The organism is Synechococcus sp. PROS-9-1, assembly GCF_014279775.1.
In the GTDB taxonomy this organism is placed as follows: domain Bacteria; phylum Cyanobacteriota; class Cyanobacteriia; order PCC-6307; family Cyanobiaceae; genus Synechococcus_C.
The window spans coordinates 515,386-962,431 of the sequence record NZ_CP047961.1 but is presented as its reverse complement, the minus strand read 5'-3'; the positions used below and the strand labels follow the sequence as shown (position 1 = coordinate 962,431).

482 protein-coding genes, 14 tRNA genes, 3 rRNA genes, 1 other RNA gene, 1 pseudogene and 1 riboswitch (2 of these 502 running past the window's edge) are annotated in these 447,046 nt (G+C 54.2%); of the genes and pseudogenes, 266 read left to right on the top strand and 235 right to left on the bottom strand.

The window, feature by feature from the left end:
- On the top strand, positions 1–2,402 hold the 3' portion of the coding sequence (locus SynPROS91_RS05135; RefSeq protein ID WP_186518973.1) for a magnesium chelatase subunit H. Its footprint begins 1,612 nt before the window's first position; only the last 2,402 of its 4,014 coding nucleotides appear in the window; its start codon lies beyond the left edge, outside the window; the stop codon is at positions 2,400–2,402.
- A gap of 172 nt (positions 2,403–2,574) precedes the next feature.
- Here SynPROS91_RS05135 and SynPROS91_RS05130 read toward each other — a convergent pair whose 3' ends face one another.
- From SynPROS91_RS05130 to SynPROS91_RS05115, 4 genes are read right to left on the bottom strand one after another with little or no spacing between them, the layout of a single operon-like run.
- Complete coding sequence (locus tag SynPROS91_RS05130; protein ID WP_186518971.1) at positions 2,575–2,976, bottom strand: thiol-disulfide oxidoreductase DCC family protein; 402 nt, start codon at positions 2,974–2,976, stop codon at positions 2,575–2,577.
- A gap of 25 nt (positions 2,977–3,001) precedes the next feature.
- Positions 3,002–3,835 carry a dihydropteroate synthase gene (gene folP / locus SynPROS91_RS05125; RefSeq protein ID WP_186518969.1) on the bottom strand — a complete coding sequence of 278 codons (834 nt, stop codon included), beginning with the start codon at positions 3,833–3,835 and terminating at the stop codon, positions 3,002–3,004.
- A gap of 6 nt (positions 3,836–3,841) precedes the next feature.
- Positions 3,842–4,573, bottom strand: coding sequence for a triose-phosphate isomerase (gene tpiA / locus SynPROS91_RS05120; protein ID WP_186518967.1), 732 nt, complete (start codon positions 4,571–4,573; stop codon positions 3,842–3,844).
- Between the two features lie 33 nt (positions 4,574–4,606).
- Positions 4,607–4,831, bottom strand: a complete 225-nt coding sequence (locus SynPROS91_RS05115; protein WP_186518965.1) for an RNA-binding S4 domain-containing protein — start codon at positions 4,829–4,831, stop codon at positions 4,607–4,609.
- Between the two features lie 15 nt (positions 4,832–4,846).
- On the opposite strand from SynPROS91_RS05115, the gene SynPROS91_RS05110 reads away from it, so the two are divergent.
- Together SynPROS91_RS05110 and SynPROS91_RS05105 are read left to right on the top strand one after the other, a co-directional pair.
- Positions 4,847–6,586, top strand: a complete 1,740-nt coding sequence (locus SynPROS91_RS05110) for an ABC transporter ATP-binding protein (RefSeq protein ID WP_186518963.1) — start codon at positions 4,847–4,849, stop codon at positions 6,584–6,586.
- Positions 6,587–6,639: 53 nt separating this feature from the next.
- Positions 6,640–6,879, top strand: coding sequence for a DUF6447 family protein (locus SynPROS91_RS05105; RefSeq protein ID WP_186518961.1), 240 nt, complete (start codon positions 6,640–6,642; stop codon positions 6,877–6,879).
- On the opposite strand, the gene SynPROS91_RS05100 is transcribed toward SynPROS91_RS05105, so the two are convergent.
- Genes SynPROS91_RS05100 through carB form a run of 3 tightly spaced genes read right to left on the bottom strand, consistent with a single transcriptional unit; the run spans position 6,854 to position 12,250 of the window.
- Positions 6,854–8,194: a sodium:alanine symporter family protein gene (locus SynPROS91_RS05100; protein ID WP_186518959.1), complete on the bottom strand. Its 1,341-nt coding sequence runs from the start codon at positions 8,192–8,194 to the stop codon at positions 6,854–6,856. The genes SynPROS91_RS05105 and SynPROS91_RS05100 overlap by 26 nt on opposite strands.
- Positions 8,195–8,228: 34 nt before the next feature.
- Positions 8,229–8,900 carry a DUF3386 domain-containing protein gene (locus tag SynPROS91_RS05095; RefSeq protein ID WP_186518957.1) on the bottom strand — a complete coding sequence of 224 codons (672 nt, stop codon included), beginning with the start codon at positions 8,898–8,900 and terminating at the stop codon, positions 8,229–8,231.
- 26 nt (positions 8,901–8,926) lie between these two features.
- Positions 8,927–12,250, bottom strand: coding sequence for a carbamoyl-phosphate synthase large subunit (carB, locus tag SynPROS91_RS05090; protein WP_186518955.1), 3,324 nt, complete (start codon positions 12,248–12,250; stop codon positions 8,927–8,929).
- A gap of 119 nt (positions 12,251–12,369) precedes the next feature.
- Here carB and SynPROS91_RS05085 point away from each other — a divergent pair, with 119 nt between their 5' ends.
- The 6 genes from SynPROS91_RS05085 (at position 12,370) to SynPROS91_RS05060 (ending at position 17,078) form a co-directional block, all read left to right on the top strand.
- On the top strand, positions 12,370–13,005 hold the full coding sequence (locus SynPROS91_RS05085) for a DUF3318 domain-containing protein (protein WP_186518953.1): 636 nt from the start codon (positions 12,370–12,372) through the stop codon (positions 13,003–13,005).
- Positions 12,998–13,366, top strand: coding sequence for a ribosome silencing factor (gene rsfS / locus SynPROS91_RS05080; protein ID WP_186519485.1), 369 nt, complete (start codon positions 12,998–13,000; stop codon positions 13,364–13,366). The genes SynPROS91_RS05085 and rsfS overlap by 8 nt, the downstream gene beginning before the upstream one ends.
- A gap of 11 nt (positions 13,367–13,377) precedes the next feature.
- Positions 13,378–13,881, top strand: coding sequence for a CGLD27 family protein (locus tag SynPROS91_RS05075; RefSeq protein WP_186518952.1), 504 nt, complete (start codon positions 13,378–13,380; stop codon positions 13,879–13,881).
- Between the two features lie 24 nt (positions 13,882–13,905).
- Complete coding sequence (locus SynPROS91_RS05070; RefSeq protein WP_186518950.1) at positions 13,906–14,877, top strand: asparaginase; 972 nt, start codon at positions 13,906–13,908, stop codon at positions 14,875–14,877.
- 54 nt (positions 14,878–14,931) lie between these two features.
- Positions 14,932–15,008: transfer RNA gene (locus SynPROS91_RS05065), tRNA-Met, on the top strand.
- Between the two features lie 411 nt (positions 15,009–15,419).
- A complete protein-coding gene (locus SynPROS91_RS05060; protein ID WP_186518948.1) occupies positions 15,420–17,078 on the top strand; it encodes a GMC oxidoreductase in 1,659 nt (552 codons plus the stop codon).
- Here the strand turns inward: SynPROS91_RS05060 and SynPROS91_RS05055 are convergent.
- Both SynPROS91_RS05055 and SynPROS91_RS05050 read right to left on the bottom strand, forming a co-directional pair.
- The gene (locus tag SynPROS91_RS05055; protein ID WP_186518946.1) at positions 17,059–17,322 is read right to left on the bottom strand and encodes a DUF2811 domain-containing protein; all 264 of its coding nucleotides are present in this window, start codon (positions 17,320–17,322) and stop codon (positions 17,059–17,061) included. The genes SynPROS91_RS05060 and SynPROS91_RS05055 overlap by 20 nt on opposite strands.
- 394 nt (positions 17,323–17,716) lie before the next feature.
- Entirely contained in the window at positions 17,717–18,820 is a 1,104-nt protein-coding gene (locus SynPROS91_RS05050) for a sirohydrochlorin chelatase (RefSeq protein ID WP_186518944.1), read from the bottom strand.
- Positions 18,821–18,914: 94 nt separating this feature from the next.
- Here SynPROS91_RS05050 and SynPROS91_RS05045 point away from each other — a divergent pair, with 94 nt between their 5' ends.
- Positions 18,915–20,225: an FAD-binding oxidoreductase gene (locus SynPROS91_RS05045; protein ID WP_255439948.1), complete on the top strand. Its 1,311-nt coding sequence runs from the start codon at positions 18,915–18,917 to the stop codon at positions 20,223–20,225.
- Positions 20,226–20,261: 36 nt separating this feature from the next.
- Positions 20,262–21,848 carry a SulP family inorganic anion transporter gene (locus tag SynPROS91_RS05040; protein ID WP_186518943.1) on the top strand — a complete coding sequence of 529 codons (1,587 nt, stop codon included), beginning with the start codon at positions 20,262–20,264 and terminating at the stop codon, positions 21,846–21,848.
- A gap of 19 nt (positions 21,849–21,867) precedes the next feature.
- Here the strand turns inward: SynPROS91_RS05040 and SynPROS91_RS12175 are convergent, their stop codons facing one another.
- The gene (locus SynPROS91_RS12175; RefSeq protein WP_255439947.1) at positions 21,868–21,999 is read right to left on the bottom strand and encodes a hypothetical protein; all 132 of its coding nucleotides are present in this window, start codon (positions 21,997–21,999) and stop codon (positions 21,868–21,870) included.
- A gap of 303 nt (positions 22,000–22,302) precedes the next feature.
- On the opposite strand from SynPROS91_RS12175, the gene SynPROS91_RS05030 reads away from it, so the two are divergent.
- Genes SynPROS91_RS05030 through SynPROS91_RS05010 form a run of 5 tightly spaced genes read left to right on the top strand, consistent with a single transcriptional unit; the run spans position 22,303 to position 26,576 of the window.
- On the top strand, positions 22,303–23,355 hold the full coding sequence (locus SynPROS91_RS05030; RefSeq protein WP_186518938.1) for an amino acid ABC transporter substrate-binding protein: 1,053 nt from the start codon (positions 22,303–22,305) through the stop codon (positions 23,353–23,355).
- Positions 23,352–24,251, top strand: a complete 900-nt coding sequence (locus SynPROS91_RS05025; protein ID WP_186518936.1) for an ABC transporter permease subunit — start codon at positions 23,352–23,354, stop codon at positions 24,249–24,251. The genes SynPROS91_RS05030 and SynPROS91_RS05025 overlap by 4 nt, the downstream gene beginning before the upstream one ends.
- Positions 24,252–24,275: 24 nt before the next feature.
- Entirely contained in the window at positions 24,276–24,779 is a 504-nt protein-coding gene (locus tag SynPROS91_RS05020; protein ID WP_186518934.1) for an HdeD family acid-resistance protein, read from the top strand.
- A complete protein-coding gene (locus SynPROS91_RS05015) occupies positions 24,779–25,807 on the top strand; it encodes an amino acid ABC transporter permease (protein WP_186518932.1) in 1,029 nt (342 codons plus the stop codon). The genes SynPROS91_RS05020 and SynPROS91_RS05015 overlap by 1 nt, the downstream gene beginning before the upstream one ends.
- Positions 25,808–25,832: 25 nt before the next feature.
- A complete protein-coding gene (locus SynPROS91_RS05010; protein WP_186518931.1) occupies positions 25,833–26,576 on the top strand; it encodes an amino acid ABC transporter ATP-binding protein in 744 nt (247 codons plus the stop codon).
- Here the strand turns inward: SynPROS91_RS05010 and SynPROS91_RS05005 are convergent.
- Positions 26,561–26,776 (bottom strand): hypothetical protein, encoded by a 216-nt coding sequence (locus SynPROS91_RS05005; protein ID WP_186518929.1) that lies wholly within the window; start codon positions 26,774–26,776, stop codon positions 26,561–26,563. The two genes, SynPROS91_RS05010 and SynPROS91_RS05005, sit on opposite strands and share 16 nt — an antisense overlap.
- An 84-nt stretch (positions 26,777–26,860) precedes the next feature.
- Between SynPROS91_RS05005 and SynPROS91_RS05000 the strand changes: the two genes are divergently transcribed.
- The gene (locus SynPROS91_RS05000) at positions 26,861–27,811 is read left to right on the top strand and encodes an AEC family transporter (protein WP_186519481.1); all 951 of its coding nucleotides are present in this window, start codon (positions 26,861–26,863) and stop codon (positions 27,809–27,811) included.
- Here SynPROS91_RS05000 and SynPROS91_RS04995 read toward each other — a convergent pair.
- Positions 27,753–28,340 (bottom strand): alpha-ketoglutarate-dependent dioxygenase AlkB, encoded by a 588-nt coding sequence (locus SynPROS91_RS04995; RefSeq protein WP_186518927.1) that lies wholly within the window; start codon positions 28,338–28,340, stop codon positions 27,753–27,755. The two genes, SynPROS91_RS05000 and SynPROS91_RS04995, sit on opposite strands and share 59 nt — an antisense overlap.
- Before the next feature lie 85 nt (positions 28,341–28,425).
- On the opposite strand from SynPROS91_RS04995, the gene SynPROS91_RS04990 reads away from it, so the two are divergent.
- From SynPROS91_RS04990 to SynPROS91_RS04885, 23 genes are all read left to right on the top strand, one after another.
- The gene (locus SynPROS91_RS04990) at positions 28,426–28,749 is read left to right on the top strand and encodes a hypothetical protein (protein ID WP_186518925.1); all 324 of its coding nucleotides are present in this window, start codon (positions 28,426–28,428) and stop codon (positions 28,747–28,749) included.
- A 130-nt stretch (positions 28,750–28,879) separates the two neighbouring features.
- Positions 28,880–29,260 carry a hypothetical protein gene (locus tag SynPROS91_RS04985; RefSeq protein WP_186518923.1) on the top strand — a complete coding sequence of 127 codons (381 nt, stop codon included), beginning with the start codon at positions 28,880–28,882 and terminating at the stop codon, positions 29,258–29,260.
- A 319-nt stretch (positions 29,261–29,579) separates the two neighbouring features.
- The gene (locus SynPROS91_RS04980) at positions 29,580–30,116 is read left to right on the top strand and encodes a hypothetical protein (protein ID WP_186518921.1); all 537 of its coding nucleotides are present in this window, start codon (positions 29,580–29,582) and stop codon (positions 30,114–30,116) included.
- A gap of 475 nt (positions 30,117–30,591) precedes the next feature.
- Positions 30,592–31,026: a hypothetical protein gene (locus SynPROS91_RS04975; RefSeq protein WP_186518919.1), complete on the top strand. Its 435-nt coding sequence runs from the start codon at positions 30,592–30,594 to the stop codon at positions 31,024–31,026.
- 693 nt (positions 31,027–31,719) lie between these two features.
- Positions 31,720–31,962 (top strand): hypothetical protein, encoded by a 243-nt coding sequence (locus SynPROS91_RS04970; protein WP_186518917.1) that lies wholly within the window; start codon positions 31,720–31,722, stop codon positions 31,960–31,962.
- Positions 31,963–32,016: 54 nt separating this feature from the next.
- The gene (locus SynPROS91_RS04965; protein ID WP_186518915.1) at positions 32,017–32,280 is read left to right on the top strand and encodes a hypothetical protein; all 264 of its coding nucleotides are present in this window, start codon (positions 32,017–32,019) and stop codon (positions 32,278–32,280) included.
- A gap of 53 nt (positions 32,281–32,333) precedes the next feature.
- A complete protein-coding gene (locus tag SynPROS91_RS04960) occupies positions 32,334–32,780 on the top strand; it encodes a hypothetical protein (RefSeq protein ID WP_186518913.1) in 447 nt (148 codons plus the stop codon).
- 89 nt (positions 32,781–32,869) lie between these two features.
- On the top strand, positions 32,870–33,826 hold the full coding sequence (locus SynPROS91_RS04955; RefSeq protein ID WP_222929403.1) for a hypothetical protein: 957 nt from the start codon (positions 32,870–32,872) through the stop codon (positions 33,824–33,826).
- A gap of 125 nt (positions 33,827–33,951) precedes the next feature.
- Positions 33,952–34,125 carry a hypothetical protein gene (locus SynPROS91_RS04950; RefSeq protein ID WP_186518909.1) on the top strand — a complete coding sequence of 58 codons (174 nt, stop codon included), beginning with the start codon at positions 33,952–33,954 and terminating at the stop codon, positions 34,123–34,125.
- A gap of 95 nt (positions 34,126–34,220) precedes the next feature.
- A complete protein-coding gene (locus SynPROS91_RS04945; RefSeq protein ID WP_186518907.1) occupies positions 34,221–34,643 on the top strand; it encodes a hypothetical protein in 423 nt (140 codons plus the stop codon).
- Between the two features lie 183 nt (positions 34,644–34,826).
- A complete protein-coding gene (locus tag SynPROS91_RS12365; RefSeq protein ID WP_370586787.1) occupies positions 34,827–35,174 on the top strand; it encodes an HNH endonuclease signature motif containing protein in 348 nt (115 codons plus the stop codon).
- On the top strand, positions 35,143–35,295 hold the full coding sequence (locus SynPROS91_RS04935; RefSeq protein WP_186519846.1) for a hypothetical protein: 153 nt from the start codon (positions 35,143–35,145) through the stop codon (positions 35,293–35,295). Before SynPROS91_RS12365 ends, SynPROS91_RS04935 begins: the two co-directional genes overlap by 32 nt.
- A gap of 235 nt (positions 35,296–35,530) precedes the next feature.
- Entirely contained in the window at positions 35,531–36,031 is a 501-nt protein-coding gene (locus tag SynPROS91_RS04930) for a hypothetical protein (RefSeq protein WP_186518903.1), read from the top strand.
- Between the two features lie 327 nt (positions 36,032–36,358).
- The gene (locus SynPROS91_RS04925; protein ID WP_186518901.1) at positions 36,359–36,553 is read left to right on the top strand and encodes a hypothetical protein; all 195 of its coding nucleotides are present in this window, start codon (positions 36,359–36,361) and stop codon (positions 36,551–36,553) included.
- Entirely contained in the window at positions 36,519–37,352 is an 834-nt protein-coding gene (locus SynPROS91_RS04920) for a site-specific integrase (RefSeq protein ID WP_186518899.1), read from the top strand. Before SynPROS91_RS04925 ends, SynPROS91_RS04920 begins: the two co-directional genes overlap by 35 nt.
- On the top strand, positions 37,349–37,924 hold the full coding sequence (locus tag SynPROS91_RS04915) for a hypothetical protein (RefSeq protein ID WP_186518897.1): 576 nt from the start codon (positions 37,349–37,351) through the stop codon (positions 37,922–37,924). Before SynPROS91_RS04920 ends, SynPROS91_RS04915 begins: the two co-directional genes overlap by 4 nt.
- A gap of 4 nt (positions 37,925–37,928) precedes the next feature.
- A complete protein-coding gene (locus SynPROS91_RS04910; RefSeq protein WP_186518895.1) occupies positions 37,929–38,171 on the top strand; it encodes a hypothetical protein in 243 nt (80 codons plus the stop codon).
- Positions 38,168–39,175, top strand: coding sequence for a hypothetical protein (locus SynPROS91_RS04905; protein ID WP_186518893.1), 1,008 nt, complete (start codon positions 38,168–38,170; stop codon positions 39,173–39,175). Before SynPROS91_RS04910 ends, SynPROS91_RS04905 begins: the two co-directional genes overlap by 4 nt.
- The gene (locus SynPROS91_RS04900) at positions 39,096–42,326 is read left to right on the top strand and encodes a DNA-directed RNA polymerase (protein WP_186518891.1); all 3,231 of its coding nucleotides are present in this window, start codon (positions 39,096–39,098) and stop codon (positions 42,324–42,326) included. The genes SynPROS91_RS04905 and SynPROS91_RS04900 overlap by 80 nt, the downstream gene beginning before the upstream one ends.
- A 1,007-nt stretch (positions 42,327–43,333) precedes the next feature.
- Positions 43,334–44,095: a hypothetical protein gene (locus SynPROS91_RS04895; RefSeq protein ID WP_186518889.1), complete on the top strand. Its 762-nt coding sequence runs from the start codon at positions 43,334–43,336 to the stop codon at positions 44,093–44,095.
- A 5-nt stretch (positions 44,096–44,100) separates the two neighbouring features.
- Positions 44,101–44,487: a hypothetical protein gene (locus SynPROS91_RS04890; protein ID WP_186518887.1), complete on the top strand. Its 387-nt coding sequence runs from the start codon at positions 44,101–44,103 to the stop codon at positions 44,485–44,487.
- Positions 44,484–44,606: a hypothetical protein gene (locus SynPROS91_RS12170; RefSeq protein WP_255439945.1), complete on the top strand. Its 123-nt coding sequence runs from the start codon at positions 44,484–44,486 to the stop codon at positions 44,604–44,606. The genes SynPROS91_RS04890 and SynPROS91_RS12170 overlap by 4 nt, the downstream gene beginning before the upstream one ends.
- Complete coding sequence (locus tag SynPROS91_RS04885; protein WP_186518885.1) at positions 44,603–44,920, top strand: hypothetical protein; 318 nt, start codon at positions 44,603–44,605, stop codon at positions 44,918–44,920. Before SynPROS91_RS12170 ends, SynPROS91_RS04885 begins: the two co-directional genes overlap by 4 nt.
- A 581-nt stretch (positions 44,921–45,501) precedes the next feature.
- Here SynPROS91_RS04885 and SynPROS91_RS04880 read toward each other — a convergent pair.
- The 6 genes from SynPROS91_RS04880 to SynPROS91_RS04855 all read right to left on the bottom strand — a co-directional run bounded on the left by SynPROS91_RS04880 (position 45,502) and on the right by SynPROS91_RS04855 (position 51,447).
- The gene (locus tag SynPROS91_RS04880; RefSeq protein ID WP_186518883.1) at positions 45,502–46,395 is read right to left on the bottom strand and encodes a homoserine O-succinyltransferase; all 894 of its coding nucleotides are present in this window, start codon (positions 46,393–46,395) and stop codon (positions 45,502–45,504) included.
- Between the two features lie 168 nt (positions 46,396–46,563).
- Positions 46,564–47,886: an O-acetylhomoserine aminocarboxypropyltransferase/cysteine synthase family protein gene (locus SynPROS91_RS04875; protein ID WP_186518881.1), complete on the bottom strand. Its 1,323-nt coding sequence runs from the start codon at positions 47,884–47,886 to the stop codon at positions 46,564–46,566.
- Between the two features lie 24 nt (positions 47,887–47,910).
- A complete protein-coding gene (locus tag SynPROS91_RS04870; protein ID WP_186518879.1) occupies positions 47,911–48,615 on the bottom strand; it encodes a hypothetical protein in 705 nt (234 codons plus the stop codon).
- Positions 48,616–48,679: 64 nt separating this feature from the next.
- Positions 48,680–49,672, bottom strand: a complete 993-nt coding sequence (locus tag SynPROS91_RS04865; protein WP_370586786.1) for a transglycosylase SLT domain-containing protein — start codon at positions 49,670–49,672, stop codon at positions 48,680–48,682.
- Positions 49,673–49,694: 22 nt separating this feature from the next.
- Positions 49,695–50,279, bottom strand: coding sequence for a DOMON-like domain-containing protein (locus tag SynPROS91_RS04860; RefSeq protein ID WP_186518875.1), 585 nt, complete (start codon positions 50,277–50,279; stop codon positions 49,695–49,697).
- 1 nt (position 50,280) lies between these two features.
- The gene (locus SynPROS91_RS04855; RefSeq protein WP_255439943.1) at positions 50,281–51,447 is read right to left on the bottom strand and encodes a phosphotransferase enzyme family protein; all 1,167 of its coding nucleotides are present in this window, start codon (positions 51,445–51,447) and stop codon (positions 50,281–50,283) included.
- Positions 51,448–51,556: 109 nt separating this feature from the next.
- Between SynPROS91_RS04855 and SynPROS91_RS04850 the strand changes: the two genes are divergently transcribed.
- Both SynPROS91_RS04850 and SynPROS91_RS04845 read left to right on the top strand, forming a co-directional pair.
- A complete protein-coding gene (locus SynPROS91_RS04850; protein ID WP_186518871.1) occupies positions 51,557–52,750 on the top strand; it encodes a DNA repair exonuclease in 1,194 nt (397 codons plus the stop codon).
- Positions 52,741–55,392, top strand: coding sequence for an AAA family ATPase (locus SynPROS91_RS04845; RefSeq protein ID WP_186518868.1), 2,652 nt, complete (start codon positions 52,741–52,743; stop codon positions 55,390–55,392). The genes SynPROS91_RS04850 and SynPROS91_RS04845 overlap by 10 nt, the downstream gene beginning before the upstream one ends.
- Here SynPROS91_RS04845 and SynPROS91_RS04840 read toward each other — a convergent pair.
- A complete protein-coding gene (locus SynPROS91_RS04840; protein WP_186519479.1) occupies positions 55,389–56,918 on the bottom strand; it encodes a hypothetical protein in 1,530 nt (509 codons plus the stop codon). The two genes, SynPROS91_RS04845 and SynPROS91_RS04840, sit on opposite strands and share 4 nt — an antisense overlap.
- A gap of 396 nt (positions 56,919–57,314) precedes the next feature.
- Between SynPROS91_RS04840 and stpA the strand changes: the two genes are divergently transcribed.
- Positions 57,315–58,508, top strand: a complete 1,194-nt coding sequence (gene stpA / locus SynPROS91_RS04835) for a glucosylglycerol 3-phosphatase (protein WP_186518866.1) — start codon at positions 57,315–57,317, stop codon at positions 58,506–58,508.
- Positions 58,509–58,664: 156 nt separating this feature from the next.
- Positions 58,665–59,636, top strand: a complete 972-nt coding sequence (gene arsS / locus SynPROS91_RS04830; RefSeq protein WP_186518864.1) for an arsenosugar biosynthesis radical SAM (seleno)protein ArsS — start codon at positions 58,665–58,667, stop codon at positions 59,634–59,636.
- On the opposite strand, the gene SynPROS91_RS04825 is transcribed toward arsS, so the two are convergent.
- On the bottom strand, positions 59,629–59,892 hold the full coding sequence (locus tag SynPROS91_RS04825; protein WP_255439985.1) for a cell division protein SepF: 264 nt from the start codon (positions 59,890–59,892) through the stop codon (positions 59,629–59,631). The two genes, arsS and SynPROS91_RS04825, sit on opposite strands and share 8 nt — an antisense overlap.
- A gap of 55 nt (positions 59,893–59,947) precedes the next feature.
- Here SynPROS91_RS04825 and SynPROS91_RS04820 point away from each other — a divergent pair, with 55 nt between their 5' ends.
- Complete coding sequence (locus tag SynPROS91_RS04820; RefSeq protein WP_186518860.1) at positions 59,948–60,418, top strand: hypothetical protein; 471 nt, start codon at positions 59,948–59,950, stop codon at positions 60,416–60,418.
- A gap of 3 nt (positions 60,419–60,421) precedes the next feature.
- On the opposite strand, the gene SynPROS91_RS04815 is transcribed toward SynPROS91_RS04820, so the two are convergent.
- Entirely contained in the window at positions 60,422–60,868 is a 447-nt protein-coding gene (locus tag SynPROS91_RS04815; protein WP_186518858.1) for a Fur family transcriptional regulator, read from the bottom strand.
- A gap of 129 nt (positions 60,869–60,997) precedes the next feature.
- Here SynPROS91_RS04815 and SynPROS91_RS04810 point away from each other — a divergent pair, with 129 nt between their 5' ends.
- The 3 genes from SynPROS91_RS04810 to SynPROS91_RS04800 all read left to right on the top strand — a co-directional run bounded on the left by SynPROS91_RS04810 (position 60,998) and on the right by SynPROS91_RS04800 (position 62,243).
- Entirely contained in the window at positions 60,998–61,210 is a 213-nt protein-coding gene (locus SynPROS91_RS04810; protein ID WP_186519477.1) for a hypothetical protein, read from the top strand.
- Entirely contained in the window at positions 61,170–61,535 is a 366-nt protein-coding gene (locus tag SynPROS91_RS12360; protein WP_370586794.1) for a glutathione S-transferase N-terminal domain-containing protein, read from the top strand. Before SynPROS91_RS04810 ends, SynPROS91_RS12360 begins: the two co-directional genes overlap by 41 nt.
- A gap of 81 nt (positions 61,536–61,616) precedes the next feature.
- A complete protein-coding gene (locus SynPROS91_RS04800) occupies positions 61,617–62,243 on the top strand; it encodes a DUF3598 family protein (protein ID WP_186518856.1) in 627 nt (208 codons plus the stop codon).
- 16 nt (positions 62,244–62,259) lie between these two features.
- On the opposite strand, the gene SynPROS91_RS04795 is transcribed toward SynPROS91_RS04800, so the two are convergent.
- Positions 62,260–62,724 (bottom strand): nucleoside 2-deoxyribosyltransferase, encoded by a 465-nt coding sequence (locus tag SynPROS91_RS04795; RefSeq protein WP_186518854.1) that lies wholly within the window; start codon positions 62,722–62,724, stop codon positions 62,260–62,262.
- 9 nt (positions 62,725–62,733) lie between these two features.
- Positions 62,734–63,129 (bottom strand): phosphoribosyltransferase, encoded by a 396-nt coding sequence (locus SynPROS91_RS04790; protein WP_186518852.1) that lies wholly within the window; start codon positions 63,127–63,129, stop codon positions 62,734–62,736.
- Positions 63,130–63,157: 28 nt separating this feature from the next.
- On the opposite strand from SynPROS91_RS04790, the gene SynPROS91_RS04785 reads away from it, so the two are divergent.
- Positions 63,158–63,349: a hypothetical protein gene (locus SynPROS91_RS04785; RefSeq protein WP_186518850.1), complete on the top strand. Its 192-nt coding sequence runs from the start codon at positions 63,158–63,160 to the stop codon at positions 63,347–63,349.
- 398 nt (positions 63,350–63,747) lie between these two features.
- Here SynPROS91_RS04785 and SynPROS91_RS04780 read toward each other — a convergent pair whose 3' ends face one another.
- From SynPROS91_RS04780 to SynPROS91_RS04765, 3 genes are all read right to left on the bottom strand, one after another.
- On the bottom strand, positions 63,748–63,954 hold the full coding sequence (locus SynPROS91_RS04780) for a hypothetical protein (RefSeq protein ID WP_186518848.1): 207 nt from the start codon (positions 63,952–63,954) through the stop codon (positions 63,748–63,750).
- Positions 63,955–64,723: 769 nt separating this feature from the next.
- Positions 64,724–65,044, bottom strand: a complete 321-nt coding sequence (locus SynPROS91_RS04770) for an MgPME-cyclase complex family protein (RefSeq protein WP_186518844.1) — start codon at positions 65,042–65,044, stop codon at positions 64,724–64,726.
- The gene (locus tag SynPROS91_RS04765) at positions 65,041–65,790 is read right to left on the bottom strand and encodes a pyridoxine 5'-phosphate synthase (protein ID WP_186518842.1); all 750 of its coding nucleotides are present in this window, start codon (positions 65,788–65,790) and stop codon (positions 65,041–65,043) included. Before SynPROS91_RS04765 ends, SynPROS91_RS04770 begins: the two co-directional genes overlap by 4 nt.
- Before the next feature lie 178 nt (positions 65,791–65,968).
- Here SynPROS91_RS04765 and SynPROS91_RS04760 point away from each other — a divergent pair, with 178 nt between their 5' ends.
- From SynPROS91_RS04760 to grxD, 4 genes are all read left to right on the top strand, one after another.
- Positions 65,969–66,622, top strand: a complete 654-nt coding sequence (locus tag SynPROS91_RS04760) for a 1-acyl-sn-glycerol-3-phosphate acyltransferase (protein ID WP_255439941.1) — start codon at positions 65,969–65,971, stop codon at positions 66,620–66,622.
- Between the two features lie 26 nt (positions 66,623–66,648).
- Positions 66,649–67,188, top strand: a complete 540-nt coding sequence (locus SynPROS91_RS04755) for a hypothetical protein (protein WP_186518840.1) — start codon at positions 66,649–66,651, stop codon at positions 67,186–67,188.
- A 68-nt stretch (positions 67,189–67,256) separates the two neighbouring features.
- Positions 67,257–67,490 carry a BolA family protein gene (locus SynPROS91_RS04750; protein ID WP_186518839.1) on the top strand — a complete coding sequence of 78 codons (234 nt, stop codon included), beginning with the start codon at positions 67,257–67,259 and terminating at the stop codon, positions 67,488–67,490.
- A gap of 45 nt (positions 67,491–67,535) precedes the next feature.
- Positions 67,536–67,859, top strand: a complete 324-nt coding sequence (gene grxD / locus SynPROS91_RS04745) for a Grx4 family monothiol glutaredoxin (RefSeq protein ID WP_186518837.1) — start codon at positions 67,536–67,538, stop codon at positions 67,857–67,859.
- Positions 67,860–67,896: 37 nt separating this feature from the next.
- Here grxD and SynPROS91_RS04740 read toward each other — a convergent pair whose 3' ends face one another.
- On the bottom strand, positions 67,897–68,169 hold the full coding sequence (locus SynPROS91_RS04740; RefSeq protein ID WP_186518835.1) for a DUF6761 family protein: 273 nt from the start codon (positions 68,167–68,169) through the stop codon (positions 67,897–67,899).
- Positions 68,170–68,287: 118 nt separating this feature from the next.
- Between SynPROS91_RS04740 and SynPROS91_RS04735 the strand changes: the two genes are divergently transcribed.
- On the top strand, positions 68,288–69,010 hold the full coding sequence (locus tag SynPROS91_RS04735) for a response regulator transcription factor (protein WP_186519471.1): 723 nt from the start codon (positions 68,288–68,290) through the stop codon (positions 69,008–69,010).
- Between the two features lie 386 nt (positions 69,011–69,396).
- Here the strand turns inward: SynPROS91_RS04735 and SynPROS91_RS04730 are convergent, their stop codons facing one another.
- The 6 genes from SynPROS91_RS04730 to SynPROS91_RS04705 form a co-directional block, all read right to left on the bottom strand.
- On the bottom strand, positions 69,397–69,939 hold the full coding sequence (locus SynPROS91_RS04730) for a hypothetical protein (protein WP_186518833.1): 543 nt from the start codon (positions 69,937–69,939) through the stop codon (positions 69,397–69,399).
- Entirely contained in the window at positions 69,936–70,217 is a 282-nt protein-coding gene (locus SynPROS91_RS04725) for a hypothetical protein (protein WP_186518831.1), read from the bottom strand. Before SynPROS91_RS04725 ends, SynPROS91_RS04730 begins: the two co-directional genes overlap by 4 nt.
- An 80-nt stretch (positions 70,218–70,297) precedes the next feature.
- The gene (gene crtH, locus SynPROS91_RS04720; RefSeq protein WP_186518829.1) at positions 70,298–71,833 is read right to left on the bottom strand and encodes a carotenoid isomerase; all 1,536 of its coding nucleotides are present in this window, start codon (positions 71,831–71,833) and stop codon (positions 70,298–70,300) included.
- 118 nt (positions 71,834–71,951) lie between these two features.
- Positions 71,952–73,331 (bottom strand): FADH(2)-oxidizing methylenetetrahydrofolate--tRNA-(uracil(54)-C(5))-methyltransferase TrmFO, encoded by a 1,380-nt coding sequence (trmFO, locus tag SynPROS91_RS04715; RefSeq protein ID WP_186518827.1) that lies wholly within the window; start codon positions 73,329–73,331, stop codon positions 71,952–71,954.
- Positions 73,332–73,373: 42 nt separating this feature from the next.
- Entirely contained in the window at positions 73,374–73,496 is a 123-nt protein-coding gene (locus tag SynPROS91_RS04710) for a photosystem II protein Y (RefSeq protein WP_186518825.1), read from the bottom strand.
- 27 nt (positions 73,497–73,523) lie between these two features.
- Positions 73,524–74,087 (bottom strand): gamma carbonic anhydrase family protein, encoded by a 564-nt coding sequence (locus SynPROS91_RS04705; RefSeq protein ID WP_186518824.1) that lies wholly within the window; start codon positions 74,085–74,087, stop codon positions 73,524–73,526.
- Positions 74,088–74,167: 80 nt separating this feature from the next.
- On the opposite strand from SynPROS91_RS04705, the gene SynPROS91_RS04700 reads away from it, so the two are divergent.
- Together SynPROS91_RS04700 and SynPROS91_RS04695 are read left to right on the top strand one after the other, a co-directional pair.
- Positions 74,168–74,239 (top strand) — tRNA-Lys (locus SynPROS91_RS04700).
- Positions 74,240–74,312: 73 nt separating this feature from the next.
- Positions 74,313–74,666, top strand: coding sequence for a response regulator transcription factor (locus SynPROS91_RS04695; protein ID WP_186518822.1), 354 nt, complete (start codon positions 74,313–74,315; stop codon positions 74,664–74,666).
- On the opposite strand, the gene SynPROS91_RS04690 is transcribed toward SynPROS91_RS04695, so the two are convergent.
- Both SynPROS91_RS04690 and SynPROS91_RS04685 read right to left on the bottom strand, forming a co-directional pair.
- A complete protein-coding gene (locus SynPROS91_RS04690) occupies positions 74,657–75,856 on the bottom strand; it encodes a PAS domain-containing sensor histidine kinase (protein ID WP_186518820.1) in 1,200 nt (399 codons plus the stop codon). The two genes, SynPROS91_RS04695 and SynPROS91_RS04690, sit on opposite strands and share 10 nt — an antisense overlap.
- On the bottom strand, positions 75,846–76,229 hold the full coding sequence (locus SynPROS91_RS04685) for a PAS domain S-box protein (protein WP_186518818.1): 384 nt from the start codon (positions 76,227–76,229) through the stop codon (positions 75,846–75,848). The genes SynPROS91_RS04690 and SynPROS91_RS04685 overlap by 11 nt, the downstream gene beginning before the upstream one ends.
- A gap of 78 nt (positions 76,230–76,307) precedes the next feature.
- Here SynPROS91_RS04685 and SynPROS91_RS04680 point away from each other — a divergent pair.
- Positions 76,308–76,381 (top strand) — tRNA-Pro (locus SynPROS91_RS04680).
- A 306-nt stretch (positions 76,382–76,687) separates the two neighbouring features.
- Here the strand turns inward: SynPROS91_RS04680 and SynPROS91_RS04675 are convergent.
- A complete protein-coding gene (locus tag SynPROS91_RS04675) occupies positions 76,688–77,110 on the bottom strand; it encodes a cupin domain-containing protein (protein WP_186518816.1) in 423 nt (140 codons plus the stop codon).
- Positions 77,111–77,360: 250 nt separating this feature from the next.
- Between SynPROS91_RS04675 and SynPROS91_RS04670 the strand changes: the two genes are divergently transcribed.
- Positions 77,361–78,410, top strand: a complete 1,050-nt coding sequence (locus SynPROS91_RS04670) for a carbamoyl-phosphate synthase (protein WP_255439939.1) — start codon at positions 77,361–77,363, stop codon at positions 78,408–78,410.
- 291 nt (positions 78,411–78,701) lie between these two features.
- Positions 78,702–78,923, top strand: a complete 222-nt coding sequence (locus tag SynPROS91_RS04665; protein WP_186518814.1) for a hypothetical protein — start codon at positions 78,702–78,704, stop codon at positions 78,921–78,923.
- Positions 78,924–79,325: 402 nt separating this feature from the next.
- Here SynPROS91_RS04665 and SynPROS91_RS04660 read toward each other — a convergent pair whose 3' ends face one another.
- Both SynPROS91_RS04660 and SynPROS91_RS04655 read right to left on the bottom strand, forming a co-directional pair.
- Positions 79,326–79,685 carry a hypothetical protein gene (locus tag SynPROS91_RS04660; RefSeq protein WP_186518812.1) on the bottom strand — a complete coding sequence of 120 codons (360 nt, stop codon included), beginning with the start codon at positions 79,683–79,685 and terminating at the stop codon, positions 79,326–79,328.
- A 148-nt stretch (positions 79,686–79,833) separates the two neighbouring features.
- Positions 79,834–80,325, bottom strand: coding sequence for an early protein (E6) (locus SynPROS91_RS04655; protein ID WP_186518810.1), 492 nt, complete (start codon positions 80,323–80,325; stop codon positions 79,834–79,836).
- Between the two features lie 481 nt (positions 80,326–80,806).
- Here SynPROS91_RS04655 and SynPROS91_RS04650 point away from each other — a divergent pair, with 481 nt between their 5' ends.
- Positions 80,807–81,253 (top strand): hypothetical protein, encoded by a 447-nt coding sequence (locus SynPROS91_RS04650; protein WP_186518808.1) that lies wholly within the window; start codon positions 80,807–80,809, stop codon positions 81,251–81,253.
- A 249-nt stretch (positions 81,254–81,502) separates the two neighbouring features.
- Here the strand turns inward: SynPROS91_RS04650 and SynPROS91_RS04645 are convergent, their stop codons facing one another.
- Entirely contained in the window at positions 81,503–82,045 is a 543-nt protein-coding gene (locus SynPROS91_RS04645) for a tetratricopeptide repeat protein (RefSeq protein ID WP_186518806.1), read from the bottom strand.
- A gap of 286 nt (positions 82,046–82,331) precedes the next feature.
- Between SynPROS91_RS04645 and SynPROS91_RS04640 the strand changes: the two genes are divergently transcribed.
- From SynPROS91_RS04640 to SynPROS91_RS04630, 3 genes are all read left to right on the top strand, one after another.
- On the top strand, positions 82,332–83,198 hold the full coding sequence (locus SynPROS91_RS04640; RefSeq protein ID WP_186518804.1) for an NAD(P)-dependent oxidoreductase: 867 nt from the start codon (positions 82,332–82,334) through the stop codon (positions 83,196–83,198).
- Positions 83,199–83,328: 130 nt separating this feature from the next.
- Positions 83,329–83,505, top strand: a complete 177-nt coding sequence (locus SynPROS91_RS04635; protein WP_186518802.1) for a hypothetical protein — start codon at positions 83,329–83,331, stop codon at positions 83,503–83,505.
- Complete coding sequence (locus SynPROS91_RS04630; RefSeq protein ID WP_186518800.1) at positions 83,481–83,681, top strand: hypothetical protein; 201 nt, start codon at positions 83,481–83,483, stop codon at positions 83,679–83,681. Before SynPROS91_RS04635 ends, SynPROS91_RS04630 begins: the two co-directional genes overlap by 25 nt.
- A 246-nt stretch (positions 83,682–83,927) precedes the next feature.
- Here SynPROS91_RS04630 and SynPROS91_RS04625 read toward each other — a convergent pair whose 3' ends face one another.
- A complete protein-coding gene (locus tag SynPROS91_RS04625; RefSeq protein WP_255439936.1) occupies positions 83,928–84,209 on the bottom strand; it encodes a hypothetical protein in 282 nt (93 codons plus the stop codon).
- Positions 84,210–84,246: 37 nt separating this feature from the next.
- On the opposite strand from SynPROS91_RS04625, the gene SynPROS91_RS04620 reads away from it, so the two are divergent.
- Entirely contained in the window at positions 84,247–84,498 is a 252-nt protein-coding gene (locus tag SynPROS91_RS04620) for a hypothetical protein (protein WP_186518796.1), read from the top strand.
- A gap of 194 nt (positions 84,499–84,692) precedes the next feature.
- Complete coding sequence (locus tag SynPROS91_RS12165) at positions 84,693–84,824, top strand: hypothetical protein (RefSeq protein WP_255439736.1); 132 nt, start codon at positions 84,693–84,695, stop codon at positions 84,822–84,824.
- A 272-nt stretch (positions 84,825–85,096) separates the two neighbouring features.
- Here the strand turns inward: SynPROS91_RS12165 and SynPROS91_RS04615 are convergent, their stop codons facing one another.
- On the bottom strand, positions 85,097–85,327 hold the full coding sequence (locus SynPROS91_RS04615) for a hypothetical protein (protein WP_186518794.1): 231 nt from the start codon (positions 85,325–85,327) through the stop codon (positions 85,097–85,099).
- Positions 85,328–86,467: 1,140 nt separating this feature from the next.
- Here SynPROS91_RS04615 and SynPROS91_RS04610 point away from each other — a divergent pair.
- The 3 genes from SynPROS91_RS04610 to SynPROS91_RS04600 all read left to right on the top strand — a co-directional run bounded on the left by SynPROS91_RS04610 (position 86,468) and on the right by SynPROS91_RS04600 (position 87,580).
- A complete protein-coding gene (locus tag SynPROS91_RS04610) occupies positions 86,468–86,668 on the top strand; it encodes a hypothetical protein (RefSeq protein ID WP_186518792.1) in 201 nt (66 codons plus the stop codon).
- Between the two features lie 160 nt (positions 86,669–86,828).
- Entirely contained in the window at positions 86,829–87,119 is a 291-nt protein-coding gene (locus tag SynPROS91_RS04605) for a hypothetical protein (RefSeq protein ID WP_222929402.1), read from the top strand.
- A 71-nt stretch (positions 87,120–87,190) separates the two neighbouring features.
- A complete protein-coding gene (locus tag SynPROS91_RS04600; protein ID WP_186518788.1) occupies positions 87,191–87,580 on the top strand; it encodes a putative quinol monooxygenase in 390 nt (129 codons plus the stop codon).
- A 56-nt stretch (positions 87,581–87,636) separates the two neighbouring features.
- Here SynPROS91_RS04600 and SynPROS91_RS04595 read toward each other — a convergent pair whose 3' ends face one another.
- Positions 87,637–87,984 (bottom strand): hypothetical protein, encoded by a 348-nt coding sequence (locus tag SynPROS91_RS04595; RefSeq protein WP_255439935.1) that lies wholly within the window; start codon positions 87,982–87,984, stop codon positions 87,637–87,639.
- On the opposite strand from SynPROS91_RS04595, the gene SynPROS91_RS04590 reads away from it, so the two are divergent.
- The 11 genes from SynPROS91_RS04590 to SynPROS91_RS04540 all read left to right on the top strand — a co-directional run bounded on the left by SynPROS91_RS04590 (position 87,978) and on the right by SynPROS91_RS04540 (position 105,729).
- Positions 87,978–88,586: a metallophosphoesterase gene (locus SynPROS91_RS04590; protein WP_186518786.1), complete on the top strand. Its 609-nt coding sequence runs from the start codon at positions 87,978–87,980 to the stop codon at positions 88,584–88,586. The two genes, SynPROS91_RS04595 and SynPROS91_RS04590, sit on opposite strands and share 7 nt — an antisense overlap.
- On the top strand, positions 88,580–91,891 hold the full coding sequence (locus SynPROS91_RS04585) for an exodeoxyribonuclease V subunit gamma (protein WP_186518784.1): 3,312 nt from the start codon (positions 88,580–88,582) through the stop codon (positions 91,889–91,891). Before SynPROS91_RS04590 ends, SynPROS91_RS04585 begins: the two co-directional genes overlap by 7 nt.
- The gene (locus SynPROS91_RS04580; RefSeq protein ID WP_186518782.1) at positions 91,888–95,547 is read left to right on the top strand and encodes a UvrD-helicase domain-containing protein; all 3,660 of its coding nucleotides are present in this window, start codon (positions 91,888–91,890) and stop codon (positions 95,545–95,547) included. The genes SynPROS91_RS04585 and SynPROS91_RS04580 overlap by 4 nt, the downstream gene beginning before the upstream one ends.
- Positions 95,544–97,223, top strand: a complete 1,680-nt coding sequence (locus tag SynPROS91_RS04575; protein WP_186518780.1) for an ATP-dependent RecD-like DNA helicase — start codon at positions 95,544–95,546, stop codon at positions 97,221–97,223. The genes SynPROS91_RS04580 and SynPROS91_RS04575 overlap by 4 nt, the downstream gene beginning before the upstream one ends.
- Complete coding sequence (locus tag SynPROS91_RS04570) at positions 97,224–97,574, top strand: phosphomannose isomerase type II C-terminal cupin domain (RefSeq protein ID WP_186518778.1); 351 nt, start codon at positions 97,224–97,226, stop codon at positions 97,572–97,574.
- Between the two features lie 106 nt (positions 97,575–97,680).
- The gene (locus tag SynPROS91_RS04565; protein ID WP_186518776.1) at positions 97,681–99,486 is read left to right on the top strand and encodes a DEAD/DEAH box helicase; all 1,806 of its coding nucleotides are present in this window, start codon (positions 97,681–97,683) and stop codon (positions 99,484–99,486) included.
- A gap of 48 nt (positions 99,487–99,534) precedes the next feature.
- Entirely contained in the window at positions 99,535–99,789 is a 255-nt protein-coding gene (locus SynPROS91_RS04560; RefSeq protein WP_186518774.1) for a hypothetical protein, read from the top strand.
- Positions 99,790–100,174: 385 nt separating this feature from the next.
- The gene (locus SynPROS91_RS04555; RefSeq protein ID WP_186518772.1) at positions 100,175–100,522 is read left to right on the top strand and encodes an RNA-binding protein; all 348 of its coding nucleotides are present in this window, start codon (positions 100,175–100,177) and stop codon (positions 100,520–100,522) included.
- Between the two features lie 301 nt (positions 100,523–100,823).
- Positions 100,824–102,632, top strand: a complete 1,809-nt coding sequence (locus SynPROS91_RS04550; protein ID WP_186519467.1) for an ABC transporter ATP-binding protein — start codon at positions 100,824–100,826, stop codon at positions 102,630–102,632.
- A gap of 30 nt (positions 102,633–102,662) precedes the next feature.
- On the top strand, positions 102,663–104,753 hold the full coding sequence (locus SynPROS91_RS04545; protein ID WP_186518770.1) for a cation:proton antiporter: 2,091 nt from the start codon (positions 102,663–102,665) through the stop codon (positions 104,751–104,753).
- A 67-nt stretch (positions 104,754–104,820) separates the two neighbouring features.
- A complete protein-coding gene (locus SynPROS91_RS04540) occupies positions 104,821–105,729 on the top strand; it encodes an LCP family protein (protein ID WP_186518768.1) in 909 nt (302 codons plus the stop codon).
- Positions 105,730–105,843: 114 nt separating this feature from the next.
- On the opposite strand, the gene psbP is transcribed toward SynPROS91_RS04540, so the two are convergent.
- Positions 105,844–106,398 (bottom strand): photosystem II reaction center PsbP, encoded by a 555-nt coding sequence (gene psbP, locus SynPROS91_RS04535; protein ID WP_186519465.1) that lies wholly within the window; start codon positions 106,396–106,398, stop codon positions 105,844–105,846.
- A gap of 74 nt (positions 106,399–106,472) precedes the next feature.
- Here psbP and recR point away from each other — a divergent pair, with 74 nt between their 5' ends.
- A complete protein-coding gene (gene recR, locus SynPROS91_RS04530; protein WP_186519463.1) occupies positions 106,473–107,072 on the top strand; it encodes a recombination mediator RecR in 600 nt (199 codons plus the stop codon).
- Between the two features lie 31 nt (positions 107,073–107,103).
- The gene (gene lipA, locus SynPROS91_RS04525) at positions 107,104–108,006 is read left to right on the top strand and encodes a lipoyl synthase (protein ID WP_186519459.1); all 903 of its coding nucleotides are present in this window, start codon (positions 107,104–107,106) and stop codon (positions 108,004–108,006) included.
- On the opposite strand, the gene SynPROS91_RS04520 is transcribed toward lipA, so the two are convergent.
- The 7 genes from SynPROS91_RS04520 to lysA are packed head-to-tail and all read right to left on the bottom strand — an operon-like array spanning position 107,988 to position 114,472.
- On the bottom strand, positions 107,988–108,491 hold the full coding sequence (locus tag SynPROS91_RS04520; protein WP_186519461.1) for a hypothetical protein: 504 nt from the start codon (positions 108,489–108,491) through the stop codon (positions 107,988–107,990). The genes lipA and SynPROS91_RS04520 overlap by 19 nt on opposite strands.
- A complete protein-coding gene (locus SynPROS91_RS04515; RefSeq protein WP_186518766.1) occupies positions 108,491–109,468 on the bottom strand; it encodes a DUF952 domain-containing protein in 978 nt (325 codons plus the stop codon). Before SynPROS91_RS04515 ends, SynPROS91_RS04520 begins: the two co-directional genes overlap by 1 nt.
- A 35-nt stretch (positions 109,469–109,503) precedes the next feature.
- Entirely contained in the window at positions 109,504–110,451 is a 948-nt protein-coding gene (locus tag SynPROS91_RS04510) for a rhodanese-related sulfurtransferase (protein ID WP_255439930.1), read from the bottom strand.
- Positions 110,451–111,428 (bottom strand): biotin synthase BioB, encoded by a 978-nt coding sequence (gene bioB, locus SynPROS91_RS04505; protein ID WP_186518764.1) that lies wholly within the window; start codon positions 111,426–111,428, stop codon positions 110,451–110,453. The genes SynPROS91_RS04510 and bioB overlap by 1 nt, the downstream gene beginning before the upstream one ends.
- Before the next feature lie 48 nt (positions 111,429–111,476).
- Positions 111,477–112,250, bottom strand: a complete 774-nt coding sequence (locus tag SynPROS91_RS04500; protein WP_186518762.1) for an isoprenyl transferase — start codon at positions 112,248–112,250, stop codon at positions 111,477–111,479.
- Positions 112,247–113,080 carry a diadenylate cyclase CdaA gene (gene cdaA, locus SynPROS91_RS04495; RefSeq protein ID WP_186518760.1) on the bottom strand — a complete coding sequence of 278 codons (834 nt, stop codon included), beginning with the start codon at positions 113,078–113,080 and terminating at the stop codon, positions 112,247–112,249. Before cdaA ends, SynPROS91_RS04500 begins: the two co-directional genes overlap by 4 nt.
- A 30-nt stretch (positions 113,081–113,110) precedes the next feature.
- Positions 113,111–114,472 carry a diaminopimelate decarboxylase gene (gene lysA, locus SynPROS91_RS04490; protein WP_186519453.1) on the bottom strand — a complete coding sequence of 454 codons (1,362 nt, stop codon included), beginning with the start codon at positions 114,470–114,472 and terminating at the stop codon, positions 113,111–113,113.
- Positions 114,473–114,513: 41 nt separating this feature from the next.
- Between lysA and SynPROS91_RS04485 the strand changes: the two genes are divergently transcribed.
- From SynPROS91_RS04485 to SynPROS91_RS04465, 5 genes are all read left to right on the top strand, one after another.
- Positions 114,514–114,987 carry a GNAT family N-acetyltransferase gene (locus SynPROS91_RS04485; protein ID WP_255439929.1) on the top strand — a complete coding sequence of 158 codons (474 nt, stop codon included), beginning with the start codon at positions 114,514–114,516 and terminating at the stop codon, positions 114,985–114,987.
- Between the two features lie 190 nt (positions 114,988–115,177).
- Positions 115,178–117,760, top strand: coding sequence for an ATP-dependent Clp protease ATP-binding subunit (locus tag SynPROS91_RS04480; RefSeq protein WP_186518758.1), 2,583 nt, complete (start codon positions 115,178–115,180; stop codon positions 117,758–117,760).
- Between the two features lie 7 nt (positions 117,761–117,767).
- Positions 117,768–118,901: an iron-containing alcohol dehydrogenase family protein gene (locus tag SynPROS91_RS04475; RefSeq protein ID WP_186518756.1), complete on the top strand. Its 1,134-nt coding sequence runs from the start codon at positions 117,768–117,770 to the stop codon at positions 118,899–118,901.
- Complete coding sequence (locus SynPROS91_RS04470) at positions 118,898–119,773, top strand: alpha/beta fold hydrolase (RefSeq protein ID WP_186518755.1); 876 nt, start codon at positions 118,898–118,900, stop codon at positions 119,771–119,773. The genes SynPROS91_RS04475 and SynPROS91_RS04470 overlap by 4 nt, the downstream gene beginning before the upstream one ends.
- On the top strand, positions 119,761–120,399 hold the full coding sequence (locus SynPROS91_RS04465; protein ID WP_186518753.1) for a DUF2993 domain-containing protein: 639 nt from the start codon (positions 119,761–119,763) through the stop codon (positions 120,397–120,399). Before SynPROS91_RS04470 ends, SynPROS91_RS04465 begins: the two co-directional genes overlap by 13 nt.
- A 17-nt stretch (positions 120,400–120,416) precedes the next feature.
- On the opposite strand, the gene SynPROS91_RS04460 is transcribed toward SynPROS91_RS04465, so the two are convergent.
- Positions 120,417–121,337 carry a phosphatidate cytidylyltransferase gene (locus SynPROS91_RS04460; protein ID WP_186518751.1) on the bottom strand — a complete coding sequence of 307 codons (921 nt, stop codon included), beginning with the start codon at positions 121,335–121,337 and terminating at the stop codon, positions 120,417–120,419.
- A complete protein-coding gene (locus tag SynPROS91_RS04455) occupies positions 121,334–122,758 on the bottom strand; it encodes an aminotransferase class I/II-fold pyridoxal phosphate-dependent enzyme (protein WP_186518749.1) in 1,425 nt (474 codons plus the stop codon). Before SynPROS91_RS04455 ends, SynPROS91_RS04460 begins: the two co-directional genes overlap by 4 nt.
- Before the next feature lie 240 nt (positions 122,759–122,998).
- On the opposite strand from SynPROS91_RS04455, the gene SynPROS91_RS04450 reads away from it, so the two are divergent.
- Both SynPROS91_RS04450 and SynPROS91_RS04445 read left to right on the top strand, forming a co-directional pair.
- Positions 122,999–124,648 carry an AarF/ABC1/UbiB kinase family protein gene (locus SynPROS91_RS04450; RefSeq protein ID WP_186519452.1) on the top strand — a complete coding sequence of 550 codons (1,650 nt, stop codon included), beginning with the start codon at positions 122,999–123,001 and terminating at the stop codon, positions 124,646–124,648.
- Positions 124,649–124,691: 43 nt separating this feature from the next.
- Positions 124,692–125,171 carry a hypothetical protein gene (locus SynPROS91_RS04445; RefSeq protein WP_186518747.1) on the top strand — a complete coding sequence of 160 codons (480 nt, stop codon included), beginning with the start codon at positions 124,692–124,694 and terminating at the stop codon, positions 125,169–125,171.
- A gap of 8 nt (positions 125,172–125,179) precedes the next feature.
- Here the strand turns inward: SynPROS91_RS04445 and SynPROS91_RS04440 are convergent, their stop codons facing one another.
- On the bottom strand, positions 125,180–126,145 hold the full coding sequence (locus SynPROS91_RS04440; RefSeq protein ID WP_186518745.1) for an RpoD/SigA family RNA polymerase sigma factor: 966 nt from the start codon (positions 126,143–126,145) through the stop codon (positions 125,180–125,182).
- Positions 126,146–126,324: 179 nt separating this feature from the next.
- On the opposite strand from SynPROS91_RS04440, the gene SynPROS91_RS04435 reads away from it, so the two are divergent.
- On the top strand, positions 126,325–127,059 hold the full coding sequence (locus SynPROS91_RS04435; RefSeq protein WP_186519450.1) for a pseudouridine synthase: 735 nt from the start codon (positions 126,325–126,327) through the stop codon (positions 127,057–127,059).
- A 13-nt stretch (positions 127,060–127,072) separates the two neighbouring features.
- Positions 127,073–127,921 (top strand): RodZ family helix-turn-helix domain-containing protein, encoded by an 849-nt coding sequence (locus SynPROS91_RS04430; RefSeq protein WP_186518743.1) that lies wholly within the window; start codon positions 127,073–127,075, stop codon positions 127,919–127,921.
- Here the strand turns inward: SynPROS91_RS04430 and malQ are convergent.
- Positions 127,888–129,414, bottom strand: a complete 1,527-nt coding sequence (gene malQ, locus SynPROS91_RS04425) for a 4-alpha-glucanotransferase (protein ID WP_186518741.1) — start codon at positions 129,412–129,414, stop codon at positions 127,888–127,890. The two genes, SynPROS91_RS04430 and malQ, sit on opposite strands and share 34 nt — an antisense overlap.
- A 257-nt stretch (positions 129,415–129,671) precedes the next feature.
- Here malQ and SynPROS91_RS04420 point away from each other — a divergent pair, with 257 nt between their 5' ends.
- Both SynPROS91_RS04420 and SynPROS91_RS04415 read left to right on the top strand, forming a co-directional pair.
- Positions 129,672–130,652 (top strand): NAD(P)H-binding protein, encoded by a 981-nt coding sequence (locus SynPROS91_RS04420; RefSeq protein WP_304623026.1) that lies wholly within the window; start codon positions 129,672–129,674, stop codon positions 130,650–130,652.
- Between the two features lie 304 nt (positions 130,653–130,956).
- Positions 130,957–131,919, top strand: a complete 963-nt coding sequence (locus tag SynPROS91_RS04415; RefSeq protein ID WP_370586785.1) for an LCP family protein — start codon at positions 130,957–130,959, stop codon at positions 131,917–131,919.
- Here SynPROS91_RS04415 and SynPROS91_RS04410 read toward each other — a convergent pair.
- Positions 131,888–132,439, bottom strand: coding sequence for a hypothetical protein (locus SynPROS91_RS04410; protein WP_186518735.1), 552 nt, complete (start codon positions 132,437–132,439; stop codon positions 131,888–131,890). The two genes, SynPROS91_RS04415 and SynPROS91_RS04410, sit on opposite strands and share 32 nt — an antisense overlap.
- Positions 132,440–132,535: 96 nt before the next feature.
- Here SynPROS91_RS04410 and SynPROS91_RS04405 point away from each other — a divergent pair, with 96 nt between their 5' ends.
- Both SynPROS91_RS04405 and SynPROS91_RS04400 read left to right on the top strand, forming a co-directional pair.
- Positions 132,536–133,531 carry a ribose-phosphate pyrophosphokinase gene (locus SynPROS91_RS04405; RefSeq protein ID WP_186518733.1) on the top strand — a complete coding sequence of 332 codons (996 nt, stop codon included), beginning with the start codon at positions 132,536–132,538 and terminating at the stop codon, positions 133,529–133,531.
- 70 nt (positions 133,532–133,601) lie between these two features.
- Positions 133,602–134,717 (top strand): glycoside hydrolase family 10 protein, encoded by a 1,116-nt coding sequence (locus SynPROS91_RS04400; protein ID WP_186518731.1) that lies wholly within the window; start codon positions 133,602–133,604, stop codon positions 134,715–134,717.
- A gap of 75 nt (positions 134,718–134,792) precedes the next feature.
- Here SynPROS91_RS04400 and pepN read toward each other — a convergent pair whose 3' ends face one another.
- From pepN to SynPROS91_RS04385, 3 genes are all read right to left on the bottom strand, one after another.
- Positions 134,793–137,420, bottom strand: coding sequence for an aminopeptidase N (gene pepN, locus SynPROS91_RS04395; RefSeq protein ID WP_186518729.1), 2,628 nt, complete (start codon positions 137,418–137,420; stop codon positions 134,793–134,795).
- A 100-nt stretch (positions 137,421–137,520) separates the two neighbouring features.
- Complete coding sequence (locus tag SynPROS91_RS04390) at positions 137,521–137,982, bottom strand: cAMP phosphodiesterase (protein WP_186519448.1); 462 nt, start codon at positions 137,980–137,982, stop codon at positions 137,521–137,523.
- 67 nt (positions 137,983–138,049) lie between these two features.
- Positions 138,050–138,622, bottom strand: a complete 573-nt coding sequence (locus SynPROS91_RS04385; RefSeq protein WP_186518728.1) for a hypothetical protein — start codon at positions 138,620–138,622, stop codon at positions 138,050–138,052.
- 102 nt (positions 138,623–138,724) lie between these two features.
- Here SynPROS91_RS04385 and SynPROS91_RS04380 point away from each other — a divergent pair, with 102 nt between their 5' ends.
- Positions 138,725–139,876: a histidine kinase gene (locus SynPROS91_RS04380; protein WP_186518726.1), complete on the top strand. Its 1,152-nt coding sequence runs from the start codon at positions 138,725–138,727 to the stop codon at positions 139,874–139,876.
- A gap of 46 nt (positions 139,877–139,922) precedes the next feature.
- Positions 139,923–139,995: transfer RNA gene (locus SynPROS91_RS04375), tRNA-Glu, on the top strand.
- Positions 139,996–140,267: 272 nt separating this feature from the next.
- Here the strand turns inward: SynPROS91_RS04375 and SynPROS91_RS04370 are convergent.
- The gene (locus SynPROS91_RS04370) at positions 140,268–140,765 is read right to left on the bottom strand and encodes an SRPBCC family protein (protein ID WP_186518724.1); all 498 of its coding nucleotides are present in this window, start codon (positions 140,763–140,765) and stop codon (positions 140,268–140,270) included.
- Between the two features lie 186 nt (positions 140,766–140,951).
- Between SynPROS91_RS04370 and SynPROS91_RS04365 the strand changes: the two genes are divergently transcribed.
- The 8 genes from SynPROS91_RS04365 (at position 140,952) to SynPROS91_RS04330 (ending at position 150,185) form a co-directional block, all read left to right on the top strand.
- Positions 140,952–142,106, top strand: a complete 1,155-nt coding sequence (locus SynPROS91_RS04365) for an FAD-binding oxidoreductase (protein ID WP_186518721.1) — start codon at positions 140,952–140,954, stop codon at positions 142,104–142,106.
- A gap of 158 nt (positions 142,107–142,264) precedes the next feature.
- Positions 142,265–143,788: a glucose-6-phosphate dehydrogenase gene (gene zwf / locus SynPROS91_RS04360; protein ID WP_186518719.1), complete on the top strand. Its 1,524-nt coding sequence runs from the start codon at positions 142,265–142,267 to the stop codon at positions 143,786–143,788.
- A 57-nt stretch (positions 143,789–143,845) separates the two neighbouring features.
- Entirely contained in the window at positions 143,846–145,141 is a 1,296-nt protein-coding gene (locus SynPROS91_RS04355; RefSeq protein ID WP_186518718.1) for a glucose-6-phosphate dehydrogenase assembly protein OpcA, read from the top strand.
- A 16-nt stretch (positions 145,142–145,157) separates the two neighbouring features.
- Positions 145,158–146,546 (top strand): cobyrinate a,c-diamide synthase, encoded by a 1,389-nt coding sequence (locus tag SynPROS91_RS04350; RefSeq protein WP_186518716.1) that lies wholly within the window; start codon positions 145,158–145,160, stop codon positions 146,544–146,546.
- Positions 146,495–146,845 carry an acylphosphatase gene (locus SynPROS91_RS04345; RefSeq protein ID WP_186518714.1) on the top strand — a complete coding sequence of 117 codons (351 nt, stop codon included), beginning with the start codon at positions 146,495–146,497 and terminating at the stop codon, positions 146,843–146,845. The genes SynPROS91_RS04350 and SynPROS91_RS04345 overlap by 52 nt, the downstream gene beginning before the upstream one ends.
- A 33-nt stretch (positions 146,846–146,878) precedes the next feature.
- Positions 146,879–147,472, top strand: coding sequence for a histidine phosphatase family protein (locus SynPROS91_RS04340; RefSeq protein ID WP_186518712.1), 594 nt, complete (start codon positions 146,879–146,881; stop codon positions 147,470–147,472).
- Between the two features lie 1,154 nt (positions 147,473–148,626).
- A complete protein-coding gene (locus tag SynPROS91_RS04335) occupies positions 148,627–149,124 on the top strand; it encodes a hypothetical protein (RefSeq protein ID WP_186518710.1) in 498 nt (165 codons plus the stop codon).
- Positions 149,125–149,498: 374 nt separating this feature from the next.
- Entirely contained in the window at positions 149,499–150,185 is a 687-nt protein-coding gene (locus SynPROS91_RS04330) for a GAP family protein (RefSeq protein WP_186518708.1), read from the top strand.
- A gap of 168 nt (positions 150,186–150,353) precedes the next feature.
- Here the strand turns inward: SynPROS91_RS04330 and SynPROS91_RS04325 are convergent, their stop codons facing one another.
- The 5 genes from SynPROS91_RS04325 to folD all read right to left on the bottom strand — a co-directional run bounded on the left by SynPROS91_RS04325 (position 150,354) and on the right by folD (position 156,507).
- A complete protein-coding gene (locus SynPROS91_RS04325; RefSeq protein WP_186519845.1) occupies positions 150,354–150,587 on the bottom strand; it encodes a hypothetical protein in 234 nt (77 codons plus the stop codon).
- 2,071 nt (positions 150,588–152,658) lie between these two features.
- Positions 152,659–154,131, bottom strand: a complete 1,473-nt coding sequence (locus tag SynPROS91_RS04320; protein ID WP_186518706.1) for an AAA family ATPase — start codon at positions 154,129–154,131, stop codon at positions 152,659–152,661.
- Positions 154,128–154,613: a divergent PAP2 family protein gene (locus tag SynPROS91_RS04315; protein WP_255439927.1), complete on the bottom strand. Its 486-nt coding sequence runs from the start codon at positions 154,611–154,613 to the stop codon at positions 154,128–154,130. Before SynPROS91_RS04315 ends, SynPROS91_RS04320 begins: the two co-directional genes overlap by 4 nt.
- Before the next feature lie 32 nt (positions 154,614–154,645).
- Complete coding sequence (gene crtE, locus SynPROS91_RS04310; protein WP_186518702.1) at positions 154,646–155,584, bottom strand: geranylgeranyl diphosphate synthase CrtE; 939 nt, start codon at positions 155,582–155,584, stop codon at positions 154,646–154,648.
- A 41-nt stretch (positions 155,585–155,625) separates the two neighbouring features.
- Positions 155,626–156,507 (bottom strand): bifunctional methylenetetrahydrofolate dehydrogenase/methenyltetrahydrofolate cyclohydrolase FolD, encoded by an 882-nt coding sequence (folD, locus tag SynPROS91_RS04305; protein WP_186518700.1) that lies wholly within the window; start codon positions 156,505–156,507, stop codon positions 155,626–155,628.
- 71 nt (positions 156,508–156,578) lie between these two features.
- Here folD and SynPROS91_RS04300 point away from each other — a divergent pair, with 71 nt between their 5' ends.
- Positions 156,579–158,684: an HDIG domain-containing metalloprotein gene (locus tag SynPROS91_RS04300; protein WP_186518698.1), complete on the top strand. Its 2,106-nt coding sequence runs from the start codon at positions 156,579–156,581 to the stop codon at positions 158,682–158,684.
- A gap of 7 nt (positions 158,685–158,691) precedes the next feature.
- Here the strand turns inward: SynPROS91_RS04300 and SynPROS91_RS04295 are convergent, their stop codons facing one another.
- The 6 genes from SynPROS91_RS04295 to SynPROS91_RS04270 form a co-directional block, all read right to left on the bottom strand.
- Positions 158,692–159,354: an RluA family pseudouridine synthase gene (locus SynPROS91_RS04295; protein ID WP_186518696.1), complete on the bottom strand. Its 663-nt coding sequence runs from the start codon at positions 159,352–159,354 to the stop codon at positions 158,692–158,694.
- An 8-nt stretch (positions 159,355–159,362) separates the two neighbouring features.
- Positions 159,363–159,770, bottom strand: coding sequence for a hypothetical protein (locus tag SynPROS91_RS04290; protein WP_186518694.1), 408 nt, complete (start codon positions 159,768–159,770; stop codon positions 159,363–159,365).
- A 41-nt stretch (positions 159,771–159,811) separates the two neighbouring features.
- Positions 159,812–160,108, bottom strand: a complete 297-nt coding sequence (locus tag SynPROS91_RS04285; protein WP_186518693.1) for a hypothetical protein — start codon at positions 160,106–160,108, stop codon at positions 159,812–159,814.
- Positions 160,101–160,625 (bottom strand): hypothetical protein, encoded by a 525-nt coding sequence (locus tag SynPROS91_RS04280; protein ID WP_186518691.1) that lies wholly within the window; start codon positions 160,623–160,625, stop codon positions 160,101–160,103. The genes SynPROS91_RS04285 and SynPROS91_RS04280 overlap by 8 nt, the downstream gene beginning before the upstream one ends.
- A gap of 135 nt (positions 160,626–160,760) precedes the next feature.
- Positions 160,761–161,063: an MTH1187 family thiamine-binding protein gene (locus SynPROS91_RS04275; RefSeq protein ID WP_186518689.1), complete on the bottom strand. Its 303-nt coding sequence runs from the start codon at positions 161,061–161,063 to the stop codon at positions 160,761–160,763.
- 10 nt (positions 161,064–161,073) lie between these two features.
- Positions 161,074–161,436 (bottom strand): hypothetical protein, encoded by a 363-nt coding sequence (locus SynPROS91_RS04270; RefSeq protein WP_370586784.1) that lies wholly within the window; start codon positions 161,434–161,436, stop codon positions 161,074–161,076.
- Between SynPROS91_RS04270 and SynPROS91_RS04265 the strand changes: the two genes are divergently transcribed.
- Both SynPROS91_RS04265 and SynPROS91_RS04260 read left to right on the top strand, forming a co-directional pair.
- Positions 161,428–161,904 carry a hypothetical protein gene (locus tag SynPROS91_RS04265; protein ID WP_186518687.1) on the top strand — a complete coding sequence of 159 codons (477 nt, stop codon included), beginning with the start codon at positions 161,428–161,430 and terminating at the stop codon, positions 161,902–161,904. The two genes, SynPROS91_RS04270 and SynPROS91_RS04265, sit on opposite strands and share 9 nt — an antisense overlap.
- A gap of 94 nt (positions 161,905–161,998) precedes the next feature.
- Positions 161,999–162,205 carry a hypothetical protein gene (locus tag SynPROS91_RS04260; protein ID WP_186518685.1) on the top strand — a complete coding sequence of 69 codons (207 nt, stop codon included), beginning with the start codon at positions 161,999–162,001 and terminating at the stop codon, positions 162,203–162,205.
- On the opposite strand, the gene SynPROS91_RS04255 is transcribed toward SynPROS91_RS04260, so the two are convergent.
- On the bottom strand, positions 162,202–162,483 hold the full coding sequence (locus tag SynPROS91_RS04255; protein WP_186518683.1) for a 2Fe-2S iron-sulfur cluster-binding protein: 282 nt from the start codon (positions 162,481–162,483) through the stop codon (positions 162,202–162,204). The two genes, SynPROS91_RS04260 and SynPROS91_RS04255, sit on opposite strands and share 4 nt — an antisense overlap.
- Before the next feature lie 86 nt (positions 162,484–162,569).
- The gene (locus SynPROS91_RS04250) at positions 162,570–162,815 is read right to left on the bottom strand and encodes a Nif11-like leader peptide family natural product precursor (RefSeq protein ID WP_186518681.1); all 246 of its coding nucleotides are present in this window, start codon (positions 162,813–162,815) and stop codon (positions 162,570–162,572) included.
- Between the two features lie 142 nt (positions 162,816–162,957).
- Here SynPROS91_RS04250 and SynPROS91_RS04245 point away from each other — a divergent pair, with 142 nt between their 5' ends.
- A complete protein-coding gene (locus tag SynPROS91_RS04245; RefSeq protein WP_186518679.1) occupies positions 162,958–163,329 on the top strand; it encodes a hypothetical protein in 372 nt (123 codons plus the stop codon).
- On the opposite strand, the gene SynPROS91_RS04240 is transcribed toward SynPROS91_RS04245, so the two are convergent.
- Both SynPROS91_RS04240 and SynPROS91_RS04235 read right to left on the bottom strand, forming a co-directional pair.
- Positions 163,319–164,155, bottom strand: a complete 837-nt coding sequence (locus tag SynPROS91_RS04240) for a carbohydrate ABC transporter permease (protein ID WP_186518677.1) — start codon at positions 164,153–164,155, stop codon at positions 163,319–163,321. The genes SynPROS91_RS04245 and SynPROS91_RS04240 overlap by 11 nt on opposite strands.
- An 8-nt stretch (positions 164,156–164,163) precedes the next feature.
- On the bottom strand, positions 164,164–165,786 hold the full coding sequence (locus SynPROS91_RS04235) for a 2-isopropylmalate synthase (RefSeq protein WP_186518676.1): 1,623 nt from the start codon (positions 165,784–165,786) through the stop codon (positions 164,164–164,166).
- A 131-nt stretch (positions 165,787–165,917) separates the two neighbouring features.
- On the opposite strand from SynPROS91_RS04235, the gene SynPROS91_RS04230 reads away from it, so the two are divergent.
- Complete coding sequence (locus SynPROS91_RS04230) at positions 165,918–167,492, top strand: glycoside hydrolase family 57 protein (protein WP_186518674.1); 1,575 nt, start codon at positions 165,918–165,920, stop codon at positions 167,490–167,492.
- 9 nt (positions 167,493–167,501) lie between these two features.
- Here SynPROS91_RS04230 and crtL read toward each other — a convergent pair whose 3' ends face one another.
- Positions 167,502–168,734 carry a lycopene beta cyclase gene (gene crtL / locus SynPROS91_RS04225; RefSeq protein WP_186518672.1) on the bottom strand — a complete coding sequence of 411 codons (1,233 nt, stop codon included), beginning with the start codon at positions 168,732–168,734 and terminating at the stop codon, positions 167,502–167,504.
- 2 nt (positions 168,735–168,736) lie between these two features.
- Complete coding sequence (gene gyrA, locus SynPROS91_RS04220) at positions 168,737–171,358, bottom strand: DNA gyrase subunit A (RefSeq protein WP_186518670.1); 2,622 nt, start codon at positions 171,356–171,358, stop codon at positions 168,737–168,739.
- A 130-nt stretch (positions 171,359–171,488) separates the two neighbouring features.
- On the opposite strand from gyrA, the gene SynPROS91_RS04215 reads away from it, so the two are divergent.
- The 5 genes and pseudogenes from SynPROS91_RS04215 to rsmD form a co-directional block, all read left to right on the top strand.
- The gene (locus tag SynPROS91_RS04215) at positions 171,489–172,148 is read left to right on the top strand and encodes a CAAD domain-containing protein (protein WP_186518669.1); all 660 of its coding nucleotides are present in this window, start codon (positions 171,489–171,491) and stop codon (positions 172,146–172,148) included.
- Positions 172,149–172,208: 60 nt separating this feature from the next.
- The gene (locus SynPROS91_RS04210; RefSeq protein ID WP_186518667.1) at positions 172,209–173,372 is read left to right on the top strand and encodes a GuaB3 family IMP dehydrogenase-related protein; all 1,164 of its coding nucleotides are present in this window, start codon (positions 172,209–172,211) and stop codon (positions 173,370–173,372) included.
- 198 nt (positions 173,373–173,570) lie between these two features.
- On the top strand, positions 173,571–173,894 hold the full coding sequence (gene trxA, locus SynPROS91_RS04205) for a thioredoxin (RefSeq protein ID WP_186518665.1): 324 nt from the start codon (positions 173,571–173,573) through the stop codon (positions 173,892–173,894).
- 41 nt (positions 173,895–173,935) lie between these two features.
- On the top strand, positions 173,936–174,586 hold the full coding sequence (gene hisH, locus SynPROS91_RS04200; RefSeq protein WP_186518663.1) for an imidazole glycerol phosphate synthase subunit HisH: 651 nt from the start codon (positions 173,936–173,938) through the stop codon (positions 174,584–174,586).
- Positions 174,587–174,593: 7 nt separating this feature from the next.
- Positions 174,594–175,085 (top strand): annotated as a pseudogene (rsmD, locus tag SynPROS91_RS04195) (16S rRNA (guanine(966)-N(2))-methyltransferase RsmD); the annotation flags it as partial.
- Between the two features lie 58 nt (positions 175,086–175,143).
- Here rsmD and petG read toward each other — a convergent pair.
- Entirely contained in the window at positions 175,144–175,257 is a 114-nt protein-coding gene (gene petG, locus SynPROS91_RS12160) for a cytochrome b6-f complex subunit V (protein ID WP_071778027.1), read from the bottom strand.
- 56 nt (positions 175,258–175,313) lie between these two features.
- On the opposite strand from petG, the gene SynPROS91_RS04190 reads away from it, so the two are divergent.
- The 6 genes from SynPROS91_RS04190 to ruvC all read left to right on the top strand — a co-directional run bounded on the left by SynPROS91_RS04190 (position 175,314) and on the right by ruvC (position 180,561).
- The gene (locus SynPROS91_RS04190; RefSeq protein ID WP_186518659.1) at positions 175,314–175,703 is read left to right on the top strand and encodes a cytochrome c; all 390 of its coding nucleotides are present in this window, start codon (positions 175,314–175,316) and stop codon (positions 175,701–175,703) included.
- The gene (locus tag SynPROS91_RS04185) at positions 175,700–176,428 is read left to right on the top strand and encodes an RNA methyltransferase (RefSeq protein ID WP_186518657.1); all 729 of its coding nucleotides are present in this window, start codon (positions 175,700–175,702) and stop codon (positions 176,426–176,428) included. The genes SynPROS91_RS04190 and SynPROS91_RS04185 overlap by 4 nt, the downstream gene beginning before the upstream one ends.
- Positions 176,429–176,537: 109 nt before the next feature.
- Entirely contained in the window at positions 176,538–177,584 is a 1,047-nt protein-coding gene (locus tag SynPROS91_RS04180) for a serine hydrolase (protein WP_255439983.1), read from the top strand.
- A 14-nt stretch (positions 177,585–177,598) separates the two neighbouring features.
- Positions 177,599–178,987: a DUF3370 domain-containing protein gene (locus tag SynPROS91_RS04175; protein WP_186518655.1), complete on the top strand. Its 1,389-nt coding sequence runs from the start codon at positions 177,599–177,601 to the stop codon at positions 178,985–178,987.
- A complete protein-coding gene (gene bchI, locus SynPROS91_RS04170) occupies positions 178,984–180,072 on the top strand; it encodes a magnesium chelatase ATPase subunit I (protein ID WP_186518653.1) in 1,089 nt (362 codons plus the stop codon). The genes SynPROS91_RS04175 and bchI overlap by 4 nt, the downstream gene beginning before the upstream one ends.
- Positions 180,073–180,078: 6 nt before the next feature.
- A complete protein-coding gene (gene ruvC / locus SynPROS91_RS04165; RefSeq protein WP_186518651.1) occupies positions 180,079–180,561 on the top strand; it encodes a crossover junction endodeoxyribonuclease RuvC in 483 nt (160 codons plus the stop codon).
- Positions 180,562–180,811: 250 nt separating this feature from the next.
- On the opposite strand, the gene SynPROS91_RS04160 is transcribed toward ruvC, so the two are convergent.
- Positions 180,812–180,982, bottom strand: coding sequence for a hypothetical protein (locus SynPROS91_RS04160; RefSeq protein WP_186518649.1), 171 nt, complete (start codon positions 180,980–180,982; stop codon positions 180,812–180,814).
- Positions 180,983–181,314: 332 nt separating this feature from the next.
- On the opposite strand from SynPROS91_RS04160, the gene SynPROS91_RS04155 reads away from it, so the two are divergent.
- Positions 181,315–181,665, top strand: coding sequence for a hypothetical protein (locus tag SynPROS91_RS04155; RefSeq protein WP_186519443.1), 351 nt, complete (start codon positions 181,315–181,317; stop codon positions 181,663–181,665).
- A gap of 22 nt (positions 181,666–181,687) precedes the next feature.
- Here SynPROS91_RS04155 and SynPROS91_RS04150 read toward each other — a convergent pair whose 3' ends face one another.
- Positions 181,688–182,023 carry a hypothetical protein gene (locus SynPROS91_RS04150; RefSeq protein WP_186519441.1) on the bottom strand — a complete coding sequence of 112 codons (336 nt, stop codon included), beginning with the start codon at positions 182,021–182,023 and terminating at the stop codon, positions 181,688–181,690.
- Positions 182,024–182,197: 174 nt separating this feature from the next.
- Here SynPROS91_RS04150 and SynPROS91_RS04145 point away from each other — a divergent pair, with 174 nt between their 5' ends.
- Complete coding sequence (locus SynPROS91_RS04145; RefSeq protein WP_186519439.1) at positions 182,198–183,901, top strand: YdiU family protein; 1,704 nt, start codon at positions 182,198–182,200, stop codon at positions 183,899–183,901.
- 111 nt (positions 183,902–184,012) lie between these two features.
- The gene (locus tag SynPROS91_RS04140; RefSeq protein WP_255439925.1) at positions 184,013–184,291 is read left to right on the top strand and encodes a hypothetical protein; all 279 of its coding nucleotides are present in this window, start codon (positions 184,013–184,015) and stop codon (positions 184,289–184,291) included.
- Positions 184,292–184,417: 126 nt separating this feature from the next.
- Here the strand turns inward: SynPROS91_RS04140 and SynPROS91_RS04135 are convergent, their stop codons facing one another.
- Both SynPROS91_RS04135 and SynPROS91_RS04130 read right to left on the bottom strand, forming a co-directional pair.
- The gene (locus SynPROS91_RS04135; protein WP_186518647.1) at positions 184,418–184,684 is read right to left on the bottom strand and encodes a hypothetical protein; all 267 of its coding nucleotides are present in this window, start codon (positions 184,682–184,684) and stop codon (positions 184,418–184,420) included.
- A 28-nt stretch (positions 184,685–184,712) separates the two neighbouring features.
- A complete protein-coding gene (locus SynPROS91_RS04130) occupies positions 184,713–184,853 on the bottom strand; it encodes a hypothetical protein (protein WP_186518645.1) in 141 nt (46 codons plus the stop codon).
- A 134-nt stretch (positions 184,854–184,987) separates the two neighbouring features.
- Between SynPROS91_RS04130 and SynPROS91_RS04125 the strand changes: the two genes are divergently transcribed.
- From SynPROS91_RS04125 to SynPROS91_RS04110, 4 genes are all read left to right on the top strand, one after another.
- Complete coding sequence (locus SynPROS91_RS04125; protein WP_186518643.1) at positions 184,988–185,206, top strand: hypothetical protein; 219 nt, start codon at positions 184,988–184,990, stop codon at positions 185,204–185,206.
- A 768-nt stretch (positions 185,207–185,974) separates the two neighbouring features.
- Entirely contained in the window at positions 185,975–186,343 is a 369-nt protein-coding gene (locus SynPROS91_RS04120; protein ID WP_186519435.1) for an AbrB family transcriptional regulator, read from the top strand.
- A 106-nt stretch (positions 186,344–186,449) separates the two neighbouring features.
- Positions 186,450–186,674, top strand: a complete 225-nt coding sequence (locus SynPROS91_RS04115) for a hypothetical protein (RefSeq protein WP_186518641.1) — start codon at positions 186,450–186,452, stop codon at positions 186,672–186,674.
- 358 nt (positions 186,675–187,032) lie between these two features.
- Entirely contained in the window at positions 187,033–187,773 is a 741-nt protein-coding gene (locus SynPROS91_RS04110) for a carbonic anhydrase (protein WP_186518639.1), read from the top strand.
- A 334-nt stretch (positions 187,774–188,107) separates the two neighbouring features.
- Here the strand turns inward: SynPROS91_RS04110 and SynPROS91_RS12070 are convergent, their stop codons facing one another.
- Positions 188,108–188,410 (bottom strand): hypothetical protein, encoded by a 303-nt coding sequence (locus SynPROS91_RS12070; protein ID WP_255439924.1) that lies wholly within the window; start codon positions 188,408–188,410, stop codon positions 188,108–188,110.
- A gap of 335 nt (positions 188,411–188,745) precedes the next feature.
- Between SynPROS91_RS12070 and SynPROS91_RS04105 the strand changes: the two genes are divergently transcribed.
- The 7 genes from SynPROS91_RS04105 (at position 188,746) to SynPROS91_RS04075 (ending at position 194,677) form a co-directional block, all read left to right on the top strand.
- Positions 188,746–189,321 (top strand): 5-formyltetrahydrofolate cyclo-ligase, encoded by a 576-nt coding sequence (locus SynPROS91_RS04105; protein ID WP_186518637.1) that lies wholly within the window; start codon positions 188,746–188,748, stop codon positions 189,319–189,321.
- A gap of 42 nt (positions 189,322–189,363) precedes the next feature.
- Complete coding sequence (locus SynPROS91_RS04100; protein WP_186518635.1) at positions 189,364–189,840, top strand: hypothetical protein; 477 nt, start codon at positions 189,364–189,366, stop codon at positions 189,838–189,840.
- Between the two features lie 8 nt (positions 189,841–189,848).
- Positions 189,849–190,310 carry a SufE family protein gene (locus SynPROS91_RS04095; RefSeq protein ID WP_186518633.1) on the top strand — a complete coding sequence of 154 codons (462 nt, stop codon included), beginning with the start codon at positions 189,849–189,851 and terminating at the stop codon, positions 190,308–190,310.
- 36 nt (positions 190,311–190,346) lie between these two features.
- Complete coding sequence (locus tag SynPROS91_RS04090; RefSeq protein ID WP_186518631.1) at positions 190,347–191,663, top strand: homoserine dehydrogenase; 1,317 nt, start codon at positions 190,347–190,349, stop codon at positions 191,661–191,663.
- A gap of 175 nt (positions 191,664–191,838) precedes the next feature.
- A complete protein-coding gene (locus SynPROS91_RS04085) occupies positions 191,839–192,021 on the top strand; it encodes a hypothetical protein (protein ID WP_370586783.1) in 183 nt (60 codons plus the stop codon).
- A 26-nt stretch (positions 192,022–192,047) separates the two neighbouring features.
- On the top strand, positions 192,048–193,658 hold the full coding sequence (locus SynPROS91_RS04080; RefSeq protein WP_186518627.1) for an ABC transporter substrate-binding protein: 1,611 nt from the start codon (positions 192,048–192,050) through the stop codon (positions 193,656–193,658).
- Positions 193,658–194,677 carry an ABC transporter permease gene (locus SynPROS91_RS04075; RefSeq protein WP_186518626.1) on the top strand — a complete coding sequence of 340 codons (1,020 nt, stop codon included), beginning with the start codon at positions 193,658–193,660 and terminating at the stop codon, positions 194,675–194,677. The genes SynPROS91_RS04080 and SynPROS91_RS04075 overlap by 1 nt, the downstream gene beginning before the upstream one ends.
- Here SynPROS91_RS04075 and SynPROS91_RS04070 read toward each other — a convergent pair.
- On the bottom strand, positions 194,671–196,278 hold the full coding sequence (locus SynPROS91_RS04070; RefSeq protein ID WP_370586793.1) for an alpha/beta hydrolase: 1,608 nt from the start codon (positions 196,276–196,278) through the stop codon (positions 194,671–194,673). The two genes, SynPROS91_RS04075 and SynPROS91_RS04070, sit on opposite strands and share 7 nt — an antisense overlap.
- Before the next feature lie 50 nt (positions 196,279–196,328).
- Between SynPROS91_RS04070 and SynPROS91_RS04065 the strand changes: the two genes are divergently transcribed.
- Genes SynPROS91_RS04065 through SynPROS91_RS04055 form a run of 3 tightly spaced genes read left to right on the top strand, consistent with a single transcriptional unit; the run spans position 196,329 to position 198,643 of the window.
- A complete protein-coding gene (locus tag SynPROS91_RS04065) occupies positions 196,329–197,624 on the top strand; it encodes an MFS transporter (protein ID WP_186519433.1) in 1,296 nt (431 codons plus the stop codon).
- Positions 197,590–198,270: a Coq4 family protein gene (locus SynPROS91_RS04060; RefSeq protein WP_186518622.1), complete on the top strand. Its 681-nt coding sequence runs from the start codon at positions 197,590–197,592 to the stop codon at positions 198,268–198,270. Before SynPROS91_RS04065 ends, SynPROS91_RS04060 begins: the two co-directional genes overlap by 35 nt.
- Positions 198,263–198,643: a hypothetical protein gene (locus SynPROS91_RS04055; RefSeq protein ID WP_255439922.1), complete on the top strand. Its 381-nt coding sequence runs from the start codon at positions 198,263–198,265 to the stop codon at positions 198,641–198,643. Before SynPROS91_RS04060 ends, SynPROS91_RS04055 begins: the two co-directional genes overlap by 8 nt.
- 215 nt (positions 198,644–198,858) lie before the next feature.
- Here SynPROS91_RS04055 and SynPROS91_RS04050 read toward each other — a convergent pair whose 3' ends face one another.
- The gene (locus tag SynPROS91_RS04050; protein WP_186518620.1) at positions 198,859–199,416 is read right to left on the bottom strand and encodes a hypothetical protein; all 558 of its coding nucleotides are present in this window, start codon (positions 199,414–199,416) and stop codon (positions 198,859–198,861) included.
- Positions 199,417–199,756: 340 nt separating this feature from the next.
- Here SynPROS91_RS04050 and SynPROS91_RS04045 point away from each other — a divergent pair, with 340 nt between their 5' ends.
- Positions 199,757–200,035 carry a hypothetical protein gene (locus SynPROS91_RS04045; protein ID WP_222929401.1) on the top strand — a complete coding sequence of 93 codons (279 nt, stop codon included), beginning with the start codon at positions 199,757–199,759 and terminating at the stop codon, positions 200,033–200,035.
- Between the two features lie 212 nt (positions 200,036–200,247).
- On the opposite strand, the gene ychF is transcribed toward SynPROS91_RS04045, so the two are convergent.
- Positions 200,248–201,339 carry a redox-regulated ATPase YchF gene (gene ychF, locus SynPROS91_RS04040; RefSeq protein WP_186519429.1) on the bottom strand — a complete coding sequence of 364 codons (1,092 nt, stop codon included), beginning with the start codon at positions 201,337–201,339 and terminating at the stop codon, positions 200,248–200,250.
- A gap of 168 nt (positions 201,340–201,507) precedes the next feature.
- Here ychF and SynPROS91_RS04035 point away from each other — a divergent pair, with 168 nt between their 5' ends.
- From SynPROS91_RS04035 to cysS, 3 genes are all read left to right on the top strand, one after another.
- Positions 201,508–202,683 (top strand): efflux RND transporter periplasmic adaptor subunit, encoded by a 1,176-nt coding sequence (locus SynPROS91_RS04035; RefSeq protein WP_186518616.1) that lies wholly within the window; start codon positions 201,508–201,510, stop codon positions 202,681–202,683.
- Positions 202,684–202,707: 24 nt separating this feature from the next.
- Positions 202,708–205,701, top strand: coding sequence for a DNA polymerase I (gene polA / locus SynPROS91_RS04030; RefSeq protein ID WP_186518614.1), 2,994 nt, complete (start codon positions 202,708–202,710; stop codon positions 205,699–205,701).
- 312 nt (positions 205,702–206,013) lie between these two features.
- The gene (gene cysS, locus SynPROS91_RS04025; protein WP_186518612.1) at positions 206,014–207,510 is read left to right on the top strand and encodes a cysteine--tRNA ligase; all 1,497 of its coding nucleotides are present in this window, start codon (positions 206,014–206,016) and stop codon (positions 207,508–207,510) included.
- Here the strand turns inward: cysS and SynPROS91_RS04020 are convergent.
- The gene (locus SynPROS91_RS04020; protein ID WP_186519427.1) at positions 207,507–207,746 is read right to left on the bottom strand and encodes a hypothetical protein; all 240 of its coding nucleotides are present in this window, start codon (positions 207,744–207,746) and stop codon (positions 207,507–207,509) included. The two genes, cysS and SynPROS91_RS04020, sit on opposite strands and share 4 nt — an antisense overlap.
- Positions 207,747–207,812: 66 nt before the next feature.
- On the opposite strand from SynPROS91_RS04020, the gene SynPROS91_RS04015 reads away from it, so the two are divergent.
- Positions 207,813–208,232, top strand: a complete 420-nt coding sequence (locus SynPROS91_RS04015; protein WP_186518610.1) for a DUF2721 domain-containing protein — start codon at positions 207,813–207,815, stop codon at positions 208,230–208,232.
- A gap of 25 nt (positions 208,233–208,257) precedes the next feature.
- On the opposite strand, the gene SynPROS91_RS04010 is transcribed toward SynPROS91_RS04015, so the two are convergent.
- Complete coding sequence (locus SynPROS91_RS04010; protein WP_186519425.1) at positions 208,258–209,595, bottom strand: sodium-dependent transporter; 1,338 nt, start codon at positions 209,593–209,595, stop codon at positions 208,258–208,260.
- Between the two features lie 84 nt (positions 209,596–209,679).
- On the opposite strand from SynPROS91_RS04010, the gene SynPROS91_RS04005 reads away from it, so the two are divergent.
- Both SynPROS91_RS04005 and SynPROS91_RS04000 read left to right on the top strand, forming a co-directional pair.
- On the top strand, positions 209,680–210,933 hold the full coding sequence (locus tag SynPROS91_RS04005; protein ID WP_186518608.1) for a 1-deoxy-D-xylulose-5-phosphate reductoisomerase: 1,254 nt from the start codon (positions 209,680–209,682) through the stop codon (positions 210,931–210,933).
- An 8-nt stretch (positions 210,934–210,941) separates the two neighbouring features.
- On the top strand, positions 210,942–211,277 hold the full coding sequence (locus tag SynPROS91_RS04000) for a ferredoxin (protein ID WP_186518606.1): 336 nt from the start codon (positions 210,942–210,944) through the stop codon (positions 211,275–211,277).
- Here the strand turns inward: SynPROS91_RS04000 and SynPROS91_RS03995 are convergent.
- The 4 genes from SynPROS91_RS03995 to SynPROS91_RS03980 are packed head-to-tail and all read right to left on the bottom strand — an operon-like array spanning position 211,270 to position 215,226.
- Entirely contained in the window at positions 211,270–212,358 is a 1,089-nt protein-coding gene (locus SynPROS91_RS03995) for a YheT family hydrolase (RefSeq protein WP_186518604.1), read from the bottom strand. The genes SynPROS91_RS04000 and SynPROS91_RS03995 overlap by 8 nt on opposite strands.
- An 8-nt stretch (positions 212,359–212,366) precedes the next feature.
- Entirely contained in the window at positions 212,367–213,782 is a 1,416-nt protein-coding gene (locus SynPROS91_RS03990; protein ID WP_186518602.1) for an NAD(P)(+) transhydrogenase (Re/Si-specific) subunit beta, read from the bottom strand.
- Positions 213,782–214,087 carry an NAD(P) transhydrogenase subunit alpha gene (locus SynPROS91_RS03985; RefSeq protein WP_186518600.1) on the bottom strand — a complete coding sequence of 102 codons (306 nt, stop codon included), beginning with the start codon at positions 214,085–214,087 and terminating at the stop codon, positions 213,782–213,784. Before SynPROS91_RS03985 ends, SynPROS91_RS03990 begins: the two co-directional genes overlap by 1 nt.
- On the bottom strand, positions 214,087–215,226 hold the full coding sequence (locus SynPROS91_RS03980; protein ID WP_186518598.1) for a Re/Si-specific NAD(P)(+) transhydrogenase subunit alpha: 1,140 nt from the start codon (positions 215,224–215,226) through the stop codon (positions 214,087–214,089). Before SynPROS91_RS03980 ends, SynPROS91_RS03985 begins: the two co-directional genes overlap by 1 nt.
- Before the next feature lie 120 nt (positions 215,227–215,346).
- Here SynPROS91_RS03980 and SynPROS91_RS03975 point away from each other — a divergent pair, with 120 nt between their 5' ends.
- Positions 215,347–215,937: an EF-1 guanine nucleotide exchange domain-containing protein gene (locus SynPROS91_RS03975; RefSeq protein ID WP_186518596.1), complete on the top strand. Its 591-nt coding sequence runs from the start codon at positions 215,347–215,349 to the stop codon at positions 215,935–215,937.
- Between the two features lie 19 nt (positions 215,938–215,956).
- Here the strand turns inward: SynPROS91_RS03975 and SynPROS91_RS03970 are convergent, their stop codons facing one another.
- The gene (locus SynPROS91_RS03970) at positions 215,957–216,133 is read right to left on the bottom strand and encodes a hypothetical protein (protein WP_186518594.1); all 177 of its coding nucleotides are present in this window, start codon (positions 216,131–216,133) and stop codon (positions 215,957–215,959) included.
- Positions 216,134–216,281: 148 nt separating this feature from the next.
- Between SynPROS91_RS03970 and SynPROS91_RS03965 the strand changes: the two genes are divergently transcribed.
- The 3 genes from SynPROS91_RS03965 (at position 216,282) to trxB (ending at position 219,529) form a co-directional block, all read left to right on the top strand.
- On the top strand, positions 216,282–217,691 hold the full coding sequence (locus tag SynPROS91_RS03965) for a DEAD/DEAH box helicase (protein ID WP_370586792.1): 1,410 nt from the start codon (positions 216,282–216,284) through the stop codon (positions 217,689–217,691).
- A gap of 96 nt (positions 217,692–217,787) precedes the next feature.
- Positions 217,788–218,036 (top strand): hypothetical protein, encoded by a 249-nt coding sequence (locus SynPROS91_RS03960; protein ID WP_186518592.1) that lies wholly within the window; start codon positions 217,788–217,790, stop codon positions 218,034–218,036.
- Between the two features lie 128 nt (positions 218,037–218,164).
- Positions 218,165–219,529: a thioredoxin-disulfide reductase gene (gene trxB / locus SynPROS91_RS03955; RefSeq protein WP_186518590.1), complete on the top strand. Its 1,365-nt coding sequence runs from the start codon at positions 218,165–218,167 to the stop codon at positions 219,527–219,529.
- Between the two features lie 16 nt (positions 219,530–219,545).
- On the opposite strand, the gene infA is transcribed toward trxB, so the two are convergent.
- Positions 219,546–219,815 (bottom strand): translation initiation factor IF-1, encoded by a 270-nt coding sequence (infA, locus tag SynPROS91_RS03950; protein ID WP_006041809.1) that lies wholly within the window; start codon positions 219,813–219,815, stop codon positions 219,546–219,548.
- A 229-nt stretch (positions 219,816–220,044) separates the two neighbouring features.
- Between infA and SynPROS91_RS12155 the strand changes: the two genes are divergently transcribed.
- Both SynPROS91_RS12155 and SynPROS91_RS03940 read left to right on the top strand, forming a co-directional pair.
- On the top strand, positions 220,045–220,188 hold the full coding sequence (locus tag SynPROS91_RS12155) for a Nif11-like leader peptide family natural product precursor (RefSeq protein WP_255439921.1): 144 nt from the start codon (positions 220,045–220,047) through the stop codon (positions 220,186–220,188).
- A 61-nt stretch (positions 220,189–220,249) separates the two neighbouring features.
- Complete coding sequence (locus SynPROS91_RS03940) at positions 220,250–220,912, top strand: pseudouridine synthase (RefSeq protein WP_255439920.1); 663 nt, start codon at positions 220,250–220,252, stop codon at positions 220,910–220,912.
- On the opposite strand, the gene SynPROS91_RS03935 is transcribed toward SynPROS91_RS03940, so the two are convergent.
- From SynPROS91_RS03935 to SynPROS91_RS03915, 5 genes are all read right to left on the bottom strand, one after another.
- Positions 220,881–221,666, bottom strand: coding sequence for a methyltransferase domain-containing protein (locus tag SynPROS91_RS03935; protein WP_186519419.1), 786 nt, complete (start codon positions 221,664–221,666; stop codon positions 220,881–220,883). The genes SynPROS91_RS03940 and SynPROS91_RS03935 overlap by 32 nt on opposite strands.
- A 38-nt stretch (positions 221,667–221,704) precedes the next feature.
- Positions 221,705–221,920, bottom strand: a complete 216-nt coding sequence (locus tag SynPROS91_RS03930) for a hypothetical protein (RefSeq protein ID WP_186518588.1) — start codon at positions 221,918–221,920, stop codon at positions 221,705–221,707.
- A gap of 72 nt (positions 221,921–221,992) precedes the next feature.
- A complete protein-coding gene (locus tag SynPROS91_RS03925; protein ID WP_186519417.1) occupies positions 221,993–222,955 on the bottom strand; it encodes an NAD(P)H-binding protein in 963 nt (320 codons plus the stop codon).
- A 55-nt stretch (positions 222,956–223,010) separates the two neighbouring features.
- Positions 223,011–223,109 (bottom strand): cytochrome b6-f complex subunit PetM, encoded by a 99-nt coding sequence (petM, locus tag SynPROS91_RS03920; RefSeq protein WP_006852199.1) that lies wholly within the window; start codon positions 223,107–223,109, stop codon positions 223,011–223,013.
- A 27-nt stretch (positions 223,110–223,136) separates the two neighbouring features.
- Positions 223,137–224,318 (bottom strand): N2,N2-dimethylguanosine tRNA methyltransferase, encoded by a 1,182-nt coding sequence (locus SynPROS91_RS03915; protein WP_186519415.1) that lies wholly within the window; start codon positions 224,316–224,318, stop codon positions 223,137–223,139.
- Between the two features lie 37 nt (positions 224,319–224,355).
- Here SynPROS91_RS03915 and SynPROS91_RS03910 point away from each other — a divergent pair, with 37 nt between their 5' ends.
- Positions 224,356–225,336, top strand: coding sequence for an alpha/beta fold hydrolase (locus SynPROS91_RS03910; RefSeq protein ID WP_186518586.1), 981 nt, complete (start codon positions 224,356–224,358; stop codon positions 225,334–225,336).
- The gene (gene ilvN / locus SynPROS91_RS03905) at positions 225,333–225,863 is read left to right on the top strand and encodes an acetolactate synthase small subunit (RefSeq protein ID WP_186518584.1); all 531 of its coding nucleotides are present in this window, start codon (positions 225,333–225,335) and stop codon (positions 225,861–225,863) included. The genes SynPROS91_RS03910 and ilvN overlap by 4 nt, the downstream gene beginning before the upstream one ends.
- Before the next feature lie 9 nt (positions 225,864–225,872).
- On the opposite strand, the gene SynPROS91_RS03900 is transcribed toward ilvN, so the two are convergent.
- Both SynPROS91_RS03900 and SynPROS91_RS03895 read right to left on the bottom strand, forming a co-directional pair.
- Positions 225,873–226,571, bottom strand: coding sequence for a peptidylprolyl isomerase (locus SynPROS91_RS03900; protein WP_186518581.1), 699 nt, complete (start codon positions 226,569–226,571; stop codon positions 225,873–225,875).
- 14 nt (positions 226,572–226,585) lie between these two features.
- The gene (locus SynPROS91_RS03895) at positions 226,586–227,122 is read right to left on the bottom strand and encodes a photosystem I assembly protein Ycf4 (RefSeq protein ID WP_186518579.1); all 537 of its coding nucleotides are present in this window, start codon (positions 227,120–227,122) and stop codon (positions 226,586–226,588) included.
- A 219-nt stretch (positions 227,123–227,341) separates the two neighbouring features.
- On the opposite strand from SynPROS91_RS03895, the gene psbD reads away from it, so the two are divergent.
- The gene (gene psbD, locus SynPROS91_RS03890; protein ID WP_115071676.1) at positions 227,342–228,397 is read left to right on the top strand and encodes a photosystem II D2 protein (photosystem q(a) protein); all 1,056 of its coding nucleotides are present in this window, start codon (positions 227,342–227,344) and stop codon (positions 228,395–228,397) included.
- Positions 228,381–229,769, top strand: coding sequence for a photosystem II reaction center protein CP43 (psbC, locus tag SynPROS91_RS03885; RefSeq protein WP_186518577.1), 1,389 nt, complete (start codon positions 228,381–228,383; stop codon positions 229,767–229,769). The genes psbD and psbC overlap by 17 nt, the downstream gene beginning before the upstream one ends.
- Positions 229,770–229,894: 125 nt before the next feature.
- On the opposite strand, the gene SynPROS91_RS03880 is transcribed toward psbC, so the two are convergent.
- Entirely contained in the window at positions 229,895–230,149 is a 255-nt protein-coding gene (locus SynPROS91_RS03880) for a hypothetical protein (protein WP_186518575.1), read from the bottom strand.
- A gap of 62 nt (positions 230,150–230,211) precedes the next feature.
- Positions 230,212–230,814: a nucleoside triphosphate pyrophosphatase gene (locus SynPROS91_RS03875; RefSeq protein WP_186519413.1), complete on the bottom strand. Its 603-nt coding sequence runs from the start codon at positions 230,812–230,814 to the stop codon at positions 230,212–230,214.
- Positions 230,815–230,905: 91 nt separating this feature from the next.
- On the opposite strand from SynPROS91_RS03875, the gene SynPROS91_RS03870 reads away from it, so the two are divergent.
- The 9 genes from SynPROS91_RS03870 (at position 230,906) to SynPROS91_RS03835 (ending at position 236,128) form a co-directional block, all read left to right on the top strand.
- Positions 230,906–231,283, top strand: coding sequence for an Npun_F0494 family protein (locus SynPROS91_RS03870; protein ID WP_255439918.1), 378 nt, complete (start codon positions 230,906–230,908; stop codon positions 231,281–231,283).
- 17 nt (positions 231,284–231,300) lie between these two features.
- Positions 231,301–232,806: a cobyric acid synthase gene (locus SynPROS91_RS03865; protein WP_186519411.1), complete on the top strand. Its 1,506-nt coding sequence runs from the start codon at positions 231,301–231,303 to the stop codon at positions 232,804–232,806.
- Positions 232,807–232,902: 96 nt separating this feature from the next.
- The gene (locus tag SynPROS91_RS03860) at positions 232,903–233,157 is read left to right on the top strand and encodes a 2Fe-2S iron-sulfur cluster binding domain-containing protein (protein ID WP_186518571.1); all 255 of its coding nucleotides are present in this window, start codon (positions 232,903–232,905) and stop codon (positions 233,155–233,157) included.
- A 5-nt stretch (positions 233,158–233,162) separates the two neighbouring features.
- Positions 233,163–234,035 (top strand): DMT family transporter, encoded by an 873-nt coding sequence (locus SynPROS91_RS03855; RefSeq protein WP_186518569.1) that lies wholly within the window; start codon positions 233,163–233,165, stop codon positions 234,033–234,035.
- A 52-nt stretch (positions 234,036–234,087) separates the two neighbouring features.
- Positions 234,088–234,216 (top strand): hypothetical protein, encoded by a 129-nt coding sequence (locus tag SynPROS91_RS12150; RefSeq protein ID WP_006852183.1) that lies wholly within the window; start codon positions 234,088–234,090, stop codon positions 234,214–234,216.
- A complete protein-coding gene (locus SynPROS91_RS03850; protein ID WP_186518567.1) occupies positions 234,213–234,971 on the top strand; it encodes an MBL fold metallo-hydrolase in 759 nt (252 codons plus the stop codon). The genes SynPROS91_RS12150 and SynPROS91_RS03850 overlap by 4 nt, the downstream gene beginning before the upstream one ends.
- Before the next feature lie 20 nt (positions 234,972–234,991).
- Positions 234,992–235,642 (top strand): secondary thiamine-phosphate synthase enzyme YjbQ, encoded by a 651-nt coding sequence (locus SynPROS91_RS03845; RefSeq protein WP_186518565.1) that lies wholly within the window; start codon positions 234,992–234,994, stop codon positions 235,640–235,642.
- A gap of 63 nt (positions 235,643–235,705) precedes the next feature.
- Positions 235,706–235,873, top strand: coding sequence for a hypothetical protein (locus tag SynPROS91_RS03840; RefSeq protein WP_186518563.1), 168 nt, complete (start codon positions 235,706–235,708; stop codon positions 235,871–235,873).
- 75 nt (positions 235,874–235,948) lie between these two features.
- Positions 235,949–236,128: a hypothetical protein gene (locus SynPROS91_RS03835; RefSeq protein WP_186518561.1), complete on the top strand. Its 180-nt coding sequence runs from the start codon at positions 235,949–235,951 to the stop codon at positions 236,126–236,128.
- A gap of 19 nt (positions 236,129–236,147) precedes the next feature.
- Here SynPROS91_RS03835 and SynPROS91_RS03830 read toward each other — a convergent pair whose 3' ends face one another.
- A complete protein-coding gene (locus SynPROS91_RS03830) occupies positions 236,148–236,435 on the bottom strand; it encodes a hypothetical protein (protein WP_186518559.1) in 288 nt (95 codons plus the stop codon).
- A 70-nt stretch (positions 236,436–236,505) separates the two neighbouring features.
- On the opposite strand from SynPROS91_RS03830, the gene SynPROS91_RS03825 reads away from it, so the two are divergent.
- On the top strand, positions 236,506–236,745 hold the full coding sequence (locus SynPROS91_RS03825; protein ID WP_255439916.1) for a hypothetical protein: 240 nt from the start codon (positions 236,506–236,508) through the stop codon (positions 236,743–236,745).
- Positions 236,746–236,751: 6 nt separating this feature from the next.
- Here the strand turns inward: SynPROS91_RS03825 and SynPROS91_RS03820 are convergent, their stop codons facing one another.
- On the bottom strand, positions 236,752–236,931 hold the full coding sequence (locus SynPROS91_RS03820) for a hypothetical protein (protein ID WP_186518557.1): 180 nt from the start codon (positions 236,929–236,931) through the stop codon (positions 236,752–236,754).
- Between the two features lie 72 nt (positions 236,932–237,003).
- Between SynPROS91_RS03820 and SynPROS91_RS03815 the strand changes: the two genes are divergently transcribed.
- Positions 237,004–237,171 (top strand): hypothetical protein, encoded by a 168-nt coding sequence (locus tag SynPROS91_RS03815; protein ID WP_186518555.1) that lies wholly within the window; start codon positions 237,004–237,006, stop codon positions 237,169–237,171.
- A gap of 128 nt (positions 237,172–237,299) precedes the next feature.
- Positions 237,300–237,941 (top strand): TVP38/TMEM64 family protein, encoded by a 642-nt coding sequence (locus SynPROS91_RS03810; RefSeq protein ID WP_186518553.1) that lies wholly within the window; start codon positions 237,300–237,302, stop codon positions 237,939–237,941.
- A 155-nt stretch (positions 237,942–238,096) separates the two neighbouring features.
- Here SynPROS91_RS03810 and psaK read toward each other — a convergent pair whose 3' ends face one another.
- Entirely contained in the window at positions 238,097–238,354 is a 258-nt protein-coding gene (psaK, locus tag SynPROS91_RS03805) for a photosystem I reaction center subunit PsaK (protein WP_186518551.1), read from the bottom strand.
- Positions 238,355–238,625: 271 nt separating this feature from the next.
- On the opposite strand from psaK, the gene SynPROS91_RS03800 reads away from it, so the two are divergent.
- From SynPROS91_RS03800 to SynPROS91_RS03790, 3 genes are all read left to right on the top strand, one after another.
- On the top strand, positions 238,626–239,282 hold the full coding sequence (locus SynPROS91_RS03800) for a L,D-transpeptidase (RefSeq protein WP_186518549.1): 657 nt from the start codon (positions 238,626–238,628) through the stop codon (positions 239,280–239,282).
- A 128-nt stretch (positions 239,283–239,410) separates the two neighbouring features.
- Entirely contained in the window at positions 239,411–240,421 is a 1,011-nt protein-coding gene (gene gap, locus SynPROS91_RS03795; protein WP_186518547.1) for a type I glyceraldehyde-3-phosphate dehydrogenase, read from the top strand.
- A gap of 269 nt (positions 240,422–240,690) precedes the next feature.
- A complete protein-coding gene (locus SynPROS91_RS03790) occupies positions 240,691–240,942 on the top strand; it encodes a hypothetical protein (protein ID WP_186518545.1) in 252 nt (83 codons plus the stop codon).
- Positions 240,943–240,967: 25 nt separating this feature from the next.
- Here SynPROS91_RS03790 and SynPROS91_RS03785 read toward each other — a convergent pair whose 3' ends face one another.
- Positions 240,968–241,183, bottom strand: coding sequence for a Nif11-like leader peptide family natural product precursor (locus SynPROS91_RS03785; RefSeq protein ID WP_186518543.1), 216 nt, complete (start codon positions 241,181–241,183; stop codon positions 240,968–240,970).
- Positions 241,184–242,192: 1,009 nt separating this feature from the next.
- The gene (locus SynPROS91_RS03780) at positions 242,193–242,492 is read right to left on the bottom strand and encodes a hypothetical protein (protein ID WP_186518541.1); all 300 of its coding nucleotides are present in this window, start codon (positions 242,490–242,492) and stop codon (positions 242,193–242,195) included.
- Between the two features lie 181 nt (positions 242,493–242,673).
- On the opposite strand from SynPROS91_RS03780, the gene SynPROS91_RS03775 reads away from it, so the two are divergent.
- Positions 242,674–243,006 (top strand): hypothetical protein, encoded by a 333-nt coding sequence (locus tag SynPROS91_RS03775; protein WP_255439915.1) that lies wholly within the window; start codon positions 242,674–242,676, stop codon positions 243,004–243,006.
- Positions 243,007–243,272: 266 nt separating this feature from the next.
- Here SynPROS91_RS03775 and SynPROS91_RS12145 read toward each other — a convergent pair whose 3' ends face one another.
- Together SynPROS91_RS12145 and SynPROS91_RS03770 are read right to left on the bottom strand one after the other, a co-directional pair.
- A complete protein-coding gene (locus SynPROS91_RS12145) occupies positions 243,273–243,404 on the bottom strand; it encodes a hypothetical protein (protein WP_255439914.1) in 132 nt (43 codons plus the stop codon).
- A 151-nt stretch (positions 243,405–243,555) separates the two neighbouring features.
- Positions 243,556–243,855 carry a hypothetical protein gene (locus tag SynPROS91_RS03770; protein ID WP_255439981.1) on the bottom strand — a complete coding sequence of 100 codons (300 nt, stop codon included), beginning with the start codon at positions 243,853–243,855 and terminating at the stop codon, positions 243,556–243,558.
- Positions 243,856–244,006: 151 nt separating this feature from the next.
- On the opposite strand from SynPROS91_RS03770, the gene SynPROS91_RS03765 reads away from it, so the two are divergent.
- From SynPROS91_RS03765 to SynPROS91_RS03750, 4 genes are all read left to right on the top strand, one after another.
- Complete coding sequence (locus SynPROS91_RS03765) at positions 244,007–244,192, top strand: hypothetical protein (protein ID WP_186518539.1); 186 nt, start codon at positions 244,007–244,009, stop codon at positions 244,190–244,192.
- Positions 244,193–244,378: 186 nt separating this feature from the next.
- Entirely contained in the window at positions 244,379–244,747 is a 369-nt protein-coding gene (locus SynPROS91_RS03760) for a tautomerase family protein (protein ID WP_255439913.1), read from the top strand.
- A 115-nt stretch (positions 244,748–244,862) separates the two neighbouring features.
- Entirely contained in the window at positions 244,863–245,057 is a 195-nt protein-coding gene (locus SynPROS91_RS03755) for a hypothetical protein (RefSeq protein ID WP_186519405.1), read from the top strand.
- A gap of 630 nt (positions 245,058–245,687) precedes the next feature.
- Positions 245,688–246,167, top strand: coding sequence for a hypothetical protein (locus SynPROS91_RS03750; RefSeq protein ID WP_186518535.1), 480 nt, complete (start codon positions 245,688–245,690; stop codon positions 246,165–246,167).
- Positions 246,168–246,804: 637 nt separating this feature from the next.
- On the opposite strand, the gene SynPROS91_RS03745 is transcribed toward SynPROS91_RS03750, so the two are convergent.
- The 3 genes from SynPROS91_RS03745 to SynPROS91_RS03735 all read right to left on the bottom strand — a co-directional run bounded on the left by SynPROS91_RS03745 (position 246,805) and on the right by SynPROS91_RS03735 (position 249,134).
- The gene (locus SynPROS91_RS03745) at positions 246,805–247,131 is read right to left on the bottom strand and encodes a hypothetical protein (protein WP_186518533.1); all 327 of its coding nucleotides are present in this window, start codon (positions 247,129–247,131) and stop codon (positions 246,805–246,807) included.
- Positions 247,132–247,304: 173 nt separating this feature from the next.
- Complete coding sequence (locus SynPROS91_RS03740; RefSeq protein WP_186519404.1) at positions 247,305–247,622, bottom strand: DUF3303 domain-containing protein; 318 nt, start codon at positions 247,620–247,622, stop codon at positions 247,305–247,307.
- Positions 247,623–249,008: 1,386 nt separating this feature from the next.
- Positions 249,009–249,134: a hypothetical protein gene (locus SynPROS91_RS03735; RefSeq protein ID WP_255439912.1), complete on the bottom strand. Its 126-nt coding sequence runs from the start codon at positions 249,132–249,134 to the stop codon at positions 249,009–249,011.
- A 249-nt stretch (positions 249,135–249,383) separates the two neighbouring features.
- On the opposite strand from SynPROS91_RS03735, the gene SynPROS91_RS03730 reads away from it, so the two are divergent.
- Entirely contained in the window at positions 249,384–250,166 is a 783-nt protein-coding gene (locus tag SynPROS91_RS03730) for a prohibitin family protein (RefSeq protein WP_186518529.1), read from the top strand.
- Between the two features lie 34 nt (positions 250,167–250,200).
- On the opposite strand, the gene SynPROS91_RS03725 is transcribed toward SynPROS91_RS03730, so the two are convergent.
- From SynPROS91_RS03725 to SynPROS91_RS12140, 3 genes are all read right to left on the bottom strand, one after another.
- On the bottom strand, positions 250,201–250,695 hold the full coding sequence (locus tag SynPROS91_RS03725; RefSeq protein ID WP_186518527.1) for a hypothetical protein: 495 nt from the start codon (positions 250,693–250,695) through the stop codon (positions 250,201–250,203).
- A 156-nt stretch (positions 250,696–250,851) separates the two neighbouring features.
- Positions 250,852–251,856, bottom strand: a complete 1,005-nt coding sequence (locus SynPROS91_RS03720) for a mechanosensitive ion channel family protein (RefSeq protein WP_186518525.1) — start codon at positions 251,854–251,856, stop codon at positions 250,852–250,854.
- Between the two features lie 613 nt (positions 251,857–252,469).
- The gene (locus tag SynPROS91_RS12140) at positions 252,470–252,721 is read right to left on the bottom strand and encodes a hypothetical protein (protein WP_255439911.1); all 252 of its coding nucleotides are present in this window, start codon (positions 252,719–252,721) and stop codon (positions 252,470–252,472) included.
- A gap of 402 nt (positions 252,722–253,123) precedes the next feature.
- Here SynPROS91_RS12140 and SynPROS91_RS03715 point away from each other — a divergent pair, with 402 nt between their 5' ends.
- From SynPROS91_RS03715 to SynPROS91_RS03705, 3 genes are all read left to right on the top strand, one after another.
- Entirely contained in the window at positions 253,124–253,540 is a 417-nt protein-coding gene (locus SynPROS91_RS03715) for a glycine zipper 2TM domain-containing protein (protein WP_255439910.1), read from the top strand.
- A gap of 137 nt (positions 253,541–253,677) precedes the next feature.
- Entirely contained in the window at positions 253,678–254,301 is a 624-nt protein-coding gene (locus tag SynPROS91_RS03710) for an alternative oxidase (RefSeq protein ID WP_186518523.1), read from the top strand.
- Positions 254,302–254,576: 275 nt separating this feature from the next.
- Positions 254,577–255,134: a hypothetical protein gene (locus SynPROS91_RS03705; protein ID WP_186518521.1), complete on the top strand. Its 558-nt coding sequence runs from the start codon at positions 254,577–254,579 to the stop codon at positions 255,132–255,134.
- A 206-nt stretch (positions 255,135–255,340) separates the two neighbouring features.
- Here SynPROS91_RS03705 and SynPROS91_RS03700 read toward each other — a convergent pair whose 3' ends face one another.
- Positions 255,341–255,721: a hypothetical protein gene (locus SynPROS91_RS03700; protein WP_186518519.1), complete on the bottom strand. Its 381-nt coding sequence runs from the start codon at positions 255,719–255,721 to the stop codon at positions 255,341–255,343.
- 154 nt (positions 255,722–255,875) lie between these two features.
- Between SynPROS91_RS03700 and SynPROS91_RS03695 the strand changes: the two genes are divergently transcribed.
- Positions 255,876–256,091 carry a hypothetical protein gene (locus tag SynPROS91_RS03695; RefSeq protein ID WP_186518517.1) on the top strand — a complete coding sequence of 72 codons (216 nt, stop codon included), beginning with the start codon at positions 255,876–255,878 and terminating at the stop codon, positions 256,089–256,091.
- 307 nt (positions 256,092–256,398) lie between these two features.
- Here SynPROS91_RS03695 and SynPROS91_RS03690 read toward each other — a convergent pair whose 3' ends face one another.
- Together SynPROS91_RS03690 and SynPROS91_RS03685 are read right to left on the bottom strand one after the other, a co-directional pair.
- Positions 256,399–256,737 (bottom strand): hypothetical protein, encoded by a 339-nt coding sequence (locus SynPROS91_RS03690; RefSeq protein ID WP_186518516.1) that lies wholly within the window; start codon positions 256,735–256,737, stop codon positions 256,399–256,401.
- A gap of 551 nt (positions 256,738–257,288) precedes the next feature.
- A tRNA-Ala gene (locus SynPROS91_RS03685) sits at positions 257,289–257,369 on the bottom strand.
- Between the two features lie 617 nt (positions 257,370–257,986).
- A riboswitch (guanidine-I (ykkC/yxkD leader) is annotated at positions 257,987–258,082 on the top strand.
- A 25-nt stretch (positions 258,083–258,107) separates the two neighbouring features.
- On the opposite strand from SynPROS91_RS03685, the gene speB reads away from it, so the two are divergent.
- The 7 genes from speB to SynPROS91_RS03650 are packed head-to-tail and all read left to right on the top strand — an operon-like array spanning position 258,108 to position 264,113.
- Positions 258,108–259,298 (top strand): agmatinase, encoded by a 1,191-nt coding sequence (gene speB / locus SynPROS91_RS03680; RefSeq protein WP_186518514.1) that lies wholly within the window; start codon positions 258,108–258,110, stop codon positions 259,296–259,298.
- A 3-nt stretch (positions 259,299–259,301) separates the two neighbouring features.
- The gene (locus SynPROS91_RS03675; protein ID WP_186518512.1) at positions 259,302–259,700 is read left to right on the top strand and encodes a hydrogenase maturation nickel metallochaperone HypA; all 399 of its coding nucleotides are present in this window, start codon (positions 259,302–259,304) and stop codon (positions 259,698–259,700) included.
- 22 nt (positions 259,701–259,722) lie between these two features.
- Positions 259,723–260,427 carry a hydrogenase nickel incorporation protein HypB gene (gene hypB, locus SynPROS91_RS03670; protein WP_186518510.1) on the top strand — a complete coding sequence of 235 codons (705 nt, stop codon included), beginning with the start codon at positions 259,723–259,725 and terminating at the stop codon, positions 260,425–260,427.
- A 35-nt stretch (positions 260,428–260,462) separates the two neighbouring features.
- Positions 260,463–261,464 (top strand): ABC transporter substrate-binding protein, encoded by a 1,002-nt coding sequence (locus SynPROS91_RS03665; RefSeq protein WP_186518508.1) that lies wholly within the window; start codon positions 260,463–260,465, stop codon positions 261,462–261,464.
- Entirely contained in the window at positions 261,464–262,291 is an 828-nt protein-coding gene (locus SynPROS91_RS03660; RefSeq protein WP_186518507.1) for an ABC transporter permease, read from the top strand. Before SynPROS91_RS03665 ends, SynPROS91_RS03660 begins: the two co-directional genes overlap by 1 nt.
- A gap of 2 nt (positions 262,292–262,293) precedes the next feature.
- Entirely contained in the window at positions 262,294–263,049 is a 756-nt protein-coding gene (locus SynPROS91_RS03655) for an ABC transporter ATP-binding protein (RefSeq protein ID WP_186518505.1), read from the top strand.
- Positions 263,043–264,113, top strand: coding sequence for an aromatic ring-hydroxylating dioxygenase subunit alpha (locus SynPROS91_RS03650; RefSeq protein ID WP_186518503.1), 1,071 nt, complete (start codon positions 263,043–263,045; stop codon positions 264,111–264,113). Before SynPROS91_RS03655 ends, SynPROS91_RS03650 begins: the two co-directional genes overlap by 7 nt.
- Here the strand turns inward: SynPROS91_RS03650 and SynPROS91_RS03645 are convergent.
- From SynPROS91_RS03645 to ftsH, 10 genes are all read right to left on the bottom strand, one after another.
- Complete coding sequence (locus tag SynPROS91_RS03645; RefSeq protein WP_255439909.1) at positions 264,044–264,901, bottom strand: sugar phosphate isomerase/epimerase; 858 nt, start codon at positions 264,899–264,901, stop codon at positions 264,044–264,046. The genes SynPROS91_RS03650 and SynPROS91_RS03645 overlap by 70 nt on opposite strands.
- Positions 264,898–265,065, bottom strand: coding sequence for a hypothetical protein (locus SynPROS91_RS03640; RefSeq protein WP_186518501.1), 168 nt, complete (start codon positions 265,063–265,065; stop codon positions 264,898–264,900). Before SynPROS91_RS03640 ends, SynPROS91_RS03645 begins: the two co-directional genes overlap by 4 nt.
- A gap of 479 nt (positions 265,066–265,544) precedes the next feature.
- A tRNA-Ala gene (locus SynPROS91_RS03635) sits at positions 265,545–265,617 on the bottom strand.
- A 64-nt stretch (positions 265,618–265,681) separates the two neighbouring features.
- Positions 265,682–266,305, bottom strand: a complete 624-nt coding sequence (gene lexA / locus SynPROS91_RS03630; RefSeq protein ID WP_186519398.1) for a transcriptional repressor LexA — start codon at positions 266,303–266,305, stop codon at positions 265,682–265,684.
- 54 nt (positions 266,306–266,359) lie between these two features.
- On the bottom strand, positions 266,360–266,830 hold the full coding sequence (locus SynPROS91_RS03625) for a hypothetical protein (RefSeq protein ID WP_255439908.1): 471 nt from the start codon (positions 266,828–266,830) through the stop codon (positions 266,360–266,362).
- Positions 266,827–267,075: a hypothetical protein gene (locus SynPROS91_RS03620; RefSeq protein ID WP_186518499.1), complete on the bottom strand. Its 249-nt coding sequence runs from the start codon at positions 267,073–267,075 to the stop codon at positions 266,827–266,829. Before SynPROS91_RS03620 ends, SynPROS91_RS03625 begins: the two co-directional genes overlap by 4 nt.
- Positions 267,072–267,242, bottom strand: coding sequence for a hypothetical protein (locus SynPROS91_RS03615; RefSeq protein ID WP_186518498.1), 171 nt, complete (start codon positions 267,240–267,242; stop codon positions 267,072–267,074). The genes SynPROS91_RS03620 and SynPROS91_RS03615 overlap by 4 nt, the downstream gene beginning before the upstream one ends.
- A gap of 3 nt (positions 267,243–267,245) precedes the next feature.
- Positions 267,246–267,998, bottom strand: a complete 753-nt coding sequence (locus tag SynPROS91_RS03610; RefSeq protein WP_186518496.1) for a carboxylesterase — start codon at positions 267,996–267,998, stop codon at positions 267,246–267,248.
- Positions 267,995–268,942 carry an ornithine carbamoyltransferase gene (gene argF / locus SynPROS91_RS03605; RefSeq protein ID WP_186518494.1) on the bottom strand — a complete coding sequence of 316 codons (948 nt, stop codon included), beginning with the start codon at positions 268,940–268,942 and terminating at the stop codon, positions 267,995–267,997. Before argF ends, SynPROS91_RS03610 begins: the two co-directional genes overlap by 4 nt.
- Positions 268,943–269,230: 288 nt before the next feature.
- Positions 269,231–271,114 (bottom strand): ATP-dependent zinc metalloprotease FtsH, encoded by a 1,884-nt coding sequence (gene ftsH / locus SynPROS91_RS03600; RefSeq protein ID WP_186518492.1) that lies wholly within the window; start codon positions 271,112–271,114, stop codon positions 269,231–269,233.
- A gap of 229 nt (positions 271,115–271,343) precedes the next feature.
- Between ftsH and SynPROS91_RS03595 the strand changes: the two genes are divergently transcribed.
- Positions 271,344–272,084: a potassium channel family protein gene (locus SynPROS91_RS03595; protein ID WP_186518490.1), complete on the top strand. Its 741-nt coding sequence runs from the start codon at positions 271,344–271,346 to the stop codon at positions 272,082–272,084.
- 33 nt (positions 272,085–272,117) lie between these two features.
- Here the strand turns inward: SynPROS91_RS03595 and ribD are convergent, their stop codons facing one another.
- The 3 genes from ribD to SynPROS91_RS03580 form a co-directional block, all read right to left on the bottom strand.
- Positions 272,118–273,197, bottom strand: coding sequence for a bifunctional diaminohydroxyphosphoribosylaminopyrimidine deaminase/5-amino-6-(5-phosphoribosylamino)uracil reductase RibD (gene ribD / locus SynPROS91_RS03590; protein ID WP_186518488.1), 1,080 nt, complete (start codon positions 273,195–273,197; stop codon positions 272,118–272,120).
- Positions 273,197–273,694, bottom strand: a complete 498-nt coding sequence (locus SynPROS91_RS03585; protein WP_186519394.1) for a DUF3122 domain-containing protein — start codon at positions 273,692–273,694, stop codon at positions 273,197–273,199. Before SynPROS91_RS03585 ends, ribD begins: the two co-directional genes overlap by 1 nt.
- Before the next feature lie 249 nt (positions 273,695–273,943).
- Positions 273,944–276,445 (bottom strand): GH116 family glycosyl hydrolase, encoded by a 2,502-nt coding sequence (locus tag SynPROS91_RS03580; RefSeq protein ID WP_186518486.1) that lies wholly within the window; start codon positions 276,443–276,445, stop codon positions 273,944–273,946.
- Positions 276,446–276,623: 178 nt separating this feature from the next.
- Here SynPROS91_RS03580 and SynPROS91_RS03575 point away from each other — a divergent pair, with 178 nt between their 5' ends.
- On the top strand, positions 276,624–278,120 hold the full coding sequence (locus SynPROS91_RS03575; RefSeq protein WP_255439907.1) for an MFS transporter: 1,497 nt from the start codon (positions 276,624–276,626) through the stop codon (positions 278,118–278,120).
- On the opposite strand, the gene SynPROS91_RS03570 is transcribed toward SynPROS91_RS03575, so the two are convergent.
- The gene (locus tag SynPROS91_RS03570; protein ID WP_186519392.1) at positions 278,105–278,374 is read right to left on the bottom strand and encodes a hypothetical protein; all 270 of its coding nucleotides are present in this window, start codon (positions 278,372–278,374) and stop codon (positions 278,105–278,107) included. The genes SynPROS91_RS03575 and SynPROS91_RS03570 overlap by 16 nt on opposite strands.
- 176 nt (positions 278,375–278,550) lie before the next feature.
- Between SynPROS91_RS03570 and cbiE the strand changes: the two genes are divergently transcribed.
- Both cbiE and SynPROS91_RS12135 read left to right on the top strand, forming a co-directional pair.
- Positions 278,551–279,816, top strand: coding sequence for a precorrin-6y C5,15-methyltransferase (decarboxylating) subunit CbiE (cbiE, locus tag SynPROS91_RS03565; protein ID WP_186519388.1), 1,266 nt, complete (start codon positions 278,551–278,553; stop codon positions 279,814–279,816).
- 54 nt (positions 279,817–279,870) lie between these two features.
- The gene (locus SynPROS91_RS12135) at positions 279,871–279,996 is read left to right on the top strand and encodes a hypothetical protein (protein ID WP_255439906.1); all 126 of its coding nucleotides are present in this window, start codon (positions 279,871–279,873) and stop codon (positions 279,994–279,996) included.
- A gap of 11 nt (positions 279,997–280,007) precedes the next feature.
- Here the strand turns inward: SynPROS91_RS12135 and SynPROS91_RS03560 are convergent, their stop codons facing one another.
- The 3 genes from SynPROS91_RS03560 to SynPROS91_RS03550 form a co-directional block, all read right to left on the bottom strand.
- Positions 280,008–280,472 carry a DUF192 domain-containing protein gene (locus tag SynPROS91_RS03560; RefSeq protein ID WP_255439980.1) on the bottom strand — a complete coding sequence of 155 codons (465 nt, stop codon included), beginning with the start codon at positions 280,470–280,472 and terminating at the stop codon, positions 280,008–280,010.
- Positions 280,473–280,565: 93 nt separating this feature from the next.
- On the bottom strand, positions 280,566–280,691 hold the full coding sequence (locus SynPROS91_RS03555) for a hypothetical protein (protein WP_255439905.1): 126 nt from the start codon (positions 280,689–280,691) through the stop codon (positions 280,566–280,568).
- On the bottom strand, positions 280,688–281,596 hold the full coding sequence (locus SynPROS91_RS03550; RefSeq protein WP_186518484.1) for an NAD(+) kinase: 909 nt from the start codon (positions 281,594–281,596) through the stop codon (positions 280,688–280,690). Before SynPROS91_RS03550 ends, SynPROS91_RS03555 begins: the two co-directional genes overlap by 4 nt.
- A 139-nt stretch (positions 281,597–281,735) precedes the next feature.
- Here SynPROS91_RS03550 and SynPROS91_RS03545 point away from each other — a divergent pair, with 139 nt between their 5' ends.
- The gene (locus SynPROS91_RS03545) at positions 281,736–283,355 is read left to right on the top strand and encodes an FAD-dependent oxidoreductase (protein ID WP_186518482.1); all 1,620 of its coding nucleotides are present in this window, start codon (positions 281,736–281,738) and stop codon (positions 283,353–283,355) included.
- 248 nt (positions 283,356–283,603) lie between these two features.
- On the opposite strand, the gene SynPROS91_RS12355 is transcribed toward SynPROS91_RS03545, so the two are convergent.
- From SynPROS91_RS12355 to pheS, 4 genes are all read right to left on the bottom strand, one after another.
- The gene (locus SynPROS91_RS12355) at positions 283,604–283,711 is read right to left on the bottom strand and encodes a DUF4278 domain-containing protein (RefSeq protein WP_186518480.1); all 108 of its coding nucleotides are present in this window, start codon (positions 283,709–283,711) and stop codon (positions 283,604–283,606) included.
- Between the two features lie 841 nt (positions 283,712–284,552).
- Positions 284,553–284,822: a hypothetical protein gene (locus SynPROS91_RS03535; RefSeq protein WP_255439904.1), complete on the bottom strand. Its 270-nt coding sequence runs from the start codon at positions 284,820–284,822 to the stop codon at positions 284,553–284,555.
- A 155-nt stretch (positions 284,823–284,977) separates the two neighbouring features.
- Positions 284,978–285,262, bottom strand: coding sequence for a hypothetical protein (locus SynPROS91_RS03530; RefSeq protein ID WP_186518476.1), 285 nt, complete (start codon positions 285,260–285,262; stop codon positions 284,978–284,980).
- 965 nt (positions 285,263–286,227) lie between these two features.
- The gene (gene pheS, locus SynPROS91_RS03525; RefSeq protein WP_186519386.1) at positions 286,228–287,235 is read right to left on the bottom strand and encodes a phenylalanine--tRNA ligase subunit alpha; all 1,008 of its coding nucleotides are present in this window, start codon (positions 287,233–287,235) and stop codon (positions 286,228–286,230) included.
- Positions 287,236–287,309: 74 nt separating this feature from the next.
- Between pheS and surE the strand changes: the two genes are divergently transcribed.
- A complete protein-coding gene (surE, locus tag SynPROS91_RS03520) occupies positions 287,310–288,107 on the top strand; it encodes a 5'/3'-nucleotidase SurE (protein ID WP_186518474.1) in 798 nt (265 codons plus the stop codon).
- A 1-nt stretch (position 288,108) separates the two neighbouring features.
- Here surE and SynPROS91_RS03515 read toward each other — a convergent pair whose 3' ends face one another.
- Positions 288,109–288,669, bottom strand: a complete 561-nt coding sequence (locus SynPROS91_RS03515; protein WP_186518473.1) for a DUF3611 family protein — start codon at positions 288,667–288,669, stop codon at positions 288,109–288,111.
- 60 nt (positions 288,670–288,729) lie between these two features.
- Between SynPROS91_RS03515 and SynPROS91_RS03510 the strand changes: the two genes are divergently transcribed.
- From SynPROS91_RS03510 to SynPROS91_RS03490, 5 genes are all read left to right on the top strand, one after another.
- Positions 288,730–289,689, top strand: a complete 960-nt coding sequence (locus SynPROS91_RS03510) for a bifunctional riboflavin kinase/FAD synthetase (protein WP_186519384.1) — start codon at positions 288,730–288,732, stop codon at positions 289,687–289,689.
- Between the two features lie 137 nt (positions 289,690–289,826).
- Positions 289,827–290,888, top strand: coding sequence for a thiamine phosphate synthase (locus tag SynPROS91_RS03505; RefSeq protein ID WP_186519383.1), 1,062 nt, complete (start codon positions 289,827–289,829; stop codon positions 290,886–290,888).
- A 30-nt stretch (positions 290,889–290,918) separates the two neighbouring features.
- A complete protein-coding gene (gene thiS, locus SynPROS91_RS03500) occupies positions 290,919–291,125 on the top strand; it encodes a sulfur carrier protein ThiS (RefSeq protein ID WP_186518471.1) in 207 nt (68 codons plus the stop codon).
- A 25-nt stretch (positions 291,126–291,150) separates the two neighbouring features.
- Positions 291,151–292,128: a DUF1517 domain-containing protein gene (locus SynPROS91_RS03495; RefSeq protein WP_186518469.1), complete on the top strand. Its 978-nt coding sequence runs from the start codon at positions 291,151–291,153 to the stop codon at positions 292,126–292,128.
- A 97-nt stretch (positions 292,129–292,225) separates the two neighbouring features.
- Positions 292,226–292,429, top strand: coding sequence for a hypothetical protein (locus SynPROS91_RS03490; protein WP_186519844.1), 204 nt, complete (start codon positions 292,226–292,228; stop codon positions 292,427–292,429).
- Between the two features lies 1 nt (position 292,430).
- Here SynPROS91_RS03490 and larB read toward each other — a convergent pair whose 3' ends face one another.
- The 4 genes from larB to SynPROS91_RS12130 form a co-directional block, all read right to left on the bottom strand.
- Complete coding sequence (larB, locus tag SynPROS91_RS03485; RefSeq protein ID WP_186518467.1) at positions 292,431–293,096, bottom strand: nickel pincer cofactor biosynthesis protein LarB; 666 nt, start codon at positions 293,094–293,096, stop codon at positions 292,431–292,433.
- On the bottom strand, positions 293,093–293,518 hold the full coding sequence (locus tag SynPROS91_RS03480) for a TIGR03792 family protein (protein ID WP_255439903.1): 426 nt from the start codon (positions 293,516–293,518) through the stop codon (positions 293,093–293,095). Before SynPROS91_RS03480 ends, larB begins: the two co-directional genes overlap by 4 nt.
- A 32-nt stretch (positions 293,519–293,550) precedes the next feature.
- Positions 293,551–294,051 (bottom strand): 2-C-methyl-D-erythritol 2,4-cyclodiphosphate synthase, encoded by a 501-nt coding sequence (gene ispF / locus SynPROS91_RS03475; RefSeq protein WP_186518463.1) that lies wholly within the window; start codon positions 294,049–294,051, stop codon positions 293,551–293,553.
- A 234-nt stretch (positions 294,052–294,285) separates the two neighbouring features.
- Positions 294,286–294,825, bottom strand: a complete 540-nt coding sequence (locus tag SynPROS91_RS12130) for a TerB family tellurite resistance protein (protein WP_255439901.1) — start codon at positions 294,823–294,825, stop codon at positions 294,286–294,288.
- Positions 294,826–295,630: 805 nt separating this feature from the next.
- Here SynPROS91_RS12130 and SynPROS91_RS03465 point away from each other — a divergent pair.
- Positions 295,631–296,110: a hypothetical protein gene (locus tag SynPROS91_RS03465; protein WP_186518461.1), complete on the top strand. Its 480-nt coding sequence runs from the start codon at positions 295,631–295,633 to the stop codon at positions 296,108–296,110.
- 11 nt (positions 296,111–296,121) lie between these two features.
- Here the strand turns inward: SynPROS91_RS03465 and trmD are convergent, their stop codons facing one another.
- The 3 genes from trmD to era are packed head-to-tail and all read right to left on the bottom strand — an operon-like array spanning position 296,122 to position 298,311.
- A complete protein-coding gene (gene trmD, locus SynPROS91_RS03460) occupies positions 296,122–296,850 on the bottom strand; it encodes a tRNA (guanosine(37)-N1)-methyltransferase TrmD (protein WP_186518459.1) in 729 nt (242 codons plus the stop codon).
- Between the two features lie 6 nt (positions 296,851–296,856).
- Complete coding sequence (locus tag SynPROS91_RS03455; protein WP_186519381.1) at positions 296,857–297,333, bottom strand: phycobiliprotein lyase; 477 nt, start codon at positions 297,331–297,333, stop codon at positions 296,857–296,859.
- 24 nt (positions 297,334–297,357) lie between these two features.
- Complete coding sequence (gene era / locus SynPROS91_RS03450) at positions 297,358–298,311, bottom strand: GTPase Era (RefSeq protein WP_186518458.1); 954 nt, start codon at positions 298,309–298,311, stop codon at positions 297,358–297,360.
- 247 nt (positions 298,312–298,558) lie between these two features.
- Between era and SynPROS91_RS03445 the strand changes: the two genes are divergently transcribed.
- Positions 298,559–299,128 (top strand): hypothetical protein, encoded by a 570-nt coding sequence (locus SynPROS91_RS03445; RefSeq protein WP_186518456.1) that lies wholly within the window; start codon positions 298,559–298,561, stop codon positions 299,126–299,128.
- A 221-nt stretch (positions 299,129–299,349) separates the two neighbouring features.
- Here the strand turns inward: SynPROS91_RS03445 and SynPROS91_RS03440 are convergent, their stop codons facing one another.
- The 5 genes from SynPROS91_RS03440 to SynPROS91_RS03420 all read right to left on the bottom strand — a co-directional run bounded on the left by SynPROS91_RS03440 (position 299,350) and on the right by SynPROS91_RS03420 (position 305,446).
- Positions 299,350–300,081 (bottom strand): Bax inhibitor-1 family protein, encoded by a 732-nt coding sequence (locus SynPROS91_RS03440; protein WP_186518454.1) that lies wholly within the window; start codon positions 300,079–300,081, stop codon positions 299,350–299,352.
- Between the two features lie 130 nt (positions 300,082–300,211).
- A complete protein-coding gene (locus tag SynPROS91_RS03435; RefSeq protein WP_186518452.1) occupies positions 300,212–301,231 on the bottom strand; it encodes a PhoH family protein in 1,020 nt (339 codons plus the stop codon).
- Positions 301,232–301,239: 8 nt separating this feature from the next.
- Positions 301,240–301,635 (bottom strand): 30S ribosomal protein S16, encoded by a 396-nt coding sequence (rpsP, locus tag SynPROS91_RS03430; RefSeq protein WP_186518450.1) that lies wholly within the window; start codon positions 301,633–301,635, stop codon positions 301,240–301,242.
- A 75-nt stretch (positions 301,636–301,710) separates the two neighbouring features.
- The gene (gene ffh / locus SynPROS91_RS03425; RefSeq protein WP_186518448.1) at positions 301,711–303,192 is read right to left on the bottom strand and encodes a signal recognition particle protein; all 1,482 of its coding nucleotides are present in this window, start codon (positions 303,190–303,192) and stop codon (positions 301,711–301,713) included.
- 97 nt (positions 303,193–303,289) lie between these two features.
- Positions 303,290–305,446 (bottom strand): ARC6/PARC6 family protein, encoded by a 2,157-nt coding sequence (locus tag SynPROS91_RS03420; RefSeq protein ID WP_255439899.1) that lies wholly within the window; start codon positions 305,444–305,446, stop codon positions 303,290–303,292.
- An 85-nt stretch (positions 305,447–305,531) separates the two neighbouring features.
- On the opposite strand from SynPROS91_RS03420, the gene pdhA reads away from it, so the two are divergent.
- Positions 305,532–306,638: a pyruvate dehydrogenase (acetyl-transferring) E1 component subunit alpha gene (pdhA, locus tag SynPROS91_RS03415; protein WP_186518446.1), complete on the top strand. Its 1,107-nt coding sequence runs from the start codon at positions 305,532–305,534 to the stop codon at positions 306,636–306,638.
- Between the two features lie 11 nt (positions 306,639–306,649).
- Here the strand turns inward: pdhA and SynPROS91_RS03410 are convergent, their stop codons facing one another.
- From SynPROS91_RS03410 to SynPROS91_RS03400, 3 genes are read right to left on the bottom strand one after another with little or no spacing between them, the layout of a single operon-like run.
- Positions 306,650–307,564: a histone deacetylase gene (locus tag SynPROS91_RS03410; protein WP_186518444.1), complete on the bottom strand. Its 915-nt coding sequence runs from the start codon at positions 307,562–307,564 to the stop codon at positions 306,650–306,652.
- 57 nt (positions 307,565–307,621) lie between these two features.
- Complete coding sequence (locus SynPROS91_RS03405; protein ID WP_186518442.1) at positions 307,622–308,458, bottom strand: hypothetical protein; 837 nt, start codon at positions 308,456–308,458, stop codon at positions 307,622–307,624.
- Between the two features lie 38 nt (positions 308,459–308,496).
- Positions 308,497–309,612, bottom strand: a complete 1,116-nt coding sequence (locus SynPROS91_RS03400; RefSeq protein WP_186518440.1) for an inverse autotransporter beta domain-containing protein — start codon at positions 309,610–309,612, stop codon at positions 308,497–308,499.
- A 963-nt stretch (positions 309,613–310,575) separates the two neighbouring features.
- Here SynPROS91_RS03400 and SynPROS91_RS03395 point away from each other — a divergent pair.
- Positions 310,576–311,391, top strand: coding sequence for a hypothetical protein (locus tag SynPROS91_RS03395; protein ID WP_186518437.1), 816 nt, complete (start codon positions 310,576–310,578; stop codon positions 311,389–311,391).
- Between the two features lie 264 nt (positions 311,392–311,655).
- Here SynPROS91_RS03395 and SynPROS91_RS03390 read toward each other — a convergent pair whose 3' ends face one another.
- The 4 genes from SynPROS91_RS03390 to SynPROS91_RS03375 form a co-directional block, all read right to left on the bottom strand.
- Positions 311,656–312,021 carry a hypothetical protein gene (locus SynPROS91_RS03390; protein ID WP_186518435.1) on the bottom strand — a complete coding sequence of 122 codons (366 nt, stop codon included), beginning with the start codon at positions 312,019–312,021 and terminating at the stop codon, positions 311,656–311,658.
- The gene (locus SynPROS91_RS03385; RefSeq protein WP_186519843.1) at positions 312,021–312,227 is read right to left on the bottom strand and encodes a hypothetical protein; all 207 of its coding nucleotides are present in this window, start codon (positions 312,225–312,227) and stop codon (positions 312,021–312,023) included. The genes SynPROS91_RS03390 and SynPROS91_RS03385 overlap by 1 nt, the downstream gene beginning before the upstream one ends.
- 266 nt (positions 312,228–312,493) lie before the next feature.
- Positions 312,494–313,435 carry an RpoD/SigA family RNA polymerase sigma factor gene (locus SynPROS91_RS03380; protein WP_186518433.1) on the bottom strand — a complete coding sequence of 314 codons (942 nt, stop codon included), beginning with the start codon at positions 313,433–313,435 and terminating at the stop codon, positions 312,494–312,496.
- A 152-nt stretch (positions 313,436–313,587) separates the two neighbouring features.
- Complete coding sequence (locus SynPROS91_RS03375; protein ID WP_255439898.1) at positions 313,588–315,141, bottom strand: NAD(P)H-hydrate dehydratase; 1,554 nt, start codon at positions 315,139–315,141, stop codon at positions 313,588–313,590.
- A 50-nt stretch (positions 315,142–315,191) separates the two neighbouring features.
- On the opposite strand from SynPROS91_RS03375, the gene mnmA reads away from it, so the two are divergent.
- On the top strand, positions 315,192–316,367 hold the full coding sequence (gene mnmA / locus SynPROS91_RS03370; RefSeq protein ID WP_370586782.1) for a tRNA 2-thiouridine(34) synthase MnmA: 1,176 nt from the start codon (positions 315,192–315,194) through the stop codon (positions 316,365–316,367).
- On the opposite strand, the gene SynPROS91_RS03365 is transcribed toward mnmA, so the two are convergent.
- Positions 316,291–317,808: an apolipoprotein N-acyltransferase gene (locus SynPROS91_RS03365; RefSeq protein WP_186518431.1), complete on the bottom strand. Its 1,518-nt coding sequence runs from the start codon at positions 317,806–317,808 to the stop codon at positions 316,291–316,293. The two genes, mnmA and SynPROS91_RS03365, sit on opposite strands and share 77 nt — an antisense overlap.
- 52 nt (positions 317,809–317,860) lie before the next feature.
- Between SynPROS91_RS03365 and SynPROS91_RS03360 the strand changes: the two genes are divergently transcribed.
- The 4 genes from SynPROS91_RS03360 to sodX are packed head-to-tail and all read left to right on the top strand — an operon-like array spanning position 317,861 to position 319,770.
- Positions 317,861–318,190: a phasin family protein gene (locus tag SynPROS91_RS03360; protein ID WP_186518429.1), complete on the top strand. Its 330-nt coding sequence runs from the start codon at positions 317,861–317,863 to the stop codon at positions 318,188–318,190.
- 34 nt (positions 318,191–318,224) lie between these two features.
- Positions 318,225–318,839 carry an FKBP-type peptidyl-prolyl cis-trans isomerase gene (locus tag SynPROS91_RS03355; protein WP_186519373.1) on the top strand — a complete coding sequence of 205 codons (615 nt, stop codon included), beginning with the start codon at positions 318,225–318,227 and terminating at the stop codon, positions 318,837–318,839.
- 59 nt (positions 318,840–318,898) lie between these two features.
- Positions 318,899–319,372: a superoxide dismutase, Ni gene (sodN, locus tag SynPROS91_RS03350; protein WP_186518427.1), complete on the top strand. Its 474-nt coding sequence runs from the start codon at positions 318,899–318,901 to the stop codon at positions 319,370–319,372.
- A 47-nt stretch (positions 319,373–319,419) separates the two neighbouring features.
- Complete coding sequence (gene sodX, locus SynPROS91_RS03345; protein WP_222929400.1) at positions 319,420–319,770, top strand: nickel-type superoxide dismutase maturation protease; 351 nt, start codon at positions 319,420–319,422, stop codon at positions 319,768–319,770.
- Here sodX and SynPROS91_RS03340 read toward each other — a convergent pair.
- The 8 genes from SynPROS91_RS03340 to SynPROS91_RS03305 all read right to left on the bottom strand — a co-directional run bounded on the left by SynPROS91_RS03340 (position 319,753) and on the right by SynPROS91_RS03305 (position 330,057).
- The gene (locus SynPROS91_RS03340) at positions 319,753–320,421 is read right to left on the bottom strand and encodes a hydantoin utilization protein A (protein WP_186518425.1); all 669 of its coding nucleotides are present in this window, start codon (positions 320,419–320,421) and stop codon (positions 319,753–319,755) included. The two genes, sodX and SynPROS91_RS03340, sit on opposite strands and share 18 nt — an antisense overlap.
- Before the next feature lie 224 nt (positions 320,422–320,645).
- Positions 320,646–321,191, bottom strand: coding sequence for a DUF4347 domain-containing protein (locus SynPROS91_RS03335; RefSeq protein ID WP_186518423.1), 546 nt, complete (start codon positions 321,189–321,191; stop codon positions 320,646–320,648).
- 383 nt (positions 321,192–321,574) lie between these two features.
- Positions 321,575–325,996, bottom strand: a complete 4,422-nt coding sequence (locus SynPROS91_RS03330) for a hypothetical protein (protein ID WP_186518421.1) — start codon at positions 325,994–325,996, stop codon at positions 321,575–321,577.
- A gap of 473 nt (positions 325,997–326,469) precedes the next feature.
- On the bottom strand, positions 326,470–327,354 hold the full coding sequence (gene trpC / locus SynPROS91_RS03325) for an indole-3-glycerol phosphate synthase TrpC (protein ID WP_186518419.1): 885 nt from the start codon (positions 327,352–327,354) through the stop codon (positions 326,470–326,472).
- Between the two features lie 3 nt (positions 327,355–327,357).
- Positions 327,358–328,800: a dihydrolipoyl dehydrogenase gene (gene lpdA, locus SynPROS91_RS03320; protein WP_186518417.1), complete on the bottom strand. Its 1,443-nt coding sequence runs from the start codon at positions 328,798–328,800 to the stop codon at positions 327,358–327,360.
- A complete protein-coding gene (locus tag SynPROS91_RS03315; RefSeq protein ID WP_186518416.1) occupies positions 328,797–329,669 on the bottom strand; it encodes an RNA methyltransferase in 873 nt (290 codons plus the stop codon). The genes lpdA and SynPROS91_RS03315 overlap by 4 nt, the downstream gene beginning before the upstream one ends.
- Positions 329,670–329,673: 4 nt before the next feature.
- Positions 329,674–329,922, bottom strand: coding sequence for a hypothetical protein (locus SynPROS91_RS03310; RefSeq protein WP_186518414.1), 249 nt, complete (start codon positions 329,920–329,922; stop codon positions 329,674–329,676).
- A gap of 53 nt (positions 329,923–329,975) precedes the next feature.
- Positions 329,976–330,057, bottom strand: a tRNA-Leu gene (locus SynPROS91_RS03305).
- Positions 330,058–330,210: 153 nt separating this feature from the next.
- On the opposite strand from SynPROS91_RS03305, the gene murA reads away from it, so the two are divergent.
- The 5 genes from murA (at position 330,211) to SynPROS91_RS03280 (ending at position 334,924) form a co-directional block, all read left to right on the top strand.
- Positions 330,211–331,509, top strand: coding sequence for a UDP-N-acetylglucosamine 1-carboxyvinyltransferase (gene murA, locus SynPROS91_RS03300; protein WP_186519369.1), 1,299 nt, complete (start codon positions 330,211–330,213; stop codon positions 331,507–331,509).
- 84 nt (positions 331,510–331,593) lie between these two features.
- Positions 331,594–331,675 (top strand) — tRNA-Leu (locus SynPROS91_RS03295).
- A 119-nt stretch (positions 331,676–331,794) separates the two neighbouring features.
- Entirely contained in the window at positions 331,795–333,036 is a 1,242-nt protein-coding gene (locus tag SynPROS91_RS03290) for an aspartate aminotransferase family protein (RefSeq protein WP_186518412.1), read from the top strand.
- Between the two features lie 77 nt (positions 333,037–333,113).
- A complete protein-coding gene (locus tag SynPROS91_RS03285) occupies positions 333,114–334,289 on the top strand; it encodes a folylpolyglutamate synthase/dihydrofolate synthase family protein (protein WP_370586791.1) in 1,176 nt (391 codons plus the stop codon).
- A 101-nt stretch (positions 334,290–334,390) separates the two neighbouring features.
- Positions 334,391–334,924, top strand: a complete 534-nt coding sequence (locus tag SynPROS91_RS03280) for a pentapeptide repeat-containing protein (protein ID WP_186518410.1) — start codon at positions 334,391–334,393, stop codon at positions 334,922–334,924.
- On the opposite strand, the gene SynPROS91_RS03275 is transcribed toward SynPROS91_RS03280, so the two are convergent.
- From SynPROS91_RS03275 to SynPROS91_RS03265, 3 genes are read right to left on the bottom strand one after another with little or no spacing between them, the layout of a single operon-like run.
- Complete coding sequence (locus SynPROS91_RS03275; protein ID WP_186518408.1) at positions 334,925–336,256, bottom strand: FAD-binding oxidoreductase; 1,332 nt, start codon at positions 336,254–336,256, stop codon at positions 334,925–334,927.
- Between the two features lie 35 nt (positions 336,257–336,291).
- A complete protein-coding gene (locus SynPROS91_RS03270) occupies positions 336,292–337,548 on the bottom strand; it encodes an amidohydrolase family protein (protein WP_186518406.1) in 1,257 nt (418 codons plus the stop codon).
- Positions 337,545–337,970 carry a DUF4359 domain-containing protein gene (locus SynPROS91_RS03265; protein ID WP_186518404.1) on the bottom strand — a complete coding sequence of 142 codons (426 nt, stop codon included), beginning with the start codon at positions 337,968–337,970 and terminating at the stop codon, positions 337,545–337,547. The genes SynPROS91_RS03270 and SynPROS91_RS03265 overlap by 4 nt, the downstream gene beginning before the upstream one ends.
- A 43-nt stretch (positions 337,971–338,013) precedes the next feature.
- Between SynPROS91_RS03265 and SynPROS91_RS03260 the strand changes: the two genes are divergently transcribed.
- Positions 338,014–338,086, top strand: a tRNA-His gene (locus tag SynPROS91_RS03260).
- Between the two features lie 8 nt (positions 338,087–338,094).
- On the opposite strand, the gene SynPROS91_RS03255 is transcribed toward SynPROS91_RS03260, so the two are convergent.
- Positions 338,095–338,331 (bottom strand): hypothetical protein, encoded by a 237-nt coding sequence (locus SynPROS91_RS03255; protein WP_186519842.1) that lies wholly within the window; start codon positions 338,329–338,331, stop codon positions 338,095–338,097.
- 187 nt (positions 338,332–338,518) lie between these two features.
- Here SynPROS91_RS03255 and miaB point away from each other — a divergent pair, with 187 nt between their 5' ends.
- The 5 genes from miaB (at position 338,519) to ftsZ (ending at position 343,489) form a co-directional block, all read left to right on the top strand.
- Positions 338,519–339,850, top strand: a complete 1,332-nt coding sequence (gene miaB, locus SynPROS91_RS03250; RefSeq protein WP_255439979.1) for a tRNA (N6-isopentenyl adenosine(37)-C2)-methylthiotransferase MiaB — start codon at positions 338,519–338,521, stop codon at positions 339,848–339,850.
- A 38-nt stretch (positions 339,851–339,888) separates the two neighbouring features.
- A complete protein-coding gene (locus SynPROS91_RS03245; RefSeq protein ID WP_186518400.1) occupies positions 339,889–340,950 on the top strand; it encodes a D-alanine--D-alanine ligase family protein in 1,062 nt (353 codons plus the stop codon).
- Positions 340,951–340,969: 19 nt separating this feature from the next.
- Entirely contained in the window at positions 340,970–341,380 is a 411-nt protein-coding gene (locus SynPROS91_RS03240; protein ID WP_186518399.1) for a hypothetical protein, read from the top strand.
- Positions 341,377–342,246, top strand: coding sequence for a cell division protein FtsQ/DivIB (locus SynPROS91_RS03235; RefSeq protein ID WP_186518397.1), 870 nt, complete (start codon positions 341,377–341,379; stop codon positions 342,244–342,246). Before SynPROS91_RS03240 ends, SynPROS91_RS03235 begins: the two co-directional genes overlap by 4 nt.
- A gap of 112 nt (positions 342,247–342,358) precedes the next feature.
- Positions 342,359–343,489 carry a cell division protein FtsZ gene (ftsZ, locus tag SynPROS91_RS03230; protein ID WP_186518395.1) on the top strand — a complete coding sequence of 377 codons (1,131 nt, stop codon included), beginning with the start codon at positions 342,359–342,361 and terminating at the stop codon, positions 343,487–343,489.
- A gap of 5 nt (positions 343,490–343,494) precedes the next feature.
- Here the strand turns inward: ftsZ and ffs are convergent.
- Positions 343,495–343,591, bottom strand: an RNA gene (gene ffs / locus SynPROS91_RS03225) — signal recognition particle sRNA small type.
- Between the two features lie 43 nt (positions 343,592–343,634).
- Here ffs and panB point away from each other — a divergent pair.
- Positions 343,635–344,453, top strand: coding sequence for a 3-methyl-2-oxobutanoate hydroxymethyltransferase (gene panB / locus SynPROS91_RS03220; RefSeq protein WP_186518393.1), 819 nt, complete (start codon positions 343,635–343,637; stop codon positions 344,451–344,453).
- Here panB and hemW read toward each other — a convergent pair.
- Complete coding sequence (gene hemW, locus SynPROS91_RS03215; RefSeq protein WP_186518392.1) at positions 344,386–345,624, bottom strand: radical SAM family heme chaperone HemW; 1,239 nt, start codon at positions 345,622–345,624, stop codon at positions 344,386–344,388. The genes panB and hemW overlap by 68 nt on opposite strands.
- Before the next feature lie 71 nt (positions 345,625–345,695).
- Here hemW and SynPROS91_RS03210 point away from each other — a divergent pair, with 71 nt between their 5' ends.
- The 5 genes from SynPROS91_RS03210 to cbiB all read left to right on the top strand — a co-directional run bounded on the left by SynPROS91_RS03210 (position 345,696) and on the right by cbiB (position 350,322).
- Positions 345,696–346,856: a PIN/TRAM domain-containing protein gene (locus SynPROS91_RS03210; protein WP_186518391.1), complete on the top strand. Its 1,161-nt coding sequence runs from the start codon at positions 345,696–345,698 to the stop codon at positions 346,854–346,856.
- A 39-nt stretch (positions 346,857–346,895) separates the two neighbouring features.
- Positions 346,896–347,561, top strand: a complete 666-nt coding sequence (locus tag SynPROS91_RS03205) for an ATP-dependent Clp protease proteolytic subunit (protein WP_186518390.1) — start codon at positions 346,896–346,898, stop codon at positions 347,559–347,561.
- A gap of 114 nt (positions 347,562–347,675) precedes the next feature.
- Positions 347,676–348,278, top strand: coding sequence for an ATP-dependent Clp protease proteolytic subunit (locus SynPROS91_RS03200; RefSeq protein ID WP_186518389.1), 603 nt, complete (start codon positions 347,676–347,678; stop codon positions 348,276–348,278).
- 56 nt (positions 348,279–348,334) lie between these two features.
- Positions 348,335–349,330, top strand: coding sequence for a ketol-acid reductoisomerase (ilvC, locus tag SynPROS91_RS03195; protein ID WP_186518388.1), 996 nt, complete (start codon positions 348,335–348,337; stop codon positions 349,328–349,330).
- A 17-nt stretch (positions 349,331–349,347) separates the two neighbouring features.
- A complete protein-coding gene (cbiB, locus tag SynPROS91_RS03190; RefSeq protein WP_186518387.1) occupies positions 349,348–350,322 on the top strand; it encodes an adenosylcobinamide-phosphate synthase CbiB in 975 nt (324 codons plus the stop codon).
- On the opposite strand, the gene SynPROS91_RS03185 is transcribed toward cbiB, so the two are convergent.
- Positions 350,316–351,074 (bottom strand): sugar transferase, encoded by a 759-nt coding sequence (locus SynPROS91_RS03185; RefSeq protein WP_186518385.1) that lies wholly within the window; start codon positions 351,072–351,074, stop codon positions 350,316–350,318. The two genes, cbiB and SynPROS91_RS03185, sit on opposite strands and share 7 nt — an antisense overlap.
- A gap of 214 nt (positions 351,075–351,288) precedes the next feature.
- On the opposite strand from SynPROS91_RS03185, the gene SynPROS91_RS03180 reads away from it, so the two are divergent.
- Positions 351,289–351,546 carry a hypothetical protein gene (locus SynPROS91_RS03180; protein ID WP_186518384.1) on the top strand — a complete coding sequence of 86 codons (258 nt, stop codon included), beginning with the start codon at positions 351,289–351,291 and terminating at the stop codon, positions 351,544–351,546.
- A 251-nt stretch (positions 351,547–351,797) separates the two neighbouring features.
- Here SynPROS91_RS03180 and SynPROS91_RS03175 read toward each other — a convergent pair whose 3' ends face one another.
- Both SynPROS91_RS03175 and SynPROS91_RS03170 read right to left on the bottom strand, forming a co-directional pair.
- Positions 351,798–352,190, bottom strand: a complete 393-nt coding sequence (locus SynPROS91_RS03175; protein ID WP_186518383.1) for a hypothetical protein — start codon at positions 352,188–352,190, stop codon at positions 351,798–351,800.
- 631 nt (positions 352,191–352,821) lie between these two features.
- Positions 352,822–353,076, bottom strand: a complete 255-nt coding sequence (locus SynPROS91_RS03170; protein ID WP_186519366.1) for a hypothetical protein — start codon at positions 353,074–353,076, stop codon at positions 352,822–352,824.
- A gap of 627 nt (positions 353,077–353,703) precedes the next feature.
- Between SynPROS91_RS03170 and SynPROS91_RS03160 the strand changes: the two genes are divergently transcribed.
- On the top strand, positions 353,704–353,871 hold the full coding sequence (locus SynPROS91_RS03160; protein ID WP_222929399.1) for a hypothetical protein: 168 nt from the start codon (positions 353,704–353,706) through the stop codon (positions 353,869–353,871).
- Positions 353,872–353,991: 120 nt separating this feature from the next.
- Here the strand turns inward: SynPROS91_RS03160 and SynPROS91_RS03155 are convergent.
- The 8 genes from SynPROS91_RS03155 to hisF all read right to left on the bottom strand — a co-directional run bounded on the left by SynPROS91_RS03155 (position 353,992) and on the right by hisF (position 360,206).
- Positions 353,992–354,078 (bottom strand) — tRNA-Ser (locus tag SynPROS91_RS03155).
- 6 nt (positions 354,079–354,084) lie between these two features.
- Complete coding sequence (locus tag SynPROS91_RS03150; RefSeq protein ID WP_186518382.1) at positions 354,085–356,022, bottom strand: ComEC/Rec2 family competence protein; 1,938 nt, start codon at positions 356,020–356,022, stop codon at positions 354,085–354,087.
- 273 nt (positions 356,023–356,295) lie between these two features.
- Positions 356,296–357,189, bottom strand: coding sequence for a glycine--tRNA ligase subunit alpha (gene glyQ, locus SynPROS91_RS03145; RefSeq protein ID WP_186518381.1), 894 nt, complete (start codon positions 357,187–357,189; stop codon positions 356,296–356,298).
- A gap of 291 nt (positions 357,190–357,480) precedes the next feature.
- Positions 357,481–357,618, bottom strand: a complete 138-nt coding sequence (locus tag SynPROS91_RS03140) for a DUF1651 domain-containing protein (RefSeq protein WP_186518380.1) — start codon at positions 357,616–357,618, stop codon at positions 357,481–357,483.
- Positions 357,619–358,020: 402 nt separating this feature from the next.
- The gene (locus SynPROS91_RS03135) at positions 358,021–358,374 is read right to left on the bottom strand and encodes a hypothetical protein (protein WP_186518379.1); all 354 of its coding nucleotides are present in this window, start codon (positions 358,372–358,374) and stop codon (positions 358,021–358,023) included.
- Between the two features lie 83 nt (positions 358,375–358,457).
- Positions 358,458–359,159 carry a bifunctional demethylmenaquinone methyltransferase/2-methoxy-6-polyprenyl-1,4-benzoquinol methylase UbiE gene (gene ubiE, locus SynPROS91_RS03130; RefSeq protein ID WP_186518378.1) on the bottom strand — a complete coding sequence of 234 codons (702 nt, stop codon included), beginning with the start codon at positions 359,157–359,159 and terminating at the stop codon, positions 358,458–358,460.
- A gap of 7 nt (positions 359,160–359,166) precedes the next feature.
- Positions 359,167–359,388: a hypothetical protein gene (locus tag SynPROS91_RS03125; RefSeq protein ID WP_255439895.1), complete on the bottom strand. Its 222-nt coding sequence runs from the start codon at positions 359,386–359,388 to the stop codon at positions 359,167–359,169.
- A gap of 26 nt (positions 359,389–359,414) precedes the next feature.
- Entirely contained in the window at positions 359,415–360,206 is a 792-nt protein-coding gene (gene hisF, locus SynPROS91_RS03120; protein WP_186518377.1) for an imidazole glycerol phosphate synthase subunit HisF, read from the bottom strand.
- Between the two features lie 54 nt (positions 360,207–360,260).
- On the opposite strand from hisF, the gene SynPROS91_RS03115 reads away from it, so the two are divergent.
- Genes SynPROS91_RS03115 through SynPROS91_RS03105 form a run of 3 tightly spaced genes read left to right on the top strand, consistent with a single transcriptional unit; the run spans position 360,261 to position 363,450 of the window.
- Positions 360,261–360,482, top strand: a complete 222-nt coding sequence (locus SynPROS91_RS03115) for a DUF2862 domain-containing protein (RefSeq protein WP_186518376.1) — start codon at positions 360,261–360,263, stop codon at positions 360,480–360,482.
- Between the two features lie 11 nt (positions 360,483–360,493).
- A complete protein-coding gene (gene chlG / locus SynPROS91_RS03110) occupies positions 360,494–361,447 on the top strand; it encodes a chlorophyll synthase ChlG (RefSeq protein WP_186518374.1) in 954 nt (317 codons plus the stop codon).
- Positions 361,444–363,450: a transglycosylase domain-containing protein gene (locus SynPROS91_RS03105; protein ID WP_186518372.1), complete on the top strand. Its 2,007-nt coding sequence runs from the start codon at positions 361,444–361,446 to the stop codon at positions 363,448–363,450. The genes chlG and SynPROS91_RS03105 overlap by 4 nt, the downstream gene beginning before the upstream one ends.
- Here SynPROS91_RS03105 and SynPROS91_RS03100 read toward each other — a convergent pair.
- Both SynPROS91_RS03100 and SynPROS91_RS03095 read right to left on the bottom strand, forming a co-directional pair.
- On the bottom strand, positions 363,428–364,771 hold the full coding sequence (locus SynPROS91_RS03100; protein WP_255439894.1) for a 16S rRNA (cytosine(967)-C(5))-methyltransferase: 1,344 nt from the start codon (positions 364,769–364,771) through the stop codon (positions 363,428–363,430). The two genes, SynPROS91_RS03105 and SynPROS91_RS03100, sit on opposite strands and share 23 nt — an antisense overlap.
- Positions 364,764–365,129, bottom strand: a complete 366-nt coding sequence (locus SynPROS91_RS03095) for an MGMT family protein (RefSeq protein WP_186518368.1) — start codon at positions 365,127–365,129, stop codon at positions 364,764–364,766. Before SynPROS91_RS03095 ends, SynPROS91_RS03100 begins: the two co-directional genes overlap by 8 nt.
- Before the next feature lie 93 nt (positions 365,130–365,222).
- On the opposite strand from SynPROS91_RS03095, the gene SynPROS91_RS03090 reads away from it, so the two are divergent.
- Positions 365,223–365,426 (top strand): hypothetical protein, encoded by a 204-nt coding sequence (locus tag SynPROS91_RS03090; protein ID WP_186518367.1) that lies wholly within the window; start codon positions 365,223–365,225, stop codon positions 365,424–365,426.
- 5 nt (positions 365,427–365,431) lie between these two features.
- Here the strand turns inward: SynPROS91_RS03090 and SynPROS91_RS03085 are convergent, their stop codons facing one another.
- Positions 365,432–365,755 carry a glycine zipper 2TM domain-containing protein gene (locus SynPROS91_RS03085; protein WP_186518365.1) on the bottom strand — a complete coding sequence of 108 codons (324 nt, stop codon included), beginning with the start codon at positions 365,753–365,755 and terminating at the stop codon, positions 365,432–365,434.
- Positions 365,756–365,883: 128 nt separating this feature from the next.
- On the opposite strand from SynPROS91_RS03085, the gene trmH reads away from it, so the two are divergent.
- Positions 365,884–366,573: a tRNA (guanosine(18)-2'-O)-methyltransferase TrmH gene (trmH, locus tag SynPROS91_RS03080; RefSeq protein ID WP_186518363.1), complete on the top strand. Its 690-nt coding sequence runs from the start codon at positions 365,884–365,886 to the stop codon at positions 366,571–366,573.
- A 37-nt stretch (positions 366,574–366,610) separates the two neighbouring features.
- Here the strand turns inward: trmH and SynPROS91_RS03075 are convergent, their stop codons facing one another.
- Positions 366,611–366,871: a hypothetical protein gene (locus tag SynPROS91_RS03075; RefSeq protein WP_186518361.1), complete on the bottom strand. Its 261-nt coding sequence runs from the start codon at positions 366,869–366,871 to the stop codon at positions 366,611–366,613.
- 20 nt (positions 366,872–366,891) lie between these two features.
- Positions 366,892–367,710, bottom strand: a complete 819-nt coding sequence (locus SynPROS91_RS03070; RefSeq protein ID WP_370586790.1) for an ABC transporter permease — start codon at positions 367,708–367,710, stop codon at positions 366,892–366,894.
- A 25-nt stretch (positions 367,711–367,735) separates the two neighbouring features.
- Between SynPROS91_RS03070 and SynPROS91_RS03065 the strand changes: the two genes are divergently transcribed.
- Positions 367,736–369,325: a HAMP domain-containing sensor histidine kinase gene (locus SynPROS91_RS03065; RefSeq protein WP_255439893.1), complete on the top strand. Its 1,590-nt coding sequence runs from the start codon at positions 367,736–367,738 to the stop codon at positions 369,323–369,325.
- A gap of 86 nt (positions 369,326–369,411) precedes the next feature.
- Entirely contained in the window at positions 369,412–369,675 is a 264-nt protein-coding gene (locus tag SynPROS91_RS03060) for a hypothetical protein (protein ID WP_255439892.1), read from the top strand.
- A 113-nt stretch (positions 369,676–369,788) separates the two neighbouring features.
- Here the strand turns inward: SynPROS91_RS03060 and SynPROS91_RS03055 are convergent, their stop codons facing one another.
- Genes SynPROS91_RS03055 through SynPROS91_RS03040 form a run of 4 tightly spaced genes read right to left on the bottom strand, consistent with a single transcriptional unit; the run spans position 369,789 to position 371,806 of the window.
- Entirely contained in the window at positions 369,789–370,376 is a 588-nt protein-coding gene (locus SynPROS91_RS03055) for a prepilin-type N-terminal cleavage/methylation domain-containing protein (protein WP_186518358.1), read from the bottom strand.
- Between the two features lie 4 nt (positions 370,377–370,380).
- Positions 370,381–370,899, bottom strand: a complete 519-nt coding sequence (locus tag SynPROS91_RS03050; RefSeq protein WP_186518356.1) for a Tfp pilus assembly protein FimT/FimU — start codon at positions 370,897–370,899, stop codon at positions 370,381–370,383.
- Positions 370,896–371,324, bottom strand: a complete 429-nt coding sequence (locus SynPROS91_RS03045) for a hypothetical protein (protein WP_186518354.1) — start codon at positions 371,322–371,324, stop codon at positions 370,896–370,898. The genes SynPROS91_RS03050 and SynPROS91_RS03045 overlap by 4 nt, the downstream gene beginning before the upstream one ends.
- Positions 371,324–371,806 carry a hypothetical protein gene (locus tag SynPROS91_RS03040; RefSeq protein ID WP_255439891.1) on the bottom strand — a complete coding sequence of 161 codons (483 nt, stop codon included), beginning with the start codon at positions 371,804–371,806 and terminating at the stop codon, positions 371,324–371,326. The genes SynPROS91_RS03045 and SynPROS91_RS03040 overlap by 1 nt, the downstream gene beginning before the upstream one ends.
- A gap of 246 nt (positions 371,807–372,052) precedes the next feature.
- Here SynPROS91_RS03040 and SynPROS91_RS12315 point away from each other — a divergent pair, with 246 nt between their 5' ends.
- Together SynPROS91_RS12315 and SynPROS91_RS03030 are read left to right on the top strand one after the other, a co-directional pair.
- Positions 372,053–372,517 carry a type IV pilin protein gene (locus SynPROS91_RS12315; RefSeq protein WP_304623025.1) on the top strand — a complete coding sequence of 155 codons (465 nt, stop codon included), beginning with the start codon at positions 372,053–372,055 and terminating at the stop codon, positions 372,515–372,517.
- A gap of 14 nt (positions 372,518–372,531) precedes the next feature.
- Positions 372,532–373,050: a hypothetical protein gene (locus tag SynPROS91_RS03030; protein WP_186518350.1), complete on the top strand. Its 519-nt coding sequence runs from the start codon at positions 372,532–372,534 to the stop codon at positions 373,048–373,050.
- Positions 373,051–373,348: 298 nt separating this feature from the next.
- Here the strand turns inward: SynPROS91_RS03030 and lepA are convergent, their stop codons facing one another.
- Positions 373,349–375,163, bottom strand: a complete 1,815-nt coding sequence (gene lepA, locus SynPROS91_RS03025; protein ID WP_186518348.1) for a translation elongation factor 4 — start codon at positions 375,161–375,163, stop codon at positions 373,349–373,351.
- Between the two features lie 86 nt (positions 375,164–375,249).
- On the opposite strand from lepA, the gene SynPROS91_RS03020 reads away from it, so the two are divergent.
- On the top strand, positions 375,250–375,579 hold the full coding sequence (locus SynPROS91_RS03020; protein ID WP_186518346.1) for a multidrug efflux SMR transporter: 330 nt from the start codon (positions 375,250–375,252) through the stop codon (positions 375,577–375,579).
- Between the two features lie 49 nt (positions 375,580–375,628).
- Here SynPROS91_RS03020 and SynPROS91_RS03015 read toward each other — a convergent pair whose 3' ends face one another.
- Complete coding sequence (locus SynPROS91_RS03015) at positions 375,629–377,098, bottom strand: malate:quinone oxidoreductase (RefSeq protein WP_186519356.1); 1,470 nt, start codon at positions 377,096–377,098, stop codon at positions 375,629–375,631.
- Positions 377,099–377,182: 84 nt separating this feature from the next.
- Between SynPROS91_RS03015 and SynPROS91_RS03010 the strand changes: the two genes are divergently transcribed.
- Positions 377,183–377,428: a NifU family protein gene (locus SynPROS91_RS03010; protein WP_006854698.1), complete on the top strand. Its 246-nt coding sequence runs from the start codon at positions 377,183–377,185 to the stop codon at positions 377,426–377,428.
- 251 nt (positions 377,429–377,679) lie between these two features.
- Positions 377,680–378,390, top strand: coding sequence for a hypothetical protein (locus tag SynPROS91_RS03005; protein WP_255439890.1), 711 nt, complete (start codon positions 377,680–377,682; stop codon positions 378,388–378,390).
- 204 nt (positions 378,391–378,594) lie between these two features.
- Here SynPROS91_RS03005 and SynPROS91_RS03000 read toward each other — a convergent pair whose 3' ends face one another.
- Complete coding sequence (locus SynPROS91_RS03000) at positions 378,595–379,305, bottom strand: DUF4079 domain-containing protein (protein WP_186518342.1); 711 nt, start codon at positions 379,303–379,305, stop codon at positions 378,595–378,597.
- 459 nt (positions 379,306–379,764) lie between these two features.
- Positions 379,765–380,103, bottom strand: coding sequence for a hypothetical protein (locus SynPROS91_RS02995; RefSeq protein WP_186518340.1), 339 nt, complete (start codon positions 380,101–380,103; stop codon positions 379,765–379,767).
- Between the two features lie 564 nt (positions 380,104–380,667).
- On the opposite strand from SynPROS91_RS02995, the gene SynPROS91_RS02990 reads away from it, so the two are divergent.
- Positions 380,668–381,876 (top strand): aminotransferase class V-fold PLP-dependent enzyme, encoded by a 1,209-nt coding sequence (locus SynPROS91_RS02990; protein WP_255439889.1) that lies wholly within the window; start codon positions 380,668–380,670, stop codon positions 381,874–381,876.
- Positions 381,877–381,996: 120 nt separating this feature from the next.
- Here SynPROS91_RS02990 and SynPROS91_RS02985 read toward each other — a convergent pair whose 3' ends face one another.
- Genes SynPROS91_RS02985 through yidD form a run of 3 tightly spaced genes read right to left on the bottom strand, consistent with a single transcriptional unit; the run spans position 381,997 to position 384,089 of the window.
- Complete coding sequence (locus SynPROS91_RS02985) at positions 381,997–383,508, bottom strand: UDP-N-acetylmuramoyl-L-alanyl-D-glutamate--2,6-diaminopimelate ligase (protein ID WP_186518336.1); 1,512 nt, start codon at positions 383,506–383,508, stop codon at positions 381,997–381,999.
- 25 nt (positions 383,509–383,533) lie between these two features.
- Positions 383,534–383,842 (bottom strand): glutaredoxin family protein, encoded by a 309-nt coding sequence (locus SynPROS91_RS02980; RefSeq protein WP_186518334.1) that lies wholly within the window; start codon positions 383,840–383,842, stop codon positions 383,534–383,536.
- Positions 383,823–384,089: a membrane protein insertion efficiency factor YidD gene (gene yidD / locus SynPROS91_RS02975; RefSeq protein ID WP_186518332.1), complete on the bottom strand. Its 267-nt coding sequence runs from the start codon at positions 384,087–384,089 to the stop codon at positions 383,823–383,825. Before yidD ends, SynPROS91_RS02980 begins: the two co-directional genes overlap by 20 nt.
- 80 nt (positions 384,090–384,169) lie before the next feature.
- Here yidD and rpsD point away from each other — a divergent pair, with 80 nt between their 5' ends.
- The gene (rpsD, locus tag SynPROS91_RS02970) at positions 384,170–384,778 is read left to right on the top strand and encodes a 30S ribosomal protein S4 (RefSeq protein ID WP_186518330.1); all 609 of its coding nucleotides are present in this window, start codon (positions 384,170–384,172) and stop codon (positions 384,776–384,778) included.
- A 490-nt stretch (positions 384,779–385,268) separates the two neighbouring features.
- Here the strand turns inward: rpsD and SynPROS91_RS02965 are convergent, their stop codons facing one another.
- The 3 genes from SynPROS91_RS02965 to SynPROS91_RS02955 all read right to left on the bottom strand — a co-directional run bounded on the left by SynPROS91_RS02965 (position 385,269) and on the right by SynPROS91_RS02955 (position 390,867).
- A complete protein-coding gene (locus SynPROS91_RS02965) occupies positions 385,269–388,646 on the bottom strand; it encodes a hypothetical protein (protein WP_186518328.1) in 3,378 nt (1,125 codons plus the stop codon).
- A gap of 1,572 nt (positions 388,647–390,218) precedes the next feature.
- Complete coding sequence (locus tag SynPROS91_RS02960; RefSeq protein WP_186518327.1) at positions 390,219–390,482, bottom strand: hypothetical protein; 264 nt, start codon at positions 390,480–390,482, stop codon at positions 390,219–390,221.
- A gap of 106 nt (positions 390,483–390,588) precedes the next feature.
- A complete protein-coding gene (locus SynPROS91_RS02955; protein ID WP_255439977.1) occupies positions 390,589–390,867 on the bottom strand; it encodes a hypothetical protein in 279 nt (92 codons plus the stop codon).
- A gap of 168 nt (positions 390,868–391,035) precedes the next feature.
- On the opposite strand from SynPROS91_RS02955, the gene SynPROS91_RS02950 reads away from it, so the two are divergent.
- On the top strand, positions 391,036–391,431 hold the full coding sequence (locus tag SynPROS91_RS02950) for a hypothetical protein (RefSeq protein WP_255439888.1): 396 nt from the start codon (positions 391,036–391,038) through the stop codon (positions 391,429–391,431).
- 90 nt (positions 391,432–391,521) lie between these two features.
- Here the strand turns inward: SynPROS91_RS02950 and SynPROS91_RS12350 are convergent, their stop codons facing one another.
- The gene (locus SynPROS91_RS12350) at positions 391,522–391,638 is read right to left on the bottom strand and encodes a DUF1651 domain-containing protein (protein WP_186518321.1); all 117 of its coding nucleotides are present in this window, start codon (positions 391,636–391,638) and stop codon (positions 391,522–391,524) included.
- Between the two features lie 273 nt (positions 391,639–391,911).
- Here SynPROS91_RS12350 and SynPROS91_RS02940 point away from each other — a divergent pair, with 273 nt between their 5' ends.
- Complete coding sequence (locus SynPROS91_RS02940) at positions 391,912–392,193, top strand: hypothetical protein (RefSeq protein WP_186518319.1); 282 nt, start codon at positions 391,912–391,914, stop codon at positions 392,191–392,193.
- A 320-nt stretch (positions 392,194–392,513) separates the two neighbouring features.
- Here the strand turns inward: SynPROS91_RS02940 and SynPROS91_RS02935 are convergent, their stop codons facing one another.
- The gene (locus SynPROS91_RS02935) at positions 392,514–392,771 is read right to left on the bottom strand and encodes a hypothetical protein (RefSeq protein ID WP_186518317.1); all 258 of its coding nucleotides are present in this window, start codon (positions 392,769–392,771) and stop codon (positions 392,514–392,516) included.
- Positions 392,772–393,006: 235 nt separating this feature from the next.
- Here SynPROS91_RS02935 and SynPROS91_RS02930 point away from each other — a divergent pair, with 235 nt between their 5' ends.
- The 3 genes from SynPROS91_RS02930 to cysK all read left to right on the top strand — a co-directional run bounded on the left by SynPROS91_RS02930 (position 393,007) and on the right by cysK (position 396,937).
- Positions 393,007–394,164 carry a PLP-dependent aspartate aminotransferase family protein gene (locus SynPROS91_RS02930; RefSeq protein ID WP_186518315.1) on the top strand — a complete coding sequence of 386 codons (1,158 nt, stop codon included), beginning with the start codon at positions 393,007–393,009 and terminating at the stop codon, positions 394,162–394,164.
- Positions 394,161–395,654 (top strand): PLP-dependent transferase, encoded by a 1,494-nt coding sequence (locus SynPROS91_RS02925; RefSeq protein WP_186518313.1) that lies wholly within the window; start codon positions 394,161–394,163, stop codon positions 395,652–395,654. Before SynPROS91_RS02930 ends, SynPROS91_RS02925 begins: the two co-directional genes overlap by 4 nt.
- 296 nt (positions 395,655–395,950) lie before the next feature.
- Complete coding sequence (cysK, locus tag SynPROS91_RS02920) at positions 395,951–396,937, top strand: cysteine synthase A (protein WP_186518311.1); 987 nt, start codon at positions 395,951–395,953, stop codon at positions 396,935–396,937.
- Between the two features lie 92 nt (positions 396,938–397,029).
- On the opposite strand, the gene queA is transcribed toward cysK, so the two are convergent.
- The 5 genes from queA to lipB all read right to left on the bottom strand — a co-directional run bounded on the left by queA (position 397,030) and on the right by lipB (position 402,874).
- Positions 397,030–398,151, bottom strand: coding sequence for a tRNA preQ1(34) S-adenosylmethionine ribosyltransferase-isomerase QueA (queA, locus tag SynPROS91_RS02915; protein ID WP_370586781.1), 1,122 nt, complete (start codon positions 398,149–398,151; stop codon positions 397,030–397,032).
- Between the two features lie 136 nt (positions 398,152–398,287).
- A complete protein-coding gene (locus tag SynPROS91_RS02910) occupies positions 398,288–399,613 on the bottom strand; it encodes a dihydrolipoamide acetyltransferase family protein (protein ID WP_186518310.1) in 1,326 nt (441 codons plus the stop codon).
- 44 nt (positions 399,614–399,657) lie between these two features.
- On the bottom strand, positions 399,658–400,101 hold the full coding sequence (locus SynPROS91_RS02905) for a YlqD family protein (RefSeq protein ID WP_186518308.1): 444 nt from the start codon (positions 400,099–400,101) through the stop codon (positions 399,658–399,660).
- Between the two features lie 83 nt (positions 400,102–400,184).
- A complete protein-coding gene (locus tag SynPROS91_RS02900; RefSeq protein WP_186518306.1) occupies positions 400,185–402,131 on the bottom strand; it encodes an AMP-binding protein in 1,947 nt (648 codons plus the stop codon).
- A gap of 20 nt (positions 402,132–402,151) precedes the next feature.
- Positions 402,152–402,874 carry a lipoyl(octanoyl) transferase LipB gene (gene lipB, locus SynPROS91_RS02895; protein ID WP_186518304.1) on the bottom strand — a complete coding sequence of 241 codons (723 nt, stop codon included), beginning with the start codon at positions 402,872–402,874 and terminating at the stop codon, positions 402,152–402,154.
- Positions 402,875–402,885: 11 nt separating this feature from the next.
- Between lipB and hpf the strand changes: the two genes are divergently transcribed.
- From hpf to SynPROS91_RS02870, 5 genes are all read left to right on the top strand, one after another.
- Entirely contained in the window at positions 402,886–403,461 is a 576-nt protein-coding gene (hpf, locus tag SynPROS91_RS02890; protein WP_186518302.1) for a ribosome hibernation-promoting factor, HPF/YfiA family, read from the top strand.
- Between the two features lie 22 nt (positions 403,462–403,483).
- Positions 403,484–404,164, top strand: a complete 681-nt coding sequence (locus SynPROS91_RS02885) for a 2-deoxyribose-5-phosphate aldolase (RefSeq protein ID WP_186518300.1) — start codon at positions 403,484–403,486, stop codon at positions 404,162–404,164.
- Positions 404,161–404,976 carry a DNA repair protein RecO gene (locus tag SynPROS91_RS02880; RefSeq protein WP_186518298.1) on the top strand — a complete coding sequence of 272 codons (816 nt, stop codon included), beginning with the start codon at positions 404,161–404,163 and terminating at the stop codon, positions 404,974–404,976. Before SynPROS91_RS02885 ends, SynPROS91_RS02880 begins: the two co-directional genes overlap by 4 nt.
- A gap of 73 nt (positions 404,977–405,049) precedes the next feature.
- A complete protein-coding gene (locus SynPROS91_RS02875) occupies positions 405,050–406,432 on the top strand; it encodes an MFS transporter (RefSeq protein WP_186518296.1) in 1,383 nt (460 codons plus the stop codon).
- 28 nt (positions 406,433–406,460) lie between these two features.
- Positions 406,461–407,642: a glycosyltransferase family 4 protein gene (locus SynPROS91_RS02870; protein ID WP_186519352.1), complete on the top strand. Its 1,182-nt coding sequence runs from the start codon at positions 406,461–406,463 to the stop codon at positions 407,640–407,642.
- Between the two features lie 6 nt (positions 407,643–407,648).
- On the opposite strand, the gene proC is transcribed toward SynPROS91_RS02870, so the two are convergent.
- The 8 genes from proC to SynPROS91_RS02830 form a co-directional block, all read right to left on the bottom strand.
- A complete protein-coding gene (gene proC, locus SynPROS91_RS02865; RefSeq protein ID WP_186518294.1) occupies positions 407,649–408,479 on the bottom strand; it encodes a pyrroline-5-carboxylate reductase in 831 nt (276 codons plus the stop codon).
- A gap of 7 nt (positions 408,480–408,486) precedes the next feature.
- Entirely contained in the window at positions 408,487–409,062 is a 576-nt protein-coding gene (locus SynPROS91_RS02860; protein WP_186518293.1) for a cell division protein SepF, read from the bottom strand.
- 108 nt (positions 409,063–409,170) lie between these two features.
- Positions 409,171–409,845, bottom strand: coding sequence for a YggS family pyridoxal phosphate-dependent enzyme (locus SynPROS91_RS02855; protein WP_186518291.1), 675 nt, complete (start codon positions 409,843–409,845; stop codon positions 409,171–409,173).
- Positions 409,845–410,111, bottom strand: a complete 267-nt coding sequence (locus SynPROS91_RS02850; protein WP_115070289.1) for a PipX family protein — start codon at positions 410,109–410,111, stop codon at positions 409,845–409,847. Before SynPROS91_RS02850 ends, SynPROS91_RS02855 begins: the two co-directional genes overlap by 1 nt.
- A gap of 18 nt (positions 410,112–410,129) precedes the next feature.
- Entirely contained in the window at positions 410,130–411,044 is a 915-nt protein-coding gene (locus SynPROS91_RS02845) for an energy-coupling factor transporter transmembrane protein EcfT (protein ID WP_186518289.1), read from the bottom strand.
- 6 nt (positions 411,045–411,050) lie between these two features.
- Positions 411,051–412,418: a ribosome biogenesis GTPase Der gene (der, locus tag SynPROS91_RS02840; protein ID WP_186518287.1), complete on the bottom strand. Its 1,368-nt coding sequence runs from the start codon at positions 412,416–412,418 to the stop codon at positions 411,051–411,053.
- A gap of 61 nt (positions 412,419–412,479) precedes the next feature.
- Complete coding sequence (locus SynPROS91_RS02835) at positions 412,480–412,689, bottom strand: hypothetical protein (RefSeq protein ID WP_186518286.1); 210 nt, start codon at positions 412,687–412,689, stop codon at positions 412,480–412,482.
- A 291-nt stretch (positions 412,690–412,980) separates the two neighbouring features.
- Entirely contained in the window at positions 412,981–413,442 is a 462-nt protein-coding gene (locus SynPROS91_RS02830) for a DUF1823 family protein (RefSeq protein WP_186518284.1), read from the bottom strand.
- A 122-nt stretch (positions 413,443–413,564) separates the two neighbouring features.
- Between SynPROS91_RS02830 and dusB the strand changes: the two genes are divergently transcribed.
- Positions 413,565–414,560, top strand: coding sequence for a tRNA dihydrouridine synthase DusB (gene dusB / locus SynPROS91_RS02825; RefSeq protein ID WP_186518282.1), 996 nt, complete (start codon positions 413,565–413,567; stop codon positions 414,558–414,560).
- An 8-nt stretch (positions 414,561–414,568) separates the two neighbouring features.
- On the top strand, positions 414,569–416,572 hold the full coding sequence (locus SynPROS91_RS02820) for a glycosyltransferase (protein ID WP_370586780.1): 2,004 nt from the start codon (positions 414,569–414,571) through the stop codon (positions 416,570–416,572).
- On the opposite strand, the gene SynPROS91_RS02815 is transcribed toward SynPROS91_RS02820, so the two are convergent.
- Complete coding sequence (locus SynPROS91_RS02815) at positions 416,558–417,184, bottom strand: DUF4079 domain-containing protein (protein ID WP_186518278.1); 627 nt, start codon at positions 417,182–417,184, stop codon at positions 416,558–416,560. The genes SynPROS91_RS02820 and SynPROS91_RS02815 overlap by 15 nt on opposite strands.
- Entirely contained in the window at positions 417,181–417,927 is a 747-nt protein-coding gene (locus SynPROS91_RS02810; RefSeq protein ID WP_186519351.1) for a precorrin-2 C(20)-methyltransferase, read from the bottom strand. Before SynPROS91_RS02810 ends, SynPROS91_RS02815 begins: the two co-directional genes overlap by 4 nt.
- 105 nt (positions 417,928–418,032) lie before the next feature.
- Here SynPROS91_RS02810 and SynPROS91_RS02805 point away from each other — a divergent pair, with 105 nt between their 5' ends.
- Positions 418,033–418,617, top strand: coding sequence for an acireductone dioxygenase (locus tag SynPROS91_RS02805; protein ID WP_186518276.1), 585 nt, complete (start codon positions 418,033–418,035; stop codon positions 418,615–418,617).
- Between the two features lie 171 nt (positions 418,618–418,788).
- Here the strand turns inward: SynPROS91_RS02805 and SynPROS91_RS02800 are convergent, their stop codons facing one another.
- From SynPROS91_RS02800 to aroQ, 3 genes are all read right to left on the bottom strand, one after another.
- Positions 418,789–419,028 carry a hypothetical protein gene (locus tag SynPROS91_RS02800; protein WP_186518275.1) on the bottom strand — a complete coding sequence of 80 codons (240 nt, stop codon included), beginning with the start codon at positions 419,026–419,028 and terminating at the stop codon, positions 418,789–418,791.
- Between the two features lie 272 nt (positions 419,029–419,300).
- Positions 419,301–419,927: a tRNA-(ms[2]io[6]A)-hydroxylase gene (locus tag SynPROS91_RS02795; RefSeq protein ID WP_186518273.1), complete on the bottom strand. Its 627-nt coding sequence runs from the start codon at positions 419,925–419,927 to the stop codon at positions 419,301–419,303.
- The gene (aroQ, locus tag SynPROS91_RS02790; RefSeq protein ID WP_186518271.1) at positions 419,927–420,382 is read right to left on the bottom strand and encodes a type II 3-dehydroquinate dehydratase; all 456 of its coding nucleotides are present in this window, start codon (positions 420,380–420,382) and stop codon (positions 419,927–419,929) included. The genes SynPROS91_RS02795 and aroQ overlap by 1 nt, the downstream gene beginning before the upstream one ends.
- 67 nt (positions 420,383–420,449) lie before the next feature.
- Between aroQ and SynPROS91_RS02785 the strand changes: the two genes are divergently transcribed.
- Together SynPROS91_RS02785 and SynPROS91_RS02780 are read left to right on the top strand one after the other, a co-directional pair.
- Positions 420,450–420,531, top strand: a tRNA-Tyr gene (locus SynPROS91_RS02785).
- Positions 420,532–420,541: 10 nt separating this feature from the next.
- Positions 420,542–420,613 (top strand) — tRNA-Thr (locus SynPROS91_RS02780).
- A gap of 412 nt (positions 420,614–421,025) precedes the next feature.
- On the opposite strand, the gene SynPROS91_RS02775 is transcribed toward SynPROS91_RS02780, so the two are convergent.
- Positions 421,026–422,483, bottom strand: coding sequence for a glycoside hydrolase family 13 protein (locus tag SynPROS91_RS02775; protein WP_186518270.1), 1,458 nt, complete (start codon positions 422,481–422,483; stop codon positions 421,026–421,028).
- 21 nt (positions 422,484–422,504) lie between these two features.
- Between SynPROS91_RS02775 and SynPROS91_RS02770 the strand changes: the two genes are divergently transcribed.
- The gene (locus SynPROS91_RS02770; RefSeq protein ID WP_186518268.1) at positions 422,505–424,016 is read left to right on the top strand and encodes a glycerol kinase; all 1,512 of its coding nucleotides are present in this window, start codon (positions 422,505–422,507) and stop codon (positions 424,014–424,016) included.
- On the top strand, positions 424,009–425,592 hold the full coding sequence (locus SynPROS91_RS02765) for a glycerol-3-phosphate dehydrogenase/oxidase (RefSeq protein WP_186518266.1): 1,584 nt from the start codon (positions 424,009–424,011) through the stop codon (positions 425,590–425,592). Before SynPROS91_RS02770 ends, SynPROS91_RS02765 begins: the two co-directional genes overlap by 8 nt.
- On the opposite strand, the gene SynPROS91_RS02760 is transcribed toward SynPROS91_RS02765, so the two are convergent.
- Positions 425,517–427,265 carry an alpha-amylase family protein gene (locus tag SynPROS91_RS02760; RefSeq protein WP_186519349.1) on the bottom strand — a complete coding sequence of 583 codons (1,749 nt, stop codon included), beginning with the start codon at positions 427,263–427,265 and terminating at the stop codon, positions 425,517–425,519. The genes SynPROS91_RS02765 and SynPROS91_RS02760 overlap by 76 nt on opposite strands.
- A 112-nt stretch (positions 427,266–427,377) precedes the next feature.
- Between SynPROS91_RS02760 and SynPROS91_RS02755 the strand changes: the two genes are divergently transcribed.
- Complete coding sequence (locus tag SynPROS91_RS02755) at positions 427,378–428,778, top strand: aldehyde dehydrogenase family protein (protein WP_186518264.1); 1,401 nt, start codon at positions 427,378–427,380, stop codon at positions 428,776–428,778.
- 94 nt (positions 428,779–428,872) lie between these two features.
- Positions 428,873–429,931 (top strand): LysM peptidoglycan-binding domain-containing protein, encoded by a 1,059-nt coding sequence (locus SynPROS91_RS02750; RefSeq protein WP_186518262.1) that lies wholly within the window; start codon positions 428,873–428,875, stop codon positions 429,929–429,931.
- 1 nt (position 429,932) lies between these two features.
- Here the strand turns inward: SynPROS91_RS02750 and SynPROS91_RS02745 are convergent, their stop codons facing one another.
- Positions 429,933–431,423 carry an ATP-dependent DNA helicase RecQ gene (locus tag SynPROS91_RS02745; RefSeq protein ID WP_186518260.1) on the bottom strand — a complete coding sequence of 497 codons (1,491 nt, stop codon included), beginning with the start codon at positions 431,421–431,423 and terminating at the stop codon, positions 429,933–429,935.
- A 50-nt stretch (positions 431,424–431,473) separates the two neighbouring features.
- Entirely contained in the window at positions 431,474–432,436 is a 963-nt protein-coding gene (locus tag SynPROS91_RS02740; protein WP_255439974.1) for a hypothetical protein, read from the bottom strand.
- Between the two features lie 219 nt (positions 432,437–432,655).
- Here SynPROS91_RS02740 and SynPROS91_RS02735 point away from each other — a divergent pair, with 219 nt between their 5' ends.
- Both SynPROS91_RS02735 and SynPROS91_RS02730 read left to right on the top strand, forming a co-directional pair.
- On the top strand, positions 432,656–432,865 hold the full coding sequence (locus SynPROS91_RS02735; RefSeq protein ID WP_186518256.1) for a photosystem I reaction center subunit IV: 210 nt from the start codon (positions 432,656–432,658) through the stop codon (positions 432,863–432,865).
- A gap of 5 nt (positions 432,866–432,870) precedes the next feature.
- A complete protein-coding gene (locus SynPROS91_RS02730) occupies positions 432,871–433,740 on the top strand; it encodes a DNA-formamidopyrimidine glycosylase (RefSeq protein WP_186518254.1) in 870 nt (289 codons plus the stop codon).
- A 291-nt stretch (positions 433,741–434,031) separates the two neighbouring features.
- Here SynPROS91_RS02730 and rrf read toward each other — a convergent pair.
- From rrf to SynPROS91_RS02705, 5 genes are all read right to left on the bottom strand, one after another.
- A 5S ribosomal RNA gene (gene rrf, locus SynPROS91_RS02725) occupies positions 434,032–434,148 on the bottom strand.
- A gap of 115 nt (positions 434,149–434,263) precedes the next feature.
- Positions 434,264–437,129 (bottom strand): 23S ribosomal RNA (locus SynPROS91_RS02720).
- A gap of 418 nt (positions 437,130–437,547) precedes the next feature.
- Positions 437,548–437,620: transfer RNA gene (locus SynPROS91_RS02715), tRNA-Ala, on the bottom strand.
- A gap of 9 nt (positions 437,621–437,629) precedes the next feature.
- Positions 437,630–437,703: transfer RNA gene (locus SynPROS91_RS02710), tRNA-Ile, on the bottom strand.
- Between the two features lie 182 nt (positions 437,704–437,885).
- Positions 437,886–439,370 (bottom strand): 16S ribosomal RNA (locus SynPROS91_RS02705).
- The 16S, 23S and 5S rRNA genes sit together here with 2 tRNA genes alongside, the layout of an rRNA operon.
- A gap of 672 nt (positions 439,371–440,042) precedes the next feature.
- Between SynPROS91_RS02705 and SynPROS91_RS02700 the strand changes: the two genes are divergently transcribed.
- Positions 440,043–441,500, top strand: a complete 1,458-nt coding sequence (locus SynPROS91_RS02700) for a glycoside hydrolase 100 family protein (RefSeq protein ID WP_186519347.1) — start codon at positions 440,043–440,045, stop codon at positions 441,498–441,500.
- Positions 441,501–441,573: 73 nt separating this feature from the next.
- On the opposite strand, the gene petD is transcribed toward SynPROS91_RS02700, so the two are convergent.
- The gene (gene petD, locus SynPROS91_RS02695; RefSeq protein ID WP_006854933.1) at positions 441,574–442,056 is read right to left on the bottom strand and encodes a cytochrome b6-f complex subunit IV; all 483 of its coding nucleotides are present in this window, start codon (positions 442,054–442,056) and stop codon (positions 441,574–441,576) included.
- A gap of 77 nt (positions 442,057–442,133) precedes the next feature.
- Positions 442,134–442,790: a cytochrome b6 gene (gene petB, locus SynPROS91_RS02690; RefSeq protein ID WP_006854932.1), complete on the bottom strand. Its 657-nt coding sequence runs from the start codon at positions 442,788–442,790 to the stop codon at positions 442,134–442,136.
- A 67-nt stretch (positions 442,791–442,857) separates the two neighbouring features.
- Between petB and ctpZ the strand changes: the two genes are divergently transcribed.
- The 5 genes in view from ctpZ to minE are tightly spaced (at most 31 nt apart) and all read left to right on the top strand, a layout consistent with a single transcriptional unit that may run on beyond the window.
- Entirely contained in the window at positions 442,858–444,156 is a 1,299-nt protein-coding gene (ctpZ, locus tag SynPROS91_RS02685; RefSeq protein WP_186518251.1) for a carboxyl-terminal processing protease CtpZ, read from the top strand.
- On the top strand, positions 444,153–445,409 hold the full coding sequence (locus SynPROS91_RS02680; protein WP_186518243.1) for an HD domain-containing protein: 1,257 nt from the start codon (positions 444,153–444,155) through the stop codon (positions 445,407–445,409). The genes ctpZ and SynPROS91_RS02680 overlap by 4 nt, the downstream gene beginning before the upstream one ends.
- A gap of 27 nt (positions 445,410–445,436) precedes the next feature.
- Complete coding sequence (gene minC, locus SynPROS91_RS02675) at positions 445,437–446,147, top strand: septum site-determining protein MinC (protein WP_255439885.1); 711 nt, start codon at positions 445,437–445,439, stop codon at positions 446,145–446,147.
- Between the two features lie 31 nt (positions 446,148–446,178).
- The gene (gene minD, locus SynPROS91_RS02670; RefSeq protein ID WP_186518239.1) at positions 446,179–446,994 is read left to right on the top strand and encodes a septum site-determining protein MinD; all 816 of its coding nucleotides are present in this window, start codon (positions 446,179–446,181) and stop codon (positions 446,992–446,994) included.
- A 4-nt stretch (positions 446,995–446,998) separates the two neighbouring features.
- Positions 446,999–447,046 carry the beginning of a cell division topological specificity factor MinE gene (minE, locus tag SynPROS91_RS02665; RefSeq protein WP_186518237.1) on the top strand. The gene runs 237 nt beyond the window's last position, so 48 of the gene's 285 nt are visible here — the first part of the coding sequence; it begins with the start codon at positions 446,999–447,001; the stop codon falls past the right edge of the window.

The window sequence follows — 447,046 nt, the reverse complement described above, 5'->3', positions numbered from 1 at the left end:
GATTAGAAGAGAACTGGGGAAAACCACCAGGTAATTTAAACAGTGATGGGCAAAATTTATTGATTTATGGACGTCATTTTGGAAATATCTTTGTAGGCATTCAACCAACTTTTGGTTATGAAGGTGATCCGATGCGCCTTTTATACTCACGCAGCGCAAGTCCCCATCATGGTTTTGCGGCTTATTACACCTACGTAGAGAAAGTTTGGGGGGCAGATGCTGTGCTCCACTTCGGCACGCATGGTTCTCTTGAATTTATGCCCGGTAAGCAAATGGGTATGAGTGAAACCTGTTATCCAGACTCCCTAATCGGAGCCTTGCCTAACCTCTATTACTACGCAGCTAATAATCCATCGGAAGCAACAATCGCAAAACGTCGGGGGTATGCATCCACAATTAGCTACCTCACACCCCCAGCCGAAAATGCTGGTCTCTACAAAGGACTTAAGGAGCTTGGTGAGTTGGTAGGTTCCTATCAACAACTTAGAGAAAGTGGTCGGGGAGTTCAGATCGTGAATGCGATCGTAGAAACCGCACGCTTGTGCAATCTTGATAAAGACGTCACACTTCCGGACGATGATTCGTCTGATTTAACCCTCGAAGATCGCGACGCCATTGTTGGGGCCATTTATCGCCAATTGATGGAAATTGAAAGTCGTCTGCTTCCTTGCGGCCTGCATACCATCGGCAAGCCACCCACAGCAGAAGAAGCGATTGCAACGCTGGTGAGTATTGCAGCTTTAGAGCGTGAAGATGACGGCCTTCGTTCCTTACCTGGACTGCTCGCTGAATCCCTCGGCCGCAAGATCGAAGACATCTACAAGGGCAACGACGATGGTGTTCTTGAAGATGTGGAACTCAATCGCACGATCACAGAAGTTTCACGCGCAGCTGTGGGATCGATGGTGCGGTCACTCACAGGTGGTGATGGTCGGGTCAATATGCGCGAAAACTTGGGTTGGTTCCTGGGTCTGATCTCTCGCTTTGGATTCAAAGTGCCAACGCCTTGGTTCAGAGCCTGTTCTGCTGCTGGTTTCACGAGTGTCGACAGCACTGCGCTTGATACCCTCTTTACCTATTTGCGTTTCTGCCTCCAACAAATCTGCGCAGATATGGAAATGGAGAGCCTCTTAAGGGCTCTGGATGGCGAATACATTCTCCCTGGCCCCGGAGGAGACCCAATCAGGAATCCAGGCGTTCTGCCAAGTGGCAAAAATATTCACGCTCTTGATCCTCAAGCGATTCCTACCAGAGCAGCAGTGGCTGCAGCCAAAATTGTTGTCGACAAATTGATCGAACGACAGAGAGAGGAACAGGGCGATTGGCCTGAAACCATCGCTTGCGTGCTCTGGGGAACAGACAACATCAAAACCTACGGAGAGTCACTCGCACAGATCCTTTGGTTCATAGGAGTTCGCCCCGTTCCCGACTCCTTAGGCAGGGTCAACAAGCTAGAACTCATTCCCCTTGAAGAACTGGGGAGGCCAAGGATCGATGTTGTTGTGAATTGTTCAGGTGTATTCCGAGATTTATTTATCAATCAGATGGCCCTGATTGATCAAGGTGTGAAAATGGCCGCCGAATCTGAGGAAGCCATTGAACAGAACTATGTTCGGAAACATGCTCTTGAACAAGCAGAAAAAGAAGGAACAAGTCTTCGTGATGCTGCTTGCCGTGTGTTTTCCAATGCAAGCGGTAGCTACAGCTCTAATGTAAACCTCGCCGTTGAAAACAGTAGTTGGGAAGAGGAAGGTGAACTTCAGGAGATGTATCTCTCACGTAAAACATTTGCCTTTAATGCCGACAACCCCGGCGAAATGGATCAAAAGCGTGAGGTCTTTGAATCAGTCATGAAGACAGCAGACGTAACATTCCAAAATCTCGACTCCGCTGAGATTTCTCTCACCGACGTTAGTCATTACTTTGACAGCGACCCCACCAAGCTGATTCAGGGACTTCGCGATGATGGGAAATCACCAACGAGCTACATCGCAGACACGACAACGGCGAATGCTCAGGTTCGCTCCTTAAGTGAAACGATTCGACTTGACTCACGTACCAAACTGCTCAATCCGAAGTGGTACGAAGGCATGCTTGATTCGGGTTATGAGGGTGTACGAGAAGTTGCAAAACGCTTGAACTTTACCCTTGGATGGAGCGCCACCAGTGGTTCTGTTGACAACTTTGTATACGAAGAAGCCAATGAAACATTCATCAATGATCCAGAGATGCGCAAACGGTTACTGGAGCTGAATCCTCACAGCTTCAGGCGCATTGTTGGAACCTTACTTGAAGTAAATGGACGTGGATACTGGGAAACATCTGACGAAAACATCCAACAACTTCAAGAGCTCTATCAAGAGGTTGAGGATCGGATTGAAGGCGTTACATCACAGGGATGATCAATATCTATTTGCAGCATCATCGATGAACTATAGAAACAAGAAATGGGCTTGAAACATATTGCTTGAATCAATGAATAGACGCTAAATCAAAATTAATTTCCAAAACCATATACATAACATTAAAATTATCATCAATGATCCTAATTGCGGAGTTAATTAATTCCCTGATTTACGGTGCTACCTGCTTGCAATGACATAGTTCATTGAGACTTGCACGCCCAGTCATACGCAAACGCTGCGAGGCCCAAAGTGCATAGATACGATCAATCAAGGTTCCAATGAAAGGCCATTGGGTTGGGGCATAGATCCAACCAAGTCCAACGCAGCGATAAGCCTCTCGGAACACAGCCACATCCTGAAGAATCTCTCCGTCAGCTCGAATGGCATGAATGCGTGCCATCGCTTCTCTATAACCAATCCCCTTCCATTGGGAAGGCTCGTATGTGTCCTGATCGATATCGACAAAAGCAAGCCTTCCATGAAGATCACGGCCTTTCAAAAACTTGACTTCACGAAGACACAGCGGACAAGCTCCGTCATACAAAAGAGTGAGACTGGGTTCACTCATCATCGACACTTGGGAATAGAGAGCTGTTCTAGCGATCTGAACCCATGGCTGAGGCCATCGTCACCACTTGATGAATAGGTCCTACGTCGTGCACACGCAAGACAGCGACGCCAGCATCGACTGCCCGAGCACAGACAGCTGCCGTACCCCAAAGACGGGCACGAGCTCTTGGTTCATCCAGTACAGCTCCGATAAAACGTTTGCGCGAAGGCCCCAGCAACAGAGGAATCCCTTCAGCCACAAGGGTGTTGAGCTGCTGCAGAAGGGTGAGATTTTGGGCCGTTGTTTTAGCAAAGCCAAGGCCTGGATCCCAGAGCAGCTGGTCACGATGCACACCCGTCTCGACAGCTCGATCTGTTGCTGCCCGTAATTCGTCCAAAACCCCCTGCACAACTCCCTGTTCCCCGTATTCAGTACAGCGATCCATCGTTCGGCTAGTACCGCGACTGTGCATCAGCACAAACGGGCAGCCGGCACGTGCAATCAAAGGAAACATCTCTGAATCACGTCGTCCACCGCTGACATCGTTAATCCAATCAGCACCAGCCTCAAGAGCCTGGTTAGCGACCGCAGCCAGAAAGGTATCGACCGAGATCACAATCTTGGGGTGCGCTGCACGAATGGCGCTCAGCGTCGGCAACAGGCGTTTGAGTTCCTCATCTGCTCCCACTTCAAAAGCGTTTGGCCTCGTGCTTTGGGCTCCCAGATCCAGACAATCAGCCCCAGAGGCAATCTGACGCGATGCCTCAGCCATTGCCCGATCGACTTGATTGAATTGACCACCATCGCTAAAGGAATCGGGAGTGAGATTGATCACTCCCATCACTGCAGTGCGCGTGCCCCAATCCTTCGGCCAGCGCATCAAACGTCAGCTCTTGATGTAGTTCGCGATCCGCCCAAACCCTTCAGGGTCCAGGGAGGCTCCACCGACCAACACCCCATCGATATCGCTCATTCCCATCAACTGATCAATATTGGCTGGCTTCACCGAGCCCCCGTATTGAATGATCAAATCTGGGGAACCAACCCAGCTACGAATCAATCCGCAAATGCGATTAGCTTCACTCGCTTCACACGTTTTGCCGGTACCAATCGCCCAGATCGGCTCATAGGCCACAACCAGCTGGCTGGGGTCTAGACCTTCTAAGCCCTGTTCAACTTGACGACGGATGACCCGCTCAGCCTCACCCCGGCTGCGCTGCTCGTCGCTTTCACCAACACAAACAATGGGAATCAATCCATTGGTTTGGGCTGATCGAGCCCGGTGATTGATCTGTTCATCACTCTCACTGAAGTACTTGCGAGGCTCGCTATGGCCAACGATCGCGTACTCAACGTTGTGCTCCTTGAGCATGCTCGGAGAAATCTCAGCGGTGTACGCACCCTCTCCCTCCCAGTGCACGTTCTGGCTGGAGAGTTCAAGGCGGGTGCCATGGCTCAGTTCAGCAAGTGTGCTGATGGCAGTGAACGGTGGAGCCACCACCAAATGCCGATCATCGGGCAGCTCTGCAATCAGAGGAAGAAACATGCCCATCCAGTCCCTGGCTTGCGCACAGGTCATGTGCATTTTCCAGTTGCCAGCAATCACCGGTTTGCGCACGCTTCCGTCCTCTGCAGCTCAGCAGCTGACAACTTAAGGCCCAGCCTGAAGAGAATCCGAAACTTCGGCGGAGTCGACACCCATTTGGACGCAATCGCCGGCTTTCAGTTGACGGCCACGCCGTTGCTCTAGATCACCGTTGACGAACACGTCCCCCCCCTGGATCCTCAACTTGGCTTCTCCGCCCGTCGCCACCCAGCCCATCCATTTAAGGAATTGATCAAGTCTCATTCCTGCACCAATCAGTCCAATCGCCATTGATAGTCTGACCTGATGCTGAAGCCATCAGAAGCGGGATTCCGCAGGTTGATTCCACTGCTGCGACCTCACAGGCAGCTCCTGACGATGGGCACTCTCTGCATGCTGGTTTTTGTTAGCAGCCAGTTGGTGTTGATGCGGCTGATGGGCCGACTGTTGCCCGATGTGGGATCGGGCGATCTAAAGCGCATCCTGCCGGTCATCGGTCTGGTTCTGTTGGTGTTCGCGATCCAAAAACTTGCTCAATTTGGCCAAGACTCCCTGCTTGCAGGGCCTGCTTTACAAGTCAGCCAGTCGCTGAGAAGAGACCTGTTTCAACGGCTTCAGAAGGTGCAGCTCGGTGCCTTGGAAAAAATGTCGTCTGGAGATCTCACCTATCGGCTCACGGAAGATGCTGATCGTGTGAGCGAGGTGATTTACAAAACACTCCACGACAGCATCCCAAGTGCTCTGCAGTTGGTGGCTGTACTTGGCTACATGCTTTGGCTTGACTGGAAATTAACGCTCGCAATCCTGCTACTCGCACCCTTTGTTGCCTGGCTGATCAGCCTGTTTGGAGCGAGAGTAATGATCGCCACAGAACGAAGTCAAAAAAAGGTCAGTGAGCTGGCAGGTTTACTCGGAGAGGCCATTGAAGGGCTCCCTCTCGTACGCGCCTTTGCCGCAGAACCCTGGCTAGAGAGCCGTTTTGAACAAGAAATCGATCAGCACCGGCAAGCTCGCTACAACACCTATCGGCTTGTTGCTCTTCAACATCCCGTGGTCGGGATCATTGAGGTGCTCGGTTTCGCCACAGTCCTGGTCTTAGCAGCGATCAGGATCAGTACCGGGGATCTTGCCGTCCCAGAGCTGATCACCTATCTCACTGGCCTGGTGCTGCTGATTGATCCGATCGCGCATGTCACGGCGAATTACAACGAATTTCAGCAGGGACAATCCTCACTTCGCCGTCTGCGTGAAATCGAAAAGGAACCCTCGGAACCGGCAGATACGGTCCCATCGATTCCCCTTGGTCGCCTACGGGGAGATTTGAATTTCAATCAAGTCGAATTCGCTTACACACCAGGACAACCCGTTCTTCAAGACTTCAATCTCTCGATCAAAGCCGGACAAGTTGTGGCCCTCGTGGGACCTTCAGGGGCTGGGAAGACAACGCTATTTTCTCTGCTGCTTCGATTTAATCGCGTTAACAAAGGAGAACTTCTTTTTGATGACAAGGATCTAAGCCAGGTCAGCGCGCGCGACCTGAGGCAACAAGTTGCTTTAGTACCGCAACGCAGCAGTGTCTTTTCTGGAACGATCGCAGAAGCGATTCGATTTGGACGTCACGCCACCCAGGAACAACTCCAACAAGCCGCAAAGCTGGCAAACGCCCATGACTTCATCATCCGTCTCCCGGACGGCTACAACACCCTTCTTCAAGAGCGAGGTACCAATGTTTCAGGGGGACAGCTCCAGCGCATTGCCATTGCCAGAGCAGTGCTGGGTAATCCCGCAGTGATGCTGTTGGATGAAGCCACCAGTGCCCTCGATGCAGAGGCGGAGGCCGCCGTTCAAGTTGGGCTCAAGCAAGCCATGCTTGGCCGAACAGTGATTGTGATTGCCCATCGCTTGGCAACTGTTCAGGAAGCTGACCTCATTGTTGTTCTCGAACATGGCCGGATTAGCCAACAGGGCAGCCATGACCATCTGATGAGTCAGGGAGGCAGATATAGAGAACTCTGCGAACGACAATTCATCCGCGTCAACGAATGAATGGTTTCAAACAACGCACCAGCTCATAAGATCCTTTCGTTTGCTATCGATCGATGTCCAGCTCTTCCGTTTCCCAAGACCAGAATCCAATTCTGACCTTTGAAGGGAAACGCTACGACCTCAATAAACTCCCGGATGATCTGAAGGAGCTCGTTAGAGGAATGCAGGTTGCGGACGCCCAACTACGCATGCATGAGGACACTCTCAAAGTGCTAGCAGTAGGACGGCAGTCGATGGCCATGCAGCTCAACGAGCGCCTAAAAGAAGTTAACCCTCTTCCTGAGAACGATTGAAGTTGTAGTCGCTGGTGAGCTTAAAAATCACTGGCGACAACAGAAGCAAAGACACAAGATTTGGTAATGCCATCAGGCCATTCAGGGTGTCAGCGACACCCCAAACAACACCACGATCTCCTGCAACTGAGCCGATCACAACAACGGCAACCCAAACAAAGCGGAAGGGCTTAATCGCCCTTTCGCCAAACAAGAATTCGGTGCAACGTTCTCCGTAGAAACTCCAACCAAGAACAGTGGTGAAGGCAAACACCACAAGGCCAGCAGTGACGACCCATCCGGCACCATTCAAGCTTGTGTTGAATGCCAAGATCGAGAGGTTGGCGCCGGACTCACCGCCGCCATAAACACCGCTGGTAATAATCACCAATGCCGTCAACGTGCAGAGGATCAAGGTATCGATCACGGTGCCCAACATCGCCACGGTGCCTTGACGGACTGGATCATTCGTTTTGGCAGCCGCATGGGCAATCGGTGCACTACCTAAACCCGCTTCGTTGGAAAAAATGCCTCGCTTAAATCCCATCAGGACCACCTGTCCTACCGCTCCACCTACAGCAGCTTCTCCACTAAAAGCATTCGAGAAGATCGTTCCGAAGGCAGCAGGTACATCAACAATATTGACCCCTAAAACAACAATGCACGCGAGGATATATAGGATTGTCATGGCTGGAACCAAGGCTGAGGCTGCTTGAGATATCCGATCAATACCACCAATAATCACAGCAAAAACAAGAACACCAAGAACCAATCCAGTCACCAACCTGGGGATACCAAAGGCTTCCAAAGCACTGGAGACTTCAAAACACTGAACACCGTTACCAATCCCAAAGCCAGCAAGCATTCCAAACGTGGCAAACAAGACAGCAAGCCATTGCCAGTTCTTACCTAGACCATTGCGGATGTAATACATCGGACCACCCACGTGGTTTCCAAGCGCGTCGACTTCGCGATATTTCACAGCCAACACAGCTTCGCCATATTTGGTGGCGATACCAAACACAGCGATCACCCACATCCAAAACACAGCCCCTGGTCCACCTACAGCGATGGCTCCAGCAACACCGGCGATGTTGCCGGTACCGATCGTGGCAGAAAGAGATGTCATCAACGCTCCGAAAGGAGAGATATCTCCTTCTTCAGAGGAAGTAGACCTGGTAGCCAGCACTCGAACGCCAAAATCTAAGCGCTGCAATGGCATTAAGCGCAGGCCAAACATCAAAAGGATGCCCGTCGCAGCGATCAAGATGACCATCGGCCATCCCCAAACGATCCCATTAATAGGATCGTTGACTGCGGAAATAAGTGATTCCATCCATCAACTGAAACTCAGCTGATGGTGCCACACTTCAAGCGCTTGTCAGGTCAATAAAACGAAAAGTCTGCTCACTAGCAGGGGAATCAGCGCAAGCATCCGTACGAATTATGCGCTCGCTCAGCACCCAAGCGCCACCCTCAGAGACGGGTGCAAAGGTGTCAGTAAAGCGATTCATTCCTCCGCGCAGCTCTCCACTGGCTGGATCAGCGTATTGACTCGTGTATGAATGGCTGAGATAGCCATCTCCAGTGTCGGTCGTGCTTTCGGTGTGAATGCTTACCACCGTTCCATGAATGTGACGATGGACCATCGTCACAACATCATTTTTAATCCTGTACTTATCACCTTGGCCCTTACCGCCAATAATGACTTCAAGACCCTCATCGGTGCAATCACCGGCGGTAAATGTATTTTCAGAATGGGTCTGTTCGAATGTGCGACGCACACGATGAATGCAAACTTCCCACAACTGTGAAGCAAATGCCTTTTCAACTTCAGCGTCGGAGACGCCCTCAACCTTGGCTTTTAAATCAGCGCCAACACTGAAAGTTCCTTCAACAGAGCGATCACCTTGTAGCCAGATGCAGCGACCTGAATATCCAGCAAATCCTGGATCCCAGGTGTAACGGTTTTGATAAGCAGCACGAAAAGCATCCCGGCAATCGCTGCCTGGAGCAATCACTGTCGCAGAGGTCGTGGTCAAGAGACTAAAAGCAAGCTTTTAAAACCCTACTGGCCAGCAAGCGATGAATGGACGTCTTGCAAAGCATGAATCACGATTGTTCGAGTTTGCAAGGCCTCAATGGCCTCAACAGCAGCACGAGCACCAGCCAATGTGGTGAGGGTGGTCACGGAATAGTCGAGAGCGGCCCTCCGTAAATAGCGATCATCGTGAGCAGCTTGGCGTCCAATTGGAGTGTTGATCACAAGCTGCACATCCCCTGAACGAATGAGGTCTTCGATGTTGGGCCGTCCTTCATGCACCTTGAGAACAGACTCAACCTCCAAGCCTTGATCACGCAGTGCCTTAGCCGTTCCAGACGTAGCAATCAATTTGAAGCCCAATCCGATCAACTGGCGCGCTACAGGCACCAAATCCGTCTTATCGCGATCATGCGTTGAAAGAAAAACAGTTCCAGACGTTGGAAGCGCTTCACCTGCCGCTAGTTCTGCCTTGGCAAAAGCCATGCCGAAATCGGATGCAGAACCCATCACTTCACCAGTTGAGCGCATCTCCGGACCCAGAAGAGAATCGGCCCCAGGAAAACGTCGGAAGGGGAGCACTGCTTCTTTGACGGACTGCAAAGGAGGAACAGGTTCTGTGAGCAGACCAACCTGGCTCAACGTTTCACCCGTCATCAGGCGGGTTGCTAAACGGGCCAATGGAACACCCGTTGCTTTTGCCACAAAGGGAACAGTTCGAGAAGCACGAGGATTGGCTTCGATGATGAACACCTTCTCTTCCCCATCGACAGCCCGTTGAACGGCGAATTGCAAATTAATTAATCCTTGAACTTTCAATGTGGTCGCTAACGCCTCACTCCAATGCCGAATAAGGGCTAAAGCCTCTTCACTTAGAGAAATGGAAGGCAAGCAACACGCTGAATCTCCGGAGTGAATTCCTGCAGGTTCTATGTGTTCCATCAAGCCACCAATCACAACCGTGCCCTCATGATCACAAAGGGCATCAACATCAACCTCAACAGCATTTTCCAGATATTGATCAATGAGCACAGGATGATCAGGCTCAACTTGAACAGCTTCTTTCATATAGCGATTGAGCTCGGCCTCGTCGTACACAACTTCCATGGCGCGCCCACCCAAGACGTAAGAGGGACGAACAACAACGGGATAGCCAACGTTGCCTGCGATCGACCGTGCTTCAACTTCACTTCGAGCCAGACCATTGCGAGGTTGACGAATCTCCAGTTTCCGAAGAATGGCCTCAAACTGTTCCCGATCTTCCGCAAGATCAATTGATTCTGGTGAGGTCCCCCAAATTTGAGTTCCCGTAGAACGTCCTTGCGGTGTGGAGAGCCAATTCAAAAGAGGCAATGCAAGCTTGAGAGGTGTTTGCCCACCGAATTGAACAATCACTCCATTCGGGCGCTCTGCCTCAATCACATTCAGCACATCCTCGAGTGTTAGGGGCTCGAAATAAAGACGGTCACTGCTGTCGTAATCCGTAGAGACCGTCTCGGGGTTGCTGTTTAACATCACTGTCGCAAAACCCTGTTCCTGCGCGGAAAAGGAGGCATGGCAACAACAGTAATCAAATTCAATACCCTGCCCAATTCGATTAGGTCCACCACCCAAAATCATCAACTTGGGCCTCGTTTCAATGGCAACCTCAGTGGATGGAGCCATGGCTTGAAGTTGCCCATCTGACTTCAAACGAAGAAGCGGACGTTCATAGGTTGAGTAGTGATAGGGAGTGGAGGAAGCAAATTCAGCAGCACAGGTATCGACTGTTTTGAACACAGGCGTCACACCCAACTGATCCCTGCGCTCTCTCACATTCAGTTCTTTGCTATCAACAAACCAAGCTATTTGCCTATCTGAATACCCCAGAGACTTAAGTTTAAACAGCATTGGCTCATCAAGATCTTCCAAACTGCGCCCATTTAAAAGCTCAGACTCAACATCAATTAATCCCCTTAACTTTGCAAGGAACCAAGGATCAATATGGCTTAATTCATGAATATGGGCATCAGTCATTCCTGACAGCATGGCGCTGCGGACAGCCAAAATTCGATCGGGAGAAGGTGTCCTTAGTGAACGTTCAAGATCAGTTTTTGAACACGAGGGCTCCGGACGGTCACCCCCCCAGCCAGACAGGCCAGTTTCCAGCGATCGCAATGCTTTCTGAAACGACTCTTCGAAACAACGACCGATGGCCATCGCCTCACCAACCGACTTCATCGCTGTGGTCAGAACAGCGGGAGATCCACGGAACTTTTCAAACGCAAAACGAGGTACTTTCGTGACCACGTAGTCAATGGTGGGCTCAAAACAAGCTGGTGTCTTGCCAGTGATGTCGTTGACGATCTCATCGAGGGTGTATCCAATGGCCAACCTCGCAGCGATCTTGGCAATGGGAAATCCAGTGGCCTTACTCGCCAATGCAGAGGAGCGACTCACCCTTGGATTCATTTCAATCACCACCACTTCGCCGTCAGCAGGATTGATGGCGAACTGGATATTGCTTCCACCCGTAGCCACACCAATCTCACGAATAATCGCGATCGATTGATCTCGAAGTCTTTGGTATTCCCGATCTGTGAGCGTTTGAGCCGGTGCAACGGTGATCGAGTCACCGGTATGGACCCCCATTGGATCCAAATTCTCAATGCTGCAAACAATCACGACGTTGTCTGCCAAATCACGCATCACCTCAAGCTCAAACTCCTTCCAACCGAGCAAAGATTTCTCAATCAGGATCTGAGAGACAGGACTGGCATCAAGACCCGTCTTGCAAATGGCGATGAACTCCTCGGGGTTGTAAGCGATCCCTCCACCACTACCGCCGAGTGTGAAGGCAGGTCGAATGATGCGTGGATAGCTGCTGATCGAGGCACCAACCGATTCAGCTTCTTCCAAATTGGAGGCGATTCCTGACGGGCAAACGTGAACGCCAATGCGTTCCATCGCCTGCTTGAACAATTTCCGGTCTTCAGCTTTTTGAATCGCTTTGAGATCAGCGCCGATCAGTTCGACGCCAAACCGATCCAGGGTTCCATTTTCGGCAAGCGCAACCGCCAGGTTGAGGGCGGTCTGCCCTCCCATCGTTGGGAGCAAGGCATCGGGCCGCTCAAGTTCAATCACTTGAGTGACAACGTCTGGCGTGAGCGGCTCGACATACGTGCGATCCGCCATTTCCGGATCCGTCATGATCGAGGCCGGATTTGAGTTGATTAGGATCACCTCATACCCCTCCGCCCTCAAGGCTTTACAAGCCTGAGTTCCTGAATAGTCGAACTCGCAGGCCTGTCCGATCACAATCGGTCCGGAACCCAACAGGAGGATGCGACGAAGATCGTTCCGCCTGGGCATGGGCCTTCAATACAGCCAAACCAGCCAATACTCCCATGTGGAGCCCTTGAAAGATTTCATCACCAACCTTTCCGGTCGGTTGGTCGCTAGCGTTAGTTGAAAGGAGTCCTTAAACCACCATGAGTGAGCTCCAGCGACTGAAAGGGTTGCTGCCACCAGAGATGCAGAGCTGGGTATTCGTAGAAGCTGCTGCTGCTGTGGAACCTGCTTTGATCACTCTTGAAGAGATCGGCAGAGATGAGGTCGAGATTCAGGTGGATCTTGATCTGTGGGATAGCTTTGCTCTTGATCACAGAAACCTGCTGTTTTGGCACGAGGTCGGTCGGATCCAAAACGACACGATTCCTAGGGATGGTTGGGAAATGGCTGCTCTAGCCATCGGCCTGGGCGGTGCGATTGGTGAGCTTTGGGTCCAAGACGGTCTGCTCTTGTTTATGGCCCTGGGCTTGTCTGGGTTTGCTGGCTATCGCCTCTATCTCAAAAACAATGCCGAGAAGCGTCTCCGTGATGCGATCTCAGCGGACGAGCGGGCGATTGATCTGGCCTGCCGCTTTGGCTACAGCGTTCCGAACTCGTACAAAAGCTTGGGTGGCGCTCTGAAGGAATTAGTGGAACAGACACGCAAAAAGAAAAAGAGGAGCTTTTACGAGGATCGGCTTGAAGCACTCCGCAAAAGTGCAGGCAAAGCAAGGGCAGAGATGGCTCAGCAACAGGGCTCCAATCAATCTGTTACCAGCGAGAATGTCTATGGATAGTGAACAGCTGGCTGAACTTGCAGCGGATGCTTGCGACGATCGCAAGGGTGTCGATATTCAGCTGATTCGCGTTGATGAGGTCTCAAGCCTTGCCGATTGGTTGGTGATTGCAGGCGGTCAGAGCGACGTTCAGGTCAAGGCAATGGCCAGATCGGTTGAAGACCGTCTGGAAGAAGAGGCCAAACGACTCCCCTTACGCAAAGAAGGGATGAACGAAGGGCGCTGGGCCCTGCTCGATTACGGCGAATTGATTGTGCACATCCTGCAATCGCACGAACGCAGTTATTACGACTTGGAAGCGTTCTGGAGTCACGGTGAACGCCGTCCCCATCTAGCGTCCGAGACATCAGTAGGCCTCTGACACCTGTTCATATGGCTGCGACAATCCCCTGTCCTGTTCCTCCCGATCAACGTCCTCAGGAAGAGTTCACCCAGTTGAGCCAATCTTGGTTTTTTGCCTGGCCGCGTCATCGACAAATCGATTTAGACAAGGCGTTGCTCTTGAGTTGGCTTCTGATCGCTCCTCTCACCGTGCTGATTGCGAGCGGTAGTTGGAGCTTGAGACATGATTCAATTCGGCTCGTGCTGGCAGGTGCTGTTTCGGGGCTTGTTTTACCGATGCTGTTATTGGTACGCCAATGGCTGGGTTGGAGCTATGTCCACAAGCGTCTACTTTCTGAGCGCGTGGAATACGAAGAATCTGGTTGGTATGACGGGCAAGTTTGGGAAAAACCTTTGTCCTGGCGCGAGCGAGATCTACTGCTTGCCCAACATGAAGTTCGCCCGATCCTGGGACGGCTCGGAAGAGCCATGGCTACAACAACCGGGCTAATTCTTGGTGGAGCCAGCATCTGTCAGGCTCTCTCATTTCGCTGACATTCCTTTGCTAACACTCCCTCTATGACAGTTCCTCCTGGCTACGGCAGATCGTCCAGAAATTCAGGCTGCCCCGCTTTTGAGGTTGTGCTGAAAAGAGGTTCATCGGTGGAATCAATCCATCGCGTGCATGCCGTTGTCTGTGATTCAAAAGGAAGAATCCTGATGAAGGCAGGACGACCTGATCATGAAACCTTTGTGAGATCAGCACTCAAGCCTTTTCAAGCCTTGCCTGCACTCAGCAGCGGCGCCTCTGGAAGCTATGACTTTGGCGATCGAGGTTTGGCGATTTGTTGTTCCTCCCATGCCGGAACTGCTGAACATGCCAGGGAAGCATTCCGAGTGCTTTGGAACGCCCAACTTGAAACGGACTCTCTCCAGTGCCCAATCCCCGCATGGGGTCACAGTCCGCTGGAGCACAATTGCTCCGGCAAACATGCTGCATTCCTTGCCACATCACGAAAAATGGGGTGGCCCTTGGAGAGCTATCTCCAAGGTGATCATCCACTGCAGCAAGAGATCAATCGACGCGTCGGAGAATTCCTCGGATTACCTGCTGAGGAACTAGTCGCAGAGCGCGATGATTGTGGTGCGCCCACCCTGCTGTTGCAGCTCTCCCAGATGGCCTTGCTCTATGCCCATCTCGGCTCTTCAACCCATGCTGAGCTGGAGCAAATCAGCAGAGCCATGCTCGCCCACCCCAAGCTTGTTGCCGGAGAAGGCCGATTCGACACCGAGCTCATGTCCCGCTCACATAAGCAGGTGATCAGCAAAGGTGGTGCCGAAGGCGTTCAGTGTCTCAGCAGAACAGGAGATGGCTTAGGAGTGGCGATCAAGGTGGAAGATGGCTCTCGCCGTGCGAAACAGGCAGTAGCACTCCATCTACTGCGACAACTTGATTGGATTACTCAGGGGAGCTTGGACGAACTGGAAGACAAGATGTTGATCATCGGTCCAGGAGTCCGACTCGAAGTGAATGGAGAACTGCGAGCGTGAACGCTCACAATTCCTGTGGGTGCGAACCCCAAGTTGTATAGTTTTTCAAGTCGACGCGGGGTAGAGCAGTCTGGTAGCTCGTCGGGCTCATAACCCGAAGGTCGGGAGTTCAAATCTCCCCCCCGCCACCAAATCAAAAGCCCCTCTTGATGAGGGGTTTTTTAATGCTTGAATCTCTAAGCACCTTGAGAATCAAAGAATGATGTCCATCCTTGCATCTTGAACCATCAGCATTTTTCAACATTCAAAAAAGAGTTAAGTACAAAATAATTTCACAAAAAATCACAACTTTAAAGCAAGAAAAAGCTAAAAAATATCGCTCCTAGATCATCATTTGCTCAAAACTAGACACTATATAAGCCGGTTGGTTACATACGAATCTTCTCCAAATAGGGGCTTAACGGACCAATCTTCTGCTTAATTCGCAATCAATATCAGAATTCAAGACAGAAAAGATCTTCAACGGTTGTATCGAGACATCCACTCCAATCACACGCTCAGTGGACGAAGAGGGACACTAAGTAGAGGTCATTGCTGAAGCTGTGCCGCTGAAACCCTTCGAAGCCATCGTGATCGGTTCAGGTGCAACCGGTGGTGTGGCCGCCCAAACGCTTGCTGAAGCAGGAGTTCGCGTTTTGGTGGTGGAAACAGGCCCAGACCTGAGCGCTCACGCCGCCCTGGGGAGCGAACCGATCAACAGCATGCGACGCGTCCGTGGCCTTCTCAGCGGTCAGCACCGACAACAGGCTCAGCATCCCGGTTATTGGAAACACAATCCACTTCTCTATGCCGATGAGCGGCGCTATCCCTACTCCACACCAAAAGATCAACCTTTTCTGTGGACACAAGGGCGCCAAGTTGGAGGCAGGAGTTTGACCTGGGGTGGAATCACCCTGCGACTCTCTGATCTGGAATTTAAGGCTGCAGAGAGGGATGGCCACGGTCACTCTTGGCCTATTTCCCATCACGATCTAGATCCGCATTATTCCGCTCTGGAACGGCAATTTGCCGTTCATGGCAACAGAGATGGACTCGCGCAACTCCCAGATGGTTGCACCACTGCACCCCTGAGTTTCACCCCAGAGGAACAACAGCTGGCTGCTGCCCTCCAGGACACAGCAGACATCGAGATGATTCACTCACGCGGTTTTTCAGCGCATCAACCGTCCGCTGAGTGTCCATGGCCGCCATCGAGCAGTCCTGGCAGCAGTCTCAAAACGGCACTCTCCACTGGACGAGTGGAGGTGCTGTCAGGGCACCTGGCAGAACGTCTGCTGATGAACCGTGATCAAAGTCGCGCTCGCGGAGTCGTTGTCATCGATCAACGCAAAGGGGAGCGAATTGAGCTCGAGGCACCGCTGGTGGTTCTCTGTGCTTCCACCATTGCCTCTCTGCGATTTCTATTGATCTCAGAACGCTCAGCGACGGAAGGAGGCTTTCAAGATCCCTCAGCAAGCCTTGGGCATCACTTGATGGATCACGTTTCAACCTGCCGCTTCTTTCAAGTGCCAAGCAGGAGTGGACGTCACTCCCTCCAAGATCTAGATCCCACCAGCCAGTTGTCAGGGGCAGGAAGTTTTTTCCTTCCCTTTGGAAGTCTTCCACCACAACGCGCTGGAGCTCTTCCGTTTTCAAGAGGATATGGACTTTGGGGTGCGATCAATCGCTTTGATCCACCCTGGTGGTTAAAAAGAAATCCCGACTGCCGTTTGGGTTTTCTGATTGGCCATGGGGAAGTGCTTCCCTCCGCTCAGAACAGGGTCAGCTTGTCGGAAACAGTGGATCGCTGGGGAGTTCCCATCCCTCATATCAGCTGCCGATGGGGAGCGAACGAAACAGCGATGGTGGCTCACATGCACTCGATAATGGCTGAAGCCATTGCCCTAGGGGGAGGGGAGATTCAACCCCTAACCGATCTGGTCAAGATGCCGCTGATCGAACCCATTGTTGGAAACATGGAAGCGATGAAAGCAGGTGCGCCGCCGCCTGGCTATTACGTGCATGAGCTGGGTGGAGCTCCGATGGGCAACGATGAAAACAACAGTGTTGTGGATGCCTGGAATCGCCTCTGGCGCTGTCCGAACGTGTTGGTCGTTGATGGCTCATGTTGGACCACTTCAGCGTGGCAAAGCCCAACCTTGACAATGATGGCAATTACGAGGAGAGCTTGCCTGCAGGCGCTCAAACCTGAGAACGCCTAAAAAGATCGTCGAGATAACGCTCAGTGACGGCTCGATCGGTACAACCGTTTTGAACTAAAAATTGAGCAATGGCAGAACTAAGCAGTCGATATTGATCCCAACAGGGATTTAATCCGATGAAATCTTTCATTCCGCGATAAAGCACTTCGGGGATTTCTGCTTCCATGCTCACCAATGAAATTCCTACTTCACTGTGTGATTCAGCAACGGGCGTATCGCAATGCTCTAGGGGATATCGATCCATGGAGTGGGGGAAATCCTCAAGCGGGGCTCGCCACCTAGAAAGACACATGAAGGGGGTAGCCGTCAAAGCCGAAGGAATCAGGTCAACCAGAGGGAGACGCAGATGAGAATCATTCCAGCCCAGTAGGTCTGGAGATCATGCAGCGCTTCTTTGAAACTCGATACTGGAATCGAGCATGGTGTCAAGTTCGATTTAGGCAAAAACCGAAAAACCACAGCCCCTCAGCAACGACCAAGGATCCAGTGAAAAGTCCGTGGAAAACATGGCAAATTCTGTGGAAAACGCGGGAATCATAAGCTTGATCCTTGATTGATTAGCCTCGCTTATAGCTTCAAGTCTCTTTGGACTTGCATGAGACGAATTCATCAAGAATCTGAGTGAGAGAGGCAGTTGTTCAGGGTTCAGGGCCATCCGTCTTCGAATCCGCACTGCGACCACGAAGGGTGCTGGGACCTAAAGGATGCTCTGCATGCGGGTAGGGGTGATGCCCATGGTCATGGGCATGATCTCCATGCGTGTGAGGCTCATGCCCACCCCCCAGTGGAATGGGTACACCATCGGGCTGACAGGCCCCGGTGCATTCGAGCTCACACAGATCGCAGCCATCGGTCAAACCCTCCACATGGTGATGGTGACTGGCCTGGGCTAGGCCTACCTCAGTTTCAAAACCCAGCACCTGTGCTCTGTATTTACAGAGCGAACAATTCATCGCTGTCTCACCACCCAGCACTTCATCCACCCGCTCTACAAACGTGTCTTGAACCCTTGCGTGGTCTCCGAGATAGGAGGCATGCAGAAATTCAACTTCGGGGTGATCGTTGGCGACCCGTTCACTGTGCTGGCGGATCCTGGTCACAAGAACACCAGAAAACAGGAAATAGGGGAACACGATGATGCGCTTAAAACCAAGGCGCACCACATGCCGCAGCCCTGGCTCCACCAGCGGGAACGTGACGCCGGAATACACGGTTTCGCCCCAGCCGAAGCCAAAACCTTCCACCAACATTCGGGCAACCTTCGCGACGTTGGAATTGGCATCGGGATCCGATGACCCCCGTCCAACAACCACCAACATGGTTTCAGATAAAGGAACCTCTGAATTGGCGTCCAAGGCCTCTTGAATCCGAGCGCCTGCCGCTGCAATCATTAATCGATCAACTCCGAGTTCTCGGCCGTAATCGATCTCCAAACCGGTTTCAGCGCTGTAGGTGTTCAGCACGGACGGGATGTCATTTTTGGCATGGCCTGCCGCAAACAACATGGCTGGAATCGCCAGCACCCGCTCCACCCCTTGCTCTCTTAAGCGATCCAAACCATCCCTAAGGATTGGTTTGGCAAATTCCAAAAACCCGTGTTCAACAGGAATAGGACTCATACGCCGGCGCAGACCGATCGCGAGACGTTCAAATTCCTCAACCGCTAAGCGATTCCTGCTGCCATGGCCACAAATTAAAATCCCATAGGGCGATGGTTGCGACGCTCTCGGATCTGAACTCACTCGGTTCGTTCCACTCCCACGACACTATCCTCGGCGTTGTTGAATTGCGCTTGTTGGTCTTGCCTCGACCATCGGCTTGCTTGGGAGCCACAACGTGACAAAGCACGCTGCGCTTTGGAATCCAATGGCAGACGATTCACACCCAGCGGGTTGGATCTCTGCTGACGCAATCTCTCTCTCCAAGCTGATACGCCAAGGGATCCAGCCAAAGCCCTTGCAGGTTTGCGCAGGGGGCACCAGCAGTCGCTGTGCCGCGGATGGACTTTGGACACTCGATTTAAGAGCGCGCCATCGCCAGCTGATCATCAACGAAGAAGGAGATGAGGTGGAGATTGGGGCCGGGCTCACCATGGCCGAGGTTTTAGAGGGTCTTCAAACCCAGGGACGCTCGATCCCCGTTGGCCTTTCCACCGTTCCAGGCTGTGGCTTTGTCCTGACGGGTGGGATTGGTCCGCTGAGCAGATCACAGGGCCTTGCCATGGATCACATCGTGGGCCTGCGAGGTGTCTGGGGAAATGGCGACATCTTTGACCTTTCAGTGCCGGCCAACCCTGCAAGCGCTGGAACAGCATTTAGCGCTGGATCAGACAATCAGGACGAAACGCAGCAGCAGTGGAAAGGGCTGCTCGGTGCTGCTCCCTTCCTTGCGGTAGTCACTGCGATCCGGCTGCGGACTCAGAGGCTCACACCTTTAGTGATTTGGCGGAGCGTAGGCAGCGTTCAGCAACTTGCTATCGCCGTGGAGGCAGCGGAACAGTGGAAGCACAGCGCCAGCTTGCAATGGGCCTGGAACGAAAGAATTGAGCTGTTCATCGCTTGTAGCGCTGACGACCCTGCCGCGATGACAGCGGTGCAGACGCTGAAAACGCTGCTTGGCCACTGCGCTGAATCGAGCATGACCATCGTGCCCGGCCAACATGCTCAGCCCCCATTTGGAGCCTTAGCGACCTCCACCGCTGCAAAGGGGCGCTTCCACAGCGAAGTCATCAGCAGGCTCGGTCCAGCCTGGGGCCAACGCTTGCCCTCACTGCTTGCAGACCTGAATCAACTCATGAGCGAGCGTCCGCACCCTGGATGCCAAATCAGTGCTCAACAACTTGGTGGGATGAGTTCTCAGGTACCCGTGTCACGCACATCATTCATTCATCGCGATGCGATCTGGAAACCTTGGATCAACGCCGTTTGGAACGCAAATGATCAAGAAGGACGAGAACGTGCACTGGATTGGCTTTTTCACGCCAACACCATCCTTACTGAATCCTGTCCTGGTGTTCACCTCGCGCAGATCCATCCACACCTGTCCTGCCATAAGGCAGAACTCAATGACGCCTTTCAAAACTGGCTTCCAGGCCTCAATCAATTGAAGTCACATCATGATCCCTATGGGTTGCTGCCACCGCTCTGAGATACGGTCCCTGAAAAGAAAGTGGCACTGACGCCCATGGCTTCCTCTCCCGCAATGGGACTTCAGAACTGGTTCAGCAATCCGAGACGGGATGTTCTCTCAGGCCTAGTCGTGGCCTTCGCCATGATTCCAGAAGCGATCGCGTTCTCTGGAATTGCAGGCGTGGATCCAAGGGTTGGATTGTTTGGAGCGTTCTGTCTCTCCATAACGATTGCCTTCGTCGGTGGACGAACGGCGATGATCACCTCTGCCACAGGATCAACGGCCCTGTTGATGACCGGATTGGTTGCGACAGGAAATGCGAGAGGGGAAGGACTGGGGCTGGCCTACTTGATGGCAGCAGGAATTCTCACCGGCGTCTTCCAAATCCTCTGGGGTTACTTGCGACTGGCTTATCAGATGAGGTTCGTTCCTCTAGGTGTCTTAAGCGGGTTTGTAAATGCTCTTGCTTTATTGATCTTTCAGGCTCAACTTCCACAATTGGGAATCAATATTCACTTTGGGGAAGCCGGACATGACCATGTGATGCATGCTCTGACTGGAGGCCAAATGGCCGTGGTTTGGCCACTCGTATTACTTGGCCTTGTCATTATTTATGGTCTACCACGGATCACACGCGCCCTTCCTTCCCAGCTAATAGCCATCATTGTAATTACAGCCATCAGCATGGGGCTAAGTTCAATATTTCCAGATTTAAATATTCCCAAAGTAGAAGATCTTGGCAAACTCCCCAATGGTCTCCCTATGTTCAACATTCCCTTTGGAGACATAAGCAACCAAAGGGTTCCTCTTAATTTAGAGACGTTTGGAATTGTCTTACCAACAGCTTTATCGATATCACTAGTCGGCTTGATGGAAACATTCCTCACTCAAGATATTCTTGACGAGAGAACTGATTCTAATTCAAACAAAAATACTGAAGCGAAAGGCCAGGGAATTGCAAACATCGTGTCTTCCTTGTTTGGAGGAATGGCTGGCTGCGCCTTGGTGGGTCAATCCGTCATGAACATCGATAACGGCGGACGAACACGCCTCTCCACCCTTTCCTCAGGAATCAGCCTCTTAGCGATGATTTTACTGGCCAGTACATGGCTTAAGCAGATCCCAATGGCAGCTCTGGTTGCAGTCATGATTGGAATCGCCGTCAGTACAGCCGACATCGCTGGCTTGCGAAATATTCGAAATATCCCCAAAAGTGACACTGCCGTAATGGTGATGACTTTTGCAGTCACCATGCTCACCACTCCCCACAACCTTGCTCTTGGAGTACTGGCCGGTGTGGCGCTTGCAGGTGTTTTATTCAGCCGCAAAGTTGCAAAAGTCATTCGCGTCGACGCGATCAAAATCAGTGAAGACGAGTGCCGCTATGTGGTCAGTGGACAATTGTTCTTTGTAAGCAAGATTTATTTCCTACAAGGATTTGACGTTCACGATCATCCAGCCAGAATCACTATTGATATGAGTCAGGCACATATTTGGGATCAAAGTGGTGTTGGAGCACTCAACCAACTCATTCGCAAACTCAGACTTGGTGGATCCGTCGTAAACGTTGAAGGATTAAACAAAGAAAGCTTGAATCTCTTTGAAAGGATCGGGAGCCAACCTGAGGGAGGTCATGGTTAATCGTGAATCAGCCTGATGGCTATTCCTTGTTGTAGAGGAGTGCCAAACAAGCGGTCATATCATGCCGCATGCCCTCGAGACGATCGCTGATCTCGACGTCATTCGGATTTAACTCCAAATAGCGAATCGTCACGTCATTACCGATGCTCATAATCAGACATAGGGTCTGCAAATCATTCGTTTCAACAGCCCTCATTCGCGCCCCTTCAAGTATTACTTTTAGAAGAGACATTTTATTATAATAAGCCTGTTGATCAGTCTCTTCCCAAGCAAGAGCTGGGGGGAGCATTCCAAATAAAATTAGAGATGAAAAGAGTGCAGATCCTACAAGTGTTCGCATCATCAAGCTGTTCACGAACACTCGCGAAAGCTAAACCAGTTCTCTGAGTTGACAAGAACGATCCGCCCTGACGAACGAGCTCTGACACACTTGTTCCATACCAGAGACAATCAGATGAGAGTCCGTCTTCTTGCACTGCCACTGGTTTCTTTCCTATTCATTTTGAATGGGTGTGCCACGCTTGGCGAAGGTGGAGCCTCAAGACTCGATCTCATTAAACGGAGAACCGAGCTTCGCTGCGGAGTCAGCGGCAAGATTCCAGGTTTTAGTTTTCTGCAAAGGGATGGATCCTTCGCTGGACTTGATGTGGACATCTGTCGAGCCTTTGCTGCAGCAATTAATGGCAGCCCAGATCAAGTGCAATACAGGTCCCTAACCGCTCCAGAACGTTTCACAGCACTACGTACCGGAGAGATTGATCTCCTATCGCGCAACACCACGTTCAACCTCAGCAGAGATGCCGCGGGAGGCAATGGCGTCAGCTTCGCTCCTGTGGTCTTTCATGACGGACAAGGTCTCTTGGTCAAGCGCAGCAGTGGGATCTCCAATCTCAACAACCTCAAGGGCAAAACCATCTGCGTGGGCTCAGGCACCACGACGGAGCAAAACCTCAACGATGCCTTTCAGGCAAAAGGGATCGACTACAAACCAATTAAGTATCAGGATCTCAATCAAGTCATCGCTGGCTACCTTCAAGGTCGCTGCAGCGCCATGACATCGGATCGCTCTCAGCTCGCCGCGGCCAGATCGGGTTTTAACAATCCAGAGCAACACGTGATTCTCCCTGAAGTCTTGAGCAAAGAGCCCCTTGCTCCACTGTCAGCAGGTGGTGATCAGCGCCTAACGGACGCCATGCGCTGGGTGATCTATGCGTTGATCGCTGCAGAAGAATTAGGCATTACACAAGAAAACATCGGAAACAAGCTGGAGGAAGCCCAACGTCGACCTGAACTCACACAGCTGAGGCGTTTTCTTGGGGTAGATGGTGATTTAGGTCAAAAATTAGGTTTAAACAACGATTTCATTGTCCAAGTGATTCAAGCAGTAGGTAATTACGGTGAAATCTATAATCGACATCTCGGCCCGGAGAGTGCCGTTCCAATTCCAAGGGGCCTCAATAATCTGTACAGCAATGGAGGCGTACTGACCTCACCCCCATTCCAATGAATCGTTCAAAACGATTGTGGTTGCAGGTCATCATCGTGCTGGGGCTCCTCACCGTGATGGGGATTCTGATCAATAACCTTGCGGTCAATCTGATAAGAACAGGCCTAGGCCTCAGTTTTGATTGGCTGTGGCGACCCGCAGGTTTCGCGCTCAGTGAGCACTCCCTTCCTTATCAACCTTCAGACAGCACGGCCTGGGCACTGCTGATGGGATGGCTCAACAGCTTGCGCGTGATCGTTGCAGGAATTGTGTTGGCAACCCTGCTGGGCGTCAGCACCGGTGCTGCGCGCCGCAGCCTGAATCCGTTGTTAAGGCAGCTAGCAGCTCTCTATGTGGGATCCATTCGTCAGATTCCTCTCCTATTGCAGCTTCTGTTCTGGTACTTCGTTGCCTTTCTGGGACTTCCTTCCCAGCCATTCGCACCACTAGGAGCCGTGATCCAGCTGTCCAATCAGGGGATCAGCTTGCTCGGAGTCACGCTCAGTGTTGAGTTTGCAGCGGTCCTTCTCGGACTCAGCGTGTTTACGGGAGCATCCATTGCAGAAGTGGTTCGCGGTGGCCTCGATTCCGTCCCACGCGGCCAGTGGGAAGCCTTCCGCAGTCTGGGCATGACGGAGGGACTTGGATTACGCCGAATCATCCTTCCCCAGGCCCTCCCAGCAATTTTGCCTGCACTCAGCAGTCAATATTTGAATCTTGCCAAAAACAGCACGCTGGCGATTGCGGTGGGCTACGCCGATCTTTACGCGGTGAGTGACACAACCATCACCCAAACAGGACGAGCAATTGAAGGATTTTTGCTGCTTTTGCTGAGCTTTTTACTGCTGAACTTGCTTATCAATGGAGGGATGCAGCTGCTGAACCGAGCTGTTTTAAAAAACCAGAACCATCATTAAGCTGAAAAGGTATGCTCTGCATTCATGAATAGTCGCCGTATCGCTGCAGTCTTTTTAATTGTGGCCTCTATTGCAGCCATTTTGCTGCCTTTTGCATCAGCGACCCTTCTCACCATTGGCTTAGGGGGGATTGTGTTCGTAGCTGGGATCAATCAACTGCTTCGGATTGGAGATATTCCAAACAATCAAGGGAAACTCTTTAAAGGCTTGTCAGGCCTGCTTTACATCGTTGGTGCTGTCTTCATTCTGATCGACCCCATCGACAGTGAAATCAGCCTCACCCTGTTTGCAGGCGTCCTCTTGCTTGTAGAAGGCTTGATGGAATTAGCAACAGGAGCCAGTTCCCATGCACCAGCTAGCGGTCTTGTGGTGGTTGATGGAATCGTGACTGCCATCCTCGGATTGCTATTGGTGATCGAATGGCCTTCTGACAGCCTTTGGGCTTTGGGGACCATCTTTGGAGTGTCTCTTTTCCTATCCGCCTTGAACTTGCTCAAGCCCACGGATGCTCCACCAGCCGCCAGCTAATGGCGAGCCAGTTCAAACCTCGGCGACAGCGCTATCAGCGTTGGCGGCAAAAACCGATTGAGGCCGCATTCAGCGTTCTCATGCTCGGGTTGATTCTTTGGGCTCTCTGGTCAACGGGATCCTGGCTGATCACTGGGGCTGATTGGCGTGTGGTCAGCCACAACCTTCCGCTTTATGCCTTTGGCAGCTATCCCGCTGATCAACGCTGGAGGCCTTTGGTTTGGATGGCCGCTCTCCTGCTGCTAACGATCACCACGCTGGGCAGTGATTACTTGCCTCAACGTCTGAAACGCCTCCAACCTTTGCTTCCCTGGGCATGGATCCTGATGGTGCCTACAGGAGTTGTTCTGCTTGCTGGAGCCGCCAACCTCCAAGCCGTGCCCTCTCGCGCCTGGGGAGGGCTCACCCTCACCTTGCTGCTGACCACAGCGAGTGGTTTTTTAGCCCTGCCCATGGGGGTAGGGCTTGCGATCGGCAGAACGTCCAATTTGGGTTTGGTGGCGATGCTTTGCCGCATTTACATCGACCTCATGCGTGCCGTTCCTCTCATTGCGGTTCTTTTCTTCGGGCAGTTGCTCCTCCCGCTCTTCCTTCCGGTTGAGATCGAAATCAACAGAGTGTTGAGAGCTGTCATGGCTTTTGCACTATTTGCAGCGGCTTATGTGGCAGAGGATGTGCGCGGAGGACTGCAATCCATCCCACCCACACAAGCGGAGGCGGCCGCGGCCCTCGGCCTCAATGCGTCTCTCACCATGAGACTGATCATTCTTCCTCAAGCCTTGAGAATTGCTGTTCCGGCCCTGACCAACCAAGCGATTGGATTACTGCAAAACACAAGCTTGATGGCCATTCTCGGATTAATAGAACTGCTAGGAATCAGCCGAAGCTTGCTCGCAAACCCTGAATACATCGGCCGACATCTGGAGGTTTATGTATGGCTCGCAGGTGTGTATTGGTTGCTCTGTTCAGGGATGGCCCTCTTAGCGAAGCGAATTGAACGTCAAGGCCACTTATCCACTAGCTCCTAAGACCGTTCGTACCGCCACAAAACCTATGTCCATCGCCATTCACGCGCAGTCCGTTAGTAAGTCCTATTCCGACGATCATCGTGCTCTTGATGAGGTGAATCTCAGTGTCAACCTTGGCGAAGTTCTTGTTGTCATGGGGCCCTCTGGTTCAGGGAAAAGCACCTTGATCCGCACCTTCAATGGCTTGGAGAACATTGATGAAGGTCAATTAGAAATCGTAGGGATTCAGCTGGATTCCAACCATGACGAACGACAGATCAAACGAATACGGCGCAGGGTTGGAATGGTCTTTCAACAGTTCAATTTGTTTCCCCACCTCTCCATCCTCGACAACATCACGCTGGCACCAATCCGCGTCAAAAAAACAAAGAAAAAAGAGGCGGAGCTGAGGGCGCTCTCGCTCCTGAGCCAAATGGGGATCGCTGATCAGGCCATGAAACGGCCTGCCCAGCTCAGTGGGGGGCAGCAACAACGCGTCGCCATCGCCAGAGCCTTGGCGATGGATCCAGAGGTGATGCTGTTCGACGAGCCAACCAGTGCTCTCGATCCAGAACGCGTCAAGGAAGTTCTCGATGCCATGCGCACGCTGGCCTCAGCAGGAATGACCATGGTGGTCGTTACGCATGAACTGGGATTTGCCCGTGAAGTCGCTGACCGGGTGCTGTTTATGGACGCTGGGAAAGTAGTTGAACTTTCAGACGCAAAGACATTTTTCAGCCATGCCAAAGAAGAGCGCAGCAGGCGCTTCCTCAATCAAATGACTAACTGACAACTGCCATCCAACTGATGCAGGGCCCGTTCAGCAGCTATGAGCTCCCTTTCGGTTTGCTGCCAGCTTTCATTGCCAACGGGAAGGCTATGAATTTGCTCAGCCAACCGCTCCTGCAAGCGCTCACGTTGAGCTTGCAAGGTTTCACTGAGCTGAACCACTCTCTGGGGGATGGAACAGAAAGGAGCCGAAACAGCCACTGAGCACCTGTCGTGGGACAGCTGAAACTTTGGCACATCGTTGTGCGTGTTCCTAGTATTTACTCAGATCTGGCAGCTACCGCGATTCTTCGCCTCCTGGTTGAACTCATTCCAGGCCTTCTTGTTGGATATCTGCTCGGACGATTCAAACCAAGTTGGGTCAAGCCGTTAGCGACGCCACTCGTGCGCTACGGCGTCCCCATCAGCCTGATGGGCTTGCTGTTGAAAGGTGGATTGAACAGCTCCCTGATCAGCACGGCCGCCGTGGCCGCGGCCGCCATCATGGGCATGCTGATGGTGCTCAGACGCTGGCGCCGAGGGGACGATCCGCTGCTCTCGCCCACGCTGCAACTGGGCTGTTGCGTTGGTAACACTGCCTATTTCGGGATTCCGGTCGCGCTGGCCTTGCTTCCACCAGAAGCTTTATCAGTCAGTATCGGCTACGACTTCGGCGCAACGCTCCTGGCATGGGGGCTAGGACCGATCTGGCTTGCAGGATCAAGTCCGGAGGCTGATCCGCAACGTTGGCGTGTATTGATCAACCACCTCAGTTCCAGTCCTGCCTCACGAGGACTCCTGGGCGCCTTGGTTGTGTTGGCAACACCATGGCAAGCCACGATTACGGCCGCACTGTGGATGCCTTCAAGGGTTGTGATCGTGCTGGCCTTAATCGTTGTGGGCATGCGACTTGCAGGCCTTTCAGACGCGAAATCAACAACACCGCAGGCAGAAGCAGCAACCCAGAGCGCTCAGCGCAAAACGTTGAATGCTGCTCTGGGGTGCAAACTTCTGCTGTTTCCTGCATTCGTATTGGGACTCAGCCTGATCCTTCCCATCAGCGTTTTCGCGCGTCAGGCCCTTGTCCTACAAGCTGCAGCCCCCACTGCCATTTCCGTGCTCTTAATGGCAGAAACCGAGCAGGCAGACAGCACTGCAGCAGCACAGCTCATTTGGCGCAGCACCCTCATGGCACTGATCACGGTGCCAATTTGGGCTGTGCTGCTGAAGACATTGGGAGAAAGACTCGGAACGTGAGGTTCAACCTTGGCGTGCGTACCCTCTTGCGAACCGGAAGGGCGTGCATCCACAACCGTTGGCAATCAGGTTCCATCACCAGCAAATCCCCATCTGCAAGGGCTAGTTCCTCTCGGCTCTGGCTCTGGCGATGACGAAACTGCAACGCCCTGGTGGCACCAAAAGAAAGGGATGCGATCGGACATCTGGCATCAATCTCCGGTTCGTCATCGGCATGCCAGCCCATGCGGTCATCTCCATCCCGATAGAGATTGAACAAACAACCATTGAATTGGGCAGAACAACTCTCATTCACCTGCTCCAGCAAAGGCGTAAACCAGTCGGGCCAGCCCTGACCGCGATGAATCACACCGCTATAGCGGTATGACACCGAAGCATCTGCGAGAAAAGCAGTCATTCTCGGCACACGGTGGAGCTTGCCGTACACCCGAACTTGGGGTTGCTCCCAGACAATCTGTTCCTGACATCGATCAAACCAGTAAGCCGAAGCTTGCGGTTCAATCCAGCCAACGCGATGGTTCCAGCTCATCGATCGTGGGTCTTGCCTGAAACAAACCAGTAACGAGCCATAACAGAGACGAAAACTTCGCGGCAACACCCCATACATTCTTCCCATGGCAGCTCGCATCACGGAATCGGAATTTCTCAAACGAGCGCGTAAGCGCTTTGGTGATCACTTCGATTACTCAGAGATTAAATACCGCAGCTACAAGAGCCCGGTCAAAATTCGTTGCAACAAGCATCCGGTCCAACTGATCAGCATCACGCCTGAAAAGCATCTCCAAACCACAGGAGGCTGTCGGCACTGCCTTAGAGAGAGAAGGATTGCCGCCTTGGAGCGGGAACTCAATCGCGAAGCAGCTCAACGGCCAATTGAAACAACAACGCAAAAGGAGAAACTCTCCCCCTTACGACTGAAGAGTAACGCTGATCGCTGAGATCGCAGGTACAGCAAGGGATCTACTCTTGTCAACAGCTATAAAAGTACTAACCTTTTACATGCAGCTAGTATGAGGCCAATAACCGTTAGTCACGTTAGTACCCACCTAATCCACGAGAGAACAACCAATGCCATCCAGCCTTGATCGAGTTCAGACACTTCTCCAACCAGAGGAGTACGCAATGGTCAGAACCCTGGCCAAACACAACAAGAGGGCCATGTCAGCTATGGCTGCTGAGCTAGTAGAGACAGCACTCAAGCTTCCTAAGTACAGAGCCCAGCTCGATGATGCTGAGGTTCAGGTCCCAGTAAGAGAGGACACCAGGGATTACATCCCAAGGACTCAGGTAAGAGCAGAGAAGAAGGAGAGGGAAGTCCCTCCTTATATAGACCTCATTCCAGAGAAGGAGAGAGAGGTGGTCATCGGAGCAGGGCTAGACAGCCTCACACCCGAAAGGATCACCGAACTCAAGGATCTGCTCTCCTTATTAGAGAAGGTCAAGAGCTGAGGGACTTGGCATAGGCGACGGCCTTGTAAGACCTAAGACCATCAAGCTTGACTATTAGATGAAGCCATTAACAAAGGAGGAGGAGCGGAGGCTATGGAGCAACTTCCAACAGACAGCCATCCAGCCCACCTCAAAGCAACAGATAGATAAGAGGGCATTAGCAGCCCATAGAAGTGAATCGAATCCAAAGGTCACCAATAAGAACAGGAACCCAAGGGGTACCAAGTTCACGACCTATAGACAGTCACCTGCTGTGAGCAGTGAGTCCTATGTCACCCCGCATCCAAAGCAGGGGATCAATGGAGTCAAGGTTCATGACATGGCATGGGATAGGACCATCAACCAAAGGAAAGGGGGAACACCCTTCCAAGTTCCTAACAACCTCAACCCACAGCAAAGGGGGTTAGCTCAGCAACGGATGAATGCCTCAGTAGGTGGAGCTCTTGATCAAGTAAAGATCGGAGACCATGTGACTGGTGAGTTCTTCACGGGAGATGGGCAGCAAGGCAGGAGGAGCACCTTCTTCGACAGGGCAACCAATGGTGTCTTGGCTAACAACGGGAAGGGAGGCTTCGATGCGAAGAGGGTTGGACCTACCACCTGGCAACGATCAGATGGGGTGAAGATCCAGTTCGATCCGAAGGCAGCACTTAGAGGGTTAGGTGGCCAAGCAGTCCGACAAACAGTTGGAGCTGTGGGTGGTCCCTATGGCAAAGCCCTTCAAGGACTGATGACCCTCGACAACCTCATAGCTGGCATTACTGGCAAGGGAGGAATGGAGAGATGGAATGATCTGGTCAAGGCAACACAGGACATCAGACCAGTGAAGCCAACGAGTGGACTGATGAAGTTCTAAGTATTTCTACTCATCTTCTGTTAATTGGGTACTAACCAGTTGACAGGTAGGTAATCAGGGGGCATACTTAATTCATCGGAAGCAAGGGCGGACAAACAACCGCCCCTCTACTACCGAAGACCTCTCCACCACGAGAGTTCAAAGCCACCGACGCGAAGTCTGGTTCAGCTTTAACTTTCCAGGAGGGGTTGACAAGGTACTAACCAGTTGGTACCATATCTACATCGGACAAAACAAGCCAGCCCAAAGGCTTCATAAAAGCGGCACCGCTCCTGGCCCATCAATCAGGAGCTCCGCCTCCCCCGGGGCGTGTGAAATGAGCGGGATGACTGATCCACATGACGGATCACCTTTTCGGGGGTGGCTTTGGTAACGGGTTGCGGTTTGGCATCGACAACCAGCGGGTTCGATTCCCGTCACCTCCATTGAGCTAGTCCCTCTTTAAAAGGACCGCTATCCAATCGCTAAATGAACAATGTCAACCTGGCAACCTGCACCTGGGGCAACCCTAAGGTGTAATCCTGCATCAATGCAGGGTAAAAAAGGTAAGGCAAAAATGCCTCGGCCTCTGATGATCCTGGGTCAAACACCTGAGGGTCTATGGCTGGCAATACCTACATCTACATCCTGGGCATGTCTGGACTGGCAAAAGCCAATCCAAAATGAGGGTGACTGGGGTATAAAAGGGGGCTGGGACTTCCGATATAAATCGGACTCCTACTGGGCTCCTAATGAATACCTGCTGCTAACAACTGAGGAGATCCTGGACCTGGCAGATACATATGGAAAGCTGAACTATGCGCCGGAACATATCTGGCTGCATGGTATGGCGGAATATAAAACTGCATGGGAGAAGGATCTCCTGGGTGATCAGTTCTTTGATGGTGCAACACACCTGAAAAAGTACTAATCAACCTGAGCTAGCCCCTCTTAAAAAGGGCCTTTTCTGGGACAGCACTTGGTAGGCAGCTTTCGTAATTCCGCATGACGGCCACGAGAGTTGAGAGGGTTCGATTCCCTCCTGCTCCACTTGGCTTCCCGATGAGCCTTAATAAATCATCGAGGGCTTGACCTCCCGCAGATCCAATGAGTCAGGGCAGCTGCGAGCCTACATATAAGAGCAGCGGGTTTTCGCTAGTCCGTCTCATCCCATATAAAAGACGGCGTGTTTCGGGATCACTAACCCGCGGGAATGTGGACGCCTGCAAAAAGATCCACAACTATTCGTCCTGAGTAAGACGTTAAAAGACTTCGCCTACCAGTGATCGATGAGCTGGGCGGACTTTGGCAATGCTGTCATGTTCAGGATGGGCGTTAAACGAATCCTGATAACGATGCCTCCAGCCGTGACCCGAGAGGGTGAGCGGATTGACTTGGGGGCTGAAGAGGTTGCCACGGATGACGATGTAACCGTGAGGGCTTCGGCCACAAATCGTCTAGCGCCTGGGAGGCGGCTGCTGCTATCCCGAGGAAAGAATTACCTGGAATAGACCGGGCTCCTTAATCGGAGAGACGCAGTGTTCGGCAATCGGGCCGTGAACAATACCGAGGCAGGGTGAACCATCGTCCCCTGCCAATACATCCACCTACGGAGCACCGCATCATGTCTAAGAAAAAGTTAATCGGTGATACAGGGTTGTTCTACGATAAGGGAACAACATCTATGTGCGCAATCGGTACTAAGGAGACTGCAACCTTAATCTTGGGTAACGAGTTCTGGGCAAAAGGTGACGGAGCATCTTTGTATAAGTTGTCTACGGATGGCTGTGGTACAGAGATCGAGATGCCTATTCAAGCAGCAAAAGACTTGTTTCACTTGTTAGGAGCAATGTTGGAAATGGACTGATCAACTTGGACCTGGGTATGTCCTTAAAAGACCTATCAACATCGCATCTATCTAATGAATACGAAGATCACGATCACGCAGGAAAGTCTGCGGGCAATGCATAACAGCATCAGCTATGCGGCAGAAATGCTGAGAGCTAATGACATGGGAACGTATGCAGACGACTATCTGAAGGAGGAGCTGGACCTCGCGCATAGAGCATGCGCATACATGGGACAGAGCCTCTATGAGGCATGGTCGGAACTGCCTGATGGGTCACCGCTAAAGGAGATCTATCGGGATGAGATGTGGCATCCGGAGACGGAGCTGCCTAACTGAATACATGGGCCTGGGCATGCCCTGAAACTGCCTATTCCACCGCATCTAACATCATGTTTAAGCACAAGCTTGAGCCTTCAGGTCCACATCATCCGGACTGGAAGTACGAGGATCCGCATAAGTGCAAAGGGCAGGATACATACGGCTTGTTCCTATACAAGATCGGTCCTGACTGGGCATTCAATATGTGGAAGCACGGCAAGATCGACGAGCTGCTTACCTGCGGCACGGAGAAGGCGCTGGACTTCTGGTATCAGAAGCTGAGTAAGGAGGACGCGAACTATCAATCAGAGATGTACGCGACGATTAGTACAAAGCCGATGGAGGATCCGACTTGCATACTGGAGCTAACTGGTGAGCATCCGGATAAACAGAATAGCCACAACTACTGGGAGCCGATCAGCGGTGAACAGTGCTGGCTCTGTGAGTACGGAACGCAGATGGGGCTTGGAGGGGCAGAGAAGCTTTACCTAAAGCTGACGCTGTCGAATCCTGGCTAGACATACCGGTGGGTACTAACCTATTATTAGGTGGTACTCGCCATCACTACCCGGCGGCGCTCCTGCCGCCAAAAACTACGGAGAATCCGATGTTCGAGAAAGGCAAAGCAATCAAGAAACAGCGACAGCTTGAAGCGTCTGCATGGATGGAAGTCCATAGAAAGCAGATCGGCATTCCTACAGAGATCGAGGGTGTGTCCGTGATTGGACAGCTGCATCATCCGATCCTTAGTGATGGCTGGGACAGCCTGCCTTGGCGAGCAAGTGGATCGATGATCCGATCAAAGCAAAACAGCAAAGGGCTGTGGAGCAATGGCGGGAAAGATCATGCGAAGTCAGAGAGGAGCATTCATACCTTCAAAAACAGGAAGGCGATGGATGCATGTCTGAAGGCAAGAAAGCTGAGGGCAGAGAAGGCAGTCGTTGTAGGCAAGCGTCGTCAAAAAGATGGCGGGTTGCTGGCAACAATTCAGCCTGGATCGATCCGACTTCAGACAGTTCCGGACAGCTTCAAGCAGGTTGCAAAACGATCTGGCTACATCCTTGGCTTCACGCCTGAGGAGTGGCGAGTCGGTCAGTCTGCAAGGAGACAGGCGCTGGGTGAAGTAAGTCGAGGAGGGCTGAAGGCAAAGACTGTGGTGCTGGGTATGCCGGTTCCTAAGAATCTTCTGATTAATAAAGAAGAGCTGTGGTCTGAGCGTCAGTCATACAGGGGCAGGATTTGTCATCTAGCGGATCTGTTTACAGAGGATCAGTTAGACGGCATGAATCCTGAAGAGATGGTTCCTGATACGAAGCGGGTCGAACTGGTTGCGTATTCGGAGCTTCTTGCATATCTGATTGCAGGTGGTCTGACGCCTAAGGAAACGGAAGCGTTGGAACTGAATGCAGCAGGCATGGGTCAGCTGGGGAGGTCAGGCAGAGAGAACTTGCATCGAGCAAGGAGAAGGGCGAGGGCAATCATGGCGGGTCCGATAACGATCAAGTCATGGGATCTGAAGCCTGTGGATTGGCTGCATGCGGAAGGGATCTGGACGACGGTGTGACAGTTCTTGCAACTGGCATACGCCGTTTTTGGCCTGTTTCTGCCGTAAGTAGTGAGAGGGGTATCCGGTTAATCACCGGGTACCAACCCGGCCCGAAGAGGGCCACTAAACATCTGGAGAATCAAATGTCTTACGAACAAGAGTCGAGCCTGTACATCGACATCGATGCATGCGACTTGGCAGAGGAGCTACAGCCTGAAGGGATCTTCCTTTATGGGCCTATGGCATCCGGCATGCGTCCTTTGGACTACGAGCCGAATACAGACGATTACGAATACATGCAGTCAATCCTTTACTGATTGCTTTGGGGGAGGGAACTAACCTCCTCCTAACCAGGCCCTAACTAGAGGGCCATAAACATCTGGAGATTCAAATGACTACAGCAACAGCAGACATGAGCGTCATCATTCAGAACAAGGGCTGGCAAGTGGTCCTAGTTAGAGAGCATCAGCGAGCATTGCCTGGAGAGGCGGGGTCGGATTACAAGCCGATCAACGTCTGCGAGCATCTTCGTGAGATCTGGTCTGATGGTCATGAGAAGCGGATCAAGGTCGGCTACAAGTGGAAATCAGGTGAGATGTCTGGAGATCTGATCGAGGCAATGAATGAGGTCTTGAAGATCAGGACGCAGGAGCTACCGCCTAAGACTTGGCAGTGGACCTTGCGAGCAGCAACTTATGTGCTGGAGCATGGAATGCGGTATGACAGGCGTAACAAGGTCTGGCATAGAGGCAGCTTCTGCTGGGCATATGACGTTGATCGCTGTATGAACATGATCGACAAGCGAGTACTTAAGAAGCAGGAGGCAGCAGCATGAGGTTCTTATTCAGATCTTTCTGGCGTCTGCTTTACAGGAATCCTGAGTATCTAAAGTATTCAGGGAAATGGGACTGTCGCATCATCAACGGAATGCCGAGACGAGTCAGGTGGTATGACCTGGGTCACTGGGTCAAAGCATTCAGGGATGAGTGGTTCATGTACTGCCATCCGGAGTTAGGTGATGAGGGATGAGGTAAAGGTTGCGCGTAAGCAATACGAGCTTGCGCGTCGAAATAAGAAGGTCGTTCCTGCACCGGTATGTAGTCGGTGTGGGATGACGTTGGAGGAACATCAGGCGCTTGGCCTGGCAAACCTTCAGCTACATCATGTGACCGCATTGAGGGATGGAGGACATCCGACAGATCCATCGAATCTGATAACGCTTTGCAAGTTCTGCCACGACTGGTGGCATAAGTACTGCGAGCCATTCGGAAGAGATTGGTCTGAGTTCATGCGAGACGAGCCTATTCATCAACAATTCTGGGAGGACTGGAAACGTGGAAGAGGAAAAGAAATCCTGGGAAGATGAAACCTGGGATGCGTTAAAGGAGGCATTCGAGCCTCCTGAACAGAAGCCGATCTTCAAGGGTTCAATGATCTACCGCTCTAAGGAGTGGTTCATCAAGAACGGCCTGAAGTGGCCTGATTGATTGAGAGCCCGTATGTGGGCCTTGTACGCATACACCTTCATCCAGGACAGCGGTTCGATTCCGCTCACCTCCATTTACGGGGGTGTCCTGGCTTTCGACTGGGTGATGGTTCTTCTGGTTAAACGCCAACAACATCAAACGTACAGAGCGCACCTTGGCTATCGCAGCCTGAGGTCCGTGACTGACATCGGGGCTTCTTCGGAAGCCTCTTTTTTATGCATTTCTATCTGAACCTATGACAACTACAGCACCTCAAGCACTTACAAAACTGATCAATCACGTTGAAGGAGTGACCGAGTCCCTGGAGAGGGATGAGTATGCGGTAAAGCTGAGGGATGTAGTGACTTCCTTTTGTGAGGACTATCCAGAAGTAAGTAAGAAGTACGGAAGCCTTGACGACTGGGAAGTAAGTCTCTGCTCGGCAATGCTTGCAGGAGCAATCTACAGCGAACTAGGGAAGACTAAGAATCCACTTAAGAACTTTAGGGCTTTAGATGCTGGGATGAATGTTCTCACTCAGAACATCCTCATCCTGTCTGAGCAAGACATTGAGCTAGCTATCAATCTAGGCAAGCTGACTGAGTCACTATCACAGACATACATTCAGATCTGCCTACTTCAAGTGGCCACGCTGCAAAGCAAAAAGGCCGCCACGAAGCTCTTCAAGTTCATGACAGATGGAAGCTCAGAAAGGGTGGGAGCCCTACTACAAGAAGCACAAGGATTCAAAAACTAATGATCTTAAACAATTTCAAATGCGGTGAGTGTGACAAGACTCACTATCACATCTCTGTACCAACTGAAGAGTGCTACGTGACTCGCCAAGAGGTGGTCATCGAACTCGACAGAGAAGGTCTGGAACACCTAATGGAAAACATCCAGCGACAACTACTACTAACCCCAGCAAACTTATGAGCCCCCAAGACATGATGAAAGCCGAAGCAACCGAATCACGCCAAGCAGCAATCAACGTGCTTCAAATGATCAAGCATAAGGAATATATGAGGAAGGTAAGGAATGAAGCTCTTCGCTCTCAATACATCAATCCACGGGAGATCACAGGATGAAGTACGAGAACATCTCAGCCCAGGAATACATCGTCTGGATAGTTCACACCATGACGGCAATGGATGACGGGCCTGAGTTTGATCAGCTACAGGAACACTTCAACAAAATCTGTGAACAACTAGATCACCTCCGCAACTGCTACGAACTTCCTTCCTATGAAACTGATCGACGCAATCAACCTGGCAGCTGAAACACGCCCCACCTGGAGAACACCTAAAGGGGTATGGATAGCCCCAGCTAACTCACTTCGAGATCATGTGATTCGCCTCTTCGGTGGTAACAAGCAGATCAAGAAGATCACTAAAGGAGACCTAGCAGCAGCACGGACAAAGCTCCTGCTTGAGAAGTACAAGCCTGCAACGATCAATAGGATCCTTTCCTTCATGAACTCTGTGTTTACAGAGATGCTGGATCTGGAGATTATTGATAAGCACCCGAAGCTGAAGAAGCTACAGGAGAACAATCAACGAAAGGGGTTCTTCACACAGGAGGACATCGATCAGATGGTTCATGCCGCTAAGGACATCTTTCAGTACAACGAGCTAGCTGACGCTATTCTCTTCTCCCTCTATACAGGCTGCCGCAGAGCCAACCTGCTGGGCCTGGAAGTAAGGGATATAGATCTGATCAATGACACCATTGAGTTCAGAGATACAAAGAACGGGGAGAACTACAGCACTGACATTCACCCGAACCTGAGAGACATCCTGGTTACTAGGTGTGATGGCGAAGGTCCTAACTACAAGATCTTTGACTTCACTAATGGCGATCAGCTGCTGAGGCAATTCAAGAAAGTCCGTGACTATCTAGAGATGGACAAAAAGCTTGTCTATCACTCTCTGAGGCATACCACTGGAACCTGGCTCGCTGAGCGTGGTGTCCCTGTGCAGAACATTGCCAAGGTCCTAGGTCACAAAACCCTGGAGATGTCTATGCGTTATACGCATCTCTCCGACAAAGCCCGTAAATCCGCAATCGACTCATTATGACTTTTTCAATCAAGGCTCATGGCGTGACTATCCCTATGGAGGGAATCACTCAGGCAGAGTGGAATCGCTTCCAACAACATCTTGCAGTACCAGCTGATTCTGACGGAAAGAAGATGTTCCCACTGGGGATGATGAGCATGATTCAAAGACTTGCCCCGATCTTCTGTATGACGATGGAGGAGTGGGAAGCAACACCAGGGAGCCCCAATTTCGTACCGCCTGAAGAGACCAAGAGGCGTCTAATTGATCGCTATCAGAAGACTCAATATGGTGATCAGAAGTTGATCATGAAAGCCTATAAGGCATGGCTCCAGGAGTCACCAATGGCCAAAAAAGATAAGAAGGTACGTATGGACCTACTTAGAGCACTGAGGGAATACAACAAGTTCTCACCCTGCATACAGGTGACACAGCGACTGGAACAGGAGGAGGGGTTGCCTGGTTATGAGCAACTTTATCGAGACCGACGAATTGTCGATTTCCTAGTCACAGAACTCGGGTATGGGGTTCATGAAGGGACAGCAATCTGGGCTGACTGGGAAGACTATTTCTACGACCTCATTAACGCCTGAAGCTATGAACTACAAGAAGTGGAAGCTACAGCACCTGCTGGAGTACTTGCAGGATCTACAAGACACGAGAGCAAGCCAACATACGGCGCTCTTGGAGTTCAGATATGGGGACTACTACAACCCAGAGCCTGAACATCTGAAGTGGGCCATGAGCTACACCCGTCAGCACATTGGCCAGGACATCAACGATCTTATGTGTGAGATCGAAAGACGGGAACCAGGAACCTTTACTACATACGCAAAATGACTCTTTCCACAATTGTTTCCCTTGATGATGAGCTGAAGCCAGTACAGGTTGACAACTCCGCCATTGACGTATCGGAAGTGGAGGAGAGTAAGCAGGCTGCTGTTTTATCTGCTGCAACTGAATACCTACGGATTGAGACAGTTGCTGATCGAACTATTGAGCGTGTTGTCCGTGAGGTCCGCCGACAGGAGTGGATTGCTAAGGGTGCTGAGATTCGCAAGATCCGAGCTGAAATAGGCCCAGACACTAAGTGCTTGAAACTATGGCATTCGTTGAATATGTGGGACCCTGCGATGGAGGCTAATGGTCTCAAAAGAGTTGAGGGGATGAGCAACTACTCAAACATCATGAGGATGGCCGTAAACGAGGCTTATCTGATGGGCATGCAGCTAGATGATGAGTTTGCTCTGCGGATGCCACATCAGGTTATTCAGTTAGCACGAACAAAGCTACCTGAAGATCTAGCCGAGTTTGTACTATGCGAGGCTCAGGATCAAGACGAGCCACCCACCTGCAAAGAGATAGAAGAACTGGCAACCCAGCCGACGGTAAAACTCAGTAAGGCCGAGGAGGTCCTCGCGAAGTTTGCTGCAAAGAAAGAAGAAGCAAGCAAAGAATGGGAGGAAGTTAGGGGCAATGCATCAAACCCTGGCTATCAGCGTGTAAGAGAATCCCTCGAAAGAGCTGAGCGTCTATTGAAGGATCAGTCCACAAAAGTGGCTGAACTAGAGGCTGAGATTGAGAAGGAAAAGCTCAACACTGCTGAAGAAGCAGAAGAGAAAGCCCGAGTCGAGAAAGAGCTACAGAAGCTCAAGTTCGATGATGCCGCTGCCCGTGCTGAACGTGTGAAGAGAGTTAGTAGCACTCTTACCTTATCCGTCCCTCAAACCCTTGCCGATGTCCAAAAGTTCTTCGCAGAAAGGAATGACTACCCAGAAGAAGTCCAAAAGCATCTCCTCCAGCAATGTACCCTCCTCGCCAACTACATCGGAGACCAGCTCTAGGAAGGGGAAGCACAAAGAGGAGCTAGTTCAGTGTTCTTGTGGTGTGTACTTCATAGGCAAGTCATACCGCAAAACTGATGACTGTGAGCGATGCAGAGACAAGCTCAAGCACCACGGTGTTAATGAACTTCTCTATGGAACATTTCAGAGTCACTTCAACAAACTGTGGCCCTCCTTCGAGGAGTTCTACAGAGAGGTGGGTCCAGCCCCTGGGCCTCAATACTTCCTATCCGGGCTGATACCTGGCAGTGCTGTTTCGCCTGGGAATGCTCGCTGGCTTGAAAGAGAGAACGCCCTACCTGATCTCCACTTCTGGACCACCACTGATTACCAAGAACTTATGAAAAACGCTGGCATCACCAAGCTGGCCAAGGCTGCATTCCACGCTTACCACCACGCTCCTAATTCAATGGTGTCACTCCTGACACACATGGAGCAAGATCATCTAGAGCTACAGCGTGAGAACCTGACAGATTGGCAACTTGAACTTGAAACGATGGCCCATAAGGTGGCCGTCCAAAAGAACAGAGAATCAGACCGTAAAGCTGTAGATGATGGCAGAGGAAGCCAGTCATCAATTGGCAGAGAGTTCAGAAACAAGCTTGTACCTCTCTTAGCTATTCGTCTAGAGGAACATCACAAGAGCGCTCTGGCTGGACGTAGCGGGAGGCATCACGGCTTCATAGCTGAGTTCCTTTCCAAGCTGGATTATCTGACCATTGCTCACATCACCATCACAACAGTCTTTGACTGCATTGGACGTGGCAACCGGGTCAAGTCAACACTCTCTGAGCTGTTTGACCAGATCGGTGAGCGCCTAGATCACCAGGCATTCCTGGACTATGTGAAAGAGAACGATCCTCAAGCCTTCAGCAAGATTGATCGGTACGTCCTACAGAACACAGTTAAGGGTTACGAGTACAAGATCGGTGAATCCAAGGTGATGGCCGAGGGCCTCTCCTACTACTTCATGGGTGTGAAGGAGAGAGCAAAGCTTGGTGACTGGTGCTTCGGTAACTTCCAATCTCTGACCCTATGGTTTGAGACCTACAAGGTCCTGGAGAAGGTTGGTAAGACAACCCATGCGACCTACTTTCTATCCCTTTCCCACGAGGGTTTGAAGCACAGGGATCTGATTCAAGCAGCACAGGATGACCGAGCCTATGAGGCCTGGCCGATGGTGTGTCCTCCACTGGATTGGGAGTTCAATGATGAGGGGAAGCCAGAGAAGCGAGGAGGTTATCTAACCCTTCACCCTGGTAAGTATTCCACCGTCATCAGACAGAACAAGGGATCAGTTCCCTCAGAGACTGCCCTAGGCGCTCTGCACAACATGCAGAACCAGCCCTTCCGAGTGAATACCTTCATCTATGGAACGATGAAAGGTTTGCTAAGTGGAAGTCACGAGATAGGTAAGTTCAGCACCTATGAGCGTGATAGCTGGGATGATCTCCACAGACCTCTGATTGATCAGAAGGATCTAGAGGACAAGTGGGATGAGAACAGACACGAGAAGCCTGCCTACAAGAAGGCCATGAAAACACTCAGGGCTTGGCATGAAGCTAGAGAAGTAGCAGACAAGGAGAGAGTTACACCTTTCCGAGTCATGATGATGGCCGCAAGGTTCCTAAATGTAGAGAGGTTCTATCTGCCTACTTACTACGATTCTCGCCTGAGGATCTATTACATGGTGGATACTCTCAACCCTCAGGGCAGCGACTATCAGAAGGCTCTTCTCCAGTTTGCAGATGGCAATCCTGTAACTAAGGAGAACATCATCAAGGTTCAGAAGGATCTACTGATCACAATGGCTAATGCTGCTGCGGTGGAAACACCAGCCGGTAAGTCCGACAAGCTGAGCATGGAAGGTCGGATGTCCTGGGCCCTTAAAAGAGCCGTTGGCTTCATCGAAAAGGATGAAGAAGGCAATGTGATTGAGATCATCGAAAGCCTTGAAGACGAGGCGGAGGATCCAGTATCTAACCGTAAGTTCTGGTCAGAGTGTGATGAACCCTTCCAGTTCCTAGCTGCTCTCCGTGAGTACTACGAGATCTTTGTGTGGGGTACATCTAACGTTGCTCGCGTTCCTAATGGCCGTGATGCAACCAATAGCGGCTCCCAGATCATCGGTGGAATCATCAAGGACCCTAAGACTTGCTTCTATTGCAATGTCACTAAGACCTGGGTGAACCCTGATGGTGTCGAACTCGTAGCTGATACCCCTCAAGACCTCTATGGAATCGTTGCTCAAGAAGCACAGATTCTCCTTAAGTCTGATCCTTGGTTAGATAACGAACTAGCCAAAGCCCGCGAAAGAGCAGAGCAAAGGATCAAGCAATTACAAGAGGCTGGGGTCGAAGATCCTGCCCTAAGGGTTGGAGGGCAAGAGTTCAATGTTCCTGTGGAGGTGGTTGACCGCAAGGTCACAAAGAAAAGCAGCATGTGTACCGCCTACGGCGCTAGCTGGAGGTCGAAGAACGAGTACATCAGTGATGAGCTGGATAAGGTCTTCAAGCACCCAGACGGCCAAAAGGCTTCTCTATGCGAAAAGATCATCATCACTAACTCAGCCATCCAGGGACAAGATCATGGGTTTCCCAGACTGGCAAAGGTGAACAAGTGGTTCCGCAATTTCGCTAAGGCTTGCATGAAGGCTGGGCTGATGCTTGTGGAGTGGGAGACACCTAACGGTTCCAAGGTTGTTCAGGAATACCGAGAGCCATACGTTGACAAGGTTGATACCTATGCAATGGGTGGGGCTAAGTATTGGCAAGCTGTCCAAAACAATGATGGGCTACGTGCTGATGGGGTGGCTACGCTCTCGTTCAAGTCTGGCTACAAGAATGAAATCCAGGAGTCCAAAACAGAAACAGCACTAGCCGCAAATTGGACTCACAGTCACGATGCGGTGATCGTTCAGAACACAGTCCACGATTGGGAAGGTAACTACTTCGCAGTCCACGATTGTTTCTACGGACCGGCTGGGACAATGGATGCAATGACGGCAAAAGCCCGTCAGGCCCTCTATGACGTCATCACCAGCAAGCCCCTACACAAGCTTGTAGCTAGTAGTGGTCTTGATATGACACCACCTAGAGAAGGTAAGGCCAAGGTCGAGGAGGTCAAAGACCACCCCTTCACCATGTCCTAAAACTGCGAAGAGCCGCTGAGATCCCAGTCAGGGGCTCATTCTTACCGCGCTACAAAGACTCCCACAGCGCCGCTTTGGGTCATACAATTCAAGCTTAAAAATGTGACCAGAGCTAATTACTCTGGGGGAACCGGTGGTAGTACCGTAATCCCACAATCTCTTGCATGTTAGGGCTGACGAGTTGCCCTTACTAATATCTTCCTCTGCGTGTTTCCTACTAGGTTTGGCAGAAGGGAAACCATGCGATTGACTTCACTTGTGGAAACAAACAAGGGGACTACTAAAACAGTAGTCTCCTAACAACCATAGCGCCATCATCTAAATAGACTCTAGATAGAGTTTAATAAGTATGGCGCTTACTTAAAGTTGGAGCCATTCTGCCAGGTCGTGTTTATACCCCACGGGGAACAATGTACACACACCAAAGTGATTGGAACAATTGTTCTTTCATTAGGGAAATGGGGAGCTCCGGAGGGCAGTCTGATGCCTGAGGATTGGAGAACCACCTCCATCACAACTTACTGGATCGTTGTGTGAATAGATCATGGTATTGCTGGGGAGGATTCTGCATTGCCGTCTTGCCTCCCCATACAAAAGGTTTATCAAATTGTGTGTATCGGCCTTTTTATCTGATAGGTGAGGTTAGCTCAGTTGACTCTCATAACGTCTATCTTCATGGTGCAAATCCATGACCTATCTTTTGTCATAATGGCTGACACTAACTGCCATAGCCTGGAGAAGTGGTGCTCTCCAGCGTGGATATGCGGTGAGATTGTGAGGGAGGAATCGACCCCTCCCTCCTTTCATATGCGGTAGTTTCCAATTAGGATTATAGTTGAATTCTTTTCTATCATAGTAACGTGGCCTTGTCCGTTAAAGCGGCATTAGATGGTGCAAACCCATCTTAAGGAATTGACACGCAACCTTAAACCCTAGGTTGTGAGTCCGCGACAGTATCGCGAGTTCGTCCTACGGGACAGGGTGTTATCCATTTACACAACAACAAAATGGCCGAATATCAATTTGATCCTGCTACTGGGAGTGCTTCTGAAGTATCTCATGGTAGTAATGAATCAACAGACACCCCGACATCGATTGAAGAGATCAATCGCCATCGGGTAAAACAGACAGCTATTGGACTTACTAATCGCGGCAACCATACTTCTACTGCTGGTGATACTGGCAATGTAGAACTAGAGATTCAACTACAGCAATCACAACAAAAGCTGATGCGTGGTGAATTCAATGGTCCCCTAGAAGAACAACAGCTAATCCAACAGACTGAATTCCTTGCAGCTCAACTGGTTGGTGTTGAAGATGCTCCTCGTCTATTAGATGATGGTGATGATACAACTGAGCCTGAGAACTTTGATGAGGAATACATCAATAGCAATCCTGAGGTAAAGGCTGATCTTCAGTATGCATCTGAGGTGATGTCTGAAGAGCTTGTAGGAAGCTTTAACAACCTGATCTCTGATGGTGATGAGTTAACTAAGGTTGCGGCCCTAGATACTCTCAAGAACCTCCGTAAGAACCCACAAGCCTTTGCTAGTGCTTCGGAATCTACAGGTATTGATAGCTATACAGAACAGCAGATTGCTGGACAGTATGGCGATGACTTAGCTCACGCTATCTCCGTCCTAGGTAATGGTGTTGCTCAGGGTGTGATCAGTTCCACTCAGGCAATCAAGACCGCTAGTCAAGATCCTGACCTGATGAGGGCTCTCTATAGCCTCAGTCAGCAGGGTGTAATCAAGATCGCATTGTGAATCCTATGTCTATCGATAACCTACTAACAGTTGAACAGATTGAAGCCGCTATAGCTGGGGCAAACATCTCTGGATCAGTTAAAGGTGGCATTGGTGAGGCTCAAACCTTCACCCCTGCCTCACATACTCCCATTAGTGGATATGGAACAGATCTCAAGCCTCGTATCCGTGGGGCTAATGATGAGATCGTGGAACAGAAGCTAGTCACAGCGCCAAACGTTGACAGGTTCATCAAACAGGCTGCTGATCGTGAACTAAAGGCTATTAAGGATGCTGAGAAGGCAACTAGAGACCACGAGAATTTAGATCCTTCAAAGCTATTGGCCTCCATTAATGCAATGGATCGCCGTCTTCGGAAGATTGAAAAGCAACTTAAGGAGAATTCCCAATGATTAGAGACCTTGCTGCAACGTTCTTAGAGCGCCTACAGCAACGCATTGACTTAGGTCGTGTGTTTGGTGGCTCTGAGACTCCCCCACCTGACCCTGAGCCCGAGGAGGAGACCCCATGACGGCTGAGATCTTTAACCTTGATCCCAATATGACCACCTCTAAGGAGTGGCATGAGGAGAAGAAGGAAGAAAGAGAGGAGTTAGGTGCTTATTTCGGTGATCGGATCAGTGTTACTGAGGGAACTCAGAAGCCCTCTGGAGTGGTTGAACCTGACAAGAAGTCTCCTAGCCCCTCCAGGTCCTTTAAGCCTCGTACAAACGATCAGGGGATGCTCTATAGCCCTCTTGGTGGTGGACATACTGGGCCTTTGACTCCTCCTGAAGTCATTGATCTATCTAAGCGCCAGAAGAAACAGACTTATAGGAAGGGTTGATGGTATTAGCTATCGAATTCTTTGTTATTGGGGTGATTGTCGGGGCTTGGTTGGTTTATAACTTTAATAAGTGAAGCGATTATTAAACCTTAATCGCCTCATCTTTCAGAGTATTTTCACATAATTTTCTGAGGTATGTACTCTATAGCGTTTGGACCCGCTTCCCCCGTGGTGGGGGTCCGCCTGGGAATAAATACCTACCGCAATGGGGTCCACGTCAGTGGCCCAGGGCTAGGAATAAAGGATAGGGGTGGGGTACCCCTCCTCATCCCTTGGTATCACTGGGTTCGCGTTACTTCTAGTAGGTAACCGATGGTCATTCACTAGGTATTCCTACTCAGCAGGGCAGGGCGAGGCAGGCGACAGGGCAGAGATCGATGACGGGCTGGTCTTATCTGACTCCTATCTTTTTGATGACCTGTAAATGTTTAGCTATGCGTTAGTCCTAGATATAAAGCGACTAACACTTACCAACCTCATCATCACAGTCACTAACGAATACAACCCTCCAGTTATCATAAGGGTTCTCAATGAATTAGCAGTCGATCTAAGTATGTACAAGCCTACCAGCTAATTAACATTTACGACTGAAGGCTGACGCGGTGGTAACAGAACCATAACCACTGCTGGAAGAGCAGGTTTCGATGGGAACGCCACAGGGTTCTCGGATGATCTGCGTCAAAATTTTCAGGCGGTGGAACATCGCCACGGGCCAGATCGCGCTCCATTTCTCCCTGCAGCCTTCCGACGGTGTATTCGGGATGGCCAAGATGCATGAGCTGACGCTGATCTGGCGTTTCAAAAATGGTGTAACCCACCTTCTCTCCATGGGCGAGAAGCCTTAGTCGTCCCTGGCGTTGCGCCGATTCCATCGCCGCATCCGGTAATCCCGCATATCGGCTTTGAGGACAGAGAAATTGATCATCCTGGGTTCCCATGAGGGAATGACCAGGCACAAGACTTCGCATCGGAAACACCCCAAACAATTTCCGATCGAACGTCACCTTGTTCACTCCCGCGAGATAAGCCAGAGCAAACCCAGCCCAACAGAGGCCGAGAGTGCTGGCACAAGAGTGACGCGCCTTGTTGATCAGCTCAACCAACTCTGGCCAATAGGTGACGTCCTCAAACGCCAAGTGTTCCACGGGGGCACCGGTGATGATTAATCCATCCAATGGACGCTCTGACTGAGCCTCCTCCCAGCTCACATAGTGCTGGTTGAGATGGGCTTGATCCCAGCTTCGGTAGGCATGAGATTGGAGGCGAATCCAGATCGGTTCAATCTGAAGAACCGAGAGACCAAGAGGATGAAGCAGGTTGAATTCGTACTGCTTCCCCAAAGGCATGATGTTCAGAATGCCAATGCGCAAGGGCCGGATGTCTTGACGCTCGGCTTGCTCGGGTTCAATCCAAGAGATCCGATTCCGTTCAACAGCGGTGATCTTGTGATAATTCCTAGGAAGGATCAGTGCCATCAGCTCAGATTCCTTCCACTGACTGAGTTTGATTCATCATGTATGCAATGACGAGCGGCCTTTTCGATACAAGGTGTGCTCTGTTCAACGTAGCCACGGCTCATGCATGTGAGCGGCGGTCGATCACCTTGGTCTTGGGCTCCAAGTGACCAACCGCCTCTCCCCAAATCAGGTCGCAAGAGCCTGCTCAAAATCAGCCTTGATGTCGTCGATGTGTTCCAAACCCACAGACACCCTCACCATGGTGGGAGTCACACCAGCTGAGGCTTGTTCATCAGCACTGAGCTGCTGATGGGTCGTGGAGGCTGGATGAATCACCAACGTCTTGGAGTCGCCAACATTGGCGAGATGGCTCGCCAGCTTGAGGCTGTCGATGAAACGCACCGCATCGTCATAACCACCGTTTAACGAGAACATCAGCATGCAGCCCATCCCACGGTCGGTGAGATAGCGCTTGGCACTTGCGTGATAAGGATCGCTGGGTAATCCGGGATAGCTCACATGAGCAACACTGGAATGCTCCTGTAACCAGGTCGCCAACGCCAGCGCATTTTGCGCATGCCTCTCCACACGCAAGCTCAGTGTTTCTAAGCCTTGCAGCAACAAAAAGCTGTTGAAGGGGCTAATGGCCGGACCCCAATCGCGGAGACATTCCACCCTTGCCCTTAGTGCAAACGCGATATTGCGTTCATCGGGTAAACCCAGCATTTTGCAGATATCACTGCCGAAACCGAAGGCGTCCCAGTGAACAAGGCCGTGATAAGCAGCGCTCGGCTGACTCATCAACGGGAACTTGCCATTCCCCCAGTTGAACGTGCCAGCATCAACAATCACGCCACCAAGACTGGTGCCATGACCACCAATCCATTTCGTGGCGCTCTCCACCACCACATCGGCACCATGCTCAATCGGTCGAATCAAGGCTCCTGCAGCTCCGAGTGTGTTGTCGACAATCAGAGGGATGCCACGTTCCTTAGCGAGTGCGGAGAGGCCGGCGAAGTCGGGAATGTTGAAGCGGGGGTTGCCCATCGCTTCCACATAGATCGCCTTGGTGTTGTCATCAATCTGGGCGGCGAAACTCGCGACATCGTCGCCATCAGCAAACTTGACCTGAATTCCTAGGCGCGGAAATTGCACCTTGAACTGGTTGTACGTGCCGCCGTACAGAAAGGATGTGGAAACAAAATTGTCTCCTGCCTGCATGCAGTTGGTAATCGCTAAAAACTGAGCCGATTGACCTGAAGCGGTGGCGACGGCCGCCACACCTCCCTCCAGTGCTGCAACGCGCTTTTCAAAGACATCCGTTGTGGGGTTCATCAAACGGGTGTAGATGTTCCCGAATTCCTTCAACCCAAACAAATTTGCACCGTGCTCAGCGTTGTTGAACACGTACGAGCTGGTCTGGTAGATCGGGACCGCCCGAGAGTTTGTCGTGGGGTCAGGGACCTGACCAGCATGCAACTGAAGGGTCTCGAAACGTTGTGATGTCAAGGCCGAATTACGGATAACTCCGTTCTAGCTCGCAACTTCCGTTGAGGGGTTCCAATTGTCGTCAGGTGCCGGTTTTTCAGTCTCCGCAAGCGATGGAAGCGTGTCACGCATCAGAGGGCCAAAACGACTGCGCACTTCCGATCGGAAAGAACCCGCCGCATCCTCACTGAGAACTGGATAAGGCTGGTCGCCCTCTTGCTCGCGCAAATGACGCCACTTGCTGTTCTCTTGAGCCTTGAGATTTTTTAACGCAGACATGAAGTCGTAATTCTTTGTCTGACCATCAGCAGCCGCGAGAGGACCGGCCTGAGCTGCTAATTCTTCCCGAATCGCATCAAACGCTTTGGCTTTGATCGTGTCTGGAAGGCCAAGAACTGGCTGGTAGTAATCGAGCAAACGTCGTTCCTCCTCCAGCAAGATCGGCCAAGCGCCACGGGCACCTTGGGGCAAGGCGTACCCGGCTTCAGCCAAATTCATCGCCTCTAAGTGAAAACAGAGCCAGCGGTAATAGGACTTTTCGTTGATCGCCTTTTTCGCTGCCGCCTTGCCCGAAACAATGGCAGGGAGTACGGCTTCAGCCTTACGCAGGAACAAACGATCCTCCCGTTCGAGGTTCATTGCTCCCCAACGCTGGCGATAGTCCCAAAGCTCGGCGTATCGGGCTACTTCATCCGTGGACCAGCCAAGGGTCTTGAGCTCATCGGCCCGGTGCGTCAGTTCCTTCGCCAAAGAGCTCAGCCTTCATCTCATCGGAATCGTAGAGGTGAAAGGCGATCACGCCAGTCTCTAGACCTCAACCTGATGGACGACTGTGCGGGTTCTGACGCAAATACTGCAAGACATCGGTAGGGCGTGGCTGGTTATACCCCTCATGAAGCCAGAGATCACCGGCCGAAGAGGCGTAGTGAATTTGCCAGTGATACAAACCGCGATAAGCGAGAGGATCCCGTTTCAGCAGGTCGGCGTAATGGACCACAGCCCTGCCGTAGTAATCGCTGTTGTTGTACCCCCAAAGTCCTTTTCGGATGTCCTGAAGGCCACCACGACGCACCAAATAGCGCGCAGCTGCATGGATGGCATCCCAAGGATCACGAATGTCACCACCACGGCCAATCCCAGGTTCCGTCCAGGTCGTAGGTAGAAATTGCATCGGCCCTTGAGCATTGGCGACGGAAATGCCATCAATGCGACCCATTCCCGTTTCGACCAAATTCACAGCCGCCAGCACTTCCCAATCAATCCCTGTAGATGCTGAAGCGCTTCGATAAGCCTTGAGCAATTGATCTGGAGGAGCTGGGGCCTGGATACGCCAAGCAGGAAGCCTGGACGAAGCCGGGCCACGATGCATGGCAAGAAACGCGCGTCGAGCTGCGATGTGCTGATCAAACACCCAGCGCCAGCGGTCATCGAGCTCAGATCGCACCTGGTCAGAGAGAGCAGAGCGATGCGACAACACGCGATAGATCACCTGCTGATGATGAGCAAGAGAGGGAATGGCCTCAGCAGAAACGTCGGGGTTGCGAATGGCAAGCTCAATGTCTGACAACAATTGAGCAAGCTGATCGGGATTGGCCAGAAACAGCGGATAGTGCGCTCCGGAAGGAGAGCGGGGAAGATCTGACCTTGTAGGAAGCGCCGGAAGCCCGAGATCAGCTGGTTCAACCTGTTCAGGGGCGTCCTGTTCCTGATTCTGGGTGGACTGAAGTGCAGGTGAGCGCCTACAGCCCAAGGCCAGGGGGAGCAACAGCAGGGGAAGACAAATCAGTAGGCGGCGGACTGAAGTCATCATCAAAGGCGTGGACGATCCATCAACAGATCAGAAAGCTGCGACGGTCATGAAAGTCTGCAGCGTCTCCTGGATGGGAAAGAGCCCAGTAGCTGAGACGACCATTGATTTCCTCCACAACCATCGTCAGACCGAGTTCTGGCATGCCCTTAATCGGCCACCAAGGACGTAAATCCAAAACCACATCACAACGGCAGTCCCATCGCGTTTGGCGCACGGTCACGGATGGTGGCAAGGCCTCAACAAACCCAGAGCCAGAGTGGCGGTAGCGCTCAAAGCTGTAAAGGTTCCAGTGACCTAAGGGCGATACGTTTAATTCCCAGTACTGCTGAGAGCCAGGCACTCCGATGAACGCCTCAAAGCAACTTTGCTTCCAAAGCTCATCGCGGCGATCACCATGCATCGGAACGGACACTGGCTCTATCAAAGGCAGCGAAACGGCAAACAAATCTCCATCACGCTGTGCCGGCCGAAGGTTGTAGCTGAGTTCGAGAATGCCTGCTTCACGCCAGACAAACTCAGCGCTAAGCAAGAGATCAGGTGATTCTTGGGGGTCTTGAGGAAGGAGCGGGCAAACCTGCCGGACCATCACGGGATGGCGCGACATTTCAGCTCGCTCCTGAAAGTTCGCGAATCATGAGCTGTAGGTCATCCCCTTGGGCTTCGATCGATTGAGTCAGCGCAAATTGCACCAAGGCTCGATCCAAATTGTGAGCGGGTCGTTCTGTTCGAAAGTAACGATCCCCAGCCAAGTAGTCGGTTAAAAAGCGCAACCCAAGCTCAAACGGAATCAAACGAATGCAGTCTGGTAGATAGCGAAAATCCTGGTCAGAAAGGAAGGATCGACCCATCGTGAGATAACCCTCAAGAATCGCCCGACAAAGGTTGAGATCAAACGTCACCAACTCAACCTGCAAGGTCTCCTCGCCAAGAGGATTGCAACAAGAACGCAGGCAATCACCGATGTCGTAGTGAACCAAACCGGGCTTAACCGTATCGAGATCAATCAATCCCACTGCACGACCACTCTGCTCATCGAGCATCACATTGTTGATTTTGGGGTCTCCATGAATCGGTCGTCTTTGCAGTTCGCCGCGAGCGCAGGCAACCTCCAACACATCCACACAGTCACGGCGGCGTTCCACGAAATCAATCGCACTGTTGAGCCGCGGATCGAGCGATAACCGCTTCTCAAGCCACTCGGATTGATCTCTGCAAACCGTGTCGTAATGCTTGAGATAGCTCGGAGTGATGTGAAAGCCTTCCAGGGTGTCTGCTAGGTCGCAAGTGGGTAAATCACTGATGAGGTGATGGAACATCCCCAATCCATACCCCACCTCTCGCGCATGCCCACCATCACGGATCACATCACTCGTAGTAGACGCTCCGATGTAGGTGATCGAGCGCCAAAATTCTCCGTTGTGCTCAACCCAATGGCCTTGGCTATCGCGTGTTGGGAGAACCGTTGGAATCTCCCAACGCCGTCCAGCCAATTCAGGAGGCTCTTTAGCCAAACGTTGTTGTACATGCGTGCCTAGAGCCAGCAAGTTGCGCATGACCAACTCAGGCTTTTCGAACACGCTTGTGTTCAGACGCTGCATCACAAAGGCCCGACACGCCGCATCCGCCGTCAAGGACACCAAAAACGTGTCATTCACGTTTCCAGATCCCAGCGTGTCAATCGAGGTGATTTGCTCGGGTGGATGAAACAGTCCTGCGATCGCGTCAAGCGATGGATAAAGCCTGGTATTGGCATCGGCCATAACGAATCGCATGAGACTCAGGACGAAACAATGCCTTGTATCAACTGATCCGCCAGCGCTGAGTGTGCGGAAAAAGAGCCGGGAAGCGGCAGCATGGGGTCAGAACACCCGCTCAGCAACGGTGCCACGTTTTCTTCACACTGCTGACTGGCAAATCGGCAAGCCATATCAATGGATTGAGGATCCTCAAAAACGCGCCCGTCTTCAGCAAGAACGGGTCAATGCCGTTTCACGTATCGCTGCAACAGCAAGCGAGCAAAACGTGGATGCCGTAATGGTGGCCGGTGATCTGTTCGACTCGAGCACGGTGGCTCCAGCGGTGGTGATGGAGGTGATGGAAGCAATCGCTTCGATCAGCTGCCCTGTGCTGGTCATTCCTGGAAACCATGACCATGGAGGAGCCGGTGGCATCTGGCAACGCCGGGATGTGCAACGTCAGATGCGCGAACGTTGCCCCAATTTGCAGCTCTTGCTTCAAGCAGAGCCTCAGGTCATTGCAGGAATGGTGCTGCTCCCTTGCCCGTTACTGCGCCAAAGAGATAGTCGTAGCCCCGCGGATTGGCTGGAATCCCTGAACTGGAGTTCTTTGCCCCACGATCAGCCCAGGGTCGTACTCGCCCATGGCTCTGTACAAGGCTTTGGTGCAGAAGGACAAGTCAACCAATTGCATCACGATCGATGGCCTGAAGAAGAGGTGGACTACATCGCTCTGGGCGATTGGCATGCTCTGACCCAACTGAACCCGCGCGCTTGGTATTGCGGCACCCCTGAACCCGATCGTTTCCCCACAAGTGATCACGATCAACGCTCACAAGCTCTTCTGGTGGACGTGCAACGGAAACAACCTCCTGAGGTCACTCCGATTGCAACAGGTGCCATGTCGTGGCACAGGATCGAAACCAAGGTGAGTAGTGGGGCTGATCTACAACGCCTCAAAGACACGATTGAATCCTGTGTGAGACGAAAGGTGGGCAAAGATCTTTTGAGACTTGAGCTAAGCGGCCAACTGTCTTTTCAAGGGCACCAACAGTTGCAACAGCACTTGCAAGATTTAGATCAACAACTCCTCCACCTCAGAATCCGCGGGATGCCCCATCGGAGACCGGAGCCAGGAGAATTTCAAACCTTTCTGCAACGCGATGATGCGCCCTTGATCAAGGGCATCAGCAAAGATCTTGCGACTGAGCTGGATGACAACACCGCTCCAGGCTCTGAACACAACGACATCGATCGAGCCATGCTCGAACAAGCGATGCTCGAGCTGCACAGGATTGTGCTGGAAGACGTCGAAGATCAGGAGGCTTCATGCGGCTGATTCGCAGTGAGTTCGCCAGCGTTCGCCGCCATCAAGACCTAGTTCTGGACTTTGCTCCAGGGCTAACGGTCATTGGTGGAGCCAATGAAAGCGGCAAAAGTTCCTTGGTTGAGGCTCTGCATCGAACACTTTTTGTGCGTGCTGCATCCAGTGGGACAGCAGCGCAGGATCTGCGTTCCCAACTCCATGCCGGCCATCCCCAAATCAAGCTGGAATTTGAAACAAGCGAACAGCATTGGACCCTTCTCAAACGCTTCAGCGGTCCCAGTGGCACCACCCAATTGCAAGCCAAGGGGCAGGTGGCCCTGATTGGATCGGCCGCTGAGGATCAATTAGCCCACCTGCTCGGTGTTGACGAGATTCTCAACAGCCGGCAGGTGAATAAAACATTGCCCAGCCGCTGGGCCCATCTTTGGGTGAAGCAGGGTGAATCGGGTCGCGACTTGCTGAGCCTCAGCCATGAGCACTACGACCTCAACAACTTGATCGAATGCTTGGAACAACAGGCCGAGCAATCATTGCAATCGCCATTGGATCAAAGGGTTCACACGCAACTCGAACGCCTGGTGTCTGAAAGCTTGAGCACACGAGGCGTCCGTCAGCAAAGCGAACTTTGGAAGCGTCAAGAGGCTCTTAAAACAGCCAAGGCGCATCACACGGAAAGCCTTGAGCAACTGCGGGGGTTTGAGCTGTCCTGTGAGGAGCTCGATCGGGTTGAAGCGAAGCTGCACAACCTGGAACTCGAGAAGTTACCGGAGCTGCGACGGCAGCGCCAACGTTTGCTTCAGCTGCAAGAAGCGCTTCAAAAATTGAAGCCCCTCACCCTCCAACAACAGCAACTCGAAAAAAGCTGCGCCACTCTTCGCAAGCTGTTGGCTGACAGCACGGCCTGTGAGCACAACCTGGCCCGCTTGGAGCGAGAACTCAAAGAATTTGAGACGACCTACAACGCGGCAAGCCAGCAAATCAAAGAGGCACAGCAACGGACGGCAGAACTCGAACAACAAAGACAGGCCCTGGAAGAACAGGGCCTCTTGCTTAGACAACGAAAGGACCGCGATGAACTGAAGCAGCGCCTAGAAAGACTTAGTCGCCAGGTTGAGCAGCGCCAACGCTTAACCGAACAACAACAACAAATCAACACGGCATTCAACAAGATCGAAGGCGGTACCGCCCAAGAGCTGCAGCAACTCAAGAAAACTCAAGAGGAGCTTCGGGCCGTAGCCATCCGCATCGAAAGCATGGCCTCAACAGTCCTGGTGGAAGCTACAGATCAAACCGTTTCAGTTGAGGGGTCCCATCTAAATGAAGGTGAATCGTGTGATCAAGCAGGTGTCTTCCGCATTGATGTTGGAGAACATGTACGCCTAAAGATCAGCCCCGGTGAAGGTACAGGACTCGCCTCACTCGAGGACACACAAAAGGCCCTTCAAATCGCTTTGAAAGCTGGATTGAAACTGTGGAAAGCAAGCTCCCTTGAGGAAGCTCAACAACGCAGCGAACAACGCAAGCTTCTCCTCCAACAACAAGAGCTCTTAAAAGCCCAACTCACACAACTCATCCCTCCATCAGGACAAAAAGCTCCCAACCTCGAGGAGTTGCGCTTCCAGTTGGATGCACTGAATCAAGGCCTTCCATCCAGTGATCTGAAACCAGATTCTGATCATGAGAAAGAACTGGAACAATGCCGAATTCGCTACCGAACGTTGAAAGACGAGAGCGAAACCCATCAGAAACAAGTCCGGCAGCTTGAAATTCAGCACGATACACAACAGAAACAATGGCAGCAAAAGCGCCTCCAGCATGAGCGGCTTAAAGCAGAGAAAGAGCAATGCTTTAAGCAACATCAATCGCTTGAACAAGAGGTAGGGTCTCAGCAACAACTCACACAATCAATCGAAACATCAAGTTCTCAGCAGGAGATCTTAAAAGCCCATATTGGGGCCCTTCGGAGATCTACCTCATCCCAAGTCAATGGCGATCCAAAAGTAGAATTAGAGACTCTTGATCGCCTGGAACATCAGCTCACCGAGCAACGTCAAGAGCTTGGAATCCAGCGTGGTGCACTCCTAGAACGATGCGACTCACTTGGACAAAGTGATCTGCACTCAGCAGTGGCCGAAGCTTCAGCAAAGCTTGAATTAGCAACACAAGCTGAGCAGCAAGAAGCACTCTTGGTCCGCGCCCGTAGCCATCTACTTCAACGCTTTCAACAAGCTAGAAGTGATCTCTCTCAGCGCTATTCCACCCCCTTGAAACACAACATTAATCAGGTCCTTCAACCCTTATTGAGGAACCCAGCAGACAGCTGTTCTCTTAGTTATGATACACAAGATGGCCTGCAGCAACTAGGGCTACAACGCGAGGGCACTCTATTCTCCTTTGATCAACTCAGCGGTGGAATGAAAGAACAGCTGAATGCAGCCCTACGCATCGCCATTGCTGACACCCTCAAAGAACGGCATGGGGGATGTCTTCCCCTGGTCTTCGACGACGCCTTCACCAACACTGATGCTCAACGCCTCAAGGGAGTATTGGAGATGCTGCAACAAGCCGTTTCAAGAGGACTACAAGTCATTGTTCTGAGTTGTGATCCTGATCCTTACAAATGTGTTGCCAACAAATTAATCATGATTGATTAAAGCGCATTTTCAATCACATTCATGGCACGGAGGTAAGCAGGAGGATCATTATCAACTTCCATATCCTCGAGGCCTGAATCGCCTCGAATCAAGCGGCGGGCATTATCTGCAATCACAGCATTAACAATGAGATCGATGGCTTCAGGCATGTCCAGATTCTGTAAAGCCTCGGCGTAACGACGGCTATGGGTGGGTCGCACAGATTCCTGGCAGTAAGTAGATAATTGCCGGCTATCAGTCATGACTGAAAAAGCAACATCTTTCGTCGCTTGTCGCCCATAAATAGCCATATAAAGCAAATTGATCATGGATGCATCATGAACCGGAATTGAATATTTACGTGCAATTTGCGGCCAATAACGCAAGGCCTTCAGCCCCTCTAAGCCACCCTTGCGTAGACCGGCAGCTTCACACCACCCTTCCAATTCCTCCATGTTTTCCGGACAGCGCTGCTCAAGATGCATGTGGTCTGAAAGCACCTGACCAACCTGAAAATTCCGTGTTGGCTTACCCGAAACGGGCATCATCATGCTGCCTCGAACATCAGCAACCATCGCCGTGAGCTGGGCAAAGGTATGGTCCCGAACCTTCTCCATATCCCCCTCACGCACAAGGGCCGCTTCAATTCTCGGGACTCCATACCCCAATTCAGTGAGTGAAAACGGCTGACGGTTGTAAAGCCGTTGACGATCGCGGCGTGCCATCGACACCGTGGCCGCCTGATCAAGGCATTGATCCAAGAGAAGTGTCAGCAAGGTAGGCAAAACGCCTGGATTTTGCTTATGGAATGAATAGCCAAAGCCTGCAAACACAGACGCCATGTTTTTAGCCGCCTTGATGTACTGGCCCTCCACGTTGTGAACACCCGGTGAAACCTGAATATTCGGAGACAGACGATCAAGCAAACGCGCGCCCAACAAAGCAGTTAATGCATTGGGATGACAGAAGTTAGCTGTGAAGCTATCGAGAGGATTTCGCAAGGCTCCATGACGATGAAAGCCTGAGAAAAAAGCCAAATTGGGCTCTTTTTCGCAAAGCACATAAGACTCATTGGCAATTTGGTCATGACCAAAGGAGCCTGCAAGACAAGCGATTACCACCTGTTCTCTGCTGAGCTCCGCACGCAGCCGGCAAGCCTCTCGCAGATCGTCCTCCACGTGATTGCTATTAGCACTGAGGATCACCAACTCACAGCGCATGAGCAGGTCGGCTAATGAGTTGGTCACACGCTTGCCAGCAAGCTCGTGGGTGGCCATTGCCTCAATCGTTGCCACATGGACTTCGTCCATGCCTTGAATCACATCGTCGGGGAACGCGCCTAGCAAGTCCCGGCCAGGGCGAGGAGCAAGCAAAAGGTGCCCCTCACTGGTTTTCTGCATGGCGCAGTTGTAAGCCAGGGAGGCGGGATAGAGCCCCACGCTGTAGAGGCCAACCTTGCCTTTCTCCAGCTCCAAAATTCGGCGGTGGATGGCGTCTCGATCAAGAGACGGTGAAAAAAATGAGTTGCCATCCAACAGCATCTCCATCAACACACCACTTTGCACACCCCAACACTAAAGAAGGCCTGGCTAGCCGCGATGTTCGAGATGAGAACTTACACGGGCCCATGCAAGCTCAGCAGTTTGAAGGAAAAGACTGGGGCTCAAACCTGCCGGCCCCAACATCACCGCTAGCTCTGCAGCTAGAGCGATCTCGTGCCTTTGCTTTTTCCCCACATCGATCTAGACCCCTATCCATCAATCCAAGCAACGATCGAACAGCTGAGCGTCGTCCTGCTTATCGCAAAGCCATGGGAGCAGCGTGAGTTGTCGCCTCAATGGAACAGAATTAAAAACCACCAAGCCGCGTGGGAGATCTGAGCTAGAACACCGCATCGCGCTATCGAACCCCTACAAAACTCCTGCAAGGACACCGTTTCAACAATGGCACCACTAAGCCTTGATGCACTCCGCGACGAAATGAGGGCGGAGACAGACTTACTGATCGTGCAAGACCTCGACGGAGTTTGCATGCCCCTCGTTAAGGATCCGCTCACACGCACTCTTCGCGCTGACTATGTAGAAGCTGCAGCAGGCATGCAAAACCGGTTCAGCGTGCTGACTAACGGAGAACACGAGGGCCGCCGTGGTGTGAACCGACTCGTTGAAAAAGCTTTAGGCGACAACCAGAAGGCACAACGCGAGGGCCTCTACTTACCAGGGCTTGCCGCCGGAGGCGTTCAATTTCAAGACCGATTTGGGGTCGTCTCACACCCTGGAGTGAGCAATGAGGAAATGAACTTCCTGGAATCCGTGCCTCAACGGATGGGGGATCTGTTGCGCATAAAACTGAGTCAAGTCTTGCCAGAGTTGCAGGGCCAAGAACTCGAGGAAGAACTCAAGCTCGCGATTCTTGATACCCAGGTCTCTCCAACCATCAACCTAAACAGTCTGTTCAGCAGAATCAAAGGTGATATAGCGCGGCAGAAACAGCTGCAGTTGATGTTGTCAGATTTGATGGATTCCCTGATGTCAGCTGCAGGAGCGGCTGGCCTACCCACGTCATTTTTCCTTCACGTCGCTCCAAACCTGGGACATGATGACTCTGGTCAGGAAAGAATCAAACCGGCAGAACCTGGGGATGTTGGAACCACTGACATCCAATTCATGCTGAAGGGAGCCATTAAAGAAGTGGGTTTGCTGGTGCTCATCAATCGTCACATCGCTCAAAAGACAGGAACAGCTCCGCTCGGTGACACGTTCAATGTGCGCACTGCGCCCCATAACCATCAAGACCTTCTGGATCTTTGTCATCAGCACATTGAACGGGAGGCCATTCCCATGCTGGTTGGAGTTGGTGACACCGTGACGTCCACGCCCTGTCCGTTGGGTGATGGTTGGCTGCGAGGAGGAAGTGACAGAGGATTTCTGACCCTTCTTCAACAACTAGGCGCAAGCTATAACCGCCCAGCCCGTGTTGTTCTTGTTGATAGCAGCCATGGAGAAGTCGATCGCCCCAATTTGAGCGACAGCAAGCTGTCAGGTATCAGCGATCCAGACGACCCACTGCGTTTTGACTGCCTCGTGAAGGGAGGTCCAGAAGAGTATGTGGAATGGTTTAAAACATTGCCTCATTAATCAATTGAAAGCTCACGGGGCAAAGTCATTCCGACCACGGGGTCAAATCGCATCGCACGATGAGCCTTGTTGCACACCAAAGACCCTGGTATCCAAAGATGGAATTTTAGTTTTGATCTCATAAGTACTAGCAAGCACTCTTCTACGCCCTTCACATTGACCTCAATCTCTCCAGCGACTGAACAACAACAAAGCGCGAAGCGATTCCCTGCCCTGAATCGTGGCGAACTTGAAACCCTTCAAGTCAATCTCGGTTACCGCTGCAATCAAAGCTGCAGCCATTGTCATGTGAATGCAGGACCGTGGCGGACGGAAATGATGGAAGAAGAGCAGATCAATCTGATTCCCAAGGTTCTCCAACACCTGAAACTCAACTGCCTTGACTTAACCGGAGGTGCTCCAGAACTACATCCCCAATTCCGATCCCTTGTACACGATGCACGAGGCCTTGGCGTACAAGTGATTGATCGCTGCAATCTCACAATCCTGCAAGAACCTGGCCAAGAAGACTTGGCTGCATTTTTAGCCGATGAAGGTGTGAAAGTGGTTGCCTCTCTGCCTTGTTTTGAAGAGGAGCGAGTGAACAATCAACGAGGAATGGGTGTTTTTCAGCGCAGCATTTCTGGACTAAAAAGCTTAAACGCACTGGGTTACGGACTTCCTAATAGCAAGCTTGAACTGGATTTAGTGTTCAATCCTTCAGGCGCACAACTACCACCAGCGCAAGGCGAACTAGAACTCCTATATCGCAAAAAGTTATTGCAGAACCATGGCATACATTTCAGCAGGTTATTAACAATCACAAACATGCCGATCCAGAGATTTGCGCAAACATTGAAAGCCCGGGGCGAGCTAGAGACTTATTACTCCTTGCTTCATCAAGCTCATCGTGACACCAACCTCAACTCAGTGATGTGCAGAAGTTTGATCAGTGTTAGCTGGACCGGAGCCCTATTCGACTGCGACTTTAATCAGCAGTTAGGCATTCCTGTGCGTTCTAGGCCAAAGAGCTTGGATGAGCTTCTTCAACAAAATGGAACCATCAACAATCAACCGATTGCTGTTGCCGCTCACTGTTTCGGATGCACTGCTGGAGGAGGCTCAAGCTGTGGTGGAGCGCTCAACTGAGCTGATCAATATCAACAGAGCCCGGCGCGAATAACAACACCCGCTCTCCCACGCGACGCTCTTGACCATTTAAGGCGTAGACACCACCTGAAACGAAGTCAGCGGTGCGCTGAGCAAGTTTCGCCTCCATCTCTGAAAGGTTGAGCAGAACTGTGCGTTGTTCCCGTACGGCCATGACAGCGTCCAACCCCTCCTCGAATCCGCGGGGTGTGAGAACGATTATTTCGTGAAAGCCTGAAACGCCAGAAAGGTCCATACTCACCAGATTGACGGAACCTTCTGCTTGCCACAAGAGCAGTAATAATTAATCAATGATTGATTCAGACCCAAAGACCAACGGGGGACACTGCGGCACGAAGCCAAAGAAATTCGCAATCGGAATTGCTCCGCTGGGAACGGTCTCCATCGGAGTTGTGCCAATGGGGGTGATTTGTATCGGGGTTGTTCCGATGGGAGTGGTCTCGATCGGTGTCGTTGCAATGGGCGTGATCAACCTGTCGGTCGTAGGGATGGGACTGTTGGCGATCGGGGTTAACACCATGGGCGTATGGACAGCAGGACCGATGAGCATGGGCCTCGTGCAATTAGGCAAGAGCGCAACGGAGCACAGCGGTCATAACCATGGCCAGACAAACCAGCATCAGGAAGGTGATGACCCAAGGTTCATGGCTTACCCCACCCGGGCCGAAGCAGAAGCCCAAGCCGCGGCTCAAGGCTGCAAAGGAGCCCACGCGATGGGTGACTTCTGGATGCCCTGCTCAGAGCATCCAACAAGCGATTAATGGTCAAAGGCAGTTAGGACAAACAGCTCGAACGGTCAAACTCGATTCGATCAGTTCAAAGTTGAAACGCTTGGCTGCCTCGCGGCCAGCCTCAAGAACCGGGGTGCTCTCAAATTCTTCGGTGCGACCGCAGCGAACGCAAATCAAATGATGATGATCGCCATGATCACCGCTTGAAAGCTCAAAACGACGACCCCCATCACTGAGTTCAAGCTCTTGAAGAAACCCCATTTCAACCAAGAGTCTCAAGGTCCGATAGATCGTCGCCAAGGAGACTCGCGCCTTGGAATCCACCAACAAGCGGTGGACATCCTCAGCGCTGAGGTGAGTGCCTCCGCCAATTTGTTCGAAAAGATCGAGAATCAGGCGCCGCTGTGGCGTTAAACGCCTGCCACCCTGATGCAACCCACGCTCAAGAGGCCCTTCAACCGGAACTGGCAACGAGGCCATTGGCGTCTGCACCGGAACAACTCTTCTCAACAGTACCCATTAATGCGAGAGGAGAACATGACTGGAATAAAGACCGGTAAGGTTTGAATCTGTTATTCAAACGCTGTGTCTACCTCCTGGCGAGTGTTGATGCGCTTCGCTGCAAGCGGGTTGTTTCTGCTGGCGCACGGATTGCTCGTGCTCGAGTACGTAGCGCTTGGAACAGCCCTTCATGGGATAGCGGAGATTTTTCTTGCTCCCTGGGCCATCCGTCATCGAGCCTGGGACTTAATCGTGATCGGTGTGATCTTTTGCGTGTTCGATCTGTGGGGGACGCTCAGGCTCACAAACACAATCGGCTGAGGAATCGCTAATCGATCTACCAACGCTGAACCAATCCAGACACATCAGACGAGGGCGAAGGAACCGTTGCCACAGAAAGCCGCTTTCGATCACGGTCATAGTCCTAGCGACAAAATTTCCCTACGAACTTGTAGAACTCTCTTTAGCTAACGGACAGCATCTAAAAGATGACTTTCTCTCTATTAATCCTTTCGGTAAGCTTCCAGCAATAAGGGATGATTTCATTCTCGATAAGAACGGCCAACCGCTCATTTTATTTGAATCAGGCTCTATTCTGTTGCACTTAGCAGAGCATCATGGAGGTGAAGTCATGGGACTCTCCTAATAGACACGTCAAGGATGAATCCCAAAACACATCACAGGAATCTTCATTGATACTGGATATCAACACAACTTTTTACCGCCCATGAATGACCTTCGAAGCACCTTGCTCTTGCATAACACTGGCCATTGGCAGGGATGTTTTATCAGGCTGGATCACGCTGCTAAAGAACAGGAACGCTTTTCTACGTCCCTTGAAGTGAAGGAAACAGAGGGCGTCATTCAGACAAGTTTGACCTACACAGAGAGTGGCCGTCAGCAGTCGATGAATTTCAGGTCATTACCTACAACCATGCAAGTCACACAGACAGGCGACTGGTCAACAGGTCCAGATTTCATTACACCATGGAGCTGGGTTGCAGAGCTCTGCGTCGTTAATCAACAACAACGACGACGCATGATCGTTCGCCATGGCGTAAGCGGACTGGATCAAGTCATTTATGTCGTAGAAGCAAAACAAGGCCTCGGGCCAGCAAGCCCATTACAACCACTGCACTGCCAATCAACATCCTTTGGATCGCTTCTCATTTGGCAACCAGAACCAGGCGTTGAGCTATTCATTGATCCGAGAGATCGCCAACAGGGAGACATCACAGGCTGTGGCATTCGCTGGCGCGATCACAATGGGATCACACATCAAATTCTGCGTCAGTACAACGCAGCAGGTGCCCTTACCCCATTAGCACTCAGTTGGATTGATCAACCAGATTGATCCAACACAACAAGGATCATGATTGAGCCCATTGCCCTATGGCACTGCCTTGATCTCTAATCGAATCGATTGAGTTGTACACCATCTCCTCCCAGTTTGACTCAGGCAACCCAGCGAACAGCATCAAGTTGAGAGGGTATTGATCAGAGTCCGTACAACGGCGAAAGTCGTCACGGAACAGGAAAACAGGCTTATTTAGTGCATAAGCAGCTCCAACCTCCACCATCACCCCTTCATCTGGAGGAGTTCCATTCACGATGGCAAAAACTCCGTCAGCGTGACGGACATCCTGCATGCATTGCTGGGCCACCCGATACGCCCATCCAGGCTTGGTGGTATCGACATTCCCATTGCGCTCAAATGGTTCCCAGACCGTAAGTCCTAGATGGGACAGGGCAGCAACAAACTCAGGAAGCAAAAGACGTTTGCACTGGGCGGAGAACCCATACGGAGAAGCAAGATAAATCGTTTTCGATATCATGAAAGAGTCTCAGAGAGTCATGGATCTAGAGGCCCGATAGCGAGCTTCATCCTCTACTGCAAGGTCTACATTTTCCCAAGGGAAGACCAACCATTCATCGGGTGAGATCGTTGTTGCAGCAATCCACCATTCCGGAGGCAGCTTGCTCATCCAAACTACAAAAGTGGCATCAACCTGTTCACGGATCGAGCCCAAAGTCTGGCCCGTTTCATACACATCATCCACAACGAGACAGCCTTGCTTTGGCTCTGTGAGCCAAAGAAGGTCGAGCGAGTGACTCAAGGCCACTGCTAAGCAAACACCACCACGGGGAACTCCATAAACACCTGTGAATGAATGAGAGGCATAGCGAGCAGTGATTGCCTCAACCGCCCAATCAAATTGGCTCCAAGTGAGTTGATGCATCAAATCGCAGGCTGCATTAAAGTTTAGAATGTATGCCTCTATTAGTCATCTAAACAGGAGGCTTCTGGCATCAGGCAGCAATGTTTTAGAAAAAACGAATGGGAAAGATAAAATACAAAATGCGGAGATCAAACTCAGAAAAGATGAGTGGGAAAGAAACGATTATTTCCCCATCAACGCCAGCCAATATCAAGATTCAGCAGTCAAATTCCACTTCTGAACGCTGTTGATGCCTAATCACGTCGTCATCCCTCATCTGGGATTCGTCATAATCCAGTGCCCGAATTGGGCACGCAGAGGCCTTAAAGGGCATGTGCTCGCCTTCGCGAATCAAGGTACCAATGGGCTGTGCTGAGGCGATACTGATCTGCATCAATGGATGCTGCAACCTATTTAGTACTAACAACTTTCAAGCATGGTGCCAGCATCTGTGCTGTCTTCCAGATCAAGGGCGCTGGAGCTCATCGTGCAAAAGACAGCGACAGCACAGGAGAAGTCATCAACAGGGGGATACCCATCTCATCGACCGACCGAAAAGCACTAAGGGGAGATCAATCTGTTGAAACTGCAAAGGAACGAGCGCTCACAGATACAGGCCAAGCCAATGAGATGCCTGGATCACCCATAACGCTTCATAAAGTCATCGAGGGTGTAAAACTCACTGTCTGTTGAGGTTTCCTTGATCAGCTCTTCAAGGGTTTTTGCTTCCATAGCTGATTGATACTCTTCAAACGACAAATCGATCCCAGGATCATAAGCATCTTTAAACAAATGATTGTATTCATTGCATAGCGCTTGAATAATGTCCCTTCGACTAAACTCCATCAAACGATCCCTATACCTTCCTCATTATTACGCATCGCGACTGTCCGGCTCGCTGGAGTTTATCGCTATCCCTCATTCCATTCGCATCAGCATCTGGACTTACAATCTCTCAATGCTATACAACAAAAAAACCTGATGTGCTTAAGAAGGCTTGCAAGTAATGTTTAACGGCTTCCCATTCTTGATCGCAAAGATTAAGCACAGAACAATGGACTTAAAACTTACAATCCTTGATATTAACTAGACAGCCTTCACAACAGACCTGCCGCTTCAAGAGTTCCTGCTGAGCATTGGATCCTGCTAACAAGCCAAGAGCCAAAACAAAGGCGGAGACAGCTGCTAGCAAAGGAAGTCGGATCACCATCAGCGATAAAAAATCTCAAAAAATGAACTTTGCAAAATACATTCAAACACTATTTCACCAGCTCATCAAACTAAATTGATCCCTATAGTGCACATTTAGCAATTTTCGCAAATTTTGACTCAATCACCAATGCCACACACCTAAATCTACGAACAATTATCGAGCGACTGAGACACCAACAATGTTGAAATCAATGGGAATAACCTGACCAATCAAGCCGAAAGAAAACTTTGGAACTCTTCCAATAATTGCAACAACCTAACTACAATTACTTTTGAATTTACTATTCAAAAGTAAACTATTTTCCCTCGGTATTTGGGTCTTTATTTGTAGCAAATCTCAGCTGTATAGTTGGGGAAATTTTGCTTCACTATCACACTCTGATTCAGGCTCAATCCAGATCCTTCAGTCTGCTTCCGCTAGAGGGTTTGGGATGGAATCAGTAGGAGCATCGAATTGCCCCTCAAGGACATATTCGAGACGCAACTTCATAAATGTAATGAAGGTGGAGTCTGTGGAAACCACTGCTGCCGAAGGTTGTGGCACCTTCGCTTTGATCTCAGACATTTCAGGTGCATTCAGAAAACTTGGATTGAGAACAAGCCAGAAATCAATCTCCTTGCCTTGTTCGCCGTAATGCCTGCGTCTTTCCTTGAGCACTTCTTCCAACGGTTCTTCTTCTGTCAAGAAGCGAGCACTGGCTGCAACAAAATGATGTGTGGTCATGAGCTACTGCTTCCGAACAAGGGGTCACGTCTGGGATTCTGAACCAGGCGCTTCATCTCTCTCACCGCTTCTTGTAAGCCCACAGAGAGAGCGCGGGCCACAATCGTATGCCCGATGTTGAGCTCTTCCATTCCTGGAATTGCAGCAATGGGCTCCACATTTTGGTAGGTCAAGCCGTGGCCTGCATTGACCCGCAATCCCATCGACCGCGCTTGTTCCGTGGCCTCGATGAGACGTGCCAAGGTCATCGGTTGTTCCCTCCAGCTGGCCTGCGCATAGCGTCCGGTATGGAGTTCAACCCAACGGGCTCCGCTTTGCTGACAGGCTTCCAGCTGGTTTCGATCTGGATCCACGAACAAACTCACAGGAATGTCGTTGCTCTGAAGGGTATCGATCACGGAAGACAAGCTTGTGCACTGACTACGGACGTCTAAGCCTCCCTCCGTTGTGACTTCCTCTCTTCGTTCTGGCACCAAGGTGACCATGTCTGGTTGCTCTCGCAGCGCAATGTCCACCATCTCCGTGGTTGCTGCCATTTCTAAATTCAAACGAGTCCGCACCGTTTGCCGTAAAAGCGTTAGATCGCGATCTTGGATGTGACGGCGATCTTCCCTGAGGTGAATCGTGATCCCATCAGCTCCACCCAACTCAGCCATCAAAGCCATTGGCACAGGATCAGGTTCGACCGTGCGCCTGGCTTGCCGAACATTGGCAATGTGATCAATGTTGACCCCGAGACTGGCCACAACCCTCGTCCAAAGATCCAATTTTATGCGCGGGTGGTCTGCAAGCGAGACGCCGTTCTAACTGCCCAAGCTTGAGCGATACGGAGACAGGGACAACCTAAATTCCGAGCCTGTAGGACAGCGGTATTAAGCCGTGGGCATTGCTCCGAAAACTAGAGGTGAAGTTTTGGGTTCAGCGATGAACCCCTTCTGGTCTTCGCTTGCGATGTTGTTCACGCAAGACTTGGCATTGCCTTGGTATTTCCGAGAGCGTCATGTGCTCGGGGCCCATCATCTCCCCAAGGAAGGGCCTGTGCTTTTGGCCCCGACCCATCGAGCCCGCTGGGATGCCCTGATCTTGCCTATGGCAACGGGTCGACGCATCACCGGCCGTGATTGCCGCTTCATGGTGACGAGGAGCGAAATGAAAGGTGTTCAGGGCTGGTTTCTCTATCGACTCGGCTGCTTTCCCGTGGACCAGGGACGTCCAACCCTCACGTCGCTTCGCTATGCCATCGATCTATTAGCGGCTGGTCAGCAAGTTGTGGTGTTTCCCGAGGGGCGCATCAACCGCACCGACGAACCGATTCGATTGAGACAAGGACTCGTTCGACTTGCCCAACTGTCCAACTCCAATGGAATTCCTGTCAGCGTTGTTCCCGTAGGGATCGCCTACAGCGAGGCCAGTCCCTCAGCCTCTGGTAGTGCTGCAATCTGCTTCGAGGCTCCCCTCCTAGCCGATGGAACGGGTAGGCAAGCTGCAGCTCATTTGACTCAGCAATTATCAGATCGGATGCATACGGCTGAACAAGCGGCCCGACAGGCGGTGGGCCGACCACTAAGAACCCACTAAAGTCCGCCCACTGTCCTGCTCAGTTCATGCGTTCCCGTCTCACCATCACCGCCTTAGCCCTTTTGGCTGGCTTGGCTGCTGCCCCCGTGCAGGTGTTGGCTCAGTCTTCAGATGGAACCAACCCATCTGTGAGCAAAGTTCTGGCGTCAAGTGGTGCTGGTTTCAATGTTGCTGCTGTCCGCACCCTGCTTAACCGCGGTGATGCAGCAGTGGCCTCAGGAAATCTTGATCAAGCCAAGACCGATTACGACAATGCCCGGACTGCTGCAAAGCAGCTTCTAGCTTTCTACAGAGATCTGAGCGGTGCTTTCAGAGGTCTGGATGCTCGAATTCCAAGAGAGATGGATTCCAAAGGCCGCGAAGCTCTCTCCCTTTTGGCACAAGCCAATTTGCGTTTGGCCGCTTTGTTTAGACGGCAAAATCAACCAGAAGTTGCGGTACCAGTTCTCGTTGAAGTCGTCCGTCTGATGACTCCGGCCAGCAGCGAAGGTCAGAAGGCTTATCAAAGCTTGATTGAGCTGGGGTTTGTTGAGACTCCGTTCGCTGGAGCGAAATCAGCGAAATAAGAAGTGATCCACAGGAGTCATTCACGACGTTGATCTGCCAGCATCAGCTCAGTTCAATCCCGCGTTGCATGGTTCAGTCAGATGCGGTGAGTTCGGCGATTCGCCGAGCTCTTCCAGATGCTCAGGTGTCAGTGGAAGACCTCACAGGAGGTGGAGATCATCTTCAGGTGACGGTGGTATCTGCAAAATTCGAGGGTCTCACCCGAATCAAACAGCACCAATTGGTCTATGGCGCTTTGCGTGAAGATCTTGCGAGTGAGGCAATTCATGCTTTAGCACTCACCACTTCCACGCCTGGCTAAACATCCGCTCGTTACGTCCTTATCCTTTTACGCCATCTTTAATCCATGGATTCCCAAACGAAAGAGCGCATTCAAACGCTGATCCAGTCCAGTCCTATTTTTGTGTTCATGAAGGGCACGAAATTAATGCCTCAATGCGGCTTTTCAAACAATGTCGTCCAAATCCTCAATGCCCTCGGCATGAGTTTTGAGACCTTTGATGTGTTGTCTGACATGGAAATCCGGCAGGGCATCAAGGATTACTCAGAATGGCCAACCATTCCCCAGGTTTACCTCAAAGGGGAATTTATGGGTGGATCCGACATCTTGATCGAGATGTATAACAACGGAGAATTAAAGGAGAAATTAGAGGTTGAGCTCGCCAGCTAAAACTGAGCGTTGAGAACTGACCCAAGAGATTTGACCCTTACCAATCACGATGGGGATGGCTGTACAGCGTGCTGACGTCCCCATCGGGGCCAATAAAGCTTGATGGGTCCATGATCCATCGTTCAACAAGCGACTCGAGGCGAGCCATTTCGCGTGTTTCCAGTGCACGACTGCGTCTCAGCGCATGCAAATATCCATCGGCATACAACCTCAGCTCAGACGGGCTGTGATATCTGGTGGTCAGCTCCTGACAGGCATCGCACAGCGACTGGAAGTGTCGAATGGCTTCAGGATGCTGAAGGGATGTCATCTTTAGTGTGAGCTGCAGCCTCTGCTACCAGCAATCTGTGTATAGGTACTAGCGTAAGCGCGGTTTTCCCTGCTGTGTGACCTCCTCATCCCGGGACCTTCTGGACAACAATCCAGACTTGGTCTCCACATCACAATTTGTACCGTCTGCAGGTCAGCCTCGAGAACCGTTCCGGGTCCTGGTGGTTGAGCCCCATCCCACGCTGAGAACTGTTCTGGTTCAGCGTCTGCGTCAAGACGGTCATCTGACTGCAGCGGTCTCCTCCCCTGCTGAAGCTCAGGAGCTTTGTCAGGACCAATCTCCAGATTTATTGGTTTGTGCTGAGCTCCTCGAGCAAAGTTCAGCTTTGCGCTTGGCACAGCAATTGCGTTCGCCGGTCATCGTCTTAACCGCTCGTAGTGGTGCTGAGCCGGTCGTAGGACTGCTTGATGACGGTGCTGACGATGTACTCCGCAAGCCCTTTGGGCTTGAGGAGCTAGCTGCTCGTTGCCGCACATTGCTTAAACGAGGCCACAGCGGCCTCCAGGAGCGCGTCAGCGTGGGACCTTTAGAGGTTCATCTCCTTCTTCGACAGGTCACCCTGCGCGAGAAGCCTGTTGAGCTCAGCCCACGGGAATTCGCCTTGCTCTGCGCTCTGTTGATGCCTCCAGGAATGGTGCGGAGTCGTCAGGAATTGCTGCGCATGGCGTGGCCCCCCTTCAGTGGAGGTCCCCGATCCGTTGATACCCAGGTGCTCACACTGCGACGCAAACTTGAGCAAGCAGGGTTGGGAGATGGAGGCGGTATCACGACCGTTCGCCAGCAGGGCTACCGATTCAGCCTTGAAAACATCAGGGACTAAGGAATCGGTCCTTTGCTTCCTCAAACAGCTGTTTAAGGTTCTCTGCCTAAAACGAGACGGGCAGAAGATTCAATTGCTTCTGAACCAGCAGCGGTAGTGGAATAACCATGGCTATAAGCAGCAGAAAATACTGCTATGCAGGGATCCGTCTCAGCCCAATGGCATAGCTGTTACTGCTCAAAACCATGACTAGTTTTGTTATTGCGGGCAGCCTTGTTCTCTTAAACATGGCTCTGATCTCCACCATCTGCTATCAGTGCCGTTAATTATAAGCGGATCAAAATCATTCTCTTAGACGCATTATCTCCAGGCCTAGCAAATATCTTTTTTAAGCTTTAATTCTCCAAAATCAGTTTCAATTGGAGTCTTCTAGATCACTCGAATCATCAGGGAATGATGATCAAACCCTGCTGCACAGCAAAGGCTACGGATCCTTCACCAACAAGCATCAAAGCAGCCAACACAGCAAGCAGTTGATAGGTCCAAGGGGGTGTCAATCTGCCAACACCGGTGGTTCTCAATGAGCTCTGGGATTGAATCAAGGCGAGAAAACGATCAAATTGTTCAAGACGCTGTGGCAGCAGACGTTGGCTCTGATCATGGGTTGTGATGTAAAACACCTTCCCCCCTTGACTCGTACCGACAGGAACGAGCGCTTTCATCTCGGTCCAGTTCAGGCTCCAGCCACGACGCAGTAACCAACTGCACCAGGGAGGGTGACCGACTGTGATTCCAGAGCTAGTAACGGTGACTTGTTCGCTAAGCATCGCCAATACAACGAGCAATCCCAAAGGAACAGCGGCAAGCAGCCACAAGCGCAGAGATTCAGGAGCCAGGGCCGGCAATGGCAGCACCAAGGCTAAGTAAACGGTGATCAACGTTCCGCGAATCAACGGGGAGAGCTGAAAACAATGGTTGCTGTCGTTCATCGATCCTCCGCAGAGCCAGGTAAGGGCTCGATCACGTCATTGGGGCGATATGCCCCACCAAACACCTCCGCCTCTCGACCTTTCCAGAATTCACCCAAGCGCATGAGGTCGGAGTGTGCCTCTTTGAGGCTGCCCATGTATTCCTCTTGGCTCATGTTGCTGCGAGCTTCCTTGAGCTTGGCCAATCGCAACATCTGCAACATCCAAGGCTTACTCAGCTCCCCCCGGCTCTCGAGATAGCGAGCCAATTCAGCGGCGCTTGGAGGAGTGGACTCCACGATGGGCGTTGCCTGAGGAATTAAACCTTAAGCAGAGACAACCATCGTTAGCGTGATCGAGCGATGGTGCTGCTATCGACTCAAGCTGGAAGAGACCAAGGGTTTAGGCCAAGATCCGCCCCGATCCTGTGGCTGCAGGCATAACCACTAAAGGCCACGGCATTGAGCCCTTGGCCGGGGAAACAGGAATCACCTACGCAATACAGATTTTTCAGGCCGGTGCGGTTAAACGGCATCGGCAACAAGCCAGGGAGTCGGTTCGCAGGAACTGGTCCGTAGCTACCTCCCATGCGGCCAAGGAAGCGCCGATGCGTGCGTGGCGTCCCAATTTCCTTGAACTTAATGGCGCTCTTCAAGCCGGGAAGGAGTGCTTCCAGACGATCGATCAAGCGATCGGCATCCTGCTGTTTCTTCTCTGCATAAGCGGATGGAGAGAGACCTTTCCAATAGCGCATATCGCTCTGCGTAAAGGTATGCAAAATGTGCCGTCCAGCTGGAGCCAAAGAAGGATCCAGAAGAGATGGCATCGACACAAACACCACACCTTGCTCTGCTTCCATCTCAGCCCAGTTCTCAAGCAAGAGGTGATGGCAGTGAAAACCATCCGGAACCACCGAGGCATCAACGCCGAGATGGAGGGACAGGAATGATGACGAGGGCTGGTAGCGCTTGCGCCAAGTGGTTTCAGCGGCTGGCGTGTGCTCAGGGCCAACCAGAGTTGACTGTGCTGAACCTTCCCCGGCGAAGGTGTCCCAGCGAGTGGCGTTGCTCACGATCCGCTTGGCTCGTAGCTCCTCACCATCAGCAAGCCGAACGCCAACAGCCTGACCCTGTTCAATCAACACGTTGGTCACGCGATGCTTGTAGCGAATTTCGCCACCATTGGCTTCCAGGCCAGCCACGAGTTTTTCAGCGATCACTCCCACGCCACCTTTGGGATAGTTGATGCCACCGGCATGCCGATCGGAGAACACCATGCCGGCATTGATCATGGGTGTGCGATCTGCTGGCATCACTGACCAGCAGAAACATTCCATATCGATCAAACGCAAAAGATCCTCATCCTTGATGTGCTTTTTGGCCACATCACCAACATTGAAAGGAAGCCACCGAGCCAGACCAAGGCAAGCAAGTGGAGCCTTAAAAAATACTTTTGCGAGATAGGCCGGATCTTCCAAAGAGAGCAATGGCATCGCATCTAAACAACGAAACACCTGCCAGCAGGTCTCGTAAAAAGCGCAAATCCCCTTGGCTTCATGGGGGAAGCGGGCACTCATTCGAGTAATGAAGTCGTCGTAGTCCCTGTCCACGGCCATCGAGAGGCCGTCTGGAAGGTGATATTCAAGCTGCACAGCGTCAGGAACCGTCGCGCAGTGCTGACCGACGTCAGCCAGCGCTCTGGTGAGCAAGTTGGTGTGCCCCTTCTCTCCAAAACCAAAAATCATCGAAGCACCTACATCGAAGGTGTATCCATCTCTGCGAAAGCTCCCACCAGACCCCCCTGGAATCAGATACCGCTCGAGGACCAAGGTCTTCGCTCCCTTCGCAGCCAGTTGTGATGCTGTGACCAGGCCACCGATCCCAGATCCGATGACGATTACATCCCAGTCAGGCATCGGAGCGACGATTCATCCTTTGATCCAGACCCTAGGAGGCTCCGGTGGTGGAGAAGGGAGGGGTGGCCGTAAGAATCAGCTCTGAGGGCAGCCTTAGCGGCAAAGCTTTAGACGTGCTTCAAGCGGTGCAAGCCACATGGGCGATATGGCTCTCTTCGATGGTTCGCTGAAGATCGGCCAAAGCTCTGTCGCGATAAGCGCCATAACGAGCACGCTTATCTCTAATGCGCTCCTGCAGTTCAGGCATTAAGCCGAAATTTGGGGGCATCGGTTGGAATTTGCCCGACGGTGCCTCACTGATGAAATGGGTGAGTGCTCCGATCATCGTGGTGTGCGGCAACTGAATCGGGTCTTGACCCTGAACCAACCGCGCTGCATTCGTGCCAGCCAACCAGCCTCCTGCAACAGCAGCTGCATATCCCTCCGTGCCTGTGATTTGGCCGGCGGCGAGCAGATGAAGACGGCGGCGGAACTGGAGGGTCGGCTCCAACAGTTCTGGTGCCTCCAAAAAGGTGTTGCGATGCATCACCCCAAAACGAACGAAATCGGCCTGCTCTAAGCCTGGGATCAAACGCAACACCCGTTTCTGCTCCCCCCACTTGAGATTGGTCTGGAAACCCACGAGATTCCAGAGTCGTCCGTCCTTGTCTTCCTGCCTCAATTGCACAACGGCATAGGCCCGTTTTGCGCGGCGCACATCACGGTCAGTCACGTCTCCCCAGCGCGGATCCCATAAACCGATGGGCTTAAGAGGGCCGTAACGCATCGTGTCCTCGCCACGACGGGCCAACTCTTCAATCGGCAAGCAGCCCTCGAAAAAAGTGGCGCTAGTCTTGTCAAAATCCTTGAGTTCGGCTTGTTCGGCCTCCAAGAGAGCCGCTCGAAAGGCCAGAAACTGATCTCGATCCATCGGGCAATTGATGTAATCGGCATCGCCCTTGTCGTAGCGGCTGGCCCGAAAGGCCTTGGTCATATCGATACTTTCACCCTCAACGATCGGACTCGCCGCGTCGAAAAAATGGCAATCGTCTCGGCCGGTGAAAGCGCGTAAATCATCGGCCAACGCTTCACTCGTGAGAGGACCTGTGGCCAGCACGGTGATCTGATCAGGATCAGGAAGCGCTAGCTGCTCTTCTCGACGGATCGTCACCAAGGGATGGTCGTCTAGGACAGACGTGAGAGCAGCGCTGTAACGGCCGCGATCCACAGCGAGAGCACCGCCGGCGGGGACGGAATGATGATCCGCCGTTTGGATGACAAGGGATCCAAGACGCCTTAATTCTTCCTGCAACAAACCCGCTGCACGGTCACTGCTAAGAGCTCCGAAGCTGTTGCTGCAAACCAGTTCGGCGAACTCAGAGCTGTGATGAGCAGGAGATCGCTTGAAAGGGCGCATTTCCCAGAGCGTGACCGGAATGCCTGCTCTTGCAATCTGCCAAGCAGCTTCAGTACCGGCAAGGCCAGCACCAATCACAACAACCGAAGACTGTTCGCTCAAGGACGATGGGATCGAGAACTCAACTCAACCTATCGATCAAGATCAAGCCCGGCTTCGTCTGATCATCAGCTGGAGCTGACCAACAGCAGCACGACCGATGTTGAACCCAGCCCAGGCAAGTGCCAGAAGGATCGGAGAAGCCACGAGCACGAGCCGAAGGTCCATGAGTTCATTTACAAAAGCTTTAGGAGTTTAAGGACAGTTGGGAGAAGCCGGGATCAACAGTGGGCAGTCCGTTTGGTTTTGCATCAATTGAGACCACTTAGCAGCTAGCTCGGCGTAGTGGTCTGCGTGCTGCCACTGATCCTCGATCTCTTCCTCACTCAGCTCACGTTTCACCTTGGCGGGCACACCCGCCACAAGCGTTTGGGCTGGGACATCCTTCGTGACCACAGAGCCTGCAGCAACGAGCGCTCCCCTCCCAACTTTGACGCCATTGAGCACAACGGCACCGATGCCAATCAGGCAACCAGCCTCAAGCAAGGCCCCATGAACAACCGCTCGATGTCCAATCGTCACGTTTTCAGCAATGTGAACGGGAAACGTTGGATCGCCGTGCAAAACAGCTCCCTCCTGAACATTGCTACGAGCACCGATATAAATGGGTGCCATATCGCCACGCGCGACGGCCGTTGGCCAAATGCTGGCCCCTGAACTCACAGTCACATCAGCCATCAAAACGGCTCCAGGTGCAATCCAGGCATCGGAAGCGATGCAGGGTTGGGGCCAAGGGTTGTTCATTCCTAACTTGGTCATCAGTTCGGGGAGCAAATATCTTGGTGGAGGATCGTTGAGTGATAACCTCCACAGGTGCCTAATTGGCATGCCCATGCGGCGGGTCGCTAGCTCAGCGGTAGAGCACTCGGCTTTTAACCGATTGGTCCTGAGTTCGAATCTCAGGCGACCCATTTGTTCAAAGCTACACCTTTCTCCATTCTTTCTTAATGGTTTCAGGTGAAGGAACCTTGGATCAGTAAAACCATGAAATGCGTCGCCATTGTTGACGATGATCCACGGTTACGTGAGTTAATTCGAGTTGAATTGATTGACGAGGGTGTTGAGCCTGTTATTTGCTCGGATGGAGAAGCTTTACTTGAGCTCTTAGATCAACGCCAAATTGATTTAATTTTACTCGATTTAATGATGCCCAAGATGGACGGCATGACCTGTCTACAACGACTGCGTGAGCGTTGCAATGTTGTGCCTGTTTTGGTCGTTACTGCTTTTAATGAAGACAACAAACGCAGCCAAGCCAAGGCACTCGGAGCTAATGACTTCATACTGAAACCAGACCTATTTGAGCTTCTACCCGAATTACTCGAACGTTATCTCTGAACAGAGGTCTTGATCCCAAGGGATGATTTAGGGCGTGGGAATTGCAATGTCACAACAAGGCCCAGACGAGCTGAGCCAGTTGGTGCATCAGGAGACGAACAACTCGCCGAACCACCCATTCCTTCCATCAGGCTTTGCACCAAAGAAAGACCAAGTCCACCTCCATCCGCCATGTCTGCGTTTCGATGCTCCTCAATACGGGTAAATCGCTCAAATGCTGCAACACAAAGATCTTCATTTTTGATACCAGGACCATTGTCTATAAATTTCAGCTCCACATGAGACACTGATTGAACAAATTTGATCTGGATCAACGGCTTAGAACCAGAAAAACGACGACTATTATCAAGAAGGTTATCAAGAATCAGATGAAAAGCATCTTGGTCTAACTGCACCTGATAGTCATCAGTTTCATTGACGGCGATCACCTGCAAACAGCCTCTTGATTCAGGATTTAACGTAACAATCCATTGACCAATAAAATTTTGCAAATCATCGATTTGCAACTTCCATCGGCGGCTATCAGTATCTAGCTCAGAAAGCAACAAAAGATGATCGACAAGAGTTGCTATGCGCTGTGTTTCCTCTACAGCATCGGACAAGGATTGCTGTAAAGTATTAGAAAACTGTTTTTTCCGCTTCAGTCGATGCAAGTTTCCAGCAATAATTGCAAGCGGAGTTCTTAATTCATGAGCAAGATTATCGATAAATTGTCGTTGTCTTGCCAAGGCTTTCTCTAATGGATCAAGATCACGAAAGATCAGCAAAGTAAAGTTCTGATCTATTTGCATGATCTGACGCCAACTCACCGATCGCGTAATCAATTGCGTCTCTTCAGGAGCAGGATCAGATAGGGCTTGGATGAGATAGGAATTGCGACCCTCAGCCGTTAGGGCTTTTTGTAGAGGGTGACTAGGCTCTTCATCCCCCATTGGGCTTCGATCAAGATGGTGGAACTGCAGCAAAGCTGAAAGAGGCCGTCCAATCATCTGCAATGTGATTCCTCCTCCCCAAAGATCTGCTGCTTGCTGGTTCGCCCAGCGCACTGCTGCAGATTCGTCGAGGATCAACATCGCTTCACCCGTGGAATCAAAGGCAACTCTCAACAGCCCAAGCGACTGACTCATCTGCTGAATCAGAGCTCTGGACTCTGCTTCTGCTGACCCGGAAAAGCTATCTTCAGCAAGCATGGGGGCCTTCCAGGGGCCTCAGCGTTGCCGCAAAGCTCCATCCACCCGCATCACTGCGTTCAGCAACGATGAAATGTTCACTACGAATCTCAGCTCCATCACTACATATGGTCGCCAACTCGAGGGGGTGATTGACAAGCTTTGACGTCTCAGTGAGTTTGAAGCGAGAGAAGCCTGCATGATGAAGTTCACGGAAGGATGCGGGCAGGATCATCCCAATCGTTTGCCCCACTAAGCCATCGTCCCAGCCATAAATCAGGCGAAAGCGGTCGTTGAACTCAACCACCTGACCCTGCTCATCCGTTCGAACAAAAGGGAGATTGTGTTGCTGCCTTAAAGCATCAACCGCGCCAGGGGTCCAGGAATTTGACATGCCCGGAAAAGCTTTTTGTCAGCTTAGACACGCATCTATGGGATCAGGTGAACCCATTCCTTTAAAGTGAATGGGCTACGGGGTGTAGCGCAGTTTGGTAGCGCGCCTGCTTTGGGAGCAGGATGTCGCAGGTTCGAATCCTGTCACCCCGATGCCCGAGACGTCATTCATGACGGGCTCAGTTGCCGCCTCCCCAGGGCGGCTTTTTTATTGGGTTGAGAGTGGTGTGCGCAAAATGTGCGCAAAGCGGTAAGTAAGGGACGGGTTTTACGGACGACTTTCCGAGCATTACGCACAACATCCCATCAGCCACGCCATCATTTTTTAACTGAGCCTCAGGTTGCGGCTGGCGCTGGTGTGAGTCTCTAGTCAGTTTGGGGGATTCGCTCTAGATCCAATGGTGAGAAAGTTGAAGGACAGGTACAACATGTGCACCTAATGCCGGACCTGACTTTTCCTCAATCACAATGATTCCAAGGAGGAGGGTCTAGTACTTGAATCAATAGAAGCTCAGCAGGTGTTACTCCTACTGCCCAAGAGCGATGTCCTTTTCTGTTATTGGTTCCCTGATCACCACCAAAGCTGATATCTCCAGGCCCCATGTCTACGATTACTCCATCCATCGTCTCCACTCTCCAGCGTCCACGGAGGGGAATGATCCATTGTGGCATTGGATTTTCATGCCACTCACCAATTTCTCCCGGCATCAGAATTAACGTGATTAATTTGGCACTACCGCTGTAGTGCAGTGCACTCCAGATTGGAGCCGCTCCCTCAGCAAACACTGATTGCTTATGACCCGAGAGCGATTGAAGGGTCTGACAACTTTTTCCTTGATCGTTGACCCATACACGCCAAAACTTTATATCTTGATTTTTCACAACTTCGTTACCAGTCTAATTCTAGTTAGTCAAAGATAGCTAATCATCCAATCCAGACGCAATCAAGTTTTTGACGGAGGCAAGTCGAAGATCACAACAATGTCGATATCGATCTCCAGACTAAATATTCACTAGCCCCGCCACGAGCGGGGTTTTTGCAGTCTGCAATACATAACAAAGCTGAAACAACCTATTGCAGCGTGGAGCAGCGATCAAAGCAAGGCATTGTGCGCGCAATAGAACCTTATCAATGCAACGTTCCTTACGCCTGTCGTTATCGCTGAGCGGTGTTGCTGCGCTGGCACTCTCTAACGGCGCTCTGCTGCCTGCCATTGCTCAAGACGGTGGCGGTGCAGATGATCTTGGGGTGATGGAGATCAACCTCAAGGATGCTGTTCAGTTCAACTGGGGTTTCCAGGGGGCACTGCAAGGAGCAGGAACACCGAATCAAGCAGGCATCGGTGGCTTCTTGCCTCTCTCTGTTGGCGAGAACAGTGTGTTCTTTGCTGATGTGCTGCTTAATGCAAACTTTGCTGATTACGGCAATGACAGCAGCATCATCAATACAGAAGTTGCTGGCACCACAATCAGCACCTCATCAAGGCTTGGTTATCGCTGGTTGAATGGTGATCGCTCTTGGATGTACGGGCTAAATGCTGGTTATGACAGCCGCCCGATGAATACAGGTGGAACTGATACAGTCATCAATGTGAGCGGCACAGAGAAGAGTGCTTTCTTCCAGCAGGTCGCAGTCAATGCTGAAGCAGTTTCTAATGATTGGAACTTCAATGCCTATGCCTTGATTCCTGTTGGTGATACAGAGCAGCAGCTAAATAGAGCCTATCAAGGCGGGGCGCTTGATACCTATGGCCTGGATGTTGGTTATTTCATCACTCCAGCCGTTAATGCTTCTGTTGGTTATTACTACCAACATGGTGATCTAGGAACAGCAGATGGTTCCGGCGTACTCGGGCGCTTGGCTTATGAAATGACAAGTGGCGTCACAGCAGGAGTAAAGCTCTCCTACGACGAAGCATTCGACACTCGTGTGTCTGCAGACATCAAGGTTCGTTTTGGTGGTCCAAAGACAACATCACAGCGGAAACAAGTTCAACAGCTACCTGTTGTTAATGTGCTAACATCAACACCAAGAAATAGAACTATTCGAATTCATGATGCTTCGTACGATGTAAGCAAATGCTGGAAATACGAAACTAACGAAACAACCCTAGACAAAAACTACAGCACAGAAACATGTTCTAATTACTCAACAGGCTATGAATCAGCATCATCGGCCTGAGCGACTAAAACATCGGCATATGAAAGCTGCACAAAGAGAGCTGGAGCGTTTTCTAATGAGGAGACAGTAAAAACTAACGGGAAGTCCAAAACACATACTATTGCCAGACCAATACATGATCGAATCAACAAGATACTCTTTGTTTCATGATAAACTTTGATAAGCCTTTAGTGCTTTGCCAGATATCAATCAGCGCGAGAAGGAAGGTGAGCGCTGGAAGGCAACAGCGACAGATGGAATCAATAGCAATGATAAAAGCTATTATTGCGTCAAAGGTTCTAGGTAAAGGCAATGACTCTCTATAAAATCATCCTCAATAAAACAACAGGTGAGACACAAACGCAATGGTCTTCTGAATCCCATGAGGAGATTATGAAGCTATGGGAAGAGGAGAAGGACGAACAGGATAAGTTCAGCAAGATAGATATGGAGTTAGTTCTTTGTAAGGATGATGAAGTGTTAGATGACTATGAGATAATAGATGCTCAACGGGAGTGGATAGTCATTGACTAACAATCATGAACCCTGGCATTACTATGTCAGTTACGAGGATGGTGAAGAAATGGTTATTGAATATTACGACTATATCTTTGAAGCATTGGCGAGCTACCATGAAGCAATCAACGAAGGACCAGAAGAGTTCAATTTGGTTGAAGTAGAGGTCGGTAGATGTGATTTAAGGATGTTAAATATGGAGCCAATTGAATACTATTTATTCAGTGATTCGACTAGATACGCAACAGCATGATGAGCGCAAAGATTTACAAGCTTCATCGCTAGTGGTTATTACTTGCAAAAGGTTGAAACTAAAAGCGGATCGATCAGCAATTAATGGTTAGGCTTTAGCCCTTTTGGGAGATAGCTCCCAAAAGATAACTATCCGATTTAATGCGGTGAAGAAAGGGGCGTTGCTTGTTACTCAGCTTCTTGGATGAATTTTTTGAGTCTCTTGATCAGCTCAGGATTTACTTTGCCCCGGAATTGTGAGTCGGTCGTGTGCCGAGAGCCATCCGTCAGCCACTTGACCAATTCACAAGGATCTGACTGCTGTTCTCCGTCGATGTCGATCAGACCAGCACCATGCTCAATTGCCTTTGTCAGCCATTCTTCTGAGGTTTGCCCCTTGTTGCCGAAGACCTCGACAGTGAAGGTGACAGGGATGGTGATTTGGGTCTTCCACATCCCATCACATCCAAACTCTTTACGGATTTGTTCGCTCTCTTCGAGCCTGGGCTTTGAGACGTTCATTAATTCGTAGTGGATGTTTGCGAGCACCTAGTCATCATCACCGAACCTGAACGCATTGGCGGCTTCAAGGTAGAGCAAGATCGCGATGGTGCAGTCTTCATCCAGATACAACTCGATCGAGCTGAAAGCAATACAAACCCTGTAAGGGTAAAAGCAGAGGAGTGGTTGTCCGCAATCAATCAGATGCTGCACAACGATCAACAGCCGCAGAAGGCTTTTGACCAGAGCAGGTCAAACAACCACCATTAATTCGATACGGCGCAAGATGCCCTCGGAGGCATAGTGTGCCCCGAAAAAACAACACTTGACCCAACTCCCTTGCATGGGCATCTGTAAGCGGCAGAGATAGCCATCCATCGGGAACGTCACCTTTCAGTTGAGATCGCCGCTGCTCTGCATCAATTCGTCGTTGATGCTCTTCACGGTCATTTTTGGCGCAGACACCTTCAACTTGAAATTCTCGAGAACAATCCAAGCAGGCGGTCACTATTGGCTTCTTACGGGCTGAATTATGCGAAAGCTTGTCACCTGGAACCTCACGATCCTGACCACAAGAACATCGACACCACCAATAGGCATTTCCGCTTTTGGTGCGACGCTCTGAAGTACGGAAAACCGTGAGCTTTCCGTATACCTCACCAACTCGGTTCCGGGGCTTGGAGGGCATTGGGAACGGCAAGCAAGTGAGCTACTTAGTCATTCTGGCCTGGCATTGTTCAAAGAGAGGTGGCAGGTGGTCTAGGAACCAACCTGGACAAAGAAAATGCTCATAAAGACACGGACTGTTGAGTAAAAGCCTGGCCTCTGCATAGATCACATGCGAGAGAGAGACAGGTTCACTTTCAAAATGAGCAGTCTTGGAAGGATAAGATGATCATTGGCTTGTTATCTCTAGGTGTAATTATTCCATTGATTGGCACAGTGATTAATCAAAGACATAAAGAATGATGCCATAGGGAACAGCGCATGGATTGCGAAAGAAAATGAAACAACTCAGAAGACTGTCAAGCCTTTTAGATATTGATTCAATTCAACAAGCAAGCGCTCACTCGCCTAGGAGCAATTGAGTTGCTACGACTTGAGTCTTGACATCAAGCGAAGAAGCATCTTAAGAACGGTATACTTTGACCAATACGTTCAGAACATCAATGGCCGGAAAGAAGACAAAACCATTTAGTCCAAGGGAAGATATTTCTTCCCTAAACAAGCAGATAAGAAGAAAAGAAAAGCGCGTTCAAAAGGTTATTGACCAAAAGCAAGGAGTAAGACAGTCGTATCTTGAAGCAATGGAGAAACTGCGAAAGAATACAACCAATGAACTTCTAAGTATAGAAAATATTCAAGATGATTTTACCTCAACAATGGAGTGCCTCGACAAAGAGGAAGAGAGCTTCAAGCTAGAAATCAAAGAGCTTTCAGAACGAAGAGCTCAACTCAACAAAAGCATCATAGATAAAAATGCAAGTTCATTCTTCCCTAAAAAAACCGTGGCGCTAACCATTATTGCTCTTGTTGCTTTAGGCTCAGGACTGCTTCTATCGCAAAAGCATCAGCCGTTCAATCAGCCTTCTTCTGAAAAAAGAATTCAAAATTAAACACTTGCAGCCATGACACAAGGCTGGAGGGTAAATTATTCAACGTTCTCCAAACTAAATATTCACCAGGAGCATAACGATCGATCATACATTATGCCGCACCTCAAAAAAAACGTGTCAACAACATAGCAAATCGGCATGATTGCTTACCATGCAACCTTATCGATTGATCATGGGAATAGATTTCATTCAGCCGGACAAAGCCTGTTCAGTGAATCATATCTTTACCAATATCCAATCAAACTTGAGTTACTGACAATTCTTGCTCAAGAATTTAGCAGCAGGAGCATGGCCCAGATCTAATGCTTTTCTCCAATCAACACATGCATCGCTCATGACACCAGACATCTCCATTGCAATGCCACGGTTGAAGTAAGCATTGCCATCCTTCGGGCTAATCTCTATTGCCTTATCAAAATCTTGAATTGCACCTTCAAGATCACCTAATCTTGCTTTAGCAATTCCGCGGCTTCCGTAGGAATCAAGATAATTTGGTTTCAGTTGAATTGCTTTATCGTAATCAACAATAGAACCTTGAAAGTCTCCTGATTTCGCTTTGGCGAGACCACGATAAAAGAAACTTTCGGGATCCTCTGGATTAAGCTCTATTGCTTTATTAAAGTCCACAAGTGCTCCTCGATAGTCACCAGATCCAAGCTTTTCCGCACCGCTAGTGAAGTCATTCAGGTCAGGAGTAGTGAAACCAGCCGATAAAAATGCAAGCAAGAAGAGCAAAACTGCGACTACGGTGTTACGAATAGGCACTTCATGAAGCTGCTTAACTTCGACCATCGTAGTCAGAGCACCGCGTGCAGTGAACAGCAACCAGCTTCAATTGAGAATGTATCGCCACAAATTCCAACTTTGAAGACAACAGACTTGATTATTTAATACACCAAGGCAAACAGGCCATCGCCCACTTCTCTATGGATTACATCATTATTGTCTACAACATTCAGCTTGTTTTATGTGCTGAGTGGGCAAAGACGATCCATCCAAGGTTTGCGCAGTCAACGTCTCTGCTCAGTTAGCAGCCCTAGCTGGATGATGATCATCGAGTTCAACAGTTTTCGATTCGATGCCCACCATTGCGTTGCTCGGCACAGGTCTGCTCGGTGTGGCGATCGGCCACCGTCTGCTCGAGCAGGGGGTGACGTTGAAAATCTGGAACCGATCCGCAGCAAAATGTGAGCCACTCCTGAAGCAGGGGGCTGAGCAGATTGAAAACCTCGATGGGGCAGCGAAGGGCTGCCAAGCCGTGATCACGGTGCTGCGTGACGGGCCCGTGAGTGCAGAGGTGATTGCTGAGCTGGGTGACCTCGATGCCGTCTGCTGCCTACCGATGGGCACGATGGGCATCAGCGAATCGCGGCAACTTGAACTGCAGGTTCAAGGGCAGCAGGGTTTCTACCTGGAAGCTCCAGTCTTGGGGAGCAAACCAGAGGCACTCAAAGGCACGCTGCTGGTGATGGCAGGAGGCGATGCTGCCATCTTTCAACAGCAATTACCGCTGCTACGCCTGCTGTCTGCTGATCCGAAGTGGATGGGGCCAACCGGCAGTGCAGCTGCCAGCAAGCTGGCTCTCAACCAGCTCATTGCCAGCCTCACCCACGGCTATTCCCTGGCCTTGCGATTGGTTCAAGCCTCAGGCTTAGAGATAGAACGTTTTATGGAGGTGCTTCGCCCTTCAGCGCTCTATGCACCAACTGTCGATAAAAAACTCGACCGGATGCTCTCGAACGACTTCACCAATCCCAACTTCAGTACGGCGCTGCTGCGCAAAGACTTGCAGCTCTTTGTTCGTGAGGCGGCTCTGGCTGGGGTGAATGCTGAGGCACTCGAGGGGTTGGTCGAACTCCTAACTCTCGCGAAAGGAACACCCCTTGATGCAGGCGATTATTCAGCGCTGCATGCTTTGACAGCAGATTCAGCCAAAGATCATTGAGGTCTTGATGGTCTTGAAATGAATAGCGAGTGGTGACTCCTTCACTGGAACAAGCAGCCCTGACAGCAACGAGTCATCCGTGACAGAGATGGATGCCGGTGGCACTGTGGCTATGTAATGAGGTGGCGCCATGGCTCTGATTCCTCGCTGGCAGTACATGTCTGACAGCAGCAAAGCAATCGTTAAAAACGTCGCTGGCACGGCATTCGTGCTCTTGATCGGTTTAATGCTCCTCCGAGCCTTTTTCGGATGGATCGTTCTCGCCGTGATCATCTGGGCAGGATGGAAGGTCCTCAACCGCAAGTAGGCGGGGTACGACACAATCTCGATCAAGACGGTCCGAGCCAGACTGACGACATGAAGCGTCTATTGCGACTCCTTAAGCGACTGACAGGCAAAGCACAGAAGCCCCCGCTCCATACGCCGGAAGAGTTGGAGTGCTTCAAAAGGGATGCCATCGAGAACCGAGGCAAGCACTACTAATGCAGGGCGCATTTGAGTTGGGGCTACTTGCCATCCTTTTTCTTGGTCTCCAGGTTTGGTGGCTCAGCAAAGTCTTTTTAAATCGACCTCGGCAGCCCAGACCCATGGGCACTTCAAAGCCAATGCGAGCCAACTCACTTCAGAACGATCGGAATGTCCTGGAGAAGATCTTTGGAAAATCCTGATCACCATCACGTCCATCACAAAGTCCCAACTGGGCCTTCACCTGAATCAGCTCAAATTTGCTTAGAAGTAGAGAAGGCTTGATCGGCACAGACGCAGTGCCTCACGTGCCGAATCCAGCGATGCCTTGTTTGGCATGGTCAAACCGTTTGGAACCACAACTGCGTTATCACGATCCAGGCGAACCCGAGCAGAGAACCAGGAGCCACCGCCAGCAACTGATGCACGGCAAACATGATTTTGTTCGCTATCTAGCTTGCGCTCAATCAACCAACCATCAACCCGATCAATCGTCTGAAAACTCTGAGCCAGTGCTGATGTTCCGATCAGCGAAAGAAGCAGCAAGAAGCATTTCATCAGCCCAGCTTGTCAGCGCAAGCTGATGATGCCGAGTTGGCCGAACACCTTTGAAGGAAAGCAGTCACTCGTCTGCAACGGAAGCATCGTGCATGCGCTCAACAGCTCTTGGCGCGCTGGCAAAAAGCCAAAAGAAAACCCCGCCAAAGGCAGGGTTTCTCGGCTTCTCTTTGGGCGTGTTGCCTTGTTTCCACTCCGTGAAGAAGCCCTCCTCACAGATGAATCTTGGCTCAGAAATCCCACTGAGCAAGTCCCGACGTATCAGTTGGTTGACTGACCTACGCAACCTGCTCAGCATGTGCTTAGCCAACTCCTCACAAGGTTTGGCTCCTCACACCCCCAAAGAAGGCTTCGTCGCCTTCTTTTTTTATGCCTGGTCACTCAAGCCAGAAGCAGGCACACGCCCAGCCTGCTTTACAAACCGTCACTAGGTCCCCTAGAGTCTGTTACATAAGTTCACAAGCGTTACTGATGACCGACTACTCCACCGCCATCTTTGGTTTGATCGCCTTCACCGGAGTTGTCTCCGCTGCTGTCGTCTACATCCTTGCCCAGCCTTCCGACCTGCCAGTCGTAAAAAAAGCAAAAGCAGCTCAAAGCTGAGTCTCAGCCAGAAACACTCTTACCGGTTCAAACCATGACCACACAAGATCTTCTCGTTCTGCTCGTGAGCTTCGGGACCGCCTGCTTCGCTCTCAACATCTACAAATTGAACCAACAGCCACAACGCTGATCTTTACAAGCCGTTACAGAAATGTTACGGTATGCAAAGCGTTCCTTGGACGGGATCCGCGAACGAATGCCGCTTGAGGGAGCGGTCTTTCAATCAATAAAAAAAGATCTGTGTGGAAGCAGATCTTTTTTTATGCCTTGACTTAGCCCATCTCAGGAGCCCAGCCAGCGGTGCTCTGCCAAGTTGGCGCCCATAGCTTGCAGGTCTTGGTGAGGTGATGGCCCTGCTGCAATAACCGCTGCCGAATGTTGCACGCCACCAAGGTGTGGCAGTGCTGGTCCACGCCATGCCGAAAGTGCTGGCACGCCACACAAACACTGGAACATCGGCAGTTGCTCAGCTCCCGCTCGTCCACATAACCCCACTCCTCCATAACCCATCAGCCGCAGTACATATGTACTAGCTCGGCAAGGGGGATGTCGTCAACCAGCAAAGCTGAAACGGCCTAGTGCAGCGGGCAGCAGCAACTCCACATGGCTGGGAACCCCAATGATTACGGGCCCATCTGTTGTTTTACGCCTCATCAATATGCGCCTAAAGGCAGCTAAACAGCTGTTCAATACCTGGCACTAATCCATGCCTAGCCCTACCAGGAGCAGGGGGTTTTATTTTCCTGGATTAACCAGATACAAATCTCCAAATCCAATCCCACTCTTGTATCGCAATGAACTACTGAGTGGCTCCTCATATGGTTATAAAGGTGGAGTAGCAACAGCTACATACAACGTTCACCTCACATCTGTGAGGCGCAGACTCGCCAGGCCACGGAACGGGGACCTGGATTTCTGAGGAACCTCAAATGACACTGACCTATCGCGGCAAGAAGTACGTGCAACTTCAAGGTGCTGGTTTTGATGCAACCAAGAAGGCACAACTGACCTATCGCGGCTTGTCATACACGAAGTGAGCTCAAGGGTTCACGTCAAACAGCCCCGCCTTGAGTGGGGTTTTTTTATTGCCCTTTACCAGCTGCACAAGCGGATGGTTCCTCTGGAGCAGGGAACCCATTCATCACTGCTCCTCCAAGTCCCATCCAATATTGGATTGAGGCCGTGAAAAGGTACGGATCATTGCATCAGCGGGTCAGCGATCTAAATCTGCAAGCACATCCTTGTCTGAATTCAATGCTCCCATTGTTCAACAGTTCATCCAGGGGCCACGTTTCACCTGGAGGGAGTATCGGTCTCTAAGGAGAAAGTGATGAACACTAATCCTATGAGACAGCAGAGATTAAAAACAAACAGATAGGCACGAACTTAACAGCAAGTCCATTGAGTTCTAGGGTGCCTACTTAGCAAGAAGAAAACAATATAAAGCCTTGCTAGGGGAAACATATGCAGCGCAGCATCCTCAGCGAAAGCCAAAGGCAATGATTCAAAAAGTGCAAACAGCACCCTGCAACTAATTGCACAGCCAGACTATATTACTATAGTCAAAGAGAATACATCGAAGAACTGTAATTCTCGCTTGCTATTCGCTCGAGCACTACTTATTCAACTTTAAACTTCAAACAATGGATTACTCGCAAAAGATAACCCTGCTTGCCACCATCACAGTGAATTTGAATGTCCCCGAACTTCAGAGCAGAGAACAGCTCAATGAATGGATCAAGTCGGATGCTGCCCGCATTCATTTCATTGACCATTTGAAGCCGACGTCGTTTGATGATCTGGAAGTGGTGAAAGCAGCCTCAGAAGCAGACTTCGTGAGCTAGCTGCTGGATATGTAGACGGCATCGATCATGGCGACAGGAGACTGAGTTCGTTGCCACAAGCACAGACGCATGATCACCAAGGTTTGTGTATCAGCACGACGAGAGCAATCGGACACCCTGGCATCAAGAATGGGTCTTATCAGTGTTCGAACTGCAGGTCATGGCTGAGTACACACACACCATCGGCTTCACCTTCACGGCCTTTCATGCATTCAGCGTGACCACTGAGAACCCATTGATGAGTGTCGAAGAAGCTCGACACTTACTTTCAAAGGATGAGATGAGAAAGGCAATAGCAGATGAGGCTGTTGATGAGGTCACCAACGATCACAATCCCTCCGAAAAGCTGGACAACATCAAGTTCTATGCAGACCATTTTGTTGAGGAAATGGTTGAAGCCTTAGGTGATGGAGACGTTGTCGTTCAGGAAGTCATAACTGAAAAAAGTTAGACCGGAATAGCTACCAGGTTGAAAGAGAAGGATAAAATGACCGAACACAGCATCAAACGACTGAGCCGTTCATGACAATGTTTGATCAATCCACTCCCTTCCTCCTTCTTGCACGCATCCACGTCAAGCCGGGCTGCGTGGATCAATATCTGGAACTCGCCCGGATCACTGACATGGCCGTTCAGTCTTCCGAACCTGGCATGCTTCATCACACCTTTGATCAAGATCCAGAAGACCCACAAGCGTTTGTGTGGTCAGAGGCCTATGCAAATGACGAAGCATTTGCGGCTCACGTCTCCAACCCCCCTGTTCAGGAGTATTTGCAAAAACACGCTGAACTTGGAGATGGCTTCAGCATCGAAGTTTATGGAACTGTTGGCGATGACTGCAGAAAGCTGATGGAGTCCTTCGGACTTCCCCTTAAGATTTATCCATCCAAGCTTGGATATAGCAGAGTTTAATCAAACCAACTAGGGATTTCTTAAGAGAAAAAATAAATAATAAGGCAAGTCATTTTTTAATTCCCAATCGTAATAATTGCTTCTTTATTTTTCCACCAAACCCAATCTCGAATCGGTGGTGTATTGCGGAGCTGCTCGCGCGTCAGTGCAAGCCTTAATTTCATCGATGCTCCCAGGAGGACGTCGAGCATTTCTTCACCATTGGCACATGCAGCAAGAGCCTCATTGGTGCGTTGGGCACCATCAAGGGCGTTCACGAGCAGGCTCACGCGGCGAGCCACTGGCAATGATCGTGGGTCCACACCATGTTCACAAGGGCCATCAGAGTAAGCATTTCCACGCATCTCATTCGCACAAGCAAAGGGAATTAATGTGATCAGGCCACCTGCTGTATGGCATGCCATCACTCACGGGCAATCACTGGGTGATCGGTGACGTGCATGGTTGTTACCAGCCTCTGCAGCGACTGCTCGGCGTTTTGCCAAAGAATGATCACGTCGTGTTTTGCGGTGATGTCATCAACCGTGGGCCCCAAACCACCACCACCATGCAGTTGGCTTGGTCCTTGGTTATTGCTGGACAGGCAACCTGGCTGCGAGGAAATCATGAGCAGGCCCTCTTACAGACCCTCGCGGATCCTGCGCTCAACAGTCCCAACCCATGGCTAACGCGCCTCCAGCATCTCCCTACTGTTTTTTGGGGAAATGGCTGGGTGGCAACCCACGCAGGATTTGATTCCAACGGTCATCCCGACCTGACCATTCGTGAGCCCTTCTGGGAGCATTACGACGGAAGCCATGGACTTGTGGTGGTTGGTCATACCCCCCGACCTGATGTGGAGCGTCACGGTCGGATCGTGATGGTGGATACGGGTGCGGTGTCTGGAGGAAAACTCTCGGCGTACTGCCCAGAAACAGAAGCTGTTGTGCAAGTGGAGGGGGTTCGGGGGGCAACGGCTGCTCCACGAAATCGGACGGCTCCATCGCTGCAGGTAGGGCCTTGCTAACGGTCTACCGCAGCAATCGCACAGAGTTTCTGGCAACGCTTCTGGCCCAGACGCTGACGCTTGACCCACCAGGTCCGTTTGAGGAGCTGGAGATTGTCGTCAACACCTGGCCCACAAGCCGATGGCTCGGCGAGCAGCTTGCCAAAGCCAACGGCATTAGTGCTCTAGTGCGTTTTCCCTTTCCTGGATCACGCTTACGTCAGCTGGTGCGCTGCATCTTGGATCTCGATCCAAGCACTGAAGATCCTTGGCGCGCAGAACGACTGGTTTGGTCTGTTTTAAAGGTGCTCCCCGGTCTTCTCGACCACCCAACTGCTGAAAGCCTGAACCTTTGGTGGGAGCAACACGCAAGCGTTTCTGGACGGCTCAATCGTGATCATTGGCAACTGGCGCGCTGCCTCGCCGATGCGGTGGATGACTACGCCCTCTACCGACCGCAGGAACTGAGCCAATGGATTGAAGGTCATGGAGACGCTGACCTGCCGGCTCATTTGCACTGGCAACCACAGCTCGTTCGCGCCCTTGCAGCACTCCTCCCCTGTGATCCCTTTGGTCTTCAGGTGCAAAAGGCCGTTCAACGTCTACGAACAGGTGATGTTTCAGTAGCCGCTCTACCGCCTCGATTACGCCTGTTTGGCATCAGCAATCTCGCCCCTGTTCAGGTGGAACTCCTGCAAGGCCTCTCGGGCCTGATGGCGATTGAGCTGTACCTACTCACGCCATGCCCTGAGCTGTGGCAACGCTCCGAACAGAGGAGACAAACGCTCGGACAAGCGTGGAACACACCACCGGATGGGCCCTGGCTCCTGGAATCACCAAGACTGGAGGCGATTTTGGGACGCATGGGGGCTGAGTTTCAGTTGCTTTTGGAAGGCAACGGAGACTGCTCGCTCGGCCAATGGGATCAGGGCGATCTCTTCGCAGCGCCCATTCAGATCGCTGCATCCGAACAGCGGCCAGCCACGCTCTTAGAGCAAGTGCAACAACAGTTGGTGGATGGAAGCGCACCACTCCTCACCCCTGTTGATCAAGACAGCTCATTGCGTTTTTTGGCCTGCGCAGGACCATGGCGCGAGGTTCAACTGGTTCGCGATCAGATCCTGCAATGGCTGGCCTCCGATCCAAGCCTGGAGCCTCGCGATGTCTTGGTGATGACTCCGGATGTGGAGCGCTATGCCCCGCTCCTCAGCTCCGTCTTCGGTGATCACGACGCCACTGGAGTCAGCATTCCCTGGAGACTGACCGACCGAAGCCAACAGAGCACCCCAGGACTGAGCCAAGGGTTTATGGCCCTTTTGAGGCTGGCCAGTGAGCGCTTCACGGCATCCGGGTTAGAGGCTCTTCTGGCTAACCCAGCTCTCCAAGTGCTTCAAGGCATCACGGCCACGGATGCCTTGCGGATCACCCAGTGCCTCCAGCAGACGGGCTTCCGTTGGGGGGTGGATGGCAAGGAGCGAGGAGGCGATGACACCCATAGCCTCAATTGGTGTCTTGATCGCTGGCTGCTTGGCCTCGTTCTGCCTGCCGAGCCAGGTCTCGCTCCTGGAGGCTGCGCCCCCTTCCAGGGAGGTCTCACCATTCAGCAACTTGAACAATGGTGGCCGCTTCTGGATGGACTCGCGCAATGGATCATTCGCCTACGTCAACCCCACAGTCCCAGCGCTTGGACCACGCAGTTGAATCAGCTTCTCCAGCATCTCTATGGCGATGGAGGGGACTGGGCCTGGGAGCAACAAGCGATCGTCGAAGCACTCGACACGATGCAGCAACAGGCCTCTGAGTGCACTCTTGACCTTGATCTCTCCGTTGTGGTCTCCATTCTTGATGAGGCCCTCTCCGCCGATAGCGGTCGCTTTGGCCACCGCAGTGGTGCCCTCACGATCAGCGCCCTAGAGCCGATGCGGGCGATTCCCCATCGGCTGATCGTGCTGATGGGGCTTGATTCGCAAGGCTTTCCGCGTCAGCGGGAACGCCCTGGCTTTCACCTCCTGGAACAGCAGCGCCGACTCGGAGATCCATCGAGCACAGATCAAGACCGTTACGTGCTGCTGGAGGCGTTGATGTCGGCGCGACAACATCTGCTGATCAGCTGGAATGCACGCGATGAACGCAAGGGCGAAGAGCTTCCCCCCGCGCCGCCGGTTCAACAATGGCTCAGCTTGCTGAAGGAGCAACTCAAACCCGAACAGTTCGAGCGAGTGGTGTTGGTACAACCAGCGAATCCCTTGGATCCTCGAAATTTTCTCGTCAATCGCTCCGGCTCAGCCTTCAGTTCTGATCGTCACCACCTCGACGCCAGGCGCAATCTCGATCGCCGCGATCACCATCGCCTCAGCGAAAGCTCCCTGGGCCTAGCCCACCCCCTGAGCTGGAGTCCAATTGCAACCCCTAACTGTTTGGATTCAGACGCCGTTGATTCAGACGCAGTCAGTCGTTGGATTGAGGCTCCCCAGCGCTATTGGCTCAAAGCGCGGGGATTGGAGACACGGGAGTGGTCCACCCCCGTGGAAGATCTCTCAGCGCTCGAACTCGAGGAGCGGGAGCGTCAATCCCTTCTGAACCAGTCTTTCCTCAATCAGCTCGACTGGCTGGCAACCGATTCGAGCTTGATCTGGGACCACGCTCTTCCGGGGGAATGGAGCACACAGCTTCGAGGTCAAGGGTTGCTTCCGCCTGGCGCAGCAGGCCTACTGGCTGCCAATCGCCTCGAACAGCGCTGGCAGAACCTGCAACAAACCCTGTTAAAACTTGGGGCTTTGCACTGTGAATCCATCCGCACAGAGACCGAGTCACGCTCTGTGCTGAGAGCTGGGGCCACCACGGTTTTGGTTAGCGCAGGCCGGCTTCAGTCCCGCACTGCTCTTGGCGGCTGGTTCACCCACCTCATCCAGCAAGCGTCGGGAGTCTCCACTTCAACGGCTGTGGTCTGTCGATGTGACAGCAGCGCCAAAACTGATCAATTTGAGCTTGCCCTTCATTGGCAACCACTGGATCCAGGCCGAGCTCAGGAGCTTCTCTTTTCTCTCAATGCCTTAGCAATCGCAGGAGCTGAATCCTGCTGGCCGGTGCCCCCTTCTAGTGGATTGGCCAAGGCCCTCACGTTGAGTAAAAGTCTGGATAAAGCAAACCGAGCGTTTGCAAGTCGCTGGGATGGGGGATTCGCAGGCATGGGAGAGCGGGAGCGTCCAGAGATGCAGCTTTGTTTTGGCGACCACTTCGAAGCAGACGATTTTTTAAGCACAGCCTGCTTTGAAGAAGCCTTTCAAGCGTTGTATGCGCCGATGCTGGAGGCGCAACGGCCATGAGCAGCCGTTTTGAACCCAATCAGTACCCCCTAGATGCCGGCGTTCGTCTCCTAGAAGCCAGTGCCGGAACGGGCAAAACCTTTGCTCTAGCCCACCTGGTTTTGCGGCTGGTGACAGAGCGGAAGCTCAACCTCAAAGAGCTTTTGGTCGTGACCTTCACAGAAGCAGCCGCTGCGGAATTACGTGATCGGATTGGGCGTCGACTCAACGATGCCTTGAAAGCCCTGCTCCAAGATCAAGCCAACGACTCAGACGCCCAAACCAACGCCCCACCCCCCGATGCAGTGATGGAGGAGTGGCTGGCACTCCATGGGCAAGATCCCAACACCCGTCGCACGATTGCCAGCAACCTGCTGGAAGCACTGGAGGGGCTTGAGCGAGCCGACATCACCACCATCCATGGCTTCTGCCGGCGCAGCCTTCGCCGGCAAGCACTCCAGAACGGCACAGCGATGGAGGTATGTCTTGAGAGTGACAGCCAGCATCTGTGCCAAGAGGTGGCCTACGACTACTGGGAACACCAGGTGCTGGCCCTACCTGCCGACAACGTCTCAGGGTTGTTGCATGCTGGCCTCTCAGCTGATCAGTTGAGCCATGCCCTCAGCCGCTTGGACAGCGATTGCGCTGTTCGGATCGCCGGTACTGAGGGGGCTCAAGATCAAGAGCGTCCCCTGATCGAGTGCTTTGAGCACTGGCTCCAATCGAGCTGGACAGAATTCGAAGCGCAATGGAAGACCAACGGTCACGGCTTAGAAACGGCCTTTCGCGACTGCGCAACGGATTGGCGAAGCCAAGGCCAAACCGACACCAAGCCCTACTCACCAAAACCCAAAAAAGATCGCGCTAGCGAACTCAGCGATTGGATCTCAGAGCTAACTGGCACGCAGCCGTCACGTATTAGTTACGCAGACGTGCGAAAACAGAGTCTGCTCGGCGACTACTTCCATCCCGGATGTTTCAGCAAAACAGCCCGCCGTTGCAGCGAAATCAATCCAAACCTTCCCCAACCAACCCTGCAAAAAGCCATTGCAACGCTGTGGGATGGACCAGCTGAGCAGGTGTGGCGCCATGCGCTCACCCAGGGACTCCACACCCTGGCCGCCCGCCGCGCTCAACAGGGCGTGATCAGCTTTTCTGGCTTACTCGATGCCCTCGATCCAGATGCGACAGATGCTGAACCGCAACGCTGGCTGGCCCCGATTCAGCAGCGATATCGCGTGGCTCTGATCGACGAATTTCAAGACACGGATCCACTGCAGTGGCGTCTGCTCCAGGCCTGCTTCGCAACCCCAAACCATCTATTGCTGATGGTGGGTGATCCCAAGCAAGCGATCTACCGCTTTCGAGGAGGAGATCTCAACACCTACAAACAAGCCCGACAAACAGCGGATCGAATCGACAATCTGCTCGACAACAGGCGTACAACCCCGACCTTGATGGAGGCGATGAACCAATGGATGGCTCCAGGCCTCACCCTCTCAAACCTCGAAGTGCCGCCTGTTACACCCTGTGCCAGCGCCCTTCCCTTGGACCTCCCGGAAGGTGAGCAACCTCTCCAACTCATTGATCTACAGGTCGATGACCCCGATCACCCCCCCACCCGCACAGCACTCGAATCGACCATTCCGACCCTGGTCGCTTGCCATGCCCTCCACCTGCTGGACAACGATCCGTCCCTAACCCCATCGGATCTTTGCGTTCTTGTCAGTCGTCATCGACAAGCCGAGGCGGTGCGAGAACAGCTCGCGCAACGAGGCCTACCCAGCCGACTCGTGAGTCCTGGAGATGTCCTCAGCACCACCGGCGCGACGGAGCTGCAACATTTTCTCGATGCCCTGACCACCCCCGCAGATGGCGGACGACTGCGGCGACTCGCCTGTTCTGCCTTGATGCAATGGACAAGCCGTCAGTTGCAGGAGGCGGAAACCAACAGTGATCTCGACCGACTCGCAGGGCAACTCCGCAACCTGCAGGACGTCCTCCCTTCCCTGGGTTTGCTCGGTTGCTTGTCCCAACTCCTCGAGGGCCGAATGCTCGCTGATCTCTCCAGCCGCGGGCGCTTATTAGGCGACATTCAGCAATGTGCGCGACTGGTGCAAGACGCCATGCATCGACAAGGCCTGGACCTGAGCAGCGCCGCAGATTGGCTGAGGCGACAACGCCTACAACCCATCGAACCCACCCCTGACATCAGGCAGCCCCACAGCGATTTAGCGGAAAGCGCGGTGGCCGTTGTCACCGTGCACCGAAGCAAAGGCCTGCAATACCCCGTAGTGATCTGCCCCTATTTGTGGCAAGCACCAGCTGATCGCAAAGGCCCTCTTTGGCGAAACCCTCCCAACGATCCAGAAGGGACCTGGCAAGTGGCTCTCAACCCCCATTGGGGCCATGGATACAAGGCCGCTGAACGAGATCAACTCGACAGTGCTGCAGAAGCAGAGCGGCTGGCCTACGTGGCCTTATCGCGCGCGCAGCGCCATCTCGTGGTGTTTTGGGTCGCCGCTGCTGGACAGGACGCCAATCCTTTGGCCAGCTGGATGACGGAGCTCTCCAGGCTCGACGCCCCCCTCGCGAGTCTCCACTTACCACCAGAAAACACACGCCTACATTTCTGGCGTCCAGCTCCGAGGCTCGAGACCTTGCAGCTGTCGGACGTTCCTCAACGCAGCCTCGACCGCAGCTGGGGTCGGAGCAGCTACTCCGCCTGGATCTCCTCTCAAAATGGACATCACAAACCGGCTCCTGCTGATCCACGCAATCTCGAAGAGGGGCGCGACATCGATGCTGTAGTCGACACCGATGCCGTAGCCAACAGCGAAGCTCCAGGAAGCCAGCTGGATTCAGCCAACCAGAATGGTCCTCTTGCAGAGTTCCCGAAAGGTCCGGGAGCTGGCGATTGTCTGCACAGAATCCTTGAACAGGTGAGCTTTCAAGGCCCTGCAGACCAAGCTCCCAATCAGGTGGTGGTGGCTGAAGAGCTCGGCCGAGCCGGAATCGACCTCGAGCATGGCGATGCCGTGATCTCAGCGCTCAATACTGTGCTGACCGCACCCCTTGGCGGCCCTCTCAAAGACTTGAAGCTGTCCGATTTGGACGTAGGACGGCGTCTTCATGAACTCAGCTTTGATCTGCCCGTTGCCCAGCAAGGCGATCCAGTGCGCTCCGCTGGTTTAGCCCATGCCTTCGAAGCAGACAACGACCACCGCTTTGGGAAGAACTACGCGCAAAGCCTGCGCCAATTGGACATTTGCAGTCGGGGGTTTCTGACGGGATCGATCGATCTGGTGTTCACCGATGGGGATGATCCCGCCACAGCCCGGTGGTGGGTAGCGGATTGGAAAAGCAATTGGATTGGTGAACGGGACGACTCTGGCCGTGGCATCGCCTGTGGCCCTCGGCACTACAGCCAAGCCGCGATGGAGGAGCAAATGCTCTCCCATCACTATCCACTCCAAGCCCATCTCTACCTTTTGGCCCTGGATCGCTACCTGCGCTGGAGGCTCGATGGTTACAACCCAGACCGCCACCTCGGTGGTTACGCCTATGTGTTTCTGAGGGGCATCAGCCCCGAAGGAGGCTCTGGGGTGGTGATCGAGCCTGCACCTTTGACGCGAATCCGCCGTCTGGACCAATGGCTTGAGGGGCTGTCGTCATGAAATCTGCAGCGACGGATGCTCTCTTTGCCCTTGAGCGTGGATTGCTCGCCACGCTTCAGCGGCGCATGCCGCCGGAGCAAAGCAGTGCACCGCTCCTCGAGATCGTGCGTGCACTCACCCTTGCCCTTAGCCGAGGTGACATCTCCCTTCAACTCCACGATGAAGCCGAGGTTCCAGAGGGGATTGAAAGTGATGGCTGGCCCAGGGTTCACCGTGAAGCCTTAGTGGCCAGTGGATGGCTGGAGGGTGACCAATCCGTTTTGGTTCTGAGCAACAACACCCTGTCCTGGCGGCGCTGGCATGGAGCCATGCAAGAGCTCGAACTCGAACTTCAGCGCCGCTGTTTCCAGGCTCCAATCCATGCCACACCCCACGGCTCCACGTCCAGCCGCCGAACCAAGACCAACGATCTCAGTCCGGAGCAGCAATCGGCTGTCCATGCCATCGATCACTACGGCGTGGTTCTGCTCAGCGGCGGACCCGGAACCGGTAAAACCAGCACGGTGCTGCACATGCTGCTCCGCGCTTTTGAGAATCAACCCAAGCTTCGGGCTCGGCTAGCCGCTCCCACAGGCAAGGCCGCACGTCGCCTCCAGGACGCCATTCGCAGCCACCCAAAAACCGCATCCTTGCCCTGCACCACTCTTCATCGCTTGCTGGAGGCCCGCCCTGGAGGCTTTGGCCGTCACCGACGCAACCCGCTGCCTTTGGACCTGCTCATCGTCGATGAAATGTCGATGGTGGACTTGGAGCTAGGCCGTGCCCTGTTGAGTGCTCTGCCAAGCCATTGCCAACTGGTCCTGGTTGGAGACAGCGCTCAGCTGCCACCGATTGGTGCAGGAGCCGTCTGGCAGCATCTCCAGGAACCGGCTCAAAACAGGCGCTTCAACGATGGGGCCATCACCCTCACGAAGGTGTATCGCAATCGAGGTGCCCTCGCTCAGATGAGTGCACTGCTCCGTGATCAAGGCCTGAAGCCGTTCTGGTCCCAACTCAGCTCGCTGCCTAAAACCTCAAACATCAGCGTTGATTACCTCAAAACAAAACAGCTTCCTGAGGCTGTGCATGCCGCACTCATCCAGCATCTTGACCATCTCAAGGCGAGAGCAAGCGCTTTAGAGATCGACGCCCATGGGCAACCCCATCAACAACAAGCCCAGGACCTTCTGCGCATGCTTGACGCCTTGATGGTGCTTTGCCCGCGTCGACGCGGGCCATGGGGTGTTGATGCCGTCCATCAACGGTTGCTTGATGGCTCTGAACCGCAACGCTGGCCCTCTGGTTTGCCAGTGCTTTGCAGTGAAAATCAGCCGGAACTCGGACTCGCCAATGGAGATCTTGGGATCATGGTCGGAGAGGGGGCTCATCAACGGGCCCTGTTTCTCAGCAGCGAGCCCTCTGGCGAGAGCCGGCATGCGCTTTTGCATCCAGCCCGTCTTCGCCACCTAGAGCCAGCTCTGGCACTCACCATTCACAAAGCTCAGGGCTGTGAAATGGACAAAGTGCTACTGCTCTGGCCTGCCCTCGACGATCGCCAAAGCAGCTCGCTTCTTTACACAGCTATGACACGCGCCAAAAAGCAACTGCTTTTATTTGCAGATCCAACGGCGTTGGATCTAGGCCGCTCAACAGGATCTCGGCATCCTGAGGATCAAGGCAAAATCGTGGATGAGTAGGTGAGGGAGACCGAGAGAGTGATCCGTCCTTGGGGTTGGTACGAGGATTTAGGCAGTGGCCCGGGTTACAAGCTGAAGCGATTGCTGATTCAGCAAGGGCAACGTTTGAGCCTTCAACGCCATCAACATCGCAGCGAAAACTGGACGGTGGCCCAAGGAAGCGGGGAGCTGTTTTGCCAAGGTCAATGGTCGAAGGTCTCAGCCGGAGACACGCTGCATATTCCCAAGGGAGCCGTCCACCGTGCTTTCGGTGGAGATGGCGACCTAATGATCATTGAGGTCCAGCATGGCTCGATCCTCGAAGAAAGCGATATCGAACGCTTAGAGGATGACTACGGCAGAGTGTTATGATAGATCTTCAACCTTTAATCGAAAGGCAAGCAATACAGCGCGGTTCAGGCCGATTGGACGTTGCAAGCCTGATTTAAAGGATTAATCAGGCAATTGCCTTTCAAGAATGACCAATACACCAGCTCAGGACTCAGGGTCCTGTTCCGTGGATCTCAGCATGTCTGAGATTTCCGAGAGCACCGCAGCGGAGACCACCGAAGAGGTCTATACAACAGTGATTGAAACCGTCGAAGAGCCAGAACCCCCCTCGGGATTCTCGGAATTCGGCTTCAGTGACGCACTCCTCAAAACCCTTGCTGACAAGGGATACAAGGAACCTTCACCGATCCAAAAGGCGGCCATCCCAGAGTTGATGCTGGGACGCGATCTCGTGGGCCAAGCGCAAACAGGCACGGGGAAAACCGCCGCCTTCGCTCTGCCTTTGCTGGAGAGATTGCAAGGCGATAGCCCGCTCCCAAGCGTGCTTGTACTGGCACCAACCCGTGAACTGGCGATGCAAGTGGCGGAAGCATTCAAGGCGTATTCCGCTGGGCATCCCCACCTCAACGTGCTGGCGATCTATGGAGGGTCCGATTTCCGATCCCAAATCAACGCGTTAAGGCGTGGCGTTGACGTGGTGGTTGGTACTCCAGGACGCGTAATGGATCACATGCGCCAAGGAACGCTGAATACAAGCGGATTGCGCAGCCTGGTATTAGATGAAGCCGATGAAATGCTGCGTATGGGTTTCATCGACGACGTCGAATGGATCCTCGAGCAATTACCGGAAGAACGTCAGGTCGTGCTGTTTTCAGCGACGATGCCGAACGAAATCCGCAGGCTTTCCAAGCGCTACTTGCGTGAACCTGCAGAAATCACGATCAAGACGAAGGACAAAGAGGCACGCCGGATCCGTCATCGCTGCATCACCATGCAGAACTCTCACAAGATCGAAGCACTTAACCGTGTCCTTGAAGCGGTGACGGGCGAAGGGGTAATTATTTTTGCGCGAACCAAAGCCATCACACTCACGGTTGCGGAATCCCTGGAAGCCGCCGGTCACGACGTGGCTGTGCTCAATGGAGACGTGCCCCAAAATCAAAGGGAGCGCACCGTGGAACGTCTGCGCAAAGGGACCGTCAACATTCTGGTTGCCACCGATGTCGCAGCTCGTGGTCTCGACGTTGACCGCATTGGTCTTGTGATCAACTACGACATGCCATTCGATAGCGAGGCTTACGTGCACCGCATCGGTCGTACTGGCCGAGCTGGACGCAGCGGGGAAGCCATCCTGTTCATCACACCTAGGGAGCGGAGGTTCGTCGGCAATCTCGAACGCGCCGTGGGACAGGCCATTGAGCCGATGGACATCCCTAGCAATGCCGAAATCAACCAGAGTCGTCTTGACCGTCTTCGCACCCGCCTCAGCGCTGAAGCCACCAGCGAAAACAAACCAGAGGAAGAGACCGCACTGCTTCAGGAACTCATCCAAAGAGTGGCCCAAGAGCTCGAGGTAGAGCCCGGACAACTCACTCTGGCCGCGATGAGGTTGGCCATTGGTGAAGGCCCGCTGTTGGTCCAAGGCGATGAAAACTGGCTGAAAGCTCCCTTGCGCAACGACCGACGCGATGACCGACGCGGAGATCGAGGCAACGACCGCGGCAGGAGACCGGAGCGTGCCTCACGCCAGCCAGAAGAGGACATGGAGCGGTTCAGGGTTGAAGTCGGTCATCGCGATCGCGTGAAACCGGGCAACCTGGTTGGGGCGATTGCCAATGAATCAGGACTGGAAGGACGCATGATTGGTCGGATTCAGATCTTTGAAACGCACAGCCTTGTAGACCTTCCCAAAGGCATGCCAGAGAATGTCTTTAATTCTCTTCGCCAGCTCAAAGTGATGAACCAGGAGCTTCAAATCCGCAAGGATTCCTAATTCTTGAGTCATCGTCTCCGGTTTGTGATCAGCCTCTGCTTAACACCCATGCTGATCACAACCGCTGGATCGCTGGCGCAAGCTGCGGATGATTCGGCAGAAATCAAAAAGTTCTGCATGGCAAGTGTCACGGGAGCAATGTCTCAAGCTGGACTAACTCTTCCCGAAGGCATGGGTGATTTCACCTGTTCATGCTTCTCCAAAGAGATGAATGGGAAAGGCATTGCTTTCATTATTCAAGCCCAAAAAATCTGCAAAGAACGTGCTGCCGAGAAGTACGAGCCTCTCCTAAAAACACAGTGAAGTCGAGCATAGTCGAGCTGCTCTGACCACGACAGTGTCGCTGACGAGTCGCTGACGAGTCGTTGACGAGCTAGCTAAGAACTCGTTCACCTCTGGCCAGGTCTGATTCGATCAGCAAACCTTTGATTAGGGAAAAAACATGCTGCGCATCGTCAGGATCTCCTGATGATCGAAAAGAAGATCGAGAAAAATGAAACTTTTCGATTTTCTCTTCGAATGTTGAGATATTGAACCAGGCAAGCCTGTAGCGTGGTGAGGCATCAGCTTCATGTTCGGCTCTGATCGGCTCGCTCCCCCAAGCTTCAGCTCTCCGGCTTCAGCATCAAGGACTTTCCTTTTCGGACCAAAACTTCTCTGATCAAATGTCCAACGGTCCCCTCAGGAAATGACCATCTACATCGGCAATCTGTCTTTTCAGGCAGAACAGGAAGATCTTCTCGATCTATTCGGTCAATACGGAGAGGTTAAGAGCGCAAGTCTTCCTCTCGATCGCGAAACAGGTCGCAAACGCGGCTTTGGCTTCGTTGAAATGGCGACAGACGAAGATGAGCAAAAAGCCATCGACGACCTCCAGAACGTGGAGTGGATGGGTCGCATGATCCGCGTCAACAAAGCAACCCCACGTGAGCGCACTGGCGGCGGTGGCGGTGGCGGCGGTGGTGGCCGCGGCGGTTACGGCGGCGGCGGCAACGACGGCGGCGGCGGCGGTTACGGCGGCGGCAACCGCTGGTGATCCCAGCGGAGGAGACAGTTCATCGAGCCGTCTCCTCCATTTCAAGCCTGTCATCCAAGGCGAAACGGCGCTCAATCAATTTTTGAATGTGATCGATAGGTCTTGTTTCGTCAGCAGGCAAAACAGAAGCTGAATTCCGTACTTCATCACGATGCTTCCGCGCTAAGAAGCGATGAAAACGATTGAACGCTCTTGAACGAGTCATACAGTTCCTCGATCTCTATTTCTGGTCTACACCGTTTCAAGAGATTTGACGCTGTTGGGCAACACAACGCTTGAATAGAGCGTCTTGCCATAGATGATGGCCGATCCAATCCCACATAGACGCATAAAGCCTGGCCTGCCGAGGCTTCTGAACCATCTCCAGCCCTACAAAAGACGGGTATGGATGGCGGTGAGCTGCTCGATCATCAACAAAGTCTTTGATTTACTTCCTCCTGTTCTGATCGGCCTGGCCGTTGATGTTGTGGTGCGACAGGATTCATCGTGGCTTGCAGCCTTGGGTGCCACAACAGTGCCAAGCCAACTCATCGTGCTTGCGGTGCTGTCCTTCCTGGTCTGGACAGCAGAATCACTCTTTGAATATCTCTACGGCGTTTTGTGGCGCAATCTTGCACAAACCACGCAACACAGTCTGAGATTGGAAGCCTATGACCATCTCCAAAAGCTTGAGATGGATTTCTTTGAGCGAGATAGCACTGGGCGCCTACTCACCGTTCTTGGTGATGACATCCATCAGCTCGAACGCTTTCTTGAACGTGGCGCCAACGAAATCCTGCAATTGGTGACCACCGTTCTACTTGTCGGTGGCGCAATGGCACTCCTGGCGCCAGGAGTGGCACTCTTCGCATTTCTACCGATCCCAATCATCCTTATGGGATCACTCAATTTTCAACGTCGCCTCGCTCCGCGATATCGCGATGTCCGCCAAAGAGCTGGAGATCTCGCCTCCCGACTGTCTAACAATCTTGGTGGGATGCTCACCATCAAAAGCTTTGCAACTGAAGCCTGGGAACTCGAACAACTTCGTACAGCGAGTGATGCCTACCGACAATGCAATCGCCAGGCAATTCGAATCTCTGCCGCCTTCATCCCCCTGATTCGCTTTGCGATCTTATTTGCCTTTTTAGCGATTCTTCTGATCGGAGGCATTCAAGCCTGGAAAGGAGTCATCGCCGTAGGAACCTACAGCTTTTTGGTTTTCATTACGCAGCGACTGCTCTGGCCACTCACCACGTTGGGACGAACCTTGGATGATTACCAACGATCGATGGCCTCCACACAACGCGTTCTCGATCTCATCGACACACCGATTCAGATCGCCAGCGGTAACACTCGCCTCAGCCCAAGTGATATCAAAGGAGAAATAAGGTATGAAGACGTTTGCTTTTCCTATAAAGATCGCGAACCACTGCTCAACAAGTTCAACCTAAGGGTTAAGGCAGGACAAACAATTGGCATTGTGGGTGCTACAGGTTCAGGTAAAAGTTCACTGGTCAAATTACTACTGAGGCTCTATCCGCTTAGTAGCGGCAGGATTGTTCTTGACGACCACCCGATTGCGTCGCTTCATCTGCAAGATCTTCGTCGCTGCATTGCCCTCGTGAGTCAAGACGTGTACCTCTTCCATGGAAGCGTCGCCGAAAATATTACCTACGGATCTTCACAAGCATCCAGTTCGTCCGTTATTTGGGCAGCAGAACAAGCTGAAGCCCTAGCCTTTATTCAAGCCCTACCTCAAGAATTTGACACGGTTGTAGGGGAACGTGGTCAGCGTTTGTCTGGTGGTCAACGCCAACGAATCGCCCTGGCAAGAGCCATTTTAAAAAACGTACCCGTATTGATCCTCGATGAAGCAACGGCGGCTGTTGACAATGAAACAGAGGCCGCGATTCAGCGTTCGCTCATGCGCATCACCGCGAATCGGACCACACTGGTTATTGCGCATCGACTCAGCACCGTGCGACATGCTGATCAAATCATTGTGATGGATGCTGGACGCATTGTGGAACAGGGCACCCATGATCAACTTCTGCACAAACCAGGCGCTTACGCCGACCTCTGGCGGGTTCAAGCTGGCTTACGCAGTGGCGAAGCGCTGAGCCTTTAACGCCAAAACGTTTCATCCAAGAGTTCACCGATGGCTGCTTCGCTGTCCCACCTGATGCATCATCCACTGGGCATTTTTGCCCAGCTTGTTGCGATCAGCGTCTTAATTCCGCCCTTAACAAGACGGTTAAGGCTTCCTGATCTTGTCGGACTCTTAGCCGCTGGCGTCCTGGTTGGTCCCCATGTGTTGCATTGGATCGATGCCAAAAGTGAAACGATCACCCTTCTCTCCGATATCGGAGCCATCTATTTACTGTTCACAGTTGGGCTGGAAATCGACCTCGAAGAGTTCAACAGGGTCAAAAGACGCTCCGTGACATTTGGGGCCCTGATCTTTGTGCTCGGAGTTGGAACAGGGTTCGGGATCGGCCAGATCTTTGGCTTCCCCTTAGTGCCCAGTCTCCTATTAGGAGCCCTGATGGCAACGCACACCCCGCTCGGGTATCCGATCGTGAGGAGTTACGGAGCTCAGCGTGACGAATCCGTGATCGTGAGCGTTGGAAGCACGATCTTCACCGACATTGCAGCGCTGTTATTGCTCGCTGTAGCCCTAGGGCTGGGCAAGGGAAACCTGACACCGAGCAGCTTTACGGCGCTGCTCATCAGCATCAGCGTGTTTGCTTGTCTCGTCGTCTTGGGCATTCGAATGATTGGGCGGCATCTATGGATGCGCAACGTCATCGATGAAAACCGGGTGTTTCTGGCGGTGTTACTCACCTTGTTTGTGGCCTCCCTCGGCGCTGAACTTGCAGGGGTGGAAAAAATCGTGGGCGCTTTTCTGGCTGGGCTCGCAGTGAATTCTGTCCTTCCAGAAGGCAAGGTCAAGGAGCAAGTGATCTTTGTAGGGGGAGCCTTATTCATCCCCATTTTCTTCATTCATTTGGGACTGCTGCTCGATCTCGGCAGCCTCGCCGACAGCATCAGCAACATTGAGTTCACAGCCCTAATGCTCACTGGAGCTTTGGGATGCAAGGCACTTGCTGCAGTGATTGCTGGGCGCTGGTTCCGCTACAGCCCCAATCAAATCCTGCTGATGTGGTCACTCGCCATGCCCAAGGTGGCGGCCACGCTTGCAACCGCGTTCATTGGATTTCAGGCCGGCTTACTCGACAGCACAGTTCTGAACGCCGTTCTTGCCGTGATGGTTGTGACGGCAACGCTCGGTCCAACCCTCACCACACGCTCCGTCGTGGCCCTCATGGAACCGAATGAGCGCTCCCCATACGGCACAACAGGACTCGATGAAGATCAGGAGGTCCCCGGAGAGGTGGTACGCCGCCCCCTGAAAGTGTTGGTACCAGTTGCCAATCCAGACACCGAGTTGAGCCTGCTGAAGCTGGCTGCCCGACTCTCCCAGGGAGAGGGCGAACACAACGGACAACTCCTGCCCCTCGCACTGGTGAGTCCAAGCCTCGAGGAGGCGCGCGGTGGCTTAAATCGAGCCCTATCGGCAGCGAGAACCAGGCTGAATCAGGCGGCAACCAACGCAGAGGGCCTTACTGCAACCACCCGTTGTCTATTGCGCGTGGATGACGACATCGCTGCGGGCATGAGCCGAAGCGCTTTAGAGGAGGGAGCCGATCTGCTGTTGATCGGAGCAGGACGCCCTGACCCTCTACGCAAATGGCTCCTTGGAGACCTGGTCGACGGAGTCTGCCGAACCGCGCATTGCCCCGTGGTGGTGGCCAATCTTGGGCGGCGAGAACTCAATGATCTCAACCAAATCCTGGTTCCAATTAAAGATCTATCGGCGAGTGCACGCGAACAATTTGAACTCGCCCTACGGCTCCTATCCACCGCACCAGACCCAACATCTACCATCATCAGTCTTCTGCACATCCATGATCCACGCTTTAACCGACACGAACGATCCTGGATGGAGCAACAACTAATGAGTTGGTGTCCACGTAACATCGCCAGCCATCAAGTTCAAATCAAACTGCTGCAGGGACCTGGCATCGATTCGAAAATCCACTGGTTCAGCAAAAACCAAGATCTCGTGATCTTGCGATCACAACGGCGGCGGGTCGCCGGACTCCCCATTCCAGCCAGTGATCGCACGAGCAATTTGGTGCATCAGTTGGCCTGTCCGGCACTAATGATCAGCGATCCACTCACCTAATCATGGTTCTCACCACACAAACATCAACACAATCCAACAGTTGCAGGAACAGAACTAAGATTTGTAGATGAACGTCCAAAGGAATCCAAATAAAAAATCCCTGCTCACAGCAGCAGTGCTTGGACTCTTTGGTGGATTGCTGCTGTCGATACCTCTCAGCCGATCTCTCATTCCATCAACAGAGCTCCCCACGCTGACCTCAATCAGCAACCCATTTAAAGGCTGGTCGATCTTTGATGATGAGAATATCGTGGTTCTCGGAATGGATGCTGGAGGCGGTAATACAGACACTATTTTCATCCTGAGCATTGAAAACGGCGAAACTTCTATCATTCAAGTCCCAAGAGACAGCTATATCGATTCGCGCAGCTTTGGGCCCATGAAGGCCAATGCACTCCATGCCAGAGGCGGTCCAGATGCTGTTAAAACAGAACTAACACGGCTCATGGGGCGTCCGATCAATCATCATATATTGGTTAATCTAAAAGGAATTCGTACTATTAGTGATTTACTTGGAGGTCTAGAGGTTGATGTACCAAAACGCCTCTACTACCAAGACAAAAGCCAAGGATTACTGATCGATCTTCAACCAGGGCGCCAGGTCCTCAAAGGCCGTGAGCTCGAAGGGTTTCTGCGCTGGCGCCACGATGGAAAGGGTGATTTAGGACGACTTGATAGACAACAACTCGTGCTCAAAAGTCTGTTCAATAAACTCATCCAACCTCAGCATCTCATCCGTCTACCAGCCCTGCTCACAGCAGCTGGACGTAATCTTGAAACAGATCTTGGCCCTATGGAGTTGGGTAAATTAATCACCACCATGGGAACAACAGATCTCCAAACAGATCGACTCAAAGCCCGTCCTTTTTATAAAAATGGAGTGAGTTATCTCGATACACAATGGCCTGCGCAGAAGACAACAAAGGGAGTTGATGCGAGCGAATCCAGCAGCAAGCGCTTCAAAATATTGTTTTGAATAGGCCTACAAGTAAATGTTTCCAGAATGAATAACAACAATCTTGCCTTTGAACATCAAGAGGTTATCGTCAATGTTCAAAGGCTAAGTCCTTTCCACAGTTGAAGAGACTTGTCAGATCAACAATGTAAACGATGTAATCACAGATTCAAATAAGTCTTTAACGCGAGGCCAGCGGCTTTCATTCGTGCTTGTGGCAAGGGTGTACAAGCGGCCCCGATCGACAACGACGGTGGCCAGCTCATGGCGATCGCGATCCTGAAGATGCACGGCGTACTCCAGGTCATAGAACGTATGACCTGAGGCCTCCCGTTCTCTTGCCTCGATCAACTCGGCATTGCGGCCGCTGCCATCTGGGGCGATCACGTCACGGCGCAAACGTTCGCCAACGGCAACAGCACTGCCAAGTGTCTGTAAGTCGTTATCAGCATCCACATCAGAGACCACAAGGCTCACGGTTTCGTCGCTGTTGATCAGATCGTGAAAAACAACGGTGGGGCCTCCCGTTACAGCTACTCGCGTCCAACCCGTTGGATAGAGGAAGGCATATCTGCCGTCAGGGCTCTGGAACGAATTAAGGCCAGCTCCAGCACCGCTGCAGGCGGTGAGCAACACAACACAGACAACGCTGAGAAGCGATCGCAGCGGAACTTGCAACGGAAAGCGCATCGAATCGTTCATGAATCCATCCCATTCTGCCCGGAGATCTCCCTGCCTAGATTTCAGAGACTTGCAGAAGAGTTCTGAGCGGCTTCACCCGACCATTAGCACGGTTGATCGACCAGTTCGAACGTCTCCCCGGCATTGGTCCACGGACCGCACAACGGCTGGCTCTCCATTTGCTGCGCCAACCAGAAGAGCAGATCCATAGTTTTGCTGATGCTCTCTTGGCGGCAAGGAGTCAGGTGGGGGAATGCCAAACCTGTTTCCATCTCAGTGCAGAACCCATCTGTGAGATCTGCAGAAATCCAGAGCGTTCCAACGGCTTGCTTTGCGTGGTGGCTGATTCAAGGGATCTGCTCGCCCTCGAACGCACCAGAGAATATGCAGGCAGATACCACGTTTTGGGTGGCCTGATCTCTCCGATGGACGGCATCGGTCCAGAAATGCTGCAGATCAGCAGCCTCGTAAAAAGGGTCGCAGCAGACGAAATCAAAGAGGTGATCCTTGCGCTCACCCCCAGCGTGGAGGGGGATACCACCAGCCTTTACCTGGCTCGCCTACTCAAACCGTTTACGCAAGTCAGTCGAATCGCTTACGGCCTTCCAGTTGGAAGCGAACTGGAATATGCCGACGACGTCACCTTGAGTCGGGCTCTGGAAGGACGTCGAGCAGTTGAATGAAACTCCCAGAGACGCGGTCATGAAAACGAGCATGAGCCGTTACAGCGGAATCCGCCCCAGCGAGCGCTTACCCGAATGGTTGAGACGGCCCATCGGCAATGCCTCGGCGATTGAACAGGTACAAACCCTGGTCAAACAAAATGGGCTCAACACGATTTGCGAGGAGGGCCGCTGCCCTAATCGGGGGGAGTGTTATGCAGCCGGTACCGCAACCTTTTTGCTTGGTGGCTCCATCTGCACCCGTAGTTGTGCGTTCTGCCAAGTCGATAAAGGCCGTGCGCCCGAAGCCGTAAACCCTGAGGAAGGGGAACGGGTGGCAGAAGCCGTGCTTCGCATGGGACTCCGCTACGTGGTCCTCACGGCCGTAGCCCGCGATGACCTTGAAGACCATGGGGCCAGCTTGTTTACGAACGCGATGGCGGCGATCCGTGCCCGCAATCCCTTGATCGCCATCGAGGTGCTCACCCCAGACTTCTGGGGCGGTGTGGCCGATCAAGCCAAAGCCCTCCAAGCTCAACAGCAACGCCTAGCCACTGTTCTGAAGGCACAGCCCATTTGTTTCAACCACAATCTTGAAACGGTGAAGCGACTTCAAGCAGAAGTCCGCCGTGGAGCGACTTACACCCGCTCGCTTGGGCTGCTTGCCGCGGCCAGAGAACTTGCCCCATCAATACCCACCAAAAGCGGCCTGATGCTTGGCTTGGGCGAGAGCAAGGATGAAGTTGTCGACACCTTGAAAGACCTACGCAGTGTGGATTGTCAGCGAATCACACTCGGCCAGTACCTCAGACCATCCTTGGCCCATATCCCCGTAGCGCGTTACTGGCATCCCACGGAATTTGCAGAGCTTGGCGCCATTGCCACCGACCTGGGTTTTACGCAAGTGCGCAGTGGGCCATTGGTCCGCAGCAGCTATCACGCGGCGGGCGACTGAGCCGACCAGCGCTGATCAGCTCGCTGCTGCACCTCGGCACAATCCGCCGTCATCAGCGCACCAGCACCACCCCAAACCATCCTCAGAGGCAAGTCCCAAACAGCGGCCTCCACCTCATGCACCGTGCTGAAGCCACGTTGCTGGAAATAGCGCACCAAACGCCGATGCTGACCCTCTGCATCGCGGATCGCCAACAACCTGGCCCTCAGGCAAGGGGTGGACTCAAGCGCCCAAGCCATGGTGGCAGCCCAGATCAGATCTCCCGTCCCAGCAGGAGCTTGGGGCCGAACTCGCATCGTGTCGAGCTGCAATCCAGTCGTGGCGCCATAGGCCCAGGCTTTCATCTCGCCCTGGAGTTGCAAGCGATCAGCAGCAAGCTGTTCAGCCACCACCAAGCGCAAACTCCACAGCCCTAGGGGGCGTCCAACTTTGAGGCGCAGCAACAAGCCACGTTCTCGTGCTTGAGCTTCTAAATCATTGAGCATCAGCACGCGGGCAGAGAAGAGAAAGGGCTCACCTCGACCACCGAGGCAATGGGAAGTGGGCCATACAGATGGGGGAAAAGCACGCCTGTATGAATGGCATCTGCTCGTAGGGGGGCAGACACCAGCTTTGGATCGATTCTGAGCGTTAGGACGGCACCAGCGTCTGCATAAAACCGGTCAAACGTGGCTTGCACCTGCTCTTGCCAAGACAGATGAATGAATCCCACCTGCTCGAGGGACAAGCCGCGCGTTGAAACGCGATAGTCGCCTCGCTTTACAGCATCCTGCCAATCGGATTCCAAGGCGAGATGAAACAGCGGTTGATCCATGGGAATCGCAATGGCATCAGCGGGAAAGATCGGTTCGATTCCACCTGGCCACCAGGGATCAGCACGTTGCATCAACCGTTGCATCATCGGGTCATCGAGAAAGCGCATGAGCCACTCCCGCAACGGGGTCAAGTGAGGATCAGCATCAAATCCACCCGCATCGGCCAGGCGCCACTGCCGTACAAAGGGCCATAGGGCCGCATCCGCCAACGCCATCCGATCAGTCAGCAACCAACCGTTCCTACTGATGCGTTCGCTCCAGCTGCGCAGGATCACAAGACCAGCCAGGCGATGGTCCTCCTTTGAGGCTCCGGGATAGCGATCGGTGTACTTGAAACGATCGAGATGATGCTTCAACGACCCATCATTTTGTTCAATCAAAACAGCCGAGTCTTCAGCCTCCAACACGCCTCGGGGGTCTGCCTGCTGCAAAGCCCAGAGCATGATCTCCAAACTCTCATCGATCACGCTGCCGTCAGCTAAGACCAGAACCGGAACCGTGCCTTTAGGAGAGGCCTCCAGCATCGCTGCAGGCTTGGCTTTGAGTTCAATTTCTCTCCAATGCACCATGAGCCCTGCCTGCAGCAGGGCCCAGCGAGCACGCATCGCATAGGGACAACGGCGAAAGCTGTAAAGGATGGGCAGCAAACGAAGCCTGAAAGCAAGTCATGGCCACTGAAGCACTAGGCCTGAAGCTGGTCGATCTGCTGTTGGCGCATGGCAAATCTGCGGCGATCTGCATCTGTGAATTGATCGATGCAATGCAAACACTGCACGCCCTTGATGTAGCTCGGCAAGGTCTGCTGCTCCGAGGAAACCGGCAAACCGCAGGCATGGCATAGGCAGTAGTCACCTCGTTCCAACTGATGGTTGAGCGCAACGCGTTGATCAAACACGAAACACTCCCCTCGCCAACGGCTGTTCTGCTCTGGAACCTCTTCGAGATAGCGAAGAATGCCTCCACGCAAATGATGGACTTCGCCAAAGCCCTGCTGTTGCAGAAAACTGCTGGCCTTTTCACAGCGGATGCCTCCGGTACAAAACATCGCAATCCGCTGAGGTCCCTCTCGCTCAATGCGAGGGCGAAGCTCCTGATCCACCCAGTCAGGAAAGTCCCGGAAACTTTCCGTTTGCGGATTCAAGGCCCCTGCAAAACTGCCGATCGCCACCTCATAGGTGTTGCGCGCATCGATCACCAGCGTGTCGGGATCATCAATCAAGGCATTCCAGTCTTGAGGATCCACATAGGTGCCAACACTGATTCGAGGATCCACTTGAGCTTGTCCAAGCGTCACGATCTCTCGCTTGCTCCTGGCCTTAAAGCGACGAAACACTTGATCGGGATTCCAGCTGCGCTTTACCTCAAGGCATTCGTAATGGGCATCACCCAGTGCAAGTTGGCTGCGTAGGAGCGCGAGCAATCGCTCCACTCCCGAGGAAGGACCACAGACCGTGCCGTTCACACCCTCAGCAGCGATCAACACCGAACCGAGAACGGTTTCAGCCTGCGCCAGGGGAGGCAGAGCGGTTAGCAGCTCCTGTTGATCGGTCTCAGCCAACGGGGTGAAGGCATAAAACGCTGCAACAAGCAGATCATCCTGGATCCCATTTGCTCCCATCGCAGCTCCCATTAGGCAGCCGCAGGGGAGTGCCAGTTGGCCTTTACACCGGCCGTACGAAGCAGCTCACGATCAGCCTCCACCGCCGGGTTTCCAGTCGTGAGAAGCGTTTCGCCATAAAAGATCGAATCCGCACCAGCCTGCAAACACAAAATCTGTGCCTCCTGGCTGAGCTGTTCCCGACCCGCACTCAGGCGAACCCGACTGCCAGGCATCAGGATCCTCGTGACGGCAATCATGCGAACCAACTCGATGGGATCGATGGGGGGGAGTTCCTCGAGCGGAGTGCCCTCTACCGCCACCAAAGCGTTGATCGGAACGCTCTCCGGATGGGGGTTGATCGACGCCAGCACCTGCAGCATCGAGGCCCGGTCCTTCACGGTTTCCCCCATGCCAATGATGCCGCCGCAGCAGAGGGTCACACCCGCTTGACGCACCCGCTCAAGCGTCTCCAGACGTTCTTGAAAGGTCCGTGTGGTGATGATTTTGTCGTAGTGCTCAGGACTGGTGTCGAGGTTGTGGTTGTAGGCCGTTAGACCGGCTTCAGCGAGACGTTTCGCCTGGTCATCGGTGAGCATGCCGGCAGTGACGCAGGCTTCCATCCCCAAGGCACGCACGCCACTCACCATCTGCAACATGGCGTCGAATGGGGCACCTTCGCGGATTTCACGCCAAGCCCAGCCCATGCAAAACCTGTCCGCACCTGCCTGCTTGGCCGCTTTGGCACGTTCTAAAACAGGAGCAACCTGCAATTCGGGCTGGCCAGTGACATCACTGCTGTGATGCATCGATTGAGGGCAGTAAGCGCAGTCTTCTTCGCAACCACCGGTTTTCACACTCAACAGCGAGGCCAACTGGACGTGATATCCAGGGTTGGACGCACGATGCACCCCCTGAGCACGCCAAAGCAAATCCATCAGGGGAAGATCCAGAAGCGCTTCGATCTCGCTTCGCGTCCAGTCATGGCGCACTTCAACCGCTTCCGTCATCAACCCTGAGAAGAACCTCGAACCCTCAGGATCCCAGAGCATCGGCGATTAGACCACTAACCCCCCAAAGCGACGGGTTCGGCTTTGGTAATCCAAGAACGCGCCCACTAAGGCCTCACGATCGAAATCGGGCCAGAGAACATCGGTGACGTGGATTTCAGCGTAAGCAAGCTGCCACAGCAAAAAATTGCTGATTCGATGTTCACCACTGGTGCGAATCAAGAGATCGGGATCGATTTCACCGGCAGTGAACAGTTCGGCAGCGAGGGTGTGCTCGTCAATCGCGGAGGGTTCAAGCTCCCCACTTGCGGCCCGTTCAGCAAGCCGCCTGGCTGCAAGAACAAGCTCGTGCCGTCCTCCGTAGTTGGTGCAGACATTGAAATGAATTCCATCGTTCAACGCGGTGCGGTTCGTCGCTTCCTCGATCAAGGACTGAAGACGGGACGGCAGGGGCTCCAGATCGCCAAGAAAACGGATCCGCACCCTCTCCGACTCCAAGGCCTGAAGCTCGCGTTCGAGCACCCGCTCAAACAGCGTCATCAGAAAATTGACTTCGTCGCCTGGGCGAGACCAGTTTTCCGTAGAGAAGGCGTAGGCGGTCAGAGCCTTCACACCCCAATCGCTGCACCGACGCAAGGTGGTTTTCAGGGCCTCAACACCTGCCCGATGCCCCATCACACGCGGTAATCCCCTCGATTGGGCCCAGCGTCCATTGCCATCCATGATCACTGCCACATGGGCTGGCAAACGCTGAGGATTGATCTCGGCAGGACAAGCCTCAATCCGAGCGTCATCTGAACTAGTGACCAAGCGTTGACTCAAAGCGATGAGTCCTGGGAAGCATTTTTCACGCTACGTGAAGACCCTGTTTTCGCTGTGGTTGATGCCACCGGAGCCGCCATCAACTCGGTCAATAAATCCTGAAGACGCGAACTGGTGATCGGACGTTCGAGCTTGCCCTGATTCGCGAGCGACAACGTGCCTGTTTCCTCAGACACCACGACACAGATGCAGCGGTCGAAGCGTTCGGTAATGCCTAAGGCCGCGAGGTGTCTTGTGCCATAGCGACTAAAGCCTTGACGCGACAGCGGCAAGATCACGCCAGCAGAAAGAATGCGATTTCCCTTCAGCACAACGGCACCGTCATGGAGAGGTGTGTCGGAGGCAAACAAATTGAGAAGTAATTCACTGCTCAACTGAGCGTCAACGGTGACCCCAGGATTCAGGAAATCCTCCGGGCGCAAATCACTCCCCAAATCCACCACCATCAAGGCACCGCGGCGCGACTTAGACAGGCGACCTGCAGCATCGGTGAGTTGAGCGACGGTGCTGGCGGTAGCTCTGAGCTTGCTTTGCGGATTGCCCAACAGGACGGCGAGCCGCCCTGTACCGAGCAACTCCATCAACCGGCGCAATTCGCCCTGCCAAAGAATGGCCAGAGAAAGTGAACAAGCAAGAACCAAGGCATCGACCAACGTCGATGTAAGCGGGAGATTGAAGAACCGCTTGACGAACCACGCAAGAGCAACGAGAAACAGGTACCCCCTCAACAGCCAAAGGGTTCGCTGCTCGTTGACTCTCGTGAAGAGAAGAAAACCGAGAGCAGAGGCGCATAAAACGTCGATCAGCAGGCGAAGTTGCAACACCGCCATTCCGTTTATGCACCTCTCATAATTTCAAACTCAGTGTAACGAGCGCAGGCGATCTGGCATCAGGTCATAACGCAGTAAATCCTCTGGCTGCTCACGCCGCTGAATCAGTTCAGCCTCTCCTTGATGCACCAACACAGCAGCGGGTCTCGGAATCCGGTTGTAGTTCGAGCTCATCGAGAGGTTGTAAGCACCCGTGGCCAAAACCACCAGCACCTCACCGCTGGAGCAAGACGGAAACGACAAATCCTTGAGCAACACGTCGCCGGATTCACAGTGCTTCCCAGCCAAGGTGATGGTTTCGTCTGCCGGCGCCAGGGGGCGGTCAGCAAGACATGCCGTGTAAAGCGACTGGTAAGTGATCGGACGCGGGTTGTCGCTCATCCCACCGTCAACAGAGACATAGGTGCGAATGCCGGGAACCACCTTGCGCGCGCCCACGGTGTAAACCGTCACGCCACTGGAAGCCACCAGTGAACGACCCGGCTCGCACATCAAACGCGGCAATTCAAGACCGCGCTCCCGGCAGGCCACGGTCACGGCTTCTGCCACGACCTTGACCCAAGCATCGATCGACGGAGGATCATCGGATTCGACGTAGCGAATTCCGAGTCCGCCGCCGACATTGAGATCACGCACTGGGTGACCGAGCTCACGGGCCAACTTGAGGGCATCAGCCATCACAGCCGCCAAATCCCGATGCGGATCCAGTTCAAAAATCTGCGACCCGATGTGCGCGTGTAGACCTTCAACACGAGCCCAGGCACACCCTGCCAACGCTGTGAGCACGGGCTGCAATTGATCGGGATCAAACCCGAATTTGCTGTCTAGATGTCCGGTACGGATGTACTCGTGGGTATGGCATTCGATCCCCGGCGTGAACCGCAACATCAAGCGAACTGGTGCTCCGCCCTTAGGCACGAGCTCAGCCAGGCAATCCAGATCGTGTTGGTTATCAGCGACCACCATCACGCCATGGCTGTAGGCGAGGGCGAGCTCCTCAACAGATTTGTTGTTCCCATGCAGCACCATGCGTTCTGGTGGCATGCCTCCATCGAGCGCTGTGAGCAGCTCTCCAGCTGAAACGGCATCAAGGCCAAGCCCTTCTGAGGCCACGAGGCCGGTTAATGCGAGTGAGCTATGGGCTTTAGATGCATACACGGCAAGGGAATCACCGGGGTAATGACGCCTGAGGGCTTCGCGATACTCCTGAGCCGAGGCGCGAATGCTGAGCTCATCAAGAACGTAAAGCGGCGTGCCGTATCGCTCTGCGAGTTCGCTCAAGCGGCAGCCGCCCACCATCAGACGGCCCTGATCATCGAGCTCAGCCGACACGGGAGCCAGATTTCGATTGGGGCTGACGGGATCACAGCCGGATTCATAAGGTGTGGCCAAGGCGTCGTCAGGAATAGGCGATAGGGGCAATCTAGGAAGCGATGCTTCTCAACCCTTCCCCCCAAACGATCCGGCTCAATCGAATGCATGCTTTGGCATGCCTGAAACTCGATGCCCGAGCTCTCAATGGCCTTTGGACTTCAGACCATTGGGTGCGAGAACTCTGCGATCCTCAGCGACTTTGTATCGGGATTGCTGCTAGCGCAGACACATTGTTGGCAGTGGCCTGCGGCTGGCTTGTTTTGGATGAACTCCAAATCACTCTGCTTGCTGTTGAACCAGAGCAACGGCGCCGCGGACTCGGCCGCACTGTTTTGAAACAGCTGCTGCTGGATGCCACCAACGCTGGGGCGCGACACGCCATTCTTGATGTGGCCGAAGACAACCTGGGAGCACAAGCTCTTTACGGCGCATTTGGCTTCCAAACCATTGGTCGCCGGGACCGCTACTACCGCGACGGCAAGGACGCCTTGATTCAGTCGCTAGAGATGCAAACAGACATGAAACTGAATTAAATCAATTCAGCACTCAGCTGGTAGGGATACCCGCCCTGATCGAACAGAAACCCGCACTACATTTCTGCATTGATTAACACTTTTTCAGGGTCTCACCCCAAATCACTACTGGGATCTGGGTTGGTATCGAGAGTGATCACAACAACCCTTTATCCCTGATAGCTTGGTTTAACCATTAACGGCCCTCAAGATGTTCGAGCGGTTTACCGAGAAGGCCATCAAGGTGATCATGTTGGCCCAAGAAGAGGCCCGTCGCCTCGGCCACAACTTTGTTGGAACTGAGCAAATTTTGTTGGGTTTGATCGGTGAGGGCACTGGCGTCGCCGCCAAAGTGCTCAAGTCGATGGGGGTCAACCTCAAGGATGCTCGTGTTGAAGTTGAAAAAATTATCGGCAGGGGATCCGGCTTCGTTGCCGTCGAAATCCCTTTCACGCCCCGTGCCAAGCGTGTCCTTGAACTCTCTCTAGAAGAAGCAAGGCAACTCGGTCACAACTACATCGGCACTGAGCATCTCCTCTTAGGACTCATTCGCGAGGGTGAAGGGGTTGCAGCACGAGTGCTCGAAAATCTTGGAGTCGACCTGGCGAAGGTGCGTACACAAGTGATTCGCATGCTCGGCGAAACAGCTGAGGTGGGTGCTGGTGGTGGCGGTGGAGCCAAAGGGTCCACCAAAACTCCAACATTGGACGAATTCGGTACGAACCTCACCCAATTGGCAACTGAAGCCAAGTTGGACCCGGTTGTGGGACGCCACAAAGAGATCGACCGAGTGATTCAAATCCTCGGCCGTCGCACAAAAAACAACCCTGTTCTCATCGGTGAACCTGGCGTTGGCAAAACGGCTATTGCCGAGGGCTTGGCCCAACGGATTCAGCAAGGCGATATCCCAGACATTCTTGAAGAGAAGCGAGTTCTCACCCTCGACATCGGCTTGCTTGTTGCCGGCACCAAATACCGCGGGGAGTTTGAGGAACGGCTTAAAAAGATCATGGAAGAGATCAAATCAGCCGGCAATGTGATCTTGGTGATCGACGAAGTTCACACCTTGATCGGTGCTGGCGCAGCTGAAGGTGCAATTGACGCAGCAAATATTCTTAAGCCAGCGTTGGCTCGAGGTGAACTCCAATGCATTGGAGCAACCACACTCGATGAATACCGCAAACACATTGAGCGCGATGCAGCTCTGGAACGTCGTTTCCAACCCGTCACGGTGGGCGAACCTTCCATTCCGGAAACCATCGAAATTCTGAGGGGACTGCGTGAGCGCTACGAGCAGCACCATCGCCTCAAAATCACCGACGCGGCCCTTGACGCAGCTGCAACCTTGGGGGATCGCTACATCTCCGATCGTTTCCTTCCAGACAAAGCCATTGATCTGATTGATGAAGCTGGAAGCAGAGTTCGTTTGCTGAATTCCAAGCTGCCTCCTGCAGCCAAGGAAGTCGACAAAGAGCTCCGCGCCGTCCAGAAGGAAAAGGAGGACGCTGTTCGCGAACAAGATTTCAGTCGCGCAGGAGAACTACGCGATAAAGAAGTTGAGTTGCGCGAAAAGATCCGAACATTGCTGCAAAGCAGCAGAGAAGAAACCCCCGTCAAAACTGGTGATGAGGCTCAAACCACTGAGGCAGCAGTGGGAGAAGCCGTGGTCTCTGATGCACCTGAAGGATCAACAGCACAACCTCAACTCCTCACCACTCCTGTTGTGGATGAGGAAGATATCGCACACATCGTGGCCTCATGGACTGGAGTTCCAGTTCAGAAGCTCACAGAAAGTGAGTCCTTCAAATTGTTGAACATGGAGGACACTCTTCATCAGCGATTGATCGGACAAGATGAAGCCGTCAAGGCAGTGTCCAAGGCGATTCGTCGTGCGCGGGTTGGCCTGAAAAACCCCAATCGACCTATTGCCAGCTTCATTTTCTCGGGCCCTACAGGCGTCGGCAAAACAGAGCTCACCAAAGCCCTAGCCGCGTACTTCTTCGGTAGCGAAGAAGCGATGATCCGTCTGGATATGTCGGAATTTATGGAGAGACATACGGTCAGCAAATTGATCGGTTCTCCTCCGGGATACGTGGGATTTAACGAAGGAGGACAGCTCACAGAAGCAGTTCGTCGTCGTCCTTACACCGTTGTGCTCTTTGATGAAATCGAGAAGGCCCATCCCGATGTTTTCAACTTGCTTCTGCAACTTCTAGAAGACGGTCGCCTGACCGATTCCAAAGGAAGGACTGTTGATTTCAAAAATACTTTGATCATCATGACCTCGAACATTGGTTCGAAAGTGATTGAAAAAGGAGGCGGCGGCCTGGGCTTCGAATTCTCTGGTGAGAATGCCGAGGAGAATCAGTACAACAGGATTAAATCCCTTGTAAATGAGGAACTGAAGCAGTACTTCCGGCCTGAATTCCTTAATCGTCTCGATGAAATCATTGTGTTCCGTCAACTCAATCGCGAGGAAGTGAAAGACATCGCGGAGATCATGCTCAAAGAGGTCTTTGCTCGAATCGGCGACAAGGGAATCACCTTGACGGTCTCCAATGCCTTCAAAGAGCGTCTTGTCGAGGAGGGATACAACCCTGCTTACGGAGCAAGGCCCTTACGTCGTGCGGTGATGCGTCTTCTCGAAGACAGCCTGGCGGAGGAAGTCCTCACCGGCCGCATTAAGGAAGGTGATTCTGCTGAAGTGGACATCGACCACGACAAAAAAGTGGTTGTTCGCCACCTCAACACCTCCACCCCAGTAACACCCCAACTGGCCAACGCTGGGGTTTGAGGCAAGCATGACCACGTCGTTGGTTTGTCATACCCATGCCATCGCTCCTTCTCGGGTCATCCGGGGAGGGCATGCGTGGCAACAAAGCCTTCCTGTCATTGCTGATCTCTGTAAGAGACCTTTACTGCTTGGACGTAGCCCTGCAACCCAAGCCATTCGTGCTGGACTAAAGGCCGATCTCACTGCAAGAGATCTCACAGTTGTGGAGGCCCAACTCAACTTCGACTGCTGCGAGGAAGACCTCATTCGTCTTGAAGCTGTTCTGAAGGAAGCGGCCTGCGATTGCGTGATTGCAGCCGGTGGAGGAAAGGTTTTAGATGCAGGAAAACTCTTGGCATGTCGCCTCAAACTTCCTTGCATCACGGTGCCTCTTAGTGCCGCAACCTGCGCAGGGTGGACAGCTCTTGCCAACATTTATTCCCAAGATGGAGCCTTTGTTTCCGACGAGGCACTCGATGCTTGTCCAGATCTCTTGATTTTTGATCATGGGCTCATTCGTCAAGCCCCAACGCAAACCCTGGCCAGTGGCATCGCTGACGCCCTCGCTAAGTGGTATGAAGCCTCCGTAGGTAGTGGATCCAGCACAGACGGAATCATCCAACAGGCCGTTCAAATGGCCAGGGTGCTTCGCGATCAACTCTTGATTGATGCCGTTGATGCCATCTCGCATCCTGATAGTGAGGCCTGGGTACGGGTTGCTGAAGCTTGTGGCCTTACCGCCGGTGTGATCGGTGGGCTTGGAGGCGCGCAGTGCAGAACGGTGGCAGCCCATGCGGTTCATAACGGCTTAACGCAATTGCCGGCATGTCACGGCAGGTTGCATGGTGAAAAAGTGGGCTTCGGCATCCTTGTGCAGCTCCGACTTGAAGAACGCCTTGGTGGGAATCAATTGGCTGCTCAATCCCGTCGTCAACTTCTGCCCTTGCTCAAGCAGCTTGGAGTCCCAGTCACGCTCCAAGACCTTGGCCTTGGAGAAACCGGGTTGCATGACTTGCGCGCCATTTGCAGTTTCGCCTGCCGGCCAGGATCCGACTTACACCATCTCCCCTTCGAAGTCACAGAGACCGATCTGCTTGAAGCTCTCGTGAGTACCGACGCTGACAGTCGCTCCATGAGCCCTTCACTGGAGACTGAAGCTTGACCAGCAAGCGCATTCTCGAGAACGCATCCTCCACACTTCTCGATCCTCTAGCCCGTGAGCAGCTCCAAGGCTTGGACTGGTTGGAACTCTCCTTCACCGATATCGGGCCAGACCACTACCCAGTAGTGACAGTGGGCAGTGGGCCACCGGTGCTGTTGCTGCATGGATTTGATAGCTCCCATCTGGAGTTCCGACGCTTGGTGCCCCTGCTCAAAACCAACAACACGCTGATCATTCCCGATCTATTCGGATTCGGGTTCTGCCCTAGACCAGAACAAACCAGCTATGGACCTGAGCTGGTGCTGAACCATCTCGATGCCCTGCTCGACACCTTGCCAACAGACGAAGGCATCGGTGTGATCGGGGCATCAATGGGGGGATCTGTTGCCATGGAACTCGCGCGGCGGCATCCCCAGCGCATCAACCGCTTGCTGCTTCTAGCTCCAGCAGGACTGGACGGCAAACCGATGCCACTGCCTCCGGTGCTCGACCAACTTGGGGTGTGGTTTCTAGGCAGACCCGGCGTCAGACGAGGGTTATGCAGACAAGCCTTCGCCGATCCAGACAGCAACGTTGGAGACCCTGAAATTGAGATTGCATCCCTGCATCTCCAGGTGCCTGGGTGGGCGCGTTCCCTGGCGTCCTTCGCCCGCAGCGGAGGCTTTGCCGGTTGTGGTACCCCACTTCCCTACCAGCCTCTGCATGTGCTCTGGGGTGAACAAGATCGGATTCTGCGCGCGCCTCAAAAACGGGCTGCTCAGGACTTATTGGGAGACAAGCTGGAAGCGGTTGCCAATTGCGGGCATCTTCCCCATATCGATCAGCCGGAGTTGGTGGCAAAACGCTGGCTGGGATCAGAATGCCCTCCATGAATGCAACTAGCTCTGGCCCGCTGCTTCAACTGCTCTCCAATGGATTGCAGATTTGGATACGCAGTCAATGCGATGACGTAGGTGAGTTAAAGCTGAACCTGCAAGGTTCAGCTTTACAACTGCTACGGGGCAAGCTGGATGGTGTGTCCTTGACGGCCCGCAAAGTGAGTTTTCAGAAACTCCCCCTTCTGCGTGCTGAGCTCAAAACGGGTGCCCTTCGAGCACACATCAATCCCTCCCATCCTGGCCAGCCGATTCAGCTCTCCCATCCCTTCAACATTGATGGGGAAGTTGTCTTAAGCGGAATCGATCTCAATCGCACTCTCGCCAATGATCGTTGGAGGTGGCTGGGAGATCTCCTCAGTGAGCAATTGATGGGGCTGACGCCTCTCCGTTCATTGAGCATCGACGACGACTTATTGGAATTGCAGGCTGCCGTGATTGCAACGCAAGATCCTGTTCGCGCTCGGTTTCGTCTTCAGGCCGCAGAGGGCACCATCGAGATCACCCATCTCGAAACAGGAAAATCATTTTTATTGCCGATGGATCCTGGCATTCACATACAAAATGCGCATCTCAAAGCAGGCCAACTCATTCTTGAAGGGAAGGCAACGATCAGTCCCTGACCTTCAGTTTCTAAGCGCTAGTTTGCGATCAAAGGAATCATCAAAATCAAGGCGTAATACACCACCGCAGGGGTAAACAAATAGCTGTCGATCCGATCAAGAATCCCTCCATGACCGGGGAGGGCATCGCCAGAGTCTTTAATACCTGCATCGCGTTTCATCATCGATTCAGTTAGGTCACCCACAAGAGCAAAAAACGCCACCAGCGCTCCAAGCAAACCCCCACTTAGCCAAGCCAAGGTCCATCCCATAAGGCTTGCCATCAAAGCTCCTACAATCACAGAGCAGAGTGCACCTCCGATCGCCCCTTCAATTGTCTTCGACGGAGAGATTGGGGACAAGGGATGACGTCCGATCTGACGACCAATCATGTAAGAGCCAATATCACTAGCAACAACCATTAAACAGGCAGCAAGAGTGATTAATAAGCCCGATGAAAGCCAGGAATTATCAATACTTAAACGTTGCAAAATTGGAGCAACATCAAAATCTGTGAGATTGCGAAGCCTTAACCAATGGCTTGGGAGGAAGCCGAGATAAAACAAGCCAAAAATTGATGCTGCAATATCAGCAATAGATCCGGTTTTGGGCTGCAAGAGCAACCAACCACAAATTGCTGCACCCGATAAAGGCAGCACGGCATCAGGCAAAAGAGCAGGCAGACCTCCTGAATTGGCCCACTGGGTGCTGAACAGCAAGAGCTGGCACGCCACAAGCGTTGTTTTCGTGGCAGGTCTCATGCCTTTGAACTGGGCCATTCGGAAAAATTCCAACAAACCCAAATGCACAATCACCCCCAACGCGAGCGTGAACCACCAGCCGCCAAGGCCCACGACCAGTAACCCAAAAGCACCGGCCAGCAAGCCACTGAGCAAGCGCTTGCGATCAAAACCCTTACTGGTTTTGCCTTGGCTGCTGCTTGCTACGTCTGAAATCACCCCAGTTGCACCTGCGGCCCTTCAGCCAGAACTTTCACCTTACCGGGCACGAGTTCCGGCCATCTCCGGTGCTGATCCAACAACCACTCCAAACGATCCAATCCAATTCTTTCTCCAGGGATGAGCAAGGGAATCCCTGGGGGATAAGGACAAATCATTTCGGCGGCAATTCGGCCACCACTGTCCTGAAGAGACAGCTCACAGGCTGGAGCCCTAACGGCAAGCGCTGGAAGCAGTTCAGGAGTTGAGCTGGTCTCCAAAGGCGGCAAGAGAAGCGTTTCCAAAGGCCCAGAACTCGGTTGAGACATCTGGAGTCTTCGCCAAAGCCGTTGCATCCGTGCAGCCAAGCCACGCTGGGATGCCAAGCCCAAGCAAAAGGTCAAACAAAAGGGTTCCGGGAGTTCAGCGATCAATCCCCGTTGCATGAACCAGGCATCGGCATCCAGACCGCTGATTCCCTTTTCAGCAGTTACCAAAATCAAACGCAAGGGGTCATCACTTCGGCTCAACGGCAGTCCTGCAGCACGAAGGCGATCTGCAAGCTGATGCGCCTCCTTCAGTCTTCGCTGCAGCAGGCGCTCCCACGCCGGGCTCAGCATCCAATTCAACGTTGCCTCACAAGAGGCCAACAACAGAGCACTAGGGCTGCTGGTCTGAAATCTGAGCAACGACGCTTTCACGGCTTCAGCACTCACACGCATGCCTTGAAGCCAAAGCACGGCTGTCTGCCCGAGACCAGGCGCTGATTTATGCAACGAATGCACCACGAGGTCAGCGCCCGCATGCAAGGAGGAGCGAGGTAAGGCCTCACCAGCGGAGAAAGCAAAGTGGGTGCCATGCGCTTCATCCACAAGCACGGGCAAGCCGCGCCGATGCAGGGCTGCGATTAAGGGCGTGGGATCGGAGCCATAACCGTGATAAGTGGGATGCACCAACACGGCGCCCACAATTACCTCGGGGATGGAAGGCAGGGCCTTGAGCGCTCTCTCCAAGCACTGCGCAGACATCGCACCGGGATGTCCACGATCAGACAGGAAAGGAACGGGTAAAAACACAGGGCGGATCCCTCCCAACACACAGGCAGCAATCAAGCTGCGATGGGCATTGCGCGGCAACAACACCGCCTGCCCAGGTCCAGCCAGAGCCGATAGTGCTGCTTGGAGCAAACCGGTTGCCCCGTTCACACCGAACCAACAACCATCAACACCCAAAAGAGAAGCCAGTCGTGCTTGCGCATCAGCAACAGCACCTTCCCCCTCAAGGGGACCACCAATCTCTGGAAGTTCTGGGAGATCCCAACTACCGGGTGGCTGCCGCAGCAAGTGCTTTAGAGCGGGAGGCAAGGCTCTGCCCCGACCATGCGCCGGCAAGTGAAGAGGCAACCGCCAATCAGGCCGGAGCAAGGGAATTAAGGAGTGCATAAGGACCTGCGCTTCTTCAGTCCAGCCAAATCGATCGCCTTAAAGACTTGATCGCGAGGAGTGATCATCATTCAGAACAACGATGGCAATGCAAACGATGGCAATGCAATGACCAATGAAACGATTTGAAGGAACGATCTGCCTAAGATTCACGATCTGAAGATTCGAGACGCGTTGGATATGGCAGTGCGAACCAGTTTGGCCAACAACAGCCAATCGAAAGAAGCTTCTGAAGCACGCATGCGCTATGCACCTGGAAAAGATGCGCGATGGCTCTTACTGAGACCCTGGATTTATTTGCCGCGGGTGGTTCAAATCATCTGGGCGCTCACTGGTTTATTGATCAGCTTGCTCCTGCGAGGCAGAAGCAAAGATTCCGAGGTCCAGCGCAAACTGGCCAGAACCCTGCTCCGCACCCTTACCAATTTGGGGCCCTGTTTCATCAAAGTGGGGCAAGCCTTATCCACTCGGCCTGATCTGATTCGACGCGATTGGCTCGATGAACTCACCAAGCTTCAGGACGATCTCCCCTCCTTCGACCACGCGATCGCTCTCCAAACCGTGGAAGCAGAGCTAGGCGCTCCGGTGGAGCAACTTTTCGACGAGTTTCCAGGCGTCCCTGTTGCAGCAGCCAGCCTGGGTCAGGTCTATAAGGCGCGTTTGCATGGTCAGCACTGGGTAGCTGTGAAGGTGCAAAGGCCCAATCTCGCCTTTATTTTGCGCCGCGACATGGTGCTGATTCGCACCTTGGGAGTGTTGGGAGCACCGTTCCTCCCTCTCAACTTGGGCTTCGGATTGGGAGAAATCATCGATGAGTTTGGTCGCAGCCTGTTTGAAGAAATTGATTACTACTGCGAAGCCGACAATGCCGAACGTTTTTCAGCCCTGTTTGCTGATAATCCAGCCGTCACGATTCCAAAGGTTGAACGACTGTTGTCCGCCAGGCGCGTGCTCACCACCTCCTGGATTCATGGCACCAAGATGCGAGACCGGCAGGAGTTGAAATCTCAACGTCTCAACCCCCCAGCCCTCATCCGCACGGGTGTGATTAGCGGCCTCCAACAACTTCTCGAATATGGATACTTCCATGCAGATCCTCATCCAGGAAATTTATTTGCCCTGAGCGGTCAAACGGGAGACCTCGGTCATGTGGCCTATGTGGACTTCGGAATGATGGACTCGATCAGTGACTCTGACCGTTTAACGCTCACTGGTGCGGTCGTTCACCTGATCAATAAGGACTTTTCAGCGCTGGCTAACGATTTTCAAGAGTTGGGATTTTTGGCACCCAATGCGGACCTGGAGTCGATCATTCCTCCTCTGAGGGAAGTGTTGGGAGGAAGCCTGGGTGACTCTGTTGGCACCTTCAATTTCAAAGCGATTACCGATCGCTTTTCAGAATTGATGTACGAGTATCCCTTCCGAGTGCCAGCTCGCTTCGCCCTGATCATCCGCGCCGTTGTGAGCCAGGAAGGTTTGGCCCTTCGTCTTGATCCAGAGTTCAAAATCATTGCTGTGGCCTACCCCTACGTGGCCAAACGACTCCTGGCTGGAGACACCAAAGAGATGCGCGAAAAGCTTCTGGAGGTCTTGTTTGATTCCGAGGGTCACCTTCGCCTCGAACGACTGGAAAGCCTCCTTCAAGTCGTGGGTAGCGATGCGCCCACACCTGGCGCTGAGCTGATCCCAGTTGCGGGAGCAGGATTGCGCTTATTGCTGAGTAAGGATGGCGCCGACCTACGCAGACGCATGCTGCTCACGCTTGTGCGTGACGATCGCCTCAGCACAGAAGACCTCAGGTCGCTCACTTCCTTGCTCGGAAGAACCTTTAATCCTCGCCGGATTGCAGGGCGCATGCTGCAACAACTGAACCCACTAGCTGCCGCTTAGGGTCCCTCCAACGCTTTCACCTCACACTCACACCCTCACTGTTATGGGATTAGCCCCAGACCTCATGCCCATCGAGTTAGAGCAAGCCGACCTCGATGCACTCAGTGATTTCTTTGGTGATCTCGATCCAAGTGAAATTTTTCTGGAATACGCGCCCATTAGCCAGCCGCCCTATCTGGTAGCGGGCCTGGGGCTAGCGATCGGTGTGTTGTGCGGGCTCACGTTTGCGAAGCTGATCCAGATTCGCTTAGACGGTTGGAAGCAAGATCGCCTCGCTCTTTTGCCCCTTGGTACGGCAGAAGTCACGATGAGTTATGCCGGCACTCTCCTCGGCATCACCTTGTTCATCGGAGGGTCGCTTCAGGTCTTCGGATTCGCTTCTGGAGCTGGATACTTAGTTTCCATGCTGCTTTCGCTTCTCACAGGTGGGGCTTTATGGGTGCAACTGGAACGGTTAATGACTCAAGTGGAGTCAGGGAATTTCAAAGCTGTTGACTTCGATAACTTCGACGAATTCTTCTAAATCAAGTTCTAAACAAGAACATAAGCCTGGAGTTGTGCATCACCTCGGCGCAACAGATCTAAGCCTTCGCGTTCAAGTCTTCGCGTCCGATCACGACTCATCTTCATCAATTTGGCAATACCAGTGAGGCTCATCGGCTCTTCACCATCCATCCCATAGCGCATTCGCAACACTCTTCCCTGCAATTCAGGCAGCTGGCTCAGCAGATCGCGCAGATCTCCTTTCAAGCATTCGCCTTCCACCTGTTCTGACGGCAGCTCACCATCGCCGGCCAACAATTCCAGTAGTTCGGTGTCATCACCGTCGCCCACCTTCATCTCCAAACTCACAGGCTGGCGCGCCCGGCACATCAGATCCTTTACCTCCTCTTCTGGAAGTTCCACAAACGAGGCCAATTCCGATACCGATGGGGTGCGGCCCAGTTCTTGGCTTAATTCCCGTTGGCCTTTCTTGAGCTTGTTCAACATCTCGGTGATGTGAATCGGCAAGCGAATCGTGCGGCTCTTCTCCGCAATCGCACGCGTGATGCCCTGACGAATCCACCAATACGCATAGGTGCTGAACTTGTAGCCCCGGGTGGGATCAAATTTCTCCACACCACGCACCAAACCAATCGTTCCCTCCTGGATCAAGTCCAGCAGCTCCATATTCCGCTTGGTGTATTTCTTGGCGACGCTCACCACCAACCTCAAGTTGGCAGCCACCATCCGCTCCTTGGCGCGGCGGCCTGCCTGCAGCTTGCGCTTTAGTTGCGCGGCACTCACACCAGCCGCTTTAGCGACCTCTTCTCTTGCGACTTCTTCCCCGCCGCGTTGGTCCTTGATCTCAGCTTCTAGCGCCTCGAGATCCATCAGCTCTTGAACCTGACGGCCCAGCGTGATCTCCTGTTGATGGCTCAACAACGGCACGCGGCCGATGTCTCGCAAGTACGAACGAACGAGGTCCGCATCGGGGAGCACAGCCAAGGGCGCCATCGACAATTACGAAACACTTTCGTTTCCTAATCTACCACTTTTTAGGATTTTCTTCATATTGGCGCCCCCCCCCCTTACCGCTTGACAGAATGAGCCATGACTGCATCAAAACGGCAGCGAAGGCCTTGGCTCTTGTCTGGTACAACCCTGATCCCTGATCGATGCCAAGGAGTGAACCGGTGACCCGCCAACGGTTGCAAAAACTAATCGCAGCTGCAGGAATCTGTTCACGACGACACGCTGAGGAGCTTTTGCGCGAAGGCAGGGTCAAGGTGAATCAGATCACCGCTGGACTTGGCGACCAAGCCGATCCGAACATAGACCGCATCGAAGTGGATGGCCGTCCCCTAGATCAGCCATCGAGCCCAAGGCTGATCCTGCTCAACAAACCCCCAGGTGTGATCAGCAGTTGCAGTGATCCTCAAGGACGCCAAACGGTTCTCGATCTCATTCCAAAGTCGCTCAGGCGAGGTCTCCACCCCGTTGGTCGGCTGGATGGAGACAGCCGCGGAGCTCTCCTCCTAACCAATCAAGGTGAAATCACCTTGCAGCTCACCCACCCCCGCTACTCGCACCGCAAGACCTACAAGGTTCAGGTCAGAGGGAAACCCACCACCACAACGCTGAACCGCTGGTGCAACGGTGTGGAACTGGATCGCATCCCCACACAGCCGGCAGAGGTCTCTCTGCTGAAACAAGGAGCAAACCAAACCCTTTTAAAAGTGATCCTTAGGGAGGGCAGGAATCGCCAAATCCGCAGGGTGGCGGATGCCCTTGGTCACCCGGTGCTGGATCTTCAACGAACAGCAATCGCGTCTATTGATCTTGGTTCTTTGCCCGAGGGCCACTGGCGTGAGTTAACACGTTCAGAATGGACCTCCATCCGTTTAGAACGGAACGAGTGCCCCTCATAACGGCATCGCCGAGATGAAGTTTCCCCTCCCTTGGCGACGTCACAACAACAAGCAACTCGCTCCCCCATCGATTGAGAGCAGCAACAACTCCCTGGAGGAGGCGGGAGAACTTTTGCGCGAACAAAGGGAACGAAAGGGGCTCAGCATCCGAGACCTTTCGAACGAGGTAAGAATCACAACGCCTGTGCTAGAGGCCCTCGAACGCGGCTGGCAAGACCGCTTACCAGAAACCGCCTATCTCGTGGCGATGTTGCAGCGCTTGGAAACCTATTTAGACCTCCCCAGCAACAGCCTTAGTGCAGCCCTACCTAACAGCCCTGGATCGAATCGATTGGCGACCAATGGTCGAGGCTCGCGCTTCACTCTCGGCAGCATCGATATCTTCACCACGTGGCAAGGGAGCGTGGTGTATGGCGCTGTGATGATCGGATCGATTCTGGCTCTGAACCATCAACAACGTCATCTGATCAACATCAATGCCTTCTCGCCAAAGCCAATCCCGATCAATACACCGCTGGACTCTGATCAAATTTTGAAGGGCTTGCGCCCGCTGGAGGAGGAGATCACTGCCAGTCTCGGTCAGGGGGCTCTCCCTCTCGATCAACTCACAAGACCTGGCGTTCTCGAGATCAACCTCAACCAACCACGGCAGATCAGCCTGAGCAGTGAAGGAGGAGATCGAACCAACCTTCAGGGCGCCACCGGAACAGTGACCTTGCAGCTGCTACCCCCAGTTGACCTCAGCATCAAGCCTCCACCAGGCGAGGCCGACTCCGTGAGCTGGAACGGACAGGTCCTCGCTCCTAGGACCAATCAACCTGGTATTTATCACCTGCCCCAGACCGCAGCCCTCTCGCCGTAACCCTTGAGGGCCCCTTGCAAGGCCTCATCAAAAGTGCCCATCCTCCAGCACCAATTGCCGCCAACGGTGCCTGGAGTATTGAATCGTGCTTGATCATCCAAATGCAGCAAATCCTGCAAAGGAGACACCACGAGCTCAGCAGACGTTGCCATCGCGAGCTCCATCAATTGCCATCCGGGTGCTTCCACATGACAGCCCAGCACCTCACCAAGCTGGCGCCTAGACGATTCATCCAGTCGCTGCCACCACCCCATCGTTGTGGGGTTGTCATGGGTACCGGTGTAGACCACCCATCGGCGGCCTTTGATATTGCTTGGCAAATAGGGATTGCGGTGGTTGCCATCAAAGGCGAACTGCAACACCTTCATTCCTGGTAAACGAAAGCGATCACGGAGCCGTTCCACATCTGGCGTGATCACGCCAAGATCTTCGGCAACGATGGGAAGCTTCCCTCCCGCATCGCGACGTAGGAGCCGCAATAACTCATGGCCGGGTGAGCGCTGCCACACCCCATTTTGAGCCGTGTCGTCGTCGCCAGGGACCGCCCAAAAACCAGCGAGAGCGCGGAAATGATCCAAGCGCAAGCGATCGGCAAGCATCCACTGCCGCTTCAAGCGATTGCGCCACCAACGAAATCCAGTGCGCCGATGGCGCGCCCAGCTGTAAACCGGCGTCCCCCAGAGCTGACCGGTCTCCGAAAAGTAATCGGGTGGCACGCCGCTCTGAAGCCGTAAGCGTCCATCAGCCGCAATCGAAAACAAGGATCGATGGCTCCAAACATCGGCGCTATCGCGAGCCACATAAAAGGGCAGATCACCAAGAATCTCGATGTTCAACTCCCGTGCTTGCTCGCGCAGGCGTTGCCACTGTCGATCGAGATGCCACTGGAGAAGTTCCTGCTCCAGCAAAGCCTCACCATGCTGAAGCCGCCACTGAGCCAAGGCATCAGGTTGTTGCACAGCGAGCGGATGGGGCCAAGACCACCAAGGCAAACCGTTGTGTTGATCTCGCAGCACCACGAAATTGACGTGATCTGTCAGCCAATGCGTTTGGTCAACCCTCCAGCGTGCAAATTGTTGTTTGCGCGCAGAGGATTGCTGAGGCCAATGGGCTGCAAGGGCGCGGGCCAGTGCCGAAGCACGCGCATCGGCCAGCTGAAAATCCAGCACAGACAAGGCTTCCGCCTTGGGTTCAGCTCCAGGAAGACTCCCAAGATCACTGGACGCCAAAAAGCTCTCCTCTGCCAAATCTTCGGCATCCAAGAGCCAAGGATTCAATGCAAAGCTGGAGGGTGAGCTGTACGGCGAACCTGTGCCATCAGGCGGAGCAAGGGGCAAAATCTGCCAAACCGCTACTCCATGGCTCGCCAAAGTCTTCAACCATTCGCGGGCTGACCGTCCAAAGCTTCCACACACAGGTGAATCAGGCAGAGCCGTGGGATGAAGGAGTACACCAACCCGCCGATCCCTTTCGCTTCTGGAGTCACTAACCATCGAAGCAAATCATTCGGGGTGCCAGACGGTCGAAGGGAATAAAAAATGATCCGACCTTTGTGATCTTACGGATCGTCTTCACAACGCTCGAAGCTGGTTCCTCAGGCTCTTCGCAATGACTGAGATCTCCTAGCTGGCTTCGTTTGTAAACGGAAGATTCACGCCTTAGCGTTGGTTCAGATCGATCTGGTCACGACGTGCTCCCCCCCCTCTCACCTAGCCATGATTTTCGAGAACGTTCTCCAGAGCAAGTGAGAGTGGCCGTGTTCGGGGCCACTGGGTACATCGGACGATTTGTCGTGAAAGAGCTGGTCGAGCGTGGATATCAGGTGATGGCATTCGCCCGCGAATCCAGTGGAATCGGAGGGCGCAAGGGTCAAACCGATGTGATGGCCGATTTCCCTGGCGCAGAAGTGAGATTTGGTGATGTCACCAATCCGGCGTCACTCGCAACCCACGCCTTCAACGCACCCACCGATGTGGTGATTTCTTGCCTTGCATCAAGAACGGGCGGCAAGAAGGATTCATGGGCGATTGATTATCAAGCCAATCTCAACACTTACAACGAGGGTCGCAAGGCTGGGGTAGCGCATTTCGTGATGCTTTCAGCTATCTGCGTACAAAAGCCAATTCTAGAATTTCAGAAAGCAAAGCTTGCATTCGAAACTCGGCTTAAGGAAGACACAGAAATCACCCATACAATTGTTCGTCCCACAGCCTTTTTCAAAAGCATTGCCGGACAATTTGAGAGCTGCAGGAAAGGCGCACCATATGTCATGTTTGGCAATGGAGAGCTCACAAGTTGCAAGCCAATCAGTGAAAAAGATCTTGCATGCTTCTTGGCTAATTGTGTAAGCCAAACCGATAAAGTGAATCAAGTTTTGCCCATCGGAGGGCCTGGTCCAGCTCTCAGCGCCCGCACGCAAGGGGAAATGCTTTTTAAAACGCTAGGCCGCTCGCCCAGAATGCTTTCGTTACCGATGGCAGTAATGAATGCCCCAACTGCACTTTTAGAAAAAGTGGCAACGCTCCTACCAGCGGTGGAAGACACGGCTGAATTCGCCCGTATCGGTTGCTATTACGCCAGTGAATCCATGTTGGTTTGGGACGAGAAGCGTGATTGCTACGACCCCGACGCAACCCCTTCTTTTGGAGAGGACACCCTCGAACAGTTTTTTGCAAGGGTCTACAAAGAAGGAATGGCCGGACAAGAATTAGGGGATGCTGCTCTATTTTAAAAACATTCCCTAAAGCAACCCAAGCAAACATTAACAATGAAATATAATCAGAATAGACAAATACCAACTAGCCCTTCTATCCTCACTGGAAAAGCAATCATTTCCCTAGACTTAATCCTGAATAAAGTAATTCATCGCCCTCAAATCAATTCACAACACTGACATCAACTGATGTTAATCGAGTCGCCAACCCTTGATCAAGGTCCAGTTGCCGTTTGCGCCTAGGACTTCGATTCCCAATTCAGCGTGGCTGAGCAAGACTGTTTGACCAATCATCAAACCATCACGCATGGGGGATCCAGCGTTGAGTGAGGACTCGCAGCAAAAGCCAAGCAAGGGCTGGTTGGGCGACCGCCCCGGACGCAGTCTTCTGAGAATCAGTGCTGCCTTACTGGGCACAGCCCTAGCGGGCACAGCACTTGCAACGATCTGGCCCAAACCAGACCCTGTCGGCGCCGATGTGCAGTCATCCGACGTGTCATTAAGCCTCGCTCCGCTCCCAGAACAAGCCGTGATGGTGTTGGTCGTCGGCCTCGATGCAGACACCATCAATGCCCCCTCCAACAACGCAGCACCTCAAGGACCTGCCAACGCCGACAGCTTGATGCTGGTCAATATCAGCACGAAACAACCCGTTCAGATTTTGCAGTTGCCGACAGAACTGGCCGTTCAACTGCCAGGGATCGAGGAGATGAAAGCTCTTTCCACAACGTGGCAACACGGTGGAATCGCACTCACCTCTGACGTCGTTGGCGAGCTCATCGATCTGCCTTTGAACAAGCCGGATCGCTACTTAGTCCTCTCCAGACAAGGCTTGCGCAGATTTGTGGAAGGACTTGGAGACATCGAAGTCACCCTGGACCAGACCTATAAGTACGAGGACAAATCCCAGGGCTACAGCGTGAATCTGCAGGCCGGACTGCAAACACTCAACGGTGCTCAGGCAGAACAACTCGCACGCCACAAACCCAAGGCCAATCAAGACCATCAGCGAAGAGTGAGGCAACAGCTGCTGCTCCAAGGCGTGCATCAGCAGTTAGCGGAAATCGATACGGTCACCGTTTTGCCTGAGCTGCTGAACGTGTTTTCCAATCAGGTCAGAACAGATATCAGCAGCACAGAGATGCTGAGCCTGATGGCAGCAGCGATCAGTGCGCCCTCGCCACCGGTGATTACGGAGCTTCCTCTTGCAGCTCGGGCCGGTCAACAGAGGCTGCGCGAGTTGAAGCCGAATCTCAGCCTGCCAATCTGGCCAGATCAGAACTGATCGCTGGGTTCATGCGTTTCCAGCGCTGCTGGATGGAACGGACCAGCGCATCAGAGGCAGCCCCACCATCATCTGTTGTGTCCAAGAGGCCACACCAGGGCAAGCCATCCATTCGGCGGGCCGACAGATCCCAGCGGCCCCCAAGTTGTGCCAAACCAACCAAAGGAATGCTGAGCGAGTGACACAAGGCGACTGAGGCAGGTGCCATGCCAGAGATCAAACCAGCAGCATTGGGCTGGGCCAACAACAACACAGGACATCGCCAAGCGGCAAGAGCATCAAGCCAGCTTCCAGAGGAGCCTTGCGCCATCGCCGCATCACCGCTCAAACGCAGCAGTGCGGGACGGTTTCGTTCGCGCTGAGGCGATGCCAGTGCCTGCAAGCCGCTGTGAGGTTCCGACCCACAAGCCAATGGCACCAACTCAGCCGACAAGCGCTGCGCAAGCAGTTGTGCCCCCTCGCGCATCGAGAGCTCAGGAAGGGGGCCAGCTCCAACAAGAGCCATCGTGAAATCGAGCATGACGAGACCTTAGGGAGATCCGATCCACACCGTTTATGGATAGGAAGGCGATGCAGCACTACGATCGGTTCATCTCCGTTCTCAAGCGCGGGCATCGTGACAAGTTTTCTCACCGCTGCCCGAGCCGAGCAAGAAAAGCTGCAGCACGACACCAGACGTCTTCGCCTGTTTAGCGGCACCTCAAATCCCTCACTCGCCCGCGAAATTGCGGCCTACCTCGGAGTCCCCGATGGCCCGAAGGTCTGCAAACGCTTCGCCGACGGTGAGTTGTATGTGCAAATTCAGGAATCGATTCGCGGTTGCGATGTCTTCCTGATCCAACCCACATGCGCTCCGGTGAACGACAACCTGATGGAGCTGCTGATCATGGTGGATGCCTGCAGACGGGCATCGGCGCGACAGATCACCGCGGTGGTTCCCTATTACGGCTATGCACGCGCGGATCGGAAAACAGCCGGTCGGGAATCGATTGCGGCCAAGCTCACCGCCAATCTGCTCGTCAAGTCGGGAGTCGATCGGGTGCTGGCGATGGATCTGCATTCAGCTCAGACCCAGGGGTATTTCGACATTCCCTGTGATCACATTTACGGTTCCCCCGTGCTTGTGGATCACCTCGCCGCTCAAGACCTTGGAGAAGTGGTGGTGGTGTCTCCAGACGTGGGTGGCGTGGCCCGAGCCAGGGCCTTTGCAAAACAAATGAACGGTGCTCCTCTGGCCATCATCGATAAGCGCCGAACCGGTCACAACATGGCTGAAAGCCTCACCGTGATTGGCGATGTGAGCGGACGCACGGCGATCCTGATCGACGACATGATCGATACCGGAGGCACAATCTGCTCTGGTGCCAAGTTGCTGAGAGAGCAAGGTGCCACTGGCGTCATCGCTTGTGCAACCCATCCCGTCTTCTCTCCACCAGCCATTGAACGCTTGTCGACGGAAGGGCTGTTCGAGCAGGTGGTGGTCACCAACAGCATTCCAATCGCATCCAATCACGCCTTTCCCCAGCTGCATGTGCTGTCTGTCGCCAACATGCTCGGCGAAGCGATCTGGCGCATCCATGAGGAAAGTTCTGTCAGCTCGATGTTCCGCTAACTCAACCCAAGCTTGATCTGTGCTGTTGCGTCACTTTTTTTTGGCCCTCTGCCTGCCATTCAGCCTGTTCATGGCCCCGCCAGCCACGTTTAGCCAGGGCACAGACGTCCTACTGAGCAAAAGTCGGTTACCGAGTGTTGAACGAAAACAGGCGCTTGGGGTCTGGCTCACCAATAGTCCTAGCCCGCTGTACTACCACCAGCGGAACATCAAGCAAGCCGTCGATGAGCTCGAGCAATCAGGATTCTCCGTGTTGTATCCCAATGTTTGGAGTCGTGGAACAACCTTTCACTCCAGTGAATTTGCACCGCTTGAGCCAGCCTTAAAGACCGCTGGTGTCACGGTTGACCCCATTTGCACCCTGAGCAAAGAAGCTCACAAACGCGGGATGAAAGTGGTCCCCTGGTTTGAATACGGATTAATGGAGCCCGCCTCTGCAGAGGTGGTTCAAGACAATCCGGACTGGGTGTTGTCACGGGCCAATGGAGACCCGGTGATGAAGATGCACGGTAAGAAGATGGTGTGGCTCAATCCTGCACACCCACAAGTGCGCGAGCGATTTATCGGTCTCGTGGTTGAAGTCATGAAACGGTGCCGGATGGACGGGCTGCAACTCGATGACCACTTCGCATGGCCTGTGGAATTGGGCTACGACCCTTACAACTCAGGGCTTTATAAAGCTGAATTCGGCATTGCTCCACCCCGCGACTACACCAATCGTTATTGGATGACCTGGCGTCGCCGCAAACTCACCGGCTTACTTCGCGAACTTCGTATTCGCTTGGAACAAGAGTCACTACCAGTAAAAATTAGCTTGTCGCCAGGACCATTTCGGTTTGCCTACAACAATTGGCTTCAAGATTGGGAGCTCTGGGCCGTAGGACAGCTGATTGATGATCTCGTGGTTCAAAACTATGCCTATTCCCTCAGGGGGTATGCCAAAGATCTCGACCAGCCCGCCTTACGCAAAGCCCACGAATGGGGCATCCCTATCCAAATTGGTGTTTTAGCCGGCTTTGGCAAACGCACAACTTCCATGCCTGTCTTGAAAGAAAAGGTGCGGCTAGCGAATGATCGTGGTTACGGCGTGATTTACTTTTACTGGGAAGGATTATGGGGGAAACATTCAGGATCAGAAGGGGCTCAATACCGCAAACAAGTATTCAAACAGATGGGAACCAAATAATAATTACGCCCTAAAAGCGAAACAACCTAGATGGATCTCAATCTCTTGAAAGTTTGAAGGTTCAGAGAGAGGCCTTCATCCCAGCATCATCTGCACAACTTCCCGTGTGTTGGAGGAAAGCTGGGCTGCGGAGAGCTGGTCCAGAGCTGCCTTTACAAGCACTTGGCGCTTGCGGCTGTAGGTGCCCCAACGGCTAAAGACCTTGGCCAAGCGCGACGCGGTAATTGCGTTGCGCTGATCCAAGGCAATGATTTGTTCCGCCATGAAGCGATAGCCACTGCCATCTTCAGCGTGGAACACCAAAAGGTTGCCAGCGAATCCACCCAACACCGCACGAACCGCATTGGGCGCCATCGGATCAAAGCGTGGATGCTGCAAAAGAGAGGCCACCCGTTGCAAGCCGTCCGCCCGAGGCGTGGATGCTTCTAAGGCAAACCAGCTGTCAAAGATCACAGGTTTTTCTTGCCAACGATCGTGGAATTGGCGCAATGCTTGCTCTCGTTCTGGGCAATCCAAAGGCTGTAGTGCCCGCAGAGCAGCACGCGCCAAGGTCATCGACGGACCACCTACAGCAGCCAACGCAGCGGCGCGCACCGCTGAATCACCAGCTGCAGCAAGCCAGGCCCAGATCAAACCGGTGAGTTGTCGCTGCCCCTGCCCCTCGGGCCAAGCCAGTACAAGAGCGGCCTCAACAAGATTTAGCCGCTCTCGCAGCAATGGGGCCAAAGACTGACCAAATTGCTCGCGCAGCTCGCACGCCGCTCGGTATAAAGCTGGCGGATCAGCCTCCTGCTGGAGTGCTTCCAACTCAGGGCCACCGGGGAAGGCCATCAACGTGGAGAGCACCGCAGGATCCTGTTCTCCATCTGGGGCCAGGAGCACGGTCAAAGCCTCCAACATCTGGCCTTCTAGATCAGCGTTGGGGGTTCCAGAGGCCCGAGCCAGCAATAGCCTTCGCCAGAGTTGCTGTCCCGCATCCCAACGGGCGAATGGATCGTTGTCGCAGGCCAAAAGGGTGAACAGCTCAGCGGGCTCTTGACTGGCTTCCCAGTGCACTGGAGCAGAAAACTGCCTGAATAAAGAGAGCGCCGGTGGCTGTTCAGAGCAGGGGAAGCCACCGAGTTCAACAGTGTTTTGCTCCTGATCCAGCACAAGAAGCTGTTCTTCTCCAGGTTCACCATTGGCTGGTATCACCGCCCACAACACAGGAATGACAAGAGGCTGCTTAAGCGGCTGCCCTGGTGTTGGCGGCGTGCTTTGACGCAAGTTCAGGCGCAACACTCCGCGAGTGGAGTCCCAGGTGCGCGTCACGGTCACTTTGGGAGTACCGGCTTGGTCATACCAACGTTTGAACTGCTCTAGATCGAAACCAAGCCGTTCACCATCAATGCACGCCCCCTCAGCAATCGCCGATACAAAATCGTCCGTCGTGGCAGCTTCACCGTCATGGCGTTTGAAATACAGTTCCATGCCACGCATGAATCGTGTCTCGCCCAGAAGTGTTCTGAGCATGCGAATCAACTCAGCGCCCTTCTCATAAATCGTGGTGGTATAAAAATTATCGATTGCTTGATACGCATCGGGCTTCACAGGATGGGCTGTGGGCCCTGCATCTTCTCGAAACTGCGTATTGCGAAGCATGGCCGCATCTTCAATCCGCTTTAAGGCCTCTGAATGAAGATCAGCGGTAAAACATTGATCCCTAAAGACAGTGAGTCCTTCTTTTAAGGACAGCTGGAACCAATCACGGCAGGTGATGCGATTTCCTGACCAATTATGGAAATACTCGTGGGCAACAACACTTTCAATCCGCTCAAGTTCGGCATCTGATGCTGTTTCCGCATCAGCCAAAACCAACTTGGAGTTAAAAATATTGAGGCTCTTATTCTCCATCGCGCCCATGTTGAAGTGGCGCACCGCAACGGTGTTGAACTCGTCAAGGTCATATTCCAAGCCATACACCTGCTCATCCCACGCCATCGATCGTTTTAACGACTCCATGGCATGAGCAGTGAAAGGCTCATCGCCTGGCTCCACATGAAGCCTCAGGCTCACGTTGCGTCCCGAACGGGTGACAAACCGATCCCGAACCTCGTGAAGATCGCCGGCCACTAGCGCAAACAGATAGGAAGGCTTTAGGGATGGGTCCTCCCAAGTCACCTCATGGCGGGCGGGATCACCAGCGAGTGGCCCAGCGCTTAAGGCATTGCCATTGGAGAGCAACACCGGATAACGCTCGCGATCGGCCTCGATGCGAACGGTGAACCGACTGAGCACATCGGGGCGATCCGGGTGGTACGTAATACGCCTAAATCCCTCGGCTTCGCACTGGGTGGTCAACATCCCCCCACTGGCATAAAGGCCCTCAAGTGAGGTGTTGGCCTGCGGATCAATCCTGCACACCGTTGTGAGCTGAAAAGGCACCTGCGGGGGCTGGTGAATGACCAGTTTTTCCGAGGTAATGCTGTAGTCCGAAGGCTTGAGCTCGTTGTGATCGATGGAAATCGATTGCAACAGCAAATCCACCCCTTGAAGCTCAAGGGCTTGGAGCTCCGATCCCAACACCGGAGTCAGCTCCATGCGGCAGGTGACCGCAACGGAATCGGACCCGATCACCACATCCAAAGCAATGGATGGAATACGACAGGGGAATGGCTTGTAATCCTTCAGCCGGATCGTTGGAGTGGTGGAGGCGGAAGCCATGGGCAGACGTGTCTTCACCGATCTTGGCGTGCAGACGTTACCTCCGTGGAGACACCAAGCCTGGACTAGGTGACTCCACACTCACTCCGAGATGGTCGGATTATTTTGCAGCCTTCGCTTTCTTCAACGCTTCTTTCACCTTGGTCTTGACGTCATCAGGCACCTTGTCGGGACAAAACTGAATAGCACCGGTAATGATTTGAAATTCAGCACCGGCAAACAGCTGCTCATTGGTCAGCTTCTTGTTGCCTGTGGATGCAACCTTGCCACCGTGCCGTCCATTCAAGAGTTGGACGTAGGTTGCCGCCGCAACGCCAACAGCTTTCGGAAACTCAATCCCTGCCGTGCGGGCGTTGCACACATAGGACGACCCCATGCCGCGATAGAGAAAGACGTCTTCATTGCTGGCAGGCGCCGATGGCGCCTTGCCGGCCGACTGAGCCATTGCAGAAGGAGCTGCGATGAAGAGAGGCAGCAAAAGCAACGGTGCCGACAGAGCAGAACGAAGTCGGTTAAAGGGACGCAAAGGATCAAACCGGAAGATGCAGCCATGGTGCCTCATCTTCACCATTTCGTGCTAGTAGCGAGATGTCCAAATTTGAACCAATCTGAACCAAATCGGATCTTTTTCAAACTGGAATCGGAGCTGAAGCATCTTCCATGCGTGTTTCGTGGTGATGTTCAACGATCTCGAGCACGTTGTTTTGCCAGCTGTAAATGGCCCGAGAGCGATAGCGGTCGTCGTAAATCATGCGGGTGTATTCCTGCACATCCCAGTCTCCGTAATGAGATTCGAAGATCATCTCGTGTTCATCCACCTGCCTGATCTGCGTACGGTGAGACGTTGGCTCTAGGTATGCGCGATTCCGCTTGAGTTGGTGGCCCATCAAAGTGGCTTCCATCACGCCGGCCTTCTCGTAACGGGGTTTCCGATCAAAAAAGTCGGTGTCGCGTTCAGGCCACCAACTAAATCGGTAGCGAGGCTCGCCGAATTGAAATTCTGCAAAGATCTCAACCCGGATCATCATGTCCAGGAAAAAGACTTCCTCATTATCGAAAAGATATTGACGCCTAGACCTCCAAAGCCCAAGGTTCCGTGCAAACCACCGCCTCAGATTGCTGTCTAGGTACATCCTTTCAGAGACTGGAGGCTCTCCGTTAGGTGGCTTTGAGCCCCGTTGTTCAAGCGGCAGAAGGGACATGCCGTCTCCTAGTAACAACAGAGTGTTCTCCTTCTTCTTAGCGGATCTGCGGGTCAGGTCAAAAACCCATAAGGTAAGCCTCAACATTGCGAAGCTCCGTCGGTGGATGGGATTGATCGCAATCCGCGCCAGCAACTGAGTTTGTTACTCGTTGCCAGTCGCCACCATCTGTCCAGCCGCGACCTTCGCGAGTTGGTCGAATTTTTGCAGAACGAAGATTGCGGGTTTGAGGTCAGTCTTCAAATCTCAGATCCAACCCAACAACCTGAGTTGCTGGAACTGCACCGCTTGGTTGTCACCCCCTCGTTGGTGAAATTACAACCGCAGCCAAAGCAGGTGTTTGCGGGCAGCAGCATCTTTCAGCAATTGCGTGGCTGGTTGCCGCGCTGGCAGCAAGACGAGGTAGTGAGTGGCCTTGGCTTGAGTCTCAAGCCAACAGAACTCGATGGCAGCCGCACCCAACGGGAGCTCCAGCTCGAAGATCAGTTGCTGGTGCTGCGTCAAGAAAACGAAACCTTGATTGACCGCCTGCAAGCCCAAGAGCGCTTGCTGCGCATGGTGGCCCATGAAGTGCGTACGCCACTCACCGCGGCCACGCTTGCCATGCAAAGTCAAGAGCTAGGTCAAATCGATATCCATCGATTCAGGGATGTCCTCAAAAGACGCCTGGAGGAAATCGAACTGCTTTCAATGGATCTGTTGGAGGTGGGAAGCACAAGCTGGGAGGCCTTGTTCAACCCTCAGCGACTCGATTTAGCCAGTGTTGCCGCTGAAGCGATTCTGGAACTGGAGAAACTCTGGCTCGGCAGAGATGTGACCATCCACACCGACATCCCTGCAGATCTTCCCAAGGTGTTTGCCGATCAGCGCAGGATGCGCCAGGTGCTTCTGAATTTGCTGGAAAATGCCCTCAAATACACACCCAACGGAGGCTTGATTTCTTTGACCATGCTTCATCGCACCAGCCAGTGGGTGCAGGTGAGCATCTGCGACAGCGGACCAGGTATCCCGGAAGAAGAGCAGCAACGCATTTTTCTAGATCGCGTCCGGCTCCCTCAAACATCAGCAGGAGCCTCAGGCTTTGGGGTTGGACTCTCGGTTTGCCGGCGCATTGTTGAAGTCCATGGCGGCAAGATCTGGGTGATCTCGGAACCAGGCAAAGGAGCCTGCTTCACCCTCAACGTGCCCGTCTGGCAAGGCCAAGGTCAAGAGAAGGAGAACGTTGTCTTGACGGAGGGTCAGGCTGAACCGTAATTTCACAAGGTGCCGGAAGTTCAGAAGACTTTTCGATCACGTTCTTGGCCCCATCGTCTAGAGGCCTAGGACACCTCCCTTTCACGGAGGCGACAGGGGTTCGAATCCCCTTGGGGCTACTGAAGAACTGGATGAAACTTCATCGAGTTCCATCAAACACTCTCCTCTCGGGGGGAGTTTTTTTATGCAACACCGTCAATAACTACGCCATAGAGATGGCTCACAAGTGGGCAGCTAACCCTCTCCCAACAAGGACGTCCTAGAGCTGAGATTCGAAATGAACGCCAATGCATATAGAAGCAAGATCTATAGATCAAGAAGACAAATCACAGCAGCACACATTCCAAGCCAATGTGTTGTCGACAGGCTCTCTAGAGAGATCTGCAAACCGTTAACGAGATCTGCGGCGCGCCTCAGCTTCAACAGCTTTGAGGTTGGTGGTGAGATCATCACGCAGCCGTTGTTCGATCAGCCCTATCGGCATGCCTAAACAACCTTGAACCGTCAGTTCGTAGAAAAGGGCGGTTGCTTCTGGCATGGATCTCAGCCGCCAGGTTCCCTCAAAGCGCCGGAAATCACCCTTTTTCATCTTGAATTTCAGCGTCCCCTCAGGAGCAAATTCCTCGAGCTCTAGCTCGACGGAGGCCGAGAATTTCATTCCCAGGAATTGCTGACATCCCTCTTGCTGCAAATGCACCTTGTTGCCTTCTCGAAGCAACAACCGACTGCTTGCGAGGTTGGGAATGAAGGCACTGAGTTGGTCGTAATCGGTCAGAACAGTCCAGATCTGATCTGCAGAAACCGGTGTTAGCAGCTGAGCAGCTAGGCGGCGTACGCCATCAGCCATCCTCTCTACAGTTTGCTCAATAGGCTGGTGATGTGATGACATCGCCTCTCCTGTGGGCATTTCGCCGAGCTTCAGTTGTGTAAGACCACTGAAAGATGCCAAACCTTTTCCGCTTCTAATCCTGAGAGATTGTCACTACTGATACTAAGGAAGAAACTTCAATTCAGCGAAAACTGATGTCAAAGTCAGTGGTGACGCTTATAGTCGCGCCTTACCAAGACGTTTTCAATGCGAGTAAGCGCGACTCCTCAGTCAACCTCTGATGAACGGACATTCTCGATTGTCTTCACAGGCTTGAGTGGTCGTCGTGCAGAGTTATCTCGCTTAAACGTCTCTTACAGCCGCCTTCGGGACACGATCTGCGTGCTTCTCTCCAAGGGAGCACGCATTCAGTCCGTGAGTCCAACGGGCTCAGAGCCGGCAGCCGCACCAATTAAATCTGCACCCCCAGCACGATCGAAGCCTGTGACTACTTCCCAACCAAAGCCCGCGGCCAAAGCAGTGCCGGTCAATCTCTACAAACCCAAAACCCCCTTTCTAGGAACAGTCACAGAAAATTATTCCCTCCTCAAAGAAGGGGCAATTGGTCGGGTGCAGCACATCACCTTCGATTTGAGCGGTGGTGATCCACATCTTGAATACGTCGAAGGTCAAAGCATCGGCATCGTTCCTGCTGGCGAAGATGCCAAAGGGAAGCCACATAAATTGCGCTTGTACTCGATCGCCAGCACGCGCCATGGCGACAACCTTGAGGACAACACCGTATCCCTCTGCGTACGACACCTTCAGTACGAACTAGATGGAGAAACCATCAACGGTGTTTGTTCGACTTACCTCTGCGATGTTGAGCCTGGCACCAAGGTCAAGATCACAGGACCTGTTGGCAAGGAAATGCTCCTCCCCGAGGACGAAGAGGCCAATGTGATCATGCTGGCCACCGGCACCGGTATCGCCCCCATGCGCACCTACCTGCGTCGCATGTTTGAGGCGAAAGAACGAGAAGAGAACGGTTGGAAATTCCGAGGCAAGGCCTGGTTGTTTATGGGAGCACCCAAGACAGCCAACCTGCTTTATGACGAGGACTTCCTTCATTACGAGAAGGAATACCCAGACAATTTCCGCTACACCAAAGCGATCAGCCGCGAGCAGCAGAATCCAAAAGGCGGTCGGATGTACATCCAAGACCGGGTGGCTGAACACGCTGATGAGATTTTCGCGATGATCGAAGACCCCAAAACTCACGTCTACATCTGCGGCCTGCGTGGCATGGAACCGGGTATTGATGAAGCCATGTCTGCGGCAGCCGAGGCCAAAGGCCTCGATTGGTCCGAGCTTCGCCCTGCACTCAAGAAGGCTCACCGCTGGCACGTTGAGACCTACTAAAACTCAGAGATGAGTGAATCAAGCCCGCCAAAAGCGGGCTTTTTTAATGTCTAATCCTGTTGTTTTTCAGGAGACAGCCACAAAACACGGCCTGCAGGAACAATTGCGCTGTCCGATCGAGAAATCCTGGTTAAACCTGCCTAAGAGCTGCTGTAGCCATGACCGCAACGATCACGAACCCACTCAGGGTTGGGCTGCGACAGGAACGGGTCATCGCTCCACAGTGCCTGGTGATTTTTGGGGCGAGCGGCGACCTCACCCATCGCAAGCTGGTACCAGCCCTCTTCGAGTTGTTTCAGCAACGACGTCTTCCTAGCGAATTTGCCCTCCTGGGCTGCGCCAGAAGACCTTGGAGCGACGAAGAATTCCGCAGCAAAATGGCGGAGGCGATGGGTGACAAGGTTCGCGACCATCCCGAAGCGTGGGAGCAATTTGCCGCCGGAATGTTTTACGAACCGGTGGACCTTCAGAAACCTGAAGACGTCGTGAAGCTCGGGGGTCGACTTCAGGAGATCGACCGTCAAAGAGCCACACGAAGCAACCGCACCTTTTACTTGTCGGTGTCGCCGAAGTTTTATGCGGGTGGCTGCCGAGCCCTGGCTGATGCAGGCCTGCTGAAGGATCCCCAACGCAGTCGCGTTGTGATTGAAAAACCATTCGGACGGGACTACGGCAGCGCCCAATCCCTGAACAGGGTGGTTCAAGGCTGCGGCCAAGAGAACCAGATCTTTCGCATCGACCACTACCTCGGAAAGGAAACGGTCCAAAACATCATGGTGATGCGGTTCGCCAACGCGATTTTCGAGCCAATCTGGAATCGGAACTACATCTCCAGCGTTCAGATCACGGCCTCTGAAACCGTTGGAGTGGAAGAACGGGCCGGTTACTACGAAACCTCGGGCGCCCTGCGCGACATGGTGCAAAACCACCTAACCCAAATGTTGGCGATCACAGCCATGGAAACCCCTGGACGTTTTGATCCAGAGGCCATCCGCAGTGAAAAGGCCAAGGTGCTTCAAGCGGCACGCCTGGCCGATGAACTTGAACCCTGGAACTGCTGCATCCGCGGTCAATACGGGCCCGGAGGAAGCGATGGCGCACCTCTCAGCGGCTACAGGCAAGAACCAGGCGTCGACCCACACAGCACCACGGAAACGTACGTGGCGATGAAGCTGTTCATCGATAACTGGCGCTGGCAGGGCGTGCCTTTCTATGTGCGCACTGGCAAGCGCCTCGCCAAGCGTTTGAGCGAAGTGGTGCTGACCTTCCGTGAAGCACCCGTTCACCTCTTCGATGCTGCTGGTGGTAGTCCAACCGCCAACCAGCTCATCCTGCGCATTCAGCCCGATGAGGGTGCTGAGTTCAAATTTGAAGTGAAGTCTCCAGGCTCCGGCATGCGCAGCCGCCCTGTTGAGATGGAATTCTCTTACGACGAATCCTTTGGCGAACCATCAGACGAGGGCTATGTGCGCCTGCTGGCGGACGCAATGCTGAGCGATCCAACGCTGTTCACGCGTAGCGATGAGGTCGAGGCAGCTTGGAGGCTCTACACCCCTTTGTTGGAACTCATCGAAGACAGCCCCTGGAAGCTGCCCATCCACCCCTATGAGTCACGCACCTGGGGACCTGCCGCTGCAGATGCCCTGCTGGCACGAGACGGCCTGCTCTGGCGTCGCCCCTAAAAGCAGCCAGAACCTCATCCAAGCTCACCTCGATACCGCCCTTCCTCAGGCCGCAGCATGTCCCCTCAGCTCACGCTTCAAACTCCCCTCGAGCTCCCTCCATCGGAAGTTCCCAATTACCTCAATCAGTTGTGGTCCCGCGATCAAGCCAACAGCATTGGGGCCCACACCTTCTGTCTGTTGATCTGGCAGCCAGCCTGGGTGGAACAGCAGCTGGTGCGCACGGGCAGAATCGAAGGCCCAATCATGGGCGTGCAACGCGACGAGGTGGAAGAGGCTGGGCGGAAAGCAGTCCTCGAGCTTGATCTCCCCCTCAGCACCCCGCCCCTTGGGAGCTCGGTGTCAAACAGTCTGGCCAAAGTTGATGGCAGCAAAACCAGTGACGACCTTCGTGGTCAACATGTTGATGAGGCCTTAAGCACGCTCAGACCACGGCGCTTGATCACCCTGGCACCAAGCTTGGATTCCAGCCGCCCCTTGGAAACCTTGGTGGCCGCCTATTGCCCCTTACCGGAAGAGGGGGGGGGCACTGTTGCCTGCGGAGATGTGGTGGTGCTCCGCGGCGGAACAGAGGCCTTGCAGGAAGGACTCAACACATTGCAGCCCCTACTCCCCGACGACCTGCCCTCTTGGGTGTGGTGGAACGGGCCCCTCGATGAATCGCCTGAGTTATTGGAGAAGCTCTCGATCGCTCCTCGCAGGCTCATTTTGGATTCTGCTCTTGGGAATCCCTCTTACTGCCTGAACCTTCTCGCCACCAGGCTCGCAAGCGGCCAGGCCGTGAATGATCTCAACTGGCTAAGGCTGGGCAGCTGGCATCAAACGCTGGCGATGGTGTTTGATCCTCCGCACCGTCGCGATGCCCTGAGCCATGTGGTGCAACTCGACATCGATGTCGAGGGAGATCACCCGGTCCAAGGCCTCCTGTTGGCCTCTTGGATTGCCGATCGACTGGGCTGGACTCTCAAAGAGACCCATGGGCATGATGCCAAAACCGGCGATTCCAGCATCAGCGCAATGTTCCAACGTCCTGATGGAACCGAGGTGCCGCTGCGGGTGTCTCCCGTACCCATGGGGCAACCCAGTATTCATCCAGGACAAATCGTGGGGCTACGGATGATTTCCAAACCCGAGCATGGCGGGGCGATGTGTGTGATCCTCTGCGCGGAATCTGGTGGTTGCATGCGCCTTGAAGCTGGGGGCATGGCCAGCATGGAACTCGTGGAAGAAGTGGTGCCCTTGCTCCATACACACGTGGAAGCCGACATGGCTCGCCTCCTCGAGGGTGGGCACGATTCCTCAAACCCACTCTTGGCTGCGGCTGCCCCTCTGGCTGCCAAGCTTCTGACTTAATTCCCAGCTGAGCAGCATGGCCTGTGTGATCGCTGCTCCATCGAGCAGCAGCGGCAAAACCCTGCTCAGCCTCAGCCTGATCGCCTGGGCGCAACAGAAGGGATTGAGCATTCAACCCTTCAAGGTGGGGCCTGATTATCTCGACCCCCAAATGCTTGGGGCCAGTGCAGGGCGCCCTTGCCGCAACCTCGACCTGCCCTTATGCGGACCCGACTGGGTGAAAACCAGTTTCCATGGCTATGGAGGTCGCTGCGACTTAGCCCTCGTGGAGGGGGTGATGGGCCTGTTCGATGGGATCGGCTCAACGGGCGAAGGCAGCAGCGCAGCCGTAGCCAAACACCTGCATTTGCCGGTGGTGTTGGTGGTGGATGCTGGCGGACAGGCGCGATCACTCGCCGCCCTTGTGAGCGGATTTCGTGATCTTGACCCCGACGTGAAGTTTGCTGGTGTGGTGCTCAATCGAGTCAGCACTGAGCGCCATCGCTTGCTTCTCGAAGATGTCTTGGCGGCCATTGAGGTGCCCTGCCTGGGATGTCTCCCGCGGGATTCAAGCCTCGAACTACCCAGTCGGCATTTGGGCCTAGCTCCAGCCCATGAACTCGATCAACTGAATGTTCGTCTGGGGCAATGGGCAGCGATCGCTGATCAACATCTTGAGATGGGGGTCTTTGAGAGGTTGATGGCAGCGCCAACTCCGGGTCCAGAGCCGATTCAAACCGTGCTAGCGGAGGCTTTGGCACAGGACACCCAGCGAGAACCACTGCCAGTGGCCGTCGCCCAAGACAACGCCTTTCATTTCCGTTATCCCGAGATGCAGGATTGCCTCGAGGCATTGGGGATGCCGGTGATCCCTTGGCACCCCTTAGAGGATGAGCCGTTGCCGCAAGCGGCCTATGGACTCGTGATCCCTGGAGGGTTCCCAGAACTGCATGCCGAACAACTCAGCCGTTGCCAACAAAGCCTTTTAAGCCTCCGCGACTGGGTGCAACGCAAACCGCTGTACGCCGAATGCGGCGGCATGTTGATGCTGGGAACCAGTTTGATGGACGGGGAGGGACAAACCCATGCAATGGCGGGGGTTTTACCGTTCCACGCCCAACGCGGGAGGTTACAGGTGGGGTATCGCCGCCTAACGGCAACCCGCGACAGCTTGCTGCTGAAGGCGGGTGATCAGTGGATGGGCCATGAATTTCACCGCTGGCAGCTCAGTGAGGAACCTGTGGGCAGATGGCAACCGCTGTGGCAGGTTGATGGCTGGCATGTTGATCGCAGAGAAGAAGGATGGGCACTTCCGACCGTTCACGCAAGCTGGGTGCATCTTCACTGGGCCAGCTCTTCGACGATCTCATGCCGATGGCGCGCCGCTCTCGAAACTCTGGCGACACAGATCGCGACGGATTCATAAAGACCACGCGTCAGCAACAGCAGCCATTAAAAGAACGCTGGCGCTTTCTCATCGAAGGCAACGTGCAAGGGGTGGGATTCAGACAGAGTTGCCGACAACGCGCCGTCGATCTTGGTCTTAGCGGCTGGGTTCGCAACCTCAAAGACGGGAGAGTGGAGGTTCAGGCGGAGGGAGGCGAAATAGCCTTGAATGCCATGCGTCTGTGGTGTGAGCGCGGCCCAAGCACAGCAGGCGTGACAAGGGTGCTGTTCTCAAAAATGCCCGTCACTGGACATGACTGGTTTGACGTTCGCAGTTAAGAGGGACAAGACAACAACGTAGTGATCCAAATCATGGGCAACGAACGTCAGCTCTGGTTGCTTCGACACGGAGCCACTGAATGGGCCATAAACGGACGGCACACAGGCAACACCGATTTACCTTTGTTGCCTGAGGGCGAAGAAGAGGCACAACAGCTTGCGCCTGCACTCGCATCCCATCGGTTTGCAGCCGTTTTCAGTTCACCACTGCAACGAGCAAAACGCACGTGTGAGCTGGGAGGCCTTGGCCAACAACGACGCATCATGGAAACCTTGCGCGAGTGGGATTACGGGGATTACGAAGGAATCACAACCCCCGAGATTCGTAAGAGCATTCCGAACTGGACCGTTTGGAGCCATGGCTGCCCGAATGGAGAAGATGCGCAAGCCGTGCAACAACGCTGCGAACAAACCATTGAAATCGCCTTAGCGGCACCGGGCGAGGGAGATGTTGCCCTCTTTGCCCATGGGCACCTGCTGCGCGCCTTGACAGGGACCTGGTTGGGACTCGGTGCAACAGCTGGTCGCTACTTCCAGCTCGGCACAGGAACGATCTGCATCCTGGGCTTCGAGCGAGGCCAGCGCATAATCGCGCGCTGGAATGCGCCCACCAACAGCTTGTTTTAAGCGGTCACATCCCCGTCATCCCCATTCCTCCATCCGTTACCCATCAGGAGTGCATGTGCTCAGGGCCAATCGATGGATGGCCTGCCACTGAACGCTTAACCGCTGCAGCACCCTTGGAAGGACAAAAGAGAAGGGCTTTACAATAAGCAATATTCGAGTTAAGGTTCGTCCAGGTAAATCCTTTGGGAAGAGGTTTTATATAACGAGGCTGTTGTGGCCTCGTTTTTTTGTGCTCAAGCAGCGTTCGTATCAATGCATACAAATAGTCAACAAAGGCCTAAGACGGGAAAACGGGAGTGGCAATCAGGCCTCAGAGGCATCAAGTAAGCGTCACGACTGTCGCTGGTATTGATCAAAACAAGTCTTCTAAATTCATGCACCCAAAATGATTGAGCGAGAGCAAGTTCCAGTGGGAAGCATGAGCACACTTCCCACTTTTTTGTTTAAAGCAGATTAGCCGTGGTCAGACTTGACCCATTACTTCGGCACTCCTGCTCACCCTTCTTCTGTTCAATCACCTTTAAGAGCAAGGGAAGAAGTCGCCTTGAAGTTGGCAGCAAAACCATTTTACATGTACTTATTAATACATTGTATTCGAAAACCGAGCCATTATAATTGTATTTTTCCATACCTCGCAAATAGAGACTGCATGTATGATTAAAAAGTCGAGACCATTTATAGACTCTATGTTTACCATTCTATTCCTAGCCTATCTGTCCTTTGTCGTCATCATTGGGTATGTTTTTTCCGAAGTAATAGTCTAATAGGCACTGTTGATTGGGTTTTAAACGGTTTTCTCATATTTATTTCCATAAAGTTTCGTCGTAGAAGACCCTCGCTTTTATTCAATGACGAATCTACCGCTAAATGCGAGCTAGACATGAATGATTCTCATGTCAAAAACGAGCAGTGAAAACAGCTAATGGTTCTTTTCCATCTCATCGCTGATGGAGCGTTAGCGTGGCTACCGACTAGTTAGTAACAAATCATACAGATTGCGCGCTCGACGACAATGAGTTGCTTCAGTGCATCCACATCAATCAATTAGGCCTATGACTGATTCGATCCAAGCAAGAAATAGGTGTTGGAACAAACACAAATCCGGTTCTCCTGCAACCCGGTTAGGGTTGCATTGACATAAATTCTGTGACCTATTGGTAACTCTTGAACTGACAAGCCGAAACATTTACGAAGGACTAAAGAAAGAGGGATATAAGTGCAGCTTAGATATCTGGATGAAGGAACCAGAGTGGGCAAAAGTAAATGTTCACCTTGATGGAATGAGTTGGACAATTGAGGGGATTGACGAAGTGGGAAAAAGCAATTCTGAAGAAGCTGATTTTAGAAAATCAGACGAAGGCGAATTCAATTCACAAGCGAATGCAGAAAAAGACAAGTACATCCACTTCCAGATTGACAGGGTATTTAAAAAGGAGCAAGAGGCTATGGCTCAACTGGCAACAAAGCGCTTATGCTCTTCGTTCATCTATCACGAAAGAACTAAGCTTATTAGCACAGATGGATCATTCACTATATCTTTTCATCGCCAGTATCCTTTGCTTACTGACGATGACGAAGCCGGCATCAAAACAATTATCGACCAGTTGAACAATTTTAAGATTATCGTTCAGTCAGTTTTCTATTCAGTATAAGAAGAGAAGTAATAACCTCTCTTGGATACATTCGATAATCCATTAGGCTTTAATCATTAGATATGAGTAGGTGAAAAGCGCATATTCTCATCCCTCACTGAGTCTTTAAAATTCTGACTCGTTAAGAGAAGAGGACTGGGTTTTCTACACCATCAGCCCCATTCCCTCAGCTCTGCTTATTGATCTACTTATTGATCTGCTGTTGTTCAAAGATGTTGTCTAAATGTTCAGCGTGTTGAAGTGACATCTGAGCTCAGATCCTGTGCCGGTATGGGATTTGAACAGCTAACCACTGGGCCAGCTCTTCTTTTAAGCGGTTGCTTGAGCCCAAGCCCTAATACGATCAATCTGGCGTTTAGTGTTTCGACTTAACAATGAGCGACACCACGCTCTGGGCTGAGCTACTCGCCTATGGCACTGGTATTGGCCTATCCCCGATCCACATTGCCGTGTTGCTGCTGCTTCTCCTAGGACCACAACCATTGCGCCGCGGAGGTTGGTTTGTGGCGGGATGGGTGGTCACCACAATGACGACTTCAGCTCTATTGGTGACTGTGGGTCATTCACTGGTGCTGGACATGACGCAAGGCTCCCATCACCGCACGGGCTTGGATCTCCTCGCAGGTGGAGCCTTAATCGCCGTTGGCGGTAGGGAATTGCTGCGATCGTTGACCGAGGGAGACAGACCACCGGCATGGACCGCAAGCGTGGATCGCTTTGTGAACATGCCCCTTCCTCTGTTGTTGTTATTGGGTGCGATCGCAGAAATTGCCAGTCCTGATGATCTCGTGCTGTTTGCGAAATCAGCAAGCGTTGTCTTGGCGGCTCAACTGCCTACGTGGCAAGAACTGATTGGTCTTTTGGCCTTCACGATCGGGGCAAGCCTGTTGATGCTTACCCCTTTGATCGCCGTTGCGATTGGTCGAGAAAAGGTCGTGCCTGTATTAGAACGCGGAAAAGAGGTGCTGTTTGCTCGAGGCGAGCTGGTTGTAGCCGCCATCAGTCTTGGAATCGGGGGCTATCTCGGCTGGCAAGGAATCAGTGGTCTTGCCCTCACCTGAGCGTGAGGAATAGGACTTGGAAGCCGAGGACCAAAACAGAAAACCAAATCTATCGTTAGGAATTAGGCACCTCAGGACCTTCCATTCAGGGCTCTAAATTTATCAATCTCAAGCGAAAGGAATGGCAACCATTCCTCTCAACCCATTCAATGTTTTGTTTCGATGCACTCAAAGTCCCTGTTGCTGACGGATGATCCAAGCTGATGCAGCTTGTTGCTGCTTCCAAGCAAGCAGCAGGTTTTTAGCAATTGATTGCAGCTCCTCAACGTCTTTAGAGCCATCAATCTCTCTTGAAAACTTCTCGACTTCGAACATTTGCCCGATCGTCAAAGCAATTGGATCCATTGGTCTTTTTGCTTGGCGAGCTGAAGTTAACCCGTACGGCATAACACCGCAAATCAATCAGGTAGTGATTGCAACCGATTTGACGATTACATGCTCAACTCACTACATTTCGCTTATTACAGATCATTGCCTAATGTCTCTTATCCCTTTGATTGAAACCGCTAATTAGTCTAAAAAGCATTGTGACGCCTGGCTTCAATGCACTTTTCTTGGAAACAACACCTAGAGCTTTCCAGAAAAGTATCTAACAGTGCAGACGACCATCGAGGCGTTGCTCTTGCTCTGATGGGTGTGGGTTTATCGATGCTGGCCAAGGATCTATTGGCGGCCGAGCTCCACAATCATTCGAATACACACACGCCAACGAAGAACTAAACCTTCGATCACAAATTTGCCAAAGCAGGCACGTCGTCAACAGATTCTCTGGGTAGGGGCGGTTCAGTGGGGTAACGGAAGATCTGGCAGGGGTACAAACAGCTTCGTCCCTTCCATCCCGATCGCTGCTACAGGAATAGACAACTGATCTGTCTTGAGGGAAGCCAATGCTGAGAGCAAACACTTCAAGAGTCAGCGTTGAGTAACTTCAGCGACTAAGCAAAATCTTTAAGCGTTCAACATCAAAGACCAACCAGCCTTATTCTCCTAGGACTACTTTCCAGCAGGTTCTAAACCAAAGAGAGTATTAATAGATACAAACCGCCTCAAAGGAAACTCATAAAATCCTCAAATAATTCACAATGCTGATACTTGTGGTGGATCTAAAAACCCCAACAAATGAAGAAATCCCTAATGGACAACTGATGCATTTGGCTTTAGAAGTGGTTAGCAAGGTGATTGAATCGTCCCAGAATAATGATCAAAGTGGAGATCTAACATACGACCATACCGATATTTCATTGCCTCCGGTATGTGCCTTATAGGCTGGATCACAACAGAGCCAATCCTCACCATGAAGCATTGGGAACACTGAATCAGCTTTAAGAATGAGGCTGAAATCAATAGCGCCCCAAACAGAGGCACTAGGCATTATCACTCCTTAGAAGAATTATGTAGTTCTTGATGCCGAAGACGCAAATACCTACTATTAAGTTAATGGAATCCGCAGGAGTAGCAATGAACTTTACAGTTCCCGCAATCTCAATTGGTATCATTACATACACATTATTTCATCTTTGTTTTTCACATATTATGCAGTAATCAATTCAAATTCAAAACCACTGCAACAAAAAATGCCGCTTGTGCCCCACAGTACAGGCGGTTTTTTACTGTGAACGAAAAGCCAATAACCAGCAATCTTTAAGAAAATATAAAGCTTTCGGACCTATCTTTTTGGACTTAATTCACTTCAAGTAAGCAAATAAACTTAGGAACTATTCATATCTTAATAATTTACTTGCCAGCAAATAAAAATCATCGTAATCAATTCCCACTTGGGAGCGAAAAATGAGAGCATTTAAAAATGAACACACCTGTAAGTCAATCAGCGAGCGATGGGATGCCGTTGACGCTTATCTTGAGTGCGTCACAAGTTGCGGCCTTAACGATGGAGTATGCGTGACGATGTGCATCACAAAGCATCTTGAACCTGGGACAACTTTAGATAGTAGGGAGAGATAAGCGTTCAATACACCCAGGTATTAATGCTTATCGCAAATCCCACGTAGACATTTTGGATGGGTTTCTATGTAAGAGACCCATGTCATTCCTGCGATCATGGCGATCAAAACTACAGTTCCAACCCAATTAATTGTCAGCATAATTACTCACCTTTCTCTCTAGCTCAATTAAAGCATAGGCAAACATCAAAGTCAATCAATTCATTAAAACAATACTGTCGTGAATCGCCGAAGCTGATAGCTTCTACTGAGGGCATTGGGCTAGCAAAAATTGTGTGCTTAATCAAGTCTGGAAGGCACTTTTGGTCGATTCATCAATTTGAAATATCTGACATTTCTTGACAGGAGGCAATATATAGAGCATCAAGAAATGCACACGAGCTTTAGATCTGCTGTCACTCAAGACGGCTGATGGCTAAGCCTTGTTGTATGAGGTGGGATCAAATCTATGGATGAAATCCCCACAATTGCTTTGGTAGCTCAGCGGGTTAAGACCAGAATTTTCATTGGTGTCATTCATTCCTCAGCGCCCGCGTCCAGCGTTCCACCGCTTTGACTGAGGACGACCTTCCCGCCATCCAGACCGCCTCTTGCGCCCGACTGACAGCGACATAAACCAACTGCCGTCGAAGGACAAGGTCCTGCGGCCAGAACACGTCATCGGCGACAAACACCTCTCCGAAACTGCTCCCTTGACTGCGATGAACAGTGAGCACGGCTGCTGGACCCAACGAGGCAAAAGCATCACGGATTAAAAAATAACGACGCCAAAGCGGCCGCCCTCCTCTCTTTCCCGCATCCCTGGCCTGAGTGCGTAAGCCCTGAAGGACCCCATCAAGGCGCTGCCGAGCAGCACTCCCGGAAGGCGGCTGCAAACGCAAACTGAGTTCTAGCTCTCCACTACGAACCTTCGCCGTGACGGTGTCAATCACAGGGGCCTCGAATCCAGCGAGTGCCATCTGCGTCTCCCCCGCAAACCCAAATTCAGCGAGGTCACAACGTTCTGGGGTGACATCCTCCACCACCACTTCCCGATTCGAGCCAAGCACCAGATCGGGTTCTTCCCCCGTTTCTGCCCCATCGCGGGAGGCAGGCGCCATCACCGCCGTACGGCTGATCAGGACTTCGCCAGGAAGAACGGCCATCTGATCCGCCATCTCACCATGAATGGCTCGTCGTGCATGGGGCACAAGCGCATCCAGGGTGCGATTGGTGTAGCAAAGAATGCGAGCTGCATCTGGGTTGTCACAGGCCGCAGCACGGCGCAGGCCATCTTGAGCCTGGATCAACCAAGCCGAGCGATTGAGCACACCCACCTGACCCAATTCGCTGCGCAGCGGAGGCATTAATGGCGGCAGCTCACAGGGCAGTCGTCCATCGCGCAAGCAGCTCGCCAGCTGCAGCACAGGGCCTTGATGACGGACTACTTGCTTGAGCGACGCTGTAATCGCACGGTCCATTGAGAACACAGGGCTATCCGCTTCTCCCACGGGCGGAAGCTGGGCCGGATCGCCAACGAACACAAGCCGAGTTTTAAAAGGATGAGCGCACTGCAGTGCGACCGACAACAGCGAGCCATCAACCATGGAGGATTCATCGACCAGGATCAGGCCGAGATGTTCCAACGATGCCGCCGTTTGTTCGGTGGATTCGCAAACCTCCCGATCCCCCTGGCGACGCAACTTGAGACGCAACAGTCGATGGATGGTGGAGGGGTACCAAGTGGGGCGGAGCCCCTCTAAATCAAGGGCATGGCGCAACACACCAACCGCTTTATGGGTGGGGGCCACAACGGTCCAACACAGACCTGTGGCTTCGACTTGGCGCAGCAAACGCATCGACAGGAAGGTTTTGCCACTGCCGGCATAACCGCTCAACACAAACGGAATGCCAGGGTCCTCGTTTGACAGCCACGTCTCAAACAATGCAGCTGCCGTCTGCTGATCATTGGTGAGGATGGCCTCAGAGGGCTTCAGCCTGCTCACCCGATTAACAAACCAAACGTTTGGGCCAAATGAAGGGGAGACCCCACAAAAAAGAGTCCAGGGAGAGCGATTAAAGGTCCCAACAGACTGCCCACCAACACCTCCGTGCGGGTATGACCAAGCCTTTCTTTTAGTGGCTTCTCAGGAGGGTTGGGCCAGAGCGAATCAGGAAGTTCGTTGAGGCGAGCGGCCGTGAATCCTGCCGACCGGCGCACCCCACTGGCGTCGTACATCACCACAAAAGCCACCGTGGCAGCCAGCGCAAACGCAGGCTGATCAAAACCCATCTGCCAGCCCACTCCAGCAGCTGTGCCAGTGACCAATGCCGAGTGACTCGAGGGCATCCCTCCAGTTTCAAAGAGCACAGCCGGCCTCCAGCGCCGATTCAGCACCAATTCCAGGAACAGCTTGGAGAACTGTGCCAACCCGCAGGCCGCCAATCCCCAGGCGAGCACAGCATTATCCAAAAACTGAACAGGCATGGATAGCGTCGAGATCATTGAAATCGCCATGGTCAACAATCGCGACTCGCCACGTAATCGGCGAGAGCCAACAAGGGTGCAGCCTTGTTACTCCAAGGTTCGAGAGCAGCCTTCGACTCCCGCACCAACTGCAACGCCTTCTCCCGCGACGCTTCAAGTCCCAAAAGCTTGGGATAGGTCGTTTTATCGGCGAGCAGATCCTTGCCGGCCGTTTTGCCAAGCACTTCGCTGCTGGCCGTTACATCAAGGATGTCGTCAATGATCTGGAAGGCCAAACCAATGCCATTGGCGTAGGTGCGCATCGCCTGCAGTTGGTCATCACTCGCTCCTCCAATCAAAGCTCCGGTCACCACACAGGCACGAAGCAAGGCCGCGGTCTTGTGAAGGTGGATGTATTCAAGAGTCTCAAGATCAACCGCTTGGCCTTCTGATTCAAGATCAACAACCTGACCTCCAACCAAACCGGGGGCTCCAGACACGAGAGCCAACTCACCAACAACCCGCAACAAGCGATCCGCGGGAACGTTTGGACTGCGGACAGCCACCATTTCAAAAGCACGGCTGAGCATGGCATCACCCGCAAGGATGGCCATGGCATCGCCATACACCTTGTGGTTGGTCGGACGCCCCCTGCGCAGGTCATCGTTGTCCATGGCCGGTAAGTCGTCGTGGATCAGCGACATGGTGTGGATCATTTCCAGAGCCACCGCCGTTGGCATGGCCAGTTCGGAGGATCCCCCTACTAATTCACAAGCCGCAAGGCACAAAATCGGTCGCAACCGTTTCCCCCCCGCCAGAAGGGAGTAGCGCATTGCATCGCGCAAGGATTCAGGCCGCTCGGGTCCCATCGAGGAATCCAGGGCAATCTCCACGCGATCGCGGGAGAGCTTTAGGTAGGCCGCAAAGTCAAACGTGCAGGGGAGCTCACCGGAGGACGGCACGCTTTCGGGGCTAGTGGCCGCAGCGGACATGGTGAGCGCAGTGCTGAGGCAATTCTCTCAGGCCGAGGGGTTCAAACCACCAAATCGGACAATTCCATCGCAACCTGATGGCGTCGACACCAGGCCACCACAGTGTTGACCAGCAACATCGTTACCGTCATGGGGCCAACCCCTCCAGGGACAGGAGAAAGCGCTGCAGCGACGGGTTCTAGTTCCTCAGCACGCACATCACCGCAAAGTCCGCCTTCAGGGCGGCGATGAATACCAACATCCACCACCACACAACCCGGTGTGATGTGATCTGCACCGATCATTTCGGGGCGACCTGCAGCCACTACAAGAATTTCAGCCTGACGGGTGATCGATTCCAGATGTTTCGTGCGCGAATGGGCCACCGTGACGGTGGCGTTCGCCGCCTGAAGCATGAGGGCCATCGGCTGACCCACCAGGATGCTGCGGCCCACCACGACGGCACGCTTGCCGGCGGGATCGATGCCCTGATCACGGAGCATCACCATCACCCCTGCAGGTGTGCAACTTCTTGGACCCTGTTCCCCCTTCAACAGGCGACCGAGATTCAAGGTATGCAGTCCATCAGCATCTTTATTCGGATCGATTTCAGCCAGCAGCGGGGTCTCGTCCAAGCCTTTCGGCAGCGGCAGCTGGAGCAGGATTCCATCCACCCGCTCATCAGCATTGAGCTCGCGAATGGCTGTCAACACCTCCTGCTGTGAAGCATGGGCCGGGAGATGGGAACCAAAGCTCTCCACCCCGATGCGGGCACAGGCCTTCTCTTTATTGCGCACGTAGACCGCACTGGCGGGATCGTCGCCAATGCGAAGCACAGCCAGGCCTGGTGAACGCCCTGCTGAGGCCATGCCATTTTGAATTTGCTGCTGCAAACGCACTTCAAGCTGCGCGGCGAGCTGCTTGCCATCCAGCCTGAGAGCCATCGAGGTCTGTTGACACTCCCCCCACTTTGCTTCCTCAGTGGGGTTAGCGTCTGTATCAGTGGTCAACAGCTGTGTTCCGATCTCATCCCCTAGCCCAGCTCTGGAGAAGCTGGTTGCGGAGTGAGTCACCGCGACGCCCTGTGCTGCGTTGGAACCGCCTTCAAAAGGCTGGATTGCTTTTGGTCTGCATTGCCGTAGCCCTGGTCTCCAGCTGGCCCTGGCTGGTGGAACCCGACTTACGACCAGGAATCCCAGCACCGTTCGATTCGATTGCCCCGAAGGCAGCGCGGGTCGTCGACAGCGAAGCGCTCGATCAAAGGCGATCGAGCTTGATGCCCAACACCTTTGTGCAGGTGGTGGATGAGCAGCAATCAAGCCTCCTCAAGCTGAGGCTCGAGCGACATCTCGCCGAATTAGAACGCGTCGCCAGAAGCGAGAACATCGACCGAATTGGCCCCGTCAATCTGACTACAGACGAACAATTTTGGCTGGAAAAACGTTCGCAAGACGATCGCAAAAACTGGGACATGACGATCCGCAAGGCTGTGGATCGCATGCTCAGCCAAGGTCTTGTCAACACGGTTGCGATTGAACAGCTCAGAAAGGCTTCATCACTGCAACTCGAAGCGCTGGGACCTGAGGACGCTCCAGCAAGAACCCTCGGCAGCAAGATCGCCACGACAACACTTCAAGGCGCCAGCAACCTCCAGACCGATCCGCTGCGCAGCCAACGACTGATTGAAGAGCTGATCACCAAGCAAGGGATTCCAACCATCGAAGTCAAAGCTGGCGATCTGATCACCCGCAAAGGCGAACCGATTAGCTCCCAGGCCTATGACGTGCTCGATTTCTTTGGGCTGATCAATCGCAGTCCGAAACTAGGAATTTGGTTGTTGCGTTTCACCGAAGCACTCGCGAGTTGCGGAGTGATGTTGCTCGTGATGAAACGGGAAAGGCCCTGCCTTGAGGCCTCCCATGGGTTTCTGGCGATCGGCCTGCTGTTGATCAGCCAATTCAGCAAGATTTGGTTCGGTGCAGCGGTGAGCCCTCTGGCTGTGATCGTGCCACCCACGCTGCTTTTAGCCCAAGGCCTTGGAACCACCAGTGGCCTGGCCTGGATGGCGGTGAGCTGTTTGCTTTGGCCCACTCCAGTGAGCGGATTGGGCGAAGGCCGGCTGCTGATCACGGCTGCCGTTGCGGCGATCGCCGCTATTCAGGCCGGACGATTACGCAGCCGAGCTCAGTTGTTGCAACTAGCTGTGTTGCTGCCATTGGGAGCGTTAGTCGCCGAAATGGTGATGCTGCGTGAACCGTTTGAAGCCGTGAACCTGTCCTGGACACGGCTCACACCCGATACCGGAGAACTCGCGTCCGAGGCTCTACTGATGGGTCTGCTGATGATGCTCACGATCCTGCTGATTCCGCTTTTAGAAAGCTCATTCGGCCTGCTCACTAGGGCACGTTTGATGGAGCTGGCCGATCAAGAGCGTCCGCTGCTGCGCCGGTTGTCGTCAGAAGCACCTGGAACGTTTGAACACACGTTGATGATCTGCGGATTGGCAGAGGAGGGAGCGCGTGCGATTCGGGCCGATGTGGATCTGATCAAAACAGGATCCCTTTATCACGATGTGGGCAAACTCCATGCTCCGAACTGGTTCATCGAAAATCAAACCACCGGAGAAGAGAATCCACACACCAAATTGAACGACCCGGTCGCCAGTGCCGGAGTGCTCCAGGCCCATGTGGACGAAGGCCTCAAACTGGCTCGGCGCTACCGCTTGCCGCGGCCGATCGCGGATTTCATTCCGGAGCATCAAGGCACCTTGCGGATGGGCTTTTTCTTGCATCAAGCCCAGCAAAAGGATCCAACGGTTTCAGAACACTTATTTCGCTATCGAGGCCCCACACCTCGATCGAAAGAAACCGGAATTTTGATGCTTGCAGACGGCTGTGAGGCCGCCTTGCGATCACTTCCCCCCGACACCAGCGACAGCGAAGCGCAAACGACCGTGAAGCGCATCTTGGAAGCGCGCTTAGCCGACGGACAGCTGAGTCAGAGCGGCCTGAGTCGCGCCGAAGTTGACCTGGTGATGCATGCCTTTGTGCGCGTCTGGAGGCGCATGCGGCACCGCCGGATTCCCTATCCAATCCCGGCGAAACGCAGCTTCAGCGCCTAAGCGATCCTTAGGGCCAAGGCAGGGGAGAGCGCACCCGAATGCGCTGCCCGCTGAATGGGTCAGCAAAGCTCAAGCCGAGCGCATGCAAGTAAAGACGATCAAGGCAGGAGCCGTGCGCAGGCGCTGCATAAATCGGATCGCCGATCACGGGGTAGCCAATCGCTGCCAAATGCGCCCGCAATTGATGGGAGCGGCCTGTACGAGGAGCGAGCCAAAGGCGTGAGCGGTTGGTTCCCCGCTGGGCACAACGCCACAAGGTCAAACAAGTGCGACCCTCCCGATGAGGCCCATAACGGGGCGGGCGGGCAGACAAACGCGCCAATGGCAAGCGCACCGACCCTGAAAGGGCCTCGGGATGACCATGCACATCGGCCGCATACAACTTGTGCACTTTGCGATCGGCAAACAAGCCTCCAAGAACCTTCAAGCTCGCTTGATCCCTGGCCAGCAGCAGCAAACCGGAGGTGTCGCGATCAAGACGATGCACGAGCCGGAGCTCCGGCCGAACAGCTTGAACCCGGGTGATCAAGGAATCGCTCTGGGCGTCGCCAAGACCGGGCTGACTGAGCAACCCGGAAGGCTTGTCCACAACCAAAAAATGAGGATGCCAGAAACGAACTAGAAGCCCGGCGAGGGATGGCCCTTCAATCGATTCCGATGCCTCGGCCATCGCTCAGCTCAGAGGCGACCACCACGGCGATGGCCGGGACGACACCAATACAGCAGGGCCATCACGTTGAGAACCCCCAACACAATCGAGGCCACACCCAAGGCAATCGCTTGCTCACCTCCCCCAAACGCAAGCAAGGAGAGGCGCACGATGCCGTAGGGCAAGGATCCAGCCAATGCCATCGACAACGAGACGATGGCCAAAATCACACCCCAGTGCCGCTCGCCGAGCAAACCAGCAGAGGCCACGATCCCTACGATCGCCGCCGGCCAGGCGAGCGCAAACGCCACGCTGATCGTTGCAGCCTGAAGGCTGGATGCCTGGAAAGCAACAAGACCAATCACCGGCAAAGCCAGTAAATTCCCTGTGAGTCCAAGCCAGGTCATCAACCAGTAGCCGGGCAACTTGGGACCCATCGAAGATCAAACCAGGAATGGCCACCGTAAACACCGGAGTGTCAGTTCTCCTCATCCAGCAAGGTCTCGAGGGTGGCGAGCAGCAAGGCAACCGCTTCTGCCCTGGTTAAAGCGGCGTCACTCACCTCATCCACCCAGCCCTGGCAGAGCGTTTCAATTTCCTCAAACAAGGGTCCAGCACTACGCAGTGCCTCCATGACAGCTGCTGAGGACGTTTCATCCCGCTCATCACTATCCACCACCACATAACGTTGGCCGTCTTCCCCCATGTAGGTAAGGCGGCCCTCAGCATCAATGTTGGGACCGGTAATCGGCGTGATCGGTGCGTCCTCATCCATCGCCAAACCCCGCCAAAGGAATGCTCTTGGGAGCACCTCGCCTCAGGCGATCACCACAAAAGCCTCGAAACAGCGCTTTCACTTCAGCCATCGGCAAGTCCTGCACCAGCCTTGCCTCAATTTCATCGCGGCGCTGAGACTGGTGATACAAGCGCAATTCCTGAAACGAGCTCAACGATTGCGTCTCGAGCTGGGCAAGGGCGCTGCCAATCTGATGATCAGGCAACAGAGAACCCTGGTGACAATGCTGCATCACGTGCGCTGATTCATGAGCCAGCACAGTCCACACCTGTGCAGGATCGTCTTGAAGGTTGTTGGAGCACAAGAGCAAGGCATTCCGTCCTGCATGAAAGGCACCGAAGAGTCCAGAGGGGCAATCTTTTGCCACCAAGGTTTGGGTACCGGCTCGACGCAGAAGGGAGGAATAGCTACCGATATCAGTCCATGACTGGGCACGCACTGGAGTTCCAATCAGCACGAGGACGAACCATGAGGAACGAAGAATGGATTGCCACATCAACGGCCTAACCGGCGCTTGTTCTCATTCAAGACACGGAAGAGACAAATGAGAACGCGCAATGTTGGATCTACAGATTTGCGCCAGACGCAAAGAACTGCTCAACGCCGAAAAATGGCTCAACGTCGCAAAAACTCAGTGCTGGATCAAACGCTCAACGCTGGGAACTTTGTCGCGAAACGACTGCTCTCGGTCCACACGTGTATTCACGCGAAGCGTGGCGTGAATCCTCGGCACCCCCTCCCCATGCAGACGCTCATGACAGCGCTTCACGCAGGCAAACACAGCATCCCAATCCCCCTCAATCGCAGTTCCATTGGGCCCGAGCTCGTACTCAAGCCCCGACTCTTTGATCAGCTCGTGACAGATCGCCACCCACGGCGCCAGCGAACCTTCAAGGCCCACAGGCACAACACAGAGATCCACGCTCACGTTCATCGGTTAGAGCTCAATGGATAGGGGAGTGGTCTTCGCCATCACGAAGACAAGCCTGCGGATAGCGAATCGTTCTCCAAGCACCACAACTGGTTTGCACCTCTAAACCGATTCCACGCTGCTGAAGGGAGAGATCACGCCCCTGACCAGAACACCAGCTCTGGGCCGCCGCTTCAGCAGCATCCATCGATTCATAGGGAGCATCCAGCACTGGATGAGGACTGCCGTCTAGTGCGATCAATCGGTATAAAGAACGAACAAGTTTCGGCAATGTTCCAATCACGCAGCTGTCCCTAGTCTTCCACCTCTGTGCAACAACGCCAGAAGGGAAGCTAGAAGACAGCCGAAACGTCACGATCAGCTCACGATGAGCCACCCACAACTCCAAGACGCGCTTGAGCAGCTGATGGTGCGCGCGCCCTCAGCACTGTTCAAGCGAGCACGACGCCTCTACCTCGACAAATACCCCCTGGATGGGCGCGATTGCAGCAGTGCGTTGCGGTTATTTGTGGCAGAAGAACAGGTCGAAGAATCGGTTGAACCAGACCCGGAGAGGGCACCGCAAGGAAAGATTGCGGTCGTAACGATTCGGCCCACGCGTCTTGCCTTGGTGCACTGGCATCAGAACGAAGCTGCATCAGAGCAGATGTGCTCCGACTACCTCCAAAACACCTGGGGGCTCGATCCCAGCTGCTTCGAGGCGTTAAATGATCCCTGGTTCCGGAATGGGGGGCATCAACAGCAAGCGCCAGCCCCTGATGGATTGATCTGGACCCGCCGATCTGCGTTCACTGCCGAAAACGATGCATCAGAGCTCAATCAGCAAACTCTGGGTGCTCAGTAACAATGTCAAGGGTTAAAAACAAAGGAAATCCTGTAGGCCGAAAGATCGAGCTTCGGCCACCGCTAACCCTGAATTAAGCCTTGATGAGAACGCCATGAGAGCCCCCGTTGCTGAACGCTATGTGCTGCGTCAAAACTGCACAGGGAGCTACTTGAGCCTGAATCATCAAACTCAGTCGATTGAAGGGGTCTCCAGCGTTGAAGCCGCCTGGAGTTTTCACAGCCATGAAGGGGCTGTGAGCCATGCCTTGTTAATCGGCCAGACCCATGGTGAAACCCCTGAAGTGATCAAGCTCGCTTAGAGCTCGTCTTCCACGTTGGTCTTGATCGAGCAATCGCTCAGCGGATAGCTCACACAGAGCAAGGAAAAGCCCTTCGACATCTGGTCGTCATCCAGGAAGCTTTGGTCAGCCTGATCAACGCTTCCATTAAGGATTTTTCCAGCGCATGTGCTGCACGCACCTGCTCGGCAGGAATAGGCGAGATCAATGCCTTGCTCTTCAGCAGCATCGAGAATGTATTGATCATCGGCGCAGCTGAAGCTGGATCCACCTTCGATGTTGATTGTGAAAGAAGCCATGACTCATGAAGAGATCAGCTTCTTTTTAACGAGGGAGAAGAGCGTGGTCTTGGATCGTCAGAGATCCCAAACGCTGAGCGCCCAAATCAACCTGGAATGAAGTGCCTGAGCCGTCTGGACTCAGGGGCCATTTGTTGCTGCAGATCAGCGGCGCTGGCCTTGGTCTGCTCACGCTGTTGAGCCTGAAACACGTCGTTTTCCGTGATCGTGAGGCCACGAGATTGGGCCAGGGTGATCAACTCTTCCAAGGGCAATGGCTGGGCGAGTTGCTCGGCCAAAGCCGGATCGTCATGACGCAAACCAAGCAATTGATCGAGATCTTGCAGCGACATGGCCCAGGGGCAACTGAAATTGATCTACACCAGCAACCCACCCGTTCAGCGTTTAGCCCGCAACAAGCTGACACCGTTCAAGGCAGGGCAGACCTGATGTCGGCAATTATGGGCAGACAAGAAACAAGCCTTCTCGCCGACCATGGTTTCTCGATGGCGTGTCATCGAAGCGGTGACCCTACCCATGCTCATCATGTTGTTCCTGGGGCTCTGGCAAGGATTCCGTCATCACACCGATGCGATACGTGCGCTGCAACTTCAACTCCACGAGCTCGAACAACAACCAACCGAGGTGACCAACACGAACCTGATGAAGGAACAGATGGAATTTCTGCAACGCCGTCAACAGGATCTCGAGAAACAGATCGGCCAATCGAGGCGATCCCAGCAGTACTGGCTCAGGCAGGAACGTCAACGACGCCAGAGCCATCAGTCAGCACCCAAGCCCCTACAACCAGAGATGGATTCCGTGTTCAAACCAGACACCAGCCTGGACTTCATCCCTATCCCTTAACCGCATCTCCACTGGCATTGGGAAGGATGAAGCGCTGGAGCAGCACAAACATCACCAGTACCGGCAGGATCGACACCACCGAACCGGCAGCCACAATCCGCCAATCAAGGGAAAAGCTGCTGGCCAGTTGCTGCAGTCCGAGCGGCAAGGTGAATAGACCTGGATCATCAAGGATCACCAAGGGCCAGAGGAAGTCACTCCAGGTGCCGATGAACACGAACATCGCCAGGGTGATCAGATCAGCCTTCGCTGCAGGGATCATCACGTTCCACCATTCCCCGAGCTTGCTGCAACCATCGATGCGTGCGGCCTCCTCAAGCTCAACGGGCACACCAAGAAAGCTTTGCCGCAAAAGATACAAGCCAAAGGCGGTTGCGGCCTGAGGAATCACCAGCGCCATCAGGGTGTTGCGCAGGCCAAGCTGAACCATCAGCAGATACAGCGGAATCATCACCACCTGGAAAGGGATGAGAATCGTTGCCACCACGAGGGCCAACACAAGACCCCGACCAAAAAAGCGCATCCGCGCCAGGGGGTAAGCCGCCAGGGAGCAGAACAAAAGATTCGCCACCACCGCCAGGAAACTGACGACGGAGCTGTTGAAGATGTAGGTCCAGAGCGGATTATCACGAAACAGCCGCCCGTAGGCATCGAGGCTGGGCTGGGTTGGGAAGAGCGATGGAGGGCTCGTGAAGATGTCCTCCGCTGGGCCTTTTAAAGAGGTGCTCACCAGCCACAGCAGAGGAACCAGCACGGCAATGGCCAGCAGGATCAGCAGCAGCAACTGCAGCAGGGGAGCCGGACGCAGGGTGGATTTGAGCGACATCGGGCCTATTAATGGACCGGGCTGGAATCCGGCTCAGCCATATCCCGTTGCGGATGAAGGGTGGGGCCTGCCGTTCCGGAAACAAGACGATTCAGAGCATTCACAAAGGCCTCAGCGGCGGCAACCACCACATCCGTGTGAGCGGAATGACCGGAATAGAGCTTGCCGTCACGGCGCAGACGAATCGTGACATCACCCATGGCATCAATCCCTTCGGTGACCGACTTCACGGAAAATTCCACCAATTCATTGGGCTCCCCTGCGAGTTGGTTGAGGGAACGGCACACCGCATCCACCGGTCCGGTGCCCACAGACGCCGCAGTTTGCTCCTGGCCATTTTCATCGGCGAGGGTCACCGTGGCTGTGGGCTGAAGACTGCTGCCGCAGCTCACCTGCACGAGCTTGAGCTGATATTTGGCATCAGGCTGTTGCACCTGAACGCTAACAATCGACTCCAGATCGCGGTCTGTGATCTCCCGTTTTCGATCAGCAAGGTCCTTAAAGCGGGCAAAGGCATCATCGAGATCCTCGCGGCTGAGGTCGTAGCCAAGCTCTTCCAAGCGGGCGCGAACAGCGCTGCGGCCGCTGAGCTTGCCCAAGGAGATCCGGTTGTCGGAGAGCCCGACGGTGCGGGCATCAACGATTTCATAGGTGAGCCGGTTTTTGAGCACGCCGTCTTGATGAATGCCCGATTCATGGGCAAAGGCATTGGCACCCACAATCGCCTTGTTGGGCTGCACCACCATGCCGGTGAGATTGGAGACCAAACGCGAGGTCTTGGTGATTTCTTCCGTGCGAATTCCCGTAAGTGGCGTTGGTGAATCCTCTTCTCGTCCAAAGAAGGGGTTGAAGTAGCGCCGGCGCACATGCATGGCCATCACCAGCTCTTCCAGAGCGGCATTACCAGCGCGTTCACCGATGCCATTCACCGTGCACTCCAGCTGACGCGCTCCCGATTTCACGGCCTCAAGGAAATTGGCGACGGCCAGCCCGAGATCGTTGTGGCCATGCACGGAAATCACCGCGTCATCGATATTCGGCACATGCTGATTGATGCCCGCGATCAGGCTCCCAAATTCAGACGGTGTGGTGTATCCCACCGTGTCTGGAATATTCACGGTGCTGGCACCAGCAGCAATCGCCGCTTCGATCACCTCATAAAGGAACTCAGGATCACTGCGACCCGCGTCTTCACAGGAAAACTCAACGTCGTCCACGAAGGAACGGGCATAGGCCACCATCTCGGGAACGATGCCAAGCACGTCTTTACGACTCTTGCGCAATTTGTGCTCGAGATGAATGTCGCTGGTGGCGATAAAGGTATGGATGCGTCGCTTTGGGGCCGGTGCTACGGCCTCAGCGCAGGCCTTGATGTCGCCGCGGGAGGCGCGGGCTAAACCACAAATAATCGGGCCGTTCTCGCCACCAACCTGCTGGGCAATACGCTGCACAGCAGCAAAATCACCATGACTCGCAAAGGGGAATCCGGCCTCGATCACATCCACGCCAAGACGGGCCAGTTGCTGCGCAATCGCCAACTTCTCCTCGAGGTTGAGGCTGGCTCCGGGAGATTGTTCACCATCTCTAAGAGTGGTGTCGAAGATCAATACGCGGCCTGGATCCTTGGCCATGGCTAAAGCCTCGAAGGGTTTTAGTCGGAATGACTATGAGTTAGCCGAGTCTAAGCGAGATAGGCGTTACGAGCAGGCGGCTTTAGGGAGAAATACCGGTACATTCACATCAGTGATCAAGTAGGTGAGCGTTGGCCCAAGGAGCACTAGCCCTTGTTCTCCATGCACACCTTCCCTATGTGCGGGCAAGCGAAGCGAATTCGCTGGAAGAAGACTGGTTTTTTCAAGCATTAATTGAGTGCTATCTCCCCTTAGTGGAGATGCTGGAAGCAGCTGCGGGCGATCCACATCAGAAAGCACGGCTCACGATGGGGATCTCACCAACCCTGTTGTCGCTGCTCGCAGACAGCACCCTCCACGAACGCTTCCCGAACTGGGTTCAAGCGCGCTTGCAGCTGCTGCAACAAGCCCCCAGCGATCGCAAAGCCGCTGCCCTGCATCTACAGAGTTGCTTTGAGCGCTATCTGCTCAGCTGGCACAACAGCAACGGTGATCTAATCGGGCGCTTTAGTGCCCTGCAACAACAAGGGGTGCTCGACCTGCTCACCTGCGGTGCCACCCACGGCTACATGCCGTTGCTGCGGGAACACCCGGAAGCGGTTCGGGCCCAGTTGCGCACCGCTGTTCGAGAACACCACCGGCTGATCGGCCAGCAACCACTGGGGATCTGGCTGCCGGAATGCGCCTATTACGAAGGCCTTGATGTATGGATGCGCGATGCCGGTTTGCGCTACGCGGTACTGGATGGCCATGGCTTGCTCCACGCCAAACCACGCCCCAGATATGGGGTGTATGCCCCGATTAGCAGCCGCAATGGTGTGGCCTTTTTCGGGCGCGACAGCGATGCCACCCTGCCCGTCTGGTCCGCGCGTGATGGCTACCCCGGCGATCCTGCCTACCGGGAATTCCACCGTGATCTGGGCTGGGATCTCCCTCAAGAGCAAATCGAAGCCTTTGGACTGCCCACCCAAAGACCGCTGGGCCTCAAGTTGCATCGCGTTAGCGACCAACGCGCTCCGCTGGATGCCAAGCAGCCCTACGAACCAGAACTTGCGCAGGCACGCACCAAAGAGCATGCCAAGCATTACCTCGAGGGCCGGCGTCTCCAACTCGAGGCCCTAGAAGAGCGCATGGAAACGGCTCCCTTATTGGTGGCGCCATTTGATGCCGAACTGTTTGGCCACTGGTGGTATGAAGGCCCATCGTTTTTAGCTGAGCTGTTCCGGCAAGGACCGGAGCAACAGGTGACGTTCACCACCCTGCGCGGGGTCCTCAGCAAAACTCCCAATCTGCAAATCTGCGATCCCTCCCCCTCCAGCTGGGGGCAAGGGGGCTTTCATGATTATTGGCTCAACGACAGCAACGCCTGGATCATTCCGGAATGGAGCCGCGCCGGCAGAGCGATGAAAGAACGCTGCAGCCGCGGGGTTGGCAGTGAACAAGGCCTGCGCATGCTCCATCAAGCTGGCCGCGAATTGCTGCTGTCTCAGTCATCGGACTGGAGTTTCATCCTGCGCGCAGGCACCACCACTGGACTGGCCAAAGAACGCATCGAACGCCACCTCGAACGCTTTTGGACGCTGATGGCCTGCATCGATGGCCGAGACAGAATGAATGAAGCGTGGCTGAACGATGTGGAAGCAGAAGATTCACTCTTCCCGCTCATTCAACCGGCTGATTGGAAACAAGTGGCTGTCAACAGCTGACCAAATTGATCACGACGACTTCCGAGGTGCACCAAGCACCAACCCGCGCCGCACATCCCAAGGTGAAATCGCAAACAAGCGCAGCATCACAGCCATCAGTTGCGGCAACGGCAACGTGTTGGTGAGGAAGCCACTCCAATCCTCTTGAGACAGCTTAAAAAAGCTGGTGAAATGGCGGCGCAAAAGCCGTTCATCGAAGCGCATCAAACGGCCTAAACCAAACTGAAACAGGCGATGGCGTAGCACCAACTCCATCGGCCACAGCGCCTGCCAACCCACGCGCGCCAGCGCTGCAGATCCCATTGCTGGTTGCTCTTTTAAAGCCGCGGCCAAGGCTTCTGCCAAACCTGGCCCGCGTCTTAACAGCGCTCCCACCATGTAGCCCGAAGCCGGATGCACCATGCTCGCCGCGCCGCCAAAGGCCAACACCGGCTGATGGAAATCCGGCAACGGCAAATTCATGGGGAACAAGCAATGCTCCTCATCCATCACCTCGGTGATCGCGTTCCCCGCATTAGCCAGGCGTTTCTCTAGGCGTTGCTTTAACTCAGCTTCAGGAAAAGCCGGTGCGAGGGCTAGCGATGTTTCCTCCAGGAAATACACCCCATCACCAAAATCCATCGCATACAAAAAGGTAGGGGGCTGCTGGCGTTGCTCTTCGCTGAGGTGATCGCAGCGAAAATCCATCAGCACAAATTGGCCAGGCTCCACCGGAGCTTTTTCAAAGCGACCCACCACGCCATAGGCCGCTTGCCCAGCGACAGGCCCTTGGTCCGGCCGGCGGATGTGCGGCGATCGGTGACCTGAAGCGTCAATCACCACCCGGGCCAGGCGCCGCTTCCCCGAGGCGCAATCCACCCTAGTGCGATCAGCCTTCAGCTCGATGCGATCGACGCTGTCTTGATGCCAGGTCATGCCCTGGCCATGGCCCAGCCAGTACTGCTGCAGCTTGTGGCGATCAAACAGCCCGTAATCCAGCCCGTGCTGCGTGGGTTGATCGTCTGCATCAGAGCCACCCGGGCCATAAAAACTCACCGTGTGACTCCAGCGGTGCTCGAGCAATTCCTCAAGACCCAACAGCTCAAGTTCCTTCGCCCAGATTCCATAGGTGTTCGGCCAAGGGGCATCCACCCGATTCGGTGCAATTCCCTCAACCCGCACCCCGCGTTGATGCAGTTCGGAGGCGATGCAAAGGGCGGCAGGACCGCCACCCATCACCAGCACATCCGCGCAATCAGCCAAGGTCAGCCCTCAGCTGATGGTTCAGACGACTCCTCTGCACTGCCTTCGTTGTCGTCGTCCATTTCAGCTTCAGGTGGAACCAGCACCACATCGGCTAAACGGTCACCCTTATCGAGCCGCTGCAAGCGCACACCCGTGGCAGCACGGGATTGCTGCGGGATGGCATCAGCACTGGTGCGCACAATCACACCTTTTTCACTCACCAGCAGCAGCTCTTCACCCGCACCCAACACCCGCAAGCCCACAAGCTCATCGGCATCGGTGCGGAACTTGATCGCGCGCAGGCCCATGCCAGCCCGCTTCTGCAAACGGAACTGCGTAACCGGCACCCGTTTGCCAAGTCCTGAGGCCGAGGCCACCAGCACCCAAGGGCCTTCCGCCACCGCAGCAGTGTCGCCCTCATCACTGCCTTCATCGCCCTCCTCGCTACTGGCAGCGATTTGATCCGCCAACTCCACCGGCAACACATCCATGCTCACCAAGCTGTCGCCTGCGCGCAGATTCATCGAGCGCACACCTCGAGCCGTACGGCCCAACGGGCGCAGCTCGTTGTCATTGAGCCGGAAGTGGATCGTCATTCCCGCCCGTGACCCAATCAGCACGCTGTCTCCCGGTACAGCAAGCCGCACCCAAGTGAGCGCATCACCCTCTTCCAGGCCGATGGCAATCAAGCCGTTGGAGCGGATGTTGCTAAAGGCTGAAAGACGCGTGCGTTTGATGTATCCGCCCGTGGTGAGCATCAACAGATCGGTGTCATCGTTGAATTCCGACACTGCAAGCAGCGAGGTAATCGCTTCTTCCCGAGGGATCGGCAACAGCTGCACAATCGGTGTGCCCTTGGCAGTACGGCTGCACTGAGGCACCCGGTACGCAGGAACGGCATACGACACACCGCGATCGCTGAACAGCAGCAAGGTGTCGTGGTCGTTGCAGCCAATGAAAAGCTTGACCGCTTCTTCACCTTGGCTGCGGGTCCCGGCTTTGCCGCGCGTGCCACGGCTGGTGGCTTCAAATTCACTCACCGGCATCCGCTTGAGATACCCCGTTTCGGTGAGCAACACCACGGAGCGCTCATTGGCGATCAGATCGATGTCCTCCAGACCACCGGCAAGATCAAGAATCTCGGTGCGGCGAGGTACGGCATGGCGATCGCGCAGCTGCCCCAGCTCGTCTTCGATGATCCCGAACACCCGCTCCCTACGGCCAAGGATGTCCTTGTAGTCGGCGATCTTCGTGACAAGATCCTCGTGCTCCAAGCGGATCTTGTCCGCTTCTAAAGCCGTGAGACGCCGGAGCTGCATCTGCAAGATGGCGTCTGCTTGCACAGCAGACAAACCATGGCGCTCCTGCAACTGGGTGCGCGCTGTTGCTGCATCGGGCGCAGCACGAATCAGGGCAATGATCGGGTCGAGTTGATCCAGGGCCAGCAACAAGCCCAAGAGGATGTGATCGCGCTCTTCCGCCTTGCGCAGCAGATAGCGCGTGCGCCGTTCAATCGTCTCAACTCTGAACTCGAGGAACACCTCGAGCATCTTGCGCAAGGTGAGCAGGATCGGCTCGCTGTTCACCAACGCCAGCATGTGGGCGCTGAAATTGCTCTGGAGCGGGGTGAGTTTGTAGAGGTTGTTGAGCACCACCTGCGGATAAGCATCGCGGCGCAGCTCCACCACAACGCGCATGCCATCGCGATCGCTTTCATCGCGAATATCGGAAATGCCTTCCAGCTTCTTGTCGTTCACCATCTCGGCGATGCGTTCAATCATCGCCGCCTTATTGGTCTGGTAAGGCAGGGCCGTGATGATCACCGCATCACGATCCGGGCGACCGGTCGCCTCGATCGTTTCGATCCCAGCAACCCCTCGCATCGTCACCGAGCCGCGCCCGGTGAGATAGGTCTCACGAATTCCGCTGCGACCCAGGATTTGACCGCCGGTGGGGAAGTCAGGCCCTGGGATCAGGGTCATCAGCTCCTGTTCTGTGATCTCCGGGTTGCTGATTAAGGCCAGCAGACCAGTGATCAGTTCTCCAAGGTTGTGCGGAGGAATATTGGTGGCCATGCCCACCGCAATCCCAGCTGATCCATTCAGGAGGAGCTGGGGGATCCGTGATGGCAGAACGGTGGGTTCTTGCTGCGAGCCATCAAAGTTGTCGGCGAAGTCAACCGTTTCGGCCTCGATATCTTCAAGGAGGCTGTCGGTGGTGAGCGCCTGCAACCGCGATTCGGTGTAACGCATGGCGGCCGGTGGGTCGTTGTCGACCGAGCCGAAATTGCCATGCCCATCAATCAGGGGCATGGACATCGAGAAATCCTGGGCCATGCGCACCAGGGCGTCGTAGACCGCCGTATCACCGTGAGGGTGGTACTTACCAAGCACCTCGCCCACCACACGGGCGCACTTCCGGTAGGGCCGATCACTGGTGAGCCCGAGCTCGTACATGGCGTACAAGATTCGCCGGTGCACAGGCTTGAGCCCATCTCGAGCGTCGGGCAGCGCACGCCCAACGATCACGCTCATCGCGTACTCCAGATAGGAGCGCGACATTTCCTTGCGCAAATCTGTCTGGATGATCCGTTCGTCGGATTCGCCGGGACCGCCGTTGCCGGGTCCCACTGGATCCGCCATACAAGACCTAACTGCCTTCCCTCATCTTATCGCGGGAAGGACGCTGAAATACGTCAGGGTTTGCTGCGTCTTCAAAACGGCACGAGAAAACGCCCTTAAAGTTGCGCATCCGCGCAGTGCTACCAAGGCCATGGAAACCGATCCGATCAATCCGTCGCCCTCTGACTCCACCCCATCGATGGAGATCAACAGCACCGATCCGATCGCATCAGGTTCGCCAGCACCTGAGCCTGCAGCAGCAGATTCAGCAGCTGCGCCAGAGCCTTCAGAACCAATTCAAGCGGAGCCACAGACACCAGAACCCGTCAGTCCAGTGGCCCCGATCGCGCCAGTCCCTGTGATTGCTCAGGAACCAGAGACTGCCAAGGAACCTGCTGTGGCATCCATTCCAACGCCCGCAGCCTCTGAAGCGATCGCTGAGCGCATCCAAGTAGCAGCCACCGCTAGTACGGAAGACACCTCCAGCGATGGCGGGGAGTGGGATCTCCTGAGCTCCAAAGTGCGCCAGTGGTGGAATGACAACAACCTTGTTGAGCTCTGGCAACGTTCCCGCAGGCCAGTGTTTCTGGTTGTTGGCCTGATTGGCTTGACCCTGCTGATCAGGATTTACAGCGGAATCCTGGCGGCGATTGGCAGCATCCCTCTCGCTCCAAGATTGTTTGAACTGGTAGGCATTGGGTGGGTGATCTGGTTCTCAACCACGAGGCTGATTCGTAGCGAAGAGCGAAAAGCTCTCATTGCAAACGTGGGCGGGATTTGGTCCGCCTTCAGGGGCTCCGTCCGTCCCTGATCACTGTCACGGACTGCATGACAGGTTGGTAGTTTGTGCTGATCTTTAGTACGACTCCCGGTGGACATTCAGCTCGGACGCTCCAAAGTTGTTCGCCGGGCCTATGGCATCGATGAGATCGCCCTGGTGCCAGGGGGTCGCACGGTTGATCCGGAGGTCACCAACACCAGCTGGTCCCTGGGCGGAATCGAACGTGAAATCCCGATCATTGCCAGTGCGATGGACGGAGTGGTGGACGTAGAAATGGCGGTGCGGCTCTCCCAACTCGGAGCGCTTGGCGTCTTAAATCTGGAAGGAATTCAGACCCGCTACGAGGATCCCACCGAGGCTTTGGATCGCATCACAGCCGTCGGCAAGGACGACTTTGTGCCGTTGATGCAAGAGATCTACAGCAAACCGGTTCAGGAAAGCCTGATTCGCAAGCGCATTGAAGCGATCAAATCCCAGGGCGGAATTGCAGCTGTGAGCGGCACCCCCGTTGCGGCATTGCGCTTTGGCAAGGCGATTGCAGAGGCGGGAGCCGATCTGTTTTTTGTGCAAGCCACCGTGGTCTCCACAAACCACATCGGCCCTGAAGGACAAGAGACCCTCAATTTGGAAATGCTTTGCCGCGACATGGGTGTTCCCGTGGTGATCGGCAACTGCGTCACCTATGAGGTGGCTCTCCAACTGATGCGCGCTGGTGCTGCAGGCGTGATGGTGGGTATTGGTCCTGGTGCTGCCTGCACCTCCCGTGGCGTCCTGGGCGTCGGCATTCCCCAAGCCACCGCGGTTGCCGATTGCGCCGCTGCACGTGTTGACTACGAAAAAGAGAGCGGTCGCTACGTCCCGATCGTTGCTGATGGCGGAATCGTCACCGGTGGTGATATCTGCAAGTGCATCGCCTGTGGTGCTGATGCCGTGATGATTGGATCCCCCATTGCCCGCTCAGAAGAGGCACCAGGCCGTGGATTCCACTGGGGAATGGCCACCCCAAGCCCAGTGCTCCCGCGTGGCACTCGAATCAATGTTGGCAGCACCGGCAGCCTCGAACGCATCCTGCGAGGTCCAGCCAAACTCGACGATGGAACCCACAACTTGCTTGGTTGCCTGAAGACCTCGATGGGAACCCTCGGCGCACGCACCATCAAGGAGATGCAACAGGTTGAAGTTGTAGTGGCGCCATCGCTGCTTACAGAAGGAAAGGTGTATCAGAAAGCCCAGCAGCTAGGGATGGGCAAATAAGCCTTAATCTCAGGGCGTGCGGGCTTCGGCCCACACACTCCTCACACCCCCCGGCCCGACGCGTTCGGGCTTTTTGTCTTCGCCCAACGTCGTTCAACTCAGAACTCGAAACCGTCACAGTTCTGTAGAGCCCACTAAGAATCCGAGAAATCTTCGGAAGTCGTTGCTAAATTCACTTGAATAACGACGACAAATGGAATGTCCAGCGCTACCGCTGTAACCGACGCATCCTTTGAAAAGGATGTCCTTCAAAGTGACGTTCCTGTCTTAGTTGACTTCTGGGCTCCCTGGTGTGGCCCCTGTCGCATGGTGGCTCCGATTGTTGACGAGATCTCCAAGGAATTCGAAGGCAAGATCAAAGTCTTCAAGCTCAACACCGACGAGAACCCCAACGTCGCCAGCCAGTACGGGATCCGCAGCATCCCCACTCTGATGGTGTTCAAAGGTGGGCAAAAAGTTGACACCGTTGTTGGTGCCGTTCCTAAAGCCACCCTCTCCGGCACGATTTCGAAGCATCTCTGACTCCAAACGGGTCTTCGCTATTCGCCTTGCTACTCATCCCCATGTCTCGTTCAGTTCAGACCATTGGACTGATCGATTACGGCATGGGGAATCTTTTTTCTGTTCAAACTTGCTTTAAGCGCTTGGGGAGTTCCCTCAAGGCTGTGCAACATCCAGACGATTTAGAAGGCTGCCAGGCCTTGATTCTTCCTGGTGTTGGAGCCTTTGACCCAGCCATGGATCGCTTGGAAGCTACAGGGCTGATCCCTGCATTACTCGCTTGGAACAAAGCCGATCGTCCACTCCTAGGGATTTGCCTGGGTTTGCAGCTGTTGTTTGAGTCCAGCGAAGAAGGCCAACGCAAGGGACTTGGCTTGCTCCCTGGACGGGTGAAAGCACTTCCGAAGGGCCAGGGAGAGCGCATCCCACACATGGGCTGGGGCAGGCTGCAGATCGATCGCCCTTCCCCCCTACTTCCTGATCCTTCCAGCACGGAATGGATGTATTTCGTGCATTCATTCGCCGCTGAGCCCCACGAAGCGCAGGATCGAGCGGCAAGCGTTGAATTCGGTTCAGGGCATGCCACGGCAGCGGTTTGGCGCAATCGGCTGGGGGCCTGCCAATTTCACCCTGAAAAATCCGCCCTCACGGGGCAGCGTTTGCTGTCGCGATGGCTGGAATGGCTGCACCAGGGCGCGCCGTTAATGCCGTGAGGATGCCGTGAGCGGCCTGCTACGTCTCAGCGGGGGTCGTCGCCTACGCAGTCCTGTTGGGACCAGCACCAGGCCCACCACAGCCCGTGTGCGCGAAGCGGTCATGAACATGCTCGCCTCAGAGCTGCAGGACGCCTCCTGGCTCGACCTTTGCAGCGGTAGCGGCGTGATGGGATGCGAAGCCATCGAACGCGGCGTGAGCAGGGTCTGGGCCGTGGAAAAGGATCCCAAAACAGCCTCCGTCTGCCGAGACAATCTGATGCTGATTGCTGGAGGCCGTTCGCCTTCTCCAACCGTTGAAGTGATCCGTCGTGATCTGGTGAGTTGGCTGCAAACAGGCCGTCCAAGCTCCCTACCCGCGTTCGATGTCGCCTATTTCGATCCTCCCTATGGATCTGAGCTGTATGAGCCCACCTTGCTTGCATTGCTGGAGGGCAACTGGCTCACCAGCCAGGGATTAGTGATCTGTGAACACGCCCGCCATAAAAAATTGACCGCAGCATCGCCCTGGACGGTGGTGGATCAACGACGATATGGAACGAGCGCCCTCTTGCTGCTCAGCCCCCCAGAGCACTACCCCGGCGGTACTGATTCCAAGCGGCAACAAACAACCCCATCAGGGTGATCGGGATCAACCCCAAAACAATGCCGCAAAGAAGGGGTTCGATCATGTCGTCGCGCCCAATGAAAAGATTGAGCACAATTGTTCCATGGCCTGGTCTCTTCTGTGACGGCACCGTCATCAACTGCTGCAGCAATCCCAGAGCGGAGTCGAGGGCTGATCGCGGCCCTCACCGTTCTCGCGGCGATGGCTTGCATCGTCTTGTTGGTGTGGATGCTGGGCAACACACGACAAGATCCATACACCAAAGCAACGCTTGCCCTCGAAGGATCAGAGCAACACGGTGGTCAGATGTTCCGCATCAATTGCGCCGGCTGCCATGGCATCGCAGGCCAGGGCCTGGTTGGGCCGAGCCTGAAAGGGGTGAGCGATCGGCGCAGGGACATGCAGATCATTCACCAGGTGGTGAGTGGTGAAACACCGCCGATGCCCCGCTTTGAAATCGAGCCACAAAACATGGCTGATCTGCTCGCCTATCTCAAAACACTGTCTTGACATTGACCGTGGTGCTGGTCGAGCCGGCGGGACCTCTCAACGTCGGCAGCGTGGCTCGATTGTGTGCCAATTACAACATTGAAGATCTCAGGCTCGTGGCCCCCCGCTGTGACCCCAGCGATCCAGAGGCTGTGCGCATGGCCGTCCACGGTGATGCCGTTCTCCAACACGCCGCCATTTTTCCCTCGTTGCTCGAGGCTGTCGCGGATTGTCAACAGGTGGTGGCCAGTTGCGGGCGCATCGATCACGGCGAGATCCCCCTGCAATCCCCCGAGGAGATCGCGCCCTGGATTCAAACGGGTAGGACGCAAGGTCTGCGCTCGGCCCTGGTGTTTGGGCGGGAGGATCGAGGGCTCTCCAACGAAGAACTCCTGATCAGCCATCGGGTTTTCAAGTTGCACACCGGAGACACATACCCGTCTCTCAACCTCTCCCATGCCGTCGCTGTGGTGCTGCATGAGTTGGAGCGAGAACGGCGCTTGCAGGCCAAACCAGCTGCACCAGTGAGCGAGATCCCTGCCAGTGCTCCTGAGCTCGATGGTTGCCTGCGCGATGCTGAAGAGCTTCTGCTCGAGGTGGGCTTCCTGCTGGAGCACACAGCAAGGGCGAGAATGGCCAAGGTGAAAGGCCTCGTGCAACGGGGCCTGATTCGCAGCGATGAAGTGGCTCTGTTGCGCGGCATGGTGCGTCAATTGCGTTGGGCAGCGAGGCGCAACCGCTCGTAACCTCAGGCTCTCCTGCTCCACCCCCTTGGGCTCCAGTCGTTCCAGTCGTTCCAGTCAACAGTCCCCAGGTTGGGGGCGTCCACTGAGGTTGCTGCTGCGCCTGGTGCTGATGGGTGTGGGCCTGGGCGTCATCACAGGATCGGCCCTGAAGCTGGCAGGTCCTGCTGTCCAACGCGGAGATCTCACCCTTCCCGGCTGGCTCACGCCAACAATCACACCAGCCAAACAAGAACAACCAGATCCAGCGGCCGCTGTGATCACTTCAACGAGCAGCACCGACACGCTTGGGCACTTTGAGACCAAACAAGAGCTCAGCGCATTGAGCAAACGCTGGGAGGTGCTAGCAGCCCAGGATCCAGACCTCCAGGTGAGTGCCTTCATGCTTGCGCTCGATGATGGCCGCTACGCCCAGCTCAATCCAGACACGGCATTGCCGGCCGCAAGCGCCATTAAAACTCCGATCTTGCTGGTCGCCCTCGAGGAAATCGATGCCGGCAGGTTGAGCTGGAATGAACCGCTCACCCTCAGCAAAACGGTGGTGGGAGGCGGCGCCGGCTGGATGGCCAGCAAGCCACTGGGGACCCGCTTCCCCACCCATGAAGTGGCCACAGAGATGATTCGCATCAGCGACAACACCGCAACGAATCTGCTGATTGAACGGGTAGGGGGTCAAGAGGATCTCAACGCCCGCTTCACCAGCCTGGGGCTCAGCGCCACCAAGGTGAACAACTGGCTTCCGGACCTAAAGGGCACCAACACCACCAGCGCCCGTGATCTAGCCAGAGCGATCGCCCTTGTGGATACCGGAGAAGCGCTCTCGATTCGCGGCCGCGATTTATTCCGAGAAGTGATGGGCACCTCCGTGACCAACCGCTTGCTCCCCGGTGGACTGCTCAAAGGCCTGGGTGGCTCCCAGGGCAAACCCGATGACAGCCTGATGATCAAGGGCTATCGCGTGTTCAACAAAACCGGCGACATCGGCATCGCTTATGCCGATGCCGGGCTGATCGAACTCCCCGATGGTCGCCGTGCCGTTGCGGCCTTCGTGGTGAAAGGTCCATTCAATGATCCCCGCTCCACGGAACTAATCCGCAACATGGCTGCCGCCATGGCACCAATGCTCAAACCCAAGCCAGCGCCTCCACGTCAACGCTGATTCCTGTTTTCACCATGCGTCATTCTTCGCTGCTGGCCCTCGCCGCTTTCTGCCTCATCACCATCCCTGGCGTGCCATCCCGTGCGGCCCCCCAGGCGCAAGGTCCGTTCCTACGCGAGCAGCAGCTGCGTCCACTTCCCGGCCAATTGGATGAGCTGCTGCTGCTCAATGACAACAACCCCGAGCTGATCACTGCTGAAGGGGTGCTGCTGTCTACCTTTCCCGCCAACCAGGGGCTCAATGTTGCCTTAGACGGACGTTTTGACCTGTTTAGCCACCACGTGTACGCCGGCAAGCCAGAGGAGCTGGCCTCCACCCTCTGGCTTGCCGTGCTTGCACAACCAGTTGGAACGGAACCGGTCACGCTCGATGTGATCAGCGGCAGCACCTCGCTGTCCCAGGGCACCAAGCCAGGGCAAACAGCAGCCCCGTTCCTCCCTCTGCCCTCCCTGATGGCGGAAACCACCACCCCGATCGCCTCTGGACCAGGAAGCAGGGTGGCTGGGGACTTGCTTCGAGGCGATCAGGCGCCCGAGCTTCCCAAGCAAATCAAGATTGGCCCTGGGCATGCCAGTGCGTTGCTGGTTCTTCCCATTCCCGTGGCAGGACTTGACCCCTTGCTCAATGGCCGAAACCTGCAGCTGCGGCTGAACAGCTCCGCACCGGTGTATGTCGCCACCGTGGCGGCCTACGGCAACAACGACTCTCCACCCAGCGATCAACGCTGGAGAGCACTGCTCAGCTCAGGAACACTCAGCCCAAAAGAACATCAGCCCACGCCACGAGGCAGCAAGGGTCGGATGATCTACTCGCGGGTGAGTGGCGTTCAAATCGGCAGCACCTGGACGGGAAGCTTGACTGATCCAGGCTCCAACACCCTGAACATCAACGAAGCGCCGATCTCGTGGCCGATCAGCAGCCTGGAGCGCGGCGATCTCGGCACCGCTCAAGTGCAAACAGCTGAACTCCAAAGATTTGACAAAGGAACGGCCTGGGCCGCCCACGGCAATTACGGCGTGGAATACGACCTCAGCCTTCCTCTGCATAACCCCGAGCACAGCCAACGAACGGTGGCGATCGCCCTGGAATCCCCCGACAAACGGGGCAGCAGCAACGGCAAATTGCAGTTCCAACCTGGCAACAGTGGCCCTGTCATGTTTCGCGGCCCCATTGAGGTGACGGGCCTTGATGGAGCCAACGGCAGGGGGATGGGACGGCGGCGCTTTCACCTCGTGTTGCGACGTGGTCAGGAAGGACCAAAACTGGGGACTGTGTCTCTAGCGCCAGGAGAGAGCCGGCGAGTGCGCGTGCGACTGGTCTATCCCGCCGATGCCACACCACCGCAGGTGCTCAGCGTGCTGCCTGTGAAACAATCCAATTCAACAACCGACGTTCACCCGTGAGTTCACCGCGCAAGCGCAGAGTCTTTCCCTTCACCGCCGTCATCGGCCAGGAAGAGATGAAATTGGCGCTGCTGCTCAACGTGATCGACCCGCGCATCGGCGGCGTGATGATCATGGGAGACCGCGGCACGGGCAAATCCACCACGATCCGAGCGCTTGCAGACCTGCTGCCCGGCATTGAGGTGGTTGCGGGCGATCCCTACAACAGCTCACCAACCGACCCTGACCTGCAGAGCAGTGATGTGAGGCAGCGCTTGGAACACGGTGAAGCTTTGGGTACGGAGCAACGCCAGGTGCCCATGGTGGACCTTCCCCTGGGGGCCACAGAAGATCGCCTCTGCGGCACGATCGACATCGAAAAAGCATTGAGTGAAGGCGTCCGCGCCTTTGAACCAGGCCTACTCGCCAAAGCCAACCGCGGCCTTCTCTACGTCGACGAAGTCAACCTGCTCGACGATCACCTGGTTGATGTTTTGCTCGACTCGGCCGCCTCTGGCTGGAACACCGTGGAACGCGAGGGGGTCTCCGTGCGTCACCCCGCCCGCTTCGTGTTGATTGGATCGGGCAACCCGGAAGAAGGGGAGCTGCGCCCCCAGCTGCTCGATCGATTTGGGATGAGTGTGGAGGTGCGCACCGTTCGCGATCCACAATTAAGAGTGAAAGTCGTGGACCAACGCACGGCCTTCGACAGCGACCCTGACGCCTTCAGCATGAGCGTGACGGCAGCCCAAGAAGCTCTGCAAGCCAGGGTGATGGAAGCTCAGCAGCGCCTAGAGCAGGTCACGATTGACGATGACTTGCGTCTGAGCATTTCATCGGTCTGCGGAGAATTGGACGTGGATGGATTGCGTGGCGACATCGTGACCAACCGAGCAGCCCGTGCCCTAGCCGCCTTTGAAGGGCGCACAGAGGTCAGCGAAGACGACGTCGCTCGCGTGGTGTCCTGCAGCCTGCGCCATCGACTGCGCAAAGATCCCTTAGAACAAATTGACTCCGGTGATCGGGTCGTGAAGGTGTTCTGCAAGGTGTTTGAGCGCAACGAATCAGACGATCGCTCTGAATTCGAACTGGCCTTGGCCAGCTAATTACCGTTGCGCATCCTTGGCATTGATCCAGGCCTGGCTCGGGTCGGCTACGGGGTGATCGATGTTGAGCCGCGCAAGGGGACACAGGAAGGCTCACAACGGATGGTCGACTGCGGAATCATTCGCACCGATCCAGGCCGAAGCGAGGGAGAGCGAATGGTGGAAATTGCGCGTGACCTGCGCCAAATCATTCGCATCCATCAACCCGAACTGGCCAGCGTGGAGAAGTTTTTCTTCTACCGCTCAAGCAACACCATCGCCGTTGTGCAGGCCCGCGGGGTATTGATCATGACGCTCACACGCTTTGGGCTTCCGATCGTGGAATTCCCGCCGATGCAAATTAAGCAGGCGTTAACAGGACATGGCCACGCAGACAAAGACGAAGTGCTTGAGGCCGTGATGCGGGAACTTAATCTCGAAACCCCACCGCGACCCGATGATGCTGCCGATGCTTTAGCAATAGCACTTACTGGTTGGTTTCAACGTTAAATAGAGGGAAAGGCTGAGCAACAAAAAACTAAACTAAGGCATCTAGAAGTATTTAAAAAACCATTTACATTAAAGACTGATGTAAGACTATGTTAGAAAAATGAACCCAATTTTAATACTTGAAAGGGTTAGTCATATGTGAAACCGAATTCAGTATTTGGAAAATCCGAACAAAAATCTAATAGGACTGATATTGAAAATCAAAAAAGTGGAAAAAGAAACAAGCCACTGATGCAGCTGCTGCCAATTTTCAACCGATTAATTGATCGACGGAGAGGATTGAAGAGATGAGAGCGACGTTGAGGGCAAGCAGCAGCCCAGCGACCGAAAGAGTAATCATTGTCATATTTTGACAAATACAAACGCCACACTGCGAGACGAAATCTGCAGCAAAACCGAAAATCGCAGGCAGCGAAGCCAAAACTCAGCTGCACTTAGCGCCCCAGGCCAACTGGATCAATCGTGACGAGCTAGTGATTATGAGCTTGGATGGTTAGAAGCAGCGATGGGATTGCCACATGGGATCTGATACGGAAATTTGGCCAGTGGTAATCGTGGCGGCAACGGTTGTGATCCTCTTCATGGAGATGGCAGCCTCCAGCACTGGAAGCCTGTAGTGCATAGGTGCCTGCGGCTAGAAAGCCTGCAGCTTGTTGAAGCAAACCTTCTCAAGCTCCCAGCAATAGGTGTGCTTTTGATCAGTAACCACGAAGGAAAGCTGCTATCAATAGGACATTGGTTGTCCTGCTTCTAATGAACGAGAAGATGGAACAGAGCCTGAACTGGCTTGGGCTCACCGCAGACGAACAGGCAAAGATATACAAGAAGGTTCCCGAACCTGCAAAAGAATTTGGCGAGTTCTACCGCATTGCCGGTGAAATTTATTACGCAGGTAACGACAGCAGCTGGTTTATCACAATCCCGAATGCATACCGAACCCTCTACCCAGATAGGTTTGCGTACCAAGAAGGCAAAGCCGAAGAATCTGCCTTTATCCACACACAGGTTATCGAATGCCTCACTGGGGAATTCAACGAGGATGCCGTTTTAGAAGACTATATTGGCGTAAGAAGAGAACATGTCGGAGAATTCTCAATCTGTTAGGCAAATAATCTTTGGGCAACTCCTAAATCACTGGAAACGAGAAGACAGAAGCATCAGAAAGCGTTTTCGTAATCGATTCTAAATACGTCACATAATCCTTCATCAAAGACTCTCTCATCCAAATCGCATAAATCGTAAAACCATTTTGATCAACCGCCTTAACCCTGACACCATCAATTTGCTGTCGAACCCAAGAGCCAGAGTTATTGCTTGGCTTGATAAAAGCATCAAGCTCCTCCTTCAGAATAAAATCTATAACGAGACTCTTGTCCACGCACAGGCGTACAAATTGCACAACATCTTCAACCGATGCGAGTCGATGAAGAGTGGTAATAGCATTGGATTGGATTAGGTCCATCGTCAATGGAAAGTACTAAAAAGCCCAAAAGAAGAAGCAGGCCTTTTATCTTTTGAATTATACTCACCGATCACATCTAAATCAATAGATAAGAAAAATTTTAGGGCGGCGAGATGACGATAGGAAATGCAACTAGGTATGATGGTGTGGAGAGCACAAGGACTGGCAACAAGAATGTCACATTCATCAAAGTCCAGTTCAGAAGAATCTCTAGCCACGTTTAACAATTTCATACAACTTGCAAATTATTCGTTATTAGATAATCTCCATCCTGATCCTGAATCAACAGAAGATGGGCAAGATCATCGCCCTCGCCAGGTCCGCTCAGGTCATTTTGTTCCTGTCACTCCGAAGCCCCTGGGACAGCCCATCTATGTAAGCCATAGCGAAACATTTTTCTCCGAACTTGGCTTGGATCAAGATCTAGCCTTCAACGAAGAATTTAAGAAACTTTTCTCGGGTGATCTCTCTGAAACTCGAGATCCGATGCGCCCTTTTGGCTGGGCTACAGGCTATGCATTATCTATTTACGGGACTGAATATAATCAACAGTGTCCATTTGGAAATGGAAATGGTTATGGGGATGGCCGAGCAATTTCAGTGTTTGAGGGGATCATTAAAGGTCAGCGTTGGGAGATGCAATTAAAAGGTGGAGGCCCCACTCCTTACTGCCGGGGTGCTGATGGCCGCGCAGTTCTGCGCTCAAGCGTGAGAGAGTTTCTGGCACAAGAATTGATGCATGCCCTTGGAGTCCCTACGTCGCGTTCTTTGACACTCTATGTATCACAAACAGAGACAGTTAGGCGGCCTTGGTATTCAGAAAACTCCAACTCTTCTGATCCCGATATTTTAGTGGAGGATCCGGTTGCCATTTCAACCCGTGTAGCACCTTCCTTTATACGCGTTGGTCAACTGGAATTATTTGCTCGACGTGCTCGAAACAGTGACCATCCAGACGTGTTAAAGGAGTTACGCATGATCGTGTTGCATTTAATTGATCGAGAATACAAATCCGAAATAGACCAGACTTTAGATTTTTCCGCTCAATTAATTCAATTGGCAATACTGTATCGAGGACGCCTCACTTCCTTGATTGCGCATTGGCTACGCATTGGTTACTGCCAAGGCAATTTTAATAGTGACAACTGTGCAGCTGGTGGTTTTACGCTGGACTATGGACCCTTCGGTTTTTGTGAGGTCTTTGACCCCCAATACCAGCCTTGGATTGGGGGTGGCGAACACTTTTCATTCTTTAATCAGCCTGTCGCAGCAGAAGCCAATTTTTATATGTTTTGGAAAGCCATAAGACTGCTTGTCACAGATGATGCTCTGGCATTAGAACAAGTAGACCAAGCCTGTGCTGACTTTAAAAAAGAAATCAACACCACCATTCAACGGATGTGGGCAGAGAAGCTTGGCCTAACTGACTACAACGATGAAGTGGTCCAGGAGTTATTCCAACTGATGGTGCAGACAAAAGTTGATTTTACAATTTTCTTCCGCGAGCTTTGCCAGATTCCAAATGATCTATCTAATTTAAAAATAAGCTTTTATTCATCGATCTCTCCACAAGTGGAAGAGAAATGGCAAACCTGGATCCAACACTGGAACGAGCTGATACAGAGCATTGGGGATCCAGCCGAGATCGCGGAAAAGATGAAGCGAGTTAATCCGAAATACACTTGGCGCGAGTGGCTCATCGCTCCTGCGTACCAACAAGCCAAGCAAGGCGACTATGCGCTAATCAAAGAGCAGCAGGAGGTCTTTAGCCATCCCTACGAGGAGCAATCAAAAGCAATCGAAGAGAAATACTATCGTCTAAAACCTGATCAGTACTTCAATGCAGGAGGTATATCCCATTACAGCTGCTCATCATAGTTTTTAGCTCACTTCATCGATATAGGTGTACGCACTGCCGAACGATCTAGCTAGCAAGCGACCAATTAAAACATCAATTGAACAGCAATGAACCCATCTGATCAACGATTAGTGCCAACAGAAGCAAGAATCGAGTCAATACAACACGCGCTCAATCAACTTCTTAATGAGATTTCTCCGGCTTTGAGCAAGAAAAGTGAATCTATGGCCGCAGATCCAATTGGGCGAATTGATCACTGTATCAATTTGATCAAAACAGAAGCATCCTTGGCAGTATCCTTAATCGCAGATTGTGTCCCCCAGGGACGTCCAATGCTGGCGGAGGCACAACAAACACTCAAAAGCCTAGAAAGCCTGCAATTACTAGGACAATCAGCCATAAAAGAGTGATTTGATCGTAAATAAACCCACCACCATTCTCGCCTCGATCGGGAATAGTTTGTTTTATTCAGTTGGCATGGATGGATGGCAAGCCGTAAACGGGAGATCCAAACGACCTGGACATTTGAAAAATGATCATTGAGGCTCAGTGGGATACAGCTTCCACTCCGCATCATCTGGAACAGAGGGAGGTGATAGCAGATCAGCAGGCTCCGCGAAAACCACCCTCCACTCCGGGACCCTGCACGGCACATAATCGTGATGCTCAATCCTCACACCTCCAATCACGGAAGGAGCTCCGTACCAGCCCCCCTTCCAACATCCCTCCGTCTTGAGAGGATCGCCCTTGAACCAAACCCAGCAACGGGCATTGGGTTGTGTCGTGGATTTTGGTGCAGGCATTCACTGACCAGCGGAACTCAGGTTCTAATCAAATCTCGAGACAGAAACCATCGATGACCTGAAACAACAGGGGAGAGCCTGCGCCCCTGACTGCAATTGCAAACAATCGGAGGGCCCAGCGACCCACTCGGCCGAATGGCTGCTCGATTAAATTCCGAGAATCACGCATCGCTCTCCCCCAGGAGCGAGCTCAACATTGATTCACAGCCTTACAGCCTTGCAGCCAAGACTTTGACCTGAGAAACCACTGCAAAGACAGGGCTAGATATCAAACTAAGGCTGGGTTGAGGGGCTTGATCACCCGTGAGCGATCAAGCGACGCCTGTTGAAGCAAAACTGGCCTACCCCAACAACCTCGTCATGCGGTCACCATCCAGCACTGACGTGATTTGCGATCTATATCACAAAAAGGGCAGTAAAAAGCGAGTTATTGCCCAAAAATGTGTCAAAACCCCGTGCAAGCTTGATGGCAGGCGATGTGATCAAGCTGCACAGGCCGCTCACTCAGATTTTGAATACTGAAACAGCACGCAGAGGAAAGCGCTGCAATCTTGAAATCCACTCACTGAGTAAAAATCGATAGCGATTGATTGCTGTCGTGCAGCGTTAGAGCTAAGAAGCACGATCTCATCAAGCTTTTTAGTCAATGCATCATGCGATAGCACAAACCTCAGCGCATCGATATTGACTTCAGAGCGAGCAGAGCCTGACTTAGTGCTGCACTGTCTTTACCGTTGCGATACGCAAGCAATGATCAACGGATTCGCGAGGCCTGCCTAATCCATTGACTTGAACTGACCTGGTGAGCTGCATCCTGATGCTGAATTGATCTCCGGAGATCAAGCTGCTGCGGAGAGGTTGGTAACAACAGCCGCTCAACTGAGCACAACCGAGGCAACCACCAAATTGACAACCTTCTTAGTAGTCAAGGCAAACCGAAACCATTCGTCGCGCTTGTTTATCCCATTGATGTTCGGCACAAGGAACGACCACATCAGCCCCACACCATGAGGATGTAAGCCACCGGGCTGGATCAAGCCGCAAATGAGCCCGGTATCAAAATCAAGATCTTCATCTGACCCTGCTCTGGGGAGAGAGCATTATCCCCAAAACCGCAAAAGCACTGCGGCAACTTATAAAAGTGGGTCGGAGCATCCCTCATGATGAAGAACTATTGAATCGGAATCGTTTTCGGCCAGAGAAAGAGGCAAGAGGAAAAACAACTGATATGGGCAAATAGTTGACTAGTAGGCATGGAGTTTGTTAGTAATAGTGAAACGCAATTTTCAAATGCTTACCGGTTCTGACCTGCTCGCCAAGGTAAAAGACCTAGGCGATGTATCCAAGACTGATCTCGCCACAGCTTGTGGCTACGTCTCTAAAAAGAAAGACGGCAGTGACCGGGTCAATTTCACCGCCTTTTATGAGGCTCTCCTCAATGCCAAAGGCATTGACCTCGGTGGCGGAAGTGCTGGCGTTGGTAAAGGCGGACGCAAGCTTTCTTACGTTGCAACAGTTCAAGGCAACGGAAATCTTCTGATCGGCAAGGCTTACACCGCCATGCTCGATCTCCAAGTTGGTGACGAATTCACCATCAAGCTTGGCAAAAAAGCCATTCGCTTGATTCCTGTGGGTTCTGAGGAAGAAGGCGACGATTGAGTCCTTCTCCTAACGATTGAGTTAAGCCCCGCCACCAGCGGGGTTTTTTATTGCCCAGCACTGAAGTGATCAGCCGAGTAGAACGTCAAGATGACGTGACGGTGCAATGACCAGGGTCGAAGAAACTGCGATCAACCTCACCGTGCAGTGGCTCCAAAACAATGGATACGAGAGCGCCGATGACTATTTGCAGACCGGCGGAAATCTCGTGCGGCTCGCAGAAGATCTCTATCACAAGGAAACACATGGGGATCTGCAATGTTTATGGGGTGATCGAAAACGACGCGATGGATTTGCTGGTTCGCTGTATCTCGCCGCAGAATCGATCTAAAAGCCCCCTACATCTATGAGCGCGCCAGCGCGCGGAATCGATGAGATAAAAACCAGTGAACAGAAGGAGTAAAGATCCAAATCGGTTCTCATTATGAAGAGATTGAAAAAGGGATCGCTCACGCTGATAGGTGGCATCGGTCGATCTAGAGAAGGTCCTAAGGCTCACAAATGGGCTGTAAACATCACCATGCAAGCCAACCTGACTGAAATCAATGCCGCTAACAGCTTGGAATTAGTGTGTTCACAGCACTTCAAAACCTGTGATTGGCTGGAAAGCCCTGTCTAAACTTTGCAAATCATCCTCACTGGGTCTTGATCCGCACCCTGGGAATTGAGTATCACAACAAGCAGGTTTCGTGACCCTCAATCGACGCTCTTTTCTGTTTCGTGGTGGGCTCAATGCTTTTGGTCTCGCGGCTGCGATGCAGTTGATCAAGCCGGCTAGGGCCGAAGCAGCGTTTCTAGAGCCGAAGGAATCCGCTCGATCCTGCCGGCCAGACGATTCACTCACGGCCCTGATCGCTGGAAATGCGCGGTTTGCGGCAGCTTGGCAAGCGAAGAACAAGGCAACGAGTTTGAACGAACGGGCACAAGTGATGTCGAACCTTTGGTTAGACAATTGCTTCCTTCCTGCAAGCGTTCTGGAAGCGTCTCAATCTCCTTGGGCTTCCATCATCAGCTGTGCTGACTCCAGAGTTGCTCCGGAATGGATCTTTGATGCTGCTGCCGGTGATTTGTTTGTCGTTCGCAGCGCAGGCAACACTCCTTTTGACGAGGGAATTGCCTCTCTCGAGTTTGGCGTTGCGGTCTTAAAAACGCCCTTGATCTTGGTATTGGGCCACAGCAATTGTGGCGCTGTTCAAGCCGCTCGAGCGAGTAAAACACTCACGCCACTATTCGATCAGTTGATCAAGCCGATTCGAGCCAACTTGGTACCAGGAGACAGCTTGGAGAACGCCATCAAGAACAATGCCAATGCAACGGCTCAACAGCTCACAACACGCAGCGATGTATTGGCCAACGCAGTTCAATCTGGAGATCTTCAAATCGTGGTCGGGTATTTCGACGTTGCCTCAGGCAAGGTCTCCATCGTCTGAGTTTGCGTTTGCGATGACTTCTGGTGCATCAGCTCTTTCAGAGCATCCTCTTCATTCAATTCCATGAGCAAACCCATGAAGTCGGTAGGAACGTTGATTCACCCCTCCAAATCAAAGGAATAGACTGACTTTAGGGGGAACAAGCAAGGCCGATGAGAGACAGTCAAGTCATCTGTTAACTGGCAAAGAACTCTTTGCTGGAACCTGTAAATCGATCCTCACAAGGGCGTCGTGAACAGAGACCAAGGCAACAACTTGGTGACCTGGTTTACATCTGATCGAAATGCCAAACCACCCAGGCTGGGATCAAGAATGGACGTGCAAGCTGCTCTAATTATTGAGCCCAATGGACTGCGCATTGGAACCGATAGTTGAATGCACCAACACCAATTTCTTTGCAGGTGGTATCCACAACTGTTGCCCCCTTGGGGACACTCCGCATCGCTTGAGCCGTAGCCATCTGTTGACTAGCACCTTGGGCGGTCGATGCGCCCTTCTCAGCTGCAGCCATAGGCAAGGCCAGCAGCAGAGATGCACAAAAGGAAACGGCTTTCATCATTACAACGCAACGTGTTATCCAGGTTTTAGACAAGAAGGAGGCACAGCAGGAAAGATCACCATGCAGCTCAACGATCAAATCTTCAAGACCGCAGTTCTTCAGCGCTTTCTTTCAATCTCCCAAGTTTGAAGATGCTTGTTTGCATAAGCATTGAGCTGCTTCAGCCAAGTTTTCAGCTTGTTCATCAGTCCTCATCTTTGTGATATCGCGAAGTTACCTCAGCCGTGACCCTCTCGAACCCAGAAAACAGCCAGACCCTCATCGCTCTCACAACGTGCTTGCAAAGTGGTGGCCAAGGTCATTGGTTTAAAGCTCAACCCCAAACCATTTGCAGCAATGGCTCGATACTCCACTCAACACAGCAACAGACCACTGCATCGCGCTCTGCGCAGCAAGCTGATGAATAGAAGCGCATGAATAAAAAGGCTCTGAGGTCTGAATACCGCCGCCTGCGCCAAGCGCTGATGCCAAGGCTGAATGCTTCCCTGGTTGAGAGCGTGCTCGCCCATCTGAACGCCCAGGATCCTCCTCACCGCCATGGAGCGATCGGAATCACCTGGCCCCTTCCTGGGGAACCCGATTTACGCCTGCTGGCCGAACTGCAGCCTGCACCCCTGGCCCTGCCTGCAACGGCAGCGGATTACAGCGTGACCTATCACTCGTGGCGAGAGGCCCCATCGCCAACAGAGCTTCGCGGTGATGCCTTTTCCATACCTGCCCCACTCTCATCACCAGCGTTAAAGCCCACCGAGCTAGCTCTCTTGCTCATCCCAGCCCTTGCGGTCGATCGCAACGGCATGCGCCTGGGCTATGGAGGCGGCTGCTATGACCGCTTGCTCAGTCAACCGGGATGGTCAACGCTGCCGACGTTTGCCGTCCTACCAGAGGCGTGCGTCCATGCCACCTTGCTACCGGCAGAACCCTGGGATCAGCCCTTGGATGGATGGATCACCGAGCAAGGCTGCAGCTTGCGCAGGGCTAGCCAGTAGGGCGGATATTCTGCAAGATGAAAATCTTCTAAGCCTGCTGCCATGTCCGTGTTTTCACGCCGCCTGCTGGTCACCTGCACTGCTTTGGGTGTGGGATTCATGGCAGGCCAGCCGGCCCAGGCCCATGGAATCGAAAGCTCACTGCGTTATCTCGATGGCCAATTAGAGCTCAGTAGCAGCTTCTCTACAGGGGCGCCAGTGGAAGGTGCCGCTGTGCGCCTGATCAACGCCGATGGAACCCCTGGAGATGAACTCGGTGAGATCGGAGCCAATGGACAACTGGTCTTGACACTTCCGGACCTGGTTGAAGGCGTCTTGGATTTGCAAGTGGATGGTGGCCCCGGACATCGCGACTATTTGGAACTACCGATTCGACAGGGAAGTGTCTTGCTAGACGAGGTGGTGCAAACGCAAAACCAATCCACAGCGCTACCGCATTTGGCCTGGCTGGGGGCCCCTGCCCTACTCGGACTTGTCAGCCTGATGGGTAAGGTGCGCCAACCCAGCCTGAATCGCTGAATCCGTCCATGGCAGAACCCCGCTGCTCTTCAAGCCAATACGGAAGCGAGGAGCTAGACCGCCTGGCAGATCGACTTAGCGGCACGCCAGACCCACGCAAGCGTTACGAGTACGTGCTCTGGCTGGCCAAAAAGCTCCCGTCCATGCCGGCAGAGCTGCAAACCGAAGACCGCAAGGTTCAAGGTTGCGTGTCTCAAGTATTTATTCATGCCGCTCTCCAGGACAACCGCGTGTGCTGGACAGGAGAGTCCGATGCCTTGATCACCAAAGGGCTGCTCGCCCTATTGATCAAAGGGATGAGTGATCTCACCCCTGATCAAGTCCTAGCCGTCAATCCTGCCTTCATTGCCGCGACTGGCCTGCAAGCAAGCCTGACTCCCTCGAGGGCCAACGGCTTTTTGAACATTTTGCGGGCGATGCAATCCCAGGCTCTTGCCCTTAAAAACACCAATGAGGCTGTGGATCCATAGAGTCTGTTTATTAGCGACGCAAACGGAACCTGACCAATGTCCACCCGGATCGGAATCGGCCTTCTCGGTCTCGGCACAGTGGGTGCCGGAGTGGCAAGCATTCTCCAGACACCAGAGGGGAGACATCCTCTGATCGCTGATCTGGATCTGGTACGTGTGGCGGTAAGAGATCGAAACCGCTCACGGCCCATTGCTCTAGACGAAAGCATCCTCACCACATCCCCTGAAGCCGTCGTCGACGACCCAGCTGTGGACGTTGTGGTGGAGGTGATGGGAGGCATCGAACCAGCTCGCACCCTGATCATGCGCGCGATTTCTGCTGGCAAGTCGGTTGTGACCGCCAACAAATCGGTGATCGCCAGACATGGCGAAGAGATTGCCTCAGCAGCTGCGGCCGCTGGTGTTTACGTGCTGATTGAAGCCGCCGTTGGCGGCGGGATTCCAATCATTGAGCCGCTCAAGCAATCGCTCGGCAGCAACCGCATTCAGCGCGTGAGCGGAATCATCAATGGCACCACGAATTACATCTTGAGTCGGATGGCCGAGGAGGGTGCGGATTACAACGCTGTCCTTCGCGACGCCCAGGATCTGGGTTACGCGGAAGCGGACCCAGCCGCAGATGTTGAGGGATTTGATGCCGCCGACAAAATCGCCATCCTGTCCGGATTGGCCTTCGGGGGACCCATTGATCGCAATGGCATCTACACGGCAGGCATCAGCACGCTGCAAAGCAGAGACGTGGATTACGCCACCCAGTTGGGCTACGGCGTGAAGCTGCTCGCCGTAGCCGAAAGCATGGAGCCCGACCCCAGCCATCCCACCTCCCTACCTCTGGCGGTCAGCGTTCAACCCACCCTGGTCCCCAATGACCATCCCCTCGCCGGAGTGAATGGGGTGAACAACGCAATTTTGGTTGAGGGGGATCCGATCGGAAGGGTGATGTTTTACGGACCTGGCGCTGGCTCAGGACCCACTGCTTCGGCCGTGGTTGCCGACATCCTCAACATTGCTGGCATTCGCCAACTCAAACCAGCAGACGGAAACCTCGACCCCCTGCTCGCAGCCTCCAGCTGGCGCGCCTGCCACCTGGCCAACAAGGAGCAAACCAGCCAACGAAACTACTTGCGTTTCAAAACAGAGAATGCACCAGGCGTGATCGGCCGCATTGGCAGCTGCTTCGGCGACCACAACGTCTCCATTCAATCGATCGTTCAGCTTGAAGCCGGTGATGCGGGAGCTGAAATCGTTGTGATCACGCACGTTGTTGGAAATGGGCAAATGAGTGCAGCGCTCAAAGCCATTCATGCACTTCCAGGAGTTTTAAGCCTGGATGCCCATCTCGGCTGTCTTTGAGCAGGTTCACATCACCAACCTTCCCCTGGCGGCCAAGCACCAAGATGAGGCAGAGTTGTAAGAACTATTACAGAGCAAATTTGCATTTGCAGATCTGTGCTCTCAACCGTTCATGTCGAACGAACGAACACTGGCCTTCGGATCACACTGCGATCAGCAGAGTTCCCGGTCTGTCATGACGCTTCATCAAGGTGATTGCATCAAGCTCCGCTCAGGAGAAGGTCCGTTTCAAGTCATCGGGATTGATGACGACCATGACCGTTGTTGGATTCGCCAATGGCCCCTGGATTCCCATGGTTGCCCTGTGTTTGAAGTCGCGCTTGAACAGATCTCCAGCCCTAAAGGAGAGATCGACTAAGGACGACAGGGCCCTTAGGACGTTGAATGGCAGTTGATATCAACAATCGCTGCGTGACTGATCGCCGTCGCTCTCGCCTTCAGGCCAGCGTGTTGATCGGATTGGCCCTTGCGTTCAGCCAAAGCGCCTGCCAACCCAAACGCCAGAGCGAGCGACTCACGGTGGCCAGCGCCGGTCGCATCTCCTCCCTTGATCCAGCACTGGCAAGCACGACAGGGGTCTTGCAAGTCTTGAGTGCCCTCGGCGACACGCTCTACATCCGAGGCACCAACGGAAAGCTTCAGCCCCAATTGGCCGCATCCAAGCCTGAGCTCAGTGATGACGGTCTCAGCTTGACCATCCCTTTGCGCCGCGATGTGCTGTTCCACGACGGCACTCGCTTCGACGCAAAAGCAATGGCCTTCAGCTTGAAGCGCTTCCTACGCATCGGCTCCCAGCGCTATTTGCTGAACGATCGGATTGCGGCAATTGAAACGCCCACGCGCTTTGAACTGCGCCTGCGCCTCAAGCAGCCCTCCAGCTCGATCGAGAGCCTGTTGACCTCCCCTTATCTCACCCCCGTATCCCCAAAGGCCTACGCCGACTATGCCGATCGTTTCCTGAATGATCGATTTGTAGGAACGGGGCCCTACACCCTCAACAGCTTTCGCAATACCCAGCAAAGGCTTCTCCCCTTCCGCAACTACTGGGGAGCAGCTCCAAACAATGTTGGGCTCGACCTCATCAATCTCAGCAATTCCACAGCACTGTTTGGAGCCCTCGTCAGCGGCGAGGTGGATGTGTTGCTGTCGAACTCCATCGATGAAGATCAGAAACGGGCCTTGAGCGAACGGGCTAACAAGACCCTGCTCCACGAGAGCAAAGGTCCGGCCATGAACATCACGTTTGTGACCCTGCGCACCAACAGCCCGCCGATGCAACGTCACACCGTGCGACGGGCCCTCGCCCACAGCCTGGATCGCCGGTTGATCAGCGCCCGCGTTAGCTACACCCAAAGAGAGCCATTGCGCTCCCTCATTCCCCCAAGTTTGCGGGGAGGCAAAACCGAGCCCTGGCCGACCTACAACCTTGCAACAGCCCGCAAGTTGTTTGAACAAGCTGGCTACTGCTCAGGCCGTCGGCTGCAAGTGCCATTCACATTTCGCACCAACGTTCCCTCCGATCGTTTGATGGCCCTCACCTGGCAAGCTCAGCTGAAGCGAGATCTGCCCAACTGCGTCCAAATGACCCTCAACGGAGTGGAGTCGACCACGGTCTACAAACAGCTCAGCGAAGGATCATTCGAAGCGGTGATTCTTGATTGGAGTGGCTCCTACCCAGATCCTGAGGCCTACATCTCCCCCTTGCTCAGTTGCAAGCGCTCAGAAGGGAATGTTTGTGAGGCGGGTGAAGCCGTGGATGGCGGTACGTTCTGGACCGAACCAGGGCTCCAAGACGCCTTGCGCCGTAGCGACAGTCTTCAGGGCAAGGCACGTCTACAAGAGCTAGCAAGCGTGGATGCAATGGCAGCACAAGGAGTTCCTTACATCCCGGTCTGGTTTGTGGCTCCAAAAGCCTGGGCCCAGCTTCGTTTGAACCCTCCCACCTTTAACGGCAGCGGACTGGTGAATCTGGCCCAACTCGGTGAGCGACGCTGATGGCAAGAGGAAGGGAGCTGTTTCGCTACTGCGCAACGCGCCTCGCGCTAGCTCCGCTCATGCTTTGGCTGATCGCCAGCCTGGTGTTTCTGCTTCTCCGTGTCGCTCCAGGGGACCCGGTGGATGCCGTTCTTGGCAGCAGGGCCCCAGAGGCAGCTAAAGCCGCTCTAAGGAGCAGCCTGGGTCTCGATCAATCGCTCTGGAATCAATATTTAGATTTTCTCAGCGGACTGGTTCACGGAGATTTAGGCGTTGCCCTGATTAATAACGAGCCGGTCCGTTCGATCATCAGTAAAACGCTCCCGGCAAGCCTGGAGCTAGGGATCACCGCCTTAATTATCTCGGCCGTTCTGGGCTTGGCCGTGGGATTTAGCGGGATTGCCCGACCCGAGGGAAAGTTTGATCTCGCCGGCCGCTTCTATGGAATTGGAACCTATGCATTACCCCCCTTTTGGGCGGCCATGCTGATCCAACTCGTGTTTGCGGTCATGCTTGGCTGGCTGCCCGTTGGCGGCAGATTCCCTCCCAGCTTGATTCCCCCAGAGGGCAGCGGCTTCCTGATCTTTGACAGCATGATCAGCGGCAATTGGTCTGCCCTTCAAGGAACCATTCGACACCTCGTGCTGCCGGCAGGCACCTTGGGGCTCCTCCTAAGTGGAGTGTTCACCAACGCGCTCCGTCTCAATCTGAACCGCACCCTGAAGTCGGATTATGTGGAATCGGCGAGAAGCCGTGGACTGAGTGAAACCCAAGTTGTACTGCGCCATGCCCTGCCCAATGCTCTGCTGCCCGTGCTCACGATTGCAGGGATCACGGTGGCATCACTGATCGGTGGAGCACTGCTCATTGAAGTGACCTTCTCCTGGCCAGGCATTGCCATGCGCCTTCAAGAAAGCATCAACCAACGCGACTATCCGGTTGTCCAAGGCATCGTTGTGGCCATTGCCGCCCTTGTTGTGATGGTGAGCGTGGCGGTTGATCTCTTGGTCGCCGTGCTCGATCCGCGCATCCGTTATTGAGCCACGAGGGCTTGCGCCGCGTCTCGATCGAGCCGATGAAGGTGAAGCTCTCCAAGCTTCAAATGCAGCGTCTTGGCAGGAGTTTGATGCTCAGCTTTGCTCTGTTCTTGTTCCACTAAAAACTGCACCACCTCCTGCTCTAAGAGCGCTTGCACCTGGAGCGGCTGAACACCCACGAGCTCTTCACCCAGCTGGAAGAGATCCTCACCGCGTCCACCTTGCCTCTGCCCCTCAACGCGCACGGGGGAAAAATGACTCGCCCCCTCAACAAGCACCACGCGGCTAGAAGGATCGGCAGGCATTGCCAACAACAAACCCAACTGTTCGCTGAGCGGCGGCGTGATCAGATCAAGGGTGCCGCCAGTGAACAACACAGGAACTTTGACGGTCTTTGAAAGAGAGCCAGCAGGCCAGAGCAGGCTGCCAAAACTGTTGAAGCCAATCACAGCCGACAAACCCTTGGGTGCGACTTGCTTTGGCAACGAAACATCGACCAACTGACACTGCAACAAGCGCGACAAATTGCTGAGCGGTAAATCACCCAAAACCGAAGAGCAACGCCGCGCAAGACCTGGAGCCGGCCGTGCACCTGTGGATAGCAACGCACTGAAGGCACCCAGGGAGTGGCCAGCCAGGACCAAGCGTTGACCCGGCACTTGAAACACTTCCTGATCACGGGCCTTAAGCAGGGCATCAAGATCCTTCAGCCGAGCGGGAAGCACTTCCACACCGGGAGGGGGGAGACGCCCCTCCAATAGCGCTTGGACCGCTACGTCATCGCTGCCCGGGTGCTCTAGAACCAAGACGGCCCAACCGCGACGACTCAGGCCGCGGCCAAGCCAGCGAAAATGATCTGGGCTACCGCCTAATCCAGGCATCAGCACCATCCATTGCTCTCGTTTTGGGGACCCCTCCCCAGGCAACCAGAGCTGAAACCCCAATGGCTCCTCGCGATGGCTGACCGCTAAGGAGATCAAGTGCGGTTCCAACAATGAGCCCGAGTCTTGAGGGGAGACAGCGGCACGATCAGCAGCTGAGGCCGTCACGGGGAAACGATCCAAACTGCGCACCAAATTTTGTTGGCGCTCCAGTTGCATCCGCCAACTGGATGCCAGCTCGAGCAAGAGATCGAGATCAAGACGAACGCTGTCCGCAGGTAAAGCCTCAAGCAAATCCAAGCTCGAGACCTGCTGCTGTCGGCTTAGAAGGTCGTTAATCGTTTGACGAACGATGACCCCCTCCTTGTCATTGTCGACCCGAACTAAATCGGCAAATTGATCAAACAATTGCCGGCCAGCCCAGCTATTCATCAGCTGGCGCGCCATGCTGCGATCAAGGACCACTGGAGCCTGAAGCAGCTCCAAAACCCCTGCACGACTATCTGGCGCTAACAACGAGAACCAAGTACTGAGCTCGGAGCGGTGACGTCCATCAGACCGCGCCCATAGCGCCAAATCACCAATCGAAAATGGAATAACCGTGCCATCGATCTGCACTTCCAGCTGAGAAGCAGCCCACAACGGACGCGGTGAGACGCCTAAAAACAGCAGACTGCACACGCATCCTGCAGCTATTCGCAGTCCTGTTGAGCGTCTTCGCAAGGCCAAGACCAGTCCACTGGTGGAACCAGTTTCCCGCACCTTTGCAAGAAGTGGCGTTTATTCGCCTGCTCGCATCTTTTGGAGCGGGTGGTGTCATTTATCTGACACCGATCGTGTTTCACCAGGCCAGCTTCACGGCAGTGCAAGTGAGTCAAGGCTTGGCGGCCTCTGCCTTGATCGGCACGGTGGCAAGGCTGTTGAGTGGCGTCTTGCTGGACCGCGGGCTGACCTGCTCATGGCCAGTTCGAGCCGCTGCCCTGCTCGCCTTAATGGCGGATTTGGTCCTGTTTCAGGCCACAGGCTTTAACGGATACCTCGTTGGACAGTTGCTGATCGGTGTAGCGGCTGGCCTTTATTTCCCTGCCATTGAATTGGCCGTTCCCTTGAGCTGCAGCGGTTTTAATTCCAGCCGTGGATACGCTCTCGCTCGCAGCGCCGACGCCTTAGGAGTCGCCACTGGCGCCTTACTCGGTGCGGTTTTAACCGCCATGGAGATGATCCGGATGGTCTATGCGGTGGAGGCCGCGGCCGTGTTGAGCATGCTGGTGGTGTTGTTGCTCACGCCCCTGCCAGACGGACGGGCAGCGCTTTTGCATGCCAGCGCCACGACAACCAACAATCACAAACTCAAGGCTGAAACAGCGTCGAACAGCGACGCCAAGACGAAGGCTATAGCCAACTCAGAGGCAGGCTGGCACTGGCTTCTTCCCCTCATTCCAGTGCTGGTTGTGAGCGTAGTCGCCACTGGAATTGTGTCTTTAATGCAAAGCGCCCTTCCGCTGGACATGGTACGAGGAGGGATTGCCCGCGCACCGCTCAGCGAAGCCTCCAGCGGCGGCTTGATTGCTTGGCAGCTCCTTCTGTTGATGGTGCTTCAGTGGCCGATCGGCAATTGGGTTGCAAAGCGAAGTCTGCGTTTTGGCTTAGGCATGGGTCTGCTCGGATTCATCACAGGCTGCCTCTTATTGGCTGGGTCCGCGCTCTGGTCGGGAGGCAGCAGCCTGATTGCGCTTGCGATGGTTCCAATCGCCTTTGGAGAGGCTGCTTTTTTACCAACGGCGGCAGAAGCCATGGTGGAAGAAACGCCACTGCAACATCGCGGTTTAGCGATGGCCTTGTTCTCGCAGTGCTTTGCGATCAGTGCCATCGCAGCACCTCTACTAGCAGGTGCCCTCTTAGACCAACAGGGCCACGGCTTGGTGCTTTGGTTGTTGATGGCTTGCACCTGTTTAGCGGTGGTTCCCCTGCTGAAGGCCGTTCGTCCACGCTACAAACCTAATTTGAGTGCGAGCCCGATCGAGGAACCCCTAGATGCCACGAACCCGCGAGCTGCTGCGCTCCATTAAAAATCTGCGCATCCTGCGCGAGATTGCAGTCACGGAAGGTTCACTCAAAGGGGTGGGTGACCTGATTGACAACTTCCTCGACAGTGAGGCCATGGACGTTTCGATCGCGCGCTTTAAGGCCTTACCTGGCGGTGCCGAGATGATGGAACAGCGCTTCCCAGCCTTTCAACCAAACATTGAAACGCTGGAGTTGCTTCCGGAAGGAACACTGGGCCGGGCCTATGCGGGAATGATTCGCCGCTTGAATTACGACGCCGACTTTTTCCGTCCTCGAGACACGAGCACGGAAGCCCTCTGGCTCACCCAACGCATCGCTACCACCCACGACATTCATCACGTGATCGCTGGGCTCAACACCCAAGCGCAGGGGGAGTCGGCCGTGTTGGCGATCACCGCCACCCAGATTGGCTTCCCCGCTTACGTGCTGCTCAATCTTCTGGCCAGCTTTAAGGCCTTCCGCTTTCAACCCACTGACCACGAAGCGATCAGTCGCGCCATTGCTCACGGTCAGCGCGTCGGCCTGCAGGCCAAGCCGCTGGTTTTGCAGCGCTGGGAGGAAGGCTGGGAGAAACCGCTGAGCCAATGGAGAGAGGAACTCACCATCCCGATGGCCACAGGCGAGACTTTCAGCGCGCCCTATGAGTAAGCCGATGATGCCCCGCAAACATTTGCTCTGGATCAGCCTTGGTTTGATGCTGAGTCAGGCGATCGTTTGGAGTGGCGCACAAGCCCAGACCAACCAGACGTCCGAGCAAGACATGCGCCGAGCACTCGTAGGTCAATCGGCTTATGCAGCCTGCAAAGTGCTGCACGCTGACTACAGCCAAAAGCGCGCTGATCTAATCGTGGAAGCAGCAATTAAAAACAACAACTGGGAATCGCAAAAGAAGTGGCTAAAGTCTTCCCAAGCCACCCAAACCATCCAGCTGGTCAGTGAGGCCATGAATCAAGAGTGCACAGATTTCAATCAAAACAGCACACAATTTGTTCCAGCAATGGAAGCCATTGAAGCTCTTTGACAAACAAATACAATAACTTTATTTGCCAGAAAACTTATCTGATGAGTTAATCCTGAGGAATACACTTCCTAGCTTTCCTTGCAAAGTCTTGGTCACTTCCCTAGCTAAAACCGCAAGGTAGATAGGCATCGCATCAAACTCCCAACTCAATATTTACCAGCCCCGCCAAAAGCGGGGTTTTTATCTTATTGATCATTCTATAACCTTATTAGAAGTCAATAGGAAGCTGGCATGGCAGGACCGGGGCCTGGCATAACACGAAAGTCGAAACTTACACGGCTCGAAATCGTTGTATTTATTTTTGATCCATGCCCGAGATTAACACCATCAAAAACCAAAACCTGCCCTGGATGCATTGTAATTGGCTTAAAATCTTTGGCCCCAATCTTACTTTCAACCCAAAGACTATTATCCCCCCATACCTTGGTAAGAGGGACCCAAATATTCAATCTTCCTTGTTCAACACCAAAGTCTCGATCCTTGTGAAAAACACTACTCCCTAGTCCACAGTAATGAAAGCGAAAAGATGGTGGACTCTGGTAAGAGGCAATCTTTCCAATTTTATCTACAATGATATCGGATATAAATGAACAATAATTCTCAAAAATTTCATCAAAAGAATCTGCTAGCTGGTTTTGGGTTGGACTTCTGTTTAATATCTTGACTTGATCTGATGCGTGAGCCGTCTCGAGGCTTGCAACCCCAAGAACTTGGCAAGCCCATTCCTGAAATCGATATTTGCTGGGATCATATTCTAGGATTATTGGCTTCATACACGCAACTTTAAGTGCGAGCCATTTACCATTAACAATCGATTTCGGTGATTCTTAAATAATGTTTTTAAGAATTCAGAATCTTTTAGAAGCAATATCTGCTAGAACGCCAGTGCACATCAGCAGAGTTATGCATTTGCAATCATGTTCCAGACGTCTTTCATATTGGCGGCAAATGAGACGCCTAACTTGTCTTCCTGTCCGCCCCTCCATGAGTAGGGGGTTTTTATTGCCACGGGCAATGCTTTAAGCAGTTACCGTCAACCGTTGACATTCGACATTCAGATAACGCTGGCTCGGCTTCAGGAGCTGCTGATCGAACTACGAGCCAATGACGCTGATGACCAAACCAATTAAGTTCTACAGGATTGTCTGCATTACAACTGTCGCTGAAAGTGCTTGGGAAACATTCACCAACAAAAAGAAAGCATTAGTTGCTCTCAAACTGATGGTCAAACAAATAAAGGAAGCCTACAAAGATAATCCTGAGAAATTCAACTACGCAAAACTCTACTCCTGCAATCTTGTCAATGATGATGAGGCGCAGGAAGAAATCGAAGGCAGCTTGGAACTCCTCTGGATGTGGGATTTAGAAGATGGTTTCTCTGAATTCAACTGACTAACTAAGCAATGAAGAATAAGTTCGGATGGCTACTACTCCTAACAGTTATTGTTTAGCAAGTCACAGTAACTAGTAGCGATAAGACGACTCTTGCTTGCGGCCCATTCCTACCGCAGCCCTATAGACAAGTTGATGCAACAAGGCAAGCGAATTACTTTGTTTCAGGCCTTATGGGATTAGCAATTCTATTGAAGAAACCAGAGAGCCGATTAAACATTAAACAAAAATTCCATCACATCACCCTCGGCCACGAGATAGTCCTTCCCTTCACTGCGCAACCAGCCCTTATTTCGAGCTTCAGAAAGTGAGCCAGCCTCCAGCAACTTCTCCCAACCGATGGTTTGAGCACGGATGAATCCACGTTCAAAATCAGTGTGAATCACCCCTGCTGTTTGCGGTGCGGTCATCCCGGCACGGAAGGTCCAAGCCCGTGTTTCCTTTTCACCAGTTGTGAAATAGGTGCGTAAACCCAACAAGCGATAGGTGGCACGAATGAGACTGCGCAACCCTCCTTCACTTACGCCCAGCCCTTGCAAATAATCAGCGCATTCTTCAGCACCCAACTCAACCAACTCGGCTTCCACCTGAGCTGAAATGCGGACGGACTCAGCACCTTCTTTCTCGGCAAGGGCCGCAACTTCTTCGCAGTAGCTATTGCCCGCAGCCAAGTCGTCTTCGCTCACATTGGTGGCGTAAATAATTGGCTTGGCGGTGAGCAGTCCGAGCGGCTTGATCATCAGAGCTTCTTCATCGCTCAGCTCAATGCTGCGTGCGGCGCCACCGGCTTCGAGCACCTCTTGGATGCGTGCAAGCGCCTCATCTTCCACCTGCGCTTCTTTACTCGTGCGCATTTGCTTCTTCAGCCGCTCCCGCCGCTTTTCGATCTGAGAGAGATCGGCCAAGCCAAGCTCAAGATTGATCACCTCTGCATCGCGAGCAGGTCCCACCGATCCAGACACGTGAATCACATCGTCGTCTTCAAAGCAACGCACCACATGAACAATCGCGTCGACCTCACGAATATTGGACAGGAACTTATTGCCCAAGCCTTCGCCTTGACTGGCACCCTTCACCAAACCGGCGATATCCACAAACTCCATCCGCGTGGGGATCAGCTCTTTGCTCTTGCTGAGGTCGGAGAGCTTTTGGAGGCGGTCATCGGGAACCGCCACTGTGCCCACATTCGGCTCAATCGTGCAGAACGGAAAATTGGCAGCCTGAGCCTGCGCATTAGCCACCAGGGCATTGAACAAGGTGGATTTGCCAACGTTGGGCAATCCGACGATTCCAGCTTTAAGCATGTGGTCAAATCTATCCACCTGCCCTCAGCAGCTTTTGCGCGCACAAACCGCAGTAAAGACACGTCACAAGCACGAAAACGTAACTAGAGCGTGCAAATTTCAAACTGACGTGTCAATTCATCAGGACACAAGCGAGACTATGTGTGAAGTTCTGATACAGGCGCAGTCATGGTCAGCCAACAACGGCAAACCCCATTACTCGCCAAGGACCATGACTTGACCTCTCTTACTCGCCTCAGCGGAAATCGAAGACGACGCAAACGCCTGGTCATGGCTGGCGTAGCTGCAGCAGTTGTGGGCGGTGGCAGTTTGGTTTGGATGCTGACCAGCAACCGCAGCGGAAGTCGCGACCTATCCGACTACACCGTTGAAGCCACCCGTGGCTCCCTTCCTGGTGTGGTCACCGCTAGCGGCGAGCTAGAGGCGATTCGCCGCGTCAACGTGAGCCCAAAACGGCAGGGATTACTCGATGCCTTGCTCGTTGATGAAGGAGTCCGCGTTGAGAAAGGGCAGGTGCTTGCTCGCATGGATCGGGGAGACTTTCAAGACCGTATGGATGAATTCCTGGCTTTGGCGCGTCAAGCCAAAGCCGACTATGAAGCCAAAGCCTCTGACTACAAACGCCGTCAGACGTTATTTGCTAGTGGTGCGATTAGCGCAGCAGATAGAGATGATTATCGAGCCCGCTACCTCAGTAGCAAAGCCAATTTTGAAGCGACACAAGAAAGGATTCAGCAGCGAGATGTGGAGGGTGGTGAACTCTTAATCAGGGCCCCATTCAGCGGGGTGATTACAGAGCGCTATGCCGAACCCGGCTCCTTTGTGACACCCACCACCGCAGCATCCTCATCAGCAGGCGCCACTAGCTCCTCGATTGTTGAGCTCTCCCAGGGCCTTGAAGTCACAGCAAAAGTTCCAGAAAGTGATATCGGTCGTATCAAAATCGGCCAGGTTGCAAACGTCCGCGTTGATGCGTTCCCTGATCAAAGTTTTGCCGCTGAAGTTCGCGACATCGCACCGCGCGCCGAGAAAACCAACAATGTGATCTCGTTTGAAGTGGAACTCACCCTTCTGAATCCACCTCCGATCCTGCGCATCGGCATGACGGCAGACGTGAACTTTCAAACCGGACGCACCGCAGCAAGCACCTTGGTGCCAACCGTGGCGATCGTGACGGAGGATGGCAAACCAGGCGTGTTGTTGGTGGGCAAGAACGATCAACCCACATTCCAGGCCATCGAACTTGGCTCTAGCGGCGGCAGCCAGAGTGCGATTCTCTCCGGAGTGAAACCTGGAACCCTGGTGTTCATCGATTTGCCGCCCTGGGCGAAACAACGCGACTAATTCAGCCCACCCCTGCCGAAACCCATGAGCCCCACCTCCGATCAACCCCTGCTTCTGCTGGTGGACGGACACTCACTGGCGTTCCGCAGTTTTTATGCCTTCAGCAAAGGCGGTGAGGGTGGACTGGCCACCAAAGATGGAATTCCAACGAGCGTGACCTATGGATTTCTCAAGGCTCTGCTCGATAACTGCAAAGGGCTGAAGCCCAACAGTGTGACGATCGCCTTCGATACGGCTGAACCCACCTTTCGCCATAAGGCAGATCCCAACTACAAAGCTCATCGCGACGTCGCACCCGCTCACTTCTTCCAAGACCTTGAGCAGCTCCAAGAGATTCTGAAGACCCAGCTGCAACTGCCGCTCTGCCTGGCCCCGGGCTTTGAAGCCGACGATGTGCTCGGCACCCTGGCCAACCGCGCCGCGGCCGATGGCTGGAGCGTGCGCATTCTGAGCGGCGATCGCGACCTCTTCCAACTGGTGGACGACAGTCGCAACATCGCTGTCCTTTACATGGGCGGCGGGCCCTATGCCAAAAGCAGCGGTCCCACCTTGATCGATGAAGCTGGCGTACAAGCCAAGCTCGGCGTGGCTCCCACCAAGGTGGTTGAACTCAAGGCTCTTACTGGAGATAGCTCCGACAACATTCCTGGCGTGAAGGGAGTGGGTCCAAAAACAGCGATCAGCCTGCTGAAAGACAACGACGATCTCGATGGGGTGTATCGGGCCCTGGCCGAAGTGGAAGAGGAGGGGCCAAACGCGAGTCGAGGCGCCATTAAAGGGGCACTGAAAGCCAAACTTGCCAACGACAAAGACAATGCCTACCTGTCACGGCACCTGGCTGAAATCCTGGTGGACATTCCCTTGCCAGAGGAGCCCAAACTCGACCTGGGCAGTGTTGACGGTGAGGGCCTGAGTCAGCGTCTGCAGGAGCTCGAGCTGAACAGCCTGATCCGTCAGGTCCCCAACTTTGTGGCCACCTTTTCCAGTGGTGGATTAGCGGCCAATGCCCATCTCCTTGCCACAGCGGAGGAGCCACGAACCATCAAGGCTGAGGCCACAAAATCAGCTGAACCATCAGGACTCGATGCGCCAGCCGAAGCGACATCCGCCGCCGCTTCCAGCCAAACCCAACCGCTCTTACAACCTGGACTCGTTCAAAACCTTGATCAACTCAAGACGCTGCTGAAGCAGTTAATGAGCTGCCGTGATCCCCTGGCCCCCGTTGCCCTCGACACGGAAACCACCGACCTCAATCCATTCCGAGCTCAACTCGTAGGGATTGGCGTCTGCTGGGGAGCAGCAGCTAGCGATTTGGCTTACATCCCAGTGAGTCATCGCGGAGACCCTGATCCAGAGCAATTGCCACTGGAAACGGTGCTGCAAGCCTTTGCTCCTTGGTTGGCCAGTAACGAGCACCCCAAGGCGCTCCAGAACGCCAAATACGATCGCCTGATTTTGTTGAGACACGGCCTCCCCCTTGCCGGCGTCGTCATGGACACCCTGCTGGCTGATTACCTCAGGGATGCGGCAGCGAAACATGGCCTGGATGTGATGGCCGAGCGGGATTACGGCATTCGTCCCACCCTGTTTAGTGATCTGGTGGGCAAAGCCAAAGACGGCAAGGCCAGCAATTTCTCCGAGGTGCCCCTGGAACAAGCCGCTCAGTACTGCGGCATGGATGTGTATCTCACCCGCAAACTCGCGATCGACCTCAACAAGCAACTGGAGGAATTAGGCCCCCAGCTTCCGGACTTGCTCAGCAAAGTGGAGCTGCCCCTTGAGCCCGTGCTGGCCGTGATGGAGGCCACCGGTATTCGCATCGATGTGCCCTACCTAGCGGGGCTCTCCTCAGAAATCGGAGCCACTCTCGAACAACTGGAATCGAAAGCAAAACAAGTTGCAGAGGTGGATTTCAACCTCGCGTCCCCGAAGCAACTCGGTGAATTGCTGTTCAACACCCTCGGACTGGACCGCAAAAAATCACGTCGCACCAAAACCGGATACAGCACTGATGCCACCGTGCTCGAGAAGCTGGAACACGATCACCCCGTTGTGCCCCTGGTGCTTGAACATCGGGTGCTGAGCAAATTGAAGAGCACCTATGTGGATGCCTTGCCGCAACTGGTGGAAGCTGAAACCGGACGGGTCCACACCGACTTCAATCAGGCTGTGACCGCCACAGGCCGGCTAAGCAGCAGCAACCCCAACCTGCAGAACATTCCTATTCGGACCCAATTTTCCAGAAGAATTCGCAAGGCGTTTCTGCCCCAACAGGGCTGGCAATTGCTCAGCGCCGATTATTCCCAAATCGAACTACGCATCCTCACGCATCTATCCGGAGAAGAAGTCCTGCAACAGGCTTATCGCGATGGAGACGATGTGCATGCCCTCACCGCTCGCTTGCTTCTCGACAAAGACGAGGTGTCGGCCGACGAACGACGCTTAGGCAAAACGATCAATTTCGGCGTGATTTATGGCATGGGTGCCCAGCGATTCGCGCGCGAAACAGGTGTCAGCCAAAGCGAAGCAAAAGACTTTTTAAGCAAATACAAACAGCGCTATCCCAAGGTCTTCGCTTTTCTTGAACTTCAAGAACGTCTCGCCCTCAGCCAAGGCTATGTGGAAACCATTTTGGGGCGCAGGCGTCCTTTCCACTTCGATCGCAATGGTCTGGGCCGCCTCAGCGGCATGGATCCACTCGAGATCAATTTGGACGTGGCGCGACGCGGCGGAATGGAGGCGCAGCAACTTCGCGCCGCGGCCAATGCTCCCATCCAGGGTTCCAGTGCCGACATCATCAAGCTGGCGATGGTGCAGCTTCAAGCAGAACTTGAAAGCAAAAATTTGCCAGCAAGACTTCTTCTACAAGTGCATGATGAACTCGTGCTCGAAACAGAACCCGAGGCGCTTGACGTTATTCAGGAACTCGTGGTGCAAACCATGAAAAATGCCATCCATCTTTCTGTTCCCTTAGAGGTAGAAACAGGACGTGGAGCCAATTGGATGGAATGCAAATAATCGGACAAAAAGGAATCTGGACACTTCTACCTAAACCAAGAGATAATATATTTTCAAAATGCAATAGATCAATCTGTTTGAATTAGAGCCAGGATTTAAATTCTTTTTTGATCAAATTTAGCAAGGCCTAAAATAGATCAAAGCAGGAAGCGAGCATGCTTGCAAGCTACGCATCCACTTCAGACCCAACAGTCTGAATCTTGCGATTCGATCGCCTGAGCTCAAACACTTGCTCGGATCTAACATCCATCAAAGGTTTTTGGTCTGCGCTGCCAGGCATCAACCGTGATTTGATTCCCCTTTTTGAGCCTGATGTCTTCCCTGCGGTTTACCAACACCATCACCCGCCGCACGGAACCCTTTCTCCCACTTAAACCAGGAGAGGTGAGCATTTATTGCTGTGGGGTCACGGTCTATGACCTCTGCCATCTCGGTCATGCCCGCAGCTACATCAACTGGGATGTGTTGCGTCGCTACTTGATCTGGTGCGGCTACGCGGTGACGTTCGTTCAAAATTTCACCGACATTGACGACAAGATCCTCAAACGTGCTGCTGAAGAATCCTCATCCATGGATGAGGTGAGCGAGCGAAACATCGATGCCTTTCATCAGGACATGGATGCTCTTGGGATCTTGCGCCCTGACCGCATGCCCCGCGCCACCCGTTGTCTCGACAGCATCCGTGGCTTAATCGCAGAGCTTGAAGCCAAAGGTGCGGCCTACTCCGCAGATGGCGATGTCTATTTCGCCGTGATGAAGCACGCGGGCTACGGAAAGCTCAGCGGTCGAGACCTCAATGAGCAACAGGAGAATGCTGCGGGTCGCGTCGCCGATGCGGAAGAAGCACGCAAGCGGCACCCCTTTGATTTCGCCCTTTGGAAACGCGCAAAAGTCGATGAGCCAAGCTTTCCATCTCCCTGGGGCGACGGACGCCCCGGATGGCACATCGAATGTTCGGCGATGGTTCGTGAAGAACTCGGCGACACCATCGACATCCATCTCGGCGGAGCTGATTTGGTCTTTCCCCATCATGAAAATGAAATCGCCCAGTCGGAAGCAGCCACAGGATCCGAACTAGCGCGGGTTTGGCTGCACAACGGCATGGTGAATGTGGGTGGAGAAAAGATGAGCAAATCACTCGGCAACTTCACCACAATCCGCGCACTCCTACAAAGCGGACTCTCCGCAATGGCCCTGCGCCTGTTTGTGCTGCAAGCCCACTACCGCAAGCCCCTGGACTTCACTCCCGAAGCACTGGAAGCAGCCACCACAGGCTGGAAAGGATTGAATGCAGCGCTCAAATTGGGGGAAAACCACGCCGCCGCTTTGGGATGGGGCGATCAAACGGCCCTCAGCGTGGAAGCAGTCAGCGCTGGACTGAGCGCCAACGGCCCCTTTGAAGAGCTTGAGCAACGGTTCATCGCCGCCATGGATGATGACCTCAACAGCTCTGGTGCCCTAGCCGTGCTGTTTGATCTCGCCCGTCCACTCCGCGGATTAGCCAATCGCCTGGATCGAGGCGACCAGCCTGACCAGCCAGCCAACGAACTGAGCGAACAGCACACACGCTGGATGGTGTTGCGCGAACTGGCTGCCGTTCTTGGTTTACGCAGCGAAACCAACGACTCCAAACCATCAGACAATGATTCCGTCGATGCGCAAGCGATTGAACAGGCGATTGCCGATCGCAAAGCAGCGAAACAAGCGAAAAATTATCTAGAAGCGGATCGCATCCGCAAGACCCTCAGTGACCAAGGCATTGAGCTCATCGATAAGCCAGGTGGACTCACCGATTGGAGAATGCTCTAACGCTGCTTACCAGCCATCAACGCTTCAATCTTGCGAATGCGTTCCATGGTGGTCATCCAGACCTCCAGACGGAAGTTTTGATCGCCGAGCTCAGGGTCAGTCGGATCCATCGCTTCGATACGAGCCTTGAGCCCATTCACCATGGCTTCAATATCGTCCTTGGCCTCGAATGCATCCCAAAGCTCCCGTTCCAATCGGGCCCGCTCAATAAAATTCCAACGCTTGAGCCACAACATTGAACCGCGTCCACAGAGGCTCCTGTCTACCGGATTGCTGACACCATTTGACTTACGCTCCATTTCTTGGAATTCACAACCTTGCAACCTGAAAGCCTGTCCAAGGCGATTCAGCTTTCGGTTTCACCGGTGTTTTTGCTCGCCGGGATCGGGGCCCTTCTCAACGTTCTTTCCGCCAGGCTCGCCCGCGTTGCTGATCAAGCTCGCCGACTCAGCGAATCGGATGCCCGAGGAGATGACTTTGACCGCAGGTATTGCAAGCGGCGCATGCAACACATTCTGCGGGCGATCTCGCTCCTCACCTGCGCAACCCTTTTACTTTCGATTGTTGTTTCAGCAATATTTATGGGCGTTATCGCTCAAGTTGACTTAACCGCAATTGTTGCGCCTCTATTCATCACCACCATGGGAATGTTAACGCTGGCCTCGATCTCCTTCCTCCTAGAGGTTCGCCTTGCCACTGAATTTGTACAGAGAAAGTTTTAAAAACTCCGTCGCATGCTGTGAGCAATCAAGCCGCCGGGAACCATTGACGCCATAAATCAACAACACTGATTAATAACCCAGCAGTGATCACCGCAGGAGACACCCAGCGCAGAAAAAACAGCATCAAGCGGATTAAACCCGCAGACGTCTGGGAGCCCTGGAGATCCTTCTGGAACCGTTTCGGAACCACCCAGCCCACAAGCAGGGCGATTAACAGTCCTCCCAAAATCAGCAGCACACCGCCAAAGATCGAATCCATCACCTCCAACACCGGAATCGACATTGCAGCCGGAAGGCCTGCAATAAAAATCAGCACCGCCATCAGCCATGCCGATCGCCTGCGGGACCAGCCCAAGCGATCCATCAAGGAAGCCACGGGGACTTCTAGCAGCGACACCGATGAGGTAATCGCTGCTAGATAGGCCAGTGAAAAGAAGAGCACGGCCACCAAGCGCCCTGCGGGGCCAAGGGAAGCAAGTCCGGTGGGTATCGCTAAAAACAAGGCCCCAACAGTGGACTCACTCACTGTTTCCTGCAGACCAAAGCTGATCACCACCGGAAATGTGATCAGGCCAGCCAACAGCCCCACGGCCGTATCCAAACCCACCACCGCGATCGCTTCTCTGGGCAGACGCGCACTGCTTTTCAGATAGGCCGAATAGGCAAGGATGCACCCGATTCCAGTGCCGATCGAGAAAAAGGCCTGGGTAAAGGCATTGCGAATGGTGGTGGGGTTGAGCAGCTGCGTTGAATCCCAACGCACCAAAAAGGTTTGGTATCCGCCCACAGCTCCAGACAACGTGGCGGCCCAAAGGGCCAAGCCAACCAACAACACAAACAACAGAGGCAGCGCCCAACGCGACAGACGCTCGATTCCTCCCTGCACGCCAGCAGCCACCACCGCAGCGGTTAAGGCAAGACTTCCCCCTTGGCCAAGCAGGGCGCTATTGCCCGTACTCACCGATGCAAACAGCGATTTAGCGGTGTCCATATCTTCTGGCAACCCCACCCATAGGGCATGAACGAGGGTGTGAGCCGTCCACCCCATCAGCACCGCATAGAACGCCAAAATCCCGCAGGAAGCCATTACAAACAGCCATCCCAGCGGCCGCCAAGCCTCTCCCGCCGCCGCCACAGGAGCCAACAACGGGCTTTGGGCCGTACTCCGACCCAGCACCATCTCCGCCACCAACACCGGCAAGCAGACCAACAACACGATCAGCACGTAGAGCAGCAGGAAGGCGCCTCCACCTCCCTGGGAGGCGCGATAGGCAAAACCCCAGAGGTTGCCCAACCCCACGGCGCTACCAGCCGCGGCCAACACAAATCCAAATCCGGACCGCCAGTGCTCCTTCAGCGCCATCAGCCTGAGTTCATCCGTAATGCTGCGAAGTTTGCCAGGCGCAGGCATTGAGGTGGGAAACTGTGATCAATTGCCTGGATCCCTGTGAAAGCCATCAGCGTTCTGGGCTCCACTGGCTCCATTGGCACGCAGACGCTGGAGATCGTTGAGGATTTCCCCGATCAATTTCGGGTGGTGGCGCTCAGCGCTGGGCGCAATCTCAGCCTGCTTGTGTCTCAAATCCAGAGGCATCGCCCTGATGTTGTGGCCCTAGCGGATCCAGCGCTGCTTGCTGAGCTCAAAGACAGGCTGATGGCCCTGCCGGCAGACACACGCCCGGAACCCTTGCCGCACTTGGTGGGTGGGCCTGAAGGCCTTGATGTGGTGGCGTCCTGGGATTCGGCTGATCTCGTCGTCACCGGAATCGTGGGCTGCGCCGGACTGTTGCCCACCCTGGCGGCGATTCGAGCGGGCAAAGACCTCGCCGTTGCCAACAAGGAAACGCTGATTGCCGCTGGTCCAGTGGTCCTTCCTGAGCTGAAGAAAAGCGGCAGTCGCCTGCTTCCTGCCGACTCGGAACACTCCGCCATCTTCCAATGCCTGCAAGGAACACCTTGGAGCGACACCGCCCGTCTCTCCACTGGGGTTCCAACGCCTGGCCTGCGCCGCATTCAACTCACCGCCTCCGGCGGCGCCTTTCGCGATTGGTCAGCCGCTGATCTTGAAAAAGCAACGGTAGCCGATGCCACCTCCCATCCCAACTGGAGCATGGGGAAAAAAATCACCGTGGATTCAGCCTCGTTGATGAACAAAGGGTTGGAGGTGATTGAGGCTCACTATCTATTCGGGCTGGATTACGACCACATCGAGATCGTGATTCATCCTCAAAGCATCATCCATTCGATGGTGGAGCTTGCCGATTCGTCGGTGTTAGCCCAGCTCGGCTGGCCCGATATGAAGCTGCCGATCCTCTACTGCATGAGTTGGCCTTCAAGGCTTGAGACCCCGTGGCGACGTCTCGATCTCACCGAAGTGGGGCAATTGAGTTTCCGCGCACCGGATCCAGCCAAATATCCCTGCATGGACCTGGCCTACGCCGCAGGGCGTGCCGGCGGCACCATGCCCGCTGTACTCAATGCAGCCAATGAAGAGGCCGTTGCCCAATTCCTCGAGGAGAAGATTCACTTTCTCGACATCCCCAAGATGATCGAGGGAGCCTGTGAGCAACACAAACCCGATCTCGCCGCCAACCCTTGCCTTGATGATGTGTTGGCGGTGGATCAATGGGCACGCCAGGCCGTGCGCGAGCAGGTGAACCGGGGCACGAAACGCATGGCGAGCGCATCGCTGGCCGCATGAGCCAGGGGATGAGCCAGCGGATAAGCCATCACTTGTTGCTCTGCGCCACACCAACGAAAGCCAAGTGCTGTGATCCAGAGATCGGTGCCGCCAGTTGGGAGGCTCTCAAGCGACAGGTGCGTGAGTTGGACCTTGAGAATCCAAGCCGCGCTCAAGGAATTGTGCTGCGCAGCAAAGCCGATTGCTTACGCATCTGCGAACGAGGCCCCATCTTGTTGGTCTGGCCCGATGGCACCTGGTACGGAGGTGTCACGCCGGACCGGATCAGCAGCATTCTTCAGCAACACATCATCCAAGGACAACCGATTGAAGAGTGGGTCCTGAAAACCAGCACCTTCAGATGAGCGTTTGCAACCAAGACGCAGCCAGAGCATCGGCCCAACAGCCAGCCCGTCCATGAAAACCGTTGTGACCGCCTTCGCGCGTGAAGATCAATTGAATGGTCTGATGAGTGGAGACAGCCTCTCGTAGATCGAGGGCCGACCGCGCGGGCACCCATGGATCATCCAGAGCCTGAAGCATCAGGGTGGGAGGCAAATTCTGGGGTGATTGGATCAAATGCTGGAGCGGTGAAGCCTCCCGGTAGTAAGCATCCACATCAACAAATCCCCAACGCGGAGCAGTCACGCTGCTATCGAAAGCACGAATCGTGCGTGGTTGCTCAGCACCACTCAATCGTCCAAGGTCCAGATCGCTCACGCCAAACGGATCAGCCAGCGTCTGACGCACCAAGCGCTGCAGCAACCAGCGTTGGTACACACGATTTCGAGGGCGTTCAATCGAGGCACTGCAGGCCGCCAGATCCAAGGGGCTGCTGGCACAGAACAATCCATCCAGGGGCTGACGTGCTGGGTCGAGTCCGGCGGCAACGCGTTCAACTTGCGTTGAGAGGCAAGCATTGAGAAGCATGGTTCCGCCCAGGGAAAGCCCAGCTCCAAACAAGGGCAGTGGTGCCCCTTCTGGGGTCAGGGTGCGGCAGAGCTGTCGCGCCCGATGCAACACAGGAAGAAGGTCGCTGTTGCACTGAGCTGCATAGGTGCCACCCGCCAGATGTCGGCCGGGATCAGCTCCGCGCATGTTGAGGCGCAACACCGCATAACCCTCTCTACCAAGGGCTACACCAAGCCTGCGCACGCCTTCGCGACGACTGGATCCACCAAGACCATGGAGTATGACCACCACTGCCTTTGGCTCTGGCGGGCAATCAAGGAAAGCGAGCAACGCACCAGATCCTGCTGCACCACTGCTCAGGGCAGGCACTTGGATCTCTAGGGGTTGCCCCTGATCGATCGGCAAATCCACGGGACGGAGCGTGTCCCTCAACGTCTGGAGGTCGCCACCCCACCAGGGAAGACGCTGTTGAAATGGAGCAACCCCCAGTTGCTTCAGCAGCTGGGGGTCTGGGTTTGGATCAGGCCAGCTCACAGGCGAATCTATTTCTTACCAACACCGAGCTCCTTGAGCTCTCCCAGCAGATCTCCAAGCACCTTCTTGGCATCGCCAAACACCATGGAGGTGTTGGAGAGTTCAAACAGGTCATTTTTAATGCCGGAATATCCAGCACTCATGCCGCGCTTCACCACAAACACGGTGCGCGCCTGCTGCACATCCAGCACTGGCATGCCGTAGAGCGGTGAATTGGGATCGGTCTTGGCCTGAGGGTTGACCACATCGTTGGCACCCAGCACCAGCACCACATCGGTGGCAGGGAATTCAGGATTGATCACATCCATCTCTTTGAGCTGCTCATAAGGCACATCGGCTTCAGCAAGAAGCACATTCATATGACCGGGCATCCGTCCCGCAACAGGGTGAATGGCATAGGCCACTTCAATCCCAGCAGCTTCGAGGGAGCGGGTCACCTCGCGCAGGGTGTGCTGGGCTTGGGCCACCGCGAGGCCATAACCGGGAACGATGATCACCCGTTCTGCCGCTTCAAGGGTGAGGGCGCACTCTTCAACACTGCAACTGGTGATGTTGGTGTATTCGCCACCACCACCGGAGGCTGCCGCCGAAGCACCAAGCGCTCCACCAAACAGCACCGACACCAGCGAGCGATTCATGCCGTTGCACATCACCTGGGTGAGGATCAAACCGGCAGCGCCCACCATGGCGCCAGCCACGATCAGCAGCTGACTTCCCACAACGAAGCCAGCAGCAGCAGCAGCCACACCGGAATAGCTGTTCAGAAGCGAAATCACCACGGGCATATCGGCTCCACCGATCGGCAGGGTGACGCCGATTCCCAGTAGCGCAGAGGCCACAACCAGCAGCCAAAGACCGCTTCCACCGGTGCGGATCATCTCCACCGCAGCGATCAACGCCACCACTGCCAAAGCAATGTTCACGACATGTCGTGCCTTGCTCTGCATCCATGGCGGTGTGGACAACCAGCCCTGGAGCTTGGCCATCGCCACGATCGAACCGGTAAAGGTGATCGAACCGACAAACACAGAGATCACAATCGAGACCAATGCCACGATCCCGGTGGCATCTAGCGCCGCTGGATAAAGAGCCGCAGCCAGGGCCACAAGCAACGACGACATGCCGCCACAACCGTTGAACAAGGCCACCACCTCCGGCATGGAGGTCATCGGTACGCGCTGAGCGGTGATCGCACCGAGCACACCACCAACGGCCGTACCGGCAATAATCCAGACCCAAGCCTGGGCATTAAGGCTGGGTGTTCCGAGATAGTTGCCGAGCAGTCCGATCACTGCCAGACCCATCGCCACCGCAGCCAATTGATTGGCTCCACGCGCAGAACGCACCTTGGACAGCCCCTTGATGCCGAGGGCCAGCAGCAGAACCGCAACCAGATCGATCGCGTATTTCAAGAAATCAGACATCAGCGGTTCTCCTTACGGGCAGGCTTGCGGCTAAACATGGCCAGCATTCGATCGGTGACGAGGAATCCGCCAATCACATTGAACAGAGCAAAACCAAGGGAGATCGAACCGAGCACGAGCAGTGCCTGATTGCCATCCGCCTTGATAATTGCCGTGAGTGCGGCCAGCACCGTGATGCCCGAAATCGCATTCGCACCGCTCATCAGCGGCGTGTGCAGCGTGGGGGGCACTTTGCCGATCAGTTCAAGCCCTAAGAGGCTGCCTAGCAGCAGCACCCAGAGGAATTCAACGAAATTCGCATCCATTAGTTAGCTCCAGGAGTAAGAACATCGCCACGGCGAATGCTGCCGTCATGAGCGATCAAACAACCAGCAATCAGCTCGTCTTCGATGTCGAGAGTGAGCTGGCCGTCTTGAAGAGTGGGTTGCAGCAAGGCCAAAAGATTTCGGGCGTACAACGAGCTGGCGTGATTCGGGACGCTGCAGGGAAGTTCGTTCGCACCAATCAGCTTCACTCCTTTGCGGTTCACGGTTTGGGACGGCACGGTATCGGCACAGTTTCCGCCTTGAGCCACGGCCAAGTCCACCACCACCGATCCGGGGCGCATGCGATCAAGCATGTCCTCACTGATCAAGCGTGGGGCTCGCCTGCCGGGCACTTGGGCCGTACAAATCGCCACGTCAGCCTGAGCGAGCTGGTCGGACAGCTGTTGTCGCTGCGCGGCCAGAAACGCATCCGACGCTTGCTTGGCGTAACCGCCCGACTCGGCTGGCTTGTCATCCATCTCCGGAGGATCGATGAAACGGGCTCCAAGCGACTCCACCTGCTCTTTCACGGCAGGGCGAATGTCGCTCACATAGACCACTGCACCCAAACGGCGAGCGGTTGCAACTGCCTGGAGACCTGCAACACCAGCCCCCAGCACCACAACCCTTGCGGGTTGGACGGTGCCTGCTGCCGTCATCAGCATCGGGAAATAGCGATCCAAAGCCGCAGCGCCAAGCAGCACGGCCTTGTAGCCAGCGATGTTGGCCTGGGACGAGAGAACATCTGCAGACTGGGCACGACTGATACGAGGCAGAAGTTCAAGGGCCATGGCCGACAGGCCACAAGCCTTCAACGCTTCTGATAGCTCGTGATTGCCATAGGGGGCCAACATCCCCACCACCAGGGCACCCCGTCGCAAGCGAGTGAGCGCTGCCGGACTAGGGGTTTGCACACAAAGCAAAACGTCGGCCTGACCCCAGGCTTGAGCCTCTCCTGGAGCAACCAAATCGGCTCCAGCACTGGCGTAAGTCTCGTCAAGAAAACCGGAGGACACTCCGGCACCACGCTCAACGGCTACGGAGCAGCCGAGGGCAATGAATTTTTTAAGGGTCTCGGGTGAAGCAGCTACACGGGTTTCAGCCGCTGCGCTTTCAATCGGGATAAGGAGTCTGGGCAAGTTCGTTGTGCCGCCACCCAGCTGAGATTACGGGGTCGTCGCTCCCAAACCGCATCTTTTCTGTAATAGCTGACTTAGTGAAGCAGCTGTGGCTAATCAGAGGATTCTGTCTATAAGCGCATGGGTCTCTCCGCAATCGAATGTCCCGATGGCGTTTGCCATAGCCATCACGGCGGGCATGCTGTCAATCGCCACACCATGGAAGAACTTCTCGCCGAACATGGCCGGGAATGGTGCGAGCGACTTGCGGAACGGATCTACGAAATGTCCGTGGACACCTTTTCTCAATCGGTGATGCCCAGCCTGCACTCAGCGGGCTGGCAACGACGCCACCTGGATTGGGAATTCAAATTGCAAAACAAACAGTCCGAGACAGAGGCCGAGCCGGATCGGACGCTGGTGGATGGAATGATCAACGCCACCGAAAGCTTCCTGCGCAGCAGCGAAGTGCACCGTCTGTTCATTCAAGAACTCGTTCAGGGAACCTTTGACGAAGCCTCAGATGATCACCTGCGCAGCAACGCCGTGCGTCAGCTGATCGAAGACGAAATCCTGACCATGCTCCAAGATAAGAAAACCGCCATGTTGGAGCGAGTGGTCGCCCAGCTCACCAGTGCGGCTGGCGGCAATCAGCAACGGGCTCAAACCGCTGCAGAAGAAGGATTAATGGAAGTAGAGCGCTTGCTCTGCAACCACAGCGAATCGCTTTAAAGCAGGGCCTCAACCCCGGCTAAACCAGCGGAAGGAGCTCCTGCTCAACCGCCTGCACCAGGGGCCATTGCCTCTGGTGCTGCAACCAACGCAGCCTCAAGATCAAAGGATCGATGTCGCATTCCAGGGGCCAGCAATGCTCGAGCTGTTGGCGCTGATCAGGATTGGATCGGTAACGAGGACGGCTTTTGGCCATGGCGGCAGGGGGCCGGAAACCCCAAGAGCTGTTGGCTGGAAGCTAAGGGTGGCATCAACGGATGGAATGGTTAGAAAGACCTAACTTTCGCGGCTGACCGATCGCACTTCCCTCGTTTCAGCTCCCAGGAGACGGCCCGCGAGGCAAGATCCAACCCCGTCAGTGGCAACAGCAACTCGTCCAGCTGCTGCGCAGACGACTGGAGCCAGAAGCAAACCACGGGCGCGATGTGCTGATCCATGCAGGACCTGGTGCGGGCAAGACCCTGGGGGCCCTGCTCGGATTCCAGGCCATGCAGCAAGAGGGCAAGCTGAAGTGCTTTTTGGTGATGTGTCACCGCACATCGATCCTCAGCCAATGGCGCACATCAGCCGAACGGCTGGGGCTACGCCTCGAGCACTGGAATGAATCGACCCCCAACATCCAGAGCCAAACCATCCAGAACGCCGATGGTTGGCTGATCACCTACCAAGGGGCAGCGAGCCAGATCGAGGGGCTCAAACAGGCGCTCGAGTCATGGGCTGGTGATCAACTCTTAGCGATTGCGGACGAAGCGCATCACCTCGGTGTGGACCCGGACGAGCCAGATGGTCCCGTCTGGGGACGCACGTTTTTAGAACTCAGCAGCCAGGCTCGACTGAGGCTGGGACTCACAGGGACACCCTTTAGGGCCGACAATCTCGCCTTTTGTGCTGCGAGACGGATCCGTATCCAGGAGGGTGGTCAGCTGGTGGAACAGATCAGCCCTGACCTCTGCGTTGAACCCCGAGAGCTGATTGCGGCGGGCGATGTGCGACCACTGGAATTTCGCTTCCAAGACGGTTGGGTGGAGCACAGCCATCCAGGGAAGCCTGATCGCGATGTGTCGCCACTCTCTGAAGAGGTGCGTGAAAGTTGGAGAGCACGCAATTTGCGTCGGGCAATCCGTCTTTCCGATAGCAGCAGCATTGCGCAGCAACTCTTGATTAGGGCCAGACGCAAGCTGGATCAGGTGCGTGAACAACACCCGAGTGCTGGCGGTCTTGTGATCGCCAAAGACATTGCTCACGCCCGATCGATCAGCTCCCTGCTGAGAGAACAGGGCGATCGGGTGGACCTCGTCCACTCGCAAGATCCAGAGGCTGCTGAACGACTCAGCAGCTTTCAAGAGGGGGGTGCCGACTGGCTTGTGAGCATCGACATGTGCGCCGAAGGCTTCGACGCCCCAAGGTTGCGTGTTGTCGCCTACCTCACCACTGTCGTGACCCGCAGTCGCTTCGTGCAAGGCATCACCCGCGCCGTGCGGATGTGCAGCACGAGGGCAGCAACTGAAACAGTGCCAAGAGACCCGTCCTATGTGTTTGCTCCAGCGGACCCGTTGCTGATGAGCTACGCGCGCAGTTGGTCGCTTTCAGAGCCCTATCGGATTCAAGCCCAACCGCAGGAGGCGGATTCTGATGACCCACTGCAGTCCAGCTCATGGAGGGGTCCAAGCCTGCCCTTGGAAGCCGTCAACGATGGAGCCGGTGCCGTCATTCGACTCAAAACTCCCGAATTACCCAAGTTTTTGCATCATTAGAAACTTCTCTGTAGAAATAAAAATGCGACGTTGTGCGAAATCACACACGAAGTTGGCACTCCAACAGGCAGTGTGGTCTCAATCTGGGAGTCAGTCATGGACGCAGCACTTGAACGCCGAGTCAGTGTTGCCACCTGCTGGGCAACAACCAGAATCAAAGCCCTGGACAGCGCTGAGCGCTATGAAGACAGCTACGCATTGACCCAAGAATTCAGGGAATGGATCACATGTATCGGCGAAAGTCCGGAACTTTTTGCTGAATCTGTGATGAGCGTGGGCCAAATTTCAGAAAACCGACAAGGCCTTGATCTCGAAGAAGGGGCGGAAGATTCGGTCGGAATCTGAACAAATTATTAAATCTTGCTTTTGCGACACATCTTTCTGTCCAAATCTCACAAACGCTGAGCATTAAAAACAAAGCGATCGCTAACAGGATCCGTTTAGATTCAAATCATAGTCAATACGCATAAGCCATGGGCGCAAGCGAGAACCTAGTGATCGTCGGATCTGGCCCGGCTGGGTATACGGCAGCCATTTATGCGGCCAGAGCCAACCTCAACCCACTCTTGATCACGGGTTTTCAGCGCGGCGGGATCCCTGGTGGTCAACTGATGACCACCACCCATGTTGAAAATTTCCCCGGCTTTCCAGATGGGGTCCTTGGCCCCGATCTAATGGATCTCATGAAGGCGCAGGCGGAGCGCTGGGGCACTCAGCTGCTCGAAGCCGATGCTGACGTGATCGACTTGAGCCAACGCCCCTACAGGATTCATGCGGACGGCAAGACGATCCAAACCCAATCGATCATCATCGCCACTGGCGCCAGCGCCAACCGCTTGGGCTTACCCAACGAAGATCGCTTCTGGAGCCAGGGAATCAGCGCTTGCGCCATTTGCGATGGTGCAACTCCCCAGTTCCGCAATGAGGAGTTAGCAGTGGTCGGAGGAGGAGATTCCGCTTGCGAGGAAGCGGTGTATCTCACCAAGTACGGCAGTCATGTGCACCTGTTGGTGCGCTCAGACCGCTTGCGCGCCAGTGCGGCCATGACTGACCGCGTTGAAGCCAATCCCCAAATCACGGTGCACTGGAACACCGAGGTGCTCGACGTCGAGGGAACGGACTGGATGAACGGCTTACGACTGCGTAACCGAGACAGCGGCAAGGAGGAATCATTGGCCGTGCGGGGGATGTTTTACGCCATTGGCCACACTCCGAATACAGACCTGTTGAAAGACCAACTGGATTGCGATCGCAGCGGTTACCTCGTCACCCAACCCGGCAGGCCAGAGACCTCCTTGGAAGGCGTGTTTGCAGCGGGTGATGTCGCCGATGCGGAGTGGCGCCAAGGGATTACTGCCGCAGGCAGTGGTTGCCAAGCGGCCCTTGCCGCAGAACGCTGGTTAAGCCATCACGATTTGGCCACGCTTGTGAGTCGTGAGGTGGTTGAACCTCAAAAAGCCAAGGCGCCACAAGCCATAGAAGCGACCACGGAAGCCACCTACGACGCCAATGCTGAATGGCAAAAGGGCAGTTATGCCCTGCGCAAGCTGTATCACGACAGCAACAAGCCCCTGCTCGTGATTTACAGCTCCCCAAGCTGTGGCCCCTGTCATGTGCTGAAGCCGCAGCTCAAACGGGTGCTTTCAGAACTGAATGGACAGGCTCAAGGCATCGAAATTGACATCGAAGCCGATCAAGACATTGCCGAACAGGCAGGCGTTAACGGCACCCCAACGGTCCAGTTGTTTTATGACAAGTCCCTCCAACAGCAATGGCGCGGCGTGAAACAGCGCAGTGAATTCAAAGGTGCGATCGAGGCCCTTCTTAAGAGCCACTAACTCCAGAACCGATGACTTAACGGCGGCGTGGGCCACCAGGACGATTCCCGCCTGGACGTCCACCCGGTGCACCCGCATTGCGCTCGCGGTAAGTGATCCGGCCACGGGTCAGGTCATAGGGACTGATTTCCACCAGAACCTTGTCACCTGCGAGCAATTTGATGCGGAATTTCGTGAGCTTTCCAGCGGCGCGGCACAAGCACTGGTGACCAGCGGGCTGCTCCAGGGTTACGAGGTAAAACCCGTTCCCCTGCTCTTTTTCAATCACACCCGAGGTCTCAATCATGCGCCAGGGTCATCGTCTTCATTGAAATCAGTTTAGGAGGCCACCTCCAAAGCATTTCCACCATTACGCCGTCACTCTCTTTAGGGTCAGCGCCTCTACTAACAGCCCTTTGATGCTCCCCCCGCTTTCCCTCGACCTGGGCCTGTTGCTTATTTCTATCGGGGCAGTAAATCTCTGGCGTAACCGTCAAAATGCGAATTAGCTTGTTTGCAAGTTCTGAAGTGCTTCTGTGTCTGAATCAGCTCTGGCTGCTTTCACTTCTCTGATTCAATCCGATTGTGAGCTGCGGGAACAGGTGCGCCAGGCACCCACACCAGCCCACATTTTGAAACTTGCTTCTGAGAAAGGGCACGTTTCAACCAAGCCTCTCTGATGAAGATGCAAGCAGACAACATCAAGCATCTGTACAACGACCATCTCAACAACGCGTTTCGTTGGGGAGATCCACGGTTGCTCTGCTATGGAGCTCACAACTGACCCTTCTTCTGCACAAGCCCTATGGGGTTCTGAGTCAGTTCACACCTGAACCTCAGAGCCGCTGGGGATGCCTAGCGGAGTGGGTGCCAATTCCAAATGTTTACGCTGCTGGGCGTCTCGATGCCGACAGTGAGGGGCTGTTATTGCTCACCGATAACGGTCGTCTGCAACAACGTCTCACCGATCCTCGCTTTGGGCACTGGCGGCAGTACTGGGTTCAAGTGGAGGGTTGCGCGAACGACAACCAACTGGATCAACTCCAGCGGGGAGTAATGATTCAAGGGCGCCTGTCCAGGCCTGCCAAAGCAAGGATCCTGTCGGATCACGAGAGACAAACCATCGGCGATCGCAATCCGCCGATTCGGGAACGTCGCTCGATTCCAACCTGCTGGCTCTGTCTTGAACTTCGCGAAGGACGCAACCGCCAAGTGCGTCGGATGACCGCAGCCGTGGGCCTGCCCACACTCAGGCTGATTCGTCACTCCATCGACTTGATGGATGGAGACACGACGTTGAGCCTCAAAGGCCTCAGTGCAGGGATGTGGCGCGAGGTCACCAGCGCAGAAGATCAGCGCTTGCAGCGGCTGCTTAGCCGTTCGACAACGCACCGGTCAGGGTGACAGCGCGAAATTCAATGCCCTCAACAACTCTCCAAGGAGTCTCAGAGCGCTCGGCGTACTGAACCTGCTCAAACCCCAGCGCTCGGAAATCCTCCAGAAAATCCTCCTCTAACCAGGCCCCGCTAATGCAGCCACTCCAAAGCTCGGCGTCCTGCTGAAGAGCCATCGGCACCGGGCGATCACACACGATGTCGCTGATTGCAACGCGACCAGCAGGCCGAAGCACGCGCCGAATGTTCTGCAACAGCTGCTGACGCGCGGATGGATTCACCAGATTCAGCACGCAGTTGCTGAGCACCACATCAACGCTGGCATCAGCCACCAGGGGCTCTCCCTCAGCATCATTGGCATCAAGCGCCTCAATCGCACCCTCAAGAAAGCAAACATTGGCGTAACCAATCCGCTCTGCCAAGACGGGTGCTGCAGAACGCGAGAGGGCCAGCATGTCCGCGTTGCGGTCAACACCAATCACTCGACCTGTTGCCCCGACCACCTGGGAACAAATAAAGGCATTTTTTCCGCTTCCACTTCCGAGGTCCAACACCGCATCTCCAGACCGCACCCAACGGGTGGGGTCACCACAGCCATAATCCCTGTCCACCACTTCTTGGGGGATGGGTTTCAGCAAGGAGGGATCAAACGCCACTGGAGTGCAGAGGCAAGCTTCTTGTACCGCTGCAGCAGCGCCATAACGGTCCTCTACCGCCTGCGTTTGATCCAGTGACAATGAGTTATCTCCGCAACAAGACGCCATAGGCAAGATTTAAGGCCGAATCAAATACTTAACCAGGCTTAGCCCAAAACATCCTGTAGCTCACGAACAGTTTGCCACTGACCGTAGTAATAATTCGCACTGGCACGGCGATCGATGTCCTCGATGCCATCAAAGGCATCAAAGCCAACGCTTTGCCAGAGCTCATGACCACAGGCACGATTGAGCTCGGTTTCCGCTTCTCTGGCGAGATTGTCGAGCCGTCGCTGAAGATTTTTGACTTGGGCGACAGACATAACGACGATCCAAAAACAAACCAATCCTAGCGAGTGAATAGTACAAATACACCACTCGTTCCGTCAAGGCGCCTAGAAGGGCAGCTTTTTCTTGGCGTTCTTGTCCAGATCGGCCTCCATATCCCTGAGGCGCTTCAAGATCGTGTCGTAGTACTCACGGATGTAGGTCTCCATCTGCGTGGTTTCATCGAGGTCAAGGCCAAAGGCGCGATAACTGGCCTCCATCGGTGCATCAAGAGAGCCACCTCCACCTGTGACTTCAGCAAAGGCGAGGCGCTCTGCCACGTTCACGGCTGGCTCAAAAAACGAACAGATGCCTTGCATCAGATTGAGCAAGGCTCCAGGCACGCGAAACACCCTTGCCGACCTAGAACTCGCCAGCTCACAGAGTTGAATCACTTCTCCGGTGTTCCAGGCCTTGGGTCCTACGACGGGGTATGAACAACGAATCGTTTCTGGATGTTCGACAGCCGCAACAGCAAAACGAGCCATGTCTTGCGTGTTCATATAAGCGATCGGGGTTGGACTTCCACTCACCCAAACCGTTTGGCTTTCCAAAATCGGAATCGCAAATTGACTGATCACGCCCTGCATGAACGCCGCTCCTTGCAGGATTGTGTAATCAAAATCCGACTCTTCGAGCAAGCGCTCGGTGCAGTGCTTGATGTCCATCAAAGGGACATTGCGGTGATTGGAAGCACCCAGGAGGGAGAGAAACACGAACCGCTTCACATCGGCTCTGTCGCAAGCCCTGAGCAGATTGAGCTTTCCTTCCCAATCAGTCACGTAAATGCTGTTGGGGTCCGTTGGCCGGCTGGTGGCGGCATCGATGACCACATCCATGCCATCAAGTGCGTAATCAAGGCTGGCCGGCTCAAGAAGATCACCCCGCGTGAGCTCACAACCCCATTCCTGTAAAAAGGCTGCCTTTCGAGGTGAGCGCACTACGCAACGCACTTTGTGGCCAGCATCAATCGCTTGTTTTGCGATTTGACGACCAAGCGTTCCTGTCCCACCAACCACCAGAACCTGCATCGGGTCAGTCATTGCAAGCGTGGAGCCTAAAGGGAGCAAAGGCCAGCCGCGCCGATCAATCGCCTTGAAGTTTCAAAAGCAAGGCACCACCAGCGAGGCCCACGGGAATCAACACCCAGAACACGACAGCAATTCCGAAAATTTCCGAAGCCATGAAGCGGGATTCACAATCAGCATCTATTTAACGATCTTTCCCGCCAAATTCGGTGCATCGTCGTAACAAGATGCCGAGAGGCGCATTGGTTCGCACCTGCCCAGTCATCACACCACTCACCGAGGCGCTATGCCCGCAGGCCCGAAGAGCTGCAACCAAAGGCTCGATCGCCGGCGGCCCTTTGAGCTGTAGCCGTCGGGATAATTCAGCCGTTGACCAGCAACAGGCCGGTTGACCGGGATCCGCTATCAAACCATCGAGCATCCGCCTGCTGCGAGGGGAAAGGGTGAGGTCTTGCCCCTCACGCAACCCCATGCTCAACGCTGCATCCAAGCTGTTACTGATCTCCAAGAGCCCATTGATCTGGGAAACATCTTGGAGTGGACCAATCCAGAGCGGACCACTCACCGCCCAGCGTCCGCAGCCATCGGTACAGGCACAGGGTCTCCAGCCCTGCAGGTCCAACATCGCTTGCACCGCCTGATCCCCGCAGCGCTCACAACGGGCTAAAAAGCCCAGCTGCTGCTCCTCACCCGAACGGATCCGTTGGCGCATGCGCACCGCTACACGAAACGTGCGGCCATCGCTGAAGCTGAACAAGGGCTCAAGACCCCTTCCCAGCAGCCAAGCCTCACGGGCGACAGCAGCCAATTGCAGACGCAGCGCCAACTCCCAACTCGATGGGTGGGCACGAGCCGCTGCTCCAAACCGACGCACGGCCGCAAACCGGTCATGCCCCGTGGGTGATCGACCGTCGGTGCTCGCAAGCAACAGCACACCTCCAAACCGCATCGCCTGGAGCGTGGACTGGAGCAAAACATTCGGGCAGCCAAAAGGATCGAGATCGATCAGATCAAAAAAACGATGCTCGAGATAGGCCTCGCGCAGCAGCCGCTCCGCCGGTTGATGGCTCAGGTTGAGCGAGACCCCATCACAGGCGTGCAACGGTTCGAGATTGGCGGCTAGAAGGGGCCCACGCTCCTGATCCGCATCATTCGCCCAAAGTTCCACAGGCTGGTGGGACGCGCCCCTCGCCTCCAGTCCCCAGCGCAGAGAACGGATCCCGCAGCCAGCCATAAGGTCCAGCCAGCGCAGGGGACCTTCCCTGGAAGCGCCCTCCAAGGTTGAGGCGGCGACCAACACGGAGAGATCTCTCGCCGGTCGGGAGTCGGGACGAAAGAAACCAGCCCCGGTCCGCACCGACGCCATCCCTTCGCGATAGTGAGCGTTCAACTCCGTCAGGCACGTGCAAGCAACTGCTCTTCAGCCTGCCTCCAACGGTGCCGATTGGGGCGAAAGCGCGGTATGGATCTGGAAGGGATATCGCTGTCACTGGCGCGTGCTCGGGGATCCCAAAGCTCCCGCGATGATTCTGCTGCATGGGTTCGGTGCCAGCAGCAGCCATTGGCGTCACAACGCAGCGCCTCTCACGAAGGCTGGATACCGGGTCTACGGACTTGATTTGATCGGTTTCGGCCGCTCTGAACAACCAGGCCTTCATCCCCATATCCGCTTGGACAATCGTCTTTGGGCGCGGCAGGTAGCAGGCTTTCTCGAGCAGGTGGTTCAACAACCCGCTGTATTGGTAGGCAATTCCTTGGGAGGCCTCACCGCGCTCACCACCGCGGCCTTTCGTCCTGAATGGGTCACAGCAGTGGTTGCGGCACCGCTGCCGGACCCCGCATTGATGCAGCCACTGCCGAGACGACAACCACGCCGACTGCGCCAACTCAAAAGGCGCACGGTAGAGCTGCTCTGCCGATTGCTACCTCTAGAACTTCTTGTCCCCTTGATCAGCCGCACGGCTCTGCTGCGCATAGGGCTCCAAGGGGCCTATTCACGCTCCATCCGCCACGACCGGGAACTACATCAGCTGATTGCCAGCCCAGCCCGTCGCCCTACCGCCGCACGCAGCCTCCGTGCCATGAGCATTGGCATGGCCTTACGTCCACGGGGGGCCACAGCACCCGCGCTGCTGGAGCGCTTAGCCAAGCATGATCAGCCCAAGCCCCTCCTGCTGATCTGGGGCCGACAGGACCGATTTGTGCCCTTACTCATCGGTGAAAAACTGCAGCAACAGCATTCCTGGCTGAAGCTACGCATCCTCGACGGCAGTGGGCATTGCCCCCACGATGAAAGCCCCGAACACTTCCATCAAGAGCTTTTGCGCTGGCTGGACCTTAATTTAGGAAGAACAAGCGCGCTGGAAGCACAGCAACGGGCATGAAGCACACCCTGTCCGTCCTGGTGGAGGACGAATCCGGCGCACTGAGCCGTATCGCCGGACTCTTCGCTAGACGAGGCTTCAACATCGACAGCCTGGCTGTAGGTCCTGCTGAAACCAACGGCCAATCTCGGCTCACCATGGTGGTGGAAGGCGATGAACACACCCTGCAGCAAATGAGCAAGCAGCTCGACAAGCTGGTGAACGTGCTTCAGGTACTCGATCTCTCGCAATTGCCTGCGGTGGAAAGGGAGCTGATGCTGATGAAGGTGTCAGCACCGGCGGAACAACGCAGCGCCATTCTTGAATTGGTACAGGTCTTCCGCGCCAAGGTGGTGGACGTTGCCGATGACGCTCTCACCCTGGAAGTGGTGGGAGATCCAGGCAAATTGGTGGCACTGGAACGCTTGATGGCTCCTTACGGAATCCTGGAAATTGCCCGAACAGGAAAGGTGGCCCTGGAACGGGCATCAGGGGTGAACACCGAATTGCTGAAAGCAGCCATCAGCGGCGAGAGAGTTCTCGCTTGATGGCTGCTTTCAAAGCCCTGGGGTGAGCAGCTTCGCCTTAAGCAATTTGTCGTCCTGTTCGATCGTGTCCACCACATCCAAGCCGTCGGTCACACGACCGAACACGGCATACCTGCCATCCAGCTCAGGCAGAGGCTTTAGGGCGATATAAAACTGAGCGCTGGCCGAATCAGGAGATTGGGAGCGAGCCATGGCAAGGGCTCCACGTTCATGACTCAGCTTGAGCTGCTGCAGATCACTGGGATTGGTGCTCTGGCGGCTATAACGCGGCTGATCTTCATTTTGATAGGACAGCTCAAGGGGAATGAATCGCGCCTGCCCACTGTCTGGGTCAACGAAACTTCCCGTTCCGTACTCAGATTTCGAGGTGTTCGGATCACTGGATGTGGGGTCACCACCCTGCACCACAAAAGGCACAGGCTCACGAATCACTCTGTGGAACACGGTGCCGTCGTAAGCACCTCTTTTAACAAGGTCCACAAAATTCCCAGCGGTCACAGGTGCCGCGTCACCATCGAGTTCAAGCTTGACCACCCCACGGCTGGTCGTGAGCTCCACCTTGGCCTTGCCTTGAAGACAGGGACTACTGGCCTGGCTGCAGCCCATAGGGACTGAAGCTGTTGACGCTGTATTGGACTGAGAGCAACCAACGAGAAGGGGCAAGCAGACGGCAAGAGATAAAAGCGTCCGCAGGATTGAGCGCTGCATAAGAGGAAAGAAGATCAAAGTCCTTCGAGATTCACGCCTAAAAAACGTGCCAACTCGGCTCCGTCCTGTTCCAACTGGGCCAGGGGAAGGGGTTCGCCAACACGGGTGAGGGGCATGTCTCGTCTTCCGCGAACACGAAGCGAAACCCGGCGTCGCGTATTGAAGCCATCCCTCACCTCAACTTTCACCGCCTGAATGTCCTTGATGGGAATTTCAACGCTGATCGGCTTACGAAATCCACGCCTCGAGATTGTCACCACACCAGCGGAGCGATCAAAACGGTTGCTACCCGAGCCAACGTTGATCGTGATCACGGCCCAGAGATAGGTGGCGAGAAGGGCTGCCGCAAGGCTATACAGCCCCATGATCAATCCCTGAGGAACAAACACCAAGCCAGCGGGATGGCCCAGTGGCAGGAGATCCCTACCCAAGTAGCTGGAAAGAGAAGCAAACAGAAAACCAATACCGCCAATCGTCACCATCAAGGCAACGAGAATGTTCGAAAGCCGGCGCGAGCCGAGGACGGGTTGTTCGAGCAGTTCAGCGGCCATCAAAGCCCAAAATCAAAGGTCATTTTGGACTGCGAAGCCATTCAGCTGAGCCCGCTACAAAGCATTGCCACGAAACGAGGACGCAAATCGAAAGAAACCCAGAAGATGCATTCCGATACAACGGGTTTCAGCTGGGCCATCTAAGCCCCGAATGACCCAACAAGATTGTTAAGGTCCCCAGGAACCCAATGCATGCGGGTTAACCGCACCGTTCAATTCATGACGATCGCTGCAGGTCGCATGCCGCAGCGGGGATGGTTCGACGTCCTCGATGACTGGCTCAAACGCGACCGATTTGTTTTTGTCGGCTGGTCCGGCATTCTCCTTCTTCCCACGGCCTACCTCTCGATTGGTGGCTGGTTAACGGGAACCACTTTTGTAACTTCCTGGTATACCCACGGCATTGCGTCGTCCTACCTCGAGGGTTGCAACTTTTTGACCGCTGCTGTGTCCACCCCCGCTGATGCGATGGGTCACAGCTTGCTGTTGCTCTGGGGCCCAGAAGCCCAGGGTGATTTTGTCCGCTGGATTCAGCTTGGAGGCCTCTGGGCTTTCGTTGCTCTCCACGGCGCCTTTGCACTGATCGGCTTCATGCTGCGTCAGTTTGAAATTGCTCGTCTCGTCGGCATTCGTCCTTACAACGCCATCGCCTTCTCAGGTCCGATTGCGGTGTTCGTCAGTGTCTTCCTGATGTACCCCTTGGGACAGAGCAGCTGGTTCTTTGCACCCTCCTTTGGTGTGGCTGCAATTTTCCGCTTCCTGTTGTTCCTCCAGGGCTTCCATAACTGGACCCTGAATCCCTTCCACATGATGGGAGTGGCCGGCATTCTTGGCGGTGCACTGCTTTGCGCCATTCACGGCGCGACCGTGGAAAACACCCTTTTTGAGGATGGTGAACAGTCGAACACCTTTAAGGCGTTCGAACCCACCCAAGAAGAAGAGACCTATTCAATGGTTACCGCCAACCGTTTCTGGAGCCAAATCTTCGGAATTGCGTTCTCCAACAAGCGTTGGCTGCACTTCTTCATGCTGTTTGTGCCAGTGATGGGCTTGTGGACCAGTTCCATCGGCATCATCGGCCTTGCACTCAACTTGCGTGCCTATGACTTCGTGTCACAGGAAATCCGCGCTGCTGAGGATCCTGAATTTGAAACCTTCTACACGAAGAACATTCTTCTGAATGAAGGTCTGCGTGCCTGGATGGCACCGGCTGATCAGCCGCACGAAAACTTCGTCTTCCCTGAAGAGGTTCTGCCCCGTGGAAACGCCCTTTAATTCCGGTCTTATCGCCACTGGCGGTAAAGACCTCGACTCCACCGGCTTTGCCTGGTGGGCTGGTAATGCTCGTCTCATCAACCTGTCTGGCCGACTGCTAGGTGCCCACGTGGCCCACGCTGGTCTGATGGTGTTCTGGGCTGGCGCCATGATGCTGTTCGAGGTGAGTCACTTCACCTTCGATAAGCCGATGTATGAGCAGGGCTTGATCCTGTTCCCACACGTGGCCACGCTTGGCTATGGCGTTGGTCCTGGCGGAGAGGTCACCAACCTCTACCCCTTCTTTGTTGTTGGTGTTCTGCACCTGATCAGTTCTGCCGTGCTTGGACTCGGCGGCCTGTATCACGCTCTTCGTGGTCCAGAGATTTTGGAGAACTACTCCACTTTCTTCTCCCAGGATTGGCGCGACAAAAACCAGATGACCAACATCATTGGTTATCACCTCATCCTTCTGGGTGTTGGCTGCCTGCTCCTGGTCTTCAAGGCCATGTTCTTTGGTGGCGTTTATGACACCTGGGCTCCAGGTGGTGGAGACGTTCGTTTAATCACGAACCCCACCCTCGACCCCGGTGTGATCTTCGGATATCTGTTCCGGGCACCTTTTGGTGGCGAAGGCTGGATCATCGGTGTGAACTCCATGGAGGACATCATCGGTGGCCACATCTGGCTTGGTTTGACCTGCATTTTCGGTGGAATCTGGCACGTGATCACCAAGCCTTTCGGCTGGGTGCGACGCGCCTTCATCTGGAATGGTGAGGCCTACCTGAGCTACAGCCTTGGAGCTCTGAGCTTCATGAGCTTCATCTGCTCTGCCTTCATCTGGTTCAACAACACCGCTTACCCCTCGGAGTTTTACGGCCCGACCAACGCCGAATCCTCCCAGGCCCAAAGTTTCACCTTCCTCGTGCGTGACCAACGCATGGGCGCCAACATCGGTTCGGCCATGGGCCCAACGGGTCTTGGTAAGTACCTGATGCGTTCACCAACTGGTGAGATCATCTTTGGTGGTGAAACGATGCGTTTCTGGGACTTCCGTGGTCCTTGGTTGGAGCCCCTTCGTGGACCCAACGGCCTCAGCCTCGACAAGCTTCAGAACGATATTCAGCCTTGGCAGGTTCGCCGCGCCGCTGAATACATGACCCACGCTCCTAACGCGTCGATCAACTCCGTTGGAGGCATCATCACCGAGCCCAACTCGGTGAACTTCGTGAACATCCGTCAGTGGCTTGCCGCGACGCAGTTCATCCTTGCCTTCTTCTTCCTTGTTGGTCACCTCTGGCATGCAGGCCGCGCCCGCGCTGCCGCTGCTGGTTTCGAAAAAGGAATCGATCGTCAAGCAGAGCCCACCTTGGCTATGCCTGACCTCGACTGATCATTTACTGATCACGTGTCTCAACCCTCGCCGCAAGGTGAGGGTTTTTTATTGGCCAAGCGCAGCGATATAAGTCAGCACTCAACCCCAACAGAAAGAGGCTCATCGTTTTCACTGATACAGGCTCAAAAACCAACATCCAACAAAGAATATCCCTTCGGAGCACGGCCTTTTTCTCCAGGAGCTGCTGGAGTCACCGTTAAGGATTCCGCCTGCCTCAGCTCGTCAGAGGAGAAATTCACGTCCTCAACACTGAGCTCACTGGATGCTTCTTGAGGCGTTGGATCAAAGGATTTTTGAAGGGGTTCAAAGGCAAACGCAGGAACCACTCCAGCCGTCACGATCATCAATGAAAAGCAGCGGAAAAGCAGACGGGTCATGATGCGCGCGACGCAAGAACTGTCTTTGAATTAGCTACAACCAGAGGGCAATGACAACGGCACTAGCAGAGCGGAAGCCAACGTCGGAGCAGCGGCAAGCTAAGGCCGATCACATTCGAATAGCAGCCATGGAGTTGCTCCACACAGCAGCCGCCGCGTCCTTCAAGCGCAAAACCTCCAGCACACTGCAAAGGTTCGCCTGAGGCGACGTAAGCCTTCACTTCCGCATCCGTGAGATCGGCAAACAGCACACGGGTCGTGACACACGTGCGCTGCATCTCAGCGGCTCCACCTTCTCTTGAAAGTGCAAATGATGGTGGCATTAAACAGTGCCCGGTATGCAATTCAGCCCACCTCCCGCGCATCCGTTGCCAGCGCGCGATGGCCTCTGCCTCATCCCTTGGCTTGCCAAACACTTCGCCCTCAAACGCGAGCACCGAATCACAACCGAGCACGGCCTTGATTGATGGGGTGAGCTCCGCGCTCTGATCAACTTTGAGCTTTACCGCTGATGCCTTGGCCTCAGCCAACAACTGCACCAACTGGGCTGGATCAGAGTGCTGAATCTGATCTTCATCCACTCCGCTCACCATCACCTGATGATCAATCTGAGCTTGCTCCAATAAACGGCGCCTGGCTGGAGACGCGGATGCCAACAGCAACACAACAAACACGCAACGTCCTTCAGTTTGATGGTGGTCACAGACACGCTCGGGGGGAAGCGGGAGGAGAATGAGTCACGAAGCAGCAAGGTCGTTGACCTCATCCACCACCCTGGTATCGGCACGAGCCTTACAACGGGCGCAGCAGGCCATGCGCTGTTTGCCGTTTCGCCGCGCCTTTTATGACGAACTGGAACACGAAGCCTTAAGCAGCACACAGCTCAGCAGCCAAAAGAACTGGATGGCCATCAGCCGCAAGCCTCTCTCTCGCTCGAGCACAGAGGATGACCTGATCTGGTTGATCCAAGTGGGAGTGCTGCGTCGGGAAGTGGATGGCCAAGGGCTAACCGAACGGGTGCGCCTCACTCCGATGGGACGAGACCTCCTCGATGGTTGGCAGGGTGAAATCCCAACGGCAGACGCCCTTCAAATCGTGCATCACTGGCTACGCCGACATCGGCCACGCCTGTGAGTACTCCCCCTGCTCTCATGGTGCTGGGCACCTCCAGCGGTGCCGGAAAATCGCTGATGACTGCTGCGCTCTGCAGGGTTCTGCGTCGCAGAGGAGAAACGCCGCTGCCGTTCAAAGGGCAGAACATGAGCAACAACGCCTGGGTCGATCCAACCGGTGGTGAGATGGCCTACTCCCAAGCTCTTCAGGCATGGGCTGCTGGGTTGGAGCCTGTCTGCGCGATGAACCCCGTGTTGCTCAAACCTCAGGGCGATTCCACCAGTGAGCTCATTCACCTCGGCCAGAGTGTGGGATCCGCTCGCGCTGAGCACTACTACCGCGACTGGTTCAAACCCGGCTGGAAGGCGATTCGTGAGGGCTTAGAGGCATTGCAGAGCAGTCATCCAGGCGGTCGCCTCGTGCTCGAGGGAGCTGGAAGCCCGGTGGAGGTGAATCTTCAACGGCGTGATCTCACCAACCTGCGCCTTGCTCAATATTTAAGAGCTCACTGTGTTCTGGTCGCAGACATTGAAAGGGGAGGAGTGTTCGCGCAAATCGTGGGCACGCTGAACCTGCTCCGCCCGGTGGAGCGCCCTCTCATCAAAGGGCTGTTGATCAATCGTTTTCGCGGCCGGCGTGAACTGTTTGATGAGGGTCAACGCTGGCTTGAGGCCCATACAGGTGTCCCGGTGTTGGGAGTGATGCCATGGCTAGATGAGCTGTTCCCACCGGAGGATTCCCTCGACCTCCTCGAACGACGCGGGCGCAAACGCAGCGCCGAACTCGAGATTGTTGTGCTCAAGCTGCCGTCCCTGAGCAACTTCTCTGATCTCGATCCACTAGAAGCCGAACCCACGGTTCAGTTGCGCTGGGTCGCCCCGGGCGAGGAACTGGGCTGGCCAGATGCCGTTGTGATCCCAGGCAGCAAACAAACCCTCCGTGACCTTTCCGCCATTCACAGAAGTGGACTAAGTGCCGAATTACAGGCCTACAGCAGAGGCGGTGGCCATGTGTTTGGCATCTGCGGTGGCATGCAAATGCTGGGAGAGGAGCTATGCGATCCGGAGGGTCTGGAAGGCGGTGCCCCATCCGTCAACAACAGGCATGAAGGCCTAGGCCTTCTGCCGCTTCGTACCGTGTTTTCCGCAGACAAGGCGCTACGGCAGCGCAGCAGTGTGGCCCGATGGCCAGATGGAAGCTCCGCTCTAAAACTCGAAGGATTTGAGCTCCACCACGGCCGCACCGCCACCACAGCATCTGAAACGTGCCAACCGTTGTGCCTTGATGCAGAGCTTGGCTGGGTGAGTCCCATCGGCGAGCTAGGAGGTCTTGTGGCAGGCACCTATCTGCATGGGGTGTTTGAAAGTGGCCCTTGGCGGCGACGCTGGCTGAATCAGTTGAGAGCAGGCAAGGGATTGCCACCGCTCAGTGAACAACAACCGCACCACAGCCGGCAGCGGGAAGCTCTACTCGATCGTCTCGCTGATGCCTTCGAGCAACACATCAACATCGAGCCCCTACTCAGCAGCAGCACAAAAGCTTGAAACCTTGTTGTTTCAAAGGCTCGTTAAGGTGATTTCAACAATCAAACAGGGCGCTCTGCATCCGCAAAGGGGTGCGGTTTTGCCTGTAACCCAGCGATGGAGAACAAACAGTCCGCCATCACGATCCAATGGCCAAACGGAAGCCAAAGCCATTGCTCCAAAGGTGATGACTGGCTCGGGGCTGCTCAAGCGGCAGGAGTCCACATTCCAACGGGTTGCTTAGGGGGGAGTTGTGGCGCCTGCGAAATCGAAGTGAATGGTCAGGTCGTGCGTGCCTGCATCAGCACGGTGCCTGCATCAACCTCTGGATCCCTCTCCGTGGAATTCGCCACAGACCCCTATTGGTCATGAAATAAATGGGCGTGATCGCGGGGTTGGTCGCAGCGCTGGCTTGGACCCTGGCCAGCAGCATCTGGCGTGGACTCTCCACCTCACTCACGGCGCTCGAACTGAACGGGCTCAAGAACGCGATCGCCTGTGCCTTATTGCTTCCGGTGCTCTTGTTCCTGCCATGGACACAAGAGAGCCAAGCACTGCTCTGGCTGTTGATCAGCGGTGGGCTCGGCATCTCCTTAGGAGACAGCTTTTATCTGGCAGCCCTGCGTCGTCTTGGCACAAGACGCACCCTCACGCTTGAGTCGCTTGCACCCTTGATCGCAGCCCTCGGCGGCCTTGTCGTGATGGGCGAAAGGATAGAAGGACAAGCTTGGCTAGGCGCTGCGATGGTGTCTGTCTCGGTTTTGCTTGTGGCGCGTCAGAGTCCCCCGGACGGCACGCGCGAGCGGGACCGCGGTCGCAACGTGCAATGGCAAGGGATTCTGTTTGCCCTACTCGCCGTGTTGTGTGGAGTGAGCGGAGCAGCCCTATCCCGCAGCGTTTTAATCAGCACAGATTTAACGGCATGGCAAAGCGCAGCCACTCGCCTGTTGGGAGGGCTGCTACTCCTGCTGCCATGGCTTCGGATCCGCATGTTGTTTCCCAAGCCTCATCCAAACCACAGGCGCTGGCCAAGAGTTCTGTTAGCCACCCTGCTCGGCACCAATGTGGGGATTGTGTTGCAGCAAGTGGTGTTGAAGCAATTACCACTTGGCATCGGCATCACGGTTCTAAGCACAGCCCCAGTGATGGCTTTGTTGGTGGCTGGACCGGAAGGCGACCATCCACGAGCAGCCGGAGTGTGTGCATCACTCCTGGCCGTGAGCGGCATTGCTTTGGCCGTTCTCGCCTAACTCGCGGGACAGGCCACCGCCCTTCTACGGTTCAGTCACTCACGAAGCATTCATGAAAGCGCGCCGTTTGGTTCCACTAATCGGCTCCGTTCTTGCCCTTTTGGCCATGGTGGCTTGGATCGGCGAGATCGATCTTGGCCTTGACGAATCACTTCAGACCCCACCCACAGAGCAGTCATGAGGCCTCAAGCAACGTATTTCGGGGCCAATGGCTGGCTTTTGGAAATCGCTGATTGTCGAGTGCTGGTCGACCCCTGGCTCAGTGGCCCCTTGGTGTTCCCACCTGGCGCCTGGATGTTGCGCGGTGAACTACCGCACCCTTGGCCTGTTCCGGAGAATCTTGACCTTCTCCTCCTAACGCAAGGATTAGCGGATCATTCCCACCAACCCAGCTTGAAACTGCTGCCGCGCAACCTCCCGGTGGTGGGCTCAACAGCCGCCGCAAAAGTGGTGGCTCGCTTGGGTTTTGAACACATTGAAACCCTCAAGCCTGGTGAGACCTGCACCGTTAAAGCTCTGAGTATCGAGGCCACAGCAGGAGCGGCGGTTCCCAATGTGGAAAACGGATATCTCCTTGATTGGGCCGGTGGGTCTCTCTATCTCGAGCCCCACGGAGTTCTCGATCCAAAGCTGGCCTCCCGTCCTGTCGACACCGTGATTACTCCGGTGGTCGACCTTGGGTTACCACTGGCCGGTGACTTCATTACTGGTGCCAGCGTGCTTCCAGACTTGATTCAACGCTTCACTCCCCGCACGGTGCTGGCAAGTACAACCGGCGGAGATGTGACCTTCACCGGATTGATCAGTGCCCTCCTGAGTGGGGCGGAGATCAAAGAGCAGCATGATCCACGCGTTGTGATCCCAGTACCTGGAGAACCTTTCAAGCTAGAAACGCACGCTGAAAGCCAAGACAGAGTCAACACAGCTAAACCGTAGATATCTCTGGACGTGCTGTGATGGCCCTTGCACAGACCTTGACTCAACTCGAGATCCAAACCAAAGGGAAAGGGTTCACCCGACTGAATGAGCGGATTGAAACCTGGCTCGGGACCAAGGAGATCGAGCAAGGGGTGTTGCACCTCACCTGTCTGCACACCAGCTGCAGCATCACGATCAACGAAAACGCAGATCCACGCGTCCTCAGTGATTTAGCCGCCTGGATGGAGGCTGTCGTGCCACAGGATGGGAGAGGACCAGTGGATGCTCAAGGCCAACGTCGCCGTTATCTCCATGACGATGAAGGAGATGACGACATGCCTGCGCACATCCGAACGGCACTCACCAGTCAGACGATGACGCTCAGCGTTCAAAACGGTCGCTTGCTGCTGGGCACTTGGCAAGCGGTGTATCTCTGGGAGCATCGCCAGCTCGGAAGCACGAGACGGATCGCTTGCCACTTGATCGGAGACCAGCAGGCAACGCCAACGCGTGAAACCACAACAACCCAGATAGCCAGCAACCAAACCCTGCTCAATCTGCGCAACGCAACGCGACTGAATCAACAAATACAGGACAGGATTCATCCCGAAGCCTGGGCTGAGGATGGTGGGAATGCAACCGATGTTGACCTGTTGATCGACAGATTGCATGACATCAGCGACAGCTGATTCAATCGAACAATCCGTACTTCGTCTCAGCCGCTACTGAAGATTCAGGCAACCCTCAACAGCATGGGTAGAACACAAGCAGGAGCCGCTCACGTGATTGGACTCAGACGGCTTTATTGCAACCGCAATGGTGTGTTTTTGATGGTTGATGTACCAGCCTCAAACGTTGAACCAAAAAAAGCAGAACTGATCCTCAAAGGCTGGCTGATCGAAGATGACATCCTTGTGTAAGCCAAAAACAAAGAGGAAATCCACATCTGGGCAGCACTAGACGCCAAGCTAGAAGGTGAATTTGCTTCACTCTTCATGGAACCAATCACTTGGCTGATCATCACCTGGGCCACCTATGGAGCCCATCGCACCACTGCGGCACTGGAGAAGGTTCCACAAACGTCGAGAGAGCAATGCGAAGCCAACGCCACATTGATCAAGGCATGGCAACCCAAAGCCAGTACGATTTGCATTGAAGGATTGGGCTCTCCCTAATTAAATTTAAGCCGCATTTTTAACGACGGGCAATTCCTCGCCCACCGCCGATCAAACCAAAATCAATTAATAAACCAATACCAACGATTAAAAGCCCACTGAACGAACTCATTCCGCCATAGGAAGCACTAGCCCAGCAGTACCCCAAGGTGGTGGTGGGCAACATCACCAAACCAATCAAGGGTGCAACAAAATCAGGAAGAGGTAAGTCACTGAAGGGTCCGAGCACAAAGGGCGCGTTCACAAACCAGAGCAGAATTAGGATCAACCTGGGAGCGAATAGGCCTAGAGCAGCCAGAAAGCACATCAGCGTGAGGGAGACTAAACACTCTTTAGCAACGTGAATTCAAACTTACCGGTCGTCCAAAGTGGAACTCATGCCAGCAGAAGTGCGCTGTACAGGGATAGCTTTGGCGTACAACCTTGCCGAGGGTTGGTTTGGTGGAACAACGCCGTTGATTGCCGCCGTGCTGATTGCTCGCGCCAGCGGAAACCCCATCTATCTGGGAGTTTGGGTGGGGCTCAGTGGTCTATGCACCTTTGTAACGGCTGCCTTCTTCACAAGAGAGACGGCGTTCAAACCTTTACTGAAGCAAGCTCAGGCACAAACGGTCTGAGCGGGATCAAGCGGCCAAGAGTTGTTGGTCCTCAACGTCGTCTTGATCAAGAAAAGTTTGGCCTGCCTCAATGTCGTAAAGCTTGTAAAGAGCCATGGCGGCCTCGGCCCAGGATTCGCTTTCAACGGATTCCAGAAGCTGCTGGAAAACCAGAACATTCACAACTTCGAGATCAGTCGAATCCATAGGGACCGGGCATTTGCCGGAAAGTTAACGCTGACAAAGCAATCAACATCAAGCCAATCCCAAAGAAAAGCTGTGGATCAGCGCGACGAAGCAGTGGAAAGTACTGGTGAAGTTCGCAAGCAGCAAGGTATGGCCGAGAAGGAGAAGAGGATCCAGCACCAGTGTTATGACCATCAAGAGCACATGAATACAGCCAAAGCCATAGAAAAAGTCTTCATTAATGAATTAAATATCACTTAAAAGCTATAAACACAAAGAAGAAAATACCAACAAAGAAGCTGTAACAACACATTCCACATCGAATGGGAATTGGCACTAGCGATTAAATGGTGCAAAAGTAAGCAACGATCAAATTCAATCAGGGCTAAGTGCAGCGACTACGCAAAATCATTGGGGTCAGCGTTGTTGTTGCTCTGGCCATTGTTGTTCTCCATCTCGCCCACACCCATGCTCTCGAGCCCCTGCGCGCGCAGGTTGAGGGTATGGGTCTATGGGCACCGCTTGGGATTGTGGCGCTTAGGGGGATCAGCATTCTCCTTCCAGCCCTACCAAGCACTGCGTATTCACTGCTTGCCGGAGCACTCCTAGGGTTTGAGACAGGTCTGATCACGATCTTTATCACCGATGTCGTTTTTTGCCAGATCGCATTTGCTGTGGCAAAACGCTATGGGCAAAAACCAGTGCAGGCACTCGTAGGAGAGAAAGCAAGCAAACGCATTGCAAGCTTTAATCAAGCACAAATAGAAGGAAATCCATTTTTATTAACAGGCCTTTTAATGACAGGTCTGTTTGATTTTGTGAGTTATGCAGCTGGCCTTGGGGGGACAAAGTGGAAAACATTTACTCCAGCCCTCATCATTAGCGTAGCGCTAAGTGATCCACCAATCGTGGCATTAGGAGCTGGGGTCTTTAGCGGTGGTAAATTAATGCTTGGCGTCGCACTACTAGGAGTTTTTGCACTAGCAATAATTTCTGGAGCTGTGAAAAAATATCAAAGAAAAAATTCTTAAAAAAGGCACCAACCTGGCAGATATCACTATGGACAATACGAAGCATGAAACCATAACAAGAACAAACCCAGAAGCGCTCAATAGCTGTAATCAACCAGCTACCGAGCCATACTTCTGGACTGATTCTGTACAGCGAAGACCAAAGATCTTACAAACTAAAGAAGACCTGCAGCTCCAACACCGAGGATGACACCAAAGCCAATCACATGACCAAGACTGGTTGTAGCGAGTAAAGCCTCTAAGCCCAAGCCACCAAAGTATTTAGGATTAGGAAGCTGAGTGCCTTCCCCTGCCTGGAAGATTTTTGAGCCTATAAAGATAACAAAAATGTTGCACAACACCATCAAGAGCCCCACCTTTGGAGACCAACTGAAGGTTTCTGGAGAAGCGACCGCTAAAAGGTGAAAAGCCATGGGTAAAAGTGAATTTGGCTCATCATCAGGCCAATTGCATCACCTGGAACCATTTCGTAAAAAGGCTTCAAATGGACGATATTCAAACTGTTTAGCTACTCATCGCCACTCGACATTGCCCTGCGAACAAGAAACTGAGTGAGGGCCAATAGACCAAGAAGTAAAGCAGCCGCAATTAGAAGCTTCAAATCCAAAACATTCAGAGCATGTTCATCTTTACAGGCAGTTGAATCAAACCACGCCATGATGAGGAGAACCCACCAAAACGATCATGCGTGTAGCACAGATGCTGATGGTCACGGCATCAGCTCTCATGCTTTCAGGATGCATGCAGCAACCGAAAACGACAAAGGTCTCCTCACAAGCAGAGGGGCCCATCAAGATCGAACTCAATCAAGTGACGCCACAAGAGAGCAAAGGGACCACTGCAAACGAAGGCAAAGAGATGGTGTTTGAGGTGGGATATGGGAAGAATGGTGTTGGATGCATAGGCAGCACATTTGTGGAGGGTGTTACACCACTCGGCACCTTCAAAGTCAATGCGATCATGAGTCAAGACAGATTCGAAATGGATGAAGCACTGATCCAGCAATCAGGAAAAACCAAAAGCTATCTGTCAGAAAATTTATTCAATAATATGAACTCCATAGACTTTAAAGGTGATGGAGAAACAGGTGAATATGGATCAGGGTATATCAGCCTAACCCCAGTACCTTCAACACCACAGCCATTTACTTTTAATAAATATGATGGAATTTACCGATGGTATAGCTTTGCAATTCATGGAACAAATGATGAAACACGAATCGGGCAAAGCATTACAGGTGGCTGCATCAATATGCAAAACAAAGATATCAACAAACTCATAAGGAGTATCAATCTTGGCGATAAAGTTGTCGTGACATCAAAGCAACCTTGTAATCGCTGAAAACAGCAACAGGCTAACTTCAAAGATGCCAATACTGAGTGACAATACTCAATCACATGTGAGCATCCTCAAATGCAGAGAGGCAAAGGGATGCACAGCACCTATAACTAGTGTTTAGGGAACAACCCATGACCATTCGTATTGGTATCAATGGGTTTGGCCGCATTGGTCGCCTGGCTTTTCGCCAGGCGGTATCGATGGATGACGTTGAAGTGGTGGCGGTGAATGATTTGATCGATGTGAATTACCTCGCCTACCTCCTTCGATACGATTCAACTCACCGACAATTTCAAGGCGATGTAAGGGTCGAAAATAATAATTTAATTGTGAATGGTAAATCAATCCGTATCACTGCTGAAAGAGACCCAAAGGACCTGAGGTGGGGTGATATTGGTGCCGACTACGTGCTTGAAAGTACAGGCTTTTTTCTTACAGATGACAAAGCGAGAGCACATATCAATGCTGGAGCTAAGCGTGTTGTGATGAGCGCTCCATCAAAAGATGAAACCCCGATGTTTGTGATGGGTGTGAACCATAAAGAATATAAAGGACAGGAGATCGTATCGAATGCAAGCTGCACAACAAACTGCCTCGCACCATTAGCAAAAGTTGTCAATGATAATTTTGGAATCGTGAGCGGATTGATGACAACAGTCCACGCAACCACAGCAACACAAAAACCGGTCGACAGTCCGTCACATAAAGATTGGAGAGGAGGACGTGGGGCTGGTCAAAGTATTATTCCCAGTTCAACAGGAGCCGCAAAAGCTGTTGGGAGGGTGATTCCTGAATTGAATGGAAAACTCACAGGGATGGCATTCAGGGTGCCAACACCTGATGTATCAGTCGTTGATCTCACAGTCAATCTGGAAAAGTCAACCAGTTATGAGGAGGTTAAAGCTGCAATGAAAGCAGCTGCAGAAGGGGAATTAAAAGGAATTCTTGGCTACACCAATGACCAGGTGGTATCAAACGACCTGCTTGGCGATAGTGCAACATCAGTGTTTGATGCAGGTGCAGGCATGGCACTGAATGATCGATTCATGAAACTCGTTGCCTGGTACGACAACGAATGGGCCTACAGCTGCAAGTGTATTGATCTAATCAAACACATGGACACCTCAACATACGCAAAATAGCTTTATACAGGCCAAAACAATCATTCCAGTCGATTAAAGCACCATTTCAAATCAAACTGGAATGACTAGTTGAAACGGGATATCTCAAAACCTCAGCGAGCATCAACACAAACCTTCTCAAACAATTCTCAAATACTAAAAGACAAAAGATAATCCCATGAATTTGTGCAAGCTAGAGATATTTCAAAAAGATATCGGCCCGAAGAGCACGAATTAACACAAAACATGCAAAACTAGCCATTGAGCACCGTGAGGATTGAGAACACACCATGACAAATGTGCCTGATTTCAATTCGTCAACAGAAAAACGAGCTCGGTTTGGAAAAGTATTTTCAACAAGAGTAGAAAAATTGATTGAAGATCTACAAGCGATGTCAAAAACAGCAAATTTAGAGATTTATGAATTTGACGATGAATTGGTCAAAAGATTATTTATTGAACTAGCAAAACGATTTAGGTCTACAGCACATCGATTCGGGATTGAATTTGAAATCAGCATCGATAGAGAGCCGATAGAATAAATAAGTGCATCAATTCAACGCTCAACTAATTGTATTCACCGGGCGTTTCTTGCTTAGAGACGGTCACACGTCCCACTTTTTTCCCCGATTGACGTAGCAACTCATCTCCAGAAAACTCATAACCAAGCTTGGCAGCAATTTTTGCTACATCATCCGCTGTTGATGCCGAAAGAACAGTGGATTTCAGACCCTCGTCATCTTGCATCTTGATGAGAAAAGCCTTGAGTTGATCAAGAGCCATGGGAAAAACCTAAGCAGCGCCAAACAATGATGAGGTCAATGGGATTTAGGCAGTATGGAAACGAGCACGCCATAGAAGAACTAAATCTGAAACAGCATTGTCAGCAATAGGGCCGCATGCACACAAGGCAAACAACGAACATCGCCGGCAATTCTAAAGAGAAACTTAAGCCGAATGGACTTTCGTGAAGGAGGGGCCTCAACCAAAGAATACTATCTTACTTTCAACACATTCAAGGTCGCAAACACAATGAATTCCCTCGAAAACGGACCATCCTGCTTCATGCACTGGTGTGTTCAAAAGGTTACATCAAGCCTCTATTCAGTCTCTGCAACGACAAATGGCGTTCATTACGACCACGTCGGGAACTTCAGATCCGTAAGCGAGGCCCATAGAGCAGGTCGGCGATATGCAACCACCCAATCTCATCATCAGCAAAGATGTGCCTAGCTCGGCCGCAAAGATTTAGACGATTACACAAAAGATATCCGTTATTCAATCTTGGATACATCGAATAATCAAGACGAGAAAAAGGTGTGCAAAATACCAAAAATGATTTCTAGCTCATTCATCTAATACAAGCCGGGAATCATCACCTTATATTTTCTCTTTTGAATCAAGTCGGTGTCTCCTACGCTTCAGGGCATTGCGTATCTGGGGCAAAACGATGAAATCCATAATTGCAAAGCTAACAACACAAGGCAAGAATCCCTTACCAATAAGTTTGCAAATAAGCCTACTTCTATCTAGCTGACAAACAACCAACTCTGCAATCCAATAAATCCCGATCTTAATCAAGAAGCTATTAATTGATAAGAATAAAGCAGAACGATGTGACACCATCACGGCACAAAAGCTTCAATGACGCTACCGCGGCAAGGGAGCACACAAGATCAAGGCAAATCAATACAGATAAATATTCATCCACACGAACAAACCGCGACGGTTTAAAGCCGAGAAATTATCAAGCCAATGGATAAAAGTCCCTATTAGGACTAAGGCCATAAAGCTAGTCAACAAATAACGAAAGATGGCGATGATCAACTTCAATCATTTCATCCTCATCCTGGTGGAACCAACATCCATACATCAGATTAATAATCCGACCAACTTCAAGATCACGGTCGGCAACCTCCTGCCACAGGCGACGAGACAACTCCCGATCATCAAGCTTGAACTGAGCTTGAACCAGGCTTCTCGTGATCGAAAAATACGTTTGACGATCATTTCGCGAACGACATTCAGAGGCCGCTCCAACGGACATCAGGGAAGGCTGAGTCTGGGAGGTGGTCATCGCAGCTTTGTTCATGAAGATTCTCCAAATTTCGGAAACGTAAGCAGGCCGCCCTCTCAATGAAACGACAGCCGAGCTCAGTGATTGATGCCGGTCAAATCCCTGTTTCCAGGGATTTGAGGTCAGCTTGCTTCGGCTGCAAACTCAGGTGGAGTGTCGTCTGTCAAAGCGCCTCCGATCTCAATATCTACAGTTTGTGCCAGCCATCACCGACTGGCATCGGTGTAAAGGCGCATTGCCAAACCAGCAAAAGCATCCAAAGCTGTATGGCTGTAATCACGAAGGCTCTGAAGCCAAATGTTCATCAATGCTCAGCGATAGCCAGAAAAGATCCGTGAGCGACTACGAGCAACTGCTAGAGGGATTAAAGAAAGTACTAAGCATTGCCAAAGCGAATGGGAACACACTCTTCATCGACAACATCGAACGAGATATTAAGGCCCTGGAAGCAGGCGAAGAATCCCCAATCATTAAAGAATATCTAACCCCAGAAGAGAGAGTGTCAAACGATTCCGAAAAAGAAAACTAACAAGTTGGAGCAAACGGAATCAGTTGCTGCTAAATAGAGAAAATTGAGAATCGAAGACAAGAATATCAACATTCATATCGCATAAACCATTATTAATATTATTGCCTTGGCTTTTTACTGATATCGCCAAAATCGTCATCGTTGGGCTGCAAAAACTGCCAAACAACAGGAACAGTAAAAACAATTACGAGGCCAATGGTGGCAAGAATGGCAACTGTGTAATCTCCCAAAAGTTCAATCTCCCAGAACTCAGAGCATATAGGTTTCTAGCCGTGATCACAACGCGCTGCAGCGCGTGCCAAACCTTCAGCACCAATCCCAATCATCAGATCGGAATCAAGGTCGCTCAGACTGTGACTGAAGCGGAGGCGCTTGGTGATTGCGAGGATCTTGGTCATTCCTCCATGGAGTGAACATCACAAAATTTCCAAGCACGAGTCCGGCCGTAATGATCAAGGCAGCAACCTGCTCAACTTTCTCAATCCGCATGCCACGTCCTTGAGGCTCTAGCTGTCATAGACGAACTCTGACGCGCCGTTGGGCTCAACCTCAAGCATCACTGAAATCAACCACAAGGTCACCATCTCCATCGCGTTCAATGACAAAGCGAAACCCATTGACGAAGCCAGACCATTCACCCTCTTCAGGCTCTGCACTCTCACCGGTCTGCTCCAAAACCTTGGTTTCAAACATTGTGAGAAACACATGAGCTGCAACCTCAGCAGCTTGAACAGCATCCATGTCGTCGAGGTCATGGGCGGCAACCGAGCAACCCTCAAGCAGCTCTGGATCAATCACGATCCCCTCTCCCAAATCAGAGATCAACGCTTTAAGAGCATCGTCCTGCATCGCTGCCATCACAAAGTGCTCTATCAAACTCGTCACCAAGGCGTTGGTCAAGGGAGACGGTTCTCAAGCAACATGCAACAAAACGGCTTAGCTGGGCCGCAATGCCCCACACAGTCCCCTTAAAATCTGATTGATTACGGATGGAGGGAGAATGCGTTTCGTCTACTTCAGTGTGCTTATTGCGACCGCATACTGGTTCTTGGTTTCTCTCGTTCGCTTGATCCTTGCCAAGCGCAACCTCAACGTCATTGTTGAGTCTACTGAAAGAAATGCAAAGGTAAATGCACTCGAGCGAGCATGGACAGCAGAAAACCCCAAAGTTGAAGAAGGAGAATAAGAACCAAGCAAAACTAAACTTCGGTTTGGCAATACAAGCGACAAGAATAATAAATTTAGGATTTCAAGAAAGCTTGAACATAGAGACGACAAATAAGATGATATCCAGCAAAAGATGTATGCTTTCAGAGGAGCATTAAATTCAAATTATAGGATGCCACTCACCACAATTAACATTACAGAAGGGATGACTGAAGAAGCCCTCGATCAGATCCAAAGCACGATTCACTCATGCTTCGTGAAAGCATGGGGAATTCCAAACAATGGTGGGGTTTACATCATTAACGAACGGCCAAAATCACGAATGCGCATCAGTCGCACCATGTGGGGTATCAATCGATCTGAACAGCCACCCCTACTTCTTCAAATCACGTCTTCACCCAGGAGTAAAGCATTAAAAGTTGAGTTGTTCCGGGTGCTTGCTGAAGAGCTTGAGAAACAAGGTGTGAGGAAGGAAGACCTGTTTATCAGTATTACTCCGACACAACCCGAGGACTGGTCTTTTGGGAATGGGGTAGCCCAATTGCTGCAAGAGGACGCGGACTCAAGGCGCTGAGATCATCAACGGGATAGGTCTCAGTAGCCGAAGAAAATAACCTAGCCAGCCCAGTCAGACGACTCCAGTACCGCAGCTAATCTGTGAAGCCAATCATTGCTTAAAAGATTTGGTTATGCAGGAATGGACTGATGAGTTCATCACTAATGCTCAACATGAGGTCGTCAACATGGTCAAAGACTGGAAATACGACTATGGAGCAGATGACAAGGCCTGTTCAGCAATGCTTTTATGGATGGTTTTGAAGCTCAATCCAGAGGCTGAAGTTGATGCAACGATGCTTCAGCCCTTTGGTCACTTGCTCTCCTGATCAATGAGTACATCCACAATTCATCGTGGGCGCTGTCGTTGTAGCCCAGCTCCTGTTCCAAGTTTTTACACGCTCTGATCAGGCCGATGCCTATCGGTGTTAAGGACACTTCCAAGACACATTGACGACTAGCCAAGCTTGGGCTTGCTCAGAAGACGTCAAGGAAGCGACCCCAGAAGAGATTCAACTCTCCTCCGCTCAACCTCTCGTCAAAGCATGCAGCGCTGAAGGGCGAAGCACCTCCATAAAACGCTATATCTCTAAGCCTGAGGCTTGAACCAATCGCAAGGGCAGGGAATAGCCGTGGGTGAGGCTGGCAGCTGTGATAACCCCATAAGACCTGCCTAGACAGTTTGAGGTGTTGGATCAGATTTTTAGAGAGACGGGTCTTCCTCCCATTTGGGATGGCAACAAACTGGTGCCTTGGACGGAGTTCCACAAAAAATCAATTTTGGTCGCTAGGCAGTGCCACGAAGAACTTGGGATTCAGCAACCACAGCACGAGTTGACGGGTACATACGCGAAACCGATCTGGGACCCCAATTCAGAAATTCGGCAAAAGAGTTGATCGGCCTTATTCAAAGCCGGGCTGATGATTGGAGACAATTGGTGGGATGTCTTTACCACTGAATGTCCTTCCATCTGCAGCGCGAATTCGTGGAGGCTCTCAGCGATCACCAGAAGGTTGAGTTGTTCAGCAATGTTTGCGCATACTTAGAGGACAGTGGCGATTACCTAGACAACTTCAACAGCGCAACTCGATGGAGTAAAGAAATCGTGCTCGAGTACATCAATAACCAGTTTTGGAGAGACTTCTCGGCGGCTGCAAGCGCTGACATCAAGAGCGGCGGCGATAGGGAGCGTCTCTTTCAATTCGTTGTGCTTCCTCAATGTCGCCACCTTCTTCCAGAAGCAGCAGATCAACCTCACATGGAAGAAACGGGTCAGGTCACTCGGCATACAGGGCACCTTGTGACTTGTCTTGTCGTTCCTAATTTCTGGAGCCTCACCATCCCAGAAGAATGGAAGAAAGAATGGTTCCTGTCTTTCTACGAACTTGAAGAGGAATGGATCGTCGGTGGATATTCAGGTATTGGGCTCGATGGTTAGGTGAATACAAAGGTCATAGTTGATGCACGCAAACGTGCGCACTAATCAGCGGCAGAATGCGAACGCCGTGGAGGGCAGGCAAAACGCCAATAACTTGCCAGGTTTGGACATTGAGCTCAACGATGACGCCCCTTAGGAATCCTTCAATTGCTGATGCTTGTTGAAACTCCCAGCGGTTTGAAAGCGATGTGCTCTCCGAGAGTGGCTAGGGCCTGATGCATTAAGCGCCATATCTAGCGCTTGATCGTGATCTTCAAGCGCCATATCTAGCGCTTGCCAATCAGCTCTTCCCAGGTGATTAATTCTGATTGCTTTTTGGTTGTCGTGGATGCCTTTGGTCTCGAAGCTACGGGGCCCAGCTCTATCGGCAGTGTTTTTTGGTTCATTGAAAAAACGGTTATCTGTTCTCGCGCAGTGGGCTCTTTATCGGGCACTTTGGCGTGATCCACTCATAACACAATCGCTAGATCAAACGTCGATCACTTGAGCACTCCATGCCAATTAGCCATTGGAAGCTCAAAAGACAAGTTCATGTCATTCATGTCAGTTGAGGAGGACCTTGGATTAATTGGTCTTGAAGCCATCCAGATCGACTCCAGAGCTGGCAGAACAAGAACAATCCCTTAAAGAGCAGTATTCAGTCTGGAGAGAGCTTCAACCGAGAAACGCGTCCGACACCGACCTGACCTTGTGAAGCCGCATCCACCAACTTCGTCAGCTCTTTGTCGTTCAAGGTTTGGCTTCCTTGCACCTTGAGAGTCGACCAGTCGAACCTCGGAGTCTGTGGAGCTGTGTTTTTGGCGTTCTCCAGCAGAGCCTTCGCAACCATCCTCGTGTCTTCACCCTCTTTAGGACTCAGGAAAACGACCTGAGCGAGTGTTGGTTCATCCTTTTCGCCGTAAGCGAGAGTTACTAAGTAAGCAAAAAACTGTGCTTTTTCAGCACGACCAGTGGATTCGCTCAAAGGTTGGTGTTGGTGGTCGGGAATTTCAGTTTAAGTGTCGGTTTTTTCTCAGGCACCACAACAGGTCAGCCGGTGGCTATCGCCAGATCGTGTTCTCCAATGCCCTGGATCGTGGGACCAAAGCGAGGTGCTGGCCCCATAGATGACAAATTCCAGCTACATGACTGGAGTACTTAGGCCATTTTTGCGAACAGCTTTTTGTGATGGTCCACAACGTCTTGGCAGCCGATCACAGGGGTGAGGTCGATCTCAATGCCGTATTGAGCGCGCCAGGGAGCAAAGTGCTCAAAAATCTGTGCATCACTTCCGGCTTTAAACAAACACGTCACCCGACCAGCACCTGGTGCATGGACTCGAAACAGCATTTCAAAGCCTGGAAAGTTATCTGCCTTTGCCATCTCCCCTGAATCCCACAACTCACAAAAACTCTTGTAAGCAGCGAGCTGGCCTTCAATATCCGGAAAAACACAGTCCGCGAGATACATCTGCATGGTGGGCAAAGGAGAAGGGCAATCTTTTGTTAGCCAGTACATTTTGGACATACTGCTCAAGTCACGACTTACTGACCGATCGTCTCAATACCGCGGGATGTTTCGAGAGGCAGCCCCCATGGGATCGGCATGAAGGCTTGATTGCTGTCAGTCCAGTCTGCCGAGCAAATAACCTCATCCCAATCAGGTCATCCAATCTGATTGCGCCCACTCAATCGTACGGATGCACCAAGCAGATCCACGAAAAGCAGGTGCGAACCACATATTAATTTGGCGTTGCATTTCACGTCACGAGCTATTGAAACGGGGCCACGATTGATTCAGTTCATATCCTTGTTTGCTGCATGGACCACAACATCACAAGATGCCAAGACTTGAATAACCAACTGGCCATCTATCGCGCCTTCAGCAATGGCCGAGCTGCAGCTGCAGTGATTCGCGAAATGGCCAATCGACACTACCCTATCTAGAACTTGGCTGATCGTTGAGATTGGGCTGAAGCAGTCCAACGGATCAGACAGGTCTGCACTCTGTGTAAATGGGCGTGATATTGCCTGATGCGTCGGTTTCCTCTCCAACTTGAATCCAGTCGGGAGATTGAGGCTTCTTCTCCCCGTAGTGGTATCGACAAATCGAGGGACCAGAGATGACCGGGTCGGGGCGTACTTGTTCAGGAGCTGTCAAAGGAATGGTGGCCAACATGACAATCGATGTTAAGAACACTTTGAATCGCTTTAACTCCTTCGAACTTTCTCACTTTATGGGTTCTGCCTTCGCTACTTTCGATACCAATAAAAGAAGAAATCTGTCCAGTGCTGAATTAAGATGCAGAAACACGCCTTAGGTTACAGAGAATGTGTCTACAATTAACAACTTTAATACTTAATGTTGGCAGGCAAGATAACCTTCTTGAAGACCACCATACATAAAAAAAGGAGCGGTAGCTCACACCGCACCTCTTTCTAATATTCGTGGTTGAGCAGGCCAATACTGATCCTCATTTATGGATGTTCAATCGCAACATCATTGAGTCATACCAACGAAAGTTGGGTTTATAGCTTAATGAACTTCTGAAATCTTTGATTTATTATGCCCAGGTTACTGTATAGCGAAAAGCGGTATCACAGACATCCCCATCTGAATCAATAGGCCCGAAGTGTCGGACACTTTTTTACCTTTGGGGACTTTGCCAATGGCTCGACTTGTCGAAACTACTTTGATCATGGCCTGTGCTGTCGCTGAACCTGCATATGCCCCCCAATAGAGCCAAAGAAGTATCAGGAGCGCTGAAATTGAAAGAAGTGCTTTTATTGAGAGTCGCTCGTTCTATCTATCACTGATTAGCATCACAGTTCCACATCTCTGCTGAGCCATACCCCAAAAGGATTAGAGATTTACTCCTAACTGCCAAGCCATCAACCTCTCTTGCTGTTCTTCTAGCAACAAAGGAGTCATCAACTCCGTTTCAAGCTCAGCCGCTACATCCCTTCCAAGCTCTTCAATGTCAAGCATGAGACAAACCGGCTTGCAATCTGCTAGGTCCGAAGCCGTCCAGATCGTCTTCATAGGTGGCAGAACAAGAACACCCCTTTAAGGGGAAAATCTGCTCTCACTGAGATACCTGAAGAAAAGCCGAGGGCAGACACGCCCTACGACCATCTTCAGGAGATCTACCGCCTTTTAGAGATCAACCCTGAAAGGTAAAGCGACACCAACGACGGCCGTCGATTCGCGCTAGCGTGTAAAAAAGATAATCGTTAAATGAAATCTTTTCCGCAAGGACAAAGCCAGCAAGTTTCAAAGACTGTATTAGGAATTTCCGGGGCAGTAGCTGGCGGTATCTTGATTCTTTCAAGCGTATTTGTAGTTCCCGCTGGGAAGGTTGGAGTTGTAACCACTCTTGGGAAGGTAGCGAAAAAGCCACGAGTCCCTGGACTGAATCTTAAGTTGCCTTTGATTCAAAGTTCACACTTATTTAGTATACGCACACAGGTTGTTCCTGAAAATTTCTCTACCCTCACCAAGGATCTTCAGGTAATTGAGGCAACTGCAACCATTAAATATGCTGTTAAGCCCGATGAAGCACCCCGCATATATAGCACAATCGCAATCAGTGATGTTGGTATATACAGCCGAGTGATACAGCCCTCTCTTCTTAAGTCGCTGAAGTCAGTATTCTCTAAGTATGAACTGAATACAATCGCCACCGACTGGAACAACATATCTAAGCTAGTAGAAGAAAGTGTGGCAGAAGAGCTTAATAAGTTTGATTATGTTGCGGTTCAAGGTCTAGACCTTACTGGCCTTCAGATCGCAGAAGAATATCGGTCAGCCATTGAACAAAAACAAATTGCCGAGCAACAACTCCTAAGAGCCAAAACCGAAGTGAAGATTGCAGAGCAAGAAGCTCTCAAATTTGAAACTCTCAACAGAGGATTAAACAATAAGGTGTTGTATAAGTTGTTCCTGGACAAGTGGGATGGCACTACAAAAGTTGTTCCTAGTATTAATGGTTCAACTACGCCGGTCATCGTAGGGAATTGACCATAAAGACCAGAATAAATTAAACGGCTTTTAGTTACTCACTTGGTAAGTTAATAGTGCTGCTATCGACATAGATTCCTTTCATCATTCTATCAAAGCAATCATAGAATTTCTGTGTAAATTCAAGATCAATAGATGCACACTGCGCATGCGCATGATCAACCGTCCTGTCAAATTGCTGCATGGAGAGGTACATCTCTCGTTCTTGACCATCTGCCAGTACGGGAGAAGTCAGCAGTAACGGCAGCAATAGAAGAAAGCATGTAAGAGGCATGACATGACTTCGTTCTTCCTGGCCTTCCCTAGGAGGTAAGATCATCTGATGCATCACTTGCGATGTTGTCAAGCGACGACAATCCCAAAGAAGTGAAGGGCGAGTTAATCGAATAAATGATCCTTTCATTAGCAAACCAGGTTCTATCCAATTTTGTTCGCTGCGAATATTACTGACAGGTGACGCTTCACGAAAAGAAATACTTACTTTGGTGCCAGCTGCAATAAATTCAACGTCTGTGCTGAGTAGTGCCACCAGCGATTGACTTGACGCCCAAGACCGTCATCAAGTCGAGTAGTTTGAGGCAGGAAGCAACTGCACCAGGATTCTTCTGTTGCAGTGCCCGCCAAAACAGCTGGAATTAAAGAAACAATGCAGTCACCTCTCCAAGAAGGATTAAGCACAATAAGATCATGAACTCCCTATGTGTATTGTTTGCGTTGGGAATGCAAAATCAATACCGTTCTCCTCAAACAATTTCATAATATAAAGGTTTATACTTTGTTGAGAGTCCATTGCCACCCCATAGTCCTTGGTGTCTATGAAATAAACGACCTCAAAATTCAAGCTTGACTGAGCAAATTCAACAAAATGACAACGGTCAAAAACTGCATGCTCAGCCCTATTAACAGCCGAAGAAATCAAACTAGGCACCTTTGCCATTACCTCTGCACTGGTATCATAGGTTACGCCTATTGTATAAATAATTCGACGTCTAGGCATATCGGCAAAATTAGATATCACTGAACTGATTAGCGATGAATTACTCATTACAACAATTTCACCGCGCAAGCTTCGCAAGCAAGTAGACCTCACACCAATTTTTTCAACTGTTGCCCATGTAGGACCAATATTGATGAATTGCCCAACACGAAATGGTTTATCCAGCAGAATCATAAAATAAGCAAACAATTCCATAGCTGGATCTTTGAGAGCTAAGCCAATTCCAATACCACCCGCACTAAGCAAAGCCCATATTGCTGCCAACTGCATTCCTAGGCTTTGTAGATAAAGCAGAGTACCCACAACCCAAACCAAGGCACGCATCAGGGGCATAAGCGACAAATACATCACTTGAAGCTCATCCTCAGCACGGCGTACGAGTCCCTGCATAAATCGAACAGCGATGCGATTGACAAAGCGCACAGCCACTACAAAAATGGCAAAATGAACTAAATTTCCATAGGTTGAATTTAGACTCTGGTTCAATGGCAAATCATCGCGAATCAAGGTGAGCGCCACAACTACTCCCAAAGGAACCGCTAGATCGGCAAAACACTTCAATATAAAATCATCAAAACTAGTAGCTGAATGACGAGCTAATTTAGGAAGAATCCTGACGCATAACAACCAAATCACAAAAGTGCATAAGGCGCCTATTCCAATCTGCAATAAGATCATCGAGGCCAATGTCATTTCGCAAATGCAGTTGTTGTAATTCTGATGGTCACTAGTTCCTTTCGCAAGATTCTGTTGAGACTGAACTGCCTAGGCGTGATGTTGCCCTAGTGCGGGTCCCACTCCTTTCACGTTGCTGACCGGGGCCAATCATCGAGGCCACCAAGGATCGCACCCTCAAGGCCAAGACCATCGAGGTTTCCACCTATTAGGTCTCAACTTAGATCGAGCTAGCGAGATGCACGACGATCGACTCAATGGCCACTGAAGGTGGTCAGCACTGCACTGGTCCGCAGAGTCTCCAAACGCACCTCGTCTACACCTGGCAACAACCGCTCAAACCATTACGTCTAGCGGAGGAATCAGGAGGATGAGAAGCAGCTGTTTCTGCCACACCTTCTGGTCGATGGTGCATTGAAGACCGGCGGAGTTGAGCCACCTTGGTGCGTTTATCGCCGTACCAGGCAAACCCCAATCAAGGGGCTGATCGTTGATAGATATCGCGAGCTTGGCGAGCCGAACGGAATCACACGCCAAACACAGCAAGAAAGGCTCAAAGCTTCCTTTATGGTGCGAAGGCAGGTGTGTAGCGCATCAATAATTGGAAGGACTAATTATTAGTTCTGTAGTTTTAAAAGATCCCAAGGGGGCCTTTCTTCTTCTTACAATAGCCCGCACCAATATTCATCCAACCGGAAAGGCATGCTTTACCATATGTAGGAGCTACTTCGTAATAAATAGGGGATACGCAAGTCGATCCAAGAGTATTCACGTATCCCAAAGGGCATTGGTCATGATCTTCCGCTTTAGGAATCTCCTTCTGAGCCAAGGCTGCCGAAGGAACCACTATGAGGGGTAGAAGGGCTAATAGCAAAGAGCGCATCAGAAGATCCACAAAGTAGAGAGTATTCCTACCACCATATTCACAACGGTGCATTGAAGTCAAATTGGAAGCTCGTTAGAGAACGGCGGTTAATCCCTCAATCCAACTGTCCAGCTAATACCTTAATTGCAACAGCGCCTGGTAAAAACATGGCTGGAATGTGCTTTTTGACTTTAGTGGACAGGACCAACATGATTTAGCTGAGTGAGTAGTTGATTGTTGATTGCCTATAGAAGAAGACAACTGAAATTTCCTTCACGTCCAACTGACTATTGGATAAATCCACACTTCATTTCCACTTGGAGCCACTCAATTAACCTGCCTCGGATGCTCAACCGAACTCCTTTTTCCAGGTCAGTGCCCATAGCTTGCATTACTTGGTGAGGTGGGTAGATTCTCAACATGCAAGCAACATCGATGGCCTTATTCCGCACTCAAATGACCGCCCTTCTACTCACCGGCGCAGCTCTTGCTATCGGCTGTCCTGGGAATGCGCAAACCGAGTCCCAGGCTGGTTATTCGCGGAGTACTCAGTGCTTCCGAGATGAATATCGAGAGGAATATGTGCCTGGAACGAAGGCTCGTCCTGGATACGTCCGAAACTGGACAGAGAAAGTAGAGATCGCATGCCAGGGCTCTCCATCTTCGGTATCACAGCCGAAAGTGGATAACAACGATTGCAAACAGGGAAGCGTTATTGGGGGACTTTTAGGTGCTGGAGTTGGAGCTGCGTTATCTAGAGATCAAGGACGTTGGGTAGGAGTTCCCGTAGGTGCAGCGGCAGGCGCGTTGGTTGGCTGCCAAGTTGACGGTGGATGATTATAAACAGTCAACACCACTGCTAGCCTTCTTATTTTCATAGAAATAATAAATAGAATAAATAACAAAACCTTCACAATGGATTCACAACATTTGATGGAGAGCGATCTAGAAAGGAAGTAAGACGTTTTTATCGTATGGAAACTAAAACGAGAAAGGCTGAGATTGCTCACAAAATCATTGAAACAGGAGAGAGCTTATTGAATGTTGTTTGGAGCAAGGCTGATGAGAGAAGGGCAGCATCACTGGAAATCATTGCTCGTACTGCTTACACCGCAGAAGAGAGTGCCTGCCATTACCTGGAAACGATTGGACTAGATCGAAAAGGCAACATCAGAGAGACGTTGGAACTGGCTCGCTACCAGGACACAAACGAACAAACCCATGAAGACATCTTTGCCCGAGACCTCAATGGATTGAAGAACTGGGGTGACAGGTTCTTGGCACGTCACATTGCTGTCATCATCTACTGGGCATTCGCCATCATCACCCTTATCGATCACGAGCTTGCTGCTCTGTTGGGTGAAGCAGTGGAAGTGGAGGCAGTGAAGACGTACAAAAGGATGCTGATTGAGCAGTCAGATGAGTGGTTGAGCCAACCTGCTGTTTCCACCGCTGTTCATTATTGGAACAAGCCAAACAGCATGTGGAAGGTAAGAGGCGATAACCAACCAACCTCAATGAGAGACGTCGTTGAATCCATCGTCAAAGACGAAGCAGACCATGTCCATGCCAACTCCCAGAAGGCAGTTGCCTTTTAACTTTCCCCTGCAAGAGGCCGTTCGTCATCTGTGTGTCGAGGGTAGTTTGTGAGTAGTATCTGCCCAAAACATTCTGGCTGCAATCAAAACCCCGCTCGTGGCGGGGCCAAATATTAATTAGTGCCAGGTATAGGATACCTATCGGGGTTATTAGGCAGTGATTCAAGAAATAAAAGCCCTGTCAATCCGACAAGGAAGCAAACCTATTAAAAAAACACAGAAAAAAGCACTTTTAGAGTTTTTAAGGGATAATGCGATAACGACTCTAATAAACTGTGGCCAAAGATTTCGCCAAAACCCTCCTTACCTTGTCCTTGGCAGGCATAGGCACTGCGTCCTGCTCTCTACTTGAAGACTATCCGCAGAATCCACTTATCCAGGAAACATCTTCTGAGTCGTACAAAAAATGCGACGAACTCGCTAGTAATATTCTTCAAATTTCATATGATGGTGCAGGTGAAAATGGAGGAAGATTTACAAATTTCATCACACGATCCAAAGATGGGGCGGCGATTCTTTATCAATTAAACGATGAAAGAGAGTTCAAAGTCATATCAAACGACAAGTTAGTTGCCCAAGCTGTTTATGGCTCTGGCTTCATGGGCATGGTTGCCATTTCTGCCGCCCAGGAAGCATCAAAAAATTCAGGAAAAACTATTGGCAAGTTTCTTGGTGACACAGTCTTTCCGAAAGACAATGATCCCAGAAAGATCCTTGAAACAAATGAAAGTCTCGCCTGCAAAGTAAAGTTTATGACCCTAGGCTCTGAAGAGCCTGGCTTTTACAGAATTAGCGAGGACGATGAAGGGTATTATTACGAACAAACCGAGTAGATATTCGGCTAATTTTAGTGTGCAAGCTCTTAACCAAGTCGCCCACTTGCACGTCTGTAACTACTACAGCGGTAAGGGCAGAAAGTTTGTAATAACTCGGAAGTGGGACAAAAAAGGGCCAACCTCCAACGGTTAGCCCCTGCTTACACCAAACCAATTGTGGCGAAAAGCGCACAATTCAGACTCCTGCCATAGCCCCTAAGCGGTCAAAACCTATCAAGTATTGAGCAGTTGTAAGTGAAGTCATTCCGCTTGAGCATGAATTTGTTTAATCCAGTCGATTGCTCGCTCCAGGCACTGCCATGCTGATCTTTATAAATGGAATTGTCAAAGTTGACGATAGATAGCCTGTTGACCATTCCGCTTGCCCAGTGAATTTCCATTCCACCGCGCTGGTGATATATACGTGCTTGCAATGGGTAGTTATCTTTGCGTTCACAATTAACAAAAAAACCATCACCTGCCTTGGCTATTGATGTAGTCCCAAAGGCAACAATTGAGACGATAAGAATGCCTCTACTGGATAGAGGAAAGCTTCGGAGCGAGCTGAAAAATTCTTGGTGATGGACTGGGTGAGCTTGAGGCATGACAGATCAATGTCCCTGGAAATTGATTTTCGACGCGTTGTGTAGTATAAATTTGAAGCAGTTCTAGATAAGCATGTTTGCACAAAACCTCTTGACATCGACATTTACCTCAACAGTTGCTGGATACTGCGCAAGCATGTTAATGAGCCCTCACTTGGCAAATGCTGAAGGTTATAAAGACATCTCAATTCCAATTTCAGCACTTCAAAGCTGCATCTCAAAAGCTAAAATTCTTGGATTAAATTTTGACAACATAAACCCAACTGGAGGAGATCTTTATTGGTTCAGCTTGCGAAAAGGAGCAGACAGAGGATCCGAGGTTTTCCTTTGTATGAAAAATGGCGATGGAAGCAAGCCCGACTGGCATTAGGGTCTGATTTACTCATGGAAAAGGATATATCCTTGCTAAAAATGCTTGGGTCATATGACATCAACAATTACAAAGACAAGAATGCCTCTGCTTCAAGAGCTAATGATGGCACTCAGGGCAATTGACTCTGATTGCTACAAGTCTTGGCTGGTGCTCGGTATTGAAGAGCTTGGGAGGGATGTAGCTGCTGAGGTTGAATCTGAGTAAATGGTACCTACCCAGACGAATAAATTGATTTTATTTTTGATCAAAACACAAGTCAATTGGAGACTATCAAGAATTAAAAAATCTCAGGCTTCTCTTTTGATTAGTCGTTCAATTCAAGGAGTGCAGTGCTTGGCTTGTATGTTGCTTCATGTATCTCCTCTGCTAGCTGCCTAATAGCAATAAGTGTTTTGCTGTCTGTTTCAGCCTGCTGTTCAGCAATGTTACTTTGAATATTCTGTCCAACAATGATGATTGGAAGTAGTACAAGCTGGAGAAAAGTCTGTGCCACCCAGGAGACGATCTTCAAGGGGTCTTGCGAAGCCAATGCTTCAGGCAAAGAGATTAATGCAAGGAAACAGAATGCATAAGCACACCACATCGTGCCAACCTTCTCTGTAACCCAAAGAGCTATTCGTTTATTGAAAGTCTTTAGTCCCATTGGCTTGTTTTGGTAATACTCAACTAAAGCTTATGCGGGAGGTTGACTTCCTTATGTATTTAAGGCTTCTAAAGTTTATGAAGGAGCCCCGCCACTAGCGGGGTTTTATATTGCCCACCGAATAGCAGCAAAGCTGAAACTGCCTACTGCAGCGAGCAGCAGCAGCACAAGCGAGGCATCGTTACGGCATCTAATAAACGCTCCATGCTGCGTCGTCTCTCGTTGGGGCTGTTGGCTTCTGCTATCTCTGATGCTGCGCTTGGAGATCGAAAGCTGTTGCGTTGAGACATTGGTCAGCTGGCCAGCTGTTGGGATTGCTGTCTCTAGTTTGGGTTAGGGGCTCATGCACCACTGCGGCTAAGGCCCAGTGGGCCGATGTACCGCATATGGATGTCAGCGAACTGAACGAGCTTAAGGACAAGCGGAAAACGACCTTCACCCGTGGAGCACAGCAAATTCGTGTTAAAAATCGCGCTAAACACGCTTTTTTAAAGACTGCGCATATAGACCCAAAAACTAAAAGGCCCCTCCAGTGGAAGGGATTCATTCAATGGAGCCAAGCGGATTCGAACCGCTGACCCCCTGCATGCCATGCAGGTGCTTCATGACTCAAACCAACTGATATAACTGGCCTAAAGAAGAATCAACCATTTATTTAGAGCAGTTTTTAGAGCAAAGATGATGGGAAGCGGATGTCCAAAGCCCTTCCTCCTGTATCTCTTGCGAGCTGACTCTGCCCAGCGCGGGTTGATTGTTCTGAGATCTGGCGTCGATCTGGATGGCTTTAGCTTGTGCTGAGGGCTACTTGGATTGCCTCATGCTCGGTATTGAGGAGCTTGCTTATACGAGAAGCAGTTGCTGCTGGTCACCTGAGTGGCTCTATTTGCTTAGACAATATGGCGTGTTTAGAAGACGAACAGATGAAGGGACAGCGCCAATCCAAAGAGCAATGTGACTCATCCTTTCGATTGAGTGGGGCTCAGCACACAATTGAGTTGATGCAGAATTGGGCGAGCCAGTTTCAAGACACAGCCGAGCAATTTAGCCTTAATTATTTATCAAATAGACGGCATTTTGCTTAACCTAAATGAGCATAATGTGAGCTCAAAGGCGAAATTATTATTACCTGCAGTTTTAAAATAAATCCAGCAGATGCATCAATTAGACGGTCCGATAAAGCTGTAGATCAGATCCAGATTTTGTATCAAGTCACACATACGAGGTCAACATCAACGTCAATAGTGATGTTGCGGAAGAAATCTAGGGTTCCGGTCCTCCGGGATGTCTGGTCCAAGAGATTTCAGTCGACGATGTCGGCACACGGAGGGATAAAAGCCCGGGAGACCGCCCCAACCCGAAACCCCCGTTCAATGTCGTCTCCTACGGATCCATCCGGACTATTCCAACGCTCGCATCCAAGCGAAGGGATGCAAGCTCTCGAAAAAGAACGAAAACTTCCCCTCACGGGTTGGCAACAGGAAGTTGATCAAGCCAAGCGTCTAGGCCTGGAAGCAGCTGAGAGCATCGTTGATCGCAACATCTCCACGTTTTCTCGAGGTGAATTGCCGCACTTCGCCGGCATCAACACTTTCATGAAGGCGCCCTACCTGGAAGACGTGAGTCAGGTCGGCAAGTACGACGTCGCCATTGTTGGCGTACCCCACGACTGCGGTACGACTTATCGCCCTGGTACGCGCTTCGGCCCCCAGGGCATCCGCCGCATCTCTGCTCTATACACCACCTACAACTACGAAATGGGGGTGGATCTGCGGGAACAGATCACCCTGTGCGATGTGGGTGACATCTTCACGATTCCCGCGAATAACGAAAAGAGCTTCGATCAAATCTCTAAGGGCATCGCCCACGTGTTCTCCAGCGGGGCCTTCCCGATCATCCTCGGCGGTGACCACTCCATTGGTTTCCCCACCGTTCGAGGGGTTTGCCGCCATCTCGGCGACAAAAAGGTTGGAATCATCCACTTCGACCGTCACGTCGACACCCAGGAGATTGACTTGGATGAGCGGATGCACACTTGTCCATGGTTCCACGCAACAAACATGGCCAATGCTCCGGCCGTGAACCTGGTGCAGCTCGGCATCGGTGGCTGGCAGGTCCCCAGGGAAGGGGTGAAAGTTTGCCGGGAACGAGGCACAAACGTGCTCACGGTCACCGACATCACCGAAATGGGCTTGGAAGCTGCGGCTCAATACGCCATTGAACGCGCGACTGACGGCACCGACTGCGTCTACATCTCGTTCGATATCGATTGCATTGATGCTGGTTTCGTACCGGGAACCGGCTGGCCAGAACCAGGCGGATTGATGCCTCGAGAAGCGCTGAAGCTGCTCGAGTTGATCGTGCGCAATGTTCCCGTCTGCGGGCTTGAAATCGTTGAAGTATCACCTCCGTACGACATCAGCGACATGACATCACTGATGGCAACCCGTGTTATTTGCGACTCCATGGCTCACCTCGTGGTGAGTGGCCAGTTGCCCCGCAAGGGCAAACCGGCATGGATCAGTGACGAATGCAACATGAACGTCGATCAGAAGTGGAGATAACCCATGCATGAAGTCGACATGACCAAGTGCCTTCTGATCTCTCTGAATGAATGGCGCGAACAACGTGATGACTCCTCGGTGATGGTCGAGACCGTTCACCTCGATGTGGGTCGCTTCACCTGCGTCGAACCCGATCAGCTCGTAACCACCTACAACGCTGTAGTGCAGGGCAGTTGGCTCGATGGATCCAAACTCACGATCACGGAGATTCCCTTCGTTGGTCGATGTCTGAGCTGCAACAGCTCCTACGTCCCCGTCCCGGAGAACGCCTATCGCTCGCCCTGTTGCGATCACCCGCTTGAGGAAATCGAGAGCGGCAGGGAATTGCGCATCCGCAGCATCGATTACCGCAGCGACGCAGCAGCTGTCGTTGAGTCGATGTCAATCCAGCGTCGTCGCTGAAAACCAATACCCCCCTTTTCTGATGCACATGCCACTCGAGGACACGCTTGGCCTCAACCTTCTAGCCGCCAACACTCATCAAGCCGAACACAACAACCAACAGCTCGAGCGCTGGGACCTGCTCTGCCTCAACCTCATGAGCAGTCCGGGTGCAGGAAAAACAGCGTTGCTCGAACGCTCACTCCCCTCACTAGCTAGCGATCTGCGGGTGGCAGTTTTAGAAGGCGATATGACCACCCAACTCGATGCTGATCGCCTGGAAGCTGTCGGCATTCCAGTTGTTCCCATCACCACTGGACGTGCATGCCACTTGGACGCGGCGATGGTCAGTGGTGGGCTCAGGTTGCTGCAACAACGGCTCGATCCTGCGGAATTGAACCTTCTCTTGGTTGAAAACGTGGGCAATCTCGTTTGCCCAGCTGAATTCGATGTGGGTGAACACCTCAAGGTGGCGCTGCTGAGTGTCACGGAGGGAGACGACAAACCACTCAAATATCCGCTGATGTTCCGCAATGCAGATGTGGTGCTGATCACCAAGGTTGATCTGCTTCCCCATCTCCCCGTTGATCTCGCTGCGATTCGCCACAACATCCTCAGCATCAATCCCAACGCAACCGTGATCGAGGTCTCCGCAATCACCGGTGAAGGCCTCGATGCTTGGCACCGGTGGGTTCTACAAGCCCTTGCCAACCGGTCCACAACCGCCCCTGCTCTGGCCGCTGCCTGAGCGAACCGAACCTGCTTTTTTATCTCGCCCATGCCATGACCAAACAACTGCGCAACCTTCTCATCGCCGGCCTAGCCATCGTTTTAGCCGTCGCCTGCTCCAAGCCACCAACCCCCACGGTGGGGGGCACTCCCATCGTGATCGGCTACAGCAACTGGGCCGGTTGGTGGCCTTGGGCGATAGCCGTTGAGGAAAAGCTGTTCGAAAAGAACGGCGTGAACGTAGAAATGAAATGGTTCGACGGCTACCTGCAGTCGATGGAAACATTTGCCGCCGGCAAGATCGACGGCAACTCCCAGACCCTCAACGACACCATCTCCTTCCTGCCTGGTGAGAACGGCGGTGAAGTTGTGGTGCTAGTAAACGACAACTCATCCGGCAATGACCAGATCATTGCAGATGCTTCGATTAAATCCGTCGCTGAACTCAAGGGCAAGACCGTTGCCGTTGAAGAGGGTGTTGTTGACGATTACCTGCTCAGCCTTGCGTTAAAAGACGCTGGCCTGAGCCGTGATGATGTTGTGATTAAAGGCATGCCGACCGACCAAGCTGCAACGGCCTTCGCCGCTGGCCAGGTCGATGCCGTGGGTGCATTCCCGCCATACACCGGAACGGCAATGAAGCGAGAAGGCGCCCGCGTGATTGCCAGCTCCAAGGAATACCCAGGCGCGATTCCCGATCTGCTCACCCTGAGTGGTGATCTGATTAAAGAACGCCCCGACGATGTTCAGAAAATCGTCCAAACCTGGTGGGAGGTTCGGGAGTTCATGGCCAAAAACCCTGAAAAGTCTGAGGCGATCATGGCCAAACGTGCTGGCATACCTACCGCTGAGTATGAGCAGTACAAAGACGGCACCCGGTTCTTCTCAATCAAGGAAAACCTTGAGGCCTTCAGCCAGGGGGATGGCATGCAACACATGCCTTATGCAGCGGAATCGATGGCTGACTTCATGGTCTCGGTCGGTTTTCTGCCTGAAAAGCCAGATATGAGCGAGCTGTTTGATGACAGCTTCATCAAGAAGATCGCAGCTTCTTGATGACTGCCACGGCCGCCGCTGTCAGCAAGGAGAGAAACTCCAAGCTTCTCTCTCTGTTCACCTTGGGTGCCATGCCATCCAAGGCCATGCGTGGCGGCCTGCAGGTGGCATCCCTCCTGCTGCCCCTCCTGCTCTGGACCGCCATCGCATCCTTGGGTCTAGTGGATGAGAAGTTTCTTCCTTCGCCCCAGGCCGTGTTCCGATCACTGGCCGCAATGGCAGAGAGCGGCATTTTGTTCCAAGACATCGTCGCAAGCACAGGTCGTGTGTTCGGCGGCTTTCTTTTGGCCACGCTTCTTGCTGTACCCATTGGCATATGTATGGGGGTCTACCCAGCGATCTGCGCTCTCTGTGAGCCGCTCATCGCCATGTTGCGCTACATGCCGGCGGCAGCCTTTATTCCCTTACTGATCATCTACCTCGGTATCGGCGAAGAACCAAAGATCGCCCTGATCTTTATTGGCACGGTTTATTTCAACATTCTGATGGTGATGGATGCAGTGAAGTTTGTTCCCAAGGAATTGATTGAAACCACACTCACGCTGGGAGGGAAAAGCCGTCAACTGCTGGTACAGGTCGTGGCCCGCTACAGCCTTCCCAGCATTATTGATACGTTGCGAATCAATATCGCAACCTCCTGGAACCTGGTGGTGGTGGCGGAGCTCGTCGCCGCTGAAGTGGGTCTTGGCAAACGCATCCAACTAGCCCAACGGTTCTTCCGCACCGACCAAATTTTTGCCGAACTCATTGTGCTTGGCCTCATTGGCTTTGCCATTGACATGGGTTTTCGCCTGCTGCTGCGGCTGAGCTGTAAGTGGGCCATCTGACCATGGAACTGATTGTCAACAATCTCTGCAAGCGTTTCGGGGACAAAACAATCCTCGAAGGCCTTACATTCTCGATGAAGTCAGGTGACTTCAGGGCGATCGTTGGCAGCTCTGGATCAGGAAAAAGCACAATTCTGCGTTTGATCGCCGGCCTAGATCAACCCAGTAGCGGCTCCATCTCGGTGGATGGCAGTCCATTGAGAGGTCCTGGTCCAGACCGCGGAATGGTGTTTCAGAAATATAGCCTTTATCCCTGGCTCAATGCCGCCGAAAACGTTGGTTTTGGAATGCGTCTCCAGCGAATGAAGCCGGCGGAAATCAAAGAACGAACCGCCTACTTCCTCGAAGTTGTCGGCCTCAGTGATGCCGCTAACAAACTGCCAAGGGAACTTTCAGGCGGCATGCAACAACGAGTCGCCATTGCACGGGCACTCGCCACCAACCCAAGCATCTTGCTTCTTGATGAACCCTTTGGTGCCCTTGATTTGCAAATCCGGGAATCCATGCAGGATTTCCTGCTCAAGCTCTGGCAACGAACGGGCCTCACTGTGTTGCTCATCACTCATGATGTAGAGGAGGCCCTGGTGTTAGCCCAACAGGTGCATGTGATGGCCTCGAACCCTGGCCGGATCATCCGTTCCTTCGACGTCGAGCTAGACAAAACCAACCTCGATCAGCTGCGGTTGAGCAACGCATTCCTCACCAAGCGTCGCTCCCTGTCAACCACCATGAGAGAGCTGGAGCCAGCGCTGTGCTGAATCAGCCATTCCTACCTGGATGGCTGTATCGAGACGAGGAGATACACCAGTTGGATTGCACGCTGTACGCGAACCACTTTTGGCACCCAGTGGCCGCTGCAGCTGATCTTCGACCTGGTCAGTCGTTGGCGATCACCCTGCTGCACCAACCCCTTCTGCTGACCTGGCCTGAGGGCGAGCAGCCAAGGGCTTTTCGAAACCGATGCCCCCACCGCGGTGCTGTCTTCCAGGCGGATGGCGAGGCTGGCAAGCCATGCCGGCGTCTGATTTGCCCGTATCACGGCTGGACCTACAACCTCCAAGGTGAATTGCTAGCGGCAACACGGGAATCGGATTTTGAGCATGGTTTCGATCGTCGGGACTGGGGATTGCATGAGCTCCCATGCCGTCTTGACGGACCACTGATCTGGGTCTCCCTGAACGCTCAGGCAATCTCCCTCGATGAACAGCTTGCAATCGTCCACGACACCTCCAACATCCCCTGGTCAGCAGCGCCGATACAGCTGCGACAAGTCCAACGCAGCCTGGCCTGCAATTGGAAAATCGCGCATGACAACACGCTCGACGATTACCACGTCGCAATTGCCCATCCAAAAACCCTCCACCGCGAGCAAGGCCCGGTGCGCCAGTACGTCCATCGCTTCAGCCGCTACGGCACTCTGCTGGAAACTCCCCATCCGGATGGGGGGCGGTTTCTCACATTTGGATTACCTCCGTGGAGCCATCTACTTGTGTGGCCAGACGGACGAATAGCGCTGCTGGAGTTTTTGCCGAATCTGCCCAGCTGTTGCACGATGCAGTTACGGCTGTTCGCACCAACTGAAACCGTCGACAACGCCGCTGCAGACGCCTGGCTCGAACAGTTACTCACGTTTTTAGAGGAAGATCGGGTCCTGGTGGAATCAGCGCAGCTTGGTTACGACGACACTTTCAATCCAGGGCCTCCCCACCGACTGGAACAGAGGATCCTTCACTGGCAATCGATTTATAGGAGTCAGCTATCGACCGCTGCGGGCAACAAGTTGGAGCGCAACCACGATGCCATCTCCGCATTGAGAATCTGAACATCCGAGAGGGGGTTAGCACTAAACGGATGGAGGGGCATATAGCCATCAGGACCAAACTCTGGAGTGATGGTGATTGGCTGATCCAGGTGGAGCGATCGATCCAGAAAAAACTGCCAACAGAGACGATGAGCCTCAAGCGCCTCGGCCCATTCGGGCGCGAAGGGATGGCTGACAGACGGCCCCTGGGCATGTCCGACACGGGCATGGATGTGGTCAACCCGTCCAGCCATTGCTTGAACAGGAGCCAACTCAGGCGTCATTAATCGTTCAGTTACGGCACACCAGTGACTCAAATCAGCCGTCAGGCGCAGCCGCGGATGTTTCGCCACCCGGGCCGACAGACGCCACGGATCGAATAGGGATCGACTGCGATGGGTCTCAAGGGTCACCGGAATTGGACAGGCCTCGATTTGATCAAGGGCAGCCTCAAGGAAGGAGTCCTGATGGGGCTCAGACCAACTATCGCTGCCGGTAATCAACGTGATCTTCAGTGGATTAAGTCGAACAGCACGTAAAAGATCTTCACTCAACTGAGCCAGGTGATCATCTGGGCTCCAATCGAGGGATGGGGTGTAACCGCCCCCTGTTGCGATCTCGATAATGAGCCTCTGTTGGCCCCGCTGCAACAATCGACGAATCTCCGACGGTGGCAAGACGACCAAGGCTGGGTGGTCAAGATTGATTTCCAACCCATCAAAGTCATCAAATTGGGACCGTTCACAGGCCTTGGCTAGTGAGTCCTGCCAACCCCAAAGGGTTTTAAACAGCAGCAACTTCAAATTCAATGTGGGTCAGTGAACAGCTGCGGCTGAATCCCGAGATAAACCGCTTCGCGGAAGAGCTCCTGTTTGGCGCGGGCATCACGAGTTTCTTCAGCAAGTCGAAACCGCTGCTGAAGCGATTCAACCAATCGACGCTGCCGAGCGTCTGTCTTTAATGTCTTCAACATGCCAACCAAGATAAGACCAATTAACCCCACTGTCGTGGGTCAGTGGTGTGGTCTATGACGCTCACCAATCGCACATTTTGCGGGTAGATCGAGTGATGGGAGAACCACAGCGATAAAGAGTTCGATGCGATGCAACGCCGCGGGAGACAGCTTCGAGAGGGTGGATATGGATCGATCGAATGGGATGAGCTGACGGGGCGGAAGTAACTAGCTATTCCGGCGCGTTTACAGCATCTTGGGGAGACGCGAATCCAACGGTGAATGTGGGCTGATCACCTGTCGATTGCACGATGCTGCGCCTGCATCTCAGAGAATGGCTTGGCTGAAGCCGTTGCCCTGATGGGAGGAGGGCTGCACCTGCTCCAGCAAGATCTGATCTTGGAGTCCGTACGGGTGGAGTTAGTGCAAAACGCAGAAGTCGCCAGTTTCTTGCACTGACTTTTGCACTAGTGGGGATGGTTCACTTGGTGAAAACCTAGTGGAGCCAAGCGGATTCGAACCGCTGACCCCCTGCATGCCATGCAGGTGCTCTACCAGCTGAGCTATGGCCCCATGAACAACGCCAAAGCCCGCAAGCCTGTTCGTTGTCGTGGCGAAGCTTACACCGCCAAGGAGCTCAAACCTGGCGCCACACCGCCATTAATTTGCCTTGAACCTGCACCTGCTCCGCTGGCAACTCAATGGGGTCGTAAGCAGGATTTGCCGCTTCCAAGCGCACCACACTTCCATCAAGATGAAAATGCTTGAGGGTGGTGCCACTGCCTGCCACCAAAGCACTCACAATCGTGCCCTGACGCAAACGACGGGGCTCGAGTACAGGCTCCATAAGCACAACATCACCATCAGCGATGTGAGCATCCACCATCGAATCACCATTCACCGTGAGCGCAAACAAGCCGCGGGTTTCAAGCACTGGAGCTAGATCAAGGTGTTCTTGAACATCGTCGAAGGTTTCCACCAAACCACCGGCCGCTACAGCGCCCAGCACCGGAATACCCAACGCCACATCCCCCAACAATTGCAAGGTGCGCGCTTGACCCTCCTGCCAGGTGAGCCATCCCTTCTGCTGCAAATGGCGCAGTCGACTTTGCACAGGAGCGGGTGAACGAAGCCCCATCGCCTGCATCATCTGACGAATAGAAGGGCTATGGCGATGGCTACCGATGTAGTCCGACAGCCAGTCGTAAAGCTCCTGCTGAGCAGTGGTGAGCGGCTCGGGGGATCCAGTGGTCACCGGGATGATCCAATTCAGTCAATACATATGTACCTATTCCATGGGGATTTGGCAAGGGCCTCAAGGATTGGGAGCTAAAGCGCAGATCCAGTTCACCTTGGAAGCCGTACCTTTCCGTCCTGGGTAAACACTCCAACGACCCTCCTGATCCTGTCGCTCCAACACCCCCTTAAGACACTGGGCGCGCATCGATAACTGCCGCATTCCCCAAGGACTGCTCTGCCCTTTACGCATCAACAACAAGGCCTGAAAGCTCACCGTCTGATCACGACGGAAAGGGTCTCGCAAATATTCGGCCGCGTCGATTTTGGGGGATTGCATCGCCTCCAGAAACCTCCAATCCGATGGTGCTGACGTTTCCTGAACGCTCATTTGCTGGCGCACCTCACGCCAAAACTTGGGTTCAGGTTTTGGCGCCCAGCTGGCATCACTCGGCAATGCAGAAGCAACCGACAGGGCAGCGGCCGTGGATCCAATGATCACGATGGTTCGCAATCGAACGGACATCCGCAGGAGGGAAAGACCGCTCATTGCTTCTCCTGGTTGACGTTTTTTTGCTTGATCAATTCAGCCAACATTTCCAATTTGGCGTTTTCGGATTCGGAGGCACGCGTTGCCATCCAGGCACTAGAAGCCTTGAGCTGAGCCAGTTGCTGCACCAGAGAAAGAGCCGTTTCTCGCAGGGTGTCGATGTCATCGCACTCACGGATGAACCGACCCCACTTTTCGAGCCCAAAGGATTGTTCCAAGCCACGCTCAATCGGGTCAATGCTCATGAGCTCTGCTCTCTCTGTTCCTGATCCTTCCGCTCCTGCTCCAGCAAGGGGTCTGGCTGTCCGTTGCAGATGGCTTGAGCCCTGCGATAAAAGCCGCTGTCGCAATCACCCGCCGCTTCTAAGGTTTCGAGAATCCTTTGCCAGTTGTCTCGTTCGACTTGATCCATGCTTCAAATTGACGTTGAAAAAATCTTACGTAGAAATTCGAGACTGAGATCACGCACCGCTGTCCATTCAGCATCCACCGTGATCGAATGACTACTGCGCTCTAACCAGTGAAGCTCTCGAGGAGAGGACTGCACGGTGCGCATCAACAGCTCAATGCCACTGTGTGAAATCACCTTGTCGCGACGACTCGCAATCGCCAGCAGTGGTTGCTGAACCTGGTGGAGCTGCCTGCGCGTACGAGAGATGAGATCAAGCACGCGAGCACTGGTGGCCACTGGGTAGCGGTCGTAAGACCAAAGCCGCTCTGCCGCGATTGGATCAAAGAAGTCAGAGGCCGGCTTTGGCAGCGATTGTGTGAATTGGATCAGCACAGGGGCCAAAAAGCGGCGGGGATCTCCGCTGCGAACAGGAGGTGAATACAGCAAGAGAGCCTTGATTTGGGGGTAACGCAAGGCCAATTGCAAGCTCAAAATCGAACCCAACGACAACCCTCCCACCACCACCTTCTGACCTTCTGACAACAGACGAGTGATCAAGGCATCAAGAGGGTCGATCCACTGCTGCGGATGCACCCCCATCAACTCATTGAGGTTTGTTCCATGACCCATGAGCAGGGGAACCTCTACGCCATAGCCCTCGGAATTCAAGGCCTCAGCGAGGAGCTGCAGCTCAGAAGGCGAGCCGGTGAATCCATGAATGAGAACCACCGTCACTGCCCCCCCAGGCAGTGAAAACGCCTGGGGCGATGCGCTCACAAACCACCAAGCAAAACGGCGAGGAGAGCCTGCTGGGCATGCAGACGATTCTCCGCTTGGTCAAAGATCCGGCTGGACGCACTCTCCATCACCCCGGCACTGATCTCCTCGTCGCGATGGGCAGGCAAACAGTGCAGCACAATCGCTTTGGGATCAGCTTCTGCCAGCAGGGCTTCATCCAAGCAAAAGCCTTTGAAAGCCTGTTCGCGCTCCGCCTGCTCCTGTTCCTGGCCCATGGATGCCCAAACATCCGTATACAACGCCTGGGCTCCGCGCACCGCCGCAACGGGGTCACTGGTGACCTCGATCTGAGCTCCAGCCACAGCAAGTTCATGGGCTTGATCGAGCACCCCGGGTAACGGCTCAAAACCATCGGGACAGCCGATGCGTACATTCACGCCAAGAAGAGCCCCGCAGAGCATCAAGGAGTGGGCCACGTTGTTTCCATCGCCGACGTAAGCCAGGGTTTGGCCTTGCAGATCACCAAAGGCCTCCTGCATCGTGAGGAAATCAGCCAAGGCCTGACACGGATGCTCGAGATCCGTGAGGGCATTGATCACGGGAATCGAAGCCCAGTAGGCGTAATCCACGAGCTCCTGTTGGGCATAGGTGCGCACAGCGAGAGCGTCACAAAAACGACTCAAGACCCTGGCCGTATCTTCCAAGGGTTCACCACGACCGAGCTGGGTGACCTGGGGATTGAGATCCACGGTTTGACCACCGAGCCGGGCCATCGCCACTTGAAAGCTCACCCTGGTGCGGGTGGATGCTTTGGTGAAGATCAACCCCAGCACCCGATTGCCGAGATCGATGCGCCGGTCACCAGACTTCAGTTGGCGCGCAAGGTCAAGCAGAGCCTGGGTTTCCTGCGCAGAAATGTCCGCAGACGACAGGTAATCACTCCCGGTTAAGGAGGTGAGAACAGCAGCAACGCCCTTATCCATGCCAGCGGCTTCAAAGGAGTGTTATCGGAGATAAAAGGGCTGCTCGTCAAGCCTTCTTGAGCCCGCGTGCTGGAAACGTTGCGATTCGGGACGCCAAACGCTTCAAAAAAGTGAACCATTTGCGGCCGATGGTTGACCGATCCAACAAAAAAACTGCCCCCAGAAGGAGACAGTGATTGCAATTGCTGGAAAGTTGAGCGGCGTCTACTTGATCAGTGTCTACTTGAGCAGTGTCTACTTGAGCAGTGTCTACTTGAGCAGTGTCTGCGCTCAGGAAAGCGCGGGAGCCTAAGCAGCAACGGATTGATCAGCAGGCATCACGCTGGCCGAAAGCATCTCTCTGAGGTCATCTCCTTCGATCACTTCTTTTTCAAGAATTTTCTGAGAGATCGTTTCGAGCAATGCCATGTTTTGACGAAGGATCGAAAGGGCTTGGTCGTGGGCACGGTCCACTAAGCCCCGTACTTCACGATCGATCGCTTGCGCTGTGGCATCACTCACCGCGCGGCGGGGATTGTTGTTACCTCCAAGGAAACGACCACCACCTTGCTTGTCGTAAGCAAGGGGTCCGAGGGTGTCGCTCATTCCATAGGTGCCAACCATCTGCTCAGCGATGTCGGTAGCCCGCTGCAGATCGTTAGCAGCTCCTGTGGTGATTTTGCCGAACACAATTTCCTCTGCAGAGCGGCCTCCAATCAGGGTGGCAATTTGCCCTTCCAAATCTTCGCGAGAGTTGAGGAAGCGCTCTTCTGTGGGGAGTTGCAGCGTGTAGCCGAGGGCACTCATGCCGCGGGGCACGATCGAGATCTTGGCCACTTTGCTGCCTCCGGGCATGAGGTGACCCACGATCGCGTGACCAACTTCGTGATACGCAACGACCTTCTTCTCATCGTCTTGCATCACCCGGCTCTTTTTCTCGAGACCAGCAACAACACGTTCGATCGCTTCATTGAGATCGCCCTGTACAACTTCTTTTTTGTAATTACGAGCCGCTAGTAGGGCTGCCTCGTTGACCAGGTTGGCAAGATCGGCACCGGCAAAACCGCTTGTCGCTTGAGCAATCTTGTCTAAATCAACGGCCTCGGCAAGTTTTACTTTTTTGGCGTAGATCTCAAGAATGGTCTTACGACCAGAAAGATCAGGTCGATCCACCAACACCTGACGATCGAAACGACCAGGGCGAAGCAAAGCGGCATCTAGAACTTCAGGCTGGTTCGTCGCAGCCAACACGATCACAGGCTTATCTGTGGATGCAAAACCATCCATTTCGGTAAGCAGTTGATTCAGCGTTTGTTCGCGCTCATCGTTACCTCCAACCACACCCATTGAGCCTGAACGGCTCTTACCAATCGCATCAAGTTCATCAATAAAGATGATGCAAGGAGCGTTCTTTTTGGCCTGTTCGAATAGGTCACGAACGCGAGCAGCACCTGCTCCAACGAAGAGTTCTACAAATTCGGAACCACTAATGATGAAGAAGGGAACACCTGCCTCACCAGCCACTGCTTTGGATAGAAGTGTTTTACCCGTACCTGGAGGACCAACAAGCAACACCCCTTTGGGAATGCGTGCGCCAATCTCGGTATAGCGCTCGGGTGTTTTTAAGAAATCAACAATTTCATTGAGCTCATCTTTGGCTTCATCCACACCGGCAACATCGGCAAACGTGACCCGTGATTGCTCATCCGGCACATACACCTTGGCCTTGCTCTTCGTGAAATTGAGTGCACCTTGAGCACCGCCACCACCCATGGAGCGACGTGCAAAGAACTGCAAAACGAGGATAAAAATCAGCGGGGGAACGACCCAGCTCAAAATGGTGGTGAAGATATTGGGCTTCTTAGGCGGAGCAGCAGCAAACTCAACGCCTTTGCTTTCGAGGCGCTGGGGCAGATCCATATCGAAGATCGGCGTGGTTGCGAGCACAGAAGGCGCTCCTTCCTCAGCCTCACTGAGCTCGTAGCGAATTTGATCTTGGGTGATGAAAGCGCGCTTGACCGCCCCATCATTGACTTGGTCAATAAAAAGTGAATACGGCACCCGAGGCACTTGCTGCATGCCTTGGTTGGGGATGAAGCTGCTCAGCAGCAACAACACTCCGAAACCAATCAAGACAAGATTGATGATCCCGAAGCGCCGATTAGGGCGATTGTCGTCCTCTCGAATCGCCATGAAGCTGGTTCCCAATTGCGCACCAAACTAAGTCGGTTGTTTGCCTGATGGGTGCGCGTGCTGGGAGGAGAACCGAACGCCTCGAGACCAGCGCATGGCTCCATCCCCTTGGTGTTGGACCAACCAGCGTCTAAGCAAGGGCCATAGACGAAACGCGGACCAACCACCTTGCTTGGCTCGATGGCATTCGCGATTGTTGGAATCCTGAGCTTGGCGGAATGCTCTGAAGATGAAATCTGACAGATCAAAGCGCCGCAATCGAGAAAAAATCTATGAGCTGCTTCTAAGCCTCTGCTTATTAGTGCTGGTGAGCTTTGCTTTTCCGCGCCTGAGCTGGATCGGCCCCCTGGGCTATGGCTTGATCGCCTTGCTGCTCACGCAACTGGTGATGATCCGCAAAGCGTCTCTCACCGTTGAAGACCGTTTGTACCAGCTCCTAGGTCTCGGGGCACTTGTTGCCCTGCTTCTGTGGCAAATCACTCCTGTGCGCTGGGTGGTGAGTGGCGTTCCGCTTGTGCTCACCTGGAGTGTGTTGGTGGGCTGGAGCGTGATCCGCTTGGTGGAGCGACTCTCCCAGGAACGCAAAGTTACGGCTGGCTTGCTGATGGGTGCTGCCGCTGGCTATCTGCTCTTAGGGCTAACAGCCGGCTTGGTGATGAGTGCGGTGGAAACCATTCAGCCAGGCAGTTTCGAACCACTCAACATCCTCAAAGAATCCGCCCATGGGCCCGACGCCAGTGTGCTGGTGTCAATGAGAGCCTTCTCTGAAATCAACTATTTCGCCTTCATCTGCTTAACCACCGTGGGCTTCGGTGACATTCAACCTGTGCTGCCCGTCTCGCGGATGCTGGCGATGGTGACGGGAATCATTGGACCGCTTTATTTAGCCGTGGTGATGGGAGTCCTGATCGGTCGTTACACCAGCCAAGTGGAAGAAGAAGACATCGCTGAACACAATGAACACCCATAGCTAGATCCTTTGGAAGGCCCCAGGACGCCTGCTTTAGATCAGCCTCTGCTGCAGCAACAGATCACTGCCTAAACGTTGAGCATTGAGGTCTGAAAGCGCCATAACCTCATCCATCGCCGTGAAGCCAAGATCACCTAGAGGCGTGCGGGCCAAATCACCGCCAAGAAGCTTGGGGGCAATCACGACTGCTAACTCCTGCACGCAACCCTGCTGTAGCGCTGCCGCTGCTAGGGCCGGACCGCATTCCCAGAGCACGCGGTTGCAACCACGTGCAGCCAAAGCGTGAAGGAGATCCAACGGCTCGCTAGCCAAAAGTTCGAGAGTTTCCGGTCCCTCAGGACATGGTCGATCAGCGCAACCTGGCCCATGGGCCAGAAGCGTTGGCGCCAGGCTTGTGTCCCAAAGCTGAGCCTGAGAAGGCAAATCAAGACTCCGGCTCAGCACCACGCGCAACGGCTCTGGCGACCGCCGACCACGGCTGGTGAGCAAGGGGTTATCAGCGCGAACGGTGCCCCCACCCACAATCACCGCATCGCAACCTGCGCGCCAGTGATGCACCCAGTCCCGCGCAGGAGGAGCACTAATCCACTGGCTTTCGCCATTCGGCAAAGCGGTGCGGCCGTCCAAACTCATCGCCCACTTGAGAAGGCCCCAAGGAAGGCCAGTTTGAACGCGATGGACAAAGGCTCGATTTTGCTGAGCCGCCTCTGCCTCCAGCACCCCGGTGATCACCTCCAATCCGGCATCGCGCAAGCGCTGAATGCCGCCACCGGCCACCCGCGGATCAGGATCTGTGAGTGCCACAACCACGCGCTGAATGCCGGCTTGAATCACCGCCTCCGAGCAAGGAGGCGTTCGCCCCTGATGACAGCAAGGCTCAAGCGTGACGATGATCGTCCCGCCCCTGGCGCGCGCACCAGCTTGAGCGAGTGCACCCACCTCGGCATGGGCTTGCCCTGCCTTGGCATGAAAGCCTTCTCCGACCAAAGCCCCTTGAGCATCCAGCACCACAGCACCCACTAGGGGGTTGGGACTGGTTTGGCCTTCAGCCAGGGCTGCCAACTGCAGAGCCCGGCGCATCCAAACATTCCAGCGGGTGCTGCCTGACAGCATCAGCTCAGCTGTTGCGTTTGTACTTCGCGCCACTCGCCCACCACATAGGGAGGAACAGGCAATTCATTGAACACACCCGGCAGGAACAAACGCAAAGGACGGTTGTTGCTCAGATCAGTTAAGAGCGGATCGAGCGCAAATTCAGCGGCAGCTTCTCGACCGTCTTTGGCAAGGGCTGGATTCTTGAGGGTGATGTCGTCCAATTGCCATTCCTTCACTCCGGCCTGAACTAATAGAGACACTGGATGATCGAGCCTCACTTTGCCGGGGTAGCCCACAATCCTCAGCACTACAGGGTTTCCAGGCTTTCCAGTGCGATAAGCAACGGCCTGCCAGCTGTCGTAATCGAGATCGCGCAAGCTTTCAAGGCTGCGCAGCATTGGGGCACCCGCCTCATCGTTGTGCTGATGCACTTGGGCCAGCGCTGCGTTTGGGGTGACCAGAAGCAGGAGCACCGCCGCCAACAACGAAACCAAAAGCCGACGCAGCACACCCATCTGAACAAGCCAATTCATGGAGCCATCATCAACGCTCTATGCCTGGACTGCGGGAACCGCAGGCCTGAGATGAAGACAGCACAATTAACTATCAGAGAAGAAGGCAGAAAAGATGCAAAAGCCAAGCTAATTATAAATCGTTAATACAATTAACTCTGGTCATATTACTGCTTTTGCATGATTGCGCAGACTTAATCGATTCATTGGCGAATCAAAAACTGGCAGAGATCTAACTCAATTGCCCACTTTTTACCCCCGCTGCGCACCAGGAATCGTTTCCCAATCGGTGTGTGTGGCCCAGAGGCCCCAGATCGCCATCGCCCGCAGGTAGTGGCAAGCCCGAAAGGTATTCACGGCTGTGATCGCTTCTGGAGTGCGGAATTGCAAGCCACCGGCATACACCTGGGTCACCACCGCTGAGCAGATCGCTTCTGCGGTTTTGCCCTCACCCATCAAGCGGTAATAGCTGGCGATTCCAAAGTTGATCCCCGTCCACACCTCCAAGGGGTGGGTGCCATTTGGATCCAGCGGAGTGCCATCACGGCGCAAGCCATTGGCGACCCCGAGCGTTCCGCCTGCAAAGTTGTCAAAACAGGCTTCTTTCACCGCCTTCAAGGTGCTGCGGCTATTGGCCTCACTCACCACCGGCGGTAAATCCAGCAAGCGCGCATAGAAATCACCACAGAGCTGATCGGCCATCACCACCGGCGTGCCGCTTTCCGCATCGATGTCGTAGTACTCACCGTTCCAGAGGAGCGTGTCGAAATTGGCGCGGGATTGCTTCAGCCAGCCACTGAAGGTGTGCTGCTCGTCGCCGGTCTCCAATCCCAACTCCAGCTGCAGCCGTTGCGCCATTGCTAAGGCCGCTTCCAAGGCTGCAATCCAAAGCGCTCCGCAATAGGCACTCACCCCCTTGAGCGGCCAATCATCAAAGGTTTGATCCGGCGCCCCGCCGTTATCGGGCAAGCCATCGTCATTCACATCAAATTGCTTGAGGTAGTGCAGGGCCTGCACCGCCGCAGGCCAGCACTCCGCAAGAAAGCTGAGGTCTTCACCAGTGGGCGCCAATTTGAACGTGCGCCACACCTGCAGCACGTAATCACTGGCCAGATCTTTCCAGAGATTGCAGTCTTGATAGGCGGTGTAATTCGTGGCATCAAACGGCACCTCATTCGGTGCTCCCAAATCGTGGGGTGTGGCCCCTTTCACCTTGCGGTCTGCTTCCACACGGCCGCGGCCCTGGGTGAAATACCAACCAATCGGCCGTTGGGTGGCATCCGCCGCTGGAATCGCCCGAGCAAAGCTGCGAATCACCGCCTTATCGAGCTCAGGCCAAAGCTGCAGCAGGGCAAAGGACCCATACAAACGCACATCAAGGCTTTCGTACCAGGCGTAATCGAGGCACTCGAGCACCCCAAAGCGGCCATAGGGATCTTTCGACGTGGCTGCCGTCCAGAGGCTGCCGCCGCTGGCGAGGTCGTAGAGCTCGTTGAACAGCGCCATGCGCAGCTCCTCGGAAAGCTCCTTGCGCGCCAACACCGGTGCTTGCCAGGCTTCGATTTGCTCGTGCCAAGACCGCCAATCACGCAGTGCTTCTGCCGCAATCGCCGCCGCATGGCAGCCATCGGCGCCATAAAAATCGCTGTAGCGGCGCAGGTCGCGCACCCCCGTGGCAAAGCTCGTGACCGGCAGATCCCAGCTGATCGCCACCGGAATCTCTCGGGTTTCACCCGGCGCCAGGGTGAATTTCACGGCGATCGCCGCACTGGCGTGTTCGCCCTTGCGGCTGGCGCGATCGTTGTTGCTATCGGGGATCACCCCACCCGCGGCAAAGGGCTGCCAGAGCTCGGCACCATCACCGCTGGGATCCCAGCGGCTGCAGCGCATCAGCTCCACCCCATCCAGCGTGTCTGGCAGAGCCAAACACCACTGCCCTTCACCTTCTGCCAACGGCGTTGAGCGCTTGCCATCAAGCAGCACCCCGCGCAGGCCATCGCCATCGATCCAGCGGTTGCTCTGGCCCTCGCTATCTCCAATCGCTGGGGCGTAGTTGTGCTCGGGGCTGCCGTCATCACGGAAGTGCACCTCTGCCGAGGCATCGGTGTTGGTAAACCAGCCCACCGTGTTGCGCCAACTCAGCAGCAGCGACAGCTCTAAGGGCTTGTTGGTGGGATTGCTGAGCGTCCAGCGGAACACCGCCACCGGATAACTGCTGCGTTGGTAATCACCAGGAAGGATCGGGCTAAACGCCTCGCAACTCACGTCAGCGCAAAACACCCCGTCGTAGTGGTTCCAGCTCAGGGGGTAGCGAGCGGCATAGGTGCCAGTGCTGGTCTCCTCCGTGCTGGCGGGATACCACTGCCAACTGCTGAGCGGCTTGCCTGACTCCGGCTTGGAGTCATCGCGCGTTGGTTCTGTAGCCAAGGCATGGACACGCACCTGATCGCCTTGTTTTTCCCAAAGCGCGAATTGGCAATCGGGAATGCTGCCGTACCAATGCTCGCCGCCATCGAGATGCCACAGGTTGAAATCACCACGGGAGCTGCGGCCAATGCAGCCTGCCCCAAAGCCACCAAGGGGCATCCCATGCCAGGGGCCATCGTCAAGGTTGCTGGCATAGCGCACCGTGAACGGGGTCTGCCAACCCAAGCCAAACGAGCGGCTCCAGCTGGCTTCTGGTGGTTGCCAACCCTTCCCTGATGAGCCGCGGCTCAGCCGTGAACGCAATGCGGACAGTCCGAGCGGTGCCATGCAGAGGCCGAGAGTGGCTCCAGACTGCCAGAGCTGGCCAGAAGAGCCAGGGCCTTGCTAACAGCAAAAGAGGGGATGGGTGGCGAGCGCCGCAAAGCCAGTACGCGCCTGATTCATCCGCCCCTGCATCCTCTGGAAGGTCACCGGCATCAAAGCCCACTCCATTTCACCGCTGACCGTGCCCTATCTGGGCATCCTCGCCAGCTTGCAGCTGATCGACCCCAGTGTTGCCAATATCGCCTTGGTGAAAGCCAGCGATGCCTTGCAAATGCATGGCGCTGTGTTGGCCCTCGGCGCCAGCGTGTCCACCTTGGCTCAAGCCGCAGCGGTGTTGGTGATGGGCTTTTTCGGCGACCGTTTTGGGCGGCGGCGGGTGCTGGCGGCCTCCCTGCTACTGGCTCTGTTGGGGAATCTGCTCTCAATGCTGTCCAGCGAGGCGGGCCTGTTTCTGCTCGGCCGTGCCCTCACCGGCATCGCCCTGGGGTCGGTGCTCACCAGCACCTTTGCCAGCGTGCGCTTCGTGACTCCCGCTGCTGGCGTAAGCGCCGCCCTCGGCCTTTGGAACCTGCTGATCGTGGTGGGCTTTATCAGCGGCTCCCTGCTCGGTGGCTGGATGGCCACGATCGATTGGCGCCTGTCCTTTTTGCTGGTGCCACTGATTTGCAGCGCCAGCCTGCTGCTGTTGCCCGCGCTAGTACCTGCCATTCCAGGCAATCGCGCCCTCAAGCCCGACCTTCCCGGCCTAGCGAGCATCGCGATCGCGATGGTGCTGTTTCTGTTTGGCATCAACCACGCCGCCTTAGGGCTGCGCAGCCCCAGCTTCTGGCTGCCCACCTGCAGCGGACTGTTGTTGTTTGTGCTGCACATCAGCATTGAGCGCCGCAGCCGCAAACCGATCTTTCCGCCTCGGCTTTACCTGCGCGGTTTCTTTGCCGCAGCGGTGATCAACGGGATCGGCTGGAATGTGGCGCAAGCGGTGGTGCAGCTGCAAACCAGCAACTTCTGGCAGCTGGTGCAGGGTTACAGCACCAGTGCGGTGGCCTTCGCTCAGCTGCCCTTCCTGATCTGTTTTGGCGTAGCAGGGATCTACGCCGGGCGCTGGATGGGTCCAGGCCGGCGCACCTTGGTGTTGATGGCGGGCGGCAGCTTGGCGCTGGTGCTCGGCCTAGCTCTGTTCGCGATCGTGCAAGTGCAAACGCCCTATTGGCAGCTACTGCCGGCCTTAATGCTGGCCGGCCTCGGCCTGGCCTTTGTAGCCGTGCCGCAATCTGCCTTGTTTGTGCAGGAAGCACCGGAGAATTGCTTTGGATCGGTGCTGGCCTTTCGCACCACCAGCGGCCAGCTGGGCTTTGCCTTTGGGCTCGCCGCCAGTGGAACGATGATCAGCGGTTTTGGCTTCCATGATCTGCACAGCCGCATGCAAGCCGCGGGTCTGGGCTTGGAGCATCTGCCCCAACTCGATGAGCAGATTCGTTTGTTTCTACGCAATAGCCCGATCTCGCTTGAGGGATCAGCGTCTCAGCAACTGCTGCAACTGCTGCGGGAGGCCTACACCCAGGGGCTGGCAGGAACGATGTTGGTCGTGGCAGTGATCACGGGGCTGCTGTTTGCGATCAGCTTGCTGCTGTTGATCATTGGCCGCGAGCAACAACTGCTCCATCAAGAAGGTTCCTGAGCGATGCCGTCTTCCGCATCAAGCAGGGCATCGAGCGTCACCGCTGTACGCACCAGCGCCTGATAACGCTGCAAAACGCGTCGATTGCGCTCCAGCCAGCGCGCGGCATCGGCTGGCGCATCGCGACTGCCCCCACCCACCAAACCGGAGGGGTTGTCCCCATCCATCAACTCCAGATCGCCCTGTTGGGCCACGAGGGCCAGCAGCAGGTCGTGCAGACGTTGCCGGCGCTCTTTGATCCCATTGGTGCACATTTCAACCACACCGCAAACGTTGTGGCCATCTTGAAGGGATGGAGGTCTGACGCCTCCGCGCACCCACCCTTTCAATGCTTGTTTCCAAACGAAGCAAGGTGCTGACAGCTCTTCTGGCCAGATAACGCACGATTGTGATCAGCGAACTCGTAATAAGCACGCAGCACAATGGCGTGATGATCGATGTGATCGGCACCGACGCCGGTGCTCCCGGCTCGCTCCCACCCGGAGCTCAGCTCCTGGTGGATCAGGCCCACCTGCTGGCAGCCCCAAAACGGATGCTGCCTGCCCTGCAGCAATGGCGCACCTCTGAACCAAACCAGCGTTGCATCGCCAGTGACAATCCAATCTCTCTAAGCGAGGAGTTGCTGGCCCTCGGGAGTGATCAGCGCGCGGTAGTGCTGGCCAGCGGTGATCCGTTGTGGTTCGGGATCGGCCGGATCTTGATCGAGCGCCTGGGACGCGAACGTCTGCGCTTTCATCCAAGCCCCTCGTCCTTGCAACTGGCATTTGCCCGACTGGGCAGGCCCTGGCAGGACGCGCAATGGCTCAGCTTGCATGGCCGTGACCCTGCCCCACTCTCTCTGCGCTTGCAACAACGCCCCAGCGCCTTGGCCGTGCTCACCGATCCCAGTCGAGGTGGTGTAGACGAGGTGCGCCAAAGCTTGCGCAGCAGCGGCCTGGAATCGGCCTATGCCCTCTGGCTCTGCGAATCGCTTGGTCACAGAAGTGAGCGCGTGCAACGGCTGGCCCCCTGCCAAGCCACGCCTAGCGATTTGCACCCCCTGCATTTGGTGGTGTTGCTTGCGGAAGCTCAAGCGGCTCCACCCGCCGATCAACTTCCACTGTTTGGCCTGGAGGATGGTGTGTTTCTCCAACACAGCGACCGCCCCGGCTTGATGACCAAACGGGAGGTGCGGATCCAATTGCTCGCTGAGCTCAACCTTCCAGCACGCGGCGTGCTTTGGGATCTGGGTGCGGGCACCGGCAGCGTTGGCCTCGAAGCGCTGCGGCTGCGGCCGCAGTTGCAGTTGCTTTGCATTGAACAGCGCAGCGGTGGATCGTCCCTGATCGCCGCCAATGCCGCACGCCTGGGTGTTCAACCAGCAGCTGTACTGGAGGGGGATGCCATGGAAGAACTCCCCAACCTCCCTGCAGCCTTAGCCGCCCCTGACCGGGTGCTGATTGGTGGCGGTGGCCGCAAACGCAGGGCCCTGCTGGAGCAAGTGATCCAACGCATGGCCCCCAAGGGTGAAGTGGTGATTCCACTCGCCACCTTGGAGGCCTTAGCGGAGCTGAAGCCGGTGCTTGAGGCCACCGATTACTCAGTGAAGGTGAGTCAGCAGCAGGCCTGGCGCGGACAACCGCTTGCCGATGGCACGCGGCTTGCTCCGATGAATCCGGTGTTGATCCTCAAGGGAAGCGCTCCCCCACAAAACTGAGCCTGACGCGATTCAACAGAAAAGGGCAGAATCAAGCACTTTGAAGCTCGCAGGATGGCCATCCGAGAACGCAAACCCCAGGTGTCACCCCTGCGCCTCAAGATCACTCTTTTCATTGCAGGTGTTGGCCCGTTGCTTGCCGTTGGGCTGTGGCTTCAATCCAAAGGATTCTTCAGCTAGGCACGCCAGCGTCACCACAGCGTATCGCCAGTGACGCTACGACGTATCTCATCGACTTTTTGCTTTGGGCTCTTCAGGGTGATCGGTTCAATCACTACCGCGTCTCCAACGCCAAGCCCCAGGCGCTTGGCCTCCCCAGTCCCTAGCTCAATCACGCCGTCCGCATCAGCCATCGGCCCAAAGCTCTGGCAAGGCAAGGCGAGACAGATCGGAACCTCAGCCTCGATCGCAATCACTTCGCCCTGGTGCACGAACACCATGTCGAGTGGTGCAATCGTATTCAGCATCCAGAAACGCAACGGCCGTGCCGGCTTAAACGGAAACCACATTCCCCTCAGAGGGGGCAAGGCTGGGCGTTGCATGAGTCCAAGCCGTTGTTCTTGGGGCTGATCTGCCACTTCCAAAAGCACACAGGTGTGGTCGCGAACGCACCATTGCGCCTCAAGGGGCAACTGCTGGGGGGGAGAGACGTCCATCAGAAGCTCTTCAGGAAAGGAACGCCATTGTTGAGGCAATAGCCACGGCCACGACACACCAAGCAGTTTCATGCTGCAAATCACCCACCTCAATCACGGAGCAAACCCAGCTGAGGCAGCTGGCCCCCACTCCAAGGCTGAGTAGCCCAAGGCCTCGAGACGACCTTTGAGCTGCAGGGCCTCAGCACCAACCAACACCACCACGCCCTGCTCGTTCATGGACGATCCGGCTTCGCCACATGGGGCAAGCCCCAACCCAGCTTGTTGCGCAACACCTGGAAAAACTCATGATCCGAAAGGCGCACAAAGCGCACGGGGTGGTCACTACGCCGAATCAAGACCCGGTCCTCAGGCCACACATAACAACCTGCGCTTCCATCCACCACCATCATCAGGCGCTCGGGAGTGGCTGGAAAGACGGTGACGGGTTCCTGATCACTGAAGACAAGTGCACGCGAAGCCAAGGAATGGGCCGCAATCGGCGTGAGCTGCAACACCGGACATTCGGGGGTGATCACAGGTCCGCCTGCGCTGAGGGCATAGGCCGTCGACCCTGTCGGTGTCGACAGGATCACTCCATCAGCGGAGATATCAACAGGTGCATGCCGGCCAATCGCAATTTCGAAGTGGCACATGCTGGTGAGAGGCTCACGGTGCAACGCCATCTCATTAAGAGACAAGGCTTCCCAACGCCGTTGGTCTCCGCGCATCACAGTCACAACCATGTTGGCGCGCTCCTCGATCGTCCAGCGATCGGTGAGGATCTGCTCGAGGGCCTTATCGAGATCACCGAGATAGGCCTCTGCAAGAAAGCCGAGATGGCCGGTGTTGATCGTCAAAATCGGCACCCCAATCGGTGCTGTTTGACGGGCTGCTGACAGCACCGTGCCATCCCCTCCCAACACAATGGCCAGAGCCATGGAGCCATCGAAACCCTCTGGCACGCAGGCGTTGTACCCAAGCATCCGCAAGTGCTGGTCTGGGTTTGCAAAACCCACCATGCCTCCAGAACTGCTCACTCGAACCACCTCATGGCCGGCGAGCTCGAGCCGCTCCTGAATCGTTTGAGCAGTGTCAACGGCGAGTGACTTTCCGTCATTCACGATCAGTCCGACCCTGGGCACCGATCGCGTCTCAAAAGAACGCGCCCATTTTATGAGACAAATCCGCTGACAGCCGCCTCAGGTTGTTTTTTGAAGCCAGCGCCGCCCCACCATCAGCCCTGCGTAGCGTTCAGACAACACCCAGAGGCGAGCCCGAGCGATGCCAAACATCACCCCGTCCCATGTGGTCGTGATCGGAGCGGGGTGGGCTGGTTGGGGCGCCGCCAAATCTCTCTGCGAAGCGGGCGTTCGCGTGACCCTGATCGACGGGATCACCGATCCAACCGGCAGCACACCGCTCACCACCCAAAGCGGCAAACCATTCGAGGCCGGCACGCGGGGGTTTTGGAAGGATTACCCCAACATCAATGCGCTGACGGAAGAACTCAAGCTCGGTGATATTTTCACCGCGTTCACCACCAGCGCCTTCTGGTCTCCCAATGGCCTGGAAGCCACAGCTCCGGTGTTTGGCGACGCACCAGCCTGGCCCAGCCCCTTCGGACAGATGCTGGCCACATTCTCAAACTTCAAACGGCTTCCCTTACAAGATCGCCTCAGCATTAGCGGACTTCTTTATACCATTTTAGACCTGAATCGAAGCGAAGATATTTTCAACGAATACGACAAACTGAGCGCCCAAGAACTGTTCACCAAGCTAGGAATTAGCAAACGTTTGATTGATGATTTCCTGAGACCCATTTTACTCGTGGGCCTTTTCAAGCCACCGGAAGAGTTGTCAGCCGCCGTAACGATGGAGTTGCTTTATTACTACGCCCTCGCCCATCAAGATTCGTTTGATGTGCGCTGGATTAACTCAGAAAGCATCGCCAAGAAACTCTTTGAACCCCTTAGTCAACGGCTGATCGCAGAGCATGATCTGCGCGTGTTGGGCGGGACCCTGGCCACCAGCTTGCACTTCGCACCAGGAACAAACCAGATCAACGCTGTTGGCATTCAATCCGTTGCAACGGGAAAAACCGATCGCATTGGCGATGTGAATGCAGTGGTTTTAGCCGTGGGCTCCAAGGGCATACGCTCGATCATGTCCCAATCTCCAGAGTGCCGAGACGCTGCACCAGAGCTGGTTGCGGCAGGATCCCTTGGCGCGATTGATGTGGTGTCAGTGCGGCTATGGCTCGATCGCTATGTCCCGATTCCCTACCCGGCCAATGTGTTCTCTCGCTTCGAATCCTTACAAGGAGCAGGCGGCACCTTCTTCATGCTCGACCAACTACAAAGCAAGGCCGAGCCGGCCCTCTGGGGTGGCAATGAGCCTCAGGGTTCAGTGATTGCCAGCGACTTTTACAACGCTTCCAAAATCGCACTCATGGAGGATCAAGCGATCATCGAATTGCTCACCCAACAGTTACTACCGATCAGCGATTCTCGCTTCAAGGAGGCAACGGTGCTCGAGTTTGAGGTGCAGCGCTATCCCAATGGGGTGTCGCTCTTTTCCCCGGGAAGTTTCAAGCAACGGCCACCTTTGGAAACCTCCGTAGCCTCGATCGTCTGCGCTGGCGACTGGGTGCGGATGGGCACGCAAGAACACGGCGCCAAAGGGCTATGCCAGGAGCGAGCCTATGTGTGCGGTTTAGAAGCAGGAAACTCATTGCTCACACGCAAAATCATCTCGGGAGCAACGCAGTCTCAAAGCCTTCAACACCCTGTGATCCCGATTCGCGCAGATGAGCCACAGGTGGTGCTCGGTCGCGCCATCAACAAAGTTGTGATGGATTCACTGGATCTCTTTGGACTGAAACACCCTTGGCTTCGCAAGTAGCAGGTAGTAGGTAGCAATCAAATACTCATCATCCAGGAGCTTCCTTAATCAGAAATACCGCCAAAATACCTCCTATACAATTAAATGCTGGTTTTTTACCCCACTCAATGGTGACTAGAAGGCACCATCAACACACAAAAATCTACACACAATCTAGGGATTGATTTTAATATAGACCTACTTATCCAGCAGGGACAAAAAAAAGCCCTCGCCAATCAGGTGAGGGCTTTTGATGTGAACTTGTTCAATCACTTGGCGTAAACAACACCTCTGTAAGTCAGACGGATTTTATTTGAAGCAGATGTAGTTGCACTGTTGGTTTGTGCATACTGCTTGCCACGGTAAGTCAGAGTCATGAGAAGTTCCTCAGAAATACAGGCCCCCGTTCCGTGACCTGAGTGACTGCGCCTCACAGATGGGGATGCGAGGTGAACGTTGTTCGTAGACAAGCTACGTCTCTTTTATACCCTCAGCGTCAAGCCATATCACGTTCATGCTGCTACAAAGCGAGCTTACTTCTGTGCCCTATCAATACAGAACAGAACGAGAAGTAGCACAACTAATGTTCAAAATGCTACACAATCCTGACTCAAGCTGTCAATTTGTGCCTTACCAATACAAAACCGAACCCCTCCCTCCTGCAAAGGGGGAGGAGTTCTTCACTGGTCTTTAGCCAAGATGACCGTTTGATAGCCATCAGATCCACCAAAGCCAGAGGCGAGCAAGAGCTCTCGCCGTGATCAAGAGACGAAGGCTCAAGGAGGTGAGCCGTCAGTGTTGTCATTGAGCGGCACTCAACAAGATGCACATAAACGAAACCCCCTGAAAAGCGACAGGAGTGATCAAGCCGGTAGGTATACCCACTGATGCCGAGCTTGTGATGTGTGTTCAGAGTAGTGATATCGGGAGCAGCTATGACATCCTTAAGAATCGAGAACATTTGCTTACAGGCAAGCCTCGAGCTAAATGAAACGGTTCACGCCTATAGAGATCGAATTGATGTCAGTCGAGAGGCTCATTTCACTGGCTACCTCATGTCACACTTCCTAATGACGATGTGTTGCTTGGCAGACACGGTTCGATTTGATCTCTTGATGGAGTCGCTGAAGGCTGATGCGGTAGAGGTTTAGATACGAGCACCGCCTCGCTGAGCTAAGGTCCAGCTTGTTAATAAGAGAGTGCAGACAAGAATGATGATTACTCCATCCAAAGTTTTTTGAATGCATAGGGAGCTGCTTCACGCTGTTCCATGGACGTCTCCCGAATGAAAGTAATGCAGGCGTTTGATCCATCAAATTGCTTGTTTTTGATGACCATTAGCATCGAATCATTCAGGCTTTTCCCTTTCTTCAATCCTGCATCAAGAGTTTTTACTGCGCCGATAGGGTCGCACTTCCCAAATTTGAGTGGTTCTGGCTCTTTGGCTTGACTCGCTGGGAGGGCAACAACAGACAGGACGAAGCTCAAGATCAACAGATTGATAGACGCCATCGCCCTATCGCTATGGACAATGAGTAAAGCATCAATCTCTTAAAGGCTTTCCCTTGAGATATGGAGCAAGGTTGATTAAGAAACAAAGGCGGGCAAAGCGCGACAGCTCAGGGGGATGTTCTGGCGCACGATCAAGCTGCTGTTAGCTCATTGAAGATTGACAGAGGATGCGGTGCACTGACTCGGCCAGTAAGGCAATGAATGATGGATACTGCATAGAGCAGCACATCCAATTTCAACCTAGACATGACTGGAGTGAGGGAGAAAGTGAATACAGTCTGGTGTGCTCTTGAGCCCATAAACGACCCCATGATTCCAATTCCCGCTAAAATGAATTCAATCATGCCTAATATTAGATGGCAGTCATTAATATTCACCCCAACCAAGAGTGGGGTTTTGCTGTATTCAATACGCATGACTAAATCTCACTAATCCCAAGATTTACTGCCTAATGGTATTAGCCGATACATTCTTCACCCTAAAATTCAGAAACGAGGCGTTAGCGGAACACCTGTATCAAATCAAACCTCTTTAATAATTTCTCCCGTTAATAGGTGTGCAAATACTAACGCCAGCGTCGTTACTCCCCTTAGGGTCTCGTCACTCGTTGAACTCAACATGCCAACCAACAACCTATCGAGCCTTAAGTGGAACGAAGAAGGTGAGCTCTCACCCCAAGACATCTGGAATTTAGTAACAAAGCTAACTAAAGCCGAGGATGCATCGAAAGCATCCAACCTTCTGCATCTATCATCCAAGCACACACACGCAAGGCATAAGAAAAAAGATAAGGCTTAAATGTAGACTCACAATAATATCAGATTATCGCCAAATCACCTTGTAAGTAGCATATGCTTAAAGACGCATTTGCGAACAATAAGACATCTTAAGGCTCGATTATTCGCAAGGATTTTATATCATTTAATTCAGTGATCTAACGAAATACGCTATCCAATAAATTTTGAACCATAAAACACAGGAGCTCGTTACACTCCATACTGTGTCTAGCTTTTGCCCTTCAACGATGGCCGGAAGAAGCAAGGGGGATGATTCGCTTTTCCACTCACTTGGCTGTAAAGCAAGCGGCTGTTCGGAGAGACATGTGCTTCGTTCGCGACGAGCATAAAAATGGGAGGCTGCTTACCCCTCCCACCAAGTCACTTGCTTTCGCTTGTTGACTATGCCCTGCTTGAACGCGGAAAACATGACAGAACGCTGAGAAAGTCTTTCTAAATGTTTCTAGTGCTGATGAAGAGGCAGCAAATAAAAAAAGATGTCTGCTTCCCAGGATCGCCTCAAGGGCTGTGAGTGTGCATCTTGATCCTTACCCATGGATTAGGAATCAAGGCAAGAGGCTTCGTTCAACCGTGATCGGTTCGAATCAGAATTGATCCAAGAAGCGCAGATCACTGGTGTACAACCGGCGGATGTCGTCGATGCCATGACGCACCATACAAAACCGTTCCACTCCTAAACCAGCAGCAAAACCACTCCAACGATCGGGATCAAGGCCTAACCCCTCCAGCACTGCCGGATCCACCATTCCGCAACCCATCACCTCAAGCCAGCGCCCTCGCCATTGGACATCCACCTCAGCAGAGGGTTCCGTAAACGGGAAGTAACTGGCGCGAAAGCGTACTGGCAGGTCGCCAAAGAACGCCTTGAGGAACTGCATCACCGTGCCGCGGAGGTGGCTGAAATCCAAGCCCTCATCGATCGCCAACACCTCCACTTGATGAAACACAGGCGAATGGGTGGCATCGACCGCATCCCGCCGATACACCCGGCCTGGAGCCACGATCCGCACCGGTGGTGGATTCGTTTCGAGGTGGCGGATCTGTACCGGCGAGGTGTGGGTGCGCAACAACAGGTTGTCTTGCAGATAAAAAGTGTCCTGCATGTCTCGCGCAGGGTGCTCAGGCGGAATGTTCAGCGCCGTGAAATTGTGGTGATCCGTCTCCACTTCTGGGCCTTCTTCCACCTGATAGCCGAGACCGCAGAACAGATCAACAATCTCCTCTGTGGTGGTGATCAACGGGTGCCGATGCCCCATCGGCACCCCCAGCGGAGCCGCCGTAACATCGAGCGTTTCGGCAGCGATCCGCGCCTCCATGGCAGCGCTCTTCACGGATTGCAGCCGCTCAGAGAGCAGCTGCTGCACCTGAGTCTTCAAGACATTGGCGCGCTGGCCAACCACCGGGCGTTCATCCCCTGGCAGCTTGCCCATCGCCCCCAGAACGGCTGAAAGCCGCCCCTTTTTACCGAGCAGTCCAACGCGAAGCTGCTCAAGAGCAGCGGCATCGGTTGCTGCCTGAATCTCAACGGCCGCTTCCGCCTCTAGGGCGTCCAGCTGATCAGTGAGCTGCTGCAGGGAGATCGTGGCGCTCAAGGCATCGGTATCGCGGCAATGACTGTAGGCAGCCATCACGACTAGGTTCCATCCAACGCATACACCCACTCCTGATGAAGCCCCTGCGGATCCTGATCAGCAACGACGATGGCGTGTTCGCCGACGGCATCCGCACCCTGGCGGCAGCGGCAGCCGCAGCAGGCCATGAGGTCACGGTGGTGTGCCCCGATCAGGAGCGCTCTGCCACCGGGCATGGATTAACGCTTCAGACCCCCATTCGTGCCGAACGGGCTGATGAGCTGTTTGAACCTGGAATCAAAGCCTGGGCCTGCAGCGGCACCCCCGCCGATTGCATGAAATTAGCCCTGTTTGAACTTCTATCCGAGAAGCCAGACCTGGTGCTTTCAGGGATCAACCACGGCCCCAACCTCGGCACCGATGTGTTCTGTTCAGGAACCGTGGCAGCCGCGATGGAAGGCACCCTGGAGGGTTTGCCGGCAATGGCCGTGAGCAGTGCTTGTTTTCAGTGGAGAGAATTCCAAGCCGCCGCAAATTTAGCCGTGCAGGTGGCAGAAGCCGCCCTTGCTGATCGATGGCCGGAAAACCTACTGCTCAATCTCAACGTGCCGCCCTGCAAGCAGGAGGCCATGGGGGAACTGCGCTGGACCCGTCTTTCCATCCGCCGCTACGACGAACAGTTCAGTCCTCGGGTCGACCCCCGTGGCCGCACCTATTACTGGTTGGCCGGTGAAGCCGTCGAAGATTTCGAGTCGGGCGGTGATGGCCCCCGCGACTGGCCCACTGACGTGGCCCAAATCCAAGCGAATGCACCGTCGCTCACACCGATTCAACCTGAGCTGTTCTGGCGCGGAGGACTCTCCTCTTTACCCCAACTAAACATCAATCAGTAGCTCAGCTCGTGCGATAAATCCGCTGCAGCATCCAAAGCGAGAACAGCAAACCAATGAGATGAGCAAACAACACCTGCGTGTTGCTCAGCACCGAAAGCATCTCCAGGGAGGTGATCGCCATATTTTCTCCCGCTCCCCTTGCTCCAATGGCAATGCCTGGCGTCTGCATCGAGGCCTGCACAAACAGGGCACCAGCCAAGGATTGATAGCCCACAGCGGCAAACACCAGGCCCAACAGATCAGCGAACAAACTGCGCTTGATCGTGCGACTGGCCTCGCCTCGACTGGGTCGCGCACCACTCGCCAACGCCCGTCCCAGCCGGACCACCAACCAGCTCTGCCAAAGACTGAATAACAACACTAAAAACGCAAGGGTGGTCAACGAAAGGCCCGGCCCTAATCCCAAGGCTTTATCGGCATTTCTGCTCAAACTGCCGCCGATGTTGTTGAACATCAACACCCCCAAAATCACAATTCCCAGGCCGGTTTGCGTCCAAAAGCGAATCCAAGCGGTGCGGCGCAAGCCAAGAGCGAGCAGTTGGAGATCGAGCCGATCGGCCATGCGATGTAGGAGGTCTGTCGTCCAAACTTGCCATCAACCACAGATCCGTGCACAACGCCGTTGATTTCTCTCTGCTCTCCACAGCAGGCCAAAACCCCCACCACCCTGGCGTTGGGCAGCTTCGACGGCCTCCATGCGGGTCATCGGCGGGTGATCGCGTCTGTGACCAAAACGGATCACCTCAATGCCATTCCCACGGTGGTGAGCTTCTGGCCGCACCCACGCGAAGTGCTCCACGGTGAACCACGTCTGCGCCTCGATCTCCCAGAAGAGAAGCTCGAGCTCCTTGAGCCGCTTGGCATCCAGCAGCTGGTCTTGGTGCCTTTCAACCGCCAACTAGCGCAGCTCAGTGCCGCCGAATTTGTAGAGCAGGTGCTGCTCGGTTGCCTCAAGGCGCAACAAATCGCCGTAGGGGCCAATTTCCGATTCGGTCGGGGCCGGGAAGGCGATACCAACACGCTGCGGGCCTTAGCGGAAGCCGCTGGGGTTCAGGTGTCGGTGTTGGCGATTCTGGAGGATGCCGGAGGACGGATGAGCAGCAGCCGCATTCGCGAAGCACTCGCAAATGGCGACCTACAAACCGCTAGCGCGCTGCTCGGCCGCCCCTACCGCTTCCGGGGAACGGTGGTGCGCGGTCGCGGCCTAGGGCGTGATTTGGGCTGGCCCACCGCCAATCTGCAAGTGGATGGGCGCAAGTTTTTGCCAGGGCTTGGTGTCTATGCCGCCCGCGCCTGGACGCAACGCGATGGCAAAGGGTGCGTTGGCGAAGGAAGTGATAGCGAAGCACTGCCGGCCGTGATGAATCTCGGCCCCCAGCCCACCGTGGATCCCAACGCTCCTTCAGCCGTTGAGGTGCATCTGCTCGACAGGCGCATTGAACTGGTCGGCCAGGAGCTTGTCGTGGAACCGGTGGAACGGCTACGCGGACAACAACGCTTTTCGGGCCTCGATGAGCTCAGTGCACAAATCGGAAAGGACGCCGAAGCAGCACGTCAACGGCTTCAAGCCCCAGCTGGGTAAGCGTTCGACAGTCCCCAGACGATGAACACACCAACACCGCCTAGGAGAATGATCCCCCAAACCAGCACGTGCATGGAGCTCTCGGATCCGCTGTTGTCCATGGCCGCCGTGGAGCATGCGATCCTTCTCAGACTGCCATGGAGCCGATGGTTGTCGAAGCAGACGCCAACCTGCGAGTGGCACGGCTGATCGACGCCAACCTGGATCGAGCACGAGAAGGGCTGCGTGTCATTGAAGACTGGTGTCGGTTTGGTCTGGATCGAGACGATCTCGTCGTGCCGCTAAAAGACTGGCGGCAGCGACTGGGGCAACAGCATCACGATCGCTACCGCCGCGCCCGTTCCACGGCAACAGACGTTGCCGCCGGCCTGGGCCATCCCGCTCAAGCGAATCGTGGCACCGCCCAAGCGATTGTTAAAGCCAATGCCAGCCGTGTGCAGGAAGCCCTGCGCGTCTTGGAGGAATTCGGGCGCAATCTCGATCCAGCCCTAGCCAGCACTTCAGCTGAGATCCGCTACGGGCTCTATGACCTTGAGGTACGCATTCTCGAAGCCTGCGGGCGTCAGCACAGGCAGGAACGCCTCGAGGCCGCCAAGCTTTGCCTGATTACGGATCCCGATCGAGACAACAACCTGGAGCGATTGCTTCAGGGGGTTGAAGCCGCTCTGGTGGCCGGCGTCAGCCTGGTTCAGTACCGGCGCAAACAGGGCAATGACCAACAACGCCTGCTTGAAGCGCAAGCCCTGAAAACACTGTGCAGTCGCTTTGAGGCCCTGTTCATCATCAACGACCGCATTGATCTCGCGCTCTTGGTGGATGCCGATGGCGTGCATCTCGGCCAGGACGACCTCCCCCTCTCAGAGGCGAGACAGCTGCTCGGCCCAGAGCGCTTGCTTGGACGCAGCACCCACTGCCTCGAGCACCTGCTCGCCGCCCAGAAAGAGGGCGCCGATTATCTGGGCGTTGGCCCCGTCTTCGCCACCGCTACCAAACGTGATCGCAGACCAGCCGGCCTGAGCTGGGTGACGGAAGCCAGTCTTCATGCCGCCGTGCCCTGGTTTGCGATCGGTGGCATCGATGTTGAGACAATCCCCTCGGTTCGTGCTGCAGGTGCTCAGCGCGTTGCCGTGGTGAGCGCGATCATGGGATCCAATCATCCGGAAGAAGCGAGCCGGACCCTGCTCCAAGCTCTTTCTTAACAGCCCTTACTTCGGTCTTATTTCGGTTCCATGCAACTCACGGTGAACGGCGAACTTCGCCGCCTTGATCCCTCAGCCACAACTCTGGATCAAGTGATCCAGCAGCTTGGGCACCACCCTCGACTGGTCGTCGTCGAATACAACGGACTGATCCTCACCCCGGAACGCTGGGAAGCCCAGCAAGTCAAAGATGGTGACAACCTCGAGATCGTCACCATCGTGGGCGGTGGTTCCTAGAGTTATCGGAGTGTGATATGCCGTCTTGGCCTCCTCCAAACTCCGCCCCCAGGCTGGTCAAATCAGACGCTGGCTCTCGGGATTGCTGGTGCCAGTGTTCGTAGTTGGCCTGCTGCTGATCAGCCCCCAACCCAGCGAAGCCGCCCGAGGCGGTCGAATCGGAGGCGGGAGCTTCCGCGCCCCGTCCATGCCCAGAGGCGGGGGTTACAACCGCAGCTATGGAGGCGGTGGATACGGCGGCGGATACGGCCGCGGATATGGACGCGGAATGGGCTTTCCATTCATCATCCCGATCTTTGGATTTGGTGGAGGCGGCCTGTTTGGCTTCTTAGTGCTCGCGGCGATCGTGGGTGTTGTGGTCAACGCCGTGCGCAATGGCGGCGGTGGCGGTTCCCCTGCGATTGGAGGTGGTTATCGAGCCCCCCGTGAGCTCTCCACCGGACCCGTGTCTTTGCTGCAAATGCAGATCGGACTGCTTGCGAGTGCCAAGTCGCTGCAAACAGACCTGCGTCAGCTCGCCGCATCCGCTGACACCAGCACATCATCCGGCCTGCAACGGGTGCTGCAGGAAACAACCCTCGCCCTGCTGCGACAGCCCGAACTTTGGGTGTACGCCAACGTGGAATCAGGCAGCGTTCCCTTCAACGCTTCAGAGTCGACGTTCAACCGCCTGTCGATGACCGAACGCAGCAAGCTGCGCGCTGAAATCACCACCAATGTGGGCGGCGTACGCAACGGCAACACAGCGGAGTTGAGCAGCAGCGGCGATGCCGATGCCACAAACGAATTCATCGTGGTCACCGTGCTCGTGGCCAGCCGCCAAAGCGTGAAGCTCAAGCAAGCCGACAGTGGAGAAGCCCTACGCGAAACGCTGCGCATTCTTGGCTCCACATCCTCCTCTGACCTGATGGCCCTTGAGGTGATCTGGCAACCCGATGGAAGTGGCGATGTTCTCAGTGCCGATGAGCTGGTGATGGCCTATCCAAACCTCCAGCACCTTTGACTTCGATTTAAGAAAATCTTCCGCCAAATTCGCGACATCAAACTAGCGGTCAGGGATTCAACGCAATAGGTTTAAATCACTACTCCTTGTTGGAGCCTTGGCCTCCACTGCACCACGCATAGACCCCAGATCCATGCAGTGGCAGACCAATGGCGAACTCCATCAAGGCGACCTCATCGCGCTGGTTTGCCATCTGCGCAAAGCGGAATGCGGCCAGCACAGTGATGAGCTTTCGCGCTTAGGCCAAAGGCACACGGAAAACTCCAAAACCAGCATGACCATGCAAAAGCAGCCCGCCTGAATTAGGTGCGTCTTTGCAGAATCCGCAAGGCAGCCATCGCTGCTCCATAGCCGTTGTCGATATTGACCACCACTAGGCCTGGAGCACAGCTCGCCAGCATTCCATCGAGAGCGGCTCGACCACCAGCACTCACGCCATAGCCAACAGACACAGGCACGCCGATCACCGGTTGGGGCAAGAGCCCAGCAAGAACAGTTGGCAGGGCACCTTCCATACCAGCGCAAGCAATCAGCACCGACGACTGCTGAAGCTTCGGCAGTTGATCCAACAAACGATGCAACCCGGCAACCCCCACATCCAGCAACAGATCTGCATCAATGCCGTGCCAATGCAAAGCCAGTTGCGCTTCTGCGGCGATAGGGAGATCACTGGTACCGCCGCTAAGCACCGTGACGGTCCCAAGCTCCGGTCGCAACGGAGGAGGGGTTCCCGAGGTCAAACATCGAGCCCGGGCCTCAAAACGCACAAGCTCCCTGTCGCAACGCTGAAGAACGGCCTTGGCCTTGGCCTCATCCACACGCGTGACCAACGCTGGCTGCTCCCTGGCCGCGAAGGCTTCCAGGATGGCCACGATCTGATCCACCGTTTTGTGCAACCCCCAGATCGCTTCGCTGATGCCGAGACGATCGCTCCGTTGCCAGTCGAGACGGACGTCTTCGCTGCTCATGGGGGTAACAGCTCTCCTTCAAACACCAAGGGGAAAGGATTGTCCATGTCTTGAGCAAGCTCCATCGCTTCGCGAGCAAGCTGCTCAAAGCGGTTTTGAACCTCTTCCACCTGCTCGCTGGGGATCGCTTTCCAAGCCTGACGACTCGACCAGCGAATCAAGAGGGTGCCCTCTTCCGTTTCAGGGTCCCAAAGCAGATCACGACCAAGAAAACCCGTTTGTTGCTCCAACCAAGGCTCCCAGCTGCCTCGCTCCGCTTCCAGCCAGGCCTGACGCCCTTGCTTTGGCACTGAGATGCGCAGATGCTCAATCACAGCAACGTCATATCCGCCCTCAGGATCAGCAAAAGCAGCGAAACGGACATCAGCCGATTGACCCATCAGCACGAAAGCCACACAAAGCAGAGTGGCGACCCTAATCATCAATGGCTGGAATCGCTGCAAAAGGCTTTGCATCAAAGCGCCTGCAACAGGGCCACGGCCTGACAAGAGATTCCCTCTTCCCGACCTTCAGGGCCGAGTTTTTCATTGGTGGTGGCTTTCACGCCCACCTGATCTGGAGCAACCCCAATCCTGAGAGCGATGGCCGATCGCATCGCCTCAATGTGGGGCTTGAGTTTGGGCCGCTCGGCGATCAACACCGCATCCACATTGACCACGCCCCAGCCACGCCCCTTCACCAAAGCCACAACCTGCTCCAGGAGCAAGAGACTGTCGGCTCCTTTCCATTGAGGATCGTCGGGAGGAAAATATTTGCCGATGTCACCCAAAGAGAGCGCCCCCAAAAGGGCGTCCATGATCGCGTGCACCAACACATCAGCATCGCTGTGACCATCGAGGCCTAGCCCTGCTGGATGCTCAAGCTGCTGACCACCAAGAATCAGAGGCCGGCCCGGCACCAAACGGTGGATGTCATAGCCGTTGCCGATTCGAAGGGACGGAACCGAAGAGGTCATCAAGAGGGTTTGAAACGGGCCGAAACGATCTCATTCACCTGCCACAACGACCGATGAATGCATATTCAATGCTCGATTTTAAGGGCAGCACCAACACCACGAGCAATGACGCTGTTTTGAAGAGCGCAACTCAGAGCACCTTTTACAAAGAGCGACCAGGACCAACACAATCACCACCAATATCGTTTTAAAGAATCAAGCAAACAGACCAGATCAAATCCAATCAACCTATCCTTAAGCATCAGCATTCAGCCCTACATAGGACCCATGAAGCGGATGGCCTGGATGTTGCCGGCCTTCAGCATAATAAAGCTTTTCGATAAGAAGATCAGGCAATTTTTCATCTCCAAATATCACATCTAAAACAAGCCTGATCGGTGAGCGGTTTTGATTTAGCTGTTGCTTGGCTGAGGACTCGATTCCCTCAAGCTCATCCTTTGACAGATTGAGCTCCTTAAGGAGTTCTTGATACACGCGTCGTTCATCGGGATTGATCTTGAGGCAATCACGGGGCTGTCTTGAAACAGCGGCCACGAGATAGGCCACTCGAGCAGCAAGACAACGATCTTCATGGGTTGTTAAGGCCCCTACCAGCTCTTTGAGACTGAGCGTTGAACCTTCTGCTGGATGAACAAGATCAGCCTCAACCGTATCAACAGACAACTGTTGGGGAAGATCGCGGATCAATTGCGCCTCTTCCTTTGAAATATTTCCATCACTCAAGGCAATTAATTTAGCAATCTCGAGCAACGTATCCATCGTTTTCTTCGTCATCTTGTTGTCTGCCATCACTTAAATCCGAAAGTTCTTCCTTCAATAACAAATAGCATGAGCCCCATTCAGCGCATGCCTCCATGAAGAGAGGCCGCCCCTCCCGGATGGAAGAGACGGCCTAACTCGCTCGTTTATGCATATCGCAAACCATTAATCAGTGAACCTGTATCGCGGAAGCCTGAACCTCGTATCGAACACAGTGAACTGAAAGGGGTGGTGCGAAGCGACTGTCTGCAGGATCACCTGGGGCCGGGGCTCTAGGTGTGGGGTCGTGTTCTCCGTAGGGCACCTAAGACGGTGCAGATGGAGCATCGATTGGCATGGCGCGCAAGGCATTGCCTACCAAAGGAACAACCCACGTCTTGTTGAGACTGTTGGAGCAGGGACCTGAAGTCAGCTTGCTTCTGCTGATGACTCAGGTGGAGTGTCGTCTGTCAAAGCGCCTCCGATCTCGATGTCCATAGTTTGTGCCAACAGCGCACACTTGCCATCGGTGTAAAGGCGCATTGCCATCACAGCAAAAACCACCGAAATTAGGAATGGCGTGCCTCAGCGCTAAGGCGTCGGTTGATCTCCATCCCAAAGCGATGATCGGTAGGAGCAGGTCTTGATCGGTGTGCCCAGGGTCATTGGGCTCAGCCCATGGAGGAATGAATTCTCCACACCGCCATCGACGAATCATTCACATTAGCTTTCGATACTGGCGACACGTTTTCAACCAGTGAGTTCACTATCCCCAAGTGAATCGCGGTTACATTTGGCATCAGTCAGATGCCAAATGTAAAAAGCTAAATCAACTATAAACATGAAAAAAAACTGGAGTGAGATTGAGCGCCACTGGCAAAAGCTACAAGGCATGATCGCCTTTGATCTCACCGCTCCATGCATCGTGATCGACCAAAGGGGTGAGTTAATGGAAACAACATTATCCAACCTCACAAACCACCTAAGAGTATCCACGGCATTAGCAACACCACAAATGAAGCGCTACATGAGTCTTGCTAAAAAAGTTGGTCCAGAAAAAGCCATGCAGGCAATGCTTGAAGCCATAGATCAGGAGGCAGAGGAGTTCCTCGCCCTATACAACGAAGCAAAAAATGATATTGCACGTGATTGCTATGCAACCGTCGACGATCTGGTTGATGCCATCAACACAGCAAGAAAGGGATTCAACACCAATCCCAAAAAAATACTTGTGATTCAAATGAACAACAAGGATGCCGACATTCTTCTCGTGGCTCCACCAACACAGGAATGGTCAGATGATCTTGACCGGGAAGACTGATGTCACCAGGATCAGTCCGCTTGAGGTGGATTGTTTGTTGGATGATGCATCTGCTGCCAACGATTCCATAGATCTGGCCGGCGTTCCAAGGTGCGCTGCTCACGCTGCTGCTGCCGCCAAAGAGCCACAGCACCATGGTCCCCACTGCGCAGCACATCGGGCACGGCCATGCCGCGGAAATCCGCCGGGCGCGTGTAGTGCGAATGCTCCAGCAAAAGATCGCTATGACTTTCTTCCACTAAGGATTCCGGTGTGCCCACCGTGCCTGGCAGCAAGCGCACCACCCCATTGATGATTGTCATTGCCGGAAGTTCACCGCCAGTGAGCACGAAGTCCCCCATGGACACTTCCTCATCGGCCAGTGAACGGATGCGTTCATCAAAACCCTCATAGTGACCGCACAGAAATACCAACTGGTCGTACTCCTTGGACCAGCGCTGGAAATCAACCTGCCGCAGGGGTTGTCCCTGGGGCGACATCAACAGCACACGCCGTCGTGAGCAAACCGGTAGCGACTCAAAAGCCGCAAACACCGGTTCCGGCTTCAGCACCATGCCGGCCCCACCTCCATAAGGCACATCGTCCACCTTGCGATGACGGTCGATGGCGTGATCGCGAGGATTGTGGAGGTGCAGTGCCGCAATCCCAGCTCCAAAGGCACGACCAATCACCCCAAGTTCAAGCAATGGCGCAAAGGCCTGCGGCGCCAGGCTGATCACATCGAGGCGATAGGCAGCCATCAGATCTCAGCTCTGCGGACGACTAACGCGCCTGATTTCCGAGCAGAAACTGCCCTGCCTGGGCTGTCCATCCTCACCAACCGCCGTGGTACTGCGCAAGCGCAGGTTGGGTTTGGTGAACCAAATACGCTCCAGCACCTGGTCACCATTTCCGGCTTGCAAAGAAAGCTCGAGGCTGGAATCAGCAAGCAACTGCCAACGCCCGGTCTGCTCAGTGCCGCCTGCGTGAATCGCAAGAGATCCATCGGCTTGAAACGCCAGGGTGCTCTTGTCCCCCTCCGCGGGAGTGACGTCCAAACAGGGCACCCCAGCGGCAACGGAAGCCGACACCTCCACCTCGCCCCGTTCACTGCTATGCCACTCCTGCTCCGATGCATTGATCAGGAAGCGGCTACGCAAGCTCATCCAACGGCCCACGCAAAGGGCAAGAAAACCGTCGAGATCAGACGGAGGGAACGCAGTTTGATCGCTCATGTCTTGCATCTTCGCAGGCGCGGTATCCACTCTTCAATCGCCCACATAGCCCAACTCCGCGAGTCGGGCCGGCTTGCTGCGCCAATCGGGAACCACCTTCACGAACAGCTCGAGATACACCGGACCATCGATCAAGGTCTGCATCTGCAGACGTGCGCCCTGGCCGATCGTTTTGAGCATGGCCCCCCCTTTGCCAATCAAGATTCCCTTCTGGCTTTTGCGCTCCACCAGCACCGTTGCCAACACCGCCGTGCGCCCATTGCTCTTGCCCTTCGCGGGCATCTCCTCAATGCGATCGATGCTCACCGCAACGCTGTGGGGTACCTCTTCGCGCGTATTGAGCAACACCTGTTCGCGGATCAGTTCTCCCATCAGCAAGCGTTCGGGTTGATCGCTCACCATGTCCGATGGATAGAGCTGCGGTCCCTCGGGCATCAACGCACTAATCGCTTTCACTAATTCGGGGCAGCCATCACCGCTCAGGGCACTACAGCGATGCACTGGCCAATCGGTCTCACCCAGAAGCTCTCGGTAGGCCGCAGCGGCTGCATCCTTCTTCTCCATAGGCACCAGATCCCACTTATTGAGCAGCACCTGCACTGGCAAAGGTTGCTGACGCAGCAATTGCACGATGAAGGCATCACCCCGTCCTGGGGCTTCGCATCCCTCAAGCAACAGCAGCACCTGATCCACCTCCCCAATCGCTGATCGGGCACTACGAACCAGCCGCTCCCCTAATAGGTGATGGGGCTTATGGATGCCGGGCGTATCCACCAGAATCAGCTGGGCCTCGTCGGTGGTGAGGATTGCGCGCAGCCGATTGCGAGTGGTTTGGGCCACGGGCGACGTGATAGCAATCTTGTCGCCGATGAGCTGATTCACCAACGTGGACTTGCCCACGTTGGGGCGACCAATCAGCGCCACAAAACCAGAGCGAAATCCCTCAGGCGTATTGCTTGTGAACGAACGAAACGAAGACTCAACCATCCTTTAAGTGTGCGCTGTCGCCGACTCAGTCCTGGGCTTTGGTTTCCGCCCTGTGGAGTTGCTCGCTGATGTCATTGGAAAGATCAGCCATGAGAAGTCCAGTTCAATCTTCAAAGAATCGGCTTTGCCATCCAGGACATGACCGTCGATAAAGGGAGGCCAATAACGATGACATCGTGGATGCCCAAAGGAAGCCCAATCAAGCCTTGTCTTCCTAATCTGCTGGCATTCCTACACCCCCCGCGCCATGGCAGATCAGGACACCACTGTTCCGTCAGAAACCGAACCGCCAAGTTCTGATTCCGTGCAAGCGCCCAGTTTCCAACAGGCGATGGAGATCGCCGCTGTCTGGCTCCAGCAATGGGATCAAGAAGAAATCAGTGACGAAGTGATTGCTGATCGCGTCGGGGAGCTTGTGGCAAGTCGCGATGGAGCGCGAGGCTTTTTTGTGATCAGCCTGGCTGGCGACAGTGCCCTGATGGATCGATTGCCTGAAGCCCTTGTGGGCAAACTGCGTTCCTGCGGTGAAGGAGTTGTGGACCTCACCGCTCGCAATCTGGCAATGAGCGCAGCGATGGTGGTGCACCACCGCCAGCAATCGGATGACATGCAAGCTGCAGGTTCAGAGCGGGTGAACCTGCGCTGCACCGAGTTGCTGCGCCAACTCGAACCCCATAGCGTTAAAGCACGTTTAGAAACCTTATTGGCAGCAGCAAGCAACAATCAAGGCAGCGATGTGGCCTTTCTGGATCGCTGGGGATACGACGCAAACCAGAAAACAGCGATTGCACGAGCGATTGAAGCTGTAGCGGACTAGTTCTCATTTTCAACTCAGAACACAAGAGACATTTGCATCCCCAAAACCAAAGCATCTGGCACCGAGCCTGTAGCTGAAGGATTGAACACTTCTTCAATGTTGGACTGAAATGAATCGGAGCCGTTGATTGCTCAAAGGTCGACACAAACTGTCCATAAAAAATCCCGGCATCAGCCGGGATCAAAAACAAGTTGAAACTAAGCGTTTCCAGCTAAAGCACATCAATCGCGACGACCACCACCCTGAAGGGCAATGATCAAGCGCAAGATGAAGATGAACAGATTGATATAGGTGAGATACATTCCCAACGCACCTGCGAGGTATTGATCATCGCGATAGGTGCGAGGCATCGTGTAGAAGTCCACGAATGCCATTCCCACAAACAACACGGTTCCAAATCCTGCAATCGCAAGATTGGTGGCTGCAAAGATCCCAGGGATGAAGAAACCGGCAACGAAGATGCCGACCATGGCGATCAACAGACCAATCAAGCCAAAACCCACCACTGCCGTGAGCGCTTGACCCACGCTGTCGCTCATGCGCCGACCAACGACGGAAGCAATCGCAAAAGTGAGGCCCGTCGCCAGGGCAGCGATGCCAATCGAAGCCACACCGGCAACCGCTACGGCTTGCACCACCAGACCGGTGAGCGTGAAGCCCGTAAGCAAACTAAAGGCAGCCATCAACGGCAAGGCGGTGCCGTTATTGCCTTTTTTGGCAGCATTCTGTGCAACGAAGAACAGAATGAACCAAGGAATAATCGCAACCATCGACAGCCCATTGAAGGCTGGACCCATGGCGACCATGGTGGACATGCCACCAAGGACACCTGCGGCGGTGAGCACCATGCCACCGCCTACATAAGGCAGGGCTTTATTGACAACATTGGGGCCAACAAGAGCACTGGATTGTGCCTCGCGGATGGCCTCTTGAAAATTACTGCTGGCTGGCATGCCTTTCACTGAAGACTCTCTATATCTTGCCAGCGGTGAAAGGGAATGGCCTGCTGCAGGAGTGTGGATCCCCCTATCGATTGCGAGCAGGAGGCAAAACTGCCGTGATGAGGCCTACTCAGGGCCATTCCTACTCATAGCCCTTAACCAGGCTGATACCAGCGCCTTTGTGTGGAGGAGGTGGTTCATCAAAGCTGGCATAGGCCTCCACAACGCGTTGCACCAGGGGGTGGCGCACCACATCAGCCGCGGTGAGATGACAAACAGCTACTCCGGCCACCCCGTCCATCACCTCTGCCGCTTCCACCAAACCACTCAACTGCCCAGGTGGTAGATCCTGCTGCGTGACATCACCGGTCACCACCATGCGTGAGCGCTCCCCTAAACGCGTGAGCACCATGCGCATCTGGGCTGGAGTGGTGTTTTGAGCCTCATCGAGAATCACAAACGCGCCGGCCAGGGTGCGACCGCGCATATAAGCCAAGGGAGCCACTTCAATCACACCTCTCTCGAGCAGAGATGTGGTTTTCTCAGGTCCAAGCAGGGCATGAAGGGAGTCGTACAGGGGCCTTAGATAGGGATCAATTTTTTGCTGCAAATCGCCTGGAAGGAAGCCAAGACGTTCACCAGCCTCAACAGCTGGCCGCGTCAGGATCAGGCGCTCAACCTTTCGCTCCGTGAGCATGCGCACCGCCAATACGGCCGCGAGAAATGTTTTTCCGGTACCGGCGGGCCCGAGCGCAAACGTGAGGTCATGACGCTCCATCGCATCCACGTACTTCTTCTGACGCAAAGTGCGCGGACGCAGAAGGTTGCCCTTTTGGCTGCGGGCGAGCACCTGATCGCCCATGGCGACATGATCCTCGGCTTGGCCGGTGTTTAAAGCGCCGAGCGCTGATTGCAGATCAACCTGAGACACCGCTTGGCCGTCCTTCCAAATCGGCCGGACCAACTCAACCACCGCTGCGGCACGTTCGATCTGGACAAGACTGCCAGACATTTCAAGCTGAAGACCCCGCATCACAAGGGATGCACCAGTGAGGGCCTCCAATTGATGCAGGGTCTGTTCAGCCGATCCTGCTAAGGCAAGAGCGGCTTCGGAATGGGGGAGATCAAGGACGAAGCGACCTGTTGCGGCAGCTTCGGGCATGGATTTGATCAGCTTTCGGTGGATTCAGTGGCTGAATCGTCAGATTCACTGGCCGCTGCTGCTTCTGCAGCCTTAGCTTCTTTCGCATCTTTTGCAGCCTGCTTCACCGCAGCTTCACGGGCAGCAGCCTGCTTCAGCTTGCCGATGGTCTCAGCAGGACGCACAGACTTTTCGAGCAGTCCGCCCTTCTCGAGCAGGAAACGAACGGCATCGGTGGGCTGGGCACCCTGGCTGAGGCGCACACGCAGAGCTTCCGCGTCGAGACGGGTCTCCTTGGTGCGTGGGTTGTAGAAACCCAGCTCCTGAAGGGGGCGGCCATCTCGGCGTGACGTGCTGTTGCAGGCCACGAGGCGGAAACTCGCTTCCCGCTTCTTACCGAACCGCTTCAGGCGGAGCTTGATCATCGTGGCGCTTGCTTAAAGGTTGGATTCAGCGCAGCAAAAAGTTGCGCTAAGCATCCAACTTACCGTGCCACCGACTCAAAGCTGACCAAAACCCTTCTTCTTTTTGTAGGGACGTTGTCTGCGGGGAGCTGCTCCAGGCTGCCCAGCAGGCATGCCACCCCCCATTCCAGGCATTCCAGGCATCCCTCCACCCATTCCGGGAAAACCACCTCCACCCATCCCAGGCATTCCGGGCATCCCTGGCATTCCGGGCATCCCGCCCCCTTTGGTCATCTGCTGCATCACCCCGCGCATCTTTTGAAAATCCGCAAGCACCTTGTCAACATCTGCCGCTTGGTAGCCACACCCGGAAGCAATCCGCCTGCGCCTCGAAGGTTGAGCCGCCAACAACTCGGGCTGCGTGCGCTCCACCGCTGTCATCGAACCGATCATCGCTTCGATTTTTTTTAATTGCTGCTCTCCCTGCTTGAGCATGCCGTCGTCGATTTTGTTCATCCCCGGGATCATTTTCATCAGCCCCCCCAGGGAGCCCATGCGTTTGATCAAGCGCATTTGCTGCAAGAAGTCGGAAAAATCAAACGACGCCTCCTGCAGCTTTTTCTGCATTTTTTCAACGTCAGCGAGTTCAACCTCTTTCTGCGCCTTCTCCACCAGCGTGAGCACATCCCCCATCCCGAGGATGCGACTCGCCATCCGCTCGGGATGGAAAGGCTGGAGAGCCTCAACTTTTTCGCCCGTACCGATGAATTTGATCGGCTGACCGCTCACCTTGCGAATCGACAGCGCCGCTCCACCGCGGGAATCGCCATCGAGCTTGGTGAGCACAGCTCCGGTGATCCCTACTTGATCGTGGAAGGCACGGGTGAGCTCGGCCGCCTCCTGGCCAATCATCGAATCCACCACCAACAGCACCTCATCGGGCTGCACGGCGCTGCGAATCCGCACCATCTCCTCCATCATCTCGGAGTCGATTTGCAGACGGCCCGCGGTATCGACCAACAGGGTGTCGTAGCCCTCCTCTTTGGCCTTCGCTAAACCGGCTGCTGCGATGTCCTCAGGCTTGGCCTCGATCCCAAGACTGAACACATCCACACCGATCTGACCGCCGAGGGTCTTCAACTGCTCAATCGCAGCAGGGCGGTACACATCGGCCCCAACCATCAAGGCCTTGCGTCCCTGATCCTTGAGATGGAGCCCCAACTTGGCCGTCGCCGTGGTTTTGCCTGCTCCTTGCAAGCCAGCCATCAACACCACCGTGGGCGCTTGATCGGCCTGCGCGAGCGGGGCATTACCGCCACCCATCACGTCGACCAGTTGCTCATGCACAACCTGAATGAACTTCTGGTCGGGTGTTACACCACGAACAACCTCAGCACCGACAGCTTTCTCGCGAATTTCGGAGACAAAATCCTTGACCACCGGCAGACTCACGTCCGCATCGAGAAGCGCTCGCCGGACCTCCTTGAGCGCCCCCTCCACATTCGTTTCGGAGATTGTGTCCTGGCCTCTCAGCCCTTTGACGGCATCTTCAAAACGGGCTGAAAGCTCGTCAAACATGGAGGAGGTCCGCGCAGCAATTCAGCCAACTCTAAAAGTCCTGCCCTTTTGTTGAACCTGGTGGGTTCATCCAGCGACAGGACCTGAGCCGAGTTGCTTAGCCAGGGATGAAGGCCTGCAAGCGCCAACCATCAGGATCTCGGCCAAGGATGTAGGTCACCGGCAAGTTGCCAGCGGGTGTTTCATCCACCACCTCACCCTGATCATTCAGGGTCTGATCGCGGTAGGTGAGTTGGGCCCTCACTTCAATACGAGACGGGGTTGAGCTCACCGTCTGAATCGAGGTGATCGAAGCTTGAACCTTTTGGACGAGACCATCTCGCAACAAGTCGGCTTGCTGATCACGCACGCGACCGACAAGAACAGGACGGGCCACCTGGGCCAAGGATTCGGTGTCACCGTTTTGGAACAACGCCGTTGCCTTCAGGTCAAGCCATGTCTGGAGCAGGGCTTGGAGCTGCACCTCACTGGGCTGATCAACAGCTAGGGGCGTAATGCGCTCGTTGAGCTTGGGGCGCTCCTGCTTGAGGGTGGCCTGCGGCTGAGACGACAGGGCATCCTCGGCGGGCAGGGCATCCTCGGTGGGATTCGTTGTTGAAGTGGTTGCTATGTCCTGCTTCGCCTCACGCCTCAGCCCCACAAGGCTGAATCCCACCAGCACCAGCACCACAACCACCCCTGAGCCGATCAAGACAGAACGCCTGGGCTGCGGCCATGAGGGCCGATTCACCAACAGCCGATTCACCGACAGCCGATTCACTGACAGCCGAGAGAATGAAAGTTGGGGCAGGGAAAGCCGCGTAAGGGATGGGCGGCGGAACTTCAGATTCGTCCAGCCCAATGGAATGATCCGTCGCAGCCCACGTTCTCTGGCCCCCTCCTCCCCAGCATCTGAGCTGTCCTCAGGGAAGGGTTCCCCGTCGCCGAAAGACAGGGGCATGCTGCCCTCTGGATCAAGGCCTATTGGAGGGAGATTGCCGAAGCTCCAATCCTTATCGGAAACAGATGCTGCAGACGGATCCGGCGGTACAACGCTTCGCCCCTCCTGGCGCTCAAGGCGCTCCACATACGCCTGCACATCGCGATCAGCGAACCAAGCCTCCAGGTCAACAACCTGGGCATCCACATCGCGATAACCGGGGAGAACATCCCGTGCCAACCAGCTGCGGCAGTAATCAAATAGGGCTGCGAGATCGTCACTGGGGTGGTTTGCCAGCCATTCCTGCAGATCCGCATCCGGACTGGCATGGACGTGTTCCAACGCCCGGTCCACGTCACCAAGCAAGAGATCCATGCATCCCAGAAATGGATTGAGATCTAAACCAACGAGAACCAGGGATTGAAGTTTGCCGCGTGCATCCTGAATACGCTCAGGCTTGCGTTGGGAAAATCCAGCAGCTGCCAAGGCCATCACGGAGAGGAAGCTGGCATCAGACGAGCCAAACCGCTCCCAACGCCCATAAAGATCGACTTGTTCTTGAACGGTGAGAAACCGCCGAATCTGCTGGAAAAACAACTCAAAACTGCCCTGGTCCATGCCCGCCGCCGGCAATTCAGCAGCAGCACCCCCCTCCAGGCCGCCGCGATTCTGAACAAAGGTTTCCAACATCACCAGTCCTTCTTGCCGAGCAGATTGCTCGGCAAGATCACGGCTAAGTAGATCCAGAATTCGGTAGGGAGTGAGCTGCTCTAAGTCCGTTTGCAGCTGCTGCCGATGATCGGGAAGCTTGCCCATGCGCTGAAGCAACTGCAGTCCCTCCGTCAGCAGCCCGGCAGCGGATTCATAGCGACGCTGGTCATGATCTTGGCGGGCCGCATCCCTGCAAGACAGCGCCGCCAACAGGGCAAGGTCCGACTCACGACCGCTACCCAGGGCGGGCGCCTGAGGAGGTTGCAGAACCTGGCGGGCAAGCTGAAAGCTCTCGTGCGGAGCGTGGGCCTCCCACAGCAACATCAGACCAGCAACCTCCCGACTGGACGGCATTTCCAGACCCGCAGTCTCTTCCGGATGATCACGACCCAAATCGAGCAGGGTGCTCTCGTAGTCCTGCCGTCGCGCCGCATCGCTTAAGAGGTCGGCAGAAAGCCTCAACAATTCAGCCCTCTGCATCAGGACCTCATGGGTGAAACCCTGATCGGGGCAGCGATCGAGACGCAACTGCAGCGTCCGCAACACCGACTCGGTTTCAGCTGAAGGGCTGACACCCAAGAGGCGGAAATGATCGATGGGCAATTCCACCAGCGTTGCGCTCATTAGCAGGCAGATTTTAGGCAGTGAAAGGGGTTTTGCCCATTCGCTCAACACGGCCCCTTAAAGTTCGTTTCAAAGAGGTGGTGCCATGAGTCAGGACATCGCAGTAGGCGCAGCGGCAGGCACCGATCACAAGCTTGCGAATGGGGCCTCCCCGGTGGGAGCTCACGCCGAGCGCTTGTCGTCTTTGGTGACGACCAAAAGAGCCAGCGTGGACCGCGAGACCGGTCTGAGGCTCTACAGGGACATGACCCTGGGGCGGCGTTTTGAAGACAAGTGCGCGGAGATGTACTACCGCGGCAAGATGTTTGGGTTCGTTCACCTTTACAACGGCCAAGAGGCGGTGAGTACGGGCGTGATCGGCGCCATGAAGCGTCAGCACGACTGGTTTTGCAGCACCTACCGCGATCACGTGCATGCCTTGAGCGCAGGCGTCCCAGCCCGTGAAGTGATGAGTGAGCTCTTCGGCAAGGAAACCGGCTGCAGCAAGGGTCGTGGCGGCTCAATGCACCTGTTCTCGAAGCCCCATCACATGCTGGGCGGGTTCGCGTTTATTGGCGAGGGAATCCCTGTTGCCCTAGGCGCTGCCTTCACGAGTCGCTACAAGCGTGATGCCATGGGTGATTCCAGTAGCGACTCTGTCACTGCAGCCTTTTTCGGAGATGGAACTTGCAACAACGGGCAATTCTTTGAATGCCTGAACATGGCCCAACTTTGGAAATTACCGATTCTGTTCGTGGTGGAGAACAACAAATGGGCGATCGGCATGGCCCATGACCGCGCCACCAGCGATCCGGAAATCTGGCGCAAAGCGGCTGCCTTTGGCATGGCTGGCGAAGAAGTCGATGGCATGGATGTGCTCGCCGTTCGGGCAGCTGCTGAGCGGGCCATCGAGCGGGCGCGGGCTGGAGAAGGTCCAACGGTTCTTGAATGCCTCACCTATCGCTTCAGGGGCCACTCACTCGCCGACCCTGATGAGCTTCGCGCCGAGGAAGAAAAGCAATTCTGGGCCAAGCGCGATCCCCTCAAAGCCTTTGAGCGCGATCTGGTTTCCGATGGTTTGGTCAGTGCTGATGAGCTCCGCGCGATCGAGAAAGAGATCGATGTTGAGGTTCAGGACTGCGTGGAGTTTGCCCTCAATGCACCCGAACCCGATGGCTCAGAACTAACGCGGTACATCTGGGCAGAAGACTGAGGCTTGCGGCTCTAAAGGCCATGCAATCTCGCCTGGTCTGCCGCAGCACGAAACACCAGGGCATGACGCCTCACCAGAGGATCAAGAGCGTCGTAACCACCGCCAATCACGCTGGCGACTGGGATCTGACGACGCAGACAGGCATCAAACACGAAATGATCGCGTTGCAAAAGTCCCATATCGGACAAGCAAAGCCGGCCCAGGCGATCGTCTTGATGCGGATCAACTCCAGCGTTGTAGAGCACCAGTTCGGGCTTGAAGCGATCAAGGAGGGAAGGAAGCGCCTCACCAACCGCAGCCACGTAGGCCTGATCCTCAACGCCATCTTCAAATGGCAAATCGCAATCGCTGCTCTGCTTCCGAGACGGAAAGTTGGAGGCAGCATGAGCAGAAAAGGTGAACACCCGCGGGTCGTCAGCAAAGATCAGCGCAGTGGCATCGCCTTGATGCACATCAAGATCCACAATCATCAGGCGCTCAAGGCAACCCTCATCCAGAAGAACCCTGGCTGACACTGCAATGTCATTGAAGATGCAGAAGCCGCTTCCATAATCTGGAAAGGCATGGTGCGTGCCACCAGCGAGATGGCAAGCCACACCGTGCGCAAGAGCCAACCTGGCGGTGAGAAGTGTCCCCCCCACGGATAACCAGGTGCGTTGCACCAAGGGTGTGGTGGCCGGAAGACCAATCCTGCGTTGCGCTTGCCGATCGAGCGTGCCCCGAGCAAACGCCTCGTGATAGCGCCGCTGATGCACTGTTTCCAGCAAACGGCGAGGAACGGGAAGAGGAGTATGAACCTGAGCGGATTCGGCTAGACCCGACGTCTTTAGGGCCTCAAACAACATCCTGAACTTCGCCATCGGGAAGCGATGACTCGACGGCAGAGGCGCGCTGTAGGCCTGGTGATAAACAAGCGGTACTGCCACTAGTTTTCTAGCTCTTGCAATAGATTTTAATTACGTTCGAATAAGTGTTTGCAGTACTTATTTTATTACAGTAAAAGAGGGTCTGAATGGCGCAGAACCGAAACCTAGACCTGCAGAAGGTGAACCTTCTTGCCAGACTGACATTCCATTACTTGAATCTAAAGTTACGTTTAATCCTCTATCATTCTCATCGATAGTTACACCTCCTTCGCTGGGTGTAAAAACACCGATAAGTTTTTCGACAGCAGATTTGCTACTCGCCGCATTAGCACCATTGTCGTCAACAGAATATCCTGTGCCAATCAACAACGCAGTAACACTGCCTCCGTCAGGATGATTTTCAGCCGGCATGTAGGCTCCCCAGGACTCTGATGAAGACACATCGTCAACACTCTCTATGAATTCTTCGTAGGAGGATGAATTTGTGGACGAGAATCCTATCGTTCCGTCTTCGTTGACATACTCGATTGAGTAATGCGTTATTCCTTCAATAATATGTGTGCCTTTGATAGTGATATTTTTACTTAGTACGATATAGGCATGTGAGTAAGTGTTACTGGGTGGTTTAGAACCCTGGCCAAGATCAACGGTCTGCGAGCCTGCAATATTTGCAATCTTACCATTATCACTAGCAAATGAAGCCACACAAGAAGCCCCGGATTTATTGAATACTCTGTTTCCTGAACTTAGGATTAAGGGATCAGAAGTACACAGTCCCATCTCGTAAATAATCAATTCATATTTTTCTGCTCCTTTAAGGCATCCATCATCAGGTGGTGCACTTCCCTCTACACATGAAGTTTGCGCTCTTGACGGCGCACCACTCATCATGCCTAGAGAGAGAAGAAGGATTGATGCGGGTGCGGCAAATTTTTTGGTGGAGAAGAAAGACATGATCTTATTAGAAAAAATGATTTTAACAATTAGAATATTTAGCCAGAAGCTCTGTTGATAAACCCTGATCCAGAACTATATCTTTCAAGTAGAACTTCGTATGTTCTTCTAACTGGCTGCGTCATTTGTGTTGACAGATTTCTTCGGTAGTCTTGTTTTTTGAAAACAACCGGTCTATGAGACCAAGTAAAGCCTATCCCGATGCGTAAATTGTCATCATCAAGGTAAGCATTCTCAGTTGTCGGATATGCCGCTACGTTTGTCGATGCCCACGTTTTCATAGCTAAATGAGGCGTTGCTTGCCATGAAACTGAGCCTTCTACTCCATCGACATCATTCGTTTTCTGATAATCCCATCTATAGGCTTTTAATGCCAGAGAAATATTTGGATTTGACGGTATCCTGTAAGCCACTTCAACGTCCCAGCCTGGGACAACTCTTTCTTGATATTGTGAATCGTCAACAGTAACTGAATGCACCCCAGTGCCTGCTATGTACCAGTTATTAGTAATAGAAAGATCCTTCCATCCAAATTCTGCACCAATTCCCCATCGCGAGTACGAAGGCCCATAGCCAACGATCCTGTAGTCCCAAAAACCGTTAAGGCCCACAAGTTTGTCGCTATCGACTATTTTTCTGTAACCTATTCCTAGATTTGTAGTTGTATCGCTACCAGTATAAGCTGCGACTCTAGCCTGTGAGAAAAGGATATTATTTAGATAACCGCTTTCGTCTGATTCTGACCTTAAATTCAAGAACGAATCCAGGCTCAGCGAAGAAGATGATTCGCTTGAAAAGTCTAAGTTGACATTAGTTTGCGCAAAAAACGGTATATCCTGAATGGTGTCGTTAATGAACTGATTGGTATTCTCCGCAACGAGGCCGATGAACTTACTTGAAAGAAATGATCCAATATCTTTATTCCCATCGACCAAAGCAATGGCTTCTCTAAACAATCTTAAATGTATTGATTCAATTGTGCTTAGTGATCTGTTTGATTGGTGGCAGGTTGTGGGTTCTAGAAAGGTTTCGAAGGAGTATTGGGTGCATAGTGATTTACTTGGATCGTGAAAGTCTCGCGTCGATGAAATATTTATTGGCTCGATCTTGTCGATTCTTTTATTTTTTCCCCATCCATTCGCAAGCGCGGGCATGCACAATACATTACCCATCATAAATACCAGAAGTAAGTATCTTTTTTTCATTTGATAAAATAATATTATTCAATTTAGCTTGCTTTCGAGCAGAAGGCTTGGATGAAGACCAGATTCTCATTTGGCCCAACAAGTCAAGCCCCTTGAAAACAGACGTTTCAGAGAGGTCGATCCCAATTCATCGACAACTGCAGTCTTTGGTTGTCGAGCTGTGAGACAGAAAGGGGCTTTTATGGCCAGGTCAGTATCAGGACTTAAATAAACGCTGGGGCATCAATCTGTCAAAATACTGCAGAAAAATAGTTGGCACCTCACCCAAGGATTTATCTCAGCAAATCTATTCTTAATCATTAAAGCTAAGCAATAAAATCAGAAAGAACTTATTTCGTTTCTTAAGCTACCTTCCGGTCTTCGAAAAAGTTCAGGCTTCAAGGATGAATGTGAGTGCCGGATAGTTGTGACTTGGTTCTTGGACCGAAAAAGTATAAAAATTTATGAGGTGAATTACATATGTACCTCTCTCATTAATTACCCCGATACCCCCATAGCCCCCTACCTCTCCAGCCAATAGCTGAGGGTGTCGTGCTCTATAGCCTCTGAGGTCTTTAAAGACTTTGTCTATCAGGTCTATGGCTTACTGCTTCTAGAGCTATCCAAGAGCACTTCAGGCATCTCTTCTTGGCTAGCGGTCGCACTTTGAAGTTGATCTTGCGTTGTTAACCGCGTTGTGATTCAGGATCACAACACACCTTCAAACCCATTGCTATCACTGGATCTAAATGCCCTCACCCCATCGGGAAGCGATGGCTAGACGGAAGAGGCGCGCTGTAGGCCTGGTGATAAACGAGAGGTACGGCCACTAGCTTTCAAAGCTCTTCAATATTTTTGATTGAAATCAAACAACCGCATCAACCAGCTGCGTAGTGACTAATAGTGGATGGAGATAGCTTGATTGGTTGTCTGATGCGCACTCTTCTGTTCGTAGCACTGGGCCTATCCTCGCTCGCCTCAACGATGACTGCGGATGCTTCGATGCAAGCACAAGTTCAAAGCTACGCAGAGATGGTTTGCGGGACCAATCTGAAAACAGGAAATCCCGAAGAACCTTCGGCAAAGAAGCGCTGTATCTCTGGATTAATTAAGTTAGGGAATAATGCTTTTAAGCTCGCTGCACCAAGCATCCAAAAATGCAAGCAAGAAGCAAATTTCTTCTCATGCATCAAAGGACACAGCACAGACACAACAAGGATTAAACAAGCAGCTAGGGAACATGGACGTGAAATCAAAACGATGTCTACCACTCCTCACCATCTCGACAGCCCGAGGCTAGAGAAATTAGGGGAAGCAATCAAACAAGTCCTTGGACAAAGGTCTATTCTTTGGTCAAATAATTCTAAAACCTGGGGATGTAAAGGTAGAAATTTATATGGCTATTACCGAATCAAAAACGAATTAGTCGTGATGTGCCAGGGGTTTCACAATGGTGACCTTGTTGAATTAATTGACACCCTGAAGCATGAGGGATGGCATGCAGTTCAACACCGTTGTCGCAATGGAGTACCTTATCTAAATGATCAGCAAATCGCAGCACGCCTTCCACAACGTGATGCAATCAACGTACACAACTATCGCCCAAAGCAACGACGGTTGGAAAGCGAGGCAAGAGTGATGGCAAAGATCAATGATGTGCAGTGGATTCAATTGGTCAAAGATGAATGCAAAGGAAAAGAGAAAAGACCATACAAGCCGGATTTAGGCTTTCCCTACTCAACATTTTAAATACCAAAAGTAGTTGGCAAAACCAATAAAACTGGTGTCCAGGCAACACGCGTACGTCATTGATGAATACCTATAAAAACTATGAGGTGCGCGAATCAAGGATCTGCTCTTGGAAGAGCCGGATGGTCACGATTTGGTCTAGCCCTTCATGGGCACAACTCGGACAGACAGCCGTTTTTACACGTTTGAACCGCGGAGGGATGGGAACTGGTGTTGCGCAAATCCGGCAAGGGAGATGGTCTCTCATTGCAGGGGGGGTTTCCATTAACTGAACTTTGAAATCCACATTCCTTCGATCAGGTCATCATCGAGATCACAGTGCTGACGCACAAACTCCTCAGCCTCACTCCTAGTCGGCTCTATCTCCAGCCGCCTATTCGCCAACATCAACAGATTGGAAGCCAAATGGCTAACGAGAGAGTCTCTTGATTCGGCATACCCATCAGCATTGTTGGCTTCCATTCCGGTCTCGTATTCCTGTTTAATCTGGAACCGCAGGTCCCTGTCAAAGACAAGCTCTGAAGCTTCACGCCAAGCCGTGGTGCTCTTGCTAGCGGCACGTCTCTTTCGGAACTGAGCGATCAGATAGGCAAAAAACGCCGAGATAACAAGGCAAGCAAGCGCACTCATCAGATCCCACTGACACCACCGATTCGATCAGCTTCAGACTTGAAGGACTGCTCCAGATGCTCGACAGAGCGTTCAAGTACATCCTTTCGGCGCTGCAGGTTCACCTCTTGCTGATGGGTTACATCATCCATTTGTTGCTGTCCACCATTCATCATTTCCGTATAGGTGAGCGCTCTGGGCTTTTTGGGCTGATTAGGTTCGGTCAAGGGTTCGTCTCAAGGATGAAGGCAGAAATGTCTCACCTAGTCGTTACCAAAGCCTTCCGGTCTGTTGGTTTTGGTTGTCTGAAGCCGTTCTTTGGCGCTCATAACGGGAGCAATGAAAGGTTCTAGAGATCAATCAACAATTGATTGATTCCATTCACCCCATCGAAAAGCGATGGCTAGAGAGAAAAGAAGCTCTTAAAACCTTCTGGCAAACAAGAAAGAGTGCCACGACTGGCTTGAACGCAGCCAGCCGCAGACGCAATCAATCAAAAGGTAGGAGCAATACGACGGGTGAGATTACGCAGCTTGCGCAGCGACTTCAATTCCACCTGGCGTACGCGTTCACGCGACACATCGAGCAAACGACCAATTTGAGCCAAGGTGTGGCGTTCGTTGCCGTTTAAACCAAAACGCAGGGTGAGCACATGTTGCTCCTGCTCACTGAGATGACTCAACCAGCGGCCAAGTTGTTCATGGTGGATACGCTGTTCAACCTTGTCGAGCGGCTCTTCCGCAGAAGAGTCGGCAATCAAATCGCCAAGGAAACTGCGGCCATCCTCTCCATTCACAGGTGCATCAAGACTGCTGGTGGTGAGCGCTTGGCGCAGCAAGGAGTCAAGCTCCTCTACGGGCATATCCAGCGCTTCTGAAATCTCAAGGCGGCTCGGCATCGCTCCGAGCTTGTGAGCTAAATCCAAACTCACCTTGCGGATGGTGGTAAGACGCTCGCTCAAATGCACCGGGAGACGAATGGTGCGTGACTGACAAGCAATCGCTCGCGTCATGCTCTGGCGAATCCACCAAAAGGCATAGGTCGAAAACTTATATCCGCGGGTTGGGTCAAATTTCTCTACCGCCCGTTCCAAGCCAAGCGATCCTTCTTGGATGAGATCAAGAAGCTCAAGGCCCTTGCCTTGGTATTTCTTGGCAACACTCACCACCAAACGAAGGTTGGCCTTCATCATCCGCTGCTTAGCGCGCTGACCAACGCGAATCATGCGTCGATCTTTGGAGCTGAACTCTTCGCTGTCAGGAGAGACAGAGCCGTCTTGCGTCAGCTCCATAAACTTCTGAACCTGATTTCCCAGCTCAATTTCTTCAGCAGCAGTCAGAAGAGGTATTCGGCCAATCGTCGACAGGTACCAACTAATCGGATCACTGCTTCTGCGTCTCTGGGTCTCGGAGGTCCGAGCTGTTGAGGAAACCATGTCAACTCGTCTCTTTGGCGTGGAGAGACTTTCCTATGAAAAAACGATAAACCCAAAAGTTTTCAGCAACCCTTCAGATTCGTGAAAGGAAAACGACACATTTGCTCGTTTTGAATTGTGTGTATTTTCAAACTTCTTCAATTTTTTAATCATTAATTCGCGCAAATCCGTCGGGTGAGCTCAGCAAGGGTTTTCGCAATCTCACTGGCACTACTGGCATTTTCACTGGTTCGTGACGCCTCGGCATGAAGCAAAGCGGCGGCGGCAAGGGCTGTTCCCCGCGGCTCCTCTCCGCAAGCCCAGCAGCGCGCCCCCCAGCCAACGGCAAATCCAGCCAACAGATCTCCCAGGCCCGTACGAGCCACCTGCACCGAGGTGTCAACGAGTTGATGCACCACACCATTCGGATCGGCAATCACAGAGTGAGCCCCCTTGTGCAACACAACGGTTCCGCTTTCTGCCGCTGCCCATTGCGCGCTATCCAGCGGTTCCCGCCCACTCGAATCAGGAAAAAGCCTTGCAAATTCACTGCGATGCGGGGTGATCCAGGTTGGGAACTCCCGCCGGCAAAGCCAGCGCCAGCCTTGCTTCGAGTCGGCCAAGGCGTTGAGCCCATCCGCATCCAGCACGAGCAACCCTTCGAACGCCACCAAGGGCTCTGCCCAGTCATCCCACTGCCCGTCTAGCGCTCCAATACCGGGCCCCAGCAACAGCGCATCCAAGCGGGAGAGATCGGCATCAGCCAGCCATGGCCCCCAAGCCAATCCTCCCGATGCAGTGGCTGGCAATCCAGCCGACAGCACCAACTCAGGAATCCATTGCCAGATGGCATCAGCCACGGCATCAGGCAACGCGGCTTTCAGGCTTCCCACCCCACTCGCCATGGCCCCATGGGCCGCCAGCAGTGCTGCGCCGCGATAGCTCTCACTTCCTGCCATCAACAGCACACGGCCACGCTGATATTTCATCGCCGTTGGCGCGTCTTGGGGAAGCGGCAGGGTTTCCAGATCCTTTGCCATCACCCGCAATACAGCAGGTGCCCCAAGTTGATTGATCAACTTGGGGGGAACACCAGGATCCAAGCGATGCAGCCGGCCCACGTTGGCCAGAGCTGCGTCCTGAACCAACCCCCGTTTCACCAGGCCCACGCACAACGTGTCGGAGGCCACCGCCCCACCTCCGGCCTCCATCCGGCCGTGATTGGAATGCATCCCCGCAGGCACATCCAAGCTGATCAGCCGGCCCGACTGAACACGCTCGCGTTCGCAAAGCAACAGCGCCAATCCTTCGGGGAGAGGACGATGTTGTCCCAACCCAAACAACGCCTCCACCCAGAGAGCTGAATCCCTCGGATCCGGCTCCGTCTCCAAAACAGTTGCGCCAAGCCACTCGAGATGACGCCAATGCGCTTGGGTGAGTGCTTGCCGGAGCGGCAGCGGGGCCCACAGCCTTACCTCCACTCCGGCATGCAGCAGCAGCCTCGCCACCACCAAGCCATCACCACCGTTGTGGCCAGGTCCCACCAGCACCAACACGCCCTGCTCCAAACGCTTCCGCCGCTGAAGACACCACTCAGCCATCGCCTGGCCAACGGCCTCCATCAAGGCGGCAACGGGCAAACCACTCCCCAGCCATTCCTGCTCCAAGGCCAGCATTTGTTCTGCACTGACAAGCCAGTGCTCCGCATCAAGGGAAGGCCAGATCAAGCCAAAAACACCCGGGCCCTCACTATGGAGTCATACAGCGATGCCCGCCCATGTCGGCCGAGGCCAAGATGAGCACCCTCACAGCAACCCCAGCCGGTGCCGAGGCCCTGGAGCGATTGCGCCAATGGCCAGGTGAACATCGTGTGGCCGTCGGCCTTTCCGGCGGGGTAGACAGCTCACTCACCGCAGCCTTGATGGTGGAAGCCGGCTGGGAGGTGGAGGGCCTCACGCTCTGGCTGATGAGCGGCAAAGGAGCCTGCTGCGCCGAAGGCCTGGTGGATGCTGCCGGAATCTGTGAACAGCTCGGGGTGCCCCACCACGTGGTGGATTCAAGGGAGACCTTCGTTCGCGAAATCGTTCAAGGCTTGGTGGATGGCTACAAGGCTGGCATCACACCCCTGCCCTGTTCGAAGTGCAACCGGTCGGTGAAATTCGGGCCGATGCTCGCCTGGGCCGAACGGGAACGCAATCTTCCCAGGATCGCCACAGGCCATTACGCCCGCATCCGTCTGGACACGGAAGACGACCGCTGGAAACTGTTGCGAGGTCTGGACAGCCGCAAAGACCAGAGTTATTTCCTCTATGACCTTCCCCAGGAGGTCTTGGCGCGCGTGGTCTTCCCACTCGGTGAACTCACCAAGGCCGACACCCGTCTTGAGGCCGGGCGCCACGGATTGCGCACTGCAGACAAGCCAGAAAGCCAAGACCTTTGCCTAGCCGATCACCACGGCTCGATGCGCGCATTCCTCGATGCCTACCTTCCGCCACGGGACGGTGAAATCGTGCTGCAAGACGGAACGGTGGTTGGACAGCACGACGGCATTGAACACTTCACCATCGGTCAGCGCAAAGGCTTAGGAATTGCCTGGAGTGAACCGCTACATGTGGTGAAACTCGATGCCGCCATGAACCAAGTGGTGGTCGCCACAAGGGCAGAAGCTGGTCGCACAGGCTGCGATGTTGGCGCTGTGAACTGGGTCTCGATCGCCCCACCCCCCATTGGTTCCGCCATGGAGGTGGAGGTGCAAGTGCGTTACCGCAGCGAACCCGTGCATGCCCATCTCACCTGCATCGAAGCCAATGCTGACGATCGAGCCGGAGAGCGCCCTCATCGCTGCAAGCTCAGTTTCCAAGAGCCGCAGTTTTCGATCACTCCTGGTCAAGGGGCGGTGTTTTACGACGGCGAGGTCGTGCTGGGCGGGGGCCTGATCGACTCGCCGATCTGATCAGCACCAATGACGAGGCTCCGATCATCAACAGCAGGGGCGTCTCGCCCCAGCGCACATACCCCGTCAAACCCTTGCGGGGTTGAAGTGGCACCATCAACACCCCTGGGTCAAACGACGCCAAACGCGCTGCGATCTGCCCATCGGCTCGGATCATGGCGGTTGGACCAGTATTCGCCGTTGATAACAACGGTCTGGCCGTTTCCAAACTGCGCAGCTGGGCCAAAGCCAAATACTGCTGCTGAAGCAGGCGGGGGTAGGGATCAAGGTTGGCCGCAGCAAGAATCCACTCCGCCCCATCAGCCACTGCGCGAGCCAACGCCGCCCCGTTGCTGATCTCGTAGCAGATAGCAACGGCAGCGGGTGGACCACCCCAGCGCCAAAGCCGGGATGGCTCTCCAGCCTCCAGGCCACCGATGGCAGAGAGACCACTGATGCCAGGCCAGGAGGGAACCCACTCTCCCAATGGCACCAATCGATGCTTATCAATCGAGGCCAGCGGAGTGGTGCCGCCAGCGTCCACCAACAACATGGCGCTGCGCTGACGTCCCCGCGACCAGCGAAACCCCCCGCTCATTAATGGAATCGGAGTCGGTGCGCTAAGCGAATCGTTGAGCGGCAACGTGCCTTCCGGTGCCAGCAACCAGTTCGCATTAGCGGCATCAGCCTCTTGAAGCGCAGCTTGTAGCCGTACGGGTAAGTCGCGTTGACGTTGCGCAGAAAATTTTTCGCGGGTGGGAATCGCGGGTTGCCAGAGGGCCACGCTGTATTCCGCCAGCTCGGCTTGCCCCCCAATCGTTTCTGGGTTCTGCAGCAGCCGGGCCCCCACCCCGTGCAACACAACGAGGCTCAGCAGGCCGCCGGCCAGCAGTGCAGGCCAACCCGACTCACGCCGAGACATCGTGAGCAAGCGCCACAGCCACCAGCCGAGCAGCAATTGCAGGGCGGCAAGGCCACCCTCACCGATCCAGCGACTCAACGCAGCTAGAGGTGGATCGGCCGGAAGCAAGCTTCCACCCACACCTATCCAAAACGAAGGGCTTTTGGATAGGGCCACTTCCAGCAAACCCCACACAGCCGCTGCCAGCGCTGCATTGGCGAAGCTCCCCTGCAAGGGCAGGCGATTCAGCAAGTAACTCCAGCAAGCAAGCAGCAGGGCTGCCAGCAGGGCACAGGCCAACCAGATCCCAATCGCAATCGGCAGGCTGAGCCCAGCCGGGACACCGATCCACATCAGGGGATGCAGCGCCAGCAACCAGCGGTGGCTCACCAAGACGGCCACTGCACCCCAGATCGCGGAGGCCAGAGAGCTGCGCGACGCGGCCCAGAGCAGCGCCAGGGCAGGCACCATCCACCAAGGGCCCGACACAGTCAGGGCAACGCCTGCAAGCAGTCCCCCTAGCAGGCCCTGTAGGAGAACCAGGGATCGGTCATTTCCCATGGTCAGTGGCGGGAGATCAAGCCATCCTGAATCGAGACGCGCCCGTACGACTATGGATACTGCTAATCCCCTGCAACAGCTGCTGCTTCGCGGACTCGGCACCACCACGCTTGTTGCCGATCGGCTGCGTTACGTCACCCAGGAATGGGTGAGTAGCGGGCGGCTCGATTCAAATCATGCCTCTGCCCTTGTGGATGATGTGCTCAAGGCTCTGCGCGGTGAGACCCCGGAACTCGAGCAGCAGATGGGCCGCAACCTCGAACGCAACCGCGACAACATCATTCAGGATCTCGGCCTCGCCAGTCAGCGAGAACTCGATGAGCTGCGAGGAAGGATCGATCGCCTTGAACAGCAATTACGCCAAAAAGAGCGCGAGGAGTGAACTGCAAGACTTAGCTCAAATCGAGCAAAATTCCGTGCGCGAGATCTTGATCAGCACCGCTGTGTTTGTGTCCTGCCTGATGGTGGCGTTCATCAGTCAGCTTGTATCGCCATCCACGGTGATCGCTGCAACGCCATCCACGACGGCCAGCAGCAATGCCATGAAGGTCCAAGCGGCTGTCGTTCAGGCCGTGGCCAATCCCATGGAACTCGACCCCGACAACCCCAACCCCACCTTGTTTGCCATGGCTCCCGATACCAACATGGCTGATGCCTCAGCGCTCGGCGGACCGATGGAAGCCGAGAAGCCTCAAGTCACAGCGAGTGGCCTGAAAATCATCGATCTCGTTGTAGGCACAGGCGATGTTGCGAGCTCAGGGCAAACCGTTGCGGTGCACTACCGCGGCACCCTTGAAGATGGCACTCAATTTGATGCCAGCTATGACCGCGGCACACCGTTTGAATTTCCGCTTGGGGCAGGCCGGGTGATCAAAGGATGGGACGAAGGCGTCCAAGGCATGAAAGTGGGCGGACAGCGCAAGCTGGTGATTCCACCAGACCTCGGCTATGGAAGCCGTGGTGCGGGACGCGTGATCCCTCCGAACGCCACCCTGATTTTTGAAGTCGAACTACTAGAGATCAAAAAATGATCCATCGGAAGGTGATCCGTAGGTAGGCTTGTCGCACCGAAAATTCTGTTTCAAACCCGATGCTTCGCTCGGCCCTATCAGCGATTGTTCGGTCCTTGCCCGCTTCCACCGTTGAAGCCCACTGCGACGGACCCTGCGGTGTCTATGACCCTGCTTCAGCTCGTGTTCACGCTGAAGCAGTGCTCGCGATGACTAAAAAGCTCAAGGCTTTGGAAGCACCTGCAGCCGGAAATGCTGCAGCTCTTGCCACCTACAACAACACCTTCTCCCGCTTCGTTGCGGTCAAGGAAGACGAAGCCCAAAAGACCAAGAAGGAACTCTTGATCCTTTGGACCGACTACTTCAAGCCCGAGCACCTGGCAACGTTCCCCGATCTCCACGACACCTTCTGGAAAGCGGCGAAACTTTGCAGCGCCTGCAAGGTGCACATCGACCAAGGCAAAGCGGAAGAGCTTCTCGCCGCTGTTGAGAAAATCCACGGCATGTTCTGGCAGTCCAAAGGCCGCTCTGACGCCTGGGTGACCGCCTCCTGAGTCTGGTTCTGAGCTCTTCATCAGGATCTCAACCATCGCTTGCAGCAGTGGGTCTTGTCGACCTACTGCTGTTTTTTTGTGGCCGTCGACGCGTGATGCAAGTGGAGGGGTATTCGATGTGGCCAACGCTGAAACCCCAGGACCGCGTGATCATGCGGCCCCTCAATCAACACTCAGACCTTCCCTCTATCGGTGCAATCATCGTTTGCATCCATCCCCAACAGCCTTCACGGAGGGTGATCAAAAGGCTGAGCGCTGTAGCGGACAATCAACTCACCATCCTCGGTGACTTCCCAGATGCCAGTACGGACAGCCGGCAATGGGGAAGCGTTCCGAGAGGATGCCTGATCGGTGAAGTTGTGGCCCTCGTCGCAACGCCGTTAAAACAAGGCCGTTGATGTTTTCTGGAGCCAAATCGCTCCTGTCACGATCGACAATCCACCGGTGCAGCCCACTAGAAGCGGCAGGAAACGAGCGCTGCTGCGCATCGTGAGAAGGGAGAGTGTGCTCACCACGGCAAGCATGGCGCCCATCGATCCACACAAATAAGCGATTAAATACATCACAGCACCATGCGCTGGCAAGGCAAGAGCTGGAATCACAGCCAACAGATGGCCGGCACCCGCCAAACCGTGAAGCAAGCCAAGACCCGATGCCGCATGAGCATGGCGGCGATGGTTGTTCTGACCACGAAGATGCAGATGAAGATGGCGATGCAATGAAGATCCATCGTGGTGATGGTCATGGGTATGCAACTCCAAACCAAACGCGGTTCGAATAGCAAGAGCACCAATCACCAGCAACGACACCCCCACTAGAAATTCAGCCCATGCCGACATGCTTTCGACATGGATCAGATCTTTAAAAAAAATCGCAACAACGCCAAGCAACACCACCCCAAGCGAGTGGCCACCACCCCAAGCCATTCCTGACTTCACGGCCTGCATCGGACGCCTCAGGGAAAAGGGGGCCATCGCCACCAGATGATCAGCACCCCCAACAACATGGACAGCACCTGCCGCGAAGCCCGTCAGAACACTGATCAGCAAGTCGCGATCCCAAGATTCAGCAATTCTGCCGGACTGGCCGCATCTATGAGCTACCAGCCAAAAGCGCTGAAGCTTTGATCACGAAACCATGACATGGATCAAAATCAATACGTTGAGGCTCAGATCCCAGGCTTGAAAACGACAAAAGCCAGAACAGCTAATTATGCAAAAAATAATTCACTCCCAATAAAGCCGGGAAAGCAAGCCATCAGCAGCATCAAGAATTAGGAATTAATTGTAAATTTAAGGCGCCTAATCTCATCAGACAAGGCAGAGAAAGATGCGCCCATCAAGGATTGTCCGCAACCTAGCTTGTGCTCACTTGAAAACACGCGAGCACCTGTAAGAGATTGAAGTGTTGAGACAAATAAGATATCCTGCCCAACATTACAACTCCACAAATAAATACGATCAACACACCATTCACGAAGATCGGTCACTTTGTTGAACAAACCTGCGCGATCAATCGAATGACCTAATTTGATGATTCCAGGCAGCCCATGCGCAACCAAATGCAGCTCCTTGCGTGGATTGCTTCTTAACGAAGAAGCAATGGCGGCGATTGGCTCCTGATCCCGACCTATCTTCAGTATCGACTCACCTTGCAGTGCTACCTGCATCCCATCAATCCCATCAAGACAGCGATCAAAAACAGTCAGCCGCTCAAGACAAGCATCGTGAATATTCTGAGGCGAAACAAGAGCAGATGCCTTTAATCCAGAACGACCAAAACAAGAGTCTGATGTCTGAGCACAACACGTAGAAGTCATGATCTAGCCTCTTAACTGCATTCATATCTCAACCATAAAAGCATTAAGAGCAAAAGCACAAGGGGTAACTTGTATGGCCGAAAGAATGAATTTTGTATTGGTCTGTATAGACCTAGAATCACACATCATCAATAAACATCTATCATCAGAATACCAATACAACGTCTATACAGTGCTTGAGATCAATCATCGACAGAATCCATTGCAGCAACAGCACTAAATCTTAGAAAACTGCGCGTCCATGCTCAGACTTGCCTTGCAGATACACGCACACCGTGAAAACAAAACAGACAACCGGTGGTTGGTACTCAAGAAAGACGGGAACTTAAAACTAAGATGAGGATCACTGATGGGCCTGGTATTCACGTCTGAGACCAAAGTGCTCAAGCCTCCGTAACGCTGCTGCTCGTTGTCGATAACAGGTTCGACTGACCCTGCAGCAGAAGATCTTCTGAGGTCGTGATGTCGTAGCTGGAGATCGCTTCTGCAGACTGATCAGCCGTCGAGACCGCAGTGCCACCAACCGATGACGCCTCTGCAAAGCCTTGCTCGTTCACGATCGCGCTGATCGACTCTGCATTCTCAATCGTGTTCGGGCTGTCTCCACCAAAGATGCCCTTAATGCTGGACGTCAAACTCGAGACGACATTGCCAAACACTGATGTGGCCGATGCCGATGTGCTGTCGCTCAGGTCTGCGCTGATGCTGCTTTCAGTATCAGCAAAGCTGAAGTCCGTCTCACTAATACCAGTTGTATGGGAGATGGCATCAGCTGTAACGATGCCTCCGACTCCATCAACGCCAACAGATTCGGCTGAAACACTATTCATCGCTTGAGCATCCACATCAATCAAGCCCAGACCACCACTGGTGACGCTGCTGTCCTCAAGCACTGAGACGTCCTGCCAACCCAGAGCTTCACTACTGCCAGCAGTAGTCGTAGCAATCGAAATGGTTTGAACATCAGCGCTCAGCGCAGCCTGTACAGACGCATCAGCCACAACCATCAGCTCTGTGGCATCAACAATGTCGTTGCTGCTCACTGCCATTACATCACCAACAATCGACTCTGCATCTGCCATCACACCTGACACATTGGAGATCGCAAGATCTAACTCACTTCCACTGAGATTGGCGTCAGTATCAGCAATTCCATCGATGCCATCAAAGCCAAGACCAAAACCAACCGCGACGGCATCAGATCCTGCTGATGTGCTGCTACTCGACGCGGAACTCACTCCACCAAAATCAAGATCAAAGCTCACACCATCTGCAGCATCAAAATCGGAATCCTCCACTCCAATCGAGATCAATTCGCTGTAGGCAGAAGCTCCAATCGAAACACCTGTTGCATCGGCCTGGCTGTTGCCATTTACGTCATAGTCAACTGTCAGGTCATCATCAACATCAACCGTTGTTGCACTCACGCCAACAAGGCGTGAATCTGATACTGCATTTGAGTCCTGTGAAGTTTGATCCCAAACTAAAGAGTCTGTTGAACGGAAAGTGAAGGCATAGACTTCACTATCGAAAGACTCACCTTCAGAGTTAGAAGCATAATTAGCGAACTCACCCAGCTCTCCATTTTCAGCAAGATCTTTCGTATCTTCCAAACCAAAAGATGTAAGTGTTAGCTGATCTAGATCAATATTATCGATATCAGAGGAATTGAATAGAGCATTAAGCTCCGTTGTGCTGCCGCTGAGATAATCTATTGAGTCAACATTAGCAGTGCCAGAAGTATTTTCATCCAATCGAACTAATTCAGCGGCAGTTGTTGTTGAATTAGTTGTTCGAGAATCGACCGTCTTATAAGGAGCATCGGTATCAATGCCCTCTATGCCAACCGCCTCAAAGGAAGAATTGAGAGTATCGACAGCGCCATAAACAGATTGAACACTTGTCGCATCTACCGTTCCAAGCGTATTTTCGTCTAAACGGTTTAGTTGAGATGCAGCAACGGTTGTATCTGACGTGATAGCTACTTCAATATCACTGTCACCAAGATTACTGATATCGCTGGATTCATGAGCAATATTTAATTCATTGACAGCGCCACTGATTCTTTCGACTGAACCCGCATCAACCGTTGCAAAGCCCGTTTGGCCATCAAGCGTGTTCAGTGCAGCCGCTGTTGTTGTGCCATCTGTTGTTGTTGCTGTTTCAGTCGAATCGCCGAGATTATCAATATCACTAGATGTATAAGCAGTTCCTAAATCAAGGATCGATCCCGTCACTCCACTGATGCTTTCAGCATCAACCGTTGCAGAGCCCGTTTGGCCATCAAGCGTGTTCAGTGCAGCCGCTGTTGTTGTGCCATCTGTTGTTGTTGCTGTTTCAGTCGAATCGCCGAGATTATCAATATCACTAGATGTATAAGCAGTTCCTAAATCAAGGATCGATCCCGTCACTCCACTGATGCTTTCAGCATCAACCGTTGCAGAGCCCGTTTGGCCATCAAGCGTGTTCAGTGCAGCCGCTGTTGTTGTGCCATCTGTTGTTGTTGCTGTTTCAGTCGAATCGCCGAGATTATCAATATCACTAGATGTATAAGCAGTTCCTAAATCAAGGATCGATCCCGTCACTCCACTGATGCTTTCAGCATCAACCGTTGCAGAGCCCGTTTGGCCATCAAGCGTGTTCAGTGCAGCCGCTGTTGTTGTGCCATCTGTTGTTGTTGCTGTTTCAGTCGAATCGCCGAGATTATCAATATCACTAGATGTATAAGCAGTTCCTAAATCAAGGATCGATCCCGTCACTCCACTGATGCTTTCAGCATCAACCGTTGCAGAGCCCGTTTGGCCATCAAGCGTGTTCAGTGCAGCCGCTGTTGTTGTGCCATCTGTTGTTGTTGCTGTTTCAGTCGAATCGCCGAGATTATCAATATCACTAGATGTATAAGCAGTTCCTAAATCAAGGATCGATCCCGTCACTCCACTGATGCTTTCAGCATCAACCGTTGCAGAGCCCGTTTGGCCATCAAGCGTGTTCAGTGCAGCCGCTGTTGTTGTGCCATCTGTTGTTGTTGCTGTTTCAGTCGAATCGCCGAGATTATCAATATCACTAGATGTATAAGCAGTTCCTAAATCAAGGATCGATCCCGTCACTCCACTGATGCTTTCAGCATCAACCGTTGCAGAGCCCGTTTGGCCATCAAGCGTGTTCAGTGCAGCCGCTGTTGTTGTGCCATCTGTTGTTGTTGCTGTTTCAGTCGAATCGCCGAGATTATCAATATCACTAGATGTATAAGCAGTTCCTAAATCAAGGATCGATCCCGTCACTCCACTGATGCTTTCAGCATCAACCGTTGCAGAGCCCGTTTGGCCATCAAGCGTGTTCAGTGCAGCCGCTGTTGTTGTGCCATCTGTTGTTGTTGCTGTTTCAGTCGAATCGCCGAGATTATCAATATCACTAGATGTATAAGCAGTTCCTAAATCAAGGATCGATCCCGTCACTCCACTGATGCTTTCAGCATCAACCGTTGCAGAGCCCGTTTGGCCATCAAGCGTGTTCAGTGCAGCCGCTGTTGTTGTGCCATCTGTTGTTGTTGCTGTTTCATCCGAATCGCCGAGACCTGACAGTGATTTGTCAACATCTTTGTAAGTAGTCTCCGTATGTGTAGATTCAACCTTATGATAAACTTCATCATGATCGACATAATCGGTGCGTATACGTCCACGTCTACTCGTCTGTTTACTTAATTCAAGAATAGCTCCGCCTCTATTCTCATACCAATCAATTTTTATAGGCAAATCATTAATATCACCACTCATAAATCTCCCATAATCATACTCGGGCGCATGATCATCCCAATTCCTTATGTAATGTTGATTATTAATATCTACATCAATGCCGTCATCTGATTTTGTACGTAGGCGAGCGAATCTAGCTGACCCTAAATTAATAAATCCTTCAGCTTTTATCAGCACATTATCCCATCGCCCAACAGTGTTAAACAAATCCCGATCGTCAATCCTAACAGCATCACCATTGCTTACATCATTTAAATTGACATTGGCTTTTAGGAGACGTCCCGAATCTTCGCTGTACCAATTACTAATTAACCCCGGCACATTATAACTATGTGTCGTGGTTACTTCCTCAGAGACTGTTACGGAACCACTTTGAGGCTCATAAATAGAATGGAGCTCATCCATACTGCCACTAATCTCCATAACTGAAGAAGCATCAACAGCACCGTACAGATCCACATAATTCTGAAGAGAATTTGCTGATAGCTTATCTTCTGCAACAGAATAGTCATCTGACAGAGAATAGGGAAGCATGAAAATTATTTCTTCTAGCAGCGTAAAACCAGAATTATCAATAGTTGCCCCTAAACCCAAACGACTCTTTGAAGTGATTACTTCAGAACCAGTCAACTCTTCAAAAAGAGCAATGAAATTCTCATTGCTACCAACTTCACATGACCAAATAACAATTCGATCTAATCCCCATTCGGCAAGTTCATCTCTTTTGGCAATTAAATCATCTGATGCAATGCCAGTACCAATTTGAATAACCCCAGCAGCACCGTGTGCAATTAGATGAAGTTCTTGAACCTCATTATTCTGCAACCATTCAGTGATCGAAGCTATTGGATTCTGGCTTGGCTCAATTTTGAGTAAGCGTTCGCCCGTCAGGGCAGTCTCAAGACCATCAAGCAGTTCAAGCGAGCCATCCACCACAGTCAATCGACTGCTCTGATTTGGCGGCTGATCAGGAACTGAAGTCCCCAATTGCAAAAGAGCGGATTGTGTTCCCCGCTGAGCCAATAAAGTTGAGTTCAAGGTTGAAATCGACATGACTGAGCAGGGAATTTGCTTCGTGATCTGACCATAAGACCAGCAAACCCCTTGCGGCAACAGCATTTTGTATAGCTGAGTGAGTTTTTTCTTGTATGGACCGTATGGCTCAGAAACTCTTTCACAGCATGCAAATACACCCAATCGCTTAGCCAGAATTTATGTCTATACAGAACGATGCCAATCCAAAAAAATAAATTCAGCTGTAGAGGCACTTGAGAAAGCAAAGGCCTTCAAGACATACAAGAAACGCGATCACATACACCAACAACTGGGTAACGGGAGGCTCAATCCAATCAATTGCATCTTATCGATCACAATCATTTATCAATTGGTCCTTTTTGGCCATTTCGCCCCTTTTTACGGCTGAACCATGGGTGTCACGCCTCAGGAACAACCATCACACCTCCTGCCCCAATAATTCATAGAAACAGGGTGTTGAAATAGCCCCATCGCCCTGATGCTGCAGCTATTCAGCCAGAAATCAGCGCTCTAAGGCCTGCCTCAACATCCTCTTGTCGCATCAAGGCTTCGCCTATGAGCACCGCCGCTGCACCAGCCTGTTGCACCCGATCGAGGTCGGAACGCTGGAACAGGCCTGATTCACTTACCAAGACAGCCCCTTGCTGATTCAGCTGCTCACGGAATTGCTGAACCAAATGCTCCGTCGTGGCCAGATCCGTTTCAAACGTGCTGAGGTCGCGGTTGTTGATGCCGATCAATGGAAATCCACCGATAGCAAGAACGCGCTCCATCTCTGTGGAATCGTGCACTTCCACCAGCACATCCAGCCCAAGGGCCTCCGCTGCCTTACGGAGATAACGAAGATCTTGATCGGTGAGGATTGCTGCAATAAGAAGCACGGCATCAGCCCCAGCGGCCCGGGCCTGGCACAACTGATAAGGGCTCAACACAAATTCTTTGCACAGCAAGGGGAGATCAACGGCCTGACGCACCTCCACCAAAACCTCAAATCCACCCTGAAAAAAAGTTTTATCGGTAAGCACCGATAAGCAGCTCGCACCCCCTGCCGCATAGGCCGCAGCGATGGCAGCGGGATCGAAATGTTCACGGATCACCCCCTTACTAGGGCTGGCTTTTTTCACTTCAGCAATCACCGCTGGCTTCACTGCAGCAGAGCGAAGTGCGGCAACGAAATCACGCGTGGGCGGGAGCTTATTGATCTGACGTTGCAGCTGGTCCAGCGGAACTTTGTGGCGGGCATTTTCAACTTCGCGATCCTTCTCCCAGACAATTTTTTCGAGGATGTTCCTTGGTTCGTTGTCCTGATGGGGAACGGCGTACTCGAGATGGGCAACTTGTACTTTGCGGTTGGGTGGACGGCGACGGATCTCCATGACTCAAGCCCCCACCGCTGAAGCCGCCTGCTTGTAGGCCACTTCCACCACTTCGCTCAGCGTTGGGTGCGTGTGCACCTCATTGGCAAGTTGCGTAACGCTTTGCCGGCGAGCAACAGCATTAGCAATCTCTTGAATCAGATCAGCGGCATGCAAACCGAAGATGTGTGCCCCAAGGACCTCCCCACTGGTTTTGTTGAACAACAACTTCATCACGCCATCACTTTCCAATTCGGCGAGTGCTTTGGAATTGGCTTTGAAATAGCTCCGCACCGTACCCAGCTCAAAACCCTCTTCTCCTGCGAGCTGCTTGGCATCGGCTTCCGATAAGCCCACAGAACTGATCTCAGGATGCGTAAAGGTAGCTGCAGGAATGCTGCGGTAATCGATTTGCCGAGGGTGACCAAGAATATTGTCGACAGCAACCGAACCCTGAGCCGCGGCCGTGTGAGCAAGCATCAACTTGCCGGTGACGTCACCAACAGCCCAGAGATTGGGCTGAGGAGCACCATTCACCAACACGCGCATGTTGTCGTCAACTGGAATGAATCCGCGATTGGTCTCCACTCCCACAGAGTCCAGATTGAGATGCTTGCTGCTGGGAACACGCCCGGTCGCCACGAGCACGGCATCCACTTCCAACGTCTCGACGGGCTCTCTGGTTTGCATGTCAACCAGCTCAATTTGCACCGGTGATCCGGGTTGAATCGATTTAGCCAAAACTCCAGAGCGCGCATCAATATCACGGCCCTCGATCAATTTGCGGGCTGCGAGCTTGGCGATATCGGGATCGAAGGTGGGCATCACCCGATCCAAGGCCTCGATCATCGTCACTTCACAGCCCAAAGCTGTGTAGACGTCGGCAAATTCCAGTCCGATATAACCACTGCCAATAATCGCAATCCAACGGGGCAACCATTCCAGATTGACCGCCTCATCACTGGTGAAAACACTGCGTCCATCCGTTTCAATACCTGGGGGCACAAAGGGATCAGAGCCGGTGGCCAGGATCACATCCCGTGCCGTTAACACCCGGTCCACGCCGCTGAGCTCACGCACCCCAACGCGTTGTGGTCCTTCAAGCCGGCCTTGACCGCGAAGGATCGTGACCCCTGCCCGCTCCAAGGTTTTGGTGAGATTGGCCCGAATTGTGGCCACCAGCTGGTTGGCGTGATCAGCAATCTTCTTGCGCTCAAAACGCACTGGAGCCGCATGAATCCCAAACCCTGCGAGATGCTCCGCATCAGCCAGCTCACGCACACGACCACTGGCAGCCAACAGGGCTTTTGAGGGAACACAGCCACGGTTCACGCAGGTGCCACCCATATCGCGGGATTCAAGGACGGCCACCTTGAGACCATGATCGGCTGCATGTTTGGCTGCGTCGAAGCCGCCATAACCGGCACCGATAACGATCACATCGAAGTCGAAACTGGCGTCGCTCACCCAATCTTCTGCGTTGAAGACGTCATTCTCGCCCGTCGCCTCTCCAAAAGGAGAGGGACCGCAGCAACAGCCACATTCAGAGATTCAACAGCTGAGCTGTGCGGCAAGGTCACCCCATGGGAGCAACGGGCCTGCAACAGCGGATCCAAGCCCGCCCCTTCGTTGCCGAGCAGGAGCACCGTGGGCAGGGTCCAGTCCAACTCCCAGTAGGGCTGAATGTTTCGATCTGCTGCTGCGTCTGGCACCAAAGTGGCCACAATTTGAAGCCCAGCATCGCGGGCTTGCGTGAGTCGTTCCGCGAGTTGAACGACCCCTCCAGCTGGATCAGGGCCAAAGCGCTCCACCGGCAGGCTCAAGATCGCACCAGCCGACGATCGCACCACCTTCGGCGCCAACGGATCAGCACCGGAGGCGCACCAAACCTGCTGGATGTCTGCGGCCCGCGCGGTGCGAAGCAAGGTTCCGAGATTGCCTGGATCCTGGATGCGATCAAGCGCCAGAACAAATTCGGGAGCCTCAACCGTGGAAGGCAAACAAGTGAGCGGCAGCAAGCAGGCAACACCATCGGGTTGAACCGTGCTTAAACCGGCTTGCAACGCTTCGCCGCTCATCCTGTGCACACGCACTAACCCTGGCAAAGTGCGAATCAAGCCAGCATGCATCTCCAACCAAGCGGGAGTTGCAACAACATCAAGTGGAACAGAATCACGCAAAACATGGTTCTGAAGTTCTTGAAGTTGGTGAGTTCCTTCTAGTAAGACAACACCATGTTTTTCTCGCCCTGAACGAGTTGACAGCGAACGAAGTCGTCGCACCAAAGGATTGCGTCGGCTTGTGATCAGCTCTTCTGAGTGACCTTCAAAGGACACGATCTCAGAAACTTGTGTGCTTACGCACCTTTAAACCTTCTTGAAGATTGAGCTCCTGGCCACTGATATCTAAACCTTGTACTGCGGCGATCTCACCCTTGATGCCTTCCGCTGCCAAGTTTTCAACTAATTTTTTAATAACCTGATCTTCGACTGTGGCTTGATCAACGGAATCCGGAGTTAAAAATTCGAGAAACTTACCAACTTTGGAAGCCACTACCTCCGATGAATTGGAAATCTTGAGCACAATCATGAACGAGTTGAGAGCTCTAACTCAAACAGAATATGCGGTTAAGGGAAAAAATATGCGGTTAGGGAGACTTGAACTCCCACGTCCGAAGACACATGTACCTGAAACATGCGCGTCTACCAATTCCGCCACAACCGCCAGTGTCACAAAGGTGACCTAGAGAACATACGACATCATCCTTTTGAAGTCGTGGACACGATCTGGGGCTCAACGAAACCAGTTTGAGCGCCGGCCGTCTAGACGGTCTCATCCTTGTTGGTGAAGATGGTCGAGAATTTAGGCAACACGGGCATGAAGGCAGCGGCTCTTGCGTCTCAAGACATTCTCAAGCCGCACCTAGAGATTGATGGAGGAACAATCCTGAGTGGAGAGCTGCGTGTGAGCGGGGCTAAAAACTCAGCCCTCGTGCTGATGACGGCCTCCCTTCTGACCGAAGCCCCCCTAACCCTGCACAACGTTCCACCGCTCACCGATATCGATGGAATGTCCGAGATCCTCACCTCCCTGGGCGTGGATGTTCAACGCAACGGCGAAGTGGTGCAACTTCGTGCCGATCGGATGACAGGAGCCGCACCTCCCTATGAATTGGTGAATGGCCTGCGAGCCAGTTTTTTTGCGATTGGCCCTCTACTTGCTCGAATGGGATTTGCACGGGTGCCTCTCCCAGGTGGATGCCAAATCGGTGCGAGGCCTGTGGTCGAACATATCCGCGGATTGAAAGCGTTAGGCGCCGTTGTCAATGTTGAGCACGGCATCATTTCAGCCTCCATTCCAGGCAGTCAACATCGCCTGAAAGGAGCATCCATCGTCTTTGATTGTCCCAGTGTTGGCGCCACAGAAACCGTTCTGATGGCTGCAGCTTTGGCTCAAGGCACAAGCGTGATCTCCAATGCAGCTCAGGAGCCTGAAGTACAAGATCTCGCCAACTTGCTGATTGCCATGGGCGCAAAAATCAGCGGTGCCGGTGGACCCACCATCACTGTTGAAGGTGTGGGTCAACTCAGCGGTTGTGATTACACGGTGATCCCCGACAGGATTGAAGCCGGCACCTTCCTGCTTGCTGCTGCCATCACCCGCTCCAAGCTCAGAGTGGCTCCCGTGATCCCTGAACATCTCACTGCCGTTCTGCAAAAGCTGCGCGACTGTGGCTGCAAACTTGACATTGATCAGGAAGGGATCACGATCACTCCCGGGGAGATCCGGGGGATCGACATCACCACCCAACCGTTCCCTGGTTTTCCCACCGATCTTCAAGCACCGTTCATGGCCTTACTGGCCACGGCTCAGGGAACCAGTGTGATCACGGAAAAAATCTACGAAAACCGGATGCAGCACGTCGCAGAGCTACAGCGCATGGGTGCCTCGATCAGGGTTCAAAGCAACACTGCTGTTGTGGAAGGTGTGTCCGCACTCAGCGGGGCTCCAGTGAATGGCACCGATCTCAGAGCCTCCGCCGCCATGGTGTTGGCAGCACTGGTGGCGCAAGGGAAGTCGCACGTGAGCGGCCTCGACCACCTCGACCGTGGCTACGCCGATATCGAAGCGAAGCTTGGCCGTGCTGGAGCCAAATTGACCAGGCGCACACCCTGAGTGAGCCTCAGGTCCAAAACGTGTAGGGTATTTGGAGAGTCCTCAATCCATTGAAGGCCCTTGAGCGTCTGGAGACGCGAACGAGCAGGTGTGGCGGAATTGGTAGACGCACCGCACTCAAAATGCGGCGGGGAAACCCTTGTCGGTTCAAGTCCGACCACCTGTATGACCTAACCGGGATGATCCCACCCATTAAATGGGCAATTTGCTGATCCGTGACCCATGCCATCAAGGGCGGTCAGCTTCAATAGAAGAACGAAGGCCACTGGTCAACAGTCGGGCGAAATGGTAAACACATCCCCCAAAACCACTGGTATCAAGGAGTCGTCCTCAACTGCTGTGATGGGGACCTACAACCGCTACCCGCTCACCCTGGTGCGTGGGAAAGGTTGCTGGGTCCGTGACCACAAAGGCCATCGCTACCTCGATGCCGTAGCTGGAATTGCCACTTGCACCCTCGGCCATAGCAACCGTGCACTGCGGCGGGCCCTGAAGGATCAGCTCAGCCGCCTCCAGCATGTCTCCAATCTCTATGAAATTCCTGAGCAGGAAGAGCTGGCCCGTTGGCTCGTAACCAACAGCTGCGCTGACAGTGTGTTCTTCTGCAATTCCGGTGCGGAAGCCAATGAAGCGGCCATCAAATTGGCCCGCAAACATGGCCATCAACGGCGGGGGATCGAACGGCCCGTCATCTTGACGGCAGCCGCAAGCTTCCATGGGCGCACGCTTGCTGCGGTGAGCGCCACTGGACAACCTCGCTATCACGTGGGGTTTGAGCCGATGGTGGAGGGGTTTGAGACCTTCACTTACAACGACATCAATAGCTTTGAACAGCTTTTAGATCGCCTAGAGGCCGATGGTCCACGGGTTTGCGCTGTGCTGATCGAACCACTCCAAGGCGAAGGTGGTGTAAATCCGGGAGATCCCGATGTGTTCCGTGCGATTCGTCGCCACTGCGATGAACGCAACATCCTGTTGATCTTTGACGAAGTTCAAGTGGGGATGGGTCGCAGCGGCAGGCTCTGGGGCTACGAGCAACTGGATGTCCAACCGGATGTGATCACCCTGGCGAAAGGGCTCGGTGGTGGCCATGCGATCGGTGCCCTTCTCACAACCCAACATGCCGACCTATTCACCCCCGGAGATCACGCCAGTACGTTTGGCGGCAACCCATTTGCTTGTCGCGCTGGTCTTACCGTCGCGCGCGAATTGGAACGGAGACAGCTGCTCCGCAACGTGACCGAACGGGGTGAGCAATTAAGAGCTGGACTCCACCAGCTCATTCAACGCTTTCCTGGACAACTTGAGGACGCCCGAGGTTGGGGGTTATTGCAGGGTTTGGTCATTCGAGAGGACTGCGATCTCAATGCTGCTGCCGTTGTCAAAGCAGCTCTAGCTCAAAAACTCTTGCTCGTTCCTGCCGGATCCAAAGTGGTGCGGATGGTTCCTCCCTTAGTGATCGATCGCCGAGAGGTAAAAGAGCTGCTCTCCCGCCTTGAACGCACGCTGGAACTGCTGAACGCGTGACCCGCTCCAAGGTCGATCCCAAAGCCGATCCCATCGATGAATTGGCGGACTTGCTCTCGCCGTTCGAGCAGCGGGGAATGGATCTATCGCTTGAACGGATGCAGACGGCTCTCAACGATCTAGCCAACCCCTGTGCTGATGTTCCCGCCGTGCAGGTGGTCGGCACCAATGGCAAAGGGTCGATCGCTTGCATGATTCACAGCGGGCTGACGGCAGCAGGTCTGCGCTCTGGCCTCACCACGTCTCCCCATCTCACCAGTTGGTGTGAACGGATTTGCGTTAACCAGCAGCAGATTGAGCTAGCTCAACTGCGCCAACGTTTAAAACAACTCCAACCGGTGGCATGGGATCACAACCTGACCCCGTTCGAGCAGCTGATCAGCGCTGCCCTTGTCCATTTTGAAGCCAACGCCTTGGATTGGCTCGTCCTAGAAGCAGGCCTTGGAGGGCGACTGGATGCCACAACGGCCCATCCCTATCGACCGCTCATCGCCATTGGCTCGATCGGAATGGATCACTGCGAGCATCTCGGGCACTCCTTAACCGCCATCAGCGGCGAAAAAGCAGCGGTGATCGGCCCTGGAGCCCATGTGATCAGTGCCCCTCAACACGAAGCGGTGACCAAGGTCTTGGAAGCGCGCAGCCAAGAGATGGGCGCAACGTTGGAGTGGGTGGAGCCCCTCCCAGATGAATGGGAGCTAGGGCTACCTGGACATCTTCAACGGCGTAATGGAGCCGTTGCCCGTGCAGCGTTACGACGGATGAATGCACTTGGCAATTCGATCACAGAGGAGCAGATCCAGCGAGGGCTGGCCCAGGCCCGTTGGCCTGGACGGCTTCAAACACTGCACTGGAACCACCAGTTTGTGCGCGTGGATGGAGCCCACAACCCTGATGCGGCTGAGCAGCTCGCGCTCGAGCGTCGTTGCTGGAACCAGTCAGGGCAACAACAGATCTGGATTCTTGGCATTCAGGCCCACAAGCAAGCCCCGGAAATGCTCAGGATTTTGTTGGAGCCAAACGATGAAGCCTGGATCGTTCCGGTGCCAGGGCATGGGAGCTGGACAGCCGATCAATTGAGCGAGATCTGCCCAACGCATGCACATCAACTGAAGAGCGCCTCAAGCATTGAGGACGTTCTCCTCAGCCTGTTCAAGAACGATGCAGACAAACCGAAGCCAACGCCTGTGATTGCAGGCTCCTTGTATTTGATTGGATCGTTATTGGCAGAAGGAGTTCTGAAAGAGCCCTAGGGATAAAGAGCTCCACTCAATCCTCTATGGCCAGTCGCTAAGCCACGATCCATTCAGCGTGCACGAACGGCAGAGTGAGGTCAGCTTTCAATGCATCCGTCATGCGCAACCAGATTCTGCGCTCCCTGTTCGCGATGGTTCTGCTGGCGGTCATGACAGCGCTGTCATTCCCTGTCATCGCTCTCGATACCTCCACCGGTGTGGGGCTCCAAGATCGAGCCTTGTTCCAAGAGCGCGTGGATTACACCCTGACCAACCAAAGCGGTGGTGATTTTCATGGCCAGAACCTCTTCAACACGTCCTTCGCTGGAGCGACCGGAAAAGGCGCAGATTTCAGCGACGCCAACCTGCAAGGAACGATCTTTACCCAAGCAGAATTCTCTGGGGCAAATTTCCATGGCGCCGACCTCAGTGATGCCTTGATGGATCGCGCTGATTTCTCCAAAACGGATCTACGCGATGCCTTGCTCATCGGCGTGATCGCTTCCGGAAGCAGCTTTGCCGGTGCAGACATCGAAGGGGCTGATTTCAGTGATGCCCTGTTGGATCGGGAAGATCAACGCCGGCTTTGTCAGGACGCTGATGGCGTGAATCCCACAAGCGGTATTGCAACACGCGACAGCCTGGATTGCTGATCACGCGGAAAATCCCCCCAGCTTTCCTGGGTTGAGCAAACCGTCAGGATCGTGGCGATGCTTTGCTGCCACTTGATCGCCATCGATCACTCCCAGGCCGCCTCCCTCAACGGTGAGCACATGGGGGTTAAACACAAAGGCTCCCTGGGCTCGACAGTCGTCGATTAAGTCTTGGAGAGCCTTCGCTCCTCTCCAATAGACCACCGGCAGAGCCGCCAAGCGAAAGGCCCCCTGCTGACGCACGGCCTCGAGATGCCACACGAGATCAGCGCCCCAGCGCTGCTGGAGCGCCTCCATGCAGACCAGTTCAGGCTGAGGCAGCAGCATCTGCAGATAGGTCCAGTTGGGATCGTGATTACGCAGATGCAGGGTTGTGTGATTCCAGCTCAACTCGCGGAGGCCATTGCCCTGATGGTTCTCCTCTTGCCCGAGCACCTGCACTTCCGCCTTCACAGAGCTCGCCAAGCGTTCAATCGTGCTCACCCCATCGGGGGCCACCAACAACAGCAGTCGGTGCTGCCCTCGTGCGGGACCACTCCACGACGGGAGACGATCCACAATCGCCGACTGCAAAACGGTACAGAGGTTCAACTCAACCGCTGCTTGACCGCAGCGCTGGGCCAGTCCCACCGCCGTCGTCCAGTCGGGACAATCCACAACAACTTCCTGCCACGCCACCCGCGCCGCCGTGGAGAGCGTGAGCGCCGTGATGATGCCATTGGTGCCATAGGCGTGATTCAGGGCTTCCGCCTCCGCAGCCTCGAGTTGCAACAGCCGCGGTGAGGCCTCCATCGTCACCACCTCCAGGCCGAGGAGGTGGCCCGGATCGCGCAAAAATCCCCAACGCACCGAACCGATCCCCCCTGATCCGCCGCTGATAAAGCCACCGATCGTGGCACTGCGCCATGTACTTGGGAACAGCCTTAATTGCCTGCCATGAACAGCCAAGGCGCGGTCCAGGTCGCGCATCAAGCAACCGCATTCCACGGTCACCACACCAGACACCGAATCAATGGAACGCACCTCGCGCAACGCATCCATCAAGAGCACTACGCCCCCTTTCAATGGGACGCTCTGGCCGTAATTACCCGTTCCCGCTCCACGCAAGGTCAGCGGTACGCCATGGCGATGACACGCCGCGGCCACCGCTTGTACCGCCGGCACTGAAACCGCACTGACAACAAGATCAGCGCGGCATTGGCTGAGCTGTTCTCGCAGCACTGGTGAGTAGTCGTAGGCATCGCGGGAATAGCGATCCAAATCCGCTGGACTCGTCAGCAAGCGGAGATCGGCAATGGCTGCCAGCTCGTTGTGCAAAGCATCGAAGACCATGGCGATTCAGGGCTGACTTGAGGTGATCCTCAGCTTCAATCCTGCACCCACACCCCACGCACCAACAGCCGACGCTGCGGAGGGGCCGCCAAGGCTTCCGCCCAGCTTTGAACAGGAAGCTGCATCGCATCAGCGGGTGCACCCACCCGGATCACCCCGTCCCACTCCATCTCCATCAATCGAGCTGCCGCGGTTGTGAACGGCGACAGACCCAAGCGTTCCCAGGGAGCCAGCTGAGCCTGAGCCAGGCTCGCGGCAATCAAAGCCAAGGGGTCGAAGTTGCCAGCCGGAAACCATGGATCTTGCACGTTGTCACCGCCGACGGCCACACACACCCCGGCCCTCTGCAACTGACGAATCGGAGCTAAAGGTCGCTGCAAAGGCGTCCTGAAATCCTGCCGACCTAACAGCCAGCCATTGGTCAGGGGCAGCGCCACCACTTGAACGTTGTGACGCACCATCCGTTCAGCAAGCCGCTGCAAAGCAGACGCTCTGAGCAGCGACAGACTGCTGGCATGGCTGCAGGTGATCGGCACTGAAACGGTCATCCGCTTGAGAACGCGCATCAGCTGAAACATCCCGGCAGCAGGATCAGAGCTGGCTTCGTCGATGTGCAAATCCACCCCACATCCATGCCGATCGGCCAGCGCCAAAAGGTTCCGCAGCGCCTGGCGATCTGAACGCCCAGCGCAGGGGGGGGTGATCACACCGCCAAGCAAGCCACCGGAAGCGGCCACCCGAGCCGCCAGCTGTTCCCCTTCTGAGCTGCTCCAATGCGCAACCGGAACCAAGGCAACCGGCTGAACCCTCACCCGATCTTGCCAACGGGACGATCCTTCAAGAATGGCGTCCCAGCTGCACTGGGCACCAGGCCCCAGGCTGTCGATGTGGGTGCGCACAGCACGCAGACCATGACGCCAAGCCAACTGCATGGCGCGCTCAAAGCGCTCTTGAACCACCTCCAGGGTTCGACTCTGATGTTCCCTGAAGTTGGCCGCCATCGCTCCGGCATAGGTCCCACTGAGGTTGGGGTAGCGGCTCCAACTAAACGCCTTATCAAGGTGAGCATGTGGCTCCAGCAGACGGGGAAGCAACATCCCATCCGGTTCCGCTGCCCCCTCATCAAGCGGCTGCACTTGCACAATCCGTCCCTCACGCCAGAACACCTGCAGGGCACAAAGGCCATCGGCGCGGGTGATCGGCGCGGGCGTTCCAACGCGTTCATGACCCAGCTCGACCAATCCCCTTGGAATCCAGGCACTGAGCGTGCCATCTCCAACACGAGGAATCATTCGATCTTGCCGGCGTCACTGCTGGAGTGAAGGATGACAAATTGACCGGCGATTCCGAGGGTCGTGACCGAATACTGCGGAAGTCGCAAGGTGGGGAGTAGGTCCTGTCCACCAATCTCAGTGGTGTAAACGCTGGCGAAGCCAAAGTTGAGACGACGGCTGAATTGACCAGCCAGCTCCGCCAACGCTGGCTCCTGATCAAGAATCAAGCGCGGGCAATCTTTCACCCAAAGCTGTAGCACCATCGGCAAACCACCATCACACAACTCGTCGCTGATCAAGGAGACGAGTTGGCCGCCCGCATAGCTTTTGAAGTCTTCAGAAGAGGGATTGGTGAAGGTGAGTGCCACACCAGAGGCGGCCAAGGCGAGAACGGCGGCCACTGCGTTGGCCGATGGCTTACGGAAAAGACCGATGAGCATCTCCAGGACAAGTAGGCCAATTGGTAGATTCTTACCCGACACGGCGGGTGTCGCCAAGTGGTTAAGGCAGCGGCTTGTGGTGCCGCCATCCGGGGGTTCGAATCCCCTCATCCGCCCTCAACGATTAAGAAAGACCTTTGGTAGGTCGTCTGCTCGATCGATGATGGGGTCGTCGCAGGGAAGACTTAGGGCGTCTTGACAAGAGTGAATGGTCTCTGTACGTCGTGGTCGCGCGATCGTGGAGTGACCAGGCCGATGCACCAAAGGTGAGCTCGAGATGTTCCACCTGGGCCGTGGTTCCGCGGCCAATCGCCAGCGGCACCGCTTTGGTAAGAGAAAAGCGCCGAAGAAACGAGCCCATCGTCCTGATACGCCGATCCCCAAGCCGCCACAAGCTGACGGTGACTCAAACTAAAAGAAGATTTCACCGTCGTCGGTCTCCAGGATCGCCACCCGCTTTGGCTCTCTCCAGTCCCGCCAATCCCAGTCTTACCAAGACCAACCCTGCATCCTCCCCTCGAGATGAGCAGCAGCGCGGCAGCTACTGGATCACCACGTTTGGCTGCCAGATGAACAAAGCCGATTCCGAGCGAATGGCAGGAATCCTGGAAACCATGGGCTATCAGGAAGCCAATGCTGAACTGGACGCCGATCTCGTTCTCTACAACACCTGCACCATTCGCGACAACGCCGAACAAAAGGTGTACAGCTATTTGGGTCGCCAGGCCATCCGCAAGCGAACCAATCCCAATCTCACCTTGGTGGTGGCTGGCTGCGTCGCTCAACAAGAGGGAGAGTCCTTACTGCGCCGAGTGCCAGAGCTGGATTTGGTCATGGGACCCCAGCACGCCAATCGCCTCGAGACCCTGCTCACACAAGTCCAAACAGGACAACAGGTGGTCGCGACTGAAGACCATCACATCCTCGAAGACCTCACCACCGCCAGGCGCGATAGCAGCACCTGCGCTTGGGTGAATGTGATCTACGGCTGCAACGAACGTTGCACCTATTGCGTCGTGCCCTCGGTCCGTGGCAAGGAGCAATCCCGGCTGCCGGACTCGATCATTTTGGAGATGGAAGGATTGGCAGCGCGTGGGTTCAAAGAGATCACCCTGCTCGGCCAAAACATCGATGCCTATGGCCGCGATCTACCAGGCATCACCGCCGAGGGCCGACGCCAACACACCCTCACGGATCTCCTTTACGAGGTGCATCACGTGGAAGGCATCGAACGCCTGCGCTTTGCCACGAGTCACCCGAGATATTTCACCGAGCGCCTGATTGATGCCTGCGCTGACCTCCCCAAAGTGTGCGAACACTTTCATATCCCCTTTCAAAGCGGTGATAACGAACTTCTAAAAGCCATGGCCCGCGGGTACACCGTTGAGCGCTATCGCCGCATCATTGATCGCATTCGCGATCGCATGCCCGATGCAGCCGTCAGTGCTGATGTGATCGTGGCGTTCCCCGGCGAAACCGATGCGCAATACAGACGCACCCTGGCGTTAATTGAAGAGATTGGCTTTGACCAAGTGAACACAGCTGCCTATTCACCAAGACCCAACACACCCGCTGCGGACTGGAACAATCAGCTGTCAGAAGAGGTCAAAGTGGCACGCCTGCAAGAGATCAATGCTCTTGTGGAAACCACGGCAAAAGAGCGGAATGCTCGCTATGCCGGTCGGATCGAGCAAGTGCTTGCAGAGGGGATCAATCCCAAAGATCCAAGCCAGCTCATGGGGCGGACGCGCACCAACAGGCTGACCTTCTTCTCAGCTGAATCCCCTAACGGCATCACACATCGTGCAGGAGATCTGGTCGATGTTCGAATCGATCAAGTTCGCTCGTTCTCGCTCACTGGCACACCTGTGATCAACTGATACCTTTCAAGTTCGCTTCTTGAATGAACGGCCGCACCATGCCCTCTTCTCCCGTTCGCATTAGCGTTGTGTTCGGAGGAGCATCCGGTGAGCATGCCGTGTCAATTCGCTCGGCGATCACGGTCATTAACGCCCTTCAAGAGGGGAAAAATCGAGATCACTTCGAGGTGATTCCGATTTACATCGATCAGGCGGGGCGTTGGTGGCCTGAGCAAATTGCAAACGGCGTGCTCGAGCAGAAACAGCCTCCTGCAGACGACAGCCTTCCCCAGCCCCTACCACCAGCGGGCTTCCGTTCCCTGCCGATCAACAACGACCGCGTGGATGTTTGGTTCCCCGTGCTTCACGGTCCAAACGGAGAAGACGGCACGGTGCAAGGGTTGTTCACCCTGATGGGGCAGCCCTATGTGGGCTCCGGCGTGCTCGGTTCAGCCGTAGGGATGGACAAGCTGGCCATGAAAGCTGCTTTTGCCTCCGCAGGCTTACCTCAAGTTCCCTATGTGGGGATGAACGCTGCGGACCTCAATCACCCTGAACGCCAAAACAAACTGATCGCCAGGATCGAATCGGAATTGAGATATCCGTGCTTTGTCAAACCGGCAAACATGGGCTCATCCGTTGGGATCAGCAAAGCTCGTAACCGAGACCAACTGCTTGCGGGCCTGCAAGAAGCGGCACGCCATGACACCCGCCTCGTTGTGGAACGTGGGGTCTCCGCACGCGAGTTGGAATGCGCCGTACTCGGACGGCAACAGCTCAAGGCGTCCGTGGTGGGTGAAATCAGCTTTGATGCCGATTGGTATGACTACAACACCAAATACACCGAAGGCTGCAGCCAAACGCTGATTCCAGCCCCACTTCCCGACCAGGTGAGCGCTCAGGTTCAAGCGATTGCCCTGCAGGCTTGCACGGCTGTTCACGCCTATGGCTTGGCCCGAGTGGATGTTTTTTACGATGAGCACAGCGGTGAGATCTGGCTCAACGAGATCAACACCCTGCCTGGATTCACCTCCCAAAGCATGTATCCCATGCTTTGGGAGGCCAGTGGTATCGCTTTACCAGAGTTAGTGGCCCAGCTGGTCCACACAGCGCGAGAATGAATCAACATCCAGACAAGCGATGATTGAAGGTCTGCTCTGGCTTCCACTCCTTGTCGCCTTTGTGCTGCTCGTAGCACTTGGGTGGCTTGAGCGCCGTCGTCAAAATCTGTTCCGAACCTGGAGCGAAGGGTCTGAGTTAGCAAAACTCGATGGCTGCGGCGCAGCACTACTCAAGGATGGAGAACTGCGCTGGAGCAGCTTCAGTGCTGGGTCATTTCAAGACGAGGGGCACTTTGTGATCAAGGGCCTGGAATTGGTGGAATTGATGGCCTTGGCGTCAGGGGAGGCACCCCTGGCCAGTGAATCTCAAGGTCGCTGCCGTATCAGGTTGATTGGGGATGGCCGTCAGCTCGACGTGCCCTTTGCTGATGCTGACCGTGCCCGACGTTGGATGGATCAGCTCATGTCTCGTGCACGCTGCGACTTGTGAGCCCGGACGCTTCCAGCAAGAAAGGCCTCAAGCTCGGCAAACGCAAAAGCCAAGGGCCGCTGCCTCCTGGTGTGGAACGGCGTCGAAGACTGCGCCAAGAGCGCAGGCAAGAGCGCTTGATTCAATTGTGGCGACTTGTTTTTTTTCTCCTCACCGCCACTGGATTGAGCTGGCTTCTGCTCACCCTTGGCTGGAGCCTGCACTCCGAAGCACAAATCCAGATCAGCGGAAGCGAGCGGATGGACGAAAAGGTGGTGGTGAAGGCGGCAGGCCTCTCCTTTCCACAATCACTCTTAAGCCTTGAGCCTGGTCAGATCGAGGCCCAATTGATGCGGGAGCTTCCTGTGCAAGAGGTGTCCGTTCAGCGGCATCTATTCCCTCCAGGGCTAGACATCCAACTCGTCGAACGCCGACCAATCGCGGCTGCCACCCGTAGGGGCCCCAAAGGAATCGAGCGGGGCATGGTGGACCGCGAGGCTCAGTGGATGCCGATGGACATGGCCAGTCGGGGGGAGAAGCCAGCGAGTGCGGTGAAAGTAGACGGCTGGATTTCCAATCGACGCGAGGTCATTGCCCAGATTCTTCAACAACGCGACCTGCTGGGCCAACCACTGAAAACCATTGTGGTGGAGCCCGCCGGTGGCGTCAGTCTGCGCATTCAAACCCTTGGTCTTGTCTATCTCGGCGCCAATGAAGCCCTGTTAGATCAGCAATTCAAGACCATTGCGCAACTGAATCAAAGCCTCCCTCCCAACCTGCGCGGCGCTTCAAATGAAGGCCTGGATCTCAGTGATCCAAGCCAACCTGAACTGAAATTACGCCCAGCACCTAAGCCGAAAAACGCAAAAAAAGCTAGCGATCGTTGACGCTCTCAGGCCACAAACGATCGTGACAATCAAGTTCCTGTATCACTTTTGTCGGCAAAACCCACTCACAGCTCCATAATGCAACCGATTACAGCGGTTCAAGCTCAGATATATGGAGAGTGTCAGCAGTGAGATGTCATCATCCATGAACCCAGAGGGCATCTCGCCTAGCCAATCAGCTCGCATCGAAGTGATCGGTGTTGGAGGTGGAGGCAGCAACGCCGTCAATCGCATGATTTTGAGCGATCTGGAAGGGGTTGCTTACCGCGTTTTAAACACGGATGCACAGGCGTTGATTCAATCCGCTGCCAACAATCGGGTGCAGTTGGGCCAAACGCTCACCCGTGGACTTGGAGCTGGAGGCAATCCCAGCATTGGCCAAAAAGCGGCAGAAGAATCGCGGGCTGATCTTCAACAGGCATTACAAGGCGCAGATCTGGTCTTCATCGCCGCGGGGATGGGAGGTGGCACCGGAACTGGTGCAGCTCCTGTTGTCGCCGAAGTTGCCAAGGAAAGCGGAGCTCTCACCGTTGGCATCGTCACCAAACCGTTCAGTTTTGAGGGTCGCCGCAGGATGCGGCAGGCCGATGAAGGCATTGCTCGCCTGGCAGAGCACGTTGACACCTTGATCGTTATTCCCAACGATCGGCTTCGGGATGCCATCGCTGGAGCACCTCTGCAGGAAGCCTTCCGTAGTGCCGATGACGTACTGCGTATGGGAGTGAAGGGAATCAGCGACATCATTACGCTCCCAGGCCTCGTCAACGTTGACTTCGCTGACGTGCGCTCCGTGATGACTGAAGCCGGTACTGCCCTGCTGGGTATCGGTGTGGGTTCAGGTCGATCACGGGCGGTTGAAGCGGCTCAAACAGCTATCAACAGCCCTTTGCTCGAAGCAGCTCGCATCGATGGTGCCAGCGGCTGCGTGATCAACATCAGCGGCGGCCGGGACATGACCCTGGAGGACATGACCACCGCATCAGAGGTGATTTACGACGTGGTGGATCCAGAAGCCAACATCATTGTTGGCGCTGTAGTGGATGAACGCCTCGAGGGCGAGATTCACGTAACCGTGATTGCTACGGGCTTTACTGATGGAAATCCCTATCGCTCAGAGCGCAGCAGCACCAGGTCAGCCGTGTCACCATTCCAGCCCAGTTCAAGCACCAACATCGCCCCTGAAACCGGAGCCAGGATTCCTGATTTCCTCAGGCAGCGGCAGCAACGCCAAAACGACAACTAAAAGTTGGTGACCCGGAGTCCACGCCTGCCTAGAGCATCCCGTGTGGCTGCTCCCTTCCGGTTCTGACCAGGTTTGGGCGTCTGGACCGCATGGATCCGAATCAATGCAATGTTAGCAATGAACCTCTTTTACGGCGGAAGGGCGGATGCGCCCAGCTGAATTGATTCGCTTCAAGCAATCAGGAAGAGCCATCACGATGCTCACGGCCTGGGATGCTCTCAGTGCGGCCTTGGTTGAAGAGGCAGGCGCCGATGTGGTTTTAGTGGGTGATTCACTCGCGATGGTGGTTCTTGGCCATGCCACCACCCTTCCGGTCACGCTTGAACAAATGCTTCATCACAGCCAGGCCGTATGCCGTGGGCTGAGCAAACCTCTCGCCCAGCAACCGCTGGTGGTGTGCGATCTGCCATTCCTGAGTTATCAGTGCGGCCTCGATCGCGCCGTCGCCGCTGCAGGCACCATTCTCAAAGAGTCGGATGCCGCCGCCGTCAAGCTTGAGGGCGGAGAACCCGAGGTGGTTGCCGTTGTGGAGCGCCTCGTCCGCATGGGCATCCCAGTGATGGGCCATCTCGGACTTACCCCTCAGGCCGTGCATCGCCTCGGCTATCAGCGTCAAGCCAGCGATCCGCGCAGCCAAGACAAACTGCATCGTCAAGCGCAAGCCTTACAGGACGCCGGTTGTTTCTCTCTGGTTGTGGAGCATATTCCTGGCGAACTCGCCGGTCGCTTGCGACGTCACTTGTCCATCCCGGTGATTGGCATCGGCGCCGGAGCCGATTGCGATGGACAGGTCAGCGTGACCGCAGACCTGCTGGGCTTAACACCAAGCCAACCACCCTTCACCACGGCGCGAATGCAAGGCCGTGAACTCAGCATCACCGCCCTAAAAAGCTGGCTCAAGGAGCAACGGGATCAGGGAGCAACTCCCACCACTCCACCACCTCCACAAGCACCTGATTGCTAACAGCCATCCCCTCGGGATCGGTGAGGCGCCAGCGACGGCCAAAACGTTCCATAAGGCCAGTGACCACGTAGGTTTCCCAACGCGCTTCTAGGCCAGGTAGATCACGGTTGCAGCGCCGTTCGTCCCAGCCGCAGCCTCTCGCAAGCTCCCATAGGTCCACGCCTTCGTGGCAGCGCAGTCCTACGAGCAAGCGATCATCCAGAGGCAAACTCGCAGCAGACCCTTGAAGCAAGCTGGAATCCAGTTCTTGACTCTGATCCTTCAACCAAGAGGCATAGGCCTCACGGGTTCGAGGACGGGCCATCCGCTCCCCCCAAGGAGCACTGGTCGCACCCAGGCCAAAAGCCCACCAGCCTGCACCACTCCAATACACGCGGTTATGCCTGGAAGAATGGCCTGGCCGAGCGAAATTTGAGATTTCATAGCGGCAATAACCGGCGCGTCGGAGCCTGCGGGTGGTGAAGGCGATGCGGTCGGCGGCGGCATCTTCCTCGGGGAGAGCCAGCTCGCCACGCTTCTCACGCCAGGCAAACACAGTGCCTGGCTCCACGCTGAGGTCGTAGATCGATACGTGGGGAGCTTGAACAGCGACGGCCTGCTCCAGCTGTGCCTCCCATTCCTGATCTCCTTGGTCTGGGAGGTTGCGAATCAGATCCAAGCTCCAGCTCTGCAGTTCACCAACTTGCAAAGAGTCTTGGAGCCAATGGCAGGCCTCCAACAAATCCTGACTTCGATGTCGGCGCCCCAGGGCCGCGAGCCTGACATCGTCGAAACTTTGCCCCCCCAAACTCACGCGGGTGACGCCTGCAGCGATCAGGGATTGAAGATCACTTCGCTCAAACGTGGCAGGGTCCATTTCTAGGGTGATTTCGGCACCGTCCTGGAACCCGAATCGGCCTCTGAGCTGCTGCAGCAGCGCTGCAATTTGATCAGGCCTCAACAGCGATGGCGTGCCACCCCCCACATACACAGTGGCCAGCGCAGGCCCTTGGGGAGACAGATTGATCTCTGCGCTGAGCAGATCCAGGTAGGCCTCGATCGAGCCACTACCAGACCCTCCAAATGCATCAGCCCGATCGCCCAGAGGAACCACGGCGAAGTCGCAGTAAAAGCAACGCCGATAGCAAAACGGAATATGCAAATAGGCGCTGCGAGGTGCAGATGCGGTCATCTGCGCAGGCAGAGCGACGGAAGATGGTGCATGCTGCCTGCATACGGAGTGAACGGCCACGACCTACAGCCATGGTTGAAGTTCTCATCCTGGTCCTATTTCTGATCTCCGGTGGAGCCACCGGCTGGATGGGAGTTCATCTCCTTCCACAAGAGATGCTGGACGATGTCACCGATGTTCAACGGGTGCGCCTCGGGCTCACAGGTCTTGGCACCGGCATAGGCCTGGTAGCTGGCCTCGTGTTTAAGCGGCTGCGGCTGCAACTGATGCAGCAGGTGCGCACGATGCCCACCGATTTGTTGATCAGTCGTTCGGTGGGACTGATCCTTGGTTTGTTGGTGGCCAACTTATTGCTGGCGCCCATCCTGCTGCTCCCCCTTGCCGGTGGCGTAACCCTGGTCAAACCCTTGGCTGCGGTGCTCAGCAATGTGTTTTTTGGAGTTCTGGGATACAACCTCGCTGAGGTTCACGGACGCACACTCCTGCGCCTGTTCAACCCCACAAGCACGGAAGCCTTGCTGGTCGCAGACGGTGTTCTCACCCCTGCAACACCAAAGATCCTCGATACCAGCGTGATTATCGATGGTCGAATCCGCGGCATGTTGGCCTGCGGTTTGCTGGAAGGTCAGGCCATCGTTGCTCAAACCGTGATCGACGAGATGCAGCAATTGGCCGACTCCACCAACTTGGAGAAGCGTGCCAAAGGGCGTCGTGGCCTCAAACTTCTGCGCGATCTACGCGACACCTACGGACGCCGACTGGTGATCAACAGCACCCGTTACGAAGGCACGGGTACCGACGACCGTCTGCTCCTCCTCGCAAGCGACACGGGCGGCACGCTTGTGACCGCCGACTTCAACCTGGCCCAGGTCGCTCAAGTGAAGGAGATCAAAGTGATGAATCTGAGCGAATTGGTGATCGCCCTACGCCCTGAGGTCCAGCCTGGTGATGAGCTGTTGCTCAAAATCGTGCGCGAAGGCAAAGAGGAGAGTCAGGGAGTGGGCTATCTCGAAGACGGGACGATGGTGGTGGTTGAGGAGGGCCGGACCTTGATCGGATCCCGTCAGCCCGTCGTGGTGACCGGTGCTCTGCAGACCCCAACAGGGCGCATGGTGTTTGCACGCCGTGACAAAAACGGGCACAAGAACAACCGCAGCAGCAAGGGCAGCAAGAGCAAGGCTGCACGGAGCGACAGCCGGACCGACAGCCCTGAAGAGCAGCCATCCACTTGACCCCGCTAGGCTCGCTCTACGACAGGGATGCTTAGCGGAATGACCACATCAGCGCCTTATTACGGCGACTCAGGCGTGATGCGCACACCCCCGCCTGACCTGCCCTCTTTGATGCTCAAAGAGCGGATCGTGTACCTGGGCCTTCCGCTGTTTTCAGACGGAGACACCAAGCGTCAGCTCGGTCTTGACGTCACTGAACTGATCATTGCCCAGCTCCTCTTTTTGGAGTTCGACAACCCAGACAAACCGATTTACTTCTATATCAACTCCACAGGCACGAGTTGGTATTCGGGAGAGTCGATTGGCTTCGAAACAGAAGCCTTTGCCATCTGCGACACGCTTCGCTATGTGAAGCCACCTGTGCACACGATTTGCATCGGTCAGGCGATGGGAACGGCTGCCGTCATTCTTTCCGCTGGCACCAAAGGTCAAAGGGCGGCCCTACCCCATGCCTCCATCGTGTTGCATCAGCCCCGCAGCGGCGCTCGCGGCCAGGCCACTGACATTCAGATCCGCGCCAAAGAGGTGCTGCACAACAAGCGGGCCATGCTCGAAATTCTTTCGACCAACACCGGTCGCAGCGTGGAAGAACTCTCTGCAGATTCAGACAGAATGAGTTATCTCACCCCTCAAGAAGCCGTGTCCTATGGCCTGATTGACAGGGTCCTGGACAGTCGCAAGGACCTGCCGGCTGCAGCGGATTAATCACGCATCCAACCATCAACTGCGTTTGTAGTTGAAATCGCCAAAGCTGTTGAACCAGCCGTGGCTATCTCAACAGACCATCTTTTTCATCTCCTTCAACCCATCTAAGGACCCATGCCGATCGGTACCCCCAGCGTTCCCTACCGCCTCCCCGGCAGCCAAATGGAGCGCTGGGTCGACATCTACACCCGCCTTGGCGTTGAGAGGATTTTGTTCCTCGGCTCTGATGTGAATGACGGAGTTGCGAACAGCCTCGTCGCCCAGATGCTTTATCTCGATTCCGAAGACAGCAGCAAGCCCATCTACCTGTACATCAATTCCCCAGGTGGATCTGTCACCGCTGGTTTGGCGATCTACGACACCATGCAATACGTGAAGAGTGACGTCGTCACGATCTGCGTAGGACTGGCCGCATCGATGGGTGCCTTCTTGTTGACGGCAGGCACAAAAGGCAAGCGCTTGGCCTTACCGCATAGCCGAATCATGATCCACCAGCCTCTCGGTGGCACGGCACAACGGCAGGCGAGCGACATCGAAATCGAAGCCAGGGAAATCCTGCGGATGAAGGAAATGCTCAACCGCTCGATGGCCGATATGACAGGGCAGAGTTTTGAAAAAATCGAGAAGGACACCGACCGGGATTATTTCCTGAGTGCGGCTGAGGCCAAGGATTACGGATTGATCGATCGGGTGATTTCCCACCCCAACGAAGCTTGAGGGCCAATCCGGCCAATCCGTAAACTTCACTATTGTCCTCAGCAGGTTCCGACCGGATGGCTCAGCTTTTCTATGACTCAGACGCCGATCTCTCGCTTCTGAGCGGCAAGACGGTAGCCATCATCGGTTATGGATCTCAGGGTCATGCCCATGCCCTGAACCTCAAAGACAGTGGCGTAGATGTAGTTGTTGGTCTTTATGACGGCAGCCGCTCAGCCGAGAAAGCCAAAGCCGACGGCCTGGAAGTGTTGAGCGTGGCGGATGCTTCCGCTAAGGCCGACTGGATCATGGTGCTGCTGCCCGACGAGTTTCAGAAAGAGGTCTACGAGAAAGAAATCGCACCGCACCTCAACGCCGGCAAGGTTTTAAGTTTCGCGCACGGCTTCAACATTCGCTTTGAGCTGATCAAGCCACCGGCCAACGTGGATGTGTTGATGATCGCTCCCAAAGGGCCCGGACACACCGTGCGCTGGGAGTACCAGAACGGTCAGGGGGTTCCAGCCCTATTCGCAATCGAACAGGACGCTTCAGGGAACGCGCGCGGGCTGGCCATGGCCTACGCCAAAGGCATCGGCGGCACACGCGCGGGCATCCTCGAAACCAACTTCAAGGAAGAAACCGAGACCGACCTCTTTGGTGAACAGGCTGTGCTCTGCGGCGGTCTCTCGGAGCTGGTCAAAGCCGGCTTCGAAACCCTTGTGGAAGCCGGCTATCAGCCTGAGCTTGCTTATTTCGAGTGCCTGCATGAAGTCAAGTTGATCGTTGACCTGATGGTGAAGGGTGGTCTGTCCTCCATGCGCGACTCCATCTCCAATACGGCGGAATACGGCGACTACGTGAGTGGCCCGCGTTTGATCACCGCCGACACCAAAGCGGAGATGAAAAGGATCCTCTCCGACATCCAAGACGGAACCTTTGCCAAGAACTTCGTTGCGGAATGCGCAGCCGGCAAACCTGAGATGAATAAAGTTCGCGCTCGTGATGCCGAGCATCCGATCGAGAAAGTTGGCAAAGGTCTGCGTTCGATGTTCAGCTGGCTCAAGGCGGCCTGAGCGATCCCGTTCTGCTGGTGATCGTCGCCGCAGGCCTTGACCTGCTGGTCGGCGATCCGCGCTGGTGCCCCCATCCAGTGGTGGCCATGGGTCGAGTAATCACTGGACTACGTCAATGGATCGAAGCTTGGGCCGGAGAGCGGCCCTTTCGATTGCGCGCCGGTGGTGGCTTGATCACGCTCGTTTTGGTGTTGGGAAGCGGCGGAACGGGCTGGCTGCTTGAGCGGCTGATCTTGCCGCAGTCTCCGTTGCCCCATCCCATAGCGGCACTCCTAGTCGTGATTGCCCTGTCGAGCTCTCTTGCCGCACGCAGCCTTCGCGAGAGCGTGCTGGCCGTCCTTCAGGCCCTCCCCGACCTCGCCACAGCAAGGAATCGCCTGAGTTGGATTGTGGGCCGGGATGTGAGCCAATTGAATCAAGACGACATCCTCAGGGCTAGTGCAGAAACAGCCAGTGAAAATGCGGTGGATGGACTGTTTGCCCCCTTGTTTTGGATGCTGATCGGAGCAGGCCTGTGGAAGGCGGGGTTAAGCCAAGCTCCAGGCCCCCTGGCATTGGCATGGGCGTTCAAAGCAAGCAGCACCCTCGATTCGATGCTTGGTTACAAGCATGGCCGACTGCGTTGGCTCGGCACGGCTGGTGCCCGGCTCGACGATCTCCTGACCTGGTTGCCCTGCCGGTTGGTGCTCATCACACTTCCACTCGTGAGCTTGAGCTTGACCCAGTGGCAAGCAACAGTGCGTGCCGCCGTCGCAGATGGGAAACCTGACCCATCTCCAAACGCAGGACTTTCGGAATCAATTTTTGCCCACTGCGCCGATGTGCAGATGGGTGGGCTCAATCGCTATGGCAACACTTGGATCAACAAACCGCTGCTTTCCGGACGATCCGAGAAGGCATCGGCTTCAGGAGTGCGCAAACTGTTGAACCTTGGCCTCAGACTTGAAGGTGCTTGGTTGGTGGTGGCAGCTGGGTGGTCATTCCTTCAGTAGGCACCACGATCCATGGGCAGCAAAAGCACTCCAAATGTGCGCAGGATGATCGCCAAATCCAGAAGGAAAGAACGACCTCTCGAATAGGCCAAATCAAGCCTCACACGCTTGGCATAGCTGAGATTGTTGCGACCGCTCACCTGCCACAACCCGGTTAAACCAGGCCGCACAGCCAAAACCTCATCCATAAAGGGGCCATAGCGCTCCATCTCCTTATCCACGATTGGCCGTGGCCCCACCACGCTCATCTCACCACGGAGGACATTTAGGAATTGAGGGAGTTCATCCAGGCTCGAACGCCTTAGGAAACGACCAATCGGAGTAATGCGAGGGTCTTGGCGGAGCTTGAAATCACGTTCAAACTCAGCACGCATTTCTGGTGACTCAGCCAACACCCGTTGCAGAACAGCATCGGCATCAGCGCGCATCGTGCGGAATTTGATGCAGCCAAAACGGCGATATCCACGCCCAACGCGTTTCTGCAGATAGAACACAGGTCCTGGCGAACTAAGACTCACCAAGGCAGCGATCAACAAAAAAGCCGGCGATCCAAGCCCCAAAGCCAGCAAAGAGAAGGAAATATCACCAGTTCGCTTCAGCGTGCGCCCCAACCTGCTCTGCTTTCGAACCAGCGCCACCGACGTGAGCACGGAAGGAGGAGCTGACAACAACTCGAGATGCCGCTTCGTCGCGCGCCGACTCAGCCTGGATCCTCCGGCCTGAAACGGCGAACGACGCAGACTGACTTGCATCAATTGACCCTTGAGTCTCAACCCACTGAACCGCAACAGGGCACGCCAAAAAGGATAAAAGGGCCAGTCACCGCAACGGCACAGGAAGAACTGCTGATTTCAACTCGCTTGCGCACACCCATCGCATCTACTGATAACAGCATTTGCTGACAGAAACAGGTCAAGAAGTCTCTCAGCCAATTGCGGCAAAGAGCAAGAATTCCGAAGCTGGGGTATGCCTTCCACCGACACGTCCATCAGCGCCCTTCTCGAAGAAGCCCTCCAAGAACCAACCATTGGAGAAACAGGGGGCTTTCGGTGGCACGCCACTGCGATTGGAATCGCGGCGCTATCGATCGACGCGTCACCACCTTCCACTCCACCATTTGAAAATGCTTTGAAGGAAGGATTAGAGATTGGATTGGATCTAAGCCGGGAAGAGCGTGAATTCCACCAAGTCAGCGAAGGGCTAGTCCTCCTGTTTCATTCTTAATCAATCAAGGAATTCACCAGGCAAACGCATTAAATAACCCAAACCAAGCAATCAATTTGGAAAAGCATCTGCTCATCGTCGTAAAATATTGGCTAGGTGGGTTTACCGCATTAATGCTTCTATTTTATGTGATGATTTCGATCAGATAAAAACTAGATCCAAAAGGAACCATAAACAACAACCCTGCTAGCAGCAATTCAAAGCGATCAAATCAGGTCTTGATCCTTCCAATCAAACCGGTCAAGCATCAATCAATCACGTCTTAACATTGCACCATCCCAAAGCGGATGCGACAAAACCAAAGCCAAGTCACCGAGAAGCAGTGTCTGACCTTCGTGAGTCCAACTGCGATCGATAATCTGAATCAGGTATTCATGCTGAACACCATTTCCCCGCTGCCGAGAAGAAACAACAATGACGTCATCGTAAGCAATTGGGAAATCAGTCGTTAAAGCTCGGCCAAGAATGCCTTCTGAGACAAACAACAGGAAATCACAAACAACCTGACTCAAAAACTCTTCTCCCTCAGCAAGGTCTCCACAGGCAATCATCTGCTCTTTCGTCTGTGGCGTATACGTCACAAATGAGAAAAAGAAGGGAGCACCAGTTTTCTGCAAAAACAAACCTTTAAACGGACGACCCATCTTCATCACACCTCTAATCGCAGTTGACTCAGTGCTAAAAAAAAATAAATTTGCAACGATCTTGCTTTATGGTCCGTAGCAAGGCCTGAAGAAACAACCAGAATGCCTCCGAATTCTACCCCAATCCTTTTTCCCCCTTTCAGTGCTGCTCGCAGAAGAGAGAATCTTTTCGGCTAAAAGAGGATTAATGATTATTAGCCTGCTATCAATCCTTAGAGATTGCAATCTCTCACTACAGCGAACTCCTTGGAACAGAGGTTGCTCAAATCACAACGACCCTTGCTGTCCTGCCAACGAGTGAAAACGAAGAGGACAAGCTTCCAGTTGAGGTCCAAAACCAAAAGGACTTCCTGAAGCGAATTAGGAGGCAAAAGTGAGATGCGTCATGACTTCCACTCACACACTTCATGGGACCATCTGGGACGACATCAAGCACCCGAGAGTCAGGCCGCTAGCGGCGCTCCTGGTTCAGTTCTCAGCAAAAAGGTGTGAGAGAGGCAGTAGGCGTGACCCCACCCACCAAAACAAGCAACCACGCCTGAAGAGGTCTCCCCCTCACACCAAAAGCCTAGTAAGCACCCCAAGCGAGTGCCTCAAAGGTTGTTTCGTCCTGTTTTGCAGAACGATCCGTTCAGTTGCCGCCGTTGCAAAAGCGAACTGCCTGCGCATTGGTCTTGCCCTCGGCAATGACTTCTTCAACACAGCCGTTAAACACCTTGCTCTCTTGCTTCACAGCGCAGAAGCCAAGAGCGATTGCTGCCAAGGAGATAGCAGAGAGGACAGTGGCAGAAATCTGAATAACGCCATAGGCAAGCATCGCGTTCTTCTTACCAGCGCAGTTTTTCTTCGTGCTGATGGTTTCTTTGCTTGCGTTCTCGTCGGACATAGGAAGGGAATAACTCAAGAGACCCTATGAACTGGGAATGTTCCATCGAGGCACGTTGCAGCAGGGATAACCGCCCAACGGTTCAGACCATGACAAGGATTTGGGACAAAAGAGCGCTTATTCGGACTCATCTAAAACGGAGAGGGTGTTCTTTCAGTTGAGGTCCTCATAGAACTAATAGAGACCATTTAGGACGAACTTTTCATCTGAATGAAGCATTCCCCCAGCATTTCCCCCAACACTATTCACAGGACCTCCTGAAACCCCAACAGAATCCATTTCACGAGGTTTGAGCAACAAAATGCTTTCGTGTCGCGCGAGTTCGGGCAACAACCGCAGAACATAAAAAAGGAAGGTCTTTCACAACCCTCCTCCTTGCGTGCTGTCCTTTCTTCTGGACATGAAAAGTGTCATACATCCAGGACGAACTCTGATGTAAGGGCAAACACCTACTTGTGGTTCTTGTGATTCAAGTCCCCAAGCAAGAGGAACTTTCTTCCATCCCTTGCTCAGCAAGTCCTTCCACAGAACCTCTGCTTCTTCCCTCCTGAAATCCTGACGACCGCTCCTGCTTGGATTGCCTTGACAGGAGACGCACCATAAATATGTTCACTACAAACTTTTCTGATGAAAAAGGTCCGCAAGATGGTCAACAAACATCTGCCCGTCACCCTCAAGGTCATCAACACCGTCGCGCTTGTCGCCATTGCTCTATCAGCAATCTGCGCTGCCGACTCCCTCAAGGAGATGTCAGGCAAGGGTGCTGCCCCAGCATCGATTACTGAAACCAACTGAACTTGCAAAAAAGAGGGCGCTCCCCTCTTGGCAAGGACTAAGACAAATACACAGACACTAAAAAGTCCCTCACCACAACTGGTTTGGGACATCAGAAGACCTTTCAGGACTTGCTTAGAACGGAGAGGGTGGGATTCGAACCCACGAGGGTGTTACCCCTACACGATTTCGAGTCGTGCGCATTCAACCGGGCTCTGCCACCTCTCCAAACGCTTATCCAGCGTTTTTCCATCTTAAAGCTCCACCGCTTGATTGCTTGAGGGGATGGGATTGCCCATTCACGCGCAAAGACCAATGCCTGTCTTGGCCTCGCAGCCGGCGAAGCATCAACCCGGGGCTTTGTAGACGTTGACCTGGAAACAATGGAGGCAGGCCATGATGCTCAGCCCGCACGGTATGCGCTAATTCCGTCCAACAATCGATGTGATCACTTGCCACTGGATCCATCACCACAACCCAATCCAAGCGTCGGTGTCCGTAACCGTGCCCAAGCTGCTTAGCCAACTGACAACTGAGCAAATCTCCATGACTGCTGATCAGCGCAGCTCGCCCTTGGTGACGGGCCAGTAGCCACTGCCTTCCCCACTGCTGCACCAACATCACGTCATTGCTGAGCTGAACACTCGCTTGCACCAGCGTGGCCAAGAGCAGAAGAGGGAAAGCCCTCCAGCGCCAGCGTTGCAGTGATGGCAAGGCCCAAGGCAGCAGAGCCAGGATGACAAGCAGCACCACCCAAGGCTGCGGATGTCCCGTGAGCAACTGGGCATGGGGCCACACGCTCATCCAACCCACCAAAGCAATCAACAACGACGCCAACTGCTGCACCGGCCAGACCAAAACCGGCATCACCAGTGCAGCGATCGCCGTTGGCAGCATCAACGTGAGCAGCGCCAGGATCATCGCCGCAAGGGTGAGCGGCGCCAGCAGAGGTGCAGCGATCAAGTTGCTGACCAGTGAATACAAGGGCACAGATCCAAAATGCAGGATCTGCAAGGGAAGAGTCCAGAGCAGCGCCGCCATAGGCACCGCTAGGGCAGGAGCCAACACCCGAATCGACCGCTGAGAACAACGTTTGAGGAACCACTGCTCTAAGGGCTGCGAACTGAGCACTAAACCCGCCGTTGCAGCGGCACTGAGCTGGAAGCCAATCGATCGTGCCCATGAAGGATTCACCAACAGCATCAAAACCAATGTGCTGAGCAGCACGCCCAAGGGTTGGGCGCGATAGCCCCGCTCTCGGATCAAGAGAGCGGCAGCTCCCATCAACACAGCGCGAACAACCGATGGCTGCCCGCCCGCCAGGGCAAGAAAAATAGCCATCGCGCCCACTCCAGCCGCCAAGCGCAAGGGCATGCCAACCCTGCGCGTGAGCGCAAGCGTGGCTCCCAACAACACAGAAAGGTGAAATCCAGAAGCTGCTAAGGCATGGGATAGACCCGCCACACGAAAAGCCTCTCGCAGCTCCGAGCTGAGCTCAACTTGGGCACCCCCAAGCACCAACGCCGCCAAAAGGCCACCTGAGTGCTCTCCGGCTAAGTCTTGAAATTGAGCGGCGATCTGCCGGCGCCCATCAGCCAGAGGCGTGTGATCTTGATGGATGAGCTCCACTTGCTTGGTGCGGAATTGGGTCCAACTCCCCCGTGCCGCCAAGCGTTTAGCTGGATTGGGAAGCAGGGGATGAGTTGCAACGGCAGGCGTCACGAGCTGACCCTGAGCCCTTACCGAGGCCCCTTTGGGCAACATCTGAAGACACGGCTCCACAACCAGCTCGGTGCGACCTTCAAGAACCTGACCAGCAAGATGGTTCACCTGCAGCAGGGCTTGGCAGCGCCCCCTACGAACAGGTGCATCAGCGAGAGCACGGCCCTCAATCACCAGCAACTTCTGATCTGAACCGCCTGGCACAAACTGAATTGGATCCAGGGGTGTGGGCGTTGCCTCTTGCCCCATAGACGAGCGCAGCAACAAGCCACACAGCACGACAACAAGAACAAACGTCTTCCAGCTGGAAAATGCAAACTGGCGGCAGGTCAGCAGAACAGCCGCAGCAAGACCAACCAACACCACACACCAGTGCTGAATCCCTTGGGATAAGGCCGCCCCAAGCTGAGTGCCAAGCATTAATAGAACCAGCCAAAGAGCAACGTTCATCCACGCAGGGCCATCGAGCTGGTTGAAGCATTCCCCTTGAAATTGGAAAGAGCGACGATGCTCTAAAACTCATCATCGAAAGGTTTTCCTAATTCAAATCAGGATCAGCAAGGCAAAACTTAGGTTAATTCCAACAGAACCCTTCATTCATTCAAGCCATTAAGCAACGATAGATGAAATATTGATTAATTGAATCCTGAAGGATTAAATATTGAGGCACCAAACATTCACTGCGATATCAAATCACTACAGGTTTCCTGATCAATCAGAGTCCTAACGATCTGCGACCGCCGCCGCTGTTGGTTTCAGCAACGGGAACCCCAGTGCCTCCCGTTCGGCTAACCAAGCCTCAGCCACTTTTCTGGCCAGGTTGCGAATCCGTCCAATCGTGGCGGTACGTTCCGTCACCGAAATCACCCCACGGGCTTCCAAGAGATTGAAGGTGTGGCTGCACTTCAAAACAAAGTCGAGAGCAGGAGCTGGCAAATGTTGTTCAATCAGATCAGCGGCTTCTGCCTCGTAAATGGCAAAGAGCTGTTTGAGTCGATCAGGATTAGACGCTTCAAAATTAAATTGACACTGCCCCTTCTCAAAAGGAAGCCAAATATCTCCATAGCTGCGTTCAGCATTCCAGCTCAAATCCCAGATGCTTTCCACATCCTGCAAGTACATCGCTAGGCGCTCTAAGCCGTAGGTGATCTCAATGGATACGGGCTTGCAGTCGATACCACCACATTGCTGGAAGTAGGTGAACTGGGTGACCTCCATGCCGTCTAACCACACCTCCCAACCCACACCCCAGGCACCAAGCGTTGGGGACTCCCAGTTGTCCTCCACGAAACGAATGTCGTGATCCGCAGCGCAAATTCCTAGGGCCGCAAGGGATGCCAGATAGGTTTCCTGAATGCCATCGGGAGAAGGCTTGATCAGCACCTGATATTGGAAGTAGTGCTGTGCCCGATTGGGATTATCGCCATAGCGTCCATCGGTGGGGCGCCGGCACGGCTCTGGATAAGCAACCGCCCACGGCTCTGGTCCAATCGCCCGAAGCACCGTATGCGGGCTCATGGTTCCAGCACCCTTTTCCGTGTCGTAGGGCTGCAACAACACACAGCCCTGCTCTCCCCAAAAGCGATTCAGCGTGCTGATGATGTCCTGGAAGTGCATACCGAGCAAGGGCCTAATGGGAACGGTTGGTAATGCTCACTGAATTCTGAGCTGTTACGGGCCTTTGAACACACATCAGACGACGGCGAAACCGGCCAGCAACGCAGAGAACCTGTGGAGCCAGAAGGCTAGTCGAGCACAGGCTTCTGGCCTGAACAGAGAAGCACGCTCGCGCCTCAGGCAGATTTAGTAGCGACTTGCTCACGATCTCGTCATACCTCCGCTGACGGAAAAGGCAAAGTGATGGAGCGAAAGCAAGACGCGCTTAGAGGGGTTGAGAGCCCTCTCTTTTTATGGCTCACAACCAGGGCCCCACACAGGTTGCGTTTGCCTCCACCCCTGACAGCGCAAAGCTTTCCAGAGCTGCTCAGCCTGCTCACGGCGCAAGTACTGCCGACGCTTCAACAGCGCTGGTTCACCGTTTGGCATCCCCCTGCCCTCATCCACAAAGACCCGAGGGCATCCAGACCAGAAGCGTGACAGCCGGAAAAGGCTCTTCGGAGAAGGAGACCGCTACCAAAGAGGGGCTGGACTACCCCTCTTTCATTCTCAGAAAAGGCAAGAGATTAGCTTCTCAAAATTTGCAAAAATGTCAGAGCAATTTATTGAAATTAAAACGTATTTTCTCACTCAGATAATCGTTATCCCTCTTTTTCAAATCGATCGAAGATTAAGTCTTATAAAAAATAGATAAGAATCAATGATCTAGGCAACAAACAAAGGTCCAAGTTCAATCCATTCAGATCAGTTCAAAACCAAAGATTGAGGCAACGATCAAATCTTGCTCCAATCAAGTTGTTCGATCAAGAGGACAGCCCGCAACGCCTGGTCTTACCCCTTCGCAAAGCAGCGATCCAGATGAGCGACGGCGTGCTGTTGACGCGAGCAAGAACGGGACAGGCTGGGGCTAATGATCCCCAACCAAAAGCGTCCGCCTCCCTGAACAACAAGCACAGGCTTGCTCGACCGTTTCCCCTGGGACTTAAGCAGCGACAGGCTGAGCTTGTCCGCGACATCTACACCTCGTGGTTTCGATCGCAGCCTGGCCAGCACAGGATTCACTTGAGCGGCGGGCAAAAACCTAGCTGTTTGAGATTCAGTAACAAGGATCATCCCGTCTAGCCATGCCACCTCCACCAAGAGATCTTCAATCGAGGCCAACAATGATGGGAGCGGGAAGGCCAAACGGATACCTCCGTTTCTTAATGTTTTCTTCCTAATCCCTTTTTGCGTCGCGCCGCAAGGATCTCAACAGGCCTCAAACATCCTTAACGAATTAACAGCAGCACACCCATCTGTCCGCCGACCAATCGTCGATGCTGTGCCGCGGTGAATCCAGCAGCAACAGCCTGACGCTCCTGCTCCGCTCCAGTCAGGAATTGCTCCACGCTCGTTTCGAGATAGGCGTACTGGTCGGCGAGTCCCATGCCAGCAGCGACAGGAACCACAACCCGGCGCAGGTAGGTCCGCTGGAATGCTGCCGCTGCACTGCCTTGCGGCAACCGATTGAAATCCAAAACAGCGGCGCGCCCGCCAGGCTTCAGCACCCTTGCCATCTCCTGAAAACCCAAGAACGGGTCCGCCAGGTTGCGTAACCCATAAGCCATCACCACACCATCGAAGTCTTGATCTGGCAACCCGGTTTCAAGGGCATCCGCTTGGAGCCATTGCACCGGCAGCCAAGGCTCGCGACCTGCTCGCTCCGCCGCCAGGGTTAGGGGCTCCGCCGCCGCATCAAGCCCCAAAACCGAACCTTCCGGCCTCAACTTTCTTGCCAACGCAAGAGCGAGATCACCCGTTCCACAACACAGATCAAGCCAACGCTCACGAGGTTGCGGACTCAGCCAAGACAGGAGTTGACGCTTCCACTGCCTGTGCAGCCCCAAACTCAGCAGATCATTCAGGCGGTCATAACGGGGAGCAACAGCGTTAAACAACGCCTCCACCGCAGCAGGATCACGAGGGTTCACAAGCAGCTCAAAGAAGCAATCCGTTCAAAGTCATCACCATCACCGTGGCCAAACCAACGGCGGCAGAGCACACCAAGCAGCCCGCCAGCATCAATGAAAATTCCTGTTGGTCGATCGCCGACTGCATCAATTGCAGTGCCCAGGCCAGCAACGCAATCACAACCACCACCAAAACGATTCCCACAGGCAAGGCCTGCTGACGCGTCACAAATGGCAGAGCACCTGTCAAAAATTGCTCTTTTAAGTGTATCCAATTTAAGACGCAATCTCAGTGTTTAGGGGCCTGATCAGCAAACCGCGTCCTTGCAAATCCAGTTTGATTTGCTCAACGCTGAGAACTCCGTCATGGAGGAGTGAAGCCAGCAAGGCCGCCGATGCCTGGCCACCCTCTGGCCCGGAATCGAGGGCTGCAGCGATGTGATCCATGCAGCCGGCCCCACCCGATGCAATCACAGGAACCGCAACGGCCTGCGCCACCGCTCGCGTCAGCGCCAAGTCATAACCCGCTTGGGTTCCATCGCCATCCATCGAAGTGAGCAAAATTTCTCCTGCACCTAGGGCCGTAACCCGACGCGCCCAGTCCACCGCATCCAATCCGGTGTTTTCGCGGCCGCCTTTCACATAGACATCCCAGCCACCGCTCGACCGACGCCTCGCATCAATCGCCACAACGATGCATTGACAGCCAAAACGCTCAGCCCCCTCGGACACCAATTCAGGGCGACGAACAGCTGACGAATTCAGACTCACCTTGTCGGCACCGGCACGCAGCAGCTCAGTGATGCCCTCCACGGAAGCGATTCCGCCGCCCACGGTGAACGGGATCGTCACACTCGCCGCCGTGCGACGCACGAGGTCCACCAAAGTGGCGCGCCCCTCATGGCTGGCCGCAATATCGAGAAACACCAGTTCATCAGCGCCGGCCTCGCTGTAACGACAGGCCAATTCCACTGGATCGCCTGCGTCACGCAGGCCCACAAAATTGACACCTTTCACCACCCGGCCCTTGGCCACGTCGAGGCAGGGAATCAAACGAAGAGCGACCATGACAGTTGAAAAGAGGCTGTTAGTGTTGCGGCCACTTCTCAAGCCTGGCAGGCCATGTCACAGCAGACGTCAGTCACGATCGACATCGGCTCAAAGGTCCGGGTCACCCGGGTCCGCGATCGCATTCCCGGTGCCCTGGTGGAACTCCTCAAGAAAGACTCCACCGGCACCGTGGTTGATTTCCGCACTGTTGACGGAAAAGGAATCGGCGTGGTCGTTCAGCTCAGTGATGGCTCTACCAGCTGGTTCTTCGAAGACGAAATCGCGCCCGGCTGAGGATTGACCTAGTGAGTGACGCCCGTCAGCTGCTCGGAATGAAAGGTGCCAGTGGCACCTCGAACATTTGGAAGCTGCGCTTGCAGCTGATGAAACCAGTCACCTGGATCCCCTTGATCTGGGGAGTGGTGTGTGGTGCGGCAGCCAGTGGAAATTACGAATGGCGTCTTGACCATGTGGGCGCTGCGTTGGCCTGCATGGTGATGAGTGGCCCTCTGCTCGCCGGTTACACCCAAACCATCAATGACTACTACGACCGCGAGATCGATGCGATCAATGAGCCCTACCGGCCGATCCCGTCAGGAGCGATCAGTCTCGGCCAGGTCAAGGTTCAGATCTGGGGCCTGCTGATCGCCGGCTTAGCGGTGTCTTGGGGTTTGGATGTCTGGGCTGGACACAGCACTCCCGTGTTGTTCCTGCTCGCCCTTGGCGGCTCTTTTGTGAGCTACATCTATTCAGCTCCTCCTCTCAAGCTGAAACAAAACGGCTGGTTGGGCAATTACGCCCTCGGTGCCAGTTACATCGCACTGCCCTGGTGGGCGGGCCAGGCCCTCTTCGGTCAGCTCACCTGGGCGACGGCGCTGCTCACGCTTGCTTACAGCCTTGCTGGCTTGGGCATTGCTGTGGTCAATGACTTCAAAAGTGTGGAAGGTGATCGCGCCCTCGGCCTTCAGTCACTCCCTGTTGCATTTGGGATTGGGCCGGCAAGCTGGATCAGCGCTGGGATGATCGACCTCTTCCAACTCCTGATGGTTGCGGTTCTGATCGCAATCGGGCAGCATTTTGCAGCCGTACTGCTGGTGTTATTGATCGTGCCTCAGATCACTTTTCAAGACATCTGGCTGCTTCGCGATCCAGTGGAATTCGATGTGAAATATCAGGCCAGTGCCCAGCCCTTTCTTGTGCTTGGAATGCTGGTCACAGCCCTAGCAATCGGCCACAGTCCCCTGACGCAGGGAATGTGATTCGCACCCGTCGTCACTGGATCCTGGTTGCAGGCGTCGCCGTTGCGATTGGTAGTGGTGCTGCGCTCGGGCAGGCCGCCATCACACGAGCGATTGATTCAACCTTGCCGGATGCAAGGGGGATCAATCTTTTCAACAGGCCTGGAACGATCACGCTCCTTTCGAGCAACGGCAAGGTGATCCAAAAACTCGGGCCAGCCACCCGGGAAAAGATCAAATCAGGGCAAATGCCCAAGCTCGTGATGCAGTCCTTCATTGCAGCTGAAGACCGCCGCTTCTTTGACCATGACGGCGTTGATCTCTGGGGAATCGGACGGGCCGTCGTCACTAATTTGAAGCAGGGCGCTGTTCGCGAAGGAGGGAGCACCATCACCCAACAGCTGGCCCGCACGGTGTTCTTAAGCCAGGACAGGACGGTCACGCGCAAACTCAAAGAAGCAGCACTGGCCTACAAGCTCGAGCGTCAACTGAGCAAGGGGCAGATCCTCGAGCAATACCTCAATTTTGTGTATCTCGGATCCAGCGCCTATGGCGTCTCCGATGCGGCGTGGGTGTATTTCTCCAAGCAACCGGAGGAGCTAACCCTCCCAGAGGCGGCTCTGATCGCTGGGATGCCACCCGCACCCTCGCTCTATTCGCCGCTGGTGAACCCTGAGATCGCCCTGCAAAGGCGCAGCATCGTGATCAGCCGCATGGAGCAGGAGGGGTTCATCACCTCGGGCGAAGCGGAAGCAGCTCGCAACAGCCCATTGGCCCTTAAACCAGCCATACCGAAGTATTACAACAGCACCGCTCCCTATTTCACAACTTGGGTCGCCCAACAGCTGCCCGCCTTGCTCACCCCAGAACAACTGGAGGTGGGAGGACTCAAGATTCGCACCAGTCTCAATCTCGATTGGCAACGCAAAGCCCAGAAGGTGGTGCGAGAAATCGCACCGAATGGCACTGAGGGCGTCATCGTTTCGATCGCGCCAGGCACCGGATTAGTACGGGTGATGGTGGGAGGAAAAAACTTTTACTCCAGCCAGTTCAACCGCGCCACACAGGCCCTTAGATCGCCAGGTTCCACCTTCAAACTGTTTCCCTACAGCGCTGCGATTAATGCCGGCGTTAAACCAGAAGATATTTTCTTAGACAAGCCCCGCTGCTGGAACGGTTACTGCCCCAAAAACTTTGGCAAAAAATATTTTGGCAAGATTTCTCTCGCCGATGCCTTAAAGAATTCGCTCAACACCGTTGCGGTGCAATTGCAGGACAAGGTGGGCTTTGACCCGATTATTGCGATGGCCAACAATCTCGGGATTGGCAACCAACGCCCTCTCGGCCGGTATTACCCGATGGCCATCGGTGCCTATGAACAAACCGTTCTGGACATGACAGCCGCCTATTCCGCTGTGAACAACCGCGGTGTGTACGTGAAACCCTCCGCCTTTGAAGAGATCCGTGGTCCTGGGGGTTACGTGCTTTGGAGCCGCAGAGTTGATGGCAACCGCGGAATTCGTGCCATGAATAGTGATGTGGCCGACACCATGAATTGGATGCTGCAGCGGGTGGTAAGCGGCGGCACTGGAATTGCAGCCAAGCTGGATGATCGCCCGGTGGCAGGAAAAACTGGAACATCCGAGGGGGGCCGCGATATCTGGTTCATCGGCTCGATTCCCCAACTCACCACCGCCGTTTGGTTCGGTCACGACAACAACGCGGAAACCAAGAGCAACAGTGGCGAATCCGCGTGGGCTTGGAAGCAATTCATGAATCAAATCAAGTCTGAATTTCCGGCACAGACGTTTCCAGCCAAGCCCAAAGTTGTACGCCCGTTTCTTCAACGTCCTGGCAAAAAGAAAGCGAGTGACCCCAACAATCCGCAGCCTGGTGACGGGCCCCTTCCAGATCGTGATCTGCTTGGTGAAACAGATGATCGACCTACACCCACGCCCCGTTATGTGAGCCCGTCTGGTGGCCCACCGGTGGATGAATTCTTTAGGCCTTTGCCGGCGCAGTGATCACTGCGGTATAGAACCCATCACCCCCATCGGGGTTAGGCCAGCTCTGCTGCTCAGACTCCAACTGAAAGTCAGCATGCTCCTGAACAAGCTTGTTGATCTGCGCGCCGTTCTCCGCGGGATGGATCGTGCAAGTCGCGTACACCAAGCGGCCACCAGGAGCGAGCAAGGGCAGCATCGCCTCCAGTAAGTGCGCTTGCAGCGGCAACAGCTCCTCCACCGTTGCAGCGGTTACGCGCCAACGGGCATCAGGATGCCGAGATAACGTCCCCAGCCCCGAGCAAGGAACATCGAGCAGGATGCGTTGAAAAAAGCCACGCCATTCGGGCTGTTGTGCAAGGAGGTCGGCCGCATCCGCTGCCAGCGCATGGATCGAACCGCATCCCAAGCGAGCCGCATTAGCAGCCACTCGCTTTAAGCGACCAGCGGAGCGATCCACGGCCCAGATCTCTCCCACATCCCCCATCAGCTCCGCCAGATGGGTTGCCTTTCCACCAGGAGCAGCGCAAGCATCAAGAATCCGATCTCCAGGCTGAGGCGCTAACAGCGGAGCAACAGCCTGAGCCGATCGATCCTGCACGCTCCAATGCCCCTGTTCAAAACCAGGCCAAAGGCGCAAATCTCCCGCAGGTGCGAGCACCTGCAAGCCATCTGGGCAACCATCAATCGGCTGCGTGGGCACCCCCGCCTCAGCCAATGCATCCGCCACCACCTCAGGAGTGGAGCACAAGCGATTCACGCGCAGATCCAAGGGGGGCACTTGATTGCAGGCGATCGCCACACGCTCAGCTTGTTCAGGACCAGACCAGCTCAACAGGCTCTCAGCAAACCAAACGGGAAGGGAATGGCACAACGCCAGCCGTTCGGAGGGTTGGTCTGGCACAGGCAGGGTCTCGCCGGCCTCCTTGGCGCGTAGGGCCGAGCGGAGCACCCCATTCACCACGGGAGACAACTTGGAGAGCCGGTGGCGCTTGGCCAGCTCCACCGTGGTGTCCACTGCGGCAGCTGCTGGGATGCGCTGCATGCGTAGTACTTGATATAGGCCGAGATGCAACAGCCAACGCAACCGGGGAGGCTGCTTGTGGGCTGGAACTTTGCCGAGACGATCCAACCAACCATCCAGCCATTGACGCCAGCGAATGCATCCATACGCGAGCTCTGTGGCCAGACCACGATCCGCTGGAGACAGGGAACTTTGGCGAATCGCCCGCTCTAAGGCGACGTCGGCATAGGCACCCGCAGCAACGGCCTCCAGCACCTCCCAGGCCAAACGACGCGCCGGTAAACCAATTTTGGCGCCGTTGACTTCGGGCTCACTCACGGGCAATGGCGAATTGATTGATCTCTAGAGCTAGCGCCTCGAGGTCCGGCCTCCAGAGAAATCGCTTCAAAGGGAGCCGGCCTTCTGCATCCACAGGGATTCCCTCTGCAATCAAAAGCTGGCGCTGCATCCAATCAGATCCCTCGCGACTGAGGCTCATCGAAATCCGTCCCTTGGCATTCACAACACGCTGCCAAGGCACTTCAGAAGGCAAGCTCAGCCGGCGTAGAGCCCATCCCACCTGACGAGCACAGCCCCAGGCCCCGATCCAGTCAGCCACCTGGCCATAGGTGGCCAAATGACCATGAGGAATCAAGCTGACTGCATGCCAAACCCGCTCATCACAGCAACCCACCACTAACCGCTCGTTTCAAGCCAATGTGACTTAGTAAGCCATCCTTTCAAGAGTTCGAGCGACTCACCTCAACGATCAGGTTTTCTTTCAGGCCTTATGACAACCCAAGACAACGGTGATTTACGAATCGATCTGTCTCTAAGCCCAGCAGACCTCAGGTTGCTGCTGGATGCGGTGACCTATCGGCTCGAGCGTTGGCCAGGTGGTGAGCCCTACGAGCAAGAGAATCTGCACACGATGCAAATTCTCTTGCAAGCCGCAATTTTGGAAGCCAATTTTGGCTCTACAGGGGATCGCTGAACGCATCAGCCCCCATCGACTTGGCAGCCCAGCAGAGCACCAGCGGCCCCACCAACGGGAACACCCACCCAGCGGCCATTGCCCCGAGATAAGGCAGCACCAAGGCCAGCACCCAACAAACCTCCGATCACACTGCCTTCCAGGCAACTATTGGTGTCTTGATTATTGACATAGACATCGCGGTTGGAGCGTGCCTGGGAATGGCGAGGTGCTCTGCGATAACGCTGATCCAAATAGGCGGGGTCGTAGTCATAAACCGTGTACGGCTTGGCAGATACAGGCATTGCCGACAGCAACATCAGAGACAAAGCAAACCAGGTGCGTTTCATGGCAGAGGAAGCAACAGCTCCATCTTTCTGAAACAGAGCCCAACATCGGTGACTGAACCCGCCTCGCCATGCGTCTAGATGTGACCGAGAGCGGCATCCCATACCCTCAAGACAGAGAACGATGCGCCATGCCCATCCTTCCCCGTCGTTTCGAGCGGTTGCGTGCGGTGTTGAACCAACGCATGGCCAACCTCAGCGTGTTGGTTGAGCACGTGGACAAACCCCACAACCTCTCCGCCATCCTGCGCAGCTGCGATGCCGTTGGCGTGCTTGAAGCCCATGCTGTGAGTCTCAGTGGCCGCTCGCGCACCTACAACAGCACGGCTCAAGGCAGTCAACGCTGGGTGCCGTTACACGGCCACCCAAACATCGAGACAGCCGTAAAAAAGCTCAAAGACAAGGGATTTCACTTGTATGGCACCAATCTGAGCGTGGATGCTGTGGATTACCGCGACTGTGACTTCACCGGTCCCAGCGCCTTTGTTTTAGGGGCAGAAAAATGGGGATTAAGCGAAAGCGCCACCAAGCTGATGGACACGGACGTGTTCATCCCAATGCGTGGAATGGTGCAGTCGCTCAACGTGTCGGTGGCCACTGCAACCCTTTTGTTTGAGGCACTACGTCAGCGGGAAGCGGCTGGACTTGCCCCATCCGATGGGGAGGGAATCCCAGCAGAGGACTACGACAATCTGTTGTTCGAGTGGGCCTATCCGGATGTAGCGCTGTGGTGCCGCGAGCAAGAGCGCGCTTATCCAACGCTCAACGATGAGGGTGAGATTCAAGGCGACTTACCACGCAGCGCAAAACTGCGCTGCTGATCAAGTGTTGACGTCAACCTGACATCAACACGTGCCGTTAGAACGGCATCAACATGTCTTTTCCTGCCTTGGAGCGTGCGACCACAGGATGATTGCGACGCGCAGCGGGTAAACGCAGGGCAAACACCAATACCAGCAATTCCAAAAGCAAACTACGGCCAATAAACAGCACCACCAAACCGAGGGTGATGGCCAGGATTTGCTCTAGGAGACCAATCACGTCGTCGGGATTTCTGCGGCCTGCCAACCACAGGTAGGTCATCAGGCCAAGCAAGATCAATGTGGCCCAAAGCGTCATGCGTGAGACACCAATTTCTTTTAGTTTGCCGCGTCGCGACCCGTACTGCTCACCCAAGCCTCGAGCCCTTCACCGAGGAACGACAAACCCAGCACCAGCACAAACATCGCCAGGCCTGGATAGAGAGCCGTCCACCAGATGCCAGTGGGCACAGCTGCAAGCGCCAGATTGAGATCGCTTCCCCATTCCGGCACCGTTTCTGGCAAGCCCAGGCCCAGAAAGCCCAAGCCTCCGAGCACCAACACCGCATCGGCAGCATTCAAGGTGAGCAGCACGGGCACTGAAGTGATCACATTGCGGAACAGATAGCGCCGCAGAATCCAAATTGGACCGGCCCCGAGGGTTTGTGCTGCCTCCACGAACAGCTCCGATTTCACCTGAGCTGTTTGATTGCGCACCACCCGGAAGTACTGCGGGATGTACACCACACACAGCGCTGCTGCTGCGTTCGGAATGCCTCGACCCAGCAGAAACGCCAACACCACAGACAGCAACAACACCGGCAAGGTGTAAAGCGTGTCCATGAGCAGAACCAGCACCCGGTCGACCCCGCCACCCAGATAGCCACTCAACATTCCAACCGGCACTCCCACCACCAGGGCAAGAACGACCGCCAGCAGCACCACTTGAAGGGCCACACCACTCCCCTGCAATGTGCGTACACACACATCGCGGCCAAGCCGGTCGGTGCCACACCAATGCTGCGCAGACGGCGCGGCATAGATCGCATTGTCCAAACCGGCATTGGGATCCGGAAGGAAGCCAACGCTGATCAGTGCAGGTGTGAGCAGGGCAACAGCGATGTAGATCCCCACAATCACAAGACCCCATCGGGCCATGCGGGCCGAAAGGGTGGGGCGTGCGATGCCTAAGGGCGAAACCGCAAAACTCAAGGCAACAGGACGAGTGAAGGGTTTCATTCTCCCTGGTCCAGCTGCCAAAATCGAAGACAGCAAGGCATCAACGCTGGGGACCGATTTCGTGGCATCTGGGTCCAACTGGCGATCGCAACTTCTCGGCAGCCTTGAGGGCCAACTGCAGCTGGCCGCCTACACCGCAGTGCTGATCGGATTCACCGGGGCTACCACCACGGGGCTTTGGCTCAGTAACCGCAATCAAATCCGCAACGGGGAGGCGGAATTACAGGCCAATGCGGAGCACATGAGCAACAACCTGGTGGCGCAGGACCAACTCGGCCAAGGGCACTCAGCCAAAGATTGGAGCCCAACGGTTCAGGCAGAAGTGAGTCGGGAGCTACGCGATCACTCCAGCGTGCGAACCACCCTATGGATCGAGCTGGCAGATGGACGCCTCGTGCTGCCGACGTTTGGCCATATCGCCATCCCGATGCAGATGATGCGAGCCACCATGCAAGCTCACAAGAAGGATCAGAACACCCGGCTGATCACGGTTCAAGGCCAGGAGTACCTCACGTTGCTGAGTCGCTCCTACCCCACAGGGGAAAGGCTATGGAGCAGCGCAAAAGCCACAGACACCGGACGCATCCAAAACGAATTTTTGGGTTGGATGATCTTGATCGGGGTGGGATCGATGCTGCTCTCGCTGGTCACGATCACGGTGATGGTGAGGCGGATCGTGAGGCCTCTGCTGCAACTCAGTGAGCGCAGTGCCGCCCTTACCGCCGACACCTTGAATCAAGATCCGATTCCAGAGATGACGGCGGCACCAAAGGAAGTGCGCCAGTTGGCAAGGACCTATGCCGAATTGATGGAACGCCTGGCCCTGTCCTGGAATGATCAGCGTCGCTTTGTGAGTGCCGTGAGCCATGAGTTGCGAACACCACTCACCATCGTTCAGGGGTATCTGCAGCGCACGATTAAGCGCAGCAAGGGATTAAGCGACGACGAACGTCGCGGACTGAAAACAGCAGAAGAGGAAAGCATTCGCATGCGCATGCTGCTCGACGATCTCCTCGACCTCTCCCGCGGTGATTCCGGCCAACTCCAACTCAACCAAGAGCTGGTAGATCTTGGGCTATTGGTGGACAAAGTTGCTGACCTAAGCCGAAGCAATTTCACGGATCGCAGGCTTGAAGTGCGCAACAACATCCCTAACGTTGAATCCAGTGAGGCACTCGCTGATCCTGGCCGCCTGCAACAAGTGCTCTTGGATTTAATCGATAACGCCGCCAAATACTCCGCGCAAAACTCTCTAATTACGCTGCTGCTTCATCCTCATACAGATGGGATCGCCATCGATGTGAAAGACGAAGGCATCGGCATTCCCGAAAGCGATCTACCGCATATTTTCAAACGCTTTCATCGGGCTAAAAACAGCTCTGGAAGCAGCGGCACGGGGCTCGGGCTTTCTGTTGTGGCCCTGCTGATGTCTGCCATGGGCGGAGAAGTTCGCGTTCAAAGCAAAGAAGGAGAGGGCAGTTGCTTCTCCGTGATCCTGCCAAAACCACCTACAACTTCAAGCACTAAACCATGATGATCTTTTACTTAATCTTTTGTTCATTGCTCATTCCCGTGAATTTATGGGCTGCAATTACTCCCCATTTACATAGTGATCTAAGCATGCAAATTCTGCATGCAACCTCAACCCTGGTCCTATTGCCCTTACTCGCAAGCCTATGGATCCAACGCAAGCATTTGAATCAGCTCACTGGCTTTGTTCTGAGTATTTTTCTGTGCGTAATGGTGGTGATCAACACCTGGATTGCCTTCATGGGTATGGGAGTGCGCAATGGCTGGATTGATCACATTTTCCTCGCCCTAGCGGCTGCGAGTGTGGAGGCCTACTTCCTGTTTATGCCTGCACCAGTATCTGAAAAAGCTTGAACAAGCAGAAGCACTCGATGCAGCCTGAAGCTGATGTGACAATGCAAAATCAGCTCAGCGCTGAGTGACGATCAGAATCAAGGCGTTTTGAACGAGTAACCACTTAAAAAACATCAAAACACTGCAGCAGAGCGCAGCCCACTTGAACCAGCCAACGACTCCTGCTCCAACGCGAGGTGCAGCACTTTGGATTGAGGATCTTGCCGGGCTTGAAACCCCGGCCCATCCTTGGGTAAGCCATCAATCAGAACGCGATTTTGTGCTTTTCCCCCTGGCCTGATCACACCATCAAGTCCATAGGCAGGCCCGCAGCGCATCAACACCTGGCCGCGCCAAATTGGCGAAGGCGCAGCTCCCACGCTGTAAACAATGGTTTGAGAGGAAACCTCGGTGTTGCTGGAATCCAAGCCAATGGCAAGCACCGGCTGGCGGCCGGCCATGCCGCAGGACCATTGATGGGACGGAGTGGGATCAACCGTCCAGCCAGATCCCATCGCCAACTCGCCACGAATCAACTCCAAAGTTTGGCGTTGCTGCGCTGATTCACGCAAACGACTCGCCATGCTGTTACCAAGGCGTAGATCAGCGCCAATCAGCTGCAACAACACAACAAACAGCATGCTGCCAAGGCTGAGGGAAAGCAGCAGCTCGATCAACGTGAACCCTTTCTCAATTCTTGTTTCAGGCAATTGCTTGATCATCGGCTTAGCCCAAGTAAACATCAGGCAAACAACGGCTACTAAATAGTCGTCCTCCATTTGAGGGAAGGGGATCCTGATAGGAGCCAATCCGGCTCACGCCTAAGGGCAAACTCACCACCAAGCACCGGGCTTTCGCTAAGCGCTGATGACGGAGCACCGCAATCCCGCCATCCAGGAGCAAACCATTGGCGGTGAAGCGCAACAACGGCGGCAAGTTCGTGCTCAACACAATTGGCCCCTGTTCAAGTTCTTCCTGCAAGGCCATCCCAATCCCAGGGCAGGCGGGAAGAGAAGCTGGCAGGATCCCTTGATCGGGATCCATGAATCCCTCCTCGCTCAGGGAAAGCCCACAAGCGGTCTGCTCCCGCCTGGCAATACTGCGGGCCCGATCGATACCGACCTGCAAGCGGCGCGCACTGGCATCGAGCTGCAATTGATCACGATCGCTGCCTCCCGTCACGATCGGAATCGACGCCAACAGCCCTACCAAGCTCACCACGATCAGCTGCTCGATCAAGCTCATGCGCGCACCTCTTCCTGCTGGCAGAGGCCATAGGCAGCAGGGGACAACAGCAAACGTCTCTTCAAGGGAGGCGATGCTTGCTGAGAGCTAGCACTGAGCTCAAGCCAGTGGCCAAGGCCCTGCGGGTCGGCACTCCAACGGCTGCTTACTTCAGATCCAAGCGGCAAGCGCTCGGCAACGGATGCCTCTAGAGCTTCAGGGTTAAACCTGCAATCAGGCGAGCTTGAATCGATCACGACAGACGCTGCCGCATCCGACTGAAGCCAACGATCCGTCGCAATCCGCGCCGTCTCCATCTGAAGGGCAAGCTCATCCAACTGGTTGGCGCGTTGAACTTCAGTAGCAGCCTGATTCCACACTCCGAGGGCGGCAGTGCTGCTTGAGGCCAACACAACAGATGACACCACGACTTCGAGCAAGGTCATCACTCAGCCTCCAGCTGAGGAACTTGGGCCTGCAGCTGCACCTCACTGATATCGAGTACAGCAGGAGTAAGAGGATCAAGCGCAAGACGGAAGTTCCCGGTTCGGCCGTCTCCCAATTGCAAGCTCAACTGCCCGCTTTCATTGCTTGGCCTCCAATCGAGCAACATCCAGGGCATCTCGCCCACCACACCAGCACTCAACCCGGAGGGATCAGAACCTGAGCAAACCTGAGCACCACCAGACCATTCGAATGATGGCCACTGCAGAAAACAGGCGTCTTCCCCACTAGCAGCGGCTGCAAATGCCTGCGCCGCAGAGCGCAACTGATCAGCAACTTGCTCTCTATAACTAGAGGCATGGACCCGCAGGCGCTTCTGCAGGCTGAGCGTATGAACCGAAGCACTGCCCAGTAGCAAAACCGCTGAAGCAGTGAGCGCCAAGGGCAACACAAATCCAGCCTGTGATCTTGGCCGGACAACCAACGAACAACTCAAAGGGGGCAAACACAACTGGGTGAAGCGTTCCACGGACTGGAAAAGCTTCTTTCAAGAAGAGTGAGGCCTCTTCATCAGAATCCAGTTCGTAAAACCTTCAGCTCGAAGAGAAAGTGGCTGAAGGAACAATGGAAGTCAGTAACCATGAACGAACGATGGAGGAGCAAACAGCCACTAAGAATGTTCTCAGGAAGCTATTAGGAATCACTTAGCCACCACAGACAAGCAAGAGAGATGATTAATGGGCAGGCACAAAAGATGCCAAACATTAATCGAGAGAAAAGGCCAATGAACACTCAACTCAAGTCCATCCTTGCTCGTCGCCTTGCCAAAAAAGGTAAAAAGCCTAATGGCTTCACCTTGATTGAACTGATGGTTGTTGTTGCAATTGTCGGTGTCCTATCTGCTGTAGCTCTCCCTCAGCTGACTAAAGCACAAGACAGGGCAAAGTCTGCTGCTGCACAATCCACTGCATTGAATGCCGCAAAGACCTGCTCTATTGCACTTATAGGTGGCACTGCTACTGAAGGTAACCTTGCTGCATCAGCAGCTGACGCTGACATTGTTAACTCAGCCACCACTTGTACAAAAACTGGTTCATTCATTGTTGACGGTGGTGGTGACCGTTGGACTGTACCCATGGATGATGGCATCCCTGGCACACCTGGTAAAACTGCAACTCCCAGTGGTCCTGCATGAACTTAGTAAGTACGATGGTTGGACTTTCAGTAATGGCTACTGCAGCACCTGCAGTGCTTGAAATGTCTACCGCTCCTATTGTTGCTCAGAAACGAGCAGATAATCTAACAGCAGCAGAAGCTCGAGCGGTTACTTACGCTGGTAAAGCGGAAGCTACCGGAGAACTTCCTTCTATTCCAAATGGATGTGCTGTCTCAGATCCTGAAGATAGTGTTTACACAGTTACTTGTACACAAGGCTCAGGTCAGTTCTCTTCTGCTATCTCTCGATCTTTTAGAATCATTTCTGAAATTGAAGATGGTGGTAGTGGTGGACGTACTTTTATGTACCCTACACCTGCACAACATTCCGGTCATCAATGTCCTACTTATGACTCCTTTGGTGTCTCTGGATATAACGATGACTGGTCTAACATGAGAGCTTGTATTCCTACTGTTGCTTGGACCAAGTCAGCTTACTTAGCCTCTAATCCAGATTTTTGGCTATATGATTTACAAAACTGGAATGGTTGGGGTAATCACCCTGACTACTGACAACATTTCCCTCCCATACGGAGGGAATTTTTATGTTCTTATACTGAAGAAAATCGTTGAAACAATATGACTGACTGGTCTGCCGTATTTAAATCTCTTCCTAATGAAGAATTTGACAAGCTTGCTGTATTGCGAATTGTCGCATGCCCTAACGGCATCATCCAATATACGCTTCGCAATGGTGATGCTGCCGCTTTATCTCTCAAAGAGGCGAGACCAGCAATGGGCTTCTCTAGGTCTACTATCAGGAGTCACACAATTACTATTGAGAGCCATTAGAAGCATTTAAAGACACAAGTCAAGGAGATTGATTCAATTTCAACACTGCCATAAAAGCTTCCTGAGGTACATCCACCTTGCCCATCGCCTTCATTCGCTTCTTACCCTTGGCCTGTTTCTTCAACAGTTTCTTCTTACGAGAAATATCACCGCCGTAGCACTTGGCAAGCACATCCTTACGGATGGCACTGATACTCGTACTGGCAATAATTCGGCTGCCAATCGAAGCCTGCAAGGGAATCTTAAATTGTTGGCGTGGAATTAATTCCTTGAGCTTTTCAACTAAGCCCTTACCCACGTTGTAGGCCTTATCGCGGTGCACGATCGTGGTAAGAGGATCAGCCCGTTCCGCATTGATCAACACATCCAGGCGCACAAGTTCGTTCCTGCGATACCCAATCAGGTGGTACTCCATTGAGGCATAGCCCTGGGTGCGGGTCTTCATTTGATCGAAGAAATCAGTCACCACCTCCGCCAAGGGCAATTCATAAATCAACGTCACCCGTTCCTTGGTGATGTATTTCATATCGATGTAGTCTCCTCGCCTCTCCTGACACAATCCCATCAAGGCTCCATTGAAATCATTCGGCGCATAGATTTCCATGCGCACATAGGGCTCCTCAATCGATTCCCGCTGCTGTGGATCCGGAAGTGTGGCAGGATTATCCACCATAATTTGCTCACCATTGGTGAGATTTACGGTGTAAATCACCGATGGCGCAGTAACAATCAGGTCCAGGTTGTATTCACGTTCCAAGCGCTCCTGCACAATCTCCATGTGCAACAGGCCGAGGAATCCACAACGGAATCCAAAGCCCATGGCACTGCTGGTTTCCGGTTCAAATTTCAGCGCCGCATCAGAAAGCTGCAATTTGTTTAGGGCTTCGCGTAAGTCCGGGTATTGATCGGCTTCCGTCGGGAACAAGCCGCAAAACACCATCGGCTTGGCTTCCGCATAACCCGGCAGGGGTGCATCAGCCGGCTCATTCACCAAGGTGATCGTGTCGCCCACTCGAGCATCAGCCACGGCCTTGATCGATGCCGCGAGGTAACCCACCTCTCCGGCGTGGAGCTCATCCACTTTTTTCTCATCCGGGGCCATGATCCCGACTTCATCGAGCTCATAGGTTTTGTTGCTCGCCATGAGCAGCACTTTGTCTTTGCGACTAATGCTTCCGCTCATCACACGGAAGTAAACAATCACTCCGCGGTAAGGGTCGTAATAGGAATCAAAAATCAGCGCTTTGGTGGGCTCCTTCACCGTGTCGGCAGGTGGCGGAACGCGATCCACCACCGATTGGAGGATTTCGGGAACTCCCATCCCCGTTTTGGCAGAACAAGGGATCGCATTGGAGCAATCCAAGCCGATGATCGCCTCGATCTCTTCCTTGATGCGATCAGGGTCGGCACCGGGCAGATCAATCTTGTTGAGCACAGGAATGATCTCAAGATCATTCTCCAGCGCCATATAAACGTTCGCCAGGGTCTGAGCCTCTACGCCCTGGCTTGCATCCACCACAAGCAAGGCCCCTTCACAAGCCTGAAGGCTGCGGCTCACCTCATAGGAGAAGTCCACATGGCCTGGGGTATCGATGAGGTTGAGCACATACTCCTCACCATCCGCCGCTTTGTAATTCATGCGGGCCGCTTGGAGCTTGATAGTGATCCCGCGTTCCCGCTCCAGCTCCATGTTGTCGAGAAACTGCTCCTGCATGTCCCGATTGGCAACCGTGCCGGTGTCTTGCAGCAACCGATCAGCCAACGTCGACTTGCCGTGGTCGATATGGGCAATGATGCAGAAGTTGCGAATCCTTTTGACGGGAGCGTCGGTCATGCGGTTGGCGAAATCCCGGCTCGGGCTTCTGAAGGCAGTACGACGATCCTAAGGAGCCGCCACCAATTCGAGGAGAGAAACGCTTCATGCCCGCACCCTGGATTCTGTTATTGCTGGCGATCGGTTCCGAAGTGATTGGAACCTCCTGCCTCAAACTCTCTCAGGGGTTCAGCAGGCCGATTCCCACACTCGTTGTGCTCGCCGCTTACTCCACCTCGATGCTGTTGCTCTCTCGAGTGGTGCAAACCATTCCGCTTGGCATTACCTATGCCCTATGGAGTGGGATCGGCATCATCGCGATCGTGCTGGTTGGCTTGCTTGCCTATAAGCAAGTGCCATCAGCTGGTCAGCTTGTGGGAATCGCCACGATCACAGCCGGAGTCATCATCGTGAATCTCACTGGCAAGCATCCCTGAACGCAGCCATGGATCGTCTGCCGATCAACAAGGGCGTTCTTACGCCTAATTAGCGCGAGATGCTCAAGCCAAGCAGCGCATCACTGCGATCTCGGCTGCGCTGAAGAAGCTCTGCATCCGCATTGAGATCTTGGCCATAACTCGGCAATAACGCTTGCAATCGTTGCTGCCACGCCTGGGAAGCCAATCGATCCGGAAAGCAGCGTTGAAGAATTTCCAACATGATCGTGACCGAGGTGCTCGCCCCAGGAGACGCACCAAGCAAGGCGGCCAACGACCCATCGGCGGCGGCCACCACTTCCGTACCCAATTGCAACTGGCCTCCAGAGGGGGTGCGTTTGATGATCTGAACGCGCTGACCCGCTACCGACAAGGTCCAATCATCCGCGCGAGCGGTGGGAAGGAAAGCTTTTAAGGCCTCCATCCGATCCTCGCTGCTCTGGCGAAGTTGATTGATGAGATAACGAACCAGCGGAATGTTGTTCACTCCAACTTGAAGCATGGGCAACAGGTTGGAGGAGCGCACCGAGCGAGGAAGATCCAGCAACGACCCCTGCTTCAAAAACTTGCTGCTGAAACCGGCATAAGGTCCAAATAACAGGGAGCGACGGCCATCGATCCAGCGGGAGTCGAGGTGGGGCACAGACATCGGTGGAGCCCCCACCTTGGCTTTGCCATACACCTTGGCGAAGTGATGCTCCGATAAATCCGGGTCATTGCAGACCAGCCACTGCCCGCTCACCGGGAAGCCGGCGTAAGAGGACGCCTCAGGAATACGCGAACGCTGGAGGAGGGGCAGGGCGCCACCACCGGCTCCGAGGAACACAAACGGCGTCGTCACGATGCGGCGTTGAGAGGGGCAGCGCAGTTGCAGCTCCCACCCCTCTGCGCAGCGATTGAGATCAGAAACCGAGGTGCCGAACACCAGATCAAGGGCTCCCGATGCTTGCAGGGGAACAAGCAAAGCGCGAGACAGAGCCCCGAAATCCACGTCTGTACCGCGCTCAATTCTGGTTGCCGCAACGGCCATTTGAGGATCACGCCCCGCCATCACTAGCGGAATCCACGACGCCAACTCGGCCTCGTCACGGCTCCACTCCATCGCCGCAAAAGCAGGAAGCGCCTTCATCTGCTCGTAGCGCTGGCGCAGGTAGGCCACATCTCCCTCACCCCACACAAAACTGATGTGGGGCACACGGTGGATGAACCAAGAAGGATCTAAACGACCCTGCGCACAAAGAGACGACCAAAACTCGAGGCTGCATTCAAAACTGGCATTGATCGCCAGCGGCTTCTCTGTTGCAACCGTGCCATCAGCCTGCAAAGGCGTGTAATTGAGCTCACAGTTGGCGGCGTGGCCCGTGCCAGCGTTGTTTCCCGCAGCGCTGCTCTCTAAGGCTGGTGCTTCTAAACGTTCAACAACTAACAACCGCAACTCAGGGTCGAGTTCGTGCAGGAGGGTTGCCAGGGTGGCGCTCATGATCCCAGCACCCACGAGCACAACGTCGTAGCGGTCCAAGGGGCGAACAGATCTGCTGTTCACAGGCTAAGAGGCCGAGCATCTGCAAAATGCCTACACTGAGATCAATTCGAAGATCAAGCGATGAGCACCGAGACCATGGCCCTCACAAACGAGAACGTGGAAAAGGTGCTCGATGAACTGCGCCCCTTCCTGATGGCCGATGGTGGCAACGTGGAAGTGGTTGAGATCGATGGTCCGATCGTGAAAGTTCGCTTGCAGGGCGCTTGCGGAAGCTGCCCCAGCAGCACGATGACTTTAAAAATGGGGATCGAACGCAAGATGCGCGAATCGATTCCTGAGGTGAGCGAAGTTGTCCAAGTGCTCTGAAGCAATCACTTAAGACAAAAGCAATTAAAGCAATCACTTTTCGAAAATATTCCACAACTGAGTTGGCAAATTCTTTGCAAATTCATGCGTAATTTCGAATAAATTCGAACCCATGAATACGCCTCAAGAGTGGAAATAAGCCTGTTAACAACCATCGCCTTGCCTTACATAGCTGTTAACAAAATACCCCTACGATAAGATTAAAATCAACAAATTAAATCTGGATGCTCTGCATCTTTTCCATTTTGTGCGTGAGTGCGATCGCCAGCGCGCATTGGCTGGCTGACAAGGTGGCAACCAGACCTGATCGTGAGCAGATGCGCTGGGCCTCCTTTGGAGGTGGGGCAGGAATTGCCTATGTGTTTGTGCATTTATTGCCAGAACTTGCCAGCCATGGCCAAGCCTTATCTGAAGCCCCTGGGATGGAAACCTTCGCCCCTACCCCCATCACAGAGGCGTTGCTATTTCTCATCGCCCTAGCTGGAATCATGGTGACGTACAGCATTGATGTGCTCGCCACCCATGAGCGACAGGCTGGAAGGATTGCAGGATCACTGCACACTCTTCATTTCGCGGCGATCAGCTACCTCTATGCCTATTCCCTTCCGTCCCTGATCAGCACCGGATTGGCCTATGGAATCTTGTTCACCATCGCCATCAGCGCCCATGTGCTTCTAGCCGATCGAACCATGGCCGCTCGGCATCCAGCAATCTTCCGAACACGCATGCGCTGGTTGGGAACAGCTGCCCTGGCCCTGGGGCTGTTGCATGCAGCACTCCTCCACCCAGTAGCCGACCTCCATCTCGCCATCGCCACGGCATATCTGGGAGGGGGACTGCTCATGGCCGTCTTCCGAGAAGAACTACCGGCCGTTAATCGCACGCGTCTTGGTTGGTTTCTAGCTGGAACCACATCAATGACCGGTCTTCTTCTTCTCGCTTTCTCCCACGCCACTCACTGAGGATGCATTGGAAGCAGTGAATCATTCCAGGCACAACATGCAAAACCACATCGTGCCCTCAACAGGAGAGCAATAAACGCGCTTTAAACCATCAATTTAAAAGCTTCGATAGAGAGCGGAAAAAGCTTTTAACGTCGCCTCAAGCTCATCTGATCAATCCATAGGTTGAAGACGCAACCATCTCTATTTAGCCAAAGGAGTCAGCTAAGACTGAGCATTGGAATCAAGCGAAGGGCAGGTCTTCGCATTGAAGTCACAGCGATAGATCGTGGACTTCTGCCAACGGAGGGGAATTTCCAGCAGATCGCGGGTACCGGTGAGGCCTTGCGTCAAAAACAACAAGGCCGCAAGCACGTTGGCTGTGACATGCAAACGGCGAATGCGGATGTCACGCAGGATCTCGGCGCGAGCACCAAGGGAAAACAACATCAAGCCCGTTACCCCAACGCCAGCCCAGTAATGGGACTGCCAAAACGCAGGCGTAAAAGGATTATCTGAAAGCCGCCAAACCTCCGGTTGGGCGCCAAGCCCCAACACTCCAGCCCAAGTAATCAGAGAAAAAGCCAACCTCATCCCAGGTCTCGTGCACCGCCATAGGGCGAGGAGGCTCACGATCGTTCCAAACAACACAAGCAACAACTGGATCGCACGTGCGAGGCCCCCTTCGAACTGAACCAGCGGAGCCTTCGTGCCAATCACAACAGAGAGAGCAATTAAGACCAGCAGCACCACAGCTGCCGCAAGCCAACGGCCCAGGTCGCTGTGATCTCGTCCCACCGTGACTGGAAGTTTCTGGTTCTGCAGCCGACGTGCACGCGTCTGAATTGCCAAACGCACCACCACCCCAACCAGTGGATAAACCAACACCACTGCAAGAAAAGGATGCAAAATCCACAACCAATCAACGCCGGCCATGGCCAAGAAAGCATCCACTCAAAACGTAGCCATGGAGCCAAAATTTGAGAGCTCAATCCAGCCGTTGAAAGATCAACAAAGAACCAACTTCAACACCAAGCATTCCCATGCTTAGCAAGAACGAGAATCATTCTCGACTAGAGTCAGCAGAGCGGCTTGGCTGTGTATGCGGGCATTGGTATTTGTTGGTCTTGCACTCGTCAACCTTGCTTTGCTCGTCCATCTATCGGAAAAAGCGGTTCGCCTTAGGAAAAGATGGAAAGACCACAAGCGTCTAGTCAACAACCATCCCGAGATGAAGTCAGTTGATCCTAATCAGGGGCTTTTGGCTTTCAAAAGCGACGACCTAATACGTGCTTTTGTATTAGACAACCAAGAGCCAGGCATCAGTGAGCCCTTCTACGTATCGGACCACGAATCAGATGAATAACCTGATGACATCAGTGATGCTGTTATGGATTATTCAGGTGGATTTGCGTATGTATAGCTTTCAATCGTGACTTCAAGGTGCTCTGTGATTGCCTTGGCTCCAACGAAGCGTTCAACTGGTTTTTCTATATAGTCGCAATCTTCATCACCATCGGCATCGAGTTCACAAGAGACGCTTTCGTGCGTAACGACCAACGTCGGAGCACTATCAACATTCAACTTTTCTGCAAGCTGTGTGAGTTTTCCATCGTCAGTGCGTAGTGGCACATATTCAATGGTTGCCTGCTGAGCCTTCGTAAGCGTTAAGACAAAATCTCTCACCTTGGCAGAGGTCTCGGGCTCATCAATGGGCAGGGTGAACAGATACAAGACGTAGGGGTTCATCATGCTTGAGCACCTTCAGCGAGGTAAAAAAGCCACCAGCGCAGTACGTGGTGCCTGAGGCAACACTCTATCTCTTGCGTTGGTCCAGGTTCATCGTATTGTGATAATTAACAGCGACTGTTTCTGGCTTGCTCCAGTCAGCGCACCAAGCGCCTATTTAAATCGAATACTTGTCACTCATTTAGCTTGCATGAGAGACCTGTCTTGGATGAATTTAACAGGTAAAATTTGCAAGTATCAATCCATTCAACTTGAAGAGACAATAGATAATGTACGGATACTTTTTAAGCCGACCTGTCAAAAACAATCAAAGCTTATCTGATGCGATGAGTATGAGCTTGCCGCCGTTGGCACTTCAGCTCCAGCATCTCCTTCACTGCCATAATCTATCCCGGATTGGGTGTTTCACCGTCTGGGGCAAGCCATAAGCCTGGCTCTTTCCACTTTTTTTTGCCAACTTGAGATTGAGAATCACGAGGCACACCACGCTGCAGTTGGTAGTAAGCACGTGCTTTGACGATGGCCCCAGGAACCTTTCGAAATACCACCTTGACCCACGCAAACAGGAATAATCTCCGCGACCTATGTCCGGCACTGGGCAACAAGACCTACTTCAACTACGGCGGTCAGGGACCGTTGCCAACGCCTTCGTTGGAGGCCATGACCACAAGCTGGCAGCGCATCCAAGAACTGGGCCCCTTCACCACGGATGTATGGCCCTATATCAGCGCGGAAACAAACAAAACACGTGCATTGCTCGGTCGTTTATGTGGTGTGGCACCCCACCGCCTCGCTCTCACCGAAAACGTAACCAGCGGTTGCGTTCTGCCCCTTTGGGGACTTCCCTTTGAAGCCGGTGATCGCCTCTTGATCAGTGATTGCGAGCACCCAGGAGTCGTTGCCGCATGCCATGAACTTGCCAGACGGGAGCACCTGGAGGTCGACAACCTCCCTGTTCAACAATTCAGGCAAGGACGCGAGGCACAACACAACACCGATGCAGGTGTCCTTCAAGCTTTAGAGGACTCTCTACAACCACGCACCAAAGTGGTGGTGCTATCCCATCTGCTATGGAACACCGGACAGCTGATGCCAATCCCTGCGGTAGCAGACCAGCTTCGTCACCATGCTCAGCAACCATTTCTGCTCGTCGATGCAGCCCAAAGCATGGGGCAAATCCCTGTGGAAGCTGCAGCGCAGGCGGCTGATATTTATGCATTTACTGGGCACAAATGGGCCTGCGGACCCGAGGGACTTGGAGGCGTGGCCTTGTCAGAAAGAATCCTCAATCAAGCCAATCCAACGCTGATTGGCTGGCGCAGTCTGCGCGATGAAACCCGCGCCGTGATCCATGATCCAGACCCCTTTCACCATGACAGCAGACGCTTTGAAATTGCAACGAGCTGTGTGCCGCTGATGGCAGGGCTGCGTCAATCATTGAGCTTGTTAGCCGGTGAGGGACGTGAGCAGGAGCGTCTCCAAACCATCCAATCCCTGAGCCGTAATCTCTGGGGGCAACTAAATGAGCATCCCGGAGCCACTCCCTTGCTCGAAGGGGAACCCCCCGCAGGTTTGGTGAGCTTCCAACTCAACAATCCATCTGGGCAAACTCCTGCTGAAATCGTTCAAATCCTCGGCAGCAAAGGAATCTGGATCCGCAACCTGGAAGAGCCCATTTGCCTAAGAGCCTGTACCCACATCACCACCGAAGCAACTGAACTCAGGCGCTTGGTGGATGCCCTTGAAGAGCTGATATGACCCCCATGATGAAGCCCCTAAAGGGATCAAAGCCAAGCAGTAACAACAGCAAGAGAGCAGCACAGCTGTGGATGTTCTCAATTTTTGGAGAAACTTTTTACATTTATCCAAGCAAGAAATTCATTGATTGAGCTTGTGATTCAGAGCATTCAGAGCCTGTTCGCGGTCATCAAAATGTACTTTTTGGGTTCCTAAAATCTGATAATCCTCATGACCTTTCCCAGCAACAAGAACGAGATCTCCAGGACCTGAATCTTGAATTGCTCCTGCAATCGCTGCAGAACGATCCATTGTCACAGCCAAATCAGTGCCGCTTGGTATTCCACGAACCACGTCATCCAGGATTTGCTGAGGATCTTCTGTGCGTGGATTATCAGAGGTCACCACCACAGCATCAGCAATCTCTGCTGCAATCGCAGCCATCTGCGGACGCTTGCCTCGATCCCTATCACCACCACAACCAAACACACAAATCAATTTGCCCTTCGCGAAGGGGCGACACGCCTTCAGTGCGCTGCTTAAGCCATCAGGAGTGTGGGCGTAATCCACCAAGACCGTGGGCAGATCACTTCCCTTGGCGTCCACAACAACCCGTTCCATCCGACCAGGAACGCCCCTGAATGTGCTTATGGCTGTGAGAAGCGACTCCAAAGGGAGACCTTGCTGAAGCAAGACCCCAACCGCCTGCAGCAGATTCATCACATTGAAGCGACCCAGCAGTGGGGAGTGGAACGTGCCCTCACCCATCGGACTGGAAAGGCGTCCTTCAACCCCAGAAGAGCCCATCAGCAAATCTGACATCGTCAGTTCTGCATCTGCTGAGCCCACAGACAACGAACTCCGCCAACAGCGATCTCCCAACCGCTCCGCTAGTTGTTTGCCCCAAGGATCATCCACATTGACTACAAATTGAGCCCCACGATCAGCCACCAAAGGTGGAGCAAACAGTCGAGCCTTGGCCTCGAAATAAGACGCCATCGTCTCGTGGTAATCGAGATGGTCCTGGGTGAGATTCGTAAACACAGCGCCGGAAAAACGGCATCCAGCCACCCGATGCTGATCAAGGGCGTGGGAGCTCACCTCCATGGCCGTTAACTGCGCGCCAGCGGCAAACGCCTCAGCAAGCTGAGCCTGGAGACGATCAGCCACGGCTGTGGTGTGAGTTGCCGTCACGCTGTGGCCAGGCCAACGATTCAGAAGGGTTCCAAACAGGGCGGAAGGTCGTCCACAGGCCGAACTCAAATGTTCAATCAGGTGGGTGGTGGTGGTTTTTCCGTTGGTGCCCGTGACCCCAATCAAACCGATGTGATCACTGGGGTGATTCCAAAAAGCTGCCGCCAACTCACCAGCCCAGCGAGCCACTGGATCAGAAACCACCACCACAGCGTCACTCTGTTCAGGAGGTTTAGCCGCTGCTGCTGCTGAGCCAATCAGGACCACTGCAGCTCCATCAGCAAGAGCCTGGGTCCAGAAGCTACCTCCATCCACCCGCCCGCCGGGAAGACCGATGAACACACTCCCAGGTCCCACGCACCGGGAATCACAGGTGATCGATTCGATCACGGCATCAGCCAAGCCCAGTGGCACAGGCAAACCCACCGAATGCAGCAAGGCGTGGAGTGTCTGGGTCATCGCTGGGGCACCACAGATGGACGTTCTAATCCGAACCTGGTGCAGTGGCGCAAACCCGCTGCAACCAATTGCGCAATCCATCCCCACTCAACCTGGGGGACACGCGAGGAAGCTCCGTTTCCTCCAAGACCAAAACCGGCACCTCAAGGTCATAACGCGCTCGCAATGGCGCTGCACAGCCGGGAGCGTCGATATCGACAACAACAAGCTTCAGGTGGAGACTCTCTTGCTCAAGATTGAGAGCTCGCAAGCGCTGTTCCAGCCCCTCACACAAACAACAACCAGCCCTGCCATAGAGCAACAATCGCCTGGAATCAATCGGGGACGGGGTCACAGCCGCAGGGGGTGAAGGGATGGCAGCGCAGCAACCGACGCAGAGTTAACCAACCGCCACGCCAAGGCCCATGGCGCTCAATCGCCTCGATGCCGTAGGCACTGCAGGTTGGAATGAACCGACAGCGAGGGCCGATCATCGGGGAAATCCAACGGCGATAAAAGCTGATCAGTGCAAGCAAAATCGCGCTTACAAGCCGATTGAATGGATTTGTGCTGCCGGCAGATAAGATGGTTGATTCGTGCATGAGATTCCGCAGTGCGGGCCACAAACCCAGCATGACGGATTCTCGCTTGAGCGCGAACCCAATTTCATCTCTTCTTTCCTATGTCCAGATACCGCGGCCCTCGCCTGAGGATCACGCGGCGCTTGGGAGACCTACCTGGTCTCACCCGGAAGGCCGCAAAACGGTCCTATCCACCCGGTCAGCACGGCCAAGCCCGTCGCAAGCGCTCCGAATACGCAATCCGCTTAGAAGAAAAGCAAAAGCTTCGCTTCAACTACGGCGTTTCTGAACGTCAACTTGTGCGCTACGTGAAGAAAGCGCGTGCACAGGAAGGATCAACAGGAACCAACCTGCTCAAACTGCTCGAGAATCGTCTCGACAATGTTTGTTTCCGCATTGGCTTTGGCCCAACCGTGCCAGGTGCACGTCAATTGGTGAATCATGGCCACGTCACCGTGAACGGACGGGTCACCGACATCGCCAGTTATCAGTGTAAATCTGGTGATGTGATCGCCATTCGCGAACGCAAATGCAGCAAACTGCTTGCCGAAGCGAATCTGCAATTCCCAGGATTGGCCAACGTGCCTCCCCACCTCGAACTCGATAAACCCAAGCTCAGCGCCAAAGTGATTGGCCGCGCTGAACGCGAATGGGTCGCCCTTGAGATCAACGAACTGCTGGTGGTGGAGTACTACTCCAGAAAGGTCTAAGAGTTCAGCTCTGCAGCTGGATTTTCAAATACATCTAACCCATATTTTCATCAACTCTTGCTACCTGCCAAACGGGAGATAGCAAGGGTTTTTCATTGCTTGATGAACGATCAAAGCAAACAGTTCTGGAAGGAAAGAGCCGTATTCTCTCATGCCTTCGGGAGGGACATACCCATTCCCTTTAATTCACATAAAAAAAGGAATAGCCCTAGATGTAGCTACTCCTTTTTGAGGTTGATTTGCCCCCTGCTCTTTACAAGCAGAAGGCAAATCAATAAGAAGAAACGATTGATGAAGCACCGCAAATACATGCTCCTGGCAAGCAAGCTGAACACATGCTTCGCCCTCTAAGCGCTAGGACGATCCACCCAAAGAGTCCAATCTTCTGTGGCGTTTAGGCATCGCTGATCTTAATCTCGTTCTAGGTGATAAGCCCACTTCCTTCTCATTGCAAAAAGCAAGTGGGCCCTTGATCATTCGTCCGAATGGCTCAAGAAGCACCGCCGACGGAGCTGGAATCAGCAGACGAATCAACAGAGACGCTGGAGGTGAGAACTGCATCGCTAGCGATATGGATGTCACCGCCGTTGAGGCCGATGGCATCAACAGTGGCGGTGGCGGAAGCATCACCCATTACGGAGCTGGCTTCCACGAAGTTGCTGTCTTGAGCGATGGCACTGATCGAACCGGTGCCACCGAAATCGATGTTGGCGGAATCAATACCTGTGAGGCTCTGAGCAGCGTTGGCTGTTGCGTTAGCGCCTGTGGATTCAGCTGAGGTACTGAAGTCTCCGAAGGCGGTGCCAAGGATGGTGCCATCGCTGGCGCCATCAGCTTCAATTGCTGAGAGACCTTTGATGGTGGAAGCCTCGGTGCTGATGCTTCCGTCGAGGTTGTCATCCCCAGAGAAGGCATCGGCTTTGCCGGAGACGGAGCTAGCGCTCACATCAGCGTTCACCTGTGCCTGACCAGCGAGATCAAACAATCCACCAGCACCCATTTCGAGGCTTGTGATGCCATCAGCATCGAAATCAGCGTCTGCCAAGCCGTCGCCAGCTGTGCTTGCGGCGTTGATGCTGCTATCGATGGTTGCGATGCCGGAGACATCACTATCGGAGGAGCTGAACAGATGGGCTGAGTTGAGGCCAGTGGCGTCAAGGTCGCCTGTGGCCGTAGAACCAAGATCGAATGCAGACTCGTCTACACCATTGGTGGCAACATCATCCAAAACTGGCGCTGCACCCACATTGGTGGCATCAGAGGAACCATTCACGCTGGCGGTAGAAGCCAGGCTGCCGATGCCACCGATGTTCATGTCGATGCCATTGATGCCGGTGGCATCAAAGTCAATGTCAGCTGTCGCTGCACCAGAGGTGCTTTCGCCATCTGCACTACCGATCACAGCAGAGGTGGAGCTCAGATCAGAATCGGAGCTGACGTTCATCTGGAGATCCGCGATGCCCATCGCGTCCATCCCGGAACCGGAGCCAGCCCCTCCGGTGACGGAAGAAGCAGAGGAATCAGCGGTGCCTTGGGCTTGCGCCATCAGGTTGCTGACACCGCCAACGTCGATGCTCATACCGGATGCGATACCGGTGACGGAGGCATCAGCAGCATTGGTGTAACCGTAACCAGCGGCAGCGGTGGCGTCTCCGGAGGTGCTGGAGGCAGAAGCATCGAGGTTGCTGAAGCCCTGAGCGGTCAGATTCGAATCTGAGGCAATGTCGATGTTGAATGCTGCGGAACTGAAGTCCGTCCCAGTTACACCGATGCTATTTACAGGCGGAGTAGCAAGATTCACTGTTTCGTCGAGACCAGTCGTCAAACCAGTGACGTCTTGACCAAGTCCAGCTTTAGCTGTTGCATCAGTTTCATCAACTCCTCCCACATTGGAAGCAGTGGCTGAGGAATCAAGCTGAGCAGCACCGGTGAGGTCGGAGATTCCGCCCACATTCAGTGAGGGAAGCTGAGCACCGATAGCCTTGTCGCCCTGACCAGCAATTGCGGTAGCAACACCAGCAGTACTAGAAGCATCGGCTGATAGTGAACCGATGGCCATACCGGAGAGACCGGAGTCGGAGGCAACATCGATACCGAAAACATCAGGAGTGCCGCTGGTATCAGTTTTCTGACCGATCAAGCCGGTTGCGCTTTCTGAATCAGCGGTGGCAGTTGAAGGATCGCTGACGTTGCTGGAGGAAGCAGAGAGCCCGAAGTTGGCTTGACCAGCGATAGAGCCGATGCCACCAATATCGAGGTTTCCTGCAGCCAGATCAGCACCATTAATGGTGGTGCTAAGAGCGTTGGCAGTTGCTGTACCAGCGGTGGTTGCGGCGTCAGCAGAGCTTGAGACGTTGGCGAGACCTTGAACGGAGGCATCGCTCTTGACATCCAATTCTCCTGTTTGCTGCAAGCCTTCTGCAGTAGTGAGCTGACTAAGGCTGATGGCCTGTCCCGAGACATTGCTGGAAGCAGCACCGGAGGTCAGGCTGGTTTCACCAGCAACGGAACCGACACCACCAATATCGGTAACACCGAGCTCAGCACCTTGGAGAGTGCCTGCTTGAGCACTAGCGAAGGCATATCCGCCACTGGTGCTTTCTGCAGATGATCCAAGATCAACAGCAGCAAGGCCGTTGATGCCTGCATCGGAGGCAACGTTCAGGCCAGAGATGGCTTCTAAGCCATCGATGTCATTCAGCTGAGAGACAGCACCCGAGATGTCAGTTGTGGAATCATCAACGTTGGAGGAGGAAGCGGAACCGGCAAAGTTTGCAGAACCGGTCAGTGAACCAACGCCACCGATGTTGACATCGCCAAGGTTGGCGCCGTCGATTGTGTTGGCGTATGCACCAGCGGCTGCAGCACCATCAGTGGTGGAAGCGTCAGCTGTATTAGTGAGATTGGCGAAACCTTGAAGTGTGCCGTCGGACTTGATGTCTGTTCCGTAGCTACGCACCCCATTGGTGCTTGTGCCATCAGTTCCTGTGACCAGGCCTTGGGCAAGGCCAGTACCGCTCTCGGTTAGGTCGCCAAGATCAACACCAGTCGTGGGGGAGTAAGAGGCAGAGGTTGGAACCGCGAAACCATCTTTCACATCACCAAGAGCAGCCCCGGCGATAGCAGAACCAGTGACGTTGCTGGAAGCAGCAGTTGCGTTGAAATCAACCTGACCGCCGATGTCCGCAACACCACCAATATCTGTGTTGATGCCAAGGTCAGCACCCTGGAGTTTGCCTGCATCAGCAATCGCAGTAGCACTACTAGCTGCGCTTGAAGTACCTGTACTTGCAGCAGATGCGTTGTTAACTAATTGAGCTAGACCTTGAATCGATGCATCGGAATCAATCGTGTTCTGAATTTCAGAATTAAAGCCCTGGATTGAACCAGTCAGTCCAGATGTAGCCGTTGAATCACCAGTAACACTTTCCGAATCAGCACTGAGGCTGTTACTTGACTGACCAAGGCCGGAGAGCTCACCTCCAACATCAAGCTTCGTGAGCGAAACTCCCAAGCCTTCTCCCATCTCGGTGAAGGCTTCGGCAATTCCGTTGCTTGTAGAAGCAGATGAGGATGCCGTAGATGAAGCAACACCTTGAAGGCCTGCATCAGCCTTCACATCGATTGATGCTTCAGCATTTGATTCGTTAGAGAGTCCAATCGCTTGATTGGACTCTGTGGTTGAGACAGCAGCACTGTCTCCTGAAACGTTCTCAGAACTTGCAGACGAAGCCGAGCTGGATTCAGCCTGAATAGTGGCATCAGCGTCTACCAGAGCTTGAATATCTTGAAGGCCGGCAACCTTGCCTACAGCATCCTCAGCAAAGGATTGAAAATCATTTTGTAGTGGCTTGGCAGAAGAGGTCATGATGAGTCAAGGAATGAGATGAAAACTGTTCTTGATTACAAGCAGCAGCTTTTGCCAAAACTTGTTCTGAAAAAACCTAGTAGAGGGTTACCTAATCTGTCGATATTGCTTTGTATTGCATTGTATAGACCCCAAAATAACGAAGCAAAATAAACAGTTTTTTAGAAAAATCAGAGAACGACGAGCAGCGCCTAAACGCTCAAGTTTGATATACCGAGCTACACAAAGAAATACGATTATGATTTAGAAAAATCACATCAACCCCCTCCACGCGATCCTGACAAAACTCAGTCACAGGAATGAGTCTTAGAGATTGAAACAGGCTCAGATCTTCTTGAGCGACCCAAAGCTGGCCTCGACGCCAGCAGACACAGAAGCCTGTTCAGCGATGAGCAGTTCTGCACCAAAATCCTCCAACACCCAAATGATCAGCATTTCTAATGAAAGCATAGGTCTTAACAATCTCGATCGTTTCCCAGCAGCCTCTCGCTTAACAAACACTTCTATCAGGGGACTAGAGAATCTCGCTCATGAGCCCTCTTTGCACTGCATCCCCGGCAGCTCAAAACTCCATCACGAAAAAAACGCGTGAGCAATCGCTCGTTGGATGAGGATCCTCAACCATCCATGACAAGCCCACAACAGAGAACATCCCAAGCAGGAATCATGTTTCACGAACAAAAGCACCTACGCGACACCAGCGAGAGGGAATAAAACCGCCTATTGTTAATATTGCATTAAGAATAAAGAGCAATCAGCAAATTAAGTGGGAAAATCATATCCATACAGAAGCTCAATAGTATCTCACGCTTCAGATTAAACTGAAATAAGGATTGCAAAATACAAGACGCGCACCTAAGGTAAAAAAGTCAAGGTTAGCCACAAGCACAATCCATAAATGGACAACAAAGAACAATCAATCCAACATGACAACGATATGTTATGGGAGTATCGAGTTATTCATATCAATATAGTTAATAAAAAACCAACCCAAACGTCGAGCCCTGAGGAAGCAAGCCAAAAATTACAGGGACTGCTAAGTCCTGAATTCATTAAAAAGGAATTCCCGAAGCTATACGGGAAGCCACGTCTTCCAAAACATCCAGCATCTCAGCTCCAATTTGTTTTGAATCTCCTTGGCCGAGAGCGATGGGAATTGATCGAGACTAGCCAACTTGGAGGACTACTAATGTTTATCTTCAAAAGACAATCCATGAAAGCTGAGGAGTAGTCAATACGTTTTTAGAATCATTAGTTCCAAGAAATAACTTGATTTTTGCAAAGTCGTTTCTATTAAAAAATCAATCCACGTCTTAAGACATAAAGCAATACCTCAACGGTTCTTGAGCCTACGGCTGAAGGAAATGTCACCCCAATCATTGAATTCCATTCTCAAAAGCCGATAGAGTGAAGTGAACTCTGTCTCATGAATTGTTGACTGATTCATCGCCTGCGACTCGGTCTGGCTAGAACATCTCTATAAAATAAATATATCAAAGAAGAAAACAAGTCTTGCCTTGGGATAATCGAAAAATGAGTTATCCTAATGCAAACTATACAAGATCTTCAAGCTTATGATTCACCAAATCCATTTGATTTCTTCAATGATTTCTTCACCTTGCTCTTCGTAGCAACAGTGGTACGTTGATTAGATGATTCCTCGTCCTTAAAGAAAACTCCATCCAGCCATACCGTTATGATATATACAACGATCAAAACAGGGATCAATACAGCCCATTGATTTGGGAATTCGTATGGAATCTGCTGAACGCCAAAAATAGCTAGGTAACCCGTGATCAAAGTAAATATAAATCGACGAATACTAGCCTGATTCAAAATAAATTCTCTATATCAAATAATTATAGGGCTCAAATCAGAGGTCCACAGTGGCCTAACAAATCTTTTTGATCCATGAACCTGATGCCATTGTGCAGCCTAGACCTTAATGCGATGCACTCTCGCTTGCACATGCCTGGTTTTCAACAGTAATCGGACATTCGGGTTCCTTTTCGCCATATTGACCAGGCTCGCGCATTGCCCAGTACTCATCAACGACACCAAGCAAGTAAGTCATTGCTTTTTCAACCGATTTGCGCAAGCCCATGGCGTTCACCTTAATGCTGTTACTTTGGCAAGAATTGACTGGTAATGCCATTAAGAGCACATAATCCTTTTCATGAGCAGCTAACCCCCCTAAACGAATCAGAACGAGTGCTGACACCAACAGCCGGCCAGGACATGTGGCAAACCGGTGGAATGAAGCTACAGATCGGGGCAACAAGCCCCGTTCTCAAACAGAAAAGCATGTATAAAAGATGATAAGAATCAAAGTCTCTAGCACCATGACCATGATTAAACTGAATATTAAATTGATTGGATAGAGATGTTCATGCGCAGGCCTATTTTAACAGCTGAACAATTTGATCGAGCAATATCTAACTCCTCATTAACGGAAGAAGAAGAAGCATTGATTGACTTTGTACGATATACAGGAGTGATCGATGAACTTGTATTGAGGAAAGGATTATCCCTTCCTTCTAAACCCCCTGCACTCTGCAGGCTTGCAGACGCATGTGAAAAGATAGGGGCTGTTATTCCTGATCACTTCGCTGCAGTAATGGAATGGTCTGCTGAACAAAATGAAGATTCTATCGCCTGGAAAGGAAACTTACTTTGCGATATCGCTTTCACTAGAGATGGCGTCGAGTTATCGCCATATGCTGGCATCACTCTTTACCACACCTATGTAGTGCATCAAGAACTATTTACAGGCTTGGGGTTTTAGGAATCACTATTAAAAACAACACTGTGCACTAAATCGTCTTCAACCGGCTATGGATCAAGAAGATCTGGTGAAGTTAAGCATTTCAAGGATTTATGGCTCAATCGCTTCAGCCCAGACGGGTGCAACCTGAGTCCAACCAATTTCAATCAGGCGATTCCATTTCTTCTCTCCATCCTTTCGGGACAGATATTTTCTACTTTTCAGCATTTCTGACTATCCATTTGCCATCGCCCCGTAACCACAACCATCAGTCAACCAACCCTCAACACCAACATTCATGAAGCAGCCAATGCAGATTGATAACGGAATAAATGAAATTAGATTTTTGCCTCTTTCCGTTCTCTTCGTCGTGACATGTGATACACAAAGAAAATATTTTGCATGTGCATAGTGTTGAATGAACACACATATACCTCATCCGTAAGACATGTCCAGCCAGGGGGAGATAGTCTTGGATAAATAAAATCTGCATAAATTATCGTGCAAGCTAGCAAGCTTACAAGTAGGCTAATTTGCAAAATTTTCAAAGGCAAAGACTTTGAATGCCAACTCAACATCTTCAAAGAGAGTGCACCAGAGTTGGCAACAGTGTGGATTCACAATGGCCGAATGTGGTGGATGATAGAAGGGGTATGGGGCAATACAAGCAACAAAAATATTGGCGAGAATTACGATAGCGATATTCAATTTAAAGCACAGATTTTGTTCGAAGACCGAAATAATTGCGAGCTCTTTAAAAAAGAATTGAAAAGCTTTTGCTAGGTGCAAAAACTTATTTATGTGGCAATCAAGATTTCTCCAGGCCAGTTCCACTACTCATCGTTCATACCATTCCGTTAATTTCAAACGACGAGATTGAAGAGCAGTTAGTTATTAATCAGTTTTATCAATTCAAATCCGCTATATGCCGCTCAATCGGATGCCAAGCAAAACAAGAAACTTAAAAACTTATTTGTGATTTACATTGATTCTCGTCAAAGCTCGACCGAATGAAGAGTTGAGTCCAAGCTAGTCAGCAATCAAATACAAAAACTTTCAAACTAGGGGCAAAAGAATGCATAATTGCCGCCACATTATCAAATTCAGCGAATCAGAGTTGCCTTAAAAAAGCCAAGACCTAAGCCCATACCCTTGGGCTTATCTTCCAAAAATGTGATCGCCAATTCAAAATCCATTAAGCCCTTCTCTTCGATGAAATCTCTTGGAAGCTGGCCGCGACGTTGATCAAGGTAACGCCCATGAATCTCTTCTTTGTTCTTACTTAAAAACCCAACAATCTCCTGAAGAACATGATCTCTCCATTCATCCTTATCGCTTTGCTGAACCTGGTTTTCCTTCATGACACATCACAACACTGCCTAAACGCTAAGACGACGTAAGCCGAATTGCACAACCGGGACTACGCATTTTTAAAAGCAAACTCGATTCACAGAGGCCTGCAGTTAAGTCAGCAAGATAAATGGGTGATCAAATCCTTCACAGTCACGATGGTTCAAACCAATACGTCAAACAGCCATAGCAAGCACCCTTCACAACAGACCGTTGAATAGCCTTTAGGTAGATCGCATCAACGCCTTGCAGCGTCCTGTCCCAGAACCGGCGACAGCCACCCGGGCCATTCACCATGGCGAAAGCTTCGCCAGCGAAACCGGCACGGTGATGCCACCCATCTACGCCACCTCCACCTTTGAGCATGGCAACCCAGGCGGATTCGATTACACCCGCTCTGGCAACCCCAATTTCCGCATCCTTGAAGGTGTACTGGCCTCAGTGGAGGCATGCACCCACGCCACGGTATTTGGATCTGGAGTGAGCGCGATTACCGCGATTGCCTCCACCCTGAGCCAGGGAGATCTGGTGCTCTGCGAGGAAAACCTTTACGGCTGCACCGTGCGCTTGTTCGAACAGGTGTTTGCCAAGTTCGGAGTGCGCACCGAATGGGTTGATTTCACCCATCCAGAGGCTGCAGCCCGTATCCATGAGCAGAAGCCAGCGATGGTCTGGCTAGAGAGTCCCACCAATCCACTGCTCAAAGTGATTGACCTCGATGCGGTCTGCAGCGCTGCCCGCTGCGCAGGCGTACCCGTTGTGGTCGACAACACCTTCGCCACCGCCTTGGTGCAACGCCCTCTAGACCTTGGCGCCACCCTCTCGCTCACCAGCACCACGAAATACATCAATGGGCATTCCGATGCCCTCGGTGGTGCGGTTTGCACCGATGACCCCAGCTGGCACCAGAAGATGGTGTTTGCCCAAAAAGCATTGGGGCTAATGCCCTCACCCTTCGACTGTTGGCTGATCACCCGGGGCATCAAAACGCTGCCCCTGCGCCTCAAACAACAGATGGCGAATGCCGCTGCAGTGGCGGATCATTTGGCATCCCATCCCTCCGTGTCGTGGGTGCGCTACCCCGGACGGGACGATCATCCGCAGAGGGCTGTGGCCTTGCGCCAAATGAACGGAGGCGGAGCGATCGTGACGATTGGATTAAATGCAAGCCGTGAAAAGGCCTATGCCGTATGCAAAGCCCTGCGTTGGTTCACGATGGCCGAAAGCCTTGGCGGAGTTGAGAGCTTGATCTGCCATCCAGCCACCATGACTCACGCCGCCGTTTCTGCGGAGATCAAAGAGGCCCTAGGAATCAGCGATGGATTGATCCGTCTCTCCCTTGGCTGTGAAGACATCACGGACCTCTTGATCGATCTCGATCACGCGCTTGCCCTGCTTCCGTGAGTCCCCGCGATCTTCTGCGCAATCCCTGCTGGCAAGGCGAGGACCTCGGCCATCCCTTGCCTGACAGCACCCATGCCGTGTCTGTGGCCCTACCGCGCTGGCGGGACGTGATCGCCTACGAAGAGAACGATCCGCAGTGCCGATCGCAATTGCGAGCGTTTTATCCACGCTTTGCTCTCCATCCGTTGGTTGCGGAGGTGGCTCAACAAGCATTAGCGATGCTCCCTACTGAGATGACCTCGGCTGAATCCAGTGCTTGGCCCTACCCCAACGCAGCTGCCGCTCAGCTCGCCCAACACCATTGCCAATCTCAGGCGCCAGGTGCTTCAACTCAAATCGTGGATCAGCTCGGACTCTCCGTCTTGATTGCCAACGCTGAAGCAAGCCCCCATGCCAAGGCTTTCTGGCAACACGCTGGTTTAGGGGCCTCGTCGCGACGTGCCGCGATCAGCTTGAACAAGGAAGCAGCACCAGCAGCTAGGACCGCTGAGCAGGCCAAGGCCCTTGTGATCGAGCGACTAGCCGGCATCTATGGCTGTAACACCCAGCAGTTGAGCCTTCATCCGTCCGGAATGGCTGCTCTGCACACGGCTCTGCGATGGATCACGGCGTTGCGCCCCGGACGCCCCACCCTGCAAATCGGCTTCCCTTACGTGGATGTGCTGAAGCTGCCTCAGGTGGTATTTGCAGGAAGCGAACTGCTGCTCGACAGCAGCAGCGCAGCCATGGAAGCCGCTCTTGATCGCCTCGATCCAGCAGCTGTGATTGTGGAACTACCCAGCAATCCACTTCTGCAATGCGTGGATCTCTCCACGCTCGCCCGCTTGGCTCATGCCCGAGGGATTCCAGTGATCGCAGACGACACGATCGGCTCTTGCGTGAACATCGATCCCTTCCCTTATGCAGACCTGATCTTCAGTTCACTCACCAAAAGTTTTGCCGGTCGTGGTGATGTGTTGTCTGGATCACTGGTGGTGAGTCCATGCTCCCAATGGGAGCAAACCTTCCGAGATCAGCGTTCAACAGCAGGGTTCATCGGCCTTGACGATGCCGATGCGATGGCCTTGGCACAAGGAAGCCGCGATGTCCAGGCACGCGTTCCTGAACTGAATCGCCATGCCCAAGCCCTCGCCGCGAAGCTCAGCAACCACCCGGCGGTGGCTCGCGTGTATTACCCCGATCAATGCGCCAATTTCCGCAGCCTCTTGCGCCCCGGCGCTGGACATGGATGCCTGCTTTCGTTTGAGCTCAAGGGCGGTAGCGATCAAGCCCAAGCGGTTTACGACCGGTTGTCGGTCTGCAAAGGGCCAAGCCTGGGCACACCATTCACGTTGGTGTGCCCCTATGTGCTTTTGGCTCACTACGACGAACTGGCCTGGGCCAAGGCTTGCGGCGTTCCCTCTCACCTCCTGCGCGTCTCGGTCGGACTCGAACAACCTGAGGAGATTTGGCAACGGTTTGAGCGCGCCCTCGCTCCGTCAAGCCACTAAAAACGCAGCGGATCCTGCGTTGGTCAAGGTCAAGCCTCTCGCTCACAGGGATTCTCACAGCGGCTGGTTGGAGCCAACATCCAGCTCTTCAGACTCTGCCTAAACAGCAGCCGGGGAGAAAGTGATCAAAGCGCACGTCAAAAGCGACAGATCACAAGTGTTGATTGGAAGCCAAAAAATGATCGGATCGGTTGAGCCAAAACCACATCAACAGACATCGAACTCTTAATAAGGCCTGAAGCTGGAATGAAGTGCCAGTGATGGCAATTAAATTTCTAGAAAATAATTCCAGCCTCATGTCCCGCGTCTACGCCGACAACAGCCAAGCCATCGGCAACACCCCTCTCGTTCGCCTCAACCACGTCACCAAGGGTTGCAAGGCAACCGTTTTGGCCAAAATCGAAGGCCGCAACCCCGCCTACAGCGTGAAGTGCAGGATCGGCGCCAACATGATTTGGGACGCTGAAAAGCGTGGCGTTCTCTCCGAAGGGAAAACCATCGTGGAGCCCACCTCAGGCAACACAGGCATTGCCCTGGCCTTCACTGCCGCGGCTCGTGGTTACAAGCTGATCCTCACGATGCCGGAATCGATGTCGATCGAACGGCGACGGGTGATGGCCGTGCTTGGCGCCGAACTGATTCTCACGGAAGCCGCCAAGGGCATGCCTGGCGCCATCGCTAAGGCCAAGGAAATTGCCGATAGCGATCCTGCCAAGTACTTCATGCCTGGGCAGTTTGATAATCCCGCCAACCCAGAGATCCACGAGAAGACCACAGGTCCTGAGATCTGGAATGACTGCGATGGAGCGATCGATGTCTTTGTTGCCGGCGTTGGCACCGGTGGCACCATCACCGGTGTCTCGCGTTACATCAAGCAGCAAAAGGGCAAGGCCATCACCTCGGTTGCCGTTGAGCCAAGCCACAGCCCTGTGATCACCCAAACCATGAATGGTGAGGCTCTCAAGCCAGGTCCACACAAAATTCAAGGCATCGGCGCTGGCTTCATTCCCAAGAATCTCGATCTCTCCGTGGTCGATCGCGTGGAGCAAGTCACCAATGAGGAGTCGATCGAAATGGCCCTGCGTCTGGCCCAGGAAGAAGGCCTTTTGGTAGGAATTTCTTGTGGCGCCGCGGCCGCAGCGGCCATTCGCCTCGCCCAACAAGATGAATTTGCTGGCAAAACAATCGTGGTGGTTCTGCCTGACCTCGCCGAGCGCTATCTGTCCTCAGTGATGTTCGCGGATGTGCCCACCGGCATCATCGAGCAACCCGTTCCTGCCTGATCAACACTGGTCTAATCAACACCCTCGCGAATGAGCGATCTACCGCCCCGTCTGAGCACGGGGCTTTTTGATGGGGCCCCTAAAGGGCTCCTTTAGGCCGTTCCTTCAGGGCGTGCATCGAAAAGCACGGCCTCAGGAGCAATCCACATGGCATCGCCATAGGAATAGAAGCGATACATCTTCTCAATCGCTATGGCGTAGATCTGGAGCAACTGGTCGCGACCGATCAGTGCACTCACAAGGAGCAAAAGAGAGCTCTTGGGGAGGTGAAAGTTCGTGAGTAAACCCTGCACCACCTGGAAGCGATAGCCCGGCTGAATCACTAGATCCACGGGCCCCTTCAAGGGCTGCAAGCTCCCTCCACCCGCAGCAGCTGCGGCCTCCAGTGCTCGCACGCTGGTTGTGCCCACTGCAATCACCCTTCCGCCTCGAGCTCTACAGGCCGACACCGCCTCCACCACCTCAGCGCGCACCTCCACCCATTCACTGTGCAAGGTGAGGTCGGTCAGATCCTCTGTTTCCACGGGCCGAAAGGTGCCCAAGCCAACGTGAAGGGTGACATGGGCCAAGGCAACACCCCGCTCTGCAATTGCTGCCAACAAGTCATCACTGAGATGCAGTCCCGCCGTCGGAGCAGCAACAGCGCCTGGACGCGAGGCGTAACGGGTTTGATAGCGCTCTTGATCCGAGCTGTCATGCCGTGTGATGTAAGGCGGAAGTGGCACTTCTCCGTAACGCTCCAACAGTCCTTCCAGGGCAAGCGCATCCGCGCATTCCGCAGGGAACTGCACGATCCTGCCTCCACTGGCCGCATCGCTCGCCAGCACGGCTAAGGGCAGCGGTTCTTGCTCCAAGGCCTCAAGCCAAAGCTGGTCACCAGGCTGCATGCGTTTAGCAGGCCTCGCTAAACACAGCCACCGCCCCTCGCCCCGGGGCTCGAGCACGAGCAATTCACCCAAACCTCCGCCACTGCGGCGCACCCGAAGACGCGCCTTCAGGACGCGGGTGTCATTCACCACCAAAAGATCGCCGGGTAGCAACTCCTGCTGCCAGTCCCAAACCTGTTGGTGCCTCAGCTCTGACAGGGAACGTTCTGCAGGCGGCACCATCAACAGACGAGCATCGTGCCGTGGCTCCACCGGCGCCTGCGCAATTCTTTCTTCCGGCAGAACGTAGTCATACGAACTGAGCTGAAGATCACGTGAGTCAGGCATGATCTGGCTCCTGCACACCATCAGCCCATGCTGCCAAGGCCGCGGCGCCCCCGTTTCCTGCAGGCGACATGAAGAAGCTCACAATCGAAAAGATGCGACTGTGACTGGCAGAGAGAGCGGCAAACACAGCTGCGACTTACAGAGCCAAACTCTCTGGACGCATGTCGATGAGTTCCGCCAGATCCTTCAGGAAGGCAGCACCGTCGGCGCCATAAATCACGCGGTGATCAGCGGTGAGGTTCACCTGCATCTGACGCTTCACAGCGATGGATCCGTCCTTGCCTGCCACCACGGTGGGACGAGACGCCGCAACCGCCAGAATCGCGCCGGTGCCTGGGGGCAAGATGGCATCAAACCGATCCACTCCAAACATTCCAAGGTTGGAGAGGGTGAAGGTGCCGGTGCTGTATTCCTCCGGCTGCAGTTGCTTGCTGCGAGAACGCTTCACCAGATCCCCCCACTGCCGCGACAACTCATACAGATCGGTGCGATCGGCATTGCGCAATACAGGCGTAATCAATCCGCCGTCTTCCATCGCCACAGCGACTGCCACATTCACCTCAGCGGGATAGCTCATGCCTGAGGCCGTGGTGGCGGCATTCACCTGGGGATGGCGGGCCAAGGTGACGGCCACGGCTTTGGCCAGAAGTGCAGTCATCGTGACGCCTTTGGGCTTCACCTGCTTATAAAACGCATCGAGCTTGTCCGTGGTGATCGTGTATCCAACGCGGAAGCAAGGCACCGCAAGGCTGGCTTCCATGTTGCGGTTCACTGCCGCCTGCAGGGTGTTGAAGGCCACGGTCTCGCCCGGGGCGCCAAAGCTGTTGCCCGCAGGAGCCGACGGTGAAGCGACGACACTGCCAACAACCACGGCAGCAGCTGAAGTGCCCTCACCCACCCGTGGTGGGGTGACCGGACGTCCGGCTGCCTTTTCAACATCTTCCGCCTGAATCCGGCCATTGGGGCCAGTGCCGCGCAGACCAGCAAGGTCTACGCCCATTTGGGAGGCCAGCTTGCGGGCGCGAGGACTCACGATCAAACGTCCGTTGCTCGCAGGTGCAGCCACGGGAGCGGAGATGGGTGCCGGAGCTGCTACAGGAGCAGGGGCAAGCGGCGCTGCTGGGGGGGCCGGAGCAGCAGGTGCTGCAGCGGCTGGGGCGGTGGGTGCTGCGGAAGGGGCCGCGGTGGGAGCTTTGGCCTTCGCGTCAGCAATCTCCGCTTCCGTCTCAACGATCAAGCCGATGGTTTCACCCACGGGTGCAGTGCTCCCCGCAGGCATCAACACGGCAGCCAGGTAGCCCTCCTGAAAGGACTCCACATCCATATCAGCTTTGTCTGACTCAACAACGAGAACGGATTCGCCTCGCTCCACCTTGTCTCCAGGCTGTTTGAGCCACTCCACGATTTTGCCCTCCGTCATGGTGGAGCTGAGGGCAGGCATAAAAATGTCGTGGGTCGCCAAAACCGTCTCCAGAAGAGCTAATCAGACAGATTTTACGGCCCGGGTTAGCCCTGATCGATCGACTCGATGACGCCATCGCGCACAACGACAGACACCTGCATCTTGCTGACCAAATTATCGCCAACTTTGATGTCGCAAAAACTATCGAGTTGACCCTGTTCAACGATCTGATCCATCTCTAGCTCACGTACTTGAGCCTGTTGCTGCAACAGGTTTCTCTTTTGTTCCTCCAGCTCAGAACGTTTGGCCGCCACCTGTTGCTGCACCTGACCCACCTGCTCTTGCACGCGGGGGTCAAGCGGATTCGCACTCTGACGACGGACCTGGTCAACGACCTGCTGACCCTCTTGCTCCAGCTGGGCAAGCTGCTGATCCGAGGTGGCGATGCCGTTGCTCAACTCGCGTTCAGCTTCCTCCTTCCAGGCGGGAGTCACCACCGCACGAATGGTGATCGAGCGCTTAATCGAGAGGGTGTTGCCGTCCGACATGAAATTAATGACGTGGTGCCAAGCGTCTCAGTCCAGTGGCTGCAGGTCAACCCAAATCAGGGGATGCAGGTATCAGCATCGATTCAGCATCCATAAAGCGCCTGAATCGACTCCCGATCACGCCCACTGATCCGATCACGACGCTGCTTCAAGGTCTGCGTGAGCAGGCCGTTTTCGATCGTGAACGGCGCCACCAACACCACACCCATCACCCGTTCATCCGAACGTGCGCCAACGCGCAAACTCAGCAGGCGATTCAGCTCCCCGCGCAGCAGACGCCGCAAGTCTTGATCGCCTGGAGTCCCACCGAGATCGGCCGGCAAGCTGAGGCCCTGCTCTGCGCCCCAGGCCAACATCGCCTCGAGGCGCGGCACAACCAAGGCCGCCAACTGGCGTTGATCTTGGCCAACGAGCATCACCTGTTCGATCAAGGGGCTGGACACCAGCTCCTCCTCCAAAGGTGCCGGCTCAATGTTTTCACCACTGCTCAGCACAATCGTGTCCTTGGCACGACCCGTCAGCACGACCGACCCATCGGGCAAGAGCATGCCCAGGTCACCGGTATCAAACCAGCCATCGGCTTCTAGCACTTTTGCGGTGGCTTCTGGACGACGCAGATACCCAGCCATCACCTGGGGACCACGCACCAAGACAACGCCACAATCACGAAAGCCGAGGGGCTGACGCGTCTCAGCATCCACGATCCGGAACTCCGTATCCGGCAAAGGCTGCCCTGAACTGCCACGGATGTTGCGCCATGGACGCCGGCAACTCACAACCGGGCTGGTTTCAGTGAGGCCATAGCCCACCAACAACTCGATCCCCACCGCCTCAAAAAAGGAATCCACATGAGGGGCGATCGCTCCTCCTCCATTGATGGGGAAGCGCAGCTGACCACCACTGAGCTGCAACCTCAGCTTTGGCCAGATCAGCTTGGAGGCCAGGGCATGGGCGGGCCAGCGCCCGGCGGATTTCAGACGCGCCATCAAGCGCTGACGGCGCCCCAAGGGCGTCAGCATCAGGTTGCGACGCTGACGCCGGGCCAAGCAATAGGCACTGCTGTTAGCGAGTGCCGCCCGCAACAGGCGCTGCCTGGATGCAGGAAATGTTTTCAGGACATCTTCAAACCCAGCTTGCACCGCCTCCCAGAGGCGCGGCACTGTCACCATCACCACAGGCTTCACCCTGGGTAAATCACGTTTGAGCTGTTTGATCGTGGTGTAGCTCTGCGAACAGGCGCAGGAGAAGAAGTAATACTCCGCACTGCGTTCATAGGCATGCCAGATCGGCAACACGCTGAGCACAGGAGCGCCAGGGTCTGGGCGAGCAACGCAACTCAAACTGCGCATCTGATGCAGCAGGTTGGCGTGGCTGAGCGGAACGCCCTTGGGCTGACCGGTGGTTCCTGAGGTGTAAAGGATGGTGGCTGTGGTGCTGGCAGCGCTGGTGGCGTCTCGACCAGCGTCTGGATCCGGAGCCTGATGCTTTGCGCCAGCTGCCAAAAGATCAGCCCACGAGATCACGTCTTGATCCACAGCATCACCTTCGAGCTGCAGCACAAAGCGCAGTTGGCTGCGCAACTGAACAGGCAACTGAAGCCGTTGCCAAAGATCCGCGTTTTGCACCACCAGGGCTACAGCCTTGGCGTCCTCAAGGATGTATCGCAACTCCTCTACGGGGGCTGAAGCGCCACGCACCGCATCAGCCGCACCGGCGCGCATCAAGCCTTGATCTGCCATCAGCCAGCGGGGACTGTTTTCTGCAAACAGTCCCACCACATCGCCCTCGCAAACCCCCAAGGAACGAAACCCTGCAGCCGCAGTCGTGATTCGTTGCGACAACTCCTGATAGTTGAAATGCTCCGGATGGGCGGCATGGGGTGCATCCACAGCCATGAGCGCACCATGACGTTGCTCAAGCCAGGGCCAGAGTTGATCGACTCTCCCCAGGCCTTGCACATGCTGCTGACGGGCGAGTGATTTCAACTCCCAAGGCGTTGGTCGCCAGCTGGCCTGTGCAAACGAACCCACAACGTTGTTTCAGCTTGCGCCTAGGAGTACCACCCAGAATCAAGACCAGCAAGCTCGCACCAGCTGAGTGAGAGGCGCTGGGCCAGTGCATCCCGCAGGAGTGGCTGCACATCCTCAGGCGTGATGCCAGGAATCCAGCGCTGCAAACGATCCACCGGACGATCAGAAAGTCCACAGGGCACCACCTGCGTAAACCCTTCCATGGCGCACGACACATTGAGAGCAAGGCCGTGCTGAGTGATCCAACGACGACATCCCACCCCGATGGCCGCCACTTTTCGCCCTTCCAGCCAAACCCCCGTGAGCCCTGAGATGCGTTGCCCTGTCAAGTCCAATGCCGCCAACACATCGATCACCACCTGTTCGAGCTGGCGCATGTACCAATGAAGGTCTGGTTCACGCCGGCGAAGGTCCAACACCGGATAGGCCACCAACTGCCCAGGGGCGTGGTGCGTGACCTCACCGCCCCGGTCGATGCGATGCAGGGGAGCTGGCGCATTCTCGGGATCAAAGCGCAAGTGATCTTCCGTCGCTCCGCGACCAAGAGTGAAGCAAGACGGATGTTGAAGAATCCAAACCGCTTCCCTGCCTGAGCCTTCCGCAGCGAGTAATTGCTGCTGCCATCCACGTTGCCAATCCCAGGCCTGAGAGAACGGCACGGGCGCAACCGGCTCAAAAAGAAATGCCGCAGACCGCTGTCCTGCGCCTGAGGCAGTTAGTAGGTTGCCGGTAGAACCAGGCAAAGGGGACCGCCATGAAGCTTCTGATCCATGGTCGCAATTTGGATGTGACGCCCGCACTGCGGGAATACACCGAAACAAAACTGGAACGGGCTATCCATCACTTCGACGACCTCGTCCTGGAAGCGGATGTACACCTCTCAGTGGCTCGGAACCCCAGGGTTCCGCAACAAACCGCGGAGGTCACTGTGTTCGCCAATGGCACGGTGATTCGCGCCCAGGAGAGAAGCGAAAACCTTTACGCAAGCATCGATCTGGTCGCAAGCAAGTTGGCGCGCCAGCTGCGACGCTTCAAGGAACGCCACAGCGACCATGGCCATCGGATCACCCCAACGGCAGCAAATGACGTCCTCCTCACGGAACGTGCCACAGAAGACTCACTGATCGCAGGGAAGGAAGCGCAGCTCCCCAGCCCAGGGGTTCGGCGCAAATATTTCTCAATGCCAGCGATGAGCCTTGAAGACGCACGCCATCAACTCGAACTGATCGACCACGACTTCTACCTGTTTCGAGACAAAGAAAGCGGTGAACTCCAGGTGATTTATCACCGCAATCACGGTGGATTTGGCGTGATCCAAGCGCGGAACTAAGGCCAGTGCTTGCCCCACAACGATGACCGCGTCGCCGCGTCAGCGGGAGCTTCCGGAGCTCCCGCCCATGATTCATCAAGCCGTTTTAGATCCACTCTTGGAAGAGGAGGCTCTGCACAACCTCTGCGATGCGGCGCGACTGCTCGGCTTCGGAGGGCTCTGCACCAGCCTCTGCCACCTAGAAGCGGTACGAAACCGCATCGGACCCAGCGGACGCCTTCGCTTGTTTGCTGTTGTGGACTTTCCCTTCGGGACGATTCCAGCGGAGCTCAAACGGGCGCAAGCGGAATGGGCCGCAGCCCGAGGAGCTGATGCCCTCGATGTGGTGCCCAATCTCGCTGCCATCACGGCGGGGCGGGCGGAAGCCTATGCCGAAGAACTCGCGCAGATCTGCGATCTCGGCCTCCCTGTGACAGTGATTTTAGATGTGAACCGCTTGCAGCCAGAGCGCCTGAGCTTGGCCGTTGAAGCCGCGATCGATGCCGGTGCTGCGTTCTTGCAAGCGGGCAACGGGTTTGGAGCGGCCACCACTCCGGTGCAAGTGCGCAAGCTCAAAGAGCTTGCGCGGGGAAACTGCGCGATCAAGGCGGCCGGGGGCATACAACGCTTGGAAACGGCGCTGGACCTTGTGGAAGAGGGCGCCACGGCCCTGGGAACCAGCCATGGCCCAGCTTTGATTCAGGCCCTCCGGCATCCGCAATGAGCCCGGAACGGCGGATCGAAGGGTTGGCTTTAAAGGTGGGACCCCTCGGGGAGCACGACAGGCTGCTCACCCTGCTCAGTGATGACGTAGGCCTGATTCGCCTGGCCGTACCAGGGGCTCGTAAACCACGCAGCAGCCTTGCGGCGGCGGTTCCTCTCACCACCCTGGAGCTGCAGGTGGGAGGACGCAGCGGCCTGCTTCGGGTACGCCAACTTCGGGTCCAACACAATTTCGGCAACGTGGGCCAGCGATTGGAAACGCTGGCAGCTGCCCAGGCCCTATCTGAGCTCTCGATCTCATTGGTCGCAGGCGATGATCCCGTCCCCGGGATGCTCAGTGCGGTCTTGATGCATCTCGAGCGGCTCGAGCTGCTGGCGCGAAGGCAGCGTGAATCTGAGAGGGAAAGTTCTGAAGGAGAGCGTGTTGATCGCACCTTGGCAACGCTTGTTCAGGCCTGTGTTCATCTGCTCGCTCTCGGCGGCTATGGCCTCCCTCTCCAAACCTGTTGCCGCAGTGGAGCCGCCCTGTCTCCACCGATCGGGAATTGGGACTGGCGCTGCAGCCTGCTGGCCGACGAAGGTCTGGCCATCGGTGCTCAAGCTGGAGCGGCCATTCAGATCAACCCCTCCGAACTCGCCCTGCTTCAGCGATTAACACGGCTTGAACTGCCGGAACGCCAAGACGGTGGATTGATGGGACCCAGACCGGTTTGGCTCCGCCTTTTTACCCTTGTGGAGTGCTGGTGCCGGGTGCATCTGCCAAGGCCCGTCCGCTCGTTTGCCATGGTGAGAGAGGCTGTCGCTAGCGCCTAACCATCCAGCAAGACGAGAGGTTTTCACGCTACGGCCTGTGGTGGGCGATCATGATTCGGCGAATGAACACATTTTGAGCGGTCCTCCCCTAAACAGCCCGGACCCGGCCCTGCCCACCAGCGCCAATCCAGAGGGTCGCCGCGGCCTTCAAGCCGTGATCCATCTCGATGGCTTCCGACGCCTCTGGGTCGGCCAGATCTTCTCCCAACTCGCGGACAAGTTCTACATCGTCTTGATGGTGTATTTGATCGCCCAATACTGGGTGACCAATACACCGGATAGCAATGGCGCGCTTGCTGAAATCGCCTCTGCGATTCGCATGGATTTCGAGACGCGAGCCCAACGCATCACCTTGCTCGCTACCGGCATCTACGTCGCCAACACCATCCCAGCGATGGTGCTCGGATCCGTTGCGGGTGTGTGGGTCGACCGCTGGCCCAAACGCAGGGTGATGGTGGCCTCCAATGGCCTGCGGGCACTATTAGTGCTGTGCACCCCTCTGTTCCTGATCCCTGGACCCCACTGGTTTGGACTGAGCTGGGGATATTGGGCTCTGCTGGTCATGACCTTCCTCGAGTCGGTTCTGACCCAGTTTTTCGCCCCCGCCGAACAGGCGACGATCCCACTGCTGGTGCCAAGAGAACATCTTCTGGCCGCCAACTCCCTCTATCAAGCCACGAGCATGGGGGCCACAATCGTTGGCTTTGCCTTGGGCGATCCAATCCTGCGAGGACTCAACCACCTGCTTCAAATGGTGGGCATCAACGGTGGCGAATTTCTGCTTTTGCCGTTCTGTTACGGCATGGCGGCCATCAGTCTGAGCACCATCCAGATGCGCGAGCCACCGAGAAAAGACAGCAGCGATTCGGTCTGGAAAGAAATCGTGGCGGGGATACAGGTGCTTCGAGAGCAGGTATCCGTCCGCGGAGCCATGGTGCATCTCGTGGTGCTTTACAGCCTCCTAGCCGCGCTTTATGTCCTGGCGATCAGCCTGGCATCTGCCATCCAAGGGCTGGGGCCAACAGGCTTCGGCACCCTGCTAGCAATGAGCGGACTAGGAATGGCCATTGGCGCGGTGCTGGTGGCCCAAATGGGCCATCGCTTTAGCCGTCGGCGACTCGCCGCAGCCGGACTGGGCACGATCACCTGGTGTCTGATCATGCTCGGGCAACTGCGAGGAAATCTCAGCATCACCTTGCTGTTGTGCGGCATCCTCGGCATTGGTGCCGCTCTCGTAGCGATTCCTGCCCAGACCACGATTCAGGAGGACACTCCAGAATCCCAGCGAGGTCGGGTCTTCGGGCTTCAGAACAACCTGATCAACATTGCTCTCAGCCTGCCCCTGGTTCTTGCCGGCGCCCTGGTAAGCAGCATTGGCTTGATCCCGGTGCTCTGGGTGCTTGCGGCACTTTCTTTAGCTGCCGCTTTGTGGGAGCGTCCTTGGGAGCGCTGCTAACTTCAGACTCGGCTTCGGGACGGTGCCAGTGGCCCACATTGCCTGGCTCGGCAAAAAAACTCCGTTTTGCGGCAATGTCACCTACGGGCTGAGCACCACAGAAGCCCTAAAGAAACGCGGCCATCAAACCAGCTTCATTCATTTCGATAATCCTGGCGCGCCCGGTAGCAGCAACACGTCGTTGCTTGCACACGATCCAGATGTGAGCCTGCCCTATTTAGTGAAGTCTCAGGTGTACACGATTCCCTCCCCTAGGGCGCAGAGGGAGTTGCGTGAGTCCTTGAAGAGGCTTCAGCCCGATGTCGTGCACGCCAGCCTCACCCTTTCCCCCCTTGACTTCAGGCTTCCAGAGCTTTGCCAGCCGTTAGGCATTCCGCTGGTCGCGACCTTTCATCCACCGTTTGACGCAGGCTTGCGCAACCTCACAGCGGGCACGCAACAGCTCAGCTACCAGCTCTACGCGCCTGCTCTCTCCCGATACGACCGTGTCATTGTCTTTTCCGATCTTCAGGCGGACGTTCTGAACCGTTTAGGGGTCCACGAAACTCGCCTTGCTGTCATTCCCAATGGCGTGGATCCCGAGCGCTGGTCTCCGGCCCCAAGCCATCCCGCCTCGATCAGCGAGGAGCTCCATAACGTGCGCTCACGCCTTGGTGATCAGCGCATTTTTCTGTACATGGGGCGGATCGCAACCGAGAAGAATGTGGAAGCGTTATTGCGGGCCTGGCGACTGGTCAAGCCAGCGGGGTGCCGACTCGTGATCGTGGGTGACGGCCCCCTGCGCAGCACGCTGCAAAACGTGTACGGCAATGGGATCGGGGATCTGTTGTGGTGGGGCTATGAAGCAAATCTCAACACGCGCATCGCCCTGCTCCAGTGCGCTGAGGTGTTTGTGCTGCCATCGCTGGTGGAGGGGCTCTCCATTGCCCTTCTCGAGGCCATGGCCTGCCAATGCGCCTGCGTGGCCACGGATGCTGGAGCTGATGGAGAAGTGCTCGCAGGTGGGGCAGGCATCGTTCTCAGCACGCAAGGGGTCACCACCCAACTCCGCACCCTGCTGCCCGTTCTCCGTGATCAACCTCTGCTCACCCAGGAGCTAGGCCGGCGAGCGCGGGAGCGGGTCATGGAGCGCTACCGGATGGTGTCCAACATCGATGCTCTGGAAGAGCTTTACGGCACCCTGATCGCCAAGAAGGCCTTAGCCGCTTAAGGAGGGCTAGTTCGCCATGCCCCGGCCATGTTGCGTGGCGGCAACAATCGCTTCAATCAAGGCCGAACGCAACCCCGCTTTTTCGAGCTGACGCAACGCCGCCATGGTGGTGCCACCAGGGGAGGCCACCATATCTTTGAGTTCGCCAGGATGCAGCTCTTGTTCCTGAAGCAAAGCCGCGGTTCCAGCGAGGGTTCGATGGGCCAAATGATGGGCTTGGGCCCGAGGCATTCCCACGGCAACGGCACCATCGGCCATCGCCTCTGCGATTAAAGCCACATAGGCAGGACCAGAGGAGGTGAGCGCAAGGAAAGCATCCAGCCGTTCTTCGGGGAGCTCCAAAACCTCACTAACAGGCTCAAAAAAGGAGCGCACTTGCTGCTTTTGTTGATCAGAGATGCCCTCCCCCCAAGCCAAGCCCGTGAGTCCCTGACCCACCAGGCAAGGGGTATTGGGCACGGCACGCACACAGATCCGGCCAGGAAATAACGTTTGAAGCCGCGTCAAGGGAACCCCAGCCAGCACGGAGAGCAAAAGGCTTGAACCAGGCGCAGGCGTCGCTGTTGCAGGTGGCGCAGAGGCCGCAACCGCATCGAGCATCTGGGGCTTGACGGCCAAGAGTTGAACCGATGCCCCCCAAGCGTCCTGTGCCGCAGGATCACTGGCAGCAACGACCTTGACTTCGGAGGGCACTCGCGCGGACACCGTTGCAACGGAGTCCGCGCGGCCAACAACGGCGATCGTCTTATCGGCAGGAATGAGGCCCTGCTCAATCAGAGGAATCACAAGGGCCTGAGCCATCCGGCCCAGACCAATCACACCAAAGGCAAACGGCACTGTTGGCTCAAAGTGCGGTAGCGCTTGTGGCACTCCAGGCGGGAGTTGGAGCGATGCTGGCCTCAGAAGAGGCTTGCTCGACGTCCTTAGAAACGTGGGTCGGAACGGAGGTTTCGTCCTGGGTGGCGTTGGTCACGGTCACGCAGCTGGGCGCGAACAGAAAAATACTTTCGCCAACACGCTCTTGATGACCATCAATGGCAAAGGTTCCGCCAGCTACGAAGTCCACAGCGCGTTGCGCTTGATCAGGCTCCATCATCGTGAGATTGAGGATCACCGTTTTGCGCTCACGCAGGGCTTGGATCGCTCCAGGCATTTCATCAAAACTGCGAGGCTCCATCAAAGAGACCTCGGCGGTTCCGGTGCTTATACCAGGCATCCCGATCACATTTGATCCAGTGAAAGAATGCTCACTTTCAAAGGGATTGCTCGAATCAAGAGTTGCCAAAGCACTCGACATGGAGTGAGACGAACCTTCTTCGACTTCGTCCTGTTCGCCAGTGTCGTAATCGAGGTCGTCATAATCACCATCAAGGTAATCATCACCCGCAACGACAGCACGAAGACGAGAAATCAGCGACACCGGAAACTAAATCAAACCTGGACCCTGAATAGCGCTCTACAGAGTTGTGAGCAAGAGTGACTGGGCGATTTGATCATCTTCACAACAGGCTGCCCTAACAAGTGGGGGTCAAACCAAGCGTTCAGGCCGTGGTCCAAACAACCCAGATCCCACGCGAACCCAGGTGGCACCAGCCGTAGCAGCCTGCTTCCAATCTCCGCTCATCCCCATCGAGCAATCAGGCAAAGCGAGCTCATCGGCAAGGGTTCTGCAGTCATGGAAGAGACCTTGACGGTCTTCAGGACCTAAGCCAAGTGGGGCCATGGTCATCAGCCCAATGGGCTTCAAGCCTGGAAGCGACTGCAGCTCAGGCCAAACCTCACGCAAGGCATCCGGCTCCCAGCCACCCTTCGCCGGGTCGTCGCGAAGCTTGACCTGAAAAAACACCTCCGGAGTCTGCTTTTCCTCCAGCGCAATCCTTGAAGTGCGTTCTGCAAGTCCTTGAGAGTCGATCGAATGAATCACGGGAAAGGCCCGCACAACAGCCCGGACTTTGTTGGCCTGTAGGCGTCCAATGAAATGCCAACGCAAGCCGCTGAGGTCGCCTAAATCCTGTTGTTTCGGGAGTGCTTCCTGCACCCTGCTCTCACCAAAATCAACTTGCCCCAAGGCGGCCAGCTCTCGCACCGCCATGGCCGGGTGGCCTTTGCTGACAGCCAAAAGATGAACAGCGTCTGGACAATCAGCGTGAATCGCCTGCCAGCGGGACTGAATCGTCTCAGATTCCGAGCTGCTCGACGCCATCAAATGAAGGTTTGATCGAACAGCTGCTTCCAATCGGCAAAATCGGCAGAGCGATCACGACGACAGCGCGCGAGGTGAAGCTCTGCATGATGCCGGGCGTCCTGATAAGGAATCACCTCAAACTGAGCCCCCCTGGGTTGCAGCGTCACCAAGAAAAACATGCGCTGGGCATAAAGCGTGGCGTAAAGGTCCCGTCCTTCGCCCGCGGTCGACACCTGATAAAGCATTCCAAAGGTGGGGTGATTGAGATAACGCTCCGCTCCCACAACTCAGTCCATCAAGATTTAGAGAGCACCGTACTTGCCTCGCAATCCCACCACCGCGAGAAGGGCCACAAATGACAGCAGGTTCAAACCACGCGCCACGGCAGATGTGTTCTGAACAGGGCGGAAGCAATCCGCAGGAAGCCAACGCCCTCCCCTAGCAATCAAGGCATCAGCGCCTTGCTCAGCGCGCAACAAAATGTTGGCGAGAAGGCGTTCTCCCACCGACAGGAGCAATCCGAAGGAAGCCTTGAAGCCCAACTGACGGAGATTGACCGCTCGACTCGCCACGGAGCGCACCAGATTCTGCAATTCCTCTTGCACCAAGGGCAGAAAACGGAGTGCCAACAACAGCTGAAAGCAAAGACGATCCACTGGCAAACCAAGTTTGGTTAGGGGGAACAAACACCAATTCAGGGCCCACATCAGATCCTCACTAGGTGTGGACAGCAGCATGAGATTCACGCTATGCACCACGGTGACAATCAACGTTGCGCTGTTGAGACCGAGCTCAGCCGATCTCCGATCCACCGATAGTGGACCGAGGTTGAGCGGCCCAAGCTGAACAGGACCCAGCCGAAACAACTCCCAGCTGGGCGTCTGCAGGGACAAACCCTGCAACTCCTGCACAGGCCTTATGGCCTGTGAGGCTGCTGGGTCTCCCGTTGGCAAGAACATCGCCAGGAGGCCAAAGCCAACCCCAAGACACACCACCAAAAGCAATGAGCGCCACCACAACCTGGCCGGCAAGCCACTCAGGGCGGTGATCACCATCAAGGCCAGAACGAGCCCGAGACGCCATAACGGACCTGCCAGCACGGGGGTCAACAAAAACATCACGACCCAGCCCAGCTTCAAACGAGGATCGATCAGACGCAGCCAACCAGCGCTGCCATCGACGTACTGCCCGATCGGAATCTGACGCAACCAGTCCATGGGGAATCAGCCTTGGCGGTGCTGCTGGCGGACCAGCTCCTTTTCCGCATCCCGCTGTTGCTTGCCACGCCAGAACAGCTTCACCGGAGTGCCGTCAAAGCCGAGGCCTTCACGAATTTGACGCTCCACATAGCGGCGATAGGTATCGCCAAACAGCTTGGGCTCATTCACGAACAAGGTGAAACTGGGCGGACGACTCGCCACCTGGGTGCCGTAGTACAAGCGGCCCTGCCGGCCACCACGAGTGGTGGGAGGACTTCGCCAGCTGAGGGCTTCCTTGAGAACTTCGTTCACAACTGATGTGCTCACCCGGCGGCGGTGCTGTTCCACAGCAAGAGACGCCAAGGCGAAAATGCTGTCGACCCGCTGCCCCGTGAGTGCAGAGGTAAACAGCATCGGAGCCCAATCAAGGAAATAGAGCTTGGCGCGCAGCTCCTTCTCCATCGCCGACATCGTGTGGCTGTCTTTTTCCACCGCATCCCACTTGTTCACCACCACCACGCAAGCGCGACCGTCCTCTTCGATCCGTCCCGCTAAGCGTTGATCCTGCTCGGTTACACCATCGAGAGCATCGATCACTAAAACGCAGACATCACTGCGTTCGATCGCTTTAAAACTGCGGTTGATCCCAAAAAATTCCGGCCCGTAATTCACACTGCGACGCCGACGTATCCCTGCGGTGTCGATCAATCTCCAGGGACGATTCTCCCGTTCAATGCGTGTATCAATCGTGTCGCGGGTGGTGCCACGAATCGGACTCACAATCGCCCGCATCTCACCACAGATGGCGTTGAGCAAGCTGGACTTCCCCACGTTGGGGCGGCCAATGATCGCGAGCTGAATCGGCTCCTCTTCATCGCTCTCTTCATCCTTGGGCGGAAGGAAAGTGAGTACCTGATCGAGCAGCTCGGCGGTGCCAGCACCATGGATCGCCGAAATCGGATGGGGTTCACCAAGACCGAGCCGCCAGAACTCCGCGGCCATCCCTAATCCCTGCTCCGGAGACTCACACTTATTGACCGCCAGCAGGGTCTTGCAGTTCTGCGTACGCAGCCATTCCGCGATCGATTCATCAGCAGCCGTCAATCCCTGCTGACCATCCACAATCACCAACGCCACGCTGGCTTCAGCGAGGGCGAGGCTGGCCTGCTCCCGGATTTCAGGAAGGAACTCACTGTCGTCATCGAAGACCAGGCCCCCGGTGTCCACCACCTTGAATTCTCGATCACCCCAATAGCCGTCTTGATAGGTGCGATCTCGCGTCACACCTGGCTGGTCGTGAACAATCGCCTCACGACTTCTACAGAGACGATTCACCAAGGTGGACTTGCCGACGTTGGGACGGCCGATGATTGCTACGACCGGACGCGCCAAGACAGGAGCTCAAAAAAACTTTCTTGACAGTACAGAGGTGACCCATCACAGAAATGCGAAGTCATTCATACAGAGGCGAATGAGATGCATCCAACACAAGTAGGCATGTGAAAGCACTGACTGGAAGCAAGGCTCCAGCGACCCTTAACTTCAGGACCGGTGACGACGCAATCGTCCAGACAACGCAGCAGGCTGCATTAGGAGCCGAGCCGATGCCAATTGGAGGAAGGGAGAGGTCGTCTTCTCGGTCATCGCGGTCGGAGTGACGCATGTCGCTAAAAGGCTTGCCGCTGAGCGCTCAAGTCACTAGCAGGGAGGAGAACCGCCCTTCCCCAGAAGAGTCGCAAGTATTACATTTTGTAAATAGGGAGCTTCGGTGGAACGGAGAGCCTTTTCGGGAGGGGTTAGACGCCCTCCTTTTTTATGCCCGGAGAAAAATAAGCACTTGTCTCTACGGACACCTGCTTGCTTCACAGCCAAGTTGATAGTGAAGCGACCACCCCCGTGTTCGCTGAAAGGAACAGTCAGCAGAGGTCGACTGTTCTTTTTTTATGCCACAGGCTCAACTCACAGGAAGATCACCTGGGTGACCGCTCACTGGGTTGAGCGGCGGATCAAGCAGCGGTGGCAGGGGGCCGTCCTCTGCCAGCAACTGCTCCCGGGCTGCAAGCCAGGCCAGCAGCCAATTCACGGCTGTAGCGCGACGCGTGCGCCGGGGGTAAAGCTCCCCGATCCGATACCCGGCAAACTTCAGCTGCTCTTTCAACAGCTGCTTGTGCTCGCGTGGAATCGAGCGGGTGAGTTGCACGGAAGCTGGGCGAATACTGATCACTTCAGGGGCCTGGGGGAACACCTCTCTCCACGTCGAGGGCGTCTCAGGCCCAGCAAGCCAGATCAGGCCTTCCCCCTGCGGCTGGTACCCCAAGCGCTCCCAAACCCTCTCTGCCACAAAGCGATCACTCATTCGGTCTTCCAGGATTCGATCCAACAACAAGCGGCTAAGCGGCCAAGGGGTAGGGGACATGCGAGCAGACCGGAGGCCTCCATCCTTCGCCCTATCGCCTTGCCTTGACAAGCCCAACCGTCACACCAACTCTCAGACCCACAGCCAAACGAGCAGAATGATTCAGTCTTCGGCCTCTGGCCATGCCGCTGAAGATTCAGGGTCGACTTTTAGAGCGACAACTCAGGTGCCGCGCACTGCAATCCCCCCTGGCTGGCGTCAGCGATCGGATTTTCAGAAACCTGGTGCGTCGCTGGGCTCCCGATGCACTGCTGTTCACCGAGATGGTGAATGCCACCAGCCTGGAGCTGGGCCACGGACGGCTCAAAATGGATGGGCTGCAAGAAGAAACAGGGCCCATTGGGGTGCAGCTGTTTGATCATCATCCCGACGCGATGGCAGATGCAGCCCGCCGTGCCGCCGATGCCGGAGCCTTCCTGATCGACATCAACATGGGCTGTCCTGTTCGCAAAATCGCCCGTAAAGGCGGGGGCAGCGGGCTGATTCGTGACCCAGATCTGGCCTGCAGAATTGTGGAAAAAGTGGAGGCCGCAGTGGGGCTTCCAGTCACGGTGAAAACGCGCCTCGGTTGGTGTAGTGAACACAACGCCATAGGGGTTGAGGCCGCCGTGAACTGGTGCCGACGCTTGGAAGATGCAGGAGCGCGAATGCTGACGCTCCACGGCCGCACGCGAGAGCAACGCTTCAGCGGCACTGCGGATTGGAACGCGATTGCCGCTGTCAAAGCAGCCCTACGCATTCCTGTGATCGCCAATGGAGATGTGAACAGCCCTGAGGAAGCGCTGCGTTGCCTGCGGATCACCGGGGCCGATGGCGTGATGGTGGGTCGCGGAAGCATGGGTGCCCCCTGGCTTGTGGGCCAAATCGATGCCGCACTGAGTGGCCTGCCGATTCCAACAACGCCCGCACCACTGGATCGCCTAGTCCTCGCCAAAGAACAACTTCTGGCGCTAATCGAGGCACGCGGAGATCATGGCCTGCTGATTGCGCGAAAACACATGAGCTGGACTTGCACTGGCTTCCCCGGCGCATCCCAGTTTCGGCAGCAACTCATGCGCGCTCCCACGCCTGCCGCGGCCCTTGATCTACTCGATCAACAGATGCAGCGAATTCAGTGAATGAGCTGTTGCCTCTGCTGCTGATCTGGCCGCTCTGGCTAATTCGTCGCCCCGAACAAGACACCCCGATCTGGGGACGCCGCAGCCTGATCCTGCTGATCAGCCTGTTCACCCTTCGCTATTTGGTCTGGAGAGTGACCTCCAGCCTCAACTTTGATAGCCGCTTATCGATCACCCTCAGCCTGCTGCTCCTGGTCGCCGAAGCCTGGCTGCTTCTCATTGGCTTGGTACCGCTCTGGCTGGCTTGGCGGCGGTTCCCCGATCGCCGCGTCGAGATCAACGACCGGCAAAAGCGCTGGGCTGAGAGCGGCTGGAAACCACACGTGGACATCTTGGTTCCCACCTACGGCGAACCGATCAAGGTGCTCGAACGAGCCCTGATTGGTTGCACAAACTTGTCCTATCCCCACACCAAGGTGTGGGTGCTCGACGACAGCGGACGTCATGAAGTAAAAGCCCTCGCTGCTGAGCTCGGGTGCCGCTACTTGCACCGCGCGGAGCGCGCGAATGCCAAGGCTGGCAACCTCAACCATGGTCTCCGCCACTGCCGAGGAGAACTGGTTGCTGTCTTCGACGCCGACTTCATTCCCCAACGCACATTTCTAGATCGCAGCATTGGCTTCCTGCTCGACCCTGAGGTTGCGCTGATTCAGACGCCTCAAACCTTCATCAACGCCGACCCGGTGATGCGCAATCTGGGGATGGAGAATTGGCTTCTGTCTGATGAAGAAAGTTTCTACCGCTGGATCCAACCAGTTCGCGATGGCTGGGGGGCCGTGGTGTGTGCAGGCACGTCTTTTGTTGTCAAACGGAAAGCACTCGATCAAATCGATGGCTTCGTGGAACAAGCCATCTCTGAGGATTTCGTAACCGGGATCAGCCTGACCCGTCAGCACTGGCGACTGCTCTATTTGCAGGAAAAACTCAGCGCTGGTTTAGCGGCCGAAACCATGGCTGATTTCGTGCACCAGCGACAACGCTGGGCCTCTGGCACCTTGCAAAGCCTCAGGCTCAGCAGCGGCCCATTGCGGTCTAAGGGGTTATCGCTGGGGCAACGTATCGCTTACCTCGAGGGCGTGATGCATTGGTTCAACAACCTGCCAAGGCTGGTGTTGATGCTGATGCCACTCAGCTATGGCCTTCTCGGCATCATTCCGATTTTGCTCAATAGCAAAGCGGCATTGACCTTGCTTCTACCGCTTTGGGGTTTGCAAGTGTTGCCCCTGGGCTGGTTAAACCGTGGTTCACGAACGGCTTTTTTAAGCGAACTCACCGGCTGGGTGCTCACCGTTCCTCTCACCGTGACCGTGCTGGCCAATCTGATTGGACGCATCGGTGGATTTCGGGTGACCCCCAAACATCAGCGCCGTGATCGCGGGAGCTGCAGCGTGGAGCTTCTGCTGCCACTTCTGGCCCTTGTGCTGTTCAATCTGGTGAACCTCCAAGGACTGCTCTCCAACGCCAGCGATCTACCAGCTCAGGTGCTCGCCGGACGACCGGTCGGTTTGGTGTGGGGAGTGATCAATCTGCTCAGTTTGATCGTGGCAGTTCGTCCCTGTTGGGACCCTGCCGCGACGGATCTCGCCCCGTGGCAGAAGCTCAAAATAGAAGCCTGGATTGAAGACGACGGGGGGCACCGTTACCCCTGCTGCATCACCGCCTTAAGCGAAAGCGGCGCCAAGATCTCCGGCTCCCTTTCGACCCTGCCATGGGTTGCCAGTTCCAGGCTGCGCTGGTGCCAAGAGCTGCCCGCATTGCCCGTGATCTTGACCAACAAAACAAAATCGGAAGCCCTTCTCCACTGGGGAGACTTGCCGCGGAACGAGCGCTATGCCCTAATCCGCTGGCTCTTTTGCCGGCCGGGATGCTGGGTCGATCGGCAGGCGCCAATGGAGGCGCGTGCCTTGCTGGCCCTACTCCGGCGGCTGATCGCACCAACTAAGCGCGGCCCCTTCAACCCGAGTCTGATCCCGCAGCACCCTCCAACAATCCAAACCTCAGCGCATCAATAAATCACGCGTTCCCGTGATCGCCTGCGTTGCTAGCAACAAAGCAACAACAACATTCATCGAGACATGCAGCCGTCGCATCCAGAGCCGACCAGCAATCTGCTTTTGCATCACCACCGCAGCCAGCATGAGGGCGATTAAGGCCGAACCACCCCAAAGGTGCGACTGCCAAACCGCTGTTGGGAAAGCCTGGCGCCACTCGAGCAATACAGGCTGAGAGGCAATCAGCATCAGGGTGAACCAACAGGCTGCTGCCCACAACATCTTTACGATCACTGCTTTGGCACCTAACAACGCCACGTAAGCCGCTGCAGCACCCACAACAGCCAGCAGGAAGCCCAACATCTGATCACCCTGCATCCCACCAGCCAGGGCGTTGTGAAATAGAGCCACCAACACCGCCAGCACCATTCCCCCGGTGACCCAGCGCCCGTGATCGGCGTGTTCCACAGGCACCGTTGGCGCAATCGGATTGAGATCCAGCCGCCTTTCACGGGCCAAAATGCCCAGCCGAATCGTGGCACCCACCACCGGATAGACAAACAAAATCATCAAAACGGGGTGAACCAGCCCGAGCCAATTCAAGGACGTGAGAAACGAAACGCTTTCCGTCACGGCAATACCTCAGGCCAAGTCTGCCGAATCAGCAGCAATGAAAAATAAGGCTTCGACTCAGCGGGAATCTCGATCGCTCGCGCCAAGACCTGATCCGGCCAACCCACCCGTTGCGCAAACAAAGAGCCCTCGAGCAGCTGATGCCTCTCCAGGCAGGCCCGAACCCATGGCCATCGCTGACCGAGCTTGATCAATGCCAGCACCATGGAGTTCGATTCAGCTGATTCAAGCAACCCCTCCAGATCTGATTCATGGTCTGGGCAAGGACGAATCAGAACCCCGTCTTGCTGCAAGGCAAGGGGCCAATCAATCGCCATCGCTGCGCTAGCGGCGGCGGCGGCACAAACCGCGGGAATACCTGGAATCAGCTTGATTGTGAGATCAGGATGCTGCTTGCGCAGCGCCAGTTGCACATAGCTGCTCGAGGCAAACAAAGAGGCATCGCCTTCGCAGAGCAAAACCACCGCCAAACCTCGTCGCAACTCGGACGCCAGCGAATCTGCGGCATGGCGCCAAGCCTTCAATCGTGGCTCGGCTTCCTCCACCATCGGAAAAACCAGAGGCAGGCGCCGCTGACTAGAACGCGTCCAGCGAGAAGCAATGGTCCAAGCCATCCCTTCAGCATCGGCACGCGCAACGGGATAAGCCACGACATCGGCGGTTTCAATCGCGCGAACAGCAGCAATGGTGAGAAGCTCTGGATCACCAGGGCCCACTCCGATCAATTGCAGAGCGTGAGGCAAAGGATCCACGACCAACAGGTCAACAATGACAGCGTCCGGTGGAGCAAGCGCCACGGCAGAGACCCACCAGGGCTAGAGAGGTGAAGTTCAAACAACGCCGTGCTGATGACGGAGCTGAGGATTTACGCAACGCGGGATACGGGCGTTGAGACAGCACCGGAGCCACTCCTCAGCACCAGCAACGCTGTACAGATCAGCGCAGAACTCAAAATGCGGGGAATCAAGTTTCAGCGCTGGCCAAGCAAACCAGAGCTTGAACAACAGGCCAGACAAGAGCGGATTTTGGAGGCCTATGCATCGCTGATTGCTTCCGTCCAAAAACACGAGGGGTACCAAACCGTTGATGTGATGCGCGTTGGGAGCGATCAGCCCAACACCTCATCATTGCGGCAAACATTTCTGCAGGAACACCAACATCAAGAGGATGAAGTGCGCTTTTTTGTGGAAGGTTGCGGCCTCTTCTCACTCCACATCAAAGACGAGGTGCTTCAAGTGATCTGCGAAGCCAATGATTGGATCACAATTCCAGCTGGAACCCGGCACTGGTTCGACATGGGCGCCAACCCGAACTATTGCGTGATTCGTTTTTTCAAAAACTCAGGAGGATGGGTGGCGTCCTTCACCGATGATCCGATCGCCAATCACTATCCAGGCCTTCCTTGCGCAAGGGAACAGACAACCCAGGGCTGATCGATTGAAGATTTGGTCTCATCGGAGACAGTCAGCAGGCATCTCCAAGCCGAATGATGCCTAGGTCTTCAAACAAATCTCATGGGCTATCTCATTGTCGTTGGTTGTGTTGCTCTTGCGGCCGCAATGTCCAAGTCATTAACGGACAAAAACTGATCAACGATTGAAGACTCAGCACTCCTTTGCGTTCAGCATTTGCAGATCAAGTTGGGACTTCATTGTCTGATCCAGAAAAGATGTCTTTAATTGACTCAAAGTTATCAATGAACAGACCCGTGCATTAGAAGAGTATTGGCCAGCGGCCAGATAAATCCAATCATTGATAACACCATCAACCAGCATATGAACACCTAAAGAGTTCTTATTCGACGGTCTCATTGGCTTCGGTTCGGGATACTTCTTCCAGCCCATGCTCTTGGTTTGGATAACTTAGGTGCATGCTCAGAGCTGCTCTTTGACCGGAGCAGCTTTTTTATGCCATGGCAACAGGAGTAAATGTTGAAACAGATCCCAAATTCAACGCATTCGGACACAACAATTCCAGAGATCATACTCAAATATCTAGAAGGTTCTGCTCACTACTGAGAGCTGCAATCTTCAAAGCATTGACAACCTGATCAGCACACAAAAAGCAACCAATAGAGGCTATTTAAGACACTAGTCATGAAGAACTGGTCCAAATGCTAGAAACTATCAACGCCACAACTATGCATCCTCACATCTTCTGGTTTTTCTAAAACCCCAGTTAGAGCTTGAACTTCAACCTGTGCCAGTTCCTCCAAGCGGGGCACGATCACCGAGCGATCCCAACGCTGTTCGCACAGCACCCAATAGAGGCCGAAATGACGTGCCTCACTCAACAACAAACTTCCGTAAAGGTCCTTTAAATCCTGCTCCAGGCTGTGCTCCGCCAACAAGGCCATTCGTTCGTGGCTACGCGCTTCGATCAACCCCGCCACCAAAAACGAATCGAGCATCCGCAGCGGCTCTCCTTTGCGGATGTGCTTGGCAAGAAAGCCTCCATACCCTGGGGAAGGCAAGGGTTCCAGATAGCGTCCTCGCGCCTGCAGCAAGGCAAGCACCTGCTCGAAATGCTCGAGCTCCTCGCGCGCCAACGGACTCAACACTTCCCCCAAGCCTGGTTCGCAGAGGTAGCGAAACATCAGCTGCACCGCCGAACCAGCTGCTTTGCGCTCACAGTGCGCATGATCAATCAAGACCTCCATCGGTCTCGAAATCGCTTGCTGCAGCCAAGAGGCACTCGTGGGTGCAGCCAACCAGCGGATGCTGGCCACAGACGTTGGGGGCATCAACCCTCCCCTCCGCTCGCAGATTTGCGCAGGTGACGGACCAAGCCATCGAGGGCCAAGTCGTAGCTCACGGGTCCAAAACCACAAATCACACCAACGGCTCGATCGGCCAGAAACGAACGATGCCGAAATGGTTCACGGGCATGGGTGTTGCTCAAGTGCAGCTCCACATAGGGGATCGCTGTCCCCAGCAGGGCATCACGGATCGCAATCGAGGTGTGGGTGTAGGCCCCTGCGTTGATCAGGATTCCATCCACCTTTCCCATCGCCTGATGGATGCGATCCACCAGGGCACCTTCGAAATTGCTCTGGAAACACTCCAGCGTTAGGCCATCAGCGCTGGCCCGCTCGCTGAGTGCCGTCTCGATCTGATCGAGGGTCTGGCGTCCGTAGAGGCCTGGTTCCCGCTGACCCAGCAGATTGAGGTTGGGGCCGTTGAGCAGCAAAAGGTGCATGGCCCGACTCGTAAACGTAGGTTGATCGTATCGACAGCCTTGCTGGTAACCTCTCTGGGTGTGGTTCGGGTCGGTGCCCGAGTGGTTAATGGGGGTGGACTGTAAATCCACTGGCTCTGCCTACGTTGGTTCAAATCCAACCCGGCCCATCCACCACACGCCCTTGTAGCTCAGCGGTAGAGCACTCCCTTGGTAAGGGAGAGGTCTCGAGTTCAAGTCTCGACAAGGGCTTCAATCTCACCCCACGATTGGTTGCTGGACCTTTGCAACACAGGGTTGCGATTCAACGCATTGGCTCGTGAATCAACAGCATCGATAGCTGACAAAAAACTTTGACATTCAACGCTCTCGCTAATGGTCACAGCTTTACCCTTACACCAGACGGTCACCTCAAGAACAGCCATCCACATGAACCACTAAATAGCAAGCAATGGGAAGTCTAAACAGCATATTATGTTCAAGCATCGGCCATGTTGTATTAGCTTTTGCCCAGCCAATCATCCACTCAGATGACATTGGTCGCCAAAAATGACGACTATCAAACCAATACATGGCCCATAAAGAAGTGCATGACTTGAATACATTGATGGCAAATTAAATTGAAAATAGGCTTAATCAGCGGAGGGAATCAGGGGAGGGAGGCTCATCCCAGAGCTTTAAACAGCACCGCTGATTGAGGACCAAGTGTATGGCGAGCCTCCTGGTACGTACCAATCAACGCACCATCCGTGTCCCAGCCAACTTGTGCAACGTCGTGAGACTCAAGAGGCAAAGCCTTCCTCCGAGAGCGGTTTACCACCACCACCACCCCAGGCGCGCGTCCCATGAGGCCGTCAGGGGTGTAGGCCTGCCACAACAGCCCACGATCCCTCACCGCCTCTACCTGTTGGCGGATCTTGGTCAACGTCAAGATCAGCTTGCGCAAATCATGGGGCCAAGGCGCCTCCCACGGCATCGCCTCACGGCAGCCCGGTTCTGGACCGCCCTCCAGACCCACTTCCGTTCCGTAATAGAGGCAAGGGGCCCCGGGCTGAAGCATCAACAGAAGCATCGCCAATGCCAAGGCCTGACCATCCCCTTTAAGAGTGTGCAACGCCCTAGGCACATCGTGACTGTCTAGAAGATTGAGTTGGCAGCGGTTCACCTCCTGTACGTACCAACCCTTTGTCTCAGCCCAGATCTCAAGCAATGCCTCCGTCTCCAGGGGGCGCAACGGGTACATCGGGTTGCGGTAGCTGCGTCGCAAACGCGTGCCCGCCACCCAACAAAGGCTGCTCCAGCCCAAGCGGTAATTCATCACGCCATCGAAATGCTCTCCCTGCAGCCAAGACCTGGCATCTCCCCAAATTTCACCCACGATCCAGGCCTCGGGATTCACGGCTTTCACCATGCGCCGAAACTCCATCCAAAACGCCGCAGGCACCTCATCAGGCACGTCCAAGCGCCAACCATCGATTCCCCGTTCCAACCAGTGCCTACCAACCGCTAACAGGTGCTCCTTCACGGGCGGATGGTCGTGGTTGAACTTCGGCAGCGCAGGATCACACCACCAACAGCTGTAACCACAGTCTTGGCCCTTCCGCGGATAAGGCCGAAGCGGCCACTGATGCACATGGAACCAGTCGCGATAGGGAGAGCGATCCCCGTTTTCCAGCAGGTGATGAAACGCCCAAAAGCCGCGCCCACAATGGTTGAATACCCCATCGAGGATCAGGCGCATGCCCCGTTGATGCACCGCCGCAATCAAGGCATCAAGCGCAGCATTGCCTCCCAAGAGAGGATCCACCTCGAAGTAGTCGTAGGCGTGATAGCGATGATTGGCCGCCGAACGAAACACCGGCGTCAGGTACAAGCAGGTCACTCCCAACCCCTGAAGGTGGTCGAGAGCGTCGATCACTCCATAGAGATCTCCCCCCTGAAAACCCTGTTCTGCAGGATCTGTTCCCCAGGGCTGCAACGCCAAGCCCTGCTGCGCTTCCACCCGGCCACTGCGGCGAAAACGATCGGGAAAAATTTGGTAGACCACCGCCTCAGCAACCCAGGAGGGAAACCTGCTAATGCGTTGTGTCTCCACCATTCCTTTGCAGGCCTCTGGTCCCATCGCTAGCAAGTAGGAAACGAGATGGCTATGGCAGCACCGCCCCTCCTGCTCGCACTAGATCAAGGCACCAGCAGCTCACGCGCTGCTCTCTTCGATACGGATGGCCGCCCAGTCGCCAGCGCTTCCGCTCCCCTTGAAATTCACTACCCCGCCGATGGCTGGGTGGAACAAAGTCCTACGGCGATCTGGGAGAGCCAGCGCCTGGCGATGAGCCGCCTTGAGCAGGCGATCACTCCAGAGCAGCGGCAAGCCGTGATCAGCTGCGGCATCACCAATCAGCGCGAAACCACCACGCTCTGGAAACGAAGCGATGGCAGCCCCTGCGGCCCAGCCCTGGTCTGGCAGGACGGCCGCACCGCCGATCTCTGTGAGCAATGGAAGGCAAGCGGCCTTGAAACGAGCTGGAGAGCCAAAACCGGCCTGATGCTCGACCCCTATTTCAGCGCGAGCAAAATTCGCTGGCTGCTCGACCATGAAACTACCGCAAGCAGTGCCGCGGCCCAGGGTGATCTCTGCTTTGGAACGGTGGAGAGCTGGCTCCTATGGCAGCTCAGTGGCGGCACCATTCATGCCACAGACATGAGCAATGCCAGCCGCACCCTGTTGATGGATCTGGAACGGCGGCAATGGATCGATGACGCCTGCGCTGAAATTGGCTTACCCAAGCAGGCCCTCCCCGAACTCAGGCCATGCCGTGGAGATTTCGGAGTGATCCAAGCAGGCTTGCCCTTCGCTGGCGTGCCTATTCAAGCGCTGCTTGGTGACCAACAGGCAGCCACCCTGGGGCAACTCTGCCTGAAACCAGGCGAAGGAAAATGCACCTACGGCACCGGCGCCTTTCTCGTGGTGAACACCGGCAGCAGCATCCGCCATTCCGACGCTGGCCTGCTGAGCACCCTGGGCTGGACCGATGAGCACGGCACCCCCACCTATTGCCTAGAAGGAAGCCTGTTTAATGCGGGCACGGTGGTGCAATGGCTGCGCGACGGCCTCGGCATCATTGGCAGTGCCGAGGAGGTCAATCCCCTGGCGCAAGAGGTGGAGAACGCCGCCGGGGTGATGCTTGTTCCAGCCTTCACCGGATGGGGCACACCCCACTGGGACCCCAGTGCCCGTGGTTTATTGATCGGGATCACCCGCGACACCCGCCGAGGCCATATCGCCCGAGCCGCCCTGGAAGGAATCGCCCTCTCCGTTGCCAGTCTTGTGGAGTTGGCAGAGCAAGCCATGGAGCAAAGCCTCGGGGAGCTTGCAGTGGATGGGGGAGCAGCGGCTTCTGACCTTCTCCTGCAAGCCCAAGCCGACAGCACTGGTTTACGCGTGCGCCGCCCCGTTCATCTGGAAAGCACCGCTCGCGGTGTGGCCCTGCTGGCTGGCTTGCAAGCCGGCGCGATTTCAGACCTCAAAGACCTGGTGCCGAATCGCAGCCAAGACTCCAGCGTGTTTGAGCCCCAACAAACCCTGGAGCAACGCCAACGTTGGCGCCAACGTTGGAACGATGCTGTGAGCAGGAGCCTTCACTGGAATGGCTGATCAACGTTTTGACCTCGTCGTCATCGGCGGCGGCGCCAGTGGATGCAGCGTGGCCTATGAAGCGGTCCGCCGCGGCCTGAGGGTTGCTCTGCTCGAGGGCCATGACCTCGGCAGTGGCACCAGCTGCCGCAGCACCAAGCTCCTGCATGGAGGGGTTCGTTATCTCGAACTTGCTTTCAAAACAGCCGACCTCGCCCAATTGCGCTTGGTTCGAGAAGCCTTGCTGGAGCGAGGCCACTGGCTGGAACAAGCCCCGTTCTTAGCCCAACGCCTTGAACTGGCCCTGCCCAGCGACTGTCGTCTTGGCCAGGCCTACTACCGCATCGGCCTTGGGCTTTATGACGCCCTGTCCGGTCGTGCCGGGATCGGCAGCAGCCGCATGCTTTCCTCCAAGCAACTCCACCAAGCACTCCCTCTTCTGCGTCCCGATGTTCAACGCGGAGTGGCCTACAGCGACGGGCAATTCGATGATGCTCGCCTGAATCTGCTGCTGGCTCTCACTGCTGAACGGGCCGGTGCTGTGATTCGGACCCGCACCAAGGTTCGGGAGCTGGAACGCAACAGCCAGGGACAGATCTGTGCCGCCATCAGCGAAAACAACCAAGGGGAGCAAGAGCGCTGGGAAGCCAGGGCAGTGGTGAATGCCACAGGCATCCATGCGGATGCCATCCGCCGGATGGCTGATCCCAACTGCTCCATGCGCATGCTCACCAGCAGGGGAGTGCATTTGGTTTTAAGAGCAAACCTCTGTCCTGAGGGACTCGGCTTGCTGTTGCCATCCACCGATGACGGACGCGTTCTGTTCATGTTGCCGTTCTTTGGACGCACGCTGGTCGGCACCACAGACACAAAGTGCTCGCAAGCGGGCGCAACGGCTCCATCTGAAGACGAGAAAAACTATTTAATCGATTATGTGAAGCGCTGGTTCCCCGATCTGGGTGATCCCGATGTGGGGAGCTGCTGGGCAGGTGGACGACCGCTGCTCAAGCCATCCGGTGCTGAGGTAAATAGCAGCAGGGTGGTCCGTGAGCATGAGGTTGAGACGTTGAACAGTGGCCTCATCAGCGTGATGGGGGGCAAATGGACCACTTGCAGACCGATGGCGATCGACACCCTGCAGGCGGTGGAAAAGCAATTGGGGAGCTCCCTTTCAGACCCAGCTGCCTTGCCGCTGATCGGAGCAGATCAAGACCCCAAACGCACTCCAGCACTGCTGCAAGAGCAAGTCCGCGCCCTGGAACGCCTGCTGCCGGAGACCTCTCTACGTGATCAACAACGGGCCCACCTCCAATCCAGTTTCGGATTAGAAGCGGCTGCACTCGTGGCCAGCTGGAGTGAAAGCGACCGTGAGCCTTTGAGCGATGTCATCCCCGTTTGCCGTGGTGAATTACGGCATGCCATCAGCGCCGAACACGCCTGTACCGCAACGGATGTCCTCGCCCGTCGCTGCCGCTTGGCCATGGTGGATCAACAGGAAGCCGAGCGGCTGCTCCCGCAGGTTCAAGCCCTTCTAGAAGAGGCGGAGGTGGGAGATCCCAAGGCTCCAGAGGGATCAGGACTCAATTTGTCCTGCTGACCCTCAAAGTCCTCGCTGCTGTTGTCTGATTCCTCCACTTCACCAATCAACCACCAGCTGAACCCATGCGCAGCGAGGTAGACAAACCAATCGGCATCGGCAGGAGGGAAGTCGCACCCCCACAGCACCTCACGGGTGCGTTCACCAGACCAGCGGCTTAGATCGAGGCGAAACGATGCCCCAGCAGCGGAGAGATTTGCCGCCACCATCACCGTCATGGTGGCGTTCGTGCGGACATACACGATCACGCCAGGATGGGCACACTCCAACAGCTCAAAGCCGCCATTGCGTAGGGCTGGAAGAAGCTTGCGGCAGGTGAGCATGCGCCGATGCCAATTGAGAAGCGAACCAGGCAGCTGCTTCTGAACTTCCACGTTCACCACCCGATAGTCGTATCCGGGAGCGGTAATTGGTGGCAACACCAGCAGGGGATCTGGAGCCGTTGAAAATCCACCATTCCGTCCAGGCGTCCAGGCCATCGGAGTGCGGTTCGGGTCGCGGTCGCGCAAGCCTGGCCAATCCCCCATCCCGAGCTCATCTCCGTAGTACAGGCAGGGAAGTCCTGGAAGGCTGTAAAGCAGGGCATGCATCACCCGATTGGAACCAGGATCACCATTGAGCAAAGGCGCAAGACGCCGGTTGATGCCCCAATTCAGCCAATGCCCCTGCCCCTGATGCAATCCGGCTCGGATCGTTTGAATCACGTCTTCTGAAACCAGATGGCCATCGCCAAGCCAAAGCTCATCGTGATTGCGTAGAGGCAAGGCCCACCTACTACCCCCCACAGCGTTCTGAGCTGCCTGCAAGCACTCGCGCAAGGCCTCCACCGTTCCGCTGGCAATCGAGGCAAACAAATGAGCCGTTAGGGCGAAGTTGAAAGCTCCATGCAATTCATCATCGGCGAGGTAAGGAGCGGCCTCCTCCACTGGTTGAATCGCTTCAGCGAGGAGCAACACATCCTTGCCATGGCTGTCCACCCTTGCGCGTAAGCGCTTGAGGAATTCATGGGTTTCAGGCAAGCCCTCACAACGAGATCCCTCGGTTTCAAAAAGGAAGGGAACCGCATCGAGACGGAAACCATCCACGCCCCGTTCAATCCAAAAATCCACCACATCGAGCATCTCCTTTTGCACGATTGGACTGTCGTAATTGAGGTCGGGTTGATGGCGCAAAAAACGGTGGAAGTAGTACTGCTGCGCCACCTCGTCCCATTCCCAGTTCGAAGACTCGAAATGACGGAACAGCACTGGTGCATCTGCATAGCGCTTGGGGTCATCACTCCACACATACACATCCCGTTCTGGACTGCCTTCTGGGGCCCAACGGGCGCGCTGAAACCAAGGATGGAGTGTGCTGGTGTGATTCAGCACCAGGTCCATCACCACCTTGATGCCATGTGAGTGAGCAGCGATCAAGACCCGATGAAAAGCCGCCAAATCACCCAGTTCTGGATGAATGGACTTGAAGTCGGTGATGTCATAACCACCGTCCTGCAGTGGTGATGGATAAATCGGGGTCAGCCAGATCGCTTCAACTCCCAACCAACGCAGATAGGGCAGGCGATTGGCCAGGCCCTGCAAGTCGCCAATACCATCGCCATTGCCATCGGCGAAGCTGCGCACGATCAGCTGATAGATGACGGCGCCGTTCCACCACGGCTGCTGCTTAGTCATCACGCCGGCACCATTCCATCTCGTACTAACCCCGATCGGCCGCGACGTCACCCCCTCTTTCGCAATCCATCGATCAGGACTGCGAGCATGGACTTAGATCCCACGTCTTCTGATGGTCAGCCCCTCCCCCAACGAGGCCTTTCAAGCTGCTGATTTAAAGACCCTCCGCTCCCCTGTCGTGTCGGGTCAAACCCGACCGGAAGCTTGGCGGCGCCTGCAATTAAAACGCCTTAGTGACCTGCTCGATCGCCATGAAGCAGACATCCTTCAAGCCCTTCGTATCGACCTCGCCAAGCCAGAGCTGGAGGGGATGTTTGAAATTGTGGCTTTGCTTCAAGAATTAAAAATCACGCGACGACGCCTCAAGACCTGGATGCGACCTCGACGCATCCCTGTGCCGATCGCGCAACGGCCAGGGCGGGCCCAACTCATCCGAGAGCCCTTGGGCTGTGTGCTCGTGATCGGGCCGTGGAACTACCCCTTCATGCTGACGTTCCAGCCCCTGATTAGTGCCCTTGCGGCGGGAAACACCGTTGTCTTGAAACCCTCGGAGCATGCCCCTGCCGCCGCAGCCCTGATCACGCGCCTCATCACGGAGGGATTCCCCAGTGATGTGGTGAGAGTGGTGAATGGGGATGGATCCACCGCAGCCGCTCTTGTGGACCTTGGCTTTGACCACATCTTCTTTACCGGTAGCGGAACGATTGGAGCCAAGGTGCTGGCTGGTGCCGCCTGTCATCTCACTCCTGTCACGCTGGAGCTTGGAGGCAAAAATCCTGCTGTCGTGCTCGATAGTGCCGACCTTGCCGTCACAGCACGCCGCTTGATCTGGGGCAAAGGAATCAATGCTGGACAAACCTGCATCGCCCCTGACCACCTCCTGGTTCAGACCAGCATCCGGGAGCGCCTTGTGCAGGCTTTGCAAGAGGAGCGGAGGAATCTGTATGGAGACGATCCACTCGCTTCCGCTGATCTCAGCTGCTTAATCCACGATCGGCATTTTCAACATCTCGAAGGCCTACTAGCAACAGCTCGAGCAGAGGGGCGCATCCTGTTTGGAGGCGAATGCGACCGCCAACGCCGCAAGATCGCACCCACCCTGATTGAGGTTCACAGCGATCAGGACCCCTTAATGGCAGAGGAAATCTTTGGCCCGTTATTACCAATCTTGACTGTGGAGACCTTGGATGACGCCATCACACGCATCCAACAACAAGACAAACCCTTAGCCATCTATCTCTTTGGCGGTGATCGCAACGACCAAAGCGCGGTTCTGCAACGCACCAGTTCAGGTGGGGTCTGCTTCAACGATGTGGTGATGCAAAAGGGGGTTCCGGAATTGCCATTCGGTGGAGTGGGGCCCAGCGGTATGGGCACCTATCAGGCAGAAGCAGGCTTTCAAACCTTCTCCCACGAACGTTCGGTGCTGAGCCGTCCCTTTTTTCTAGACATTCGTCACCGCTACCCGCCGTATACATTGAATCCTGCGATATTTCGCCGTTTTGTGAGCTGAACATCGCTCCAAATCAACCAAATCAAATGAATCCGCGCGAGGGACTGGCGAGTTGGGCCAGACACCTTATCTTTCGCCCAGCACAGAAATAAGCATGCGAAGCATTTTTGCCGCCGCCCTAACCCTGTCGGCATTGATGCCCCTTCAAGCGGGCGCGGCATCGATCACCGTCAAACCAGGAGACACCATCTCCGGTCTCGCTGATCGCTATGGCGTATCGGTTGGACGCTTGATGAGAGCCAATGGAATCCGTAATTCCAACCATGTAGAAGCTGGGCAAACGTTGCGTTTGCCCAGCGGGGCCAGGGGCGTTGTCAGCGCTGGCCAAGGACGTCACACGGTTAAAGGAGGAGACACCCTCGGTGGCATTGCCGCTCAATATCGCGTCAAAGAAAGGGATCTAATCGCGATCAACAGCCTTCGAAGCGCTGATCATGTTGAGCTTGGCCAAACGCTGAAGCTGCCCACATCAGCCGTGCTTCCCAAGCCAAAGCCCGTAGCGAAGGCCAAGCCAACGCCGATCAAAGCCAATCCAAACGCCACATCCCACACCGTGGCCAGAGGTCAGACCCTCACCCAGATCGCTCGAGCCTATGAGGTTCCCGTGGCCTCTCTGATTGATCTCAACACCATCAATGACCCCAACAAGGTGACGATTGGAACCAAGTTGATGCTGCGGGAGACCCTTCCCACCGAATCGGTCAGCACATCCGTGCAAACCAGCCCCACGCCAGAAGCAAAACCCGTTCTCACTGCAACGGCCAGCCAACCAACCAAGACGGTTCAAGCCAAGCCAGTTCAGTCCAAACCAGTTCAAGCCAAACCAGCTGTCACGAAGACAGCTCCAAGAAAGGCCGCTCCAGCAAAGACCACTCCAACCAAATCAGTGGTAGCCAAAGCAGTGGTGGCCAAAGCAGCGACATGGCGCACCTACGGCCCGCTCCAAGTGGACTGGAGCAACTGGCAATCCATGGGCGGCAGCATGGTGGCTCCAACTTTGAACAACGAAGGCAAACCCCTGTACGTGGCGGTGAACTGCTCTGTACGCAAAATCAATGTCACCGGTTCTGATGGTGCATGGAAAAGCTGGATTGCCCCGCAGACCAATTTTGAGAAGGACCTGGTGAAGGATCGCTGTAACAAAACCGCCTAAGTCAAGCCGCGTAATTCAGGGGCCAAGGGGCATGCAGGAATTGTCTGCCGCTATCCCTTAATGACAAGCGTTGGGCGCCGTCATTGCTCTCACGAATGAGCTCCTCTTGCACGAGTCTGCGCGCAAGCCAACCCCAACGCTCTTCGCTGCCATCAAGCTTCCGCAAGCGCTCGGTCAGGCTGCGAATGTCTGCTCCCTGGCCGGCATCGATCACCTCCAGCAATTCTTGGGCGCGATTTGACCAATCCTTGGCCCGCAGATCAGCCAAACAACGATCACAGCGGCCGCAAGGAGACGTCAGCTCACCCACCGAGAGCAGCAAAGCTTGCTCTCGGCAAATCTCTCCCTCAGCAACCGCCTCCATCCGCCTCAATTGCTGCTGTGAAAACTCCACACGCCAAACGTCGTCGTCGGACGCCTTGGCTTCAGGAGCACGACGCAACGTGGACTGCATCGCCCAGCCCAAGCTGGTTCGATCTCCAGGCGAAAACAGCACAAGGCAATGGGCCGGTCTGCCATCGCGTCCAGCGCGACCTGACTCCTGGAGGTACCCCTCCGGGGTGGCAGGCAAATCCAAGTGCAACACCAACCCCACATCCGAGCGGTCAACACCCATCCCAAACGCCACGGTGGCCACCAACACCGGCGCATCAGCTTCTAAGAAATGCCTTAGCGCCTCCTCACGACGCTCCGCCTCCAGCCCCGCGTGATAGGTAATCGCTGGAATGCCTTGGGATTGCAACCGTTCTGCCCAGAGCTCTACCGAACGGCGGGTCCTGGCATAGATCAAGGTGGCACCCCGTGACTGCTTCAGGGCACTTAAGACATCGGGAAGCGGATCGCTCGGACGACGACGCATCGTGTAGTGGAGGTTGCTGCGTTGCGCCGACGACACCTGGATGAGCGGTTTGCATAACCCAAGCAAACGGAGAATGTCAGCCCGCACCCTTGGGGCTGCGGTTGCACTCAAGGCAACGAGCGGGACACCAGGACACAGGGCCCGAAGCTGACCAAGACGCCTGTAGTCGGGCCGAAAATCATGCCCCCAAGCGCTGATGCAATGGGCCTCATCCACGGCCAAAGCCACCAACCGGCCTTCCCTCGCATGCGCAGAGAGCATGGCCCTCGCCGCCTCACCTTGAAGACGCTCAGGGGCGAGGTAGAGCAGACGCAACGTGCCAGCGGATAACTGCTCCTGTATCAAGCGTCGTTGTTCGGGTTGAATCCCGCGGTGCAAGCAGGCGGCTGCGATACCTCGCCGCTGCAGTTGCAACACCTGATCATCCATCAGAGCGACGAGTGGAGAAATCACCACGACCAACCCTTGTCGCACCAAAGCAGGGAGCTGAAAGCACAGGGATTTGCCGCCTCCAGTTGGCAGCACTGCTAAACAATCTCGACCGCTGAGCAGGGCTTCGATCACTGGACGTTGCCCGGAACGAAAGGAGTCCCAGCCGTAATGCCTGTGGAGAGCTTTAAGGAGTGGATCCAAAGCTCACCCTCACTCCACAGATAGCGCCTTCACCTTAACGAGCACCAGATCTAGAGGATTTCCGGAGGCTCCAGTTGGTCAGGAGCCTCCTCAACAAGTTGAAGTCTCACCCTCTTGCCCCCAGCAAGTTCACCGAGCGACACCCGCATCGTGGCTCCACTCAAGGTTTGTAGCGCTGTTAAAACATCGCGTAAATAAGGGGTGCTGCTTCCGCTTTCCACCCACAGACGTTCATACAGACCACCTAACCGCCTCCAAGAGGTATGCAGCTTGAGAACCGCAGCCTCCAGCGTCTGAGCCTGCCCTACGGCATCGGCGAGCAAGCCCAGAGCATCGAGACGCTGAGCCTCCTGCATCGCTTTCTCCAGATCCAGTTCCCCCTGTTGAAAGGCACGAACAGCAACGCCTGATTCCGTGGCTTTGGTGATCCATCGCGCCGTATGGGTGACGTCCTTAATCCGATCGAGTTCTGGCTCATCGCGTAACACCTTGCGGAAGTCTTCCTGCTGGAGCGCTGGAAGCTTTGACAATTCACGCACCAGAGGCGCAACAACCTTGGATGGCAGCAAATTCTCTTGCGCCCGTTGACGGATTTCATCCGGAAGCAAGGGACTGGTTGCAGAGGTGAAATCGTCCGTGAGCCTGCGAACCTGCTTGCGGGTGATTTCCTGCCCCTCGTTGGCAGCTTCCGCAATCATCACCTGCACTTCAGGAGCTGCCAAAGCGGTCTCAAGAAAAGCCCGTTTTGAAAACTGGTTCACACTCGCTGGCTCAAGCAAACCCTCACCAACCAAGCCTTGCTCCGATTCGGCCAGCTGAATCAATCCATACGCCCTGGTCTTACTGATTTCCCGTTCGCGAAGCCACTGCAAAAAGCCTGCTCCACGTCCTTCACCGCCGCGTTTTTCTCGATCACGCACCGATTTCAGGATGCGACCACGCCAAATTTCGGTTTGTAGATCAAATTTGTCGCACACATCCCAGGCCTGCTCAAGACGAGCCAGGAATTCCATCGTGCTGATGTCATCCCGTTCAGGATCAGGAAGATCGAGATTGAACGTGGGTGCTTCGGGACTCTGGTTCGTCAAAGACGGTGTTTGGAGGGGTGGTCATGGATGCTGCCATGCCGGTGCAGGTTTCTTTGCAAGAAGCGAACGACATTCTGTGACGCTCACTCCATCTTGAGACCATGCAGCGATACGCTCGGGTTGCATCAACGTTTCTGGGCAGCGATGGCTATTTCCCGCGGTGACAAGGTGCGCGTTAAGCGCCCTGAGTCCTATTGGTTCAATGATGTCGGCACGGTGGCGTCCATCGACACATCTGGCATTCGTTACCCGGTGGTCGTTCGCTTTGAAAAGGTGAATTACAACGGGATTTCCGGATCAGAAGGCGGAATCAACACCAATAATTTCGCTCAAGCGGAACTCGAGCCGGCCTGAGGCCGTTGCCCGAACTCCCAGAAGTTGAGACGGTTCGTCGTGGTTTAGCGAATCGTCTCGATCAATTCGTGATCAGCGATCTTGAAGTGTGCCGGGACAGGGCGATTGCAAGTCCTGGTGGAACTGAGTGCTTTGAGTCAGGACTCATCAATTGCCGCGTTGGCCATTGGACGAGAAGAGGAAAGTACCTCTACGCAGAACTCCATCGGCCTGGATCAGCCGGAATAGATCCTCCTGAGGAGAGCGCTGGATATTGGGGAGTTCACTTACGCATGACAGGCCAATTTCAGTGGATTGAAAACGACACGCCACCTTGCAAACACACTCGCGTTCGTTTTTGGAATGCGAAGGGGCAAGAGTTGCGCTTCGTTGACCTCAGAAGTTTCGCGGAAATGTGGTGGGTCCCAGCCGATGTTGCCGTGGAGTCAATCATCACAGGCTTAAAAAAGTTGGGCCCCGAACCGTTTAGCCAAGACTTCAAAACGCAGTACTTACAAGAGCGATTCAAAGGTTCCACACGCTCAATCAAAGCAGCATTGTTGGATCAGTCCATTGTGGCTGGCACGGGCAACATCTATGCCGATGAAAGCTTGTTTGCTGCGGGTATTCGCCCGGAAACAGCAGCAGGCCAATTGAATCGCAAACAATTAGACAAACTCAGGGAATGCCTGATCGAGATCTTATCGCTGAGTATTGGTGCGGGCGGAACCACATTTAGTGACTTCAGAGATCTAGAAGGCGTGAATGGTAATTACGGAGGGCAAGCAGCGGTTTATAGGCGAACAGGACAACCATGTCCAAGATGTGGGGAAGCCATCGAACGCATCAAACTGGCAGGACGCAGCACTCACTGGTGCTCTCACTGCCAGACGTAAAAGTGCAATCCAATCACAGAATCAGAGAGGAAAATAATTGAACCAAATCACAAAAGCCTGGTCCAGGCAAACAGAACAAGAAAGATATGAATCAGTCACGACACAAACAATCCACGCAATCGCACTTCGCCCAACGCAAACAGGCGCGCCAAAGACTACGAATCAAGCGTCTCAGCAACCTCTGTCTAACCATCTCAGGTGCTGGCACCAATCAAAACCAAACTAACAAGAAAAAGATCACAAAAAAAGCCACCCCTTCAAGGGATGGCTTTCTTCGTTTGGAATGTTTTTACCTGGCATCGAGCTATTTTCTCAGGGGGCTACCCCCCAAATATCGTCGCCGCTGCTGCGTTTCACAACCGAGTTCGAGATGGATCGGAGTGGTTCCACAGCGCTATGGACACCAGGATAGAAAAATTCCCAAGGTTTGACCCCTGAGAACTGCATAGCTACATCACCTCAACTTTCGTCTTGATGATGCAATCTGGATTGAATAAAGTCTTTTAAAGGCAAGAACCAAGTGTTGGTCAAGCCCTCGGTCTATTAGTACTCCTCCGCTGCATCCATTACTGGACTTCGACGTAGAGCCTATCAACGGGTGTTCTTCCCGTGACCTTACTGGGTTACCCCATGGGAATACTCATCTTGAGGTGGGCTTCCCACTTAGATGCTTTCAGCGGTTATCCACTCCGCACATGGCTACCCAGCGTTTACCGTTGGCACGATAACTGGTACACCAGAGGTGCGTTCCTCCCGGTCCTCTCGTACTAGGGAGAAATCCTCTCAATATTCCTACGCATACACCGGATATGGACCGAACTGTCTCACGACGTTCTGAACCCAGCTCGCGTACCGCTTTAATGGGCGAACAGCCCAACCCTTGGGACCGACTTCAGCCCCAGGTTGCGATGAGCCGACATCGAGGTGCCAAACCTCCCCGTCGATGTGAACTCTTGGGGGAGATCAGCCTGTTATCCCTAGAGTAACTTTTATCCGTTGAGCGACGGCCCTTCCACTCAGAACCGTCGGATCACTAAAGCCGACTTTCGTCCCTGTTCGACTTGTAGGTCTCACAGTCAAGCTTCCTTCTGCTTTTGCACTCGTCGGCTGATTTCCAACCAGCCTGAGGAAACCTTTGCGCGCCTCCGTTACCTTTTAGGAGGCGACCGCCCCAGTCAAACTGCCCACCTGATACTGTCCGCTCCCCGGATAACGGGTGAACGTTAGAACCCTAGCTCTGAAAGAGTGGTATCTCACCATTGACTCCCTAGTACCCACGAGCACTAGATCAACGTCTCCCACCTATCCTGCGCATTCAGAGCCCGGGCACAATACCAAGCTACAGTAAAGCTTCATAGGGTCTTTCTGTCCGGGTGTATGTAGTCCGCATCTTCACAGACAATTCTATTTCGCCGAGCCTCTCTCCGAGACAGCGCCCTGATCGTTACGCCTTTCGTGCGGGTCGGAACTTACCCGACAAGGAATTTCGCTACCTTAGGACCGTTATAGTTACGGCCGCCGTTCACCGGGGCTTCAGTCGCCAGCTTCGCTTACGCTGACCGGCTTCCTTAACCTTCCGGCACTGGGCAGGCGTCAGCCCCCATACATCGTCTTGCGACTTAGCGGAGACCTGTGTTTTTGGTAAACAGTCGCCAGGGCCTCTTCACTGCGACCACATTGCTGTGGCACCCCTTCTCCCGAAGTTACGGGGCCATTTTGCCGAGTTCCTTAGAGAGAGTTACCTCGCGCACCTCGGTATTCTCTACCACCCCACCTGTGTCGGTTTCGGGTACTGGCAGTTATGCCTTAACGGGTATAGAGCTTTTCTTGGAAGCATGACATCACCAACTTCGCTGCCGTAGCAGCTCGTACTCACGCCTCAGCTCGGATCGTTTTCGCCGATCCTCAACGCCTCGAACGCTTGAACCAGTAACCAACATCTGGCTTGGCTAGCCTTCTCCGTCCCTCTTCCCAAAACATAACCGGTACAGGAATGTTGACCTGTTATCCATCGACTACGCCTTTCGGCCTCGCCTTAGGTCCAGACTAACCCTCCGCGGACGAGCCTGCCGGAGGAACCCTTAGGGTTTCGGTGCATGGGATTCTCACCCATGTTTTCGCTACTCAAGCCGACATTCTCACTTCTATGCAGTCCACGCCCGCTCACGCTAACGCTTCGCCCCACATAGAACGCTCCCCTACCATAAATCCGCAGCTTCGGTACAACACTTAGCCCCATTCATTTTCGGCGCAGGATCGCTCGACCAGTGAGCTATTACGCACTCCTTTGAGGATGGCTGCTTCTAGGCAAACCTCCTGGTTGTCTGGGCAATCCCACCTCCTTTATCACTTAGTGTTGATTTGGGGACCTTAGCTGGCGGTCTGGGCTGTTTCCCTCTCGACCATGGAGCTTATCCCCCACAGTCTGACTGCCTCGCTACACACAGGGTATTCAGAGTTCATCTCGATTTGGTACCGCTCTCGCAGCCCGCACCGAAATGGTGGCTTTACCCCCCTGCTGGAGCACGAGACGCTACGCCTCAACGTATTTCGGGGAGAACCAGCTAGCTCCGGGTTCGATTGGCATTTCACCCCTAACCACAGCTCATCGGCTGACTTTTCAACGTCAGTCCGTTCGGACCTCCACTTGGTATCACCCAAGCTTCATCCTGGCCATGGTTAGATCACCCGGGTTCGGGTCTATAAATACTGACAAACGCCCTATTCAGACTCGCTTTCGCTATGGCTCCACCATTTCCGGTTTAACCCGCCAGTACCTATAAGTCGCCGGCTCATTCTTCAACAGGCACACGGTCACCCTATTAGTAGGGCTCCCATTGCTTGTAGGCTCACGGTTTCATGTTCTATTTCACTCCCCTCCCGGGGTTCTTTTCACCTTTCCCTCGCGGTACTGTTTCGCTATCGGTCACACAGGAGTACTTAGCCTTACGAGGTGGTCCTCGCTGATTCACACGGAATTCCACGTGCTCCGTGCTACTCGGGATACAGCTAGGTCAGTTCAGTTTTCGTGTACGGGGCTTTCACCTTCTGTGGCGTGTCTTTCAAACACTTCCACTAACATTCCTGATCCACATTGCTGTCCCACAACCCCAATGGTCGAAACCATTGGTTTAGGCTCTTCCCCGTTCGCTCGCCGCTACTTAGGGAGTCGTTTTTACTTTCCTTTCCTCCAGCTACTAAGATGTTTCAGTTCGCTGGGTTGGCTCGCGCCAGCCTATAGATTCAGCTGGCCGTTCTAAGGGTTGCCCCATTCGGAAATTCCCGGATCAAAGCGTGTTTCCAGCTCCCCGAGACTTATCGCAGGTAACCACGTCCTTCATCGCCTCTGTGTGCCAAGGTATCCGCCGTGAGCCCTTTGTAGCTTGACCAATGTATCTCCAACACGCTTGCTGTCGTTGAAACAGATTCTTCTAACTTCTACAAGTAGAAATTAAAATCAAACTCTCAAATGCTCGACACATTTGAAAGAACATGCTGGAGTCTCGGCTCTTGCTTTAGAATTAACACCATCCCATCGTGAATTAACACTCAAGAATGATGCATCCATAAAGATGCTTTATTCTTTCCAGACTTACTATGCAGTTGTCAAGGTTCGGCCAGACATCAAAACAATGCATTGATCTCTCAATACATTGCATCGAGCCCAGCATCCTATCAATCAAATCATGGAATAATTTCCACGCCTTAAAATGACAAGAAGCTAGGGTCATCTAGCGGACACATCTAAATCACAATCCATACGAGTTCATACTCCAGGTTTTGGAGATGGGGATTCTTTGCAGTCAGTGGAGGTTAGGAGACTCGAACTCCTGACATCCTGCTTGCAAAGCAGGCGCTCTACCAACTGAGCTAAACCCCCTACACCGAATGGGCCATCCTGGACTTGAACCAGGGACCTCACCCTTATCAGGGGTGCGCTCTAACCACCTGAGCTAATGGCCCAGGAGTCTCATCCCTAATGGGTTGTGAACTAGACAAAGTTTAGGAACTAAAAATCTCCACTAAGCAGAAATCCATTGCTGGAACTCTTAGCTTCAAAGTTGAGGTACCGATCGACCTAAGGTGACAGGATTTCGGCCTAAGAATAAATAACTCAGACATCAAAATCGTTGTTTGTCTCCCTGTTAGGAGGTGATCCAGCCGCACCTTCCGGTACGGCTACCTTGTTACGACTTCACCCCAGTCATCAGCCCCACCTTCGACGTCCTCCTCCACAAGGGTTGGAGTAACGGCTTCGGGCGTGGCCAACTTCCATGGTGTGACGGGCGGTGTGTACAAGGCCCGGGAACGTATTCACCGCAGTATGCTGACCTGCGATTACTAGCGATTCCTCCTTCACGTAGGCGAGTTGCAGCCTACGATCTGAACTGAGCCACGGTTTATGGGATTTGCTTGTCCTCGCGAACTTGCTGCCCTTTGTCCGTAGCATTGTAGTACGTGTGTAGCCCAGGATGTAAGGGGCATGATGACTTGACGTCATCCACACCTTCCTCCGGTTTATCACCGGCGGTCTCTCTAGAGTGCCCAACTAAATGCTGGCAACTAAAGACGTGGGTTGCGCTCGTTGCGGGACTTAACCCAACATCTCACGACACGAGCTGACGACAGCCATGCACCACCTGTCACTGCGCTCCCGAAGGCACTCTCAAGTTTCCAAGAGATTCGCAGGATGTCAAACCCTGGTAAGGTTCTTCGCGTTGCATCGAATTAAACCACATACTCCACCGCTTGTGCGGGCCCCCGTCAATTCCTTTGAGTTTCACACTTGCGTGCGTACTCCCCAGGCGGAACACTTAACGCGTTGGCTACGACACCGGAGGGGTCGATTCCCCCGACACCTAGTGTTCATCGTTTACGGCCAGGACTACAGGGGTATCTAATCCCTTTCGCTCCCCTGGCTTTCGTCCATGAGCGTCAGTGATGGCCCAGCAGAGCGCCTTCGCCACTGGTGTTCTTCCCGATATCTACGCATTTCACCGCTACACCGGGAATTCCCTCTGCCCCTACCACACTCGAGCCCAACAGTTTCCACTGCCATGATGGAGTTAAGCTCCACTTTTTAACAGCAGACTTGTTGGGCCGCCTGCGGACGCTTTACGCCCAATAATTCCGGATAACGCTTGCCACTCCCGTATTACCGCGGCTGCTGGCACGGAATTAGCCGTGGCTTATTCATCAAGTACCGTCAGATCTTCTTCCTTGATAAAAGAGGTTTACAGCCCAGAGGCCTTCATCCCTCACGCGGCGTTGCTCCGTCAGGCTTTCGCCCATTGCGGAAAATTCCCCACTGCTGCCTCCCGTAGGAGTCTGGGCCGTGTCTCAGTCCCAGTGTGGCTGATCATCCTCTCAGACCAGCTACTGATCGATGCCTTGGTGAGCTCTTACCTCACCAACTAGCTAATCAGACGCGGGCTCATCCTCAGGCGAAATTCATTTCACCTCTCGGCATATGGGGTATTAGCGGCCGTTTCCAACCGTTATCCCCCTCCTGAGGGCAGATTCCCACGCGTTACTCACCCGTCCGCCACTAACCCGAAGGTTCGTTCGACTTGCATGTGTTAAGCACGCCGCCAGCGTTCATCCTGAGCCAGGATCAAACTCTCCGTTGTAGATCAATCCCTTTTGGTTCTCACCTCAGATTGACTTGCTTCACCCACTTCACAGCACTGGCGTACTGCTCGCAGTTGTCGCCCCCTTCCTCTGACAGAAGGATTCACAAGAGTGCAAATTTAGAATCTCTTCCTCCTTTGACTTTCCAGGATCTCAGATCCGGTCGTTGCTCCACATTGCGCACACCGACAACTCAACGGTTCGTGAAAACCTTCAAGTTGTAAGCACAATGCTTCTCTGCAACTAAAATTTTGTTGACGGGACCTCACACCTTTATCGCAATATCATTTAGTCCTCATTAAAACCTTCCGGCCTTAACTCAAACTAAACGCGATAAAAGCGTCAGTTCCTAAACTTTTCAATTGTCCAGGTTCTGGCTTTGCGTCCCCTTTCAGAGACGGTCGGCCTGCGGTCTCGCGACCGCCTTTGAAACTTACAACATCGTGGGATTGCTCCCTCAACCTCGTAAGAACCCTCAGTGCACTCCAAGCTTTCGCTCTTTCCGCCCTAAGACTGCGCGTCGGAGCATTGCTCCCCTGCGCAGTCCAAAACCATAACCCAATAACCTCCCCTTTTGCAACTACGAACAAGGGTTGAGCATCTCCAGACTTGCTTCCACTGGCCAGAGCAAGGTCCATCACTAAGTTTTGAGCAATGGTCGCAAAAGCACCATGGCCGAACGCTTCAGCCAACAGAACCAGCGGGTCCGTCCCAGCTCCAAAGAAGACCAGGTCGTTCAAAAGGCCAAAGAGCATTTCGAACGCACTCTGATTCCCATTGCGGGCAGCCTTGCGGGCAGCGTTGCTGCTCTCCAGCACCCCAGTGCCGACGAGGCCCTCAACTACGGCGAGATCTTCCTGCGCGACAACGTGCCAGTGATGGTCTACCTGTTGACGCAAAAAAGGTTCAAGATCGTCAAGCAGTTCCTCCAGATCTGCCTCGACCTCCAGAGCACCACGTATCAAACCCGAGGAGTGTTCCCAACCAGCTTTGTTGAGGAGAACGGGGAGCTCATTGCCGATTACGGCCAACGTTCGATCGGAAGAATCACCTCTGTCGACGCCAGTCTCTGGTGGCCAGTCCTCTGCTGGATGTACGTCAAAGCCAGCGGAGACGAACAATTTGGATCCACCCCTGGAGTCCAACGAGGGGTCCAACTCTTGTTGGACCTCGTGCTTCACCCCACGTTTGAGGGCACACCGGTGCTTTTTGTGCCGGATTGTGCGTTCATGATCGATCGTCCAATGGACGTATGGGGTGCACCCCTAGAAGTTGAGGTGCTCTTGTATGCCTCCCTGCGTTGCTGCGCTCAGCTCATGGAGCTTGGCCGACGGAATCAAAACAGTCGCCTGCTCGACCAACGTTTGGTACTCACGCGCCAGTGGATTCACGACCTCCGCAAGTTTCTGCTGAAGCACTACTGGGTGACCAGTAAGACGATGCAAGTTTTAAGGCGAAGACCCACAGAGCAATACGGCGACAATCAGCACCAAAACGAATTCAATGTGCAGCCCCAAGTGATCCCTGATTGGCTGCAGGACTGGCTCGAGAACCGCGGTGGCTATCTCATCGGCAACATCCGTACAGGCCGGCCCGATTTCCGTTTTTACAGTCTTGGCAATTCTCTGGGCTGCCTGTTCGGACTTCTCACAGCACCACAACAGCGAGCACTGTTTCGGCTCACACTTCACAACCGCGATCATCTGATGGCTCAGATGCCGATGCGAATTTGCCATCCACCGATGGAAACGTTGGAGTGGCAAAACAAGACCGGATCCGACCCTAAAAACTGGCCGTGGAGTTACCACAATGGCGGCCATTGGCCGAGCCTTCTTTGGTATTTCGGGGCCTCGATCCTCCTCCATGAACGCCGTCACCCCAATGCAGACATCCTGCTGATGGGTCAGATGAAGGCGATGCTGGAGGATTGTTACTGGAGCCAGCTCAACCAACTGCCAAGACAACAGTGGGCTGAATATTTCGATGGACCCACTGGCACTTGGATGGGCCAGCAATCACGGACATATCAGACCTGGACCATCGTTGGATTTCTTCTGCTCCACCACTTCCTTAGGGTGAATCCTGATGATGTAGAGATGCTCGACCTTGACGGACCACCAGGGTCTTAGAACAACAGCTCAAAAACGCCGAACAACAAAAAACCCCCAGCGATCAGCTAGGGGTTTTTTTAAACCCTTTGGCTCAGAACAAACCGAGAGTCAGGGACTTGTCGATCGGCATCGCAGCACCGATTCCCAAATAGATGGTGGTAGCTGTACCGAACAAGAACACTGCCATCGCGATAGGACGGCGGAATGGGTTCTGAAACTTGTTGAAGCTCTCGATAAAGGGGATGAGCATCAGACCAAGGGGAACCAAGGTTTGCAGTGCAATACCCAGAAGCTTGTTAGGAACAACCCTAAGGATCTGAAACACCGGATAGAGATACCACTCAGGAAGGATCTCCAGCGGTGTTGCAAAAGGATCAGCCTTATCACCCAGCATGGCTGGATCTAAAACAGAGAGTCCAACAATGCAAGCGATGGTTCCAAGGATCACTACAGGGAAGATGTAGAGAAGATCGTTGGGCCATGCAGGCTCACCGTAATAGTTGTGCCCCATGCCTTTGGCGAGCTTGGCCCGCAGCTTGGGATCAGTGAGATCAGGCTTCTTGAGAATATGCATGGTGCGAAGCGGTAATGAGCGAACGGTAAGTGGGAAAGTTCGAAACTTGAATCAGTGCGTAAAGCAACTGAAATGGATCACAAAGGACCAGAAATGCCCTGCTTACGGATCATCAAGAAGTGCATGAGCATGAACACAGCAAGCAACCAAGGCATCACAAACGTGTGAAGGCTGTAGAAGCGAGTGAGTGTGGATTGACCAACGCTTTCGCCACCACGCAACAGCTCAACCATGAAGTCACCAACAACTGGAATGGCGGCAGGCACTCCAGAAACAATTTTGACTGCCCAATAACCAACTTGATCCCAAGGGAGCGAGTAGCCGGTAACACCAAAAGAAACAGTGATCACAGCCATCGTCACGCCGGTGACCCAAGTGAGCTCACGGGGACGCTTAAAGCCACCTGTGAGATACACCCGGAAGACGTGGAGAATCAGCATGAGCACCATCATCGAGGCGCTCCATCTGTGAACTGAGCGAATGAGCCACCCGAAGCTCACATCTGTCATCAGGTACTGAACTGAGCTGTAAGCCTCAGCAACAGTGGGCTTGTAATAGAAAGTCATCGCGAACCCGGTCGCGAACTGAATCAGGAAACAAACAAGTGTGATGCCGCCCAGGCAATAAAAAATATTGACGTGGGGCGGAACGTACTTGGTGCTGAAGTCATCAGCGATGTCCTGGATTTCAAGACGTTCCTGGAACCAGTCGTAGACAGGTGAGGAGTTCGCCATGCAAAGGTCGGTTTGGATTTCGAGAGTCTACCGATGACGCTCCAGCCGACGCGACAGAATGAAGCTGATGTTGCCGATTGTTAATTACATGAAAAAAGGCCTGCGGCAGCTGGCATCCGGCTTGGCCTGCCTTTTTCTTTGCAGCCTCTTAATCCCAGCGCCTGCTCTGGCTCTCAACGATGCCCAGCAGTTGGTGGTTGAAACCTGGCGGCTGGTGAATCAGAGCTATGTCGACCCCTCGAGTTTCGACCGTATTCACTGGAAGCGTCTGCGGCAGAAGGCTCTCGAGCAGACGATCGAAACCAGCGAGCAGGCCTACAGCGCCATTGAAACCATGCTTGAGCCCCTCGATGATCCCTACACACGCTTGTTGAGACCTGACGATTACTCCGTCATGAAGTCCAGCAACTCCGGAAGCCTGAGTGGCGTAGGACTTCAACTCGGCCATCACAACGATGAAGACTCAGTCGTTGTGATCGCTGCACTCGATGGGTCACCCGCAGCTGACGCTGGCGTGGTCAGCGGCGCCGCCCTGCTGGCGGTGAACGGAGAATCCACAGCTCTTCTGGGACTCGAGACCACAGCAGCTCGCTTGCGAGGCGATGTAGGAACGCAGGTTTTGCTGACCGTGCAACCCCCGAATGGAGAGACAGAAGAGCTCACATTGGAACGACGCAATGTTGACCTGCGCCCTGTTCGCACTCGGCGTCTTCGTAGTGACACCCATACTCTTGGCCACTTACGCATCACGCAGTTCAGCGAAGGCGTGCCGAAGCAAGTGCAAGAAGCCTTGCAAGAACTCACAGATAAGGGAGTGGAAGGGGTGGTTCTTGATCTTCGGAACAACTCTGGGGGTCTCGTCAGCGGCGGACTCGCCGTTGCTGACGCCTTCCTGGACCAAGAGCCCATCGTGGAAACACGCAATCGAGACGGGATTGCTGATCCCATTCAATCGAACCCAATCACGCTGTACGACGGTCCGATGGTGACCCTCGTCAACGCCGGCACCGCCAGTGCAAGCGAGATCCTTGCGGGGGCCCTTCAGGACAATGATCGTTCGCTGCTGCTCGGCAGCGAAACCTTCGGCAAAGGGCTGATCCAGACCCTGACCAACCTGAGTGATGGCAGTGGTTTGGCGGTTACCGTGGCCGGCTATGTCACCCCAAGCGGACGTGATATTCAGGGGCAAGGAATTACACCAGATCGCTTGCTGGATCAGCCCGAACCACTGAACCCCGGGGGCGAAGGAGACCGCTGGTTAACGGATGCAGAACGGGTGCTGGAGGCCATCATCGATCGCCAGACCGCCGAATCTCCTCCAACAGCCGATGCCATCAATCCAGAGGAGATGGCAGCAACAGCATGAGTAGCCGCACTTATCACGACCCTCTCCATGGCGGCATCGCACTCAATACAGACGACCCTGCTGAAGCGCTGGTGCTCGAACTCGTTGACGCAGCCCCCTTCCAAAGACTTCGGCGCATTCGTCAGCTCGGACCTGCGTTTTTAACCTTCCACGGTGCTGAATCGAGCCGGTTCACCCACTCTCTTGGCGTGTTCCACATCGCGCGACAGGCCTTTCAGCGCCTGTTGGCCATGGATCCATCACTGGAACTTCATCGAGGCGTTCTCTATGCGGCAGCCCTGCTCCATGACTTGGGTCATGCGCCCCTGAGCCACACCGGCGAGGAAATGTTTGGCACCCACCATGAACGGTGGTCGGCACGCATCGTTCGAGAGCACCCCGCGATCCGGGAGCCACTCGAACGATTTCAACCAGGAAGCTCTGACGCTGTGGCTGCCCTTCTAGAGCACGGCACCACAGAACGGAGGGTGATTAAAGACCTCGTTAGCAGCCAACTCGACTGCGACAGACTCGATTACTTGCTGCGAGATAGCTACAGCACAGGGACGAGCTATGGCCAACTGGATTTAGAGAGAATCCTGGCCGCACTCACCCTGGCGCCAGATGGGGAACTCGCCATCCATCCCAAGGGCCTAATGGCTGTAGAGCACTACCTCGTGGTGCGAAACCTGATGTACCGCAGTGTTTACAACCACCGCCTCAATGTGGTTTGCAATTGGCTGCTGGAACAAATGATCCGCCTGGCCCGTGAACTAGGCCCCGATCAAGTTTGGACAGATTCAACGATGCGCTGCTGGCTTTGGTCCCCCCATGAGCTCGATCTCGAGGCCTATTTGGCTAACGATGACCTACGAACTGGCTATCACCTGTTGCGCTGGCGAGAGGAAGCTCCTCGCCCGCTCGCTGATCTCTGTGATCGGTTTCTCAACCGACGACTCCTCAAAGCACTAGATGTGGACAGTCTCTCGAAGGAGAAGCAGCTCGAATGCTTGGCCCACGCAAGGGGATTGGCGGAAGCGAAGGGATTGGATCCGAGTTTGTGTTGCGGTCTATGCCACCAACAACTGCATGGATATCACCCCTATCGCGGCGGGCTGAGGCTCTGGAATGGTCAGCAACTTCAAGCACTCGAGCAAAGCTCAGCACTCGTTCAAAGCTTGAGCAAGCCTGCCAGCACCAGCTGGCTGATCTATCCAAAGCAGATCAGTCAGGAACTGAAAAGAAAGGTGGGCCAATACCTGGCGCAGATTTAAGGTCAGCCTCCACTCTTGATCACGTCGGTGGCTTTGACCCAAGGGACCCTTCAAGCTGCATGCCATCGCCTGGTTTTGCCCACCAATCGGCACATCCCTTGGCAAGACACCCTGGAGGACCAACTCAATGGCCTTGAGGGCAAGGATCTCGAATTGGATAGCGGGGAGTGGTTGCTGAATGGTCGGGTGCTCTCTGCCTTTCAAGTTCAACTGGAGGTACGCAGATGTCGATTGCTATCGATCAAAAGCTGCAATCCCCTCACCGTGGTCAGCGCCAACGCCCTCGGCATACCAGCTCAGCTCACAACGCCGCAGCATGCTGATTCGCTTCCTAATGGCCCTGAAGAACAGCAGGCCCCTGCCTTATTGATTCATCGAGCAACCCTGCGATCGGGAGACCATCTCAAAGCACGCCACCACGTTTTGCTCATTGGCGATGTCAATCCAGGCGCGCAAATCAGTGCAGGAGGGAACGTCCTGATCTGGGGGCGGCTCCGTGGCTTTGCTCATGCAGGGGTTAAAGGGGATCAGAATGCGCGCATCACGGCATTACAGCTCCGTCCCCTTCAGCTACGAATTGCGGATTTAGTGGCCAGGGGACCAGAGGAGAAGCCCCAACCTGGACTTGCGGAGGAAGCACGGATTGTGGATGGAGTGATTTCGATCGAGCCCGCTGATCCCCGTTATGACTTGCCAATGCAAGAGCTTTCTGCCGATTTGAACAATCAAGAGCACTAGCCCCTAACCTGGCCAGATCAACCGCGACAACGTGACGTCAAATTCGCGAACGATCTTGATCTGCTCAGGCAAGGGGGGGGTCGGTAAGACCACCCTGACGGCCAACTTGGGGATTGCCCTTGCCCAGCGCGGGTCTAGCACCGTTGTTCTGGATGCCGACTTCGGTTTGCGCAACCTCGATCTGTTGCTTGGACTCGAAAATCGGATTGTCTATACAGCCCAAGAGGTTTTGGCGGAGACCTGCCGCTTGGATCAAGCCCTTGTGAAGCACAAACAAGTGCCCAATTTGGCGCTGCTGCCGGCTGGCAACCCGCGGATGCTCGAGTGGCTCAAACCAGAAGACATGCAGGCCATTGCCTCCATGCTTGAAAAAAGATTCGATTACGTGTTGATCGACTGCCCTGCGGGCATTGAAGACGGCTTCAAAAACGCCGTCGCCGCAGCGCGTGAAGCCATCGTGATCACCACTCCTGAAGTGTCGGCTGTGCGTGATGCGGATCGCGTGATCGGATTGCTCAACACCCACGGAGTGACCCCAGTCCAGCTCGTTCTCAATCGGGTCAGGCCCAAAATGATGGCCAATCAAGAGATGCTGGCTGTGGATGACGTCACAGACATCCTGGCCCTCCCCTTGCTCGGATTAGTCCTGGAAGATGAGCAGGTGATCGTGAGCACCAATCGGGGCGAACCCCTCACCCTGAATGGAACAAAATCACCAGCAGCCAAGGCCTACAGCAATATTGCTGGACGCCTGCAAGGCGAGGAGATTCCATTGGTGGATCCCTCCAAGGAGCGTTCGGGCCTGCGGGCCACAGTGCGCCGCTTGATGCAAACGAAGATCTTCTGAGCTGATGACTCTCCGTGACCTCGTCGACAAATTGCTTGGGCGCCAACCAGCG

Excerpts from the sequence above, each read along its gene's own strand:
- SynPROS91_RS05130 (WP_186518971.1), bottom strand. The coding sequence starts at position 2,976 with ATGATGAGTGAACCCAGTCTCACTCTTTTGTATGACGGAGCTTGTCCG.
- folP (WP_186518969.1), bottom strand. The coding sequence starts at position 3,835 with ATGCGCTGGCCGAAGGATTGGGGCACGCGCACTGCAGTGATGGGAGTG.
- SynPROS91_RS05115 (WP_186518965.1), bottom strand. The coding sequence starts at position 4,831 with ATGGCGATTGGACTGATTGGTGCAGGAATGAGACTTGATCAATTCCTT.
- SynPROS91_RS05110 (WP_186518963.1), top strand. The coding sequence starts at position 4,847 with ATGCTGAAGCCATCAGAAGCGGGATTCCGCAGGTTGATTCCACTGCTG.
- SynPROS91_RS05105 (WP_186518961.1), top strand. The coding sequence starts at position 6,640 with ATGTCCAGCTCTTCCGTTTCCCAAGACCAGAATCCAATTCTGACCTTT.
- SynPROS91_RS05100 (WP_186518959.1), bottom strand. The coding sequence starts at position 8,194 with ATGGAATCACTTATTTCCGCAGTCAACGATCCTATTAATGGGATCGTT.
- carB (WP_186518955.1), bottom strand. The coding sequence starts at position 12,250 with ATGCCCAGGCGGAACGATCTTCGTCGCATCCTCCTGTTGGGTTCCGGA.
- SynPROS91_RS05085 (WP_186518953.1), top strand. The coding sequence starts at position 12,370 with ATGAGTGAGCTCCAGCGACTGAAAGGGTTGCTGCCACCAGAGATGCAG.
- rsfS (WP_186519485.1), top strand. The coding sequence starts at position 12,998 with ATGGATAGTGAACAGCTGGCTGAACTTGCAGCGGATGCTTGCGACGAT.
- SynPROS91_RS05075 (WP_186518952.1), top strand. The coding sequence starts at position 13,378 with ATGGCTGCGACAATCCCCTGTCCTGTTCCTCCCGATCAACGTCCTCAG.
- SynPROS91_RS05070 (WP_186518950.1), top strand. The coding sequence starts at position 13,906 with ATGACAGTTCCTCCTGGCTACGGCAGATCGTCCAGAAATTCAGGCTGC.
- SynPROS91_RS05055 (WP_186518946.1), bottom strand. The coding sequence starts at position 17,322 with ATGGATCGATATCCCCTAGAGCATTGCGATACGCCCGTTGCTGAATCA.
- SynPROS91_RS05040 (WP_186518943.1), top strand. The coding sequence starts at position 20,262 with ATGGCTTCCTCTCCCGCAATGGGACTTCAGAACTGGTTCAGCAATCCG.
- SynPROS91_RS12175 (WP_255439947.1), bottom strand. The coding sequence starts at position 21,999 with ATGAGCATCGGTAATGACGTGACGATTCGCTATTTGGAGTTAAATCCG.
- SynPROS91_RS05030 (WP_186518938.1), top strand. The coding sequence starts at position 22,303 with ATGAGAGTCCGTCTTCTTGCACTGCCACTGGTTTCTTTCCTATTCATT.
- SynPROS91_RS05025 (WP_186518936.1), top strand. The coding sequence starts at position 23,352 with ATGAATCGTTCAAAACGATTGTGGTTGCAGGTCATCATCGTGCTGGGG.
- SynPROS91_RS05020 (WP_186518934.1), top strand. The coding sequence starts at position 24,276 with ATGAATAGTCGCCGTATCGCTGCAGTCTTTTTAATTGTGGCCTCTATT.
- SynPROS91_RS05015 (WP_186518932.1), top strand. The coding sequence starts at position 24,779 with ATGGCGAGCCAGTTCAAACCTCGGCGACAGCGCTATCAGCGTTGGCGG.
- SynPROS91_RS05010 (WP_186518931.1), top strand. The coding sequence starts at position 25,833 with ATGTCCATCGCCATTCACGCGCAGTCCGTTAGTAAGTCCTATTCCGAC.
- SynPROS91_RS04995 (WP_186518927.1), bottom strand. The coding sequence starts at position 28,340 with ATGAGCTGGAACCATCGCGTTGGCTGGATTGAACCGCAAGCTTCGGCT.
- SynPROS91_RS04990 (WP_186518925.1), top strand. The coding sequence starts at position 28,426 with ATGGCAGCTCGCATCACGGAATCGGAATTTCTCAAACGAGCGCGTAAG.
- SynPROS91_RS04985 (WP_186518923.1), top strand. The coding sequence starts at position 28,880 with ATGCCATCCAGCCTTGATCGAGTTCAGACACTTCTCCAACCAGAGGAG.
- SynPROS91_RS04980 (WP_186518921.1), top strand. The coding sequence starts at position 29,580 with ATGGCATGGGATAGGACCATCAACCAAAGGAAAGGGGGAACACCCTTC.
- SynPROS91_RS04975 (WP_186518919.1), top strand. The coding sequence starts at position 30,592 with ATGTCAACCTGGCAACCTGCACCTGGGGCAACCCTAAGGTGTAATCCT.
- SynPROS91_RS04970 (WP_186518917.1), top strand. The coding sequence starts at position 31,720 with ATGTCTAAGAAAAAGTTAATCGGTGATACAGGGTTGTTCTACGATAAG.
- SynPROS91_RS04965 (WP_186518915.1), top strand. The coding sequence starts at position 32,017 with ATGAATACGAAGATCACGATCACGCAGGAAAGTCTGCGGGCAATGCAT.
- SynPROS91_RS04960 (WP_186518913.1), top strand. The coding sequence starts at position 32,334 with ATGTTTAAGCACAAGCTTGAGCCTTCAGGTCCACATCATCCGGACTGG.
- SynPROS91_RS04955 (WP_222929403.1), top strand. The coding sequence starts at position 32,870 with ATGTTCGAGAAAGGCAAAGCAATCAAGAAACAGCGACAGCTTGAAGCG.
- SynPROS91_RS04950 (WP_186518909.1), top strand. The coding sequence starts at position 33,952 with ATGTCTTACGAACAAGAGTCGAGCCTGTACATCGACATCGATGCATGC.
- SynPROS91_RS04945 (WP_186518907.1), top strand. The coding sequence starts at position 34,221 with ATGAGCGTCATCATTCAGAACAAGGGCTGGCAAGTGGTCCTAGTTAGA.
- SynPROS91_RS12365 (WP_370586787.1), top strand. The coding sequence starts at position 34,827 with ATGAGGGATGAGGTAAAGGTTGCGCGTAAGCAATACGAGCTTGCGCGT.
- SynPROS91_RS04930 (WP_186518903.1), top strand. The coding sequence starts at position 35,531 with ATGACAACTACAGCACCTCAAGCACTTACAAAACTGATCAATCACGTT.
- SynPROS91_RS04925 (WP_186518901.1), top strand. The coding sequence starts at position 36,359 with ATGAAGTACGAGAACATCTCAGCCCAGGAATACATCGTCTGGATAGTT.
- SynPROS91_RS04920 (WP_186518899.1), top strand. The coding sequence starts at position 36,519 with ATGAAACTGATCGACGCAATCAACCTGGCAGCTGAAACACGCCCCACC.
- SynPROS91_RS04915 (WP_186518897.1), top strand. The coding sequence starts at position 37,349 with ATGACTTTTTCAATCAAGGCTCATGGCGTGACTATCCCTATGGAGGGA.
- SynPROS91_RS04910 (WP_186518895.1), top strand. The coding sequence starts at position 37,929 with ATGAACTACAAGAAGTGGAAGCTACAGCACCTGCTGGAGTACTTGCAG.
- SynPROS91_RS04905 (WP_186518893.1), top strand. The coding sequence starts at position 38,168 with ATGACTCTTTCCACAATTGTTTCCCTTGATGATGAGCTGAAGCCAGTA.
- SynPROS91_RS04900 (WP_186518891.1), top strand. The coding sequence starts at position 39,096 with ATGACTACCCAGAAGAAGTCCAAAAGCATCTCCTCCAGCAATGTACCC.
- SynPROS91_RS04895 (WP_186518889.1), top strand. The coding sequence starts at position 43,334 with ATGGCCGAATATCAATTTGATCCTGCTACTGGGAGTGCTTCTGAAGTA.
- SynPROS91_RS04890 (WP_186518887.1), top strand. The coding sequence starts at position 44,101 with ATGTCTATCGATAACCTACTAACAGTTGAACAGATTGAAGCCGCTATA.
- SynPROS91_RS12170 (WP_255439945.1), top strand. The coding sequence starts at position 44,484 with ATGATTAGAGACCTTGCTGCAACGTTCTTAGAGCGCCTACAGCAACGC.
- SynPROS91_RS04885 (WP_186518885.1), top strand. The coding sequence starts at position 44,603 with ATGACGGCTGAGATCTTTAACCTTGATCCCAATATGACCACCTCTAAG.
- SynPROS91_RS04880 (WP_186518883.1), bottom strand. The coding sequence starts at position 46,395 with ATGGCACTGATCCTTCCTAGGAATTATCACAAGATCACCGCTGTTGAA.
- SynPROS91_RS04865 (WP_370586786.1), bottom strand. The coding sequence starts at position 49,672 with ATGACTTCAGTCCGCCGCCTACTGATTTGTCTTCCCCTGCTGTTGCTC.
- SynPROS91_RS04860 (WP_186518875.1), bottom strand. The coding sequence starts at position 50,279 with ATGTCGCGCCATCCCGTGATGGTCCGGCAGGTTTGCCCGCTCCTTCCT.
- SynPROS91_RS04855 (WP_255439943.1), bottom strand. The coding sequence starts at position 51,447 with ATGCGATTCGTTATGGCCGATGCCAATACCAGGCTTTATCCATCGCTT.
- SynPROS91_RS04845 (WP_186518868.1), top strand. The coding sequence starts at position 52,741 with ATGCGGCTGATTCGCAGTGAGTTCGCCAGCGTTCGCCGCCATCAAGAC.
- SynPROS91_RS04840 (WP_186519479.1), bottom strand. The coding sequence starts at position 56,918 with ATGGAGATGCTGTTGGATGGCAACTCATTTTTTTCACCGTCTCTTGAT.
- stpA (WP_186518866.1), top strand. The coding sequence starts at position 57,315 with ATGGCACCACTAAGCCTTGATGCACTCCGCGACGAAATGAGGGCGGAG.
- SynPROS91_RS04825 (WP_255439985.1), bottom strand. The coding sequence starts at position 59,892 with ATGGACCTTTCTGGCGTTTCAGGCTTTCACGAAATAATCGTTCTCACA.
- SynPROS91_RS04820 (WP_186518860.1), top strand. The coding sequence starts at position 59,948 with ATGATTGATTCAGACCCAAAGACCAACGGGGGACACTGCGGCACGAAG.
- SynPROS91_RS04815 (WP_186518858.1), bottom strand. The coding sequence starts at position 60,868 with ATGGCCTCGTTGCCAGTTCCGGTTGAAGGGCCTCTTGAGCGTGGGTTG.
- SynPROS91_RS04810 (WP_186519477.1), top strand. The coding sequence starts at position 60,998 with ATGCGCTTCGCTGCAAGCGGGTTGTTTCTGCTGGCGCACGGATTGCTC.
- SynPROS91_RS04800 (WP_186518856.1), top strand. The coding sequence starts at position 61,617 with ATGAATGACCTTCGAAGCACCTTGCTCTTGCATAACACTGGCCATTGG.
- SynPROS91_RS04795 (WP_186518854.1), bottom strand. The coding sequence starts at position 62,724 with ATGATATCGAAAACGATTTATCTTGCTTCTCCGTATGGGTTCTCCGCC.
- SynPROS91_RS04790 (WP_186518852.1), bottom strand. The coding sequence starts at position 63,129 with ATGCATCAACTCACTTGGAGCCAATTTGATTGGGCGGTTGAGGCAATC.
- SynPROS91_RS04785 (WP_186518850.1), top strand. The coding sequence starts at position 63,158 with ATGTATGCCTCTATTAGTCATCTAAACAGGAGGCTTCTGGCATCAGGC.
- SynPROS91_RS04780 (WP_186518848.1), bottom strand. The coding sequence starts at position 63,954 with ATGGAGTTTAGTCGAAGGGACATTATTCAAGCGCTATGCAATGAATAC.
- SynPROS91_RS04770 (WP_186518844.1), bottom strand. The coding sequence starts at position 65,044 with ATGACCACACATCATTTTGTTGCAGCCAGTGCTCGCTTCTTGACAGAA.
- SynPROS91_RS04760 (WP_255439941.1), top strand. The coding sequence starts at position 65,969 with ATGAACCCCTTCTGGTCTTCGCTTGCGATGTTGTTCACGCAAGACTTG.
- SynPROS91_RS04755 (WP_186518840.1), top strand. The coding sequence starts at position 66,649 with ATGCGTTCCCGTCTCACCATCACCGCCTTAGCCCTTTTGGCTGGCTTG.
- SynPROS91_RS04750 (WP_186518839.1), top strand. The coding sequence starts at position 67,257 with ATGGTTCAGTCAGATGCGGTGAGTTCGGCGATTCGCCGAGCTCTTCCA.
- grxD (WP_186518837.1), top strand. The coding sequence starts at position 67,536 with ATGGATTCCCAAACGAAAGAGCGCATTCAAACGCTGATCCAGTCCAGT.
- SynPROS91_RS04740 (WP_186518835.1), bottom strand. The coding sequence starts at position 68,169 with ATGACATCCCTTCAGCATCCTGAAGCCATTCGACACTTCCAGTCGCTG.
- SynPROS91_RS04730 (WP_186518833.1), bottom strand. The coding sequence starts at position 69,939 with ATGAACGACAGCAACCATTGTTTTCAGCTCTCCCCGTTGATTCGCGGA.
- crtH (WP_186518829.1), bottom strand. The coding sequence starts at position 71,833 with ATGCCTGACTGGGATGTAATCGTCATCGGATCTGGGATCGGTGGCCTG.
- SynPROS91_RS04710 (WP_186518825.1), bottom strand. The coding sequence starts at position 73,496 with ATGGACCTTCGGCTCGTGCTCGTGGCTTCTCCGATCCTTCTGGCACTT.
- SynPROS91_RS04705 (WP_186518824.1), bottom strand. The coding sequence starts at position 74,087 with ATGACCAAGTTAGGAATGAACAACCCTTGGCCCCAACCCTGCATCGCT.
- SynPROS91_RS04695 (WP_186518822.1), top strand. The coding sequence starts at position 74,313 with ATGAAATGCGTCGCCATTGTTGACGATGATCCACGGTTACGTGAGTTA.
- SynPROS91_RS04690 (WP_186518820.1), bottom strand. The coding sequence starts at position 75,856 with ATGCTTGCTGAAGATAGCTTTTCCGGGTCAGCAGAAGCAGAGTCCAGA.
- SynPROS91_RS04685 (WP_186518818.1), bottom strand. The coding sequence starts at position 76,229 with ATGTCAAATTCCTGGACCCCTGGCGCGGTTGATGCTTTAAGGCAGCAA.
- SynPROS91_RS04670 (WP_255439939.1), top strand. The coding sequence starts at position 77,361 with ATGCAACGTTCCTTACGCCTGTCGTTATCGCTGAGCGGTGTTGCTGCG.
- SynPROS91_RS04665 (WP_186518814.1), top strand. The coding sequence starts at position 78,702 with ATGACTCTCTATAAAATCATCCTCAATAAAACAACAGGTGAGACACAA.
- SynPROS91_RS04655 (WP_186518810.1), bottom strand. The coding sequence starts at position 80,325 with ATGCCCTCCAAGCCCCGGAACCGAGTTGGTGAGGTATACGGAAAGCTC.
- SynPROS91_RS04650 (WP_186518808.1), top strand. The coding sequence starts at position 80,807 with ATGGCCGGAAAGAAGACAAAACCATTTAGTCCAAGGGAAGATATTTCT.
- SynPROS91_RS04645 (WP_186518806.1), bottom strand. The coding sequence starts at position 82,045 with ATGGTCGAAGTTAAGCAGCTTCATGAAGTGCCTATTCGTAACACCGTA.
- SynPROS91_RS04640 (WP_186518804.1), top strand. The coding sequence starts at position 82,332 with ATGCCCACCATTGCGTTGCTCGGCACAGGTCTGCTCGGTGTGGCGATC.
- SynPROS91_RS04635 (WP_186518802.1), top strand. The coding sequence starts at position 83,329 with ATGGCTCTGATTCCTCGCTGGCAGTACATGTCTGACAGCAGCAAAGCA.
- SynPROS91_RS04630 (WP_186518800.1), top strand. The coding sequence starts at position 83,481 with ATGGAAGGTCCTCAACCGCAAGTAGGCGGGGTACGACACAATCTCGAT.
- SynPROS91_RS04620 (WP_186518796.1), top strand. The coding sequence starts at position 84,247 with ATGATGCCGAGTTGGCCGAACACCTTTGAAGGAAAGCAGTCACTCGTC.
- SynPROS91_RS12165 (WP_255439736.1), top strand. The coding sequence starts at position 84,693 with ATGACCGACTACTCCACCGCCATCTTTGGTTTGATCGCCTTCACCGGA.
- SynPROS91_RS04615 (WP_186518794.1), bottom strand. The coding sequence starts at position 85,327 with ATGGAGGAGTGGGGTTATGTGGACGAGCGGGAGCTGAGCAACTGCCGA.
- SynPROS91_RS04610 (WP_186518792.1), top strand. The coding sequence starts at position 86,468 with ATGGATTACTCGCAAAAGATAACCCTGCTTGCCACCATCACAGTGAAT.
- SynPROS91_RS04605 (WP_222929402.1), top strand. The coding sequence starts at position 86,829 with ATGGCTGAGTACACACACACCATCGGCTTCACCTTCACGGCCTTTCAT.
- SynPROS91_RS04600 (WP_186518788.1), top strand. The coding sequence starts at position 87,191 with ATGACAATGTTTGATCAATCCACTCCCTTCCTCCTTCTTGCACGCATC.
- SynPROS91_RS04590 (WP_186518786.1), top strand. The coding sequence starts at position 87,978 with ATGCCATCACTCACGGGCAATCACTGGGTGATCGGTGACGTGCATGGT.
- SynPROS91_RS04595 (WP_255439935.1), bottom strand. The coding sequence starts at position 87,984 with ATGGCATGCCATACAGCAGGTGGCCTGATCACATTAATTCCCTTTGCT.
- SynPROS91_RS04580 (WP_186518782.1), top strand. The coding sequence starts at position 91,888 with ATGAGCAGCCGTTTTGAACCCAATCAGTACCCCCTAGATGCCGGCGTT.
- SynPROS91_RS04575 (WP_186518780.1), top strand. The coding sequence starts at position 95,544 with ATGAAATCTGCAGCGACGGATGCTCTCTTTGCCCTTGAGCGTGGATTG.
- SynPROS91_RS04565 (WP_186518776.1), top strand. The coding sequence starts at position 97,681 with ATGACCAATACACCAGCTCAGGACTCAGGGTCCTGTTCCGTGGATCTC.
- SynPROS91_RS04560 (WP_186518774.1), top strand. The coding sequence starts at position 99,535 with ATGCTGATCACAACCGCTGGATCGCTGGCGCAAGCTGCGGATGATTCG.
- SynPROS91_RS04555 (WP_186518772.1), top strand. The coding sequence starts at position 100,175 with ATGACCATCTACATCGGCAATCTGTCTTTTCAGGCAGAACAGGAAGAT.
- SynPROS91_RS04550 (WP_186519467.1), top strand. The coding sequence starts at position 100,824 with ATGGCCGATCCAATCCCACATAGACGCATAAAGCCTGGCCTGCCGAGG.
- SynPROS91_RS04545 (WP_186518770.1), top strand. The coding sequence starts at position 102,663 with ATGGCTGCTTCGCTGTCCCACCTGATGCATCATCCACTGGGCATTTTT.
- SynPROS91_RS04540 (WP_186518768.1), top strand. The coding sequence starts at position 104,821 with ATGAACGTCCAAAGGAATCCAAATAAAAAATCCCTGCTCACAGCAGCA.
- psbP (WP_186519465.1), bottom strand. The coding sequence starts at position 106,398 with ATGCGCTTTCCGTTGCAAGTTCCGCTGCGATCGCTTCTCAGCGTTGTC.
- lipA (WP_186519459.1), top strand. The coding sequence starts at position 107,104 with ATGAGCCGTTACAGCGGAATCCGCCCCAGCGAGCGCTTACCCGAATGG.
- SynPROS91_RS04520 (WP_186519461.1), bottom strand. The coding sequence starts at position 108,491 with ATGCTCAATGATTTAGAAGCTCAAGCACGAGAACGTGGCTTGTTGCTG.
- SynPROS91_RS04510 (WP_255439930.1), bottom strand. The coding sequence starts at position 110,451 with ATGGGAGCTGCGATGGGAGCAAATGGGATCCAGGATGATCTGCTTGTT.
- bioB (WP_186518764.1), bottom strand. The coding sequence starts at position 111,428 with ATGACGGAAGCGGTTGAAGTGCGCCATGACTGGACGCGAAGCGAGATC.
- cdaA (WP_186518760.1), bottom strand. The coding sequence starts at position 113,080 with ATGGCGGTGTTGCAACTTCGCCTGCTGATCGACGTTTTATGCGCCTCT.
- SynPROS91_RS04485 (WP_255439929.1), top strand. The coding sequence starts at position 114,514 with ATGCTTCTCAACCCTTCCCCCCAAACGATCCGGCTCAATCGAATGCAT.
- SynPROS91_RS04480 (WP_186518758.1), top strand. The coding sequence starts at position 115,178 with ATGTTCGAGCGGTTTACCGAGAAGGCCATCAAGGTGATCATGTTGGCC.
- SynPROS91_RS04475 (WP_186518756.1), top strand. The coding sequence starts at position 117,768 with ATGACCACGTCGTTGGTTTGTCATACCCATGCCATCGCTCCTTCTCGG.
- SynPROS91_RS04465 (WP_186518753.1), top strand. The coding sequence starts at position 119,761 with ATGCCCTCCATGAATGCAACTAGCTCTGGCCCGCTGCTTCAACTGCTC.
- SynPROS91_RS04455 (WP_186518749.1), bottom strand. The coding sequence starts at position 122,758 with ATGCACTCCTTAATTCCCTTGCTCCGGCCTGATTGGCGGTTGCCTCTT.
- SynPROS91_RS04450 (WP_186519452.1), top strand. The coding sequence starts at position 122,999 with ATGCGCTATGCACCTGGAAAAGATGCGCGATGGCTCTTACTGAGACCC.
- SynPROS91_RS04445 (WP_186518747.1), top strand. The coding sequence starts at position 124,692 with ATGGGATTAGCCCCAGACCTCATGCCCATCGAGTTAGAGCAAGCCGAC.
- SynPROS91_RS04440 (WP_186518745.1), bottom strand. The coding sequence starts at position 126,145 with ATGGCGCCCTTGGCTGTGCTCCCCGATGCGGACCTCGTTCGTTCGTAC.
- SynPROS91_RS04430 (WP_186518743.1), top strand. The coding sequence starts at position 127,073 with ATGAAGTTTCCCCTCCCTTGGCGACGTCACAACAACAAGCAACTCGCT.
- malQ (WP_186518741.1), bottom strand. The coding sequence starts at position 129,414 with ATGGTTAGTGACTCCAGAAGCGAAAGGGATCGGCGGGTTGGTGTACTC.
- SynPROS91_RS04410 (WP_186518735.1), bottom strand. The coding sequence starts at position 132,439 with ATGCTCGATTTCACGATGGCTCTTGTTGGAGCTGGCCCCCTTCCTGAG.
- SynPROS91_RS04400 (WP_186518731.1), top strand. The coding sequence starts at position 133,602 with ATGGCCCCGCCAGCCACGTTTAGCCAGGGCACAGACGTCCTACTGAGC.
- pepN (WP_186518729.1), bottom strand. The coding sequence starts at position 137,420 with ATGGCTTCCGCCTCCACCACTCCAACGATCCGGCTGAAGGATTACAAG.
- SynPROS91_RS04390 (WP_186519448.1), bottom strand. The coding sequence starts at position 137,982 with ATGAGGCACCATGGCTGCATCTTCCGGTTTGATCCTTTGCGTCCCTTT.
- SynPROS91_RS04385 (WP_186518728.1), bottom strand. The coding sequence starts at position 138,622 with ATGTCCCTTCTGCCGCTTGAACAACGGGGCTCAAAGCCACCTAACGGA.
- SynPROS91_RS04370 (WP_186518724.1), bottom strand. The coding sequence starts at position 140,765 with ATGTCATCACATCACCAGCCTATTGAGCAAACTGTAGAGAGGATGGCT.
- SynPROS91_RS04365 (WP_186518721.1), top strand. The coding sequence starts at position 140,952 with ATGCGAGTAAGCGCGACTCCTCAGTCAACCTCTGATGAACGGACATTC.
- zwf (WP_186518719.1), top strand. The coding sequence starts at position 142,265 with ATGACCGCAACGATCACGAACCCACTCAGGGTTGGGCTGCGACAGGAA.
- SynPROS91_RS04355 (WP_186518718.1), top strand. The coding sequence starts at position 143,846 with ATGTCCCCTCAGCTCACGCTTCAAACTCCCCTCGAGCTCCCTCCATCG.
- SynPROS91_RS04350 (WP_186518716.1), top strand. The coding sequence starts at position 145,158 with ATGGCCTGTGTGATCGCTGCTCCATCGAGCAGCAGCGGCAAAACCCTG.
- SynPROS91_RS04345 (WP_186518714.1), top strand. The coding sequence starts at position 146,495 with ATGGCGCGCCGCTCTCGAAACTCTGGCGACACAGATCGCGACGGATTC.
- SynPROS91_RS04340 (WP_186518712.1), top strand. The coding sequence starts at position 146,879 with ATGGGCAACGAACGTCAGCTCTGGTTGCTTCGACACGGAGCCACTGAA.
- SynPROS91_RS04330 (WP_186518708.1), top strand. The coding sequence starts at position 149,499 with ATGAGCGACACCACGCTCTGGGCTGAGCTACTCGCCTATGGCACTGGT.
- SynPROS91_RS04315 (WP_255439927.1), bottom strand. The coding sequence starts at position 154,613 with ATGCCTGTTCAGTTTTTGGATAATGCTGTGCTCGCCTGGGGATTGGCG.
- crtE (WP_186518702.1), bottom strand. The coding sequence starts at position 155,584 with ATGTCCGCTGCGGCCACTAGCCCCGAAAGCGTGCCGTCCTCCGGTGAG.
- folD (WP_186518700.1), bottom strand. The coding sequence starts at position 156,507 with ATGGCTCTCAGGCTGGATGGCAAGCAGCTCGCCGCGCAGCTTGAAGTG.
- SynPROS91_RS04295 (WP_186518696.1), bottom strand. The coding sequence starts at position 159,354 with ATGGCCGAGGCATCGGAATCGATTGAAGGGCCATCCCTCGCCGGGCTT.
- SynPROS91_RS04290 (WP_186518694.1), bottom strand. The coding sequence starts at position 159,770 with ATGGGTCCCAAGTTGCCCGGCTACTGGTTGATGACCTGGCTTGGACTC.
- SynPROS91_RS04285 (WP_186518693.1), bottom strand. The coding sequence starts at position 160,108 with ATGGATGAGGACGCACCGATCACGCCGATTACCGGTCCCAACATTGAT.
- SynPROS91_RS04280 (WP_186518691.1), bottom strand. The coding sequence starts at position 160,625 with ATGTGGCAATCCATTCTTCGTTCCTCATGGTTCGTCCTCGTGCTGATT.
- SynPROS91_RS04275 (WP_186518689.1), bottom strand. The coding sequence starts at position 161,063 with ATGAACGTGAGCGTGGATCTCTGTGTTGTGCCTGTGGGCCTTGAAGGT.
- SynPROS91_RS04265 (WP_186518687.1), top strand. The coding sequence starts at position 161,428 with ATGAGCCACCCACAACTCCAAGACGCGCTTGAGCAGCTGATGGTGCGC.
- SynPROS91_RS04260 (WP_186518685.1), top strand. The coding sequence starts at position 161,999 with ATGAGAGCCCCCGTTGCTGAACGCTATGTGCTGCGTCAAAACTGCACA.
- SynPROS91_RS04255 (WP_186518683.1), bottom strand. The coding sequence starts at position 162,483 with ATGGCTTCTTTCACAATCAACATCGAAGGTGGATCCAGCTTCAGCTGC.
- SynPROS91_RS04250 (WP_186518681.1), bottom strand. The coding sequence starts at position 162,815 with ATGTCGCTGCAAGATCTCGATCAATTGCTTGGTTTGCGTCATGACGAT.
- SynPROS91_RS04245 (WP_186518679.1), top strand. The coding sequence starts at position 162,958 with ATGGTTTCTCGATGGCGTGTCATCGAAGCGGTGACCCTACCCATGCTC.
- SynPROS91_RS04240 (WP_186518677.1), bottom strand. The coding sequence starts at position 164,155 with ATGTCGCTCAAATCCACCCTGCGTCCGGCTCCCCTGCTGCAGTTGCTG.
- SynPROS91_RS04235 (WP_186518676.1), bottom strand. The coding sequence starts at position 165,786 with ATGGCCAAGGATCCAGGCCGCGTATTGATCTTCGACACCACTCTTAGA.
- gyrA (WP_186518670.1), bottom strand. The coding sequence starts at position 171,358 with ATGGCGGATCCAGTGGGACCCGGCAACGGCGGTCCCGGCGAATCCGAC.
- SynPROS91_RS04215 (WP_186518669.1), top strand. The coding sequence starts at position 171,489 with ATGGAAACCGATCCGATCAATCCGTCGCCCTCTGACTCCACCCCATCG.
- trxA (WP_186518665.1), top strand. The coding sequence starts at position 173,571 with ATGTCCAGCGCTACCGCTGTAACCGACGCATCCTTTGAAAAGGATGTC.
- hisH (WP_186518663.1), top strand. The coding sequence starts at position 173,936 with ATGTCTCGTTCAGTTCAGACCATTGGACTGATCGATTACGGCATGGGG.
- petG (WP_071778027.1), bottom strand. The coding sequence starts at position 175,257 with ATGATCGAACCCCTTCTTTGCGGCATTGTTTTGGGGTTGATCCCGATC.
- SynPROS91_RS04180 (WP_255439983.1), top strand. The coding sequence starts at position 176,538 with ATGGGTGTGGGCCTGGGCGTCATCACAGGATCGGCCCTGAAGCTGGCA.
- SynPROS91_RS04175 (WP_186518655.1), top strand. The coding sequence starts at position 177,599 with ATGCGTCATTCTTCGCTGCTGGCCCTCGCCGCTTTCTGCCTCATCACC.
- SynPROS91_RS04155 (WP_186519443.1), top strand. The coding sequence starts at position 181,315 with ATGAACGAGAAGATGGAACAGAGCCTGAACTGGCTTGGGCTCACCGCA.
- SynPROS91_RS04150 (WP_186519441.1), bottom strand. The coding sequence starts at position 182,023 with ATGGACCTAATCCAATCCAATGCTATTACCACTCTTCATCGACTCGCA.
- SynPROS91_RS04145 (WP_186519439.1), top strand. The coding sequence starts at position 182,198 with ATGTCACATTCATCAAAGTCCAGTTCAGAAGAATCTCTAGCCACGTTT.
- SynPROS91_RS04135 (WP_186518647.1), bottom strand. The coding sequence starts at position 184,684 with ATGCCTGCACCAAAATCCACGACACAACCCAATGCCCGTTGCTGGGTT.
- SynPROS91_RS04130 (WP_186518645.1), bottom strand. The coding sequence starts at position 184,853 with ATGCGTGATTCTCGGAATTTAATCGAGCAGCCATTCGGCCGAGTGGGT.
- SynPROS91_RS04120 (WP_186519435.1), top strand. The coding sequence starts at position 185,975 with ATGCTTACCGGTTCTGACCTGCTCGCCAAGGTAAAAGACCTAGGCGAT.
- SynPROS91_RS04115 (WP_186518641.1), top strand. The coding sequence starts at position 186,450 with ATGACCAGGGTCGAAGAAACTGCGATCAACCTCACCGTGCAGTGGCTC.
- SynPROS91_RS04105 (WP_186518637.1), top strand. The coding sequence starts at position 188,746 with ATGAATAAAAAGGCTCTGAGGTCTGAATACCGCCGCCTGCGCCAAGCG.
- SynPROS91_RS04100 (WP_186518635.1), top strand. The coding sequence starts at position 189,364 with ATGTCCGTGTTTTCACGCCGCCTGCTGGTCACCTGCACTGCTTTGGGT.
- SynPROS91_RS04095 (WP_186518633.1), top strand. The coding sequence starts at position 189,849 with ATGGCAGAACCCCGCTGCTCTTCAAGCCAATACGGAAGCGAGGAGCTA.
- SynPROS91_RS04090 (WP_186518631.1), top strand. The coding sequence starts at position 190,347 with ATGTCCACCCGGATCGGAATCGGCCTTCTCGGTCTCGGCACAGTGGGT.
- SynPROS91_RS04085 (WP_370586783.1), top strand. The coding sequence starts at position 191,839 with ATGACGCTTCATCAAGGTGATTGCATCAAGCTCCGCTCAGGAGAAGGT.
- SynPROS91_RS04080 (WP_186518627.1), top strand. The coding sequence starts at position 192,048 with ATGGCAGTTGATATCAACAATCGCTGCGTGACTGATCGCCGTCGCTCT.
- SynPROS91_RS04075 (WP_186518626.1), top strand. The coding sequence starts at position 193,658 with ATGGCAAGAGGAAGGGAGCTGTTTCGCTACTGCGCAACGCGCCTCGCG.
- SynPROS91_RS04060 (WP_186518622.1), top strand. The coding sequence starts at position 197,590 with ATGCCACGAACCCGCGAGCTGCTGCGCTCCATTAAAAATCTGCGCATC.
- SynPROS91_RS04055 (WP_255439922.1), top strand. The coding sequence starts at position 198,263 with ATGAGTAAGCCGATGATGCCCCGCAAACATTTGCTCTGGATCAGCCTT.
- SynPROS91_RS04050 (WP_186518620.1), bottom strand. The coding sequence starts at position 199,416 with ATGAAGCCAATAATCCTAGAATATGATCCCAGCAAATATCGATTTCAG.
- SynPROS91_RS04045 (WP_222929401.1), top strand. The coding sequence starts at position 199,757 with ATGACCAAACCAATTAAGTTCTACAGGATTGTCTGCATTACAACTGTC.
- ychF (WP_186519429.1), bottom strand. The coding sequence starts at position 201,339 with ATGCTTAAAGCTGGAATCGTCGGATTGCCCAACGTTGGCAAATCCACC.
- SynPROS91_RS04035 (WP_186518616.1), top strand. The coding sequence starts at position 201,508 with ATGGTCAGCCAACAACGGCAAACCCCATTACTCGCCAAGGACCATGAC.
- polA (WP_186518614.1), top strand. The coding sequence starts at position 202,708 with ATGAGCCCCACCTCCGATCAACCCCTGCTTCTGCTGGTGGACGGACAC.
- cysS (WP_186518612.1), top strand. The coding sequence starts at position 206,014 with ATGTCTTCCCTGCGGTTTACCAACACCATCACCCGCCGCACGGAACCC.
- SynPROS91_RS04020 (WP_186519427.1), bottom strand. The coding sequence starts at position 207,746 with ATGTTGTGGCTCAAGCGTTGGAATTTTATTGAGCGGGCCCGATTGGAA.
- SynPROS91_RS04010 (WP_186519425.1), bottom strand. The coding sequence starts at position 209,595 with ATGGCGCTGAAGGAGCACTGGCGGTCCGGATTTGGATTTGTGTTGGCC.
- SynPROS91_RS04000 (WP_186518606.1), top strand. The coding sequence starts at position 210,942 with ATGAGCCAGCGGATAAGCCATCACTTGTTGCTCTGCGCCACACCAACG.
- SynPROS91_RS03990 (WP_186518602.1), bottom strand. The coding sequence starts at position 213,782 with ATGTCTGATTTCTTGAAATACGCGATCGATCTGGTTGCGGTTCTGCTG.
- SynPROS91_RS03985 (WP_186518600.1), bottom strand. The coding sequence starts at position 214,087 with ATGGATGCGAATTTCGTTGAATTCCTCTGGGTGCTGCTGCTAGGCAGC.
- SynPROS91_RS03975 (WP_186518596.1), top strand. The coding sequence starts at position 215,347 with ATGGGTCTCTCCGCAATCGAATGTCCCGATGGCGTTTGCCATAGCCAT.
- SynPROS91_RS03970 (WP_186518594.1), bottom strand. The coding sequence starts at position 216,133 with ATGGCCAAAAGCCGTCCTCGTTACCGATCCAATCCTGATCAGCGCCAA.
- SynPROS91_RS03960 (WP_186518592.1), top strand. The coding sequence starts at position 217,788 with ATGGACGCAGCACTTGAACGCCGAGTCAGTGTTGCCACCTGCTGGGCA.
- trxB (WP_186518590.1), top strand. The coding sequence starts at position 218,165 with ATGGGCGCAAGCGAGAACCTAGTGATCGTCGGATCTGGCCCGGCTGGG.
- infA (WP_006041809.1), bottom strand. The coding sequence starts at position 219,815 with ATGATTGAGACCTCGGGTGTGATTGAAAAAGAGCAGGGGAACGGGTTT.
- SynPROS91_RS03935 (WP_186519419.1), bottom strand. The coding sequence starts at position 221,666 with ATGGCGTCTTGTTGCGGAGATAACTCATTGTCACTGGATCAAACGCAG.
- SynPROS91_RS03930 (WP_186518588.1), bottom strand. The coding sequence starts at position 221,920 with ATGTCTGTCGCCCAAGTCAAAAATCTTCAGCGACGGCTCGACAATCTC.
- SynPROS91_RS03925 (WP_186519417.1), bottom strand. The coding sequence starts at position 222,955 with ATGCAGGTTCTGGTGGTTGGTGGGACAGGAACGCTTGGTCGTCAAATC.
- petM (WP_006852199.1), bottom strand. The coding sequence starts at position 223,109 with ATGGCTTCGGAAATTTTCGGAATTGCTGTCGTGTTCTGGGTGTTGATT.
- SynPROS91_RS03915 (WP_186519415.1), bottom strand. The coding sequence starts at position 224,318 with ATGGCGTCGGTGCGGACCGGGGCTGGTTTCTTTCGTCCCGACTCCCGA.
- ilvN (WP_186518584.1), top strand. The coding sequence starts at position 225,333 with ATGAAGCACACCCTGTCCGTCCTGGTGGAGGACGAATCCGGCGCACTG.
- SynPROS91_RS03900 (WP_186518581.1), bottom strand. The coding sequence starts at position 226,571 with ATGCAGCGCTCAATCCTGCGGACGCTTTTATCTCTTGCCGTCTGCTTG.
- SynPROS91_RS03895 (WP_186518579.1), bottom strand. The coding sequence starts at position 227,122 with ATGGCCGCTGAACTGCTCGAACAACCCGTCCTCGGCTCGCGCCGGCTT.
- psbD (WP_115071676.1), top strand. The coding sequence starts at position 227,342 with ATGACGATCGCTGCAGGTCGCATGCCGCAGCGGGGATGGTTCGACGTC.
- SynPROS91_RS03880 (WP_186518575.1), bottom strand. The coding sequence starts at position 230,149 with ATGACCCGTCTGCTTTTCCGCTGCTTTTCATTGATGATCGTGACGGCT.
- SynPROS91_RS03865 (WP_186519411.1), top strand. The coding sequence starts at position 231,301 with ATGGTGCTGGGCACCTCCAGCGGTGCCGGAAAATCGCTGATGACTGCT.
- SynPROS91_RS03860 (WP_186518571.1), top strand. The coding sequence starts at position 232,903 with ATGGAGAACAAACAGTCCGCCATCACGATCCAATGGCCAAACGGAAGC.
- SynPROS91_RS03855 (WP_186518569.1), top strand. The coding sequence starts at position 233,163 with ATGGGCGTGATCGCGGGGTTGGTCGCAGCGCTGGCTTGGACCCTGGCC.
- SynPROS91_RS12150 (WP_006852183.1), top strand. The coding sequence starts at position 234,088 with ATGAAAGCGCGCCGTTTGGTTCCACTAATCGGCTCCGTTCTTGCCCTT.
- SynPROS91_RS03850 (WP_186518567.1), top strand. The coding sequence starts at position 234,213 with ATGAGGCCTCAAGCAACGTATTTCGGGGCCAATGGCTGGCTTTTGGAA.
- SynPROS91_RS03845 (WP_186518565.1), top strand. The coding sequence starts at position 234,992 with ATGGCCCTTGCACAGACCTTGACTCAACTCGAGATCCAAACCAAAGGG.
- SynPROS91_RS03840 (WP_186518563.1), top strand. The coding sequence starts at position 235,706 with ATGGGTAGAACACAAGCAGGAGCCGCTCACGTGATTGGACTCAGACGG.
- SynPROS91_RS03835 (WP_186518561.1), top strand. The coding sequence starts at position 235,949 with ATGGAACCAATCACTTGGCTGATCATCACCTGGGCCACCTATGGAGCC.
- SynPROS91_RS03830 (WP_186518559.1), bottom strand. The coding sequence starts at position 236,435 with ATGTGCTTTCTGGCTGCTCTAGGCCTATTCGCTCCCAGGTTGATCCTA.
- SynPROS91_RS03825 (WP_255439916.1), top strand. The coding sequence starts at position 236,506 with ATGCCAGCAGAAGTGCGCTGTACAGGGATAGCTTTGGCGTACAACCTT.
- SynPROS91_RS03820 (WP_186518557.1), bottom strand. The coding sequence starts at position 236,931 with ATGGATTCGACTGATCTCGAAGTTGTGAATGTTCTGGTTTTCCAGCAG.
- psaK (WP_186518551.1), bottom strand. The coding sequence starts at position 238,354 with ATGGCTTTTCACCTTTTAGCGGTCGCTTCTCCAGAAACCTTCAGTTGG.
- SynPROS91_RS03800 (WP_186518549.1), top strand. The coding sequence starts at position 238,626 with ATGCGTGTAGCACAGATGCTGATGGTCACGGCATCAGCTCTCATGCTT.
- gap (WP_186518547.1), top strand. The coding sequence starts at position 239,411 with ATGACCATTCGTATTGGTATCAATGGGTTTGGCCGCATTGGTCGCCTG.
- SynPROS91_RS03790 (WP_186518545.1), top strand. The coding sequence starts at position 240,691 with ATGACAAATGTGCCTGATTTCAATTCGTCAACAGAAAAACGAGCTCGG.
- SynPROS91_RS03785 (WP_186518543.1), bottom strand. The coding sequence starts at position 241,183 with ATGGCTCTTGATCAACTCAAGGCTTTTCTCATCAAGATGCAAGATGAC.
- SynPROS91_RS03780 (WP_186518541.1), bottom strand. The coding sequence starts at position 242,492 with ATGAACAAAGCTGCGATGACCACCTCCCAGACTCAGCCTTCCCTGATG.
- SynPROS91_RS12145 (WP_255439914.1), bottom strand. The coding sequence starts at position 243,404 with ATGACCAAGATCCTCGCAATCACCAAGCGCCTCCGCTTCAGTCACAGT.
- SynPROS91_RS03770 (WP_255439981.1), bottom strand. The coding sequence starts at position 243,855 with ATGCAGGACGATGCTCTTAAAGCGTTGATCTCTGATTTGGGAGAGGGG.
- SynPROS91_RS03765 (WP_186518539.1), top strand. The coding sequence starts at position 244,007 with ATGCGTTTCGTCTACTTCAGTGTGCTTATTGCGACCGCATACTGGTTC.
- SynPROS91_RS03760 (WP_255439913.1), top strand. The coding sequence starts at position 244,379 with ATGACTGAAGAAGCCCTCGATCAGATCCAAAGCACGATTCACTCATGC.
- SynPROS91_RS03755 (WP_186519405.1), top strand. The coding sequence starts at position 244,863 with ATGCAGGAATGGACTGATGAGTTCATCACTAATGCTCAACATGAGGTC.
- SynPROS91_RS03750 (WP_186518535.1), top strand. The coding sequence starts at position 245,688 with ATGTCCTTCCATCTGCAGCGCGAATTCGTGGAGGCTCTCAGCGATCAC.
- SynPROS91_RS03740 (WP_186519404.1), bottom strand. The coding sequence starts at position 247,622 with ATGCAGATGTATCTCGCGGACTGTGTTTTTCCGGATATTGAAGGCCAG.
- SynPROS91_RS03735 (WP_255439912.1), bottom strand. The coding sequence starts at position 249,134 with ATGCTTGACATTGAAGAGCTTGGAAGGGATGTAGCGGCTGAGCTTGAA.
- SynPROS91_RS03730 (WP_186518529.1), top strand. The coding sequence starts at position 249,384 with ATGAAATCTTTTCCGCAAGGACAAAGCCAGCAAGTTTCAAAGACTGTA.
- SynPROS91_RS03720 (WP_186518525.1), bottom strand. The coding sequence starts at position 251,856 with ATGACATTGGCCTCGATGATCTTATTGCAGATTGGAATAGGCGCCTTA.
- SynPROS91_RS12140 (WP_255439911.1), bottom strand. The coding sequence starts at position 252,721 with ATGCGCTCTTTGCTATTAGCCCTTCTACCCCTCATAGTGGTTCCTTCG.
- SynPROS91_RS03715 (WP_255439910.1), top strand. The coding sequence starts at position 253,124 with ATGCAAGCAACATCGATGGCCTTATTCCGCACTCAAATGACCGCCCTT.
- SynPROS91_RS03710 (WP_186518523.1), top strand. The coding sequence starts at position 253,678 with ATGGAAACTAAAACGAGAAAGGCTGAGATTGCTCACAAAATCATTGAA.
- SynPROS91_RS03700 (WP_186518519.1), bottom strand. The coding sequence starts at position 255,721 with ATGCCTCAAGCTCACCCAGTCCATCACCAAGAATTTTTCAGCTCGCTC.
- SynPROS91_RS03690 (WP_186518516.1), bottom strand. The coding sequence starts at position 256,737 with ATGGGACTAAAGACTTTCAATAAACGAATAGCTCTTTGGGTTACAGAG.
- speB (WP_186518514.1), top strand. The coding sequence starts at position 258,108 with ATGTCGTCTCCTACGGATCCATCCGGACTATTCCAACGCTCGCATCCA.
- SynPROS91_RS03675 (WP_186518512.1), top strand. The coding sequence starts at position 259,302 with ATGCATGAAGTCGACATGACCAAGTGCCTTCTGATCTCTCTGAATGAA.
- hypB (WP_186518510.1), top strand. The coding sequence starts at position 259,723 with ATGCACATGCCACTCGAGGACACGCTTGGCCTCAACCTTCTAGCCGCC.
- SynPROS91_RS03665 (WP_186518508.1), top strand. The coding sequence starts at position 260,463 with ATGACCAAACAACTGCGCAACCTTCTCATCGCCGGCCTAGCCATCGTT.
- SynPROS91_RS03660 (WP_186518507.1), top strand. The coding sequence starts at position 261,464 with ATGACTGCCACGGCCGCCGCTGTCAGCAAGGAGAGAAACTCCAAGCTT.
- SynPROS91_RS03655 (WP_186518505.1), top strand. The coding sequence starts at position 262,294 with ATGGAACTGATTGTCAACAATCTCTGCAAGCGTTTCGGGGACAAAACA.
- SynPROS91_RS03640 (WP_186518501.1), bottom strand. The coding sequence starts at position 265,065 with ATGTTGAAGACATTAAAGACAGACGCTCGGCAGCGTCGATTGGTTGAA.
- SynPROS91_RS03625 (WP_255439908.1), bottom strand. The coding sequence starts at position 266,830 with ATGAGCGGTCTTTCCCTCCTGCGGATGTCCGTTCGATTGCGAACCATC.
- SynPROS91_RS03620 (WP_186518499.1), bottom strand. The coding sequence starts at position 267,075 with ATGAGCATTGACCCGATTGAGCGTGGCTTGGAACAATCCTTTGGGCTC.
- SynPROS91_RS03615 (WP_186518498.1), bottom strand. The coding sequence starts at position 267,242 with ATGGATCAAGTCGAACGAGACAACTGGCAAAGGATTCTCGAAACCTTA.
- argF (WP_186518494.1), bottom strand. The coding sequence starts at position 268,942 with ATGGATAAGGGCGTTGCTGCTGTTCTCACCTCCTTAACCGGGAGTGAT.
- ftsH (WP_186518492.1), bottom strand. The coding sequence starts at position 271,114 with ATGGCGATTCGAGAGGACGACAATCGCCCTAATCGGCGCTTCGGGATC.
- SynPROS91_RS03595 (WP_186518490.1), top strand. The coding sequence starts at position 271,344 with ATGAAATCTGACAGATCAAAGCGCCGCAATCGAGAAAAAATCTATGAG.
- ribD (WP_186518488.1), bottom strand. The coding sequence starts at position 273,197 with ATGCTGTCAGGCAGCACCCGCTGGAATGTTTGGATGCGCCGGGCTCTG.
- SynPROS91_RS03585 (WP_186519394.1), bottom strand. The coding sequence starts at position 273,694 with ATGGGTGTGCTGCGTCGGCTTTTGGTTTCGTTGTTGGCGGCGGTGCTC.
- SynPROS91_RS03580 (WP_186518486.1), bottom strand. The coding sequence starts at position 276,445 with ATGGCACCGCTCGGACTGTCCGCATTGCGTTCACGGCTGAGCCGCGGC.
- SynPROS91_RS03570 (WP_186519392.1), bottom strand. The coding sequence starts at position 278,374 with ATGTGCACCAATGGGATCAAAGAGCGCCGGCAACGTCTGCACGACCTG.
- cbiE (WP_186519388.1), top strand. The coding sequence starts at position 278,551 with ATGATCGATGTGATCGGCACCGACGCCGGTGCTCCCGGCTCGCTCCCA.
- SynPROS91_RS12135 (WP_255439906.1), top strand. The coding sequence starts at position 279,871 with ATGGCCATCCGAGAACGCAAACCCCAGGTGTCACCCCTGCGCCTCAAG.
- SynPROS91_RS03560 (WP_255439980.1), bottom strand. The coding sequence starts at position 280,472 with ATGGACGTCTCTCCCCCCCAGCAGTTGCCCCTTGAGGCGCAATGGTGC.
- SynPROS91_RS03555 (WP_255439905.1), bottom strand. The coding sequence starts at position 280,691 with ATGAACGAGCAGGGCGTGGTGGTGTTGGTTGGTGCTGAGGCCCTGCAG.
- SynPROS91_RS03545 (WP_186518482.1), top strand. The coding sequence starts at position 281,736 with ATGCCAAACATCACCCCGTCCCATGTGGTCGTGATCGGAGCGGGGTGG.
- SynPROS91_RS12355 (WP_186518480.1), bottom strand. The coding sequence starts at position 283,711 with ATGACTCTGACTTACCGTGGCAAGCAGTATGCACAAACCAACAGTGCA.
- SynPROS91_RS03530 (WP_186518476.1), bottom strand. The coding sequence starts at position 285,262 with ATGCGTATTGAATACAGCAAAACCCCACTCTTGGTTGGGGTGAATATT.
- surE (WP_186518474.1), top strand. The coding sequence starts at position 287,310 with ATGAAGCCCCTGCGGATCCTGATCAGCAACGACGATGGCGTGTTCGCC.
- SynPROS91_RS03515 (WP_186518473.1), bottom strand. The coding sequence starts at position 288,669 with ATGGCCGATCGGCTCGATCTCCAACTGCTCGCTCTTGGCTTGCGCCGC.
- SynPROS91_RS03505 (WP_186519383.1), top strand. The coding sequence starts at position 289,827 with ATGGAGCCGATGGTTGTCGAAGCAGACGCCAACCTGCGAGTGGCACGG.
- thiS (WP_186518471.1), top strand. The coding sequence starts at position 290,919 with ATGCAACTCACGGTGAACGGCGAACTTCGCCGCCTTGATCCCTCAGCC.
- larB (WP_186518467.1), bottom strand. The coding sequence starts at position 293,096 with ATGAGCAGCGAAGACGTCCGTCTCGACTGGCAACGGAGCGATCGTCTC.
- SynPROS91_RS03480 (WP_255439903.1), bottom strand. The coding sequence starts at position 293,518 with ATGATTAGGGTCGCCACTCTGCTTTGTGTGGCTTTCGTGCTGATGGGT.
- ispF (WP_186518463.1), bottom strand. The coding sequence starts at position 294,051 with ATGACCTCTTCGGTTCCGTCCCTTCGAATCGGCAACGGCTATGACATC.
- SynPROS91_RS12130 (WP_255439901.1), bottom strand. The coding sequence starts at position 294,825 with ATGACGAAGAAAACGATGGATACGTTGCTCGAGATTGCTAAATTAATT.
- SynPROS91_RS03465 (WP_186518461.1), top strand. The coding sequence starts at position 295,631 with ATGAAAAAAAACTGGAGTGAGATTGAGCGCCACTGGCAAAAGCTACAA.
- trmD (WP_186518459.1), bottom strand. The coding sequence starts at position 296,850 with ATGGCTGCCTATCGCCTCGATGTGATCAGCCTGGCGCCGCAGGCCTTT.
- SynPROS91_RS03455 (WP_186519381.1), bottom strand. The coding sequence starts at position 297,333 with ATGCAAGACATGAGCGATCAAACTGCGTTCCCTCCGTCTGATCTCGAC.
- era (WP_186518458.1), bottom strand. The coding sequence starts at position 298,311 with ATGGTTGAGTCTTCGTTTCGTTCGTTCACAAGCAATACGCCTGAGGGA.
- SynPROS91_RS03445 (WP_186518456.1), top strand. The coding sequence starts at position 298,559 with ATGGCAGATCAGGACACCACTGTTCCGTCAGAAACCGAACCGCCAAGT.
- SynPROS91_RS03440 (WP_186518454.1), bottom strand. The coding sequence starts at position 300,081 with ATGCCAGCCAGCAGTAATTTTCAAGAGGCCATCCGCGAGGCACAATCC.
- SynPROS91_RS03435 (WP_186518452.1), bottom strand. The coding sequence starts at position 301,231 with ATGCCCGAAGCTGCCGCAACAGGTCGCTTCGTCCTTGATCTCCCCCAT.
- rpsP (WP_186518450.1), bottom strand. The coding sequence starts at position 301,635 with ATGATCAAGCTCCGCCTGAAGCGGTTCGGTAAGAAGCGGGAAGCGAGT.
- ffh (WP_186518448.1), bottom strand. The coding sequence starts at position 303,192 with ATGTTTGACGAGCTTTCAGCCCGTTTTGAAGATGCCGTCAAAGGGCTG.
- SynPROS91_RS03420 (WP_255439899.1), bottom strand. The coding sequence starts at position 305,446 with ATGAGCGCAACGCTGGTGGAATTGCCCATCGATCATTTCCGCCTCTTG.
- pdhA (WP_186518446.1), top strand. The coding sequence starts at position 305,532 with ATGAGTCAGGACATCGCAGTAGGCGCAGCGGCAGGCACCGATCACAAG.
- SynPROS91_RS03405 (WP_186518442.1), bottom strand. The coding sequence starts at position 308,458 with ATGTCTTTCTTCTCCACCAAAAAATTTGCCGCACCCGCATCAATCCTT.
- SynPROS91_RS03400 (WP_186518440.1), bottom strand. The coding sequence starts at position 309,612 with ATGCCCGCGCTTGCGAATGGATGGGGAAAAAATAAAAGAATCGACAAG.
- SynPROS91_RS03395 (WP_186518437.1), top strand. The coding sequence starts at position 310,576 with ATGCGCACTCTTCTGTTCGTAGCACTGGGCCTATCCTCGCTCGCCTCA.
- SynPROS91_RS03390 (WP_186518435.1), bottom strand. The coding sequence starts at position 312,021 with ATGAGTGCGCTTGCTTGCCTTGTTATCTCGGCGTTTTTTGCCTATCTG.
- SynPROS91_RS03380 (WP_186518433.1), bottom strand. The coding sequence starts at position 313,435 with ATGGTTTCCTCAACAGCTCGGACCTCCGAGACCCAGAGACGCAGAAGC.
- mnmA (WP_370586782.1), top strand. The coding sequence starts at position 315,192 with ATGTCGGCCGAGGCCAAGATGAGCACCCTCACAGCAACCCCAGCCGGT.
- SynPROS91_RS03365 (WP_186518431.1), bottom strand. The coding sequence starts at position 317,808 with ATGGGAAATGACCGATCCCTGGTTCTCCTACAGGGCCTGCTAGGGGGA.
- SynPROS91_RS03360 (WP_186518429.1), top strand. The coding sequence starts at position 317,861 with ATGGATACTGCTAATCCCCTGCAACAGCTGCTGCTTCGCGGACTCGGC.
- sodN (WP_186518427.1), top strand. The coding sequence starts at position 318,899 with ATGCTTCGCTCGGCCCTATCAGCGATTGTTCGGTCCTTGCCCGCTTCC.
- SynPROS91_RS03335 (WP_186518423.1), bottom strand. The coding sequence starts at position 321,191 with ATGACTTCTACGTGTTGTGCTCAGACATCAGACTCTTGTTTTGGTCGT.
- SynPROS91_RS03330 (WP_186518421.1), bottom strand. The coding sequence starts at position 325,996 with ATGTCGATTTCAACCTTGAACTCAACTTTATTGGCTCAGCGGGGAACA.
- trpC (WP_186518419.1), bottom strand. The coding sequence starts at position 327,354 with ATGGAGATCCGTCGCCGTCCACCCAACCGCAAAGTACAAGTTGCCCAT.
- SynPROS91_RS03310 (WP_186518414.1), bottom strand. The coding sequence starts at position 329,922 with ATGATTGTGCTCAAGATTTCCAATTCATCGGAGGTAGTGGCTTCCAAA.
- murA (WP_186519369.1), top strand. The coding sequence starts at position 330,211 with ATGAAGGCAGCGGCTCTTGCGTCTCAAGACATTCTCAAGCCGCACCTA.
- SynPROS91_RS03290 (WP_186518412.1), top strand. The coding sequence starts at position 331,795 with ATGGTAAACACATCCCCCAAAACCACTGGTATCAAGGAGTCGTCCTCA.
- SynPROS91_RS03285 (WP_370586791.1), top strand. The coding sequence starts at position 333,114 with ATGGATCTATCGCTTGAACGGATGCAGACGGCTCTCAACGATCTAGCC.
- SynPROS91_RS03280 (WP_186518410.1), top strand. The coding sequence starts at position 334,391 with ATGCGCAACCAGATTCTGCGCTCCCTGTTCGCGATGGTTCTGCTGGCG.
- SynPROS91_RS03275 (WP_186518408.1), bottom strand. The coding sequence starts at position 336,256 with ATGGTCTTCGATGCTTTGCACAACGAGCTGGCAGCCATTGCCGATCTC.
- SynPROS91_RS03270 (WP_186518406.1), bottom strand. The coding sequence starts at position 337,548 with ATGATTCCTCGTGTTGGAGATGGCACGCTCAGTGCCTGGATTCCAAGG.
- SynPROS91_RS03265 (WP_186518404.1), bottom strand. The coding sequence starts at position 337,970 with ATGCTCATCGGTCTTTTCCGTAAGCCATCGGCCAACGCAGTGGCCGCC.
- SynPROS91_RS03255 (WP_186519842.1), bottom strand. The coding sequence starts at position 338,331 with ATGGGCTCGTTTCTTCGGCGCTTTTCTCTTACCAAAGCGGTGCCGCTG.
- SynPROS91_RS03245 (WP_186518400.1), top strand. The coding sequence starts at position 339,889 with ATGCCCTCTTCTCCCGTTCGCATTAGCGTTGTGTTCGGAGGAGCATCC.
- SynPROS91_RS03240 (WP_186518399.1), top strand. The coding sequence starts at position 340,970 with ATGATTGAAGGTCTGCTCTGGCTTCCACTCCTTGTCGCCTTTGTGCTG.
- ftsZ (WP_186518395.1), top strand. The coding sequence starts at position 342,359 with ATGGAGAGTGTCAGCAGTGAGATGTCATCATCCATGAACCCAGAGGGC.
- panB (WP_186518393.1), top strand. The coding sequence starts at position 343,635 with ATGCGCCCAGCTGAATTGATTCGCTTCAAGCAATCAGGAAGAGCCATC.
- hemW (WP_186518392.1), bottom strand. The coding sequence starts at position 345,624 with ATGACCGCATCTGCACCTCGCAGCGCCTATTTGCATATTCCGTTTTGC.
- SynPROS91_RS03210 (WP_186518391.1), top strand. The coding sequence starts at position 345,696 with ATGGTTGAAGTTCTCATCCTGGTCCTATTTCTGATCTCCGGTGGAGCC.
- SynPROS91_RS03205 (WP_186518390.1), top strand. The coding sequence starts at position 346,896 with ATGACCACATCAGCGCCTTATTACGGCGACTCAGGCGTGATGCGCACA.
- SynPROS91_RS03200 (WP_186518389.1), top strand. The coding sequence starts at position 347,676 with ATGCCGATCGGTACCCCCAGCGTTCCCTACCGCCTCCCCGGCAGCCAA.
- ilvC (WP_186518388.1), top strand. The coding sequence starts at position 348,335 with ATGGCTCAGCTTTTCTATGACTCAGACGCCGATCTCTCGCTTCTGAGC.
- SynPROS91_RS03185 (WP_186518385.1), bottom strand. The coding sequence starts at position 351,074 with ATGCAAGTCAGTCTGCGTCGTTCGCCGTTTCAGGCCGGAGGATCCAGG.
- SynPROS91_RS03180 (WP_186518384.1), top strand. The coding sequence starts at position 351,289 with ATGCCTTCCACCGACACGTCCATCAGCGCCCTTCTCGAAGAAGCCCTC.
- SynPROS91_RS03175 (WP_186518383.1), bottom strand. The coding sequence starts at position 352,190 with ATGGGTCGTCCGTTTAAAGGTTTGTTTTTGCAGAAAACTGGTGCTCCC.
- SynPROS91_RS03170 (WP_186519366.1), bottom strand. The coding sequence starts at position 353,076 with ATGTCCGACGAGAACGCAAGCAAAGAAACCATCAGCACGAAGAAAAAC.
- SynPROS91_RS03160 (WP_222929399.1), top strand. The coding sequence starts at position 353,704 with ATGAAAAAGGTCCGCAAGATGGTCAACAAACATCTGCCCGTCACCCTC.
- SynPROS91_RS03150 (WP_186518382.1), bottom strand. The coding sequence starts at position 356,022 with ATGAACGTTGCTCTTTGGCTGGTTCTATTAATGCTTGGCACTCAGCTT.
- glyQ (WP_186518381.1), bottom strand. The coding sequence starts at position 357,189 with ATGCACTTCCAGGACATCATCAGCACGCTGAATCGCTTTTGGGGAGAG.
- SynPROS91_RS03140 (WP_186518380.1), bottom strand. The coding sequence starts at position 357,618 with ATGCCAAACGGTGAACCAGCGCTGTTGAAGCGTCGGCAGTACTTGCGC.
- hisF (WP_186518377.1), bottom strand. The coding sequence starts at position 360,206 with ATGGTCGCTCTTCGTTTGATTCCCTGCCTCGACGTGGCCAAGGGCCGG.
- SynPROS91_RS03115 (WP_186518376.1), top strand. The coding sequence starts at position 360,261 with ATGTCACAGCAGACGTCAGTCACGATCGACATCGGCTCAAAGGTCCGG.
- SynPROS91_RS03090 (WP_186518367.1), top strand. The coding sequence starts at position 365,223 with ATGACAACCCAAGACAACGGTGATTTACGAATCGATCTGTCTCTAAGC.
- SynPROS91_RS03085 (WP_186518365.1), bottom strand. The coding sequence starts at position 365,755 with ATGAAACGCACCTGGTTTGCTTTGTCTCTGATGTTGCTGTCGGCAATG.
- trmH (WP_186518363.1), top strand. The coding sequence starts at position 365,884 with ATGCCCATCCTTCCCCGTCGTTTCGAGCGGTTGCGTGCGGTGTTGAAC.
- SynPROS91_RS03075 (WP_186518361.1), bottom strand. The coding sequence starts at position 366,871 with ATGACGCTTTGGGCCACATTGATCTTGCTTGGCCTGATGACCTACCTG.
- SynPROS91_RS03070 (WP_370586790.1), bottom strand. The coding sequence starts at position 367,710 with ATGGCCCGATGGGGTCTTGTGATTGTGGGGATCTACATCGCTGTTGCC.
- SynPROS91_RS03065 (WP_255439893.1), top strand. The coding sequence starts at position 367,736 with ATGCCTAAGGGCGAAACCGCAAAACTCAAGGCAACAGGACGAGTGAAG.
- SynPROS91_RS03060 (WP_255439892.1), top strand. The coding sequence starts at position 369,412 with ATGCAAATTCTGCATGCAACCTCAACCCTGGTCCTATTGCCCTTACTC.
- SynPROS91_RS03055 (WP_186518358.1), bottom strand. The coding sequence starts at position 370,376 with ATGATCAAGCAATTGCCTGAAACAAGAATTGAGAAAGGGTTCACGTTG.
- SynPROS91_RS03050 (WP_186518356.1), bottom strand. The coding sequence starts at position 370,899 with ATGAGCTTGATCGAGCAGCTGATCGTGGTGAGCTTGGTAGGGCTGTTG.
- SynPROS91_RS03045 (WP_186518354.1), bottom strand. The coding sequence starts at position 371,324 with ATGACCTTGCTCGAAGTCGTGGTGTCATCTGTTGTGTTGGCCTCAAGC.
- SynPROS91_RS12315 (WP_304623025.1), top strand. The coding sequence starts at position 372,053 with ATGATTAATGGGCAGGCACAAAAGATGCCAAACATTAATCGAGAGAAA.
- SynPROS91_RS03030 (WP_186518350.1), top strand. The coding sequence starts at position 372,532 with ATGGTTGGACTTTCAGTAATGGCTACTGCAGCACCTGCAGTGCTTGAA.
- lepA (WP_186518348.1), bottom strand. The coding sequence starts at position 375,163 with ATGACCGACGCTCCCGTCAAAAGGATTCGCAACTTCTGCATCATTGCC.
- SynPROS91_RS03020 (WP_186518346.1), top strand. The coding sequence starts at position 375,250 with ATGCCCGCACCCTGGATTCTGTTATTGCTGGCGATCGGTTCCGAAGTG.
- SynPROS91_RS03010 (WP_006854698.1), top strand. The coding sequence starts at position 377,183 with ATGAGCACCGAGACCATGGCCCTCACAAACGAGAACGTGGAAAAGGTG.
- SynPROS91_RS03000 (WP_186518342.1), bottom strand. The coding sequence starts at position 379,305 with ATGGCCGGCGTTGATTGGTTGTGGATTTTGCATCCTTTTCTTGCAGTG.
- SynPROS91_RS02985 (WP_186518336.1), bottom strand. The coding sequence starts at position 383,508 with ATGACCCAGACACTCCACGCCTTGCTGCATTCGGTGGGTTTGCCTGTG.
- yidD (WP_186518332.1), bottom strand. The coding sequence starts at position 384,089 with ATGCACGAATCAACCATCTTATCTGCCGGCAGCACAAATCCATTCAAT.
- rpsD (WP_186518330.1), top strand. The coding sequence starts at position 384,170 with ATGTCCAGATACCGCGGCCCTCGCCTGAGGATCACGCGGCGCTTGGGA.
- SynPROS91_RS02965 (WP_186518328.1), bottom strand. The coding sequence starts at position 388,646 with ATGACCTCTTCTGCCAAGCCACTACAAAATGATTTTCAATCCTTTGCT.
- SynPROS91_RS02950 (WP_255439888.1), top strand. The coding sequence starts at position 391,036 with ATGCGCAGGCCTATTTTAACAGCTGAACAATTTGATCGAGCAATATCT.
- SynPROS91_RS12350 (WP_186518321.1), bottom strand. The coding sequence starts at position 391,638 with ATGCTGAAAAGTAGAAAATATCTGTCCCGAAAGGATGGAGAGAAGAAA.
- SynPROS91_RS02935 (WP_186518317.1), bottom strand. The coding sequence starts at position 392,771 with ATGAAGGAAAACCAGGTTCAGCAAAGCGATAAGGATGAATGGAGAGAT.
- cysK (WP_186518311.1), top strand. The coding sequence starts at position 395,951 with ATGTCCCGCGTCTACGCCGACAACAGCCAAGCCATCGGCAACACCCCT.
- queA (WP_370586781.1), bottom strand. The coding sequence starts at position 398,151 with ATGCCTGACTCACGTGATCTTCAGCTCAGTTCGTATGACTACGTTCTG.
- SynPROS91_RS02905 (WP_186518308.1), bottom strand. The coding sequence starts at position 400,101 with ATGTCGGACGGCAACACCCTCTCGATTAAGCGCTCGATCACCATTCGT.
- hpf (WP_186518302.1), top strand. The coding sequence starts at position 402,886 with ATGAAGCTTCTGATCCATGGTCGCAATTTGGATGTGACGCCCGCACTG.
- SynPROS91_RS02885 (WP_186518300.1), top strand. The coding sequence starts at position 403,484 with ATGACCGCGTCGCCGCGTCAGCGGGAGCTTCCGGAGCTCCCGCCCATG.
- SynPROS91_RS02880 (WP_186518298.1), top strand. The coding sequence starts at position 404,161 with ATGAGCCCGGAACGGCGGATCGAAGGGTTGGCTTTAAAGGTGGGACCC.
- SynPROS91_RS02855 (WP_186518291.1), bottom strand. The coding sequence starts at position 409,845 with ATGGCGTCGAGCAGCTCGGAATCTGAGACGATTCAGTCCCGCTGGCAG.
- SynPROS91_RS02845 (WP_186518289.1), bottom strand. The coding sequence starts at position 411,044 with ATGGACTGGTTGCGTCAGATTCCGATCGGGCAGTACGTCGATGGCAGC.
- SynPROS91_RS02835 (WP_186518286.1), bottom strand. The coding sequence starts at position 412,689 with ATGCGTCACTCCGACCGCGATGACCGAGAAGACGACCTCTCCCTTCCT.
- SynPROS91_RS02830 (WP_186518284.1), bottom strand. The coding sequence starts at position 413,442 with ATGTCCCCTACCCCTTGGCCGCTTAGCCGCTTGTTGTTGGATCGAATC.
- dusB (WP_186518282.1), top strand. The coding sequence starts at position 413,565 with ATGCCGCTGAAGATTCAGGGTCGACTTTTAGAGCGACAACTCAGGTGC.
- SynPROS91_RS02805 (WP_186518276.1), top strand. The coding sequence starts at position 418,033 with ATGACGGAGCTGAGGATTTACGCAACGCGGGATACGGGCGTTGAGACA.
- SynPROS91_RS02800 (WP_186518275.1), bottom strand. The coding sequence starts at position 419,028 with ATGGGCTGGAAGAAGTATCCCGAACCGAAGCCAATGAGACCGTCGAAT.
- SynPROS91_RS02795 (WP_186518273.1), bottom strand. The coding sequence starts at position 419,927 with ATGCCCCCAACGTCTGTGGCCAGCATCCGCTGGTTGGCTGCACCCACG.
- aroQ (WP_186518271.1), bottom strand. The coding sequence starts at position 420,382 with ATGCACCTTTTGCTGCTCAACGGCCCCAACCTCAATCTGCTGGGTCAG.
- SynPROS91_RS02775 (WP_186518270.1), bottom strand. The coding sequence starts at position 422,483 with ATGGGACCAGAGGCCTGCAAAGGAATGGTGGAGACACAACGCATTAGC.
- SynPROS91_RS02770 (WP_186518268.1), top strand. The coding sequence starts at position 422,505 with ATGGCTATGGCAGCACCGCCCCTCCTGCTCGCACTAGATCAAGGCACC.
- SynPROS91_RS02765 (WP_186518266.1), top strand. The coding sequence starts at position 424,009 with ATGGCTGATCAACGTTTTGACCTCGTCGTCATCGGCGGCGGCGCCAGT.
- SynPROS91_RS02760 (WP_186519349.1), bottom strand. The coding sequence starts at position 427,265 with ATGACTAAGCAGCAGCCGTGGTGGAACGGCGCCGTCATCTATCAGCTG.
- SynPROS91_RS02755 (WP_186518264.1), top strand. The coding sequence starts at position 427,378 with ATGGTCAGCCCCTCCCCCAACGAGGCCTTTCAAGCTGCTGATTTAAAG.
- SynPROS91_RS02750 (WP_186518262.1), top strand. The coding sequence starts at position 428,873 with ATGCGAAGCATTTTTGCCGCCGCCCTAACCCTGTCGGCATTGATGCCC.
- SynPROS91_RS02740 (WP_255439974.1), bottom strand. The coding sequence starts at position 432,436 with ATGGAATTCCTGGCTCGTCTTGAGCAGGCCTGGGATGTGTGCGACAAA.
- SynPROS91_RS02735 (WP_186518256.1), top strand. The coding sequence starts at position 432,656 with ATGGCTATTTCCCGCGGTGACAAGGTGCGCGTTAAGCGCCCTGAGTCC.
- SynPROS91_RS02700 (WP_186519347.1), top strand. The coding sequence starts at position 440,043 with ATGGCCGAACGCTTCAGCCAACAGAACCAGCGGGTCCGTCCCAGCTCC.
- petD (WP_006854933.1), bottom strand. The coding sequence starts at position 442,056 with ATGCATATTCTCAAGAAGCCTGATCTCACTGATCCCAAGCTGCGGGCC.
- petB (WP_006854932.1), bottom strand. The coding sequence starts at position 442,790 with ATGGCGAACTCCTCACCTGTCTACGACTGGTTCCAGGAACGTCTTGAA.
- ctpZ (WP_186518251.1), top strand. The coding sequence starts at position 442,858 with ATGTTGCCGATTGTTAATTACATGAAAAAAGGCCTGCGGCAGCTGGCA.
- SynPROS91_RS02680 (WP_186518243.1), top strand. The coding sequence starts at position 444,153 with ATGAGTAGCCGCACTTATCACGACCCTCTCCATGGCGGCATCGCACTC.